Origin of the sequence: Sphingopyxis sp. EG6 (genome assembly GCF_003609815.1) — a bacterium.
Classification (GTDB): Bacteria; Pseudomonadota; Alphaproteobacteria; order Sphingomonadales; family Sphingomonadaceae; genus Sphingopyxis.
Map to the genome: position 1 here is coordinate 188,555 of NZ_AP017603.1, position 444,717 is coordinate 633,271.

Annotated in this window: 449 protein-coding genes, 4 tRNA genes, 2 pseudogenes and 1 riboswitch (2 of these 456 only partly in view); of the genes and pseudogenes, 223 read left to right on the forward strand and 232 right to left on the reverse strand. The window is 65.0% G+C overall.

What is annotated here, in order from left to right:
* On the forward strand, positions 1–387 hold the final stretch of the coding sequence (locus SPYCW_RS00895) for a phosphotransferase family protein (RefSeq protein ID WP_120215215.1). 711 nt of this gene lie to the left of the window's left edge; only the last 387 of its 1,098 coding nucleotides appear in the window; the start codon falls outside the window, past its left edge; its stop codon occupies positions 385–387.
* Positions 388–583: 196 nt separating this feature from the next.
* Here the strand turns inward: SPYCW_RS00895 and SPYCW_RS00900 are convergent, their stop codons facing one another.
* From SPYCW_RS00900 to SPYCW_RS19190, 3 genes are read right to left on the reverse strand one after another with little or no spacing between them, the layout of a single operon-like run.
* Entirely contained in the window at positions 584–1,585 is a 1,002-nt protein-coding gene (locus tag SPYCW_RS00900) for a DUF7064 domain-containing protein (RefSeq protein WP_054586669.1), read from the reverse strand.
* A gap of 39 nt (positions 1,586–1,624) precedes the next feature.
* The gene (locus tag SPYCW_RS00905) at positions 1,625–2,755 is read right to left on the reverse strand and encodes a phosphotransferase family protein (protein ID WP_054586670.1); all 1,131 of its coding nucleotides are present in this window, start codon (positions 2,753–2,755) and stop codon (positions 1,625–1,627) included.
* Positions 2,752–3,759: a DUF7065 domain-containing protein gene (locus SPYCW_RS19190; protein WP_054586671.1), complete on the reverse strand. Its 1,008-nt coding sequence runs from the start codon at positions 3,757–3,759 to the stop codon at positions 2,752–2,754. The genes SPYCW_RS00905 and SPYCW_RS19190 overlap by 4 nt, the downstream gene beginning before the upstream one ends.
* A 384-nt stretch (positions 3,760–4,143) precedes the next feature.
* On the opposite strand from SPYCW_RS19190, the gene SPYCW_RS00910 reads away from it, so the two are divergent.
* Positions 4,144–5,280 carry a phosphotransferase family protein gene (locus tag SPYCW_RS00910; protein WP_054586672.1) on the forward strand — a complete coding sequence of 379 codons (1,137 nt, stop codon included), beginning with the start codon at positions 4,144–4,146 and terminating at the stop codon, positions 5,278–5,280.
* A 122-nt stretch (positions 5,281–5,402) separates the two neighbouring features.
* Here SPYCW_RS00910 and SPYCW_RS00915 read toward each other — a convergent pair whose 3' ends face one another.
* The gene (locus SPYCW_RS00915) at positions 5,403–6,410 is read right to left on the reverse strand and encodes a DUF7064 domain-containing protein (protein ID WP_058801215.1); all 1,008 of its coding nucleotides are present in this window, start codon (positions 6,408–6,410) and stop codon (positions 5,403–5,405) included.
* Positions 6,411–6,862: 452 nt separating this feature from the next.
* Here SPYCW_RS00915 and SPYCW_RS00920 point away from each other — a divergent pair, with 452 nt between their 5' ends.
* The 5 genes from SPYCW_RS00920 to SPYCW_RS00940 all read left to right on the forward strand — a co-directional run bounded on the left by SPYCW_RS00920 (position 6,863) and on the right by SPYCW_RS00940 (position 12,550).
* Positions 6,863–7,504 (forward strand): TetR family transcriptional regulator, encoded by a 642-nt coding sequence (locus tag SPYCW_RS00920; protein ID WP_158213701.1) that lies wholly within the window; start codon positions 6,863–6,865, stop codon positions 7,502–7,504.
* 284 nt (positions 7,505–7,788) lie between these two features.
* Positions 7,789–10,398, forward strand: coding sequence for a TonB-dependent receptor (locus SPYCW_RS00925; RefSeq protein ID WP_084758112.1), 2,610 nt, complete (start codon positions 7,789–7,791; stop codon positions 10,396–10,398).
* 8 nt (positions 10,399–10,406) lie between these two features.
* Positions 10,407–11,486, forward strand: a complete 1,080-nt coding sequence (locus tag SPYCW_RS00930) for a phosphotransferase family protein (protein WP_054586676.1) — start codon at positions 10,407–10,409, stop codon at positions 11,484–11,486.
* Positions 11,487–11,621: 135 nt separating this feature from the next.
* Positions 11,622–12,089, forward strand: a complete 468-nt coding sequence (locus tag SPYCW_RS00935; protein WP_054586677.1) for an Lrp/AsnC family transcriptional regulator — start codon at positions 11,622–11,624, stop codon at positions 12,087–12,089.
* Positions 12,086–12,550: an Lrp/AsnC family transcriptional regulator gene (locus tag SPYCW_RS00940; RefSeq protein WP_054586678.1), complete on the forward strand. Its 465-nt coding sequence runs from the start codon at positions 12,086–12,088 to the stop codon at positions 12,548–12,550. Before SPYCW_RS00935 ends, SPYCW_RS00940 begins: the two co-directional genes overlap by 4 nt.
* Positions 12,551–12,647: 97 nt before the next feature.
* On the opposite strand, the gene SPYCW_RS00945 is transcribed toward SPYCW_RS00940, so the two are convergent.
* Together SPYCW_RS00945 and SPYCW_RS00950 are read right to left on the reverse strand one after the other, a co-directional pair.
* The gene (locus SPYCW_RS00945) at positions 12,648–14,411 is read right to left on the reverse strand and encodes an N-acyl-D-amino-acid deacylase family protein (protein ID WP_054586679.1); all 1,764 of its coding nucleotides are present in this window, start codon (positions 14,409–14,411) and stop codon (positions 12,648–12,650) included.
* A 209-nt stretch (positions 14,412–14,620) separates the two neighbouring features.
* Entirely contained in the window at positions 14,621–15,469 is an 849-nt protein-coding gene (locus SPYCW_RS00950) for an SDR family NAD(P)-dependent oxidoreductase (protein ID WP_197715647.1), read from the reverse strand.
* Positions 15,470–15,581: 112 nt separating this feature from the next.
* Here SPYCW_RS00950 and SPYCW_RS00955 point away from each other — a divergent pair, with 112 nt between their 5' ends.
* The 10 genes from SPYCW_RS00955 (at position 15,582) to SPYCW_RS01000 (ending at position 26,861) form a co-directional block, all read left to right on the forward strand.
* A complete protein-coding gene (locus SPYCW_RS00955; protein ID WP_232014778.1) occupies positions 15,582–16,607 on the forward strand; it encodes a phosphotransferase family protein in 1,026 nt (341 codons plus the stop codon).
* Between the two features lie 12 nt (positions 16,608–16,619).
* Complete coding sequence (locus SPYCW_RS00960; protein WP_054590045.1) at positions 16,620–17,357, forward strand: SDR family NAD(P)-dependent oxidoreductase; 738 nt, start codon at positions 16,620–16,622, stop codon at positions 17,355–17,357.
* Between the two features lie 25 nt (positions 17,358–17,382).
* Positions 17,383–18,606, forward strand: coding sequence for an acyl-CoA dehydrogenase family protein (locus SPYCW_RS00965; RefSeq protein ID WP_054586681.1), 1,224 nt, complete (start codon positions 17,383–17,385; stop codon positions 18,604–18,606).
* 9 nt (positions 18,607–18,615) lie between these two features.
* Positions 18,616–19,653 carry an alcohol dehydrogenase family protein gene (locus tag SPYCW_RS00970; protein ID WP_054586682.1) on the forward strand — a complete coding sequence of 346 codons (1,038 nt, stop codon included), beginning with the start codon at positions 18,616–18,618 and terminating at the stop codon, positions 19,651–19,653.
* A gap of 219 nt (positions 19,654–19,872) precedes the next feature.
* Positions 19,873–20,625, forward strand: coding sequence for an enoyl-CoA hydratase/isomerase family protein (locus tag SPYCW_RS00975; protein WP_054586683.1), 753 nt, complete (start codon positions 19,873–19,875; stop codon positions 20,623–20,625).
* A gap of 41 nt (positions 20,626–20,666) precedes the next feature.
* The gene (locus SPYCW_RS00980; RefSeq protein WP_054586684.1) at positions 20,667–21,959 is read left to right on the forward strand and encodes a cytochrome P450; all 1,293 of its coding nucleotides are present in this window, start codon (positions 20,667–20,669) and stop codon (positions 21,957–21,959) included.
* A gap of 65 nt (positions 21,960–22,024) precedes the next feature.
* Positions 22,025–23,014, forward strand: coding sequence for an NAD(P)H-dependent flavin oxidoreductase (locus tag SPYCW_RS00985; protein WP_054586685.1), 990 nt, complete (start codon positions 22,025–22,027; stop codon positions 23,012–23,014).
* Positions 23,011–24,222, forward strand: a complete 1,212-nt coding sequence (locus SPYCW_RS00990) for an acyl-CoA dehydrogenase family protein (RefSeq protein WP_054586686.1) — start codon at positions 23,011–23,013, stop codon at positions 24,220–24,222. The genes SPYCW_RS00985 and SPYCW_RS00990 overlap by 4 nt, the downstream gene beginning before the upstream one ends.
* A complete protein-coding gene (locus tag SPYCW_RS00995; protein ID WP_084758114.1) occupies positions 24,158–25,339 on the forward strand; it encodes an acyl-CoA dehydrogenase family protein in 1,182 nt (393 codons plus the stop codon). Before SPYCW_RS00990 ends, SPYCW_RS00995 begins: the two co-directional genes overlap by 65 nt.
* A gap of 79 nt (positions 25,340–25,418) precedes the next feature.
* Positions 25,419–26,861, forward strand: a complete 1,443-nt coding sequence (locus SPYCW_RS01000) for a coniferyl aldehyde dehydrogenase (protein ID WP_232014906.1) — start codon at positions 25,419–25,421, stop codon at positions 26,859–26,861.
* A 6-nt stretch (positions 26,862–26,867) separates the two neighbouring features.
* On the opposite strand, the gene SPYCW_RS01005 is transcribed toward SPYCW_RS01000, so the two are convergent.
* Complete coding sequence (locus SPYCW_RS01005) at positions 26,868–27,371, reverse strand: DUF3237 domain-containing protein (protein WP_054586689.1); 504 nt, start codon at positions 27,369–27,371, stop codon at positions 26,868–26,870.
* A gap of 204 nt (positions 27,372–27,575) precedes the next feature.
* On the opposite strand from SPYCW_RS01005, the gene SPYCW_RS01010 reads away from it, so the two are divergent.
* Both SPYCW_RS01010 and SPYCW_RS01015 read left to right on the forward strand, forming a co-directional pair.
* A complete protein-coding gene (locus SPYCW_RS01010; protein WP_054586690.1) occupies positions 27,576–29,903 on the forward strand; it encodes an enoyl-CoA hydratase-related protein in 2,328 nt (775 codons plus the stop codon).
* Positions 29,904–29,937: 34 nt separating this feature from the next.
* Positions 29,938–30,714 carry an SDR family NAD(P)-dependent oxidoreductase gene (locus SPYCW_RS01015; RefSeq protein ID WP_120215216.1) on the forward strand — a complete coding sequence of 259 codons (777 nt, stop codon included), beginning with the start codon at positions 29,938–29,940 and terminating at the stop codon, positions 30,712–30,714.
* Positions 30,715–30,771: 57 nt separating this feature from the next.
* Here the strand turns inward: SPYCW_RS01015 and SPYCW_RS01020 are convergent, their stop codons facing one another.
* From SPYCW_RS01020 to SPYCW_RS01030, 3 genes are read right to left on the reverse strand one after another with little or no spacing between them, the layout of a single operon-like run.
* Positions 30,772–31,545 carry an SDR family NAD(P)-dependent oxidoreductase gene (locus tag SPYCW_RS01020; protein ID WP_054586692.1) on the reverse strand — a complete coding sequence of 258 codons (774 nt, stop codon included), beginning with the start codon at positions 31,543–31,545 and terminating at the stop codon, positions 30,772–30,774.
* On the reverse strand, positions 31,542–33,092 hold the full coding sequence (locus tag SPYCW_RS01025; RefSeq protein WP_054586693.1) for an acyl-CoA synthetase: 1,551 nt from the start codon (positions 33,090–33,092) through the stop codon (positions 31,542–31,544). Before SPYCW_RS01025 ends, SPYCW_RS01020 begins: the two co-directional genes overlap by 4 nt.
* Positions 33,093–33,105: 13 nt before the next feature.
* Positions 33,106–34,212, reverse strand: a complete 1,107-nt coding sequence (locus tag SPYCW_RS01030) for an NAD(P)-dependent alcohol dehydrogenase (protein WP_054586694.1) — start codon at positions 34,210–34,212, stop codon at positions 33,106–33,108.
* 165 nt (positions 34,213–34,377) lie between these two features.
* Here SPYCW_RS01030 and SPYCW_RS01035 point away from each other — a divergent pair, with 165 nt between their 5' ends.
* Positions 34,378–35,187 (forward strand): SDR family oxidoreductase, encoded by an 810-nt coding sequence (locus tag SPYCW_RS01035; RefSeq protein ID WP_054586695.1) that lies wholly within the window; start codon positions 34,378–34,380, stop codon positions 35,185–35,187.
* A gap of 11 nt (positions 35,188–35,198) precedes the next feature.
* Here SPYCW_RS01035 and SPYCW_RS01040 read toward each other — a convergent pair whose 3' ends face one another.
* Positions 35,199–35,996, reverse strand: a complete 798-nt coding sequence (locus SPYCW_RS01040; RefSeq protein WP_054586696.1) for a tyrosine-protein phosphatase — start codon at positions 35,994–35,996, stop codon at positions 35,199–35,201.
* A gap of 236 nt (positions 35,997–36,232) precedes the next feature.
* Between SPYCW_RS01040 and SPYCW_RS01045 the strand changes: the two genes are divergently transcribed.
* A complete protein-coding gene (locus tag SPYCW_RS01045) occupies positions 36,233–37,030 on the forward strand; it encodes an enoyl-CoA hydratase/isomerase family protein (RefSeq protein WP_054586697.1) in 798 nt (265 codons plus the stop codon).
* Between the two features lie 38 nt (positions 37,031–37,068).
* On the opposite strand, the gene SPYCW_RS01050 is transcribed toward SPYCW_RS01045, so the two are convergent.
* Positions 37,069–38,082: an NADP-dependent oxidoreductase gene (locus SPYCW_RS01050; RefSeq protein WP_054586698.1), complete on the reverse strand. Its 1,014-nt coding sequence runs from the start codon at positions 38,080–38,082 to the stop codon at positions 37,069–37,071.
* An 85-nt stretch (positions 38,083–38,167) separates the two neighbouring features.
* Here SPYCW_RS01050 and SPYCW_RS01055 point away from each other — a divergent pair, with 85 nt between their 5' ends.
* Entirely contained in the window at positions 38,168–38,545 is a 378-nt protein-coding gene (locus SPYCW_RS01055) for an EthD domain-containing protein (RefSeq protein WP_054586699.1), read from the forward strand.
* A gap of 67 nt (positions 38,546–38,612) precedes the next feature.
* On the opposite strand, the gene SPYCW_RS01060 is transcribed toward SPYCW_RS01055, so the two are convergent.
* Positions 38,613–39,863, reverse strand: coding sequence for an acetyl-CoA C-acetyltransferase (locus SPYCW_RS01060; protein WP_054586700.1), 1,251 nt, complete (start codon positions 39,861–39,863; stop codon positions 38,613–38,615).
* 217 nt (positions 39,864–40,080) lie between these two features.
* On the opposite strand from SPYCW_RS01060, the gene SPYCW_RS01065 reads away from it, so the two are divergent.
* On the forward strand, positions 40,081–41,496 hold the full coding sequence (locus SPYCW_RS01065) for an aldehyde dehydrogenase family protein (RefSeq protein ID WP_120215218.1): 1,416 nt from the start codon (positions 40,081–40,083) through the stop codon (positions 41,494–41,496).
* A 127-nt stretch (positions 41,497–41,623) separates the two neighbouring features.
* Here the strand turns inward: SPYCW_RS01065 and SPYCW_RS01070 are convergent, their stop codons facing one another.
* Positions 41,624–42,271, reverse strand: a complete 648-nt coding sequence (locus SPYCW_RS01070) for a TetR family transcriptional regulator (RefSeq protein ID WP_054586702.1) — start codon at positions 42,269–42,271, stop codon at positions 41,624–41,626.
* Between the two features lie 274 nt (positions 42,272–42,545).
* Here SPYCW_RS01070 and SPYCW_RS01075 point away from each other — a divergent pair, with 274 nt between their 5' ends.
* Both SPYCW_RS01075 and SPYCW_RS01080 read left to right on the forward strand, forming a co-directional pair.
* Positions 42,546–43,703 carry an acyl-CoA dehydrogenase family protein gene (locus SPYCW_RS01075; RefSeq protein ID WP_054586703.1) on the forward strand — a complete coding sequence of 386 codons (1,158 nt, stop codon included), beginning with the start codon at positions 42,546–42,548 and terminating at the stop codon, positions 43,701–43,703.
* A gap of 134 nt (positions 43,704–43,837) precedes the next feature.
* Complete coding sequence (locus tag SPYCW_RS01080; protein ID WP_231732804.1) at positions 43,838–45,010, forward strand: CaiB/BaiF CoA transferase family protein; 1,173 nt, start codon at positions 43,838–43,840, stop codon at positions 45,008–45,010.
* Positions 45,011–45,320: 310 nt separating this feature from the next.
* Here SPYCW_RS01080 and SPYCW_RS01085 read toward each other — a convergent pair.
* Positions 45,321–45,494: pseudogene (locus tag SPYCW_RS01085) on the reverse strand (NAD-dependent oxidoreductase); the annotation flags it as partial.
* A gap of 441 nt (positions 45,495–45,935) precedes the next feature.
* Here SPYCW_RS01085 and SPYCW_RS18875 point away from each other — a divergent pair.
* The 3 genes from SPYCW_RS18875 (at position 45,936) to SPYCW_RS01095 (ending at position 48,494) form a co-directional block, all read left to right on the forward strand.
* A complete protein-coding gene (locus tag SPYCW_RS18875; protein WP_158213705.1) occupies positions 45,936–46,076 on the forward strand; it encodes a hypothetical protein in 141 nt (46 codons plus the stop codon).
* A 421-nt stretch (positions 46,077–46,497) separates the two neighbouring features.
* A complete protein-coding gene (locus SPYCW_RS19485; RefSeq protein ID WP_419722573.1) occupies positions 46,498–46,782 on the forward strand; it encodes a lasso peptide biosynthesis B2 protein in 285 nt (94 codons plus the stop codon).
* Positions 46,782–48,494 (forward strand): asparagine synthase-related protein, encoded by a 1,713-nt coding sequence (locus tag SPYCW_RS01095; RefSeq protein ID WP_054586705.1) that lies wholly within the window; start codon positions 46,782–46,784, stop codon positions 48,492–48,494. Before SPYCW_RS19485 ends, SPYCW_RS01095 begins: the two co-directional genes overlap by 1 nt.
* On the opposite strand, the gene SPYCW_RS01100 is transcribed toward SPYCW_RS01095, so the two are convergent.
* The 4 genes from SPYCW_RS01100 to SPYCW_RS01115 are packed head-to-tail and all read right to left on the reverse strand — an operon-like array spanning position 48,491 to position 52,896.
* The gene (locus SPYCW_RS01100) at positions 48,491–50,680 is read right to left on the reverse strand and encodes a prolyl oligopeptidase family serine peptidase (protein WP_158500034.1); all 2,190 of its coding nucleotides are present in this window, start codon (positions 50,678–50,680) and stop codon (positions 48,491–48,493) included. The two genes, SPYCW_RS01095 and SPYCW_RS01100, sit on opposite strands and share 4 nt — an antisense overlap.
* Positions 50,681–50,691: 11 nt before the next feature.
* Positions 50,692–52,062, reverse strand: a complete 1,371-nt coding sequence (locus SPYCW_RS01105; RefSeq protein ID WP_120215219.1) for a TonB-dependent receptor domain-containing protein — start codon at positions 52,060–52,062, stop codon at positions 50,692–50,694.
* Positions 52,028–52,423 carry an energy transducer TonB gene (locus SPYCW_RS19490; RefSeq protein ID WP_084758125.1) on the reverse strand — a complete coding sequence of 132 codons (396 nt, stop codon included), beginning with the start codon at positions 52,421–52,423 and terminating at the stop codon, positions 52,028–52,030. The genes SPYCW_RS01105 and SPYCW_RS19490 overlap by 35 nt, the downstream gene beginning before the upstream one ends.
* Before the next feature lie 35 nt (positions 52,424–52,458).
* Positions 52,459–52,896 carry a hypothetical protein gene (locus SPYCW_RS01115; RefSeq protein ID WP_145985924.1) on the reverse strand — a complete coding sequence of 146 codons (438 nt, stop codon included), beginning with the start codon at positions 52,894–52,896 and terminating at the stop codon, positions 52,459–52,461.
* A 310-nt stretch (positions 52,897–53,206) separates the two neighbouring features.
* Here SPYCW_RS01115 and SPYCW_RS01120 point away from each other — a divergent pair, with 310 nt between their 5' ends.
* Positions 53,207–53,728 (forward strand): hypothetical protein, encoded by a 522-nt coding sequence (locus tag SPYCW_RS01120; RefSeq protein ID WP_145985925.1) that lies wholly within the window; start codon positions 53,207–53,209, stop codon positions 53,726–53,728.
* Positions 53,729–53,986: 258 nt separating this feature from the next.
* On the opposite strand, the gene SPYCW_RS01125 is transcribed toward SPYCW_RS01120, so the two are convergent.
* From SPYCW_RS01125 to SPYCW_RS01145, 5 genes are read right to left on the reverse strand one after another with little or no spacing between them, the layout of a single operon-like run.
* Positions 53,987–54,274 (reverse strand): DUF1971 domain-containing protein, encoded by a 288-nt coding sequence (locus SPYCW_RS01125; protein WP_054586750.1) that lies wholly within the window; start codon positions 54,272–54,274, stop codon positions 53,987–53,989.
* Positions 54,271–54,690, reverse strand: a complete 420-nt coding sequence (locus SPYCW_RS01130) for a group III truncated hemoglobin (protein ID WP_420496828.1) — start codon at positions 54,688–54,690, stop codon at positions 54,271–54,273. The genes SPYCW_RS01125 and SPYCW_RS01130 overlap by 4 nt, the downstream gene beginning before the upstream one ends.
* Positions 54,668–55,117 (reverse strand): globin domain-containing protein, encoded by a 450-nt coding sequence (locus SPYCW_RS01135; protein WP_054586751.1) that lies wholly within the window; start codon positions 55,115–55,117, stop codon positions 54,668–54,670. The genes SPYCW_RS01130 and SPYCW_RS01135 overlap by 23 nt, the downstream gene beginning before the upstream one ends.
* Before the next feature lie 35 nt (positions 55,118–55,152).
* A complete protein-coding gene (locus SPYCW_RS01140; RefSeq protein WP_054586752.1) occupies positions 55,153–55,497 on the reverse strand; it encodes a hypothetical protein in 345 nt (114 codons plus the stop codon).
* 28 nt (positions 55,498–55,525) lie between these two features.
* Positions 55,526–56,215: an alternative oxidase gene (locus SPYCW_RS01145; protein WP_054586753.1), complete on the reverse strand. Its 690-nt coding sequence runs from the start codon at positions 56,213–56,215 to the stop codon at positions 55,526–55,528.
* A 217-nt stretch (positions 56,216–56,432) separates the two neighbouring features.
* On the opposite strand from SPYCW_RS01145, the gene SPYCW_RS01150 reads away from it, so the two are divergent.
* Both SPYCW_RS01150 and fixJ read left to right on the forward strand, forming a co-directional pair.
* Positions 56,433–57,842 carry a sensor histidine kinase gene (locus SPYCW_RS01150; protein WP_232014781.1) on the forward strand — a complete coding sequence of 470 codons (1,410 nt, stop codon included), beginning with the start codon at positions 56,433–56,435 and terminating at the stop codon, positions 57,840–57,842.
* Positions 57,832–58,452, forward strand: a complete 621-nt coding sequence (fixJ, locus tag SPYCW_RS01155; RefSeq protein WP_054586755.1) for a response regulator FixJ — start codon at positions 57,832–57,834, stop codon at positions 58,450–58,452. Before SPYCW_RS01150 ends, fixJ begins: the two co-directional genes overlap by 11 nt.
* A gap of 72 nt (positions 58,453–58,524) precedes the next feature.
* On the opposite strand, the gene SPYCW_RS01160 is transcribed toward fixJ, so the two are convergent.
* The gene (locus SPYCW_RS01160) at positions 58,525–59,517 is read right to left on the reverse strand and encodes a LacI family DNA-binding transcriptional regulator (RefSeq protein WP_120218029.1); all 993 of its coding nucleotides are present in this window, start codon (positions 59,515–59,517) and stop codon (positions 58,525–58,527) included.
* 87 nt (positions 59,518–59,604) lie between these two features.
* Positions 59,605–61,155, reverse strand: coding sequence for an MFS transporter (locus tag SPYCW_RS01165; RefSeq protein ID WP_172595394.1), 1,551 nt, complete (start codon positions 61,153–61,155; stop codon positions 59,605–59,607).
* Positions 61,156–61,203: 48 nt separating this feature from the next.
* Between SPYCW_RS01165 and SPYCW_RS01170 the strand changes: the two genes are divergently transcribed.
* The 8 genes from SPYCW_RS01170 (at position 61,204) to SPYCW_RS01205 (ending at position 70,357) form a co-directional block, all read left to right on the forward strand.
* Positions 61,204–63,327 (forward strand): TonB-dependent receptor, encoded by a 2,124-nt coding sequence (locus SPYCW_RS01170; protein WP_054586758.1) that lies wholly within the window; start codon positions 61,204–61,206, stop codon positions 63,325–63,327.
* A 98-nt stretch (positions 63,328–63,425) separates the two neighbouring features.
* Positions 63,426–64,532, forward strand: a complete 1,107-nt coding sequence (locus tag SPYCW_RS01175) for a glycoside hydrolase family 68 protein (protein WP_232014782.1) — start codon at positions 63,426–63,428, stop codon at positions 64,530–64,532.
* Positions 64,533–64,543: 11 nt separating this feature from the next.
* Positions 64,544–65,455: an ROK family protein gene (locus tag SPYCW_RS01180; protein WP_231732801.1), complete on the forward strand. Its 912-nt coding sequence runs from the start codon at positions 64,544–64,546 to the stop codon at positions 65,453–65,455.
* Entirely contained in the window at positions 65,452–66,624 is a 1,173-nt protein-coding gene (locus SPYCW_RS01185; protein WP_054586760.1) for a serine hydrolase domain-containing protein, read from the forward strand. Before SPYCW_RS01180 ends, SPYCW_RS01185 begins: the two co-directional genes overlap by 4 nt.
* Positions 66,625–66,635: 11 nt before the next feature.
* Positions 66,636–67,577, forward strand: coding sequence for an alpha/beta hydrolase (locus tag SPYCW_RS01190; protein WP_058814412.1), 942 nt, complete (start codon positions 66,636–66,638; stop codon positions 67,575–67,577).
* Positions 67,578–67,614: 37 nt separating this feature from the next.
* The gene (locus SPYCW_RS01195; protein WP_197715648.1) at positions 67,615–69,222 is read left to right on the forward strand and encodes a long-chain fatty acid--CoA ligase; all 1,608 of its coding nucleotides are present in this window, start codon (positions 67,615–67,617) and stop codon (positions 69,220–69,222) included.
* A 78-nt stretch (positions 69,223–69,300) separates the two neighbouring features.
* Positions 69,301–70,164 carry an SGNH/GDSL hydrolase family protein gene (locus SPYCW_RS01200; protein WP_172595395.1) on the forward strand — a complete coding sequence of 288 codons (864 nt, stop codon included), beginning with the start codon at positions 69,301–69,303 and terminating at the stop codon, positions 70,162–70,164.
* Positions 70,127–70,357 carry a DUF736 domain-containing protein gene (locus SPYCW_RS01205; protein ID WP_232014783.1) on the forward strand — a complete coding sequence of 77 codons (231 nt, stop codon included), beginning with the start codon at positions 70,127–70,129 and terminating at the stop codon, positions 70,355–70,357. The genes SPYCW_RS01200 and SPYCW_RS01205 overlap by 38 nt, the downstream gene beginning before the upstream one ends.
* On the opposite strand, the gene SPYCW_RS01210 is transcribed toward SPYCW_RS01205, so the two are convergent.
* From SPYCW_RS01210 to SPYCW_RS01235, 6 genes are all read right to left on the reverse strand, one after another.
* Positions 70,335–71,144 (reverse strand): Arm DNA-binding domain-containing protein, encoded by an 810-nt coding sequence (locus SPYCW_RS01210; RefSeq protein ID WP_232014784.1) that lies wholly within the window; start codon positions 71,142–71,144, stop codon positions 70,335–70,337. The genes SPYCW_RS01205 and SPYCW_RS01210 overlap by 23 nt on opposite strands.
* A gap of 45 nt (positions 71,145–71,189) precedes the next feature.
* Complete coding sequence (gene trmB, locus SPYCW_RS01215; protein WP_120215223.1) at positions 71,190–71,903, reverse strand: tRNA (guanine(46)-N(7))-methyltransferase TrmB; 714 nt, start codon at positions 71,901–71,903, stop codon at positions 71,190–71,192.
* 51 nt (positions 71,904–71,954) lie between these two features.
* Positions 71,955–73,178 (reverse strand): methionine adenosyltransferase, encoded by a 1,224-nt coding sequence (gene metK, locus SPYCW_RS01220; RefSeq protein ID WP_120215224.1) that lies wholly within the window; start codon positions 73,176–73,178, stop codon positions 71,955–71,957.
* A 51-nt stretch (positions 73,179–73,229) separates the two neighbouring features.
* Complete coding sequence (gene lnt / locus SPYCW_RS01225; RefSeq protein ID WP_232014785.1) at positions 73,230–74,984, reverse strand: apolipoprotein N-acyltransferase; 1,755 nt, start codon at positions 74,982–74,984, stop codon at positions 73,230–73,232.
* Positions 74,985–75,311: 327 nt separating this feature from the next.
* Entirely contained in the window at positions 75,312–75,722 is a 411-nt protein-coding gene (locus SPYCW_RS01230) for a DUF2141 domain-containing protein (protein WP_232014786.1), read from the reverse strand.
* The gene (locus tag SPYCW_RS01235) at positions 75,667–76,419 is read right to left on the reverse strand and encodes a sterol desaturase family protein (protein WP_120215227.1); all 753 of its coding nucleotides are present in this window, start codon (positions 76,417–76,419) and stop codon (positions 75,667–75,669) included. Before SPYCW_RS01235 ends, SPYCW_RS01230 begins: the two co-directional genes overlap by 56 nt.
* Positions 76,420–76,464: 45 nt before the next feature.
* Here SPYCW_RS01235 and crtY point away from each other — a divergent pair, with 45 nt between their 5' ends.
* The 6 genes from crtY to SPYCW_RS01265 all read left to right on the forward strand — a co-directional run bounded on the left by crtY (position 76,465) and on the right by SPYCW_RS01265 (position 81,822).
* Positions 76,465–77,622 (forward strand): lycopene beta-cyclase CrtY, encoded by a 1,158-nt coding sequence (gene crtY, locus SPYCW_RS01240; RefSeq protein WP_120215228.1) that lies wholly within the window; start codon positions 76,465–76,467, stop codon positions 77,620–77,622.
* Positions 77,619–79,103 carry a phytoene desaturase gene (locus SPYCW_RS01245; RefSeq protein ID WP_120215229.1) on the forward strand — a complete coding sequence of 495 codons (1,485 nt, stop codon included), beginning with the start codon at positions 77,619–77,621 and terminating at the stop codon, positions 79,101–79,103. Before crtY ends, SPYCW_RS01245 begins: the two co-directional genes overlap by 4 nt.
* 97 nt (positions 79,104–79,200) lie before the next feature.
* Positions 79,201–79,782, forward strand: coding sequence for a TIGR00730 family Rossman fold protein (locus SPYCW_RS01250; RefSeq protein WP_120215230.1), 582 nt, complete (start codon positions 79,201–79,203; stop codon positions 79,780–79,782).
* A complete protein-coding gene (locus SPYCW_RS01255) occupies positions 79,782–80,741 on the forward strand; it encodes a phytoene/squalene synthase family protein (RefSeq protein WP_120215231.1) in 960 nt (319 codons plus the stop codon). Before SPYCW_RS01250 ends, SPYCW_RS01255 begins: the two co-directional genes overlap by 1 nt.
* Positions 80,738–81,307: a nicotinamide riboside transporter PnuC gene (gene pnuC / locus SPYCW_RS01260; protein WP_120215232.1), complete on the forward strand. Its 570-nt coding sequence runs from the start codon at positions 80,738–80,740 to the stop codon at positions 81,305–81,307. Before SPYCW_RS01255 ends, pnuC begins: the two co-directional genes overlap by 4 nt.
* A complete protein-coding gene (locus tag SPYCW_RS01265) occupies positions 81,304–81,822 on the forward strand; it encodes an AAA family ATPase (protein ID WP_120215233.1) in 519 nt (172 codons plus the stop codon). The genes pnuC and SPYCW_RS01265 overlap by 4 nt, the downstream gene beginning before the upstream one ends.
* Positions 81,823–81,962: 140 nt before the next feature.
* On the opposite strand, the gene SPYCW_RS01270 is transcribed toward SPYCW_RS01265, so the two are convergent.
* Positions 81,963–83,495: a class I adenylate-forming enzyme family protein gene (locus SPYCW_RS01270; RefSeq protein WP_120215234.1), complete on the reverse strand. Its 1,533-nt coding sequence runs from the start codon at positions 83,493–83,495 to the stop codon at positions 81,963–81,965.
* 168 nt (positions 83,496–83,663) lie between these two features.
* On the opposite strand from SPYCW_RS01270, the gene SPYCW_RS01275 reads away from it, so the two are divergent.
* From SPYCW_RS01275 to SPYCW_RS01290, 4 genes are all read left to right on the forward strand, one after another.
* On the forward strand, positions 83,664–84,296 hold the full coding sequence (locus tag SPYCW_RS01275) for a response regulator transcription factor (protein WP_232014787.1): 633 nt from the start codon (positions 83,664–83,666) through the stop codon (positions 84,294–84,296).
* Positions 84,297–84,570: 274 nt separating this feature from the next.
* Complete coding sequence (locus tag SPYCW_RS01280) at positions 84,571–86,103, forward strand: acyl-CoA synthetase (RefSeq protein WP_120215235.1); 1,533 nt, start codon at positions 84,571–84,573, stop codon at positions 86,101–86,103.
* 4 nt (positions 86,104–86,107) lie between these two features.
* Positions 86,108–86,716, forward strand: coding sequence for a 2-hydroxychromene-2-carboxylate isomerase (locus tag SPYCW_RS01285; RefSeq protein ID WP_120215236.1), 609 nt, complete (start codon positions 86,108–86,110; stop codon positions 86,714–86,716).
* Positions 86,717–86,730: 14 nt separating this feature from the next.
* Positions 86,731–87,534 carry a crotonase/enoyl-CoA hydratase family protein gene (locus tag SPYCW_RS01290; RefSeq protein WP_120215237.1) on the forward strand — a complete coding sequence of 268 codons (804 nt, stop codon included), beginning with the start codon at positions 86,731–86,733 and terminating at the stop codon, positions 87,532–87,534.
* Between the two features lie 181 nt (positions 87,535–87,715).
* Here SPYCW_RS01290 and SPYCW_RS01295 read toward each other — a convergent pair whose 3' ends face one another.
* From SPYCW_RS01295 to SPYCW_RS01320, 6 genes are read right to left on the reverse strand one after another with little or no spacing between them, the layout of a single operon-like run.
* A complete protein-coding gene (locus tag SPYCW_RS01295) occupies positions 87,716–88,405 on the reverse strand; it encodes an ATP12 family chaperone protein (RefSeq protein ID WP_120215238.1) in 690 nt (229 codons plus the stop codon).
* A complete protein-coding gene (locus tag SPYCW_RS01300; protein ID WP_120215239.1) occupies positions 88,402–88,638 on the reverse strand; it encodes a hypothetical protein in 237 nt (78 codons plus the stop codon). Before SPYCW_RS01300 ends, SPYCW_RS01295 begins: the two co-directional genes overlap by 4 nt.
* The gene (locus tag SPYCW_RS01305; RefSeq protein ID WP_120215240.1) at positions 88,635–89,255 is read right to left on the reverse strand and encodes an FMN-binding negative transcriptional regulator; all 621 of its coding nucleotides are present in this window, start codon (positions 89,253–89,255) and stop codon (positions 88,635–88,637) included. The genes SPYCW_RS01300 and SPYCW_RS01305 overlap by 4 nt, the downstream gene beginning before the upstream one ends.
* Positions 89,255–90,478, reverse strand: a complete 1,224-nt coding sequence (locus SPYCW_RS01310; protein WP_120215241.1) for an RluA family pseudouridine synthase — start codon at positions 90,476–90,478, stop codon at positions 89,255–89,257. Before SPYCW_RS01310 ends, SPYCW_RS01305 begins: the two co-directional genes overlap by 1 nt.
* On the reverse strand, positions 90,475–90,855 hold the full coding sequence (crcB, locus tag SPYCW_RS01315) for a fluoride efflux transporter CrcB (RefSeq protein WP_120215242.1): 381 nt from the start codon (positions 90,853–90,855) through the stop codon (positions 90,475–90,477). Before crcB ends, SPYCW_RS01310 begins: the two co-directional genes overlap by 4 nt.
* 51 nt (positions 90,856–90,906) lie before the next feature.
* Positions 90,907–91,488 carry a thermonuclease family protein gene (locus tag SPYCW_RS01320; protein WP_197715649.1) on the reverse strand — a complete coding sequence of 194 codons (582 nt, stop codon included), beginning with the start codon at positions 91,486–91,488 and terminating at the stop codon, positions 90,907–90,909.
* A gap of 233 nt (positions 91,489–91,721) precedes the next feature.
* Between SPYCW_RS01320 and SPYCW_RS01325 the strand changes: the two genes are divergently transcribed.
* From SPYCW_RS01325 to SPYCW_RS01360, 8 genes are all read left to right on the forward strand, one after another.
* Positions 91,722–92,765, forward strand: coding sequence for a winged helix DNA-binding protein (locus SPYCW_RS01325; RefSeq protein WP_197715650.1), 1,044 nt, complete (start codon positions 91,722–91,724; stop codon positions 92,763–92,765).
* A 72-nt stretch (positions 92,766–92,837) separates the two neighbouring features.
* Positions 92,838–92,913: transfer RNA gene (locus SPYCW_RS01330), tRNA-Val, on the forward strand.
* 157 nt (positions 92,914–93,070) lie between these two features.
* The gene (locus SPYCW_RS01335) at positions 93,071–94,069 is read left to right on the forward strand and encodes a substrate-binding domain-containing protein (protein ID WP_120215243.1); all 999 of its coding nucleotides are present in this window, start codon (positions 93,071–93,073) and stop codon (positions 94,067–94,069) included.
* A gap of 135 nt (positions 94,070–94,204) precedes the next feature.
* A complete protein-coding gene (gene pgmB, locus SPYCW_RS01340) occupies positions 94,205–97,198 on the forward strand; it encodes a beta-phosphoglucomutase (protein ID WP_232014788.1) in 2,994 nt (997 codons plus the stop codon).
* Positions 97,192–99,558, forward strand: a complete 2,367-nt coding sequence (locus tag SPYCW_RS01345) for a TonB-dependent siderophore receptor (protein WP_120215245.1) — start codon at positions 97,192–97,194, stop codon at positions 99,556–99,558. The genes pgmB and SPYCW_RS01345 overlap by 7 nt, the downstream gene beginning before the upstream one ends.
* A 272-nt stretch (positions 99,559–99,830) precedes the next feature.
* Entirely contained in the window at positions 99,831–101,060 is a 1,230-nt protein-coding gene (locus SPYCW_RS01350) for an MFS transporter (protein WP_120215246.1), read from the forward strand.
* Between the two features lie 25 nt (positions 101,061–101,085).
* Positions 101,086–102,054, forward strand: a complete 969-nt coding sequence (locus tag SPYCW_RS01355) for a glucokinase (RefSeq protein ID WP_120215247.1) — start codon at positions 101,086–101,088, stop codon at positions 102,052–102,054.
* 87 nt (positions 102,055–102,141) lie between these two features.
* Positions 102,142–103,596 carry an amidohydrolase family protein gene (locus SPYCW_RS01360; protein WP_120215248.1) on the forward strand — a complete coding sequence of 485 codons (1,455 nt, stop codon included), beginning with the start codon at positions 102,142–102,144 and terminating at the stop codon, positions 103,594–103,596.
* A gap of 99 nt (positions 103,597–103,695) precedes the next feature.
* Here SPYCW_RS01360 and SPYCW_RS01365 read toward each other — a convergent pair whose 3' ends face one another.
* The 8 genes from SPYCW_RS01365 to SPYCW_RS01400 all read right to left on the reverse strand — a co-directional run bounded on the left by SPYCW_RS01365 (position 103,696) and on the right by SPYCW_RS01400 (position 111,963).
* Positions 103,696–103,971 (reverse strand): CBU_0592 family membrane protein, encoded by a 276-nt coding sequence (locus tag SPYCW_RS01365; protein ID WP_120215249.1) that lies wholly within the window; start codon positions 103,969–103,971, stop codon positions 103,696–103,698.
* Positions 103,972–104,017: 46 nt separating this feature from the next.
* Entirely contained in the window at positions 104,018–104,287 is a 270-nt protein-coding gene (locus SPYCW_RS19105; protein ID WP_197715651.1) for a ribosomal protein L7/L12, read from the reverse strand.
* Between the two features lie 24 nt (positions 104,288–104,311).
* Complete coding sequence (acnA, locus tag SPYCW_RS01375) at positions 104,312–106,984, reverse strand: aconitate hydratase AcnA (RefSeq protein WP_120215250.1); 2,673 nt, start codon at positions 106,982–106,984, stop codon at positions 104,312–104,314.
* Positions 106,985–107,349: 365 nt separating this feature from the next.
* On the reverse strand, positions 107,350–107,508 hold the full coding sequence (locus SPYCW_RS01380; protein WP_120215251.1) for a Flp family type IVb pilin: 159 nt from the start codon (positions 107,506–107,508) through the stop codon (positions 107,350–107,352).
* 225 nt (positions 107,509–107,733) lie between these two features.
* A complete protein-coding gene (locus SPYCW_RS01385; RefSeq protein WP_120215252.1) occupies positions 107,734–108,411 on the reverse strand; it encodes a LuxR C-terminal-related transcriptional regulator in 678 nt (225 codons plus the stop codon).
* A gap of 8 nt (positions 108,412–108,419) precedes the next feature.
* A complete protein-coding gene (locus SPYCW_RS01390; RefSeq protein ID WP_120215253.1) occupies positions 108,420–109,160 on the reverse strand; it encodes a hypothetical protein in 741 nt (246 codons plus the stop codon).
* Positions 109,161–109,175: 15 nt separating this feature from the next.
* Complete coding sequence (locus SPYCW_RS01395) at positions 109,176–109,712, reverse strand: hypothetical protein (protein ID WP_145985926.1); 537 nt, start codon at positions 109,710–109,712, stop codon at positions 109,176–109,178.
* A 97-nt stretch (positions 109,713–109,809) separates the two neighbouring features.
* Complete coding sequence (locus SPYCW_RS01400; protein ID WP_120215255.1) at positions 109,810–111,963, reverse strand: S9 family peptidase; 2,154 nt, start codon at positions 111,961–111,963, stop codon at positions 109,810–109,812.
* 139 nt (positions 111,964–112,102) lie between these two features.
* On the opposite strand from SPYCW_RS01400, the gene SPYCW_RS01405 reads away from it, so the two are divergent.
* Positions 112,103–113,248 carry a hypothetical protein gene (locus tag SPYCW_RS01405; protein ID WP_145985927.1) on the forward strand — a complete coding sequence of 382 codons (1,146 nt, stop codon included), beginning with the start codon at positions 112,103–112,105 and terminating at the stop codon, positions 113,246–113,248.
* Positions 113,249–113,255: 7 nt separating this feature from the next.
* Here the strand turns inward: SPYCW_RS01405 and SPYCW_RS01410 are convergent, their stop codons facing one another.
* The 8 genes from SPYCW_RS01410 to SPYCW_RS01450 all read right to left on the reverse strand — a co-directional run bounded on the left by SPYCW_RS01410 (position 113,256) and on the right by SPYCW_RS01450 (position 124,592).
* Complete coding sequence (locus SPYCW_RS01410) at positions 113,256–113,822, reverse strand: hypothetical protein (protein ID WP_120215257.1); 567 nt, start codon at positions 113,820–113,822, stop codon at positions 113,256–113,258.
* A gap of 112 nt (positions 113,823–113,934) precedes the next feature.
* On the reverse strand, positions 113,935–115,113 hold the full coding sequence (locus SPYCW_RS01415) for a GGDEF domain-containing protein (RefSeq protein WP_120215258.1): 1,179 nt from the start codon (positions 115,111–115,113) through the stop codon (positions 113,935–113,937).
* Positions 115,114–115,211: 98 nt separating this feature from the next.
* On the reverse strand, positions 115,212–116,228 hold the full coding sequence (locus SPYCW_RS01420) for a LacI family DNA-binding transcriptional regulator (RefSeq protein ID WP_120215259.1): 1,017 nt from the start codon (positions 116,226–116,228) through the stop codon (positions 115,212–115,214).
* A gap of 50 nt (positions 116,229–116,278) precedes the next feature.
* Entirely contained in the window at positions 116,279–117,274 is a 996-nt protein-coding gene (locus SPYCW_RS01425) for a DUF2891 domain-containing protein (protein WP_120215260.1), read from the reverse strand.
* Positions 117,275–117,435: 161 nt separating this feature from the next.
* A complete protein-coding gene (locus SPYCW_RS01430; RefSeq protein ID WP_120215261.1) occupies positions 117,436–118,374 on the reverse strand; it encodes a DUF979 domain-containing protein in 939 nt (312 codons plus the stop codon).
* Positions 118,371–119,045 (reverse strand): DUF969 domain-containing protein, encoded by a 675-nt coding sequence (locus tag SPYCW_RS01435; RefSeq protein ID WP_120215262.1) that lies wholly within the window; start codon positions 119,043–119,045, stop codon positions 118,371–118,373. The genes SPYCW_RS01430 and SPYCW_RS01435 overlap by 4 nt, the downstream gene beginning before the upstream one ends.
* 131 nt (positions 119,046–119,176) lie before the next feature.
* Positions 119,177–122,989 carry a hydantoinase B/oxoprolinase family protein gene (locus tag SPYCW_RS19200; RefSeq protein WP_232014789.1) on the reverse strand — a complete coding sequence of 1,271 codons (3,813 nt, stop codon included), beginning with the start codon at positions 122,987–122,989 and terminating at the stop codon, positions 119,177–119,179.
* On the reverse strand, positions 122,973–124,592 hold the full coding sequence (locus tag SPYCW_RS01450; RefSeq protein ID WP_120215263.1) for a CHASE domain-containing protein: 1,620 nt from the start codon (positions 124,590–124,592) through the stop codon (positions 122,973–122,975). Before SPYCW_RS01450 ends, SPYCW_RS19200 begins: the two co-directional genes overlap by 17 nt.
* 173 nt (positions 124,593–124,765) lie before the next feature.
* Between SPYCW_RS01450 and SPYCW_RS01455 the strand changes: the two genes are divergently transcribed.
* On the forward strand, positions 124,766–125,422 hold the full coding sequence (locus tag SPYCW_RS01455) for a glutathione S-transferase family protein (protein WP_120218035.1): 657 nt from the start codon (positions 124,766–124,768) through the stop codon (positions 125,420–125,422).
* On the opposite strand, the gene chrA is transcribed toward SPYCW_RS01455, so the two are convergent.
* From chrA to SPYCW_RS01470, 3 genes are all read right to left on the reverse strand, one after another.
* Positions 125,417–126,619, reverse strand: coding sequence for a chromate efflux transporter (gene chrA, locus SPYCW_RS01460; protein ID WP_120215264.1), 1,203 nt, complete (start codon positions 126,617–126,619; stop codon positions 125,417–125,419). The genes SPYCW_RS01455 and chrA overlap by 6 nt on opposite strands.
* 143 nt (positions 126,620–126,762) lie before the next feature.
* Positions 126,763–127,734: a magnesium and cobalt transport protein CorA gene (locus tag SPYCW_RS01465; RefSeq protein WP_120215265.1), complete on the reverse strand. Its 972-nt coding sequence runs from the start codon at positions 127,732–127,734 to the stop codon at positions 126,763–126,765.
* Positions 127,735–127,792: 58 nt separating this feature from the next.
* Complete coding sequence (locus SPYCW_RS01470) at positions 127,793–131,347, reverse strand: CHAT domain-containing tetratricopeptide repeat protein (RefSeq protein ID WP_172595396.1); 3,555 nt, start codon at positions 131,345–131,347, stop codon at positions 127,793–127,795.
* A 460-nt stretch (positions 131,348–131,807) separates the two neighbouring features.
* On the opposite strand from SPYCW_RS01470, the gene SPYCW_RS01480 reads away from it, so the two are divergent.
* The 7 genes from SPYCW_RS01480 (at position 131,808) to SPYCW_RS01510 (ending at position 139,239) form a co-directional block, all read left to right on the forward strand.
* A complete protein-coding gene (locus tag SPYCW_RS01480; RefSeq protein ID WP_120215267.1) occupies positions 131,808–132,185 on the forward strand; it encodes a BlaI/MecI/CopY family transcriptional regulator in 378 nt (125 codons plus the stop codon).
* Positions 132,182–133,903, forward strand: a complete 1,722-nt coding sequence (locus SPYCW_RS01485) for a M56 family metallopeptidase (RefSeq protein ID WP_120215268.1) — start codon at positions 132,182–132,184, stop codon at positions 133,901–133,903. The genes SPYCW_RS01480 and SPYCW_RS01485 overlap by 4 nt, the downstream gene beginning before the upstream one ends.
* Positions 133,904–134,014: 111 nt before the next feature.
* On the forward strand, positions 134,015–134,746 hold the full coding sequence (locus tag SPYCW_RS01490) for a hypothetical protein (RefSeq protein ID WP_120215269.1): 732 nt from the start codon (positions 134,015–134,017) through the stop codon (positions 134,744–134,746).
* Entirely contained in the window at positions 134,746–136,839 is a 2,094-nt protein-coding gene (locus SPYCW_RS01495; RefSeq protein ID WP_120218036.1) for a TonB-dependent receptor plug domain-containing protein, read from the forward strand. The genes SPYCW_RS01490 and SPYCW_RS01495 overlap by 1 nt, the downstream gene beginning before the upstream one ends.
* A gap of 188 nt (positions 136,840–137,027) precedes the next feature.
* Positions 137,028–137,402: a reverse transcriptase-like protein gene (locus tag SPYCW_RS01500; RefSeq protein ID WP_120218037.1), complete on the forward strand. Its 375-nt coding sequence runs from the start codon at positions 137,028–137,030 to the stop codon at positions 137,400–137,402.
* 94 nt (positions 137,403–137,496) lie between these two features.
* A complete protein-coding gene (locus SPYCW_RS01505; protein ID WP_120215270.1) occupies positions 137,497–137,973 on the forward strand; it encodes a hypothetical protein in 477 nt (158 codons plus the stop codon).
* Between the two features lie 225 nt (positions 137,974–138,198).
* A complete protein-coding gene (locus tag SPYCW_RS01510) occupies positions 138,199–139,239 on the forward strand; it encodes a rod shape-determining protein (protein WP_120215271.1) in 1,041 nt (346 codons plus the stop codon).
* 185 nt (positions 139,240–139,424) lie between these two features.
* Here the strand turns inward: SPYCW_RS01510 and SPYCW_RS01515 are convergent, their stop codons facing one another.
* From SPYCW_RS01515 to SPYCW_RS01540, 6 genes are all read right to left on the reverse strand, one after another.
* The gene (locus SPYCW_RS01515) at positions 139,425–140,450 is read right to left on the reverse strand and encodes an adenosine deaminase (protein WP_120215272.1); all 1,026 of its coding nucleotides are present in this window, start codon (positions 140,448–140,450) and stop codon (positions 139,425–139,427) included.
* Positions 140,443–141,018 carry a phosphoribosyltransferase gene (locus SPYCW_RS01520; RefSeq protein ID WP_120215273.1) on the reverse strand — a complete coding sequence of 192 codons (576 nt, stop codon included), beginning with the start codon at positions 141,016–141,018 and terminating at the stop codon, positions 140,443–140,445. Before SPYCW_RS01520 ends, SPYCW_RS01515 begins: the two co-directional genes overlap by 8 nt.
* Positions 141,019–141,252: 234 nt before the next feature.
* Positions 141,253–142,248 carry an acyl-CoA thioester hydrolase/BAAT C-terminal domain-containing protein gene (locus SPYCW_RS01525; protein WP_120215274.1) on the reverse strand — a complete coding sequence of 332 codons (996 nt, stop codon included), beginning with the start codon at positions 142,246–142,248 and terminating at the stop codon, positions 141,253–141,255.
* A gap of 104 nt (positions 142,249–142,352) precedes the next feature.
* Positions 142,353–142,886 carry an SRPBCC family protein gene (locus SPYCW_RS01530; protein WP_120215275.1) on the reverse strand — a complete coding sequence of 178 codons (534 nt, stop codon included), beginning with the start codon at positions 142,884–142,886 and terminating at the stop codon, positions 142,353–142,355.
* A 2-nt stretch (positions 142,887–142,888) separates the two neighbouring features.
* The gene (locus tag SPYCW_RS01535) at positions 142,889–143,266 is read right to left on the reverse strand and encodes an ArsR/SmtB family transcription factor (protein WP_120215276.1); all 378 of its coding nucleotides are present in this window, start codon (positions 143,264–143,266) and stop codon (positions 142,889–142,891) included.
* Positions 143,267–143,314: 48 nt separating this feature from the next.
* Complete coding sequence (locus tag SPYCW_RS01540) at positions 143,315–143,989, reverse strand: hypothetical protein (protein ID WP_120215277.1); 675 nt, start codon at positions 143,987–143,989, stop codon at positions 143,315–143,317.
* Between the two features lie 192 nt (positions 143,990–144,181).
* On the opposite strand from SPYCW_RS01540, the gene SPYCW_RS01545 reads away from it, so the two are divergent.
* From SPYCW_RS01545 to SPYCW_RS01595, 11 genes are all read left to right on the forward strand, one after another.
* Positions 144,182–144,898 (forward strand): peptidylprolyl isomerase, encoded by a 717-nt coding sequence (locus SPYCW_RS01545; protein ID WP_120215278.1) that lies wholly within the window; start codon positions 144,182–144,184, stop codon positions 144,896–144,898.
* A 62-nt stretch (positions 144,899–144,960) separates the two neighbouring features.
* Positions 144,961–145,752: an outer membrane protein assembly factor BamD gene (locus SPYCW_RS01550; RefSeq protein ID WP_120215279.1), complete on the forward strand. Its 792-nt coding sequence runs from the start codon at positions 144,961–144,963 to the stop codon at positions 145,750–145,752.
* 47 nt (positions 145,753–145,799) lie between these two features.
* Complete coding sequence (gene recN, locus SPYCW_RS01555; protein ID WP_120215280.1) at positions 145,800–147,467, forward strand: DNA repair protein RecN; 1,668 nt, start codon at positions 145,800–145,802, stop codon at positions 147,465–147,467.
* Entirely contained in the window at positions 147,464–148,123 is a 660-nt protein-coding gene (locus SPYCW_RS01560) for a hypothetical protein (protein WP_120215281.1), read from the forward strand. The genes recN and SPYCW_RS01560 overlap by 4 nt, the downstream gene beginning before the upstream one ends.
* Positions 148,124–148,127: 4 nt before the next feature.
* The gene (locus SPYCW_RS01565) at positions 148,128–148,814 is read left to right on the forward strand and encodes a GNAT family N-acetyltransferase (RefSeq protein WP_120215282.1); all 687 of its coding nucleotides are present in this window, start codon (positions 148,128–148,130) and stop codon (positions 148,812–148,814) included.
* Between the two features lie 83 nt (positions 148,815–148,897).
* Entirely contained in the window at positions 148,898–149,206 is a 309-nt protein-coding gene (locus SPYCW_RS01570; RefSeq protein ID WP_120215283.1) for a putative quinol monooxygenase, read from the forward strand.
* Positions 149,203–151,347, forward strand: coding sequence for an NAD-dependent DNA ligase LigA (gene ligA, locus SPYCW_RS01575; protein ID WP_120215284.1), 2,145 nt, complete (start codon positions 149,203–149,205; stop codon positions 151,345–151,347). Before SPYCW_RS01570 ends, ligA begins: the two co-directional genes overlap by 4 nt.
* A gap of 85 nt (positions 151,348–151,432) precedes the next feature.
* The gene (locus tag SPYCW_RS01580) at positions 151,433–152,602 is read left to right on the forward strand and encodes a sterol desaturase family protein (RefSeq protein WP_120218038.1); all 1,170 of its coding nucleotides are present in this window, start codon (positions 151,433–151,435) and stop codon (positions 152,600–152,602) included.
* A gap of 126 nt (positions 152,603–152,728) precedes the next feature.
* Positions 152,729–153,121 carry a hypothetical protein gene (locus SPYCW_RS01585; protein ID WP_120215285.1) on the forward strand — a complete coding sequence of 131 codons (393 nt, stop codon included), beginning with the start codon at positions 152,729–152,731 and terminating at the stop codon, positions 153,119–153,121.
* Between the two features lie 145 nt (positions 153,122–153,266).
* Positions 153,267–155,276 (forward strand): TonB-dependent receptor family protein, encoded by a 2,010-nt coding sequence (locus tag SPYCW_RS01590; protein ID WP_120215286.1) that lies wholly within the window; start codon positions 153,267–153,269, stop codon positions 155,274–155,276.
* A 15-nt stretch (positions 155,277–155,291) separates the two neighbouring features.
* A complete protein-coding gene (locus SPYCW_RS01595; protein WP_120215287.1) occupies positions 155,292–156,644 on the forward strand; it encodes a PepSY-associated TM helix domain-containing protein in 1,353 nt (450 codons plus the stop codon).
* On the opposite strand, the gene SPYCW_RS01600 is transcribed toward SPYCW_RS01595, so the two are convergent.
* Complete coding sequence (locus SPYCW_RS01600; RefSeq protein WP_120215288.1) at positions 156,641–157,516, reverse strand: sterol desaturase family protein; 876 nt, start codon at positions 157,514–157,516, stop codon at positions 156,641–156,643. The genes SPYCW_RS01595 and SPYCW_RS01600 overlap by 4 nt on opposite strands.
* A 100-nt stretch (positions 157,517–157,616) precedes the next feature.
* On the opposite strand from SPYCW_RS01600, the gene SPYCW_RS01605 reads away from it, so the two are divergent.
* A complete protein-coding gene (locus SPYCW_RS01605) occupies positions 157,617–158,246 on the forward strand; it encodes a Crp/Fnr family transcriptional regulator (protein WP_172595397.1) in 630 nt (209 codons plus the stop codon).
* 25 nt (positions 158,247–158,271) lie between these two features.
* Entirely contained in the window at positions 158,272–159,147 is an 876-nt protein-coding gene (gene phhA / locus SPYCW_RS01610; protein WP_120215290.1) for a phenylalanine 4-monooxygenase, read from the forward strand.
* A 98-nt stretch (positions 159,148–159,245) separates the two neighbouring features.
* Here phhA and SPYCW_RS01615 read toward each other — a convergent pair whose 3' ends face one another.
* The 4 genes from SPYCW_RS01615 to SPYCW_RS01630 form a co-directional block, all read right to left on the reverse strand.
* On the reverse strand, positions 159,246–160,217 hold the full coding sequence (locus SPYCW_RS01615) for a 50S ribosomal protein L11 methyltransferase (protein ID WP_120215291.1): 972 nt from the start codon (positions 160,215–160,217) through the stop codon (positions 159,246–159,248).
* 3 nt (positions 160,218–160,220) lie between these two features.
* On the reverse strand, positions 160,221–160,913 hold the full coding sequence (locus tag SPYCW_RS01620) for an SDR family NAD(P)-dependent oxidoreductase (RefSeq protein WP_120215292.1): 693 nt from the start codon (positions 160,911–160,913) through the stop codon (positions 160,221–160,223).
* A gap of 169 nt (positions 160,914–161,082) precedes the next feature.
* Entirely contained in the window at positions 161,083–162,435 is a 1,353-nt protein-coding gene (locus SPYCW_RS01625) for a methyl-accepting chemotaxis protein (protein WP_120215293.1), read from the reverse strand.
* 126 nt (positions 162,436–162,561) lie between these two features.
* The gene (locus SPYCW_RS01630; RefSeq protein ID WP_120215294.1) at positions 162,562–163,035 is read right to left on the reverse strand and encodes an Lrp/AsnC family transcriptional regulator; all 474 of its coding nucleotides are present in this window, start codon (positions 163,033–163,035) and stop codon (positions 162,562–162,564) included.
* Positions 163,036–163,195: 160 nt separating this feature from the next.
* Here SPYCW_RS01630 and ald point away from each other — a divergent pair, with 160 nt between their 5' ends.
* Together ald and SPYCW_RS01640 are read left to right on the forward strand one after the other, a co-directional pair.
* Positions 163,196–164,311: an alanine dehydrogenase gene (ald, locus tag SPYCW_RS01635; RefSeq protein ID WP_120215295.1), complete on the forward strand. Its 1,116-nt coding sequence runs from the start codon at positions 163,196–163,198 to the stop codon at positions 164,309–164,311.
* Positions 164,312–164,333: 22 nt separating this feature from the next.
* Positions 164,334–164,561 carry a hypothetical protein gene (locus SPYCW_RS01640; protein ID WP_120215296.1) on the forward strand — a complete coding sequence of 76 codons (228 nt, stop codon included), beginning with the start codon at positions 164,334–164,336 and terminating at the stop codon, positions 164,559–164,561.
* Between the two features lie 112 nt (positions 164,562–164,673).
* Here the strand turns inward: SPYCW_RS01640 and SPYCW_RS01645 are convergent, their stop codons facing one another.
* Positions 164,674–165,105, reverse strand: coding sequence for a hypothetical protein (locus tag SPYCW_RS01645; protein ID WP_145985928.1), 432 nt, complete (start codon positions 165,103–165,105; stop codon positions 164,674–164,676).
* Positions 165,106–165,382: 277 nt separating this feature from the next.
* On the opposite strand from SPYCW_RS01645, the gene sdhC reads away from it, so the two are divergent.
* From sdhC to sdhA, 3 genes are read left to right on the forward strand one after another with little or no spacing between them, the layout of a single operon-like run.
* The gene (gene sdhC, locus SPYCW_RS01650) at positions 165,383–165,826 is read left to right on the forward strand and encodes a succinate dehydrogenase, cytochrome b556 subunit (RefSeq protein ID WP_120215298.1); all 444 of its coding nucleotides are present in this window, start codon (positions 165,383–165,385) and stop codon (positions 165,824–165,826) included.
* The gene (gene sdhD, locus SPYCW_RS01655; RefSeq protein ID WP_120215299.1) at positions 165,826–166,227 is read left to right on the forward strand and encodes a succinate dehydrogenase, hydrophobic membrane anchor protein; all 402 of its coding nucleotides are present in this window, start codon (positions 165,826–165,828) and stop codon (positions 166,225–166,227) included. The genes sdhC and sdhD overlap by 1 nt, the downstream gene beginning before the upstream one ends.
* A gap of 1 nt (position 166,228) precedes the next feature.
* Positions 166,229–168,043 (forward strand): succinate dehydrogenase flavoprotein subunit, encoded by a 1,815-nt coding sequence (sdhA, locus tag SPYCW_RS01660; RefSeq protein WP_120215300.1) that lies wholly within the window; start codon positions 166,229–166,231, stop codon positions 168,041–168,043.
* Between the two features lie 51 nt (positions 168,044–168,094).
* On the opposite strand, the gene SPYCW_RS01665 is transcribed toward sdhA, so the two are convergent.
* The 8 genes from SPYCW_RS01665 to leuC all read right to left on the reverse strand — a co-directional run bounded on the left by SPYCW_RS01665 (position 168,095) and on the right by leuC (position 173,214).
* Positions 168,095–168,397 carry a type II toxin-antitoxin system RelE/ParE family toxin gene (locus SPYCW_RS01665; protein ID WP_172595398.1) on the reverse strand — a complete coding sequence of 101 codons (303 nt, stop codon included), beginning with the start codon at positions 168,395–168,397 and terminating at the stop codon, positions 168,095–168,097.
* Entirely contained in the window at positions 168,390–168,632 is a 243-nt protein-coding gene (locus SPYCW_RS01670) for a type II toxin-antitoxin system ParD family antitoxin (RefSeq protein WP_120215302.1), read from the reverse strand. Before SPYCW_RS01670 ends, SPYCW_RS01665 begins: the two co-directional genes overlap by 8 nt.
* A 32-nt stretch (positions 168,633–168,664) precedes the next feature.
* Positions 168,665–168,952 carry a hypothetical protein gene (locus SPYCW_RS01675; protein ID WP_120215303.1) on the reverse strand — a complete coding sequence of 96 codons (288 nt, stop codon included), beginning with the start codon at positions 168,950–168,952 and terminating at the stop codon, positions 168,665–168,667.
* A gap of 75 nt (positions 168,953–169,027) precedes the next feature.
* Positions 169,028–169,237: a DUF167 domain-containing protein gene (locus SPYCW_RS01680; protein WP_331852378.1), complete on the reverse strand. Its 210-nt coding sequence runs from the start codon at positions 169,235–169,237 to the stop codon at positions 169,028–169,030.
* A 68-nt stretch (positions 169,238–169,305) separates the two neighbouring features.
* Positions 169,306–170,301, reverse strand: a complete 996-nt coding sequence (locus SPYCW_RS01685) for an NADPH:quinone oxidoreductase family protein (RefSeq protein ID WP_120218039.1) — start codon at positions 170,299–170,301, stop codon at positions 169,306–169,308.
* 10 nt (positions 170,302–170,311) lie between these two features.
* Positions 170,312–170,905 carry a 3-isopropylmalate dehydratase small subunit gene (leuD, locus tag SPYCW_RS01690; protein WP_120215305.1) on the reverse strand — a complete coding sequence of 198 codons (594 nt, stop codon included), beginning with the start codon at positions 170,903–170,905 and terminating at the stop codon, positions 170,312–170,314.
* Between the two features lies 1 nt (position 170,906).
* Entirely contained in the window at positions 170,907–171,758 is an 852-nt protein-coding gene (locus SPYCW_RS01695) for an N-acyl homoserine lactonase family protein (protein ID WP_120215306.1), read from the reverse strand.
* A 25-nt stretch (positions 171,759–171,783) separates the two neighbouring features.
* Positions 171,784–173,214, reverse strand: a complete 1,431-nt coding sequence (gene leuC, locus SPYCW_RS01700) for a 3-isopropylmalate dehydratase large subunit (RefSeq protein ID WP_120215307.1) — start codon at positions 173,212–173,214, stop codon at positions 171,784–171,786.
* A 185-nt stretch (positions 173,215–173,399) separates the two neighbouring features.
* Between leuC and SPYCW_RS01705 the strand changes: the two genes are divergently transcribed.
* Positions 173,400–173,918, forward strand: a complete 519-nt coding sequence (locus tag SPYCW_RS01705; protein ID WP_120215308.1) for a sterol desaturase family protein — start codon at positions 173,400–173,402, stop codon at positions 173,916–173,918.
* A 98-nt stretch (positions 173,919–174,016) separates the two neighbouring features.
* Here the strand turns inward: SPYCW_RS01705 and SPYCW_RS01710 are convergent, their stop codons facing one another.
* From SPYCW_RS01710 to SPYCW_RS01755, 10 genes are all read right to left on the reverse strand, one after another.
* Complete coding sequence (locus SPYCW_RS01710; protein ID WP_120215309.1) at positions 174,017–174,697, reverse strand: glutathione S-transferase family protein; 681 nt, start codon at positions 174,695–174,697, stop codon at positions 174,017–174,019.
* Complete coding sequence (locus SPYCW_RS01715; RefSeq protein WP_120215310.1) at positions 174,685–175,662, reverse strand: NAD-dependent epimerase/dehydratase family protein; 978 nt, start codon at positions 175,660–175,662, stop codon at positions 174,685–174,687. Before SPYCW_RS01715 ends, SPYCW_RS01710 begins: the two co-directional genes overlap by 13 nt.
* A 74-nt stretch (positions 175,663–175,736) precedes the next feature.
* On the reverse strand, positions 175,737–177,044 hold the full coding sequence (locus tag SPYCW_RS01720) for a serine hydrolase domain-containing protein (protein WP_120215311.1): 1,308 nt from the start codon (positions 177,042–177,044) through the stop codon (positions 175,737–175,739).
* A 51-nt stretch (positions 177,045–177,095) separates the two neighbouring features.
* Entirely contained in the window at positions 177,096–177,545 is a 450-nt protein-coding gene (locus SPYCW_RS01725) for a hypothetical protein (RefSeq protein ID WP_120215312.1), read from the reverse strand.
* A 27-nt stretch (positions 177,546–177,572) separates the two neighbouring features.
* A complete protein-coding gene (locus tag SPYCW_RS01730; protein ID WP_172595399.1) occupies positions 177,573–177,914 on the reverse strand; it encodes a nucleotidyltransferase family protein in 342 nt (113 codons plus the stop codon).
* Complete coding sequence (locus SPYCW_RS01735) at positions 177,898–178,317, reverse strand: HI0074 family nucleotidyltransferase substrate-binding subunit (protein ID WP_120215314.1); 420 nt, start codon at positions 178,315–178,317, stop codon at positions 177,898–177,900. The genes SPYCW_RS01730 and SPYCW_RS01735 overlap by 17 nt, the downstream gene beginning before the upstream one ends.
* Complete coding sequence (locus SPYCW_RS01740; protein WP_120215315.1) at positions 178,318–178,953, reverse strand: CoA transferase subunit B; 636 nt, start codon at positions 178,951–178,953, stop codon at positions 178,318–178,320.
* Positions 178,953–179,831, reverse strand: a complete 879-nt coding sequence (locus SPYCW_RS01745) for an HAD family acid phosphatase (protein WP_232014908.1) — start codon at positions 179,829–179,831, stop codon at positions 178,953–178,955. The genes SPYCW_RS01740 and SPYCW_RS01745 overlap by 1 nt, the downstream gene beginning before the upstream one ends.
* Before the next feature lie 20 nt (positions 179,832–179,851).
* Positions 179,852–180,163 (reverse strand): hypothetical protein, encoded by a 312-nt coding sequence (locus tag SPYCW_RS01750; RefSeq protein WP_120215317.1) that lies wholly within the window; start codon positions 180,161–180,163, stop codon positions 179,852–179,854.
* On the reverse strand, positions 180,163–180,873 hold the full coding sequence (locus tag SPYCW_RS01755; protein ID WP_120218040.1) for a CoA transferase subunit A: 711 nt from the start codon (positions 180,871–180,873) through the stop codon (positions 180,163–180,165). The genes SPYCW_RS01750 and SPYCW_RS01755 overlap by 1 nt, the downstream gene beginning before the upstream one ends.
* Positions 180,874–180,962: 89 nt before the next feature.
* On the opposite strand from SPYCW_RS01755, the gene SPYCW_RS01760 reads away from it, so the two are divergent.
* Positions 180,963–181,856: a LysR family transcriptional regulator gene (locus tag SPYCW_RS01760; RefSeq protein WP_120215318.1), complete on the forward strand. Its 894-nt coding sequence runs from the start codon at positions 180,963–180,965 to the stop codon at positions 181,854–181,856.
* A 189-nt stretch (positions 181,857–182,045) separates the two neighbouring features.
* On the opposite strand, the gene SPYCW_RS01765 is transcribed toward SPYCW_RS01760, so the two are convergent.
* The 3 genes from SPYCW_RS01765 to SPYCW_RS01775 are packed head-to-tail and all read right to left on the reverse strand — an operon-like array spanning position 182,046 to position 184,250.
* Positions 182,046–182,705 carry an HAD-IA family hydrolase gene (locus tag SPYCW_RS01765; RefSeq protein ID WP_120215319.1) on the reverse strand — a complete coding sequence of 220 codons (660 nt, stop codon included), beginning with the start codon at positions 182,703–182,705 and terminating at the stop codon, positions 182,046–182,048.
* Between the two features lie 16 nt (positions 182,706–182,721).
* Positions 182,722–183,123, reverse strand: coding sequence for a hypothetical protein (locus tag SPYCW_RS01770; protein ID WP_120215320.1), 402 nt, complete (start codon positions 183,121–183,123; stop codon positions 182,722–182,724).
* Between the two features lie 23 nt (positions 183,124–183,146).
* Entirely contained in the window at positions 183,147–184,250 is a 1,104-nt protein-coding gene (locus tag SPYCW_RS01775) for a DUF2855 family protein (RefSeq protein WP_120215321.1), read from the reverse strand.
* Between the two features lie 57 nt (positions 184,251–184,307).
* On the opposite strand from SPYCW_RS01775, the gene SPYCW_RS01780 reads away from it, so the two are divergent.
* Positions 184,308–184,691, forward strand: coding sequence for a DUF488 domain-containing protein (locus tag SPYCW_RS01780; protein ID WP_120215322.1), 384 nt, complete (start codon positions 184,308–184,310; stop codon positions 184,689–184,691).
* Here SPYCW_RS01780 and SPYCW_RS01785 read toward each other — a convergent pair.
* Genes SPYCW_RS01785 through SPYCW_RS01800 form a run of 4 tightly spaced genes read right to left on the reverse strand, consistent with a single transcriptional unit; the run spans position 184,688 to position 186,982 of the window.
* Positions 184,688–185,377 (reverse strand): VIT1/CCC1 transporter family protein, encoded by a 690-nt coding sequence (locus tag SPYCW_RS01785; RefSeq protein WP_120215323.1) that lies wholly within the window; start codon positions 185,375–185,377, stop codon positions 184,688–184,690. The two genes, SPYCW_RS01780 and SPYCW_RS01785, sit on opposite strands and share 4 nt — an antisense overlap.
* Before the next feature lie 11 nt (positions 185,378–185,388).
* Positions 185,389–185,775 carry a type II toxin-antitoxin system VapC family toxin gene (locus tag SPYCW_RS01790; RefSeq protein WP_120215324.1) on the reverse strand — a complete coding sequence of 129 codons (387 nt, stop codon included), beginning with the start codon at positions 185,773–185,775 and terminating at the stop codon, positions 185,389–185,391.
* On the reverse strand, positions 185,772–186,029 hold the full coding sequence (locus SPYCW_RS01795; RefSeq protein ID WP_120215325.1) for a type II toxin-antitoxin system Phd/YefM family antitoxin: 258 nt from the start codon (positions 186,027–186,029) through the stop codon (positions 185,772–185,774). The genes SPYCW_RS01790 and SPYCW_RS01795 overlap by 4 nt, the downstream gene beginning before the upstream one ends.
* Positions 186,030–186,061: 32 nt before the next feature.
* A complete protein-coding gene (locus SPYCW_RS01800; RefSeq protein WP_120215326.1) occupies positions 186,062–186,982 on the reverse strand; it encodes an SMP-30/gluconolactonase/LRE family protein in 921 nt (306 codons plus the stop codon).
* A 46-nt stretch (positions 186,983–187,028) separates the two neighbouring features.
* Here SPYCW_RS01800 and SPYCW_RS01805 point away from each other — a divergent pair, with 46 nt between their 5' ends.
* A complete protein-coding gene (locus SPYCW_RS01805; RefSeq protein ID WP_120215327.1) occupies positions 187,029–187,628 on the forward strand; it encodes a TIGR02466 family protein in 600 nt (199 codons plus the stop codon).
* Between the two features lie 155 nt (positions 187,629–187,783).
* Complete coding sequence (locus tag SPYCW_RS01810) at positions 187,784–189,217, forward strand: NAD-dependent succinate-semialdehyde dehydrogenase (protein ID WP_120215328.1); 1,434 nt, start codon at positions 187,784–187,786, stop codon at positions 189,215–189,217.
* A gap of 96 nt (positions 189,218–189,313) precedes the next feature.
* Here the strand turns inward: SPYCW_RS01810 and SPYCW_RS01815 are convergent, their stop codons facing one another.
* A complete protein-coding gene (locus tag SPYCW_RS01815; RefSeq protein ID WP_120215329.1) occupies positions 189,314–190,075 on the reverse strand; it encodes an SDR family oxidoreductase in 762 nt (253 codons plus the stop codon).
* Positions 190,072–190,443, reverse strand: coding sequence for a dihydroneopterin aldolase (locus tag SPYCW_RS01820; protein WP_172595400.1), 372 nt, complete (start codon positions 190,441–190,443; stop codon positions 190,072–190,074). The genes SPYCW_RS01815 and SPYCW_RS01820 overlap by 4 nt, the downstream gene beginning before the upstream one ends.
* 90 nt (positions 190,444–190,533) lie before the next feature.
* On the opposite strand from SPYCW_RS01820, the gene SPYCW_RS01825 reads away from it, so the two are divergent.
* From SPYCW_RS01825 to SPYCW_RS01840, 4 genes are all read left to right on the forward strand, one after another.
* A complete protein-coding gene (locus SPYCW_RS01825; RefSeq protein WP_120215331.1) occupies positions 190,534–191,037 on the forward strand; it encodes a GNAT family N-acetyltransferase in 504 nt (167 codons plus the stop codon).
* Positions 191,038–191,128: 91 nt separating this feature from the next.
* The gene (locus tag SPYCW_RS01830) at positions 191,129–191,713 is read left to right on the forward strand and encodes a DUF1285 domain-containing protein (RefSeq protein WP_120215332.1); all 585 of its coding nucleotides are present in this window, start codon (positions 191,129–191,131) and stop codon (positions 191,711–191,713) included.
* The gene (locus SPYCW_RS01835; protein WP_120215333.1) at positions 191,713–192,297 is read left to right on the forward strand and encodes a CoA pyrophosphatase; all 585 of its coding nucleotides are present in this window, start codon (positions 191,713–191,715) and stop codon (positions 192,295–192,297) included. Before SPYCW_RS01830 ends, SPYCW_RS01835 begins: the two co-directional genes overlap by 1 nt.
* The gene (locus SPYCW_RS01840; protein ID WP_120215334.1) at positions 192,294–193,502 is read left to right on the forward strand and encodes a CCA tRNA nucleotidyltransferase; all 1,209 of its coding nucleotides are present in this window, start codon (positions 192,294–192,296) and stop codon (positions 193,500–193,502) included. Before SPYCW_RS01835 ends, SPYCW_RS01840 begins: the two co-directional genes overlap by 4 nt.
* Here the strand turns inward: SPYCW_RS01840 and SPYCW_RS01845 are convergent.
* From SPYCW_RS01845 to SPYCW_RS01865, 5 genes and pseudogenes are all read right to left on the reverse strand, one after another.
* A complete protein-coding gene (locus tag SPYCW_RS01845) occupies positions 193,475–195,157 on the reverse strand; it encodes a putative bifunctional diguanylate cyclase/phosphodiesterase (protein ID WP_232014790.1) in 1,683 nt (560 codons plus the stop codon). The two genes, SPYCW_RS01840 and SPYCW_RS01845, sit on opposite strands and share 28 nt — an antisense overlap.
* Positions 195,158–195,246: 89 nt before the next feature.
* Positions 195,247–197,550, reverse strand: coding sequence for a DNA topoisomerase IV subunit A (parC, locus tag SPYCW_RS01850; RefSeq protein ID WP_120215336.1), 2,304 nt, complete (start codon positions 197,548–197,550; stop codon positions 195,247–195,249).
* 123 nt (positions 197,551–197,673) lie between these two features.
* A pseudogene (locus tag SPYCW_RS01855) lies at positions 197,674–197,943 on the reverse strand (type II toxin-antitoxin system RelE/ParE family toxin); the annotation flags it as partial.
* A 38-nt stretch (positions 197,944–197,981) separates the two neighbouring features.
* Positions 197,982–198,320, reverse strand: coding sequence for an antitoxin (locus SPYCW_RS01860; RefSeq protein WP_232014791.1), 339 nt, complete (start codon positions 198,318–198,320; stop codon positions 197,982–197,984).
* Positions 198,317–199,723 carry a M20/M25/M40 family metallo-hydrolase gene (locus SPYCW_RS01865; protein WP_120215337.1) on the reverse strand — a complete coding sequence of 469 codons (1,407 nt, stop codon included), beginning with the start codon at positions 199,721–199,723 and terminating at the stop codon, positions 198,317–198,319. Before SPYCW_RS01865 ends, SPYCW_RS01860 begins: the two co-directional genes overlap by 4 nt.
* A 126-nt stretch (positions 199,724–199,849) precedes the next feature.
* Here SPYCW_RS01865 and SPYCW_RS01870 point away from each other — a divergent pair, with 126 nt between their 5' ends.
* From SPYCW_RS01870 to SPYCW_RS01880, 3 genes are read left to right on the forward strand one after another with little or no spacing between them, the layout of a single operon-like run.
* Positions 199,850–200,485 (forward strand): lysophospholipid acyltransferase family protein, encoded by a 636-nt coding sequence (locus tag SPYCW_RS01870; RefSeq protein WP_120215338.1) that lies wholly within the window; start codon positions 199,850–199,852, stop codon positions 200,483–200,485.
* Positions 200,482–201,297 carry a DUF1295 domain-containing protein gene (locus SPYCW_RS01875; RefSeq protein ID WP_120215339.1) on the forward strand — a complete coding sequence of 272 codons (816 nt, stop codon included), beginning with the start codon at positions 200,482–200,484 and terminating at the stop codon, positions 201,295–201,297. Before SPYCW_RS01870 ends, SPYCW_RS01875 begins: the two co-directional genes overlap by 4 nt.
* Positions 201,276–201,689: a ribose-phosphate pyrophosphokinase gene (locus tag SPYCW_RS01880; RefSeq protein WP_120215340.1), complete on the forward strand. Its 414-nt coding sequence runs from the start codon at positions 201,276–201,278 to the stop codon at positions 201,687–201,689. The genes SPYCW_RS01875 and SPYCW_RS01880 overlap by 22 nt, the downstream gene beginning before the upstream one ends.
* Before the next feature lie 318 nt (positions 201,690–202,007).
* Here the strand turns inward: SPYCW_RS01880 and SPYCW_RS01885 are convergent, their stop codons facing one another.
* On the reverse strand, positions 202,008–202,937 hold the full coding sequence (locus tag SPYCW_RS01885) for an isopenicillin N synthase family dioxygenase (protein WP_120215341.1): 930 nt from the start codon (positions 202,935–202,937) through the stop codon (positions 202,008–202,010).
* A gap of 153 nt (positions 202,938–203,090) precedes the next feature.
* On the opposite strand from SPYCW_RS01885, the gene SPYCW_RS01890 reads away from it, so the two are divergent.
* Positions 203,091–203,516, forward strand: coding sequence for an EVE domain-containing protein (locus tag SPYCW_RS01890; RefSeq protein ID WP_120215342.1), 426 nt, complete (start codon positions 203,091–203,093; stop codon positions 203,514–203,516).
* A gap of 40 nt (positions 203,517–203,556) precedes the next feature.
* On the opposite strand, the gene SPYCW_RS01895 is transcribed toward SPYCW_RS01890, so the two are convergent.
* From SPYCW_RS01895 to SPYCW_RS01920, 7 genes are all read right to left on the reverse strand, one after another.
* Positions 203,557–203,886 (reverse strand): PilZ domain-containing protein, encoded by a 330-nt coding sequence (locus SPYCW_RS01895; protein ID WP_171005341.1) that lies wholly within the window; start codon positions 203,884–203,886, stop codon positions 203,557–203,559.
* 88 nt (positions 203,887–203,974) lie between these two features.
* Positions 203,975–204,565: an SOS response-associated peptidase family protein gene (locus SPYCW_RS01900; RefSeq protein WP_120215344.1), complete on the reverse strand. Its 591-nt coding sequence runs from the start codon at positions 204,563–204,565 to the stop codon at positions 203,975–203,977.
* A 50-nt stretch (positions 204,566–204,615) separates the two neighbouring features.
* A complete protein-coding gene (locus SPYCW_RS18880) occupies positions 204,616–204,789 on the reverse strand; it encodes a hypothetical protein (protein WP_168453730.1) in 174 nt (57 codons plus the stop codon).
* Between the two features lie 57 nt (positions 204,790–204,846).
* Positions 204,847–205,248, reverse strand: coding sequence for an alternative ribosome rescue aminoacyl-tRNA hydrolase ArfB (gene arfB / locus SPYCW_RS01905; RefSeq protein ID WP_120215345.1), 402 nt, complete (start codon positions 205,246–205,248; stop codon positions 204,847–204,849).
* Positions 205,241–205,924 (reverse strand): RluA family pseudouridine synthase, encoded by a 684-nt coding sequence (locus SPYCW_RS01910; protein ID WP_120215346.1) that lies wholly within the window; start codon positions 205,922–205,924, stop codon positions 205,241–205,243. Before SPYCW_RS01910 ends, arfB begins: the two co-directional genes overlap by 8 nt.
* Before the next feature lie 304 nt (positions 205,925–206,228).
* Positions 206,229–206,825, reverse strand: coding sequence for an FMN-dependent NADH-azoreductase (locus tag SPYCW_RS01915; protein WP_120215347.1), 597 nt, complete (start codon positions 206,823–206,825; stop codon positions 206,229–206,231).
* Positions 206,826–206,955: 130 nt separating this feature from the next.
* Positions 206,956–207,651, reverse strand: coding sequence for a pirin family protein (locus SPYCW_RS01920; RefSeq protein ID WP_120215348.1), 696 nt, complete (start codon positions 207,649–207,651; stop codon positions 206,956–206,958).
* A gap of 235 nt (positions 207,652–207,886) precedes the next feature.
* Here SPYCW_RS01920 and SPYCW_RS01925 point away from each other — a divergent pair, with 235 nt between their 5' ends.
* Together SPYCW_RS01925 and ctrA are read left to right on the forward strand one after the other, a co-directional pair.
* A complete protein-coding gene (locus SPYCW_RS01925) occupies positions 207,887–208,822 on the forward strand; it encodes a LysR family transcriptional regulator (protein WP_120215349.1) in 936 nt (311 codons plus the stop codon).
* Between the two features lie 197 nt (positions 208,823–209,019).
* Positions 209,020–209,727, forward strand: a complete 708-nt coding sequence (ctrA, locus tag SPYCW_RS01930) for a response regulator transcription factor CtrA (RefSeq protein WP_088443381.1) — start codon at positions 209,020–209,022, stop codon at positions 209,725–209,727.
* A gap of 117 nt (positions 209,728–209,844) precedes the next feature.
* Here ctrA and SPYCW_RS01935 read toward each other — a convergent pair whose 3' ends face one another.
* The 12 genes from SPYCW_RS01935 to rpsM all read right to left on the reverse strand — a co-directional run bounded on the left by SPYCW_RS01935 (position 209,845) and on the right by rpsM (position 220,542).
* Positions 209,845–210,297, reverse strand: a complete 453-nt coding sequence (locus SPYCW_RS01935; RefSeq protein ID WP_120215350.1) for a PilZ domain-containing protein — start codon at positions 210,295–210,297, stop codon at positions 209,845–209,847.
* Between the two features lie 104 nt (positions 210,298–210,401).
* Positions 210,402–211,724: a M28 family peptidase gene (locus SPYCW_RS01940; protein ID WP_443029463.1), complete on the reverse strand. Its 1,323-nt coding sequence runs from the start codon at positions 211,722–211,724 to the stop codon at positions 210,402–210,404.
* Positions 211,725–211,912: 188 nt separating this feature from the next.
* On the reverse strand, positions 211,913–212,437 hold the full coding sequence (locus SPYCW_RS01945) for a hypothetical protein (protein ID WP_120215352.1): 525 nt from the start codon (positions 212,435–212,437) through the stop codon (positions 211,913–211,915).
* Positions 212,438–212,635: 198 nt separating this feature from the next.
* Positions 212,636–213,181 (reverse strand): hypothetical protein, encoded by a 546-nt coding sequence (locus SPYCW_RS01950; RefSeq protein ID WP_120215353.1) that lies wholly within the window; start codon positions 213,179–213,181, stop codon positions 212,636–212,638.
* A 187-nt stretch (positions 213,182–213,368) separates the two neighbouring features.
* A complete protein-coding gene (locus SPYCW_RS01955) occupies positions 213,369–214,211 on the reverse strand; it encodes a glycine zipper 2TM domain-containing protein (protein WP_120215354.1) in 843 nt (280 codons plus the stop codon).
* Positions 214,212–214,545: 334 nt separating this feature from the next.
* Entirely contained in the window at positions 214,546–215,031 is a 486-nt protein-coding gene (locus tag SPYCW_RS01960; RefSeq protein ID WP_120215355.1) for a GAF domain-containing protein, read from the reverse strand.
* Positions 215,031–217,193, reverse strand: coding sequence for a prolyl oligopeptidase family serine peptidase (locus SPYCW_RS01965; RefSeq protein ID WP_120215356.1), 2,163 nt, complete (start codon positions 217,191–217,193; stop codon positions 215,031–215,033). Before SPYCW_RS01965 ends, SPYCW_RS01960 begins: the two co-directional genes overlap by 1 nt.
* 118 nt (positions 217,194–217,311) lie before the next feature.
* Entirely contained in the window at positions 217,312–217,719 is a 408-nt protein-coding gene (locus tag SPYCW_RS01970) for a helix-turn-helix domain-containing protein (protein WP_145985929.1), read from the reverse strand.
* A 124-nt stretch (positions 217,720–217,843) separates the two neighbouring features.
* Entirely contained in the window at positions 217,844–218,266 is a 423-nt protein-coding gene (gene rplQ, locus SPYCW_RS01975) for a 50S ribosomal protein L17 (protein ID WP_120215358.1), read from the reverse strand.
* Positions 218,267–218,517: 251 nt separating this feature from the next.
* Positions 218,518–219,576 carry a DNA-directed RNA polymerase subunit alpha gene (locus tag SPYCW_RS01980; RefSeq protein ID WP_120215359.1) on the reverse strand — a complete coding sequence of 353 codons (1,059 nt, stop codon included), beginning with the start codon at positions 219,574–219,576 and terminating at the stop codon, positions 218,518–218,520.
* 106 nt (positions 219,577–219,682) lie between these two features.
* A complete protein-coding gene (gene rpsK, locus SPYCW_RS01985; protein WP_003040416.1) occupies positions 219,683–220,072 on the reverse strand; it encodes a 30S ribosomal protein S11 in 390 nt (129 codons plus the stop codon).
* A gap of 101 nt (positions 220,073–220,173) precedes the next feature.
* Positions 220,174–220,542 carry a 30S ribosomal protein S13 gene (gene rpsM, locus SPYCW_RS01990; protein ID WP_120215360.1) on the reverse strand — a complete coding sequence of 123 codons (369 nt, stop codon included), beginning with the start codon at positions 220,540–220,542 and terminating at the stop codon, positions 220,174–220,176.
* A 217-nt stretch (positions 220,543–220,759) separates the two neighbouring features.
* Here rpsM and SPYCW_RS01995 point away from each other — a divergent pair, with 217 nt between their 5' ends.
* Positions 220,760–221,305 carry a TetR/AcrR family transcriptional regulator gene (locus tag SPYCW_RS01995; protein ID WP_120215361.1) on the forward strand — a complete coding sequence of 182 codons (546 nt, stop codon included), beginning with the start codon at positions 220,760–220,762 and terminating at the stop codon, positions 221,303–221,305.
* Here SPYCW_RS01995 and SPYCW_RS02000 read toward each other — a convergent pair.
* The 4 genes from SPYCW_RS02000 to SPYCW_RS02015 form a co-directional block, all read right to left on the reverse strand.
* Positions 221,280–221,693 carry a hypothetical protein gene (locus tag SPYCW_RS02000; protein WP_120215362.1) on the reverse strand — a complete coding sequence of 138 codons (414 nt, stop codon included), beginning with the start codon at positions 221,691–221,693 and terminating at the stop codon, positions 221,280–221,282. The genes SPYCW_RS01995 and SPYCW_RS02000 overlap by 26 nt on opposite strands.
* Positions 221,694–221,794: 101 nt before the next feature.
* A complete protein-coding gene (locus SPYCW_RS02005; protein ID WP_120215363.1) occupies positions 221,795–222,595 on the reverse strand; it encodes a 3'(2'),5'-bisphosphate nucleotidase CysQ in 801 nt (266 codons plus the stop codon).
* 13 nt (positions 222,596–222,608) lie between these two features.
* Positions 222,609–223,952 carry a TldD/PmbA family protein gene (locus SPYCW_RS02010; RefSeq protein WP_120215364.1) on the reverse strand — a complete coding sequence of 448 codons (1,344 nt, stop codon included), beginning with the start codon at positions 223,950–223,952 and terminating at the stop codon, positions 222,609–222,611.
* A 51-nt stretch (positions 223,953–224,003) separates the two neighbouring features.
* Complete coding sequence (locus SPYCW_RS02015) at positions 224,004–224,324, reverse strand: hypothetical protein (protein ID WP_232014792.1); 321 nt, start codon at positions 224,322–224,324, stop codon at positions 224,004–224,006.
* 396 nt (positions 224,325–224,720) lie between these two features.
* On the opposite strand from SPYCW_RS02015, the gene SPYCW_RS02020 reads away from it, so the two are divergent.
* Positions 224,721–226,658 carry a S9 family peptidase gene (locus SPYCW_RS02020; RefSeq protein WP_120215366.1) on the forward strand — a complete coding sequence of 646 codons (1,938 nt, stop codon included), beginning with the start codon at positions 224,721–224,723 and terminating at the stop codon, positions 226,656–226,658.
* Between the two features lie 102 nt (positions 226,659–226,760).
* On the opposite strand, the gene SPYCW_RS02025 is transcribed toward SPYCW_RS02020, so the two are convergent.
* From SPYCW_RS02025 to SPYCW_RS02080, 12 genes are all read right to left on the reverse strand, one after another.
* Complete coding sequence (locus SPYCW_RS02025; protein ID WP_120218042.1) at positions 226,761–227,363, reverse strand: hypothetical protein; 603 nt, start codon at positions 227,361–227,363, stop codon at positions 226,761–226,763.
* 82 nt (positions 227,364–227,445) lie between these two features.
* Positions 227,446–227,961 carry a demethoxyubiquinone hydroxylase family protein gene (locus tag SPYCW_RS02030; protein WP_120215367.1) on the reverse strand — a complete coding sequence of 172 codons (516 nt, stop codon included), beginning with the start codon at positions 227,959–227,961 and terminating at the stop codon, positions 227,446–227,448.
* On the reverse strand, positions 227,958–228,440 hold the full coding sequence (locus SPYCW_RS02035; protein ID WP_120215368.1) for a disulfide bond formation protein B: 483 nt from the start codon (positions 228,438–228,440) through the stop codon (positions 227,958–227,960). Before SPYCW_RS02035 ends, SPYCW_RS02030 begins: the two co-directional genes overlap by 4 nt.
* A gap of 12 nt (positions 228,441–228,452) precedes the next feature.
* Positions 228,453–229,844: a S41 family peptidase gene (locus SPYCW_RS02040; protein WP_120215369.1), complete on the reverse strand. Its 1,392-nt coding sequence runs from the start codon at positions 229,842–229,844 to the stop codon at positions 228,453–228,455.
* Between the two features lie 148 nt (positions 229,845–229,992).
* Complete coding sequence (locus tag SPYCW_RS02045) at positions 229,993–231,207, reverse strand: murein hydrolase activator EnvC family protein (protein ID WP_120215370.1); 1,215 nt, start codon at positions 231,205–231,207, stop codon at positions 229,993–229,995.
* A complete protein-coding gene (locus SPYCW_RS02050) occupies positions 231,204–231,632 on the reverse strand; it encodes a 23S rRNA (pseudouridine(1915)-N(3))-methyltransferase RlmH (protein ID WP_120215371.1) in 429 nt (142 codons plus the stop codon). Before SPYCW_RS02050 ends, SPYCW_RS02045 begins: the two co-directional genes overlap by 4 nt.
* Before the next feature lie 75 nt (positions 231,633–231,707).
* Positions 231,708–232,139 (reverse strand): ribosome silencing factor, encoded by a 432-nt coding sequence (gene rsfS / locus SPYCW_RS02055; RefSeq protein ID WP_443029457.1) that lies wholly within the window; start codon positions 232,137–232,139, stop codon positions 231,708–231,710.
* Entirely contained in the window at positions 232,103–232,756 is a 654-nt protein-coding gene (locus tag SPYCW_RS02060) for a nicotinate-nucleotide adenylyltransferase (RefSeq protein WP_120215373.1), read from the reverse strand. The genes rsfS and SPYCW_RS02060 overlap by 37 nt, the downstream gene beginning before the upstream one ends.
* Positions 232,753–233,040, reverse strand: coding sequence for a type II toxin-antitoxin system RelE/ParE family toxin (locus SPYCW_RS02065; RefSeq protein ID WP_120215374.1), 288 nt, complete (start codon positions 233,038–233,040; stop codon positions 232,753–232,755). Before SPYCW_RS02065 ends, SPYCW_RS02060 begins: the two co-directional genes overlap by 4 nt.
* A complete protein-coding gene (locus SPYCW_RS02070; protein ID WP_172595401.1) occupies positions 233,037–233,309 on the reverse strand; it encodes a CopG family ribbon-helix-helix protein in 273 nt (90 codons plus the stop codon). Before SPYCW_RS02070 ends, SPYCW_RS02065 begins: the two co-directional genes overlap by 4 nt.
* A 30-nt stretch (positions 233,310–233,339) precedes the next feature.
* Entirely contained in the window at positions 233,340–234,020 is a 681-nt protein-coding gene (locus tag SPYCW_RS02075) for a hypothetical protein (protein WP_145985930.1), read from the reverse strand.
* The gene (locus tag SPYCW_RS02080; protein ID WP_120215377.1) at positions 234,017–235,303 is read right to left on the reverse strand and encodes a glutamate-5-semialdehyde dehydrogenase; all 1,287 of its coding nucleotides are present in this window, start codon (positions 235,301–235,303) and stop codon (positions 234,017–234,019) included. Before SPYCW_RS02080 ends, SPYCW_RS02075 begins: the two co-directional genes overlap by 4 nt.
* Positions 235,304–235,382: 79 nt before the next feature.
* On the opposite strand from SPYCW_RS02080, the gene SPYCW_RS02085 reads away from it, so the two are divergent.
* Together SPYCW_RS02085 and SPYCW_RS02090 are read left to right on the forward strand one after the other, a co-directional pair.
* The gene (locus SPYCW_RS02085) at positions 235,383–236,534 is read left to right on the forward strand and encodes a DUF3667 domain-containing protein (protein ID WP_120215378.1); all 1,152 of its coding nucleotides are present in this window, start codon (positions 235,383–235,385) and stop codon (positions 236,532–236,534) included.
* A 72-nt stretch (positions 236,535–236,606) separates the two neighbouring features.
* Positions 236,607–238,238 carry an alkaline phosphatase D family protein gene (locus SPYCW_RS02090; RefSeq protein WP_120215379.1) on the forward strand — a complete coding sequence of 544 codons (1,632 nt, stop codon included), beginning with the start codon at positions 236,607–236,609 and terminating at the stop codon, positions 238,236–238,238.
* On the opposite strand, the gene SPYCW_RS02095 is transcribed toward SPYCW_RS02090, so the two are convergent.
* Entirely contained in the window at positions 238,235–239,158 is a 924-nt protein-coding gene (locus tag SPYCW_RS02095; RefSeq protein WP_120215380.1) for a crotonase/enoyl-CoA hydratase family protein, read from the reverse strand. The genes SPYCW_RS02090 and SPYCW_RS02095 overlap by 4 nt on opposite strands.
* 274 nt (positions 239,159–239,432) lie before the next feature.
* Between SPYCW_RS02095 and purC the strand changes: the two genes are divergently transcribed.
* A complete protein-coding gene (gene purC / locus SPYCW_RS02100) occupies positions 239,433–240,212 on the forward strand; it encodes a phosphoribosylaminoimidazolesuccinocarboxamide synthase (RefSeq protein WP_120215381.1) in 780 nt (259 codons plus the stop codon).
* Positions 240,213–240,315: 103 nt separating this feature from the next.
* On the opposite strand, the gene SPYCW_RS02105 is transcribed toward purC, so the two are convergent.
* Positions 240,316–242,304: a lipoxygenase family protein gene (locus SPYCW_RS02105; RefSeq protein WP_120215382.1), complete on the reverse strand. Its 1,989-nt coding sequence runs from the start codon at positions 242,302–242,304 to the stop codon at positions 240,316–240,318.
* A 159-nt stretch (positions 242,305–242,463) separates the two neighbouring features.
* Between SPYCW_RS02105 and SPYCW_RS02110 the strand changes: the two genes are divergently transcribed.
* From SPYCW_RS02110 to SPYCW_RS02125, 4 genes are all read left to right on the forward strand, one after another.
* The gene (locus tag SPYCW_RS02110) at positions 242,464–243,609 is read left to right on the forward strand and encodes a GGDEF domain-containing protein (protein WP_232014793.1); all 1,146 of its coding nucleotides are present in this window, start codon (positions 242,464–242,466) and stop codon (positions 243,607–243,609) included.
* A gap of 146 nt (positions 243,610–243,755) precedes the next feature.
* Positions 243,756–244,397 carry a methyltransferase family protein gene (locus SPYCW_RS02115; RefSeq protein WP_120215384.1) on the forward strand — a complete coding sequence of 214 codons (642 nt, stop codon included), beginning with the start codon at positions 243,756–243,758 and terminating at the stop codon, positions 244,395–244,397.
* A gap of 14 nt (positions 244,398–244,411) precedes the next feature.
* The gene (locus SPYCW_RS02120; protein WP_120215385.1) at positions 244,412–245,206 is read left to right on the forward strand and encodes a sterol desaturase family protein; all 795 of its coding nucleotides are present in this window, start codon (positions 244,412–244,414) and stop codon (positions 245,204–245,206) included.
* 121 nt (positions 245,207–245,327) lie between these two features.
* The gene (locus tag SPYCW_RS02125; protein ID WP_120215386.1) at positions 245,328–248,222 is read left to right on the forward strand and encodes a M16 family metallopeptidase; all 2,895 of its coding nucleotides are present in this window, start codon (positions 245,328–245,330) and stop codon (positions 248,220–248,222) included.
* Positions 248,223–248,416: 194 nt separating this feature from the next.
* On the opposite strand, the gene soxR is transcribed toward SPYCW_RS02125, so the two are convergent.
* Entirely contained in the window at positions 248,417–248,887 is a 471-nt protein-coding gene (soxR, locus tag SPYCW_RS02130; RefSeq protein WP_120215387.1) for a redox-sensitive transcriptional activator SoxR, read from the reverse strand.
* An 86-nt stretch (positions 248,888–248,973) separates the two neighbouring features.
* Between soxR and SPYCW_RS02135 the strand changes: the two genes are divergently transcribed.
* Entirely contained in the window at positions 248,974–249,369 is a 396-nt protein-coding gene (locus tag SPYCW_RS02135; RefSeq protein WP_120215388.1) for a VOC family protein, read from the forward strand.
* Positions 249,370–249,452: 83 nt separating this feature from the next.
* On the opposite strand, the gene SPYCW_RS02140 is transcribed toward SPYCW_RS02135, so the two are convergent.
* Positions 249,453–249,529: transfer RNA gene (locus SPYCW_RS02140), tRNA-Arg, on the reverse strand.
* Positions 249,530–249,588: 59 nt separating this feature from the next.
* Here SPYCW_RS02140 and SPYCW_RS02145 point away from each other — a divergent pair.
* Together SPYCW_RS02145 and SPYCW_RS02150 are read left to right on the forward strand one after the other, a co-directional pair.
* Positions 249,589–250,377, forward strand: coding sequence for a queuosine precursor transporter (locus SPYCW_RS02145; protein ID WP_120215389.1), 789 nt, complete (start codon positions 249,589–249,591; stop codon positions 250,375–250,377).
* A 3-nt stretch (positions 250,378–250,380) separates the two neighbouring features.
* Positions 250,381–250,776 carry a hypothetical protein gene (locus SPYCW_RS02150; protein WP_120215390.1) on the forward strand — a complete coding sequence of 132 codons (396 nt, stop codon included), beginning with the start codon at positions 250,381–250,383 and terminating at the stop codon, positions 250,774–250,776.
* Here SPYCW_RS02150 and purQ read toward each other — a convergent pair.
* Both purQ and purS read right to left on the reverse strand, forming a co-directional pair.
* Positions 250,738–251,403 (reverse strand): phosphoribosylformylglycinamidine synthase subunit PurQ, encoded by a 666-nt coding sequence (gene purQ, locus SPYCW_RS02155; RefSeq protein ID WP_120215391.1) that lies wholly within the window; start codon positions 251,401–251,403, stop codon positions 250,738–250,740. The two genes, SPYCW_RS02150 and purQ, sit on opposite strands and share 39 nt — an antisense overlap.
* A gap of 14 nt (positions 251,404–251,417) precedes the next feature.
* The gene (gene purS, locus SPYCW_RS02160; RefSeq protein WP_037513977.1) at positions 251,418–251,648 is read right to left on the reverse strand and encodes a phosphoribosylformylglycinamidine synthase subunit PurS; all 231 of its coding nucleotides are present in this window, start codon (positions 251,646–251,648) and stop codon (positions 251,418–251,420) included.
* A 181-nt stretch (positions 251,649–251,829) separates the two neighbouring features.
* On the opposite strand from purS, the gene SPYCW_RS02165 reads away from it, so the two are divergent.
* The gene (locus SPYCW_RS02165; RefSeq protein WP_037513974.1) at positions 251,830–252,003 is read left to right on the forward strand and encodes a (2Fe-2S)-binding protein; all 174 of its coding nucleotides are present in this window, start codon (positions 251,830–251,832) and stop codon (positions 252,001–252,003) included.
* A 100-nt stretch (positions 252,004–252,103) separates the two neighbouring features.
* Positions 252,104–252,586 (forward strand): bacterioferritin, encoded by a 483-nt coding sequence (bfr, locus tag SPYCW_RS02170; protein WP_120215392.1) that lies wholly within the window; start codon positions 252,104–252,106, stop codon positions 252,584–252,586.
* Positions 252,587–252,650: 64 nt separating this feature from the next.
* Here the strand turns inward: bfr and SPYCW_RS02175 are convergent, their stop codons facing one another.
* Entirely contained in the window at positions 252,651–253,199 is a 549-nt protein-coding gene (locus tag SPYCW_RS02175; protein ID WP_172595402.1) for a DUF4189 domain-containing protein, read from the reverse strand.
* Between the two features lie 272 nt (positions 253,200–253,471).
* Here SPYCW_RS02175 and SPYCW_RS02180 point away from each other — a divergent pair, with 272 nt between their 5' ends.
* Positions 253,472–253,891 carry an addiction module antidote protein gene (locus SPYCW_RS02180; RefSeq protein ID WP_120215394.1) on the forward strand — a complete coding sequence of 140 codons (420 nt, stop codon included), beginning with the start codon at positions 253,472–253,474 and terminating at the stop codon, positions 253,889–253,891.
* A 188-nt stretch (positions 253,892–254,079) separates the two neighbouring features.
* On the opposite strand, the gene SPYCW_RS02185 is transcribed toward SPYCW_RS02180, so the two are convergent.
* The 8 genes from SPYCW_RS02185 to SPYCW_RS18885 all read right to left on the reverse strand — a co-directional run bounded on the left by SPYCW_RS02185 (position 254,080) and on the right by SPYCW_RS18885 (position 260,563).
* Complete coding sequence (locus SPYCW_RS02185) at positions 254,080–254,367, reverse strand: putative quinol monooxygenase (protein WP_120215395.1); 288 nt, start codon at positions 254,365–254,367, stop codon at positions 254,080–254,082.
* 17 nt (positions 254,368–254,384) lie between these two features.
* A complete protein-coding gene (locus SPYCW_RS02190) occupies positions 254,385–254,969 on the reverse strand; it encodes a carboxymuconolactone decarboxylase family protein (protein WP_120215396.1) in 585 nt (194 codons plus the stop codon).
* Positions 254,969–256,150: an acetyl-CoA C-acyltransferase gene (locus SPYCW_RS02195; RefSeq protein WP_120215397.1), complete on the reverse strand. Its 1,182-nt coding sequence runs from the start codon at positions 256,148–256,150 to the stop codon at positions 254,969–254,971. Before SPYCW_RS02195 ends, SPYCW_RS02190 begins: the two co-directional genes overlap by 1 nt.
* Before the next feature lie 54 nt (positions 256,151–256,204).
* Positions 256,205–256,663, reverse strand: coding sequence for a MaoC family dehydratase (locus SPYCW_RS02200; protein WP_120215398.1), 459 nt, complete (start codon positions 256,661–256,663; stop codon positions 256,205–256,207).
* A gap of 94 nt (positions 256,664–256,757) precedes the next feature.
* Positions 256,758–257,963: a mechanosensitive ion channel family protein gene (locus SPYCW_RS02205; RefSeq protein WP_120215399.1), complete on the reverse strand. Its 1,206-nt coding sequence runs from the start codon at positions 257,961–257,963 to the stop codon at positions 256,758–256,760.
* Positions 257,964–257,984: 21 nt separating this feature from the next.
* Positions 257,985–258,995, reverse strand: a complete 1,011-nt coding sequence (locus tag SPYCW_RS02210; RefSeq protein WP_120215400.1) for a DNA topoisomerase IB — start codon at positions 258,993–258,995, stop codon at positions 257,985–257,987.
* 37 nt (positions 258,996–259,032) lie between these two features.
* On the reverse strand, positions 259,033–260,415 hold the full coding sequence (locus SPYCW_RS02215; RefSeq protein WP_120215401.1) for a putative O-glycosylation ligase, exosortase A system-associated: 1,383 nt from the start codon (positions 260,413–260,415) through the stop codon (positions 259,033–259,035).
* Positions 260,408–260,563: a hypothetical protein gene (locus SPYCW_RS18885; protein WP_168453685.1), complete on the reverse strand. Its 156-nt coding sequence runs from the start codon at positions 260,561–260,563 to the stop codon at positions 260,408–260,410. The genes SPYCW_RS02215 and SPYCW_RS18885 overlap by 8 nt, the downstream gene beginning before the upstream one ends.
* A 65-nt stretch (positions 260,564–260,628) precedes the next feature.
* Between SPYCW_RS18885 and SPYCW_RS02220 the strand changes: the two genes are divergently transcribed.
* Positions 260,629–261,837, forward strand: coding sequence for a TIGR04063 family PEP-CTERM/XrtA system glycosyltransferase (locus SPYCW_RS02220; RefSeq protein WP_120215402.1), 1,209 nt, complete (start codon positions 260,629–260,631; stop codon positions 261,835–261,837).
* A 59-nt stretch (positions 261,838–261,896) separates the two neighbouring features.
* Positions 261,897–262,733, forward strand: a complete 837-nt coding sequence (locus SPYCW_RS02225; RefSeq protein WP_120215403.1) for a hypothetical protein — start codon at positions 261,897–261,899, stop codon at positions 262,731–262,733.
* Between the two features lie 165 nt (positions 262,734–262,898).
* Here the strand turns inward: SPYCW_RS02225 and SPYCW_RS02230 are convergent, their stop codons facing one another.
* A complete protein-coding gene (locus SPYCW_RS02230) occupies positions 262,899–263,225 on the reverse strand; it encodes a hypothetical protein (protein ID WP_232014794.1) in 327 nt (108 codons plus the stop codon).
* A complete protein-coding gene (locus SPYCW_RS02235) occupies positions 263,222–263,485 on the reverse strand; it encodes a hypothetical protein (RefSeq protein ID WP_120215404.1) in 264 nt (87 codons plus the stop codon). Before SPYCW_RS02235 ends, SPYCW_RS02230 begins: the two co-directional genes overlap by 4 nt.
* 127 nt (positions 263,486–263,612) lie before the next feature.
* Between SPYCW_RS02235 and SPYCW_RS02240 the strand changes: the two genes are divergently transcribed.
* On the forward strand, positions 263,613–264,281 hold the full coding sequence (locus tag SPYCW_RS02240; protein ID WP_120215405.1) for a S24 family peptidase: 669 nt from the start codon (positions 263,613–263,615) through the stop codon (positions 264,279–264,281).
* A 182-nt stretch (positions 264,282–264,463) separates the two neighbouring features.
* On the opposite strand, the gene SPYCW_RS02245 is transcribed toward SPYCW_RS02240, so the two are convergent.
* Positions 264,464–264,769 carry a hypothetical protein gene (locus SPYCW_RS02245; protein ID WP_120215406.1) on the reverse strand — a complete coding sequence of 102 codons (306 nt, stop codon included), beginning with the start codon at positions 264,767–264,769 and terminating at the stop codon, positions 264,464–264,466.
* Between the two features lie 204 nt (positions 264,770–264,973).
* Between SPYCW_RS02245 and SPYCW_RS02250 the strand changes: the two genes are divergently transcribed.
* Both SPYCW_RS02250 and aqpZ read left to right on the forward strand, forming a co-directional pair.
* A complete protein-coding gene (locus SPYCW_RS02250; protein WP_232014795.1) occupies positions 264,974–266,251 on the forward strand; it encodes a methyl-accepting chemotaxis protein in 1,278 nt (425 codons plus the stop codon).
* 98 nt (positions 266,252–266,349) lie between these two features.
* Positions 266,350–267,075 (forward strand): aquaporin Z, encoded by a 726-nt coding sequence (aqpZ, locus tag SPYCW_RS02255; protein WP_120215407.1) that lies wholly within the window; start codon positions 266,350–266,352, stop codon positions 267,073–267,075.
* A gap of 37 nt (positions 267,076–267,112) precedes the next feature.
* On the opposite strand, the gene galU is transcribed toward aqpZ, so the two are convergent.
* The 6 genes from galU to SPYCW_RS02285 form a co-directional block, all read right to left on the reverse strand.
* Positions 267,113–267,976: a UTP--glucose-1-phosphate uridylyltransferase GalU gene (gene galU / locus SPYCW_RS02260; protein WP_120215408.1), complete on the reverse strand. Its 864-nt coding sequence runs from the start codon at positions 267,974–267,976 to the stop codon at positions 267,113–267,115.
* Positions 267,977–268,037: 61 nt separating this feature from the next.
* A complete protein-coding gene (locus tag SPYCW_RS02265) occupies positions 268,038–268,538 on the reverse strand; it encodes an OmpA family protein (RefSeq protein WP_232014796.1) in 501 nt (166 codons plus the stop codon).
* 16 nt (positions 268,539–268,554) lie between these two features.
* Positions 268,555–269,772, reverse strand: a complete 1,218-nt coding sequence (locus SPYCW_RS02270) for a sensor domain-containing diguanylate cyclase (protein ID WP_120215410.1) — start codon at positions 269,770–269,772, stop codon at positions 268,555–268,557.
* On the reverse strand, positions 269,769–270,314 hold the full coding sequence (locus SPYCW_RS02275) for a YfiR family protein (protein WP_120215411.1): 546 nt from the start codon (positions 270,312–270,314) through the stop codon (positions 269,769–269,771). Before SPYCW_RS02275 ends, SPYCW_RS02270 begins: the two co-directional genes overlap by 4 nt.
* A 139-nt stretch (positions 270,315–270,453) precedes the next feature.
* Positions 270,454–270,990 (reverse strand): peptide-methionine (S)-S-oxide reductase MsrA, encoded by a 537-nt coding sequence (gene msrA, locus SPYCW_RS02280; RefSeq protein WP_120215412.1) that lies wholly within the window; start codon positions 270,988–270,990, stop codon positions 270,454–270,456.
* A 55-nt stretch (positions 270,991–271,045) separates the two neighbouring features.
* Positions 271,046–272,038: a M48 family metallopeptidase gene (locus SPYCW_RS02285; protein ID WP_120215413.1), complete on the reverse strand. Its 993-nt coding sequence runs from the start codon at positions 272,036–272,038 to the stop codon at positions 271,046–271,048.
* 104 nt (positions 272,039–272,142) lie between these two features.
* Here SPYCW_RS02285 and SPYCW_RS02290 point away from each other — a divergent pair, with 104 nt between their 5' ends.
* From SPYCW_RS02290 to SPYCW_RS02320, 7 genes are all read left to right on the forward strand, one after another.
* Entirely contained in the window at positions 272,143–273,192 is a 1,050-nt protein-coding gene (locus tag SPYCW_RS02290) for a COX15/CtaA family protein (RefSeq protein ID WP_120215414.1), read from the forward strand.
* Positions 273,189–273,986 carry a hypothetical protein gene (locus tag SPYCW_RS02295; RefSeq protein ID WP_120215415.1) on the forward strand — a complete coding sequence of 266 codons (798 nt, stop codon included), beginning with the start codon at positions 273,189–273,191 and terminating at the stop codon, positions 273,984–273,986. Before SPYCW_RS02290 ends, SPYCW_RS02295 begins: the two co-directional genes overlap by 4 nt.
* Before the next feature lie 166 nt (positions 273,987–274,152).
* Positions 274,153–274,632: a 50S ribosomal protein L13 gene (gene rplM / locus SPYCW_RS02300; protein WP_120215416.1), complete on the forward strand. Its 480-nt coding sequence runs from the start codon at positions 274,153–274,155 to the stop codon at positions 274,630–274,632.
* On the forward strand, positions 274,632–275,129 hold the full coding sequence (rpsI, locus tag SPYCW_RS02305; protein WP_120215417.1) for a 30S ribosomal protein S9: 498 nt from the start codon (positions 274,632–274,634) through the stop codon (positions 275,127–275,129). Before rplM ends, rpsI begins: the two co-directional genes overlap by 1 nt.
* 198 nt (positions 275,130–275,327) lie before the next feature.
* The gene (locus SPYCW_RS02310) at positions 275,328–276,509 is read left to right on the forward strand and encodes a hypothetical protein (RefSeq protein WP_120215418.1); all 1,182 of its coding nucleotides are present in this window, start codon (positions 275,328–275,330) and stop codon (positions 276,507–276,509) included.
* Positions 276,472–278,832 carry an autotransporter domain-containing protein gene (locus SPYCW_RS02315; RefSeq protein WP_172595403.1) on the forward strand — a complete coding sequence of 787 codons (2,361 nt, stop codon included), beginning with the start codon at positions 276,472–276,474 and terminating at the stop codon, positions 278,830–278,832. The genes SPYCW_RS02310 and SPYCW_RS02315 overlap by 38 nt, the downstream gene beginning before the upstream one ends.
* An 81-nt stretch (positions 278,833–278,913) precedes the next feature.
* A complete protein-coding gene (locus tag SPYCW_RS02320; protein WP_269461344.1) occupies positions 278,914–279,522 on the forward strand; it encodes a PepSY domain-containing protein in 609 nt (202 codons plus the stop codon).
* A 9-nt stretch (positions 279,523–279,531) separates the two neighbouring features.
* On the opposite strand, the gene SPYCW_RS02325 is transcribed toward SPYCW_RS02320, so the two are convergent.
* Genes SPYCW_RS02325 through SPYCW_RS02340 form a run of 4 tightly spaced genes read right to left on the reverse strand, consistent with a single transcriptional unit; the run spans position 279,532 to position 283,385 of the window.
* Entirely contained in the window at positions 279,532–280,572 is a 1,041-nt protein-coding gene (locus tag SPYCW_RS02325) for a phosphotransferase family protein (protein ID WP_120215421.1), read from the reverse strand.
* A complete protein-coding gene (locus SPYCW_RS02330) occupies positions 280,569–281,657 on the reverse strand; it encodes a hypothetical protein (protein WP_120215422.1) in 1,089 nt (362 codons plus the stop codon). Before SPYCW_RS02330 ends, SPYCW_RS02325 begins: the two co-directional genes overlap by 4 nt.
* A gap of 52 nt (positions 281,658–281,709) precedes the next feature.
* Positions 281,710–282,558 carry a metallophosphoesterase family protein gene (locus tag SPYCW_RS02335; protein WP_120215423.1) on the reverse strand — a complete coding sequence of 283 codons (849 nt, stop codon included), beginning with the start codon at positions 282,556–282,558 and terminating at the stop codon, positions 281,710–281,712.
* Complete coding sequence (locus SPYCW_RS02340) at positions 282,555–283,385, reverse strand: diacylglycerol/lipid kinase family protein (protein WP_120215424.1); 831 nt, start codon at positions 283,383–283,385, stop codon at positions 282,555–282,557. The genes SPYCW_RS02335 and SPYCW_RS02340 overlap by 4 nt, the downstream gene beginning before the upstream one ends.
* Before the next feature lie 128 nt (positions 283,386–283,513).
* Here SPYCW_RS02340 and SPYCW_RS02345 point away from each other — a divergent pair, with 128 nt between their 5' ends.
* Genes SPYCW_RS02345 through SPYCW_RS02355 form a run of 3 tightly spaced genes read left to right on the forward strand, consistent with a single transcriptional unit; the run spans position 283,514 to position 286,010 of the window.
* A complete protein-coding gene (locus SPYCW_RS02345; protein ID WP_120215425.1) occupies positions 283,514–284,467 on the forward strand; it encodes an alpha/beta hydrolase in 954 nt (317 codons plus the stop codon).
* Entirely contained in the window at positions 284,464–285,249 is a 786-nt protein-coding gene (locus tag SPYCW_RS02350) for a nucleotidyltransferase family protein (protein ID WP_120215426.1), read from the forward strand. The genes SPYCW_RS02345 and SPYCW_RS02350 overlap by 4 nt, the downstream gene beginning before the upstream one ends.
* The gene (locus tag SPYCW_RS02355; RefSeq protein WP_120215427.1) at positions 285,246–286,010 is read left to right on the forward strand and encodes a phosphocholine cytidylyltransferase family protein; all 765 of its coding nucleotides are present in this window, start codon (positions 285,246–285,248) and stop codon (positions 286,008–286,010) included. The genes SPYCW_RS02350 and SPYCW_RS02355 overlap by 4 nt, the downstream gene beginning before the upstream one ends.
* Here SPYCW_RS02355 and SPYCW_RS02360 read toward each other — a convergent pair.
* Genes SPYCW_RS02360 through SPYCW_RS02380 form a run of 5 tightly spaced genes read right to left on the reverse strand, consistent with a single transcriptional unit; the run spans position 285,998 to position 290,913 of the window.
* Positions 285,998–286,426, reverse strand: a complete 429-nt coding sequence (locus SPYCW_RS02360; protein WP_120215428.1) for an HIT family protein — start codon at positions 286,424–286,426, stop codon at positions 285,998–286,000. The genes SPYCW_RS02355 and SPYCW_RS02360 overlap by 13 nt on opposite strands.
* Positions 286,423–287,526 (reverse strand): CDP-alcohol phosphatidyltransferase family protein, encoded by a 1,104-nt coding sequence (locus SPYCW_RS02365; RefSeq protein ID WP_120215429.1) that lies wholly within the window; start codon positions 287,524–287,526, stop codon positions 286,423–286,425. Before SPYCW_RS02365 ends, SPYCW_RS02360 begins: the two co-directional genes overlap by 4 nt.
* Complete coding sequence (locus tag SPYCW_RS02370) at positions 287,523–288,662, reverse strand: hypothetical protein (protein WP_120215430.1); 1,140 nt, start codon at positions 288,660–288,662, stop codon at positions 287,523–287,525. The genes SPYCW_RS02365 and SPYCW_RS02370 overlap by 4 nt, the downstream gene beginning before the upstream one ends.
* Positions 288,662–289,372, reverse strand: a complete 711-nt coding sequence (locus SPYCW_RS02375) for an HAD family hydrolase (RefSeq protein WP_120215431.1) — start codon at positions 289,370–289,372, stop codon at positions 288,662–288,664. Before SPYCW_RS02375 ends, SPYCW_RS02370 begins: the two co-directional genes overlap by 1 nt.
* Positions 289,369–290,913 (reverse strand): lipopolysaccharide biosynthesis protein, encoded by a 1,545-nt coding sequence (locus SPYCW_RS02380; RefSeq protein ID WP_120218045.1) that lies wholly within the window; start codon positions 290,911–290,913, stop codon positions 289,369–289,371. Before SPYCW_RS02380 ends, SPYCW_RS02375 begins: the two co-directional genes overlap by 4 nt.
* A gap of 127 nt (positions 290,914–291,040) precedes the next feature.
* Between SPYCW_RS02380 and SPYCW_RS02385 the strand changes: the two genes are divergently transcribed.
* The 3 genes from SPYCW_RS02385 to zapE are packed head-to-tail and all read left to right on the forward strand — an operon-like array spanning position 291,041 to position 293,438.
* Positions 291,041–291,823 carry a succinate dehydrogenase iron-sulfur subunit gene (locus SPYCW_RS02385; RefSeq protein ID WP_120215432.1) on the forward strand — a complete coding sequence of 261 codons (783 nt, stop codon included), beginning with the start codon at positions 291,041–291,043 and terminating at the stop codon, positions 291,821–291,823.
* Entirely contained in the window at positions 291,820–292,317 is a 498-nt protein-coding gene (locus tag SPYCW_RS02390) for a PaaI family thioesterase (protein WP_171005245.1), read from the forward strand. The genes SPYCW_RS02385 and SPYCW_RS02390 overlap by 4 nt, the downstream gene beginning before the upstream one ends.
* The gene (gene zapE, locus SPYCW_RS02395; protein ID WP_120215433.1) at positions 292,314–293,438 is read left to right on the forward strand and encodes a cell division protein ZapE; all 1,125 of its coding nucleotides are present in this window, start codon (positions 292,314–292,316) and stop codon (positions 293,436–293,438) included. Before SPYCW_RS02390 ends, zapE begins: the two co-directional genes overlap by 4 nt.
* A gap of 116 nt (positions 293,439–293,554) precedes the next feature.
* On the opposite strand, the gene SPYCW_RS02400 is transcribed toward zapE, so the two are convergent.
* Complete coding sequence (locus SPYCW_RS02400) at positions 293,555–294,598, reverse strand: polysaccharide deacetylase family protein (protein ID WP_120215434.1); 1,044 nt, start codon at positions 294,596–294,598, stop codon at positions 293,555–293,557.
* A gap of 312 nt (positions 294,599–294,910) precedes the next feature.
* Between SPYCW_RS02400 and mdh the strand changes: the two genes are divergently transcribed.
* The 9 genes from mdh (at position 294,911) to SPYCW_RS02445 (ending at position 306,246) form a co-directional block, all read left to right on the forward strand.
* Complete coding sequence (gene mdh, locus SPYCW_RS02405) at positions 294,911–295,873, forward strand: malate dehydrogenase (protein WP_120215435.1); 963 nt, start codon at positions 294,911–294,913, stop codon at positions 295,871–295,873.
* On the forward strand, positions 295,870–296,541 hold the full coding sequence (locus SPYCW_RS02410) for a hypothetical protein (protein WP_120215436.1): 672 nt from the start codon (positions 295,870–295,872) through the stop codon (positions 296,539–296,541). The genes mdh and SPYCW_RS02410 overlap by 4 nt, the downstream gene beginning before the upstream one ends.
* Positions 296,542–296,587: 46 nt before the next feature.
* Positions 296,588–297,478, forward strand: a complete 891-nt coding sequence (sucD, locus tag SPYCW_RS02415; protein WP_120215437.1) for a succinate--CoA ligase subunit alpha — start codon at positions 296,588–296,590, stop codon at positions 297,476–297,478.
* A 90-nt stretch (positions 297,479–297,568) separates the two neighbouring features.
* Positions 297,569–300,391: a 2-oxoglutarate dehydrogenase E1 component gene (locus SPYCW_RS02420; RefSeq protein ID WP_120218047.1), complete on the forward strand. Its 2,823-nt coding sequence runs from the start codon at positions 297,569–297,571 to the stop codon at positions 300,389–300,391.
* A 32-nt stretch (positions 300,392–300,423) separates the two neighbouring features.
* Positions 300,424–301,650, forward strand: a complete 1,227-nt coding sequence (gene odhB, locus SPYCW_RS02425) for a 2-oxoglutarate dehydrogenase complex dihydrolipoyllysine-residue succinyltransferase (RefSeq protein WP_120215438.1) — start codon at positions 300,424–300,426, stop codon at positions 301,648–301,650.
* 100 nt (positions 301,651–301,750) lie between these two features.
* Entirely contained in the window at positions 301,751–303,154 is a 1,404-nt protein-coding gene (gene lpdA, locus SPYCW_RS02430; protein ID WP_120215439.1) for a dihydrolipoyl dehydrogenase, read from the forward strand.
* 25 nt (positions 303,155–303,179) lie between these two features.
* Complete coding sequence (locus tag SPYCW_RS02435; RefSeq protein WP_120215440.1) at positions 303,180–304,517, forward strand: amidohydrolase; 1,338 nt, start codon at positions 303,180–303,182, stop codon at positions 304,515–304,517.
* 6 nt (positions 304,518–304,523) lie between these two features.
* Complete coding sequence (locus tag SPYCW_RS02440; RefSeq protein ID WP_120215441.1) at positions 304,524–305,156, forward strand: trimeric intracellular cation channel family protein; 633 nt, start codon at positions 304,524–304,526, stop codon at positions 305,154–305,156.
* Positions 305,157–305,343: 187 nt separating this feature from the next.
* Positions 305,344–306,246, forward strand: coding sequence for an alpha/beta fold hydrolase (locus tag SPYCW_RS02445; RefSeq protein WP_120215442.1), 903 nt, complete (start codon positions 305,344–305,346; stop codon positions 306,244–306,246).
* A gap of 80 nt (positions 306,247–306,326) precedes the next feature.
* Here the strand turns inward: SPYCW_RS02445 and SPYCW_RS02450 are convergent.
* The 6 genes from SPYCW_RS02450 to obgE all read right to left on the reverse strand — a co-directional run bounded on the left by SPYCW_RS02450 (position 306,327) and on the right by obgE (position 313,478).
* Positions 306,327–307,084 (reverse strand): IS5 family transposase gene (locus SPYCW_RS02450; protein ID WP_120215443.1). Its coding sequence is split into 2 segments (ribosomal slippage): positions 306,327–306,757 and positions 306,757–307,084, totalling 759 coding nucleotides; the frame shifts between segments, so codons are not numbered across the junction.
* A gap of 121 nt (positions 307,085–307,205) precedes the next feature.
* A complete protein-coding gene (sppA, locus tag SPYCW_RS02455) occupies positions 307,206–309,188 on the reverse strand; it encodes a signal peptide peptidase SppA (RefSeq protein ID WP_120215444.1) in 1,983 nt (660 codons plus the stop codon).
* 180 nt (positions 309,189–309,368) lie between these two features.
* The gene (locus tag SPYCW_RS02460) at positions 309,369–310,286 is read right to left on the reverse strand and encodes an SDR family oxidoreductase (protein ID WP_232014797.1); all 918 of its coding nucleotides are present in this window, start codon (positions 310,284–310,286) and stop codon (positions 309,369–309,371) included.
* Positions 310,287–310,428: 142 nt separating this feature from the next.
* Positions 310,429–311,535 carry a glutamate 5-kinase gene (proB, locus tag SPYCW_RS02465; protein ID WP_120218049.1) on the reverse strand — a complete coding sequence of 369 codons (1,107 nt, stop codon included), beginning with the start codon at positions 311,533–311,535 and terminating at the stop codon, positions 310,429–310,431.
* Between the two features lie 46 nt (positions 311,536–311,581).
* A complete protein-coding gene (locus SPYCW_RS02470) occupies positions 311,582–312,379 on the reverse strand; it encodes a MipA/OmpV family protein (RefSeq protein ID WP_120215445.1) in 798 nt (265 codons plus the stop codon).
* Positions 312,380–312,428: 49 nt separating this feature from the next.
* Positions 312,429–313,478: a GTPase ObgE gene (gene obgE, locus SPYCW_RS02475; protein WP_120215446.1), complete on the reverse strand. Its 1,050-nt coding sequence runs from the start codon at positions 313,476–313,478 to the stop codon at positions 312,429–312,431.
* A 295-nt stretch (positions 313,479–313,773) separates the two neighbouring features.
* On the opposite strand from obgE, the gene SPYCW_RS02480 reads away from it, so the two are divergent.
* Complete coding sequence (locus SPYCW_RS02480) at positions 313,774–314,229, forward strand: PA2169 family four-helix-bundle protein (protein ID WP_120215447.1); 456 nt, start codon at positions 313,774–313,776, stop codon at positions 314,227–314,229.
* Positions 314,230–314,294: 65 nt separating this feature from the next.
* On the opposite strand, the gene SPYCW_RS02485 is transcribed toward SPYCW_RS02480, so the two are convergent.
* On the reverse strand, positions 314,295–314,894 hold the full coding sequence (locus SPYCW_RS02485; RefSeq protein WP_120215448.1) for a TetR/AcrR family transcriptional regulator: 600 nt from the start codon (positions 314,892–314,894) through the stop codon (positions 314,295–314,297).
* 58 nt (positions 314,895–314,952) lie between these two features.
* On the opposite strand from SPYCW_RS02485, the gene SPYCW_RS02490 reads away from it, so the two are divergent.
* The 3 genes from SPYCW_RS02490 (at position 314,953) to SPYCW_RS02500 (ending at position 317,191) form a co-directional block, all read left to right on the forward strand.
* On the forward strand, positions 314,953–315,843 hold the full coding sequence (locus SPYCW_RS02490) for a metal-dependent hydrolase (protein WP_120218050.1): 891 nt from the start codon (positions 314,953–314,955) through the stop codon (positions 315,841–315,843).
* Positions 315,844–316,067: 224 nt separating this feature from the next.
* On the forward strand, positions 316,068–316,628 hold the full coding sequence (locus tag SPYCW_RS02495) for a hypothetical protein (protein ID WP_232014798.1): 561 nt from the start codon (positions 316,068–316,070) through the stop codon (positions 316,626–316,628).
* Between the two features lie 32 nt (positions 316,629–316,660).
* Positions 316,661–317,191, forward strand: coding sequence for a GNAT family N-acetyltransferase (locus SPYCW_RS02500; RefSeq protein WP_120215450.1), 531 nt, complete (start codon positions 316,661–316,663; stop codon positions 317,189–317,191).
* A gap of 162 nt (positions 317,192–317,353) precedes the next feature.
* On the opposite strand, the gene SPYCW_RS02505 is transcribed toward SPYCW_RS02500, so the two are convergent.
* Complete coding sequence (locus tag SPYCW_RS02505) at positions 317,354–317,800, reverse strand: NfeD family protein (RefSeq protein WP_120215451.1); 447 nt, start codon at positions 317,798–317,800, stop codon at positions 317,354–317,356.
* 1 nt (position 317,801) lies between these two features.
* Positions 317,802–318,722 (reverse strand): SPFH domain-containing protein, encoded by a 921-nt coding sequence (locus SPYCW_RS02510; protein ID WP_120215452.1) that lies wholly within the window; start codon positions 318,720–318,722, stop codon positions 317,802–317,804.
* An 82-nt stretch (positions 318,723–318,804) separates the two neighbouring features.
* Here SPYCW_RS02510 and SPYCW_RS02515 point away from each other — a divergent pair, with 82 nt between their 5' ends.
* Together SPYCW_RS02515 and SPYCW_RS02520 are read left to right on the forward strand one after the other, a co-directional pair.
* Positions 318,805–319,608: an HpcH/HpaI aldolase/citrate lyase family protein gene (locus tag SPYCW_RS02515; RefSeq protein ID WP_120215453.1), complete on the forward strand. Its 804-nt coding sequence runs from the start codon at positions 318,805–318,807 to the stop codon at positions 319,606–319,608.
* Between the two features lie 176 nt (positions 319,609–319,784).
* Positions 319,785–321,290 (forward strand): M28 family peptidase, encoded by a 1,506-nt coding sequence (locus SPYCW_RS02520; protein ID WP_232014799.1) that lies wholly within the window; start codon positions 319,785–319,787, stop codon positions 321,288–321,290.
* A gap of 113 nt (positions 321,291–321,403) precedes the next feature.
* On the opposite strand, the gene SPYCW_RS02525 is transcribed toward SPYCW_RS02520, so the two are convergent.
* Positions 321,404–322,777 (reverse strand): class II 3-deoxy-7-phosphoheptulonate synthase, encoded by a 1,374-nt coding sequence (locus SPYCW_RS02525; protein WP_120215455.1) that lies wholly within the window; start codon positions 322,775–322,777, stop codon positions 321,404–321,406.
* A gap of 253 nt (positions 322,778–323,030) precedes the next feature.
* On the opposite strand from SPYCW_RS02525, the gene SPYCW_RS02530 reads away from it, so the two are divergent.
* The 3 genes from SPYCW_RS02530 to SPYCW_RS02540 are packed head-to-tail and all read left to right on the forward strand — an operon-like array spanning position 323,031 to position 325,187.
* The gene (locus SPYCW_RS02530) at positions 323,031–323,708 is read left to right on the forward strand and encodes a Crp/Fnr family transcriptional regulator (RefSeq protein WP_232014800.1); all 678 of its coding nucleotides are present in this window, start codon (positions 323,031–323,033) and stop codon (positions 323,706–323,708) included.
* A 58-nt stretch (positions 323,709–323,766) separates the two neighbouring features.
* On the forward strand, positions 323,767–324,117 hold the full coding sequence (locus tag SPYCW_RS02535) for an ArsC family reductase (RefSeq protein ID WP_120215457.1): 351 nt from the start codon (positions 323,767–323,769) through the stop codon (positions 324,115–324,117).
* The gene (locus SPYCW_RS02540) at positions 324,114–325,187 is read left to right on the forward strand and encodes a glycerophosphodiester phosphodiesterase (RefSeq protein WP_120215458.1); all 1,074 of its coding nucleotides are present in this window, start codon (positions 324,114–324,116) and stop codon (positions 325,185–325,187) included. Before SPYCW_RS02535 ends, SPYCW_RS02540 begins: the two co-directional genes overlap by 4 nt.
* A 223-nt stretch (positions 325,188–325,410) precedes the next feature.
* Here the strand turns inward: SPYCW_RS02540 and SPYCW_RS02545 are convergent, their stop codons facing one another.
* Both SPYCW_RS02545 and SPYCW_RS02550 read right to left on the reverse strand, forming a co-directional pair.
* Positions 325,411–325,629 carry a helix-turn-helix transcriptional regulator gene (locus tag SPYCW_RS02545; protein WP_120215459.1) on the reverse strand — a complete coding sequence of 73 codons (219 nt, stop codon included), beginning with the start codon at positions 325,627–325,629 and terminating at the stop codon, positions 325,411–325,413.
* Between the two features lie 2 nt (positions 325,630–325,631).
* Positions 325,632–326,054 carry a hypothetical protein gene (locus SPYCW_RS02550; RefSeq protein ID WP_120215460.1) on the reverse strand — a complete coding sequence of 141 codons (423 nt, stop codon included), beginning with the start codon at positions 326,052–326,054 and terminating at the stop codon, positions 325,632–325,634.
* Positions 326,055–326,181: 127 nt separating this feature from the next.
* Here SPYCW_RS02550 and panB point away from each other — a divergent pair, with 127 nt between their 5' ends.
* The 6 genes from panB to SPYCW_RS02580 all read left to right on the forward strand — a co-directional run bounded on the left by panB (position 326,182) and on the right by SPYCW_RS02580 (position 331,425).
* Positions 326,182–327,045 (forward strand): 3-methyl-2-oxobutanoate hydroxymethyltransferase, encoded by an 864-nt coding sequence (gene panB, locus SPYCW_RS02555; protein WP_120215461.1) that lies wholly within the window; start codon positions 326,182–326,184, stop codon positions 327,043–327,045.
* A gap of 107 nt (positions 327,046–327,152) precedes the next feature.
* A complete protein-coding gene (locus SPYCW_RS02560) occupies positions 327,153–327,926 on the forward strand; it encodes a tetratricopeptide repeat protein (protein ID WP_120215462.1) in 774 nt (257 codons plus the stop codon).
* 1 nt (position 327,927) lies between these two features.
* On the forward strand, positions 327,928–329,262 hold the full coding sequence (locus tag SPYCW_RS02565; RefSeq protein ID WP_120215463.1) for an outer membrane protein assembly factor BamB family protein: 1,335 nt from the start codon (positions 327,928–327,930) through the stop codon (positions 329,260–329,262).
* A gap of 49 nt (positions 329,263–329,311) precedes the next feature.
* Complete coding sequence (gene der, locus SPYCW_RS02570) at positions 329,312–330,688, forward strand: ribosome biogenesis GTPase Der (RefSeq protein ID WP_120215464.1); 1,377 nt, start codon at positions 329,312–329,314, stop codon at positions 330,686–330,688.
* The gene (locus SPYCW_RS02575; protein ID WP_120215465.1) at positions 330,678–330,905 is read left to right on the forward strand and encodes a sulfurtransferase TusA family protein; all 228 of its coding nucleotides are present in this window, start codon (positions 330,678–330,680) and stop codon (positions 330,903–330,905) included. Before der ends, SPYCW_RS02575 begins: the two co-directional genes overlap by 11 nt.
* Before the next feature lie 115 nt (positions 330,906–331,020).
* Entirely contained in the window at positions 331,021–331,425 is a 405-nt protein-coding gene (locus SPYCW_RS02580) for an Hpt domain-containing protein (protein ID WP_171005243.1), read from the forward strand.
* On the opposite strand, the gene SPYCW_RS02585 is transcribed toward SPYCW_RS02580, so the two are convergent.
* Both SPYCW_RS02585 and SPYCW_RS02590 read right to left on the reverse strand, forming a co-directional pair.
* Positions 331,419–332,681, reverse strand: coding sequence for a DUF418 domain-containing protein (locus tag SPYCW_RS02585; protein WP_232014801.1), 1,263 nt, complete (start codon positions 332,679–332,681; stop codon positions 331,419–331,421). The genes SPYCW_RS02580 and SPYCW_RS02585 overlap by 7 nt on opposite strands.
* 28 nt (positions 332,682–332,709) lie before the next feature.
* Complete coding sequence (locus SPYCW_RS02590) at positions 332,710–333,384, reverse strand: nitroreductase family protein (protein WP_120215467.1); 675 nt, start codon at positions 333,382–333,384, stop codon at positions 332,710–332,712.
* 114 nt (positions 333,385–333,498) lie between these two features.
* On the opposite strand from SPYCW_RS02590, the gene SPYCW_RS02595 reads away from it, so the two are divergent.
* A complete protein-coding gene (locus SPYCW_RS02595) occupies positions 333,499–334,281 on the forward strand; it encodes a ubiquinone biosynthesis protein COQ4 (RefSeq protein ID WP_232014802.1) in 783 nt (260 codons plus the stop codon).
* 145 nt (positions 334,282–334,426) lie between these two features.
* Here the strand turns inward: SPYCW_RS02595 and SPYCW_RS02600 are convergent, their stop codons facing one another.
* The 4 genes from SPYCW_RS02600 to SPYCW_RS02615 all read right to left on the reverse strand — a co-directional run bounded on the left by SPYCW_RS02600 (position 334,427) and on the right by SPYCW_RS02615 (position 338,459).
* Positions 334,427–335,167 (reverse strand): DUF72 domain-containing protein, encoded by a 741-nt coding sequence (locus SPYCW_RS02600; protein WP_120215468.1) that lies wholly within the window; start codon positions 335,165–335,167, stop codon positions 334,427–334,429.
* A gap of 122 nt (positions 335,168–335,289) precedes the next feature.
* Positions 335,290–337,533, reverse strand: coding sequence for a phosphoribosylformylglycinamidine synthase subunit PurL (gene purL, locus SPYCW_RS02605; protein ID WP_120215469.1), 2,244 nt, complete (start codon positions 337,531–337,533; stop codon positions 335,290–335,292).
* Between the two features lie 80 nt (positions 337,534–337,613).
* Positions 337,614–337,910, reverse strand: coding sequence for a hypothetical protein (locus tag SPYCW_RS02610; protein ID WP_120215470.1), 297 nt, complete (start codon positions 337,908–337,910; stop codon positions 337,614–337,616).
* A 132-nt stretch (positions 337,911–338,042) separates the two neighbouring features.
* Positions 338,043–338,459: a DUF2177 family protein gene (locus SPYCW_RS02615; protein WP_120218053.1), complete on the reverse strand. Its 417-nt coding sequence runs from the start codon at positions 338,457–338,459 to the stop codon at positions 338,043–338,045.
* 111 nt (positions 338,460–338,570) lie between these two features.
* Here SPYCW_RS02615 and SPYCW_RS02620 point away from each other — a divergent pair, with 111 nt between their 5' ends.
* From SPYCW_RS02620 to queA, 5 genes are all read left to right on the forward strand, one after another.
* A complete protein-coding gene (locus SPYCW_RS02620) occupies positions 338,571–338,846 on the forward strand; it encodes an exodeoxyribonuclease VII small subunit (RefSeq protein ID WP_120215471.1) in 276 nt (91 codons plus the stop codon).
* Positions 338,847–338,918: 72 nt separating this feature from the next.
* Positions 338,919–339,773: a polyprenyl synthetase family protein gene (locus SPYCW_RS02625; RefSeq protein WP_443029464.1), complete on the forward strand. Its 855-nt coding sequence runs from the start codon at positions 338,919–338,921 to the stop codon at positions 339,771–339,773.
* On the forward strand, positions 339,773–340,279 hold the full coding sequence (gene coaD / locus SPYCW_RS02630; RefSeq protein ID WP_120215473.1) for a pantetheine-phosphate adenylyltransferase: 507 nt from the start codon (positions 339,773–339,775) through the stop codon (positions 340,277–340,279). The genes SPYCW_RS02625 and coaD overlap by 1 nt, the downstream gene beginning before the upstream one ends.
* 86 nt (positions 340,280–340,365) lie before the next feature.
* Complete coding sequence (locus SPYCW_RS02635) at positions 340,366–341,175, forward strand: peptidylprolyl isomerase (protein WP_269461336.1); 810 nt, start codon at positions 340,366–340,368, stop codon at positions 341,173–341,175.
* A 14-nt stretch (positions 341,176–341,189) separates the two neighbouring features.
* A complete protein-coding gene (gene queA, locus SPYCW_RS02640; protein WP_120215474.1) occupies positions 341,190–342,227 on the forward strand; it encodes a tRNA preQ1(34) S-adenosylmethionine ribosyltransferase-isomerase QueA in 1,038 nt (345 codons plus the stop codon).
* A 36-nt stretch (positions 342,228–342,263) separates the two neighbouring features.
* Here queA and SPYCW_RS02645 read toward each other — a convergent pair whose 3' ends face one another.
* The 3 genes from SPYCW_RS02645 to SPYCW_RS19205 form a co-directional block, all read right to left on the reverse strand.
* Positions 342,264–342,932: a helix-turn-helix domain-containing protein gene (locus tag SPYCW_RS02645; protein WP_120215475.1), complete on the reverse strand. Its 669-nt coding sequence runs from the start codon at positions 342,930–342,932 to the stop codon at positions 342,264–342,266.
* Between the two features lie 146 nt (positions 342,933–343,078).
* Positions 343,079–343,402 (reverse strand): hypothetical protein, encoded by a 324-nt coding sequence (locus SPYCW_RS18765; RefSeq protein WP_145985931.1) that lies wholly within the window; start codon positions 343,400–343,402, stop codon positions 343,079–343,081.
* A gap of 36 nt (positions 343,403–343,438) precedes the next feature.
* The gene (locus SPYCW_RS19205) at positions 343,439–343,585 is read right to left on the reverse strand and encodes a hypothetical protein (RefSeq protein ID WP_232014803.1); all 147 of its coding nucleotides are present in this window, start codon (positions 343,583–343,585) and stop codon (positions 343,439–343,441) included.
* A 30-nt stretch (positions 343,586–343,615) separates the two neighbouring features.
* Between SPYCW_RS19205 and SPYCW_RS02650 the strand changes: the two genes are divergently transcribed.
* The 9 genes from SPYCW_RS02650 to tgt all read left to right on the forward strand — a co-directional run bounded on the left by SPYCW_RS02650 (position 343,616) and on the right by tgt (position 354,102).
* On the forward strand, positions 343,616–343,984 hold the full coding sequence (locus tag SPYCW_RS02650; protein ID WP_232014804.1) for a hypothetical protein: 369 nt from the start codon (positions 343,616–343,618) through the stop codon (positions 343,982–343,984).
* Between the two features lie 145 nt (positions 343,985–344,129).
* On the forward strand, positions 344,130–344,912 hold the full coding sequence (locus tag SPYCW_RS02655; protein WP_120215476.1) for a hypothetical protein: 783 nt from the start codon (positions 344,130–344,132) through the stop codon (positions 344,910–344,912).
* A 97-nt stretch (positions 344,913–345,009) separates the two neighbouring features.
* The gene (locus SPYCW_RS02660) at positions 345,010–345,816 is read left to right on the forward strand and encodes a fimbrial biogenesis chaperone (RefSeq protein WP_120218055.1); all 807 of its coding nucleotides are present in this window, start codon (positions 345,010–345,012) and stop codon (positions 345,814–345,816) included.
* Between the two features lie 158 nt (positions 345,817–345,974).
* Positions 345,975–348,440 (forward strand): fimbria/pilus outer membrane usher protein, encoded by a 2,466-nt coding sequence (locus tag SPYCW_RS02665; RefSeq protein ID WP_232014805.1) that lies wholly within the window; start codon positions 345,975–345,977, stop codon positions 348,438–348,440.
* A gap of 8 nt (positions 348,441–348,448) precedes the next feature.
* Positions 348,449–349,366, forward strand: coding sequence for a hypothetical protein (locus SPYCW_RS19210; RefSeq protein ID WP_232014806.1), 918 nt, complete (start codon positions 348,449–348,451; stop codon positions 349,364–349,366).
* A gap of 125 nt (positions 349,367–349,491) precedes the next feature.
* Positions 349,492–349,905 (forward strand): hypothetical protein, encoded by a 414-nt coding sequence (locus SPYCW_RS02675; RefSeq protein WP_120215477.1) that lies wholly within the window; start codon positions 349,492–349,494, stop codon positions 349,903–349,905.
* 142 nt (positions 349,906–350,047) lie between these two features.
* Complete coding sequence (locus SPYCW_RS02680; protein WP_120215478.1) at positions 350,048–352,237, forward strand: EAL domain-containing protein; 2,190 nt, start codon at positions 350,048–350,050, stop codon at positions 352,235–352,237.
* A 58-nt stretch (positions 352,238–352,295) separates the two neighbouring features.
* Positions 352,296–352,784 (forward strand): hemerythrin domain-containing protein, encoded by a 489-nt coding sequence (locus SPYCW_RS02685; protein ID WP_120215479.1) that lies wholly within the window; start codon positions 352,296–352,298, stop codon positions 352,782–352,784.
* A gap of 193 nt (positions 352,785–352,977) precedes the next feature.
* Positions 352,978–354,102 carry a tRNA guanosine(34) transglycosylase Tgt gene (tgt, locus tag SPYCW_RS02690; protein ID WP_120215480.1) on the forward strand — a complete coding sequence of 375 codons (1,125 nt, stop codon included), beginning with the start codon at positions 352,978–352,980 and terminating at the stop codon, positions 354,100–354,102.
* A 2-nt stretch (positions 354,103–354,104) separates the two neighbouring features.
* Here the strand turns inward: tgt and SPYCW_RS18890 are convergent, their stop codons facing one another.
* Positions 354,105–354,275 (reverse strand): NepR family anti-sigma factor, encoded by a 171-nt coding sequence (locus SPYCW_RS18890; RefSeq protein ID WP_172595405.1) that lies wholly within the window; start codon positions 354,273–354,275, stop codon positions 354,105–354,107.
* Between the two features lie 196 nt (positions 354,276–354,471).
* On the opposite strand from SPYCW_RS18890, the gene SPYCW_RS02695 reads away from it, so the two are divergent.
* The 7 genes from SPYCW_RS02695 to xth all read left to right on the forward strand — a co-directional run bounded on the left by SPYCW_RS02695 (position 354,472) and on the right by xth (position 361,720).
* Complete coding sequence (locus SPYCW_RS02695) at positions 354,472–355,266, forward strand: response regulator (protein ID WP_120215481.1); 795 nt, start codon at positions 354,472–354,474, stop codon at positions 355,264–355,266.
* A gap of 151 nt (positions 355,267–355,417) precedes the next feature.
* Positions 355,418–358,126 carry a bifunctional [glutamine synthetase] adenylyltransferase/[glutamine synthetase]-adenylyl-L-tyrosine phosphorylase gene (locus SPYCW_RS02700; protein WP_120215482.1) on the forward strand — a complete coding sequence of 903 codons (2,709 nt, stop codon included), beginning with the start codon at positions 355,418–355,420 and terminating at the stop codon, positions 358,124–358,126.
* Positions 358,123–358,587, forward strand: a complete 465-nt coding sequence (locus tag SPYCW_RS02705; protein ID WP_172595406.1) for a peroxiredoxin — start codon at positions 358,123–358,125, stop codon at positions 358,585–358,587. The genes SPYCW_RS02700 and SPYCW_RS02705 overlap by 4 nt, the downstream gene beginning before the upstream one ends.
* Before the next feature lie 149 nt (positions 358,588–358,736).
* On the forward strand, positions 358,737–359,528 hold the full coding sequence (locus SPYCW_RS02710) for a ferritin-like domain-containing protein (protein WP_172595559.1): 792 nt from the start codon (positions 358,737–358,739) through the stop codon (positions 359,526–359,528).
* Between the two features lie 179 nt (positions 359,529–359,707).
* Positions 359,708–360,343, forward strand: coding sequence for a M23 family metallopeptidase (locus SPYCW_RS02715; protein ID WP_232014807.1), 636 nt, complete (start codon positions 359,708–359,710; stop codon positions 360,341–360,343).
* 100 nt (positions 360,344–360,443) lie between these two features.
* A complete protein-coding gene (gene erpA / locus SPYCW_RS02720; protein ID WP_120215485.1) occupies positions 360,444–360,785 on the forward strand; it encodes an iron-sulfur cluster insertion protein ErpA in 342 nt (113 codons plus the stop codon).
* Positions 360,786–360,949: 164 nt separating this feature from the next.
* Positions 360,950–361,720 (forward strand): exodeoxyribonuclease III, encoded by a 771-nt coding sequence (gene xth / locus SPYCW_RS02725; protein WP_120215486.1) that lies wholly within the window; start codon positions 360,950–360,952, stop codon positions 361,718–361,720.
* A 220-nt stretch (positions 361,721–361,940) separates the two neighbouring features.
* Here xth and SPYCW_RS02730 read toward each other — a convergent pair whose 3' ends face one another.
* Entirely contained in the window at positions 361,941–363,110 is a 1,170-nt protein-coding gene (locus SPYCW_RS02730; RefSeq protein WP_120215487.1) for an N-acetyltransferase, read from the reverse strand.
* Between the two features lie 119 nt (positions 363,111–363,229).
* Here SPYCW_RS02730 and SPYCW_RS02735 point away from each other — a divergent pair, with 119 nt between their 5' ends.
* Positions 363,230–364,336, forward strand: coding sequence for a fatty acid desaturase family protein (locus SPYCW_RS02735; protein WP_120215488.1), 1,107 nt, complete (start codon positions 363,230–363,232; stop codon positions 364,334–364,336).
* Between the two features lie 250 nt (positions 364,337–364,586).
* Here the strand turns inward: SPYCW_RS02735 and lptG are convergent, their stop codons facing one another.
* Together lptG and lptF are read right to left on the reverse strand one after the other, a co-directional pair.
* The gene (gene lptG / locus SPYCW_RS02740; protein WP_120215489.1) at positions 364,587–365,687 is read right to left on the reverse strand and encodes an LPS export ABC transporter permease LptG; all 1,101 of its coding nucleotides are present in this window, start codon (positions 365,685–365,687) and stop codon (positions 364,587–364,589) included.
* Position 365,688: 1 nt separating this feature from the next.
* Complete coding sequence (lptF, locus tag SPYCW_RS02745; protein WP_120215490.1) at positions 365,689–366,909, reverse strand: LPS export ABC transporter permease LptF; 1,221 nt, start codon at positions 366,907–366,909, stop codon at positions 365,689–365,691.
* 134 nt (positions 366,910–367,043) lie between these two features.
* Here lptF and SPYCW_RS02750 point away from each other — a divergent pair, with 134 nt between their 5' ends.
* The 3 genes from SPYCW_RS02750 to SPYCW_RS02760 are packed head-to-tail and all read left to right on the forward strand — an operon-like array spanning position 367,044 to position 369,403.
* The gene (locus tag SPYCW_RS02750; protein ID WP_232014808.1) at positions 367,044–367,550 is read left to right on the forward strand and encodes a DUF2141 domain-containing protein; all 507 of its coding nucleotides are present in this window, start codon (positions 367,044–367,046) and stop codon (positions 367,548–367,550) included.
* 7 nt (positions 367,551–367,557) lie between these two features.
* Complete coding sequence (locus SPYCW_RS02755; protein ID WP_120215491.1) at positions 367,558–368,532, forward strand: diacylglycerol/lipid kinase family protein; 975 nt, start codon at positions 367,558–367,560, stop codon at positions 368,530–368,532.
* 10 nt (positions 368,533–368,542) lie between these two features.
* Positions 368,543–369,403 carry a hypothetical protein gene (locus SPYCW_RS02760; RefSeq protein WP_120215492.1) on the forward strand — a complete coding sequence of 287 codons (861 nt, stop codon included), beginning with the start codon at positions 368,543–368,545 and terminating at the stop codon, positions 369,401–369,403.
* Positions 369,404–369,457: 54 nt separating this feature from the next.
* On the opposite strand, the gene SPYCW_RS02765 is transcribed toward SPYCW_RS02760, so the two are convergent.
* From SPYCW_RS02765 to SPYCW_RS02775, 3 genes are all read right to left on the reverse strand, one after another.
* Positions 369,458–371,428, reverse strand: coding sequence for an ATP-binding protein (locus SPYCW_RS02765; protein ID WP_120215493.1), 1,971 nt, complete (start codon positions 371,426–371,428; stop codon positions 369,458–369,460).
* Positions 371,429–371,541: 113 nt separating this feature from the next.
* The gene (spt, locus tag SPYCW_RS02770; protein WP_120218060.1) at positions 371,542–372,744 is read right to left on the reverse strand and encodes a serine palmitoyltransferase; all 1,203 of its coding nucleotides are present in this window, start codon (positions 372,742–372,744) and stop codon (positions 371,542–371,544) included.
* A 105-nt stretch (positions 372,745–372,849) separates the two neighbouring features.
* The gene (locus SPYCW_RS02775) at positions 372,850–373,086 is read right to left on the reverse strand and encodes an acyl carrier protein (RefSeq protein WP_039571860.1); all 237 of its coding nucleotides are present in this window, start codon (positions 373,084–373,086) and stop codon (positions 372,850–372,852) included.
* A gap of 162 nt (positions 373,087–373,248) precedes the next feature.
* Here SPYCW_RS02775 and SPYCW_RS02780 point away from each other — a divergent pair, with 162 nt between their 5' ends.
* On the forward strand, positions 373,249–373,821 hold the full coding sequence (locus tag SPYCW_RS02780; RefSeq protein ID WP_120215494.1) for a Pycsar system effector family protein: 573 nt from the start codon (positions 373,249–373,251) through the stop codon (positions 373,819–373,821).
* Positions 373,822–374,017: 196 nt separating this feature from the next.
* On the forward strand, positions 374,018–375,427 hold the full coding sequence (locus tag SPYCW_RS02785; RefSeq protein WP_120215495.1) for an MATE family efflux transporter: 1,410 nt from the start codon (positions 374,018–374,020) through the stop codon (positions 375,425–375,427).
* On the opposite strand, the gene SPYCW_RS02790 is transcribed toward SPYCW_RS02785, so the two are convergent.
* The gene (locus tag SPYCW_RS02790) at positions 375,390–375,872 is read right to left on the reverse strand and encodes a hypothetical protein (protein WP_120215496.1); all 483 of its coding nucleotides are present in this window, start codon (positions 375,870–375,872) and stop codon (positions 375,390–375,392) included. The genes SPYCW_RS02785 and SPYCW_RS02790 overlap by 38 nt on opposite strands.
* Positions 375,873–376,011: 139 nt before the next feature.
* On the opposite strand from SPYCW_RS02790, the gene groES reads away from it, so the two are divergent.
* From groES to SPYCW_RS02805, 3 genes are all read left to right on the forward strand, one after another.
* On the forward strand, positions 376,012–376,299 hold the full coding sequence (gene groES, locus SPYCW_RS02795) for a co-chaperone GroES (protein WP_011540765.1): 288 nt from the start codon (positions 376,012–376,014) through the stop codon (positions 376,297–376,299).
* A 63-nt stretch (positions 376,300–376,362) separates the two neighbouring features.
* Complete coding sequence (groL, locus tag SPYCW_RS02800) at positions 376,363–378,006, forward strand: chaperonin GroEL (protein ID WP_120215497.1); 1,644 nt, start codon at positions 376,363–376,365, stop codon at positions 378,004–378,006.
* 225 nt (positions 378,007–378,231) lie between these two features.
* Positions 378,232–378,978, forward strand: a complete 747-nt coding sequence (locus tag SPYCW_RS02805) for a glutaminyl-peptide cyclotransferase (protein ID WP_120215498.1) — start codon at positions 378,232–378,234, stop codon at positions 378,976–378,978.
* Between the two features lie 141 nt (positions 378,979–379,119).
* Here the strand turns inward: SPYCW_RS02805 and SPYCW_RS02810 are convergent, their stop codons facing one another.
* From SPYCW_RS02810 to SPYCW_RS02825, 4 genes are all read right to left on the reverse strand, one after another.
* Positions 379,120–379,815, reverse strand: coding sequence for a DJ-1/PfpI family protein (locus SPYCW_RS02810; protein ID WP_172595407.1), 696 nt, complete (start codon positions 379,813–379,815; stop codon positions 379,120–379,122).
* Between the two features lie 21 nt (positions 379,816–379,836).
* Positions 379,837–379,929, reverse strand: a riboswitch (ZMP/ZTP riboswitch).
* Between the two features lie 34 nt (positions 379,930–379,963).
* The gene (locus SPYCW_RS02815; RefSeq protein ID WP_232014809.1) at positions 379,964–380,185 is read right to left on the reverse strand and encodes a hypothetical protein; all 222 of its coding nucleotides are present in this window, start codon (positions 380,183–380,185) and stop codon (positions 379,964–379,966) included.
* An 80-nt stretch (positions 380,186–380,265) separates the two neighbouring features.
* Complete coding sequence (locus SPYCW_RS02820) at positions 380,266–380,562, reverse strand: entericidin EcnAB (protein ID WP_120215499.1); 297 nt, start codon at positions 380,560–380,562, stop codon at positions 380,266–380,268.
* A 187-nt stretch (positions 380,563–380,749) separates the two neighbouring features.
* Positions 380,750–381,070, reverse strand: coding sequence for a hypothetical protein (locus SPYCW_RS02825; protein ID WP_120215500.1), 321 nt, complete (start codon positions 381,068–381,070; stop codon positions 380,750–380,752).
* Positions 381,071–381,300: 230 nt separating this feature from the next.
* On the opposite strand from SPYCW_RS02825, the gene SPYCW_RS02835 reads away from it, so the two are divergent.
* The 5 genes from SPYCW_RS02835 (at position 381,301) to SPYCW_RS02855 (ending at position 388,172) form a co-directional block, all read left to right on the forward strand.
* On the forward strand, positions 381,301–382,293 hold the full coding sequence (locus tag SPYCW_RS02835) for an ArsR/SmtB family transcription factor (protein ID WP_120215502.1): 993 nt from the start codon (positions 381,301–381,303) through the stop codon (positions 382,291–382,293).
* On the forward strand, positions 382,290–383,228 hold the full coding sequence (gene metF, locus SPYCW_RS02840; protein WP_120215503.1) for a methylenetetrahydrofolate reductase: 939 nt from the start codon (positions 382,290–382,292) through the stop codon (positions 383,226–383,228). Before SPYCW_RS02835 ends, metF begins: the two co-directional genes overlap by 4 nt.
* Positions 383,225–384,274, forward strand: coding sequence for a homocysteine S-methyltransferase family protein (locus tag SPYCW_RS02845; RefSeq protein WP_120215504.1), 1,050 nt, complete (start codon positions 383,225–383,227; stop codon positions 384,272–384,274). The genes metF and SPYCW_RS02845 overlap by 4 nt, the downstream gene beginning before the upstream one ends.
* A 117-nt stretch (positions 384,275–384,391) precedes the next feature.
* Positions 384,392–387,016 (forward strand): methionine synthase, encoded by a 2,625-nt coding sequence (metH, locus tag SPYCW_RS02850; RefSeq protein WP_120215505.1) that lies wholly within the window; start codon positions 384,392–384,394, stop codon positions 387,014–387,016.
* 202 nt (positions 387,017–387,218) lie between these two features.
* Positions 387,219–388,172: a right-handed parallel beta-helix repeat-containing protein gene (locus SPYCW_RS02855; protein WP_120215506.1), complete on the forward strand. Its 954-nt coding sequence runs from the start codon at positions 387,219–387,221 to the stop codon at positions 388,170–388,172.
* Between the two features lie 110 nt (positions 388,173–388,282).
* Here the strand turns inward: SPYCW_RS02855 and SPYCW_RS02860 are convergent, their stop codons facing one another.
* From SPYCW_RS02860 to SPYCW_RS02880, 5 genes are all read right to left on the reverse strand, one after another.
* A complete protein-coding gene (locus SPYCW_RS02860) occupies positions 388,283–388,789 on the reverse strand; it encodes a YbjN domain-containing protein (RefSeq protein ID WP_120215507.1) in 507 nt (168 codons plus the stop codon).
* A gap of 165 nt (positions 388,790–388,954) precedes the next feature.
* Complete coding sequence (locus SPYCW_RS02865; RefSeq protein WP_120215508.1) at positions 388,955–389,263, reverse strand: accessory factor UbiK family protein; 309 nt, start codon at positions 389,261–389,263, stop codon at positions 388,955–388,957.
* Positions 389,264–389,301: 38 nt separating this feature from the next.
* Complete coding sequence (locus tag SPYCW_RS02870) at positions 389,302–389,853, reverse strand: TspO/MBR family protein (protein ID WP_120215509.1); 552 nt, start codon at positions 389,851–389,853, stop codon at positions 389,302–389,304.
* Between the two features lie 61 nt (positions 389,854–389,914).
* Entirely contained in the window at positions 389,915–390,655 is a 741-nt protein-coding gene (locus tag SPYCW_RS02875; RefSeq protein ID WP_120215510.1) for a TlyA family RNA methyltransferase, read from the reverse strand.
* Positions 390,656–390,770: 115 nt separating this feature from the next.
* The gene (locus SPYCW_RS02880; protein ID WP_120215511.1) at positions 390,771–392,837 is read right to left on the reverse strand and encodes a protein-disulfide reductase DsbD family protein; all 2,067 of its coding nucleotides are present in this window, start codon (positions 392,835–392,837) and stop codon (positions 390,771–390,773) included.
* Between the two features lie 67 nt (positions 392,838–392,904).
* Here SPYCW_RS02880 and SPYCW_RS02885 point away from each other — a divergent pair, with 67 nt between their 5' ends.
* Positions 392,905–394,614 (forward strand): alkaline phosphatase family protein, encoded by a 1,710-nt coding sequence (locus tag SPYCW_RS02885; RefSeq protein ID WP_232014810.1) that lies wholly within the window; start codon positions 392,905–392,907, stop codon positions 394,612–394,614.
* Positions 394,615–394,634: 20 nt separating this feature from the next.
* Entirely contained in the window at positions 394,635–395,465 is an 831-nt protein-coding gene (gene proC, locus SPYCW_RS02890) for a pyrroline-5-carboxylate reductase (RefSeq protein WP_120215513.1), read from the forward strand.
* 122 nt (positions 395,466–395,587) lie between these two features.
* Here proC and SPYCW_RS02895 read toward each other — a convergent pair whose 3' ends face one another.
* Entirely contained in the window at positions 395,588–396,100 is a 513-nt protein-coding gene (locus tag SPYCW_RS02895) for a MarR family winged helix-turn-helix transcriptional regulator (protein WP_120215514.1), read from the reverse strand.
* Positions 396,101–396,178: 78 nt separating this feature from the next.
* On the opposite strand from SPYCW_RS02895, the gene SPYCW_RS02900 reads away from it, so the two are divergent.
* Complete coding sequence (locus SPYCW_RS02900; protein WP_120215515.1) at positions 396,179–397,264, forward strand: branched-chain amino acid aminotransferase; 1,086 nt, start codon at positions 396,179–396,181, stop codon at positions 397,262–397,264.
* 56 nt (positions 397,265–397,320) lie between these two features.
* Positions 397,321–397,395, forward strand: a tRNA-Gln gene (locus tag SPYCW_RS02905).
* Positions 397,396–397,457: 62 nt separating this feature from the next.
* Here the strand turns inward: SPYCW_RS02905 and SPYCW_RS02910 are convergent.
* The gene (locus SPYCW_RS02910; RefSeq protein WP_120215516.1) at positions 397,458–399,041 is read right to left on the reverse strand and encodes a Na+/H+ antiporter; all 1,584 of its coding nucleotides are present in this window, start codon (positions 399,039–399,041) and stop codon (positions 397,458–397,460) included.
* A 507-nt stretch (positions 399,042–399,548) separates the two neighbouring features.
* Here SPYCW_RS02910 and SPYCW_RS02915 point away from each other — a divergent pair.
* The 3 genes from SPYCW_RS02915 (at position 399,549) to SPYCW_RS02925 (ending at position 403,010) form a co-directional block, all read left to right on the forward strand.
* The gene (locus tag SPYCW_RS02915; protein WP_120215517.1) at positions 399,549–400,325 is read left to right on the forward strand and encodes an SDR family oxidoreductase; all 777 of its coding nucleotides are present in this window, start codon (positions 399,549–399,551) and stop codon (positions 400,323–400,325) included.
* Complete coding sequence (locus SPYCW_RS02920; RefSeq protein ID WP_120215518.1) at positions 400,322–401,110, forward strand: enoyl-CoA hydratase/isomerase family protein; 789 nt, start codon at positions 400,322–400,324, stop codon at positions 401,108–401,110. Before SPYCW_RS02915 ends, SPYCW_RS02920 begins: the two co-directional genes overlap by 4 nt.
* An 82-nt stretch (positions 401,111–401,192) precedes the next feature.
* The gene (locus SPYCW_RS02925; protein WP_232014811.1) at positions 401,193–403,010 is read left to right on the forward strand and encodes an arylsulfatase; all 1,818 of its coding nucleotides are present in this window, start codon (positions 401,193–401,195) and stop codon (positions 403,008–403,010) included.
* 287 nt (positions 403,011–403,297) lie between these two features.
* Here SPYCW_RS02925 and SPYCW_RS02930 read toward each other — a convergent pair whose 3' ends face one another.
* A complete protein-coding gene (locus SPYCW_RS02930) occupies positions 403,298–404,215 on the reverse strand; it encodes a formylglycine-generating enzyme family protein (RefSeq protein WP_120215520.1) in 918 nt (305 codons plus the stop codon).
* Positions 404,212–404,838, reverse strand: a complete 627-nt coding sequence (locus SPYCW_RS02935; RefSeq protein WP_120215521.1) for a TetR/AcrR family transcriptional regulator — start codon at positions 404,836–404,838, stop codon at positions 404,212–404,214. The genes SPYCW_RS02930 and SPYCW_RS02935 overlap by 4 nt, the downstream gene beginning before the upstream one ends.
* A 124-nt stretch (positions 404,839–404,962) precedes the next feature.
* On the opposite strand from SPYCW_RS02935, the gene SPYCW_RS02940 reads away from it, so the two are divergent.
* Together SPYCW_RS02940 and SPYCW_RS02945 are read left to right on the forward strand one after the other, a co-directional pair.
* Positions 404,963–405,607: a hypothetical protein gene (locus tag SPYCW_RS02940; protein ID WP_120215522.1), complete on the forward strand. Its 645-nt coding sequence runs from the start codon at positions 404,963–404,965 to the stop codon at positions 405,605–405,607.
* 13 nt (positions 405,608–405,620) lie between these two features.
* Positions 405,621–407,255 carry a sulfatase-like hydrolase/transferase gene (locus tag SPYCW_RS02945; protein ID WP_120215523.1) on the forward strand — a complete coding sequence of 545 codons (1,635 nt, stop codon included), beginning with the start codon at positions 405,621–405,623 and terminating at the stop codon, positions 407,253–407,255.
* A 50-nt stretch (positions 407,256–407,305) separates the two neighbouring features.
* Here SPYCW_RS02945 and SPYCW_RS02950 read toward each other — a convergent pair.
* A tRNA-Leu gene (locus SPYCW_RS02950) sits at positions 407,306–407,392 on the reverse strand.
* A 320-nt stretch (positions 407,393–407,712) separates the two neighbouring features.
* Here SPYCW_RS02950 and SPYCW_RS02955 point away from each other — a divergent pair.
* The 15 genes from SPYCW_RS02955 (at position 407,713) to SPYCW_RS03025 (ending at position 424,342) form a co-directional block, all read left to right on the forward strand.
* Positions 407,713–409,281, forward strand: a complete 1,569-nt coding sequence (locus tag SPYCW_RS02955) for a hypothetical protein (protein ID WP_120215524.1) — start codon at positions 407,713–407,715, stop codon at positions 409,279–409,281.
* 81 nt (positions 409,282–409,362) lie between these two features.
* Entirely contained in the window at positions 409,363–412,068 is a 2,706-nt protein-coding gene (locus SPYCW_RS02960) for a TonB-dependent receptor domain-containing protein (RefSeq protein ID WP_120215525.1), read from the forward strand.
* A gap of 302 nt (positions 412,069–412,370) precedes the next feature.
* Entirely contained in the window at positions 412,371–413,252 is an 882-nt protein-coding gene (locus tag SPYCW_RS02965) for a type II secretion system protein N (protein WP_120215526.1), read from the forward strand.
* Between the two features lie 5 nt (positions 413,253–413,257).
* Positions 413,258–415,465 (forward strand): type II secretion system secretin GspD, encoded by a 2,208-nt coding sequence (gene gspD / locus SPYCW_RS02970; RefSeq protein WP_120215527.1) that lies wholly within the window; start codon positions 413,258–413,260, stop codon positions 415,463–415,465.
* Positions 415,462–416,955 carry a GspE/PulE family protein gene (locus SPYCW_RS02975; RefSeq protein WP_120215528.1) on the forward strand — a complete coding sequence of 498 codons (1,494 nt, stop codon included), beginning with the start codon at positions 415,462–415,464 and terminating at the stop codon, positions 416,953–416,955. The genes gspD and SPYCW_RS02975 overlap by 4 nt, the downstream gene beginning before the upstream one ends.
* Positions 416,948–418,165, forward strand: a complete 1,218-nt coding sequence (gspF, locus tag SPYCW_RS02980) for a type II secretion system inner membrane protein GspF (RefSeq protein ID WP_120215529.1) — start codon at positions 416,948–416,950, stop codon at positions 418,163–418,165. The genes SPYCW_RS02975 and gspF overlap by 8 nt, the downstream gene beginning before the upstream one ends.
* 3 nt (positions 418,166–418,168) lie before the next feature.
* Positions 418,169–418,675 carry a type II secretion system major pseudopilin GspG gene (gene gspG, locus SPYCW_RS02985; protein WP_120215530.1) on the forward strand — a complete coding sequence of 169 codons (507 nt, stop codon included), beginning with the start codon at positions 418,169–418,171 and terminating at the stop codon, positions 418,673–418,675.
* The gene (locus SPYCW_RS02990; protein WP_120215531.1) at positions 418,650–419,132 is read left to right on the forward strand and encodes a GspH/FimT family pseudopilin; all 483 of its coding nucleotides are present in this window, start codon (positions 418,650–418,652) and stop codon (positions 419,130–419,132) included. Before gspG ends, SPYCW_RS02990 begins: the two co-directional genes overlap by 26 nt.
* Complete coding sequence (gene gspI, locus SPYCW_RS02995) at positions 419,122–419,499, forward strand: type II secretion system minor pseudopilin GspI (RefSeq protein ID WP_232014812.1); 378 nt, start codon at positions 419,122–419,124, stop codon at positions 419,497–419,499. Before SPYCW_RS02990 ends, gspI begins: the two co-directional genes overlap by 11 nt.
* Before the next feature lie 113 nt (positions 419,500–419,612).
* Complete coding sequence (gspJ, locus tag SPYCW_RS03000) at positions 419,613–420,227, forward strand: type II secretion system minor pseudopilin GspJ (protein WP_232014813.1); 615 nt, start codon at positions 419,613–419,615, stop codon at positions 420,225–420,227.
* A complete protein-coding gene (gene gspK / locus SPYCW_RS03005) occupies positions 420,224–421,231 on the forward strand; it encodes a type II secretion system minor pseudopilin GspK (protein ID WP_232014814.1) in 1,008 nt (335 codons plus the stop codon). Before gspJ ends, gspK begins: the two co-directional genes overlap by 4 nt.
* Position 421,232: 1 nt before the next feature.
* Positions 421,233–422,378: a type II secretion system protein GspL gene (gene gspL, locus SPYCW_RS03010; RefSeq protein ID WP_120215534.1), complete on the forward strand. Its 1,146-nt coding sequence runs from the start codon at positions 421,233–421,235 to the stop codon at positions 422,376–422,378.
* Complete coding sequence (gene gspM, locus SPYCW_RS03015; protein ID WP_120215535.1) at positions 422,375–422,857, forward strand: type II secretion system protein GspM; 483 nt, start codon at positions 422,375–422,377, stop codon at positions 422,855–422,857. Before gspL ends, gspM begins: the two co-directional genes overlap by 4 nt.
* Complete coding sequence (gene gspN, locus SPYCW_RS03020; RefSeq protein ID WP_120215536.1) at positions 422,854–423,570, forward strand: type II secretion system protein N; 717 nt, start codon at positions 422,854–422,856, stop codon at positions 423,568–423,570. The genes gspM and gspN overlap by 4 nt, the downstream gene beginning before the upstream one ends.
* Position 423,571: 1 nt before the next feature.
* Positions 423,572–424,342 (forward strand): prepilin peptidase, encoded by a 771-nt coding sequence (locus SPYCW_RS03025; RefSeq protein ID WP_120215537.1) that lies wholly within the window; start codon positions 423,572–423,574, stop codon positions 424,340–424,342.
* Here the strand turns inward: SPYCW_RS03025 and pal are convergent.
* The 17 genes from pal to SPYCW_RS03105 form a co-directional block, all read right to left on the reverse strand.
* A complete protein-coding gene (gene pal / locus SPYCW_RS03030) occupies positions 424,329–424,847 on the reverse strand; it encodes a peptidoglycan-associated lipoprotein Pal (protein WP_171005350.1) in 519 nt (172 codons plus the stop codon). The genes SPYCW_RS03025 and pal overlap by 14 nt on opposite strands.
* Positions 424,848–424,953: 106 nt before the next feature.
* Positions 424,954–426,318 carry a Tol-Pal system beta propeller repeat protein TolB gene (gene tolB, locus SPYCW_RS03035; RefSeq protein ID WP_232014815.1) on the reverse strand — a complete coding sequence of 455 codons (1,365 nt, stop codon included), beginning with the start codon at positions 426,316–426,318 and terminating at the stop codon, positions 424,954–424,956.
* Positions 426,319–426,323: 5 nt separating this feature from the next.
* A complete protein-coding gene (locus SPYCW_RS03040) occupies positions 426,324–427,145 on the reverse strand; it encodes a hypothetical protein (RefSeq protein WP_120215538.1) in 822 nt (273 codons plus the stop codon).
* A 9-nt stretch (positions 427,146–427,154) separates the two neighbouring features.
* The gene (gene tolR, locus SPYCW_RS03045; RefSeq protein ID WP_120215539.1) at positions 427,155–427,676 is read right to left on the reverse strand and encodes a protein TolR; all 522 of its coding nucleotides are present in this window, start codon (positions 427,674–427,676) and stop codon (positions 427,155–427,157) included.
* Positions 427,676–428,374, reverse strand: coding sequence for a protein TolQ (gene tolQ / locus SPYCW_RS03050; protein WP_120215540.1), 699 nt, complete (start codon positions 428,372–428,374; stop codon positions 427,676–427,678). Before tolQ ends, tolR begins: the two co-directional genes overlap by 1 nt.
* Positions 428,368–428,847, reverse strand: a complete 480-nt coding sequence (locus tag SPYCW_RS03055; protein WP_120218066.1) for a YbgC/FadM family acyl-CoA thioesterase — start codon at positions 428,845–428,847, stop codon at positions 428,368–428,370. The genes tolQ and SPYCW_RS03055 overlap by 7 nt, the downstream gene beginning before the upstream one ends.
* 225 nt (positions 428,848–429,072) lie before the next feature.
* Positions 429,073–430,095: a Holliday junction branch migration DNA helicase RuvB gene (ruvB, locus tag SPYCW_RS03060; protein WP_120215541.1), complete on the reverse strand. Its 1,023-nt coding sequence runs from the start codon at positions 430,093–430,095 to the stop codon at positions 429,073–429,075.
* 1 nt (position 430,096) lies between these two features.
* Positions 430,097–430,831, reverse strand: coding sequence for a haloacid dehalogenase type II (locus SPYCW_RS03065; RefSeq protein ID WP_120215542.1), 735 nt, complete (start codon positions 430,829–430,831; stop codon positions 430,097–430,099).
* The gene (locus SPYCW_RS03070) at positions 430,824–431,234 is read right to left on the reverse strand and encodes a GFA family protein (protein ID WP_120215543.1); all 411 of its coding nucleotides are present in this window, start codon (positions 431,232–431,234) and stop codon (positions 430,824–430,826) included. The genes SPYCW_RS03065 and SPYCW_RS03070 overlap by 8 nt, the downstream gene beginning before the upstream one ends.
* The gene (locus tag SPYCW_RS18770; RefSeq protein ID WP_145985932.1) at positions 431,231–431,791 is read right to left on the reverse strand and encodes a hypothetical protein; all 561 of its coding nucleotides are present in this window, start codon (positions 431,789–431,791) and stop codon (positions 431,231–431,233) included. Before SPYCW_RS18770 ends, SPYCW_RS03070 begins: the two co-directional genes overlap by 4 nt.
* Entirely contained in the window at positions 431,788–432,390 is a 603-nt protein-coding gene (ruvA, locus tag SPYCW_RS03075) for a Holliday junction branch migration protein RuvA (protein ID WP_120215544.1), read from the reverse strand. The genes SPYCW_RS18770 and ruvA overlap by 4 nt, the downstream gene beginning before the upstream one ends.
* A 126-nt stretch (positions 432,391–432,516) precedes the next feature.
* Entirely contained in the window at positions 432,517–432,990 is a 474-nt protein-coding gene (gene ruvC, locus SPYCW_RS03080) for a crossover junction endodeoxyribonuclease RuvC (protein ID WP_120218067.1), read from the reverse strand.
* Between the two features lie 136 nt (positions 432,991–433,126).
* Positions 433,127–433,873 (reverse strand): YebC/PmpR family DNA-binding transcriptional regulator, encoded by a 747-nt coding sequence (locus SPYCW_RS03085; protein WP_120218068.1) that lies wholly within the window; start codon positions 433,871–433,873, stop codon positions 433,127–433,129.
* Positions 433,874–433,942: 69 nt separating this feature from the next.
* Positions 433,943–434,260: a YbjQ family protein gene (locus SPYCW_RS03090; RefSeq protein WP_120215545.1), complete on the reverse strand. Its 318-nt coding sequence runs from the start codon at positions 434,258–434,260 to the stop codon at positions 433,943–433,945.
* 31 nt (positions 434,261–434,291) lie between these two features.
* Positions 434,292–434,534, reverse strand: coding sequence for a DUF2312 domain-containing protein (locus tag SPYCW_RS03095; protein WP_120215546.1), 243 nt, complete (start codon positions 434,532–434,534; stop codon positions 434,292–434,294).
* 101 nt (positions 434,535–434,635) lie between these two features.
* The gene (locus SPYCW_RS03100; protein ID WP_120215547.1) at positions 434,636–435,958 is read right to left on the reverse strand and encodes a metal-dependent hydrolase family protein; all 1,323 of its coding nucleotides are present in this window, start codon (positions 435,956–435,958) and stop codon (positions 434,636–434,638) included.
* Positions 435,959–436,028: 70 nt separating this feature from the next.
* Positions 436,029–436,355, reverse strand: a complete 327-nt coding sequence (locus SPYCW_RS03105; RefSeq protein ID WP_120215548.1) for a DUF1244 domain-containing protein — start codon at positions 436,353–436,355, stop codon at positions 436,029–436,031.
* 196 nt (positions 436,356–436,551) lie between these two features.
* On the opposite strand from SPYCW_RS03105, the gene pyk reads away from it, so the two are divergent.
* The 7 genes from pyk to SPYCW_RS03140 form a co-directional block, all read left to right on the forward strand.
* Entirely contained in the window at positions 436,552–438,006 is a 1,455-nt protein-coding gene (gene pyk / locus SPYCW_RS03110) for a pyruvate kinase (RefSeq protein ID WP_120215549.1), read from the forward strand.
* A gap of 236 nt (positions 438,007–438,242) precedes the next feature.
* Positions 438,243–439,016, forward strand: a complete 774-nt coding sequence (locus SPYCW_RS03115; protein WP_120215550.1) for an arginyltransferase — start codon at positions 438,243–438,245, stop codon at positions 439,014–439,016.
* 241 nt (positions 439,017–439,257) lie between these two features.
* Positions 439,258–440,328 carry a DUF4189 domain-containing protein gene (locus SPYCW_RS03120; RefSeq protein WP_145985933.1) on the forward strand — a complete coding sequence of 357 codons (1,071 nt, stop codon included), beginning with the start codon at positions 439,258–439,260 and terminating at the stop codon, positions 440,326–440,328.
* Between the two features lie 57 nt (positions 440,329–440,385).
* On the forward strand, positions 440,386–441,150 hold the full coding sequence (locus SPYCW_RS03125) for a hypothetical protein (RefSeq protein ID WP_120215552.1): 765 nt from the start codon (positions 440,386–440,388) through the stop codon (positions 441,148–441,150).
* A 224-nt stretch (positions 441,151–441,374) separates the two neighbouring features.
* Positions 441,375–443,810, forward strand: a complete 2,436-nt coding sequence (locus tag SPYCW_RS03130) for an NAD(P)-binding domain-containing protein (RefSeq protein ID WP_120215553.1) — start codon at positions 441,375–441,377, stop codon at positions 443,808–443,810.
* Entirely contained in the window at positions 443,810–444,691 is an 882-nt protein-coding gene (locus SPYCW_RS03135) for a hypothetical protein (RefSeq protein ID WP_232014816.1), read from the forward strand. Before SPYCW_RS03130 ends, SPYCW_RS03135 begins: the two co-directional genes overlap by 1 nt.
* Positions 444,692–444,701: 10 nt before the next feature.
* Positions 444,702–444,717, forward strand: the beginning of a protein-coding gene (locus SPYCW_RS03140; RefSeq protein ID WP_120215554.1) for a cytochrome c3 family protein. The gene runs 1,919 nt beyond the window's last position; the window shows 16 of its 1,935 coding nt (coding positions 1–16); the start codon lies at positions 444,702–444,704; its stop codon lies beyond the right edge, outside the window.

Below are 444,717 nucleotides of genomic sequence, written 5' to 3' on the forward strand. Positions count from 1 at the left end.
GGAACGCTTGTACAGGGCGATTCCCAGATCGCGAATGTGATGTTTCGCGACGGGCGGCTTGCGGCGGTGCTCGATTGGGAACTCGCCTATCTCGGCCATAATGAGGCCGACCTTGCGCTCATCGTCTTCCTCACCGAGACGATGAAACAGCTCGACAAGCATGTCGACGGGACACCGACCGAGGCAGAATATCTTGCTCGGTTCGAGGAAGAGGCCGGCGCTCCGGCGGAACATTATGACTTTTTCAAACTGTTTCCTCTCTTCAAGACGCAGTGCATCCTGCTATCGGGGCGGAGCTTCCAGCCAGCCTTCGAACAGGTCTGGACCTATTATCTCGCCCACCTTCATGCCGAACTCGCCAACGCGAAACGCATATACGGCGATTGACGCCGCGGATCGGGGCATGGCGGACAGCACCCGGCCCGAGAAGCAACACAATGGACAGGGACCGCGCAGCTTGCCAGCTGCGCGGCCCCTCTATCATTAGCATCGGGTCCGGCACTTTCGCGCATTCTCAAACGCGATTGCCGGCTGGGCGTCGCCGTGCCGGCGCCTTTTCCGGGCGCCGGCAACCCACGTCGATTCAAATAATATAATCCTCGGCCTTGCTGAGCCCCTCGGCAATCGCAAGAAAACTGACGTCCGCCTGGTTCGGGATATATGAACCCCGGCCAGGATTCGTACACATTTCGAGATCGACGAACCCTGTTTTCCCGCCATATTCAAAGGTCGAGATATTGTCCTGCGAGAATGTGCCCATCGCCGGCAGAGGTGTGAGGAACCCCTGAACGACCTTGGATTCGATCCTGAGCTGCTCGCCGGACTCAAGCGTCATGATGCCGATGCTCCCGAGCGGAGTCAGGCCATCATAATCAAAGGTCACGGCAACCCGCAGGTTGGTGATCGCCTCCTGCTTGCCGTTGCGATCGACGAAGCCCATTGTCATCGGGGTCGTTTCGTTGAAATCGAGAAAGAAGCCCGCGAAGCTGAGTTCGGAACCACAGGTGCCGGTATACATGCGATATCGATGCATCATGGGCGCGCTGTCGCTGCGCTTCCCCCATGACCGGTCGCGATGGGCAAGAGCGTCAATTTCATATTCATTGTCGCCAATTCGGACTTTCCCGCGAATGCGGCCGCCGCATTCGAGGTGACCATCGGAATTGGTAGCTTCTTCGAAATGCTCTGTATTCTTGCCCGACGGCCAGTTGCGCGGTGTATAGAAGCTCTCGTAAAATTCGATATCAGCCGAAGACTCAGGCTCGTCCCAGGTGTAGCGCATCCTGCCGTCGCCGAGAGCCTCGGCCGTGTGGCTGCCAACGACCTGCTTGCGGGACTGGCGCGCGTCCGCACCTAATTTTACCTCGTTGCGCGGGGCGCTGTTGAGGACAAAGCGTTCACCGCCCGTCTTGAAGACGAACAGCATCAGCTGGCCCGTGCCCTTGTTCGGCTTCTGGCCGATGCGATGGAAGCCTCCCACGCCCAATTTGACATCATAGAACCAGTAGCAATCGCTCTCCTGCCAGCTAGGTTCGTCGCTGAACTGGTGCGGGCAATCCCAATGATCCGAGAACACGGCTTCCATTACCTCAATCCCTTCTTTTCTGTTTGTAATGACTAAAGATCACGCCCCCGCACCGGCCATGCCATTGACCATCGCCATGAAACCTTCGCCCGGCGATGCGTCCGGCATACCGAGTTTGCGCGCCATCAGCATCGTCGCGGGATTGTTTGTCAGCACGTCCGTCCCCGCTGGCATCCGCCCTTCGCCGACGAGGCGATCCGAGAAGCGAATTCCCACGATGTTCATGCGGAACCAGGCGAGCATCGAATAATAGTCCAGATCGGCAACCGGCCGACCGCGTTCGGCTTGGTAATGGGCGATGATCTCGGCGCGGCTTGGCAGACCCTCGAGCCGCGCTACCCCCGACAGCGTCGAGAAATTTTCCTCGGCCTCGAGCCACCATGCGAGATCTGCTTCGCCGGGACCGAGGGAAGCCATTTCGAAGTCGATCAGGGCTGCTACGCTGAGGTCGGGTCCGAACATCATATTGGCAGGTGTCGGATCGCCCCAAAGGACGCTGACATCGGTGTCCCGGGGCTTGTTTGCCATGAGATAGTCGAGGGCGGCGTCGGCAACTTCGAGCCGGCGACCAGCTTTGGCCCAGATATACCAGTCTCTGGTCCAGGCAAGGAACTGATCGATGCCGGGTTCGCCCCGCTGGCGGTCGTCCAGAAAGGAAAAGCCTTGCCGCCAGTCGATCCGGTGGAGCCGCGCCAGCGTTCCGATCGCTCGCAGCCATATGTCGCGTCGCTGTTCGATCGGCAAATCGGCGAGCCACCCTTCGACGTTATAATTCGGCACCTGGTCAACGACCCGTCCTTCGATCGCCTCCATCACGAGGAAGGGGCTCCCGATCGGCGCCGGGTCGGGTTCGACACCGAGCGCGCGCGGGGCAGGAATATGGGGGTGGAGCGCGAGCGCCTCCATCATCCGGTGCGGCAGCCTGATATCGGCGTCCAGGAAAAGGTCCGTCCCGGCGAGTTGTCGCCTGATGACGAGTGCGCGTTCACGATGTTCGCCATCGGCTTCATAAGCCATGGTAGCGAACATCGTTTCAGCGGAGTTACCCGTGCCGCTGGGAAAACGCAGGGGCGACAAGGTCAGGTCGCCCAGTTCGGCGAATTTCTGCCGCAGCCAGGCCCGAAGGCCTTTCCGCATCGCCTCGCGGTCGATCGTCTGCGAGCCGCTCATGGATGATTCAACCCGGCCCGGCTGCGGTAAAGACCGTTGTCGAGTCTGCCGCTCGCCACGAAGGTCGGACGATCGGTTCCATTGCGTGGGTTCAAGATCGTGTCGATGAGGCCACCGCCCGTGCGATTGCCGCAACGTATTGTGCATGGCATCGCCATCTCGAAATGCTTCTGACCAAGTTCCAGCCAGACATTGCCATATCCTTCGGCCTCGAACGTCAGCCGGCCAAATTTTTCCGAAACGGCCACGACGGTTCCGCCCCGATTGGATAGCCCGTCAAATGCCATCAGCACGGACGCATCCTCGATCACGGCGGTGTCCACTTCGCCATCCTTTACGATATAGCCGAAAAGACTTTCGAGCCCGGAGCGCATACGCCCGCCGCCGAAGCCAAAAGAAAAATCCTCACCAAGCGAGCCCACGAGCCACCAGGCGGCAGACATGTCGGCATTGGGGTTATCCATGTGCCGTGGGCCCCAGCTATGGTCGCGATAGGTAAAGCCCGAAATGGCGCGCTCGGGCTCGTCGCCGATCCGAACGGACCCGGAAAAAGTGCCGCCGGCCTGGAGATGATTGGCTGCCATCACGCGGCTCGTTTCGTTCCGCATGCCAGTGAGGTCCCAGAAATCATAGGGTGCGTGCACATCGCGGACCTGGATATCGAGATCGACATTCTCGTCGCTGGCACGCCACCGGCTTGAGCGGACGCCGAATGTGGCGGACTGGAAACCATCGGCATGGAACGTGTCGACGGACCGGTCGGCTTCGCGAAGGGGAAGCCCTTCAGCTGTGCGGGAATAGTTGAGCCCGTTACGCGAGGTCACGCCAAAGCAGGACCGGGTAAGGCCGAGGTTCGGTTGATGGCCGATCCGGATGAAGCCGCCGATTTCCTGGGAGGGATCGGCCCAGCCAAGGACAATGCTTTCCTGCCATTGCGGATCTTCCCCAGGATCGTGCGGAAGCTCGACATCATCCGGCAGCGGTGACAGTTTCGAAATTTCCATGGCCTCGTCCCTTCATTGCGCATTGCGCGCGATTCCTCGAAACCCGGGAAATCGTTCGTTCATTAATTACTCATCTAATTATATTTTCTTTCCGCCGTCAACAGGGCTGCTGCTGCGGCGGGTTTAACGGTGCGTTGCGGCGGAGGAACGGGCAGCGGGCACGCGCCACGAATTTTTTAGGTATTCAATTAATTATCCGTTGACTTTCGCTGCTCAATCGGCCCGATGGTGCTTCGCCCTCGTTGCGGGAGCGTCGTCTGCGGTCACGAAACATGGCACAATCGTTCGAGCACCGCGGATGATCGCCCGAGGATCCCGCCTGGGCGATGGGCGCCAACCTGCGGTCGAGAGCCGGCCGCGCGGCAGAACAGAAACGGGAGAGTCATGTCGGAACTCGATGTCGATCAGATTGGCGCAGCTATCGTCAAGCATCAGCGTGGTGCGCGGTTCGCCGAAACCACTCCCGATCAATGGGGCGACCGGCTCATGCAGTTTATCGGCGCGCAGGCGGGAGTCTCGGACGTCCGAGTCGCCAACGTGCGCGAAGTCGGCACAGCTGCGGGTGGTTCGAACGGAACTCTTCTGTTCGAGGCAAGCTGGACCGAAGACGGCGAGCCGCGCTCGTCGGGTCTCGTCTTGCGTTTCATGCCGACGCGCGGCCTGTTCCACGCCTATGACGTCACCGCGCAGTTCAACCTGCAGCGCGCGCTTGAAGCCACCGATGTGCCGGTTCCGCCACAGATCTGGCTCGATCCGGACGGCAACCTTCTCGGTCGCCCGGGCTATGTGATGGGAATGGTCGAGGGGGCGAGCGCGCCGATGACCTGGATGACTTCGGGCATCATCGCCGACGCTGAGCCGGCAGCGCGGCGCGAGATGCAACTGGGCTATCTCGAAGCGCTCGCGCGCGTGCATGCGCTGGACTGGCGGGCGCTCGGGCTCGAATGGCTGGAAAAGCGCGCGGCGGGTGCGCGTCCGATCGAGCGCGAGGTAAATTGGTATTGGGATTCGCTCGAATATGCCGACTGCAAGCCCTATCTCGAAGCGCTGCGACCGCTCCGGGATTGGCTCGTCGCAAATGAGCCGGCCGACATTGATACGGTCCTGTGTCATGGCGACGCGAACTTCGGCAATTATCTCTATCTCGGGACTGCGGTGTCGGCCGTGGTCGATTGGGAGATGAGCTTTCTCGGGACGCCCGAATGCGATGTCTGTTTCACGCATATGGGCGACCAGATCATCCAGAATGATGTCCCGGCTCTGGAAGGGACGCTGAGTTATCAGCAGCGGATTGCAGAATATGAGCGACTGTCGGGGCGCAAGCTTCGCAACATGCCCTATTTCGAGCTGTTTACGGCCTATCGGCTGGCGGTCATCAACGTGCTGACGTTCCGGCATTTCCCGGAGCCCATATTGCGCCAGTTGTTGCCAGTCATCGAACGCGGGCCGAAGATCGCCGCGGATTTGGCCGCCAGGGTCGGACTGGAGATTTTGCTGCCGCCGTCGGGCACGATCGACTGAAATTTAGGGTCCACTTGTTCGCTCGACCCCGAGCGTCCTCTCCGCACTGCGACGCTCGCGAGATCGCGAGTCCTTGCGGCTGCGGCGACCGCAGCAGTTACATACGCGGTCGCCTGCCTTTTTTAGCGGAGCCAGGAGGGGTCAAATCCCCGCTGGGAAATTCCGTCGTTCGTGTTGGCGAGAAAGAGGTGCGACACCGCCTGATTGCCGCGATGGGCATTATCGATCATGTTGAAATCGCACACGCCCTCCAGGCCTTGCCACCTGGGGATAGACAGAACTTCGATCCCTGCCGGAGAAGAGTTCGGACCGCCATTGTTGAGGTCTGTGGAAGTCACGACGCCATCGACAGCTTCGACGTCGATACGAAGGGTCTGGCCGTTCTCGAGCTGCGCCACAGTCCAGCCGCCGATCGACGAGAGGCCGTCGCCCAGCGTGCAATTGACGGTATGGAAATCCCGGATAGGCTCGCGCTTTCCATCGAGCATCACATAGCCCATCTTGGCGAAGGCGCCATCCTCGGCCTGCATCGTGAGCAGCGAGTAGCTCAGCTTCTCGCCCACCGTGCCGGCATGCCAGCGCGCCGAGCGAAACATCGGTAGCGGGCGCGGTCCGTAGCCATGATCGCGGTAGCCGATGCCATTCTCGATCGTGACCACCCGGTCGCCGATCCGGACGCGGCCTTCCACCCGGCCGGCGCTTTCCGGGTGGCCATGATCGTCGCCTCCCGAAGTCAATGTTCCATGACCCGGTCCTCCGACCACCTCCCATTCCTGCGAAGGATACCAATCATAGATGCGCAGGTCCGCTTCCGCATCGTCGTCGAACGCCTCGAAGCGACAATATTCCATATCGGGAATCGTGAATCGCATCGTTCCGGAACTGGCCATGACATCGGTTCGATCGCCTGCCTCCAGAGGACGGTCGAGCAGGTGGCGACGGAAGCGGGTTCCGTCGGGGAATGCCATCCCCCAATGCGTCTGCGTGGTCTTCTGATTCACATAGGATCCCGTGCGCAGGAAGCCGACGAGGCCAGTGTCCGGATCACGAAACACCAATACCCAGGATTCCTGCCAGAACGGATGATTTCCAGGGTGATGGGGCAAATCAATCGCAGAATACAGGCTCATCGGTCTCTCCACTATTTTTTTACCTTCAACATCTCGAGGCCTCAGGATTCGGGATCAAAACCCGATCTTCGCAGGATCGAGCCGGCCGCGGTCCGAGCCTAAAATTACTCGATTAATTAAACGATGACAAGTTTGCATCTCGGCGGTGCGGTCATTCCGCGCGCCAAGGGCTCCAGGTGGGCAATCTTGCGATGTGGCGCAAAGCGAGGACGGAGCGGCTCGGGGAACCGCTGATACAGAGCATGAGATGTTTTTATCGCCTCAAGCCATTTTCGAGCCTGGTCTACCTGCGAGACTGCGCCGCGGTCTCCAAGTGCAATACTGGCATCGCCGCGCGGCCCAGGCGGTCGCTATGCCATTGTTAAAGCCGGTGCGGCTGGTATGCTTGAGTCCTGTCGGCACGACAGGACCGAATTCAGGAAGCGCTGGGGAGATCGATGAGGGCGCCTGCGATGAAACCAAGAGGCCGACGGGCCAAGACAGCCGAGCCGGAAACCCCGCCGCGCGATCGGCTGGTTGAGGCAACGGCCAATCTCATGGTTGAGCGAGGATCAATTGATGTTTCGCTCGCCGATATTGCACGGCGGGCCGATCTCAATTCTGCTCTGATCAGCTACTATTTCGGCAACAAGGCGGGGCTGATGATGGAGTTGCTTCGCTCGGTTCTGGGCGGCGACATATCAAAGCTCGATGCCTTCTCGCAGCGACAATTGTCGCCTGAAGAGAAGCTGTCGGGCTTCGTTCGCGGGATGATCGACAGCTATTTCACTTACCCGTTCATCAACCCGCTGACCCACCAACTCGTCACCGAAGAGCCCGAAACCTACGGTCCGCTGATCGCGGAGGAGTTCAGCAAGCGGGCGGCAACGATTCTCCGGAACATCCTCGCCGAAGGGCAGGCCTCGGGAGTTTTCGCAAAGGTCGATCCGCTTCATCTTTATTTTCACATCGTCGGTGCCTGCGATCAATTCTTCCATGGCCGTTATCAAATGCAGCATATCTTCGGCATCGGCGCGATCGACGAGCCCATGAAGCAAGGATATTCGAATTATCTCGCCAACGCCGTGGTGAAGAGCCTGCGTCCCGCAACTTAGCCGACTGCCGGTCAGCACTGGCCCGATCGATATCGAAGGCGTCGGCCGTGCCGTACGTCTCCTTTTGCCATGCCCGGAACAGCAAGGCGCAGGAACGCGCCGCGGGAGAAGCTTGCCCCAACCCCTGATGGCGCTCTAAGGTCGAATTATAACTATATGGACGATCGTATATATATTTTGCGTTGACATTAATCCTAATGATGCCACCACTATGAAGCTCGCGAACCTTCGGGGTCGCGAATGCACGGAGGCAATCTCCGGCGGTCAATGGGAGGAGGCTGACAATGCGCTACGGCAAGAGACCGGATGGGCAGATGCATCGATCGGCGCGCGCTATCGCGGATGGCCTCATCCCCTCATCATCGCGTCTCAGGCTCCATCGACGCGGCAGCAGCGCTGCCGACGGCGAGCCGCGAGACGGCTTCCTGGAGGGAATTGGAATGCGGAGCAAGGCACTGGCACTTTGTGCGTCGATCGGCGTGTTGGCATGGGCTGGGGCAGCGCGGGCCCAAACGGCGCCCGAAGCGCCTGCGGCCGACGAACCGTCGCAGCTGGGCGAAATCATCGTCACGGCCCAGAAGCGAAGCGAGTCGCTCCAGCGCACGCCCGTTGCGGTCAGCGCCTTCACATCCGAGACGCTGGAGCAGCAGCAGATCAACGGCGTTCAGCAGTTGCAGTACAATGTTCCGTCGCTGGTGTTCGCCCAGCTTACCGGCTACTCGCAACTTTCGATGCGCGGCATCGGCTCCGACCTGACGGTTACGGCCGGCGAGCCGACGGTCGCGACGTTCCAGGACGGCGTCTACATGGGTCAGCTCTTTGCCCAGAGCGTCCCCAGCTTCGACCTCGAGCGCATCGAAGTTCTGCGTGGCCCGCAAGGTACCCTGTACGGTCGCAATTCGACCGGCGGGACGATCAATTACATCACCAAGCCGCCGTCCTACGACACGGCTGCCAATCTTGCCTTCACTTATGGAAATTACGATCGCGTCGCGGTGGAAGCCGGGGCAACCGGTGCGATCGTGCCGGACAAGGTGGCAGCACGGGTCTCGGTGAAATATGACCGGAGAGACGGCTACCGCTTCAATGTCTTCGACGGCAAGCGGTACGATGCCAACGACCATCTGAGCGGCCAGGCTGCGCTGCTTATCGAGCCGTCGAGCGACATCAAGCTGACCTTGCGCGGCGACATGTCACGGCAGGTTACGTCCGCGGTACAGCAGTTCATCGATGCGCTCCCGACGCCGTCGAGCATCTCACCCGAAACGCCGACCGGAATTTTCTCCCTTCCGGGAACCGCGCTCGCCGGAATTCCCGGCCTCCTGTCGCCCTCGGACCTCGCGCTGCTGGGGAATCGAAGCATCTCCGACCTGTTTGGCCTCTCGGAGCCCGGGCTGCGTGGAGGCGATCCCACCAAATCGACCCGCATTGCCAATGACTTTCCGTCGCGGACCGAAGTCAATCTTCGCGGGGCCAGTGCGACACTCGACTGGGACATCGGGAATGTATCGCTGAAGTCGATCACGGCTTATCGGTTCAGCAAATTGTTCATCCAGACCGACAATGACGGCAGCAGTGCGGCCATTCTCTACGAGGATCCGATCCAGCAAACCTCGAAGCAGTTCACGCAGGAAGTGAATATCTCGGGGAAGGCGTTCGACGACCGGCTGGACTGGCTCGCAGGAGTCTTTTACCTGCACGACCGCGCAAGTCTGAAAGCGGACATCTATCTGCCCTCGCTCGGCGATCTCATCATTGCCTCCGCCAGCCTGGGCACCGCGGCACCGCCACCGGTCTTCGACCTGTCGCAGCCTCTCATCCCCAATCTCCTCCTCCTCGGGTCCGATCCGCTGCTCGGCAATACCCTTTATGGCGGGCAACCGACGCCCGTCGCCTTTCTGGGCTTCGGTGCCGAGCAGAAAAGCTCCTCGCTGGCGGGCTTCGGTCAAGTCACCTACCGGATCGCGGATCGGTTGCGGGTGACCGCGGGCCTTCGCTACACGCGCGATGAAAAGGACGTCTTCCGGCGGCTCCACTCCAACTTCGTACCGACTGCGGCCTTGTGCGAAACCCAGTCGAAGAAGAGCTGGACCGCGTGGACCGGAACGGCCGGGGTGGATTTCGACCTCTCGGATCGCGCGATGCTCTACGGAAAGGTGTCGCGGGGCTACAAGGCCGGGGGGTTCAATCCGGCGGAATGCACGGGGAGTTTCAACCCCGAAATCCTCTGGTCCTACGAAGCCGGGCTCAAGTCGACGCTCGCCGACAATCAGCTGCGCGTCAATTTGGCGGGCTTCTATTATGATTTCAGCGACATCCAGTTCACGACCTATCTCAACAATTCCTCGACGATCAGGAATGCCGCCGATGCGACGCTTTACGGCATCGAGGCCGAGTATATGCTCGCGCCGCGCGGCCTTGCCGGATTCTCGCTCGATGGGTCCGGTTCGTGGATCCACAGCGAATATGGCAGCCAGCTTCTCCAGGACCCGCTCGGCCTTGCGACGCTCGACATCAAAGGGAACCGCCTTATCCGGGCCCCCGAATGGAAGCTCAACTTCGGAGCGCAGCAGCGGATAGAGACCGCGAACGCCGGCGCCTTCACCCTCCGGGGCGAAGCGGCCTACACCAGCCAAATCTTCCATGATGTGTTCAATGGGGAGGCGCCCTTCCAATCGCAAACCCGCGAAGCGCCTTATTGGATCTTGAATGCCCGCCTGAGCTGGTCGTCGCCGGGCGATCGGTTCCAGGCGCAATTGTTCGCCGAGAATATCACGAACAAGCTTTATGCCTACAGCCGCGTCGCAGCGGCAACGGGGGCCTATGTTTCCGGACAATTCTCGCCGCCACGGACCTATGGCATCCGCCTGTCGATGAAGCTCGGCGCGAACTGAGGCGCGCGATGGCGGAGACACCGAAACCGGACGTTATCGCGAGCGTGATGCGGGCGACCAAGCCGGACTTTACCGATATAGACCCGGCGGACATTGCCCGCTTCCTGGCACAGCAGCCGGACATCGCGGGGCCGGTGGAAATCGCCAATGTTCGCGGTGGCGGCGCCAATGCGGGCGCGTCGAGCGGCGTTGTCGTGTTCGATGCAATATTGGAGGGCAAGGTCGAGCCGCTCGTGTTGCGCTATGCGCCGCTCCGCAACGAGGGCCGCATATTCTTCGACTATGGCATCAGGCAGCAATATGAACTGCAGGCGCGTCTGGCCGATGCCGGGCTTGCGGTTCCGCGCGCGCGCTGGATCGATCCCGACGGCGCCGTGCTCGGGCTGCCGGGCTTCATCATGGAGAAGGTCGAAGGCGATGTCGCGCACGCGTCGCCCTTCAGCGCCGGGCTGATCGGCGACGCGGCGCCCGATGTGCGCGAGCGGCGGATCGCATCGATTTTCCGGGCCCTGGGCAGCGTGCATGGCGCCGACTGGCAAGGCAGCGCGGTCGCGTCCTGCGTTCGCCAGGCTGCGGGCCGGACCCATTTCGAACGCTATATCAACTGGTATTGGGAAACCGTCGAGTGGGTGCAGCCGCCGCATCGCGAGCGGCTCGAGCGGTTGCGGTCCTGGCTGTTTGCGAACCAGCCCGATATTCATCATGATGACCTGGCGCTGATCCATGGCGATCCAAGTCTCGGCAATTACATGCTCGAAGGCGACGAGGTACGCGCGATCATCGACTGGGAACTCGCGGGTATCGTTGCTCCGGCTTACGACATTGCCATGCAATGTATGGCAAATTCCTATTATCGAGCTGTGTCGGCGCCCGAAGTCGCCGCCAGGATTCCCGATGACGCGAGCTGGGTGGCCCATTATGAAAGCGTGACGGGTCGCAGGGTCGAGCATTTCGAGTTTTTCCGCAGGGCGGTGACGCTGCCGCTTCTGGTCGTCCAACTGTCGATGTCGCGCAATTTTCCCGATGGTCTGCGCGATGAATTCCTCGCTGGTATGGAAGCGATTTGGGCGGTTGGGGAGGGCCGTTAAGCCGGAGCCGCCCAAGTCCGTGCTCGGCTCCGGGAATTGCGAGCAAACTTCCGGGCTGGCGTGCTGCGCTGACAACCGATACGGAGACGTGGCCGGCATCCGCCGGAGCGGGCTAACTGGAAACGGGCGATATCCATGAGCAGCGACATCCTCGACGATCTCAATCGGGCGATCATTGCCGCGCTTCAGGAAAATCCGAGCAGAACGAACAAGGACATCGGGGAAACACTCGGCGTTTCCGAACCTACTGTGGCGAACCGGATCCGGGCGCTCGAAGATGCCAATATCCTGCGCGTCATGATGCAGCGCGATATGCGCGCTCTGGGTTATTCGGTGTTCGCTTTGGTCGATCTCAATGTTGAAGGCCGCACGCCCGAAAATGTCGCTGAAGACCTCGCCAAGCTCGATGCATGCACCAGTGTTTCGGTGGCGATGAGCAGCCCGGACATCTTCGCCAATATAAATGCGCCCGATGGCGCTGCGCTCCAGCGGATCGTCGACGAGCAGATTGCGAAGATCGAAGGCATCGCCTCCTACGAGGTCAATACGGCGCTGGAGATCGTGAAACTGGATCCCCGCTTTGGCAAGCTGGGATCCGAATGATGCGCCTCGATGATCTGGACCAGCGTATCATTGGCCTCCTCGCCGAAGATGCGCGCATCAGTAACCGCGAAGCGGCGCGCCTGTTGGGTATCTCGGACACTGCGGTCCGTAAACGCCTGAAGAAGCTGTCCGATTCGGGCGCTGCGAAGATCACGGCGGTGGCTGATTCAGCCGCGTTGGGAATGACCACCGCTGTTCTGGTGCGGGTTCAGACATCTCCCGAAACGGCGCGCGACGTGGTCGAGGCGATGGCCAGTTTCGACGAAGTGAGTTTTGCTGCCTTGATGACAGGACGCTTCAATATCGTTCTGCTCGTGGCGGCGCAAAGTCGTCAGGCCGTGGCAGATATTATTCACATGCATTTACGGCGGCGATCCGGCGTACACCGGGTAGAAACGGTCGAGATCGTCTCGGTCGCCAAGCACAATCTCGATATCGCCCTGGTCTCCAGAAAACGCTGACCCCACCCGGCCGAGGTGCCGGGACTCGGGCTCACGGGCTCCGCACTAGCGACCCTGTGGAAGGGGACGGCCTGCGCCCCCTTCCGGAGATTCACTATCATTCTGCGGCGATCGCCATTGGATGCATCAGCTGCTCATCCATGTCGGCACCGCCCGACCCGACCAGTCGGCCCGGTGTCGCACCAGTGCACTCGGTGCCATTGACGAAGGTCGTCTCGCCATTCACCATCACCCGCTCGATGCCCTGGGGCTTGCAGACGCGCCGCCAGTCGCCATCGGGAAGATCATGGGCGATCTCATATTTGAGCCGCGGATAGTCGAGCGCCTCATAGTCGTAGATGAAAAGATCGGCCGCTTGCCCCGCTGCCAGCGTGCCCCGGTTGTGGAGTCCGAGCACTTCTGCCGGAACCGCGCTGAGCTTGTAGTGCATTTCCTCAAGCGTCATCAACCCGGTCTCGCGAACCATCCAGATGATCGCGTCCGTCGAATATTGACCGCCAGCCCAGAATTTCACATGCGCTCCGCCGTCCGAGGTTCCCGGAATGGTGAACGGATGTTTGAGAACCTGTGCGACTTTCTCGTCGTCAAAGCTCATGCCTTCGGCCACGAGGAAATCGCTGTCGGCATTGGTATCGACCACGATATCCATAAACACGTCGATCGTGGGCCGATTGCCAACGGCGGCCGCGATTTCGCCGACCGACTTGCCTTCATACTGGTTCCATGGGGCGACGCCGCAAGCGTCGTTCAGGACATAATGCTCGAGCGGTCCGCCGGCCGGTGCGAGCAGTTCAGGCCTGTACACGTTGCGCAAGCGCGTGCGATAATCCTCGTCCGCCGCTTTTGCGACTTTTGCCGCGCGATCGCCCGCGAAGGTGAATTCGCGGAACTCGGGGATGATGTTCCAGATATCCCAGTCCATCGGTTTGAATTCGTTCCAGCCGCGCGTGGTCAGGGTCTGGGTGAAGATTTCCAGCCCCTCTTCCCGCGCCTTGTCGACCAGAGCGAGGACTTCCTCATGATAAGTGGGCAGAAAGTCGTTGACGATGACGACATTGTGGAGGACGGGCCGGCCCGACACCCGTGCAACCTCTAGCGCGATCTCACCGAAGCGCGCACCCGGGGTATCGACGAGGGCCTGGATCGAGCCTTCGCCGCGCTCGCGAAGCACTTCCGCGAGCGCCAGAATGTCCTCGCGGCTCATCGTGTCGCTCGGCATCGGGGTGCCGTCACAGTCGATGTGGGTGTTATGCTCGCCCTGGTAGGAAAAGCCGAAGCCGATTGCGCCCGCGTCCATGGCGGCGTGCAGTTCCTGCTTCATGCGCTCCCGCTCTTCCGCAGTTGCCGGACGGCTTTTCGCTGCTTCGAGGCCCATCACATAGATTAGGAGCGGATTGAGGGGAACATAGCTGGCGACGTTGACCCCCTTGGGCACCCGCTTGAGATGCTCGATCCATTCGGGGAAGCTGACCCAGTCCCAGCCGAGCGCTGTCCGCATCGCATTTACGGGAACCTGTTCGGTGGTCTCCATCATCTGCATGTAGCGCTCCCGGTCCTGCGGATGGCAGGGGGCAAAGCCAAAACCGCAATTCCCCACGCCGATTGTCGTGGTGCCATGCCAGCCAGAGTTTGTGGCATAGGGATCCCAGTGCAGTTGAGCGTCATAATGCGTATGGGCGTCGATCACCCCCGGCGCGACGATCTTCCCGGTGCCGTCGATGACATCGCTCGCGTCGCCGCTGATCCCGGCGCCAATGTCCGTTATGATCCCGTCTTTGATTCCGATATCGCCCACGAACCGCGGCGAGCCCGTGCCATCGACGATCGTGCCACCTTTGATGAGCGTGTCAAACTTAGGCATCCCATTCTCCCATCTCTCTGTGTTGCTCGACATTATGGTCGGCATTTGGTTCTCAAATTCGACAAAAATGATGCAAGTATCTATATTATGCGATCCACCATTGAGTCAAATATAATGGGAAATGATGTCATGGCCGGTCTGGACTGTCTTGATGGCGTTTCGACCCTCCCTTTGCGCGAAAGGGGCAGGCCGATGCGCCGACGGGATGCTCAAACCGCGGTGTAGCCACCATCGACGATGAACTCGGAACCCGTGATGTAGCGTGCGCCGTCGCTTGCCAAGAACGCGACCAACGGCGCGATGTCATCGACATTGCCCATCCGGCCCACGGGAATCTTGCTGTTCCATGCGGCAACAACCTGCTCCACCCACGCTGGTTCGCCGTTCGCGGCGGTAGGTCTCTCGTGATGGGCGCCGAGCCTGGTTGCCGTCGGACCCGGCAACACTGTATTCACTCTTACGGCACGCTCGGCCAGTTCGACCGCGACAGCCTTGCTCAACATACGGATTGCGCCCTTGCTCGCGCTATAAGCGGCATAACGGTCCCCTGCCACCGTCCCATAGATTGATGAGATATTGACGATGGCGGCGGTTGACGTGCCGTCCGCCTGACGACGCATCGACAAAAGCGGCAGTGCCATCTGCATCCCCATGAACGGACCCTCGACATTGATCCGATATTGCCTTCTCAGATCGTCGAGAGGAGCGGTCGCAAAAGGCGTGTCGAGCATGATGCCGGCGTTGTTCACGAGAATGTCGAGCCGGCCGAGCTTTTCGGCGAAGCCGATCGCCGTCTCCCAATCGGCTTCGCTTGTCACGTCATGCCGGCAGGCGTGCGTTCCCTTGGTGCCATCGCACCACTCAAGGCGAGAGGCATCGATATCGGTCGCAAGTACCTCGGCGCCGGCGGCAAGCAATTGCTTTGCCACGGCAAGGCCTATCCCGCTTCCCGCGCCCGTCACGATCGCAACGCGGCCCTCCAATTCGATCGAATTCACCATCACCTCCATGATCGAAAACTGAGAAGCGCCATCGAGCCAATCGACGGCGTCGCGCAAATTGCGCGCGCGCTTCCGTGCTTCGCCGCCATTCGCGCCTCCGGATTGGCATTGACATGCGCGGCCGTCAAATGCGATTATACAAGCAATTAATTAAATATCGGAGGGCGCGGTGGAGGGTGTCGATCTTGTTTCGCTTGATCGCTGGATGGAAGCCCGGAGCCTTGGAAGTGGCTCGATTTCCGGCGTCCGGCTTCTGGCTGGCGGAACCCAGAATATTCTCCTCCGCTTCCATCGCGGGCCGTCCGAATTTGTTCTCCGCCGGCCGCCGCCGGTCCTGCGCGCGGGATCCAATGAGACGATGCGCCGCGAAATGCGCGTCCTCGAGGCACTGCGCGGTAGCGATGTTCCTCACCCTGGCTTCATCGCCGGATCTAGCGACGAGACGATCCTTGGCGCTGCTTTCTATCTCATGCAGCCGGTCGATGGCTTCAACCCGATGTCCGGGCTCCCCGCCTTGCACGCTCGCGAGCCGCTGCTGCGCCGCCGCATGGGCCTCGCCGTGGTCGAGGCGATCGCCGCACTCGGCGCGCTCGATTATCGGGCGGTCGGCCTCGCGGATTTTGGAAAGCCCGAGAATTTCCTGGAACGCCAGGTGGGGCGTTGGCGCCGCCAGCTTGAAAGCTATGCCGATCTAGCCGGGTGGCCGGGGCCTGGCGCCATCCCGGGGGTGGACGCGGTGGCGGCCTGGCTCGATCGCCATCGCCCAAGCGCATTTCAACCGGGGATCATCCACGGAGATGCGCATCTTGCAAATGTGATGATCCGGCCGGACAGCGGGGAACTCGCAGCCCTCGTTGATTGGGAATTGAGCACGATTGGCGACCCCCTGCTCGACCTCGGCTGGCTGATCGCGACATGGCCGACCGATGGCTCATCCTTCGCCACGGACGCCATGGCAAATCAGCTCACCGATCTTGCATCTCCTGCCGACCTCGCGGCGCATTACGCAGCGTCAAGCGGCCGGGATCTCGCGGCTCTCGACTGGTACATCGTGCTCGCCTGCTACAAGTTGGGCATCATTCTGGAAGGGAGCTTTGCGCGGGCCTGTGCCGGAAAGGCGCCGCGAGAAACCGGCGAACGGCTTCACGCGCACACGCTCGCTCTGTTCGAGCGCGCCCTCAGCATCATTCGTTGAAAAGGAAAGATGATGATCGACGATACCGATTTTAGCGGACGCAATATTCTCGTCGTCGGCGGATCGAGCGGGATCGGCAACGGCATAGCCCAAGGGTTTCGCGCCCGCGGCGCCAATGTTCATATCTGGGGGACGCGCGCCTCTGCGTCCGACTACAGCGCCGATGAAGGGTCCGACCTTGAAGGACTGGGCTATCATTGCGTCGATGTCGGGACGCCCGAGGCTATCGAGACGGCGGAGATTCCCTTCGACACGCTGGACTCCCTCATTTTGTCGCAGGGAACCGTATTATATCGGCGCCAGGAGTTCGAGCGCGAAGGGTGGGATCGTGTCATGGCGGTCAATATCGACAGCCTGATGCATTGCGCGCGCAAGTTCCGGCCACTGCTTTCGGCGTCCGGCGGGTCGATTATTATCGTGAGCTCGACGTCCGGCTTGCGCGGCAATATCGGAAACCCGGCTTATGCCGCGTCCAAAGCGGCCGCGATCAGTCTGACCAAAACGCTGGGCCAGGCTTTTGCCGGTGACGGGATTCGGGTGAATGGTCTCGCTCCGGGGCTCGTCGATACCAAATTGACACGGATCACGACCCAGAATTCCGCTCGTCTCGACGGCGCGCTCGCCACGATCGCGCAGCGACGCATGGGGACGCCCGCCGATATGGCGGGTGCCGCCATATTCCTCGCATCCCCGCTCGCTTCCTACGTCACCGGCCACACGCTGGTCGTCGATGGTGGCCTGACGCTCTGATTTGCCATTCTGACAGGAGATACACATGCAGTTCGAACATAGCGAAAAGGTCCGTGACCTCCTGCAGAGGGTCGAAACGTTCATGGATGCGCATATCTACCCCAATGAGGAAGAGTATTACCACTTCATCCACGACCAGAGGAATCTGTGGCAGGAGTGGCCTGGAATGCCCGCCCTCAAGGCCGAGGCGCGTGCTCAGGGCTTGTGGAACCTCTTCCTCCCACACGAATATGGCCGCTTCTCGCCCGGGCTCAGCAATCTTGAATATGCTCCACTTGCCGAGGTGATGGGCCGATCGCCGTGGTCGAGCCAGGTGTTCAATTGCTCCGCGCCCGACACGGGCAATATGGAAGTGCTCGCGAAATTCGGGACCCCCGATCAGCAGCAGCAGTGGCTTCAGCCCCTGCTCGACGGGGAGATTCGCTCGGCCTATGTGATGACCGAGCCGCAGGTCGCCTCATCCGATGCCACCAATCTTGAGCTGTCCATCAAGCCCGACGGCGACGACTATGTCATCAACGGCCGGAAGTGGTGGATTTCGAATGCGATGCACCCCGATTGCGCGATCTTCATCGTGATGGGAAAGACCGACTTCGATGCTCCCCGCCATGCCCAACATTCGCAGATCCTCGTGCCGCGAGATACGGCAGGGATCACGGTCGTGCGCAACCAGACCGTCTTCGGATCGATGAACTCGCCGGGCGGCGAGTGCGAACTGCGCTTCGACAATGTACGCGTACCGAAGGAAAATCTCATTCTTGGTGAGGGGCGGGGGTTCGAGATCGCGCAAGGGCGTCTCGGGCCGGGACGTATTCACCACTGCATGCGTTCGATCGGCCAGGCGCAGCGCGCGCTCGAGATCATGGCGCGCCGCGCGGACAGCCGCGTCGCTTTTGGAAAGAAGCTCGCCGATCAAAGTAGCATCCGCCAGGACGTCGCACGCAGCTTCTGTGAAATCGAGATGTCGCGCCTGCTCACGCTCAAGGCTGCCGACGCCATGGACCGCTATGGCAACAAGGTTGCCAAGGATCTGATCGCGGCCATCAAGGTGATCGCTCCGCAAATGGCGCAAACCGTCGCGGATCGGGCCATCCAGGTTCATGGCGGAATGGGCGTAAGCGACGACACCCCGATCGCCTACTTCTTCACCCTCAATCGCTATCTGCGCATCGCGGACGGTCCCGACGAGGTGCACATGTCGCAGCTCGGGAAGCAGAAGATCGCCGAATATTCGGCGATGGCGAAGTAGGAGGCCGGCATGAAGGCGCTGCTTTATCACGGGGCAGGGGATATCCGCTACGAAAGCATGGCCGATCCGATGCCGGTCGAGGCGGGCGACGCCATCGTTCGGGTCACCGCCTGCTCGATCTGCGGAAGCGACCTACACATTTATCATGGTCACGGATTTTCCGAGGATCGGGGCTTTTGTGTCGGTCACGAAGCGGTCGGCGAAGTGGTCGAAACCGGACGCGCCGTCTCGCGGCTCCGCGTCGGTGACCGGGTCATGATCCCCGCAGCAGCGGGCTGCGGCGCCTGCCGACCCTGCCTGTCGGGCAATGTGATCGGGTGCGAGAATGGCGCAGCGGCCTGCTACGGGTTGTCCGCCGCGCTTCAAGGTTCGCAGGCCGAGGCCGTTCGCGTCCCCAGCGCGGACGCCAATGCGGTGCTGATCCCGGAAGGGATATCGGAAGAGCAGGCGCTGCTGATGACAGACGCCCTTTCGACCGCCTGGTTCGGTGCGCGCAGCGCCGATATCGCCCCGGGGAGCAGCGTCGCCGTAATTGGTTTGGGGCCGATCGGCCTCATGACGGTCGACTCCGCCTTCGTGCTGGGCGCCCATATCGTATATGCCATCGATCCCGTTCCAGAAAGGCGCGCGCTGGCGGCAGCGGCGGGCGCCGTCGCTCTGCACCCTGACGAAGCCGTCGCCGTGATCCGGGAGGCGACGAAAGGACGTAAACTCGATTCCGTCGTCGAGGTGGTCGGGAGCGACGCGACGGTCGATATGGCATTACGCTTGGTAAGGGCGCGCGGCACCGTCTCGGTAATCGGTGTGCAGCAATCGCGCCGTTTCGCCTTTCCGCTCGAACGCGCGTTCGCGGCAGGGCTCACATTCCGGGTCGGGACCTGCTCGGTCCCCGAAGAATTGCCGACCCTTTTTCCACTTGTCCAGGCGGGGCGTCTCAAGCCGGAAACCTATGTCTCCAATCGGCTGCCGCTGCGAGACGGCGCCGAAGCCTATGCGATGTTCGACCGCCGGGAGGCGGGAACCCTGAAGATCATCCTCGAGCCCTGAAGACGCAACTGGCTGGATCTGAGTCCGGCGCGCCCCTGCTGACCGCACGCGGAAAGGGGGGGGCGACACGGCAAAAAATGCGCGCCTCTGCTTGCGGCGCTTCGCCGGCAAAACCGTTCGCATTGACCGCAGAGCTATGCAGTTGATCGGGCGAACGCATTTGTGTATCTAATAATCGAGCAATTAATTAATTGTCGAATCGCTCGCGGAGAGGACGCCATGGCATCGGGATTGTCGGTAGAGTTGCGGGTCGACGGGCCAACCGCACATATCATCCTCAACCGTGAGGACCGGCTCAACGCGATCAACAACGACATGTTTCGGCGGCTTGAAGATCATGTCGCGCGGCTCGCGGGCGAGGCCGAAACTGTTCGCAGCGTCATCGTGCGTGGCGCGGGAAAATGTTTTTCTGCGGGGCATGATCTGCAGGACATCGCGTCTGGCGATGCAGCGCATGATGTCTCTTTTCAATCTTCGGTGCTCGAGCGTCTCGCGAATCTGCCCCAGGCGGTTATCGCGGCGGTGCACGGTCATTGTTACACCGGCGCGCTCGAGTTGGCGCTGGCCAGTGATTTCATTCTCGCCGCCCGGAGCGCGCGGTTCGCGGACACGCACGCCAAATGGGCGCTCACGCCTGTGTGGGGAATGAGCCAGCGGCTGCCCCGTCTGGTGGGCCAGGCCAAGGCGCGCGAGATGATGTTCACCGCACGCACGATCGATGGCCGGGAGGCGGCGGAGATCGGACTGGCGGCGTCCTGCTTCGAGGATACTGAGTTTCTGGAGCGGGTCGATGCGATCGCGTCGATGATCGCTGAAAATTCGGCTTTCAGCATTGCCGCCTATAAGCGACTGCTCGCTGAAACGGACAATGTCCCGCTGCATCTCGGCCTCGCACACGAAGTCCGCAACAGCGCAGGCGTCGGACCCGACATGGGCGAACGTATCGCGGCCTTTTCAAAACGCAAAGCATGACCGCGCCATCTGGAGCGCTGGTCGATCGGGAGTGAGTGACGATGAGCAATGAAACCCAAGACCTGGCCGCGCCAGCCGAAATGGCGGCCCGGCTTGTGAACCCGGCGTCGTTCGGCGACCCCGCGACCCTGCACGCCGACCTTGCCTGGCTTCGTGGCCACCAGCCCGTTTCGCTTGTCGATACCGCCGGTGTCGATCCCTTCTGGCTCGTGAGCCGACATGGCGACATCATGGACATAGAGCGCCAGCCCGACATTTTCCGCAACGGCGATCTTTCGACGGTTCTCATCGGAAGTCCGATGCTCAAGGCGGTGGAGAATGCGACCGGCTGTCCGCACCTCACCCGTAACATGGTCAACATGGACGGAGCAGAGCATCGTGCCTATCGATCGCTGGTCCAATCCTGGTTCATGCCAGGCAATGTCAAGAAGCTCACGGACGACATTCGCGAGATCGCGCGCGCGCATGTCGATCGGATGATGGGGCTCGGCGGCGAATGCGACTTTGTCGCCGATGTGGCCCTGCATTATCCGTTGCACGTCATCATGAGCATCCTTGGCGTTCCCGAAGAGGACGAACAGCGCATGCTGATGCTGACCCAGCAACTTTTCGGCGCCCGCGATCCGGAACTCAGTCGAAAAGCCGATGCCATGGCCGATCCGGATACCGCCATAAAGGTGTTCGGGGCCGTCGTGGCGGACTTCCACGCCTATTTCTCCAATATCACGGCGAGCCGCCGCGCCGAGCCGCGCGACGATCTAGCGACCATCATCGCGAACGCCATGATCGACGGCAAGCCGATCGACGAGCGCGCTGCCAACGACTTTTACATCCTGGTCGCGACCGCCGGGCACGACACCACCTCCGCCTCGACGGCCGGTGCGATCTGGGCCCTCGCGGAGCGGCCCGCCTTGCTCGCCGAGGTGAAGGCCAATCCCGACCTGATCCCGGCTCTCGTCGATGAGGCGATTCGCTGGGTCACGCCGGTGAAGCATTTCATGCGCGCCGTTGCCCGGGATCATGAGGTGAATGGCCACCAGTATAAGGCCGGGGACTGGGTCATGCTGTCCTATATGTCGGCAAACCGTGACGAGGCGGTGTTCGACGATCCGTTCGAGTTCCGGCTCGACCGCCCGGCAAACAAGCAGATCGCATTCGGTTACGGGCCCCATCTATGTGTCGGCCAGCATCTCGCGCGCCTCGAGATGAAGACCCTGTTCGAGGAACTTCTGCCCCGGATCGAATCGCTCGAAATCGCCGGCGAACCGGCCTGGACCCAGGCGACGCTGGTCAGCGGGCCGAAACGCCTTCCGATCCGCTTCACTCAGAGTTGATCGGCGGGTCGACGCGCGGCGGCGTGGCAGAGAGACGACAGCATATTCGCAGGACGGATACGGGAATGGGAATCAGAACACGCATAACCGACTTGCTCGGGATCGAGCATCCGATCGTCCAGGGCGGCATGATGTGGGTGGGAACCGCAGAGATGGCTGCGGCGGTTTCCAATGCCGGTGGCCTCGGAATCATCACCGCGCTCACCCAGCCGTCTCCCGATGCGCTGCGCGCCGAGATCGAGAGATGCCGGGAGCTTACCGACAAGCCATTCGGCGTCAATTTGACGATCCTGCCGTCGATTAATCCCCCGCCCTATGCCGACTATCGCAAGGCGATCATCGACAGCGGCACCAGGATCGTCGAAACCGCAGGCTACAAGCCACAAGAGCATGTCGACGATTTCAAGGCGCATGGCATCATCGTGCTCCATAAGTGCACGGCTGTCCGGCACGCCCTCTCCGCCGAACGCATGGGCGTCGATGCCATTTCGATCGATGGCTTCGAATGCGCCGGGCATCCGGGCGAGGATGATGTTCCCGGGCTTATCCTGATTCCCGCCGCTGCCGACAAGATCAAGGTTCCTATGCTCGCATCGGGCGGATTCGGCGATGGGCGCGGGCTGGTGGCAGCCTTGGCGCTCGGCGCTGACGGTATCAACATGGGGACGCGCTTCTGTGCGACCAAGGAAGCCCCCATCCACGACGATATCAAGCGCGCCATGGTCGATAACGACGAGAGGGGGACCGACCTGATCTTCCGCAGCTATCGCAACACCGCGCGCGTCGCAAAGAACAGCGTTTCAGCCGAAGTCATTGCGGCCGAACGGGAAGGAAAGCCCTTCGAAGCGATCGCGCATCTCGTCAAGGGCGCGCGCGGGAAGGAAGGGCTGGACCGCGGCGATCCCGATCATGGGATATGGACGGCTGGCATGGTTCAGGGTCTCATCCATGATATCCCGACGTGTCACGAACTCATCGACCGGATCATGGGCGAGGCCGAGTCGATCATCGCGAAGCGGCTGGCGGCGATGATGCCTGGAGCGCTCACGTCATGAACGTCGATTTCGATCCATCGCTCGAAGCGTTTCGCGAGGAAGTCTGCGCGTTTCTCGATACGGCACCCACCGACGCGATCCGCGAGGCGGGGCGGAAGACCACAAGCGTTTTCGCGCCGTTCGAGGCGACAATGGAATGGCACCGCCTTCTATATGCGCGCGGCTGGGCCGCCCCGGCCTGGCCCGTCGAATATGGCGGGACCGGTTGGTCGCTTGAGCAACGCTATATTTTCTCCGAGGAGCATTGGAAGCGCGATCTGCCGCCGCTCCTGCCCAACGGCCTGATCATGGTCGGCCCCCTGCTCATGGAGCTTGGCACGCCCGAACAAAAGCGCCGGCATCTCCCCGGGATCCTTTCGGGCAAGGATTACTGGACCCAGGGCTATTCCGAACCGAGTGCCGGTTCTGATCTTGCCGCCCTGTCATGCTCGGCCCTGGCCGACGGTGACGATTATATCATCAACGGCCAGAAGACATGGACGACCCTCGCCCACAAGGCCAACAAGATGTTCATGCTCGTGCGCACGAACCGGGACGGCAAGAAGCAGCAGGGCATTACCTTTCTCCTCCTCGACCGGACCGACTATCCCGGCATGCACATCCGTCCCATCATCGGCCTCGATGGTGTGGCCGAGCAATGCGAAGTATTTTTCGATAACGTCCGCGTCCCCCAGGCGGGCCGCGTGGGCGCCGAGAATGAAGGCTGGAGCGTCGCCAAGGCGCTGCTCAAGCATGAGCGGGGCGGCGCTGCGCATAGCCCGGCGATCAGGCGCAAACTCGATGCGATCCGGGCCGCGGCGAGGGATGCAACGGCGTCCTTTGGCGGACCCCTCAGCGAGGATCCGGTATTCCAGCGCGACCTTGGGGAACTCGAAGCCGAAGTCGCGTCCTTCGAGCATGTCGAGAAGCTGGTGCTAAGCGGCCACGCCCTCGCCGACGATCCCGCGATGCCGTCGCTCAACAAGGTGATGAGTTCGGAACTCTCGCAGCTGCTGTCGATCATGATGACGCGTGTTGCCGGGATCGACGCGCTGCCGTTGCAATTGGAAGCCCTTGAGGTCGGGTCCGGCGTTCAACCCCTGGGCGATCCCTTCAGCCTCGTGGCGATGCCCTATTATCTGAATACCCGGGCCGCTTCCATCTATGCCGGCAGCAACGAGGTCCAGCGGGACCTCATCTCCCGCAATCTCCAGACCCTTCGCGCCTGAGGCAGAGCCCATGAATTTCGAATTCTCCGATGAGCAGGTCATGCTCCGCGACAGCCTCTCCCGGCTGCTCGATCAGCGTTACGCCTTTGAATTGCGCCGACGCATCATGGCTGGTCAGGCGGAAACCGGAATCTGGAGCGAACTCGTCGATATGGGGATTGTCGCGATGCCGCTTCCCGAAGCCTGCGGGGGACTGGGCGGTTCGGCCTCCGACATTGTGGCGATATCGGAGCTCTTCGGTCGCCATCTGGTCATCGAGCCTTTGCTTCCCTCGGTGATCCTCACGGGCCGGGCGCTCGCTCGCTTCGATCCCGCGGGACCGGTGCCGCAATGGATTGCCGATATTGGCACCGGAGCTTTGCGCGGCGCCTTCGCCCATGAGGAAGGTAGCGGCACCGGCGCCTCTTCGACGCTGTCGACCAAACTCTATGAAGGTGAGGCCGGTCCGCGCATCCGGGGTAGCAAAAAACTCGTTCTTGGAGGCGGAGAAGCAGGGGTGCTGCTCATCTCGGCGCTCTCGGAGACGAAGGCGGTCTGCCTGGCCGCAGTGCCCGCCGATGCCGAAGGCATCGAAGTGCGGCGATATCGCGCGCTCGATGGCAGGCCCGTTGCGGATATCCTGCTCCATGACGTCGCGGTCGACAGGGCTGCCATCATGGCGGGCGCCGATGCGGAGCTGGAGGCCTTGCTCGCGGATGCCCGGCTCGCACTCGCCGCCGAAGCCGTCGGGGCCATGGCCGTCCTGATGGCAACCACCGCAGACTTCGCGGGCACGCGCGAGCAATTCGGTCGGCCGATCGGAAGCTTTCAAGCGATCGCGCACCGGCTCGCCGATATGAAGATTGCCTATGTCAAGGCGCGAGCGTCGCTTCTCTATATCGCGGCGCTGGCCGACAGCGGACGGGCAACGAGCCGGGATATTTCGGTATTGAAGGCGCAGGTTGGCAGGCTGGGGCGCGAGACCGCGCAGGGGGCCGTACAGATCCACGGCGGCATCGGCATGACCGACGAGCTTCCGGTCGGTCATTATCTCAAACATATTCTCACGATCGACGGTCTGTTCGGCAACACGGACTATCATCTGCGTGAAATCGGCAGGGTAGTCGCCGCTGCGTGAACAGGGGGGAAGCGTCAGCTTCCCGTTTCAGAAGCTATGGAAGGTACCAAAAATGACCAAGAGCTTACGCGCTGACACGATGGCCACCGATAGCGCTGCTCTCGAGCAGTTGCTGCAGCGTCAGCGCAAGGCCCATATTGCGGACGGTCAGGCGAGCGCGGATTTGCGAATTGACCGGCTCGATCGCTGTGCTGCCTTGCTTCGCGACTATTCCGCGCGGTTCGAAGAGGCAATCAATGCCGATTTCGGCAACCGGTCGCGCCACGCATCGGCTATCACCGACATCATGAGTCCGCTTGGCGCGCTGCGCGACTGTCGGGCCAATCTGCGCAAATGGATGCGCAGCGAACGACGGCCGGTCGAACCGAGGTTGCTCGGCCTCTTCGGCGCCCGGTCGGAAATCCGGTTCCAGCCCAAAGGCGTGATCGGCATCATCGCGCCGTGGAACTTTCCGGTGGGTCTCGTCTTCTCTCCGCTTGCCGGCGTTCTGGCTGCCGGGAACCGGGCGCTGATCAAGCCGTCGGAATTCACGCCGCGAACGTCGGATCTGCTCCAGCAATCGATCGCCGAATATTTCGCGCCTGACGAGGTCGCGGTCGTGACAGGCGGTGCCGATGTGGGGGCCGCCTTCGCGGCGTTGCCCTTCGATCACCTGATATTCACCGGCGCCGGCTCGGTCGCAAAGCATGTGATGCGCGCTGCCGCGGAGAATCTCGTGCCCCTGACGCTCGAGCTTGGCGGGAAGAGCCCTGTGATCCTCGGTGCGAGCGTGGACATGCCCGTCGCCGCAGCGCGGATCATGGCCGGAAAAACCCTGAACGCCGGTCAAATATGCCTGGCGCCTGATCATATATTCGTGCCTCGTGGGCTACGCGACAGCTTTGTCACCGAGGCACGGCAGGCGACCGAGGCGATGTTCGGCTCCCTCAAGGATAATCCTGACTACACGGCCATGATATCGGACAGGCACTTCGAGCGCGTGCGCGGCTATGTCGCGGACGCGCGTGAGAAGGGTGCCACGATCGTCGAGATCAACCCCGCTGGCGAGACGTTCGAACAGCAGGAGCATCGCCGGATACCTCCGACACTCATTCTCGATGCGACCCGCGACATGGCGGTGATGCAGGACGAGATATTCGGGCCGCTTCTGCCGGTCGTTGCATATGACAGCGCCGAGGAGGTTGTGGCGGAGATCAATGCGCACGACCGGCCGCTTGCGCTTTACTATTTTGGATCGGAAGCGGGCGAACGCGATCGCATCATCGATGCCACGACCTCGGGCGGTGTGTGCGTCAATGACGTGATCATGCATTGCGCGCAGGAAAATCTGCCTTTCGGCGGCATCGGGCCTTCGGGTATGGGTGCCTATCACGGGATCGACGGCTTTCGCGAATTCAGCCATCGCAAGGCGATCCACACTCAGCTCGGCAGGGATCTGGGGCCGATGAAGCTTTTCAGGCCGCCCTATGGCGCCAAGCTTCGCGCCTTCGTCGACAAGCAGATCGGAGCGGGCGCCCGGTAGAAGGAGCTAGCCGTCGAATTTGAACACGCTGTCCGCGCGCGCCAGACCAATCGACTGATCGGGGACGCATTGGTACATGAGATATTCGACGGCCCTCCCGTCCCCCCGACCCTCGGCGACCGCCATCACATGGTTCAGCCAGGAATAGCGCGCGTGGCTGGTTTCGAAGCGGGGCTGCGTCGCAAAATAGGTCTCGCCGAAATCGACCGTCTCGCCGGCCTTGTATTTGGCCGCAGCCTGCGGCGTCGTGTTGGCGACCCCGAAATATTGGACGAAGATGTTCGCCATGTCGTGGGTGACGATGACGAGCCGAACGTCGATGTGAAAGACGCCCTCCTGGTCGATCAACTCGAACTCGCCTCCGACAGGCGCGACCGTGCCCTTGATACGTGGGCCTTCGACGGTGCCGCCGCCCAGCTGCCACACGTTGCGGCGACCCTTTGGTATCGGTCCGATCGGATAGCGGTTGCCCAGATCGACGCGCATGCGCAGCAGGGGTTCAAGGTGCATGCTCTTCTCCATCAAGTTGGAATGCTCGGCTGCTACGGGCTGTCGTTTGGAAGCGGGCAGCGTCGTATCCTAAGACGGGCCGCGATAATAATCAATTGACCAATTAACTTGCCACCTGACGTCCGCTTGCCTATCGATCGGTTTTAGGAAGACGCTGCGCGCGCAAGTGGCGAGCCGGACGTATAAGGATGGGAGACAGCTGAGATGAAAGGGACAGCAGCAGCGCAGACGCCCGTGATCATCGCCGTCGGCGAGATTGTGGACCGCCCGGATGACCCGGGCAAGGCGCTCGAACCTGTGGCGCTGATGGCAGAAGCGCTGCGCCGCGCGGCGGCGGAAACGCCGGCCGTTCTCGGCGCGCTGGACTCGATCGATCTCGTCGGACAGGTCACCTGGCGCTACCGCGACCCCGTAGCTCTTCTTTGCGAGAAGCTCTCGATCGGCCCCGCCCGTGCCCAAAATGCCAGCATGGGCGGCGAAACGCCTATTCGCCTCCTGCACGAGGCAGCACTCCGTATCGCGCGGGGTGACAGCGCCGTTGCCGCGATCGTCGGCGGTGAGGCCGTCAATGCGATGGGCAAGGCGCGCAAGGCCAAGGCGAAGCTCGACTGGACCCCGCTCGCTCCCAAAGAGGAAACCGTCGCGGTCGACTTCGCCTCGCTTCCGATGCGCAAGGCCTCGAAAAAGCTCGGAATGACTGCGCCCGTTCATATCTACCCGCTCTATGAGAACGCCTTCCAAGCCGCCCGCGGGCAGACCCCGGCCGAGGGCCGCGCCGCTGCCGCCGAACTCTGGGCGGACTATGCCAAGGTAGCCGCGTCCAATGAAACCGCATGGTTGCGTTCCGCGCCGGGAGCGGCAGAGATCGGCACGCCTTCGGAGAGCAACCGGCTGGTGGCCTTTCCCTATCCCAAGCTGATGGTCGCGAACCCTTCGGTCAACCAAGCGGCCGCGATCGTCGTGGCAAGCCTCGAATGGGCCCTCGCCAACGGGATTCCCGAAGAGCGGCTGATCTATATCTGGGATGGCGCGGCAGCGCAGGAGCCCGGGGATTATCTGGAACGCGACCGCTATGACCAGTCGACCGCGCAGCGCGTGGTTCTGGAGCAGGCAGTCGAGATCGCTGGCGGCGATGCCTCCGCGATCGATCTGGCGGAAATGTACAGCTGCTTTCCGATTGTGCCCAAGATGGCGCTCGAGACGCTGAAGCTGCGGCCGGACGTCAAGCCGACGGTGACCGGCGGGCTGACCTTCTTTGGCGGCCCGATGAACAATTATATGAGCCACGGCGTCTGCGCGATGGTCCGGGAGATGCGGGCCGGAAAGGGAACCACAGGCCTTCTCTACGGCCAGGGCGGCGTCGTATCCAAACATCATGCGCTGTTGATCTCGACGCGGCCACCGGAGAAGACTTTGAGGCCGGACTATTCGGTTCAGGCCAGGGCGGACGCGTTGCGCGGCTCCGTGCCCGAATTTACAGAGACCTATGAGGGCGCTGCCACCGTCGAAACGCACACGATCATTTATACGCCGAAGGGCGAGGTCCTCCACGGCGTCGTGATCGCGCGCACCGCAGATGGCCAGCGAACGATCGCGAAGGTACGGCGTGACGATGATCGATCGATCTTGGTCCTCTCCTCGCTCGACGCCAATCCCATCGGCACGTCCGGCCATATTCGCATCGATGCCTTTGGCGCCCGAATATGGGAGGTAGGCGAGAAGCGCGACCGGCGCGCGGCGCCGCACCGCTTCTGTCTCGTCGAACGCGACGGGCCGATCACTCTGGTCACGATCAATCGCCCCGACGCGATGAACGCGTTGACGCCATATGCGAACGAGGAGCTGGCCGAGGTTTTCGACGACTTCCAGGCTGATCCCGATCAGTGGGTGGCCATCCTGACGGGGGCCGGCGACAAAGCCTTTTCGTCGGGCAATGACCTCAAGTTCACCGCGCAGTCGATGGCTGCGGGGTTGCCGCTCGAGACACCGACCAAGGGATTTGCCGGCCTCACCGCGCGCTGGGACAACAACAAGCCCGTGATCGCCGCGGTAAATGGTATTGCCATGGGTGGCGGCTTCGAGATTGCATTGGCCTGCGACCTCATCATCGCGGCCGAAGGCGCCGTTTTCGCTCTTCCCGAGCCCAAGGTTGGCCTCGCCGCTCTTGCGGGGGGGCTCCACCGTCTGCCGCGGCAGATCGGCCTCAAGCAGGCCATGGGCATGATCCTCACCGCCCGCCGCGTATCGGCCGCTGAAGGTCTGTCGCTTGGCTTCGTCAATGAAGTGGTGCCGCAAGACGAACTGCTCGCAGCGGCGCGGCGTTGGGCCGATGACATCGCCGCGTGCAGCCCGATGTCGATCCGGGCTTCCAAGGAGGCCGTCATGAAAGGCCTGGACGAAAGCGACCTCGCGGCCGCCTATGGGAACCAGACGCGATATCCGGCGATCGGAGCGCTTTTCCGGTCGGACGATGTGCGCGAGGGGCCGCTCGCGTTCGCCCAGAAGCGGCCACCGGTCTGGAAGGGCCGATAGGTTTTCTCGGGGTCTGCCGGGAAGGAGAGGGGGAATGGGTGTGGCGACAGCTTTTGATCTGACCGGGCGCGTGGCGCTCGTGACCGGCGCTTCGTCCGGACTTGGCGCGGGCTTTGCGCGCGTGCTCGCTGAGGCCGGCGCTAAGGTGGTCCTTGCGGCGCGGCGTGTCGACCGGCTCGAGGCAGAGGTCGATGCGATCAGGGGGCAGGGCGGCGAGGCGCTCGCCGTGGCCCTCGATGTCACGGACGAAGCCTCGACAATAGCGGCCTATGATGCAGCCGAGGCAGCTTTCGGAACTGTCGACACGATTGTCGCCAATGCGGGTATCGCGAGCGACAACGCCACCCTGCACCTCACCGCCTCGCATGTCGACGATCTGCTCGCTGTCAACGTCCGGGGCGCCTTCCTGACCGCCACCGAAGGAGCGCGGCGGCTCGTGGCAGCGGGAAGCCGCGAGCGCGAGCATGGCCGAGTCGTCATCATCGGCTCTATCACGGCCGAGCGGGCGCTGCCCGCGGCGTCCGTTTACGGCGCGACCAAGGCCGCTGCGCGCCATATGGCCAAGGCATTTGCGCGCGAATGGGCGCGGCGCGGCATCAATGTGAATGTCATCCAGCCTGGCTATTTCGAGTCCGAGATGACGGCGGAGATGGTCGGAAGTGAAGCGGGGCAGGCCTATATCGCTTCCTTTCCGCGCGCCCGCTTGCGCCCGGCGAGCGATCTCCACGCGCCGCTGCTGTTTCTCTGCTCGGACGCATCGCTCGGGATAACCGGTACGGTCATCACCGTCGATGATGGACAATCGCTATAAGACATCCTTGCGACTTGCCTCTCCCGCTTTGGCTCCGGAGGGGGCGTTAGCCTCCGGTCAGCGCAGAAACTGGCCGTCGTCGACCTTGAGGATCGTCCCGGTGACCGCTTCCGAGGCGGGCGACACCAAATAGAGCAAGCTTGAATCAAGTTGCTCCGGCAAACCCAGCCGCTTGCGCGGAAAGGTGCCGATAAAGGCGTCGCCGGTCCGTGACCGCATCCCGTCCATCATCTCGGAATCGAACGAGCCCGGGGCAATGCAATTGACGTTGATATGAAAGCGCGCCCATTCGATCGCCAGGGCTTCGCTCATCCGCACGACCGCAGCCTTGCTCGTCGCATAAAGGGCGGCACCCTGCCTGGGCGCCACAAAGGCCGCTATCGAGGCTATATTGACGATCCGCCCGTGTTGCCTGGCCTCGATGAGCCGCGTTGCAACCTCGCGCGCGAAGAGGAAGGGCGCACGCACGTTCACGTCGAGCACGCGATCGATGAGATCGAGCGGCATGCGCGTTGCGAGCTGCGCATCGGGAATGCCGGCGTTGTTGATGAGGATCCCGGTTGTTCCGAAAGCCGCCTGCGCCTTATCGACAGCCTCGACGATTTGCCCCGGGTCAGCGACATCGGCTGCGACGGCGGTCGCTCTGCCGCCCGCCGCCTCTATCTCGGCGACCAGCGCTTCGAGGCGTTCGATACGTCGGCCGACGACCGTAACGGCGGCACCCGCCGCTGCGAGCGTTTTGGCAAAGCGGTGGCCGAGCCCCGACGAGGCCCCGGTGACGATCGCAGACTGGCCCGCGAGAAGCGAGGCATCCTTCGGCGCGGCGGTCATCGCGATGTGGCTCCGGCAGATTTGTCCCTGGCCCAATATTCGTCGCGGATGAGGCGTTTGTAGAGCTTGCCGGTGTCGAGCCGGGGGAGCGCTTTCGAGAAGTCGATCTGACGAGGTGCCTTGACGTGACTGAGCTTCTCGCGCGCGAGCGCGGTAAGTTCAGCCGCAAGCGCGTCACCGGCGTCGGACCAGTGGACGGGCTGAACGACCGCGATCACGCGCTCGCCCATCTCTTCGTCCGGTCCGCCGATCACGGCGACGTCCGCGACCTTTGGATGTGTCACCAGCAGATTCTCGATCTCCTGCGGATAGATGTTCACCCCACCCGAGATGATCATGAAGCTCTTGCGGTCGGTGAGATAGAGATAGCCTTCCTCGTCGACCCAGCCGATGTCGCCGAGCGTCGTCCATCCCTCCGCATGCCGCGACTCGTCGGTCTTGGCAGCGTCGTTGTGATACTCGAACCGCGGCCCGCCGCTGAAATAGATCGTGCCTTCCTGCCGAGGCGGAAGCTCCTGTCCTTCTTCGTCGCAAATGTGGAGCTTCGTCGTCAGGGGCCTGCCGACCGAGCCCTTGTGAGCGAGCCACTCCTGAGGCCCGATGAAGGTCCCGCCATTGCCTTCGGATCCACTGTAATATTCATGAATGATCGGACCGAACCAGTCCATCATCGCTTCCTTGACCGGGACCGGGCAGGGGGCGGCGGCGTGGACCACGGTGCTCAGCGACGAGACGTCATGGGCGGCGCGCTCGCCCTCCGGCATCTTGAGCATGCGGATGAAATGAGTCGGCACGAATTGCGCGATCGTCACCTTGTATCGCGCGATGGCGGCGAGCGCCGTCTCGGGGGCAAAGCGCTCCATGAGAACGACGGTGGCGCCAAGGCGCATCATCGCCATCGTCCAGCGGAGCGGTGCCGCATGATAAATGGGGGCAGGGCAGAGATAGATGCTGTCCGCCGACGCGCCGTAGAGTTGCGTCGCCACCATGACGACCGAGTCCGGCTTGTCGATGGGCTCGCCGCAGATCGGGCTCGGCTTGATGCCTTTCGGCCGTCCCGTCGTGCCCGACGAATAGAGCATGTCATAGCCCGCCTGTTCGTCGGCGACCGGGACTGGGGGCATTGCGCTGCGCTCGGACTCGAAATCGAGATAGCCCGCGATCCGGCCGCCTGTTGCGAACAGGTCGATATCGAGGTCGCGCCGCGCGATTTCCGCCGCGACCTCGCCTTGCGCGGCCGAAATGATGAAGATCCGGGCGCCGCTGTCGCGCAATATATATTCGACTTCGTCAGCCTGGAGCTTGTTGGAGATGGTGACGAAGTAGAGGCCTGCACGCTGGGCAGCCCAGGCGATCTCGTAAAAAGCGGGCGAATTGGGAAGGCACATCGCGATCGTCGAGCCGGGAGCCAGTCCGAGGGCCCTAAATAGCTGCGCGCCCTGGTTCGAGCGGCGGTCGAGATCGGAATAGCGCAGCGCCTCGCCCGTTTCGGCCATGATCAGGGCGGGCTTGTGGGGCGTCGAGCGGGCATGGATCGAGGGATGCATAGTGTCCGTCCTCTCAGGGGATCATCACGGCCTTCACGCACCGTCCGGCGTGCTGGTCGGCAATGGCTTCGTTGATCTGCGATAGCGGATATCTGCGAACGAGACGGTCGAAAGGCAGCTCTCCCGCCTTGTAGAGCTCGATCATGCGGGGGATGAACATATCGGGTAGGCTATCGCCTTCGATGATGCCCATCACGATATGACCCGCACCGACCAGTTGGTTGATCGAAAGACCCAGCCGATCGTCGGCGGGGCTTGCGATTCCGACAAGTCCGAAGGTCGCGCGCGGCGCCAATGCAGTCATCGCGGATTCGATGACCTCTCGCCGGCCTGTCGTGTCGAACGCATAATCGACCCCGACCGGGACGATTTCGCGGATTGCCGTCGCAAAGTCGGCGGAGGCCGGATCGATGACGTGCGTCGCACCAAGTTCGAGCGCCAGGGCCCGGCGTTCCTCCCGCGGCTCGACAACGAGGATGGTGGCACATTCCTGGACCTTGGCGCCGAGGACCGCACTCAGCCCCACCGCGCCGGCGCCGATCACAAGAAGCGACGAGCCTTTGGGGCAGGCGAGCGAGTTCATCACCGCGCCCACGCCCGTCTGGACACCGCAACCCAGCGGGCCAAGCAACTCGATCGGCAGCGCTGGGTCGACGCGGACGGTGTTGCGTTCATTGGCAAGTGCATAGGATGCGAATGACGACTGGCCGAAGAAGTTCGCACTTGCGGGTTCTTCGCCGACACAGAGCGTCCGGCTTCCGTCCACTCGGCAGCCGCCATAGTTCATTTGTGCGAAGCGAACACAATAGGCCGGCCGGCCCTCATCGCACCGGGGGCATTCGCCGCAGCTGTTGAAGGTCAGTACGACATGATCGCCAGGGCGCACCTTCGACACCCCCTCGCCGACGCGCTCGACGATACCCGACCCTTCATGGCCAAGCACCGCCGGCGCCTTCATGATCTGGAGACTTCCGCCAAAGGCAAGGTCGGTATGACAGAGGCCGACGCCCGCGATGCGGACCAATATCTCGCCCGGCCGCGGATCTTCGAGCATGATATCCTCGATATCCCACCGCCCCCCCGGGGTGCGGGCTACCGCGGCGAATGCTTGCTTGGCCATGCTCCATCTCCCATGCGCCGTCGCCGTTCGTCCATTGTCGAAAGGGGCAGCGGCGATCCTTGCTCGCGTGGAATTATCAATTGGCAAAAAAATAATCAATCAACTAATGAAATTCTCTGATGCTCGTGATGGGCGCTGACGCGAAGAGTGTGAGGGAGAGTGACAGTGGCCGGGGACGCGTTTCGTGAGGATATTTTCAAGAACAGGACATTGTTCGTCGCCGGAGGGTCAGGTGGCATCAATCTCGCGATTGCCGAGCGATTCGCCGAACTCGGGGCGAACATAAGCCTCATAAGCCGCGATGCCGAGCGGGTGTGTGCAGCCGCCAGGAGCATTGATCCGGGTGGTGCGCGCGCAATGGGGCTCGCCGCCGATGTTCGCGATTTCGAGGCGGTGGACGCAGCCTTCGCTGCGACGGTCGAACGGTTCGGGGAGATCGACTTCGTCGTTTCCGGTGCTGCTGGAAATTTTCTGGCACCGGTGATTGGCATGTCCGCAAACGCATTCAAGACGGTCATAGACATCGACCTTCTGGGCACTTTCAACGTGATGCGCGCTGCGTTCGACCATTTGCGCAAACCTGGCGCGTCGCTCATCTCGATTACGGCGGGACAAGCCATTCGCCCGACGATGTTCCAGGCGCATGCCGGCGCGGCAAAGGCAGGGATCAACAATCTGACCCAGACGCTCGCGATGGAGTGGGGGCCAACCGGCGTTCGCGTAAACGCCATCGCTCCGGGGCCGATCGGCGATACTGAAGGCATGCGCAGGCTGACCCCATCGGAGGCTGCGACCGCGGCGTTGAAGAAACGGATTCCGCTGCGCGACTATGGCGTCAAGCGCGACATCGCCGATCTCGCGGTATTTCTTTGCACCCCCAATGCAAAATATATCACCGGAGCAATTCTCGATTGTGACGGAGGTTCTGTGCTCGGTGACGCGTCGGCAGACGCCCTCACTGTCCCGCCGCGATAGGCAAGGACCGCTCAGCCTTCGAGGAGGTTGTCCTGTAGCCGGCCAAGATCGCTATCCGAGAGGCCGAGGACGTCCTTCGCGAAGCTGGATATCGAGCCATGCCGCCACTCCAGTTCGCGAAAGGCAGCCTCGATATAGCTGCGATCGGCGCGCATAAGGATTTCGAGCGCATCGGGCGCCAGGCGTTCCATCCACTTTCCTTGCATGCCCGCCGCCGCCGCACTCGCGGTCAGGCGTTTCCAGTCGAGCAGTTCGGCCGTCTTGCAATAGTCCGCGATGATATATTCCCGGCGAATTCCGATGAGATCGAGCAATAGTGCGATGGCGATGCCGGTGCGGTCCTTCCCGGCCGAGCAGTGGATGAGCACCGGCAGGCTGCCTGCGGCGATATGGCGATACAGGCTGGCGAGATGCGTCGCGTGCCTGTCGGCCAGGCTTCGGTAGAAATGCCGCACTGCTTCGGCATAATCATCGGGCTTGAGGTCGCGCGCAAACAACCGCTGATCGCCTGAAAGATCGATATCGCCCTCGTCCCAGACCAAGGTAGTGCGCTTTTCCGCAAAAGCCGGAACGGTCGGATGGAGCGCGCGCTCGCTGGCCAGGCGCAGGTCTGCGATCGTGGAAATCGCGTCGAGCGATTCGTTGCGGATATCGTCGCTCGTCAACTCGTCCAGCCGGGCGGACCGCCATATCAGCCGTCGCTTCAAAACCCTGCCATCGCGGGCCGGATAGCCGCCGACCTCCCGAAAGTTCTGGCCGCCGGCAAGTGCGACCAGCCGGTCCTCTTCGATCACGACAGTCTCGGTCATATGATATCCCACAAAAAGGTGCGCCCGTGCGCCGCGTTTATCAACCAGTCTCGGGTTTCCAATCTGTGACGCCATTCCCTTCGACTTTGGCGTCATCGCCCGGTGCCCGGGCTCCATCCCCGCTCATGCTAGACCGGAAGAACCCGCCCCAGCCTTATTATGTGATTGATTAATTGATTGTGCAACCCGGTCGGGGGATGCTAGCTCACCGGATCAGCAATGGAAAAGGTCCGCGGATGACAGGCAAGCCGCTTCGCGTTCAGGTCGAAAGCGCCGAAGACGTAGCCGTCGTGCGCTTCGCCAATCCGCCGCACGGCACCGTCTCGAACGGCGGTGCGGCGGACCTTGTCGCGGCGATCAGGCCCCTCCTCGCGGCGGCCGAAACACGAGCGATCATTCTCACAGGCGGTCAGGACGGCATCTTCATCCGCCACGCCGACGTCCGGCAAATTGCAACTTCGCTTGAACGCGTAGGCATGGGAAGCGTCGATCCGCAAGCCTTTGCGACCAGCGCATTCGCCGAACTCGGCGCGATGCTCGACGCCGCCGAAAAGCCGGTGATCGCCGCGATTGACGGCCTGTGCATGGGCGGCGGCTTCGAAATTGCACTCGCCTGCACCATGCGGATCGCATCGCCCGCCGCCACCGCGATCGGCCTTCCCGAAATTCGCCTCGACATCTTCCCCGGCGGAGGGGGAACGCAGCGGCTGTCGCGACTGGTCGGACGCCATCGGGCCCGCCTGTTCATGCTCCGCGGCGACGTCATGACGGCCAGCCAGGCGCTGGCGGCCGGCCTTGTCGATGAAGTGGTCCCCTGTGCGCTCGATCGTGCCCTCGAATTGGCCGGCATGTTCGCCGGCCGTTCGACCGCCGCGGTGTCCGCGATCCTGCGCCTGACGGCCACTGACGAAGACCGGGAGAGGCTGGCCGCGGAAGCTTGCCGGTTTGGCGAGCTTGGCCTCACCGGCGAGGTGCTGCCGGAGGCGCTCTTCCAGTTCGCAGAAGGCGATGTCGGACTTGAAGCGATGCGATGAAGGGGCTGTGCGCAGCGTCAGGCGTCAGGCGTCAGGCGTCAGGGCTCCGGCGAAACTCTGACGACGAGCTTTCCGTCGTTGCCCCCTGTAAACAGCAGGTCGAGCGCGGCCACCGCCTCCTCGAGCCCGTCGACGACATGATCCTTCCAGGCAAGCCGGCCCTCGGCAATCCACGACGAGAGGTCGGCGAATGCTCCAGGCGCCTGGCGAAGATAATCGATCACGATGAAGCCTCGAACGGTCAGGCGCTGCATGAGGATTCGCCCGAAGTCGCGCGGCCCCGGCATTGGCCCGTCCTCATTGTAGGCGGAGATCATTCCGCACAGCGCCATGCGGCCATCCTTGCGGAGACGCGAGAAAACGGCATCCATGATCGGACCGCCGACATTTTCGAAATTCATGTCGATACCTGTCGGGTACAGCCGGTCGAGCGCGACACCGACATCCTCGTTGCGATAGTCGATCGCCGAATCAAACCCCAGCGTCTCGGTAAGCCAGCCGCATTTTTCCGGGCCGCCGGCAATCCCGACCACTTGCGCGCCCTTGATGCGGCCGATTTGACCGACGATCGAGCCGACGGCACCCGCCGCCGCGGACACCGCCAGGACTTCGCCTTCCCGAGGCTTGCAGATGTCCAGCAGCCCGAAATAGGCCGTCAGTCCCGTCGCCCCGAGGACCGACAAATAGGCCGTCAGCGGAACTCCAGCCTGCGGCGCGATACGACGCGATCCGCGCTCATTCGCTATCGAGTAAAGCTCCCAACCGCCGGTCGATGGCAGGACGAGGTCCCCGACGCGAAAGCGGTCCGAGCGCGAAGCCTCGACGACCCCGATCGTGCCGCCGCGCATGACGTCGCCCACACCGACCGGAGGCAGATATTGGTCGCGATCGCTCATCCAGAGCCGGTTCGTCGGATCAAGCGAAAGATAGAGGTTGCGAACCAATATCTCTCCGTCCGCGAGCGGGCCTATGGGCGTTTCCCGCAGTTCCAGGTCCGCAGCGCCAGGCGCGCCTTGCGGACGGCGCTTCAATATCCATTGGCGGTTCTTCATATCCTATCTCCTTAAGCGCGGGACAGCGACCAGAGCCAATTCCCATCCGGGGCGCGCGGCGACCCTTTCACAAGAAAGTCTGACCATGATTGCCATCAAATTCTGCCTGCGGCGGTTGCCCGCTCTCACATTGTCCGAATTTCAGGACTATTGGCTCAATCAACATGCACCGCTTGTTCGCAGCGTTGCCGAGACGCTTGGCATCCGCCGCTATGTCCAGTCGCACGCCCTTGACGACGACGGGCTTACCCGTGCTTTGGCTGGCCGCGGCTGCGAGCTTCCGCCCTACGACGGTATTGCCGAGCTTTGGTACGATAGCGCGGCTGCCGTGCGAGCGGCGGGTATGACCGAGGCAGGACGCGCCGCAGGCAGGCTGCTGCTCGCCGACGAGAAAAGGTTCATCGACCTTCCCAACTCGCCCATCTTCTGGGTTCAGGGGCACGACATCATCAGCAATGGATAGCGGCGGGCGAATGCGCCGCCCGCCGCTATTTGTTATCGGCTCCAATCCGTCAGCCAAAGCTTCGACGTCAAAGCCTTTCGATGATGATCGCCGGCGCCATGCCGCCGGCGGCGCACATGGTGACCAGGCCATAGCGGCCGCCCGAGCGTTCGAGTTCGTCGAGCGCGGTGCCGATCAGGATCGAGCCGGTCGCGCCGATCGGGTGACCGAGCGCCATCGAACCGCCGTTGATGTTGACCTTTTCACGATCCAGATCCAGGTCGCGGATGAACTTCTCGGCAACGACCGAGAAGGCCTCGTTGATTTCCCAGACGTCGATGTCGTCCTTGGTCAGCCCCGCCTTTTCGAGCACCTTCTTCGCCGCCGGGGCCGGGGCGTTGAGCATCAGCGTCGGGTCGTCGCCGATATTGGCATAAGCGACGATGCGCGCGCGCGGGGTCAGGCCGTTCTTCTCGGCATAGGCTTGCGACGTGAGCAGGATCGCCGCGGCGCCGTCGACGACGCCCGACGAATTGCCCGCATGATGGAAATGCTGGATTTCGAGGTCGGGATAGCGGCGGTTGATCTGCTTGCGGAAGGTCACCCCGCCGCCAAGATCGAAATCGGCCAGGCCGCTGAAGCTGGGCTTCAGCGCGGCAAGCCCTTCGGCGGTCGTTTCGGGGCGCGGAAACTCCTCGCGGTCGAGCGCAACGCTGCCGTCTGGGTTAAGGACGGGGACGACCGACTTGCTGAAACGGCCTTCCTTGATCGCCTTGTCGGCGCGCTGCTGGCTGACGAGCGCGAGCGCATCGAGAGCCTCGCGGCTGATGCCTTCCATCGTCGCGATCGCGTCGCCGCAAATTCCCTGGTGCGATTGCGGGTGGAGCGTGTCGAGCGCTTCATGACCCGATCCCATCATCTGGGGGGCAAGGCCGGCGTTGGCCTGCTCAGCGGCGTGGCTGGCGGTAAAGCTCATCATTTCGGTGCCGCCGGCGATCACGCAATCTTCCATACCCGACATCACCGACGCCGCCGCGAAGTTCACCGAACTGATGCCGCCGCCGCAGAAGCGGTCGAGCGTCGTGCCGCTCGCCTTGATGTCATAGCCCGCCGAAAGCGCCGCCATGCGGCCGAGGTCACCGCCCTGCTTGCCGACCTGGCTCGACGTCGACCAGACGATGTCGTCGACCGTTGATGTGTCGAGATTATTGCGGTCGCGGATCGCAGCGAGCACCGTCGCGGCAAGATGCTGCGGGTGAAGGTGCGAAAGCGCGCCCTTGCCGGGCTTGCCGATCCCGCGCGGGGTGCGGACGGCGTCGATGATATAGGCTTCAGTCATGAAAGCATCCTTGCAAGAAGTTGGTCCGATCCAGAATTAGTCGAGCGATTAATTTAATCCCTCGCTTCGATCAAGCGAATTGGTCGGTGCGGACGGAGGGCTCGGGAGCCCGACCGGCAGCGAGGCTGCATGCAAAAAACGCTTGCCTCGTCGCATAATCAATTGAATGATTAAATAGAGCCAATTGTTTGCGGCCACCTGATGGGAGAAAATCCGGATGAGCTTTTTCGATAGCTTCACGATGACGATCGGCGGCAAGGCCGTCTCGTCGAGCGAGACGATCGATGTCATCAATCCGGCAACCGAGGAGATCGTTGCCAAAGCTCCCGACTGCTCGGAAAAGCAGTTGGATGACGCCGTGGCCGCCGCCCGCGCGGCCTTTCCCGGCTGGCGTGCTACACCGATCGAGGAGCGGCGGCGCGCGGTGGCCAGGATTGGCGAGGTTCTGACCGAGCACCAGGCCGACTTCGCCCGTCTGTTTACGCTTGAGCAGGGACGCCCGCTCGACGGCGCGGCGCAGGAGATCGCCTTCGCCGCCTATTGGGCCAATGAGGTATCGAAGCAGGACATTCCGGTTACCGTCACCGAGGATAGCGCTTCAAAACGGTCCGAAACGCGCCACGTCCCGCTCGGGGTGGTCGCGGGCATCGTACCCTGGAACTTCCCGGTCAATCTCGCCGTATGGAAGATCGCACCGGCGCTGCTTACCGGCAATACCCTGGTGCTCAAGCCTTCGCCCTTTACACCGCTCACGATGCTCAAGTTGGCCGAGCTTCTTCGCGAGCATCTTCCGCCAGGCGTGTTCAACGTGATCAGCGGCGGCGATCGCCTTGGCCCTTGGCTGACCGCGCATGAGGGCATCGACAAGATCAGTTTCACAGGCTCGACCGCGACTGGCAAGCGCGTCATGGAAACCGCGTCCAAAGGCCTCAAGCGGGTGACCCTCGAGCTCGGGGGCAATGATGCGGCAATTGTCATGCCCGATGTGGCGCTGGATGAGGTGGCCGACAAGCTCTTCTTCTCGGCCTTCGCGAACAGCGGCCAGATCTGCATCGCGACGAAGCGGATGTATGTGCACGAAGATGTGTATGACAAGGTGGCGGATGCACTTGTCGCGCGCGCGCGCGCCGCGAAGGTCGGCGACGGGCTCGACCAGGGAGGCAATTTCGGACCGATCCAGAACCGCCCCCAGTTCGAACGTGTCAAGAATCTCATCGAGGACGCCAAGCAGCAGGGGCTGCGCTTCCTTGCCGGCGGCGACGTTCCCGAAGGAACTGGCTTCTTCGTTCCACTCGCGATCGTCGACAACCCACCCGAGGATAGCCGCGTGGTGCAGGAGGAGGCTTTTGGCCCGGTCCTCCCGCTGCTGAAGTTCCGCGACATCGACGAGGTGGTCGCTCGTGCCAACGCCTGCGAATATGGTCTCGGCGGCTCGATCTGGTCAGCCGACACGGAGGCCGCAGCGGACATCGCGTCGCGTCTCGAGACGGGAACCGTGTGGATCAACGACACGCTCTACATCATGCCCTGGACGCCCTTCGCGGGTCACAAGCAATCGGGGATCGGCGTCGAGAACGGCAAGGAGGGACTGCTCGAGTTCACGGTGCCCCAGACGATTACGATCGCCAAATAGGTCCAGCGGAGCTTGGCGTCGGTCTCGGCGCGAGGGGGCAGAATCGTGCGGCTGCGGCTGGAGGCGCCACGCCTGGGCCGCGGCGCCTTGCGTCCTTCCCGCGCAGCTCAACCGGGGCGGCGCGCCGTCAGTTCGCGCGCGGGTCGGCCGAGATTCCCCTGATAAGGTTGTTGCAGAGCTCCGATACGTAGCGGCGTTTGAGATCGTCGTTGATCTCCTCAAGGCCGAACACATGTCGCGCCTGGTGGCGTGAATGGAACAGCTGGTCGCAGGCCCCGACGATCATGAAATAGAAGACCAGAGGATCGACCTCGCGGAAGATGCCCTTGGCCCGGCCTTCTTCCAGAATCGCGCGCTGCGCCTTGGCGACCGGCAGGCTGATTTCCTCGGCGATCTGCTTGCCATAATCGCCCGACGGCTCGTTGGCCAGCTCGTGCATCAGCCGGTTGACATAGGGATATTGATAATAGGTGTTGACCATGCCGCTGATGTGGATGCGCAACTTGTCCTGCGGCGAAATATCCATTTTCAGCAGCTGCTGCAGGTCCGCCATTCCCTGACCCAGCCGGCGGCGAAGCAGCGCCATCAGCATGCCCGCCTTGTTGCCGAAATAATATTTGACCAGCGCAGAATTGACCCCGCTCCGCGCAGCAATTTCGCTCAACGAAATATCGGTCGTACCCCGCTCGGCCATCAATTGTCCCGCCGCTTCCAGCAGTCGCTCGCGAGACTCCGCTGTCGACGAACCGCCTTCCGCCTCGATCTGCACCTTCATTCGTCACTCCCTGTGGTCGTCCCGGCACGACCATCCCCTGCAATCGGCCCGCCGCAGCTTGCGGCTAGCCGTTCGGATATGGCGTAAATTAATTGATTGAACAATATATTCCCACGCCCTGTGGCGGCGGCGCTGGTCCTATTTGCCAGCCGGTCCAGGCGATAACCTCCACAGCGTTCGCCAGATATAGATGGCCTGCGCGACGCTTGCCTGAAATTATCTATGCGATTAATTGATGGTCCATCGCAATTGAAAAAGTGAGGAGAGTGAGGCCATGGACCTGCAGTTCAGCCGCGCCGACAGGGCGTTCCAGGCCGAGGTTCGCCGCTTCTTCGAAACCGAGTTCCCGCCTTCTGTCCTGAACAAGGTTCGCACCGGTCAGTTTCTCCGCCGTCAGGATTATGAAGCCGCACAGCAGGCGCTCCAGGCCCGTGGCTGGTTGGCTGCCAGCTGGCCCCGCGAGTTCGGAGGCACGGGATGGACGCCGGTCGAACGCTATCTGTTCGAAGAGGAAATGGAGCTGGCGGGCGCGCCGAACCTGATTCCGATGGGCCTCATCTATATCGGGCCGATCATCTGTGCGTTCGGCACGCCCGAACAACAGCAGCGCTGGCTGCCCGACATCCTCTCGTCGCGCTCCTTCTGGGCGCAAGGCTATTCGGAACCCGACGCGGGGTCCGACCTCGCCAGTCTCGCCTTTTCGGCGGTACGCGATGGCGACGATTATATTCTGAATGGCTCCAAGATATGGACAAGCGGCGCCCACATCGCGGACTGGATTTTCTGCCTCTGCCGGACTTCGCACGAAGAAAGAAAGCAGGACGGCATATCGCTCATCTGCGCCCCGATGAATTGCGAAGGCATCAGCGTGCGGCCGATCGTTTCGATCGATGGCGCGCATGAGCTGAACCAGGTCTTCTTTACCGACGTCCGTGTTCCCGCCGCAAACCGCATCGGGGAGGAGGGGCGCGCGTGGCATTATGCAAACGTCCTTCTCAAGAATGAGCGCCTCTCTTACGCGCATGTTGGCCGCAAGAAGCGCGACCTTGCGACCCTCCGCACGATGGTCGCGGGCGACCGCGCCTTCGCCCGGCGGCTTGCCGATGCAGAATTTACGGTGATGGTGCTCGAACAGCAGGTTCTGAAGGCGCTTGTGCATGGAAGCGATGCGGCCACCGTCGCAAGTCTGAAGATCGGTTGCACGCAGGCCGCGCAGTTGATCACCGAGCTGTATATCGACCGGGCAGGGGAGCATGCGGCGCCCTTTTTCGATCGCTCTCGTTCCGACTGGCATGAGGCGACGCCGCTCATTCCCGAGTTTGCCGCGGTCGCCACGGCTTCCTATTTCTTCGAGCGCGCGCAAACGATCTACGGGGGGACCACGGAAATTCAGAAGAATCTGGTCTGGCGCGCCATCGACTCCGCTCGCTGAGCGTCGGTCGCGCTCCGTGCCGTCATGTTTCGGCGCATGTCACGCCGGGAGGCGCGACGGTTCAGCTTGATCGCGCATCATTAATTGGGTAATTAAAATGCTGTGACTTTACGGTATGGCAGCGAGAATAGCATATGATGGGAATGGCGGACGGCAAGGCGATGCTTACGGGCTTGAAGGTCGTCGATCTCACAACCGTCGTCTTCGGACCCTATTGCACCCATATTCTCGCTGAGCTCGGCGCCGACGTCATCAAGGTCGAAGTGCCGGGAAGCGGGGACTCTTTTCGCTGGTCGGGCAAGGCGGCCGCGACCCACGGCATGGCGCCTGCTTTCATGGCAATCAACGGCAGCAAGCAATCGATCGCCCTCGATCTCAAGACCGCTGCCGACCTCGAGACGATGAAGAAGCTTCTGTCGGATGCGGATGTGTTCGTTCTCAATGTCAGGGGCAAAGCCGCCGAACGTCTCGGCTTGGACTATGAAGCGGTAAAGGCGATCAAGCCCGATATCATTTATGCGCATTGCGTCGGCTTCGGTCAGGATGGCCCCTATGCCGATCTACAGGCCTATGACGACGTCATCCAGGCAGCGTCGGGGACGGCAACGCTTCTCCCCCGCGTCGATGGCGATCCGCGCGCGCGCTATCTGCCCTCGCTGATCGCCGACAAGGTCGCCGGTCTTCATGGGGCGCACGCGGTGCTCGCCGCCATTATCCATCACATGCGGACTGGCGAGGGTCAGCTCGTTGAAATTCCGATGTTCGAGGTCTTCACCAATTTCATGCTGCTTGAGCATCTCGGCGGTCTGGCCTTCGACCCTCCCAATGCTCCGGTTGGCTATTTTCGCCAGATCGATCCCGATCGCCAGCCTTTCCCGACCTCCGACGGCTACGTGAGCATCGTCGCTTACACCGACGAAAGCTGGTCGCGGATATTCGAACTGCTTGGCAATCCGGGCTTCCTCGATCAGGACGCGTTCGCAACCCGCAAGGCGCGGGGGCGCAATCTCCCGCTCCTTTACCGCGAAATAGCAAGGTTGACGCCAGGCTTCACGACCGCCGACCTCGTTGCGCGCTGCCATGCCGCGCAAATCCCGGCTCAGCCTGTCCGTGACCTCGCCGACATCATGAATGATCCGCATCTTGCCGCCACCGGCTTCTTCGAAGCCTATGAGCATCCCACCGAAGGACGGTGCTTCCGGATGGGGCATCCTGTCCGCTTTGGCGTATCGCTGGGAGGAGCCGGCAAGGTCGCCCCGGCGATAGGCGAACAGAGCGAAGAAATCCGCCGATCCATCTCCGGATGACCGCTTTTGGTGCGGGCCTCGAATCCCGCATCCGAAGCCAGATTCCGCGCGATGACGGCATTGTGTGAAGCCACCGCCCGAAACAAGGGCGGGGCAAGGAGCAGGAGAGAAGATCATGCGCGCCAGACTGCGCCAAGAGGCTGACTGTATTGCGGTTTACGCCGTCACCTTCCTCGTTTGGGGCGCCATTTTGATGACGATCGCCGCCAAGCTCTGACCTTGCCGCGCAAGGCTCGCACTCCCGGCAAGATCGATGCGGCTTGATCGCGCCGCTGCGCCGGCCAAACCGGCACACCGCCGTGCGATTGGCTCATTGCCCCATGGAGAGTTTGAGCTGGGCTCCGGTAATGCTCGCCGCCTCGTCTGAAAGCAGAAAGGCGACGACGCGAGCGGCCGCCTGGGGCGAAATCCAGTCGCTCAGGTCAGCATCCGGCATGTCCGCCCGGTTCGCCGGCGTACCGATGATGGACGGCAGCACTGCGTTCTTTGCCATCGTCGGTAGTCAGAAAGGACGCGCGCAACTGGCCGTTGTCAAAACGGGCCTGTGCCGAAATCATGCTTCCTTTGATGATCGCAGAGGCGTTTTCGGGACCGAGGTTCGATGCGCGCCTCGGCGTTTGTACGTAACCCTGTGCGGCAAAGATACATCCAGTTCCGGTGCCAGTTGGAGTTGCACATCTCCCGATCAAACGCATGATCGCGGTCACGCCACATTTGCAGGCGTGTGACCGGGTTCCGCTACGTATGTCCAGGCGCAAGCTAAAGGTAGCGGTTCGTGCCCCGATGTGCGTTTCCTTTGCGCGGTCACTCTTTTTTTGAAAACGATGCTCGATTATTTTCAGATTATTAAATAGCGGCCGGAATTTCCGAGGCATAACTTCCCAAGTGCGACTCATTTCGGTCGCGATTTCGGAAGGAAGATGTGATGAAACAGCAGGACAGCAGTGACCTGATCGACCTCGGCGCCGTCGGCGTCGAGACCCGAGGCATCGAACCGGTCGGTCCCCGCGATGAAGATACCAACGAGCACTTCCTGCTCGTCGGCGGCATCACCGCTGAAGACTGACCCTCAGGGCGGCGCGCCGCGCTGCGGCGCGCCGTACCTCTGGCACAGCCATCGCATGGACCCATCTTACGACATCCGGCCAGGGCTGCACTTTTGCCGCTTCGAAAGCGAATATGTGTTTCTGGACTTGCCTGCTGGCCGCTATTTCCTGATCCAGGGGCGGACGTCGCAAGCTTTTGCGCATTTCCTCGACCAGCGCGCCAGCGACGACGAACAGGCTGTTCTGCTTGATCAGCAGCTCATCGGTCCCGCTGGCGGATTGGCTATCGGGAATCTGCCCCTGCCGCCGGCCGTCACAGCGAGCCTCATCGACCAGCCTCTCCCCGATACGCCTTGGCTCGATACCCTCAGGGCGATTGCGGCCCAAAGGCGAGCGCGCTTTGACATTGGCCGTATTCCGGTTTTCGAGATCACGCGGCGGATGGGTGAGCGCCTCGAAAAACATTCTCCCGAGAGTCGGCAAGAGACCTATATTCGTGTCGCCGCCGCGTTTCACCGTGCCCGGCGTTACGCGCTTGCCACGGATCGGTGCCTCGAGCGGGGCATTGCGATGCGCCGGATCCTTGCGCGCGCGAGGTGCGACGCCCGTCTTGTCTTTGGCGTGACATTGCCCTTTGCTGCCCATTGCTGGGTTCAGGCTGGCGAAGCGGTGCTGACCGACCCGCTCGATGTCATCCTTCGCTACAAGCCGATCTTGGCGGTCTGATGACCGGTGGATTTCGCATCGAGATCGCTTTCGCAGAGGATGGTTTGCGTCGTCGCTCGCAAGCTCGCGGTGCGGCTGATTTCAGTTGCGGAAATGTGGCGGTTTGGTCGCGCGAGCCGCTGCAGCACGTGGATGCGCGGAGCATCATCATTGGTCGCCTGTTCGAAAAATTTAGCGCGGTGCCGCCTGCCATTGAGTGCCCCGGCCAAGTCCTCACGGCCGAAAAAGGACGAAAGCTGCTGACGGATTTTTGGGGCGGCTATGTTTTTGTTCATATCGGCCGGAACGGGGCGGTGACGATATTCCGGGACCCGTCCGGCGCGCTGCCCTGCTACGTAAAACGGGAGGCCGACGGAATAAGCATCGCCGGCGATATCACGGAACTCGCTTCGCCGGGTTCCGGCGCCGTCGATTTGGGCGAAGTCGCGCGCGTGCTTTCAAGCGGCGACGCGCGCGGGCGTCGCACATGTATCGAGGGGATCGAGGAACTGATAGCCGGCGAATGCCTTGCCGTTGCCGATGGCAAGGTGGCACTCGAGAGCTGGTGGACCCCATGGGACCATGTCACGCCGCGCGCGAACAAGGACTTCGAGACTTTCGCTGAGGACCTGCGCAACATCGTTTGCGGGGTCGCGGGGACATGGTCGCGCTGCTTCTCGTCGATATTGCTGGGCGTATCCGGAGGTCTCGACTCATCGATCGTCGCCGCCGGCGCCGCACCTGCCGCGCGCGGGCTGACGTGTCTGACCCTGTTCGGGCCCGATGCCGATGGCGACGAACGACGATATGCGCTGGCCATGGCGACGCATCTCGGGCTCAATATTCGCGAAGTGCAGCGCGAAATTGGCGATATCGACGTCGGCCGCGCCTCCGCGCCCAATCATCCCTGGCCGATCGTGCCGATCGGGCGCCAGACGAACGAGGCGATCCACGAACGGTTAGCCAGAGAAATGCCGGTAGATGCTTATTTTACCGGCAATGGCGGCGACGCTGTTCTGTGCAGCCTGCGGAGCACCATTCCCCTTCTCGATCGCGTCCTGGCGGAGGGCCCGTCCGCACGGCTCGGAACCACGCTGCGCGACATATGCCTGCTGACCGGCGCCGACCGACGCACGGTCCTGCGCCATGCCTGGGATCGCCATCGCCGCCACGGGGGACGGCATCAGATCCGGTTCAACGCAGCGGGGCTGCAGCCGGACGCCGCGAGGGTGGCACGGGCCGCCGGGGCCACGCACCCTTGGCTCCGGCCGCCGCGTGACATTCTGCCCGGAAAGACCGTTCATGCAGCCTATCTGATGCGAACCCAAAAGAGCATCGAGCTCTATCCGCGCGCGGTGTCGCCGCCCCATGTCGCGCCGCTCATATCGCAGCCCCTGATGGAACTCTGTCTGTCGATTCCGACCTGGATGTGGGTATCCGGCGGACGGAATCGCGCGGTCGCGCGCCGCGCCTTCGACAGCGCGCTTACGTCGCTTGTCACCGCCCGCACCAGCAAGGGCGGTCCCGGCGGGTTTGATCTCCTGATATACCGCCGCAACAGGGACCGCCTTCACGACCGCCTCCGCAACGGCCTATTGGCTTCCGAGGGTATTTTCGATCCCGCGCTTCTCGATCGCGCCGAGGATCCCACCTGGCGCGGCGTCGAGCGAATTCAGCGTATCCTCGAATTCGCCGCCGCCGAAAATTGGGTGCGCTGGTGGAGCGGATCCTAACCGGGCCCGTTCGCCGCGCGGCAACGATCGGGCCGATCGCGCGCGAGCTTGCCCCAGCTTTCGGCCTGGTTCGGGAAGGGGCCGTCGGTATCATTTTTGTCCAGAAGCCAATAGTTAAACCAGGCGATATTCTCCCGCATCGCGAGCGACCGGTTCGACGGCCGGTAGAAGACATGGGTTTCGTCAGACGCTGCCGTAGCGCCGGAATAATGACTGATCTGCGTCGGCGCTTTCGCCGCGCGCAACGCTTCGAACAATTCGATCTGCGACGGCGATGCCGAGGCAACCTGCTGTAGCAGGGCTGCGCAAACTCTGTTGGCGTTCAGCGACGGAGCGAAACGGCGATAGCTGATTATGGCGTCGCTCAGCGGTGCGCCGCCATAAACCGCATCATAGCTCGAGCCGGCGGTCGCATATCCCGCCGGTTCGAGATAGCCGCCATCGCCGCTCGATGCGGCGCGAAACAGGGGCGACCGGGTCACCGCGACATTGACCATCTGCGAGCCGCGGCTGTAGCCGGCGATGCCCACCCGATCCCGATCGACGAGACCCTCGATGGCCATTTCGTCGACGGCATCCTCGAAGATGTGGACGCCTTCGATCCACAGCAACCGCTGCAGAGTCTCTGAATCCGGCGGCCCGCTGCCGCGAACCCATGCCTTGCTGGCCGCCATCAGCTCCTCCGATTGCAGGGGGGAGGGGTCATTGATCAGCAGCACCACATAACCTCTCTCGGCGAGCAGCTGGACCGGGTAGTTCCATTGGAAACCGGGCGCGGCGAACCGGTCGTCGGCATCGGACCCATGGGTAACGATGACGGCCGGGTAGGGCTTTCCCTTTTGGTAGCCGCGGGGGAGGACGACAAAGCCGCGGGCTTCATACCCATCGCGGTTGGTCCAGACCCGGGGAAGGATGGTGAGGGGAGCGATCGCGTCATGCTCCGCCGAGACCGACAGGAGCCGGAAGATGCGGCCATCCCTCAGGTCGATTTTCACAAGCCTCGGCGGTGTGGCGATTCCCTCTTCGACGCAGACCGCGAAAAGAAGCGCGTTATCATAGGCGCAGCGAGTGAGGCTGTGTTCGCTCTCCACCCTTCGCACGTCATCGCTCGAGACGACGGCCAGCCCGTAGCGGGCCGCATCGAGATCGCGGGTTCCGAGAACCAGCTTTTTTCCGTCGCGGCTCGCCTGGGGCGCAGCCGCGCGGGGATCGCCTATGGTGAATGCGACCGCACCGTAGCTGTGCCGTTCCCCGTCCGGGCCCGTTTCCACGAGGTCCAGCGTTTTCGCCAGGCCGCTCGTCGCGAGTTCGCCGCCGCGCGGTCCCCTGAGGAGCGCGATTGTCTCCAGATTATGCTCGACACCCAGCGTGCGTATCGTTCCGCTCAGCCGATTCCAGGCGCGCATCTCGAACCGACCGCCTTCCGAGCCATCGGGTGTCTCCACCCGGAATTGAACCTCATCGCCGCGCCAGAGAATCTGCCCCCCGCCACGCGTCGCCATCCGGTCCTTCGATGGCCTGCTCAGCATCAGGGTGGTTTTCCCGTCGGGTCCGCGCAGGAAATAGTCGATCTCGACGTCTATCGTAGACCGGCGCCGGCTTTTCAGAGCGCTGACCTCCGCGTCGAATCGGACGCGAGGCGCGTTCGGCAATGCTCTGAGCTGCGAATACCAGAGCCAGGCGCCGCCGGGGGACCAGTCATAGTCTAGAACGCCTACCGATGACGGGCGCACACCGCCGCCGATCGGAAAAGACATGTCCGCTTTCCCGACAGGAACGGTCGCCGGGTTCACGATCAGCGGCTGCACCATGCCGCCGGGCGTAATCCGATAGAGCTGCAGGCCCGCCCCGAGGTCGAGGAGGGCGCTCCAGTCCGCTGTGCCGGGGATGCGCCGCAGCGACTTGGCGCTGTCGACGGTCACTATGGTTCTTTGCCGGGTGGCAGCGATGTCGAGGATGCGGATATGGGATCGCGGCTTGTCGGCAGCGAGGTCGGCAATCTCGACCGCGTAGATGGCAAGCTTGCCATCTTCCGACAGGGCGATGTCCTTCACCTCCGGGACGGTGAGGATGTCCTCGAGAGTCCAGGGCCTGCCCTTGCTCTCCCCTGCCGGGGCGACAGGGGAGAGCACCGCGACGGCAAGGATCGCCGCGGCCGGGAGGCCGGCTCGGAGGCTATTCCGCATGGACATCCTCCTCACCAGTCGCGGCTGATCGTGATGCCGAGGAAACGCCCCACCGCCGAATAATTTGTCGAATCGAAGGGGGTGTCGCTCGGCGATGCCACTGCCGTCATCTCGGGTTTTGCATTGAAGATATTGAGGGCGTTGACGCTGATCTCGCCCAATGCGCCGATTTTGACACGCGCCGAAAGGTCAAGCGTCGCGACCGACGCCACCTTGACGGGAATTGTGCGGCGCCGATCGGTGACGCCGCCGGTGAAGCTGACGAAGGAGGCGAGAGTGAAGTCCTCATTTCCGAAGGTTGCGCCACCCCGCGCGCGAAAGTGCGGCGAATTGAAGATGGTGCCGGCCAGATCGGTCACCGGAAGGCCCGGCAACAATTGCTGCCGACTGTCGAGCCAGGTGCCGCTTGCGATCAGTGTCAGCATCTGCGCACCGATCGGTGCGCGGTAGCGCAGCGACAGGTCCGCGCCCTGATAGCGCTGCGAGGCGATATTGAGGTCGCGCCCGTCGATCAGCGCGATGACATTGGCCGGGTCATAGGGTCCGGTGGTGGCATTGCCGAGCGGGTCCGAGGCCCCCGCGATCGCGGCGGCCAGCAACGTCGGCGACGGATTGAAGGTGACGAGATCGGCAAACAGCGGATTGGTGAGAACCCCGAGTGGCGATCCGAATGGCGGCGCGACCCGGTCGCGATAGTCGATCCGGAAGAGGCTTGTCACGATCTGCAACCGGCTCGACGGGCGGAAGGTCGCGCTCAATGTCACATTCTCGGATCGCTCGGGGCCGACATCCGGATTGGGACCGCCGAGATAGACATAGGTCGATCCGGCCGGAAACATCGATCCATAGCCGGTCACGGACAGGAGGACCGGCGTATATCCGCTATACTGCTGGTTGAGCGTCGGCATCTTGAACGACTTGCCCCACGAAATGCCGAGGCTGAGCTCCGGGACCGGCGCATAGACGAAGCCGAGCTTGGGCACGACGATGCTCCCGGAATCGGAATAATCCTCGAAGCGCATTGCTGCCGTGATCGAGGCGCGGTGCGCGAAGGGCAGCTTTTGATCGGGACTGGCGAGCGGGACGAAGAGCTCGCCATAGGCATAGCGGTTCTCGCGCGTGGGTGCGAAGGCCCGGCCCGCGATCAGGGCGTTAAGGTGATTGCTGCGCCAGCCGCCGCCTGCCGCGAGGCGGACATCGCCCGCCGGCAGCGCGAAAAGCGGGCCTTCGACCCCCGCCTCGATACTCAGACTGCGATTGTTGAAGATCCGGATCGAAGGGGGCGCAACGCCATTGGTGAAATTCTGCGTGACCCCATAGGTCTTGTCCGTGCCGTAGAAGCCCGCATTACTCGGGCGCGGCCCAGGTGAGCGAACCCTCATGTTCTCCGGGTACAGGCTGACAGTCGCGGATTGCTGGCGTGAATCGCGCGCGCCGAGTGAGGACCCTCGTCGTCGCGACAGCGAGATCGCTATCCGAGCTTTCCAATATCTCTACATTCTCGGCGCGGCCCGCGACGGTCACATTGACGCGATAACGAACTCGGCCACCACGTCCTTCGCGAAGCGCGCGCTGTGGATAATCTTCCATCGTAATCCATCCCGACTGGCCGCGCGGTTCGGGATCCGCAAAACGCTTGGGGCACGCGGCGGTCGCAGGCGCAGAGCCTTGTGCCAAGGCTGTTCCTGACGCTCCGGAAATCACCGCGCAGGCTGCGATGCAGAGGATTCGTCTTTTCATCATTACCACTCGTTTTTGTGTTTCAGCCTTAATGCTGATCAGGCGTCACTGCAGACACCCGCTTCGCTCACGACGGCGTAAGTGCCGACGAATGTAGTGGCCGTCAGGACATAGCGCTTTGTCCCGCTGTCGTCCGCGTTGACGTGAAGCAGATAGCTCAGATTGGCACCCCCTCCGATCAGCCCGAAATCGCCCGCAATACTGCTTTGCTGCAGAAAATTGATGTCGATCGAGCCAGCGCGCGCCGACTTGAAACCCCATTGTTCCCGGTTCCAGACGATGTCGGGCCGGCCGCCTCCGTCCACGACGACCTCGAAGCCGTCGGCCGCCGTGACTTTGGAAGGTATAGTCTGCGCTTCGCCGCCGCTGAAGAACGTCTGCTGCCCCGTATCCGGCTTGCATCGAAGTCCGGCTCCCTGAGCCGCCGATGGGACAAAAGTCACCGCAAGACACAGCATAACTGATCTGTATTTCATTGATTCCCCCCAATGAATTCGGCACCACGACTAGCGAGATTTTGATCCTCGTCACCTGAAAAGTGGAGGAGCGCTTAATCGTTGTCGTCCGTCCGGGCAGGCTTGGTCTCTGAGAGAAGTGCGCGCCTGCGCTACCCAACCTCGGAAATCTCGATGCGCGGAGTTGGCATCACCCAGTATTTCATTTCACTGGCGCTTGTCCCGGCCCCCAGTGCATGACGTCGCGCACGCGTCGCCGTTGTCATTCCACATTGCATCGTCGCTGCAAACCATCGCATAGATCGGGAGATGAGGTTGGACGATGGGGGCGATGATGATTTCTCGTGCGTACAAGGCTGTTGCCTTGCTTGTATTTTCACTGAGTTTGGGAAGCTGCGAGTGGAAGGCGGCCGCGCCACTTCTGCCGGTAAGCGGCGCAGCCGCGCCAGAAATCGCCGGTGATTACACCATGGCACTCGACGGTTTGCCTGAATCCGCCCGTATCGTACGGAAACAGGGGAAAGAGTTCCGTTTTCTAGACGCTGAAAATCGCGAAATGGCGTTTACGTTGTCACCGCTCGATTCGCCTCGCGAAGGAACGGACCTGTATCTCGTGCAGACAACCGAGAAGCCAGGAGAATATCGCTATTTCATCGCTTCGATCGAGCGGGGCATTATTCGGGTGTTCCTACCTCTTTGCAAACCGACGGCCGCCCGTCCGGGCATGGATGTGAATTGCAACTTCACATCTGGCGAGGCCCTGCGCGCCGCGGGACAGGATATCGCGGCCGAAATGCAAACCACGCGCTATCAGTCCAGCGGCTTCATCGTTTTGAGACCGAAGGGGAAATAGGGACCGGTACTGCAGTCGTCTTGTGTCCGAATTCCGCGCAACTTGGTGCAGTCGTTTGCATTCCTCAGCAATGGAAGTGCTGCCGCCAAGCTCTTATAAAGACATCGGTCGCCTTGAGTGGCACTGCCGCGCCGAGCGAAAGGAAGCATCCTCATGTGCGCGACGAGCCGTGCCCTTGTCGATGCTGAAGCGGCCGCTTGCCTGTGTTTGCACTAGAAAGCCGCCTGTCCGCTATCGGCCAGCCGCTGCCTCGATGCCTCAGCGCAGAAACTCGACGAAGAACCGCACCCGCCCGATGATCTCCACCTTGTGTATTATCGTCGGTTCCACAATGCCTGGACCACAATCGGATGTCAGGATTTGTTGGGAGGACTGGCGCTGGCTATCGGTCACCAGATAGTACAAGCTGCCCTCTTCGACGTGAATCAAGCCCCAGACGCCCTCTTTCGTCGAATGATCGTTCATCAAGGCGGCGGGTGTCGTAGCTTCGGTGAATGTGGCGGTCCGCTTGTAGGATTGCAGACCGGCGGGCAAGGCTTTCGTCACGATCTCGCCAATCGTTCGCTCTGAAACTGGACGCCAAGCTGCAAGCTCTCGGCGATCCGCGCCGCCTTCGCCTGAAGTGCGGCTGCATTGTCCGGGTCGAGAATATCCCCCGTCGTCTTTTGCCACAAGGCGAGCCAGCGGTCGAAATTGGCCGCACTCATGGCGCCTTCGTGGCGCAGATGGGCGACCATCGGTTGCCCCTTATACCGCCCGCTCGTGAGCATGACGGACGACCAGAAGGCCTGCAACTTTTCAATATGCTCGTCCCAGTCGTCGATTGCGCCATCGAAAATTGGACCCAGAACCGGATCGGCCCTGACGCGCGCGTAAAATTCCGGAACGAGTTTCGTGAGGTCCTGCTCCGAGAGCTCAAGTCTCATCCTGTCTTCCATATCAGGCCGCCACGGCGTCTTCATAGGCTTGCGCCTCTGCGGCGATGAGAATGTCGGCGAGCATCCAATAGGCTTCGCCCCAGGCCGCCAGCACCTCGTCGGTCGCGACATCGGGGCCGAGTACATCGCGGATCGCAGGAAGCAAGGCTTCGGCGACATAGGGATAATGCTCGGCCTTGACGCCGGTTTCGACATGGCGCGCGACCATTCGCGAGACGGCCGGGCCAAGGTTCGCGAGCTTGTCGATGTTGCGGGCGTAGGCAAGGATCGCACCGGCAAGCCGTCGCGGCTGCTCGCCGCTGCTCTGCGCGGCCTTGTCGAACAGGGCCTCGATGGCGGGATCCCGAAAGAGCCGCGCGTACATGGCGGTAGTGATCTCGACGCCATGCTTCTCAAGTGCCGGCGCGGTCGATTTGACGATGGTCATGGCATGGGGAGAGGCGGTGCGCATGCTGTGTTCCTTTGTCTCGATTGGTGCCGCGGCTGTCAGGCGGCGGGATGATAGGTCAGGATATCGGTCAGGGCGTCCGTCAGTTCGTCGCCCGTCAGCGGCTTTTCGATCAGCCGGGCGCCGAGCGCCGCGGCGGAGGCGCGGAGGGTGCGGTCAGGGTGCGTCACAAGCAGAATGGCCGGCGACGCGTTCCCCTCCGCGCGGAGGCTGGCGAGCCATGCCAGTCCGTCGCCGCGAAAACCCTGGTCGATGACCAGGCACATTCGGCTTGTGGGGCGTTCGGCGTCGCCGCGAACGTCGAACCCTTCGAGCGTCAGCGAAAACCGGAGTGCGGAAAGAAGGGCAGGATCGCTCGCGAAGAGTATCACAGGGTGGTCCATGTCCTTCCTCCGTTGCCCGGAGCCGCGGTCAGGCAGCCTTCTTCCAGTTGGGTTCCAGCGTCACGTGCGGCGGGCACTCGGCCACCGGGCCGACGGGCAGGCCGGCAAGCTCGTTGGCGAAGCCGTGGTTGACGTCGCGGTGGTGCGCTTCGTCGGCGCGAACCACCAGGACGACATCGCGTAGCGTCGCATCGGCGGGGAGGCCCCAATAGTCCTTCGCGATTTTCGGTGCCGGCACATTGGCGCTGCGGCCTTCGTCGATCTCGGCGAGATAATGCGTGTAGCTGATCACCGCCTCTTCCTCGAAATAGCCCACGACGCGGTGCGCAGTCTTGGAACTGATCAGGTAGAGCGCGAAGAAGCAGACATAGAACACCCACTGCACCCCGATGATCACGGCCCGCTCGAAGAGCGTCGGCTTCGAGATCTCGATGAAGGTCATCAGGTGCATGCGCTCATTCTCGGCCTCGTCCATGAGCGTCTTGATCCAGCCCTTGTCGTCGCACATGCGGCGCAGGCATGCGAGATGGTTGATCGTTGCGCCGACCATCCCCGGAACCGCGGCAACCGTTTCGAGAACGACAGCGCGGTGGCCGTAACGCTCGGCGAAAAAGGTGTCGGCGCACCAGCGCAGGACCTTGGTGAAGCCATAAGCGACGCGATCGGACATGCCCTTGGGGTTGTGATGGACGCTGAGATCGATGAAAGGTGCAGTCATTGGAACATCTCCGTTCCGGCGGCAGGGGTTCATAGATGCCGTCGATGGAGACGAAATAGGCCTGAACGAGGAGCACGGAAATTTGGATGATGTCCCTACCGTATCTCCCCTAAGGGATTTACCGGAGGTCCGCCGTGCCCGCCTGACGAGCCGCTTTCTTCCGCGCCTTCCGGTATTGGCCGCCTTTGGCATCGCCCTGCTTTTCGTCGCGGCCGGCATGGCGGTTCGCCTCCTATTCGCGGCCGAGCTTGGTCAGCGCGCGACCTTCATCTTTTTCGTGCCGGGGGTCGTGGTCGCGGGCGCGCTTTCCGGGCTGCGCGCGGGCACGCTCGCCGCGCTTGCTGGGGCGGCCGCCGGCCTATGGTGCGACAGCCGCATCGGACCCGTCGAGGGCGGCAGCCTGATCGCCGCCGGATCCTTCTTTGTGATCTCGCTCGCGATCTCGCTGGGCGGCGAGTGGTTCCAACACGCCCGCGTCGAAACCGAGGAGGGAACCGCGGCGCTGGCGGGACGCGAGGCTCATTTGCGTTCGATCCTCGAAACCGTCCCCGACGCCATGGTTGTGATCGACGAGGCGGGAGCGATCCGCGATTTCAGTCCGGCGGCGACACGCATGTTCGGCTGGCGGGCAGAAGAGGCGGTGGGCAAGAATGTCCGGATGCTGATGCCCGAGCCCTATCGCGCCGCGCATGACGATTATCTCGATCGTTATTACCGGACCGGCGAGAAGGGGATCATCGGAACCGGTCGGGTGGTCGTCGGCGAACGGCGCGACGGATCGACCTTCCCGATCGAATTATCGGTCGGGGAGATGCGAGCCGGCGGCGAGCGCTTCTTCACCGGTTTCATTCGCGACCTCACCGAACGTCAGGAGGCCGAGGTGCGATTGCAGGAACTGCAGAACGAACTGGTCCACGTCTCCCGCCTTACCAGTCTGGGCGAGATGGCATCGGCGCTGGCGCACGAGATCAACCAGCCGCTGTCGGCGGTCGCCAACTATCTCAGGGGCAGCAGGATGCTGCTTGCGCGCGACGATGTCCCGCACGATCGCTTGGCCGACGCCGTCGAAAAAGCGGCCGCGGAAGCGCTACGCGCGGGCGACATCATCCGGCGGCTGCGCGATTTCGTCGCGCGCGGCGAAACCGAGCGCGCCGTCGAAAGCCTGCCCAAGCTGGTCGAAGAAGCGAGCGCGCTTGCGCTGGTCGGCGCGCGCGAACATGATATTCGCATTCGCTTCGCCTTCGATACCGCCGTCGATCTGGTGCTCGTGGACAAGGTACAGATACAGCAGGTGGTGCTGAACCTCGTCCGCAACGCGGTCGACGCCTTTGCCGAAACGGCTGCCGGGGACCGCAAGCTGACGATAGCGATCGAGGCCGATGGTGACATGGCCCGGGTCACCGTGACCGACAATGGCCCCGGCATTGCCCCGGCCGTCGCGGCGCAATTGTTTCAGCCCTTCATAACCACGAAGCGGACCGGTATGGGCGTGGGCTTGTCGATCTCGCGCACGATCATCGAAGCGCATGGCGGAAAGATTTGGGTCGATCCGGCACCTGGCGGCGGGGCACAGTTCAGCTTCACCTTGCCGAGGATGGGTCAAGAGGAGTTATATGATGGCGAGTGATCCGATCGTCTATGTGATCGACGATGACGACGGCGCTCGAGGCTCGCTCGAGTTTCTTCTCGATTGTGCCGAAATTCGCGTCCGGGGTTTCGCGTCCGCCGATGCGTTCCTGAAAGCCTCGCCGCCGCTCGAAGGCGCGTGCGTGGTGACCGATGTGCGGATGCCGGGCACGAGCGGTATCGAGCTGGTCGAGGCGCTGAAGGCGCGAGGCGCGGCAGTCCCGGTCATCATGATCACCGGCCATGCCGATGTTCCGCTCGCCATTCAGGCCATGAAGGCGGGTGTCGCCGATTTCATCGAGAAGCCGTTCGATGACGAGGTCATGCTCGGCGCCATCCGGCGCGCGCTGACGGTGCAGGCCGGGAGCGAAAGTGCGCGGGCCGAACGGCAGGCAATCCTCGAACGGATGGCCGCGCTTTCGGCGCGTGAGCGGGAAGTCGTCGACGGTCTTGTTGCCGGCAAGGCGAACAAGGCCATCGCTTTCGATCTTTCAATTAGCGCGCGGACGGTCGAGGTCTACCGCGCGAATGCGATGATGAAGATGCAGGCGAAGACATTGTCCGATCTGGTGCGGATGGCGACGATCATCCAGCTCGACGCGCCGCGATAGCGAGCGCTTATGGGCCGCTTTTGCCGTCGCCTCATCGCTTAGCGGAAAGTCTGGTTTCGGCCATCTGTGTCTTCAGCCGGGAGCGGATTCCCGGAGGATGAGGCTCACCGGCAGCGTCGACGAATAGGTGCCTTCCCCTTCCAGCCGTCGAAACAGATGATCGACGATCGTCGCCGCGATACCGGGGACATCTTGCCGAATGGTGGTTAGCGCCGGATGGGATTGCGAGGCGAGATCGCTGTCGTCGAAACCCACGACGGAGATGTCGTCAGGGCAGCGCATGCCTGCACTCTCAAGCGCGCGGATCGCGGACAGCGCGATGCCGTCAGAGGCCGCAAAGATGCCGTCGAATTCCACCCCCCGCGCGAGAAGATCGCGCACCGCGTCATGGGCCGAGGGTCCCGTAAAATGCGCGGGCAGGACGAAGCTCTCGTCGACCGACAGGCCATGATCGCCGATCGCCTGCCGGTAACCGTCCAGCCGGAGGTCGATCTGCGGCAGTTCGGCGGGACCGAGGAACAGGATGCGCCTGCGGCCGGATCGGAGCAAATGGTCCGTGGCAAGCCGGCCGCCCTCGAAATTGTCGGAGCCGACGGAGCAATAGATTTGATCTGGCAGTTCTGAACCGAAGACGACCAGCGGGCGGTAGTCGCGGGCCGCAAGGTTAAGGGCCTGATGCTGGTCGCTCTGCCCGACGATGATGAAGCCGTCGGCGCGCTGCGACTGAACGAGGCGCCCTAGCCAATGCGCGTCGGGCGAGGGCTCGCGCACGAGCAGGATGTCGTAGCGCCGCTGCGAAATCTCGTCGGCGAGATGTCCGAACAGGCGCAGGAAGAAGGGGTCTGAAATCAGCTGCTCGCGCTCGTGGCCAAGCGGGACCGCGACGGCGATCGTCTGCGTCTGGCTCTGGCGCAGGTTCCGCGCGGCGCGGTTCACGACATAGCCATGCTCTCTCGCCAGCGCCTGGATCGTATTTCGCGTCGCCTCGGGAATGGTGGGATGATCGGCAAGCGCCCGCGACACGGTCGACGAGGATACCCCCGCGATCCGCGCAATGTCCGTCATCTTGACTGCCCGGCCCGACTTTGGGCGCACCTTTTCCAGTTCCATTCCACTCGCCCGTCTGCGTTACGCCATCGATTGCACCGCCGATCAGGCCTGCGCAAGGTCCGGCGTCAAATTCGGTGCCGTGTTGTGATCGGCGTTGCGCGCCGCAAGGCTTTCGAGGACCGCCGCATGATGCGACCGATCGATCCTGTATCGCCGAAGAAAGGGGATGGCCGCGAGCACGACCAGCGCGCCGCCGAGGCCCCATAGGAGACCCACCGACGTGGCGATATCCGGCGGGACGATCCCGCTCGCTTTCGCCGGCGCCACGAACCCGATGAGTTGGAGACCGAGTCCGGAAAGGAAGGCACCGAGACCGGTGGCAGCCTTGGCTCCGACCATCAGCGCCGCGGCATAGAGGGCCTCGCGGCGCACGCCGAAGAGGTGATCATGCTCATCGACCGCGTCGGCGATCATCGAGTAGAAGCAGACGAAGCAGAGCGCGCCGCAGCCGCCGAAGAGCAAGCCGCTGATCGCGACGAGAACGACCGCGATCATCGACCCCGCGGGAATGACGCCGGTGACGGCGAGCAGGGTGATGACGATCTGGTAGACGCCGAGCAGCGTGATCGCGCCGACGACGCCGTCGCGCTTTTCGATGCGCCGCAGCAAGAGGCCTGCGGCGAGGGTTCCGAGCAGCATGCCGAGCGGCAGAACGAGCAGCGGCAGCTGCATATAGGCGCTCGGCAGCTCCCAGAAATAGCGGTACGCGTGAAGGTTGAGCGCCGTCGTCGCGCCCTGGCCGACCAGCACCAGCACCGCGCCGCCGAACATCGGCACGAAGGACGGATTGCGAAACAGCTGTGCCATGTCCGACAGGAAGCCGGTGCCCGTCGCCTCGCCGGGCGGCATCGGCAGCCTGCGCACGGTCTTGAAGATCCCCCCCACGCAGACCGACCCGAACCCGCCGATCAGGCAGGCGGTCATGAGCCCGAGCCACTGGTAGGGCGGCCGGGTCTGGAGCGCGCCGTCTTCGGCGAACAGGAAGCCGAAGGCGGGGAGAAGCGCGGCCGCGGTGCCCAGCACGATGAACAGGGCCCGGTAGGTGCTGATAATCGAGCGCTCGCCATAATCGTCGCTGAGTTCGGCGGTCAGCGCCGAATGAGGGAGCGCGAAAACCGACAGGCCGACACGCAGGACGATGTTGAGCGCCAGCACATAAGCGAAGAGGGCGCCGCCGGCGAGATTGGCGGGGAGCGTGAACAGCAGCGCCGAGGCGATCATCATGGGCGGAAGCGCGATCGTCATGAAGGGGAGGCGGCGGCCCCAGCGCGACCGCCAATTGTCCGAGAGCCGCCCGATGAACGGATCGAGCAACCCGTCGACGCCAAGCGAGATCAGGAAAATGCTGCCGGCGGCAGCCCCCGACATCCCGCATACGGCGGTGAGATAGAAGAGGAGGAAGGTGTTGACGATCGCCTGGACGATGGCGTCGACGGCTTGACCGCTCCCGTAATAAAGCTTCGTCGAAGTGCCGACTTTGGCGCCTTTCGGAAGGTCGGTCGGTCCTGTCATGCGTGCTCTCCACCTACATTCGTTGCCGCCGGGTAACAGAGAGTTGACAACTGCGCAATCGATTGCGTAAACCGCACGCAATCGATTGCGTATTCCATCGCGGATTCGCAGCTTATGGGGAGAGGACCTATGACACGCCGCCTGACCGCCGCCGCCTTTACCGGCATTGCACATATCGCATTGATCACTCCGGTGATGGCGCAAGATGCAGCTTCCACGACGGAAAGCAGTGACAGCGACATCGTCGTGACGGCGTCGCGCCAGGGCTCGCAGTCGCTGATCGACACGCCGCTCGCGATCCAGGCCTTCAGCGGCGAGCAGCTCGAAGAGCGCGGAATCCGCGAGACGACCGATCTTGTGAACTCGATCCCGGGTGCTTCGCCGGGCGAACAGGTCGGCTCGGTGATCAAGACCTTCTCGCTGCGCGGCGTGGGAGCCGCGGGCGGCATCGGCGACTCGCCGATCGGCTACTATATCGACGACGTTCCCTTCGCGATTCCCAATTCGCCGATCGCGCCGCCGCTCCGCTTCATCGATATCGACCGCATCGAGGTCCTGCGCGGGCCGCAGGGTACACTCTATGGGCAGGGTTCGGCAGGGGGCACGATCATCTACCATACGCGCGAGCCCGATCTCGACAATTTCGAGATGCGCGGCGAGGCGACGATCGCGAAGATGGATGATGCGAGCGCGCTGAACTACGGGGTGTCGGCAGCGATCTCGGTGCCGCTGATCAAGGATCGGCTCGCGATCCGCATCAGCGGCGGCTATGACAAGCGTGCCGGCTATGTCGATATCTTCAGCGAGACGCCGGCGACCGGTGGGCCGTCGTTCAAGAATGCCAACGACGTCACCAACCGCGACGTGCGGGCGGTCCTGCTCTGGCAGCCGACCGACGCGCTGCGCATCCGGGCGCAGGCCGCGCACTGGGAACCGCGCCAGAATTATACGCAGAGCATCAACCAGCTTGAGCCTGCCCAGCAGTGGTTCAGCGGAACCACGCGCGGATATGAGAACGGGAATTTCGATCTCTACAGCGTGTCGGTCGAATATGACGCCGGCGCCGCGATCCTCAGCAGTTCGACCAGCTATCTCGATGCCGAATATGGCTATCTGACCGGACAGACCTTCGGACCGCTCGGCACCGGCGCGCTCTTCAACGGTTATGATGCGCGCAGCTTCGCGCAGGAAATCCAGCTTCGCTCGAACGGCGATGGTCCGTTCCACTGGCTGGTCGGCGGTTTCTACCAGAATGCTAAGGCGCTCTTCAGCTTCGATGCCAACTTGACCGCGCTCACCATCAGTGGGTTCAACGATACGCGGACCCGCAACTATTCCGCTTTCGGCGAAATCAGCTACGATCTGTTCGGCGGCAAGCTCGTGCCGCTGGTCGGCATCCGCTATTACAAGGACAATCGACGCTTCGATGCGGACTCGATCCTGACCGGAACGGGCTCGGGGCAAACCAAACCCGACAAGGTGACGTGGCGCGCGAACCTTTCCTGGTTCCCGACCGACGATCTGACCGCCTTCGTGACGGTCAGCACGGGATTCCGGAGCGGCATTACCCAGACGCCGTTCCAGGCCTCGCTGGTCGAGGCCTCGGGAATTCCGTCCTCGATCGCGCTCGCTCCCGATACGCTCACCAACTATGAGGCGGGCATCAAGGCGAAGCTCGCCGACGGCCGCGTCCAGCTCGGGCTCAACGTCTACCGCATCGACTTCAAGGATCTGCAATTCGGTCTCACGCCGTTCGGCGTTTCCGCGTTCGCGAACGTCGGCAAAGCCCGCACGACGGGGGTCGATCTCGAAGCGCGGTGGCGCACCCCGATCGATGGCCTCAATCTCGGCGCGGTCGCCAACTGGAACGACAGCGAATTCCGCGACATCTATCCCGCCGTCACCGCCTCGCTTCCCAACGTCGCCAATGGCGAGCGCCTCTCGAGCACAGCGAAGTATAATTATCGTCTCGATGCCGATTTCGAGCGGCCGCTCGGCAGCGGCGACCTGCGCTTCTTCCTCAACGGTGCGGCCAGCCGCACCAGCAGCCGGGTCATGTACGACGGCTATGTCGTCCGGCCCTACTCGCTCTACAATGCCAGTGCGGGAATCCGCACGGACCGCTGGGAACTTTCGATCTTCGGCGAGAATCTCGCCGACGAACGCGGTCCGTCTTTCGTTCGCAACAGTCTGCTGCTCGCCGGACCTTATCCGCGCACCATCGGCCTGCGCTTGCGCACCACCATCGATTGATCAGGAGGGGCGAGCGCAGCGGCGCTCGCCCCCTCATTTGATTCCGATGTTCGACGGCGCGTCCGTCCGGTTTTCGAATATTTGAGAGTGAAATTATCATGATGGTTCCGGCTCGCTGGACGGGTGATCATATCGAGGCGATCGACGCAGCGCCCGTTCTGCGGGCGCCGCTGCTCAGCGAGGAAGATTTCGCACCGATCGCTCCCGATCTCGGCGTCTGGGACGCCTGGCCTGTGCAGGACGAGGCCGGAAAGCCGATCATCCTGGCCGGTGGCAGGCAGCTGTGGATGGCACTCGGCGCGCCGCGCTTCGCCGACCCGGACGAGCACCACGGGCATGCACGCATCCACCTGCTGCTGCACAGCGCGGAAGGATGGCGGCACCTCGGGCCGGCCATGCCAGACGGCTTTTCACCCGGTAGCCGCGAATGGTCGGGGTCGGCCGTCGCTTCCGCGGACCTTGCGACCGTCGCCCTATATTTTACCGCTACCGGGCGTCGCGGCGAGCAGATTTTGACCTTCGAGCAGCGTTTATTTTCAGCGTTGGCGACGCTCGACCTGTCGGGCGAGGCACCCAGGCTTGGCGATTGGCGCGAGCTGGAAGAAATCGTCCCGATCGACCTCGAGCATTATATGTCCACCTGCGGCGGCCCGAGCGAGGTTGGGAAGATCAAGGCGTTCCGCGATCCGGCCTTCTTCCGTGATCCGGCGGGAGGCGATGATTATCTGCTGTTCGCGGGATCGCAGGCGCGCTCGCGGTCCGAATATAACGGCGTCATCGGAATTGTTCGCCGACAATGCGGCGAGCAGGGCTGGACCCTCCTTCCGCCGATCGTCAGCGCAGACACGCTCAACAACGAACTCGAGCGACCGCACATCATTTTCCACGCCGGCCTTTATTATCTCTTCTGGTCGACGCAGCGTCATGTTTTTGCGCCGTCGGGGCCTGCCGGCCCGACCGGGCTCTACGCAATGGTATCCCCCGCGCTCTTCGAGGGCTGGCGCCCGGTCAATGGTAGCGGGCTGGTGTTCGCCAATCCCGAAGCCGCGCCGGCGCAGGCCTATAGCTGGTTCGTACTGCCCGACTTGTCCGTCACGAGCTTTGTCGATGACTGGAGCGGCGGCGATGACCGGAACTTCGGCGGCGCGTTTGCGCCGTTCGTTCATCTGTGGCTGGCAGGCGACAAGGCAGGGATCGCGCGATAGCTATGGTCCCTATGAAGACAATCGCCGGCATCGAACTGGGGGGGACGAAAGCGCTGGCTGTCCTTGCCCGCGGGAGCGAAATTCTGGCGAGCGCGCGATTTGCGACGACGACGCCAAATGAAACGCTCGGCGCCCTCGTCGACACGCTCGAAGGGTGGAAGCGGCGCGAAGGATTTGCCGCGCTCGGAATAGCTTCTTTCGGTCCGCTGCGGCTTGATCCGGGTGCAACGGATTTTGGCACAATGCTCGCCACGCCCAAGGCAGGCTGGAGCGGAGCCGATATCGCGGGTGCGCTGGGCGCGGTCGCGGATTGCCCGTGGCGTATCGATACCGACGTCAATGCCGCGGCCCTTGCCGAATGGCGCTGGGGCGCTGGACAGGGCCTCGACAGCCTCTGCTATCTGACGCTCGGCACCGGCGTCGGCGGGGGCTTGCTGCTCGGAGGGCGCCCCGTGCACGGGGCGCTCCATCCCGAGATCGGGCATCTCCGATTGCGGCGCGCAAACGGCGACGAGTTTTCGGGTAGCTGCCCGTTTCATGGCGACTGCATCGAGGGCCTGTTGTCGGGTCCTGCGCTGCAGGCGCGGTTCGGCAGGGCGGGCGAGGAAATACGGGCAGATGATCCGCGCTGGTCGTTTGTCGCGCACGACCTGGCCCAGCTGATCGGTGCTCTTCTGCTGGTAACGAGCCCGCAGAAAATCCTGATAGGCGGCGGGATCGGCATGGGCCGCTCCTTTCTGCTCGAACGCGCCTGGCAGCATGTCGTCGCGGACCTGGCTGGCTATCTTCCCTTCGTCCCGGGCGACGCGGCCGAAGATCTGGTCACGCTTCCGGCGCTCGGAGACCGGGCCGGGCCGCTTGGCGCCGTCGCGCTCGGCGAAGCCGTGTTGATCGATGCCCGAACCAAGGAGGGAAAATTTTGACCAACCGTTCCCAAATTCAGGGCACCGTCGATCCGCAATTCGCGGCGTGCCGCGACGCATTCGAAGCGAACTTCCAGGAGGGCGGCGAACGCGGGGCCGCCTGCGCCATCTATCGTGACGGCCAGCCGGTGCTCGATCTCTGGGGCGGCTCGGCAGATGCCAGCGATCAAACCCCCTGGTATCGCAATACCGCCGTCCCCGTTTTCTCGGTCACCAAGGGAATATCGGCACTGTGCGTCCTGTCGCAGGTCTCGAACGGCAGGATCGATCTCGATCTGCCGCTCGCGCACTACTGGCCCGAGTTCGCGGCGCACGGCAAGGGCGATATCAGTGTCCGCAAGGCGCTCGCACATCAGGCTGGCGTTCCCCTGATAAGCGGACCGATCACGATCGCAGGCCTGGCCGATATAGCCGCGATGGCAGCAAGGCTTGCGGCGGAAGCTCCGCTGTTCGAACCGGGCACGGCACACGCCTATCATGCGATCACCGTGGGCTGGATCACGTCGGAACTGATGCGGCGGGTGACCGGCCAGACCATCGGAGAATGGTTCCGCGCCAATCTTGCTGGGCCGTTGGAACTCAACATACAGATTGGCCGCAGCGGCGACGCGCAGTCGCCCATTGCCGCCGTCGAGGTTCCGGCCGAATATGACACGCCCGAACTTGACCCGTCATCGATCGCAGCGCGCGCGATATCGCTGAATGGCCTTTTCCCCGCGCGGATGAGCGGTCTCGCCGACGCCATGAACGATCCCGCCGTGCAGCGCGTCGAACTGGCGGGCGCAAATGGTGTCGCCGACGCGCGCTCGCTCGCGCGGCTCTATTCGAAGGCGATCGGTAGCGTCGGCCAGGCTCCGCTTGTTTCGGAGGATTGCCTTCGCGACGCCTGTCGTACCGTGTCTTCGGGAACGCCTTTCGGTCAGGACTTCGCCGGTCCGACCTGGGGCGCGGGCCTCATGCTGCCATGGGCGATCCAGCCGATGCTCGGCGAGGGATCGTTCGGCCATGACGGGGCGGGGGGCTCGCTCGCCTTTGCCCACCCATCCTCGGGTGTCAGCTTTGCCTATGTCCGCAACCGCACCGGCCAACCCGGCGTCAGGGACCCACAAGTGTACCGCGTCGTCGATGCGCTGGCGCGCATCCTCGGCCTTTCCATTCCAACTTATTGACGGAGTTTATCGTGGCGCTCGACCCAGTATTGCAGCAACTTGTCGACCAACTGCCTTCCGTGCCGCCGGGGCCCGTCGACTATCCGACGCTTCGGGCGCAGGCTGCCGCGATGATCCCGATGATCGTTGGGCCGGGCGGCCGCATAGACGTTGCTTCGATCGAAGACCGGCAGATCGAAACGCGCGACGCCAAGGTCCCACTCCGGATTTACCGTCCATCGACCGAGCCGACGGGGACGCTGCACTATATTCACGGCGGCGGCTGGGCCATCGGCGACCTCGACACCGTCGATCATACCATCCGCCGGCTATGCCGGGATCTCTCGATGGTGGTGGTGGCCAGCAGCTATCGTCTCGCCCCCGAGCATCCCTTCCCGGCGGGATTTGACGACAGCCTCGCGGCCGCGCGCTGGATTGCCGCCAATCGGTCGTCCCTCGGCGGTGATAGTTTGCCAGCGATCATCGGCGGCGATAGCGCCGGCGGCAATCTAGCGGCCGCAATCTGCATCGCTATGCGCGACGAGCCCCAAGAGGGACGGCCCTTTGATGCACAGCTCCTGCTCTACCCGGCCGTCGACCTCGACGCCGGCGAGAATGACTATCCGTCCCGCGTTCGCGACGCTGATCCGACGCTCCGCCGCGCGAGTCTGACGGTGTGTGTCGCCGATTATGCGCAGGGCGCCGACACCGCCGATCCGCGCCTTTCGCCTCTCAAGGCAGACGATCTCTCGCGCTTGCCGCGTGCGTTGACGGTCGTCCTATCGGTCGATCCGCTGCGCGACGAGGCCGTTGCCTACGCCGGACGCCTGCGAGATGCGGGGGTTCGCTCCGAACTCCTGGAGTTCGATCATCTGACGCATGGTTTCGTGCATTTTGCCGGGATCATACCGGCTGCCGCCGAGGCGACCGATGAGGTCGTCGCGCGGCTGCAAGCTTTGCTGGCGAATGGGTAGACTGCGGCTGGCCGCGATCAGGTTGAGGACATGCTAGATGACAATCCCGGGTTTGATGCAGAACCTGCCGCTCAACATTTCGCAGATATTGCGCTTTGCAGCGACAGCGCACGGCGATCGCGAGATCGTATCGAAGGACTGCGACGGCAAGCTCTTTCGTTACGATTATGCGGGTGCGCTCTCGCGAGCGGCGGCGGGGGCCGAGTGGCTCATGAGCCTCGGGCTCGAACCGGGGGACCGGATCAGCTCGCTCGCTTGGAATACGCACCGGCATTTCGAACTGTTTTTTGCTGCGCCCGGGAAGGGGCTTGTTCTCCACACCGCCAATCCGAGGCTCCCGGACGAACATATCGCATTTACGATCAACCATGCCGAAAGCCGGGTGCTTCTCTATGACGCCAATCTGCACGAGATCGTCGAGCGGCTGAAACCCGCGCTCCATACGATCGAGCATTTCGTGATGCTGACCGGGGATGACTATGATCGGCGCATCGCTGAATTTTCCGGGACAACCCTTTGGCCCGACCTCGAGGAGAACAGCGGGGCCTTTCTCTGCTACACATCGGGCACCACCGGCGATCCGAAGGGCGTGCTCTACTCGCACCGCTCGGTGGTGCTGCACGCGCTTGTCGCCGGTCTGTCGGGCGCGCTCGGTTTCTCTGCCTTCGACGTGATCTTGCCGTGCCAGTCGCTCTATCACGCGACGGCCTGGGGCCTCCCATTCGCGGGAGCGATTAACGGAGCGAAGTTCGTATTTCCGTGCGACAAATTCGACGGAGCGAGCCTGCAAGAGCTGATCAAGTCCGAGGGCGTCACCTTCTCGGGCGGCGTGCCGACAATCTGGACCATGTATCTCGATCACCTCGCCCGCACGGGCGAGGACACGGGGACGCTCGAGCGTGTCGTGATTGGCGGGTCGGCCGTGCCGCGCGCGATGGCGGAGACGTTCGAGACCCAATATGGCGTCAAGGTTCGCCAGATCTGGGGCATGACCGAGATGTCGCCGCTCGGCGTGCTCGCAACGCCGACGCCCAAGGTTGCAGCGCTAGGCCATGATGAAATGAACGACATCATCTGGACGCGGCAAGGCCGGCTCCAGTTCGGCGTCGAGCTCAAGATTGTCGACGATGATGGTCAGGACTTGCCGCACGACGGTGTCGCGGCAGGCAACGTGCTCGTCCGTGGGCCTTGGGTTCTGGAACGGTATTACCGGCAGTCGGTCAGTGCGCTCGACGCCGACGGATGGTTCGATACCGGCGACATCGCCACTGTAGATGCGAATGGCTTTATGCGCATCACCGACCGGAAGAAGGACGTCATCAAATCGGGCGGCGAATGGATCAGTTCGATTGACATCGAAAATGTCGCCGTCGCTTGCCCCGGCGTCAAAATCGCGGCCGTTGTCGGCGTGTTTCATCCCAAGTGGGAGGAACGGCCGCTCCTCGTCATCGAGCGCATGCCCGAATCCGTCTTGGATGAGGAGGCTGTTCGGGCCTGGCTCGAGCCCAGGCTTGTGCGCTGGTGGCTGCCCGACCGGGTCATTTTCGACTACATTCCGCTCACCGCTACGGGCAAAATCGACAAGAAGGCTTTGCGCGGACGTTACGCGGATTGTCTTTCGGTCGCTCCGCTATCAGCAGCCTAGGCGCGTCCGAGGTCGCCGTCGCACGTGTCGCGCCGCCCTATGACGAACGAACATCCGGTATTGGCGAAAGAACCGAGCATGCCCCGCGGTCTGAAACGATCGATTGTTGGAGCGGCGTTGTTACTCGCGCTGGGCGCGACGGCGGTCCTTGGGATCATGATGTATCAAGGCCATCGCAAGCCGGTCGGAAACCCTGAATATGTCGCCTTGGGAAGTTCGTTCGCCGCGGAACTCGGTCTGGGCGAGTTGGCGCCGGGCGCTCCGTTAGCATGCCAGCGGAGTGTCAACGGCTATCCCCAACAGCTTGCGCGGTCTGCCGGTCTATCGCTCGTCGACATGAGCTGTTCGGGCGCGACCGTCAAACATCTGGTGGGTGGCGGACAGTTTTTCCAAGGCCCGCAGATCGCGCCGATCAACGCAAACACCCGGCTGGTAACCCTCACCGTCGGCGGAAACGACATTGGCTACATCGGAAGTCTCGTCTCGGCCGGCTACCGCAATCGCGGCGGTATCATGCGCTGGCTCACAGCCATGTCGGGTGGCGAAACATACCCCGAGCAACAAGATTTCATTGCCGTGCAAAACGAAATCGTGGCGACCATTGCGGCGATACGCCGGCGGTCGCCCAAAGCGCTGGTCGTTGTGGTCACCTATCCACCGGTTTTGCCTGAAAATGGCACGTGCGACGCACTGCACCTCACGCAGCAGCAAGTCAGGTCGTCGCTCGGAGTGGCCGCGAGATTGGCAGAAGCGACGAGGAAAACCGCTCACCAGAGCGGCGCAGTGTTGGTTGACATGGCGACGATCGGAAGCGGCCATGATGCATGCTCAGCGCAACCTTGGACCTACGATCTCGCCCCGCCGGAAGGCGCATCCTTTCAACGTCACCGCGCCGATCGCGATCGTGCCGAATGGCCGCAAGATCAAGGAAAACGAGCCTGATTATCGCATCCTCAGCCGCAAGAACGGATTCGAACTGGGCGCCGGTTGGAAGCGCTTCTCGCAGAGCAACGGCGCCGAATATGTGTCGGTGACGATGTCGGCCCCCGAATTCGGGACCATCTACGGCAATGTCGCCAACGCCCCTGGCGACGACCCGATGAAAAAGGTCATCATCTGGAACCCGCCGGCCTGACGGGATCCCCGGCTCCGCCTTCGGGCGGAGCCGATCGCTGCAAGACATCGAAGGGCGGTCCGACGGGCCGTCCTTTTTGTGCTGCCATAAGGCGGGGGGTAACGGCAGGCGGAGTCTCCATCCCTTCCATCGGGCTGCGGTCGATGTCCCCACGGCCCACCGCCCAGCGAAAGAGCCGGCGCATCACTGCAAAGACGTTTCGGATATTGCCGATCTGCTCCCTCGGCATTCGGTCCATCACCGCAATAATATCGGACCGAACAAGCCGCGGCAGGGGCTTTGAGCCCAACACCGGCTTCACATGGAGTCTCAGGCCTTGCTCCGCGAGCCGCTTCCAACCTTTGCCAACGCAAGAGTCGACAAATCGATCGGCATAATTGTCGAATGCCAGATCGACCGCCTCACGCCGGCGCTGCCGCTCCGCCTCTCCTGGATCCGTGCCTTGGGCGACTAGAATGAACAGCCGTTCCGCTTCGGCTCTCGCCGTGCTTGGGCTCCAAGGCGAGCCGTGACTGCCGATCGTATATCGGCGGGTCTTTGATTCTCGTCCGCCCATTCGAAATTGCAGGACGTATGAAACGGCCCCCGATTTTGTTCGCTTGGCGCCGAAGCCTCTTATGCTATCATCCCAGAGGATGTCATTTTCGCTACTTGCGATGAGAACATCGATAGAGCGTTTTGTGATCTTTCCGCGTGCCATAAATGGGTCTCCCAATACGGCGTTTCCAGCAATCACCGGGCAATCACCGTGACGGAAATTGCCGCGTAATTGGAGAAAAGATAGCATAGGGAAGGCCTAGAAAAAACTAGCCTTTTCAACTCTATAGCACTCTTATCTACGCCTCCAGCGCATATACCAGACTTCGTGCCCCAGCCGCCGCGCCTTAGCTTCGTAGCGCGTCTCGGGCCAGCCGCCGGGGCGGTTCTGGAAATCCGATGCGTCCTTCGCCAGCCATTCGAACTGGTGGCGGTGGCGGCGCATGACCATCAGCGCATGTTGCAGATAGATCGGATGATCGGTGCCGAAGCGGAACTCGCCGCCCGGCTTCAGCTTGGCTGCGATCAGGTCGAGCGGGCCGTCGTTCATCATTCGCCGCTTGGCATGGCGCGCCTTGGGCCAGGGATCGGGGTGGAGCAGATAGGCAAAGCTCAGCGCGCCGTCGGGGATTCGCTGCAGCACCTCCAGCGCGTCGCCATGGTGGATGCGGACATTGCCCAGCGGCAGTTTCGCGCCATGATCGCCGGCAACATGGACCAGCGCCTGCGCAACCCCATTGATGAACGGCTCGGCACCGATAAAACCATGATCGGGCAGCATGTCGGCGCGCGCCGCCATATGCTCGCCGCCGCCGAAACCGATCTCGAAATGCAGCGGACATGGCTGTCCGAACAGACGCTGCGCGGAAACTTCGCTAGCATCCGGCACCGCGATCTGCGGCAACAAAGTATCGACCAGTTCCTGCTGCCCGGCGCGCAGTGGCTTGCCCTTCGACCGGCCATAAAGGCGGTTGATCGTCGTCGGATCGCCAGATTTATAAGCAGTCATGCGGCGCCCCTAGCCGCGCAACACGGAGGCGGCAAGCGCCCCCGATCGCGGTCAGGCGGCCAGCGCGGCCTTCAGCTTGTCGGTGAGGTCGGTGCGCTCCCACGGGAAGGCGTCACCGTCGGCGGTGCGGCCGAAATGGCCATAGGCGGCGGTCTGCTTATAGATCGGTTTGTTGAGGCCGAGGTGAGTGCGGATACCCTTCGGGGTCAGGCGCACCAGCTGCGGGATCGCGGCTTCGATGCGGCCTTCTTCGACGGTGCCGGTGCCGTGCAGGTCGACATAGATCGACAGCGGCTCGGCGACGCCGATCGCGTAGCTGAGCTGGATCGTGCAGCGGCGCGCGAGCCCGGCTGCGACAATATTCTTGGCGAGATAGCGGGTGATATACGCCGCCGAGCGATCGACCTTGGTCGGGTCCTTACCGCTGAACGCGCCGCCGCCGTGCGGGGATGCGCCGCCATAGGTGTCGACGATGATCTTGCGGCCGGTCAGCCCGGCGTCACCGTCGGGGCCGCCAATCTCGAAACAGCCGGTCGGGTTAATGTGATAGACGGTGTTCGCGGTCAGCAACTCGGCGGGCAGCACATCGGCGATCACGCCGAGCACATATTTGCGCAGCTCGCTATATTTCGCTTCGTCGCCGTCCCCGTTGTGGAAGAAATAGCCGGGCGCGTGCTGGGTCGACACGACGATCGCGGTCGCTTCGACCGGGCGTTCATTGGCGTAACGCAGCGTCACCTGGCTCTTGGCATCGGGCTCGAGGAACGGTGCAATCCCCGCCTTGCGGTCAGCAGCCATGCGCTCGAGGATCTTGTGGCTGTAATCGAGCGTCGCGGGCATCAGGTCGGGGGTTTCGTCCGACGCGTAACCGAACATGATGCCCTGGTCGCCGGCGCCTTCATCCTTGTTCTCACCGGCATCGACGCCCTGCGCGATATGCGCCGACTGCGGGTGCAGGTTGTTTTCAAAGCGGAAGGTCTGCCAGTGGAAGCCCGACTGTTCATAACCGATTTCGCGGACAGTGGCGCGCACCGTCGCTTCGACTTCCTCGGGAACGCCGGGCGCCCAGTTTCCGTCCTCGTCCATGATCCCCTTGCCGCGGATTTCACCCGCCAGCACCACCAACTGCGTCGTGGTCAGCGTTTCGCAGGCGACGCGCGCTTCGGGATCCTTCGACAGGAACAGGTCGACGATCGAATCGCTGATCTGGTCGGCAACCTTGTCGGGATGCCCTTCGGACACGCTTTCGGAGGTGAAAAGGAAGCTGTTGCGCATGGGAAACCTTCTGTGAATCGGATATAAAGGAAGCTTTATGTGAGGGCGCTGTTAGCGTCCGCGGCGGCGAAAGGCAATGGCCGCCGCGAGCAGGATCAGCGCAAATCCGACGGGCAGAATGTTGCCATGCCGTGCGAACAGCGTCGGGGCGTGGGCGGGCGGGATCGTCGTGTCGATCCGTCCCGCGGCGTGCATCGGCAGCGATTCGCGCACCCGACCATCGGCGTCGATCACCGCGCTGATCCCGGTCGGCGTTGCGCGTACGACGGGCAGGCCTTCTTCAATCGCACGCAACCGCGCCTGCGCCAGATGCTGCGGCGGACCCCAGCTGCCGAACCACGCGTCGTTCGACGGGTTGAAAATGAAATCGGGCCGGTGGTCGCGGTCGACGACCTGCCCCGAAAAGATGATCTCGTAACAGATTTGCAGCCCCGCGCGGCCGAAGGCGCCAAGGTCGAGGGTGCGTGGGCCGGGACCGGGCCAGAAATCGATGTCGCCGGGGGCGAGGCGCGACAGGCCGATCGCCGACAGCACCGGCCGCATCGGCAGATATTCGCCATAAGGCACCAGATGCGCCTTGTCGTACCGCGCGCCGAGGGTGCCGTCGGCACGGACGGTCATCACCGCATTGCGCGCGCCAACCACGTCGCCCTGTTGGTCGAGCTCGAGCTTGAGCGCGCCGAGCAGCATCACATCATCGGGGCTCATCAGCGCAGTCAGGCGCGCACGCGCCGCGGCGGGTGAGCGGTCGTAATAGACCGCCGGATAACCCCACTCGAGATAATCGGGTACGGCCGCTTCGGGCCACAGGATCAGGCGCGGGGTGTCGTCCTTCGGCGCAGTCAACCCCGCGAGTTTAGCAAAATTGGCGTCGGCCTTGGCACCGACCCATTTGTCGGCCTGGCCGACATTGGGCTGGACGACGGTGATGGGGACGGCCTTGGGTTGCGGTGTGGCCGTAGCGTTGACGGCGCTATCGACGAAATTTCCCACGGCGCTCGCTTGGGCAAAAACCAGAGTGATCACTGCCGCTGCGACCAATATGCCGCCGAGTATGATGGTCGGAAATGTGCCATCTCTCAACGAAGGGCCAAGCGCCCGCCGCCATGCTGGAAGCCATCGCATCGCTTGGACAAGAATGAACCCGGCGGCTAGCATGACGATCGCCGACATTCCGTAGGTGCCGACCAGCCGTGTCGGTGAGAGCATCGGCGTCATCGGTGCAAGGATCGCGCTCAGCGGATTCCAAGCAAAGCCGGTGAAGACCCAGCTGCGCAGCCATTCGGTGAGCGTCCAAAGCGCGGCGAAGGCGAGGAAGAAGGACAGCGTCGCCCCCGCGAATGCGGGGGCCGTTGTCAGTGTTGGGCCTTGGCTGCTGTGTAAACTGCGAGCGGCCGTATCGGGAGTCACGTGCCTCCCGACACCCTTCGCGGGGGCGACGAATTTGGTCATCGCCCAAGCACCCCACGCGGCCAGCGCCGGATACACCGCCAGATACAGCGCCAGCAGCACGACCGCGATCCACCCCAGCCACGCGGGCATCGCCGCCTGATAGGTGAACGCCGTCGCGATCCAGTTCAGTCCGACGACAAAATGCCCGACTCCGAACGCCCAGCCGACGCCGAACGCCCGCCAGCCTCTCGGGCTGCGCGCCACGAGCGCCATCCAGCCCGCGAACGCGAGCAGGGTCAGCGGCCAGAGGTTGAGCGGCGCAAAACCTGTTGCCGAAACGGCGCCGAGCGCAAGGGCGACAAGCTTGGGCCAGCGGTCGGCGAAAGCGGCGATGTGGGGGAGGAGCGCGGTCACATGCGTTCCCATAGCGATGCGGCGAGGCCGCGACAATCGGGCGTGCATCGGTGGGCTTGCGCGAGGTGGGGGGGGGACGATGAAAAACGCTTTGGCCAGTTTCGACCGATTGCGGACGTACGTCATTTCCTCTCTCCCCTTGAGGGAGAGATACGGATGCTTTGCAGCTTGCTGCCTAGCCGCAGTTGAGAGGGGGTTTTACGCTTGCTGGCGTCCAACCCCCTCTCCAAGCTTCGCTAGCTCCTGACGGAGCAAGCTGCGCTATCCTCTCCCTCAAGGGGAGAGGAGGTTAGGGCAGCTAACCACCCCAAAACGGACGCCGCCGCATTACAGCATATATTTCATCTTGATCGTCTGCCGCGTGTCGCCGGTCACCGCAAAGCTGGCCGATTTGAACTTGGGCGCCCCCATGCCGATCGTGGGATTGCGCGAAAAGCCGAAGCCTTCCTTCGGCATGAACAGCGCCATATCCATCTTGTTGTTGCCGTTTTCATCGTGGACGACGGCGATCGCATAGGTGCCGTCGGCGGGCGCCGCGACCTTGAAATGACCCGCGTTCGCGGCTTTTACCGCCATGCGCACCGACGCCTTGTCCTTGCTGCAATCGGGAAAGGCTTTGGGATTGGCGGTCAGACAGACCAGCAATTGCCCCTTGGTATTGCGCAGACCACTGACGCTGACCTCAACGCTGGGTGTTGGCGGCGGCGCGGCGGCGGTGAGCAGCGGCAAAATCGCCAAGCCCAATATCGGTGCCGCAAAGCTTGTCCCAGAAGCGAAAGTAAAGGCCATAGTTCCCCCGGTAAGCGGCGTGATGCTGCTCGTGATGCGTCGCCGTTATCAGCCACCGCCCGACTGGTCCATGAACGAGCGCGCGCGGAAACATTTCCCACCCCATATGATTGCCAACCCCCATGACGGTCATGATTGTCAGCACCAGCCCCAGCACCGCGACATGGATCGGGATCAAGAACACCAGCGCAGGGATGACGACGGCGCCCGTTACGGCCTCGATCGGATGAAAGCTCATCGCCGCCCATGCGGTCGGTGGGCGGCTGTCGTGGTGGACGGCGTGGGCGATGCGGAACAGCGCGGGCCGGTGCATCCAGCGGTGCGTCCAGTAAAACCATGTGTCGTGGAGCAGCAGATAGGCGAGCAGGCTGGCCGGCAGATACCAGAGCGGAAAGGTGTCGACGTCTGTGTAGATGCGCGTCCAGCCATGCGTCTGCCACCCCCACGCGACGATGCCCGCCGGGATCCCGTAAATCGCGGCACTGGCCAGACTCCAGCCGACTTCGCGCCGCATCTGCGGTTCCAGCCCGCGATAGAGACCGGGATGTTTGATCCGCGTCGCCAGCGCGAAACCGCCGCTGCTCAGCAGATAGCGGACGCCGACGATCGCCGTCATTGCCAGTGCCGAGAAAATGATCGCCGCCATGCGACTCCTCTAGCGGGCCGCGCGCGCGGGGGCTAGGGCGAGGCAATGACCGCACCCGAACCCGATTTTTGCGACATCGCTATCGTCGGCGGAGGATTGGCCGGAGGGCTCGCGGCGCTGGCGCTCGCGGCGAAGCGGCCGAAGCTCGACGTGCGGCTGATCGAACCCGATGCGATCGGCGGCAATCACATCTGGTCTTTCTTCGACAGCGACATTGCCAAGCGCGACCGCTGGCTCGTCGCGCCGCTCGTCCGCTATCATTGGGACCGTTATGATGTCGCCTTTCCGGAACGCGAGCGCCGGGTCCGCATGGGCTACAAAAGCATCACTGGCGAAGCGCTGGCCGAGGCGGTCACCGCGGCGCTGCCTGCGGGGCGGATCATCGCCGACCGGGCCAAGCATGTCGCGCCCGACCATGTGCTGCTGGCGCGTGGCGGACGCTTGTCGGCCAAGCATGTCATCGATGCGCGCGGCACCGGCAGGACATCGATGCTCGACTGCGGCTGGCAGAAATTCGTCGGCCAGGCGCTGACCGTCGAGGGCGGGCATGGCATCGAACGGCCGGTGGTGATGGACGCGACGGTCGAGCAGCTCGACGGCTATCGCTTCGCCTATCTGCTGCCCTTCGATGCCGAGACGGTGTTCGTTGAGGACACCTATTACAGCAACACGCCCGATCTCGACGTCGCGGCGGTGCGCGACCGGATCGCGACCTATGCGGCGCGGCGGCAGTGGAACGTCACCGCGGTGACGCGCGAGGAGACCGGGGTGCTGCCGGTGGTCGTCGCGGGCGATTTCGACCGGCTGTGGCCGCAGATCGATCGGGTGGGTCGGATCGGCGTACGTGCCGGGGTGTTCCACGCGATGACCGGCTATTCGTTGCCCGATGCGGTACGCACTGCGGCGGCGCTGCCCATGCTCGTCGATCGTGGCGATCTGGGACCACGGCTCCGCGCGCGCGCCGCGGCGGCCTGGCGCCGCCAGCGTTACTACCGCATGCTCGGCGCGATGCTGTTCCGTGCCGCCGAGCCGGACGAGCGCTACCGGATATTCCAGCGCTTCTATGGCCTCGCGCCCGGCCTGATCGCGCGCTTTTACGCGGGACGGTCGAACGCCGCCGACAAATTGCGCATCCTGGCAGGCAAGCCGCCCGTATCTGTTCGCCGCGCGCTTGCGGCGCTTTCGAAACTGGACTGGAAATGACCCGTACTGCCATCGTCATCGGCGCCGGCTTCGGCGGCCTCGCACTCGCCATCCGGCTACAATCGGCGGGGGTCGCGACGACGATCGTCGAGGCGCGCGACAAGGCGGGCGGGCGCGGCTACCACTGGCAGCGGCAGGGGTTCACCTTTGACGCCGGGCCGACGGTGATCACCGATCCGCCATGCCTCCAGGAATTATGGGCGCTCAGCGGCCAGGATATGGCCGCCGACGTCACGCTCGACCCGGTGATGCCCTTTTACCGGCTCAACTGGCCCGACGGCACCAATTTCGATTATTCGAACGACGAAGCGGCGCTCAATGCCGAAATCGCCAAGCTGAATCCCGCCGATGTCGCGGGCTACGAGAAGTTCCTGACCTATTCGAAGGGGGTCTATGAGGAGGGCTATGTCAAGCTCGGCTCGGCGGCCTTTCTCGACTTTGCCTCGATGATCAAGGCGGCGCCGGCGCTGATGAAATATCAGGCGTGGCGCAGCGTCTATTCGATCGTGTCCTCCTATGTGCAGGACGAGCGTCTGCGGCAGGCGCTGTCGTTCCACACGCTGCTCGTCGGCGGCAATCCGATGAACACCAGCTCAATCTATGCGTTGATCCACACGATCGAGAAAGAGGGCGGAGTGTGGTTCGCGCGCGGCGGCACGAACAAGCTGGTCGCGGGCATGGTGGCGCTGTTCGAGCGGCTGGGCGGAACGCTCCGCCTCGCCGATCCGGTGATCAAGATCGAGACGCAGGGCGACCGCGTCACCGCGGTGCAGACCGCGAGCGGCTGGCGCGGCGAAGCGGACATGATCGCATCGAACGGCGACATGATGCACAATTATGCCGCGCTGCTGTCGGATCATCCACGCGGCAAGAAAGCGGCGAAATCGCTGGCGCGCAAACGCTGGTCGCCCTCGCTTTTCGTCGTCCATTTCGGGGTCAAGGGCGAGTATCCGGATATTGCGCATCACAGCATCCTGTTCGGCCCGCGCTACAAGGGTCTGCTCGACGATATCTACAAGAATGGCGTCGTGCCCGAAGACTTTTCGCTCTACCTCCACCACCCGACCGCGACAGACAAGGCGATGGCGCCCGAAGGCTATTCGACCTTTTACGTGCTGGCCCCCGTCGCGCATTTGGGCAAGGCGAAGGTCGATTGGGATGGCGCGTTCGGCCAGCAGTTTGCCGATGCGATCCTCGACGAGGTCGAGGCGCGGGTGCTGCCGGGGCTGAAAGCCAATCTGGCGACCAGCTTCCACTACACCCCCGCCGATTTCGGCCGCGATCTGTCGGCGCATCTGGGCAGCGCGTTCAGCCTGGAGCCGGTGCTGTGGCAGAGCGCCTGGTTCCGCGCGCACAACCGCGACGATGTGATTTCGAACCTCTATTTCGTCGGCGCGGGTACGCATCCGGGGGCGGGTATTCCCGGCGTGGTCGGGAGCGCCAAGGCGACCGCGAAGCTGATGCTCGAAGACGCAATTTAGTTTCCGTTCGTGTCGAGCGAAGTCGAGACACCCATCGGTCCGGAAATGACGTTGGGTGTCTCGACTTCGCTCGACACGAACGGGTAAGGGGAAGTTTATGAAACGTCTTGCCGTCTATTGCGGGTCCGCGACCCCAGCCGATCCGATCTATATCGAAACCGCGCTCCACGTCGGGCGCACGCTGGCCCAGCGCGGCATCGGCGTTGTCTATGGCGGCGGGCGTCTCGGGCTGATGGGCGCGGTGGCCGACAGCGCGCTGGAGGCGGGGGGTGAGGTAATCGGGGTAATCCCCGACGCGCTGGTCGGCACCGAGGTCGCGCATCGTGGCTGCACCGAATTGCACGTCGTCAGCGGCATGCACGAACGCAAGAAGATGTTTACCGACCTTTCCGACGGTTTCCTCACCATCCCCGGCGGCGTCGGCACGATGGACGAGCTGTGGGAAGCGATCAGCTGGGCGCAGCTCGGCTATCACAGCAAGCCGGTGGGCCTGCTCAACGCTGCGGGTTTCTACAACGACCTGATCGCGTTCAACCGGAACATGATCGAGGTCGGCTTCATCCGCCCTGCGCATGCCGGGATCATGATCGTCGATGCCGGGCTCGACGATCTGCTCGACAAGATGGCGACCTACGAACCGCACGCCCCGATCTTTGCGATGAAGGCCGACGATCTGTAATGCAGGGGACGGGCGTCTATGATGCGCACGCCCTCCACGGTTTCGCGCACGACAGCATCGCGCGCGGATCGAAAAGTTTTGCGCTCGCCAGCCAGTTGTTCGATCGTGAAACCCGCGAACGCGTCTGGCTGCTCTATGCTTGGTGCCGCGCCGCCGACGATCTGACCGACGGCCAGGACCATGGCGGCGCGATGGCGCCGGGCCATGATGCGCAGGCCGCGCTCGCCCGCATCCGTGCCCTCACTGACGACGCCTTTGTCGGCCAGCCGACAGGCGATCCGGCCTTCGACGCGCTCGGCTTTCTGCTCACCGAGGTCGCGATCCCGCGCGGCGTGATCGACGACATCATCGCCGGTTTCGCGCTGGATGCGGACGACTGGCGCCCGCGCAGCGAGGCCGACCTTTTGCGCTATTGCTATCATGTCGCGGGCGCGGTCGGGGTTGCGATGGCGCTGGTGATGGGGATCGACTCCGCCGACCAGGCGACGCTCGACCGTGCCTGCGACCTCGGCATCGCTTTCCAGCTCGCCAATATCGCGCGCGACGTGGCCGAGGATGCCGCCGCCGACCGTTGCTATTTGCCCGTCGAATGGCTGGTCGAACTCGACATCCCGCCGGGCCAGCATATGCACCCCGCCTTTCGGTCGCGTCTGGCGGTGATGGCGAAATGGCTCGCCGAAATGGCCGAGGAATATGAGGCCTCGGCGCGCTGGGGCGCGCGCAAGCTGCCACCGCGCAGCCGCTGGGCGGTGCTCGCTGCCGCGGGAATCTATGGCGACATCGCGCGCGAAGTCCGCGCGCGCGGCGACCATGCGTGGGACCATCGCGCGAGCACGACGCGCCTCGCCAAGCTCGGCTGGATCGCGCGCGCCGGCTGGTCGGTGCTGCGCCGCCCCCCGCAGCATCGGATCAGCCGCGATGGCCTGTGGACACGGCCGCGTAGCGGGGCGAGCGGATGACGCAGATCGAGTGGCTGGCCGCGGCGCTGGTGCTGATCAATGTCGCGCTCGTCGCGCTGCGCAGCGTGTGGAATTATCCGTTCGCGCTGGTCGCGGTCAGTCTTTACGCCATCGTTTTCTATGACGCGCGGTTGTACAGCGACATGGTTTTGCAGGGCTTTTTCTTCGCGCTCAATCTCTATGGCTGGGCGAGCTGGCTGCGCGCCCGCAATGACAGCGGGGTTCCCGTCGGCTGGATGGACCAGCGCGCGCGACAGCAATGGGCGCTGGTCACCATCGCCGCTTGGGCCGCGTGGAGCTTCGCGATGGACCGCTATACCAATGCGGTGGCGCCATGGATCGATGGGGCGATTGCGATGCTCAGCATCACCGCGCAATGGCTGCTGGCGCGGCGCCGCGTCGAAAGCTGGTATCTGTGGATCGTCGTCGACCTGATCGCGATCCCGCTGTTCGCGTGGCGCGGCCTGTACGCGACCAGCGCGGTCTATGTCGTGCTGCTCGGCCTGTCGATCGACGGGCTGATCCAGTGGCGCCGCGCCGCAGCGTCGGATAGGGTTGCCGCATGACCCGCCACATCTGTTTTCACGGTGCCGAGAGCACCGGCAAATCGACGCTGGCGCCGCGCCTCGCACTGCGGCTCGGCGGGCTCGTCGTCCCCGAATATGGTCGCACCTATGCCGAGGCGAACGGCACCGATCTGGACGAAATCGACCTGCTGGCGATTTTCGACGGGCATGTCGCGGCAACCCGCGAAGCCTTGGCGCAAAACCCCGAATGGCTGATTTCGGACACCGATGCGCTGATGACGCAGGCGTGGGCGATCATGCTGCTCGGCCGTCGCCTGCCTGAAATCGACCTGTGGGACGATGTCGCGGACCTCTATCTGGTGCCGGCGATGGACCTCGAATGGCAGGAGGACGGCACGCGCCTGTTCGGCAGCGATCTCGCACGGCGGCAATTCATGGACGTTGCGATCGGTGAGCTTGAACGGCGCCAGCTCAAATGGGCGTGGGTCGAAGGCGACGGCGATGCGCGGCTGCAAAGCGCGCTGGCGGCGATTGACGCGGCGGCATTGACCTGATCAATCCTCCCTGTGGCGAAGCCATGGGGAGGGGGAGCGTTCGCGAAGCGAACGGTGGAGGGGCACTGCGACGGTAGCGCCACGGCCCCTCCGTCAGCGCGTCGCGCTGCCACCTCCGCATGGCTTCGCCACAGGGAGGATCAAGCGGTATAAGCGTCCCGCAATTCGCGCTTCAACACCTTGCCGATCGGGCTACGCGGTAGTTCGTCGACGACCGTAATCGCGCTCAGCCGCTGTGTTTTTCCGACCTTGGCGTTGCAGTCCGCGCGTACGCCTTCCGCATCGGCGCCGTCCTTCAGTACGACGAACGCCACCGGCGTTTCGCCCCATTCTTCGCTCGGCATGCCGACCACCGCGGCCTCGACGACGCGATCGTCGGCGAGCAGGATCGCCTCCAGATCGCTGGGAAAGATATTGAAACCGCCCGAAATGATCATGTCCTTGGCGCGGTCCATCAGCGTCAGGAACCCGTCCTCGTCGATCCGCCCGATGTCGCCGTGGCGATAGAACAGATTTCCCTCCCCATCGTACCAGTGCATCGCCTTGGTTGCGTCGGGGCGGTTGTTATACCCGGTCATCATCGCGGGTGACCGCCCGACGACTTCGCCGACCGATCCTTGTGGCAGTTCGTTGCCGTCCTCGTCGATCACCTTCGCGATATGCCCCGGCGCGGGTTTGCCAACGGTGTGCAGCTTGTCGGGGAATTGATGTGCTTCGAGGATGAAGGCGGCTCCGCCCTCGGTCATTCCATAGATTTCGACCAGCCCGCCGGGCCAGCGCGCCAGCACATCGGCTTTGAGCGTCGCCGGAAAGGGCGCCGAGGTGCAATATTTCATTACAAAACTGGAAAGATCGAAACGGTCGAAATCCTCGAGCGCCATAATCCGGCGATATTGCACCGGCACCAGCATCGTGTTGGTCGCGCGCTCGCGCTCGGCAAGGTCAAGGAAACCGCGCGCGTCGAATTTCTTCATCAGCACCACCTGCCCGCCCGACCCGACGGTCGGCATGAAGCTGGCCATCGTCGTGTTTGAATAGAGCGGGGTCGACAGGATCGTCACCGCATTGGGGCCATAAGCGGGGGCGCCGCGGATGATGTGCTGCCAGCGCATCGCATGGCTGTGAACGATGCCCTTGGGCGTGCCGGTGGTTCCCGACGAATAGATGATGTTGAAGCCGTCCTCGGGCAGGATGTCGACCGGCGTTGGTTTGGGACCCGCCAGCGCCAGCCAGGCATCGAGCGGGGTTCCTGCATCGCTGCCGTCCATCGCGATCAGTTCGCTGGCGGTAATGCCTTGGCCTTCCAGGCTCGCCTTGGCGGCGTTGTCGAGGAACAGGTGCCGTGCGCCGGTGTCGGCGATCATCGCCGCCATCTGTCCGCCTGTCGCGCTGTTGGTGACTAGCCCCGCGACGCCGCCCGCACGCAGCGCACCGAGGATGACGGCCATCTGCTCGACGCTGTTCAATCCGGCGATCGCGGTGCGGTCGCCTTTCGCAAATCCGTCCTGCTGCAACCGCGCCGCGATTCGGTCGGTCAATTGATCCAGTTCGGACCAGGTGAGCCGCCGTTCGGGATCGGCAGCCGCTACGGCATCGGGACGTTCCGCGGCATGGGCACGGACAAGGTCGGGCAGGGTGGCGAAGTCGCCGTCAAGCATTTCGATACTGGTCATGGCTCAGGGTTAGCACAGCCGAAAGGCGGTGCAATGCCGGTGGGGCGGCGGGGCGACAAGACGTTGCGTCGACGACGGGGGATGCGGATGGCATCATCGGATTTGGCCGGGATAGGCGACAGGAAGTTACGGATCGCGATCCATCATCCCCATGCGCATCGGGCCGCGGTGTTGCGCACGGCGGTCGAGGCCGCGGGGTTCGTCGTGCGGATTCTGCCCCGTCATGTCGACGGCCTGCGCGCGTGGATCGACGCCTACTTCGACCTGTTGCTGATCAATCCGTTTCTCGACTGGCAGGAGCCGTCCGAATTTGTCCGGCTCGCGCGCTCGATCGCGGGGCGCCGGCCGCTGCTCGTGGTGTCGGACCGCGACAGCCTTGACGATCGGATGACCGCGCTCGAATCGGGCGCCGACGATGCCATCGACTGTACCGGCAATCTCCCCGAATTATTGGCGCGTATCGCCAGCTTGCTCCGCAGGCACCATATCGCCGCGGGTCAGCTTGGCGCGGGCGAACTTCGGATCGACCTGATCGACCGGCGCGTCGAGCGCGCCGGTCGGCTGATTCACTTGCCGCTGCGCGAATTCGACCTGCTCGCCAACCTCGCGCGCGTTCCGGGGCGCCCGCTGTCGCGCGACGCGCTACTTCGCGCCGTGTGGCGGCTCGACTTCGACCCCGGTACGAACCGCGTCGAGGTGCATATGTCGCGGCTGCGCGCCAAGGTCGATCGCGGCTTCGACTGGCCGATGCTGCATACGGTGAAGGGACAGGGCTATGCGCTGCGCATGCGTCCCGATTAATCCTCCCTGTCGCGCAGCGATGGGGAGGTGGCAGCGCGAAGCGCTGACGGAGGGGCAGCAACGTCGCGCCTCGCCCCTCCGTCAGCCTCTTCGAGGCTGCCACCTCCCCATGCCTCCGGCACAGGCAGGATCGACGATTTGATCGCAGAACGCACGGATATGCCGTATTCTTGATCGCCATCCTGTCATCAAACCCAGCTTGCTTGACCAAAAGTTTCAGGTTGCTACTCATCTTCGACATAAACAAAGCAACGATTCCCGGAGATGATGCCCGATGCACCCCTCAGTTCACGCCCGTACCAACCCCGATAAAGCCGCGATCATCGTCGCCGAGACGGGCGAGGAAATCAGCTATGGCGAACTCGACGCCGCCTCGAATCGCGCTGCGCAGCTCTTCCGGTCGCATGGTCTGGGGCATGAGGATGTCGTCGCCTTCATGCTCGACAACACCCCGCATTATTATGGCCTGACCTGGGGCGCGCAGCGGGCGGGGCTGCGTTATGTCTGCATTTCGTCGCGGCTGACGCAGGACGAAACTGACTATATCCTCGAAAATTCGGGGGCGCAGATCCTGGTCGTCTCGGCCAGCCTCGCGGACGCCGCGCAGCGGCTGACGACCGGCGTCAAGCGTTTCGCGATGGGCGGCGACATTGCGGGTTATGATAGCTGGGAGGATGCCGTCGCCGCGATGCCAGCGACCCCCGTCGCCGACGAGCGCGCCGGGGTCGACATGCTCTATTCGTCCGGCACCACCGGTCGACCCAAGGGTGTGCGCGTGCCGCTGCCCGAGGAACCCGCGATCGACGCAATGAACAGCCTCGTTATGCTCGCCTCGGCGGTGTTCCAGATCAATGCCGACAGCATTTATCTGTCGCCCGCGCCGCTTTATCACGCCGCGCCGCTGCGCTGGTCGATGACGATCCACCGGTTGGGCGGCACCGTCGTGCTGATGAAGAAATTCGATCCCGAGGCGGCGCTGGCGCATATCGAAAAATATCGCGTGAACTCAAGCCAGTGGGTTCCGACGCATTTCGTGCGGATGCTGAAATTGCCCGAGGAGGTTCGCACCCGCTACGACACCTCGTCCTTGAAGGTTGCGATCCACGCCGCCGCACCATGCCCGGTGCCGGTCAAGCAGGCGATGATAGACTGGTGGGGGCCGGTGCTGTTCGAATATTATGCGGGATCGGAGGGCAATGGCATGACCTTCATCTCCAGCGCCGACTGGCTGACCCACAGGGGCAGCGTCGGGCGCCCGATCCTGGGCACCGTGCATATCATGGGCGAGGATAACGAGACCGAGCTTGGACCCAACGAGGAAGGCACGGTGTTCTTCGAGAGCGAGAATGTCTTCGAATATCATGGCGACGACGAAAAAACCGCGTCGAGCCGCAATTCGAAGGGCTGGTCGACCCTCGGCGATGTCGGCAAGCTCGACGACGAGGGCTTCCTCTACCTCACCGACCGCAAGAGCTTCATGATCATCTCGGGCGGGGTCAATATCTATCCGCAGGAAATCGAAAACCATCTCGTCACCCATCCCAAGGTCGCCGACGTCGCGGTGGTCGGCGGCCCGCACGAGGAAATGGGCGAAGAGGTGATCGCGGTCGTCCAGCCCGCCGACATGGCCGACGCGGGCGATGCGCTGCGCGACGAGCTGGTCGCCTATGCGCGCGAAAAATTGTCGGGGGTGAAGGTCCCGCGCCGCATCGACTTCCTCGAAGCCTTGCCGCGCCACGACACGGGCAAGCTCTACAAGCGGCTACTGCGCGACCAATATTGGGAAAAGGCAAAGGCGGAGGCCTGATCCGATGGCCGCCCGCGTCGAGTTTTTCTTCGATCTGTCGAGTCCGTGGACCTGCCTCGCGTTCCACAACCTGCCGGGGGTGCTCGAACGCACGGGCGCGGCGGCGGTGTACCGGCCGATCCTCGTTGGCGGGGTATTCAATGCCGTGAACCCGGCCGTCTATGCGGCGCGCGAGCAGGCCGACAACCGGCGGCTCCAGCACAGCTGGAAAGTGCTGCAGGACTGGGCGCGCCTTGCCGGGGTGCCGATGAATTTCCCGTCGCAATGGCACCCGGCAAAAAGCATCGCCGCGATGCGCTTCTGCTGCGCGCTCGAAGAAGACCAGGCGGCGCTCGTCCGCTTCGCGCGCGGCGCCTTCGCGAGTTATTTCGACCGGCAGGAAAATCTCGACGACCCTGCGGTGCTGACGGCGGTCGCCGATGCCGAAGGCCTTGATGGCGCAGCGCTCGCGGCGGCGGCGGGGAGCGATGCGGTCAAGGCGCGGCTGCGCGCCAACACCGATGAACTCATCGCGCGCGGCGGCTATGGCTCGCCGACGATCTTCGTCGACAAACAGGATATATATTTCGGCAACGACCAGCTTCCGCTGGTTGAAGCCGCGCTGAAATGCTAAACAAGGACTCTCCCATGAAAGACCGTATTTCAATCACCTTGTTGGAGGGCGGCATCGCCGACGTCCGGCTGATCCGCGCGGACAAGATGAACGCGCTCGACACGGCGATGTGGGAGGGGCTGGCCGAAGCGGTCGATCAGCTGAAGGCGACCACCGGACTTCGCGTCGTTGTTCTGTCGGGCGAGGGGCGTGCGTTCTGCGCCGGGCTCGACCTGTCGAGCCTTGGCGGCGATCGCGATCCCGGTGCGAGCAGCGCGGGCGGCGGACTCGCCGACCGGACCCAGGGGATCGCGAATAACGCCCAATATGCCGCGTGGGGCTGGCGCGAACTGCCGGTGCCGGTGATCGCGGCGGTCCACGGGGTCGCGTTCGGCGCGGGCAGCCAGATCATGGCCGCCGCCGACATCCGCATCGTCCACCCCGACACGCGTATCGCGATCATGGAAATGCGCTGGGGTCTGGTTCCCGACGTCGCCGGCATGGCGCTTTGGCGCACGCAGGTCGCCGACGATGTGTTGCGCGAGATGATCTATACCAACCGCGAATTCACCGGCTCGGAAGCGAAGCTGCTCGGCTTTGCGACGCATGTGTCCGACGACCCGCTGGCGAAGGCGATGGAGCTGGCCGCAGTGATTGCCGACAAGAACCCGCACGCGATCCGTGGCGCGAAGCGGCTCTGCAATATGCTCGGCGATGCGAGCGATGCGGAGATTTTGCAGGCCGAAAGCGACGAGCAGGTCAAGGTCATCCGCACCCCGAACCAGATCGAGGCGGTGATGGCGCATATGCAGAAGCGCAAGCCGAATTTTGTGGATTGAAAATCCTCCCTGTGCCGCAGGCATGGGGAGGGGGACCATCCGCAGGATGGTGGAGGGGCCGCGACGGCAGCGCAAATGCCCCTCCGTCAGCGCTGCGCCGAAGGCGCAGTTTATCCTGAGCGCCTGCAAGGCAGTCGAAGGGCGCTGCCACCTCCCCATCGCTTCGCGACAGGGATGATAGTCAAAGCAAGCTCAAAAACCGCGCCGCATTGTCCCACGCGCGCTGGTTGCCCGCGCGGGCCTTCTGCGCTTCGCTGTCGGCGCCCCAGCGGCGTTCCTGATATAGTTCGTCAAGGCTGACCGCCTGCCACAAGGCATCGGCGTCGAAGGCGTTTTCGAGCAGCGCGAGCCCGGCGACGAGCGAGCCGCCGATCGTCACCAGCGGCGTCAGCGCGGTGATCCGCCACGGATCCTGTGCGAACACGGCATCGCGTAGGGCCGCGATCGTCGCTGCGGGTTGGTCGACCGGCAGCACGCCCTGCGTCAGCGCAAATTCGACGCCGTAACGTCGCTCGGCCCACGCCAGCAGCGGGTTCCACGCCGCCGCCTGCTCGCCCTGCAATGCCGCGTCACGCGCGTCACGATAGCAGAAAAGGTCGCTCTCCGCATAAGCCGCGACCGGCGCGGCAAAAGCGGCAACGTCGGGCGCCGCCAGGTCGATCGCGGCATTGGCCAGCCCGGTCATCGGCATTGCGCCGGGGTCGATTGTTTCGCCCACTGCGCGCCATTCGGCGGCAATCGCTTCTGCTAGCGCCGCGCTCGGCGCCGCCAGCGAAGCGCACTGCGGTGTGCGCACCGGGCGCCGGTCGAGCGCAATGCCCCAGCCGCCATCGTCGTCGATGACGGCCACCTCTTTCCAGAAGCGCTTCACAGGTCTTTAGGCGAGCGCCAGCGGCGCGCGAGCAGCAGCGGCATCACCGCGAAATCGAACGCGCCGACCAGCACGATCGCGGCGCCGATCCAGCGGTCGGTCGGCTGGCCCGCAAGCGTAAAGCCGCCGCTGATCAGGATAAAGCCGATCGCGATGAAGGCGACGCCCATCAGGCGCATGATCGTCATCGCAAAGAAGCGCTTTTTGGCGAGTACATCGTCGGGTCGGGTCATGCGCTGTCCCTATCGCCGCCGAGGTGGCGCATCAACTGGGCAAGCGCGCCGTGGCCGGTCGCTTCGATCCCGACGGCCACCCGCTCGCGTTCGTCGGCGGACTTGTTCTGCGACAGTTTGACCGTCGGGCGCCAAGCGGTGATCCGCATTTCAAAGCCGACGATGGCGCCGGTCATCTTGCTGAACAGCGCCGGGTTCATCTTGGCGCGCGTCCAGGGCGGGTTCGCACCGACGCGCGCTTCATGGCTCGCGGACAACATGTCGAGCTGCGCCACCAGCGCCGCGTCGTCGAGCTTGCGCGCCGTACCTTCCATCTCGATCGCGACGTAATTCCACGTCGGCACTTGGTCGGCATCGGCGTACCAGCTGGCGCTGACATAGGCATCGGGCCCCTGCACCACCGCGAGCGCGGTCGCGCCATCGAGGTGGCGGGTGAGCGCGTTGCCGCGCGCGAGGTGAAATTGCAGCGTGGCGCGGTCGTCGCTGAGCACGACCGGTGCATGTGCAACGCGCGGCCCGTCGGGGGTGCTCGCGAAGATCGCCGCAAAGCCGATTTCGCGGACCAGCAGCTCGGCCAAGTCATCCTGCCGGGGGCGAAAGGCGCTGTTGGGATGCATCAGCTGGCTCTGGGCGGGCGCGCCGGGTGCTTTTTGGCGCTTGGTTTCTTGCCCACAGGCTTTTTCGGTGCGGGCTTTCCGGGCTTCGCCTTGGCTTTCGGCTTGGGCTTGCCGACGAAATCGGTCGGCTTGCCTTCGGCCGAACGGCCGCGCCGCTCGCCGCGCCTTGCCTTGCGGATCTGCTTGGCATGGGCTTTTGCCTGCGCCTTGAGCGCCGCTTTAGGCGGCGGCCCCTTTTCGCCCATGTCGATCCCGACCTCGCCAAGCAACAGGTCAAAGCCCAGCGCGTCGAGGCTGGCAGCGAAATGCTCGGGCACCTCTGCGCTGATATCGATCGCGCCGCCGTCGGGGTGATCGATGCGCAGGCGGCGGCTGTGCAGATGCATCTTGCGGCTGATCGTCCCGGTCAGGAACGCGCCCTTGCCGCCATATTTGCCGTCGCCGACGATCGGATGGCCGATGGCCGCCATATGGACGCGCAGCTGGTGGGTGCGCCCGGTCAGTGGTTGCAGTTCGACCCACGCGGCGCTGTTGCCCGCGCGCTCGATGACGCGGTAGCGCGTTTTCGACGGCAGGCCGTCGTCATGGACATGCATCTTTTCGCCGCCCGATCCGGGTTGCTTGGCGAGCGGCAGGTCGATTTCGCCCTGCTGGATGTCGGGCACCCCGACGATGATCGCCCAATAGGTCTTGCGCGCGCTGCGGTTGGAAAAGCTTTTGGCGAAATAGGCCGCGGCGCGCGGCGTGCGCGCGATCAGCAGCGCGCCCGACGTGTCCTTGTCGAGCCGGTGGACGAGCTTGGGGCGCGTCGGGCCGTCGAATTTCAAAGCGTCGAGCAGGCCATCGACATGTTGCTCGGTCTTGGTGCCGCCCTGCGTCGCGAGGCCGGGCAATTTGTTGAGGACGATCGCGCTCGCGTCGCGGTGGATCAGCATCCCCGTCGCCAGTTCGACGTCGGCGTCGGTCAGCGGGCGACCCTTGCGCGCCGGGCGCGCTGCCGTTTCGACCGGCGGCGTTGGCATGACCAGCTTTTGGCCCGCGGCGATGCGGTCCGACACATCGGCCTTTTTGCCGTCGAGTGTCAGCTGGCCTGAGCGCGCCCAGCGCGCGAGCAGCGCGTGCGGCGTCCCCTCGCGGTGGCGCTTGAACCAGCGGTCGAGGCGGATGCCGTCATCTTCCTCGGCGATCGTGGCGCTATCGAGCGGCGGCTTGGTGTCGGTCATGCCGGGACCTGCCGCATGATGAAGAGTCCGAGCCCGCACGCGGCGATCGCGCCGATCACCGACGCGAGGACATAGGCGACCGCCTGGGCGTTTTGGCCGCGTTCGAAAAGCATCCAGAATTCCATGCTGAAAGAGGAAAAGGTGGTGAAGCCGCCGAGGATCCCGACGCCGACAAACAGTCGCACGGTATCGCTGATACCGTCGCCGCGCGCCAGCGCACCGATCAGCATCCCCATCAACAGGCTGCCGACGATATTGATCGCCAGCGTCCACCAGGGGAAGCCGGGGCCAAGCCGCGCGAGCATCGCCTGCCCCACCAGATGGCGGGCACCGGCGCCGATCGCGCCGCCGATCATGACGGGAAGCACGCTGTTCATGGCGTTCGCCCTAGCCGGAAACGGCGGCGAGGCATAGCGGGTGCGTTGGGGTTAGCCGTCGGGCGCCGTCAGCAAAGTTGCAGGGCGTTCGTGCGCGGCGCGCCACGCGGCGGGGCGCACAAAATCGCCCTGCCAAATGCCGCGGCGCTGCGCCTCTGCTTCGGCTTCTTCGGGCAGATAATCATCGCTGGTCGCCACTGCCCAGCCTAGCCGCACCATCTCGGCCCCGAGGTCGATACCGTCGGGAAAGGGACGGGTGCGGCATGTGGCGAGGGTGCGGTCGTAACGGTCCTTCGCGGCGACCTCGCAATGCAGCGGACCGCCGCCCGCCAATCTTTCAAGCGCGGTTCGCGCATCCCGCCCGCACGGCCAGCGGCTCGCGTCGCGGCGCGCGCAATCCTGCCGATATTCGGCGGCATCGATCCCGGTCAGGCGGATCGTCACCGGCCCGTCGCCCTGACGCACGGCCAGGCTGTCGCCGTCGATGACATGGACGAGCGGCACCACATGCACCGGCGCGGGCAGCCAGGTCCACGCGATCATCGCCATTGCCGCGATCAGCAGCAGCGCCAGCAGCGAACGAAGGCGCCGCCGCCAGCGTAGCCGGGTAGGGAGAAAGCGGGGACGGACCATTGCACGCGCCTGACCGCGTGGTCACCGCTTGGCAAGGGTGAAATATCGGTTGACGATGAGAACAAACCATGTCCAAAATGGATCAACTTCCCGGCGCTCGATCCCCGCCGACTCGCGAAGTGGCGATCGGACGGGTCCATATCGGCGGCAAAGAGGAGCGAACAAAAGGTGAATAGCGCCGAAATGACGACATAGTTACGCCAAGGTGGAGCGATGAAATGGGGACTATGAGCATGATCGACCATGAAGCACCGCAGCGATCGGGGCTGTCGACGGTTCCGTTCGGCGGTATCGACACAGCCGCCGCCTGGCCGCCGCAAATCGGCGGGCGAATACGCAGCGGCGCGGCGTCACCCTTGTTGTTCGTCGGCCCGCCTTCTGCGTTGCCCGCCATGGCGGAGCTCGGCGACATACGGCTTGCCAATATGCTGCCCCCGGCGCGCGCAGCAGGCTATATCCGGCACAGCGGGCTGCTCGACATCATATGGCTCGCGGCGGCGGATACGGTGGACGGTGCGACGCTCGCGGACATTTGCGCGGCGGCGGGCGAGCAGGAATGCCGCCTGATTTGCGAAACGTCGCTCACCGCGCTCGACCGCGTCGTTGCGGCCATTCCGGCGGCGCTCAACGCCCAGTTCCTGGTCGATGCCGACCCGATGGACAAGCTGGTCGCGCTGGCGGCGGCGCGGCGGACCCGGCACGGGGTGTTGCACGACATCGCTCGCGACGATGCCATGGAGCGGATCGATCGGTTGCAGGACGAGGTGGCGCGCATCTCGCGATTGCTCGGCGATCTGGCGGGGCAACGCGGCGGCTTGTCCGGTGCGCCGACGGGGTTTGTCCCGCGCGGCGAAGATATGGACGACTATCCGGGGCAACTGCGTTCGCCCTCGCGCGATTTTGCCGCGATGCCGCGCAGCTTTGTGCCCGAAGAACGGACGCTCGACCGGCAGCGCGCCAAGGCGGTGCGGCGGATGCTGCGCCAGCGGCGGATGCGCGAACAATATTTTCCCGCCGACCTGTTCGCCGATCCCGCGTGGGACATGCTGCTCGACCTGTACGCGGCGCGGCTGGAGCGCCAGCCGGTGTCGGTGTCGAGCCTGTGCATCGCCGCGGCGGTTCCGGCAACGACCGCGCTGCGCTGGATCAAGACGATGACCGACGCGGGGCTGTTCGTGCGCGATGCCGATCCGCACGACGGGCGCCGCATTTTCATCGCGCTGGCCGAAGGGGCGTACGACGCGCTCGCGCGCTATTTCGAGGCGCTGGAGGAATAAGGGCGCACGCGCTTGCCACCGCGCGCCGCTTGTGGCAGGGGCGCGCTTCCCGGCACATGGCGACATTCCCGGGGGCGCTTAGCTCAGTTGGTAGAGCATCTCGTTTACACCGAGAGGGTCGGCGGTTCGAGCCCGTCAGCGCCCACCAGCCGGTCCCTATTTGGCTGCAATCGCTGAAGCCGGGATAACTCGGCCCGCTCCGCGGCGTTGCGAAGCCGCTTGTGAAAGCCATCGGTCAAAGGTTAGGGGGTGCGCATGCTTGCGTGCACCGATCCTTCGCTATCCATCGCCTCGCGGAACTGCGGATGAGCAGGGACAAGCCCGGCGACGGCGCGCGGCCGACCATGGCGGATGTCGCGCGCGAGCTGGGGGTTGCGAAGATCACCGTTTCGCGGGCTCTGTCGAACCATTCGACGGTGAAAGAGAGCACGCGCGCGCTGATCCGTGAGACCGCCGAGCGGATGGGGTACCGGCTCAATGTGTCGGCGCGCAATTTGCGGCAACAGCGCACGCGCACGATCGCGGTGGTCATTGAAATGACGCCGTCGCACGAACGGTTGATGAGCGAGCCTTATCCGCTGCTGCTGCTGGGCGGCATCCTGCAACAGCTGACCGCTGCGGGGCAGAATATGGTGCTGACGACGATCGACCTGTTTTCCGAGGCGCCGCCGTCGGCCGACGGGGTGATCCTGCTGGGTCAGGGGGTGCATGACGACGCGGCGGCGGTGATCGCGGCGACGGGTCTGCCCTATGTGGTCTGGGGCGCCGCGCATGGCCCGCCCGAACGCATCGTCGTTGGCAGCGACAATCGCGAAGGTGGTCGGCTGGCGGCCGAATATCTGGTGGGGCGCGGGCGGCGGCGGCTGTTGTTCCTGGGCGACGCCGAACATGGTGAGGCGGAGGACCGGCTGAACGGCTTTCGCGACGGGCTCGCCGGAACCGATGCCGCGATCATCGCCAATATTCCCTGCGCCTTCACGGTCGCGGCGGGACGCGAGGCGGTGGCGCCGTTGCTGGACGGTGCGGCGCCGGGGTTCGATGGCATTTTTGCGAGCAGCGATGCGATCGCGATGGGGGCGATCGAGGCGCTGCGGGCGCGGGGGCATGATGTTCCCGGCGCGGTGTCGGTCGTCGGGTTCGATGATTCGCCGGGCGCGGGACTATTCTCGCCGCCGCTGACCAGCATCCGCCAGGATTGGGGCGTGGGGGGCGAATTGCTGGCCGAGAAGGTGCTCGACCTCGTGGCCGGGAAAGCCGTGGATTCGCGGGCGATGCCGGTCGAATTGATCGTCCGCGAGAGTTAGTCGTAAGGTCGCGAAAGTGCCGCACAGCGTGACCTGAAAGGCAAAATGGTATCGATACCTTGACATCGATACCATTTTGCGGGACACCGCGTTTCAGAGCAGGGGCCGAGCAGCCCGTGCCGGGATGAGGATGCGGTGGCGATTTCCGAACACAGTCTGGGCGCAATGCCGTCGGTGCAGTCTGACGCAGGGGTAACGCCGTCGATGCGGCTCGTCCGTCGCGGCGCCGACGCGACCGGCGCGCAGGCGGCGGCTCTGTTTGCGCTGGCGAACGGGCTGGTCGGGGTCGAAGGGGTGATCGACGAACTGGCGTCGGCGCCCGCGGCCTATCTGCCGGATGCTTATGTCCGCCGCCCGATCGAGTATCACGAAAGCTTCCCCGGCTATGCGACCGCGACCGATACGCGGATTGCGTGTCCCAGCCCGTTACTGCTGCGGCTGGCGATTGACGACGCGCCGGTCGATTTCGCCGCTGCCGAAGTGGCCGACACCGAAACCACGCTCGACCTTGCCATCGGCACACTGCGCCGCGTGACGCGCTGGCGGCTGGCCGATGGGCGCCAGATCGAGATTGCCGCCGCGCGGATCGTGCCGCTGGCGGGCGCGACGTGCGTCGCGTCGCGCATCGATATTCGCCCACTCGATTTCGGCGGCACTATCGCCGCGACGTTGGCCTATGGCGCCGACAGCGCCGCGCCGACCGGCGCCGAAGCCGATGATCCGCGCATTTCGGCGCGGCTGCGCCCGGCGTGGACGATGCTTTCCCCCCTGCCGGGCGACCCGTCATCGGTCACCCGGTTCGCGCAGGACGCCGTCGAGCTTGCTTATGCGCAGCATGTCACTTGCCATACCGCGCCGGTCGCCGCGGTGGTGGGCGGGCATGTCGTGCAGAGCGAGCTGGTCGCCGGCGGCGTCCTGACGATCGACCGGGTGGTCGCGCTGGCTGCCGCGCGCGGCCACCCGGTCGATCTTGCCGTGCTGGACGATGCACCGACCGATTTTGAAGCGATTGCCGAGGCGCAGCGCGCGGCGGTGGCGCAGCTGTGGGACAATGCCGACCTCGCGATCGACGGTGACGACGAACTTGCCGCCGCGCTGCGCTTCAACCTTTTCGAGCTCCACCAGTCGGCGAGCCGCGATCCGCACCACAGCATCGGCGCCAAGGGGCTGACCGGCGAGGGGTATGAGGGCCATTATTTCTGGGACGCCGAAACCTTCATGCTGCCGGTGCTGGCGTTGCAGGCGCCCGCGAAAGCGCGCACCCTGCTCGCCTATCGGATCGGCAAGCTCGACCGCGCGCGGGCACATGCCAAGGCGCTCGGCCACACCCGCGGGGCGCTCTATCCGTGGCGGACGATCGGCGGCGACGAATGTTCGTCGCACTATCCGACGGGGTCGGCGCAATATCATATCAACGGCGACATCGCCTATGCGCTGGCGCTGTATGTCGCGGCGACCGGCGATGATGAATTTCGGGCCGAAGCGGCGCCGATGCTGTTCGACACCGCGCGCATCTGGATGGAGATCGGGGCGTTCGACCCGCGGCGCGGCGGCGCCTTTTGCATCCATGGTGTGACCGGACCCGACGAATATTCGGCGCTGGTCGACAATGATTTTTACACCAACGCGATCGCGCGCCGCCATCTGGCCTATGCCGCCGACACCGCGGACTGGCTGCGCGGCGGCGGGAACGGCCAGCCGGGTGCGGTGGATGTGAGCGACGCCGAAGTGGCCGAATGGCGCCGCGCGGCGGCGGCGATGTGGTTGCCGGTCGATGCGGGCCTGGGCATCAATCCGCAGGACGATGCGTTTCTGGGCCGCCCCAGATTGCCCGGATGGGCGGCGGGCGACGGCCATGGGCCGCTGTTGATGCGCTATCATCCGATGATCCTGTTCCGCCACCAGGTCGCGAAGCAGGGCAATGTCGTGCAGGCGATGGCGATGGACCTGACCGCGATGCCACTGGCGCGGCAGCGGCGCAATTTCGACTACTATGCCGGGGTTACGACGCATGATTCGACGCTGTCGTCGGTGTCGTTCGCGATTGCCGCGGCGCGACTGGGCGACGAGGCGGCGGCGCTCGACTTCCTCAGCGAATGCGCCTTCGTCGATCTGGAGGATCGCCACGGCAACACGTCGCACGGGCTGCACATGGCGGCGCTGGCGGGAAGCTGGCTGGTGCTGGCGCAGGGGTGGGGCGGACTGCGCCTCGATGGCGCGCTGCCGTCGTTCCGCCCGCAGCTGCCCACCGCTTGGACCGGCTATCGCTTTCGCCTGCAATGGCGTGGCAGCACGATCGAGCTGGCGGTCGATGCCGCGGGCTCTACCTATCGCCTGCTGGCGGGGGCGCCGGTCGCCATTCTGGACCATGGCCGCCCGCTGTCGGTCGGCAGCGACCCGGTGACGATGACGCGCCCGGCGCTGAAGGGCGTGATCTTCGATCTTGACGGGGTGCTGACCGACACCGCCGAGGATCATTATCAGGCGTGGCAGGCGCTCGCCGACGCGCACGGGCTGACGTTCGACCGCGAAGCCAACCATGCGTTGAAGGGCGTCGATCGCGCCGGATCGCTGCGGCTGATCCTCGACCAGTCGGGCAAGGCGGTCGCGCAGCCGAAGTTCGAGGCGATGCTCGCCGAGAAAAACGCCAGCTATGTCGCGCGGCTCAGGAGCTATTCGCCCGCCAATCTGTTCGATGGCGTGGAAGGGCTGTTCGCCGACCTGCGTGCCGCCGGGCTGAAGATCGGTCTTGCCTCGGCCAGCCGCAACGCGCGCGACGTCGTGCGCCTGCTGGGGGTCGCCGACGCGTTCGATTTCATTGCCGACGCGGGGGCGGTGGCGAACGCCAAGCCCGCGCCCGACATTTTCCTAGCCTGCGCCGCGGGCATGGGCCTGTCCCCCCGGGACTGCGTGGGCGTCGAGGACGCCCGCGCCGGAATTTCGGCCATCCATGCGGCGGGCATGGTGGCCATTGGCATCGGGTCAGAAGAGGCGCTGCCCGATGCCGACATCAACGTCCCCGCCATCGGCGATCTTTCGCTCGGCCAGATCCTGTCGGCAGAACAGGCAGCGGCGGAGCGAAAAGACCGATCAATCAGAACAGGTAAAGTGGAGGATATGCCATGTTGAAGAAAAGCTATCTGCTGTCGTCGATCGCGCTCGCCGCGCTCCCGACGACGGCGTTCGCGCAGGAAACGCCTCAGGTCGACGATGCGGCGGCGGCGAATGAGGAAATCATCGTCACCGGCACCGCCGGTGGCGGGGTCAATCGCCAGGACGCGGCGTTCGCCATCACCAGCATCAATTCCGACGCGATCGCGCGCGCGGCGCCGAACAGCACCGCCGACCTGTTCAAGGTCATCCCCGGCGTGTCGGCGGAAAGTTCGGGCGGCCAGAATGGCGCCAACATCTTTGTGCGCGGCTATCCGTCGGGCGGCGACGCCGAATTCGTCACGCTGACCGTGCAGGGCGTACCCTTTTTCTCGCCGCCGACGCTGTCGTTCCTCGAGAACACCCAGCTGATCCGCATCGACGAGACGATCGAGCGGGTCGAGGCGGTGCGCGGCGGCACCGGCGCGTTGTTCGGTAACGGCCAGCCGGGCCTGACCGTCAACTTCGTCCAGAAGGAAGGCGGACGCGATTTCGAAGGGCTGGTGAAGGCCAGCGTCACCGATTATGGCGACCTGCGCGGCGACCTGCTGCTGTCGGGGCCGCTGGGTGAGAATACGAGCTTCATGGTCGGCGGCTATTATGCCAGCGGCAACGGCATCCGCGACCCGCGCTTCACCGCCGAAAAGGGCGGCCAGATCACCGGCAATATCCGCCACGACCTCGACAAGGGTTCGATCCTCGTCTTTGCCCGCTACCTGAACGATCGCGGCCAGTGGCTGCTGCCGATCCCGGTAATCCGCGACGGCGACAAGGTGCGCCAGTTCGGCAATATCGACCTGGGGTCGGGGGCGCTGGCCGGTCCCGAAACGCGGCTGAGCACGCTGCCCGACGGCACCCGCGCCAATCTGGCCGACGGCCGCGGCGCCAAGCTGGTCAATCTTGGCACCAATTTCGACTATGAGGTCGGCGACGGGGTGCAGCTGCGGTACCGTGCGAGCTACCTGAAGGGCGACGCCGACACGACGGGGCTCGTCCCCGCAAGCACCGCGACGACCGCCAACGCCTATGCCGCCTCGCTCGGCAGCACGGTCGGCAGCCTGACCTATGTCGACGGCGGGCAGGCCGTGGCGGGGACGCAGCAGGTGATCCGCGCCGGGACGTGGATCGTCCGCAAGCAGATCGAAAATTTCGCCAACGACCTGGCGGTCGAATGGGAAAGCGGCAGCAACAAGCTGACCGTCGGTGCCTATTTCGCCGATTTTTCGTCGAACGATCAGTGGAATTTGGGCAATGTCCATCTGCTGACCGCCGAGAATAATGCGCGGCTGCTCAACCTGACGCTGGCGAACGGCCAGGTCGCGACCGACCGCGGCTTTACCCAGGGTTCGTTCTTCAACGTCAACGCCGCCTATGACGGCCGCGAATATGCCTTTTACGCGACCGACGAATTTCAGATCACGCCCGAATTGCGCTTCGACGCCGGGGTGCGGTACCAGAATTACAAGGCGAGCGGGACGCTGGAGAATAATGATTTCGGGGTCGACACCGACGGGAACCCGAACACGCTCTACAACAATGGCACGGCGGTGCTGAACGGCACCTTCCGCACCATCGCGTACAAGAAAGGCGCCTGGTCGTGGACCGCGGGGCTGAACTACGACTTCTCGTCGTCGGTCGGCGCCTATGTCCGCTACAACCGCGGCAACACCAATCCCTTTTTCGACAATCTGCGCGACGGGATTTTCGTGTCGCCGCGGGTCGACAATTTCGAGGGCGGGATCAAGGTCCGCACCGATCCGGTCTCGCTCTATGCCACTTTGTTCCACACCAAATTCACCGGGCTGGTGACGACGGTGATCCAGAATGGCGCGCCGGTCGCCGACATCGGCGGCGCGCGCAGCACCGGGATCGAGCTGGAAGGGCAATTGCGCCCGGTCGACAATTTCAGCATCGCCTTTTCGGGCACCTGGCTGAACGCCAAATATCGCGATTTCTTTGCGGGCGGCGGGACGATCGACCTCAGCGGCAATCGCGTGCAGCGCCAGCCGAAATGGCAATGGCGGGTCACGCCGTCCTATGACATCGAATTCGGCGGCGGCAGCAAGGTCTCGCTCTATTCGACCTTCAGCTATGTCGGCGACCGTTTCTCCGACACCGCGAACACCCAGTCGTTGCCGAATTATTTCAAGATCGATGCCGGGGTGCGGGTCGATGTGAATGACGCGCTGGAATTTGCGGTGACCGCAGACAATCTGACCGACAAGGCCGGACTGACCGAGGGCGATCCGCGCACGCTGGGTCAGACCGGCGGGCAGGTGGTCAATGCGCGCCCGATCCTGGGCCGGTCATTCCGGTTCAGCGCGGCGTATCGGTTCTGAGTTCATCCCTCCCTGGGTGGTCGCGGCCTCTTCGCGGCCACCCCTCTTTTTAAGGGCGTTTGTAAAGCAGGTGGATGCTCTTTTTTGCCTGTCACCCTGAACTTGTTTCAGGGTCCATGGCCCGCCGACTCTTTCGGCGCAGCGCTGGATTGGAGGGCGGGCCATGGATGCTGAAACAAGTTCAGCATGACGAGGAGTAAACTGGGCGTTCGACTGTCCGCCGCTTGATTTGCAACCGATACATCCGTCCCCCTTTCGCCTAAGGACGCATCATGGCCCGCACCCGACTGATCGCCGCGCTGATCCTGACCTATGTCGCCTTTGCGATGCTGCTCAACAGCGTGGGGACGGTGATCCTGCAGTCGATTTCGAGCTTTGGCGTGACCAAGCCCGAGGCGAGCACGCTTGAGGGGTTCAAGGACATCACGATCGCGGTCGTATCGTTTGCGACCGCCAGTTACCTGCCGCGCTTCGGGCTGCGCAACGCGCTGATCGCATCGCTGGTGCTGGCGATCGCCGCGTGCATCGTCATGCCCTTGTTTGGCAGTTTCGCGGCGGCGCAGCTGCATTTCGCGCTGGTCGGCGCGGCGTTCGCGGTGGCGAAGATCGTCGTCTATTCGATGATCGGGCTGGTGACTGCCGACGCGCGGCACCATGCCAGCCTGACCAGCCTGATCGAGGGCATGTTCATGGTCGGGGTGCTGTCGTCCTATTGGGTGTTCAGCGCCTTTATCGACCCCGCCGGGCTGCGCTGGCTGAACGCTTACTGGGTGCTGGCGGGCGTGACCGCGCTGGCGCTGGCGATCTTGCTCTCGGCGCCGGTCGAGGAGCGGCAGGCCGCCGATACAGGCGATCCGGAGCCGGCCGAACATGCGCCGATGCTCGCCATGCTGCGGCTGGCGGCGCTGCCGCTGGTGCTGATCTTTGTCGTTTGCGCCTTTGTCTTTGTCCTGATCGAACAGGGGATCGGCACCTGGCTGCCGACCTTCAACAACGAGGTGTTGCACCTGCCGGCTCAAATGAGCGTGCAGGCGGCCAGCCTGTTCGCGGCGTGCATCGCGCTGGGGCGGTTCGGCGCGGGGGCGGTGATGGCGCGCTTTGACTGGTATCCGGTGCTCAACATCTGCCTGGCGCTGCTTGCGGCGCTGATCATCCTGGTCCTGCCGCTCGCCGACGGATTGCAGCCGGGACCGATTGCCGGCTGGGGCGACGCGCCGGTCGCCGCTTTCCTGTTCCCGCTGATCGGCTTCGCGCTGGCGCCGATCTATCCGACGATCATCTCGGTGATGCTGAGCGCGATGCCGGGGCGCAGCCATCCGCCGCTGATGGGGCTGGTCGTCGTCTTCTCCGCGCTGGGCGGGACGACGGGGTCGGTCATCACCGGCGCGCTGTTCGCGCATCTCGACGGGCGCACCGCCTTCACGCTGATGCTCGTCCCGACCGCAGTGCTGGCGGGCGGGCTGTTCTTGCTTCGCCGCCGGATCCGGGCAATAGGACCCTGATCGCGGCGCAAGGGGAGCGAACAGGATGAGCGAGGCGGTCGTTGCCGTCGATATCGGCGGCACCCATGCGCGCTTTGCGATCGCCGAAGTGGCCGGCGGGCGCGTGGTGGGGCTGGGCGAAGCGACGACGCTGCAAACCGCCCAGCACGCCAGTTTCCAGTCGGCGTGGGAGGCCTTTGCGCGCGGCGTCGGCGGGGTACCGCGCAGCGCCGCGATCGCGGTGGCGGGGCCGGTGCGCGGCGAGGTCATCCGTTTCACCAACAATCCCTGGCTCATCCGCCCGGCGTTGATCGGCGAAAAGCTGGACGTCGATCGCCATGTGCTGGTCAATGATTTCGAGGCGGTGGGGCATGCGGTCGCGCAGGCCGACGACAGCTGTTTCGAGCGGCTATGCGGCCCCGACGCGCCGCTTCCCGCAAGCGGCACGATCAGCGTCATCGGCCCCGGCACCGGGCTGGGCGTGGCGCATGTGTGGCGCGGCGGCGGCGATTACCGGGTGCAGGCGACCGAAGGGGGGCATATCGACTTTGCGCCGCTCGACCGCATCGAGGACGCGATCCTGGCGCGGCTGCGCGACCGGTACCGGCGCGTGTCGATCGAACGCATCGTGGCGGGGCCCGGCATCGTCGACATATACGAAACGCTGGCGGGGCTGGAGGGCCGAGCCGTCGCGGCGCTCGACGACCGGACGATCTGGACGATGGCGATGCGCGGCGACGACAGCCTTGCGGCGGCGGCCGCCGACCGCTTCTGCCTGTCGCTGGGCAGCGTCGCGGGCGATCTGGCGCTGGCGCAGGGGGCAAGCGGGGTGGTCATCGCGGGCGGGCTGGGGCTGCGCATCCGCGACAGCCTCGTCCGCTCGGGCTTTCCCGAACGCTTTGTCGCAAAGGGGCGGTTCGAAAATCTGATGGCGGCGATGCCGGTGAAGCTGATCACCCATCCGCAACCCGGCCTGTTCGGCGCCGCCGCGGCATTCGCACGGCGATATGCCTAGCGGGCGGTGGAGCCGCGCCGAGCCGCGATAGTGCAATTCATGGGTTCTGATCCTAAGGCGCTATTCTGTTCGGAAGGATTCCTCGTCATGAAACGCCTGCTCGCTGCCTTCGCCTTCGTCCTCCTCGCCGCGTCGCCCCCGGTATCGGCGGCGCCGCAGCAGGCCGATGTCATCATCCGCCAAGTGACTATCGTCGATGTCGAGGGTGCCAGGACGGTGCCGGGGCAGGCGGTGGTGCTGCGCGGCGACGATATTGTCGCGGTTGGCGCGGACGCGGCGATTGCGCGCCAATGGCGGGCGAAGCGGCGGGTCGCGGGAGAAGGCAAATTCCTGATCCCCGGCCTGTGGGACATGCATGTTCATTTCGGCGGCGGCTCGGAATTGATCGAAGAGAATAAGGCGCTGCTGCCGCTATATGTCGCAAACGGGATCACGACGATCCGCGACGCGTCGGGCGACCTGCCCGATCAGGTGCTTGGCTGGCGCGGCGAAATTGCGGACGACCGCCTGTTCGGCCCGCGGCTGCTGACCTCGGGCGCCAAGATCGAGGGGATCAAGCCCTTGTGGAAAGGGACGATCGAGGTCGGCAGCACCGCCGATGTCGATGCGGCGCTCGTCCGGCTAAAAGATCGCGACAAGGTCGATTTCGTCAAGATTACCGACAGCACGCTGAAACCCGAATTATTCCTCTATGCGCTGACCCGCGCGAAGGCGCTGGGGCTGCGCACCTCGGGCCATATCCCGATGGCGCTGACGGTGCAGCAGGCGGTCGACGCCGGGATCAGTTCGATCGAACATCTCGACTACGCCTATAATGCCGGGGCGAAGGACGAGGCCGCGATTGCCGCCGATTTCGCCGCGGGCCGGATCGACCGCGCCGAGGCGAACCGCCGCCTGGACGCGGGGTTCGATCGCGCGACCGCAATGGCCGCCTATCGCCGCTTTGCTGCGCAGGGGGTGTCGGTCACCCCGACGCTGAACGGCAGCCGGATCATCGCCTATCTCGATCGCGACGATCATAAGAAGGACGCGGGGCTCGCCTATATCGGACCGAAGCTGCGCAAGACCTATGATTGGCGGGTCGAGCGCGCGGCCAAGGCCGACGCCGCCGCGATCGCGGCGCGGCACGAGCAGATCGAGGCTGTCGCAACGATCCTGCCGATGCTGGCGGAGGCAGGGGTGCCGATCATCGCGGGGACCGACGCGGGGTTCCTCAACAGCTTCAACTATCCCGGTTTCGGCCTGCATGACGAGATCGCGCTTTTCGTCGAAAAGGGGCTGACCCCGGCGCAGGCGCTCGTGTCGGCGACGCGCGCGGGGCCGGCGTGGTTTGGCTGGCTGGATCGTTATGGGGCGATCAAGCCCGGCATGGCGGCCGATCTGGTGCTGCTGACGCGCAACCCGCTGGACGATATTGCCGCGACGCGGGCGATCGACAGCGTGATCCTGCGCGGGTCGGTGCATGATCGCGCGGCGCTCGATGCGATGCTGGCCGATACGAAGGCGAAGGTCGCGGCGTGGGATGCGGCGGCGGAGCCTTAGCGTACCGTTTTAGGCTGGGCCGTAGCCCTGAGCTTGTCGAAGGGCGCCTATCGTCCGGGAAGCGCCCTTCGACAGGCTCAGGGCTACGGTGTTGGGCGGTTAGTGGGTGACAGCAGCCGCTGCCCTGCGCGCGCGCCACACGCTCCACAGGGTGAAGACGCCCATCAAGGCCCAGACAACATTCAGCCCCGCAGACGGTAGCGCGCCATTATAGCCCGAATTGAGCACGAACCCGCTTGCCCCGATGACGTTCATCCATTGGTAGAGATAACCGCGCGGTTCGATCTTGCCGAGCGAGAGCAGGACGTAACTCGCGAGGATCAGCGCGGCGGCGAGCCAGCCGATAACCTCGATCGCGATCTGTAAAACGCTCATAGGCTGTCCCTTTGGGTGGCCTGCACCCCGGTCGGGGACAGGCGATTCAGCGCATCGTCCGCTCGAGCGCCTCGACCGCGTTCTTGGCCTCGGCGAGGTCGAGGCCGGTGCGTTCGCGGACCAGCTTGATCGCCTCGATCTTGCGGTCCGCGCGGATCAGGGCGCGGATTTCTTCATTATCGATCCGCTCGTCGCCGACCCGCACCATCGGTCGCGGCGGCGCGGAAAGGTCGCGGCCTGCCCGTTGCCCGCGCAGATAGCGGGCGAGGAGCAGGCCGAGCGCAAGGCCAAGGATCAGGAACAGGAGTTTGCCCATGGCCCGATCCTCGCCTGTTTCTGCTTACGCCGCCAGCTTGCGCAGGACGTAGTGCAGGATGCCGCCGTTCATATAATATTCGACCTCGTTCGCGGTATCTATGCGGCAGAGCGTATCGAAACTGAACGTCGAGCCGTCGGGGCGGGTGACGTTGACCGTCACCGTCTGGCGCGGCTTGAGGTCGGCGACGCCGGTGATGGTGAAGGTGTCGTCGCCGGTCAGGCCCAGCGTTTCGCGGCTCTGGCCTTCGAGGAACTGCAGCGGCAACACGCCCATGCCGACGAGGTTCGAGCGGTGGATACGCTCGAAGCTCTCGACGATCACCGCGCGGACGCCGAGCAAATTGGTGCCCTTCGCCGCCCAGTCGCGCGACGATCCGGTGCCATATTCCTTGCCCGCGATCACCACCAGCGGGGTGCCGTCGGCCTTGTGGCGCATCGCGGCGTCGTAGATCGGCATGACTTCGCTGCCATAGCGCGACATGCCGCCCTCGATCCCGGGGACCATTTCATTCTTGATGCGGATGTTGGCGAAGGTGCCGCGCATCATGACGTCGTGGTGGCCGCGGCGCGCGCCATAGCTGTTGAAGTCGGCCTTGCTAACCTGATGTTCCATCAGCCATTTTCCGGCCGGCGAGTCCGCCTTGATGCTGCCGGCGGGGCTGATGTGGTCGGTCGTGATGCTGTCGCCGAGGATCGCGAGCGGCTTGGCGTTCACGATGTCGCTGACCGGCGCCGGGGTCATCGTCATACCCTCGAAGTACGGCGGGTTGGCGACATAGGTCGAGCCCGCGCGCCATTGATAGGTGTCGCTGCCCTCGACCTCGATCTTCTGCCAATGCTCGTCGCCCTTGTAGACATGGGCGTAGCGCGCTTCGAACATGTCGCGGCTGACCGCGCCCGCGACCACATCGGCCACTTCCTGGTTGGTCGGCCAGATGTCGGCGAGGAACACGTCGTTACCCGACTGGTCCTGCCCGATCGGGGTGGTGGTGAAATCCTCGATCACCGTGCCCTTCAGCGCATAGGCGACGACGAGCGGCGGGGAAGCCAGGAAGTTGGCGCGCACGTCGGGCGACACGCGGCCTTCGAAGTTGCGGTTGCCCGAGATCACGGCCGCGGCGACCAGCCCATTCTCGTTGATCGCCTTCGAAATCGGTTCGGCGAGCGGACCCGAGTTGCCGATGCACGTCGTGCAGCCATAGCCGACGAGGTTGAAGCCGATATTGTCGAGATGCTTTTGCAGGCCCGCCTTTTCCAGATAGTCGGTGACCACCTGCGACCCCGGGGCGAGCGAGGTCTTGACCCACGGCTTGGGCTTGAGGCCCAGCGCGTCGGCCTTTTTCGCGACGAGCCCCGCGGCGACGAGCACCCCGGGGTTCGAGGTGTTGGTGCAGCTGGTGATCGCGGCGATGGTGACGTCGCCGTCGCCGATGTCGAAATCCTTGCCCTCGACCGGCACGCGCGTCTGCGCCTTCTTATAGGTGTTTACCATGTCGGCGTTGAACACATCGTCAACGTCGGGAAGCGAGACGCGGTCCTGCGGCCGCTTCGGCCCCGCGAGCGACGGCACGACGGTGGCAAGATCGAGTTCGAGCGTGTCGGTGAACACCGGGTCCGCCGCGCCCTCGACGATCCACAGCCCTTGGCGCTTGGCATAAGCCTCGACCAGCGCGATATTCTCTTCCGAGCGGCCGGTCAGGCGCATGTAATCGAGCGTCTTGTCATCGACGCCGAAGAAGCCGCAGGTCGCGCCATATTCGGGCGCCATATTGGCGAGCGTCGCGCGGTCGGCGAGCGACAGCGAGGCAAGCCCGGGGCCGAAATATTCGACGAAGCGGCCGACGACGCCTTTGGCGCGCAGCATCTGCGTCGCGGTGAGCACGAGGTCGGTCGCGGTCACACCTTCCTTCAGCGCGCCGGTGAATTTGAACCCGACCACTTCGGGGATCAGCATCGACACGGGCTGGCCCAGCATCGCGGCCTCGGCCTCGATCCCGCCGACGCCCCAGCCGAGCACGCCGAGCCCGTTGATCATCGTCGTGTGGCTGTCGGTGCCGACGCAGGTGTCGGGATAGGCGACGGTGGTGCCGTCGGCGTCCTCGCTCGACCACACCGCCTGCGCGATATGCTCCAGGTTCACCTGGTGGCAGATGCCGGTGCCCGGGGGGACCGCCTTGAAATTGTCGAGGCTTTTCGACCCCCATTTCAGGAAGTCATAACGCTCGCCGTTGCGATAATATTCGATCTCGACATTCTGCTCGAACGCCTTGGGGTGGCCGAATTCGTCGACCATGACCGAGTGGTCGATGACGAGGTGGACGGGGACGAGCGGGTTGATCTTGGTCGTGTCGCCGCCGAGCTTCGCGATCGCATCGCGCATCGCGGCGAGGTCGACGACGCACGGCACGCCGGTGAAATCCTGCAGCAGCACGCGCGCCGGACGATACTGGATCTCGCGGTTCGAATGGGGATCCTTCTGCCAGTCGACCAGCGCCTGCACATCGTCGGTCGACACGGTGAAGCCGCCATCCTCGAACCGCAGCAGGTTTTCGAGCAGCACCTTCATGCTGAACGGCAGCCGCGACACGTCGCCCAGCTTTGCCGCGGCCTTGTCGAGCGAATAATAGGCATAATCCTTGCCGCCGACGCTCAGCGTCGAACGGGTGCCCAGCGTGTCATGTCCGGTGGTCGTCATCTTGCAGCAGTCCCCTGTTGGCGCGGCGGGGAATGACCGGCCGCTGGCGTGGCGGGAGAGCGGGCCAGCAGGAGTCGCGCGCGCGGTTTTTGTTGGGGACGCCTTACGCGGGGGGTGGGGAAATGCAAGGGGGTGGGGGTGGGTTCGTTGGTGCGCGGGCGGACTTTCGACCAAGGGCGGCGCAAGGATTGTCTCACACAAAGGCGCGAAGGCGCAAAGCTCCCACGGTTCGTCAACCCGCACTTGATCCGGGATCCTCTCCAGCGGCGCCGCATGGATCCCGGGTCAAATCGAACGAGTGGTTTGTCTCGTTCGAGGATGACGATTTGTTTTGATGGCGAGAAGATGGGGCGCGCGCGGTGCCCCTAGTTCAGCGCGTCGTTGATCGTCGTGAAGATATTGGCGAGGCTGAGGCCGAGCATCTGGAAGGCGATGAGGCTGGCGAGCGCGATCAGCGCAGCGATCAGGCCATATTCGATCGCCGTGGCGCCGCGCTGGTCGGCGCACAAATTGTATTTGGTCATACCTGTTCCCATTGGTGTGCTACGCGTCGGTCCCTGATGGTGGTCCTAATTGTTAGACGCGGTTAACGTGGCGGCAGGGAAGAGGTGAATGAATAATTTGCATTAGCAAATGGCCAAATAGGTTTATTCATTGGATTTTTAATTCCAAAATCGATCTGGGGGATGGGCTGTGGGCATATGGCGGCGCGGCGCTTGCGGGGCGATTGGTCGATGGATTGTGGTGCGTCAGGCGATAATGCCGGCGCTCCGGGCCTTTTCGGCGAGTTCGCTGCGCGTCGCGGCGCCCATCGTGCGCAGCAGGTGCGAGACATGGTTTCGGATGGTGAAATGCGACAGGTCGAGGCGGCGCGCGATCTGCTTATTCGATTGTTTCTGGGCGATCAGGGTCAGCACTTCGACCTGCCGCTCGGTCAGCGCGGCGGGGGGCGGCGGCATTGCGCGCATCGACGGACGGTCGGGCTTCAGCACGACGAACTCGCCCTGTTGCAGCGCGCGGAGCCCGGCGACCATATGGTCCGGATGAACCGATTTGGCAATAAACGCATCGGCTCCATAACCCATAACGCGATCGATCGTGGCGTCATCGTCGAGCATCGAGACGACCGCGATCGACGAGCGCGGAAAGCGGTCGCGCAGCATCGGCAGCGTCTGCGCCGGGTCCATGCCGGGGAACAACAGGTCGATGGTGAACAGCTGCGGCGCGCCTTCGCGTTCGGCGACGCACAGCATCTCTTCGACGGTTCCGGCCTGATGGATCGCGAGGTGCGGAAAGGCGCTGCCGACCAGCTGGCCGAGCCCGGCGCGGAACATCGGATGATCGTCGGCAATGATGATATTGTCGATCATGGTGTGGGGTTTAGCACCGCGGCGCAGAATGTCCGATGAATGGATATGGGCGTTCATGAGCTTGCTCAATAATCCGGAGTGGCGGGCCACAGCACGCGTTCGCAGCGTGCCTTGGGATCGGGGGTCTTGGCGGCAAGCGCGGTGCCCAGCGCCGGGAGCGCCGCGACCGCTTGGCGCAGTGCCGTGACGTCGAGGGTGCCGCGCGCAAGCTCGCGGTCGCCGCCGAGCCGGTCGGACGGGCGGATCAGCGTCCAGTCGAGCCGGTCGTAACCTTGCGCATAGGCGAGCAGGTCGCCGAGCGGCAGCTCGCCATGGCCGTTGGTCACGTCGTGCGCGCCATAGGGAAAGATCTGGGTCGAGAGCGCGGTGCTGCCGATGATGCCGTGCGGCTGGACCGGGAAGGGACGCTTGATGTGGAGGAGCGCGACCTCGGGGAGGTCGACGTCGATGCCGACGCGCAGCTTGAGGTCGATCGCGCGGTCGTCGATCGCGGGCTGGCGCGCGATATCCCAGATGTACGACAGTTCGACCTCGAGCGGGCGCTGCGTTTTCTGCGGATCATGTCCCGCCGCGGTCCAGCGCATGAAATCGCCGCCGTCGAGCTTGCCTTCCTCGGTAAACAAGCGGGTGAGGGTGACAGTGCCGCCCGCAAGCCGCTGTTCGACGTCGCAGGTGTAGCGCCAGCTTTCGCGATAGGGCGGACTGGCGACCGGCGGCTGGCCCGCGAGCGGGGGCAGCCGGGCTTCGGCGGCCCCGGGGGCGAGCAGGAGCAGCGGCAGGAGGATGAGGGCGGGGCTGAGACGCATCGATGCTCCCTCCGTTCAGCGCAGGTCGCCGGTGAGGTACCAGCAATCCTTTTGATGTTCGAAAATATAGGCGCCCGCGGTCGCGTCGCGATCGGCACCCGCCACCCCGGCGAAGGGCAGGCCGCCCTGCCAGTCGACGCGATATTGCGTGTCGCCGAGCCGCGTCAGCGTGACGCGGCGATATTCGGGCGGCAGCGGTGCCGCGCCCGCATCGCGGCTGGCGCGATAGTCGGCCGACGTGATCCGGAACTGGCCGAGATATTGCTGGCGTTCGACGCCATAACCGGGCGCGGCGGGATCGGCGAGCTTGCCGACCTGGACCATATAGCCGGTGAAAATGACCTGTTCGAGCCAGCCGCCGCCGGTTGTCGCGCTGCTGTACCAGGCGAGGAATTCTTCGAAATTGTCGACGCCGCAGCCCGCCTGGCGCACCCGGTCGATCTCGTCGAGCGGGGTGAATACGGGCGTGGTGGCGCGCGCGGGGACGGACGCTGGGGTCAGCGCGGCGAGGAGGATGGCGAGCGGCGCCACGAACAATTTTTGCACGACCATATTTTCCGTTCTTGCCCGGCTGCGATCGGCCGACGGGATCATCCTATGGCGACGGACCGGGCGACGCGGTGATCGCGATCACAGCGGCGCGGCTGGATCAGGGGGCGGCGGGCGCCGCGGGGCGCGTCCAGCCCTGGCGATATTTGGCGAACCACGCGAGGATCGCCGCAGCCTTCGCCGCCGATTGCGACGGGCGCGCCGCGATGCCGCCGTGGCTGGCGCCGGGGATCTTGACCAGCGCGGTCGGGACGCCGCGCAGGCGGAGCGCGGTGTAATATTGTTCGGATTCGCTGACCGGGGTGCGGTAATCCTCTGCGCCGACGACGACAAGGGTCGGGGTTTCGACATTGCCGACGAGCGACAGCGGCGACAGCGACCAGTAAAGCTCGGGCTTTTCCCACGGCTGCGCGCCCAGCCAGTAGCGACCGAAGAAAGCGGGACCGTCGGCGGTCAGCGCCTGGGTGGTCCAGTTGATCACCGGTTTCTGGGTCACCGCCGCCTTGAAGCGGTTGGTTTTTCCGACGATCCAGCTGGTCAGCACGCCGCCGCCCGAGCCGCCGGTGACGAACAGCGCGTCGGGATCGGCGATGCCGAGCGCGATCGCGCGATCGACGATGCTGATAAGGTCGAAATAGTCGTTGCCCGGATAGGCCTTGTCGATTTCCTGCGCGAACGCCTCGCCATAGCTGGTCGATCCGCGCGGGTTGGCGGAAAGAACGGCGTAGCCCCCCGCGGCATAGAGCTGGTTGTCGGTCGAGAAATGCGGACCATAGGCCTGAAACGGCCCGCCGTGGATTTCGAGGATCAGCGGCACCTTTGTCCCCTCGACATAACCGGGGGGCAGGGTCAGCCAGCCTTCGATCGTCTTGCCGTCATGGCTGGAGGGGGTGGTGATCTTGCGCACCTCGCCGAGCGATTTGACTTCGCGCAAGCTGCGGTTGAGGTCGGTGAGGATGCGCGCCGATCCGCCGCGCGCGAGCTGCACCTCGGCAGGGCGGGTCGCGGTGCCGCCGGTGAAGGCGATCGCGCCGCCGTCGGACACGGTGAAGCTGCCCCCGACATAGGGGCGATCCATGCCGCCGCCCGACAAGCCCTTGGCGACGTCGCGCACCGATCCGTCGAGGCCGATGCGCGCGACCTTGGTTTCGCCGCGATCGTCATATTGCGCATAGATGGCGCGGCCGCCGTCGCCCCACTGGATCGCATCGACGCTGTAATCCCAGTCGCCGGTCAGGTTGCGGCGCCCCGAACCATCGGCGTTCATCACGTAGAGATGGGTATTTTCATAGGCGCGGCCGGCATCGTCGAAGCCAAGATAAGCGATCTTGCCGCCATCGGGCGAGACGAGCGGATTGGCGTCGGGGCCGTTGCGATCGGTGAGTGCGGTGACGCGGCCGCTGGCAATGTCGAGCGCGTGCACCTCGCTTTCGAGCGGATCGGTTTCCCAGTCGGTCTTGCGATTGGCGGCGAAATACAGCGTGCGACCGTCGCGCGACCAGCTCAACGGGCCATTGTCATGATAGGGACCGAAGGTGAGCTGGCGCGGTGCGCCGCCGGTGGCGGGGACGAGGAAGATTTTTTCGAACCCCGGTTCGATATAGCCCTGTCCATCGGCGCGATAGGCGAGGAGGTCGCGGATTTCGAGCGGCTCGGCCCATTTTGCGCCCTCGGGCTTGTTGGCGGGAGCGCTGCCGAGCTTGAGCCCCTGATCTTTGACCAGCATCGTATAGGCGAGCGAGCGGCCGTCGGGCGCCCAGGCGAGCGACGATGGCGCGGTCGGCAGCCCGGTCAGGCGCACCGCCTCGCCGCCCGCCATCCAGCGCACCCATAGCTGCGCGCTGCCGCCCTCGGTCGAGGCGAAGGCTAGGCGCTTGCCATCGGGCGACCAGCGCGGGGCAAAGGCACCGCCTTGGCGTCCTGCGAGCGGGGTTTCCTCACCCGTTGCCGTGTCGATCAGCCAGATCGAGCTGACTGCGCGGTCGGTCATGATGTCGTTCTGGCGCCGGACATAGGCGATGTGGCGGCCGTCGGGGCTGATCTGCGGATCGGCGGCGATGGCGAGGTCGAACAGGTCGGCGCCGGTCAGGCGGCGTTCGGGCGCGGTGCGCGCGCTGCCCACCGCCGATCCGGGCGTCGCGGCGGGGGCGGGCGTGGCGGTCGCATCGGTTGGCGTAGTCGGCGCATCCTGCGCAAAGCTTGGCTGAACCGAAAGCACGAGCAGGCTTGCGCCCAAAATTGCCAGTTTGCGCATGAAAAGCCGTCCTTTTTTATCCGATGGCGCGGGTTTGTACCTTTCGCGGCGAGCCGTCAACCGGGCGATCGCGGCGGTCTGTGCGCCGCACCGGGTCGGAAAATCGCTTCATGATCGATCGGCGCGGGGGCTATGCGCGATGGCGAAGAGGTACGACAAGGTGGGGATCGACAGTCAATTTCGGGTCGGGGTCATGGCGGTGGTCCTGCTGAGCATTTCCGGCGCCGCCAGCCTTGCCGCACGTGCGCAGGAAGCGCCGTCGCCGCGGGTCGGGCATGAAGCCGCCCGCGAACTGGTCGGCAACACGCTGGTCTATGCCAAGCCCGAGCAGCCGAAGGTCGAGATGGGCGTGTTCCTGCGGCTGGGCGGCACCGGGCTGGCGGCCACCCTCGGCGGCGCCGAGGCGCCAGCGCCGCGGGCGGTGCGATGGGCCAATTTGTCGGATGGACGATTTTGTATCACCGATGCGGACCGGCAGCCGTGGGACGGCGATTGCGGCAAACTGTCGGTCGATGGCGCGCGCGCGACGCTGACTCCGAAAAGCGGACCGGCGTGGCCGGGGCGAGTGCTGGCGGGCGATGCCTGGCAGCTCGACCCGGCGACCGCCTCTACCCGGCGAAGCGACGGCAAAGCGGCGATCGCGGCGCTGGTCGGCCATACGATGATCTTTGTTCCGGAGGGCGGCAAGCGCGAATATCGTGCCCATTATCTGATGCCCGACGGGACCGCGCGGCGGGCGCATAACGACGAGCCCGATTTCGATCATTGGGTGCTGCAGGGCGACGAGCGCTGGTCGATCGGCGACGGGGACCGGCTGTGTTTCAGCGGCGGGGCTTGGAAAGAGGAATTTTGCGCGGCGGTGTCGATCGCCGGGGATCTGGTGACGCTGCGCCACCCGCGTGTCGGTTCGCTCGACGCCCGGCTGGTGGAGGGCGATGCCCGCAAGCTGTCGCCCGCGATCGATGCGGCGAACCGCAAGCGCGCCGCGGCGCTTGTCGGCAGGACGTTGCTGCTGACCGCGACCGACCGGCAGGCGGCGACCGACAGCCGGCTGTATTTTCAGCGCGATGGCGCCGGTCTGGCGAAACAGGGCGATCGCCCGCCCGAGCCGATACAATGGCTGTTGCAGCGCGACGGCAGGCTGTGCGTCGCCGCGCGGAAGCGGGCATGGCGCGATGGCGATTGCATCGCATGGTCGCTCGACGGCGACCGGGTGACGCTGACGGCACCCGATCGCCCTGCCATCCCGGGCCGCCTGCTCCCGGGCAAGGCGCTGGACCGATGAAGCGGCGTTATCCCGCAGCGATCTCGGCCGCGGGATAATCCTCCGCCGCCGACGGACAGCCGCCCTGTTTCATGATTTGGGGCTGGCCGGGGGTGAACCAGGACGATGCCTGATAATCGCCGTCATAATCATCGGCGTCATAGATGCACACTTCGGGCTTGGTGCCGTCGGGGGCGATGACCACCGCCCAATTGTAACGGTCTTCGGCGCGCCAAGCCCCGCCCCAGATCAGGATGCGGCCGCCGGCGACGCGGACGATGGGGAGGCTGAGGCTGCGGTCGGCAAAGGCGATCCCCGCGCGCGTCTTGGCATCCGGGACCGCGGCGGCAATTGCCGACTTGACGGCGGGGTGGTCGAGGAAGCGGTGGCCGTTCACGACGTCGAACGGATATTTGCCGATATAGGGTGTCAGGTCGACGGGGCCACGGCGCGCTTCCTTGACGCTGATCGGGATCGAGGGCGCGATCTTGGGTTCGCTGGCGGCGGTTTTGGTCGGTTCTGTTTTTGGCGTCTCTGCCTCGGCGCAGGCGGACAGGGGGAGCAGGGCGGCGAGAGCGGCGGCGGCGAGTTTCATGGAGTCTCCTGTCTTTTGGGTGGGGTGGCTGGGAGCAGTGGTGGCGGCGCGCCATGGTAATCCGCTAACGCGCCGATGCCATGGCGGCGGTGACCCGGATCACATTGGCGCATCAGCCGCCTGCGGCGAGACGCACCGACGCCGGGGTGAAGGTGCGAACGCGATTGCGGCCGGTGCGCTTCGCTTCATACAGCGCCTGATCGGCCTCGTGCATCAGCGCCGACAGGTTGCGCCCGGGGACGGGGATGGTCAGGCCGATGCTGGCGGTGGGGACGAGCGCGGCGGGGATGCGGTCGGCAGCGGCGGCGGCAAGGCCGGTACGGACGGCCTCGGCAAACTGGCGCGCGGTTTCGATTCCCGCGCCGGGAACGAGCAGCGCAAATTCTTCGCCGCCGATGCGACCGGCAATCAATTCGGCGGGGGCGATGGCGCGGACATGCGCCCCGAACGCCGCGATGATCGCGTCGCCAACGGCGTGGCCGTAAGTATCGTTGACGCGCTTGAAATGATCGAGGTCGGCGATCATGAGCGCCACCGGGCGATCGTCGTCGAGGCAGCGGCGGAGCGCCGATCCGGCGCGCGCTTCGAACCCGCGGCGGTTCAGCAGGCCCGACAGATTGTCGTCGTCGACCTGACGGCGCAGTTCGTTGATCTGGTCGATCGCGACCGCGACCATCAGCCCGATCGCTGCGAGCACCGACACCATCGCCTGGGTGAATTGCACCGTGGTCCAATAGACCGACTGTTGGAAACCGTCGTAGCTGTCGAAGCCGCCACCGAGCGCGAGCAGGACGATCGGCCGCGCGGTCAGGTTGATGACCGACAGCGCCGCGACCCAGAACAGCACGCGGTCGATGACATGGGGCTTGTGAAGCGGCCAGAGCGCGCGGACGATCATCATCGCGATTATCGCGGCGCCGATGCTGATCGACAGGATGCGCCCGCCGATACTCGGCTGGCCGAGGAGGAACCACAGAAACACTGCCATCGACGCCGCGGCGGCGAGCGCCATCGATCGCCACGGGATCGGCAGCCCATAGCGGCCGATGATCGCGGCGGCGAACAGCGCGCCGGTCGCGAGGAAGCCGATATTGGCGGGGATGCGGTGCAGCTCGTTGGGCAGCACGGGGCCGACATCGAGGATCAGAAAGGCGACGGCGGAGGCGGTGTAGGCGCCCGCGGCATAGGCGACATAAATGTCGCGGCGGTTCAGCCAGAGCAGGAAAAAGGCAGCCGCAAACAGCAGGCCGATGCCTGGATTGAGCAACTGGATGAAGAACTGCCCCGACAAATTTCTGCCTCTCTGCCCTTGGAAGGTAGCAGCGATATGGATAACGATGTCTTACTTTTCTGTGCCTTAGGTCACAGTGAGGTAAAAGCCGCGAAGGGTCAGGCGGTTCCGCGTACGACCAGTTGTACCGGGATGCGGGTGCCGCTGCGCGTGCGTTCGTCATCTTCGAGCGCCATCGCGACGAGCGCCTCGCCCGCGGCGTCGAGATCGGGTTCGAGCGTGGTGAGCGCGGGGTCGGCGAGCGTTCCGGCGCGGATGCCGTCGAAGCCGATCAGCGCGACATCTTCGGGAACGCGGCGCCCCGCGTCCTTCAACCCCTGGAGCACGCCGAGCGCGAGCATGTCGCTGGCGGCAAAGATGGCATCGATGTCGGGATGCGCCGCGAGCAGCGCCTGGACCGCGGCGACGCCCTGCGCATGGCGGTCGGCGGCGGCAGGCGGTTCGGCGATGACCGGGGTCAGCCCGTGCGCGGCGAGCGTGGCGGTGAAGCCGTCGCGGCGTTCGTCAAACTGGCGCTGCGGCGATTGCTGCGGCCCGACAAAGGCGATGCGGCGGCGGCCGAGTTTGACGAGATGTTCGGCGGCGTGCTGGCCGCCCTCGTCATTTTCGCTGCGCATCCAGTGGAACGGGCTACCCGGGCTGCCCCAGCAGACGAAGTCGAGGCCCGACGATTGCGCGGCGGCGAAATACTCCCACGCTTCGCGGTTGCTGGTGGTGCCGATCACGATCATCGCGTCGGCGAGCCCCGAGGCGACGAAATCGGCGCGAAAATTGGCTTCGCTTTCCTGGAACGACACCAGCAGGTTGAACCCGCGCGCCGAGGTCGCGGCGGCGATGCTGCCGAGCAGCGCAAAATAGAAGGGGTTGATCGCGCTGCGATCCTCGCCCGGGCGGCAAATGGTGACGAGCGCGATGGTCTCGCTGCTTTTGAGGCGCAGCGACGAGGCGTGGCGATCGACGACATAGCCAAGCTCGCGCGCGGCGGTGGCGACGCGGGCGCGGGTTTCGGCGTTGACCCCGGGACTGTTGCGGAGCGCGCGCGAGACGGTCGATTGCGACACGCCGGCGCGTTCGGCGACGTCGAACGATGTCGGGCGCAGCATCTTTGCGGTCATGGCGGCCTCTCTCCCCTTGGCGCTTTCTCTCGCCGGGGGGGCGGGGGTTGTCAATCGGCGAGGCCATCAAGTGCCAGCAGCGCGAAGGTCGCGAGCCAATGTTCGCCCATATAGTCGCCGGTGACGTGCGGCAGCGCGGCGGCGAGGTGGCGTTCGGCGGCGTCCGCCGCGACGGGGGTGACGGGATGCGCAGGGCCGAGCGCGGCCGCGATGCTACGCCAGTTCCACGCGCGGCTCAGGCCTAGGCCGTCGAGATGCGCGATCTTGCCGTCGCTTCGGTCGGAGACGGTGGCGGGGGTGAAGAGGGTGGCGGGCTGCCGGGCGGCGGCGCGAGGGAGGAAGGCGTCGAACCAGGCGGGGAAATCGGCGCCCAAGACCGCGGCCATCAGCTGCGCTTCGCTGAGTGCGGAGGAAAGGAATTCGTCGCCGCCGGGTTCCCATGCCTGGCAGTCGCGGTCCGCGCCGAACCAGTCGCGGGCGCGGGTGTCGATGAGGGCGACGAGGGCGGGATCGCGGGTCTCAGCCCAGTGGCGCGCGAGGAGCAGCGCGAAGGCGATGTTGAAATGGGTGCCGACGCGCAGCGGGTAGGTGAGCTTGGGCAGGAAGGCGTGGAAGCGCTGCGCGAACGCGGCGGCGAGCGGTTCGAGCGCGGCGGCCCAAGGGGCGTCGTGTCGCTCGGCTTCGGCATGGAGCGCGAGCAGCCATGCCCAGCCATAGGGGCGCTCGAAGCCCGCCGACATCGGGCGACCCAAGAAAGCCAGCTCGCCCGCGACCTTTTCGGGGACGAGCATGGCGTCGGCGCGGGCGCGGATGTCGGTCGCAACGGGAAGGTCGGGGAAGCGACGCTCGAGGCGAAGGATCTGCCACCAGCCATGGACGCAGCTGTGCCAGTCGAAACTGCCGTGGAAGATCGGGTGATGCTCGCGCGGGGGTTTGGCGTCCTCGGGGCCGTTCAGGACGAGGTCCATCTTGTACGGATATTCGCGGCCGAGGTGCGACAGGGTCGCGGTCGCGAAGCGGGTGGCGTGATCGGGGGTGAGGTGCATGGAAACCCTTATCGAGTTGTATCGAAGAAACTCAATCCTCCCTGTGCCGAAGGCATGGGGAGGTGGCAGCGCGGAGCGCTGACGGAGGGGCTGTGGCGCGGCCCCTCCACCACTCGCTTCGCGAGCGGTCCCCCTCCCCATCGCTGCGCGACAGGGAGGATTTAAAAAGCGAAGAGCCAGATGAAGACGATATTCACCGCGAGCAGCGGCAGCGCGGTGCCGATTTGCGCCTTGATCACGCCATAGGGATTTTTGAGTTCGAGCAGCGCGGCGGGGACGAGGTTGAAGTTCGCCGCCATCGGGGTCATCAGCGTGCCGCAGAACCCGGCGAGCATGCCGATCGCGGCGACGACCGCGGGATCGCCGCCATATTGCTTGATCAAAAGCGGCATGCCGACCGCGGCGAGCATCACCGGGAAAGCGGCGAAGGCGTTGCCCATCACCATCGTGAACAATGCCATGCCGAGCCCGAAGGCGAGGACGGCGCCGAACAGGCTGCCCTGCGGAATCGCGGTGCCGATGAGATCGCCGACGACTTCGCCAACCCCGGCGAGGGCGAACACCGCGCCAAGGCTGGCGAGCATCTGCGGCAGGATCGCGGCCCAGCCGACCGAATCGAGCAGGCGGCGCCCCTGCTGGGCGGGGAGCAGGAGCGGGGGCTTGAGCCGCGCCATGCCAACCGCGAGCGCGATGAGCACGCCGAGCGCGAGCGAGATGAGCGTCGCCTGCTTGGGGTCGGCGAGGCCAGGGAGCCATTTGAACAAAAAGGTGCCGGCGAGCGCGGCGGCGGGGATGATCAGCGCGACGAACAAGAGGAAGGGACCATGCCTTGCGGCGCGCTCCGCCTGTACATCGGCGGGGATGTCGCCGCCGGGGGCGCGGCCGATCTGGCCGGTGCCCGCGATCGCGACGAGCGCGAGGACGAGGAGGCCGTTGCCGAAATCGCCGAGATAATCGCCGCCAAGCATCGACAGTGCCAGCAATCCCCAAAAGGCGGCGTTGCCGAGGCGTTTGGGGTTGCTGCGGTCCATCGCGCCGAGCAGCGCGAACAGCGCGAAGGTCAGGCCGGCGAGGACGTAAACGAAGCCGAGGGTGATCATGCCGCCGCCTCCGTCTTGGCCGCCATGCGCCGGTCGAGGCGGCGGAGGCGAAAACCGTGGATCAGGAAGGCCGCGATCGCGGTCGGGATCGCCCAGAGCGAGAAATGCAGCGGCTCGATCTGATAACCATAGCCTTCGAGCACGCCCTTCATCAGCAGGATCGAACCGATCGCGAGGAAGATGTCTTCGCCGAAGAACAGCCCGATATTGTCGGTCGCGGCGGACTGCGCCTTGATCTCTTCGCGCTGGTCGTCGGTCAGTGCGGGGTTGGCGGCCTCGGCGGCGGCTTCGGCCATCGGGGCGACGAGCGGGCGGACGGTCTGCGCATGCCCCGCGACCGAGGTGAGACCGACCGCGGCCATGCCCTGACGGAGCAAGAGGTAGCCGGTCAGCAGGCGGCCGAGCGTCGCGCCCTTCATGCGGCCGATCAGGGTGCGCGCGTGTTGCTGGAGGCCATAAGCTTCGAGGAGGCCGATGACGGGGAGGACGATCCAGATAATGCTGACATAGCGGGTGTCGTTGAACGCCTTGCCGAAAGCGGCGATGATCGCGGCGATGTCGAGCCCCGCGGCGAGACCGGTCGCGAGCGCTGAGGCCATGATGACGAGCAAAGGATTGAAGCGGAGGACAAAGCCCGCGATGATGATGAGGATGCCGATCAGGACGAGCATGGCTGGGTTTCCCTATCAGCAAAACTGTTCCCCGGCGTAAGCCGGGGTCCAAGGGCTGCCGGACGCAAGGCTGGCTTTACCACGCCCTGGGCCCCGGCTTTCGCCGGGGAACGGCAAAGCGGGGCTGTCGATCATTCGTCTTCTCCCGCTCGACCAAACCCACCGCCGCCCGGCGTTTCGATTACGAAAGCGTCGCCGGCGGTCAAATCTGCGCTGCCGGTTGCGCCAAGCATCTCGACTGACCCATCCCGACGTTCGACCCAGTTGCGCCCCGGCGCGGCGTCGCTGCCGCCCGCCAGCCCGCGCGGCGCGACCGCGCGGCGGTTGGCGAGGATGTTCGCGGCCATTGGTTCGCGGAAGCGGATGCGGCGGGTGGCGCCGTCGCCGCCGCGCCATTGGCCTTCGCCGCCCGAGCCCTGGCGGATCGAAAATTCCTCGACGATCACGGGAAAGCGCATTTCCATCACTTCGGGGTCGGTCATGCGGCTGTTGGTCATGTGCGTCTGGATGACGCTGGTGCCGTCGAAACCCGGCCCGGCGCCCGATCCGCCCGCTATCGTTTCATAATATTGATGCGTCTCATTGCCGAAGGTGAAATTGTTCATCGTCCCTTGCGCGGGCGCCATCGCGCCGAAGGCGGCGAACAGCGCGTCGGTGATGACCTGGCTGGTTTCGACATTGCCCGCGACGACCGCGGCGGGATAGCGGGGCGAGAGCATCGAATTTTCGGGCACGATCAGGGTGACGGGGGCGAGGCACCCCTCGTTCATCGGGATCGGATCATCGAGCATCGTGCGCAGGACGTAGAGGACGGCAGCGCGGACGACGGGCAGCGGCGCGTTGAAATTGTCGGGCAGGGTGGCGCTGGAGCCGGTGAAGTCGATGGTGACGTGGCGCGCGGCGCGATCGACCGTCACCGCGACGACGACCTCGGCGCCATTGTCCATCGCGTAGCGGAACTGGCCATCGTCGAGGCGCGCAAGCAGCTGGCGGACCGCAGTTTCGGCTTGGCGCTGACCATGCGCCATATAGGCGGCGACGGTGGCGGCGCCATGCGCGGCGCTGAGGTCGGCGAGCGCGCTGGCGCCGCGCTGGCACGCGGCGACCTGTGCCTTCAGATCGGCGATGTTGAGCGCCGGGTTGCGTGCGGGGAACGGGCTGTCCCCCAGATGCGCGGCGACCGCGGCGTCGCGGAAATGCCCGTCGTCGACGAGCAGCATATTGTCGAAGATGATGCCCTCATCGTCGATGCTGCGGCTGTTCGGCGGCATCGATCCGGGCGCGATGCCGCCAAGATCGGCGTGATGCCCGCGTGCGGCGACGAAGAAGGCGGGGGTGTCCTGTCTGGCGACGAACACCGGCATGATGACGGTGATGTCTGGCAAGTGGGTGCCGCCATCATAAGGGGCGTTGAGGGCGTAGGCGTCGCCTGGGCGGAGGCCGCGCCCGTCGCGAGGCTGGCCGTCGGCGCCGGGGCCGCGCTGGCGCAGGATGGTGCGGACGCTTTCGCCCATCGAGCCCAAGTGGACGGGCATATGCGGCGCGTTGGCGACGAGGCGGCCGTCACCGTCGAAGATCGCGCAGGAGAAATCGAGCCTTTCGCGGATGTTGATCGACGAGGCGCTGTGCTGGAGCGCGCCGCCCATTTCCTCGGCGATCGCCATGAACAGGCTGTTGAAGATTTCGAGGCGGATGGGGTCGGGTTCGGTGATGCGCTCGAACAGCGGGTCGTCCTTTGGCGTCAGACCCAGGAAGGATTTCGCACGAAGACACAAAGACACGAAGAAAGATGGCGCGTGACGCGTCTTTCCGGTCTTTGCTTCTGGCGCCAGGTCCATGCCGGCTTTGGGATAGCGCCTGTCGGCGCCTTGTTCCGTATTTGTGTCTTTGTGTCTTTGTGCGAACCCTTTTGGCGGCGCATCGGCCTTGCGGGACGCCCGTAGCGACCTCGTCACGCGCAGCGACCCTTCATGTTCGACCGTCGCCGTCCAACCCGGTTCAATTACCGTCGTCGAGAGCGCGTCAATGATGATCGCGGGACTGGCGACGCTGCGACCGGGCGCGAGGTTGATGCGTTGGTGAAGCGGGACGTCGTGCGCTGCGCCTGCGAGCCAAGCGGTGACGGTTTCGGGGGTGGTTTCAGCGCCGGATGTCGGAGGGGGCAGCGCGGCCTGCGCATCGCCCGCTTCGGTCAGCTCGACGCGGATGCGGTCGACGACGAGATTGTTGTGCGGGGCGTAGCCGAAGCGCTGGCGGAAGGCGGCGGCGAAGGCGGCGGCGACCTCGGCGGGCGGCGCCAAGGGGAGCTCGATCGCATTGTCGCTGTCGGCGAGGCGGACGAAGATCAGGGTTTCGCGGGTGATGTCGGCGTCGGGCGACAGGTCGGCGCGCGCCGCGTCCGACAGATCGGCTTCGACCGCGGCGAGGGCGGCGGCGCAATTGTCGTCGAGCGTCAGCGCCAGCGTGCGTTCGCGGATTGCCGACGGGCGCGCGAGCCCCATGCCATAGGCCGAGAGCACCCCGGCGAGCGGGTGGAGCAGGATCTCGTCGACCCCGAGCGCGTCGGCAACCAGGCAGACATGCTGGCCCGCGGCGCCGCCGAAACCGACGAGGCTGTAACCCTGCGATACGTCGTGGCCGCGCGCGATGGTGATGCGCTTGATCGCGTTCGCCATCTGCTGGACGGCGATCGCGAGCAAGCCTTCGGCGAGCGCCTCGGGGGTGATGTTTCCGACTTCGGCTGCCATCGCGGCGAATTTTTGCCCGACGATTTCGCGGTCTAGCGGCTGGTCGCCTGCGGGTCCGAAGAGTTTGGGGAAATGATCGGGCTGGATCTTGCCGAGCAGCACGTTGCAGTCGGTGACTGTCAATGGCCCGCCGCGGCCATAAGCGGCGGGGCCGGGGTTGGCACCGGCGCTTTCGGGGCCGACCGACAGGCGCGCGCCGTCCCAGCGGCAGATCGAGCCGCCTCCCGCCGCGACGGTATGGATGCGCAGCATCGGGGCGCGGATGCGGGTGTCCGCGACGATGGTCTCGTTATCGCGCTCGAGCCGCCCGGCATAATGGCTGACGTCGGTCGAGGTGCCGCCCATGTCGAAGCCGATGAGGCGGGTCTTGCCGAGCGGCGCGGCGCTGCCGACCATGCCGACGATGCCGCCCGCGGGGCCGGAGAGGATCGCGTCGCGGCCGTGGAAGGCGGCCGCGGCGGCGAGGCCGCCCGAGCTTTTCATGAATTGCGGCGCCGCGCCGTCCCCCAACTGGGCAATGAATTGCCGCACATAATGATGGAGGACGGGCGAGAGATAGGCGTCGGCGAGGGTGGTGTCGCCGCGACCGACCAGCTTGATCAGGGCGCTGACGTCGTGGCTGGTGGAGACTTGGGCGAAGCCAAGCTCGGCGGCGATGGCGGCGAGGCGCGCTTCGTGCGCGGGGTAGCGATAGCCGTGCATCAGCACGATCGCGATACTGGTGAGCCCCTGGTCGCGGGCGGCCTGCAGCGATGCGCGGGCGGCGGCTTCGTCGAGCGGGGTCAAGACGTCGCCCTCGGGACCGACGCGCTCGATGATTTCGGCCACCATGGCGTGCGGCGGCTGCGTGCGGTCGAGTTTGCGCGCGAAGAGCTCGGGGCGGTCCTGATAGCCGATGGTCAGCGCGTCGCCGAAACCGCGGGTGATCGCGAGCAAGGTTGGTTCGCCCTTGCGTTCGAGCAGCGCGTTCGTGGCCACCGTGCTGCCCATGCGGATCGCGAGCGGCGGCAGCGCGCCATCGCCTGCACCGGTCAGGTCGCGGATCGCGCCGACCGCGGCGTCGCCGGGGCGCGCGGGATCTTCGCTCAGATATTTGGTGGTGACGACGGCGCCGTCGGGAGACCGCGCGACGACGTCGGTGAAGGTGCCGCCGCGGTCGATCCAGATCTGCCAGCGATTGTCAGCGCGCAGGTTCACGGTCGGGCCAGCGGATGGTGATCGAAAGGCCGTGGTCGGCGGCGCTGCGCTGCCAATGCCCCTTCAGCTGCCGCTCGATCAGCGAACGGATGAAGTGGGTGCCGAAACTTTCGCTGTCGATCTGCGGGGTTTCGGGCAGGCCCGTTTCGATCCAGCTGAATTCGACGTCGCCGCCGTCGCGGCGCCACGCGACGGCAAGGTCGCCCTGCCCGGACAGTGCGCCATATTTGATGCTGTTGGTGACAAATTCGTGGATCGCGAGCGACAGCGCCTGCGCGCCCTCGTCGTCGAGACGGACGTCGGGTCCGGTGGTCGCGGCCAGCCGGTCGGATGGCCAGCCGGCGAGTTCGAGTTCCCGGCGGACGATCTTGCCAAGTTCGACATTGTCGACGGCGCCGGTGACCAGCATCTGCTTGGCATCAGACAGCGCGCGCATGCGCCCGTCGAACTTGGCTTCAAACTCGTCGAGGCTGGCCGATTCGCGCAAGGTGATGCGCGCCAGCGCGCCGATCCGCGCAAAGGCGTTTTTCATCCGGTGCGCCATCTCGCCGATCATCAGCTCGCGGTCTTCGGCATGGCGCGCCTTTTCGGCGGCGAGCGCCTGAAACGCGTCGATGCGGCGCCGCTGGACGCGGTGGAGCTGGGTTGCGAGCAGCGCGAGCGCGATGCCGAAGATCAGGATAGCGATCGGGCGTCCGAGCCGTTCGAGCAGGCGGCCATAGGAGATTCGCATCGTCCATTGCCGATCGGCGACGTGCAATATCTGTTCCTGCGCGTCCCAGCCCATCGTTCCCTTGCGAAATACGAGCGGGGCCGACGGGCCTTCCCCGGCAAAGATTTCGATGCCGTCGATGGCGTCGAGCTGCGTTCCGAGCACCGCCTTCATCATGTCGTTGGTACGGAACGGGGCATAGACGAAGGCTTCGATCGGGCGGCTGTCGCCCGAGGTCGCGATAGTTTCGGGGTTCGTCCCTGCCGGAGCGCGCGCATAGACGGGCACGTAAATCAGAAATCCCGGCTGTTTGACCTTCACGCCCTTTTCCTGCGCGAGCTGGACGATGCCGCTCGCCGCCGGCTGGCCGGTCTGCCAGGCGCGGCGCATCGCGGCGCGGCGCGTCGGATTGCTGTACATGTCGAACCCCAGCGCGGCGTTGCGGCGCGGGGTAAAAGGTTCGACGAGGACGACGACAAAGCCGACGGGCTGGTCGGTCATTGGCCATACCTTGATGTCGCGGCCGTAATTTTCGCGCAGCTTTGCCTCGACCGCGGCGGGGGTGTCGGCGCGCATTGCAGCGGCAATGCCCACACCCTCCATCCCCGGCGCCTGCACCTGCGGCTGGAGCGCGGCGAGATAGGCGCGGATGCCGGGGCCGCTGGCGGCGGCGTCGGATTGATAGAGCGCGCGGACGCCTTTCAGCACCGCGACATGATCGTGCAGGCGCATGTTGACTTGCGCTGCCACGCGCTCGGCGCGATCGGCCTCTTCGGACTGGTTGTAGAGGAAACTTGCAGTCGCGGCGGCGAGCGTTGCCAAAAGGATGACCAGCCCGACGAACCGGACCAGCAGCGCCAACAGCCGATCTGCCCAAGAATTAGGGCGCATTCAATATTCCTGCCTGCTGGCTGCCGCGGCAGCGCCCCCCTCGCAATCGTCGATGTTCCACGCGGCGCGGTCGTTGGCAAGAATATTTCGCGAGGCGGTGAAATTCGCTTGAATGGGTTGCGGACAGCAACCTTTTCTCTATGCTGTCAGCAACAAAAAAGGAGCGTGGCGCGATGATTATTTACGGATCTTTGGTGTCGCCGTTCGTGCGCAAATTGCTGGCGTATCTGGGCGAGAAGGGGATCGATTTCGAGCTGAAGGGCGTCGGTATCGGCGATCCCGACCCGGGGTTCCGCGCTGCGTCGCCGCTGGGCAAGATGCCGGCGATGGAGGATGATGGCTTCACGCTCGCCGATTCGAGCGCGATCATCCACTATCTGGAGGCGAAATATCCCGAACCCGCGCTGATCCCCGCCGATCCGCAAGAACGCGGGCGGGTGATCTGGTGGGACGAATTTGGCGACACGGTGCTAGCGGCATGTGGCGGCAAGATGTTCTTCAACCGCATCGTCGCGCCGAAATTCCTGGGGCGCGAGGGCGATCTGGCGGCGGCGGCGCTGGCGGAGAGCGAGGAACTGCCAAAGCTGCTCACCTATCTGGAAAGCGCGATCCCGGCTTCGGGGTTTCTGGTCGGCGACCGGCTGACCCTTGCCGACCTGGCGGTCGCGTCGCCGCTGATGAACCTGCGCCACTGCGGCTGCGGGGTCGATGCCGCGGCCTATCCGAAGGCGGCGGCGTGGAGCGAGGCGATCCTGTCGCGCCCGAGCATCGCGCCGTGGATCGCCAAGGAAGAACGGATGATGGCGCGGGTGCTGGCCCCCGCGTCATAACGCGAGCAGCCACCCCGCCAGCGCCGCGGCGGCGATGATCGCCGGGGTCACCCACGCGCCCTTGATCCGCCAGACGGCGGTGAGCGCGAGTGCGAAAATCAGGATCGCGGGCAGCGGGGCGGTAGCGCGCGCGGCGGTGACTTCGCCGAGCTGGACGAAGGTCGCGGCGATGACACCGACCACGGCGGCGGCGACCCCGGCGAGCAGGCGGTGGAGCGCGGGGTTTTCGACTACCGCCTCCAGCCGTTCGAAGAAGATCAATGAGAAAGCGAAGGCGGGCAGGAACATCCCCACGGTGATCGCGAGCGCGCCGCCGGGGCCGCCGACTACATAACCGACGAAGGTCGCGAAGATGACGAGCGGCGCGGGCAGTATCCCGGCGAGCGCGACGCCGTCGAGGAAGGTCGCATCGTCGATCCAGCCGCGCCCGACGGTGTCGGCGCGGACATAGGGGATCGCCGTATAGGCGCCGCCGAAGGTCAGCAGGCCGCCCTTCAATCCTGCGATGAACAGCGCGAGCAGGGTGATCGGCGCATCCGCGGTACCGGCGACGAGCGCCGCGCCGGGGTTGGGGATCGCAAATTGGTGCGCGGCGAAGGCGGCGCCGATCGCGGCAATGCCGACGGCGAGCGCGACGAGCTGGCGCTGCGCCGCGGCATAGACAAGCCCGCCCGCGATGAGCGGGATCCAGAAGGGCACCGCAGCGAGGGTCGCGAGCAGGCTGGCGACGGCGATTCCGGCGAGCAGGCGATCTTCGATGATGTGCTGGCCGATGCGGACGACGGCGCGCAGGATGATCGCCAGTACGGCGATCTGCACCCCGAGCAGGACGCCGGTCAGCCCGGGGTCGCCTGCGATCCAGGTGACATAGAGCCAGCCCGCAAGCAGCATCAGCAAGAGGCCGGGGAGCATGAAGCCGAGCCCGGCGAGCAGGCCGCCGATCCGCCCGCGCGCGATCATCCCCAAATGGACGCACAGTTCATGCGCTTCGGGGCCGGGCAGGACCTGCAGCACCGCGAGCAGGCGGTTGAAGCGCGCCGAATCGATCCAGCGTTCCTGATCGACGAGCGCGTGGCGGATCATCGCGATCTGCGCGACCGGGCCGCCGAAGGCGAGCGCGCCAAAACGCAGGAATTTGAGGAACAGCGCGGGCAGGCTGAGCTGCGACGGTTCGGTGGGGGTGGGGAGAAGGCTCATATCAACGCTCCGAGCGCCGCGGATGCGGCGGGTGGAGCGGACTTGGACGGCGCCGAACTGTTCTTGGCCGTCTGAACGGGCGTCCGCGTCGGCCCGTTACCCCGCCTATCATCGAAGGCACGCCGCGCTGTCAAGCCGGGTTTCTAAAGCCAGCCGATGCTTTTGAAGCGCCAGAAGACCAGCCCCGAGCCGCCGAAAATCAGGGCCAGCGCAAAGGGGTAGCCGAAGGCCCAGTCGAGTTCGGGCATGAATTCGAAATTCATGCCGTAAATCCCTGCAATCGCGGTCGGCACCGCAAGGATCGCGGCCCAGGCGGCGAGCTGGCGGGTGATGACGCCCTGGCGTTGCTGTTCGAGCATCCCGTTGGTTTCGATCACCGACGCGGCGACATCGCGGAGGCCGGTGAGGCGGAACTCGGCACGCTGGACATGATCCCAGATGTCGCGAAAGAAGGGACGCACCGCGGGGTCGATACAGGGCAGGTCATCCTCGCCCGCGAGGCGCCCGGCGACGTCTTTCATCAATCCGGCCAGCCGCTGAAACCGGATGACTTCGTGGCGCTGGGCATAAAGCTGGCGGATTTCGGCGGCGTCGAGCGGGGTGTCCATCACGCTGTCCTCGACCAGCAGCATCCGGTCCTCGATCGCGTCGATCAGCGGGAAATAGCCGTCGACGATGAAATCGAGGATGGCATAGAGGACATAATCGGGGCCGTGCGCGAGCTTGGCGGGCAGGGTTTCGAGCCGCGCCCGCACCTCGCTGTGGGTGCGGGCGGAGCCGTGGCGGACGGTGACGATGAAGTGGCGCCCGACAAAGATCGCCGTCTCGCCCGACTGGATCGTCCCGCCGCCGAGGTTGCCGGTGCTGGCGATGATGAACAGCTGGTCGCCATAGACTTCGACCTTGGGCAGCTGCTTGGCCTTGGTCGCATCCTCGACCGCGAGCGGATGGAGGCCGAAGCGTTTGGCGATGCCCTCGAGCTCGCCCGGGGTCGGCTCGTAGAGGCCAAGCCAGAAGAAATCGCCCTCGGCGCAATCGTCGGGCAGTTCCTCGTCGGGACCGATGTCGCGGACGAGCTTGCCGTCATGATAAACGCGGGCGGCCATGATCGGCATCGGCGGGTTACTCCGTTCAGTGTGGCGCCGCTATAATGGGCGCCACACCGAAGGGAAATCAATCGTCGCGGTTGGCGATGTTGGTGAAGGAAGCCCAGGCGGCGGGGTGCGCCCATTCGGCTTTCCAGCCCGCGATCGCGCTGCCGTCGGCGCGCTTGCCGCTGCGCACCGCGGCCATGCCCTGTTGCAGCGCTTGCGCGCGCGACAGCGCCGGGTTGTTGCGCCGCGCCAGCAGCGTTTCGACGGTGAGCACCGCGGTCGCATCGTCCGACACGCGCCAGTGGCTGGCGAGCAGCGCGTCGGCCCCGGCGTAGAGAAAACCGCGCGCGAGCGCCGACAGGCTGTCGCCGCCGCCCGAATTTTCGGCCGAAGCGGTGTTGCACGCCGACAGGATCACCCAGTCGGCTGACAGGGTCAAGCGCGCCGCTTCGGTCGCGGTGAGCAGCCCGTCGTCGATGTCGCTGGCCGTGGGTGGCGGGGTCAGCACCAGCCCCGGCTCGCTGAAGCCGATCGACGGGTCGGGGAGCAGCCCGTGGGTGGCAATCGCGACGATTTCGCTGGTCGCGAGCGCGGGGTCCTGGCGCAGCGCCGTCTCGGTCGCCTTGCCGTCGATCGTCAGGCTGCCCGGCGCGACGCCGAACAAACGTGCCATTGCCGCCAGCTCGACCTTGGTCCCGGGCAACGGCGCGAGGCGGCGTAGTACATCGGGGTCGGCGAGCGGCGCGCCCGATGGCGACACGGCGTCGAATACCGCGATGCCGCGCGCGGCGCGCGATCCGGTGTCGCCGCCGACCAGCACCGGGGCGCCGTAACCGCGGAAACTGTTGCGGCGGCGATCGCGCGGCGGATCGCGGGTCAAGGTCAGCGCGGCGACGGCAGGCAGGCTGGTGAAGGCGAAACGGTCGGACAGCCACGCGGCGCGCGCCAGCGTGTCGGGATCGGCGATGTCGGCGCCCGCGGGCCGCGCGGTCGCCGACAGCATCGCCAGCGGCAGGTCGCCGAGCTTGCCCGAGCTGGCGACATATATGCGCTGGCTGTCCCTCAGCAGCGGCTCGACCGGTTCGATCAACAGTTTGTAGAGCGCGTTGGCGGTGTCGAGATCGAAGCGGCGATGGCCTTCGAGTTCGAGCGCCGACATCGGCAGCGCGTCGAGCTCGGCCTTGCGCGCCGCCGAACAGGTGGCGAAATCGACGTCGCAGCGTAGATCGGAAATCTGTTTCAGGACAACCGCGACCTCTTTGCCCGGACGGCTCCACCCGACCGATGTCGGGGTGACGACGAACAGGTGCAGCGCGTTTGTCGCTTCGGTCATGAGCAGCAGCGCTTCGCCCGGCTTCAGCGCCTGCCGCGCTTCGGCCAGGCTGATCGGGCGCGGCGCGACGAGCTGGCGATAGGATGGATATTTGCTGTCGATCAGCGCGCTCACCTTGGCCAGCTCGGCCTGTACCGTGTCGAGTTCGCCGCGCAGCCGTGCCGCCTCGACCGGTTTGCGCCCGCCGAGAGCGCGGAGGAGATTTTTGTCGATGAGGTTCGCCTTGGCGGCAAGATCCTGTTCCTGGCGTACCGCTTCGGCCATTTGCGGCGTCTTGGCGGCGCTGCGCGCGGCGGTTTGCAGCACCGCGCGGCCCGAAGCGGACGCAATCGCATCCTGCGCGGCGCGAAAGGCACGGTCCTGAATCTCCGCCTGCTGCGCGGCATCGGGGGTGACCTCCATCAGGCCGAACGCGGTGTTCACATAGGTGGTGAAAATACCGCGGTCGGGGGCGGCCTGCTGCCGGTCGAGCGCCGCGAGCCCGACCGCGCCGCTGCCCGCGGCGCTTTGTTCGTTCAGGCGGCGCAGGATCGCGACCGCCTTGGCGGCCAGCGGCTCGGCCTCGGCGGCCTTGCCCTGGCGCAGCAGGGTCAGCGCCAGATTTTCATAGGCGCGTGCCGTATCGATATGCGTCTCGCCAAGGTTGCGGCGCAGGATGTCGAGCGATTGGCGATAATAGGGTTCGGCGGCGCGGTCGCCGGGGCCGCTGCGGTCGCCGCGGACCAGCGCCGCGCCGACATTGTTGTAGGCGACGGCGGTCAGCGGGTGATCTTCGCCCAGCAGGCGGCGACGGATGGCGAGCGCCTTGCCGGTCATCTCGGCCTCCTCGGCATGGCGCCCGAGCCCGCCGAGCGTCGTCCCGAGGCTGAGATAGGCCCAGGCGGTTTCGGGATTCTCCTCACCGAACTTCGCGCGATAGACGGCGAGCGCCTCGCGCATCAGCGGTTCGGCGCGTGCCGCGTCGCCGGCGTCGCGCAAATTATAGGCAAGATTGATCTGGGTCGCGGCGTAAGAGGGATGGTCGCGGCCCGCGATGCCGCCCTGAATGTCCAGCGCGCGCCGATACATCGGTTCGGCCTCGGCATAGCGGCCCTGCCGGTTCAGATTATGCGCGACATTGGCGTACATCGTCGCGGTGCGCTCGCTGTTGTCGCCATAGGCGCGGCGCGTGCTGTCGAGTGCCTGGCGCAGCAAGGGTTCGATGGCGGTGGGCGGCAAGCCGCGATTTTCCATGTTGAGCGCAAGGTTGTTCGTCGCCTCGGCGGTCAGCGGATGCGCCGCGCCCAGCGATTTTGAGCGGATGTCCAGCGCCTTGCGATAGGCGGTTTCGGCTTCGCCAAAGCGGCCGGTCAGCCCGTAGCTATAGCCGAGCACGGTATAGCCGAGCGCCGCCTGAACGCTGTCGTCGCCCTTGGTCGCGCGCCAGATCGCGAGCGCGCGGTTCGCCGCGGTTTCGGCGTCGGCATAACGCCCGAGTTCGGTAAAGTTCACCGCGCGGTTATAGTGATGCAGCGCGACGTCGGGGCCGTTCGGGCCGGTCATCGCCTCGTCGATCGCCAGCGCCTTGTCGAGCATCGTCGCGGCTTCTTCGAACTGCCCCAGACTGCGCAACGTGACCGCCAGATTGGCGTATTGCGACGCGGTTTCGCGGTGCTGTTCGCCGTGGAGCGCCAGATTGGCGGCAAGTGCCTGACGGAACAATTTCTCCGCGCCGCGCATGTCGCCCAGCTCGACCAGCAGTCCGGCGAGATTGCCGGTCGCCGCTATCGTCGTTGCATGCTGCTGGCCAAATTGCGCGGTGCGCGCGGCGAGCAGGTCGCGGCGGAGTGGCAGCGCATCGGCCGGGCGACCCTGTTTGGCTAGGTTGGTGGCGAGGAAGCCGGTGGCGGTGAGCGTCTGATCGTCCTGCGCCCCAAGGTATCGGCTATTGATCGCGAGGAGGCGGCGCCAATTGGCTTCGGCGTGCTTCAGCTGGTTTTGTTCCTCGAGGTTGAATGCCAGCGCGCGATAACCAAGGCTGGTGATCAAATTGTCGGCGCCATAGCGTTTCGTCGCTTCGTCGATCCAGCGCCGATAGACGTCGCCCGCCTCGCCAACCTTGCCTGCCCGTTCAAGCTCCATGCCGCGGTTGATCAGGTCGAGCATCTTTTGCTGATCGGCGTCGAGCGGCTTGGCCTCGGTGGCGGGGGCGGGGGCGGCGGCGCTGGCGGGGGCCATGTCCTGCGCAAATGCGGCGGGCGCGGCGGTCCACAAGGGGGCGGCGAGGAACAGCGCAAGCAAGCGATGGCGTAGGTCGGTCATGGGACGGCGTATTCCCTGTCTTGTGTCAAAATAATGATAAATCTGGATATTGGCAGTGGCGGCCTTGCGCGATCACACAGGTGGAGCGTCGGGTGGGTGGCAATTGGGGTTTAGAAGGCGCCGATTTGCGGGGGTGTGACGGGGATCACTGGCAGGCGGCGAGATGATGACCCGGTACATTTGGGCTGGGCGCGTGCGACGGTACTGGACGCGATTCCTCGCTGTGGCGCAGCCATGGGGAGGGGGACCGCCGCGAAGCGGGGGTGGAGAGGCAGCGGCCTTGCGTCGGGCCTCATCGGTGTCGGCCCCTCCGCCAGCCCTGCGGGCTGCCACCTCCCCATCGCTTCGCGACAGGGAGGATCGTCGGCGCCTGCCCACCTGTGTTACCTGAATAAAACCCCTTGCCAAACAGGCGCTACAAATGTAGCACGCTACAAATGTAGCGCATGGGGTGAGTCGCATGTTGTCCAGTTTGCCGCCGCGGGAACGCGAAATTGTCGATATTCTGTACGAGCGCGGCGCGTCGACCGTGACCGAGATCGGCGAGGCATTGAGCGACGAACTGTCGGGCTCGGCGATCCGCGCGATGCTGAAGCGGCTCGAGGCGAAGGGGTTTGTGGCGCGCGAAGCGTCGGACAACGGCTTTGTCTATGCGCCGAGCGTATCGGACAAGACCGCGCGCAAATCGGCGCTGAGCCAGGTGGTGCGGGTGTTTTTCAACGGATCGGCGACCAGCGCCGCCGCGGCCTTGCTGGGGATGCAGGAAGAAATGAGCGCGGATGAGCTCGACGAGCTGGAAAAGCTGATCGGGCAGGCGCGCGAAGGGAGAGCGAAATGATGATCACCGCTTCGATGTTGATCGGGCTCGCCTGGAAGTCGGTGCTGATCGCCGGGCTGACGCTGGCGTTGCTGAGGCTGGCGCGGACGCGTTCGGCGGGCGAGCGGTCGCTGGTCGCGCATGTCGGCCTGCTGGCGCTGCTGGTGCTGCCGGCCGCCTCGCTGGCGCTGCCGATATGGCAGCCGCTGCCCGCGAGCTGGGTCGCCGAGGCAGCGCCCCGAGCCGTTTCGAGCAACGCGACGGGGGGATCGGCGGTCGATCCGGTGGCCGCGACGACATCCGTCCCGGTCGTGGCGGACACCGCCGGATCGCCGCCGATCAGCTGGTCGGTGGGGGCCGACCTTGCGCCCTTTCTCTACCTTGTCCCGCTCGCGCTGCTGTTTGGAGTGATGTTGCTGGCGGTGGTGCGGCTGTTCGCGATGCGCGGACGCGCCGAAATTCTGGTCGACGGGTCGTGGCTGTCGGCGCTCGCCGAGGCGCAGCGGCGGATGGGCTTCAAACATGGCACAGCGTTGCTGGTCAGCGACGAACTGCGCTCGCCGATCAGCTGGGGACTGCTGCGGTCGACGATCGTGCTGAGCCCGAAGGCGGCGCAGGCGGTCGGCGAGGCAGAGGCGATCATCGCGCACGAGCTGGCGCACATCGCGCGGCTCGACTGGGCCAAGCTGCTTGCCTCGCGCATCGCCTGCGCGATTTTCTGGTTCAATCCCCTGGTCTGGATGCTGGCGCGCGAGAGCCATCAGCTGCGCGAAGAGGCCGCCGACGACGCGGTGCTGATGGCCGACATCGACGGTCCCGACTATGCGACGCTGCTGGTCGGCGCGGCGCGGCATGACAATAAGGCGGCGCTGATGGCGGCGCATGGCGTCGCGCCGTCGAAGAGCAGCCTGAAACGCCGAATCACCCGCGTGCTCGACGCCAGTCTGAAGCGCGGGCCGGCAAGCGCGAGCTGGGTGTTGATGAGCCTGGTCGTGCTGACCGGCGTAACCGCGCCGCTGGCCGCCTTTTCGGCGACCGCGGCCGAAGAAAAGATCGCCGCAAAGGATAACCGGACCGCGGCGCTGGCCGAGCGGAAATCGGCGATCGCGTCGGCGCGCGTTGCCGGAGCAGCGAAAGGCGATGCCGAGGATCAGGCCGCCGCGACCGCATCGACCGAGAAGCTGAGCGCCGAGCAGCTGATCAACCTGCGCGCCGTCGGGGTCACCGCCGAATATGCCGCCGAGATGCGCGCCGAGGGGGCGTCGATGGATGTGGACGAGCTGATCTCGGCGCGCGCAAGCGGCGTCGATCCCGCCTATATCCGGCAGATGCGGCACATCTTTCCGAACGTGGACGTCGACGAATTGATCGGCGCCTCGGCGTTGCACATCGAACCCGCCTTTGCCCGCGACATGAAATCGCATTTCCCCGACATCGGCATCGACGATGTGATCGCGCTGCGCGCGATGGGGGTCGATTGCGACTTCGTCACCGACATGCAGAAGGCCGGGGTGCGGATGCGCAGCGCCGACGACGCGATCGAATTGCGTGCGACGTCGAAAGCCCGACCGACCGTCAGGTCGAAGTCGGCGGTGGCGCGGTCGGCAAGCGGCCCCACGGTCCGCATGAGCGCGGACGGGATGACGATGGAAGCGCGCAGCAGCGATGGCCGGGTCGCGCGGATCGAAATGGCCGAACCGTCCGCACCCCCCGAACCACCGGCGCCGCCAACCAGCTGACGCCCGGACATTCGTCCAAGCCTGAATATCGTTGATCGAAGCCTTGTTTTGAAACGCCGCTGCGGGGGCGAGCGATGACGCTCGTCCAGCGTCGGCAAGAGGAGTGCTGCCATGAAAACCCCCATGATCGCCGCAACCGCCGCGCTGATGACCGTCATCGCCTGCGCCGCGCCGAGCAATGCCGCCGACCCGCTGGTGATGACCGACATCGAATGGAAAGCGCAGCCCGGAAAAGGCCAGCCGCATTTGCGGGTGAGCCACGGGCGGTCGAGCAGCGATCTGTCGCTGGGCAGCGCGCGCGCCGCCTTGGCGCCCGCCCGCGATGCGCTGCAGGGCGCGGCGGGGCCGGTGGCCTTTACGGTGGAACATGAGGCGGGAACGCTCGCCTGTACCGGCACGCTGACGCGCGCGTTTGAAGGGACGGGGCGTTGCCGCTTTACCTCTGACCCCGCGTTCGAGGCGGCGCTGGCGTCGCGCGCGCTGGTGCCCGAGCGGCGCAGCGACATGCTGTCGATGCTGATGGTCGACGCGACGATCGCGCTGGCCGATGGGCTGACCGATGCCGGAGCGAAGCCGAAAGACGCCGACGAGCTGATCGCCGCAGCAGCGCTGGAGGTCACCCCTGCCTATCTTCGCGACCTGAAATCCGAAGCATTGGTGCTGACCGACGTCGACGATGCGATCGCGTGCAAGGCGCTGGGGGTTGACGGCGCCTATGTGCGCGGGCTGGCCGCGGCGGGGTATCGCAAGCTGAGCGCCCATGATGTCGTGGGGATGAAGGCGATGGGGGTCACCGGCGAATATGCCGTGGCGATGAACCGCGCGACGCAGGGGGTCAAGTGATGCGGCTGATCAGCCTTTGCGCATTGTCCGCCGCGATCGCATCGCCGGTGCTGGCGCAGGAAACTGCGGCGACCGGCGAAGCGCCGCCGCCCGCTGCCGCAGCGACGGCGGCGACGGGCGCGGACGGCAGCGCGCGGCAGGTCTTCACCGCCGCCGATTTCGCCCGTTACGCACCGACAAACGCCTATGACATGCTGAACCAGGTTCCCGGCTTTTCGATCCGCGACAATGAAAATCTGCGCGGGCTGGGGCAGGCGACGGGCAATGTGCTGTTCAACGGCGAGCGGCCATCGAACAAGGGTGACGATATGTACACCCAGCTGTCGCGCATCCCGGCGGGAAATGTCGAACGGATCGAGATTGTCGATGGCGCGACGCTGGATATTCCCGGCCTTTCGGGGCAGGTCGCCAATATCGTCTATCGCGCCGACAGTTTTTCGGGGCAGTTTTCCTGGAAACCCGAATTTCGGGCGCATCATACCGACCCGCTGTTTACCCGCGCCGACGTGTCGGTTCGCGGGCGCAGCGGAACGGTCGAATATGAGGTTGCGCTCAGCAATGACAGCGCCCGGCGCAGCGGTGCTGGCGGGCCGACGATCATCACCGACGGCGCGGGGCAGGTCACCGAACGGCGCCATGACGTCTGGAACACCCATTTCGATGCGCCGAAGCTGTCGGGGCGGCTGACCTGGGATCCGGCGGGTGACACGGTGGTGAACATCGGCGGACATTATCAGCGCGAATATGACCGCTATGACGAGGATGGCGTCCGCGTGTCGCCGGGCCAACCCGACCGCGAGCGTATCGTCCGCCAGACCGACGATGCCTGGAATTACGAGGTCAACGGCGATTATCAGTTCGGGGTGGGGCCGGGCAGGCTGAAGCTGATCGGGCTGCGCCGCTTCAGTCACGAACCTTATGTGCAGGAGATCGTCACCACCCCCATCGGCGGCGCCGCCACGGGCGATCGCTTTGCGCAGACCGGCGACATCGGCGAAACGATCGGACGCGGCGAATATCAGTGGAAGATGCTGGGCGGCGACTGGCAATTGTCGGGCGAGGCAGCGTTCAACAAGCTCGACAATGTCGCGTCGATCGCGGTGCTCGATGCGAACGGAGTGTTTATCGAACAACCGTTTGTCGGCGGCACTGGCGGGGTGAAGGAAGATCGCTACGAAGGCTTGCTGAGCTTCGGTCGCAAGCTGACCGATACGCTCAATTTCCAGATTATCGGCGGCGCCGAACATTCGACGATCACCCAGACCGGAATGAACGGGCTAACGCGCAGCTTTTTCCGCCCCAAGGGCTCGATCTCGCTGGCATGGACGCCGTCGTCCGATTTCGACGTGTCGGCGAAACTGCGTCGTCGGGTGCTGCAACTGTCCTTCTATGATTTTCTGGCGCGCGCATTCCTGAACGACGGCAACCAGAATGAAAGCAACAACGACCTGCGCCCGCAGCAGGACTGGACCTATGAGGCCGAGATCAACAAGAAGTTCGGCGCGTGGGGATCGACCAAGCTGATCCTGATTTATCGCGATGTCGAGGACCGCGTCGATGTCGTGCCGGTCGGTGCGAACGGTGAGGCGGTCGGCAATATCGCCAAGGCAAAGGCAGGCGCGATCGACTGGACTGCGACGATCAACCTCGACCCTGCGGGGCTGAAGGGGGTCAAGCTCGACACGCGGCTGCTGCTCCAGAAATCGTCGCTCCGCGATCCCTTTACCGGCGAAAAGCGCCAGTGGAACGGCTTCACCGATACGGTCGCCTATGTCGGTGTTCGGCACGATGTCGCGGGTACCGATTGGGCATGGGGCGCTGACGCCGAATATACGCACAACCAGCCGAGTTACCGGCGCAACCAGAGCGACAAGATCTGGGAAGGGCCGGTGTGGGCGACGGTCTTTGTCGAGCACAAGAATGTGATGGGGCTGACCGTGCGCGCGCAGGTCCGCAACATCGCCAACGCCCGGTCGAAGCGCGACCGCTCCGTTTACACGGGGGTGCGCGGTGCGAGTCCGATCGCCTTTGTCGAAGAACGCGACCGGCTGATCGGCCCGATCTTCTCCTTCTCGGCGCGCGGGACGTTTTAGGGGGGACATGATCCTCCCTGTGGCGCAGCCATGGGGAGGGGGACCGTCCGCCAAGCGGATGGTGGAGGGGCTTTGCGAGGGTAGTGCCAAAGCCCCTCCGTCAGCGCTTCGCGCTGCCACCTCCCCATCGCTGCGCGACAGGGAGGATGTGGTTCCAGCGTTCGGTCCTTCGCGCTATGCCCGGCGCGATGAAACCCCGCCGCACCAAAATCTATTTCGACGGCGGGTGCCGCCCCAATCCCGGTGCGATGGAGATTGCCGTCGTGATCGGCGGGGTCGCGGCGATCGACCGCGCGGCCGGGACAGGCAGCAGCATGGACGCCGAATGGCTGGCGCTGATCGCGGCGCTGCGGCTGGCGCAAGCGCGCGGGCTCAGCGACTTTGTCTTGCTGGGCGATGCGGCGGCGGTGGTCGCGCAGGCGAATGGCGCGGTTGCGGCGCGCCATGGGGCTGCTGCACATCTGGCGGTATTCCGAGCGTTGGTCGGCGACGGCCCGGCCCCGCGCGTCCGTCATGTCAAGCGCAGCCAGAATCTGGCGGGCATTGCGCTGGCCCGGCGCTGACCCGCGATAGCATCCGATCTGGTTGCAAATCTGTACTAGTTCTTGCAAGGGGAAGCGTGGCTATCCCGATGCAATATAATGAAAGAACGGTGCGTTGAAGCCGACCCATCCCTTGCCCGTGCATCACAGCTGGCCGCTGTATGAACGCGAACGCTATTTCGAGCTGGGGCGGCTGCACGGCGCCGATACGCTCGACGCGGTGGCGAACAGCGGCGATATCGCGACGGTGGAGCGGTTCGGGCCCGGGCTGCCGGGCTGGTGGGAATGCGACCTGGCGGCGGGCAACCGGCTGAGCTGGTCGAACGAGGTCTTTGATATTTTCGGCCTGCCGCGCGGCGCCGCGGTGACGCGCGCCGAGGCCGCCGCGCTGTACGAGGAGGGATCGCGCGCGGCGATGGAAAAATTGCGTGCCTATGCGATCAAGCATCGCCGCGGCTTTACGCTCGATGTCGAAATCCGGCCGACCGCGGCGCCGCCGCGCTGGATGCGCCTGATCGCCGCGCCGCTGTGCGCCGATGGCGCGATCGTCAAATTGCAGGGCCTGAAATTCATCGTTCCCGGCAGCGCCTAGCGCCGCGCGGCGATCGCCGACCAATGGCGGCTTTGGACGACGAAGCGTTGCTGGGCGGCGGCAAGTGGCGCGTCCGGCTCGACCGGGCCTGATAAACCAACGGTCTGCGCCAGCGGCGTTGACCTGATTTAACCATCGTCACAAGCCGAAATCCACGGGTGTTGCGGGCGTGACCGCGCGCGCGCCCGATTCTCCAATCCGCATCACCAGGGGCGTTCGGCGCATATGAAATTTTTTAATCGGTTCGGTTCGGCCGCGCATGACATGGCCATCGATCTGGGGACCGTGAATACCGTCGTCTATGTCCGCGACAAGGGCATCGTGCTGAACGAACCGTCGGTCGTCGCGCTGGAAACGCGCGACGGGGTGCGGCGGGTAAAAGTCGTCGGCAACGAGGCCAAGCTGATGATGGGCAAGACGCCCAGCAACATCCAGGCGATCCGTCCGCTACGCGACGGGGTGATCGCCGACATCGATGTCGCCGAACAGATGATCAAGCATTTCATCGACAAGGCGAAGGGCGGCGCCGGGGTGCTGCGCCAGCGCAGCAACGTCGTGATCTGTGTCCCGTCGGGATCGACGATGGTCGAGCGCCGCGCGATCCGCGATGCCGCATCGAACGCGGGCGCGGTGTCGGTGCAGCTGATCGAGGAATCGCTGGCGGCGGCGATCGGTGCCGGGCTGGATGTCACCGCGCCGCTGGGGGCAATGGTCGTTGACATCGGCGGCGGCACGACCGAAGTCGCGATCCTGTCGCTGGGCGGCATCGCGTACAGCAATTCGGTGCGCGTCGGCGGCGACAAGATGGACGACATGATCTCCTCCTATATCCGCCGCAAACATAATCTGATGATCGGCGAAATGACTGCGGAACGGGTCAAGCTGGCGGTTGGTTGTGCCGTTGCGCCCGAGGGCGAGGGCATGATCATCGCGGTCAAGGGCCGCGACCTGGTCAACGGCCGACCGTCGGAGGTGCAAGTGACCGAGGCCGAAATCGCCGAGGCCTTGGCCGAACCGGTCGGGCAGATCGTTGCCGCGGTGCGCGCCGCGCTGGAACAGACGCCGCCCGAATTGTCCGCCGACATCATCGACGAAGGCATCACGCTGACCGGCGGCGGCGCGCTGCTGCGCCGGATGGACGTCGCGATCGCCGAGGCGACCGGATTGTCGGTGCGGGTCGCGGACAATGCGCTGATCTGCGTCGCGATGGGCGCGGGGCAGGCGTTCGAGGACCGGTCGTACCATGGGGTGCTGATTGCGGCTTGATTTTGGCTGGACGCCGATGGGCCGATAGGGGGAGGTTTCCAGGCTGCCCTCTATTCCCGTTCGTGTCGAGCGAAGTCGAGACACGCGAGGTCATGCACGATGTCAGCGCGTCTCGACTTCGCTCGACACGAACGGATTTCAAACGACAGCTTGCCCGCAAACAATCAGTATCTGACCTTCTTCAGTCAGGCGTAAGCGTCGATCGCGGCGAGGTGCGCCGCCTTTGCGGCGTCATCCAGAAACGACCCGGTGAAGCTGTTCCGCGCGAGGGTCAGCAGGTCGCCTCTCGACAGGTCGAGCGCGTCGGCGACGGCCTGATAGTTGGCGTTGACATAGCCGCCGAAATAGCTGGGATCGTCGCTGTTCACCGTGGCATGCAGCCCCGCGTCCAGCATGGTTTTCAGCGGATGCGCGGCGATGTTGTCGACGACGCACAGCTTCAGGTTTGATAGCGGGCAGACGGTGAGCGTGATGCCCCGAGCGGCGAGGCGCGCGACGAGGGCGGGGTCTTCCAGGCTGCGGTTGCCATGATCGATGCGGTCGACCTGGAGCAGGTCGAGCGCTTCATACACATATTCGGGCGGACCTTCCTCGCCCGCATGCGCGACGATTTTGAGGCCGAGGGTGCGGGCGCGGGCGAAGACGCGTTCGAACTTGGCGGGCGGGTGGCCGACCTCCGAGCTGTCGAGACCGACGCCGTCGATGCGGCCCAGATATGGCAATGCTTCGTCGAGCGTCGCCTCGGCGTCGGCTTCGTCGAGGTGGCGGAGGAAACACATGATCAGTTTCGAGGTGATGCCATAGCGCGCCTGCGCATCGTCGAGCGCGCGGGTGATGCCGGTGATGACGGTACCGAACGCGACGCCGCGCGCGGTATGGCCCTGCGGATCGAAAAAGATTTCGACGTGGCGCACCGCGTCGGCATGCGCGCGAGCGAGGTAAGCGGCGGTGAGGTCGTAGAAGTCTTGCTCGGTGTGGAGGACGCCCATCCCCTGATAATAGATGTCGAGAAAATCCTGGAGGTTCGAGAAGGCGTAGGCGGCGCGGACCTCTTCGACATTGGCGAAGGGGATGGCGACCCCATTGCGCTGCGCGAGGTCGAACATCAGCTCGGGTTCGAGCGAGCCTTCGATATGCAGATGGAGCTCGGCCTTGGGCAGGCCCGCGATGAACGCAGCGCGCTCGGCAGCCGAAGCAAAACCGTCAGCCATTGGTATGCCCCTCTTCGCGCAGGATGATGGCCGCTTCGGGCTTGTGCTGGCGGATTTCGTCGATCGTCAGCCCGTCGATTTCGTGCGGAAAGATCAGCCACTGGTCGGTTTCGTGAACGAAGAAATCGGGGTGGAGGTCGGTGACGTTGCGCCCGGGTTTGAACCAGACGGTCGCGATACGAATGTCGCGCGGCATATTGTGGCGGCAGCGGGCTTTCAGCTCGGCGATGAAGGCGCGGATGCTGCGGCCGCTGTCGAACACATCGTCGATGATCAGCAGCCGGTCGTCGGGATCGAGCGTGTCGATCAGATAACCGAGCGCGAACACTTTTACCTCCGGATCCTGCCGGTCGATGCCGTGGTAGGACGAGGTACGGATGGCGATATGGTCGCAATGCTGGCCGTGATAATCGAGCAGTTCCTGCACCGCGATCCCGACCGGCGCCCCGCCGCGCCAGATGCCGACGAGGTGGGTCGGTTTGAACCCGCTGTCGATCACCTGCATCCCCAGCCGCAGCGAATCGGCGAGGAGGTCGTTGGCGCTGATGAAGATTTTGTCGGCGGTCATGGCCGAGGGGTAATCGGGCGGGGCGGGGTTCGCAAGGTAATGGGTGGCTGGGGGCGTTGGGGTGGGAAGCAGCCGCCAACTTTTCCACTATCGTCATCCCGGACTTGATCCGGGATCCATCGCCACGGCCGCTGCATGGACCCCGGATCAAGTCCGGGGTGACGAAAATGAGACAAATCCTCGCTGTCACATAGCGACGAACGGACGTTTCGCGCTATTTTGCGGCAATCGACCTCAGTCGGCCGTAGCTTTGGTGCCCAGCTCGGCGTGCAGGAAGGCGCTGATCTTGGCCCAGCTGTCGGCGCGCGCCGCGGCATTGCCCGCTTCAGTGCCGCCCAGCTGCGTCCAAGATCGGCGCGTCTTGGCGTCGGTAAAGGGCGCCCCCATCACGCCATGTCCGGCATCCTTGTATCGCAGCACGACCGGCGCGGGCGCTGCATTCTTGGCGGCTCGCGCGACGATCTGGTCGGTCATCGGGCAGCTGGGCCACAGTTTTTCGGCCTCGCCGCAGATCAGCATCAGCTTGCCCTCAAATTTCTCGACCGGGATGACGGCGGCGGGATTGGCGCTCACTTCCTTGAGGCCGTTCACAAACACCGGCATCAGCCCGTCGGCGCCAGGTCGGCCCTTATAGGCGAGGTGCGGCAGCGGTTCGCCCTTCTCGCTCCAGGAGGAGCTGAACGATCCTAACAGATAGTTTTCGCCCGACATGCCGTCCCACACGACGCTCGACGGCATGCCAAGCACTGCGGCGCGAATGCCCGGATAGCGCGTCGCAACCACCAGCCCCGCCTCGGCACCTTTCGAATAGCCGACAATGCCGATCCGGTTCGGATCGACCTGCGGCTGCCTTTTGAGCCAGTCGAGCGCTTTGTAGAAGTCCTCCAGCGGGATATTCTTCAGCTTCGCCGATTTGCCGGGAGCGTTGTGATAGGCGAGTTGCAGCGTGTGATAGCCCTGCGCTTGCAGCAACAGCGCGAGCGCGTGCATGTCCTTGCCCAGGCCGCCTTCGGACCCGCCGAGCAGCAATATGGCGGGCGAGGGATCGGACCCCTGAGCGGGGAAATAATTGGCAAGAATGCCGTTGTTCGCCACGCGCTGGCCGGTGGGCCCCGCATCGACGATCCGCGCCGGTTTCGGCGGCTGGACGATCATCCACGCCGCGCCGCCCGCGCCGACAACAACGAGCGCGCCCAGCAGTCCAAGCGTGATTTTCCATTTGCGTTTCATCGTCGCCCTTCCCGTCGAACTGTATTATCCATATAGAACAGTTTCCGGATTGGCGACAAAAAAGGGGCCGCTCGCACGGCCCCATTTGTACTAGTGCATGGCGATCAGCCTGCCAGCCGCGCCTTATATACCTCGCGTAGGCGCACGAAATTGTCCCAGTGCGGGGTGGCTTGCGTGCCGCTGAGCTTTGCCTCCAGCACATCGACATGCGCGTGCCAGCCGGCGCTGACGTTGAGCAGGACGGCGGGGTCGGTCACGCGGTGGTGGGTGATCGTTAGCAGCACCTCGCTCCCCTGCTCCTCAAGGGTGAAAGCGACGCCGCCGGTGCTGCCCCAGCTGATCGCCAGCCGGTGCGGCGCGTCGCATTCGAGCACTTCGCACGTCATGCGATGTTCGTCGCCCATGGCTTCGGGGCGGGTGCCGGGCGGATCGGTCAGCTCGTCGTTGCGCCACACCAGTTCGACCGCGGCGCCGACCTTTTCCTCCATCGCTCCCGCGGCGAGCCACTGGCGGCGCAGGTCGCTGTCGACGAGATAGGGCCAGATGCGCTCGATCGGGCCGGGCAGCAGGCGTTCGAGCGTCAGCGTCGCATCCTCGCGAACGACGCCATAAGCGTCGGCGGTCGTCATTGTGGCCATAATCATTCTCCTTCTTTCCCGGGGAGGGGTGGTTTGACGGCAGGCGTCCCCGAATTGGGCGCGCGCAGCAGCGCTTCGAGCGTGTCGAGGCGATCGGTCCAGAAGCGGCGGTAGATGCCGAGCCACTGGTCGGCCGACATCAGCGGCGCCGGATCGAGGCTACAGATATGGGTGCGGCCGCGCACGTCGCGGCGGATCAGCCCCGCGCCCTCGAGCACCTTGATATGCTTCGACGCCGCGGCGAGCGACATGGCGAAGGGCGCGGCGAGGTCGCCAACGCTGCGCTCGCCGGCGGCAAGCTCGCCGAGCATGGCGCGGCGCGTTGCGTCGCCGAGCGCGTGGAAGACCATATCGAGAGCGAGCGAATCATATTCAACCATGTGGTTGAATATGATCAGACCAATTTTATTGTCAACCGTTTGGTTGAATTATTTGACGGCGATCCCGGCGATCCGATTTCCGGCGTCTTCGCGGTAGGGCGTCCAGTCGGCGGGGCATGTGTTCACCGGCCTTGGCAATCCCTGCATGCCCTCGGTCACCCAGCAATCGTTGAATATCGAGCAATAGCAGGAACGGACCTTGAGCTTCCACCGTTCGCGGTTGAGCTTCTGCCACACCTGTTCGGATGCCGGACTGCGCGGAAAGCTGATGAATTCGAGCGTCTCGCCCGGGCGTACCGCCACCCCGCTGGACGGCGAGGTGGAAAAACGCAGCGCCTGCGCCGGGGTATTGGTGCAGCACGCCCGCAGCAGTTCGAGCGGCGTGGCGATCGGCTTGCCTTCATAGCGAATTTCGATCGGGCCGAGGATCGCGGGGCCGACGCCATTGTTCGTCAGCGACAGCGCAATATCCTGATTGCCGTCCGCGTCGCCGTTGCTGGTGCCAAAGGTGACGAACGGCATCACCCCGCCGGTCTGCATCTTTTGCGTCGCATCGGCCTGGACAAAGGCAAACCAGGCGAGCGCGAGCGACGCGATCAGCGCGGGCAGGCCGATCAGGAAATGCGCGATCGTGATCAGCGGCAGATAGCGGAGCAGGCGCGATGCGGTCTCGGTCGCGGCGGCGGCGCTGGGGGCTGGATCATGGTCGGGCGTATCGGTCATGCTTTTCCCCTGTCTGGCCCATGTCTGGCCTATGTGGCGCGGTTGGCGCGTGATCTAGCCGGATTCCGGCTCCTTTCCAACGACCCCTGAGATCAGAAATGGCGCGGCGTCGGCGCACAGGGGGCGATGCGCCCGCTGGGGCGCGGCAAATTTCGGCTTTCGTGCCATGGGCGATCGGATCATAAGCGGGGGATGTTGACGATCCTTCTTTCGCTCGCCCTGACGGCGCAGGCTGGTCCCGCCGTCGTGACCACGCCGCCGGGTACCGGCCCGACCGTCCGGCCGATGATGGCGCCTCCGCCCCCGCCGCCACCCTTGCCGGTGCCGGTCGTCGCGCCCGACACGCGGCCCTATGTTGCGCTGGTCACAGACCTTGGCACGATCACCGTGCGGCTTGAAAACAAACGCGCGCCGGTGACCAGCGCCAATTTCCTGCGCTATGTCGATGCCAAGCGGATGGACGGGTTCAAATTCTATCGTTCGACCAAAAGCTGGGGGCCGGCGAACCAGCTGGTGCAGGCGGGCAATCGCGGCGATGCGCGCAAGAATTTCCCACCGATCGCGCACGAGCCGACCAAGACCAGCGGGTTGACCAATTGCAAGGGCGCGCTGTCGATGGCGCGGCTGAACCCCGGCGATGCCACGACCGATTTTTTCCTGCTGCTGTCGGACATCAAGGGGTTCGACAGCGATGCACCCGGCGGCGACGGGGCGGGCTTTGCGGTGTTCGGCGAAATCGTCAGCGGCGCCGATGTCGCGGCGGCGATCTTCAACGCGCCCATCTCGCCCACGGCCGGCGACGGGGTGATGAAGGGCCAGATGCTGGAGCCGCAGGTCACGATCAAGACCGCGCGCCGCGTTCCCGCCCCCGCCGATGCGCCGAAAGGGTGCGTGGTAAAGGCGCCGTAAATCTGCGGCGAACCACCCATCATTTATTTTGCGTTCATCGGCGCTGTGGCTATACCGCGCGCATGACTCATCGCACCCCTTCGCGCGCCACCGTGCGCCTGCTCGCTGCCGCTCTGGTTATTACCCCCATGCTGGCGGCCTGTGGCGGCGCCGGGGTCAAGAAAGACACGCGCTATGTCGCGCGCGACGTCAACACGCTGTACCGCGCGGCGCAGGATCGGCTTGATCGCCAGCAATATGGCGTTGCTGCGGCGCTGTTCGACGAGGTCGAGCGTCAGCATCCCTATTCGCCCTGGGCGCGCCGTGCGCAGCTGATGAGCAGCTTCAGCTATTATATGGACCGCGAATATACGCCCGCGATCGAAGCGGCGCAGCGATTCCTGGCGATCCATCCGGGCAACAAGGACGCGCCCTACGCTTATTATCTGATCGGGCTCAGCTATTATGAGCAGATCAGCGATGTCACCCGCGACCAAAAGATCACCCAGCAGGCGTCGAACGCGCTGGGCGAGGTGATCCGCCGCTATCCCGACAGCCGCTATGCCGCCGACGCGCGATTGAAGATCGACCTGGTGCAGGACCATTTGGCGGGCAAGGAAATGGAAATCGGTCGCTTCTATCAGCGCAGCTCGAACTGGCTGGCGGCGTCGATCCGCTTTCGCGAAGTCGTCGACAAATATCAGACGACCAGCCACGCGCCCGAGGCGCTGTACCGCCTGACCGAATGCTATCTGTCGCTCGGCATTCCCGCCGAGGCGAAGAAGTCGGCGGCGGTGCTGGGCGCCAACTATCCGGGCAACGAATGGTATGAGCGCGCGTACAAGCTGATGCAGAAGCACGCGCCGAGCGCCTGATTGCGCCGGGAATAGATTCTGCCTTTGTTCTGCGGTAAGGACGGCCTGTGCTGACCGCTTTGTCCATCGCCAATATCGTTCTGATCGAACGGCTCGACCTCGATTTCACGCGCGGGCTGGGGGTGCTCACGGGCGAGACTGGGGCGGGTAAGTCGATCCTGCTCGACGCGCTGGGACTTGCGCTCGGCGCGCGCGCCGACAGCGCGCTGGTGCGGCAGGGAAGCGGACAGGCGCAGGTCACCGCCACTTTTGTCGCGCCCGCGGCGGGAACGCCGCTGGCCGCGCTGCTCGCCGAAAACGAGATGGCGCCCGAACCGGGCGAGCCTTTGCTGATCCGCCGCACCCTGAAAGCCGATGGCGGCAGCCGCGCTTTTTTGAACGATCAGCCCTGTTCGGCGGCGCTACTGCGCGAAGTTGGCGCGCATCTGGTCGAAATCCACGGCCAGCATGATGATCGCGGCCTGCTCGCGCCCGCAGGCCACCGCGCGCTGCTCGATAGCTATGCGCGCGCGAACACGGGTGCGGTCGCCGCGGCGCATGTTGCATGGCGCGCTGCCGAGGCACGGCTTGCCGCCGCGCGCGCCGCGATTTCGGAGGCCGAACGCGACCGCGAGTGGCTCGAACATTGTGTCGCCGAACTGCAGGCACTGAGCCCCCAGCCCGGCGAGGACGCCGAACTTTCGGAAGCGCGCGCAGCGATGCAGAAGGGCGAGCGGCTCGCGGGCGATCTGGGCGCGATCATGGAAGCGTTCGAGGGCAGCGAGAGCGGCCCTGCGCAGCTCCGCGGCGCGGCGCGGCGGCTTGACCGGCTGGCGGGCGACCACCCGCTGCTCGCCGAAGCGCTGGCGGCGCTCGACCGCGCGATCATCGAGGCCGACGAGGCCGAGGGCAAGCTCCATGAAGCGGCGCGCGCGATGGAATATGATCCCGACCGGCTCGAGGCGACCGAGACGCGTTTGTTCGAATTGCGCGCCATGGCGCGCAAGCATGGCGTCCAGCCCGACGAGCTCACCGAACTCACCGGGACGCTTGCAGCGCGGCTCGACGCGATCGAGGGCGGCAGCGCGGGGCTGGCAAAGCTCGAAGCGGCGGTGGCCGAAACCGCTGCGGCCTATACCCATGCGGCAAGCGCCCTTTCCGACCAGCGCAGCAAGGCCGCGGTTCGCCTCGATGCGGCGGTGGCGAGTGAACTGGTGCCGCTGAAGCTAGACGCGGCGCGCTTTCAGACGCTAATCGAACGTCTGCCCGCCGAGCGCTGGGGGCCGGAGGGGATCGACCGCGTCGAATTCCTCATTTCGACCAACCCCGGCGCGCCCTTCGCGCCGCTCGCCAAGATCGCGTCGGGCGGCGAACTCTCGCGCTTCATTTTGGCGCTCAAGGTCGCGCTGGCCGAAGAGGGCGGCGCCGACACGATCATCTTCGACGAAATCGACCGCGGCGTCGGCGGCGCGGTGGCGAGCGCGATCGGCGAACGGCTGGCGCGGCTGGCAGGCGCCGGAAAACAGCTTCTTGCGGTGACGCACAGCCCGCAGGTGGCGGCGAAGGGTGCGGCGCATTTGATCATCGCCAAATCGAGCGAGGGCGTTGTCACGCGCACCAGCGTCCACGCGCTCGACGAAGCAGGCCGCCGCGAGGAAATCGCGCGGATGCTGTCGGGCGCCGAGGTGACCGCCGAGGCGCGGGCGCAGGCGGAAAGGCTGTTGGAGGCGATATGACCGGCGGGGCGGAGCAATATCGACGCGAGGGCTATCTGGCGCTGCCGGGTTTTGTCCCGATCGACGTCACCCACGCGTTGCTGGCGACCCTGAAATCCGACCTGATCCGGGGCGGGGTGTCGTTCGATGCCTTGAAGCGCGGATCGGCGCTGCTCAAGACCGAGGCGGTCGAGGTCTATGGCCAGCAATATCCGCCGCTTGCGACCTTTTTATGGGGAATGACCCCGGCGATCAGCGCGCTGGTCGGGCATGATTTGCGCCCGACCTATTGCTATTTCCGCATGTACCGCGCGGGCGACATCTGCCGCGTCCATTCGGACCGCCACGCGTGCGAGCATAGCCTGTCGCTGCTACTTGCCGCGAGCGACGACAAGCCTTGGCCGCTCGAGGTCGGATCGCAGCATATCGAAACGCCGCGTGAACGCGCCGACCCCGATTTCGGCGCCGAGGCCTATGGGTCGGTGCCGATGCTGCCCGGCGATGCGGTGCTGTATCAGGGGGTCCACCGTCTGCACGGGCGGATGATGCCGAACCCCAATCGCTGGTCGGCGCATCTGTTCCTGCACTGGGTCGACCCCGCAGGACCGTATGCGGCGCAAGCGTTCGAGGGAATGAAGATCCCGGCGACGGCAACGCTGGCGATGGAAGGAGGCTGAGCCAATGACCGCGCACCCGCTCGATCGCCCGGTGTGGAGCATGCTCACCGGGCGGCAGGCGCATCTCGCCACCGGCGACGCGCGCGCGTTGTGCCTCGACCGCGGCTATGGCGTTTTCGGCGTCGCTGCCGACACTGGCGCGGCGGCGCAGGCGGCGTTGGCGGCGCTCATCCCTCCCGGTGAGGATCTATGGATCGTGGAGGGTGACCCTTGGCCGCTGCCGCCGGGGACGCGCGAAGTGAAGCGCGCCGCGCTGACACAGATGGTCGCCGAGGGGCCGCCGCCAGAGCCGCGGCCGGGCGAGCCTGCAATCGTCGCGCTGGGCAATGCCGACGCCGCCGAAATGGCGGCGCTCGCTGCCCACGCCCAGCCCGGCCCATGGGGACCGAAGACGCACCTGTATGGGCCGTTTTACGGCGTTCGCGAGCAGGGCCGTCTGCTCGCGATGGCCGGGCAAAGGATGCTGATGCCCGGCATGGCCGAGGTCAGCGGCGTCGCCACGTGGGCGGATTGCCGTGGCCGCGGGCTCGCGCGGACGCTGATCGGCCATGTCATGCGTCAGATGGTGGCGCGCGGCGAACAGCCCTTCCTGCACAGCTATGCCGACAATGCGGGGGCGATCGGCCTCTATGAATCACTCGGCTTTCGAATCCGGCGCGAGGTGCATGTGCTGGCGATCGTCCGCGCATGAACCGCCGCGAACATCTGGCGGCGTTGCTGGCGATGGCGGCGATGGTCCTGCCGGCCTGAAAACTGCAAGCGCTGGAGGCGCATATGGAAGAAGTCGTCCCCGAATATGGGCTGATCGGCCAGATGCTAGCGCAGCCGGGGCAGCGCGCGGCGCTGGTCGCGATCCTGTCCGAAGCGACCGACGCGATGCCCGGCAACATGGGCTATCTGATCGGCGAGGACAGCGCGAACACGGACGCGATCTGGATCGTCGAGTTGTGGGATACCAAGGCGTCGCACGCTGCCTCGCTCGAGCTACCCGCGGTGCAGGTCGCCATCAGCAAGGCGCGCCCGCTGATCGCCGGATTTGGCACTCGCGCCGAGTTCACGCCGGTGGCAAAAGCGCGCGCATGATCGAGATTGAATCGCTGACCGAGGCCGATGCTGCTAACGAACTGATGCGTCTGGCCAAGGCGATCGCGCATCATAACAAGCTCTACCACGCCGAGGACAGTCCGGAGATTTCGGACGCCGATTATGACGCGCTCGTCCGCCGCAACAATGCGATCGAGGCGGCCTTCCCGCACCTGATCCGCGCCGACAGCCCGAACCGGCTGGTCGGCGCCGCGGTCGAGGCGTCGCCGCTCGCGAAAATCACCCATGCGCAGCGCATGATGAGCCTCGACAATGCGTTCGCCGACGAGGATGTCGCCGAATTTGTCGCGCGGGTGCGGCGGTTCCTGAATTTGCCCGAGGACGCGCAGGTCGCGCTGACCGCGGAGGACAAGATCGACGGATTGTCATGTTCGCTGCGCTATGAACGCGGCAAGCTGGTCCAGGCGGCGACGCGCGGCGACGGCAGCGTCGGCGAGGATGTCACGGCCAATGTCCGCACAATCGCCGATATTCCGCAGGAGCTGGACGGCGCGGTTCCCGACGTGTTCGAGATCCGCGGCGAGGTCTATATGGCGAAGGCCGACTTCGCCGCGCTCAATGCCCGCCTGATCGCCGAGGCCGACGATCCCGAAAAGGCGCGCCAGTTCGCCAATCCGCGCAACGCCGCGGCGGGGTCGCTGCGCCAGAAGGATGCCAGTGTCACTGCGGCGCGTCCGCTGCGTTTCCTCGCGCACGGCTGGGGCGAGGTGAGCGACCTGCCCGAGACGACACAGTTCGCCATGATGCAGCGCATCGCGGCGTGGGGCGTGCCGGTGTCGCCGCTGTTGAAGCGGCTTGCGAATGTTGCCGAGGTTCTCGCGCACTACCGGACGATCGAGGCCGAACGCGCCGAGCTGCCCTATGACATCGACGGCGTCGTCTATAAGGTCGATCGGCTCGACTGGCAGGCGCGGCTGGGGTTCGTGGCCAAGGCGCCGCGTTGGGCGATCGCGCATAAATTCCCCGCCGAACGCGCGCAGACGACGCTCGAGGCAATCGACATCCAGGTCGGGCGCACCGGCAAGCTGACCCCGGTCGGGCGGCTGACCCCGGTGACCGTCGGCGGGGTGGTGGTGTCGAACGTCACGCTGCACAATCGCGACGAGATCGGGCGGCTGGGGGTGCGTCCGGGCGACCGAGTGGTGGTGCAGCGCGCGGGCGACGTGATTCCGCAGGTGGTCGAAAATCTGACCCGCGATGAGGCGCGCGATCCCTATGTCTTTCCCGACCATTGCACGGTGTGCGGCAGCGAGGCGGTGGCCGAGGAGGGCGAGGTCGATGTCCGCTGCACCGGCGGGCTGATCTGCGCGGCGCAGAAGTTTGAGCGGCTGCGCCATTTCGTCAGCCGCGGCGCGCTCGACATCGAGGGGCTGGGCGAAAAGAGCATCGCCGAATTTCTCGAACTCGGCTGGCTCGACAAGGGGCCGGCGGATATTTTCCGGCTGCACCGGCACCGCGACGAATTGCTGGCGCGCGAGGGGTGGAAGGAAAAGTCGGTCGACAATCTGCTCGCCGCGATCGAGGCGAAGCGGGCGCCCGACGCCGCGCGGCTGCTGTTCGGGCTGGGCATCCGTCACATCGGCGCGGTGACCGCGCGCGATCTGCTCAAAGGCATCGGCGACATTGCATTGCTCCCCGCCAAGGCGGCCGAGATCAACGCCTATATCGCGGCAAACCCGCGCGCCGAGGGCGAATCCGATGGTAAATATGCGGCGCGCAAGATGGAGGCGATCAAGGCGATCCTCGACGTCCGCGCCGACGGCATCGGCCCCGCGGTCGCCGAGGCATTGGGCGATTTCTTCCACGAACCGCACAACCGCGACCTGTGGGACGACCTGCTGTCCGAGGTCTCGCCGCCGCCGTTCGTTGTCGAAACGCGCGCGAGCGAGGTGTCGGGGATGACGGTGGTGTTCACCGGCAAGCTGGAGACGATGAGCCGCGACGAAGCGAAAGCGCAAGCCGAGGCGCTGGGCGCGAAGGCGGCGGGATCGGTGAGCGCCAAGACCGACCTGGTCGTCGCGGGGCCGGGCGCGGGATCGAAGCTCAAGCAGGCCGCGGCGCTCGGGATCAGGGTCATCGACGAGGCCGAGTGGGCGAAGATTGTGGCGGCGGCGGGGTAGTGATCCTCCCCGGTGGGGGAGGATCGGCTATTGTCGCGTGCGCGCCGTCACAGACGACGCCGCGCAAATGGGGTTGGGGGACCAAATGGCCAAGCGTGACTATCTGACCAACCTGATGCGCGATCTGGAATCGCATACCGAGGTGCGGCGCTTTGGCAGCGGGTGGCTGTCGGGGTTCTTCGCGTTGCTGTTTGCCATCGTCGGCTTCGGCATGGTCGTCGCGCTGCGCTTTCCCGACTGGTTTGCGACGCCGGAACTGGCGATCATCAAGGATTGGGGCGGGTTTCGCGGGCTGGTGCATCTGGTGCTGCTGGCGAGCTATGGGCTCGCACTGCTCAGCCTGCTGCTCCGCCCGCGCAAGGTGCTGGGCGCGACCGCGCTGATGATCGCGCTCGCGGCGACGCTGTTCGGCGGCGCCAATGTCCAGCCCGAGGAGACGCGAAGCTGGGGGATTTTCTTCGGGCTCGACTTTTTCGTCGTCAACCTGCTGATCACCGGCTTCATGTTCGCGCCGCTCGAACGCCTGTTCCCGCACCGCCGCGCGCAGCGCCTGTTCCGCACCGAATGGCGCGAGGATCTGTTCTATTACCTCGTCAGCACGATGTTCGTGCAGGTTCTCGGGTTTCTGGCGCTCGCGCCGTCGACGATCATCAACGAGAGTACGAACAGCTGGGATGCGTTTCGCGCCACCGTCGCGTCGCTGCCGTGGCTGGTGCAGTTCGCCATCGTGCTGGTCGCATCGGACCTCGCGCAATATTGGTACCACCGGCTGTTCCACAAAGTGCCGTTCCTGTGGGGCTTTCACGCGATCCACCACAGCGCGAAGTCGATGGACTGGCTGGCGGGATCGCGGATGCATTTTGTCGAGATCATCCTGCTGCGTTCGATCACCTCGCTGCCGCTGTTCACTTTGGGGTTCAGCCCGTCGGTGATGCAGGCGTACATCGGCTTCGTCTATGTGTGGTCGTCGCTGCTCCACGCCAATGTCGGGGGCAATTTCAATCGGCTCGGCCACTGGATCGCGACGCCGCGCTTCCACCACTGGCACCATGGACTGGAGCGCGAGGCGTTCGACGTCAATTTCGCCATCCATTTCCCCTGGCTCGACAAGATTTTCGGGACTTTTCACCTACCCAAGGACCGCTGGCCGGAGAATTATGGCATCCCCGAGGATGTGCCGAAACATTATTGGGGGCAGTTCCTGTATCCGTGGACGCGGACGGGGAAGAAGGTCGACGAGACGACGGCGGAGTGATTTGAGCCTTTTCTGCCGCAGCCCTGAGCCTGTCGAAGGGCGCTTCTCAGTGAAGCGCCCTTCGACAGGCTCAGGGCTGCGGTTCCATACTTGCCACGCCCGCCCCGTGGCCATAAAGGCCGCCCCGTGAGCCTGCTCGCCGCCTTTCGCCGTCCCGGCATCCTGCTGCTGCTGCCGCTGCTGCTCGCGCTCGGCGCGCGGGTGCTGGTTGCGCCGGGGTGGATGATCGAAAGCGATGCGGGCGGGTCGATTACCGTGCGCATTTGTTCGGACCCCGCCAACCCCGGCGGGACGATCGAAATCCCGATCGAAAAGGCGGGCAGCCACGATGCGGGCGAGACGCAGCAGCATTGCCCATGGGGGGCGCTGGGCAATGCGCCGATCGTCCCCGATGAGCCGATTTTGGCCGCCGCGCCGATGGTGGCGGCGCCGATTCCCGCTGCGGTACGATCGCTGGGCTTTGCCCCCGGCATCGCCTCGCCGCTGCCGCCGAGTACGGGGCCACCTTCCCAGGCATGATGTGTCGCTCCGGCGGAGGCCGGAGCCTCGCCGCTGCGCTTTGATGCGACGGTGAGATCCCGGCGTTCGCCGGGATGACGACTTGAATTGTCGCGCTGGTCCTGCCGCGCGGCTCCATCATCTGCAAATCGGGAAGAAATTGCCCATGACCAAAACTGCCTATAGGGCGGCGCCTTTGCTCGCGCTCGTCCTCTCGCTCGTCCCTGCCGCGGCTCAGGCCGCCGAGGCCGAAGCCGATCCGACGATCATCGTTACCGCCCCCGAACTGACCAATGAAGCCGAAGCCCGTGTCCAGAAGACCGCGGGCGGCGCCGACGTTGTCAGCCATCAGGATTATGCCGACAAGTCGATCGTGTCGCTGCGCGACACGCTGGCCTTTTCACCCGGCGTGTATCTCCAGCCGCGTTACGGGCAGGAGGTGCGCATTTCGATCCGCGGATCGGGACTTTCGCGCGGTTTCCACATGCGCGGCCTGACGCTGCTGCAGGACGGGGTGCCGATCAACCTTGCCGATGACAATGGCGATTTCCAGGAGCTCGAGCCGATCTTTTTCGACCATCTGGAGGTCTATCGCGGCGCGAACGCGTTGCGCTTCGGGTCGGGAACCTTGGGCGGCGCGGTCAATGGCGTGACACCGACCGGGCGAACCGCTGAAGGCTTCTACCTGCGCGGCGATGTCGGCAGTTTCGACAGCTATCGCGGGCTGGTGTCGGCGGGCGTGGCAGGCGATCGCGTCGATGCGTGGGGCGCGGTCAGCGCCGATACATCGAGCGGCGACCGCGACCATGTCAACCGGCGCAGCTTCCGCTTCCACGGCAATGTCGGGCTGAAGCTCAGCGACGTCGTGTCGACGCGCTTCTATGCCAGCTATAATGACATCAAGCAGGAAATCCCGGGTGCGTTGACCTTTGACCAGGCGCTGACCACGCCGCGCGTCGCGAGCGCGGCGGCGGTGGCGGGCGATCAGGCGCGCGACATCGTGTCGCTGCGGCTGCAGAACCGCACGACGTTCGACTGGGGCGCGTTCAAGCTTGATGTTGGCGGCTTCGTCAATGCTAAGTCGCTCTATCACCCGATCTTTCAGGTGATCGATCAGGACTCGCTCGACCTCGGCGGCTTCTTCCGCGCCGACTATGCGAGTGGGCCTGTCGAGGTGACGCTGGGCGGCGAGCTGCGGCGCGGCAGCACCGACGCACGACAGTTCGTCAATATCGCCGGGCGGCGCGGCGCGCTGGTGTTCGATGCCGACCAGACCGCGCGCACCGCCAACATCTATGGCGAGGTGCGAGTGCGGCCGGTGGAGCAGCTGACCTTGATTGCGGGCGGCGTCTATGCCGACGGCTTCCGCAAGCGGCGCGTCAATGTCTCAACGTCGCGTGACGGGCGGATCGATTTCGACGCCTTTTCGCCCAAGTTCGGCGTGCTGTTCGAACCGAGCGAAGATGTACAATTCTTCGCCAACTACAGCCGCTCGGCCGAATTTCCGGGCTTTGGCGAAGTGTTCCAGACGATCGGTACCCCGCCGGTCAGCCAGGTCGTTTCGACGATCCGCCCGCAGCGGGCGTGGACGGCCGAGATCGGGACGCGCGGCAAGGCCGGGATCGTCCGCTGGGATCTGGCGCTCTACCGCTCGACGCTGAAGGGCGAATTGCTGCAATTCACGACCAATGTCAGCATCCCTGCGGCGACCTTCAACGCCGACCGGACGCTGCACCAAGGGGTCGAAGCGGCGTTGGAAATTGCGCCGACCGACTGGCTGCGGCTGCGGCAGGTCTATACCTACAGCGACTTCCGCTTCCGGGGTGACAGCCAGTTTGGCAACAACTGCCTGCCGGTGGTGCCCAAGCATGTCTACCGCGCCGAAGCGCGGATCGGCAGCGACGCGCTGCATATCGCGCCGAATGTCGAGTGGGTGCCCGATGGGCCGTTCGCCGATTACCGCAACCTCGTCCAGACACCCGGCTATGCCCTGCTGGGCGTGACCGGCGGGGCGCGGATCGCCGAAGGGATCGACGCGTTCGTCGATGTCCGCAACATCACCGGCAAGAAAGCGATCGGCGATATTAGCGCGGCGATCACCGTGACCCCGGCATCGGCGGTCTATTATCCGGTCGAGCGCCGCGCGGTGTCCGCCGGTATTCGCGCGCGCTTTTAAGCGAAAGGACAGGGGATGACCGACATCAACCGGATTCCGCTCTATCGCACGATCTGGCGCTGGCATTTCTATGCCGGGCTGTTCGTCATCCCCTTCATCCTCATGCTGTCGGTGACGGGGGCGGCCTATCTGTTCAAGCCGCAGCTCGATCGGTGGCAGGAGCGCGAATGGCGCGACCAGCCGGTCGCCGAGCGGGTCGATGCCGACGCGCAGGTGAAGGCGGCGCTCGCCGCCTTTCCGGGCGCGCGCTTCCATTATTACCGGGTGCCAGAGGCGCCGGGCGATGCGGCGATCGTCCATGTCGGCCTGCCAAATGGCACGATGCGCGATGTGGCGGTGGCGCCGCGGGGAGAGGTGATCGGATCGGCCAATCCCGATGACCGGATTTCGGCGTGGCTGGCGAAGATCCACGGCAGCCTGCTGTTCGGGCGCGCAGGCGGTATCATCGTCGAACTCGCCGCGAGCTGGACGATCGTGATGATCCTGACCGGCCTGTACCTGTGGTGGCCGCGCGGGCGCGGGGCGGCGGGGGTCGTGTGGCCGCGCCTGTCGCTCGGCGGGCGCACCGCGCTGCGCGACCTGCACGCCGTGACCGGGTTCTGGGTTTCGGGGCTGGCACTGGTGTTGCTGCTGACCGCGCTGCCGTGGACCGATGTCTGGGCGCAGGGCTTCCGCGCCGTCCGCGCCGAAATGGGGTGGGTGCAGGGCGCGCAGGACTGGAAAAGCGGCGGCCATGCCAGCCACCATGCCGCGCACGACCACAGTGCGATGGCAAAAGCGATGCCGGCGCCGGTCGCGGTCGGCGATGCGCCGCGCGTGCCGCTCGACAGCATCGTCCTGCGCGCGCAAAACGAAAATCTGCCCGCGCCGGTGATTATCCAGCCACCGGGGGCGCCGAACATGTTCGGGCCGCCCAATGGCAACACTTGGACGCTGACCACCCAGACGCAGAACCGCCCGCAGGTGCGCAAGGTGAGTTACGACGTCGGCACCGGGATCGAGGTGTCGCGCAGCGGCTTTGCCGACAAGCATGTCATCGACCGTATCGTCGGCATCGGCATCGCCTGGCACGAGGGCGCGCTGTTTGGGATCGTCAGCCAGCTGATCGGAGTCCTCACCGCGCTGATGCTGATGACCCTCGCCGTTTCGGGGTTCCTGATGTGGCGCCGCCGCAAGCCTGGCGATGCGCTGGGCGCCCCGCCGCTGCCGCGCGACCCGGCGAAGCTGAAAGCCGTGGCGGCAATCATACTGTTGCTCGCCGCGCTGCTGCCGCTGCTCGCCGCGTCGCTGGTCTTGCTATGGATCGTCGATCGGCTGTTGCTCCCGCGCTTGCCGCGCGCTGCGCGCTGGCTCGGTGTCGCGGCCTAGGTCGTTGCCGCCGCCGTCCCCGGCGCCGACGGCACGGCGCCGGGGATGCGTGCGTTCATGTCCCTATTCTCGGGAAAGATCGGCCACAGTAGTTGCTGCCCCAGCGTCGCTGGCGGCAGATTTTCGACGCCATAGCTCGCCGGATAGTGCCGCGTGATCTTCGCGGTGCCGAAGAGCACGTCCCAAAAGAACAGCAGGTTCCCGAAATTGCCCTTGTAGTTCACCGCCGGATCGTCGGCGTGGCGGCCGTGGTGCGCGTGGTGCGTCGCCGGGGTGCTGATCGTGCGTTCGACGACCCACATCAGCGGCGACAGCGCCTTGATCCGGTAGAGCGGCGCATCCCACGCGACATCGCTGTGCGCGCCGATGATCACCGCCATCTTGACCACCAGATAGCCCGCATAGAACCAGCCGAGCCCGAGATAGACGAGCACGCCCGCGAACCAGATGCTCGGCATCATCGCATAATAGATGATGTTGTTCCGATAGACGAGCCGCACGCTCATATAGCGGGCATTATGGTGCGCGCGGTGGAGGTTGTAGAGCCACGCAAAGCTATGGCTCGCGCGGTGCCACCAATATTGCATCATATCCTCGAACACGAGGAAAAGCGCGAGCGCGGCGAGGAAGGGCGCGTTCGCAAGCGCCCCCTCATATTGCGGAAAGAAACGGTGGCCGAGCGCACCGACCACCAGCAGGATCGTCGGCTGGGTAACGATCAGCAGCATGAAGGTGCTGATGATTTCGATGATCCCGTCGTGGCGCGCCTGCTCGTCCTTCGCGAACAGGCGGGTGCGGATCAGCTCGATGAGGCAGAAGCCGAGAAAAATCGCCGCGACGATCGCGCTCGACTGGGCGGTGGTCAGATGCATGTCGCGGCACTCCCATGGCCAATTACAAGTCGTTGTTTGCCATGCCCCGCTGTTTGCCACAGTGTCGCGCCTCGAAATGCAAAGAACTTATCAATTTGCGATGGCCGAACGCTCGACGCTGTCGCCGCGCGAACTGGCGCAGCTGACCGAGCGCGCGCGGGTGCGCGATTTCGCCGACGGCCAGTTTATCCAGTATCAGGGCGATCCCGGCGCGGAATTCTGGGCCGTGGTCGAAGGGCATGTCACCGTCGGGCGCTTTGCCGCTGACGGCGGATTTACGCATTTCGGCGTGCTCGGCGCGGGCGACCTGTTCGGCGAGCTTGCCTTTTTCACCGGAGTGCCGCGCCAGGTCGATGCGCTCGCCAGCGGTCCGGCGCGGCTGGTGGCGATCGACCGCCCCTTGCTGCGCCAGCTGATGGCCGCCGACGTTGGCTGGGCCGAGCTGTTGCTGCGGAGCCTGTCGCGCCAGCTTGCGGCGACGCTCGACACGATCGACGCCGAGCGGCGGCTGTCGACCCCCGACCGGCTGCTCGGCCTGCTGCGCACGATGGCGCGCGAAAGCGCCGGGGGCGATCGGGTGACCGCGACGCAGCAGCAGCTTGCGGACCTGCTCGGCGTTTCGCGGGTGACGCTGGGTGCCGCGCTGCGCATATTGGCCGGGGCCGGGGAGGTCGAACGCGGCTATGGCCAGCTCCGCCTGCTGCGGCCCGGTGGAGACGGTTTCATTTGAAACTTTTTCATGCTAGACGATTCCCATGAAAGACGGCTTTACTCATGTCCACGAAACGCCGCCGCCGGGTGCCGCGGCCGACTGGACGATTTCGCAAAATTGGGACGCGTTTACCGCCGCCGAACATGCGATGTGGGACAAGCTGTTCGCGCGCCAGTCGGCGATGCTGCCGGGGCGCGCGGCGGACGCATTTTTGCGCGGCATTGACGTGCTGCGCCTCGAAAAGCCGGGGATTCCCGATTATCGCGAGCTCAACGCGCGGTTGATGGACGCGACGGGGTGGCAGGTCGTCGCGGTGCCGGGGCTGGTTCCCGACGAGGTGTTTTTCGACCATCTTGCGAACCGGCGTTTCCCGGCGGGCAATTTCATCCGCACGCCCGATCAGCTCGACTATCTGCAGGAACCCGACGTGTTCCACGACGTGTTCGGCCATGTCCCGATGCTCGCCGACCCGGTGTTCGCCGATTATATGGTCGCTTATGGCGAGGGCGGGCTGCGCAGCCTGCAATTCGATGCGCTGAAACAGCTGGCACGGCTTTACTGGTACACGGTCGAGTTCGGGCTGATCCGCGAGGCGGGCGGTCTTCGGATTTATGGCGCCGGGATTGTGTCCTCCTATGCCGAAAGCGTGTTTGCGCTCGACAGCGACAGCCCCAATCGCATCGGTTTCGACCTCGCGCGGGTGATGCGCACGGACTATCGAATCGACGATTTCCAGCAGAATTATTTCGTCATCGACAGCCTCGACCAGCTGCTCGACACAACGGTGAACACCGATTTTGCGCCGCTTTATGCCGCGAATGACGCGCTGCCGCCGATCGCGATCGCGGATATCTTGCCGGGTGATGAGGTGATCACGCGCGGCACGCAGGATTATGCGCTAGGCAAGCAAACCGCCTGAACCCCTTCGTGGCGAGCGAAGTCGAGACACCGTGAAGTCTCGCGCCACTCATGCGTGTCTCGACTTCGCTCGACACGAACGGGCACGGCGGCGGTCTTCTACCAGCTCCCGAAACTTGCGTCCGCCGGGTCGGCGCGGTGGAAGGCGCGTTCCTTGCGGCGCCAGCCATAGCGGCGGCGCTTGACGAGCAGCAGGCACGGCCATTCGGCGCTGCCCCCGCGCGCCACCAGGCGAAAGCCCTGCGCGCGGTAGGCGGCGAGCACTGGTTCCATCTGCCGCGCGATCAACCCTGCGAGGATGGCGTGGCCGCCCGGCGCGGTCGCGGCGCCGATGTCGGGAGCAAGGGTGATCAGCGGCCCGGCAAGGATATTGGCGATCACCAGGTCATAAGGCGCGCGGTGGCGGATCGCGGGATGGTCGGTCCCCGGCGCGACCGCGAGCGCGAGGCGTCCGCCGCCGCGGCCGAGCGGCACGCGGTTGATCGCGGCATTGTCGCGGGTGACGAAGATGCTCGCGGGATCGATGTCGGACGCAATCATTTTCGCGCGCGGCCACAGCGCCAGCCCGGCAAAGGCGAGCAGTCCGGTGCCGGTGCCGATGTCGGCAATATTGCGCGGACTGTCGCCCTGCCGCGCAAGGCGGTCGAGCATCGCTAGGCACCCCGCGGTCGTGTCGTGGCCGCCGGTGCCGAACGCTTGGCTCGCGTCGATCAGAAAAGGGGTGGTGCCGGGCGGAATGCGGTCGGCGTGGCTGCTTGTATGGACGAAAAAGCGCCCCGCCTGCACGGGTTCGAGCCCCTGCTGCGACAGCGTGACCCAATCCTCCTCGGGCAATTGTTCGGCGGTGGGCTTCACTCCCTTTGCGCTTGGTACGAGCGACTGGAGCAGCGCCAGCAACGCCGCGTCGGGCTTGTCATCGACATAGGCGTCGAGCTGCCACAGTCCGGCCTCCTCGTCGATTTCGCGCGTGACGATGACGGGCGCCTCGGGCAGCGCATCGAGTTCATGAATTTCGCCCGACAGCGCCTCGGCCTCGGCGCGGGTGCAGGGGAGGGAGACGATCCAGCTCATCGGTCAGCGCACATAGCTGGCGCCATTGATGTCGAGCACCGCGCCGGTCATCGACGCGGGCGCATCGAGCGCGCACCAGCGCGCCATTTCGGCGACCTCCTCCGGCATTGCGACCCGGCCCAGCGGAATGTCGGCGGGCAGCGCGGCACCGTCGCGGCTGGCGAGATAATCGTCCGCCATGCCGGTCATGGTGAAGCCCGGGCAAATCGCAAAGGCGAGCACGCCCTCTGCGGCATAGGCGCGCGCGATCGTCTTGGTCATCGCGACCAGCCCCGCCTTCGACGCGGCATAATGCCAGTGCGCGGGGCTGTCGCCGCGGTGCGCGGCGCGGCTGGCGATATTGACGATGCGGCCTTTTGCCCGGCGTGCCTGCCAGTGGAGGACAGCGCGGCGGCAGAGGTCTGCGCTGGCGGTCAGATTGACCTGAAGCGTGCGGTTCCAGCTGGCGAGCCAGACGGCATCGTCGTCATCGAGCGGGCTGGCTTCAAAGATTCCGGCGTTGTTGACCAGCACATCGATGCGGCCATCGAGTTGGTTGATACTTTGTTGCCACAGACGGGCCGGGACTGCCGGGTCCGCAAGGTCGCCATCGGCGCTCGACAGCGCGACCGTCCTGGTGGCGTCCGAGGTCAGCGCGGCGGCGATCGCGGCGCCGATGCCGCGGCTGGCGCCGGTGATCAGGATGTGGGTTTGCATGGAGCGGCTTTAGCGATGCAATGGCGGCAGTCCAACCGCCAAACCGCGACCAATAGCGTCAGGACTTTCCTCGTTCCCTTCGTGTCGAGCGAAGTCGAGACACGTTGCGTTTGTGCATGGCCTCGCGTGTCTCGACTTCGCTCGACACGAACGGATCAAATTTGTACCCTTACGCCACCCGGCGGCTGAACTCGCTCGCGGCCTGTTCCAACTGCTGCAACCGCCCGCCCATCTTGCCAAATTCCTGGCTGAGCACGCTGATTTCGTTCGCAACCATCCCCGAATCGTTGCGGATGCTGGCGATCGTCGACGACATACTGTCGGCGGCAAGCGCGGTTTCGTCGACCGCGGCGGTGATCGAGGTAACGGTCTGCGCCTGCGCGTCCATCGCGTCGCGGATGCGCTGCGCCGAGCGCTGGACCTCGATAATCGTCTGCTGGATCGACTGGTTGGCACTCACCGATCCGCGCGTCGCCTGCTGGATCGCGGTGATCTTGCCCGCAATATCGTCGGTGGCGCGCGCGGTTTCGTTGGCCAGGCTTTTGACTTCCTGCGCGACGACGGCGAAGCCGCGGCCCGATTCGCCGGCGCGCGCTGCCTCGATCGTGGCGTTCAGCGCGAGCAGGTTGGTCTGGCCCGCGATCTCGCGGATCAGGCCCAAAATGGACTCGATCGATTCGGCGTGGTGCGACAGCGTTTCGGACATCGCGACCGCTTCGCCCGCCTGTTCCGACGCGCGGGTGGCAACGCTCGCTGACGCTTCGACCTCGCTGCGCGCATCCTCGATCGCGCGGATCAGGCCCGCGGCGGTCGAAGCGGCTTCGCGCATCGCCATCGCCGATTGTTCAGACGCGGCGGCGACTTCGCTGGTCTTGGCGATCATCCCCTTGGCGGCCTGATCGGCGGAAGCGGCCTGCTTGGCCAATTGTTCGCGCACCCCGTCGGTGTCCTGCACCAGCGAGGCGATCGAGCGGTCGAAATCGCCCGCGAGCGTCTGGCGTTCGCTGGAAATCACCGCACGGTCGAGCTTTTCGGCATAGCGCTGCATGATGTCGAATTCGAGCAGCGCCAGCCGGTTGACTGCACTGGTCAGCCGCGCCAGCCGCGCCGCATCGTCGATGCAGGCGGCGACGACATATTCGATCGTCAGCCGCTGGCTTTCGGCGATGCACGACATTACCGACGCGAGCGGCAGTTTGACCCGGCGCGCCATATGCGCGTTCTGGCAGGCGATCGTCGCCACTTCCTGTCCGGCAGCGTCGGCATATTTGGTTTCGGTGTGGCGCGCGCTGCCGCGCACATAGGATTCGAGCAATTCGCCTTCGACCGCGCGTTCGACGCTGGGGAGCGCATTGAACGCATCCCAATAGGCGCGCGCAATGGCTTCCTCGCGGCCGGCGATGATCGAATGAATCTCGGTGGCGTGCGCGGCCAGTTGACCGTCGAGGTCGTAATAGGGGAAGCGGTCGGCCATCGAAATCGGGTCGATTTGCTGCTTATGAATCGGATTTTCCTTCACCATGATCCTGCTTCCCTGATCGATCCCGACGCGCGAGTCTGCCGCCCGCCTGTCGTCCGCAAAACATAGGATCGGGCTATGCGGTGCTTTTGGTAAATTGCGCGTTAACCAGCGCTGCGATTTTCGCGGTTAGTACGCTTCGCTGGCAGGGACCGGATACCCCTCGAACGCCTTGATCGTGCGCAGCGCGAAGGCGCTGTGCATCGCCGCGACCCCGGGCAGGCGCGACAGGCAGTGCCGGTGCAGCCGGTCGAAATCGGCGACATTGCGCGCCGCGACGCGCAGCCGGTAGTCGGAGGCGCCTGACAGCAATTGGCATTCGAGGATTTCGTCAAAGCTTTTGACCGCGCTTTCAAACGCGGTCAGCGCCTCTTCGCTTTGCGAGGTCAGGCTGATGTCGACGAACACGTCAAGCCCCAGGCCGATGCGATCGGGGGCGAGGCGCGCGGTATAGCCGGTGATAATCCCGGCCGCCTCCAGCGCGCGGATGCGCCGGTGGCACGCCGACGCCGACAGCCCGACCGCTTCGCCGAGCTCGGCGGCGGGGCGCGGACCGCTGCGTTGCAGCATGTCGAGAAGCTTACGATCGATTCGATCAATCATTGTGCGTCCTTGATCAGTTTGGCGCGTGATTTGTGCGCATTTGTCGCGAAACCAGCGACGATATGCAAGCACCTCGCGCCCCGAAACTGCTATTAGGCAGAGCCATGAACGACGCGGCGCCGGACCAGCGCGACCGGCGGCGAACCAATGGAGAGCGACAATGATCATCGGCACCCCCAAGGAAATCAAGAATCACGAATATCGCGTCGGGCTGACCCCCGAAAGTGCCCGCGAATTGAGCGCGCACGGCCACCGCGTGCTGGTGCAGACCGGCGCCGGCGAGGGCATCGGCGCGCACGACCGTTTTTATGTCGAAGCGGGCGCCGAAATCGTCCAGACCGCCGAGGAAATTTTCGCGACCGCCGACATGGTGGTGAAGGTCAAGGAGCCGCAGCCCGGCGAGCGCGCGATGCTCCGCGAAGGTCAGATCCTTTACACCTATCTCCACCTCGCGCCCGATCCCGACCAGACGCGCGACCTGATGAAATCGGGCGCGGTGTGCATCGCCTATGAAACGGTCACGAGCCCGCACGGCGGCCTGCCGCTGCTGAAGCCGATGAGCCAGGTTGCAGGGCGCATGTCGATCCAGGCCGGCGCGACCGCGCTCGAAAAGGCGCATGGCGGCCGCGGCGTGCTCTTGGGCGGCGTCCCCGGCGTTGCGCCGGGCAAGGTGTGCGTGATCGGCGGCGGCGTCGTCGGCTTCAACGCGGCGCAGATGGCCGCGGGCCTCGGCGCCGACGTCACCATTCTCGACCGCGATCCCGAAGTGCTCGAACGCGTCGGCACCTTCTTTGAATCGCGTGCCAAGACGCGCTTTTCGAACCGCGCCAACCTCGCCGAATGCGTGGCCGAGGCCGATCTGGTCATCGGCGCGGTGCTGATCCCCGGCGCCGAAGCGCCCAAGCTCGTCACCCGCGACATGCTGGCGACGATGCAGGCAGGCTCGGTGCTCGTCGACGTCGCGATCGACCAGGGCGGCTGTTTTGAAACGAGTCATGCGACAACGCACGCCGACCCGACCTATGTCGTCGACGGCATCGTCCATTATGCGGTCGCCAACATGCCGGGCGCGGTCGCGCGCACCAGCACCTATGCGCTGAATAACGTGACCCTGCCGCACGCGCTGCGCATCGCCGACCTGGGGTGGAAGGAAGCGTTGAAGCGCGACGTGCATCTTGCGCAGGGTCTGAACGTCTGGAATGGTAAGGTGACGTTCGAAGCCGTAGCGGAAGCGATCGGAACCGACTATGTGCCTGTGGAGCAGGCACTCGCCTGATAACAAGGACATAGGTGCAAGAATGACCGACCAGACTCCCCCGTCGCCGCACGACGACGCGCCCGAGGAAAATGAAGTGCTGCGCGCCGCGCGCGAACAGCGCCAGCAGAAGGAAGCCGCCGACGCAGCCGAAGCGGCGGCAAAGGGCGGCAAGCGCGGCTGGAAAACGGCCGCGGCGGCGGGTCTGGGGATCGGGTCGGCGGCGGTGATCGCGGCGCTGCTTTACGCGAACCGCGACAAGATCAAGTAAGGCGGCGAAACCACCGATTGGGGGTGCAAAGCGGATGTTTTACGATCCCCTCCTCTGAAGAGGAGGGGATAGTCTGCCGCATCGTCCGCAACCGGTCGATCGCCTCCATTCGCTACCAATGCTGCGCGCGCCTATCGCCTCGTTCTCTTGCGGCGTCGCGGCGTGCGTCGATACGCTCCAACTCGACTTCGTAAAGTGTGGTTGCGCAATCGCTGGCTTCGTCTTCTAAGGGTTTGATCAGAGCGCGCCGTTGGGAGCGCGGCGGATTGCTCGCGACCAAAGTGTCGCGTTTTGGCTTGATCTGACCATAACATATTTCGCCGACACGACACGCCATCGAATCGACCTCGGGATCGCCGCTGGATTTTCGGATCCGGCATTTCCCGCTCTCCAAGTCGATTTTTCCGCGCCAATTTTTCAGCCGCTCGCGCGCGGTCACGACGATTTCTTGTTGCGCATCGACGTCGCCGATTGCGGTATCGTTCGGGGCCAGCGGTGCGACAGACGCAAGCGCGAGAATGGCTGTCATGAGGGAAAAGGTCATTATTGGGGTTCTTTCGGTGGGATACTTGTTCTCCTTGCCGCTCTACCGCGCCGACCAATCGCGGCGATGATTTTATGTGTACCGGTTCGATTGACGACAGGAAAAGGATCGGCTTACGCCGCGATCATGCGCCTCTACCGGGATCGGGGGGCCGTCAGGCGCACACCGCGGACGCCGCCCTATTTCTTCCCGCCCACGCCCGCTAAGCAATTGCATATCGCGCGCGCCGCGCTAAACCGGCGCGCATCGACCGAACAGAGTCAGGAACGGGGCTGATATGGCTGGAAACGAACCGAGCGCGCGCCCGCGCGCACCGCATTTGCAGGTGTATAAATGGGGGCCGCATATGGCGGTGTCGATCCTGCACCGCGCGAGCGGTGACGGGCTGGCTATCGTCGGCGCGGGGCTATTCCTGTGGTGGCTGGGCGCGATCGCCGCTGGGCCAGAGGCTTATGCGGCGTTCGTTGCGTGCATCTGGCACGATCCCAGCCCCGAAATCGGCCTGTTCCACCAGATCACCAATATCCTGGGCAAGATCGTCCTTGTCGGATTGACCTGGGCATTTTTCCAGCATCTGTTTTCGGGGCTGCGCCATTTCGTGCTCGACACCGGCGCGGGCTATGAGCTGAAATCGAACAAGCTGTGGTCGACCGTCGTGATCGCCGCGGGCGTGTTCGCGACCGCCGCGACCTGGCTCTATATCATGGCGGAGGCACTCTGATGGGCGACGGCACGCATCTCGGCAAGGTCCGCGGCCTCGGTTCGTCGGGGCATGGGTCGCAGCATTGGCTGCAACAGCGGCTGACCGCGCTCGGCAACATTCTGCTCGTCGGTTTCCTGTTCGTGTCGCTGATCCGCCTGCCGCTCGGCGAACATGCCGCGGTGCTGCGCTGGGCGGCGGACCCGATGGTCGCGCTGGCGCTGATCCTGATGGTCGTCAGCGTATTCTGGCATCTGCGGCTGGGTCTGCAAGTGCTGATCGAGGATTATGTCCACGGGCCGATGCTGCTGCTGGCGCTCGTCCTGCTCAATTTCTATGCCATCGGCGGCGGCGCTTACGGGATCTTCACGATCGCCCGGATCGCGCTTGCGCCCGTGACGGCCGGCCCGGGGGGCATGTGAGATGACCGACGCTTACAAGATTATCGACCATATCTATGACACCGTCGTCGTCGGCGCCGGGGGTTCGGGCCTGCGCGCCACGATGGGCTCTGCCGAAGCGGGGTTGAAGACCGCGTGCATCACCAAGGTGTTCCCGACGCGCAGCCACACGGTGGCGGCGCAGGGCGGCATCGCGGCCAGCCTGGGCAATAATTCGCCCGACCACTGGACCTGGCACATGTATGACACGGTCAAGGGGTCGGACTGGCTCGGCGATCAGGATGCGATCGAATATATGGTCCGCGAGGCACCCGCCGCGGTGTACGAGCTCGAACATGCGGGTGTGCCGTTCAGCCGCAACGCCGATGGCACCATCTATCAGCGCCCGTTCGGTGGCCATATGCAGAATATGGGCGAAGGCCCGCCGGTGCAGCGCACCGCCGCCGCCGCCGACCGCACCGGCCATGCGATGCTCCACGCGCTGTATCAGCAGTCGCTGAAATATGACGCCGACTTCTTTATCGAATATTTCGCGCTCGACCTGATCATGGAAGACGGCCCCGACGGCAAGGTTTGTCGCGGCGTCATCGCCTTGTGTATGGACGATGGCAGCATCCACCGCTTCCGTTCGCAGGCTGTCGTGCTCGCGACGGGCGGCTATGGCCGCAGCTATTTCACCGCGACCTCCGCGCATACTTGCACCGGCGACGGCGGAGGCATGGTGCTGCGCGCCGGGCTGCCGCTGCAGGACATGGAATTCGTCCAGTTCCACCCGACCGGCATTTATGGTGCCGGGGTGCTGATCACCGAAGGCGCACGCGGCGAGGGTGGGTATCTCACCAATTCCGATGGCGAGCGGTTCATGGAACGCTATGCCCCGTCGGCGAAGGATCTGGCGTCGCGCGACGTCGTGTCGCGTTCGATGGCGCTCGAAATCCGAGAAGGCCGCGGCGTCGGCCCGCACGGCGACCATATCTTCCTGCACCTCGATCATATCGATCCCGCGGTGCTGGCCGAGCGGCTGCCCGGGATCACCGAAAGCGGCAAGGTGTTCGCGGGCGTCGACCTGACGCGCCAGCCGCTGCCGGTCGTGCCGACGGTCCATTATAATATGGGCGGCATCCCCTGTAACTATCATGGCGAAGTCGTCACGCTGGGCAAGGACGGCCCCGACACCGTGGTGCCGGGCCTGTTCGCGGTCGGCGAAGCGGCGTGCGTGTCGGTGCATGGCGCGAACCGCCTCGGGTCGAACAGCCTGATCGACCTCGTGGTATTTGGCCGCGCCACCGGGCATCGCCTGCGCGATATCATCAAGCCCGGCGCGGCGCAGCAGCCGCTGCCCGCCGACAGTGCCGACCTGGCACTCGGCCGCCTCGACCATTTCCGCCATGCCAAGGGCGGATCGCCGACCGCCGAAATCCGCACCGAAATGCAGCGCGCCATGTCGGCGCACGCCGCGGTGTTCCGTACCGACGAGCTGATGGCCGAGGGCAAGGAAAAGCTGACCAAGACCTACAGCCGCATGAACGACATTGGCGTCACTGACCGCAGCCTGATCTGGAACACCGACCTTGTCGAAACGCTCGAGCTCGACAATTTGATCAGCCAGGCGACGGTGACGATGCACTCGGCGCACAACCGCAAGGAAAGCCGCGGCGCGCACGCGCACGAAGATTTCCCGAACCGCGACGACGCGAACTGGATGAAGCACACCGTGGCGTGGTTCGACGGCTGGGGCGGCAAGGGCGGCGGCGTCCGCCTCGATTACCGGCCGGTGCACGAATATACGCTGTCGGACGACGTTGAGTATATCAAGCCGAAGGCGCGGGTTTATTGATGGAAGCGCGGGATCGGGTTGTCGCCAGATAATGGCCAATTTGTCCTCGCCCTACGAAAAGTCCTCAATCTCGTCGGGGACGTCCTCGCGCTGGTGGAGGATGCGGACCACGATAAGTTCGGTTTCATTGTAGCGATAGATTACCCGGTGCGACCCTGATCTGATCTTGCGATAAGCTTGGGGCAATCCGAACGCGCCACTCCCGATCCCCGGAAATCGCGCGGCGGACCCGATTTGTCGGCGGATGTCGTCGATATATTGCTTCGCCTGTTTCTCGCCATGTTCGATAATGGTGTAATCGGCGATATCCAAAAGGTCGGCTTTGGCGCGTGGCCGCAGCACAATCTCAAGCATTCGGGAATTTTTCGGCCATAAAGGCATCCCAGTCGAACGGACGCGCCGGGCCGCTTTCTTCGCCTTCCTGGACGAGCTGCCTGAGACGCGCAATGCGCAGGTCGCGTTCGGCGGCACGCCGCAAGGCATCGCGAACGACATCGCTGACCGATCCGAACTCGCCCGACGCAACCTTGCTCCGCGCATAGTCAGCCAGTTCGTCGCTCAAGGCGACCGAGGTGTTCTTGATTGCCATGGCCTAAGGTTACCAAAATTTGGTAATGCAGTCTAGAACCAGCTTTCGAACAGGTTGACGTCCGAGAAGGGCCGGTCGACGTCCTGACCCATGATCCACAGTTTCTGGCACGCTATGCTGAAAAAGATCAGTGCGATCGTCCAGACGATGAAGGTCTTGCGGGCTTGCCAGCGGCGTTCGGCCTCGGCCGCCTTGGCGCGCGCCTTGTAATCGATGCCCAGTTCGCCTTCGAACTCGGCAACCAGCTGTGCGCGGCGGGTGCGCGAAATATTCGCGATGCTCGCGTTACTTTCGTCAGCCTTTACGCGGCGAGTCGCCATGGTTGTACCCTGACCAAGATAGTCCTGTGGTCAGTCATAGGGCACAGCCCCTGCGAAACCGTTAATTCGCGCCGATCAATCGGGCGCGATAGCGATCAGTTTGATGCGTGCCGTGGCCCCGCGCAGCAGGGTCAGGTCGCGGCGCGGGCGGCCGAGCGCCGCAGCGAGCAGGCCGATGACCGCCTCGTTCGCGGCGCCGTCGGCAGGGGGTGCCATGACGCGCAGGCGAACGGTGGGTCCGTCGATCGTCACGTCGTCGCGTCCGGCGCCCGGCGTCACCCGCACCTCCAGCCGTCCGGTCGACGCCGCGAGATCGCGCAGCGCCGCCGTCAGCGCGGGATCGGGCCGATATTTCAGACCGTGATGACCAGCTTGCCCACCGCGCTGCGGTCGCCGAGCTTGGCAATCGCCTGGCCGCCATCGGCCAGGGGATAGGTGCCGGTCACGCGCGGCTTGATCTTGCCCTGTTCCCACAGCTGGAACAGGCGCGCGACATGCGCGCGGTTGCGTTCGGGCTCGCGCGCGACAAATGCGCCCCAGAATACGCCGGCGACGTCGCAGCTTTTGAGCAGCGTCAGATTGAGCGGCAGGCGCGGGATGCCGGCGGGGAAGCCGACGACAAGATAACGGCCTTCCCACGCGATCGAACGCAGCGCGGGCTCGGCATAGTCGCCGCCAACCGCGTCATAGATGACATTGGCGCCGCCCGGTCCGACGGCTTCCTTGAACTTGTTCGCGAGCTCCTTCGACTGATCCTTGTCGAACGGCTGGCGGCCATAGATCACGACCTCGTCCGCGCCCGCCTTCCGCGCGATTTCAGCCTTTTCCTCGCTCGACACGCCGGCGACGACGCGCGCGCCGAACGCCTTGCCCAGCTCGACCGCCGCGATGCCGACGCCGCCCGACGCGCCGAGGACGAGCAAAGTGTCGCCTTCCTGGATGTGGCCGCGATCGACGAGCGCGTGGATGCTGGTGCCATAGGTCATCAGCAGCGAGGCACCCTCGGCAAAGTCATGGCCTTCGGGGAGGTGATAGACATTGTGGACGCCGACCGCGACGGCTTCGGCCATGCCGCCATTGCCGCAGCCCGCGATGACGCGGTCGCCGACCTTGAACCCGGTCACCCCGTCGCCGATTTCGGCCACCAGGCCCGCGACCTCACCGCCGGGGGCGAAGGGGCGCGCGGGTTTGAACTGATATTTGTCTTCGATGATCAGCGTGTCGGGGAAATTGACCGCGCAGGCCTTGACGTCGATGACGATCTGGCCCGCGCCCGCGGTCGGCCGCGGCAGCTCGCCAAGAACCAGCGTTTCGGGGCCGCCGGTGGCGGTCGACAAGAGAGCCTTCATCATCTTCTCCTCATGGTGTCGCGGGGATCAGCCAGGGCTGGTCCGTCGCCATATTTTTCTCATGCGCGGCGATCGCCGTTTCGCTTTTTTCGGTCAGGGAAATCTCGTCGAGCCCGTTCAGCAGGCACATTTTGCGGAACGGATCGATGTCAAAGCTGAAGCGGTCCTGGAATGGCGTCGTCACCGTTTGGGTGTCGAGGTCGACATGGATCGGATCGGTCGCCGCGACAGCCATCAACCGGTCGATCGCCGACTGCGGCAGCACCACGGGCAATATGCCGTTCTTGACCGCGTTTCCCGAGAAAATATCCGAATAGCTCGGCGCTATGACAACGCGGATGCCAAGGTCGCCGAGCGCCCATGCGGCATGCTCGCGGCTCGACCCGCAACCGAAATTGTCGCCCGCGATCAGGATTGGCGCGCCCGAAAATTCGGGGTTGTCGAACAGATTGTCGGGGTCGGCGCGCAGCGTTTCGAACGCGCCGCGGCCAAGTCCTTCGCGGCTGATCGTCTTTAGCCATTTCGCCGGGATGATGACGTCGGTATCGACATTCTTCAGCCCGAACGGGATCGCGCGGCCTTCGACTTTTTCGATCGGCGTCATATTATTCGGCGGCCTTCGGGAAAGCGGGCAGCTTGCCGACATCGCGCGGTTCGTGCTGGATAATCACGGTGGCTTTCAGGTTTTTGGCCAGCGCCTTGAAGCGGTCGAACGACGCCAACGTGTCGGCGCGGTTGGTGTTAAAGGTCGGCACGCCATCGCTGTCGTAATTTTCCTGAAAATGCGCCTGATCGCCGGTCAGCAGCACCGGCCCCATTCCCGCCAGCTTTACCAGCAAGCTGTGATGACCCGGGGTATGGCCGGGCATGTCGAGCATCACGACGCTGCCGTCGCCGAAAATATCCTGATCGCGCGCCACCGGCTCGACCTTGCCGCCACCGCTGATCCAGTGCGTGAAAGGGGTCGGATTGACAAATGCGGGTGGTGGGTTCTGGGTAAGCAAATCCCAATCGTGCTTGCCGATGTATAGCTTTGCGCCGGGGAAATCGGGAAGCTGGGCGATATGGTCGAAATGGAAATGGCTGATACCGACGACGTCGATGTCGCCCGGCGTGATGCCAAGTTCGGCCAGCTGTTCGACGAGGGTGCGGTTAACCGAGGCCGACATGTCGCCCGTCGCGGTGAACGCCGCGCCCTTCAGTGCCGAAGGCAGGCCCAGATCCCATAGCATCAGCTGGTCGCCGTGGCGGATCAGGTAGCAACCGACGGTCAGGTCGCGGCTTTGCCCTGGATAGGCTTGGGTGTCCGAGAAGGCATTGAGCCGGTTGACGCGCACCGTGCCGCAATCGAGGCGGGTCAGGCTCACCTTCGCGGCGGCAGCGGGCTTATCCTGCGCCAGGGCGGGCGTCGCCAGCGCCAATGCCGCTGCGGCCGATGCGATAGCTTTCCAGATCATGCCATTCCGCTCCTTCTTTTCACGCTCAGTCGATCAGTTCGCGCACGTCCGTGAGCCGCCCGGTGACCGCCGCCGCCGCCGCCATTGCGGGCGATACCAGATGGGTCCGGCTGCCCGGCCCCTGGCGACCGACGAAATTTCGGTTGCTGGTGCTGGCGCAGCGTTCGCCAGCGGGCACCTTGTCGGGATTCATGCCGAGACAGGCCGAACAGCCGGGCTCGCGCCACTCCAGCCCCGCGTCGGTGAAGATGCGATCGAGCCCCTCGGCCTCGGCCTGCGCCTTCACCAGCCCCGATCCGGGGACGACGATCGCCCATTTGACCCCCGCCGCCTTGTGGCGTCCTTTCAGCACCGCGGCGGCGGCGCGCAGATCCTCGATGCGGCTGTTGGTGCAGCTGCCGATAAAGATATTCTCGACCGGTACGTCCTGCATCCGCGTGCCGGGTTCGAGGCCCATGTAATCGAGCGACTTGGCGGCGGCGGCCTGCTTCGACGGATCGGCGAAGCTCGCCGGATCGGGGACGGTGCCGGTGATCGGAACGACATCCTCGGGGCTGGTGCCCCAGGTCACGCTGGGCGCGATGTCGGCGGCGTCGATAACGACGGTCTTGTCATAGGTCGCGCCGGGATCGGTCGCGAGGCTTTTCCAGTAAGCCACCGCGGCGTCCCAATCGGCGCCCTTCGGCGCATAGGGGCGGCCCTTCAGATAGGCGAAGGTCACGTCGTCAGGTGCGATCAGCCCGGCGCGCGCGCCGCCCTCGATCGCCATGTTGCTGACCGTCAGGCGTCCCTCGACGCTCAACGCACGGATCGCACTGCCGGTGTATTCGATGACATGACCGGTGCCGCCCGCCGCGCCGATGACCCCGGTGATATGGAGGATGACGTCCTTGGCGGTCACGCCGGGGCCGACCTCGCCCTCGACGCGCACTTCCATCGTCTTGGCGGGTTGGAGCAGCAGGGTCTGGGTCGCCAGCACATGCTCGACCTCGCTGGTGCCGATCCCGAACGCCAGCGCGCCGATGCCGCCGTGGCAGGCGGTGTGGCTGTCGCCGCAGACGATCGTTGTGCCGGGCAGCGAGAACCCCTGTTCAGGACCGACAACATGGACGATCCCCTGTTCGGGCGCGACCGCGTCGATGTAGCGGATGCCGAATGCGGGGGCGTTGGTTTCCAGCGCCGCAAGCTGCGCCGCGCTTTCGGCGTCAGCGATCGGCAAGCGATTACCACTGGCATCGCGGCGCGCCGTGGTCGGCAGATTGTGATCAGGCACCGCCAGCGTCAGGTCGGGGCGGCGCACGGTGCGTCCACTCCCGCGAAGTCCCGCGAACGCCTGCGGGCTGGTGACTTCATGGACGAGGTGGCGGTCGATGAAGATCAGGCAGGTGCCGTCGGGGCGCTGTTCGACAACATGCGCGTCCCAGATTTTTTCATACAGGGTGCGGGGGCGAGTCATGCGGTTCACTTAAGCCCGTAGGATAACAATGCAAGCGAGTGGCGATCCAAAACGCAATTTTCGGTCGTTGAGCGTCGTCGCCCCTGCGAAGGCAGGGGCCGTAGTCGGCTTTGCGCAGCGTGGCCGCCTAAACCGATAGCGGCCCCTGCCTTCGCAGGGGCGACGAGATAGTCTATAATGCTCTCATGACCACGCTCGCCATCCTCGCACTCATCCTCGCCACCGTGCTCGCAATGGAATTTGTCGCATGGGCGAGCCACAAATATATCATGCACGGTTTTGGCTGGGCATGGCACCGCGACCATCATGAACCGCATGACAAGATGTTCGAGAAGAACGATCTTTTTGGACTGTTCGGTGCAGCACTGAGCATTTCGATGTTCGCGGTGGGCAGCTCGATGATCATGGGCGCCAGTGCGTGGGAACCGGGGACGTGGATCGGACTGGGAGTGCTGCTCTACGGCATCATCTATACCGTCGTTCACGACGGGCTGGTCCATCAGCGCTATTTCCGCTGGGTGCCGCGGCGCGGCTATGCCAAGCGGCTGGTGCAGGCGCACAAGCTGCACCATGCGACGATCGGCAAGGAAGGCGGGGTCAGCTTCGGCTTCGTCTTTGCGCGCGATCCGGCGAAGCTGAAGGCCGAATTGAAGGCGCAGCGCGCGGCGGGGATTGCGGTGGTGCGCGAGGCGCTGGTGGATTGACCGTTGCTCCCGCGAAGGCGGGGGGCCGTTGTCGGCATTGCCGGGCATCGCCGCGTAAACCGCTTGCGGCCCCCGCCTCCGCGGGGGCGACGGTGCTTCTAAGCCGTCCGGTAATCCGCGGTAATCGCGCCGCACGCGCGCAATTCTTCCTCATGCCCGACCTCGCGCCAGCTTTCGGCGAGCGCTTGCCTTTCCCATTCCAGCATCGCAGGGTGCGCCAGAATCTGATCGACCCACGCCTGCCCGGCACCGACGTCGAGGCCATAGGTACGGATACGGAACGCGACCGGCGCGAAAAAGGCGTCGACCGCGGTGAAATCCAGCCCGGCGAGCCACGGCCCGCCAAACTTCGTCAGCCCCTCCTCGAACAGCTCGCGGATCCGCGCGACATTGGCCTGGAGTGCGTCCGACATCGGCTTGGGCGTCACGCGGACCCCGACATTCATCGTGCAATCGTTACGCAGCGCCGCAAAGCCGCTGTGCATTTCGGCCGTGGCGCATTGCGCCCACGCGCGCGCATCGGGGTCGGTCGGCCACACCCCCGCGTGCCGGTCGGCGAGATAGAGGGTGATGCCGAGCGAGTCATAGACGGTGCGCCCTTCGTGTAGCAGCGCAGGCACTTGTCCGGTCGGCGAGAAGCTGCGGAAATCCTTGTAATTGGTGGGCTTCGTGAACGGCTCCACCCGGTCGCGAAACGCGATGCCGAGCGCGGTCATCAGCACCCATGGGCGCAATGACCAGCTCGAATAATTGCGGTTGGCGGTGATCAGCTCGTACATGCTTCGCGCTCCTGAGCGACGATGGGAGAGGTGTAGGCCGGGTCGTGTGCGATGGGCAGCGGCCCCCCCTTGGCGAGTGCCGTCAGCACGCTGCCAAAATCGGTCCGCGCCCGCCAGCCGAACCGACGTTCGGCGCGCGACGGGTCGTAAACGCGCTCGATCCGGTCGGGAAGCACCCAGCCCGCGTGCGCATAAAGTCGGGCCGCATCGGGAAAATAGCGCGCGATGACCGCGGGCGCGTCGCGGGCGAGTTCGGCGGCGTCCTCGCGCCCGAACGGCGGCGGCGCAGAGAGGATGAAGGTGTCGCAGCAGATGGTTGGCGCCGCTTCCAGTGCGGCAAGATGCGCCGCCGCCGCATCCTCCACCGTCAGGCGGCGGTGGAGCAATTCGTTCGCCTTGAGGTTCGGCCCGCTAGGCACCGCATGGGTGTCGTCATCCTCGGGAAAGAAGCGCCCGGTGCGCAGGATCGCGACATTGATGCCATGCTCCCGGTGGACAAGGCGGCAGGCCTGCTCGGCGGCGAGCTTGGTGATGCCATAGATATTGCGCGGCTCCAGCGGACCGAAATCCTCGTCCATCCACCACGCGCCCGCGTCGCCCGCGCCCGCGCGGACGTCGGCGCGCACCATCAGCGAGGTGGTCGAGGTGAACAGGAAGCGATCATTGCCCGCTGCGACCGCGGCTTCGATCAGGTTCAGCGTACCGGTCACATTGACGTCGATAAAGGCTTGCCGCGGATAGCGGACGATGTCGGGTTTATGCAGCGCGCCGCCGTGGATGATCGCTTCGATGCCATGGTCAGCCATGGTCCGATCGACGAGGGCACGGTCGGCAACCGTGCCGACAATCTGGGTGTGGGTACCCGGTACAACGTCGACTCCGACGACCCTATGTCCATTCTGGCTGAGCAAGGGAGCGAGATAGCGCCCCAGCCAGCCCGACGATCCGGTGAGCAGCACGCGCATCGATGATCCTCCTCTTGCTCTTGCGCGCGCGCCGTAGCCAAGCGGCACGCCGGTGCGCAACCAGATCCCGCGCGTCAGCCTTTCGGAATTCCGTTGACCGGCGCCGCCGCCGCGGCGACGTTCCTTGCGGGCGGCAGTTCGCTTAGGTCGAGCCACCCCGCGTCGTCGCGCTTGTGATAGCTGTCGATCACCGTGAACGGGATGCGGAAGGGGAAGCCCCAGTCGCTGTTCCACATCGCGACGACGCCGGTCCGCGTCGCGGGTTCGAAAATCATCGTCGCGCGGTAACCCGCAACGGCGCCCGAATGGCCTTCGAGCCGGTGACCGCCATAGGTGAAGCTGCGCCAGCCGAGCCCATAGGCGGCATCGCCCATCGCCTGGCGCAAATTACCCCCATAGAGTTTCGCGGTGCCGATGCGGGGGCGGTGGGCGAGCTGCAACACCGATTGCGGCAGCACGTCGGGGCGCGCGCCCATCATCGCCTGCATCCATTTCGCGAAATCGACGATGTCGCTTTCGACCCCGGCGGCGGCGGGGACGCGCCAATAGGCCTCCTTGACCGGGAGCACGCGATGGCCGCGATGCGGCTTGGCCCAGTCGGCAGCGCCGGTCAGCCGCTCCATCCCGAAACCGGCGCTCACCATGCCAAGCGGCAGGAAAAATCGATCCTCGACGGCGCTGGAAAAGGGCTTGTCCGCCGCCGCACTCAAAATCTCGGTCGCCGCGTCGAAGGCGATATTCTGATAGGTGTGGCACGTGCCGGGGTCGCATTGGAGCGGCGCCGCGGCGAGGCCGGTGCGGATCTGCGCCGGGTTCTGCCCTTCCTCCAGCTTCTCGTCATAGGCGTTTTTGGTGAGCCCGGTGCGCTGGGCGAGCAGGTCGTCCAGGGTCACCTGCGCCTCGGCGCCGCGGGGCAGGCGCAGCGACGTGCGCCAGGCGGCGACCGGGCGGTCGAGATCGAGAGTGCCGTCTTTCGCGAGCGCCGCCGCCATCACCCCGGTCGTGGTTTTCGAAACCGAAGCCCAGCGGAACAGCGTCTGCGCGGTCACCGGCGTGCCCGTTGTTACGTCCGAAACACCATAGGCGCGGACAAAGCGCAGCTCGCCGTCTTCGACGACTGCCACCGCCAACCCTGCCATTTCGGGCCGTTGCGCAAGATCGGTGAGCTGCCGGTCGAGCGCGCGATAATCGATCCGCCCGCGCCATTGCGACGGGGTTTGCGGCAGGTTTTCCGGCGCGGTCAACGGGATGGGAACGCTTGCGAGCGGCTGGTTCCCGCCGATCGCGTGAATGCCGAGCCAGCCCGATAACCCCAATGCGGCGATCGCGATCAGGATCAGGACAATACGCGGCTTGAAAGCTTGATTGGGCTGCGACCTCATGGTTGCCGCCGTCTTAGCCGCAGCTTCCCCCGCCGTCACCCCCGCAGCGACTCAGACGGTCAGATAACGCCAGGCTTTGATCGTACCGATGGCGTAAACCGTACCATAGAAGAGGACGATCGCCGACGACCAGATCGCGAAACTGTCGGTATGTTGCGGCCGCCACAGATGGAGCGGCAAAAAGACCAGACCGCGGAGCAGGTAGATGGCGGTGATGCTCACCAGCCCGGTGCGCAGCAAAGGCAGGCGCGGCAATATGCCTGCCCCGGAAAAGGCGTAGGCGGCCCAGATCAGCAGCACCACGCTGATCGCCAGCGTAATCAGCGTCGGGGTCCAGTCGCCCCGCGCCGCCGCGCGCGCCAGGCCCTCGCCCGCACCAAAGAAACGATACCAGTCGGGGCCACCGAAAATACATGCGATATGGAGCAGCGCCGCTGCAACCGACAGCGCGCCGCCGATCAGCAGCCACGTGGAACCGGGGTTGGCGGCGACGTCAGACAAGCGTGTTCACCTCTATTTGCGGAGCATTCATTGTTCGAGGTTCAACAAGTCGTCGCGGGTAAAAAGCAACTGGCACTGCTTCAAAATCTCGTCACGAACGCGCGGGTCGGTCAGATCACGCTCATGTTTCAGATCGACCGCTACCGAGAGGTCGCTTTCTTCAAATGCAACGCCGAGATTCAGCATGGCGCGAAAATCGATCGGTCCACTCAACAGGAGGTCGAGATCGGAGCCGGGCCGCGACGTCCGCGCCGCGCGCGAGCCATAGAGGCTCACACGGTCGATCTGATCGGCGTACGGCGAGAGAACCTCGGCGGCGATCCGAACATCGTCGACCGAAAGGCTGATGGCGTCATGCTTGACGCGCATCGGCATCCCGTTCCAGCGCGGTCAGTATCGCAAGGAATTGCTCGGCGATCAGTTTTAAACCCTGATCGCGGATCGGTTCACTGTACGTATGCGACAATTGGCTGCGCAGCTTGCCCATCGCCAGCCATTCGTCGGCGGCCACAATCATCCCGGCAGCATGCGCGGCGCGAATGGTCGATGCCGGGGTCAGCGCTTCGGGTGGTGCCAGCTCTTCCGCAAGCCGATCGGCCAGCAGCTTCCAGCCCAATTCCCATGCAATCTCGAAACGCTGGACCATCCCCGCCTTTTCCAGTTCGCTCAGCGGACGGCTCTGGCGCAGTTCGACTGCCTCTCTCAGGCCCGCCAAAGCGCGCGAAAAATTGTCCAGACGGAGCCGGGAACGGGGCGGTGGCTTGTCATCCATTCAGGACAAGTAGCTTGCCGTCGTTTTGGCAGCAACATCTTCCGCCGTCACCCCCGGCGCGAGCTCGATCAGCTTGAACGGGCTGCTGTGGTCGTCGCGCTTGAACACCGCGAGGTCGGTGATGATCATGTCGACGACGTTCTGGCCGGTCAGCGGCAATGTGCACGCCGGAATGAATTTCGGGCTGCCGTCCTTGGCAACATGTTCCATCACGACGATGATCTTCTTGACCCCGGCGACTAGGTCCATCGCGCCGCCCATGCCCTTGATCATCTTGCCGGGGATCATCCAGTTGGCGATGTCGCCATTTTCGGCGATCTCCATCGCGCCGAGCACGGTGAGGTCGATATGGCCGCCGCGGATCATCGCGAAGCTGTCCGAGGAGGAGAAATAGGCCGAATTGGGGACTTCGCTGATCGTCTGCTTGCCCGCGTTGATCAGATCGGCGTCTTCTTCACCCTCGAGCGGGAAGGGGCCGATGCCGAGCATGCCGTTTTCCGACTGGAGCGTGACCGTCATCCCCGCGGGGATATGGTTCGCGACCAGGGTCGGGATGCCGATCCCCAGATTGACGTAATAGCCGTCCTGCAGTTCCTTTGCGGCGCGCGCCGCCATGTCATCGCGGGTCCAAGGCATTATTTCGGCTCCCAATTGGTGTCGGAGGGGAAGGTGTCGTCCCAGCCCAGCTTTTCCCATGGGCCGTAGACGGAGTTGGGGAACAGGAACCAGCCCTTGTCCCACAGCGCCGCGGCAGCGGGGCCCGTGGCGATCGCGGTGCGGGTTGCGGCGGGCAGATCCTTGACGTTGAACTGCTGGCTGAAGTCGCCGAGCTGGTCGCCGGCGAGGATGATGACGCAGTAACGCGATGCGATCGTCGCACGGCGCCCGTCCTTGCTCGAGCCGTTGGCGTCGTCGCCCATCAGGAACAGGGTCTCGCCATGCTTGAAATCACCCAGCCCGGCGGCGCGGAGCGTGTCTTCGCTGCCCTTGGCATTGGCGGCGCTGCGGTTGGTGTTGGCGACGACGGTGATGCCCGCCGCGCGCAGCCTGGCCAGCATCTCCACCGTGCCGGGCATCGCGACCGCCTTGCCCGCGCCGGTCTTTTCCCACTGGTCCCAGATTTTGGGGTCATAAGATGAGCCTTTTTCGGCGAAATTGCGCATCGGGCCGAGGTTCCAGATCAGCGTCTCGTCGGCATCGAACACCGCGGCGAACGGCTTGGTGCCGCAGGGCTCAAAGCGCGGCGCGTCCATCGTCGCACCGGTGGCGAGGATGACGCTGTCGGTCGGGCGCTGCTTGATCCGTGCGAGGCCATATTCGGCGATCCGCGCATTGGTCGCGCGAACGGCGATCGCAGCCTCGGCCGAGCCATAAAGATATTGTAGCGCGACGGGCGGCTTGGCGGCTTCGGCGGGGGTAGCGACGGGCGGCGGGGGCGGGGTGGTTGCTTGGGGTGTGGCTGCGCATCCCATAAGCGACAACGTGATCGCGACAACGGCAACACCTGATCTCATTTTCACGTGGATCCGTGCCATTAGCTGACCTCCCCTGCTTGATCGGGACCGACGAGGCGAGGGCGCTCCTCGTCGAATCCCTTCCAAAGCTCGCTCAACGCGGCTTCCTCGGTAAAGTTACCCGTCGCAGCATATCCTGCCGCAGCCGTATGCAGGCATTCCACTAACAGCGAACCAAGCAGCGCGGGTGACGTTACGACGTCGGGCGCAACCAGAACAAAGGATCGTTCCGCCGAGACCCAAAATCGAGCAACCTCGTGATACTGGTCGTCCAGTCCTGTGTGGCCGGTCAACGGTATCGAATGAGGATGTTCCGGTTGACGGTTGAACATTACGACGCCTCGCGCGGACGCACCGTGCGGAACTCGATCTTCTTATCGTAGGGGGCGCCGATGATCATGCGCTTCACATAGATGCCGGGCAGGTGAATGCTGTCGGGGTCGAGGCTGCCGACGGGGACGATTTCCTCGACCTCGGCGACGCAGATTTTGGCGGCGGTTGCCATCGGCGCGTTGAAGTTGCGCGCGGTCTTGCGGAAAATTAGGTTGCCGCTCTCGTCGGCTTTCCACCCCTTGATGATCGCGAGATCGGCAAAGATACCGCGTTCCAGGATATAATCCTGTCCGTCGAAATTCTTGACCTCCTTGCCCTCGGCCACCGCGGTACCGACCCCGGTCTTGGTATAAAAGCCGGGGATGCCTGCGCCGCCGGCGCGGCAGCGTTCGGCCAGCGTCCCCTGCGGACAGAATTCGACCTCGAGTTCGCCCGCCAGATATTGGCGTTCAAATTCCTTGTTCTCGCCGACGTAAGACGAGATCATTTTCTTGACCTGACGGGTGCGGAGCAGCTTGCCGAGCCCTTCGCCGTCGATCCCGGCATTGTTGCTGGCGATGGTCAGGTTCTTCGTTCCCGCGTCGCGGATGGCGTCGATGAGCCGTTCGGGGATGCCGCACAGGCCAAAGCCCCCGGCGCAAATCTGCATGCCGTCAAAGAGCAGGCCTTCGAGTGCGGCTGCGGCGTCGGAATAATGCTTGCTCGCCATGTCGGGCTCCCTTGTCCAATTTTCGGCGCGACTTTGGCGCATTTGATCCATCAATTCTAATTGTTCGAATTTTGGATTATACATAGGCAATGTCTATTAATCGCGTCGCCCTCTACCATCTCGAAACGCTGCTGTGGATCGACCGGCTGGGAACCTTTTCCGCCGCCGCCGAGCGGCTCAACACGACCCAGCCCGCGGTATCGGCGCGAATGCGCGAATTGGAACAACGGCTGGGGACGGCGCTATTCCGCCGCGACGGCCGCACGATGTCGCTGACCGCGGCGGGGCGCAAGCTGGTGCGCGACTGCGATCCGCTGCTTCGCGATATGCAATATGCGCTGCTGGGCAGCGGTGGTTATGGCGAGGCAAGCGGGGTGGTACGGATCGGCGCGGGCGAGATCGCGGCGGCAAGCTGCCTGCCAGGCTTTGTCGCCGGGTTGAAAGCCGACATGCCCCAAGTCGGGCTCGAGATCGAAATCGACCTGACCGCGAACCTGATCCAGCAGCTGCTCACCGGGCGCACCGACATCGCCTTTGCTGCCGGACCGATCGCGCATCCGGCACTGAAGACCAGCCCGATCGGTGATGTCCAGCTGGTGTGGCTGGCCAGCCCGGGGGTTGCCGCGGCGTTTGCGGGCGGCGATACCGGCTTGCCCGTCTGGTCGCTCGCCAGCCATTCGCCGATCCATGGCCGGATGCGCGAGGCGATCGCAGCATCGCGCATCGCGCAAAAGTCGCTGAACCTGTGCAACAACGCGCGCACGATGATCGATATCGCAAAAGCGGGCGGGGGGATCGGAATTTTTCCGCAACCGATGGTGCGCGGAGAGATCGCGACCGGCGCGCTCGCGCTGCTCGATGGCATGCCGACGCTGGCGCCGGTCGAGTTTCAGGTGGCGATGCGCGTCGCCGATACCGAACCGGTGCTGACGCAGATTTTTGCGCGCGCGGCGAAGCTCGATCTGGCCGAGGTGGGTGTTTGAACAGGGCGGCGGGTTGGGGCCGGAAGCAGCCGTTCAATCCAGTCTCCGTTCGTATCGAGCGAAGTCGAGATACGCGTGGCTTGGCGTGGGCCTTCTGCGTGTCTCGACTTCGCTCGACACGAACGGACGTAGGAAGCGATAGGGACTCCCCCAAAGCCGTCATCCAGAGCGCGCCCGCTCGGCCGATGATCAGTCCAGCGGCACTCCCAGCACCGCCGACAGATCGGCCAGCGCCTGCTCGCCGCTCGTCACCTTGATGGCGTGCATACCCAGCTGCGCCGCCGGTTTGCAGTTGATGCCGAGGTCGTCGAGGTAAATGCATTCGCCGGGTTCGACGCCCAGCTTCTCGCACATCATCTGGTAAATCCGCGGATCGGGCTTTCGCACGCCGGCCTTGCTCGATTCGATGACATGTTCAAAACGCGCCATGATCGCGGCAACCTCGCTTGCGGCTTCTTCGCTGCGCGTCATCCCGGCGCCGCGAATCCCCATCTTGCCGCCGGGGACGTTGTTCGTGATGCACGCGATGGTGAAGCCGCGATCCTTCAGCGTGTCGAGCGCGGCGACCATCGCCGGACGGACCGCACCGGCGATCACCGCCAGCACGGCTTCGCCTTCCAGCGCATGCCCCAGCGCGCGCGCCTCCTCGGCGAACAGCGTGTCGAACGCTGCCGCATCGATCTCGGCGCGTTCGAACTTCGCCCAGGCATTGCTGTCGGGATTGATGGCGTTGACCCGCCGCACAAAATCGCGCGGCAGCCCGCGTTCTTCTTCGAGGCGATTGAAGGCTTCAAACGGCGACGCGGTGATGACGCCGCCGAAGTCGAAAATAACGGTCGTGTAAGTCATGCGGGAGCGTGAGTTCCTACTTCTTTGCGGGCGTCGCGACGCGATTGCCCGACCAGCTGGCATCGTCGATCGTCAGGTCGAGCCGGTCCGGCGAACGCACCGTGTCGAGCAGGAAAACATAGGGTCCGCTCGCGGCGAGGATCGCGTCCATCGCCTTTTCGAGCGGGATGGTGACGGTCGGGATGCGGGTGTGGCTCGACTTGATCTCGACCTTGTTTGGTCCGGTCCGCGTGACGGTGATCGTGATGCCGCTTTTCGATGAGCCGCGCGCGTCGGAGATGATGTCACCCTTGTAAGTGCCAGCAACGCGGTCGGCGAGGTCGGCCTTGCGCGGTGCGGTGATCGGCTTGGTTTCGGCGTAGGCGGCGGGGGGCAGCAGCGCCGCGGCGGCGATGGTCAGGATCAGCAAGCGAAGCATCGGGCATCCTTTCAGGCAAATGGTCAGGGTTCGACGACGATCCCTGCTTTGGCATCGGCGCGACCCGAGAGCATTTCATTATAAGCCTCCAGCGCGGCTGGCCCGCCGCGTCGTTTGTCGATCGCGGCGAGCCGCGGCGCAATGTCCATGAACGCGAGCCAGGCTTCGGCGATCTTCTGCCCGAATATCGCACCGCCCCAGTCGGCGATGCGTTTCTGGCTGCGGCCGGGGGCGAAGAAACCCTGCCGTTCCGGGCCGGGCAGGCCGTCGGCATCGGCCTGGGCATCCCAATGCGATTTGCCGACGATGATCGACGCCTGAAGCTGGCTACCGAAATGGCTGTGGACGACGCGCGTGACCGCGCCGTTGCCCGCCATGTCGACCAGTGCGGCCGGGGTCGACGCATTGAGCGTCATGATCTGGTCGTAGCTGATGACGCGATCGTAAATCCCCTGCGCGGCGAGCGCCTCGACATTGGCGGCGCTGGTCAGCCCGATCGTCTCAGGTCGCGCGGCGCGCTGCTTGAGGGCAAAACCGAGCCCGATCGCGGTCTTGCTCGATGCGCTGGCGATCAGAATCTGGGCGGCGCCATAATCGCCCTCATCCTCGAACTGGTCGGCGATCAGCCAGCCGGTCAGGAACAGCGGGCGGAACACCGGCCAATAATCATGGTCGGCGGCCCGGTAATCCGCCAGCGCCTCGACCCGCTGATATTGGTTGTAGATCGGCGGCAGCGTGGTGCGGCGCGGCGTGATGTCGGTGAAGCCGCCGGGACCGGGCTTGCCGACGGTCAACACCGCATGTTCGGCCATGGGATAATAGCCGTAGAAGCGGTCGCCGACCGCAACCCCGTCGGCGGCGCTTTCGGTCACCGTGGCGAAACCCCAGACCGGCAGGCGACCGGGGCCGCCGGGCTCCGAAAAGAAATCCCAATAGCCCTGATCATTGCCGAACAGACCGGCGGGCTTGCCGAACACGGCATAGGTGATGTTGTTCGCGGTCATCGCATAGCTGTCGAGATGCACGCGCACCTGTCCTGCTGCCAGCGGTGTGGCGGGCTCGGCGGCCAATTGGGCTTGCGTGATATCGTCGCGATCGATGTCGATCGCCCAGCTTGCTCTGCTCATGTCCGGACCCCTCCGATTGTCTTGCCCGCGCACGCGGGATGATCGATAGTCATACAGATGGGAACGGCGCTGACAATCGCGGTCAAACGCATTCATGCACCGGTCGGTCCCGGCGACGGTGCGCGCTTTCTGGTCGACCGGCTGTGGCCCCGCGGAGTGTCAAAGGAAAAGGCCGCGCTCGCCGCTTGGCTCAAGCCGTTGTCGCCGAGCGATAGCCTGCGCAAAAGATACCACGGAGACACCGCGGACTCGGACGAAGCGTGGGATGCATTCCGGCGCGCCTATTTCGCCGAACTCGATGCCGGAATCGAGGAGGCGCGGGCGGCGCTGTTCGTGCTCGATGCCGCGGCCGCGGCGGGATCCGTTACCTTGCTGTACGCCGCGAAAAGTGTGGAGCGAAACAATGCCGTCGCACTGCGTGATTGGTTGCGCCAGCGCTAGCCGACCGTCGTCCCGAACAGCGATCCGATTGCTATCGTCACGCCCATCGCGACGGCGCCCCAGAAGCCGACGCGCAGGACGGCGCGGGCAATCGGCGCCTTCCCCGCCCAGGCGCCGAGGGCGCCGAGGATGGCAAGGAACAGCAGCGATGCCGCCGAAACCACCCACGGCAGCGACGGGCCGGAGTCCAGCAGCACGATCGCGAGCGGAAGCGCGGCACCGACGGTGAAGCTCGCCGCCGACGCGGCTGCCGCCTGAATCGGACGCGCCGCCAGTTCGCTGGTCAGGCCCAGCTCGTCGCGCAAATGGCTGTCGAGGGCGTTATGCGCGGTTAGCTGGGCCGCAACCTGTTCGGCGAGCGGGCGGTCGAGTCCGCGCTGCTGATAGATTTGCGTCAGTTCCTCAAGCTCCAGTTCGGGAACGGTGGCGAGCTCACGCTTTTCCTTGGCGATATCGGCCTTTTCGGCGTCGCCCTGCGAACTGACCGAGACATATTCGCCCGCCGCCATCGACATCGCCCCGGCGACGAGCCCCGCGGTACCGGTGATCAGGATCGACGACGATGAAGCCCCCGCCGCTGCGACGCCCGCGATCAGGCTGGCGGTCGACACGATCCCGTCGTTGGCGCCCAGGATCGCGGCGCGCAGCCAGCCGATGCGACTTGCGGCATGGGTTTCGCGGTGCATGGGGCGTGCTCCTACCAGAAACGGATGACGCCAAGCTGGTCGAACAGCTTTTCGTTCGAAACCAGTGCATATTGCTCAATCTGCGATTGGGCGATCAAAATGCGGTCAAACGGGTCGCGATGGTCGAACGGCAGCAAGCCCGCCAGACTGGCATGTGCAACCGAAATGGGGAGTTGGTCAAAACCAAAACCCGCGATGACGGTTTCAAAGCGTTTGGCGAGCTCGTCGGCGCCTTCCAGCTTGCCGATCCGGAATTTGATCGCGACCTCGATCGCGGAAACGGCACTGATCCAGATATGATTGTCGGGGTCTTCGATGGCGGACCTCACCGCGCTGGGCAATTTCTCCGGTTCATTGGCAGCCCAGATCAGTGCGTGCGTATCGAGGAGCAGGTTCATTGCGCCTTAGGACTGTCTTCGCCGTTCCACAGCGCCAAATCTTCTTCGGGCAAAGGATCCCAAAAGCCGGCGTCGAGATCGATCTTGCCTTTCAATGTGCCCAAGACGCGCTTGGTCTTTGGTGGCGCATTCACCGGCATCAGCTTCACCACCGGTTCCTTGCCACGCGCGATCGTTACCTCTTCGCCCGCGAGGACGCGGGCGATCAGGCGCGACAGATTGGTCTTGGCCTCATGGATGGTGACGATCGTCATGTCGGCTGGATTAGCTAATCAACTTAGCTAAGTCAATATTGCAGTTGCAGCCCCGGTCTGGCCCAGCGCGTCTTTACCAGCCGCCCGGTGCCCGACAGGGTGATATAGGCATCCTGTCGATCGGGCCCGCCGAACGCGATGTTGGTGGTGAAAATATCGTCGGTCGCGACAAATTCGACGAGCTGTCCGTCGGGACCGACGACCGAAATCCCGCATTCGCCGATCGTCGCAACGGCGATATTGCCGCTGGCTTCCATCGCGAGGCTGTCGAAGAATTTATACCCCGCGGGGCGGTAGAGCGGGATGCCTGGGCCGCCGGGGCCCGCCGCATCATCGACCTTGCCCGGCGCGACGATGTTGAACTGGGTCAGGCGGCACGTATAGGTTTCGGCGGCGTAGAGTTTGCTGCCGTCGGGCGAAAGGCCGATGCCGTTCGGGTTGTAGCTCGGGAAAATCACTTCCTCGATGAAGCTGCCATCGGCCTTGGCATAGAAAATGCCGACGATGTCGTGACAGCGCTTCGCATAATCGACCTTGCCATGGTCGGTGAACCAGAAACCGCCGTGCGCGTCGAACATCAGGTCGTTCGGGCCGCGCAGCGTCACGCCGTGATCGCCGGTCTGGTACAGCATTTCGACTTCGCCGGTCTCTATGTCGATCCGTTCGATGCGCCCGCCCGAATAATCGTCGGCGATGCCGTGCGGCGCCAGATAGCCGTTCGATTCAACATAGTTGAAGCCGCCGTTGTTGCAGCAATAGAGCTTGCCGTCGGGACCGATTGCGAGGCCGTTGGGGCCGCCGCCGGGGGTCGCGATGACCTGCTTCCTGCCGCCCGGCCAGCAGCGGGTGATGCGGCCCTCCGCAATCTCGGTGACGATGACGCTGCCGTCGTCCATCACCACCGGCGCTTCCGGAAAGCGCAATCCGTCGGCGATCAGTTCGAACTCGGCCATCCTTGTCTCCCTTGCTCTTGTTTGCGTCCTATGCTTTGCGGCCATCATGCCCGTTCGCACGCTCTTCGCCACAAATTTTTACGAGGCCGATATCGGTACTCCCGACCTGCTCGACGCGCTGGAGGAGAGTTGCCGCCTGTTCGCCGAGGAGGACGGCGCGGGGCGCGCGTGGAGCCGCGAGCATGGCTATAAGGGATACACCAGCTATGCGAGCCTTGGCGACCTGCCCGAGCGCGATCCCGCTTTTTACGACCTCAAGAAGCTGCTCGACAAAGAGGTCAAGGCCTTCGCCAACGCCTGTCACTTCGATCTCGCCAAGCCGTTGAAGCTCGACAGCCTGTGGGTCAACATATTGAAACCGGGCGGCACGCACAGCGGCCATATCCATCCGCACAGCATCGTGTCGGGGACGTTCTATGTTGTGGTGCCGCCGGGGTCGGGGGCGCTGAAGCTGGAAGACCCGCGTCTGGCGATGCTGATGGCGGCACCGGGGCGGACCGATGACGCGCCCGAGCATCTGGTGCCATTTGTCTATGCGCAGCCGACGGCGGGGCGGGTGTTCCTGTGGGAAAGCTGGCTGCGCCACGAAGTCATGCCGCATTCGGGTAAGGGTGAGCGGATCAGCATCAGCTTTAACTATCGCTGAGCCGGTCCTATATGGGCGCGACCTGTTAGACCAAGCCCCTCCTCCCGTTCGCGTCGAGCGAAGTCGAGACGCCTCTCGGCCTTGCGCACCATCGATGGGTGTCTCGACTTCGCTCGACACGAACGGATTTCGGGGGCGTATCGAAAGTGCCTTCCATGACCGCCACCTACGACGCCGACCTCCAGCTCTTCATCAACGGCGCCTGGCGGAGCGGTGAGGGGCGCGATGCGCGGCCGGTGTATAATCCTGCGACCGCGGCGGCGATCGCCGATCTGCCCGTGGCGACCGCCGCCGATCTCGACGAGGCGCTCGCGGCAGCGGCGCGCGGCTGGCCGGTGTGGCGCGCCAAGACCCCCGACGAGCGCGCGGCGCTGATGCGCAAGGCGGCGGGGCTGATCCGCGAGCGCGCCGACCATATCGCGACGCTGCTGACGCTCGAACAGGGCAAGCCGATCGCCGAGGCGCGCGGCGAAGTGTTGTCGGCGTCGTCGCTGCTCGAATATTTTGCCGAGGAAGGGAAGCGCATCGAGGGCCGGGTGGTACAGCGCCCTGCGGGGCAGCGCGCGATGGTGCTGCGGCAGCCGGTGGGTCAGGTCGCGGCGTTCAGTCCGTGGAATTTTCCCGTCAATCTGATGGTCAAGAAAATTGCCCCCGCGCTCGCCGCGGGCTGCGTGGTGATCGCGAAGGCGCCCGAGGAAACCCCCGGCTGCACCAGCGCGATCATGCGCTGCCTCGCCGACGCGGGCATCCCCGGCGACGTTGTCCAGCTCGTTTACGGCAACCCCGACATGATCAGCCGTCACCTGTTGGGTAGCGAGGTGATCCGCAAGGTCAGCTTCACCGGCTCGACCGCGGTGGGCAAACATCTGATGAAGCTCGCCGCCGATCGGGTGCAGCGGATCACGATGGAATTGGGCGGCCATGCCCCGGTGCTGATCTTTGACGATTGCGACCTTGAAGCCACGCTCGACCGCGTGGTGATGCAGAAGTTCCGTAACGCGGGGCAGGTCTGTGTCTCGCCGACGCGCTTCTATGTGCAGGAGGGGATTTACGACGCCTTCGTCACGGGGTTTGCCGAGCGTACCAAGAAGGTGAAGATCGGCAGCGGGCTCGACGCCGATACCCAGATGGGACCGCTCGCCAACGCGCGCCGCATTCCTGCGTTGGAAGCACTCGTCGCTGATGCGACGGCCAAGGGCGCGCGCGTGATCGCCGGCGGCGCGGCGACTGGTGACGGCTATTTCTTCCAGCCGACCGCGCTTGCCGACGTGCCGCTCGATGCCGATGCGATGAACAACGAGCCCTTTGGCCCGATGGCGCTGATCCGTCCGTTCGCGACCGAGGATGAGGCGTTGGAGCAGGCGAACCGGCTGCCTTATGGCCTCGCCGCCTTTGCGTTCACCGAGAACGGCCGCCGCATCAACCGGATCGCCGATGGTATCGAGAGCGGGATGGTCGGGATCAACAGCTTCGTGATTTCGGCAAACGACATGCCGTTCGGCGGGATCAAGGAATCGGGCTTTGGCAGTGAAAGTGGGCCGGAGGGGCTGGACGGGTATCTGGTGACCAAGGCGGTGCATATTTATTGAAAGACGGTCGCCCCCGCGAAGGCGGGGGCCGCCAGCGGCTTTCTCCGTCGTTACTGCTTAAACCGACAGCGGCCTCGCCTGCGCGGGGCGACGGTTTTAATCCCGCTCCAACGCCACGAAATCCCTGCCCATCGGCGCCAGATGCGCGCCGCCGTCGACGAAGATCGTTTGCCCGGTCACGGCTTCCGCACGCGCGAGATACACCACCGCATCGGCGATCTGCGCCGGGGTTGGCAAGGCACCCAGCGGCATCCGCCCGGCGAGCCGCTCTATCTGCGCCGCCGAATAATCGTCGGTCGCCAGCGTCAGCCCCGGCGCAACCGCATTGACGCGTGCGCGGCCACCGAAAGCGACGGCTAGCGTCGCGGTCGCCTGCCACAGCGCCGATTTCGAAAGGCTATAGGCGATCTGATCGGGTACCGGCTGCGCGACGCGCTGGTCGATAATATTGACGATCGCGGGGCGCAGGCCTTCGCTCGCGGCGACGAGCGCTTTGGCGAGCATCACCGGCGCATGATGATTGACCTGCATCATCTCTGCGAGCGCCGCCGCGGACAGATCGGCCCATTCACCCTCGGCGAACAGCGCGGCATTGTTAACCAGCAGATCGGGCGCGCGGCCGAATTTGTCGGTCACCGCGGGGATCAAGGCATCGACCGCGGCAGGATCGGCCAGGTCGGCGGCGAAACGGTGGCTAATCGCGCCGGTCTCGGCGAGCGCGTCAGCGAGCACCGGATCGGCGTCGCCCGGGCTGCGCTTGTGGATCGCCAGCGCATAGCCCTCGCGCGCCAGCCGCGCCGAAATCGCGGCGCCGACGCGGTGGAGCCCGCCCGTCACGAGAGCGAGCTTCTGCGTCATTTGCGCGCGCGCCGCATCGTGATGCCGATTTCTTCGCCTTCCTCGGCGATCGCCAGCTTGACGATCTTCACCTCGACCTCCTCGACCTTGTCGTCCTGCAGGAACAAAGTGTCGATGATATGGTCGGCGACGCTTTCGATCAGCACGAAATGGACATCCTTGGGAATGCCCTCGGTCGCGGCGAATTTCAGGTGCATGTAGTTTTTCGACGCGCTGAGCGGCGTGGTCGGGTCATAATGATCGGCCATCGCCAGCCGCGCGCGCACCCCGATGCGAAGCGGCTGCGGCAGGTGGGTTTCCTCGGAATAGATGCCGGTCAGCACCTGGGCGATCAGCCCGTCCACCTCCAGCCACAATGTATCGGTCACAAGAAATCCTGTCCCTGCCGCGACGACATTCGACTTTGCAATGTCGGCCCCGGACCCTAAAGCGCCGCCGCATTAGCGAAAGGGCGCGCGTTGGTCGAGTTACTTCCATTGTCGGAGATTGCACCGCAAGCGGTCGAGGCTTTGCTCGATGCGGCTTTCGGGAGCGACCGCTTTGGCCGAACCGCCTATCGCATCCGCAGCGGCGCCGAGGCCGTTCCGGCGCTGAGCTTTGCGCTGGTCGAGGCGGGCGCGCTGATCGGCACGATCCAGTGCTGGCCGGTGGCGCATCGCTCGCCCGATGGTGTGGTCACGCCGCTGGTGATGGTCGGCCCGGTCGCGGTGCGCCCCGACCTCCAGCGCGGTGGGCATGGGCGGGTTCTGATGGCGCATATGCTCGCCGCGGCGGAGACGGAGGCCGACGGCGCGCTGATGATGATCGGCGATCCTGAATATTACGGGCGCTTCTTTGGCTTTGATGCTGATGCAACGGCGGCGTGGGATCTGCCAGGACCATTTGAGCAGCGACGCCTGTTGGCGCGCGCGGTGAACGGGCATGGCTTGCCGACTGCGGCAGGGATGATCGGGCCGCGGTAAAGCCAGTGCCCCTGCCTTCGCAGGGGCGCAGCTCGGTCGATCGACCCACGCGGCGACTTGCACGATCCGTTAGCCCCCCTATGTCGGTCCCATGGTCACCCCCGCGCCTTCGCTGCCCAAGGACTTCGCGCAGATCTCGCTCGCCGAAGCCGCCGAACTGCTCGCGGCGCGCAAATTGCCGCCGGTCGAGCAATGGCACCCCGAGCGCGAGGGCGACAGTTTCATGGAAATCCGCGCCGACGGCAGCTGGTTTCACGAAGGCGGACGAATCAACCGCCCCGCGATGGTGAAGCTGTTCTCGACGATCCTGCGCCGCGAAGCCGATGGCAGCCATGTCCTTGTCACCCCCGCCGAGAAGCTGAGCATCGCGGTCGAGGACACGCCATTCCGTGCGGTCGAGATGAAAAGCGAGGGAGAGGGTAAGGCCCGCAAGCTCGTCTTCCGCCTCGATACCGACGATCTGGTGATGGCCGGGCCCGATCACCCGCTCAGCTTTGGCAACGACCCCGACAGCCCCGACCCACGGCTGCATGTCCGGGGCGCGTTGGGCAACGCGCTCGAGGCGCGGATCGATCGCGCGCTCTATTATGAGATCGTCGAAATGGCGCTCGCCGACAACAGCGATCCCCCGACGCTCTGGTCGAATGGCGCGCCATTTCCGCTGGTCGACTGCTGATGCTGTCGGCGAAGCTGCGCGCGGCGCTCGACAATCTGCTGCCCGATGCGGGGGAGGATGAGGCGTATCTGGGGACGCCGACGCTGCGCGATGCCGCCGTTCTGATCGCCTTTACCGATCGCCCCGACCCCGGCGTCATCTTGACCCAGCGCCCGCAGTGGCTGCGCAGCCATGCGGGGCAGGTCGCCTTCCCGGGTGGCAAGATCGATCCCGACGATCGCGACGCGATCGATGCCGCGCTGCGCGAGGCCGAGGAAGAGATCGGCCTCAGCCCGCGCGACGTGATGGTCGCCGGAGTGACCGAGCCCTATCGGTCGGGCAGCGGCTATATCATCACCCCGGTACTCGGCGTCATTCCGCCCGACCTGCCGCTCGATCCCAATCCCGACGAGGTCGAGGATTGGTTCGAAGTCCCGCTCGACATTTTGTTCGATCCCGCCAATTACCAGCGCCAGCAAGCGCATTGGCAGGGTCAGGATCGACATTATTATGACATGGACTGGCAGGGTCGGCGGATTTGGGGCGTGACCGCGGGGATCATCATCAATCTGGCGCGGCGGATGCCGACGGACTGGCACCGGTGAGCGTGCTTCCCGAGGCCGATTGGCGCGGGCGACCGGGGTTGCGCCGGATCGTTGCGGCGCTGACCGACGCTGGCGGATCGGTCCGGATCGTCGGCGGCGCGGTGCGCGACACGCTGCTGGGGCTGCCGGTCACCGATGTCGACCTCGCGACCCCGCTCGTCCCAGAGGAGGTGACGCGGCGGCTGGAGGCGGCCGACATCAAGGTGATCCCGACGGGTATCGCGCATGGCACCGTGACCGCGATCGCCAGCGGCGACCATCACGAAATCACCACGCTGCGCCGCGACGTCGAAACCGACGGGCGCCGCGCAACGGTCGCCTTCGCCGAGGATTGGCGCGACGATGCGGCGCGGCGCGATTTCACGATCAACGCGCTTTATGCCGATCCCGATACCGGGGCGGTCGATGACTATTTCGGCGGGGTCGACGATCTTCGCGCTGGCTGCGTGCGGTTCATCGGCGATGCGGCGACGCGGATTGCCGAAGATCATCTGCGCATCCTGCGCTTCTATCGCTTTGCGGCGCGTTTCGGGCGGGGCGAACTGGATGCGGACAGCCATGCCGCGGTCATCGAAGCACGCCAGTCGCTCAAGAGCCTGTCGCGCGAGCGCATCGCCGACGAACTGACCAAGATATTGGCGCTGCCCGACCCGCGCGCCATTGTCGGGCAGATGGCGGCCGACGGCATTTTTGCGGTGATGCTGCCCGAACTCGATCGCGATTTCGCGGCCACGCTTGACCGGTTGATCGCCAATGAAGTGGAGGCGGGCGTACCCGTCGCGGCGCATCGTCGGCTTGCGGCGCTGTTGTCCGCCGACCCGGGCGCCGCCGAACAGGTCGCGAGCCGCCTGCGGCTGTCGACGCGGCAACGCAAATATCTGGCCGCGATTGCGGGACATCGCGGCGATACCGCGCGTCCGGTGCGCCAGCTCGCGTACCGCATCGGTATCGAGGCCGCCCGCGATGTCCATCTGATTGCTGGAGACGCTGCGCGCGCGCGCGATCTGGCAGGCTGGGAAGTACCGGTGCTGCCGATCCGGGGCGGCGACATCGTCGCGCGCGGGATCGCGGCCGGGCCAGAAGTGGCGCGAATCCTGAAGGCGGTCGAGGCAGCGTGGGTGGCGGAGGATTTTCCGGGTTCGGCCAGAATCGCCGAGCTCGTCGCCGAGCTTGTCGATCAGAAGATCGCGCGAACCAGCGACTGACGCCAATAGGCTAGCGCTTCGCCGCCGTGCATCGGGCGCGCAAAGAGATAGCCTTGGCCGAAATCGCACCCCAGTGCCGACAGCAGCCGTGCCTGGTCGGCGGTTTCGACGCCTTCAGCGGTTGTCTTCATCCCCAGCACTTCGGCGAGGCTCTGGATCGTGCGGACGATCGCCACCTTGTCGCGGTCGTCGACCATATGTTCGACGAAGCTGCGGTCGATCTTGAGCACGTCGAGTGGCAGCCGCTGGAGGTAGGCGAGGTTCGAATAGCCGGTGCCGAAATCGTCCATCGCGACGCGGGCGTCGAGCGACTTCAGTTCGCTGAGCACCGACAGCGCCAGATCGGGATCGCCGATGATCGCGCTTTCGGTGAGCTCGATCATCAGCCGTTCGCCGCCGATCTTGTGCGTGTCGAGCGCCTGGCGCACGACTGCGGCAACATCGTCGCGCAGCAGCTGGATCGCCGAGACGTTGACCGAGAAATAGCAGTCGACGACCTTGCCGCCATTCTGCTGGTCCCAGTCCGCCAGTACGGCCGCCGCCTTGCCGATCGCCCATTGTCCGAGCGGGACGATCAGGCCCGAATCTTCGGCAATGGGGATGAATTCGCTGGGCGAGATCGAATGGCCGTCCTGCTTGTCCCAACGGGCGAGCGCCTCGAACCCGGCGACCTTCCCGGTTGCAAGCTCGATCAGCGGTTGAAAGGCGAGGTGCAGCCGATCTTCCTCGATCGCATTGCGCAGTTCGGTTTCCAGCCCGAACCGATTGTCCGACAGCATCGCCGATTCGGGTTCGTAGATTTCGATGCGATCGGTCTGCTTGGCGCGTTTCAGCGCGATCTGGGCGTGGCGGATCTGGTCGGCGACGTCGGTTTCGCTTGTCGGCTGGATCGCGCAGCCAAGCGCGCAGTCGACGCTGACCTTGAGTTCGCCGATCCGAAACGGGTGGTCGAAACAGCCGCGGATCCGACGCGCCATTTCGCGCACATCGGCGCGGCCACCCGCGACGCGGGTCGAAATGGCAAATTCGTCGCCGCCGGTGCGCGCCAATATGTCGCCGCTGCGCAGCGACGATTTCAGTCGCCGCGCGACGGTGATGATCAGCTCGTCGCCCGCCATCGGGCCGATATGTTCGTTGATGCGGCTGAAACGGGCGAGATCGAGCAGCAGGATCGCATGATCGGCGCCGACACCGTCGGTCACGCCGCGCTGTTCGACCATTTCTTCGAACCCGGCGCGATTGGGCAGGCCGGTCAGGCTGTCCGACACCAGTTCGCGGCGCAAATTGCGCTCGGTCATCATTTCCTGCGTGCGGTCGATCAGCGTCAGCAGGAACAGGCTTTCGTCGCCCGATTCGGTGGGCAGCGGCCCGATCGAACCGCGCAGGTCGCGCGCCGCGACGCCTTCGCCGAGCTGGCACGAAAATTCCTGGGTATCGTCGGGGTTCTGCGCCGCGCGTTCGATCGCACGCAGCAAGGCGATCGGGGCGTCGGCGCCCGCAGGCGACAGGCGCAGGCGGTCGAATGCAACATTGCTGGCGTGCAGGCGAAAATTGCCGCGCGCCAGCGGGCGGATCAACGCTGCTGGCACGGGAAGGGCGTCGATCCAGCCGACGAACAGCAAGGGCCGGTCTTCGCCGGTTCTATCGATAGGCATAACAGCGGGTTTTGTGCGACCTTTCCCCATTGGCCATGACCTAGAGGAGGGAGAGTAAAGAAGCGATTTACGGCGACGCGAAATTAGGTTCAGCCGAAACGATTGTTCCGCGGAAAGCCGGTCGGCGGCATCCGCCCCGCGGCGCCGCGCGCGACGCGCCAGGGGACAAGGTCGGTTTCGGTCCGGGTGCGCCCGGTGTCGCCGCCCATCGCCCAGCTCAATCCTTCGGCAAAGGCGAAGCTCACCGCGTCGGACAGCCCGCCGTCGCGGTATCGTTGCAGCATGACGCCCTGACCGCGCGCCATAACCGGCACTTCGCTGATCGGGAACACGACAAGTTTGCGGTTTTCGCCCACCGCGGCGACGCTGTCGTCGCTGGCGCTGATCGGCCGCACGACCGCAAGCTGAGCGCCGGTCTTGAGGTTGACGACGTTCCGGCCTTTGCGCGTTTCGGCCACCACCTCGGCCATTTGCGCGATAAAGCCGTGGCCGCTCGTCGAGGCGAGGAGCAGGCGGCCATCGGCGCTGGCCGGGATCATCGCGACAATCCTGGCTTCGGGATCGATGTCGACCATCAGCCGCAGCGGTTCGCCAAAGCCACGTCCGCCGGGCAGCTTGTCGGCGCCGACGGTGAAGAACCGCCCGTCGCTCGCCGCAATCAACAGCTTGTCGGTCGTCTGGGCGTGCGCGGCGAACAGCAACTCGTCGCCTTCCTTGAACTTGAACTCGCTCCACTGGTCGGCGGCGACATGGCCGCGCTGGGCGCGGATCCAGCCGCGTTTCGACAGGATCACCGTGACCGGTTCCTTTTCGATCATCGCGTCGAGCGGGATTTCGCGCGCCGGCGCGGCCTCGGCGATCGTCGTGCGCCGTGCGCCGAGCAAGGTTTCGAGCCCGTAAACCGCGCGCAGCTTTTCCAGATCCTTGCGCAGCCGGGTTTTCTGCCGCGCCGGGCTTTCGACGAGCTTCGCCAGCTCCTCGCGCTCGGCGGTCAGGTCGGCCTGCTCGCGCTTCAGCTCCATTTCCTCCAGCTTGCGCAAGGACCGCAGCCGCATGTTCAATATTGCCTCGGCCTGCCGGTCGGTCAGGATGAATTCGGCGATCATCACTGGCTTTGGCTCGTCCTCGGTACGGATGATCTCGATGATCCGATCGAGGTTGAGGAAAGCGATGATATAGCCCGCGACCAGCTCCAGCCGGTCGTCGATCTTGGCGATCCGGTGCTGCGCGCGGCGGACGAGTACGATGATCTGGTGCTGGAGCCATTCGGTGAGCAGCTGGTGCAGCCCCATCACCTTCGGCGTGCGCGTCGCATCGAGGACGTTGAGGTTGAGCGCAAAGCGGCTTTCGAGGTCGGTCAGCCGGTACAGGCTTTCCTTCAATATGTCGGGATCGACATTGCGGCTCTTGGGCTCGAGCACGATGCGCAAATCCTCGGCGCTTTCGTCGCGGACATCTTCGAGGATCGGCAATTTCTTGTCGGCGATCAGCTGCGCGATCTGCTCGATCAACTTGCCCTTGGCGACCCCATAAGGAATTTCGCTGATGACGAGCTGCCAGGTGCCGCCCGACTGCTTCTCGATACCGCTTTCTTCCCACCCGCCGCTTTCCAGCTTGCCGGTCGAAAAGCGCGCGCGGACGCGAAAACCGCCGCGCCCCGTTTCATAGGCTTGCCGGATCGTCTCGGCGCCGTCGACGACGATGCCGCCGGTCGGGAAGTCGGGCCCCTTCACATGCTCGAGCAGCTCGGACAGTTCAGCGCGCGGATTTTCGATCAGCACCAGCGCGGCGTCGATCACCTCGGCGGCATTGTGCGGCGGAATGTTCGTCGCCATGCCGACCGCAATCCCGCTCGCGCCATTGGCGAGCAGGTTGGGGAACAGCCCGGGCATAATCTCGGGCTCTTCGTCCTCGCCATTGTAGGTCGGCCTGAAATCGACCGTGCCCTCGTCGAGCCCCTGCATCAGGTCGATCGCGACGCGGGTCAGCCGCGCTTCGGTGTAACGATACGCCGCAGCGTTATCGCCGTCGATATTGCCGAAATTGCCCTGGCCGTCGACCAGCGGGTAACGGAGCGAGAAATCCTGCGCGAGGCGGACCATCGCGTCGTAAACCGCGGTGTCGCCGTGCGGGTGAAATTTGCCGATGACGTCGCCGACGACGCGTGCCGATTTTTTGTACCCTTGCGACGGGTCGAGCCGCATCGCGCGCATCGCCCATAGCAGGCGGCGGTGCACGGGCTTCAATCCATCGCGGAGATCAGGAAGCGACCGTGCGGTGATCGTCGACAGCGCATAGACCAGATAGCGTTCGGACAGCGCGCTGCCGAACGGCGTGTCGGTCATGCCGGGAACGGGTTCAGGATTGTCGGGATCGTCGGTGGTGGTCGCCATGGTCGCGGCGCGATAGCAAGGCTAGCGCGTCAAGGCAAAGGGCGATCGGGGGCGTGGGTTCCGCTTCGCGCCCACGTCGCCGTGACGACGTCGTCAATGCCCGCCATGCTTGTATCAGAGCGACTAGTTCAATCGGTCGGCCAGTCGCGTCATCAAATCCATGCGTTCGTGCAGAATTGCGACCACCAGCGCGGCGGCATTCTCGCGCGGCAGGCAGAAAATATAATGGTGCTGGCAATGAACCACCCGCAATCCGGGATGGATATCGCTCAAATCCTTTCCCGTCCGCCCGCCGCCTGCGATATTCTCGATGCATCGAGTCAGTTTCGCGACATAGTTCCGCGTTTGCGCATCTCCCCATTCGGCGCGCGTATAGTGAATAATCGCCCGAAGGTCGGCCTCCGCTTACGGAAGCAAGACATAGCGAGGCGTCAAGCGTCGCGGTCCGTCGCCAGTTCCTCTGCGACGATCGCGTCGATACTTTTGCCCGAAAAGTCACCGGCCAGCCCGTTGCCAATGCGCTGCTGCAACAGGGTTTTCAGCTCGTGCCACGCTTCATCGTCGCCGGTTGGTTCGGGAAACAGACGTTCGAGCGCATATTGCCGGATCGTCTTCCCTTGCAGCGCAGCCAGCGCCTTCAAATTCTGGTGCTGCTGATCCGAAATATCGATCGTCAGGCGGCTCATATCAAAACTCCAGACATCAGCTTCGCACATTACCACAAATGTGGGTTTGTGCATAGCGTCGAGACTGCCGTTTGATGTGCTCAATCGGCATAAGCCTTGACCAGATCGAACATATAATCGCGCCCGACATACACCGATTTCACCTCCATCCGCTCGTTCAGCCCGTGCGCGCCATTGCCGTCGGGGTCGCCCCACATGCCGGGGATGCCATAGGTCGGGATGCCGACGGCGCCGAGGAACGTCGCGTCGGTATAGCCGTTCGCCATCGACGGGATGACCTTCAGCCCCGGCCAATATTTGTCGACCAGCTTTTGCATCGGGCCGATGATCTTGGGATCGAGCGGCGGCGCGGGAGGGGCTGGGCGCTTGGGGGGCAGCTGGGTGACCGTGACGCCGGGATCGCCGATCAACTTCGCCAGTTCGTCCCTGATCGATTCGATGCTGTGGCCGGGAAAGATACGGCAATTGATGTTCGCCCCGGCGCGCTGCGGCAGCGCGTTGGCGGCGTGGCCGCCGTCGAGCAGCGTCGCGACGCAGGTGGTGCGCAAATTGCTGTGCAGGAACGGGTCCTTGTTGACGATCGCCTCGGCGTCCTCGTCGCCGATATTCTTCGCCAGCGCGACCATCGCGGCGCCGGTGGCATCGGCGCGCAACGCACCCGCCTCGGCAAAATAGCGCCGCGTGGTATCGGTCATTTCGGCAGGGAAGCGATGTTCCTCGATCTTCGTCACCGCACGCGTGAGCTGGTAGATCGCATTGTCGGGGACCGGCGCCGAGCTATGGCCGCCGGGGTTGCGCGTTTCGAGGCGGAAGTTGGCGAACGTCTTTTCGCCGACCTGCACCGACTGGCCGATCACCTTGCCTTTCCCGTCGCTGTCGCCGCCGCCGCCTTCGTTGAGGGCAAATTCGGCGTCGATCAGATCGCGCTTGTTCGCGGCCAGCCATTCGATCCCGTTGAACGCGCCATTGGTCTCCTCGCCGCAGGTCAGCGCCATCTTGACCGTCCTTCTGGGCTTATAGCCCGCCTGTTGGAAACGGATCAGCGTATCGACCCACACCGCCGCCTGCGATTTGATGTCGGCGGTGCCGCGACCATAGAAATAGCCATTTTCCTCGACCATGATGAAGGGGTCGCGCTCCCAATCCTCGCGCTTCGCCTCGACGACGTCGATATGCGCGATCAGCAGGATCGGCTTTGCGGTCTTTGAGGTGCCGGGATAGACCGCGACCAGCCCTCCTTCCTTGGGCTTGTCGGGCGTCGCGAACAGGGTCAGCTGGCTGTCGGGAATGCCCGCCGCCTTGAGCCGCGCCGCCATGCGTTCGGCGGCGAGCGTACAGCTGCCCGATGACAGGGTCGTGTTGGTTTCGACGAGTTCCTTGTAAATTTCGCGAAACGCCAGCTGGTCGGGGCGCGGTGCCGGATCGGCGGCCAGCGCGGGCGTCCCCACCGCCAGCGCGGACAACAGTAAAACAGCCAGCTTTTTCATCGAATTTCTCTCCCCGTTCCGGCTGATGAAGGGAGCAGAAAGCACCGCGAGCCGCAACCCGTCATCGCGCCCTCTTGCGAAGCCCCGATCTTTCGCGCAAGCCGTGCGCCGGGTAGAGGAGAGTGCGTGACAGCCATCATCGATGAACCGCCGGGTCCGGTGGCACGCTTTGTGCGGCGCTTGCTGCTGGCGATGTACCGCATCCGTGGCTGGAAGGCCGTCGGCGTCGTCCCCGAACCGCGCCGCTTCATCCTGATCGCGGCGCCGCACACCAGCAATTGGGACTTCGTCAATTTCCTGGGGCTCACCGCCGATCTGAAAATCCGGCCGCATTTCATGGCGAAACTGTCGCTGTTCCGCTGGCCGCTCGGCGGCTTCATCCGCCAGATGGGCGGTGTCGCGGTCGACCGACGCGGCGGCGGCAATGTCGTCCAGCAGATGGTCGACGAGTTCGCGCGCCGCACCGAATTCATGCTGACCGTCGCGCCCGAGGGGACGCGCGCCAAGACCCAGAAATGGCGCACCGGCTTTTACCAGATCGCCATGGCGGCGAAGGTGCCGATGGTCGTCGGCATGATGGACTATGGAACCAAGACCGGCGGGCTCGGCCCCCTGATCTGGCCGAGCGGCGATTTTCGCGCCGATATGCTGAAGGTGCTCGAGGTCTATCGCACCTGCATTCCGAAATTTCCCGAGCGCGCGGTGCGCTCGATCGACGATATTGTCGGCGACGACGGCCCCGAATTGGAGATGCGCGCATGACCGACCTGCTGTTGCTGCTGGCGATCAATTTTGCCGGACTGCTGGGGGTGATCCTGATCCTGTGGGCGATATCAGTGGCGATCCGCGACGTGTCGTTCATCGACGCCTTCTGGGCATTCGGCATGGTCCTGCTGGCGTGGGGTGCGGCGTGGCAGGCGGGGTTCGATGCGCTCCACGCCAAGTTACTACTCGGGCTGACCAGCCTGTGGGGGCTGCGGCTCGCCATCCATCTGACCGTCCGCTGGGTGGGGCATGGCGAAGATCCGCGCTATGCCAGGATCCTGGCGCGGACGATGGAAACGAAGAAATGGAGCTGGGCCAAGACGGCGCTGCTCACCGTGTTCCTGACGCAGGCGCCCTTGCTGTTCATCACTTGCCTGCCGGCGCAGATCGGCATCTGGGCGAGCGGGGAGGCAGCGACGGAGGGCGTTGGTATTCTCGCCATCGTCGGCGTGGTCGCGGCGCTGATCGGCATCGCGTTCGAAACGATCGGCGATGCACAGCTCGATGCGTTCCGCAAGAATCCCGCGAACAAGGGGCAGGTGCTCGACACCGGGCTCTGGCGCTACACGCGCCATCCCAATTATTTCGGCGACGCGTTGACCTGGTGGGGATTGTGGCTGATCGCCGCCGACATCGGGCCGTGGGTCGCGCTGGCGAGCGTCATCGGGCCGCTGTTCCTGACCTTCACCCTCACCAAATGGTCGGGCAAGGCGCTGCTCGAAAAGGGGCTGCACAAGACGCGGCCCGACTATGCCGCCTATGTCGCGCGCACTTCCGGTTTCATCCCATGGCCGCCAAAGGCGCGTTAGACGGGGGTCTAGGCAGCGAGGCGCTGGCCGCCGACGCCAGCGCCCTCGGCGACGCCCCGCGCATCCGCGCGATCCTGACCGAAGCCGCGCGAGAGGGCCGCGCGGTCAGCTATTCCGAATTGCTCGGCGACCTGGGGTTCCGCTTCACCCGGCCCAAGATGCGCGCGCTGTGCAAGACCTTGGCCGAGGTCGACCGGCTGTGCGCGTTGGATGGCGAACCGGACCTCGCGGTGCTGGTGGTGCGCGAGAGCGACCGCCTGCCCGGGCAGGGCTGGTGGGTCGGGGGGACCGCCTTGCTGCTCGGCTATGACGGCCCGTGGGAGGGCGCCGCGGCGGCCCGGTTAATTCGCGAGCAGCAGCAGGCGGCGTTTGACTATTGGGAGGGGCGGTGACCGCTCACGATCGATTGCGGACGTACGTCATTTTCTCTCTCCCCTTGAGGGAGAGATACGGAGGCTTGGCAGCTTGCTGCCTAGCCGCAGTTGAGAGGGGGTTTACGCCTGCTGGCGTCCACCCCCCTCTCCAAGCTTCGCTAGCTCCGGACGGAGCAAGCTGCGCTATCCTCTCCCTCAAGGGGAGAGGAGTTTAGGGCAGCTAACCACCCCAAAGCCGACATCCCGCTCTCGTCATCTCGGACTTGATCCGGGATCCATCCCTGCGCCGTCGTCTGGATCCCGGATCAAGTCCGGGATGACGAATGAGGGGGGCGCCTACTTCTTCAACCCAATCTCCCGCAACCGCTCCTGCAAATAATCATCCGCGGAGATCGGCGTCGGGTATCGGTTCGGATGCGCATCATCGATGCAGCTTTCCAGCGTTTCGATCGGATAATCCGAGCGGAAGTGCAGGAAAAACGGCATCGAATAGCGCGCCACGCTCGCGCGGCCTTCGTCGGGGTTGCGCACGCGGTGGGTGGTCGACGGCAGCTTGTTGTTGGTCAGCCTCTGGAGCATGTCGCCGACATTGACCGCCATCGCGCCCGGGGGCGGGCTGACCGGTAGCCAGCTGCCGTCCTTGTCGAGGATTTCGAGCCCGGCCTCTTCGGCGCCGAGCAGCAACGTGATCGTGTTGATATCCTCATGCGCCTCGGCGCGGATGCCCTTGGCGCGGGCCGCAACCGGCGGATAGTGGAGCAGGCGCATCACGCTGTTGCCGTCCTTCACCGTGTCGTCGAAGAAATCGGGCGCAAGGCCAAGGTAACGTGCGATGCCCGACAGGAGCTGGCCGCCGACGCGGTCGAACTCGGCGAACAACTTATCATAAACCGGACGGAAGCCGTCGACCTCGGCGGGCCAGACGTTGTTCGGCTGTTGCGCGGCGAGGCGGTGCCCGGCGGGCAGGTCGCGCCCGACGTGCCAGAATTCCTTGAGGTCGACTTCCTTCGCACCCTTGGCGATCTCGGTGCCGAACGGCGTATAGCCGCGCGCGCCGCCGCCGCCGGGGATATGATAGGTGCGCTTGACCTCTTCGGGCAGTGCAAAGAAATCCTTCGCTTTTGCCCAAGCATCGTCGATCAGCGCGGCGTCGATGCCATGATCGGTGATCATCGCAAAGCCGAAGCGTTCGAACGATGCGCCGAATTCCGCAGCGAATTTTTCGGCGGGCAACGACATGGAAATGACGGGAACGGCGGCGGTCATGCTGTAAGGTCCAATATGTTGGTGCTGTGGCACGCCATGGCGAAGGGCCGCCGGCGCGTCTTTGACATGAATCAGATTTAGGCGCTGCCGCGTCGCAGCGAAAGGAAAAAAGGCGCCTTCCGCCGCGCCTGCGGCTCGGCTAAGCCGCTGTCCATGAGCAAGCAATATTGGCTGATGAAATCCGAACCCGACGCCTATCCGTGGGAGCAGCTGGTGCGCGAAGGCACCGGCATCTGGGATGGGGTGCGCAATCACACCGCCAAGCTGAACCTGAAAGCGATGCGGGTTGGCGACGAAGCGCTGTTTTACCACAGCAATATCGGCAAGGAATGCGTCGGGATCATGCGCATCACCGAAACGGCGTTCCCCGATCCGACCGCCGAAGAAGGCTCGCCGTGGGTGGTGGTGCGCGTCGAACCGGTGCGGGCGCTCAAGCATCCGGTGACGCTGGCCGCGATCAAGGCTGATCCGAAGCTTGCCGATATGGACCTGATCCGTCAGTCGCGGCTGTCGGTCGGACGCGTGACGCCCGCCGAATGGAAACATATTCTGAACAAGTCGGAGAAGCCGACAGGCTGAGGCCCGTGTCCCCCTGTCGCTGCGCGACAGGGAGGAGCGTTCAACTCTGGCGCAGCTTGACCTGCAAATGCTTCGCCACCGACGGGTGCAGCGGGTGGATGAATTCGCACCCATAGCTGTTGCCGTCGGCGCGGCGGACGACGGCTTCGATCGGTTGCAGTCCCGGCAGGTTGACCCAGATATGCTTGCCGATCTGCGGCCGGAAAAAGGTCACCATGCGAAATCCGGTCGACGACAGATCGAACAGTTCGACGTCGAAGGGGTTCAACCCGGCCTCGCGGTAGCGCGCTCGCGCCTGCACCGGTGCGCGCTCGGCGCGGCGACCGGTGACGGCGGGTCGTTTGGTTTCGATAATGCGATTGCCCAACACTGCTTTGGTCCCAGTTCTTATGTGTTCATTCCGGAGCTTTTAGCGCGCCGGTGGTTACCTCGAAGTGAAGAGATATGGTGAATTTCGCCTACATCGGCGGGCTATCGGTCACCGTCATCAACTGCGCCGGAAAGGACGCGGCGACCGCGACCGCATCGCGCCATTCGCTGCTGAGCCAGGTCGCATGCTGGTCGGGGTGCAGGATCACCGGCATCGCATGCGGCTGATACTGGCCGACCAACCGGTTGGGGTCGGTCGTAAGCATCGCAAAACAGGGCCAATCTTCGCCGTCGCGGTGGATCCCGGCAAAGGCGAAAATGGGCTGCGACGGGATTGAAAACCACTGCTGGCGGCGTGCGCCTGCTGGCCCTGACCACTCGGCAAAGGCGGTTGCGGGGATCAGGCAGCGCAGTTCGGCGTGACGCAATGTCCCGATCCAGAACGGGCTGGCGAGGTTGCGGACGTGCGTCACGGGCCGGTCGCCGCGCGGCGGAGGCGGGACGCCCCACAATTTCGGGCGCAGAAAGCGGCGCGCGCCGCCGCGACCGTCGCTGACGATCACCGGCGCGGGCCGCGCGGGCGCGACATAATCGCCGCTCCACGGATCGTCGCCCGCCTCGGCAGCAAAGGCCGCGGCAATCGCGGTGGCGGGGGCATCGAGGCGGTAGAGGCTGGTCACCGCCTGGCGATCGCGCTGGACAAGGTGGCTGTCAATCGCCCGCTTGTCGGTTACTTATCCCATGGGGATTTCTGTCCGGTTTCAGAGCGTTGCTCGTCGCGCGCCGCGTCGGCGGCGCGGTCTGCCGCGACCATCACGCCGGCGCCCATCATGCTGCAACCGACAAAGCTCATGATGCTGAGGCAGCCCAGCCCCATCAATACCGATTTCACGATCTCGCCCATGTACCGCTCCGCTCGCTTGGTCCGGAGCCATCTAGCGCAGGATCGTAAACATGCCGTTTACTCTGGGCTGCGCACCCGGCCGCGCCCGGCCTTGATGCTGCTGCGCGCTTTCTTGCTGTCGACGCGGCGCGCTTTGGCGGCCTTGCTCGGTTTGGTTTTGATGCGGCGCTCGGGGCGGACCAGCGCGGCGTCGATCAGCTCGGACAGGCGCGCGCGCGCGTCGGTGCGGTTCGCTTCCTGTGTGCGATAGCGGCGCGCCAGAATGATCAGTTCGCCCTCGCTCGTCATCCGGCTGCCGGCCAGCGTTTTCAAGCGCTTATAGGCATCGGGGGCGAGCCCCAGCGCATAGACGTTGACGCGCAGCTGGCACGCGGTCGCAACCTTGTTGACATTCTGCCCGCCCGGTCCCGTCCCGGCGAGAAACTTCTCCGAAATCGCGCTTTCGGGGATCTCAGCCACGGGTCGGGGCGGCTCCCTCCGGCGCGGCAAAGCCCAGCGCGATGAAGCTGTCGGGGAAGGGCGCTTCGGCAATTATGGACGGCTTGACGTCACGTTTTACCACCAGCCGTTCGGCGTGCAGCAGCGTACGCGTCTTGGTGCCGCCGCGACCGTAAACGGGATCGCCGACCAGAGCGAAGCCCAGGCCTTCGAGCGCATGGACGCGAATTTGATGCGTGCGGCCAGTTTCGGGGCGAAAACGCAGCAAACTCCGCTCGCCCACGACGGCCAGCTTTTCCCAATGCGAAATCGACGGCTTGCCTTTCGGGTCGCCGACCATCCGCCAGCCGTCCTCGGCGGTCGATACCTTGCCAAGCGGCAGGTTGATCGTGCCGCTGTCCGCGTCGGGTATGCCATCGACGATCGCCAGATATTGTTTCTCGACCGCGCGGTCCTCGAACGCGCGGGTGAAACGCCCGTGCGCTTTCGGATTGCGGGCGAGGAGAAGGCAACCCGAGGTGTCGCGGTCGAGCCGGTGCACCGCAAGCGGCCAGCGCTTGAAGCCGAACTTCAAGAGGTCGAGATGATTCTCGAGGCTGAGGCTGCCATCGCGCGGGGCGTCGACCGGCAGGCCAGCGGGCTTGTCGATCACGAGGGCTTCGCCGTCGAGGAACAGGATACGGTCTGAAAGGAGCATGGCGCGCTATAGGCGGAGCGAGGGGCAGCCGAAAGCGGAAAGGTTGGTGGCGCTGTGGATGGCGAGTCGGCTTTTGGGTGGGGGGCGACGGCCAGTTTCGATCGGTAACCGCGACTCCCAATTGGTCATCCCGGCGCAGGCCGGGGTGACGATGAAGGGAAAATCCTCCCTGTGGCGAAGCCATGGGGAGGGGGACCGTCGCCGCAGGCGATGGTGGAGGGGCCGCTACGGTAGTGCCAGAGCCCCTCCGTCAGCGCTACGCGCTGCCACCTCCCCATCGCTGCGCGACAGGGAGGATTCTCGATCAGGCGGCCTGCTTCAGTTCTTCGATGGCGGCGGTCGCGCGGTTCACGGCTTCGCTGTCCATCATCTGCTGGCCCGCTTCGATGATGGTGACGTCGGTGATGCCCACAAAGCCGAGGACGTGGCGCAGATAGCCGGTGGCGAAATCATAATCGCTGCCGACCGGCACGCCGCCCGATGCGACGACCAGATAGGCCTTCTTGCCCTTCAACAGCCCTTCGGGGCCGGTTTCGGTGTAGCGGAAGGTGCGGCGGGCGCGCGCGATCTGGTCGATCCACGCCTTCAGTGCGGCGGGGATGGCGAAGTTATAGACCGGCACGCCGATGACGATTGTGTCAGCGGCTTCGAGTTCGGCGATCAGCTCGTCCGAGCTGGCGAGCACCGCACGCTGATCGTCGCTGCGATCGGCATCGTCGGTGAAATTGGCGCCGACCCAGGCTTCGTTGAGCAGCGCGGGCGGATTGATCGCCAGGTCGCGGCGGGTGACGGCGCTGCCATAACCCTGTTCGACCAGACGGGCGACGAGCTGGTCGGCGAGCTGGCGGGTGGTCGATCCGCTGTGGCGGGCCGAGGCGTCGATGCGAAGAATATGCGACATATGATGACTCCTTTGATGGACGTTGAACTTGGAGGGGAGGGGGTGCCGCGAGCAGCCCCTATTCTTGGGGAAAGCTCGCGGCACGGGGTGGGCCGCCGTCGGGGAGGGACATCGGCGGCCCGGGGGGGCTTTAGAGGCTGTCGACGAGCACCAGCTCGGCGTCGTCGAGCGCCTCGACCGTGATCGTCCCGACATCGCGGAGCGCAATGCCGTCGCGGGGATCGGCGTCGGTGCCGTTGACACGGATGCGGCCCTTGGCAGCCACCAGATAGGCGTGGCGACCGGCGTCGAGATCGTAGGATACGCTCTCACCCGCGTTTACCGTCGCCGCCGCCACCCGGGCATTGGCGCGGATCGGCAGCGCTTCATCGCCTTCGATACCGCTCGCCAGCGTCACGAACTGGCCCGAGCGATCATTCTTGGGAAACTGGCGCGCGCCCCAGCCGGGGTTTCCGCCCGCCCGATCGGGCATGATCCAGATCTGGAACAGCGTCGTTTCCTCATCTTCGAGGTTGAACTCGCTGTGGGTCACGCCCGTGCCGGCGCTCATTACCTGCACGTCACCCGCCGCGGTGCGGCCCTGATTGCCCATCGAGTCGCGATGCGTAATCGCGCCGGTGCGGACATAGGTGATGATTTCCATGTCGCGGTGCGGATGCGGGGGGAAACCCGACTGCGCCGCAATGGCGTCGTCGTTCCACACACGCAGCGCGCCCCAGCCCATCCGGCCTTCGTCATAATAGTTGGCGAAGGAAAAGTGATGGCGGGCGTCGAGCCAGCCGTGGTCGGCGTGGCCCAGCGTGTCGAATTTGCGAATGTCGATCATGGCCTTGTCCTTTCTGTCGCGCCGCGCCTTGGCGGGATGCCCGGCGGCGCTGCAGTGTTAAGGACAAGATAGTCGTTGGGATTGTTTCTGAAATAGCGTAGATGGAAATCTATCGTTTCCAGAATCGAGATAATTGTTGCAACAAGCACCGTAGCCCCGAGCTTGTCGAAGGGCGCTTATCCGAGAAGCGCCCTTCGACAAGCTCAGGGCTACGGTCAAGTTCGAGGAGCCATCCGTGTCCTTACCCGATTACGAAGGCTGGGCCTGTTTCGCCGCGGTCGCCGACAGTGGCAGCTTTACGGCCGCGGCCGCATCGCTGGGCATGTCGAAGGCGAGCGTGTCAAAGGCGGTGACGCGCCTCGAAACATCGCTCGGCATCGCGCTGCTCCATCGCAGTTCGCGCACTGTCACCGTCTCGACCGCCGGCGCAGGGTTGCTCGGCGAAGCGAATGCCATGGTCGCGGCGGCGACCGCGGCGACCGAGGCGGCGCGCGGCGACCGCGTCGACCTGGCAGGCCCGATCCGCCTCGCCGCGCCGATGAGTTTCGGGATCAAGGTGCTCGGCGGGCCGATTGCCGCCTTTCTGGCGATGCACCCGGCGGTCGAGATCGACGTCATGCTGAGCGACGCGCGCCACGATCTCGTCGCCGAGGGCATCGACCTGGGGCTGCGCATCGCGACGATGGAGGACAGCAGCCTGCTCGCGCGCACCATTTCGCCGGTCGCGGCGTCCCTGATTGCCAGTCCCGCTTATCTGGCGCAGCACAGCACCCCGCGTCATCCGCTCGACCTCGCCGGTCATCGGCTGATCGGCTATGGCCACCGTGAGCGCACGTCGCCGCTGCGTTTCCATCGCGGCGGGGAGGATGCGACGGTGATCCCAACCGGGCCGCTGTTTACCAACAATGGCGACATCATGATCCCGCTGCTTATCGCGGACGGCGGTATCGCGGCGCTGCCCGACTTCATTGCGGAGGAAGCGCTGGCGTCGGGCGCGCTTGTCCGCATCTTGACTGACTGGTCATTGCCGCAGGCGTATCTGCACCTGCTGTCGCCGCCGTCACGGCTGCGTCCGGCGCGAGTGCGGGCGCTCGCCGACCATCTTGTCGATACGTTGAAGCGGTCGTGCACCGGCGCGCATACCGATCATCTCGCGCTCGGGACGTCGTAGAACGACCCAAATCGGGCGGTACGGATTCGCCGCGACTCGCGGAGTTCTGCGGGTTAAATCAAAATTAACCTTTTCCCTTCATTAGTTTCGTGGTTAATGTTCCGGCAGTCCGCAGATGGGGTCGGTCGGTGGCATCGCATGATGGCCAGGCGATCGGAAAAGCAGGGCTGTCGTGGGAAACAATCAAGGGGTGCCCAATGCGTGTATTGCTGATCGAGGACGAGCCGACGACCGCCAAGGCGATCGACACGATGCTCACGACCGAAGGCTTCAACGTCTACACCACCGATCTGGGTGAAGAAGGCTTGGACCTGGGTAAGCTCTATGATTATGACATCATCCTGCTCGACCTGAACCTGCCCGACATGCACGGCTATGACGTGCTGAAAAAGCTGCGCACCGCCAAGGTGCAGACGCCGGTGCTGATCCTGTCGGGCATTTCCGAAATGGATTCGAAGGTGCGCTCGTTCGGCTTTGGCGCCGACGATTACGTCACCAAGCCCTTCCACCGCGACGAGCTGGTCGCCCGCATCCATGCGGTCGTCCGCCGCTCGAAGGGCCACAGCCAGAGCGTGATCAAGACAGGCAAGCTGGCGGTCAACCTGGACACCAAGACGGTCGAGGTTGACACGACCCGCGTGCATCTGACCGGCAAGGAATATCAGATGCTCGAGCTGCTTTCGCTGCGCAAGGGTACGACGCTGACCAAGGAAATGTTCCTGAACCACCTTTATGGCGGCATGGACGAACCCGAACTCAAAATCATCGACGTCTTCATCTGCAAGCTGCGCAAGAAACTGGCGCTGGCGTGCGAAGGCGAAAATTATATCGAGACGGTCTGGGGCCGCGGTTATGTCCTGCGCGACATCGACGATGAGGGCAATGAGGTGCGCCGCGTCGCCTGACGCACTACACCTCGCCAAGAGTTAACCGAGGGAACCCGGCGCGGAGCAATCCGCGCCGGTTTTCTTTTGGGGGTTGGCAGTCACTTCTTCTCCCCTCCCTAAGTGGGAGGGGGAATCCTACGACCGCTTGTCTTGCCAAACGCTGCGCCCGAAATGCGCCGGCTGGGCACTCCCCAGCACCAGCCCCGGACGCCGCACTGGGGCCATCGGGGGCGGGATGATTTCGAACCCCGCGATATTTTCGGCAGGTGCCGCGCCGCTGCCGTGCGCGGCACGCAGGCGCGCGGCCTCGACCGGGTGATCGGTCTGGATCCCGAAACGTGTACCCGCGACCCAGCGCACCGTGCCCAGCATCGGTTCGTGACCGGGCAGGAATACCGTGATTCGTTCACCGATATGCAGCGCACCCGGCGCCTGCCCGCCAATGCCCGTTTCGGATACGTTGCGGATGGTGACGTCGAATTTTCCCAAGCGCGCGCAGGCAAGCGCCGCCTTGACAAGGCGCGACTGCCGCGGCTGGCGCTTTTCGTCTGGAGGCGGTGAGGCTGGGAGAGCCTCGGGAATTGACATGGCGCGACCCAATGCTGTCGCCCGACCCCCACGTCGACCGATGATGATGGTCCCGTTCTCGCGTTAACAGCAGAAGGTAAATATTCGTATAGCGTGTTCGGTAATTATTGCGCGGGCGGCAAGCCGCCAAAGGTGACGATGCTTTCGCTGCCGTCGGCCGAAAGTGCTGAAACACCAAAGAAATGATCGTCGATGATGACGCCGGGCAACGTCCGTCCGGCGGTGGCGGAATCCGCCGGGACGAGCTGGCTGTCGGTCCAGTCGTTGCGGTCGGCGCGGCGCCAGTACACTCGATAGGCGACCGCATCCTTGACCGGGGTCCACGACACTTTGGTATCCGAACTCACCGCGCCGTCGATGCTGACGCTGGCGGGTGCGGGCGGCGCGGCAGCAAGCTCGCTGGCCAGCACGACGTTCAGCGCGGTGACGCGCGCCAGATAGGCAAAGTCCATCTCGTCGACGGTGTCGCCATATTTGCGGCCGTTTTCGGTGCGCAAATCCTGATGCTGATGGTCGTAATCCTCGATCCCGACGCTGAACCGGATCGCCGGATAACCAAGCTCGAGCGACGGCAGATGGTCGCCGCCGCGGCGGAAACGGTCGGGACGCCGCACCGCGAGCACGTCGAGCCCGATCGTGGGACTTTGTTTTCCCGCTCGAATCGCCGCCTTCGCCAGCGCGCGCGACGGGCCGTCATCCTCGCCGCCGATGCCGCGCCGCGCCAGCTGTGCCGCCAGATCTTCCGACGCGCGGATGCCCTCGCTGAACACGCGCACGCGGTTATCGACGATCGTGCCGTCGGTCCCTTTGATGCCGCCGACGATGTCGTTGTTCAGCATCGCGGCGACCAGCCAATTCTTTTCCTTCGCATGGCGCGCGATCAGGCGCCCGCCCCACAATCCCTGTTCCTCGCCCGACAGCAAGGCATAGACGATCGTCGCGCGATGCTTTTGCTTCGATAACAGCCGCGCCGCCTCGATCACCAGCGCGGTGCCCGATGCATCGTCGTTGGCTCCGGGGGCGTCGGCGGTGAAGTTCATCGGGTCGCTGACCCGGCTGTCGATATGCCCCGCGATGATGATGACATGCGCGGGATCGCCGCTGCCCTTCTGGATCGCCAACACATTTTCGACGATGACGCCGTCCGGCGCGCGCGGCCCGTCAAAGCGATCGGCGATGCGTTCGATGGTCAGGCAGCCGCCGCAAGCCTTGGAAATGCGCCCAAACTCGGCGGCGCCCCAGTTGCGCGCCGCGCCGATGCCGCGTTTCGGATCGGTGGCCGATGACAGCGTATGGCGCGTCCCGAACGACACCAGCTTTTCGACATCGGCCTTCAGGCGCGCGGGATCGGCGGCGGGGGTCAGGTCCTGTCCATGCGCAGCGGTCGGCGCAATGAGCAGGAGGGCGGCGAGCAGGCTCTTTTTGATCATGCCGCATCATGCGGTGGGTATGGGGGCGAAGCAAGCGCCATCGCCGCCACCATACCGTCGCCCCCGCTAAGGCGGGGCCGCTATCGCTTTACTCAGCCTGGCTGAGCAAGCAGGCTAGCGGCCCCCGCCTTCGCGGGGGCGACGGCAAAAAGCCCCTCCCGGTGAGGGGAGGGGCTTTCCGGCTCTTAACGCAGGCCCGAGAAACGGATGTCCTGCACGCGGCCATAACGAATGTCGCAGGTGAATTTGCCCTGGTCGTAATAGCCGCCGCGGCCCCAGCGGCCGCCGTAACCGTCACGGACGACGACGCGGCCCTTCACCTTATAGCCATCGCGCTTGCGATCGATGCTCGTCACCTGGGTGACGTCGGTGTTGCCATAGCGGCGGCTGCCGCGCTCGACCGCGCCGACGCACTGGTTCACCGCGCTGCGGCTGTTCCCGTAGCGGTTATAGTCATAGCCATAACCATAGCGCGCGTCGTCATAGCGGCCGCGATAGCGGTTATCGTAACGATCATAACGGTCGTTGTTGCCGCTCGACAGGATCGCGGCAAGCCCGCCGAGGACGACGGCACCGGCGATCACTTCGCCCGCGCTGATGCCGTCGCGGTCGTAGCGATCGCGGGCGGCGGCGGGGGCGGCGCTCATCAACATCGCGCCAGCGGTGGCCGCACCAATTGCGGCCTTGGTCAGGTTGGTCTTGATAGCCATGGTTCGGTCTCCTTCAGGCGCAGGCGGCAGCGTTGCAGCCTGTTGAGGATGTTCTACCGAGTCGGGGGTGACACGACGCTGAACCCGTCGCTTATCTGGCGTTCAGCCTTGGTTTCGCTGGGGTTCAGCTTCAAAGCGAAGGGCCGCGCCACCCAAAGGTGACGCGGCCCTGCCTAAGTTGTTGATCGAGTTGTTCGTTCAACCAAAACTGACGTCGACGACGCGGCCGTTGCGGTAACTGCATCCGAAACTGCGGACCTCGCCGCCCAGCCGCGACGCGGTGCCGGTGACGTACCAGCCGCCGTTGTTCGCCTCGGTGCCGTCGATGCGGTCGATGCGGGCGTCGTCGCCCATTTCGGCCTCGACCGCCCAGCTGCAGGCGTCGGCGGCGCGGCGCTGGACGTCGCCATTGTCATAGGCGGCCGCGCCATCGTCGCCGCGGCGGTCGTCGACCGGCGGCACATAATCGCTGTCGCGCTGCTCGTAACGCTGATCGTCGCGATACGGCGGATCGTAACGATAGTCGGGTGCGCGTTCGCGCTTGTCCTTGCTCGCGGCGCTGGCGATCGCGGCGATGGTGCCGATGATCAGCAGGCCGCCGAGCACGTCTCCCGCGCTGACGCGGTCGTGATGGCGATGGCCCCAGCCGCCATGGCGCGACCGCGCTTCGACGGGGACGGCGCTGAACCCGACCGAGGTGATGACGACGGCGGCCGCAGCGGCAAGGCTGGTGAATTTACGCATCGCGGGAACCTCCCCAAGGGCGGGCAAAGGATGGTCCAGCCCGCAATGCCGCCTTGCTAAGCTCTTGATGCTTTCGCGCCGCTGAACCGTGGTGCTAGTACGACAGCCCGAGCGCCGGAATGGAAGAGGCCCGCCATCGCTTGGATGGCGGGCCTTCTGACCCCAGGTGACCAGACCTGTCGGGCAATCAGCAGACGCAGCGCGGCTTGGGCCGCGGCTTCCACTTTTTCTTGGCCACATAGCGTTTCCGCACGGGCGCCTTTTCATAATAGGTCTTGGTGGTCGTCTCGACCGTTTCGGTCACCACCGGCGCGCCGCCGGTGATGATCGTGGTGACCACCACACCGGGGGTGTAATAGCCGTAACCATAGCCATAGCCGCCATGATGATAGGTCGTGCTGCTGTGATGCGATCCGCGGCTCGACCACCAGGCTTCGCATTTCTTCTTGTCCGCGGCATCGCCGATCGCGCCGCCCGCGACCGCGCCCAGCGCGCCGCCGATGATCGTGCCTTCGGTGCGGTTGCCTCTGCCGGCGATGCGGTTGCCGACGACGCCCCCCACGACTCCGCCGACAACCGCGCCGCCCACCGTGCCCCCCCGGCCACAGCGGCGTTCCATTTCTGCGTCGTGGCGCGGATCGTACGCGCCGCCATAATAGTGATGCGGCGGGGGCGGGTAACCCGCGCCATGCCCCTCGACCGTGCCTTCATAGCTGCCGTCGTAACGGCGTCCGTCGGGCGCCTCATAGGTGCCGTTCCACGTCCCGGTCCAGCGCCCCTCGGCATCGTAACCCGACACGCGGCGATATTCTACTTCGCTGGGGATCCGGTCGGCGTGGCCGGTGTAAACGCGCACGTCGGCATCGGCGGGGGCGCCATAATCGAGCGCCGGGCGCGGATCATGATTATAGGACACGCCGCTCACCAGGTCGGTCGCAGCGGTCGTATCGATCGCCGGGGCTTCGGCATGGGCCCGGCCCGCCAGCAACAACGACCCTGCGGCCACCCCCAACAAGACGAACGTACGCATGACTAACTCCCTGTTCCCTCGGCCCGAACCGATTGGTTAACAGCTTGTTAGCAAAATCGGCGGCTTTTCGCGAATCCGTTAACCCTGACGATTGCGTCCCGATTTGGGTCAGCTGAACGCGGTTCGGCTGGACTGATCCTCCCTGTGGCGAAGCCATGGGGAGGGGGACCGTTCGCGAAGCGAATGGTGGAGGGGCGGCGACGGTCGTGCCATGGCCCCTCCGTCAGCGCTCCGCGCTGCCACCTCCCCATCGCTGCGCGACAGGGAGGATCGCACAAGCCTGCTCTCACCAAAAACTGTATCGCTGACCTCTGCCTGCGCGGGGGCGACGTTGTTACGCCAGCGCCCCGGCAATCCGCGCCACCAGCGCTTCGGCCCCGGCCTGATCCGCCGCCGCGAACCGCCCCGGCACCGGGCTGTCGAGGTCGAGCACCCCGACCAGCCGATCATTTGCGATCACCGGGACCACCAGCTCGCTGCGGCTGTCGGCGTCGCACGCGATATGGCCGGGAAAGGCGTGGACGTCGTCGACCCGCTGCGTCGCGCGGAGCAGCGCCGCGGCGCCGCACACGCCCTTGTCGAGCGGGATGCGGATGCACGCCGCCTTGCCCTGAAACGGCCCGAGGACCAGCTCCTCTCCGTCAAAGCGGTAGAAGCCGGCCCAGTTGAGGTCGGGGATCGCCTGCCAGATCAGCGCCGCGACATTCGCCATATTGGCAATGCCATCGGGTTCCCCCGCGACCAGCGCCGCCGCGGCGTCGCCCGCCTCCGCCCAGCGTTCGGCGGGGTCGCTGGCGGTGAAGGCGAGCGCGTAGGACATTATTCGACGGCCAGCCCGGTCCACTTCGCCGCGAACGCATATTTGTCGGCGGCTTCGGCGATGATCTTGTCGGTCGGCTTGCCGCTGCCGTGCCCGGCGCGGGTTTCGACGCGGATCAGATGCGGCTTGTCGCCTGCCTTCGCATGCTGGAGCTGCGCGGTATATTTGAAGCTGTGCCCCGGGACGACGCGGTCGTCGGTGTCGGCCGTGGTCACCAGCACCGCGGGATAGGCGGCGCCCGCCTTGATATTGTGATAGGGCGAATAGCTTAGCAGATTGCGGAAATCGGCTTCTTTCGACGGATAGCCATAGTCATCGACCCAGTAACGCCCGGCGGTAAAGCGGTCGAAGCGCAGCATGTCCATCACCCCGACCGCGGGCAGCGCCGCGGCGAACAGGTCGGGGCGCTGGTTGGTGACCGTGCCGACGAGCAGCCCGCCGTTCGACCCGCCTTCGATCGCGACCTGACCCTTTCCGGCGATCCCCTCGGCGATCAGATATTCGCCCGCCGCAATGAAATCATCGAACACATTCTGCTTGTTGGCGAGCCGACCGGCGTCGTGCCACGCCTTGCCGTATTCGCCGCCGCCGCGCAGGTTGGCGATCGCCAGCACCCCGCCCTTGTCGACCCAGGCGAGGCGGGTCGGCGAAAAGCCGGGGGTCATCGATACGTTGAAGCCGCCATAACCATAAAGCAGGGTCGGCGACCCTTTGCTGCGGTCGAGCCCCTTTTTCATCACGACGAACATCGGGACTTCGGTGCCGTCCTTCGACTTGTAGAAACGCTGTTCGACGGTGAAATCATCCGGTTTGAACGTCAGCTTGGGCTCGGCGAAAATCTCGCTTTTGCCGGTCGCGGTGTCGAGCCGGTAGATGGTTGTCGGGCGTGCATAGCTCGAGAAAGAATAAAAGGTCTCGGGATCGCTCGACTTGCCGCCAAAGCCCGACGCCGATCCGATGTCGGCCAGCTTGATCGCCGCGATCCTTTTGCCGTCGAGTGCGATCATCTCGGCCTGCGATTTCGCATCGCCCAGATAGGACAGGATGATGCGGTCGCCGACGCGCGACGCGCCGACCAGCGTATTCTCGCTTTCGGCGACCAGTTCGGTCAGTTTGCCGGGCCGCCGGATGTCCATCGACACCAACCGCTCGCGCGGCGCGCCCTTGTTGGTGACGAATGTGAACAGCGGCCCTTCGTTGGTCACATATTCCCAGTTGTTCGCGAAATCATCGACCAGCGTAATCGGCTTGCCCGCTCCCTTTGCGCCGACCGGATAAAGCGTCAGCCCCAGCCGTGCGTCGGTCCCTTCGGACCCGAACACCAGCAGATATTTGCCGTCATCGGTGACGATCGCACTGTTGTTGAGCTTGGGCTTGTCCGGGGTCGCGTGGATCAGCACGTCGGCACTTTGCGGCGTACCGAGCTTGTGGAAATAGACAGCGTGGTTCTCGTTGAGCGACTGGAAGGCCTCCCCCGCTTCGGGTTCGGGGAAGCGCGAATAATAGAAACCGCTGCCGTCCTTCGCCCAGTCGAGCGCCGAAAATTTCACCCAGCGCACTTCGTCGGCCAGGTCCTGCCCGGTCGCGACATCCTTGACCCGCACGATCCGCCAGTCGGTGCCGCCGTCCTGCACCGAATAGAGCAGATATTTGCCGTCTTCCGAGGGGCTCCATTCGGCGAGCGCGGTGGCGCCGTCCTTCGCCCACAGATTGGGATCGATCAGCACCCGGCCTTCGCCCTTCAGCCTCTCACGGACATAGAGGACCGACTGCGGCTGAAGCCCGTCGTTGCGCGTGTAGAAATAGCGGCCTCCCGCCTTGGTCGGCAGGCCAAAGCGTTCGTAATTATAGAGCTCAGTCATCCGTTTCTTGAACGCGTCGCGGCCGGGCAACGTCGCGAGATAGGCGTCGGTGACCTTGTTCTGCGCCGCGACCCAGTCGGCGACCTTTGGGTTGACGCGGACATCATCCTCCAGCCAGCGATAGGGGTCGGCGACATCGACCCCGAACTGCGGATCGACGGTGTCGCCGCGGGCTGTGTCGGGATAGGTCAGCGCGGGCACGTTGGCCGATGCCGCGGCAGCTTCGGCCGCGTGAAGTGCTGCGGGGGTCATCGACAGGGCGACCAGCGCCAGCGACGCGAACAGGCTTTTACGGGACATGGCAAGGCGATCCTCATGATCCGGGGGAAATTATCGTGCGCCAATATGTAAGGATGCGAAACCCGGGGGCAAGCGGATTCCGGACCTATTTTAGTCACCAGCCGTTGCCGCGGCGGCTTCAGAATTCGATCAGGATGCGGACCTTGTCGGGGGTGGTGCCGACGACGCGCGCGATATGGGCGCGGCTTTCGGCGAGCATGTCCGGCGAAAATTCGCCGCCGTCGGTGCCCAACAGCTCCGGGGTCGACACATCGAGCAGCGCGCCCAGCGCCTCGATGCGGCCATGCCGCGGCCGGGTGCGGTCCTTTTCCCACGCCGATATGGCGGGAACGCTGACGCCGAGGTGGGCGGCGAGCTGCTGTTGGCTGAGACGGCGGGTGACGCGCAGGCGGCGCAGGCGGGTGCCAAAGCTTTCGCTGCCCGGCCGCCTATCCTGCTGAACGTCGGTTGCCGACCGAGCACCGGGCACCGGACGGACGTCATTTTCCCTGGCCATCTGGCGGACGATACACCAGCGATTAGCCAATGGGCGGCGCTAAAATGTGCGAGTACACCGGCCGCCTTGCCGACGGGAAGGCGCACGGCGCACACAAAAAGGGCGGCAATCCTTTCGGACGCCGCCCTTGATCTTGTGTCGCTCTGATCGAGGCTCAGGCTTCCGCCATATCCTCGTCATACTGATCGACCGGGCCCGAATCCTGGCCCTTGGCATCGACGTCGCGATCGACGAGTTCGATGACGGCCATCGGGGCGGCGTCGCTGGCGCGGATACCGGCCTTGATGATGCGCGCATAGCCGCCGTTGCGGTCCTTGTAACGCTCGGCCAGCACGTCGAACAGCTTGACCAGCTGGGTATCGTCCATCAGGCGGCTCATCGCGAGGCGACGATTGGCCAAACCGCCACGCTTCGCCAGCGTGATCAGCTTTTCGACATAGGGACGCAGTTCTTTCGCCTTGGCGACGGTCGTCGTGATCTGCTCATGCTTGATGAGCGAGGCCGACATGTTGCGGAACATTGCGGTACGATGCGCGCTGGTGCGCTGCAGCTTCCGGCCACCCGATTTATGACGCATAATCCATTCCTTCGTTTGTCAGAGGGGCCGTATAGCGGGTTCCCGTCAAAGTATTACTTTGATGGGTTCTGCTGGTACCCCAAGCCAGGTCGATTGCGGGCCGACCCATTCCCGTTTGATCCTCCCCGGAACGGGGAGGGGGACCGCCGCGAAGCGGTGGTGGAGGGGGCTCTCGTTCGAGCGCGGCGCTATGCCGACACCCCCCTCCGTCAGCCCTGCGGGCTGCCACCTCCCCGCAAGCGGGGAGGATTTTAACCCAGCAGCTCCTGTTCGAGCTTCTTGGCCATTTCCTCGATATTTTCCGGCGGCCAGCCGGGGATGTCCATGCCCAGACGCAGACCCATCGACGACAGCACTTCCTTGATTTCGTTCAAGGACTTGCGGCCAAAGTTCGGGGTGCGAAGCATTTCGGCTTCGGTCTTCTGAACGAGGTCACCGATATAGATGATGTTGTCGTTCTTCAGGCAGTTGGCCGAACGGACCGACAGTTCGAGCTCATCGACCTTCTTCAGCAGGAAGCGGTTGAGCTGGTTGACGTCCGATTCATCGGCGGTGGTCGACGGCGCCGCCATGCCGATCATGCCGCTGTCGTTCATCGCTTCTTCGAAGTGGACGAAGACCTGCAGCTGGTCCTGAAGGATGCGCGCGGCATAGGCCACGGCATCTTCGGGGGTGACCGTGCCGTCGGTTTCGACGGTCAGGTTCAGCTTGTCATAGTCCAGTTCCTGACCGATGCGGGCATTGTCGACCTTGTAGGCGACCTGGCGCACGGGCGAGTAGAGCGAGTCGACCGGGATCAGGCCGATCGGCGCGTCGACCGGACGGTTCGCGGTCGCCGGAACATAGCCCTTGCCGGTGTCGGCAACGAGTTCCATGTTCAGCGTCGCGCCATCGTCGAGGTGGCAGATGACGTGGTTCGGGTTCATCACCTTGATGTCGCCTGACACCATGATGTCGCCGGCCTTGACGGTCGCGGGACCGGTCGCCGACAGCTGAAGCCGCTTCGGGCCTTCGCCTTCCATCTTCAGCGCGATCTGCTTGACGTTGAGGACGATGTCGGTGACGTCTTCGCGCACACCGGCCAGGCTCGAGAATTCGTGGAGCACATTCTCGATCTTGATCGACGTGATAGCCGCACCCTGAAGCGACGAGAGCAGCACGCGGCGCAGCGCGTTGCCGAGCGTCAGGCCGAAACCGCGCTCGAGCGGTTCGGCGACGAAGGTCGCCTTGCGCTTGCCGTCGCTGCCAGCCTTGATTTCCAGGTTGCTGGGCTTCTTCAATTCCTGCCAGTTCCGGATATTGACAGTCATGGTCTTCCCTTTGCTTTTGGCGGGACGAATTGGGGGTCGACCAATTTGTCCGGCGTTAGGAGTTTAGCGGATGCCGCCCCGGAATGGGGCGCATCCGAAGCAGGCATCAGACGCGGCGGCGCTTGGCCGGGCGGACGCCATTGTGCGGGATCGGGGTCACGTCGCGGATCGAGGTGATGTGGAAACCGACCGCCTGCAGCGCGCGCAGCGCCGATTCACGACCGGCGCCCGGACCCTTGACTTCGACTTCCAGCGTGCGGACGCCATGTTCAGCGGCCTTCTTGCCGGCGTCTTCGGCGCACACCTGCGCGGCGTAAGGGGTCGACTTGCGGCTGCCCTTGAAGCCCATCATGCCGGCGCTCGACCAGGCAATCGCATTGCCCTGGGCGTCGGTGATGGTGATCATCGTGTTGTTGAAGGTCGCGTTGACGTGGGCCACACCCGACGAGATGTTCTTGCGTTCGCGCCGACGAAGGCGCTGCGGTTCACGAGCCATGATATATTCCTAACCTAATCCTGAATGGCCGGTGGCGGGCGATGCGCCGCTGCCCCGGCAGGGGAAATAAGGAAGCGCGCCCGGTTGGACGCGCTCGAACCTTATTTCTTCTTACCGGCGATCGCCTTGGCCTTGCCCTTGCGGGTGCGCGCATTGGTGTGCGTGCGCTGGCCGCGGACCGGCAGGCCCTTGCGATGACGCAGGCCGCGATAGCAGGCGAGATCCATCAGGCGCTTGATGTTCATCGCGGTGTTGCGGCGAAGATCACCCTCGACCGTGTGGTCGGCGTCGAGCGTTTCGCGGATCTGGAGCACTTCGGCGTCCGACAGATCCTGAACGCGGCGGCTGTGGTCGATGCCAAGCTTGTTGGCGATGTCGACGGCGGTCTTGCGGCCGATGCCGTGGATGTAGGTGAGCGCGATGATCACGCGCTTGTTGGTGGGCAGGTTTACGCCCGCGATACGTGCCATTGGTAACTTTCTCCTGCTCCACAGGGCCGCAGGCAAACGACCCCATCTCAAAGCGTCTGATTTCCAACGCAAAAAACGGACCACGAATGCGCGCTGCGCGCTTCGCCGTCCGGTCATGATGTCGGAATGGAGACGCAAGTAAGGTGAGTCGGCCCGATTGTCAAGCTTGACGCCGGGGATTTCCCTGCGTCGCGGACTATGCCACAGCGGCCCGAACATGGCCAGCGACGACCGCCCTTCGCTTCTGATCGACCGCCTTGCCGACTATGTGCTGGCGCATGGCCTGACCGCGTCCAGCCTGCGGCCGCTGGCGCGCGCGGCGGGGACCAGCGACCGGATGCTGCTCTATTATTTTGCCGACAAGGATGCGGTGATGGCGGCGACGGTCGAGCGGATCGCGGCACGGATGACCGCGCTGCTGGTCGCGGCGGCGCCGCCGCAGCCCTTGCCCTATGCGCTGCTACGAACGGCGCTCGCGGCGCAGCTGCGCGACCCGGCGCTTTGGCCCTATATGCGGCTATGGCTCGACATGGCGGCGCGCGCCGCGCATGGCGATGCGCTTTATGCACGCATCGGCGAAAGCATCGGGCGCGGCTTTCTGGCCTGGGCGGGCGACCAGCTCGCCTGTGCGGCCGCCGACCGCGCCGGACTGGCGGCGCGGCTGCTGACCGAAATCGAGGGGATGGTGCTGCTCACCAGCCTCGGGCTGGACGATGCTGTCGATGCCGCGCTCGGCGTCAGCTTCGGGCCGGAACCCGGTTGAGCCCGCAGCCGAGCGCAATCGCCACCGCGCCGCCCCACAGGATGACCGCGCCCGATGCGGCGGTCTGTTCGATCCCGGCGCCGTAAAGATCGGGGATGACGACCAGCGCGATGCTGTCGCAAGCGATCGCCGCGGCGGTGACGATGGCGCTGCCCAGGGCCACCTGATCGGGCGCCAGCCGCGCGATGCGGCGCACCAGCAGGATCACCGGCAGCGTTCCGGGGACTAGCGCCGCATAGAGCAGCACCCGATTGGCCCCTTCGAACGCACCGATCGCGCCGACCCAGCGGCAGATCAGCGCACCGATGAACCAGAAAATTACACCGGCGACGGTCAGCGTCGCCATCTGGCCGCTCGAAAAGGGCAGGCGGGTGGTGGCTGCGGACATCGATACTCTCCCTGTAGCAGTTGCTACAGGATGCCTATCAGGTTGTAGCGACTGCTACAAGGCGTGTCACGCTACGCGGCACCTTCGCCAACATCCACCGCTCAGCGTCCGTCGGTGCGCGGCGCGATCTCCGCCGCGCGCGCCGCCAACCGATCGACGACCGCCGCGTGGATACCCGGGGCGCAGGCGATGACGCCAAAGGCCTGCGCGCGCGGGGTGTTGAAGATCAGGGGCGCGCCGAACGCGTCGGTCACCGTCGCCCCGGCTTCGGCCGCGATCAGCGCGGCGGCGGCGACGTCCCATTCGAAGCCCCAGCGCAAGGTGGCGACCAGATCGGCGCGGTCGTCCGCGACCAGCGCCATGCGCAGCGCGATGCTGTTCGGCTTGGTCACGATCACCAGATCGCTGTCGACCTTGGGCAGCGCATCGGCGGGAACCCGCGATCCGGCGAAGGCCGTGCGCTGACTGGCGGACAGCGGCTCGCCATTCAGCTGCGCGCCCTGGCCACGCTGCGCCACCCACAATTCGTCGAGCGCCGGGGCATAGAGGATGCCGAACTCGGGTGCCCCGTCGAGCACCAGCGCAACCGAAACGCACCAGCCGGGACGACCTCGGATGAAATCGCGGGTGCCGTCGATCGGGTCGACGCACCACATCGCGCGGCGCGCCAGCCGGTCGGCATTGTCGGCGGTTTCTTCGGACAGCCACCCCGCCTCGGGCACCATGGCGCCGAGCACGGCTTTCAGCCGCGCATCGACCGCCAGATCGACGTCGCTGACCGGATTGTCGTGCGATTTGTGCCAGACATTGACCGCTTTGCCTTCGCCGCGCCACCGCGCCATCGCCATGTCGCCGACCTCGCGCGTCGCGGCGATCGCGGCTTCAAGGTTGCGGCCCGGCACCGGCTGCGGAACCTCAGCTCGATGCGACGGTCATGCCGTCGATGCGCAGCGTCGGCGCGTTGATGCCATGGCGAAATTCCAGATCGTTGGCGGGGACCAGCGCGGCGAACATATCGATCAGATTGCCCGCGATGGTGAATTCGGCGATCGGTCCGGCGATGACGCCGTCCTTGATCAGAAAGCCCGACGCGCCGCGGCTGTAGTCGCCGGTCACCGGGTTGACGCCATGCCCGATCAACTCGGTGATATAGACGCCGTCGGCAATCCCTTCCATCAACGCGGCGGGCGTCATGCTGCCGGCGGTGAGATGCAGGTTGCTCGCGCCCACGCCCGAAGCGCCGCCGCCGCGGCTGGCGTGGCCGGTCGGGGTCAGCCCGAGCTGCTTGGCCGATGCGGTGTCGAGCAACCAGCCGGTGATCTTGCCGTCCGCGACCAGGTCGCGCGCCGCGGTCGGCAGGCCTTCGCCGTCAAAGGCGCGGCTGCGCAGTCCGCGCAGGCGGTGCGGTTCGTCGCGGATGACGATGCTGCGATCGAACAGCTCGCGATCTTCCTTGCCGAGCAGGAAACTCGTGCCGCGTGCGATCGCGGGACCGGCGATCGCGCCGAGCAAATGGCCGACGATGCCGCCGCTGACGCGCGGATCGAGGATGACGGGCAGTTTGCCGGTGGGGGCCTTGCCGGGGTTCAACCGGGCGACGGCGCGCGTCCCGGCGCGCGCGCCGATCTCGGCGGCGCTTTCAAGGTCGGACAGATGATGCGCGCTGTGCCAGCCATAATCGCGCTGCATCGCGGCGCCTTCGCCTGCGATGACGCTGGCCGAAAGGCTGTGGCCGCTGGAGCCGTAACCCCCGGCAAAGCCGTGGCTGGTGGCGAGGGCAAAGCGGGTGCGGCTGTGGCTCGCGCTGCCGCCTTCACTGTTGGTCACCCCCGCGACCGCGCGCGCGGCTTCCTCGGCCGCGCGCGCGGCTTCGCGCAGCGCGGCGGGATCGGCTTCGCTGCTGTCGTCGAGGTCGAGGTCGGGAACCGGACCCTTGAACAGTAATTCTTCGGGCGCGAGCCCCGCATAGGGATCTTCGGGCGCCTCGCGCGCCATCGCGACGCAGCGTTCGACCAATTTGGTCAGCTCGCCCGCATCCATGTCGGCGGTCGACACGCTGGCGCTGCGCTGGCCGACGAAGACGCGCAGCGAAATATCCTGCCCCTCCGACCGCTCGACATCCTCGAGCGCGCCCAGCCGCATCGAGACCGAGGTGGCGGCGTTGCAATAATAAAGTGCGTCGGCGGCATCGGCGCCGGCCTTGGCGGCGGCGTCGCAGAGCATCTGCGCGCGATCGAGGGCTTCGGAAACGGTCAGCATTGCCGCGCCCTATACGGCGGGCGGCAGGGCGTCAAACCTGGCTGCCGGAGTTTACTTGATGATCGCCGCGATCGCGTCGGTGGCGGCCATCGCGCCGCTGACCCACAAAAAGGGCAGCGTCAGCGCCGCAACCCACAGACGGCGGACGTCGCGGCGAAAGCGCGCGTGCAGCCCCCAGCTTGCGAGCGCCTGGCGGCTGAGGTGATACCAGCGGCGTTCGGTCGAACGCGCGACGGGAACGGCAAGCGCCAGCAAAATGATCAGCGCCGCAAAAATCAGCATCGATGAGGCGCCCGCTGCGATCGCACTCGACACCAGCCAGATCTGCAATGCGGCGAATGCGACCAGCGCGGTCGCGGCGTGCCAGGTCATTCGGCGACCGAGACTTCGCGCTGCCGGCACACTATGTGTCGAGCGCCGCCACAGGCGCGGTCCGAATGCTGATGCCATTTTTCAGCCCCCTTAGGCTGGCGATTCCCAGAAACGCCACGATTTCAGCCCAATATTCCCGAGTCAAGACAGGTTGGCACCGATTCGTTAACAATTCCGCTCGCTTCACCCCGGATTCGCAACCAAATCGCGCCGGATCGCCCAAAATATTGCAATTTTGGTGCGATGGGCCGTGTCGGCACCGATGAGCCGACCGCGAAATAAGACTGGCGGTGGTCGAAGGCGGCGGGCCGTTGGTCGAAGCCTTGCATCCGCCCGCGACGTTGATAGCGTCTAGTTCCAGTCGTTCTGCTTTACTGCAACACGGGGAAAATCATCATGCGTTATCTGGCCTTACTCGCCGCCCTGACCCTGCCGGTCGCGTCCGCTGCGGCGGCCGAGGGCGACAAGCCCGCAGTCGAACCCAAGCCAGCGGCGCTGATCGCCGACGGGGTACCCGAAGTCCCTGCCGAACTGGCGGCGGCGACGCGGCCGTACATGGAAAATCGCGGCGCGGGTTTTGTCGGCTGGAACCCCGTCGACAAATCGATGCTGATCGCCACCCGCTTTGGCAACACCGCGCAGCTTCACCGCGTCGCGATGCCGATGGGCGCGCGCAAACAGATTACTTTCGAGGCCGAGCCGGTCGGGTCGGGCAGCTGGGCGCCGCAAAAGGCCGATGTGATGCTGGTGCAAAAGGACATCGGCGGCAATGAATTCTATCAGATCTATGCGATGAAGGACGGGCGGCTCGAGCTGCTGACCGACGGCAAGAGCCGCAACGGGCTCAACGCATGGAGCAAGGACGGCGAGCTCGTCGCCTTCACCTCGACGCTGCGCAACGGCCGCGACAGCGACATTTATGTGATGGACCCGCGCGATCCCAAATCGCGGCGGATGGTGGCGCAGGTCGACGGCGGCGGCTGGCGGCTGGTCGATTTCGCCCCCGACAAAAGTTGGGCCTTGGTGGGCAAATATACCTCGGTCCAGAAATCGGACCTGTTCCGGCTCGACCTGGCCAGTGGCGCGATGACCCCGATCGGCGATCACAGCAAGACCGTGGCGCTTGGCGGCGCGAGTTTTGCGCCGGACGGCACGATCTGGATGACCAGCGACGAGGGCAGCGATTTCCAGCGGCTCGGCACGCTCGATCCCGTGACGGGCAAATTTGCCCCGAAAGGCCCGGCGGAGAAATGGGATGTCGATACGTTCGACATCGCCGAAGACGGCAGCTTTATCGCCTATGTCGTGAACGAAGCCGGCACCTCAAAGCTGCGGCTGTTCGATCCAAAGTCCGGCGCGGTGCGCACCGTCGATGGCCTGCCCGCGGGGATCATCGGCGGCCTCAGGATTGCGCCGTGGGGCGAGATCGGCATCACCTTCACCTCGGCGCGCAGCGCCGCTGATGCGTTCAGCGTCGATCCCAAAACGCTGGCAGTAACGCGCTGGACCGAAAGCGAGACGGGCGGGCTTGACGTGACGAAGAATGTCGAGCCCGAATTGGTGAAGGTCAAAAGCTTCGACGGGCTCGAGGTATCGGGCTTCCTCTATCGCCCCGATCCGGCGAAATTCCCCGGCAAGCGGCCATTGATCATGAGCGTCCACGGTGGGCCGGAAGGCCAGTCGCGCCCGGGGTTCATGGGCCGCAGCAATTATCTGCTCAACGAAATGGGTATCGCGCTTTTCTATCCCAACGTCCGCGGCTCGACTGGCTATGGCAAGACCTTCGTCAGTCTCGACAACGGGCCGTTCAAGCGCGAGGACAGCGTCAAGGACATGGGCGCGTTCCTCGATGCGCTGGCGAAAGACAAGACGCTCGACGCGGCGCGCTTCGGCCTGACCGGCGGCAGCTATGGCGGCTATATGTGCTATGCTGCGGCAACCCAATATGCCGCCAAGCTGCGCGCCAACCTGTGCGTCGTCGCGATTTCGAACTTTGTCACCTTCCTGGAAAACACCCAGGATTACCGCCGCGACCTCCGCCGCGTCGAATATGGCGACGAACGCGATCCGGTGCAGCGCAAGAAGCTGATGGAAATCTCCCCGCTGACGCGCGTTGCCGATATCAAGAAGCCGCTGTTCGTCGTCACCGGCGCCAACGACCCGCGCGTCCCCGCGTCAGAGGCCGACCAGATCGTCGCGGCGGTGCGCAAGAACGGCGGAACGGCTTGGCATCTCGTTGGAACCAACGAAGGCCATGGCTTCGCCAAGAAGGAAAATGCCGACTATAATTTCTGGACGTCGCTGCTGTTCTGGAAGCAATATTTGCTGAACTGAGTTGGTCCGTTGCCCCCGCGAAGGCGGGGGCCGCTGATGGTCCTGCGGTTGGTCGCGGTGCAAACCGACTGCGGCCCCCGTCATCGCGGGGGCGACGTTTAATCAACCCTGCGGCGGAACCGGCAGCGGCTCGGCGTCGGCTTCATCGGGCGCCGTCGGCATCGGCGCCTGACCACTGGCCTGCCGTTCCAGCTCCTCAGCGGCCTTCTGACGCTCGGCGAGCGCGCGTTCCTCGGCGACCACTGCGGCTTCGACGTCGGCGGCCGCCGAATCGATCCCCGCCAGACGCTTGGCGCGTTCGTCGGCGATCATCGCCTGCCAGTCGGTCTTGTCGGCGGCCTGACGCTCGGCCTTGGCACCCGCGACCAGCGCCTGGGTACAGCCGGTGAAGCCGCCCAGCCCGGTCGGCGAGCAGCTGTCGGTGCCGAAGCGGCCGATGCGCTCGACCGCGACGACCTTGTTCGCCCACGCCTCGTTGCGCACGTCGAGCGGGTTGCCGCGCAGCATCTCGGGAACGCGGTAGCGCTCGCCTTCGGGCAATTTTGCGCAGACCAGGATTTCGTCGGGTGCGCCCTTGGGGCATTGATCGTCGCCATAGACAACAACCTGATTGACCTTTTCACCGTCGACCGTCTGCTGCGCCGCGACGGGCACCGACAGCGCGCTACCGGCGATGACCAGGGCGAAAAGGGGGAGGCGGCTCATCGGATTTTCCTTCGTCTGCTCTGGCGTGGCTTGGCACTGCGACCCTGCATCCGCCATGAACGAATGCCGAGCCGCCAATCTATCAGATACGCTTCGACAGCGCGATGGCTGCGCGGCATCCGGCGCGGATCGCGAGGCTCAGCACCGGATAACCCGGCGCGCTTTCGGCGCCCGCGGCCAGCGCGGCCTCCTTATGCTCCAGCTCCTCGGCCCGGAAATCGGCAACCGCGGCGCTGAGCTCGGGATCGCTGTCGCCCAGTTCATCCAGCTGGTCGCGGTAATGGCGATCGATTTCGGTCTCGACCGCGGCGGTGCAGGCCATCGCGGCGCGCGGACCCATCGCGGCGGTGACCGCGCCGAGCGCGAACCCCGCGACGTTCCAGAAGGGATGGAGCGCGGTCGGGCGCACGCCGCGCCGCGCGATCATGGCATCGAAAAATTTGCGATGCCGCTCTTCCTGTTCGGCCATATGCGCGATTTCGCGCGCCATTGGGTGGCGGTCGCCCATCACCGCAAGCTGTCCGGCATAAATGCGCGTTGCGCCATATTCGCCGGCCTGATCGACGCGGATCATCGATGCGGTGCGCTTGCTCGTCATACGGTCGATGTGGTCCCGCGGCGCAGCAAGGTCAAGACGAGCGCTGCCGCGCCGAGCGAAAAGATCGCGTTGAACCCCGCGAGCGAAATCCCGAACAGCGTCCATTGTGCGGTGTCGCAGCGGATCAGCGGCGCGTTCATGATCGCATCGAGCGACACCGGGCCGCCGCCGCCGGTCGCGCAGGTGGTCAGCCCCTCCCAAAAGCCATATTCGACCCCTGCGTGGTAGATACCGATGGCGCCGCTGATCGCGATCGCAAGCGCGGCGAGCAGCGTCAGGCGACGCATCGCCTTGTCATTGGCGCGCAGCAACAGCGCGAGCAGCGCCAGCACGATTGCCGCCTGATGCGGCCAGCGCTGCCAGTAGCACATTTCACAGGGGTGAAGACCAAAGCCAAATTGCGATACCAGCGCGCCGTCATAAAGCAGCAGCGGCGCGGCGAACGCAACGATCGGCGCAGCGAGGCGCGTTTTCAGCATGCCGACGAACCCTTAGTTGCGGCGGGCAGGTTTGGCGCCGGGTTTCGTCGCCTGCGCCGCCATGCGCGGCGCGGTCGGGCTGATCCGTCCGATCGTCTGCAAGGCATAGTGGAGCTGGAAATCCTCGATTCCCTTGGCCTTCAACTCGGCGGCGGTCGCGGTGAACCGCGGATCGGCCTTTTCGTCCTTTTCGATCAGCCCGTCGTCCACCTTTTTCTCGTTGATCAGGTGGCGGCGCAGGTCGCTTTCGCGGAACTTCGGCCGCGACGCATAATCGGGGTCAGAAATCTGCGGCACCCGGATGTCGGGTTCGATGCCGCCCTCCTGCACGCTGCGCCCCGACGGGGTGTAATAGCGCGCGGTGGTCAGCCGCAGCGCGGTAGTGTCGCTCAGCGGCAGCACCGTCTGCACCGACCCCTTGCCAAAGCTGCGTTCGCCCATGACGATCGCGCGGTGCTGATCCTGCAGCGCCCCGGCAACGATTTCGGAGGCCGAGGCCGAGCCCGAGTCGATCAGCACAACAACCGGCGCGCCGCCTGCCAGGTCGCCGGGTTCGGCGAAGAAGCGTTCGATGTCGCCCTTGCGACGGCCGCGCTGCGACACGATTTCGCCGCGTTCGAGGAACAGGTCGCTGATGCCGACCGCCTCGTCGAGCAGGCCGCCGGGGTTCGAGCGCAGGTCGACGATCCAGCCGCGCGGTTTCTTGCCCAGCGATTTTTCGACCGCCATCATCGCCGCGCGCATGTCGGTGGTCGCGTCGGCGGAGAAGCTGGTGACGGTAAGCACGCCAACGTCGCCGCTGACTTCCCATTTGACGGGTTTCAGGTCGATGATCTCGCGCGTCAGCGACATTTCGATCGGCTTGTCCTGGCCCTCGCGGACGATCGTGACGTCGATCTTGGTTCCCGGACGTCCGCGCATCTGATCGACCGCCTCGTCGAGCGTCAGGCCAAAGATCAGTTCCTTGTTGATGTGGGTGATATAGTCGCCCGACTTGATCCCCGCCTTGTCGGCGGGCGTATCCGCGGTCGGTGCAATGACCTTCACGACGCCGTCTTCCATCGTCACCGACAGGCCCAGCCCGCCATATTCGCCGTCGGTCTGGGTGCGCAGGTTCGAAAAGCCGCGTGCGTCGAGATAGCCCGAATGCGGATCGAGGCTCGCGAGCATGCCGTTGATCGCGCCCTCGATCAGTTTGGAATCGTCGACCGGTTCGACATAGTTGGATTTGACTTCCAGATAGACGTCCATGAAGCGCGAGATTTCTTCCTGCGTCTTGCTGTCGACGCTCGCCATCGCGCCGGTCGCGAGCGGTACCAGCGCCAGCGTCGAGAGCGCGGCGGCGCCCTGCCACAAGGCGAAGCGGCGCTTCGAGGATGCGGGCTTCTTCGTCGAGTCGGTCATGTGCGTCTTTCACTCAGGCGGGATCTTCCGCCATATATACCCCGGCTCGCCATCCTCCTACGCATTTGCGCAGGCGTCAAGCGGTGCATCCCGATAGGGGACAGCGCCGGAACGGGGGATTAACCGGCCCAAATCCGGGCAAGCGACGTCACCCGATCATCGCCACAATATCCACCGGGCGCCCGCCGCGGCGCAGTTCGACGGTGATGCGGCTGTCGTCCGACCCGGCACGACCGATCGGGGCGCCGCTATCCAGCGTGTCGCCGACCGCAACCGATAATCCGATCATGCCGGTCAACAGCGAGACCCAGCCGCCGCCATGGTCGATGATCACGATCTTGCCATAGCCGCGATAATCGCCGGCAAAGCTGACCCGGCCGGGGGCGGGCGCAACGACTTGTCCGCCGGGCCGCGCCGCGATCGTCACGCCGCGCGAGCGGACCCCGCTGTCGTTGACCTCGCCCAGCCCGGCGACGATGCGACCGACGACGGGCAGCCGATAGGCGCCTTGCGTGAGCTCGGCTTCGGCCGGCGCGGGCGGCGCGGCGCTGGCCAGGCTGCTGGCGGGGTTACGCGGACGCGGCAGCGGACCGGCAAGCTGCGCCAGTTCGGCGCGCACCGCGCTGTCGGCCTCCAGCGAATCCATGAGTTCGACGATATCGCGCGCCTTTTCGCCCAGCCCGAGCGCTCGATCGGCTTCAAGTTGGGCGCTGCTCATCAACTCGCGCGAGCGCAGCCGCCCTTCATTCTCCAGCCGGGTCAAGGCGCTGCGCCGCTCGGACAGCTGGGCCTTGCTCGCCGCCAGCGCCCTCAGCGCGACCGCCTGCTGACGGCGGGTGATCTGCAGCTGCGCCAGTTCCTGCCTTACCCCGGCGGTGCGTCGTTCGATTACCGGCATCGCGGCGTCGATCACGGCGCGCGCGTGGACCATATCGGTGAGCGATCCCGGCTGCGCCAGCACGCTGACGGGCGGTTGGCGGGAGAGCTGCTGGAGCGATGCGGCGAGTTCGAGCAACGGCTGTTGCTGCTCTGCCAGCGCCGCGCGCTGCGCTGCCAGGCGGCGACTGACCAGCGCGACGCGCGCTTCGCCGGCGCTGATGTCGGCCTCGGCCGACTGGATGCGCGCGGCCAGCGCGGCGCTGCGCTTCTTCAGCCGGTCGGCCTCGTTGCTGGCCGCCGCCGCCTGCGCCTCCAGCCGCGTGCTGCGCGCCATGGCCTCGGCGGACTGCTGCTTGGCACCCAGCAATTGTTCACGCTCGCGTGCGGCAATCGCGGCGGGATCGAAGATGTCGCTTTGCGCCAGCGCCAGCGCGCCGCCCGTCACGATGGCGAACAGCGCGAGCGCTGCGAACATGCGTCTCATTGCCGCCCCTCGCGGTGATAGGGATGGTTCGCGATGATGCTGGTCGCGCGCCACAATTGCTCGGCAAGCATCGCGCGCGCCATCAGATGCGGCCAGGTCGCGCGGCCAAAGGCGATGACCTTGTCGGCACCTTCGCGCTCGTCGGGTGTAAAGCCATCGGCGGCGCCAAGGCAGAAGCGCGCCTCGCGCACCCCGCCGTCGCGCCATTTTTCCAGCAGTTTGGCAAATTCGAGCGACGACATCTGGTCGCCGCCCTCGTCCAGCAGCACGGTGCGGCTGTTGTCTGCCGCGACAGGCATCCGCCCGCCGGTATCGGGAAGCTCGGAAATCTTCTGCGCCCAGGTCACGCGCTTCATATAGCGCTCGACCAGCTCGGCCTCGGGAGAGCGCCCGATGCGCCCGCGCGCGATGATGTGCAGCAGCATGGGTTTTTGTTCACCTTCGGTGAAAGCGGGCTGGTGCCGCCTCTGTCGGCCTTTAGGCCGAACAGATCAAAAACGTCAATTTGCCAGCGTGACCGGCGGCGCGTCGCCGAACGACCACATGCGCTCGAGGTTGTAGAAGCTACGAACCTCGGGACGGAACAGGTGGACGATGACGTCGCCCGCATCGAGCAGCACCCAATCGGCATTGGGCAGTCCTTCGACACGAACGCTGCGGCCCGCTTCCTGCTTGATCCGCTGCGCCAGTTTTTCGGCGATCGCCGAGACATGGCGCGTCGACCGGCCGCTCGCGATCACCATATGATCGGCGATGCTGCTCTTGCCGGCAAGCGGGATGGAAATGGTTTCCTGGGCCTGGTCCTCGTCCAGCTGGTGGAGGATCAGCGCGTGGAGCGCTTCCACGCTGTCATTTGCGGGTGCGGCGCCGGTGGCGGCCCCCTGGGTGGCGGAGATCAAATGCGTCCTTTCTTGGTCGGTTCCACCAGCCATGAACGCGTGATCGGGTCGCGCAGCGCGCGGCCTTCATAGCGTTCGAACCAGCGGGGGTTGGCCTGCCGTATCGCAGTTGCGGATCGCACATCGGGCGAAAATCGCAGGAACACGAGGGCGGGCGGTCTCCAGTCTGTCCAATGCTTCTTCTGGTCTGCGGGCCGGACAAAGCGCCGCAGCCATCCCATCGCACGTCTTGCATGGGCGCGGTCGTTATAACCCGGACGCGCGATTACCGCAATCGGCATCAAACGGGCTATTTCCCGCCAGTCGCGCCATTGGGGCAGCTGGACCAGATTGTCGGCGCCCATGATCCAGATGAACTGCCGGTCGGGGTAGCGGCGGACGAGCTTTTTGAGCGTGTTGATGGTGTAGCGGGTGCCGAGTTCGGCCTCGATTCCCGTCGCGCGAATCGGCGACCGCCGCGCCATTTTCCGCGCCGAGGCAAGCCTTGCGGGAAGCGAGGCCATGCCCGCCTTGGGCTTCAGCGGATTGCCGGGCGAGACGAGCCACCACAGCTCGTCGAGCCCCAGCGCATCGATCGCATTGAGGCTGATCGCGCGATGCCCGCCATGCGCGGGGTTAAAGCTGCCGCCGAGGAGGCCGGTGGGGATCACAGCAGGGTTTGCCAGTCGCTGCGGAGATGGATCACGCGCAAAACCACCAGACGTTCGGCACTAAGGCTATAGAGCAGGGCGAAGGGAAGCTGGCCGAGGCGCCATTTGCGAAGGCCTGTCGCATCGACAAGCGATCCGGCATGAGGCGTCAAAGCGAGAAAGTCGCTCGCGCGATCAGCTGCCGTCAGCAATTGGTCGGCCAAATCAAAATCGACGAGAAAAAGGCTGTCCGCATTGTTCAGCAGGTCGTCGTTCGCCGCCTGCGACCATTGGACCTTGATCACGCCGCAGCTTTGTCATGCTTTGCGTGGAGTTCGCCCCGCTTCGCGGCGATGAACTGCTTCATCTCTTCATGCGAGATCAGCGGTTCCTCGCGCGCCGACCGTTCGCCTTCTTCTATGATTGCAAGCATCTCCGCTTCGCGTTCCACAAACTGCCTGACCGCTTGCGCGACCAACCAGGATCGCGACCGGTCATAGCGCTCCGCGAGCCTGTCGAGCGTTTCCAACGTCGCCATGTCAAGGCGAGTAGTGATGGGAGTCGTCGATTCCATAGTCTTTTGTATCATTTGTATACAAGTGATTCAAGGTTCCTCGATATCATTGACCCCTGACGCAGTCGACAGGGCTCGTCGAGCAGGCGGGTCGATCACTTCAGGCATCGTATAACAATATTGCCCCGGTTCGCCGGCTCGCTGGGCTTTGATTCCGAGGTTACGGGTAACGTCGGCAAAGGCTTTGTCATATCCTGCATCGCGTCGTTCGGCGACACGGGCTCCGCAGGCCGCCGAAAATGGGGTGGCGGCGATGCAGGCGTTGAACAAAATCAATTCGGAAGTAGAAAAGCTGTCGCTGACCGCTTTGCTTTCGGCCATGTCCTTGATCGCGCGATCGGCGAGAAAACGGTGTTCGGCCAAAATTTCTTTCAGCGATGGCGACCGCAGATCGCGGAAGCTGGATTTTGCGGCGGGCGTCACGCTAGGTCGTAGCTCGCCCCCTTCCAGCAAGAAGCAGCTGGGATCGAAGAACATGGTCAGCTTCATAGGCTGCCGCGAACTCGCCGAGATTTTCGAATCCCTGATGGTCTGAACAAGACGATCAACCAAATTTCCCCGCGCCAACTCTTCGCCCCATCCATCGCTGGCACGCCAGATCAGGACCGTATCGCGGGCCACGAGCCAACTAAAAGGCGTAGTGGCGATCAACAGAATAAGCGCCGCCCAGCGAAGCCGCTTCGCCTTGCTGCGGCGCTCGCTGTTTCTCAAGGCCGGACCTGTCCCGTGCCGCGCACCAGCCATTTGTACGTCGTGAGCCCTTCGAGCGCGACCGGACCCCGCGCGTGCAGCCGCCCCGTCGCGATGCCGATTTCGGCGCCGAGGCCGAATTCGCCGCCGTCGGCGAATTGCGTCGAGGCATTGTGCATCACGATCGCGCTGTCGACCCCGGACAGGAAACGGTCGGCGGTCGCGGCATCCTCGGTGACGATCGCATCGGTATGCTTGCTCGAATGCGCATCGATATGCGCGAGCGCGCCGTCGATCCCGTCGACCAGCGCGACCGACACGATCGCGTCGAGATATTCGGTGTCCCAGTCGCCCATTGAGGCCGGTTCTACATGCGGGCTCAGCGCCGCGACGCCCTTGTCGCCGCGCACTTCGCAGCCCGCCTTGACCAGCGCATCGACGATGGCGAGCGGCGCTGCATAGGCGTGGTCGATCAGGATTGTCTCGGTCGCGCCGCAGACGCCGGTGCGGCGCATCTTGGCATTGACCGCGAGTTCGACGGCTTTCGCTGGATCGGCCGCGCCGTCGATATAGAGATGGTTGATCCCGTCGAGATGCGCGAGCACGGGAACGCGCGCTTCGTCCTGCACGCGGGCGACAAGGCCTTTGCCGCCGCGCGGGATGATGATGTCGATCAGCCCCTGCGCGCGCAGCATTGCACCGACCGCGGCGCGGTCCTGCGTCGGCACCAGTTGCACTGCGTCGGCGGGCAGGCCCGCTTCGACGAGGCCCGCGGCAAAAGCCGCATGGATCGCACGGTTCGAATGCACCGCCTCGCTGCCGCCGCGCAGGATCACGGCATTGCCCGACATCAGCCCGAGCGCCGCGGCGTCGGCGGTCACATTGGGGCGGCTTTCATAGATGATCCCGACGACGCCCAGCGGCACGCGCACGCGGCTGAGCACCAGGCCATTGGGGCGCGTCACGCGGTCGATCTCGGCGCCCGCAGGATCGGGCAGCGCCGCGACGGCGTCGATCGCGTCGGCGATCCCGGCGAGCCTTGCTTCGTCGAGGCGCAGTCGGTCGAGCATCGCGCTCGACAGGCCATTGGCCTGTCCCGCGGCCATATCTTCGGCGTTGGCGGCGAGGATCTCGCGCGAACGGGCGCGGATCGCCGCCGCTGCGGCGACCAGCGCCGCGGATTTTTCCGCGGTCGGGGTCAGCGCCAGCCGTTTCGCCGCGACGCGCGCGCGCGCGCCCATGTCGGCGATCAGGGCGGCGGCGTCGCTGGGCAGGGGCGGGGCAGAGAGAGCTTCGGCGTTCATCGCGCTGCCACTATCATGTTTTGCGTGGCGCCCGAAAGTCCCGTTGCGCCCAGCCTCGCCCGCCTTTAGGCAAGACGGCATGAGCGGGGATATCGAAGGTATCGGGGCAGCGGTAACCGCGGGGCTGGCGGGCCGCGCGGTCGAACCGCAGCATGGCGGCACGGGCGAATCGCCGGGCAGCCTGCGCTGCCTGAATTGCGGCACCAGCCTGACGGGTTCGCACTGCCATCATTGCGGCCAGCGCGCCGACGTCCACCGCAGCTTTGGCGCGATCGGGCATGATCTGGTCCATGCGATCTTCCATTTCGAGGGCAAGATCTGGAACACGCTGCCGCTCCTCGCCTGGCGTCCCGGCGACCTGACGCGCCGCTATATCCATGGCGAGCGCGCGCGCTTCATCTCGCCGCTCGCCTTGTTCCTGTTCGCGGTGTTCCTGACCTATGCGGTGCTCGCGATGGTCGGCAGCGGCGATTTCGGCAGGGGCTTGAACGACGGCATGGGCTTTGACGAGGCCGTCGCCGAACAGACGCGGACGACCGCGATCAAGGACAGCATTCAGCGCGAGGTCGACCGGATCGACACCGAGCTGGCGAAAAAGGACATTGCGGCCGCCAGCCGTCAGGAGCTGGAGAGCGAACGCGACATATTGCAGAAGAGCGCCGAATATCTCGGCGTTGCGCGGGCGCGCAGCAAGAGCGAGCGGTCCGCCGATCGCGCTGCGGGCCCCCCGGTGCTCGACGATCCGGTCAAGCAGGTGGCAACGAGCGCCGATTTCATCTCGCGCAACAAGGTCGACACGGGCGTGCCCTTCATCGACCGCGGACTCGAAAAGGCGTTCGCGAACCCGGCGCTCGTGCTCTACAAGGTGCAGGCAAACGCCTATAAATTCGCCTGGGCGCTGATCCCGCTGTCGCTGCCTTTCATGTGGCTGCTCTATCCGTTCAGTCGGCGCTTCCACACCTACGACCATTTCGTCTTCGTCACCTATTCGATCTCGTCGATATTGCTGCTGTTCGTCGTGGTGCGGCTGCTCAACCTGACGATCTTCGGCGAACTCGCGACTTTCTTCGCGCTGCTTTACGTGCCGTTCCACATGTATCGTCAGCTGCGTGGCGCCTATCGTTCGTCGCGGTTCGGGGCGTTCGTTCGCACCAATTTGCTGCTGTTTTTCAGCCTGTTCTCGGTGATGATGTTCATGTTCCTGCTGCTCGCGCTCGGCGTGATGGGGTAACCCTAAAGCTGGCGGCGCCGAATCGTAACAAAGGCCGGGCAAAGAACCCGCCGATCGAGGAGGAGATTTGCGATGCATCACCAATGGGGCGAAATGGATCGGCGCCAGCTGATTGCGCTCGGCACCGCGGGGCTCGCGGCATTGTCGCTGCCCGGCGCGGCGGCGGCGATGATGGCGCAGGGCTTTACGCATGGCGTCGCGAGCGGCGAGCCGGGGCCGAATTCGGTGCTGCTATGGACGCGCTACGCCGCCGCCAGCGATACGATGCTGACCGCCGAATTGTCCGAAACGTCGGATTTCGCAAAGATTTCGGGCGGCGGCAGCGTCACCGCGATGGGCGACCGCGACCATACCGCCAAGCTGGTCGTTACGGGTCTCCAACCCGGCCGCTGGTATTATTACCGCTTCGTCGCCCCCGACGGCACCAAATCGCTGACCGGCCGCACCCGCACCTTGCCCGCTGGGCCAACCAGCGCCTTCACCCTCGCGCTCTTTTCCTGTTCGAACCTGCCGTTCGGCTGGTTCAACGCCTATGCCCATGCCGCGGCGCGGCAGGACATCGATCTGGTCGTCCATGCGGGCGACTATCTCTATGAATATCCGGTCGGCGATTATCCTTCGCTCAAACAGGCGGTGCCGGGGCGAGAGATCCAGCCGGCGCACGAGATGGTGGCGCTCGCCGATTACCGCCTCCGCTACGCCGCCTATCGCAGCGATCCCGACCTCGCACGGTTGCACGCGCTGTTTCCGATGATCGCGCAATGGGACGATCATGAAATCACCAACGACAGCTGGAAGGGCGGGGCAGAAAATCACAATGCGGGCGAGGGCGGCTGGCCCGACCGCGTGGCTGCTGCCGAGCGCGCCTATCGCGAATGGATGCCGGTCGCCGATACGCGCTGGCGCGACTATCAAGTCGGCGACCTCGCGACGATCTTCCTGCCCGAAACGCGCGTGACGGGGCGCGACAAGCCGTTCGAGATCGACGAGATCTTGGCGGGCGGCGGCGACACGGCCGCCAGGCTGCGGCAGTTCGCCGAAACCGCCTATCGCGATCCGGCGCGCCAGATGATCGGCGCCGAGCAGGAAAAGTGGCTGTTCGACGGCTTCGCCGCTTCGACCAAAGCGGGCACGCGCTGGCAGGTCTGCGCGCAGCAGGTGGTGATGGGCAGCCTGTTTACGCCGCCCGAGTCAAAGGATTGGTTCGGCGCCACCATGGCCGACGTTGTCCGCCGCCGCGTCGAAACGGCGCAGCTTGCCGCCAAAGCGGGGCTGCCGTTCAACTTCGACGCGTGGGACGGCTATCCGGCGGCGCGTTCGCGGTTGCTCGCCGCGGCTCAGCGCGCCGATGCAGACCTGGTCACCCTGACCGGCGATACCCACAACGCCTGGGCGTTCGACCTAAGTGAGGGCGGCCGTGCGGCCGGGATCGAGATCGCCGGGCAGAGCGTCACCTCGCCCGGCTACGAAGGCTATACGCGCGGCATTTCCGACGACGCGCGGGTGTCGGCGCTGCGCGCCGCGTCGCCGCAGCTCAAATGGGCGAACACCCAGGATCGCGGCTATGTCACCGTCCAGCTGACGCGCGAGCGCGTGACCGCAAACTGGCACAATGTCGAAACGATCCGCACCCACACCCCGGTGCTGAAAGGCACGCACAGCATGACCGTGGCGCGCGGACGGCGGAAATATGACGCGGCTTAGCTGTAGGGCGGCGTATCCTCGAATTCGGCGAACCAGGGATAGTCGTTTGCGACACTGACGGTGAAGTTCGCGGGACGCTTTTCGAGGAAGCTCGACACGCCTTCGGCCGCGTCGGCACTGCGACCGCGGGCAAAGATCGCGCGGCTGTCCCAGCGGTGGGCGCTCATCGGGTGCGGCGCGCCGAGCATCCGCCACAGCATATGACGGGTGAGCGCGACCGATACCGGCGCGCTGTGCTCGGTCAGCTCGCGCGCCTTCGCGATCGCCGCGTCGATCAGCTCGCCCGGCGCGTGGACCGACTGGACGAGGCCTTTTTCATGCGCTTCGGCGGCGTCGATCAGCCGTCCCGAATAGCACCAGTCGACGGCGTTCTGGATGCCGACCAGCCGCGGCAGGAACCAGCTCGACGCCGCTTCGGGTACGATACCGCGCCGCGCAAAGACAAAGCCATAGCGCGCGGTCTCGCTCGCGAGGCGCGCGTCCATCGACAGTGTCATCGTCGCGCCGATCCCGACCGCGGCGCCGTTGATCGCGCCGAGCACGGGTTTCTTGCAGTCGAAAATGCGCATCGACACGCGCCCGCCCGAATCGCGGATCAGCGGGTGCGACCAGTCGATCGTGCCATCCTCTGCCACCGGGCTCGCCGACATGCCGTCCGGCAGGATCGCCTGCTTGTCGGTGCGCTTGTCATAATCGAAGGTCGCGGCGCCTTGGCCGAGGTCGGCGCCGGCGCAATAGGCGCGGTCGCCCGATCCGGTGAAGATCACCGCGCGGACGCCGTCGTCGGCGTCGCATTCATCGAGTGCGGCAACGATCTCGAGCATCATTTCGGTGGTGAAGGCGTTCATCCGGTCGGGCCGGTGCAGCGTAAGCAGCGCGATGCCCTCGTGGCGGTCGAGGCGAATCTGGTCGAAGCTCATTCATCTCTCTCCTTGCGTTTAAGGCCATGGTTGCAAGCGACGTCGACGATGGCAAGCTCTTTACGTAAACGTAAACTCAACGTCGCCCCCGCGAAGGCGGGGGCCGCTGGCAACCTCTTGCTGCGCCGATAGCGGCCCCCGCCTTCGCGGGGGCGACGTGACTGATGACGCGCCCTTGCTTTGCCGCTATAGGCCGCCCGACCGCCCCGGCGCCGCCTCTTCCTGAGTCGCTTGCCGGGGCCATTCATTTGGTTCCGACAGAAAGTTGACCGCCATGGCCCGTCGCCGCCAGATCTACGAAGGCAAAGCCAAGATCCTCTATGAAGGTCCCGAACCCGGTACGCTGATCCAGTATTTCAAGGATGATGCGACCGCGTTCAACGCGCAGAAACGCGGGACGATCAACGGCAAGGGCGTGCTCAACAACCGGATTTCGGAGCATGTCTTTACATTGCTCGGCAATATCGGCGTCCCGACGCACTTCATCCGCCGCCTCAACATGCGCGAGCAGCTGATCCGCCAGGTCGAGATCGTGCCGATCGAGGTGATCGTGCGCAACGTCGCCGCGGGCACGCTGTCGAAGCGCCTCGGGATCGAGGAGGGGACGCAGCTTCCGCGCACGCTCATCGAATATTGCTACAAGGACGACGCGCTCGGTGATCCGCTCGTCGCCGAGGAGCATATCGCGTGCTTCAACTGGTGCAGCCAGGACGAGCTTCACGATATTCAGGATATGGCGATCCGCATCAATGACTTCATGTCGGGCATGTTCGCCGCGGTTGGCATCCGCCTGATCGACTTCAAGCTCGAGTTCGGGCGGCTATACGAAGGCGACTTCAGCCGCATCATCCTGGCCGACGAAATCAGCCCCGACGGATGCCGTCTGTGGGACATGACGACGAACGAAAAGCTCGACAAGGACCGCTTCCGCCGCGACCTCGGCGGCGAGGTCGAAGCCTATCAGGAAGTCGCGCGTCGGCTCGGGCTGATGCCCGAGGGCGGCGAGAACGCCGTGCTCGACCTCGAAAGCCACCGGAAGAAAAAGGGCAGCTGAACAGATCGTCGCCCCCGCGAAGGCGGGGGCCGCAGTCGGTTTACGCGGCGCTGCTGAGCAAGGCCACCAGCGGCCCCCGCCTTCGCGGGGGCGACGGGTTTGATCAAATATTGATGCTCGTCGGAATCAGGCTCGGCTGCAGATATGGGTAGGGCTGCATCCGTTCGGCATTGCGCGCGACGATCTCGGCCTCGACGCCTGTTAGCGCCGCTTGGAACCACGCCAGCGGCCCTTCGGCGCCCGTGACCCGCGGATCCTGAAACCATGTCGGGTACGGAAAGGCGTTGCTGCGATAATCGCCAAGCGGGCGGTAATGCACCGAACCCAACAGCTCGAGCACATTCAATTGTTCGAGCGCTAGTGCCATCGGCGGCATCATCGCGAGCCAGTCCGGCTTGTCATGCCCGCGCTGGCCGCTCGGCGCCGCCTGCCAGCCCGCACCCGTGATCGCGGGCGCGAAGGCCATGATGTCCTTTTGCGGGAAGTTGACCGCGGCATGCTGCGCGCTCGCGGTGAACATCACCATCGTGCAGATTTCGGCGAGCTGCTTGCGGCTGAGGATCGCTCCGAAACCCTTGATCTTCGCCTCACCCGCGAGGCACATCGCCCATCGCGCGAGCTCGGTGTCGCCGGTGACATCGGCGTCGCTCGCATAATAGAGGTCGACATATTGCCGTGCCCATTCGTGGATCGTGTTCCACACGAGCAGCGCATCGTCGCGATACGGATATTCTGCGAGCGCTGAATCGACGCCGACGCCGCGTTCGGCGAGGTCCGCGGGTAGCATATTGGCATAGAAATCGAACGCCAGCCGGGCATCGACCGCGGCGAGCTGGCTCGACGTGATGGTGCCCGCGAAAATATGGTCGATCGGCCCGCCCGCCGCGATCAGCGAGGTTGCGGCCTGATCGTTGATGAACAAGGTGCCCTCGAAATGCGGCACCAGCAGCGCCCAGATGGGGTGTACCTCGGCGAGGTTGCGGTGGGTGGCGACCGCGAACGCCTCGATCACCAGATGCGTGCGCGCGAGATGCGCGAACAGCTCGTGAGAATTTCCGTCGGCAACCTGCACGACGAACTTCGCCATTTCCCAGCCCCAGAGCTTGTCGGCGGCGGGGGAGGGGGTGAAGATCGGCCAGTCGGCGGGGTCCTGCCCGCACTGGATCGCGACCGGCACCAGCGATGATCCACCCGGCGGCACCGCAAACAGCGCGATCGGCTGCCAGGCATATTTGGCGAGGCTGCCATAGGTGCCAGGATCGAGGACTTCGAGCGGCTGGTAGTCGAGGATGAACAATCGACCGTCGGCGAGCGCTGCGGCCAGCGTGTCGCCGTTGACGACCGCGGCATATTGCGCCGCGCTCAACCCGAAATTGGCGGGCAGGGCGTCGCCGACCGCGGCAATCAGCATGCAGTTCGGACCTTGCACGCGCAGGCGGGCGAATTCGCTGTCGTCCTGGAACATGTAACTGATCCCCGGCACGGGCAGCGTCGCGAACAGCGCGCGATACGCTTCGATGCTGCGCGGGGTCCGGCTGCCGAGCCCCATCGCCTCATCGATCTTCATCAGCGCCTCGATCCGCTCCTTATAGCCCGTCAGCAGCGCGATATGCGCGTCGCGTTCGGCGGCTGCGACGGCATTTTCGACATCGCCGACGATCCGTTCGAAGATATTGCCGCCGCTGTGGACGCCGTGCTCGGCCGCGATCTTGGCGGTCGACGCCTCGATCGCGTCGCATTCGGCGAGCGCGGCTTCATATGCGGCGCGCGGGCTGTCGAGCTCCCCCTTGTCGACGCCGCCAAGCTTCACGGCCAGCGCGTTGCGGACGATGCCCAGCCCGACCCCGATCAGGATCACGAACCATGCGATCGTCGGCTCGTCATTCTTCGGCACCGCGGTGGCGAGCGGCACGCCGGGCAGGGTCGGGACGTCGGTCGTCCACTGATAGACCGCCTGCGTCGCGGTCAGCTGCGCCGCGCGCGCCGCTTGTTCGGCAGGGGTGTCCTGCTGCGGCAGCGTCGGGGTGGCGGGCGGCATCGGTGTCGTCGGCGTGGTAGTGGCGGGGGTCAGCGGCGGCATCGGATAGGACATGGCGTGGCTCCTGTCGGGCGCGTGAAATCGGTCGCCGCTTGTCGCCGGACATGGTTAATATTTCGCAAGCCATTGGCTCGCTGCGACCCCCTAGGCCTGTGATAAGACGTGGTTTCGATCCTTAACCGATGCTTTACCCCTGCTTGTTATCCGAAGGGGATGACGGGGGTCTTTAACAGATTGATCACGCGGATTTTTCCGCCGGTGCCGGACGCGATCCGCGACGATGTCGCGATTTTGCGCGCCAATCGCATCGAAACGCTGACCCCGATGCTGTTCCTGATGCTGGCGGCGACGACGCCGACCGCGATCTACGCCGGGGTGGCGACGGTCCACCCGATCATTCGCATCGGCTTTCCGGTGACCCTGGCGATCGTCGGTATTCTGGGTTTCCTGTTCCTCATGCACAATCGCGGCCGACGAATGAGTCCGCGCCGCGCCAGACGCATGATCCGCGAGGCGAGCTGGGTGTCGGGTACCACCGGCCTGATGTGCAGCGTCTGGACGGTGACCAACTGGCTCGCCGCGCCCGCCGCCACGCACAGCTATTATGCGATGATCATGGCGATGGGATCGCTTGCGACCGCCTATTGCCTGTCGTCGATCCGCTTTGCCACCATCGTCAACCTCGGCATCGGCCTCGCTCCGGTGGCGCTGTTGATGCTGACGTCGGGCAACCCGCCCGAAATCGCAGCGGGGACCAGCCTCGTCATCGCGACACTGTTCCTGCTCCGCATGGTGGTCCAGCAGCATGGGCAGGTCATCGACCTGCTCGAACTCCAGCGGCAGATGCGCGAGCTTGCGCACACCGATCCGCTCACCGGTCTTGCCAATCGCCGCGAATTCGACCTGCGGATCGAGGAAGAGATTGCCAAGGCCGACGAAAGCAGGCCGTTCGCGATCGCGCTGCTCGATCTCAACGGGTTCAAGCCGGTCAATGACCAGCACGGTCACGCGGTCGGCGATCTGTTGCTGTGCGAAATTGCCGAACGCCTGCGCCGCGCCTGCGGCGCCCACGCGATGGTGGCGCGCCAGGGCGGCGACGAATTTGCCATATTGGCGCCCGCCGGATCGCCGCTGCTCGCGACCTCGCTTGCCGACCATATCCTCGCGGCGTTGGCGGCGCCCTATCGCATCGACGGTCGCCCGATCCGCGTCGGCGCGAGTGTCGGTACGGCCCATTTTCCCGCACATGGCAGAACCTCACGCACTCTTTTCGAGATCGCAGATACGGCGCTCTATGCTGCGAAGGTTGTTCAACGCGGAGCGCTTGTGTCGACAGAAGGCGTCGGTCGGGTCGCATAGCCAGCGGCGGCTCGCGCGCCGTCAGGGTAATGATCAAAAGAGCGCGATAAAGCTGCCCGCCAGGGCGTGATAGGGTGTCAATCTTATCTGATTGGTAACCAACCTGACGCTATCCCATTCTCCTGATCTAGTGGGGGCAAGACATCATGATGGCAACGGGTGACCAGGCGCAAACAAGCAGACACGCCTTCAGCTTGGACTTGCTGGAGAAAGTTGTCGTCGTTGCGCTGTTGGGGACGCTCGCATCCAGATTGATTCCGTCGGCCATAGAAACTGGCCACTATCAGAACTGGTTTCTCCTCCTCGCGGAGGGGTGCGTTGTATTTTTCGTGCTGTTTCGCCGCGCAACGAACAATATTTCGCTGCGTCCGCTCGACTGGGCGCTGGGCTTCGGCGGCACGCTGGCCCCCATGCTGGTAATAGCGTCCAGCGACGCGCCTGTGGTGCCTCTGGCGCTGTGCAGTTTCCTGATCGTCGGTGGCATGTTGTTTCAGGTTTACGCGAAGTTTACGCTGCGGCGCAGTTTCGGCGTCATCGCGGCCAACAGAGGCGTAAAGGTGAGCGGTCCATATCGGTTTATGCGCCATCCGATGTATGCTGGTTACGCGATCACGCATCTCGGGTTTTTTCTGAGCGGCCCAAATTACTGGAACTTTGCCGTCTATGGCATAGCGCTCGCGCTCAACATCTCTCGTATTCTGGCCGAAGAGCGCGTATTGATGGCTGACCCAGTCTATCAGGAATTTGGCCGAAAGGTGCGCTACCGGCTGGTGCCGTACCTGTTTTGACGGATGTCCGGGCCGTGGAATATTTGTTGGCATTGGTGGATCTGGAAAACGCGCTGTTGGTGGCGCTGATCTTCGTACCACTCGAACGCCTGTTCCCCGCTCGCCCCGATCAGCGCACCTTTCGCCGTTCATGGCTCAATGACATTGTCTATTTCCTGCTGAACCGTGTTCCGATCGGCATTGGGATGTTGCTGCTCGCGGTGCTGGGAAGCCTGCTTGGCTCAGCGTTTATCCCGGTCGAGTTTCGGGCTGCGGTGGCGGCGCAACCGTTCTGGCTTCAGGTCGTCGTGCTGCTGCTCTTCGCGGATTTCGGCTTCTACGTCGTGCACCGGCTGTTCCACACCATCCCTGCGCTTTGGCGGTTCCACGCAATCCATCACAGCATCGAAGAGCTTGATTGGCTGGCGGCGCACCGCGTCCATCCTATCGATCAGATAGTGACAAAAGGGGCAACCCTCGTGCCGATCTTCGCTCTCGGCTTTTCGGGCAGCGCGATGGCGGCTTTTTTCCTGCTGTATCAATGGCATTCATTGATTCTGCATGCGAATGTTCGGATAGGTTTTGGCGCGCTTCATTGGGTGGTCGCTTCACCCTGTTTCCATCACTGGCATCATGCTGATCACCCCGAGGCGTGGAACAAAAATTTTTCGGGCCAATTTCCCGTCTGGGACATAATCTTCGGTACCGCACATATGCGCCGCGACAGTTTGCCCACACGCTACGGAATTGAGGAACCTGTGCCAGGAACCTACGGTCGTCAGCTACTCTATCCTTTCCAAAGCAGAGCCGACGCCGCCCCACAAAATTGATTCCGCGAAATAGGACGAGGTTGGGGTAGCACCGTAACGCCAGATGTCGTCCGTCGAACGCATCAACCGCATGGCATAACCACGGCTTGACCGTTTGCGGGGCGGTGGCCACATCGGTTCGATGACCAAATCGCTTGTCCGGCGCGCCTCGACCGCGCTTTCGCCCCTCATCCTTTTGATCGCGACAGCCGTACCGGCCGATGCCCGGGATGCCGCGCCGCCGACTTCAGCGGCGACGGCGATCAATCCGCAAACCGCCGCAGCCAAAGCATGGAACTTCGCCGCCAGCGATGTGCCGGCCGATCCCAACATCGTCTTCGGCGTCCTGCCCAACGGCATGAAATATGCGCTGCTGCAAAACAGCACGCCCAAGGACAGCGTCGTCCTGCGCATGCGTTTCGACGTCGGTAGCTTTGCCGAGGCCGACGACCAGCGCGGCCTCGCCCATTTCCTTGAGCATATGGCGTTCAACGGTTCGACCAACGTACCCGAGGGCGAGATGATCAAGCTGCTCGAGCGCAAGGGGCTGGCGTTCGGCGCCGACACCAACGCCTCGACCGGGTTCGACGAGACGGTGTACAAGCTCGACCTGCCGAACGCCTCGGACGATCTGATCGACACCGGGCTGATGCTGATGCGCGAAACCGCCAGCGAGCTCACGATCGACCCCGCGGCAGTCGACCGCGAGCGCGGCATCATCCTGTCCGAACGGCGCGCGCGCGATACTTATCAGCTCCGCAATCTGATCGATCAGCTCGATTTCCAGATGCAGGGCATGAAGGTCGCAAGCCGCATTCCCGTCGGCACCGAGGAGGTGATCAAGACCGCCCCCGCTGCCCGCCTGCGTGACCTCTACGACCGCTATTACCGCCCCGAGCGCGCGACCTTGGTGATGGTCGGCGACTTCGATCCGGCAGTGGTGGAAGCCAAGATCAAGGCGCGCTTTGGTGACTGGCGCGGACGGGGGCCGGCCGGGCCCGATCCCGACATCGGTACCATCGATTATCGCCGCGCCGCAGCGGCCGATGACTTCATCGACCCCGCGATCCAGGACATGGTGACGATCGCCGCGTTCAAGCCCTGGGTCGAAGAAGCCGACACCAAGGCGAAGCGCGCCCGCACCTTGGCGGAAGATGTCGGCGAAGCGATCGTGAGCCGCCGACTGGCCAAGATCGCGTTGAGCGAAGATTCACCGATCCTTGCCGGCTATTTCGCCGAAGCCGGGGGCTGGAAAGTTTTCGATCAGGTCACCTTCGGCGCTGTCGCCAAGGAAGGCGCATGGAAAGAGGCGCTGGCGCTGATCGAACAGGAACAGCGCCGTGCCATCCAGCATGGCTTCACGCAGGCCGAAGTCGACGAGCAGCTCGCGAACCGTCGCACCGCGTTCAAGAATGCCGTCGCCGGGGTGACGACGCGGCGTAGCGACGCGCTCGCCGACACGCTGGTCGCCGCGGCCAAGGGCGATTTTGTGTTCGTGCGCCCCGAAACCTCGCAAGCCTTGTTCGAGGCGACCGCGCCATCGCTCAGCGCCGCCGCGGTGACCGCGGCGTTCCGCAAACGGATGGACGGCCTCAGCGCTCCGCTGGCGCGGGTTTCGGCGAAAAAGCCGATCGAGGGCGGCACCGATGCCATCCTCGCCGCGCTCCGCGCCTCGGCGCAGGTTGCCGTTGCCGCCCCGACGCAGGCCGCGAACGCTGCCTTCGCCTATGACAATTTCGGCACCCCCGGCAAAATCGTCAGCGACAACCGCGTCGAGGATCTTGGTATCCGCCGCATCCGCTTTGCCAATAATGTGATGCTCAACATCAAGAAAACCGATTTTCAGAAGGAAACCGTCTATCTGTCGGTGCGCGTCGATGGCGGCAATCTGCTCGCGACCCGCGACGACCCGACCCGTGTCGCGCTGGCGGGGTCGATGGTGCTGGGCGGGCTGGAGGCGCACAGCGTCGACGATCTGCGATCGATCCTCGCGGGCCGGACCGTCAGCCCCAATTTTGGCAGCGGTGCCGATTTCTTCGGCGGCACCGCAACCAGCTCGCCGGGCGATTTTGCGCTCCAGGCCAAGTTGATGGCGGCGTTCCTGACCCATCCCGGCTACCGCGCCGACGGCCTGGCGCTGATCCGCCGCGTGCTGCCGCAACAATATGCGGCGAACGACGCGACCCCGGCGGCGGTGATCGGCCGCGACGCGGGCGGCATCCTTGCCAATGACGATCCGCGCTCGCAGACCCCGCCGCTTGAAAAGCTGATGACGCTCGACTGGGCGCAGCTGAAACCGGTGGTGGCTGACAGCTTTGCCAAGGGTGCGATCGAAATCGGCGTCGTCGGCGACATCGACGAACAGGCGGCGATCGACGCCATCGCCGCGACCTTCGGCGCATTGCCCGAACGCCGCGCCGCGTTCGACCCGCGCGCCGACGCGCGCGTGCGCGAATATGCCAGCGACCGCAGCGAACGGACGCTGATCCACAAGGGGCCGGCCGAACAGGCCGAACTGCGCGTCTATTGGCCCGCGCGCGACGACAGCGACCTTGCCGAAGCGATGCGGCTCAATCTGCTGGTGCGGGTGATGCAATTGAAGCTGACCGAAGAATTGCGGGAAAAGCTTGGCGAAAGCTACAGTCCCGGCGCCGCCGCCAGCCTGTCGGACGAGTTTCCGGGCTATGGCCACCTGTTCGCCGCCAGCAATGTCGATCACAAAGATCTGGCGACCACCCGTGCCGCGATCTTCGCGATCGCCAAGGAACTCCGCGACGCGCCCGTCGACCAAGACCTGCTCGACCGCGCCCGCAAGCCGCTGGTCGAGGCGATGACCAAGTCGCGCCGAGAAAACGCCTATTGGCTGAACTATGTCGCCGAAGCGACCAGCCAGGCCGACCGCCTCGACCGCAGCCGCAAGGGCATCGGTGAAGTCGAAGCCGCAACCCCCGCCGACCTACAGACGCTGGCGCGCCGCTATCTGGTCGATGACAAGGCGCTGGTGATCAAGGCGGTGAGCGACAAGGCGGGGAAGTAGCAAACCATTTTTGCGCGGCGGTATGGCGGCTAGCGACCGGTTGCGGACATGTCTTCTCCCCTCCCTTTTAGGGAGGGGCTGGGGGTGGGTAGCCGCCGAAGGCGGCATTCCGCCTCGGCTCGCTTCGCTCGCACCCACCCCTAACCCCTCCCTGGAAGGGAGGGGAATGGCTTAAAACCACCCCAAAACCGACCTCACCGGACCTCGGCGATCTCTCCCGCGCGATCCCCCAGCACATAACGCGGCCCCGCCCCGCGCTGCGCGGCCTTGTCGGCGCGGTTGTACAGCCCACATTTCTTGAGGCTCAGGCAGCCGCAACCGATGCAATTGCCCAAAAGCTCCTGCGTGCGTTCGAGCGCCGCAATCTGCTCGGCGATCCGCGCGTGCAAGCCGGCGCTGATCCGTGCCCAGTCGGCGGCGTTGGGCGTACGGCCGGCGGGCAGCCGCGCCAGTTCGGCGGCGATCTCTTCGAGGCTCAATCCCAATTGCTGCGCGATCAGGATGAACGACACACGGCGAATGTCGGCGCGCAGGAAGCGGCGCTGACCGCCGCGCGTGCGCAGCGCCGCGAGCAGCCCCCTCGCTTCGTAGAAACGGATCGCCGACACCGCGACCCCGGTGCGCGCGGCAAGGTCGCCGATCGGTATCAGGTCGGTGCGGTGCATCGTGGCTCCTTGGACAAATGGGCTTGACCTAAACCTCAGTTGAGCTTGCAATACCCGCCGCGTCAACCCGAATCAGGAGCAACCGCGTGACGCATTCCTTTATCGAGCATGTCAATGTGACGGTCAGCGACCCCGACCGCACCGCTATCCTGCTGTCCGCCATCTTCGGCTGGCACGAACGCTGGCGCGGCCCGGCCCGCGACGGCGGGCGGACGATCCACCTGGGCAGCGATGCCGCCTATGTCGCGCTCTACACCGGCCCCGACGATCAGCACGCCGACGCGCGCTACCCCAAGGGCGAACCGCTCAATCATCTCGGTATCCAGGTCGATGACCTCGACATGGTCGAGGCGCGGGTCAGGGCGGCCGGACTGGTCCCTTTCAACCACGGCGATTACGCACCCGGCCGCCGCTTCTATTTCCTCGACCCCGACGGCATCGAATATGAAGTCGTGAGCTATGCCGAGGCCGACGCGGGTTGAAACGACGGCTTGACGTCCCGAATGAAAGCGATGGATGTCATGCGGAGCCGTCCCTGTTGTGCTGATGTCGCCTGCGCAGGAAATGGCGCGCCCGGCAGGATTCGAACCTGCGACCACCCGCTTAGAAGGCGGGTGCTCTATCCAGCTGAGCTACGGGCGCTTGGTTCGCGCGAATAGCGTGGTTTGCGCGGGCTGCAAAGCAGGTTAAGCAGCGTCCCGATGACCGAGCCCGCCGCTTTCCCCAACCGACCCGCAGCCGTCAGCGCGTCCAGCGTTCGCCACTTTCGCTATTATGACCTGGTCATGGCGGCGTTCGTCACGGTGCTGCTGCTGTCCAACATCATCGGCGCGTCAAAGCTGTCGACGCTCGGCGGGCTGACCTTTGGCGCCGGGATCCTGTTTTTCCCGATTGGTTATGTCATCGGCGACGTGCTGACCGAAGTCTATGGCTATGCGCGCGCGCGGCGCGTGATCTGGACGGGTTTCGGGGCGCTTGTCTTTATGGCGGTGATGAGCTGGGTCGTGCTGGCGATGCCCCCGGCGCAGGATTGGTGGTGCAGCGGCACCGAAAGCCTGACCTTGAAATCGGGCGAGGCGAGCGGCAGCGGCGCGGTGTGCCAGGCGACGTATGAAAGCGTGTTCGGCAGCGCGTGGCGGATCGTGCTGGCGTCGATCGCGGCCTTTTGGGCGGGCGAGTTTGTGAATTCCTATGTCCTGGCGCGGATGAAGATCGCGACCGGCGGGCGCTTTTTGTGGATGCGCACGATCGGGTCGACGATCGTCGGCCAGGGGATCGACAGCCTGATCTTTTACCCGATCGCCTTCCTCGGCATCTGGGAAACCGAACAGGTGCTGCTGGTGATGGTGACGAACTGGGCGATGAAGGTCGCCTGGGAAGCCGCGCTGACCCCCGCAACCTATGTGGTGGTGGGGGCGTTGAAACGCCGCGAAGGTGTCGACGTATTCGACGAAGGCACCAATTTTACCCCGTTCGCGGCCAAGGTCTGATCGATGACGCTGATTGAAATTGCCTCGCTGTTTGGCGAGCGGAAGGCCTCGCTGGTCGAATTGAGCGGGTTGGACAAGGACGCGCTGCACATCTATTTCGGGCTGTCGCTGTTCCTGATCATTCGCCTGTTCTGGCGCTGGCGCGGCGGCTGGCTGGTTGCGTGGCTGGCGGTTCTGGTGATGGCGATCGGGGGCGAATGGCTCGACATGACGCGCGAGATGGGTGATGCGACCATCCAGCCCGACGCGGCGCATTGGCACGACATCTGGAACACGATCTTCTGGCCGACGGTGCTGCTGCTCGTCGGACGCTGGTTACAACCGCGCACAAAGGATGCGGCGGTTATGGCGAGCGAAATGTCAGGCGAGGACACCGAGCGCCGCCTCGAACAGGCGTAGCCCGTCGGTGCCGCCGTGGGCGCGGTCGATCGCGCGTTCGGGGTGCGGCATCATGCCGAGCACATTGCCCGCATCATTGAGCACGCCCGCGATGTCGCGCGCCGACCCGTTGACGCTGTCGGCATAACGGAACGCAACGCGCCCTTCGCCCTCGATCCGGTCGAGCGTTGCGGCATCGGCAAAGTAATTGCCGTCATGGTGGGCGACGGGAATATTGATTTCCTCGCCCGCATTATAGCTCGCGGTAAACAGCGACTGGCTGTTTTCGACCTTGAGCGGCACGGTGCGGCACACGAAGTTGAGGCCCGCGTTGCGCATCAGGGCGCCGGGCAGCAACTGCGCTTCGGTCAGCACCTGGAACCCGTTGCACACGCCGAGCACCGGGACGCCGCGCGCCGCGGCATCGGCGACGCTACGCAGGATCGGCGACCGCGCCGCCATCGCGCCCGAGCGAAGGTAATCGCCGTAGGAGAAACCGCCGGGCAGCGCGATGAAATCGGTGCCGTCCGGCAGGTCGGTGTCGCGGTGCCACACCATCGCGGGAGCACGGCCTGTCACCTGCTCCAGCGCGACCGCCATGTCGCGATCGCAGTTCGAGCCGGGAAAGACGATGACGGCGGTCTTCATGGGCTTCGCTCCCGTTACGGACGTTCGATGCGGTAGTTTTCGATCACCGTGTTGGCGAGCAGTTTTGCGCACATCGCGTCGAGATCGGCATCGCTCGTGCCGTCAGCGACGTCGAGTTCGATGAAGCGACCCGCGCGCACATCGGCGACGCCGCCAAATCCCAGCCCTTCGAGTGCATGATGGATCGCCTTGCCCTGCGGGTCGAGAACCCCCGGCTTCAGCGTCACATAGACATTCACTTTCATGGGGCGGGCCTTTGCAAAGAAGTGCGGGGAAGATGGGCGCGCCTATGCCCGCGAATCACTTTTCGGGCAAGGGCCGGAACCGCGAAAAAAGTGGCCGTTCGGATTGCGAACCAGTCGCATCTTTCCTGTTGCGAATCTCTCGCACTAGCCCTACATGGGCATTGTTGAGAAGGATTCGCACATGGTCGTCTGTGTCTGCAACGCAATAAGGGAAAGCCAGCTGCGCGATGTCGCGCGCGATGGCCAGTTGCGCTGTGCCAAGGCGGCTTATGCGCAATTGGGTCGCAAACCCAAATGCGGCCAATGCCTGCCTTTTGCTCGCAATATCATCAGCGACGTCGCCGCGACCGCCTGATTTTTCTTGGTTTTCTGCCGTTTTTGACCTTGGCCTGATGGGGCCGGGGCGCGTATAATGCGCGCATCCCATTTCAGGAACATATGACAGGACAGACAGCATGAAGGGCGACGAAAAGGTCATCGATTTCCTCAACGAGGCGTTGAAGAACGAGCTGACCGCAATCAACCAATATTGGCTGCATTACCGGATGCTCGACAATTGGGGCGTCGCGAAGCTGGCGCATTTCGAGCGCGAGGAATCGATCGACGAAATGAAGCACGCCGACAAGCTGGCCGACCGCATTCTGTTCCTGGGCGGGCTGCCCAATTTCCAGATGCTGGGCCGCCTGCGCGTCGGCGAAACGGTCGAAGAGATATTGAAGGCCGACCTGGCGCTCGAGGAAGAAGCGATCCCGTTGCTGAAAGATGCGATCGCGCACGCCGAAAGCGTCCGCGACTATGTGAGCCGCGACCTGTTCGCCGATATCCTCGAAAGCGAGGAACACCATGTCGACGAGCTGGAAAAGCAGTTCGAGATGATCGAGCGGATGGGCATCGCCAATTATATCCAGCTCCAGTCCAAGCCCGCCCACGACGACTGATTCCATCGATCGGCACGCAGGAACTCGCGGTCGCGGTGCGCGACGGTGGGTTCTCGCGCGCCGGTCACATGCGGATCGGCGACGAGTCGATTAGCTGGCGAATTTTGCAGACCTGATTGGCGGCTGCGCATCTCTCGTGAATTTCGCGGATCACTTCGTCCCGGTCGGGGCCGCCATGCGCGGCCAGTCTGTCCTGCCTGTCGCTATAGACGGCGATGAAGCCGTTGGTGATCGATCCGACCAGCGCACAGTTGAACAAGGCCTTTTCGGCGCATTTCGCGACCGCCAGCTCCCTGGCATCCGCCTCGTCGGAAATCGAGGTTTTGAAATAGACGAAATCGGTCGGGAACGCGGCGTCGCGCTTCCGGCTTCCGAACGCCACGGCCGAGGACGTTGAAAACCATTCGAGCGGCAACGGGCGCGGCGCAGGCTGGGCCTGCTGGTCCGGCGCGTCGTGATAGCCCGGAATCGGCACGCAGTCACCGGGCCCCTGGATCGGGACGCGCCAGGGCTGAAGGCCCGCCGGGCAACCGCCTTCGGCACCGGCCGGGACTGCGGCCGCCGCAACGCCCACCGCGATCGCCACCGCCAAGAACCGGCGCACCTTGCCCATGAACTTGCCTCCTCGCGTGCCAGGCACACAGCCCGGCTCGGCGACCGGCGCAAGCCGCGCCAATGTACTAAGGCGGAAAAGTCGCGGTGGACTGCCGTGCAACGGCCGAAGCGCGGGCATGACGCATCCTCAAATATTTTCACTTGAATTTGCGACTAATTCGCAATAGCAAGGTCGGGCAGTCCCCTCCTGCCGGTCGCTGCTTCGTGGCGACCGGCATCTTTTTCGAAAGCGGGGAGGGAGGACGGCAACCGCCGGGAGACGATAAAGCCATGCACAGCAACACCCTGATCCGGCAACTGACGACGCAGCCGCTGATCCGCGACCTGTCGGTCGAGGCGGCGCAGGCCGTGCTGGCGCTGCGCTATTGCATCGTCTGCCGCCGCAACGATCGCGACCCGATGCCCGAACTGGAGCGGCGATGGGGCAACGTCCTCGCCGCCCGGCGTTACCGGCTGGTCGTCGAGGCGATCGGCCACAGCTGGCCCGACCCCTTTGCCGTCGCCCCGCCATGCTGCCCCCGCGCCAGCTTCGACGAAGCGCTGCTGGCGGACATGGTCACCGCCGCCGCGCATGGCGACCGCGTCGCCTTCGACGTGCTGACCGCCGAAATGCTGGGCAGCGACGCGCGCGAGATGATCTTCGTCGCGCTGGAAAATTTCATCCGCGCGCGGGCGCCGGGGCGGGTTTAGCCGACGTCTGCCTTGGGGTGGTTTTAAGCCATTCCCCTTCCTTCCAGGGAGGGGTTAGGGGTGGGTGCGAGCGAAGCGAGCCGAGGCGGAATGCCGACTTCGGCGGCTACCCACCCCCAGCCCCTCCCTAAAAGGGAGGGGAGAAGGCACGGCAGCAACCGCTCGAATCCCGTTACCCCAACCGGCTCTTATGCGGCGCTCAGCTTCTCGATCTCCGGCGCCCCCGCCAGGCACGGCCCCAGCTTCGCGCCGAGGCTGCGGAAATGGTCCGACGCGCGGTGGGCTTCGACCGCCGCTTCGTCGTCATAACATTCCAGCACCTTGTACACGCCCGCCTCGCCCGTGCGGAACAATCGGTAATAGCTGTTTTCGGGCTCGTTCGCGGCGACCGCGGGCGCCAGTTCGGCGAACACGCCCTCGAATTCCGCTTCCTTGCCGGGCTGCACGCGCAGCGTGGCGATGATGCCGATGGCCATGTTTCTCTCTCCTTGTTCTATTTGCGAAGATCGGGATCGACGTCCCAGCCGTCCTCGACCTGGATGCCGAAGCTGTTCAGGATCATCGAAACCTGCGTGTACTGGCCGACCGTCATCACCAGATCCATGCGGCCCTTGTCGCCAAGTGGTGCCAGCGCCGTCCAAGTCGCATCGGTGACGAAATGATCGGCGGTCAGCTCGTCGGTCGCGCACAGCATAGCGCGGTCGAGATCATTCCAGCCGTCTGCACCCGGCCCCGCCTTGATCCGCGCGATCTCGGCGTCGGTCAGCCCGCAGTCGAGCCCGATCCGCTTGTGCTGCGTCCATTCATAGCCCGAACGACAATTATAGCCGGTGCGCAGGATGACGAGCTCACGGTCGCGCGGGCACAGCGCGTTGCGCTTCGACAGGATATAATTGCCCCAGCCGAGGAAGGCGGTGAGCGCCTTGGGCGCGTGGGCGAGGGTGCGGAAGATATTGAGAATCTTGCCGCCCCCGACCTTTCCACCCTCGGTGGAAAGGAAGGGTTCGAGCGCGGCGCGCTGGTCGGCATCGAGCCGGTCCAAGTTGACCGGCTCGATACGCGGAGCGCTGAGGCGCATCAGAAGACCTCGAACAGGCCCGCTGCGCCCTGGCCGCCGCCGATGCACATCGTGACGACGGCATATTTGACGCCGCGGCGCTTGCCTTCGATCAGCGCGTGGCCGACGCAGCGCGCGCCGGTCATGCCGAACGGGTGGCCGATCGAGATCGAGCCGCCGTTGACGTTGAGCAGCTCGTTCGGAATGCCGAGCTTATCGCGGCAATAGAGCACCTGCACCGCGAAGGCTTCGTTGAGTTCCCACAGACCGATGTCGTCCATCTTGAGCTCGAAGCGTTCGAGCAGCTTGGGGATCGCAAACACCGGACCGATGCCCATTTCGTCAGGTTCGGTGCCCGCGACCGCCATGCCGACATAGCGGCCGAGCGGCTGGAGCCCGCGCTTTTCGGCGACCTTGGCTTCCATCACGACGCACGCCGAGGAGCCATCGGCGAGCTGGCTGGCGTTGCCCGCGGTGATCGTATGGCCTTCGCCCATCACCGGCTTCAGGCTGGCGAGCCCTTCCAGCGTCGTATCGGCGCGGTTGCATTCGTCCTTGTCGGCGACGACATCGTGGAAGCTGACTTCCTTGGTTTCCTTGTTCATCACCGCCATGGTGGCGTTGCACGCGACGATCTCGTCGTCATATTTGCCTGCGGCCTGCGCGGCGGCGGTGCGCTGCTGCGACTGGAGCGAATATTCATCCTGATATTCGCGGCTGATGTTATAGCGCTTCGCGACCACCTCGGCGGTGCCGATCATCGGCATATAGGTGTCCTTGTGCATCGCGATCAGCTCGGCATCGGTTTCGATGAACGCCTTGCCGCTGCCGCTGACCTTCGAGATGCTTTCGATGCCGCCGGCGACGCAGATGTCCTGGCGGTCGACGATGATCTGCTTCGCCGCGGTCGCGATCGTCATCAGGCCCGACGAGCATTGGCGGTCGATCGACATGCCGGGGACGGTGACGGGCAATCCCGAACGCAGCGCGATCAACCGCGCGACGTTCATCGTCTGCGACCCCTGCTGCATCGCCGCGCCGAACACCACGTCGTCGATTTCGCCGCCTTCCAGGCCCGCGCGCTCGACCGCGGCCTTGACCGAGAAGGAGCCGAGCGTCGGCGCCAGCGTGTTGTTGAACGAACCGCGGCCTGCCTTGGTCAGCGGGGTGCGGGCGGTGGAAACGATGACGGCGTCACGCATGATGAAATTCCTCTTCGATGAACTTGGCTGAATCTTTGCCGGGGAGGGCTATGCTCAAACGAAAAACTGGCTGATCCATTCGGCGATCAGCGCGGGCTTTTCCTCGCCCTCGATCTCGACGGTCACTTCATTGGTCTGCTGCCACTGGCCGGGGCGCTTTTCCTCGAGCTCGAGCAGCTTCACATGGCTGCGCACGCGCTTGCCCGAGCGGACGGGCGACAGGAAGCGGACCTTGTTGCAGCCATAGTTCACGCCCATCTTGACGCCGCCGACCTTGGGGCCGTCGGTGCTCGCTCCGAGCATCGGCATCAACGACAGCGTCAGAAAGCCATGCGCGATCGTGCCGCCGAAGGGCGTCATCTTCGCCTTTTCCTCGTCGACATGGATGAACTGGTGGTCGCCTGTCGCATCGGCGAACTTGTTGATCATCTCTTGATCGACCAGCACCCAATCCGACGTGCCCAGATGCTCGCCGACCTTGGTCTGCAATTCCTGCGGCGTGATTGTGGCCATGGCTTATCCCCTCGATCATTGGTTCGGGGCGCGTTCTAGGCCTGTCGGGACGCGTTGCACAAGGGCCATGCGGTCATCCCAAGGCGCCGTAGCGTCAGCTTGGCTTGGCTGCCTTTGCCGCCGCCGCCTTGGGTTTCGGGGACTCGGCAAAGGGCATGATCATCGTCCCGTCGGGCGCCGCGGTAAAGGTCGTCTGGGTCGGATAGGCAAATTCATACCCCGCCTTCTCCATCGCCTCGAACAGCCGGATCCCGACCTCGGTCCGCGCCGCGGTCACGACGTCGAAATCCTCGCTGTACACGTCGAACAACAGTTCGAAATCCAGGCTCGACGGCCCGAAGGTGACGAAGCTCGACCGGATGAACTCATGCCCCGCCGCGCGCACCTGTTCCTCCAGCAACGCGGGCAGCTCGCGCAGCATCGCGGGGCTGGTCTGGTAGATGACCCCGATCGCAAAGGTCACACGGCGGCGGTGCAGATGGGCAAAGTTGGTAATCTCTTTCGCCAGCAAATTGGTGTTCGAGACGACGAGCAGCTCACCGTTGATCGAGCGCAGCCGCGTGCTTTTCAGCCCGATGCGCTCCACCGTCGCAGTGCTGGTGTCATATTTGATCGTCTCGCCGACGCGGAACGGCCGGTCGAAAATGATCGACAGCGACGCGAAGAGGTCGGAGAAGATACCCTGCGCGGCCAAGCCGATCGCGATGCCGCCGATGCCAAGCCCGGCGACCAGCCCGGTGACATTGACTCCCATATTGTCGAGGATGACGATCGCCGCGATCGCAAACAGCGCGACGCTGATCAGCAGGCGGATGATCCCCATCGCATTCGCCAGCGTCTCGTTATGCCCGTCCGACGCGCGGCGCTGGATCAACCCCAATATGACCTCGCGCGCCCAGATCGCGACCTGCAGCACGACGGCGACGGTGAACACCAGCTGGATGATCTGCATGATCACCGCGGGCGGCTGCGCATAGCCGGCGACCAGCCGCACCGCGACGATTGCCAGCACGAACGACTTGGTCTTGTGGATCACCCGCCCGACGATATGAGTCAGGGTGAATTCGCCCGGCGTCGCCTGCGCGCGCTTCAGCGCAAAGCCGCGCAGCATCGACAGCAGGAAATAAATGGCGAGGCCCGCGGCGATCGCGATGCCAATCTGCAGCCAGTGGCTGTTCACCCACGCGATGCTGCTGTCCCACCACAGGCGGATGTCCTCGATCGGGTTGGTCGCGGCGGCGGGGCGGGTCGATGCGGGCTTGGCGGCGGCGGTGGCGGCCGCAAGGATTGAAAAGGTCAAATCGGTCCTCTTGCGTGTGAATCAGGCGGAACGAAGCAGCGCCGCGGCATCGGGCGCCCGCTCCAGATAGGTCAAAAACCCGCGCTCGTAACGCGAAAGATATTTCGCCGCGCGCGGCAACGGCCCCGCGGCGGCGGCAAAATCGCCGCGCGCCTGCGCCGCCGCGATCATCGCGGGGTGGACATAGGATTTACGCGCGATCGCCGGGGTGTTGCCCAGCCGGTCGGCGACATGTTCGACCATCGCTTTCAGGGTCGGCGGCTCGGGCGCATCGAACAGATAGGCATAAGCCTCGACGCTCGCGGTCCAGGTGCGGAAATGCTTGGCGCTGAAATCGCCGCCCATCGCCTCGCGGATATAGGCGTTGACATCGTCCGATCCGACCGCGCAGACACCGCTGTCGTCGCGATACTGGAACAGATGCTGCCCCGGCAGGTCCTGCAATCGCCGCACCAGCGTCGTGATATTGCGGTCGCTGATAGCCACCTCGCGCTGCGCACCGCCCTTGGCGCGGTAGCTCAGGCGCAGCGTCTGACCGGTCAGTTTGGCGTGGCGGCGGCGCAGTGTGGTTGCGCCGAAACTCTTGTTCGCCGCGACATATTGTTCGTTGCCGACGCGCAGCGCGGCGAGATCGAGCAAGCGGACGACCGCGCCGACGACGCGCTCCTGGCACAGGCTCAGCCGCGCCAGATCGCTCTCCAGTCGCGCGCGGAGCAGCGGCAGCGCATGGCCAAAGGCGGCGCAGCGGTCATATTTGTCGGCCTCGCGCGCCAGCCGGAAACCGGGGTGATAGCGATATTGCTTGCGCCCGCGCGCATCGTAACCGGTCGCCAGGATATGACCGTTGGCGGCGGGGCAATACCAGGCGTCTTCATACGCCGGTGGCAGGGCGATCGCGTTCAGCCGGGCAATCTCATCGCGGTCGCGGATGATCCGGCCTTGCGGGTCGCGGTATCGCCAGCGGTCGCCGACGCGCTCGCGGCTGATGCCGGGCAGGCCGTCGTCGACATGGATCAGGCGCGGGGAGGGCATGGCGCATTAGCGCGCTGCCTTGCCTTTTGGTTCCGCCTCAGCGCGCGTCGGGGAGCGAATGCCGCGCCGGAACCTCTGCCGGACGCGCCATCAGCGGGCGCCATCCGGCCTCTTGCTCGCGGCGGCGGCAATAGGTCGACAGCCCGATTTCCAGCGCCAGCATCATGTAGATAAATGGCTGAAACGCGATGCCGACGAACAGCGACCCGACCATATAGATGATATGGCCGTGCTGGAGCGCGGTCGCCAGCGGCGCAATCCATTGCTCCTCGCCGCGCCGCGTCTTCAGATAGCGGCGGCGCAGCCGCTCCATCTGGACGATGCCCACGACGTGCAGCAACAACCACAGCGCCAGCCCCGGATAGCCTTGCTCACCCAGCATCTCGAAATAGCTCGAATGATAGGCGCGCCCCGCATCTTCGTGCACCATCGGACCGCCCGGTTGCGCGCGGTCGGGGTCATAATCCGATCCCGCCGTCTCGACGCGCAGGCGGTTCTGGATATAGGCGTTGAAGCCGCCGCCGAACGGGTTTTCCTTGGCGTAATCCCATGTCCACGCCCACACCGCGACGCGCGTCGATGCCGACTGGTCGGACTTGTAACCCTGGATCGTTTCCATCCGCTCGGTAAAGCTTTGCGGCAGGAACGGCACCGCCGCGATCGCCAGCAACCCCGCGCCGGCCATATAGAGCAGGCGATGCTTGACCGCGCGCAGCGACAGCACCGCGAGCACGGCAAGACAGACGAGCCCGGTCCGCGCCTGCGTTCCCACCGGCAGCAACATGCACGCAAAACAAAGTGCGAAACAGAATAGCGAAACCCGCCAGTCGGGCGGGAAGATCGTGCCATGGCGGCGATACCACAGGATCAACGGGATGATCGCGATGCCGACGGTCGACATGATCGACCCTTCGTACAGCCCGAAATTCTCGTTGAGCAGCAATTGCAGCGATCCGTACCCACCACCGCCTGCCGCGGTCTTGAGCCCGCCCGCAATCGCGATCGACGCCGCCGAAAGCAGCATGATCAGCGCCAGCGCTTCGATGCGCAGCTTGGTGCGCAGCGTCAGTGGCAGGAATATCGCCCACACCAGCGCTTTCCACACCCAGTCCCACTTGTCGGCGGCTTCGACCGGAAAGTCGGCCGAGACGGTGGTCATCCAGCAATAGGCGAGCAGCACGACCAGCAATGTCTGCCGCCCCGACCAGCGCGTGTCGCGCTTGTCGTCGATCGCCAGCCAGCCGGCGATCGCCAGCCCGAACACGATTAGCGAAATCGGGATCGAATTGATCAGGAAATAGCTCAGCCGCTGCGGCGCCACGATGTCGATGTAGCAAAAGCACAGCACGAGCAGGAACGGCTTGCGGAAACCGATCCCGATAAAGGCAAACAGAAAGGCGACGAACGCAATGTCACGCATCGGCGCGGTCGTCCGTTTCGGCGTCGCGGCGCTGCTGCCACTGCAGGCGGGGGCTGACCTCGCGGTCGAGATCGTCGCGGTGCAGCAGGCGCCATAACGCGATCGCCATCAGGACGTGCGTCAGGCCAATGGAAAAATTGTCGACCATGTCCGCTCCCGCTACGCGATCGGGGTTGACGCTGCGTTAACGCTAGTATGTCAAAGCGCTAGCCCATGACCCGCATATTGCACGTCCTCGATCATAGCCTGCCCACGCACAGCGGCTACACCTTTCGCACTCGCGCCTTGATGAAGGCGCAGGTGGCAAAAGGGTGGGAGGTTGCAGGGGTGACCGGGGTGCGCCACCCCGAACCCGGGCCGGATGGCGAGACCGTCGATGGCCTGACCTTCTATCGGACCCCCGCGATCGCGCCCGGAATGCCAGTCATCAACGAATGGCGCGAAATTGGCGCGCTGGCGCGGCGGGTCGAGGCATTGGCGCACACATGGAAACCTGACGTACTCCACGCGCATTCGCCGGTGCTGGACGGGCTCGCGGCACTGCGCGTCGGCAAACATCTCGGCATCCCCGTCATCTATGAAATCCGCGCCTTTTGGGAGGATGCCTCGGTCGGCAATGGCACCGGGCGCGAAGGCAGCTTGCGCTATCGGCTGACCAAGATGCTCGAAACCCGCGCGGTGAAGGCCGCCGATGCCGTCGCGGTGATCTGCGAAGGCTTGCGCGGCGACCTGATCGCGCGCGGGATCGATCCTGCCAAGATCACCGTGTCCCCGAACGGCGTCGATTTGGACCTGTTCGGCGACCCGCCGCCGCGCGACGATGCGCTGGCGGACACGCTGGGGATCGCCGCCGACGATGCCGTCATCGGCTATATCGGCAGCTTTTACGACTATGAAGGGATCGACGATCTGATCGCCGCAATGCCCGCGCTGGTCGCGGCGCAGCCGAAGGCGCGGTTGCTGCTCGTCGGCGGCGGTCCGATGGAGGCGGCGCTGAAGGCACAGGCCGCGGCGTCGTCAGCGGCGGCGCAAATCCATTTCGTCGGCCGCGTCCCGCATCAGGAAGTCGAGCGTTATTATTCGCTGATCGACATTCTCGCCTATCCGCGCAAGAAAATGCGGCTCACCGACCTCGTCACCCCGCTCAAGCCGCTGGAAGCCATGGCGCAGGGCAAGCTGGTCGCGGCGTCCGATGTCGGCGGCCACCGCGAACTGATCGAGGATGGCGTCACCGGCACGCTGTTCGCGCCCGACGACCCCAAAGCGATTGCCGATGCGCTTGCGAAGCTGCTCGAGAATCAGGGCGATTGGGCGGAACGAAGGCGCACCGCACGTATTTTCGTCGAAACCCATCGTAACTGGTCATCAAACATTTTACGTTACGAGCCGGTTTACCAGCGATTGCTGCGCGGCGGCGCCTGAGCGCGCCGCCCGAATAAACGAGATTTGGGCCCCGCGCGGGCCGCACGGAATTGGACGATATGGACGAGACCAGCGACACCCCCGGCCAAGGCCAAGCCAGTGCGCTCCTCCGCGCGCTGCGCCCCGCGATGCCCGCGGCGATCGGCGCCGCCGCGCTGACCTTCCTGTTCGCTGCCGTGATGCCGATGTCGTGGGTCGTTGGGATTGGCTGGAACCTCTATCTCGACCGGCTGTCGGATTATTTCGTGCCGCCGATCGGCAACGCCGGGCGGCTGGTGCTCGCACTCGGCATGGCGGCGATCGCGTCGCTGATCGCGGGGCTGGTCGCGCTGCTGATCGCGCAGCCCGAAGCGGCGGGACTGACCTCGCTGCGCGGCCGCTTCCGCCGCGCGCCCGCGGCGGACGCCGACGAGGATGGCGACGCCTTTTGGACCCGCCGCCGCCGCGTCGATCTCCACCCCGACGATTCGCTGCGTCCCCCGATCCGCGCCGGCCGCGATCTGCCCGCGGGCGGGCTGGGACCGCTGACCGCCGACCGCGATGCCGCCGACCGCAGCGCCGAAGCCGACCTGTGGCTCGGCGAATTTGCCGAACAAAATGCCGACGAGCTGGTGCTCGCCGATCTCGCGCCGACGGAGGACGAGCCCACGGGTGACGAGCCCTGGCTGCAACCCGCCGATATGAAGGCGCCGCCACTGCCCGCGCCCACCGACAATTCGCTCGGCGCCATGGTCGCGCGGCTCGAGGCGGGGCTGGCGCGCCGCCGCGAACCGACCGCGGCCGCCGCGGTCGATGCGCCCGATGAACCGGCACTTGCGGTCGAGCCCGAGGTCGATTTCGCCCTCGAAGCCGCGCTCAGCACCCTGCAACGAATGACCCGCCAGTCGGTGGGTTAGGGACATTGCTCCGCTCCGGTTGAACCGTAGCCCTGAGCCTGTCGAAGGGCGCTTCTCGGAATAGACGCCCCCTTCGACTGCCTTGCAGGCGCTCAGGACAGGCTTCGGCAAGGTCGGGGCAAATCTGGAGAAAATCCGGGCGCGCGCCGCTCCATCGCCCACCCCTCAATCCTCCACCGTCAAGATCTCGATCCGCAACGCGTCCGGCGCGGCCCCGCATTCGACCGCGACATCGGCGACGACATGGCCCGGCAGCGCCCATTCAGTCGCGCTCAACGCCCCCTGCAACGCGGCGCTGACCGCCGCGACTTCACCCGCCGCCAGGTCGCACGGAAACAGGTGACGCGCGCCGACGAAATTTGCGCTCGCCCATGGCCGGAACGTCGACGCACCGATCGTCAGCCCCGGCGGCAGGGCTTCGCCCAACAGGTGGCGCAACCGGCGGTGCGGACAGCCGGGACGGCGCGCCTGCACGGGTGACCAGCGCGTCATGCCTCGGCTCCCTTCGCCACCCGGCGATAGCCCCGCGTCCGCCGGTCGCCCTGCGGCGCGACACGTCCCGCATGGCGCTCGGCACGCCATATGTTCATGAAATGTTCCACGCGGCAGATCAGCTGGCGGCCGGGCTCGCGCCCCTCGCGCAAATCGCTGACCAGCCGCGGATCGCGCACCGCCGCGCGCCCGAACACGGTCGGCGGCATCGCCGATTCCTTCAGAAACGCGTCGATCCGTTGCAACAATGTGCGCTCCATAGCTTCCTCCCTGACCGCGTCGACAACCGGGCGACTCACCCGATAGGATAAATCCTATCTGAACGTCGTTTTCCTACTTGTCTAGGAAAAATCCGCTTGCTAGAGACGAAATAGGAAGGACTAGTCCATGAGCGACCATGTTGCCGATCCGCGCGCTGCGCTGGACCGCCTGTTGACCGACAAGGGCATCGATTACGCGCGCCTGTCGCAGGTGATCGGGCGCAACCCCGCCTATATCCAGCAATATATCAAACGCGGTTCGCCGCGGCGGCTCGCCGAACAGGACCGGGCCCGGATCGCGGCTTATCTGGGGGTATCCGAAGCGTTGCTCGGCGGTCCGGTGCAACGCGTCGCGACCCCGGCGCGGATGCGCGGTCCCGGCATGATCCTCGTCCCCAAATTGGCGATCGGCGCCTCCGCGGGCGCGGGCGCCAGCGTCGAGGGCGAAGCGATCGAGGGCGAGGTCGCGTTCGATCCCAAATGGCTGCGCGACCTCGGCGCCGACCCCCGCGCGCTCAGCATAATCCGGGTCGAGGGCGATTCGATGGCGCCGACGCTGAACGACGGCGACGACATATTGGTCGATGGCGGCGATGCGGCGGCGCGGCTGCGCGACGGCATCTATGTGCTGCGCATGGACGATGTATTGATGGTCAAACGCGTCGCGCGCGCCCCGGGGCCGGGCCGCATTTCGGTGATCAGCGACAACCCGCATTACCGCAGCTGGGACGACCTGCCGATGACATCGCTGCAACTGGTCGGCCGCGTTGTGTGGACGGGGCGGCGGGTGCGGTAGCTTGATCCTCCCTGTGGCGAAGCCATGGGGGAGTCGCAGACGGCGCGCAGCGCCAGCGGGACCGTTCACGAAGCGAATGGTGGAGGGGCGGCGACGGTAGCGCCAAAGCCCCTCCGTCAGCGCTTCGCGCTGCCACCTCCCCATCGCTGCGCGACAGGGAGGATCAAACGGGGGTCGCCGCGCTACCGAGGCTCCGCCATCACCGCTTCGATTTCATGGTCTAGTACTTCAGCGCGCTCACACTGCTCGGCCTTGCCGTCGCGGCATTTCTCCGCCGCCTTGTCGCGCTCGCGCGCCAGCTTGCCCAGTTGTTCCTCGCGCTTGCGCATCTCGCGGCCGCGGTTGCGGTCGGCCTCGTCCTGGCTGGTCGTCGTCCAGTCGGCGACCTGCCCGACCGCTTTGACCGGCGCGGTCACCACGGTTTTTACGGCGCTGACACAGCCGGTGAGCAGCGGCAGCGCCGCAACGACGATGATGATGGCACGCATGGTCTTCTCCTCGCCCCGCTACTCGGTCGCTCGCCGCCTCATCGCATAGCGGGCGTGATCTGAACAGGATATTGCGATGGATCGCCGCCATCGTGCGGCCCTGTGTCACACCATTGAAACAAATGGTTAAAGTCGTGTTTACCAACGCCCCTTAGGTCGAGCCGTGAAGCGATAGCCGCAGCGCGAAGAGAAACCACGCCCGTCATGGACACCATTTTGTCACCCTCATCGGGCCACGCCGCCGCGGTCGCCGTCGATGCCCATATGTCCGACGTGATCGACCTGTTTCGCGCCGATTCCGAACTGCGCGCCGTTGCGGTTCTCGACGCCAACGCGCGCCCGGTCGGGGTCATCCGCGAACAGCGGGTGCGCGAACTGCTGTTTTGCCCTTTCTGGTTCTCGCTGATGCAGAACCCGACGATCGGCGGCTCGATCGCGTCGATGATCGATCCTTGCCCGGTCGCCGATATTGCGAAACCGACCACCGACCTGCTCCGCATCGCGGCATCGGGGCGCGGCAAGGGCGAGTTGATCCTCGTCGACCGCGGGCGCTTTGTCGAAACGCTCGACAGCGGCCAGCTCGCGCGGCTGGCAATGCTGCGCGACGTCGAGCTGGCGCAGGAGCGGTTGGACCGCGCGACGTGCGTCGACGAAGCCGGGCAGGCGTTTCAACAGGATATTGCGGCGCTGACTACGGCGCTGGCGGATATGGCGCGCGAGGTTGAAACCGTTGCGGACGGCCTCTCCGATCGCGCGCGGCGTACCGGACACGACGCAGTGACCGTTGCGGGCGCGACGGCGCAGACCTTGGCGGGGCTCGATGAACTCGGCCATCGTGGCCATGCGCTGGCGGCGACGATGGCAAAGATCGTCGATGACGGTTCGCGCGCCCGCGCCATTCGCGGCGAGGCGCATCGCAAGGTCCAGCAGGCGGGCGAACGCGCCGCGGCGCTCAAGGCGGCCAGCCAGTCGATCGAACAGATGCTGGCGCTGATCATCGACATGGCGAGCCGTACCAACATGCTCGCGCTCAACGCCGGGATCGAGGCCGCGCACGCGGGAGAAGCCGGGCGCGGCTTTGCCGTGGTCGCCGCCGAAGTGAAAACGCTCGCCGGCCAGACCCGCTCGGCGGCGGGCGACATCGCCCAATATGTCGACCGGATCCGCGATATCGTCGGCCAGGTCGCCGCGGGCTTTGCCGAGGTAGAACGGGCGATCGACGCCAACAACGGCTTCTCCGACGCGATCGACCGCGCCGTCGACGGCCAGAGCGCGACGACGCTGATGATTGCGAGCTATGTCGAACAGGCGGTGTCGGCGGGCCGCGAGATCGACCATCGCGTCCAGCAAATCGGCCATGGCGCGAGTGCGGTCGGCGACGGCGCGCAGGCGCTGGGCCAATTGTCGGCCGGCCTCACCGCGGCGGCCCGATCGCTCGACCAACGCGCGCGCCATTTTGTCGAAACCGTCGCCGCCGCCTGAAATTCGGCGCCCCCGCAAAGACTTGCTCGCCCGCCCAGCCCTGATAGGATGGTGCGGCGCCGGGGGCGTCGATGGCCGCCGGTGGGGAGGAGGGTCACATGACGAATATGCAAAAAGGCTTGGCCGAGTTGATCGGCACTTTCTGGCTTGTCTTCGGCGGCTGCGGCAGCGCAGTACTGGCGGCGGCCTTCCCCGATGTCGGCATCGGCCTGCTCGGCGTATCGCTGGCGTTCGGTCTGACGGTCGTCACCATGGCCTATGCGATCGGCCATATCTCGGGCTGCCATCTCAACCCTGCGGTCACCGTCGGCCTGTGGGCGGGCGGGCGCTTCGACGCGCGCGACATCCCGCTCTATGTCGGGGCGCAGGTGGTCGGCGCGGTCATCGCGGCGTTCCTGCTGTTCTACATCGCCAGCGGCAGTCCGGCCTATGACCTTGCGACCAACGGGCTCGCCGCCAATGGCTTCGACACGGGTTCGCCGGGCGGCTACGATATCTGGTCGGCCTTCCTGATCGAAATTGTGCTGACCGCCTTCTTCCTGTGGATCATCATGGGATCGACCGATGGCCGCGCGCCCGCCGGCTTCGCGCCGCTCGCCATCGGGCTGGCGCTGACGCTGATCCACCTGATCTCGATCCCGGTCACCAACACCTCGGTCAATCCGGCGCGCAGCACCGGCCCGGCGCTGGTCGTTGGCGGGCTGGCGATCCAGCAACTCTGGCTGTTCTGGATCGCGCCCTTGATCGGCGGCGCCGTGGGCGGCCTGCTCTACAAGACGCTGGGCGCCGACACCTTCGCGAAACCGAATATCGAGGGCGAATAAGCATTGATCCGGCGGGGGCGGGGCGCCTCCGCCGGCCTTACTTCAACAGGTCAATCGCAAAGGCGCGCACTTCGTCGGCCATGTCGGGGCGTTCCAGCGCGACCGCCAGATTGGCCTGGATATAGCCCGCCTTCGACCCGCAGTCGTACCGCGCGCCGTCGAAGGTCACCGCGTGGAACGGCTGGCTGCCGATCATCGATGCCATCGCGTCGGTCAGCTGGATCTCCCCGCCCGCGCCCTTTTCCTGCCCCTCGAGCACCCGCATCACTTCGGGTTGGAGGATATAGCGGCCAGAGATGATCAGGTTCGACGGCGCATCCGCGACCTTGGGCTTTTCGACAAGACCTCTGACCTCGGTCAGCGCCCCATCGCGCGCGCCGGGGGCGATCACGCCATAGGAGGAGACCTGCTCGCGCGGCACTTCGAGCACCGAGATCAGATTGCCACCAACCTTGTGATAGGCATCGACCATCTGCTTCATGCAGCCGGGCGAGCCGTGCATGAACTCGTCGGGCAGGAAGATGGCAAAGGGCTCGTCGCCGACGATGTCGCGCGCGCACCAGATGGCGTGGCCCAGCCCCATCGGCTCCTGCTGGCGGACATAGGCGCAGGCGCCGGGGCCCAGCCGCGTCGCCTCGAGCACCGACAAATCCTTGCCGCGTTCGGACATCGTCTTTTCCAGCTCGAACGCGATGTCGAAATGATCTTCGATCGCACTCTTGCCGCGCCCAGTGACAAAGATCATCTGCTCGATCCCCGCCTCGCGCGCCTCGTCGACCGCATATTGGATCAGCGGCCGATCGACGACCGGCAGCATCTCCTTCGGGATCGCCTTGGTCGCGGGCAGAAAGCGCGTGCCGAGACCGGCGACGGGAAAAACGGCTTTGCGGATCGGTTTCATGGGCGGGGGCTTAGCGGCGATAGCGGCACAAGAAAAGGCGGGCCGGTCACGGTCCGCCCGATTATTGCGGGGTCACGATCACCACCACCCGGCGATTGTCCTGGCGACCCTCGTCGGTATCGTTGCTCGACATCGGCACGGCTTCGCCGCGTCCGATGATCTGGTCGGGCGAAAGCTGCATCCCCGCCGCCTGCATCGGTGCCGCGACCGCGACCGCGCGCGCTTGCGACAGCGTCAGATTATAGGCCGCGGTTCCGACTGAATCGGTATGCCCCTCGACGCGCGCCGTTGTAATGCCCACCCCGACCAGACGCGAGGCGATGCGGGCGATCTGCGCCTGCTGCTCGGCCGAGATCGCGCTCTCGTTGGTCTCGAACAAGAGCCGTTCGGGCATGCTGAGCGACCAGTCGAAGCCCTGGTCGACAAAGCCTTCGGCCTTCAACACGGCGACCTGCTCGGGTGTAAAGCCGGTCGGGGTCGGTACGCTCTGGCATGCGGCCAGCAGCGCGGCGCAGACGATGAGAAGCGCGCTTCGGATCGATTGGGGGATAGTCTGGGTCACGGCGATACTCCGATGGTCATACACGGGAACGGTTGCGCAATTTGTCGGCATACATGGCGGCATCGGCGGTGGTGAGCAGCGCGGTCGCGTCGCGCCCGCCGTCGGGGTAAACGGCGACGCCGACGCTGACCGACACATGGTAGCTCTCGCCGCCGGGCAGCGTGACGGGCTGGGCGACGCAGGCCCGAATGCTGTTGGCGAGGTCGGCGGGGACGGTGTCGGCGTCGAGCGGGTCGACGATGACGATGAACTCGTCGCCGCCGATGCGCGCCGCGAAATCGCCCTTGCGCAGCGTATCCTTGATGCATGCCGACAGCGCGACCAGCACCGCGTCGCCCGCGGCATGGCCAAAGCTGTCGTTCGCCGCCTTGAAATTGTCGGCGTCGATGAACAGCAACGCAAAGCGGTCGCCGCGCGCATCGGCCGATGCGATGCGCTGCGCCAGCTGTTCGTCAAAGGCGTGGCGGTTCGGCATGGCGGTCAGCGTGTCGTGCGAGGCGCGGTGGGCGAGCATGGCGTGCTCGTTTTCCATATGCCCCTGCCAGCCCTGAAGTTCGTCGAGCAAATTGTTGATATCGCCGCCCAGCCGGTCGAGTTCGGCAATGCCCAGCGGTTTGACGCGCTTGTCGAACCGGCGGTGCAGCCGGACATCGTGCGCGACCGTCGCAATTTCGTTGAGTGGCTTGACCAGCTCATATTCGAACCGCCGCGCCAGAAAGATTGTCCCCAAGGCGGTAATCAGCAAACAGCCGAGACCGGCAAGCAGCCCGATGCGGACATAGTCGATCAAGGTGGAGCTATCGCCCCAGACCTCGATCGTTCCGATCGCCGATCCGTTGCGCTCGATGGGCACCGCAAAGGGGCGCGGGAAAAACATCCGGGTCAGCAGCGGCGCCGGGTCGGCCATCGGCGACGACCATTGGGTGAGCGGCTCGCCGCGATCGTTCAGCACGCGCAGCCGGGCGATTCCGGGTATGCGGGTCAGCGGCTCGAGCCCTTCGCGCGCCGCCTGCGGGTCGTTGAACACCAGCGCGGGTTCAACACCATAGGCACCAAGCTGCGCCGCCAGTTCCATGTTGCGATCGGCATAGCCGCGCAGCGCCGACACCCCGGCAAGCAGGATGGTCAGCCCCGACAGCGCGACCGCGAACAGGGTGATGCCGAAATGGAAGCGCGACAACAGCTTTTGCAGCGTCGTGCGGGCGCCGATCCGTTCGGGGGTCTGGCCCGTCATGGCGGGCCTCCGGCGCTGCGTCCGATGCTCAGCACCCGCGGGTCGATGCGCAGCGGCCCGCGCCCGATCGCGTCAAGATTGACCGAAAAGCTGAGGCTCGCCGTGCGATTGCTCAGGCAGAACATCGCGCCATAAATGCACGCGGCATCGTCGTCGGTGATGGTCAGGATCGGGCGGCCCCGGACCCAGGCGATCAATTGCCGTCGATCGGCGATCGCCATGCGGCCCAGGAACAAGATGTCGCAATCCGTCCGGCCCGCCACGGTCCCGGCGCTCAACCGGCGTACCGTGACCGACCCGGTGCCAGGCACGTCGGGCGCCATGCGATTGGTCAGCCGCGGGGTTCCGATCACGCACATCACGCGCGGAGTGTCCGCCGTTCCGTCAGGCCAGCGCGCATAGCTGACGATGCCGCCGACCATGCGGTTGACCGCCCGGCTCATGCCGCGGTCGCTGTCCTCGACAATCGTCTGGCTTGCGGCCTGAACCGACATCTGTGGCGTCGTCAGCGACGCGCCAATCAGAAACAGCGATGCCAACACCTTGCAGCGACCCCCAACTGCGCTCGACTCCAGTCTGCCCCAGCGCGGGGGCGTCCGCTAGTCAAAAGGATTGGAAAGTCAATGAAAAGTGACGTCATGCGGCCATTTGGCAACAGTCGGTTGGCAGGGTGTCCGCCCGTTATTCAGACCTGAGCCGGTCGGCAAACCCCTTGCGCAATTTCGCGAGCTTGGGAGGAATGACCGCCATGCAATAGGGATTGCGCTGGCCTTCGCCGTCCCAATAGGACTGATGATAATCCTCGGCCGGATACCAGTCGGCGGCAGGCTCGATGGTGGTAACGATTGGTGAGGGCCAATCGGCTGCGGCGCGTTCGATGCCCGCGCGCGCCGCGTCGCCCTGCGCGGCGTCGAGCGGGAACAATGCGCTGCGATACTGCGTGCCGACATCATTGCCCTGGCGGTTCAGCGTCGTCGGATCATGCGTCGCGAAATGGACGTCGAGCAGATCGTCATAGCTAATGACCGCGGGGTCAAAGGTGATGCGGATCGCCTCGGCATGGCCCGTATCGCCGCCGCACACCTGCTTGTAGGTCGGGTTCGCGACATGCCCGCCGATATAGCCGCTTTCGACCGTCTCGACCCCGGCGAGCGACTGGAACACGGCTTCAGTACACCAAAAGCAGCCTCCGGCAAAAATGGCGGTCTCATGCGTCATCGGATCGGTCCTTGGTCGGGGGAGGGAGAGTTGCCCAGATAGGGAGCGGCGGCGGCTATTCCAAGGGCGGCGGTGCGTCGATCAACGGCGGGCGCAGCGGCTGGCCTGCCGCCCGCGCCGCGGCGATCAGCGCGGCCTCGGCCTCAAGCGACGCGACGCGGTCGCGCCAAGGCGGATGCGTGCCCGCCTGGATCAGCGGGCGCCCCTTGCGCTGGCCGAAGCGCGTCCAGAACCGCGCTGCCGCTGCCGGATCATATCCGGCCCCGGCGAGCAGCCACACCGACAGCCGGTCGGCCTCGATCTCGGTCTGCTTGAACAGCCGGGCGCTGCGGCCAAACTGTTTGCCGAGCCCGCGATCGACCCCGGCGGCGTCGAGTCGGGCGCGGTGGCGGAGGATGTTATGCGCCAGCTCGTGCGCGATCGCCGCGGCGAGCTCGTCATCATCGGCGGCAAATTGCGCCAGCCCCTGGTTGACCAGCACCATCCGGCCGTTGGCGACGGCGCCCGCCTTTTCGCTCGCCTCAACGCGGAAATCGCTGACACATCCCGCAACGGGGGTCAGCGTCAGCGGCCCCGCATTTCCCGCGTCGAGTGCGAGCGGTGCGGTGGGCGGCAGCGCCGCGAGCCATGTTTCGATCGCGGTGATCCGCGCAAAGGGATGCGCGTCGGCGCCATCGGGGACCGCGCTGCCCTGTATCCCGGTGACCGCCGCGCCGACGCGCAGGCCCACGGCGGCCGCAGGCGACGAGGGCGCGATCGCCGCGACAAAGGGCGCGTCGCGTTCGGCTGCGTCATAGACCGCAAGCGCCTCGGCCCGCCGATCCGCATCATAGAGCCGCGGATCGCCCCAGATCCAACCGAACTGCGGCTGCTGCACCGGGCACCAGGCGGCATTGGCAGTAGTCAGCCGAAAACCGATCGCCGCGACGCGCGCCTCGTTCGCGGCCAGCGCCGCATAGGGCGACGGATCGGCGGGCGCTGCGGCACCCGCGGGCACGGCGGCGAGCAGCGACAGGGCGACGACAAGGGCGGAGGCACGATGCGGCATCGGCCCCGCTTATCAACGCGCGCCTGTCGCGGCCATGAATTTCCCCGTCCACGCCGCTGCCCACCTCTTGCCTATCGCCCGACAAGCGCCGATAGGGCGGGGCGATGACGAACGCCGCCTCCCTGTCTTCGCCCGCCGCTCGCCAACCCCGCCCCGCCGCGCTCGCGCGCTGGCTGTGGGCGGTCGCGTTGCTGGTGGTTATCGTGGTCGGTGTCGGCGGAATTACGCGCCTCACCGAATCGGGGCTGTCGATCACCGAATGGCGGCCGGTATCGGGCGTGCTGCCGCCGCTGAACGAGGCCGATTGGGTCAAGGAATTCGAGAAATACAAGCAGATCCCGGAATATAAGGAAATCAACCGCGGCATGTCGCTGGCCGGGTTCAAGGCGATCTTTTTCTGGGAATGGCTGCACCGCATTCTGGGCCGCGTCGTCGGCATGGCGATGATCCTGCCGCTGGCCTGGTACGCATGGCGCCGCGCGATCCCGGCGGGTTATGCCGGGCGCCTGCTTGCGCTGACATCGCTCGTCGGGCTGCAGGGCGCGCTCGGCTGGTGGATGGTCGCATCGGGGCTCGAATATCGTACCGACGTCAGCCATTTCCGGCTCGCCGCGCATTTGCTGACCGCATTGTTGTTGCTCGCAGGCCTCGTCTGGACGGCGCGCGATCTCGATGCGTTGGCACGCGATCCGTCGGCACGGCCCGCGCGGCTGACCGGCGGCGGCATCGCGGTGATCGCGATCCTGTTCGTCCAGCTGCTGCTCGGCGCATGGGTCGCCGGACTGAACGCCGGCTTCGTCGCCAACACCTGGCCGCTGATGAACGACCATCTCGTGCCGGAGGGGATCGATTGGGCGGGCGGAGCTTGGCTCGCGCTCACCAATGATCCGTTTCTGATCCATTTCCTGCATCGCTGGTGGTCATGGATCGCGGCGCTGGCCCTGCTGCTGCTTGCACGCAATCTGGCGCAGCGCGGCGCGGGGCGCGAGGCGCGGCTGCTGGTCGCGGTCGTCGCGGTGCAGATGCTGCTCGGCATCTGGACCGTCATATCGGGGGTGTCGATGTGGGTTGCGGTCGCGCATCAGGTGGTCGGGGCGATCCTCGTCGCCATCGCCGCCGCCGCCTTGCACCGGCAGGGCCGCGCGGCGGCATGAGCTTGCTCGCCGGCCTGGGCAGCGCGCTGCTGCTGGTCGCTCAGCCCGTGCCCCCGCCGGCCGGTGTGTCGGTCGCGGCCGCCCCGGCGTTCCAATTTGCCCCGCCCGTCGATCGCCCGATGACCTATCGCGTGACCACGCGTCGCATCGGGCGCGACGGCTCGTTGATCAGTTTTTCGCTGGTCTATGCTTTGCAATGGCAACGAATGGGGCGCGGCTATCAGTTGCGATCGGTGCTGCAACGCATCGATTCCGATGCGCCGCCCGCGGTCACGCGCGCGCTGACCTTGATGCTTCAGCCGCTGGTCGGTGAAGAACTGGCCTATCTGGTAGCGCCTGACGGCAGCCGCGTCGAACTGGTCGATCCCGACGGCCTGTGGGACCGCGCGACCGCGCGGGTCGAGGCTGCGGCAGCCGAGGGTGACCGCGCCGAGGCCAGGCGGCTGGCGCAGTTGATCGCGGCACTTCCCGCGGCCGAACGCGACCGGCTGGCGACCGCCGACGCGCGCGCTCTTGTTGCGGCGGCCAATGATGCGATCACCACCGCCGCAACGACCGAGGGTGCAAGCATCTCGACGCGGCATGGCGGAACGCTGCGGACGATCGCGACCGCCGACACCGCCGTCGTCGGCGGCACGGGTGGGGCGCCGTTGCACATCGACCAGTTGTGGACCGTCGATACCGCCACGGGATTGGTGATGGAGGAACGTCGCCAGAGCTGGATCGTCGAACCGGACGGCGCGGCACGGACGCTGGTCGAGGAACGGGTGAGGGCGGTCGAGCCTGCCTCGTGAATCGCAAGGTATCATGATACCTGTCAGCAAAGCCGCTCCCTGCTTGACTTTTTAGCTGCATACAGCCATTGGCCCGCTCCGAAGCGCCGCTGCGTCCGCCCTGGACACGCGGCGCAACTGTTTCGGGGCGCTGTTGCTCCGGTCCATATCTGTCAAGGAGCGTGCCATGAAGGCGCTGACCAAGACGACCGTTTCGGCGAATGCCGCCACGGTCGAAAAGAAATGGGTGCTGATCGACGCCGAAGGTCTCGTCGTGGGCCGCGTTGCCTCGATCATCGCCAACATCCTGCGCGGCAAGCACAAGCCGTCGTTCACCCCGCACGTCGATTGCGGTGACAATGTCATCGTCATCAACGCCGAAAAGGTGGCGTTCACCGGCAACAAGCTGCAGGACAAGCGGTACTACAAGCACACCGGCTATGCCGGCGGCATCAAGGAAACCAGCCCCGCGAAGATCCTCGAAGGCCGTTTCCCCGAGCGCGTGCTCGAAAAGGCCGTCGAACGTATGATCCCGCGCGGCCCGCTCGGCCGCCAGCAGATGCGCAACCTGCGTATCTTCGCCGGCAGCGAACATCCGCATGACGGGCAGAACCCCGAAGTGATCGACGTTGCGTCGATGAACCGCAAGAACAAGGTGGGTGCATAATGGCTGACGAACAGACCATGACCGATCTCAAGGATCTCGCCGGCGCCGTCGAAGGCACCGCGACCCCGGCCGCTCCGGCCGCTCCGCTTCGTGAAAAGATCGTCGACAAGCAGGGCCGCGCTTATGCGACCGGCCGCCGCAAGGACGCCGTCGCCCGCGTGTGGCTGAAGCCCGGCACGGGCAAGATCACGATCAACGGCCGCGATCAGGAAGTGTATTTCGCACGTCCGACGCTGCGCCTCGTCATCAACCAGCCGTTCGGCCTGACCGATCGCGTTGGCAGCTATGACATTGTCGCGACCGTCAAGGGCGGCGGCCTTTCGGGCCAGGCGGGCGCCGTGCTGCACGGCATCGCGCAGGCGCTGACCCGTTTCGAACCGGCGCTGCGCAGCCCGGTCAAGGCGGCCGGCTTCCTGACCCGCGACAGCCGCGCGGTCGAGCGTAAGAAGTATGGCAAGGCGAAGGCCCGCCGCAGCTTCCAGTTCTCGAAGCGCTAAGTTTCCTCCGCCGACGGGTGGAGAAAGGAAGGGCGGTCCGGCAACGGGCCGCCCTTTCTCGTTCGGGCGGCAACGCGATGAACAGAGTTAAGCGACGGTAAATAGGCCATTGTCTATTGGCCGCGCGCAGCTAAGCTACCCCTATGCGCCGACTCTCTGACCCGGAGGAGGTGTACACTTATACTTTGGGGGTAGTTTATGAATTTTTGTTTTGATTCGCGGCGCATGCGCCGCGGAGCGTTGCTCACGTCGGTCTGCGTCGCGGGCCTGTTGCAGGCGGCACCTGCGCTCGCCGAGGCTGATGCGAGCGTCGCGCCGACTGGCGGCGAAGGCCATATCACGGTCACGATACCCGAACCGCAGGCCAATCTGGTCCCGGTAACCCCTGGGCCGACGATCCAACAGATCACCCCCGAACCCGAAATCCTGATCGCCAATCCCGGGACCCCGACGACGGCGCGTGACCCGGTGAACATCACCGGCGTCGGCCAGATGATCATCGACAATGGCGGCGGCTTTGTCGGCCTGTGCACCGGCACGCTGATCAATCCGCGCACCGTGCTGCTGGCGGCGCATTGCGTGAACACCCGCGCCGCGACGGCTTATGGTGCGAATTCGGGCGGCACCGCGATCGGCTTCGGCTTTGAAACCAACACGCGCGCGAACGCCGCGGGGCAGACCGACGAACTGGTGCGCTGGCTGCTCGGCGGCGCCGGTGGTGCCGGCAAATATCAGACCAATACCGCGCAGGCGTTCTACAATTCGAACTGGCTGGCCTATAACCCGCTGTCGCTCGAACCCGCGGCGCGCAGCTTCCTTTACGGTGACGTCGCGGTCGCTTCGCTCGATACCCCGGCGGCGAATATCCCGACATGGGCGCTGCTGTTCTCGCCGCTTACCAACACCGGCACCATCGGTGCTTCGGGGACCGGCTATGACGTCGGTATCGTCGGTTATGGCAACAATGGCACCGGCACCAGCGGCGCCTCGGGCGGCGACTTCCGCCGCCGTGCGGCCGAAAATATCCTCGGCGCACTGACCGACTTGCAGACCTTCGAAGGCTTTCTGTTCGGCGGCGCGCCGAACGGTCTGACCCAGAATCTCTATTTCCTCGACTTCGATGATCCGCGGCGCGGGATGACCGGTGCCAGCCCCTTCGATTTCAACGCGTTCCGCGACAACGCGCGCACCAATCCGAACGGTGCCTCGCTGGAAGGTATCACGTCGCAGGGCGATTCGGGTGGCCCGCTGATCCTGCAGAACGCCTTTGCACGCCAGGTCGTCATCGGGGTTCTGTCGGGCGGCTATACCCGCTTCTTCACCGGACAGCCGGCCAATGGTTATGGCACGGTGTCCTTTTACCAGCCGCTCTATCTCTAATTGGGACTGGATCGCGGCGAACAATCCCTATCACTATGTGTCGGCGAAGGCGGGTAACGGGTCGTGGACCGACCCCAATCATTGGGTATCGACGATCGACCCGTCGTACATGATCGAATCGGGCGGGCAGCTCATCAACGACATCCCGGCGCTGACCGGCGAACAGAAGACCGGCACCAGCGGCGATTTCGGCCAAATCTGTTTCCAGAGCGGCGGGGTCAGCGATTGCCTCGACACCCGCACCGGGGTTGAGGTCGTCGAAAACCGGCCGATCGGTACCTCGGGCGACAACGCCGGTTCGGCCTCGATCGCCGACATTACGGGCGGCGCGACCGCCTCGCGCGACGCGTTGATGCCCGGTGCGCAGCCGGAGGCACAGGCAGCGGCGACCCCGCTACCCGCCGCGACGCTCGCCAATGGTCTGCCCGGCGCCACCAACTTTGTTCCGAACAATGTCGAACCGGTCCGCACCACGGGGACGCCGCCGCGCTATTTCGATGTGACGCTCAGCGCGACCGGGCTCACGACGCTGTCGGGCGCGAACATCACGATCGACCGGCTGACGATCGGCACCGCGGGCGCGGCGTTGCAGATCGACTCGGGCGCATCGCTGTCGTCGCTGATCAACGTCAACCAGCTCGCGGGGATGGTGACGGTCAACGGGACGCTGAGCTCGGTCGGTGACTATAGCCTGTTCGGTGGCGGCCTGATGGGGTCGGGCCGGATCAACGCGCCCTTCCTGACCAGCGTCCTCGGCCAGATCGCACCGGGCACTCCGACGACGATCGGCACGTTGACCGTGGGCGGCAATCTGGTGCTGTCCTCGGGCAGCAACCTGTTCATCAACTTCGGCCCCAACGGCACGTCGGACGTGCTCGCGGTCGTCGCGAACGGCACGTCGGCCGGATCGGCGACGCTGGGCGGCGCGGTGAGCTTCTCGCCGGTGGCGGGGACGCAGGTCACGGCAGGCAATCGCTACACCTTCCTGACCGCCGCGGGCGGGGTGACCGGCACCTTCAGTTCGGCCAATGCGCTGTCGGCGATCCTGACCCCGCGTCTGACCTATGGTCCGAACAGCGTGTCGGTCGAAATCCAGGCCGGTCTCTACCGCGACGTCGTCGCCGCCACCGCTGTGCAGGGCGCCTATGCTCAGCTGCTCGACCAGTCGCGCGGCACCGCCGGGCTTGCCAGCGTCTATGGTCCGCTCGACCTCCAGAACGCCGCGACGATCCGCGCGACACTCGAAAGCTGGGCACCGCGCACCGAAACGCTGCGCGGTTCGCTCGCGACGGTGGCGGTCGACAATATGTCGCGCTTCACTCGCGATCGCCTGCTCCAGCTCGACGACGGCGACATGGGCGGTACCCTGTCGATGATCGGCCGTCCGGTGCAACTCGCGCAGCTCAACATGACCGCGGTCGGCGCCGACACGATGGCGGTGCGGTCGGACAGCGATGCGGTGACGGTGCAGCAGGGCCGCTTGCCCGACGACACCAGCGCCTTCCTGGCTGGCGGCTATCTCGACGGCGACAGCCGCCCGATGGCGAGCGCGCTGCCGGGCGGGGGCCGCGACCAGTTCGACGGCTTCTACCTGGCGGGCGGCATCGAAAAGGCGCTTGATGAAGGTAGCGTGATCGGCTTCGCACTCAGCTACACCGACGTCGACGGCACCACCCCGATTGCGGGCCAAAAGGCCAGCGGTAGCCTGTACCAGGGTACGCTTTACGGCAAGGCGATGCTGGGCGGCGGGCTCGAACTCGCGACGCAGGTTAGCGCCGGTGCGTTCGATTCGCGTACGACGCGGGTCGCCGATCTGGTTGGCACGCCCTATACGCTGACTGGCGAAGACAGCGCGCTGGTCTTCACCGGCGAAGTCAGCCTGGCCAAGAATTTTGACCTGGGTTCGGTCGAATTCGGGCCGCGGGCTGCGCTGCGGGCGAGCCATATCGGCTTTTCCGACATCAAGGAAAATGGCGGCGGGCCCGCGCTACAGCTCGACCGGTCGAGCTTCAACAGCCTGCAGGCACGGCTCGGCCTCGCGCTGTCGGGCAAGCGCGGCAGCAGCTTCCAGCCGCACCTCAGCGCCGACTATGTCCATGAATTCGAAGACGCCCCGGCATCGTTCGGTGCGACCTTCGTCGGTGGCCCCGGACCGAATGCGATCTTCGGCCTCGCCGGGACCGACAAGGACTGGTTCGAAGTCGGCGGCGGGGTCACGTTCAAGACGGGCAATGTCGACCTGTCGATCGGCGCCGACACGACGATCGGACGCAAGGACGTGTCGAACCAGAGCTATCGCGGTTCGGTGACCTTCCACTTCTGATCGAACCCTGACCAAAAGGGGGAAGGGCGGTCCGGAAACGGGCCGCCCTTTTTCGTCAGGGCGCCGGGTCACGGCGTTGACATCGCGCGACGGACATGGCGATGTGTAGCTTCCTCCTATCGAAAGCCCCTCATGACCCATGCAACGCTGATCCGGTGGCATATGCTGACCGCGGCATTTCTGTTTCCCGCCATTCTGCTCTTTCTGGCGACGGGTGCGCTGTACACCTGGGGGATCAAGGGCGACTATGCGTCGGCCGAATATGATGTGGCGCTCGCCGCGCCCCTGACCAAAGACAAGGATGCGTTGCAGGCCGTGGCCGCCGCCGAACTGAAGCGCCGCCAGATCGACCTGCCGTCCGGCGCCGCATCGGTGAAGTCGATGGGCGATGCCTTTCAGCTGGAGTGGACGGGTACGCGCCGCGACGTGCTGCTTGACCCCACCGACGAAGCCCTGACCGCGAAGCTGACCGTGAAGGATACCAGCTGGCACCGCTGGCTGGTCCAGATGCACAAGGCGAAGGGCGGCATCGCGTTCAAAATCTATGCGGTGGTGCTGGCGCTGGGGTTGCTGTTTCTTGTGGTGTCGGGTCTGTTGATGGCGTGGCGCGTCCGTGCCATGAAGCGCCCCGCAATTCTGGCCTCTGCAGCCGGATTGGCGGCCTTTATCGGCATCGCGCTGATTTCCTGAAGTCGCCGTCTACAGCAGTTCAAGGCTCCCCAGCGCCAGTGCCTGACGCGCCGGGCGTTCGGCCATCACCGCGAACATTTCGTCGCCGCGATCGGTGCGCTCGACGTTCATCGAGGCAAAGACGGCCATGAAATATCCGCTAAGCGCCCCGACCCGGTAATCGTCCCACAGCGCCGCAGGGTCGGGATCGATGCCGTGTCCGCGCAGCGCCGCGATCCAATGGTCAAAGGCAGGGCGGTCGGCGGCGGCGCGCTCGAACGGGTCGGCGATGCTGGTGCCGACCAGATAGGCAAGGTCGGTCGCCCCGCTGCCGCGACCCAGCGTCTGCCAGTCGACCAGCCAGCAGGCATTACCGTCGGGGGCGAACAGGATGTTGTCGATGCGCAGGTCGCCATGGACGAGCGTTCGCGCCGCGGGTTCGCGCGACAAATAGGAGTCTAGTTTCGCCACGATGCCCGCACCGACGTCGAGGATTTCCGGCGCGAGGCGAGCCGCATAACGCTCGCGAAATCCCAGATAGAGCTGCGGAAACAGCGCGCGGACCAGATCGCCATTATCGCGCGCGAGCCAGGGCATTTGCGCCAGCTGCGGATCGTCCCACAGATGGGCATGAAGGCTGGCCGCCGCCGAAATGCACGGCACGAGCCCGGCAAGCCCCAGCCCAGCCAGCTGGTCGCCCTGCCGCGCCGGGGCGAGGTCGGACAGGATCAGGATGAAATCGACTTCTTCATCGGCGATGGCATGGTGGTGGCAATACGGCGCGGGGACGCCGCTTGCCGCGGCCAGCTCGCGGTACCAGCTGACTTCCTTGACATAGGTGCCGGTGAGCTTGGCGATATTGCGGCTCGCCGCGTCGTGGCTGGGGCATTTGGCGATGACGGTTGGGGGCGCGTCGGTGTCGCCCTGCCAGTCGAGCGTCAGGCGATAGCTGTCGCACATCTGCCCGGTGCCGACCTTGGCCGCGGCAAATGCCTTGAGTTTACCCGGCTGCCCCAGCACGACCCCGAGCCATTCGGCAGTCATCGCCTCGGGCGAGGTCGGAAAGCTCATGCAGCGGGGTCCATCAACCCGGTCAGGCCGGTGGGCGCGTGCGGGCCGACGAACAATTGTTCGAGCACGCCGACGCCATGATGCGCCGCGTCGCCATCGACGAGTTCGGCGCGAACCAGCGCCTGGACGTGCATCGCCAGCGGATTGCCCCATGCGCGTTCGGCTGCGGACAGGCTGTCGTGCGCCACTTCGAGGTCGCCATGGTCGAAGCCATGACCCCAAATAGGATGGGTGTACCCAAGCCCGCTCATCGCGAACAAAGGGCCGTCGGGGGTGAGCGTTAGGCGCGTGCTGCGGTCGAAATCGGCGGTCAACTTGGTCAGTCGCCGCGTACCCCGCTGCCATTCGGCGGCGAAGGCCGGATCGGCGAAATGGCGCTCCCCGCCGTTTCCGCCCACCAGCACTGCGCGGCGGTTCCATGGTGCACCTTCGCCATCGTCATTGCTGTGGAAGAAGAGCGAGCGGTCGGCGAAATTGCACGGCGTCCACAGCCAGAAGAATTGGTGGAAATTGCCCTGCGGCGGCGGTTGCGGTTCGGCGGCGCCGACCGGGCGGATGCCCCAGCTGCGGTCGCGGGTTCCGGCCCAATCCGCGCCGACCTCGATCCGCTGTCCATCGACCGCCAGCCACCCCGACCAATGGCCGTTCTGGGTCATGCGGGTATAGTCCATGAACAGGCGGGTGCCGTTGCGGCGGGTGAAGCGCGGTTCCAGAATCGGGAAATGGCGCGCGGTGAAATGCAGCTCGCCCGCGAGCGGGCCGTCGTTCGCGGCCACGGTCAGCGTCAGCCGCTCCAGCGGTGCGTCGATGGTGATCGCGATCGGCCCGACCGCCAGGTCAAGCCGCTCGCCACCCGAGCGACGGCTGGCCCGCAGATTATGCTGCACCCCGCCGATCAGCACACAGAACGCCGCATCGACGATGCCGAGCTGCGGATAAAATCCCATCGCGGCGGAAAAAAAGACCGAGCCGTCGGGGGCGTAGCCGTTGAAGAAGTAGCGGTCGTAAAAATTGCGGTCGGTACCCGCGAATGCGATCGGCTCGGCGCTCTGGTGCAGCGGGAAATCGTCGCCCTTGGTCAGCATCGCTTTTCCTCATCCCGTTTTTTCTTGCAACCTAACGCGATGCGGCGCGGCGTCAATGCACCGGTGGATCGACCGGGGGTACGGCGTGGATCGGCGCCACCGGCTCGCCGGGTTCGCGCGGGGGGAGGGCGTCGGGCGGGATGGCGTCGATGAGCATGTCGGGGGTCGGCACCGCGGCGCTGTTGCGGACCCGAACCGCGACTTCGCCATCCCGGATGCGGAGCTCGTTGAAGCTGGGCGGGGTCGACCGGATACGTTGCGACAGGGTCCCCGCGCCGATCATGCGGATTGGTCCCGCGGCGGTCGGGGTAACCAGATCGAATGCGTCATGGACATGGCCGGTCAGCACCGCCGCGACGCCGCGCGCTGCGAGTGCTTCGAGCGCGCGCGCGCCGCCGCGGGTGAGCGCGCGGCCTTTCGTCCCGGCTTCGACGAGGGGATGATGCGCGGTGACCAGCGCGATGGTGCCGCCCGGCAGTGCGTCGATCGCCGCCAGCGTCTTGGCGAGCGCATCGCGCGTCACCCAGCCTTTCGACCAGTCGAGCCGCCACTGCGCGCGCGCGGTGGTTTTGAGCGGCACGACGGCGACCCTAGCGAGGTTCAGCTCGCGCTCGACCAGTCGCTCGATCCGCCGGATCCGGCGATAGGGCCAGAAGAAGCGCGCGAGCGGATTGAAATAGGGCAGGTCATGGTTGCCGACCTCAACCGTCACCGGCACATCAAGCGCCTCGATCCAGTCGCATGCGGCGGCAAATTCATGGCTCCGCGCGCGCATCGTGAGGTCGCCGGTGATCAGCACCGCATCGGGCTGTTCGCGGCGCACGCATTCGCGGAACCAGTCGAGCGCGGCGCGGTCCTCCAGCCCGAAATGCAGGTCGCTGATATGGAACAGTCGCGTCATGCCGTGGCGATGAAATCGACCGCGCTGGTGCCAAGGCGGAAGATTGCGGGGGATGCTACCTCATTCAGCTCGCCGTCAAACTCCAGACTGATCGGCTTGTCGCTTTCCAGCACGATCGTATCGCAGGTTGCGATCGGTTCGCTCGGCCCCTCGCGAAAGTCGCCGCCCAGCCATGCGAGGCCGTGGCGCAGCACGTCGCCGGTGCCATCGGTCAATATGCCATCGGCGCGGATCCCCGCGGTGGTCGGGGTCAGGATGACGGCGGGATAGGCCTTGCCATCGGCGCCGATCCGCACGCCCGGCGCATTCATCATCTCGTCGAGTGCGTCGGGCGCCGCGCGGCTCGCCTCGATCAACCCGTCCTGCCGCATCGTCTCCCGCACCTCGGCCCAGCGCGTCGCGGGTCCGGCGACGATGGTGATGAACGCGGTGCCGCCGTCGGATTCGATGGTAGGGATCGGGCAGCGCCGCAATTTGCCGTCGAGGGCGTCGGCGACGATCTCGGTCGCTGGCCGGTCACCGTGCAGCGCCTTCGACAGCAAGTTGAGCGTCCCGCCGGGGAGCGGCACGATCGTGCCGCCCCAACCCGCGGCCCGGGTTGCCGCGGCGTTGATCGTGCCGTCGCCGGTCCACACGATGAGCAGGTCGATGCGTTGCAGCTGCAACTCGGTGGCGTCCGGAATCTCGTCTTCGGGCAACGCAAAGGTCGCCACCAGCGGCGCGCCATGCGTGCGGCACAGTTCGGCGATCTGGTCGCGGACAGCCTCGTCATGGCTGCCGCTTTGGGTGTTGCAGATCAGGGCGGGGCGAGTGAAGGGACTGGTCATCGCGCTGTCCTACGCATGAGGACGAAAAAGGTGGCCACTGAATTTCGTCCTCCCGGCGCCTCCCTGATCACAGATGCGCGGTACGTCCGCCGCTTGTTCCCCGCTTCGCCGCGCGATAGGGCGTGACGATGGCAGCACCGATTTCCAAAGGACGGCGATTGATCAAATATCTGTTGGTGGCCGTGCTGCTGGTGCTGATGTTCGGCGGCGCGGCGCGGGTGATCGTCGCGGGCGGGGCAAAGTCGCTCAACCTCGGTGACCGGTTGCTGGGCGACGGTGGCGGCGCGACGTTGCAGGTCGCGGGGCAGCCCTATGGCGCAGGCGCGCGCAACAAGCTCAACATCTGGGTGCCGACGGGGACCAAGAAGACCGACAGGCTGCCGGTGCTCGTCTGGCTTTACGGCGGCGGCTGGTACAGTGGCGCGCGCGATGACTATGGTTTTGCCGGTCGCGCCTTTGCCAAACGGGGCTTTGTCGTTGTCATCCCCGATTACCGCATCGTCCCCGAGGGGCATTGGCCCGACTTCCTGCACGACGGCGCCGCCGCGGTGGCGTGGACCGACGCGCATATCGGCAATTATGGCGGCGATCCCGATCGCATCGCACTGGCGGGCCATTCGGCGGGCGCCTATAATGCCGTGATGCTGGCGCTCGACCCGCAATGGCTGCGCGCGGCGGGCAGCGATACGTCGGTGATCCGCGGCGTCGCGGCGCTTGCCGGCCCCTATGATTTTGCGCCCTTCGAAAAGGGTGGCCGGGCCGATGTGGCGATGGGCGACATTCGCCCCATCGAACGGACGCAGCCGATCCGTTTCGTGCGCACCGATGCGCCGCCGCTGTGGCTCGGCCATGGCACCGCCGACACGGTGGTGCGCGTACGCAACAGCCAGCGACTGGCTGCCGCGATGCACAAGGTTGGCGGTTCGGCGACGCTGCGCGAATATGACGGGCTCAGCCACAACGACCTCGTCATGGCGCTCACCAAACCGCTGGCGTACAAGGGGCCGATCCTGCCCGAAATGACCGATTTCCTGCGCGGCGCCACGGCGCGGCGCATCGCTCCGGCGCCGCTCGCGCAATGATCCCGGCGATCGTCCTTGCGGGCAGCCGTCCCGGTCCCGACCCGCTGCTGACGGGGAGCGGTGTATCGACCAAGGCATTGTTGCCGATCGCGGGCGACGCGATGCTGGTCCATGTCGTGCGCGCGCTGCGCGCGTCTCCGCTGGTCGGGCCGATCACGATCCTGGCGCAGAACAGCGCCGAGCTGGCGGCGGCGCCGGGGCTGGCAGGGTTCGCCGACCTGCATTTTGCGGACTCGGGGCAGGGGATCAGCAGCTCGCTCGCCGCGGCGCTCCCCGCCGGTGAAGAACCGCTGCTGGTGACGACCGCCGACAATGTGTTGCTGACGCCGACGATGATCGCCGAATTCCTGCGCGGGGCCACGCAAAGCGACGTTGCGGTGGCGATGGTCGAGCGCGACGTGCTCTTCGCGCGCTATCCGGAATCGAAACGCACCTGGCTGAAATTCCGCGGCGGCTGGTGGTCGGGGGCGAACATGTTCTACCTGCGCGGGCGCCGGGTGCTACCGCTGCTCGATTTCTGGGGACGGATCGAACGCGACCGCAAAAAGGGGCTCAAGATCGTCGCGGCGTTTGGCCCGTGGTTGCTGATCGGCGCGCTGCTGCGGCTGTTCACCATCCAGCAGGGGGTCGCGCGCGCCGGACCCCGCTTCGGGCTCAAGGCCAAAGTCGTGCCGATGTCCGAGGCCGAGGCGTGCATCGACGCCGACAAGCCATCGGACATTGGGCTGATCGAGCGGATATTTGCCGCAAGGAACCAAGCCGCTATAGGGCCAATCCTATGACCATCGAAAAAGCCATCATCCTGTCGGCTGGGCAGGGCTCGCGCCTGTTGCCGCTGACCCGCGACATTCCCAAATGCCTGATCGACCTCAATGGCCGCACGCTGATCGGCTGGCAGGTCGCGGCGCTTGCCGCCAACGGCATCAAGGACATCGTCGTCGTCACGGGCTTTCGTACCGAGCGTGTCGAGGATCATGCGCTGCAGCTGTACCGCGACACCGGGGTGCGCATCCGCACGCTGTTCAACCCCTTCTTTCAGGTCGCCGACAACCTTGGCACCTGCTGGATCGCACGCGAGGAGATGGACCGCGATTTCATCATCCTCAACGGCGACACCATCATTTCGGACGAGATCGTCGCCAAACTTATCGCGGGCGCGCACGAGCCGATCACCGTCACGGTCGACGTCAAGGCCGACTATGACGACGACGATATGAAGGTGAACCGCGACGCGGACGGCCGCCTACACCATATCGGCAAGCGGCTGCTGCCCCCCGATACCAATGCCGAATCGATCGGCATGCTGGCATTCGTCGGCGACGGGCCGTCAATTTTCCGCAGCCAGATCGACCAGATGATGCGCACCCCCGAAGGGGTCGAGCGCTGGTATCTGCGCGCGATCGACGTGATCGCCAAGGGCAACCGCGTCGGCACCGTGTCGATCGAGGGGCTGGACTGGCAGGAAGTCGACTTCCCGCAGGACGTCGAAGCCGCCGATGCGCTTACCGCGAAATGGGCCGCGGAAGGCCGCTACGCGAAATAGGGTTTGAGCCAGCCGGTGAGCGCCGCGATCTGTGCATCGCCCAGCTTGACCGCCTGCGCCAGATCGGGCGGCCCTGGCCAACCGGTATCGGTGACCGCAAGGCCCGCGCCCATCCGTTCGCCGTCATAGCGCGGCAGGACGTGGAAATGGACGTGCGGATCGACCATCATCAGCATCAGATAATTGATCCGGGTATAGCCGACCGCCTGGCCCAGTGCTGCCTCGATCGCCGACGTCGCGATCTTGAGCTCGGCATGCGCCGCCGCAGGCAAATCGCCGAACGCCGTCGCATCCGACTTCGCGGCGAGCACCAGCGCGCCGAGGGTCGGTTGGGCGGGGCGCAGCAATACGACCCAATGGTCATATTCGGCGATCAGCGTCGCGGGGTGGCCGAATTTCGCGATGGTGTCGTTCATGCTTCCTCCATCCAGCTGACAATCGGGCGCCCCGCGCGCCGCTGGGCATAGGCCTGCGCCAGTTGCACAGCATGAACGATCAGCGAGATGACCGTCCACCAGGCGACGGCGATCAGCCCGATGTCGGGGCGCCCGGCAAGCGTGGCGAAGAACAGGATCGCGATATTCGGGTTGCGCCGCGCGGTGATCAGGCGAAACTGGCTGTCGAACCGGCGCCAGACATGGACGTCCATCCCGAAATCCTTGATGAACATCCCCTCGATCACGCGCTGGAGCACATAGCCAGCGAGCACGGCGATCATCACGAACAGGAAGGTCTGTGTCGACAGCGCCAGCCCCCAGGCGCCAAGCCCCACACCCCAGAAATACCACCAGAAGGGCGGGTGGACCAGGTCGACGCCATGGTCGGCGACATTGCCCCATTTCGACGAGGTAATCGTGCAGCGCGCCAGCTTTCCGTCGACGGTGTCAAGCACCATGAAGACGAAGGCAGCGAGCATGCCGGTCCAGTAATGACCGTGAGCGAAGAGATAGGTCGCATAGACGCACAGCGCCGCGCCGATCGCGGTGACCATGTTGGGGGTCATGCCGATGCTGGCGGCAATCCGCGTCAGCCACAGCGCGAGTTCGGGCCAGAGATATTTGGTCAGCGCGTCGGTGACGCCCTTATAGGCTCCGAAATAGCTTTTGCGCTCGATTTCGCGCCGCGTTTCGGGGGTCAGCCGCTGGATGAACGGCGTATCGAGCTTGCGCAGCTGGCGGTTGTAGATTTGCGGATTGTCGCGGTAATCGATGATCGTGAGCGCATCCCGATGCGCCGCGATGTCATCGGGGCCGAGGCCGCCGGTCAGATGCGCCATCACCAGCGCGTCGCCATCCATCACGACGGTGCCGGGCAGCGTCACGATATGTCGCAGCCACACCGGGTCGAACACATAGTCGAGGTTGACGTACAGCCGCGCCCCCGACGCAGGCGGCGTGTCCGGCAAGCCTTCGGCGCGCGCCATCCGGCGCAGCCGTTCGGCGTTGGTCATTCCCCACAGCAGGGTCGGATTGTCGCCGATCAGTACCAGCGCGGGCGGGGTCGTTGGTTCGCTCATCCGCCGCTCTTATCCTGTGCAGCATCCTTTGCAAGGAAGCGCGCAATCGCCTCGGCCCCGCGCTGGGCCGCGCCCGCCGGATCGCCGCCGATCGATTCCGCCAGCCGCTCGCGTTGCGCGTCGATATAGCGCGAATGACGCGCGCCCGCCTGATCGAGCGCCTTGGGAAGGTCTGCCAGATCGTCGATGACATCGCCCAGCGTCCAGAACAGATAGTCGGGATCACCGACCCATTGGGCGTCATGGGCGTTGAGGAATAGGCATGGGCGCGGGGTCGCCAGAAATTCGTAAACCTGGCTGCTGACATCGCCCAGATAGAGGTCGGAGCCGCTGGTGTAGCTCATGTCGAACAGCCGGTCGGAATCGAGATCGATCAGAATCTTGCCCGGAATAGCCAGCGTCTTGATCGCCGCGCGATCGCCATCGCTGGCCTCGGCAAACAGGCGGATGTGCGGCGCAACGACCAGGTTATACCGGTTCTGCGCCGCGAACCAGTCGATTATGTCGCGCCCGAACCGGTCCCACGACGACAGCCCGCGGTGGAAATGCGGCGCATAGAGGACGGTCGGGCGATCATTGTCGAACAGCCGCGCGCGCGTCTTGTCCAGACGCGTCATCAGGTCGAGCTTCACATAACCGTTGAGTGCGTAATGGCCCGGTCGGATCGTTCCGGCATCGAGCAGGCGCTGTTCGCTCTTTTCGCCCGCGACCAGCACAAAATCGAAATGGCGGTCGCGCGGGTCGAGCATGATCGCGCGGTCGCCCGCGCCGTGCGGGGTAAAGATCAGCCGGGTGCGGCGCGGCAGGAAGTGGCGAATCGCGGTTGTCGTCCGTTCGGGTACGACGATCGCGTCGAACTGGCGCAAAAAGCGCAACGCACTGAACAGGATTGGCAGGCGCGGATGGCGAATGATCGCGCGCGCGCGCAGCCAGTGGCTGATCCCGCGCTGCCCGAGCAGCCTGATCCGGGGCGAAAAGCCGGGATAGGCCGCCATCACCTGTTCGACCACCGGCAGATGTCCGGCGCTGGCGACCGCGACCTCGACATCGCTGCCCGCCGCCGCCATTTCGGCGGCGATCGGCAGCGCGTGGAAAATCTGGTGCGGTTCGCCGATGAACAGGAACAGGGCGCGCATTACCGCACCCCGGCAGCGGTGCCCGCCGCCTCACTTTCAAAGTCAGTTACCTGCCAGCCGTGCCGCGCCGCCCGCCGGACAAATTTTTCGCCGCGCCCGACCAGCCACGCTTCGTTCGCGAGGGCAAAGGTCGGCGCGTCGCTGACATGGTCGGAATAGGCGCGAATATGCGTTGCGCCAGCCGCATGGGCTTCGATCCATTCGGCGACTCGCCGCGCCTTTTCGGCGCCATAACAATTGGGTCCGTCGAGCAGCGGCAGCCAGTTGCCGTCGGCGTCGCGCTGGTGGCGCGAGGCGACGATCGCGTCGAACTCCAGCGCGTCGGCGATCGCGCCCGCGTAAAATTCGGGTGCCGCGGTCGCCATCAACAGCCGGTAGCCCTCGGCCCGGTCGCGCGCGATGCAGGCTCGGGCACCCGGCGGCACATCGCGCGGCACGCGCCAGGCGGCAAAACGGGCAGCAAGCCGCGCCGCGCGCGCGGAGGTCAGATGCGATCCGAGCATCAGGTGGATGGCGGCGGGCTTGAACCGGTCGCGACCGTAAAGGCGCAGCGCGTAACCGATCATCAGCGCGGCGAGCAGCGGGAGCAGCAACAGGCGCCACGGCGCCTCGCGCGCCGCCGCCCACAAGAGGAACAGGGTGAAGGTCGGCTTGCGCAGCACGGTGCGGTCAAGATCGTAAATGGCGATGCGCGCGGGGGAGCCGGTCATGGGGTCTCATCCTCGATCAGCCGCAACTTCCGTCCCACTTTGCCGAGCGACGCGCGGTCGGCATAGGGTAGCGCGAAACGGATCGCGGCCCATATCGATCCCAGCGCGATGATCACGATCAGCGGCAGCGCAACCGGATCGGGCAATCGGTCGGCGAGCAGCGCCGCGGCGCCCGCGACCAAGGTCAGCGCCATGCCGCGCGCTGCAACGACCGGGAACTGATGGTCGAACGGGTGCAGCTTTTCGTTCATGGCCAGTTGCAGGGTCGGAATGCCCGCCATCACCACCAGACCGATCGACGTCGCGAGCGTGACCCCGGTCAGCGCATCCATATGATCGACGATCAGCGACCCGGCGCCGATCGCGACGCCGACGCCAAAGATGCTCGCGGTCAGTTGGTGGCGAAAGGCCGAGACCACCTGCAACACCGGCGACGAAATGCCGAGCACCGCTTCGGCGGCGCGTGCGAACAGCAGGATGACCAGTGCGGCCTGTGCCGACTGGGCTTGCGCGCCGAACAGGCTGAGCAGCGACGCGCTGCCCGCTGCGAGGACGGCGGCGAGCGGCAGCGCGATCGCCGAGATCAGCCGGGTCGCATAGGCGTAAATATCAGCGACTTGCGCCCGATCCCGGCGCTCGGCGCTGGCCGCGAGCGGCGCCATCACATAGACGAAGGCGATGCGAACAAGCTGGACGACGCTCGACAGCTTGCGCGCGATGGTGAACAGCCCCGCCGCCGCGGCGCCCGCCGCGCCCGGCAGCAACAGGTTCAGTATCAGTGCAGGGGCGTCCCCGAACAGGCGCGCGATGATGTTCGACGGCAGGATCGACAGCCCGGCCCAAAAGGTATTGCGCGCGGTTTCGGTGCCGCGGGGGCCGCGCCAGAACTCCTTCAGGTCATAATGTCGGGAAAGCAGCCTCACGCACAGGATCGCTGTGATCGCCAGCGAGCAGAGGTGCGCGATGAATAATCCTTTCAGCCCGAGCCCGCCCGCAAAAAACAGCCCGGCGAACACCAGTCGCAGCACCTGTTCCCAAACGATCCGCAGCCGGATTTCGGCGCCGAACACCATCCGCGCGCGCAGCGCCGACGTCGCAATCTCGACAAAGGCCCATAGCGGCAATGCCCACACGAAAACGCGGATCGCAGGCGTGACGAGCTCGCGATCGCTGGCGGCGACATTGAGCAGCGGACCAAGATCGGCAGCAAATGCGGCGATCACTGCCGCGACGAGGATGCACGGGCCGACGCCGAAAATCATTGCGGTGCGCAGCGCGGCGGCTGCTTCGGCGTTGCTCGCCGATTGCGGCACGGTGCGCTGCATCGCGCTCGTCATGCCCATGTCGAAGATATTCTCGAGCAGGTTGATCGCCGCCCACAGCACCGCATAGAGGCCGTAGCCGGCCAGCCCGAACATCAGCACATACAGCGGCTGCGCGACGATCTCGACGACTGCGCCCAGCCGCGCGAGCACCGTGGTACCCAGCCCGCGCGCGACGCTGCGGCTGGTGACGGCGGGTTGGGCGGCGCTTTCGCTCATCGCTGCCGCCCTAGCGCCTAGACCGCCCGCCTGCCAGCGGCTTTCGCGCAATTTGGGGCGCATCAACCCCTTGTCGTCCCTGCCAATCGGGTCTAGTCAGCCCGCAATTGCACAGGGAGCCCGCGACATGGCCGAATTCCGCCTGCCCAAGAACAGCCGCCCGCAAAAGACGGGCAAGGTCCACAAGGCCGAAGGCGCGGCCGCGGTCAAGACGTTCAAAGTCTATCGCTACGACCCCGACAGCGGCCAGAATCCACGCTTCGATACCTTCGAGATCGATACCCAGAAATGCGGCCCGATGGTGCTCGATGCGCTGATCAAGATGAAGAGCGAGCAGGATAGTTCGCTGACCTTCCGCCGCTCGTGCCGCGAGGGGATTTGCGGCAGCTGTTCGATGAACATGAACGGCAAGAACGGCCTCGCCTGCACGACCGCGATCGAGGATCTGAAGGGCGACATCACGATCACGCCGCTGCCCGCGATGGATGTGATCAAGGACCTCGTCCCCGACTTCACCCATTTCTATGCGCAATATGCGTCGATCGAACCCTGGCTGAAGACCAAGACGACGACCCCGAGCGGCAAGGAGCGGCTGCAATCGCCCGCCGAACGCGAAAAGCTCGACGGGCTTTATGAGTGCATCCTGTGCGCCTGCTGTTCGACCAGCTGCCCCAGCTATTGGTGGAACAGCGACAAGTTCCTGGGCCCCGCGATCCTGCTCCAGGCGTATCGCTGGCTGGCGGACAGTCGCGACGAAATGACCGGCGAGCGCCTCGACGAGCTGGAAGATCCGTTCCGCCTCTATCGCTGCCACACGATCATGAACTGCTCGAACGCCTGCCCCAAGGGACTGAGCCCCGCGCGCGCGATCGCCGAGATCAAGAAAATGGAAGCCGAGCGGCAGGTGTGAACGACGGCATCGAGGAACCGAAGCGGCGTGACCATTTCAGCGCCGAGGCACTCGACGACGGCTGGCTGAGCTGGGACCTCAAGGACGCAAGCCGTTTCAACAGCTTTATCGAGCCGCTGACGGTGCGGGTCGAACCACCGACGTCCGACGGTCGCCCTTGCGCGCGGGTGCGCATGATCCCGGAGCGTAAGCACAGCAATCTGGGCGATAATGTCCATGGCGCAGTCACGCTGGCGCTGGTCGACATCGCGCTGTTTGCGGCGGCGCATCAGTTCGGAGCGCTCAATGCAGGCCATTCGGTGACGCTCGACCTGTCGACCCAGTTCGTCGGCGCGGGTCGGCTCGGCGAGCCATTGGACGCGGTCGTCGAGCTGGTCCGCGAGACCGGTCGCCTGATCTTCCTGCGCGGACTGGTGGTGCAGGGCGACAGCGACAGTCATATCGTGCTCAGCTTTTCGGGCACCATTCGCAAGGCGAGCAAGGATCGCGGCTGATGTCGGTGCTCGCGGCCTATGACGCGCTCGTCGCCGGCGGCGAACTCCGCCCCGATCCCGAACAGCGCGCCGCCGCTGAGCGGCTGAACCTGTTGCAGTCGGAACTCGAGGCGGTGCCGCCGCGTGGCAGCCTGCTCTGGAGGCTGACCGGGCGCAAGCCCGAGAACCCTCGCGGCGTCTATCTGTGGGGCGCGGTCGGGCGCGGTAAGTCGATGCTGATGGACCTGTTCTATGACCAGCTGCACATCCAGCGCAAACGGCGCGTCCATTTCCACGCCTTCATGCTCGACGTCCATGCCCGGATGCGCGAGGTGCGCAAAAGCGAGGCGGGCGACCCGATCCCGCTCGTGGCCGACGCGCTGGTCGAAAACACCCGCTGCCTCGCGTTCGACGAGATGGTCGTGAACAACAGCGCCGATGCGATGATCCTCTCGCGCCTGTTCACCGCGCTGATCGATCGCGGGGTGACGGTGGTCGCGACCTCGAACCGCCCGCCATCGGACCTGTATAAGGACGGGCTGAACCGCGAGCATTTCCTGCCCTTCATCGCGCTGATCGAGGCGAAACTCGACGTGATGGGACTGAACGGGCCGACCGATTACCGCCGCGACCGGCTGGGCGATGGTGCGCGCTGGTTCGTCCCCGCCGACGAGGCGGCGAGTGCGGCGCTGTCGGCCGCCTTTTTCCGCCTGACCGATTATCCGCCCGAGGACCGCGCGCATGTGCCGACGCTCGATCTCGACCTTGGCGGCGGGCGGACGCTGCATGTGCCGAAGGCGTTGAAAGGCGTTGCGGTCTTTTCGTTCAAGCGGCTGTGTGCCGAGGCGCGGGGGGCGTCGGACTATCTGGCGGTCGCGCGCCACTTCCACACCGTCATTATCGTCGGCATCCCGCGTATGGGACCGGAAAACCGCAACGAAGCGGCGCGCTTCGTGACGCTGGTCGATGCGCTGTACGAATATAAGGTCAAGTTGCTGGCGAGCGCCGCGGCGATGCCCGATGATCTGTATGTCGCGGGCGACGGTGCGTTCGAATTCGAACGCACCGCGAGCCGCCTGTCCGAAATGCAGTCGGACGACTACCTCGCGTTAGGCCATGGCGAGCAGGACGCCACCGTTTAGCATATTGCTCCGGCCAATCTGCGCCGTAGCCCTGAGCCTGTCGAAGGGCGCTTCTCGGACAAGCGCACTTCGACAGGCTCAGGGCTACGGCTAGAGTCGGCCCGCCCGAAGCAGACTCAAGCCATGGCGAGCAGGACGCCGGTGGCAATTTTGCCCCAGCGTGACGAATTGATCGTCACCGCGATGACATCGCGGACATAGCGCACCTCATGTGCGAGGTGGCCCAGCCCTTGCTGAATGACCCGGCGCAGCGTGCGAAACGGGCGCGGCGCGGGAACGTGGATACGGCGGGGGCGCGCGGGCGGCGCGGGCAGGGTGATCAGCCCGCCGCTGGTCACGCGGGCATCGTCGGCAACGGCGCGGCACAGCGCCTCCATCCGCGAAATCGCCAGCCGGTTGGCGACCTTGCGGTCGCGGCTCAGCAATTCGAAGCTATGGCTGAACGCCGAAAACTGGATCGCGCCGCTGGCGGCATTGTGATCGAGCGCGTCGCGCATTTCCTCTTCGGACATCGCGCATAGCTGCGCCGGGCGAAAACGGTTGGCGCGGTCCATCAGGCCGCTGACTGGCACTTCGATCACGCCATGATGCTCGCGCATGCCCTGGTTCCCGGCATCGAGCGAGATGGCGCAGCCATGCCCCAGATAGGCGGCGTTGAAACTGCTGTCGAAACGAAAGCCCAGCGCGGCGAGCGCGCGCAGCGTATCGTCGTTGGCGCCGAAATTTCCGGCCCGAAACGCGGTCGGTCGGGGCGCCCCCGCGCCGACCAAAATGTCGCGCGCGAGCGCGATGAGCTTTTTCTGTGCCGCCAGCGGAAAGTCGCCGATGTTCCGTCCGGTCAATCGCCCGACCGGGTTAAAGCGGGCGAAGGCGAGCCATTCGGTGTGGATATGGACCTGCACCTCGTGCCCGCGGTCCAGCACCGGGCGGACGATCGCATCGATGACTTCGGGGCCGTAAACCAGCGCCGGCATCGGATCGATAAAGAACACCCCGGTCAGGCCGTGGCGTTCGAGCATGTCCATCTGGAAATGGATGCCGAAATCGCCTTCGCGGCAGCGCCCCAGGATCGAGCTTTCGAAATTGGCGCGCGCATCGGCGCCGCGCTGGTATAGCCCGGCGGACAGCTCGGTATCGAAACTGATGATTGCCCGCGTCATCCGCTCGCGCCTATCACCCCAGCGATAAAGGAGGGTTAACTTCGCCGGGTGGCCGTTCCCCGACGTCCGTCAGCCTGTCACGCATACGCGCTATTGTCCATCCAAACCCGCGCAGGATCGGCTGCGTTGCTTCTTGTTGTTATTGCGAACTATTTGCAGAAAAAGGCGGAATTTCGCGCTTTTCGCGGTTGTTTCGTTAACGGAATCGGCGTAGGGGCGACCCAAGTCTTGGGATCGGCACGGCACTTTGGCCCGTGTGCCGCCGGTCTGTGAAGCATTGCCGGGCTTGCCAGGAAGGGAGTGCCGCGCGCCATGGGACGCAAGAAGATCGCATTGATCGGAGCCGGGAATATCGGCGGAACGCTGGCGCTGCTCGCCGCGCAGAAGGAACTGGGCGATGTCGTCCTGTTCGACGTCGTCGAAGGCGTGCCGCAGGGCAAGGCGCTCGATCTGTCGCAGGTCGGTCCGATCGCGGGCTTCGATGCAAAGATCACCGGATCGAACGATTACAAGGACATCGCGGGCGCCGACGTCATCATCGTCACCGCCGGGGTCGCGCGCAAGCCGGGCATGAGCCGCGACGATCTGCTCGGCATCAACCTGAAGGTCATGAAGGCGGTCGGCGAAGGCATCAAGGCGAACGCCCCCGACGCGTTCGTCATCTGCATCACCAATCCTTTGGATGCCATGGTGTGGGCGCTGCGCGAATTTTCGGGGCTGCCGCACAACAAGGTCGTCGGCATGGCCGGCGTGCTCGACTCGGCGCGCTTCAGCCACTTCATCGCCGACGAATTCGATGTGTCGGTGAAGGATGTGAACACCTTCGTGCTCGGCGGCCATGGCGACACGATGGTTCCCGTCGTGCGCTACTCGACCGTCAACGGCATTCCCGTTCCCGACCTCGTCAAGATGGGCCTGTCGTCGCAGGACAAGATCGACGCGATCGTCAAGCGCACCCGCGGCGGCGGCGGCGAAATCGTCGCGCTGCTCGGCACCGGTTCGGCTTTCTATGCCCCGGCAGCATCGGGCATCGCGATGGCCGAAGCCTATCTGGGTGACCAGAAGCGCATCCTGCCCTGCGCGGCGTATGTCGATGGCCAGTACGGCCTTGACGGCCTGTATGTCGGCGTTCCGGTGCTGATCGGCGCGGGCGGGGTCGAAAAGATCGTCGAGATCGAACTCGACGATGCCGACAAGGCCGGCCTGCAGGTCTCGGTCGACGCGGTCAAGGAACTTCTAGAAGCGTGCAAAAATTTGGATCCGTCGCTCGCATGATATCGCGCATCGCCGCCGCTGCACTGGGCCTGGGCATCGCTCAAGGCGCCTACGCCCAGTCCGTGACCCTGACGGTCAAGGATGGACGAGCGCTGGTCGTGGGCGGCGAGACGCTTCTGGGAGCCAACCTTGCCGCCACCGATCTCGACGGTGCCGCAATCGTGGCGGAGTTCGGACGGCTTTGTGCGGACCCCGCAACGGTTGGCGACCGGATTGCGGCCTCATCTCTCGGGTTGTCAGAGGTCGAAGCTGTGTTTCCTGCGGAAGGCAAGCAGGGCGAGGCGCGGGTCAAGCAATGGCGCAGCGCGGCAGCGGCGGTGTCGGCATGGACCGGCGATGATGCCAACCTAAAGAATCGGCCCATTGCGATGCCGAGCCGTGGTGCGGTGACGACGGGTCCCTATGGTCCGTTTCGTGCTGCTGGCAAGCAATGCAATCTGGTGTTCGGCGTTCGCGATTTTTCGAGCGTCACCTCCATCATCGAGGCGCTTCGCACGACTTATGGCGAACCTGGAAAACTGGTCGTCAAGAATACTTTTGCCGATGGTTATTGGGCGGTGAGCGCGGGTGACGCATCCGCGCGCGTCAATCTGAACACGCCCACGACGCGAAACGGACCGCAGCCAGTGCATCTGTCGATGCAATTGGTCGAGCCACCGGCAAAGTGATGATTTGAGCCTATCCGATAGGCCCCTCCAAGGAGTTAGACGAGTTATGAGCATCCTCATCGACAAGAACACCAAGGTCATCACGCAAGGGATGACCGGTGCCACCGGCACCTTCCACACCGAACAGGCGCTCGCCTATGGCACGCAGATGGTCGGCGGCGTGACGCCGGGCAAGGGCGGCACGACCCACATCGGCCTGCCGATGTTCGACACCGTCGCCGAAGCCAAGGATGTGACCGGCGCGACCGCGAGCTGCATCTATGTGCCGCCGCCGTTCGCCGCGGACTCGATCCTCGAGGCGATCGACGCCGAAATCCCGCTGATCGTCTGCATCACCGAGGGCATTCCGGTGCTCGACATGGTCAAGGTGAAGCGCGCCCTCAGCGGCTCGAAATCGCGCCTGATCGGCCCGAACTGCCCCGGCGTGCTGACCCCGGGCGAATGCAAGATCGGCATCATGCCCGGCAGCATCTTTTCGAAGGGCAGCGTCGGCGTCGTCTCGCGTTCGGGCACGCTGACCTATGAAGCCGTGTTCCAGACGAGCAATGCGGGCCTCGGTCAGACGACCGCGGTCGGCATCGGCGGCGATCCGGTCAACGGCACCAATTTCATCGACGTGCTCGAGCTGTTCCTCGCCGACGAAGCGACCAAGTCAATCATCATGATCGGCGAAATCGGCGGCGACGCCGAGGAACAGGCCGCGCAATTCCTGATCGACGAAGCCAAGCGCGGCCGCAAAAAGCCGATGGCCGGCTTCATCGCGGGCCGCACCGCCCCTCCGGGCCGCCGCATGGGCCACGCCGGCGCGATCGTGTCGGGCGGCAAGGGTGACGCCGAAAGCAAGATCGCGGCGATGGAAGCCGCAGGCATCACCATGTCAGCGAGCCCGTCCGAACTCGGCACCACGCTGGTCGAAGTGCTGAAAGAACGCGTTTGATTTAAGCGCCCGCTGTCAACAGCCGTTGTCAGCGGGCGTCGCTCCCATATCCTCCCCGGAGCCATTTCTCTTTCGAGAATGGAAAAGACAATGAACCTCGAACGACAAAGCTTTGACATCGATGAGCCGCAGGCTGGTCCCAGCTGGGCGCCGAAGAATTGGCCCCAGATCGACAGCGACGACCTGACCGCCGCGCTCGATCCGCAGCAGATGCAGGTCGCGGTCAAGGCCGCCGCAGCCAAGGCGGGTGCGCCGCTGTCGAATGCCGAAGTCGAGCGCGCCGCGAATGATTCGATCCGCGCGATGATGCTGATCCGCACCTATCGCGTGCGCGGGCATCTGGCCGCCAATCTCGATCCGCTGGGGCTCAGCACGCGCGAGCTGCCAGCCGACCTGACCCCCGAATATCATGGTTTCGTCGGCGCCGATCAGGACCGCCCCGTCTATATCGGCGGGACGCTGGGTCTTGAAAAAGCGACGATCCGCGAGATCGTGGCGATCCTGCGCGCCAATTATTGCGGCAATGTCGGCCTTGAATATATGCACATCGCCGACCTCAAGGAACGCCAGTTCCTGCAGGAGCGGATGGAAGGCGCCGACAAGATCATCGAATTTTCGGTCGAGGGCAAACGCGCCATCCTGAACAAGGTGATCGAGGCCGAGGAATGGGAGAAATTCCTCGCCAAGAAATATGTCGGGACCAAGCGTTTCGGCCTCGACGGCGGCGAGAGCATGATCCCCGCGATGGAAGCCATCATCAAATATGGCGGCCAGTACGGCGTGAAGGAAATCGTCTATGGCATGGCGCATCGCGGGCGCCTCAACATGCTCGCCAACGTCATGGCGAAGCCGTACAAGATCATCTTCCACGAATTTGCCGGCGGATCGGCGAACCCCGACGACATCGGCGGTTCGGGTGACGTCAAATATCACCTCGGCACCTCGACCGACCGCGAGTTCGGCGGCGCGTCGGTGCATATGTCGCTGGTTCCCAACCCTTCGCACCTCGAAGCGGTCGACCCGGTCGTGCTCGGCAAGGTGCGCGCGCAGCAGGTGGTGCGCGACGACCTCGCCAAGCATGAGCAGGTGCTGCCGGTGCTGATCCATGGCGACGCGGCGTTCGCGGGACAGGGGATCGTGTGGGAATGCCTCGGCTTCTCGGGCATCCGCGGCTACAACACCGGCGGCTGCATCCACTTCATCGTCAACAACCAGATCGGTTTTACAACCAGCCCGCAATATGCGCGCTCGTCGCCCTATCCGTCGGACGTGGCGAAGGGCGTGATGGCGCCGATCCTGCACGTCAACGGCGACGATCCCGAAGCCGTGACCTTTGCGTGCAAGCTTGCGATCGATTTTCGCCAGCAGTTCAAACGCGACGTGGTCATCGACATGTGGTGCTATCGCCGCTTCGGTCATAACGAGGGCGACGAACCTTCGTTCACCCAGCCTTTGATGTACGAGCGCATCCGCAAGCACCCGCCGGTGTCGCAGCTCTGCGCCGCCAAGCTGGAAAGCGAAGGCGTGATCGACGCCGGTTGGGCCGACGCCCGCCGCGCCGAGTTCATCGCGCGGCTCGAAGACGATTTCGAGGGCGCCAAAAGCTACAAGCCGAACAAGGCCGACTGGTTTGCCGGGCGCTGGTCGGGGCTGCACGCTCCCGCCGATCCCGAAAACGCGCGCCGCAATATCTCGACCGGGGTCAGCGACAAATTGTTCGATTCGATCGGGCGCGTCCTGACGACCGTCCCCGCCGACGTCGAAGTGCACAAGACGCTGCGCCGCGTCATCGACGCACGCGGCGCAATGTTTGCCGACAAGAGCGACAAGGAAGTGTTCGACTGGGCGACCGCCGAAAGCCTCGCCTTCGGCACCTTGCTCAGCGAAGGCTATCAGGTCCGCCTGTCAGGGCAGGATTCGGGCCGCGGTACCTTCAGCCAGCGTCACGCCGTCTGGGTCGATCAAAAGACCGAGGCGAAATACGTGCCGCTGACGACCGTGCCGCACGGCCGGTTCGAGGTGCTCGATAGTCCGCTGTCCGAATATGGCGTGCTCGGCTTCGAATATGGCTATGCGATGGCCGACCCGAAATCGCTGGTGCTTTGGGAAGCGCAGTTCGGCGATTTCGCCAACGGCGCGCAGATCATGATCGACCAGTTCATCGCGTCGGGCGAGGCCAAGTGGCTGCGCGCCAACGGGCTCGTGATGCTGCTCCCGCACGGTTATGAAGGGCAGGGGCCGGAGCATAGCTCGGCGCGTCTCGAACGCTTCCTGCAGCTGTGCGCGGGCGACAATATCCAGGTGTGCAATATTTCGACCCCGTCGAACTATTTCCACGTCCTGCGCCGCCAGATGCTGCGCCCGTTCCGCAAGCCGCTGATCATCATGACGCCGAAGTCGCTGCTCCGTCACAAGCTCGCGGTGTCGCAGCGCAGCGATTTCATCGGCGATGCGCATTTCCGCCGCATCATGTCCGACCGCACCCCGCCGGCCGACGCCGACATCAAGCGCGTGGTGCTGTGTTCGGGCAAGGTCGGTTACGACCTGATGGAAGCGCGCGATGCCGCGGGCCTTTCCGACACGACGGTGATCCGGATCGAACAGCTCTATCCCTTCCCGGGCGAACCGCTCGCGGTGCGCTTGAAGCGGATGCCGAAGCTGGAGGAGGTCGTCTGGGCGCAGGAAGAACCGCGCAACAACGGCAGCTGGTTCTTCGTCGAGCCTTTCATCGAAGAGGCGCTGAACGAAGCCGGCCACAAGGGCATGCGCCCGCGCTATGCCGGACGCGCCGCCGCGGCCTCGCCCGCGACGGGCCTGATGAGCCGCCACCAGACCGAGCAGTCGGCGCTGGTCGCCGACGCACTGGGCCTCAGCGTCCGTGCCGAAATTCGCCGCAGCAAGAATAAAGCCTGAGCCAGGCACAAGACCCCCAAGGAACTGCACCTATGAGCACCGAAGTCAAAGTCCCCACGCTGGGCGAAAGCGTCACCGAAGCGACGATCGGCGAGTGGCTGAAACAGCCGGGCGAAGCCGTTGCACTCGACGAGCCCATCGCGAGCCTTGAAACCGACAAGGTCGCGGTCGAAGTGCCTTCGCCGGTCGCGGGCGTGATGGGCCAGCAGGTTGTCGCGGTTGGCGATACCGTCAATGTCGGCGCGGTGATCGCGACGATCGAAGCCGGTAGCGCCGCTGCTGCTGCGCCCGCCACGGCGCCAAAGGCTGAAGCCGCCGCGCCGCCCCCCGCCGCGACCGCTCCGGCGGGCGAAGGCGTTGACACGGTCACGACCATGTCGCCCGCGGTGCGCCGCCTCGTGCTCGAACATGGCCTCGATCCGACGAAGATCCAAGGCAGCGGCAAGGACGGCCGTCTGACCAAGGAAGACGTACTCGCCGCCGCGAGCGCTGCGCCCGCAGCCGCCCCGGCTCCGGCTGCCGCGCCCGCCCCCGCTTCCGCCGCCAGCGGTGCATCGGGCCGCCGCGAAGAACGCGTCAAGATGACGCGGATGCGCCAGACGATCGCCAAGCGGCTCAAGTCGGCCCAGGACACTGCGGCGATGCTGACGACGTTCAACGACGTCGACATGTCGGCGGTGATTGCGACGCGCGACAAATATCGCGAGAGCTTTGAAAAGAAGCATGGCGTGCGCCTCGGCTTCATGAGCTTCTTCACCAAGGCGGTGGCGCTCGCCGCGCACGACATCCCGGCGGTCAACGCGCGCATCGACGGCGACGAGATCGTTTATCACGACTATCTCGACGTCTCGGTCGCGGTCAGCGCGCCGAACGGCCTGGTCGTCCCCGTCGTTCGCAACGCCGACAGCCTGTCGTTCGCCGACATCGAAAAGGCGATCGCCGACCTTGGCAAGCGCGCCAAGGACGGCACGCTGACAATGGACGACATGACCGGCGGCACCTTCACGATTTCGAACGGCGGTGTGTTCGGCGGCCTGATGTCGACCCCGATCATCAACCCGCCGCAGTCGGCGGTGCTCGGCCTCCATCGCATCGAGGATCGCCCGGTCGTGCGGGGCGGCGAGATCGTCATCCGTCCGATGATGTATCTGGCGCTCAGCTATGACCACCGTCTGATCGACGGCCGCGAAGCGGTGACGTTCCTCAAGACGATCAAGGAAGCGATCGAGGATCCGACGCGGTTGTTGATCGACCTTTGAACTGGTTTACCCGTCATCCCGGCGAAGGCCGGGATCTCGACGGTAAGGTCCGACGCAACGTAGAGATCCCGGCCTCCGCCGGGATGACGAGAGAAGAGACATGAGCGAGCAATCCTACGACTACGACGTTCTGGTCATCGGTGCCGGTCCCGGCGGTTATGTCGCGGCGATCCGCGCGGCGCAGCTGGGCCTCAAGACCGCGTGCGCCGACGGGCGCGAGACGCTGGGCGGGACCTGCCTCAACGTCGGCTGTATTCCGTCGAAGGCGATGCTGCATGCGTCGGAATATTATGACGCGGCGGCGAATGGCGCGATGGCCAAGATGGGGATCGATGTGTCCCCCAAGCTGAACCTGCCCGCGATGCACGCGCAGCGCGTCGATGCGGTGAAGGGGCTGACCGCCGGGATCGAATTCCTGTTCAAGAAGAACAAGGTCGACTGGCTGAAGGGCTATGCCGCCTTCACCGGCAAGGACAGTGTCGAGGTTGCGGGCAAGACCTATCGCGCGAAGAATATCATCATCGCCACCGGATCGTCGGTCACTCCGCTGCCCGGCGTCGATGTCGACAATGACAAGCAGATCATCGTCGATTCGACCGGGGCGCTCGAACTCGCCAAGGTTCCGGGCCATATGGTCGTCATCGGCGGCGGCGTGATCGGGCTGGAACTTGGCAGCGTATGGCGCCGTCTGGGCGCCAAGGTCACCTGCGTCGAGTTTCTCGACCAAATCCTGCCCGGCATGGACGCCGATGTGCGCAAGGATGCGAACCGCATCTTCAAGAAACAGGGCATTGAATTCAAGCTGAAGACCAAGGTTACCGGCGCGGTGGTAAAGGGCAAAAAGGCCGTCCTGACACTCGAACCCGCGGCAGGTGGCGAAGCGGAGACGCTGGAAGCCGATGTGGTGCTGGTGTCGATCGGGCGGCGTCCGAACACCGACGGGCTTGCGCTCGACAAGGCGGGCCTTGCCGTCAATGCACGCGGCCAGATCGAAACCGACCATGATTTTTCGACGCAGGTTCCCGGCATCTGGGCGATCGGCGACGTGATCCCCGGCCCGATGCTGGCGCACAAGGCCGAGGACGAGGGCATCGCCTGCGCCGAAAATATCGCGGGCCAGACGGGCATCGTGAACCATGATGTCATTCCGTCGGTCGTTTACACCTGGCCCGAAATCGCCGGGGTCGGCCTGACCGAAGAGCAGGCGAAGGAAAAGGGCGAGGTCAAGGTCGGCAAGTTCCCGATGGCGGGCAACAGCCGCGCGAAGACCAACCACGAACCCGACGGTTTCGTGAAGATCATCGCCGACGCCAAGACCGACCGTGTGCTCGGCGTGTGGTGCATCGCCAGCGTCGCGGGCACGATGATCGCGCAGGCGGCGCAGGCGATGGAATTTGGCGCGACGTCGGAAGACATCGCCTACACCTGCCACGCGCATCCGACGCACAGCGAGGCGATCAAGGAAGCCGCGATGGCGGTGACGGGCAAACCGATCCACGTCTGACACGCGTAGCAAGGGGGAGAGATTTATGGCGAAGCATTGGCTCTGGGCAGCGGCTTCGCTGTCTCTCTCCCTCATCGCAACAAACGCGCAGGCGGCGCCCGACCTGAATGCCGCCAACGCGCGGCTGACCGCGCTGCTGGACAAAAATTATCCGGCGCTCGACGCGCTGTATCGCGATCTGCACCAGAACCCCGAACTCGGGATGCAGGAGGTCCGCACCGCGGGCATCCTCGCGCAGCATCTGCGCAAGGCGGGCTTCGCCGTCACCGAAAAGGTCGGTGGCACCGGCGTCGTCGGCGTGCTGAAGAATGGTGACGGTCCGACCATCCTGATCCGCGCCGACATGGACGCGCTGCCCATGGAGGAAAAGACGGGGCTCGCCTGGGCGAGCAAGGCGCGCGCGACATACGAAGGCAAGGATGTGCCCGTGATGCACGCCTGCGGCCACGACACCCACGTCGCCTATCTGGTCGGGGTTGCGCAGGCGCTCGCCGCGATGCGCGACAGCTGGTCGGGTACGGTCGTCCTGATCGGCCAGCCCGCCGAGGAGATATTGAAGGGCGCAAAAGCGATGCTCGACGACGGGCTGCTGACGCGCTTTCCCAAGCCCGACTATGGTTTCGCGGCGCATGTGCTGAACGGCCCGACGGGGACGGTGGGGATCAAGGCGGGGACCGCTTTCTCGGCCTCCGACAGCTATTCGATTACCTTCCACGGCCGCGGCGGCCATGGCTCGATGCCGTCGGCGACGCTCGACCCGATCCCGATCGCGGCGCGCTTTGTGACCGATGTCCAGACGGTGATCAGCCGCGAAAAGGATCCCTACGCGTTCGGCGTGCTGACGATCGGCGCGATCAATGCGGGGAGCGCGCCCAATATCATCCCCGACAGCGCCGAGGTAAAGGTCAACATCCGCTCGCTCACCCCCGAGGTGCGCCAACTGCTGCGCTCGGGCGCCGAGCGTTCGGCGAAGGCGGCGGCGATGATGGGCAACGCGCCCGAACCGACGATCACCTATCTGACCGGCACCGCGAGTCTGGTGAACAATGAGTCGATGGCCGCCAACGGCTTTGAAATCCTGAAACCGGTGTTCGGCGACAAATTGCTGTTCGCCCCCGCCAGCGCGGCGCCGGTATCGGCGAGCGAGGATTATTCGGAATTTGTCGATGCCGGAATTCCGTCGCTCTATTTTGCGATCGGCGGTTACGATCCCGCGGTCCTCGCCGACCTGAAGGCCAAGGGCCAGCCGATCCCGACCAATCACTCGCCCTTCTTTGCGCCTAAGGCCGAGCCGGTGATCCGCGGCGCGGTCTCGGCGATCGTCCTGTCGGTCATCGGCGGGGTGCGGCCGGGCGCGAAATAGGCGCCGATGTTCGATTTCGACAATGCGCTGATCGTTCGGCTGCTCGACCTGGCGGGGATTGGCGTGTTTGCTTTATCGGGCGCGCTGATGGCGGTGCGGCTGCGCCAGACGTTGGTGACCGCCGCCTTCTTTGCGCTGGTCACCGGGGTCGGCGGCGGCAGCGTGCGCGACCTGCTGATCGGCGCGCCGGTGTTCTGGGTGCAGGATGGCGCGATTTCGGCGGTGTGCATCGCCATTGCGTTGATCGTGTGGATCACCCCCGAACGCTGGTGGCAGGGGCAATTGCTCGAATGGGCCGATGCCGTCGGGCTCGCCGCCTACGCGGTGTTCGGTACCGCCAAGGCGCTGGCGTGGGGCGTGCCGCCTGCGCCGGCGCTACTGATGGGCGTCATCACCGGCTGCGTCGGCGGCACGATCCGTGACATCTTGGCGGGGGTGCCGTCGATCATCGTGCGCCCTGAAATCTACGTTACCGCGGCGGCGCTTGCGTCGGGACTGTTCCTGCTCTTGCTGTGGCTCGGCGCCGGGACGCCGGTTGCCGCCGTGATTGGCGCGGTGGCCGGGTTCATCCTGCGCGGCGCAGCGATCCGCTGGTCGCTTGCTTTGCCAGCGTATCGCGATCCCAAAACCGGGGCGTAGGGCGCTGACCACCTCCCCGTTCGTGTCGAGCGAAGTCGAGACACGCAAAGGCGGGCACGAACGCAGCGTGTCTCGACTTCGCTCGACACGAACGGACGAGAGGCGGCGCGTAGGTTCTGGATGCCCGACTTGACGTTCGCGTCAACTGCGCCATGCTAAGGAAAACCGGCCGAAGGATTTCCGCAGCATGACCACCGCGCAGACGACCGCCAATGGCATAACGATTACCTATGAAGACAAGGGGCCGAAGGACGCACCCGCGATCCTGCTCGTCATGGGGTTGGGCGGCCAGCTGACCTTGTGGCCCGACGAGTTCGTCGATGCGCTGAACGGCCACGGATTCCGCACCATCCGTTGCGACAATCGCGACGTCGGCCTGTCGACGCGCTTCGATGCGGCGGGGGTACCGAACGTCAAGTGGATGGTCGTGAAATCGATGTTGGGGCTTCCGGTCCGTTCGGCCTACACGCTCGCCGATATGGCCGCCGACGGCGTCGCGCTGCTCGATCATCTGGCGATCGAGCGCGCGCATATCGTCGGGGCGTCGATGGGCGGAATGATTTCGCAGCATATCGCCGCGCGCTACCCCGATCGCACCCTGTCGTTGACCTCGATCATGTCGAGCACCGGCAACCGCCGCCTGCCGCGCGCGCGCAAGGAAGCGATGCAGGTGCTGGCGAACCGGCCGATGAGCGGCGATCCCGAGGATATGATCGCCTATTCGGTCCGCGCCGCGCGGGTGATCGGCAGCCCCGCCTATCCCGCCGCCGAAGAACGCCTCCAGCGCCGCGTCCGCGCCGATTTCGAGCGCGGCTGGTACCCGCAGGGGGTCGCGCGGCAGATGGCGGCGATCGTCGCCGACGGCGACCGGCGTCACCTGCTAAAGACGATCACCGCGCCGACCTTGGTCGTACATGGCGAGGATGATCCGCTGGTGCCGCTCGCCGCGGGACGCGATACCGCCGACAATATCGCGGGCGCGCGACTGCTGACGATCCCCGGAATGGGGCATGACCTGCCGCTGGCCTTGGTCGATACGCTGGCGGATGCCATTGCCGACCATGCCAAGGGGGTCGCCGTGGCGGCGTAAATCCTTCTCCCCTCCCGCTTGCGGGAGGGGTCGGGGGTGGGCCAGCAGCGGATCAGTTGCCCACCCCGCTGCGACTAGGCTCAGGACTCATTAATCCAGAATAGGCAGATGCATGCGAAGGTGACGGCGGCGAGGAAGATGTCGGCGCATCGGTCATATCGCGTGTGGATGCGTCGCCAGTCCTTGAGGCGAGCGAAGAGGTTTTCGATTCTGTGGCGCCGTCGGTAGAGGACGGGGTCGTAGGGGAATCGTCGCTTGTGGTTGCGGTGCGTGGGGATGCAGGCCGTGATGCCGCGGTCGTCGAGGGTCTGACGGAACCAGTGGCTGTCATAGGCGCGATCGGCGAGCAGGACGGTCGCCTCGGGCAGGTCCGGCGCCAAGGCCCGGGCGCCGATGTGATCGTTGCGCTGTCCTTCGGTGAGGAGCAGGCGCAGGGGTCGCCCCCGACCATCGCACAGGACGTGCAGCTTGCTGGTCAGCCCGCCCCGGCTGCGTCCGATAGCGCGGGGTAGAGCCCCTTTTTGAAGAGGCTCGCCGCGGTCCGGTGCGCCTTGATATGCGTGGCGTCGATCATCAGCACGCCATCTCCGTCCTTCGCGAGGTCGGCGAAAATGCGGTCGAACACCCCGAGCCGGCTCCAGCGAATGAAGCGGTTGTAGATCGTCTTGTGCGGCCCATAGCCAGTTGGTGCATCGCGCCAGCGAAGCCCGTTGCGGATGACAAACAGGATCCCGCTCAATATCCGCCGGTCATCGACCCGCGGAACTCCGTGCGACAAGGGAAAATGCCCTTCGATCCGGCGCATCTGCGCCTCGCTCAGCAACAACAGATCACTCATGGCTGCGTCCTCCTGCCGCCTTGAATCACCTCATCAATGCTCGCACAAGCAATTTAATAGGTCCTGAGCCTAGCGAACAAGTTCGCAAGTCTCGCTGCCCCTCCCGCGAGCGGGAGGGGGATTATTTGAGCAGCAGCGCCATCGTCGCCAAGAACCCCTTCGCCTCCGCACCACCCGACCGCGGCACGGCGGGCAGATAGCCGCGGCAGTCGAGGCACGCCGCCTGTACCGATCCCGTCTGCGTCAGCAGCGCCATATCCTGCATCAGCCGGCGTTCGGTCAGCTGGCGGTTCATCGCCGCGATGCCGAACCAGCCGCGCGGCGCGGCGGCGACTTCCTCTTCGCTCTTGCCCCAATTGGCCAGCATCTTGGCGAATTCGCTCGGTTCGTCCTCATAATATTGCGCGTGAAAATCGCCCTCGACCTTGGCGAGTTTCGCCGCCGCGGCCAGCGCGTCGGGCAGACCGCCGAACTGGTCGACCAGCCCCAGCTGCCGCGCGGTGCCCCCGGCCCAGACGCGCCCTTCGGCAATCGCCTGCACCTTTTCGAGCGGCTGCTTGCGACTTTTCGCGACCAGCCCGGTAAAGCGCGCATAGACGTCCTCGACGCTCGCCTGCGCCAGCGCGTTGAACTCGTCGTTGACGCCGCCGACCACGTCGGGCTGACCCGACAACGGCGTCGTCGCGATGCCGTCGGCGGTGACCCCGATCTTGGCGAGCGCCTGCTCGAAGCTCGGCAGGATGCCGAACACCCCGATCGATCCGGTGATCGTTTCGGGTTCGGCAAAGATGCGGTCGGCGGGGGTCGAAATCCAGTATCCGCCCGATGCCGCGACATTCGCCATCGATACGACGATCGGCAGCTTTTTCGCCTTGGCGACGAGCAAAGCCTGACGGATCTCTTCGGACGCCAGCACCGATCCGCCGGGCGAATCGACGCGAAGCACGATCGCCTTCGTGCTGTCGTCGGCCGCGGCGTCGAGGATATGCTGCGCGACGGTGGTGCCGCCTGCGACCCCGGTCGGCGCCTCGCCATCGACGATCTCGCCGACGACGGGAACGACCGCGATGGCGCTGCCCTTCGTTGCGGGCGGGTTGGCCGCGACCCAGTTTTCGAGCGGGATCGCATTATATTCCCACGGCTTTCTGTCGTCATAGGCGCCGCTGATTTCGGCAACGCGGGTGTTGAACGCCATGCGGCTGCCGAGCTTGTCGACCAGCCCCGCGTCGAGCGATGCCTTGGACAGATCGTTGCCCGCGGCGCGCACCGCGCCCGCGGTGTCGGCGATATAGGCGTCGATCTTGGCCGCCGGACGCGCCTTTTTGACGTCGGCCAGCCAATTGTCCCACAGCATGCTGGCATAGGCGAGATTGGCCTCTTTCGCTTCGGGCGACTGGTCGCTGCGCAGGAAGGGTTCGACCGCGCTCTTGAACGTGCCGACGCGGTAAATGTTCGCGGTGATGCCAAGGCGGTCCATCAACCCCTTGTAATAAAGGCGCGACCCGCCCGGCCCCGCGATGGCGACGCCGCCAACGCTGTCGGCCCAGATTTCACTGGCGTGCGAGGCGATCTGATAGCTGTCGGTAGTGTAGGCGGTGGCAAAGGCGAGTACGGGCTTTTTCTTGGCGCGCACCTTGTCGACCGCATTGCCGATTTCGGCGAGCGACACCTGGCCGCCGCCCAGGAAACGGTCGAGGTCCAGCACGACCGATGTCACGCGCTTGTCGTCGGCGGCGGTTTCCAGCGCATGGACGACATCGCGGACGCGGATTTCCTGCAGCTGGTCGCCGCCCGACAGCGCGGTGACAGTGTCGACCTCGGCGGGCTGTTCGCTGACCACCCCATCGAGTTCGATCAGCAGCGCGCCCTCGCTGACCGGCAGGCCGGCGTTGGGACGGCCCGCGAGCAGGCCGAAAATCGCGACGAAGAACAGCAGCAGGAAAATCAGCGCCAATCCATCCTTGATCGCGACGAGCAACCGCCAAACTTTGCGCGGAAAGCTGGTTCCCGATTTCGGCTTGTCGTCGCCGGGTAGCGGGCGGCGTACCGGAATGGCCCAAGGGCCGGCGGGATCGTTCGGGGTGTTGGCGGTGGTGTCGGTCATGGCTGCAAACCTAGGGATGCGGCTGGCCGTTGGCAATGCACGCTTCGACGGGCGGGGAACCCAGTCCTATGGACGACTACGTCCCCAAGTCCCCGATCGCCTCGAGCGAAGTCGAGATGCCTATCGGCTGTGCGCGTCTTTGCAGTGTCTCGACTTCGCTCGACACGAACGGAACCAGGGTTAGAGCCAGCCGGCACGCAGGTACCAGCGCACCGTTTCGGCGAGCGCGTCGTCGGTCGCCCATTCGGGTTGCCACAGCGCGGCGGGGGGCTGGGCGCCGTGTGCCGCGACCCAGTCGGGATGCGCAATATAGCGCGCGCGGTCGGGGGTCAGCTTGGCGCCGCCGCGGCGCACCAGCTTGTCGATCCGACCTCCGGCCTTCAGCACCGCGCCAGGAACCGCCAGCGTTGCGATCCGGCGGCGCCCCACCGCGCGTCCGATCGCGTGGGCAAAGCCCCGGTGCGACCATCCGCCCGCCTGGCCGTCGTCGGGTTCGTAGATCGCGCCGATGCTCGCGCTGCGATCGGCGGCGAGCGCGACGAGCAGCCGCGCCAGATCATCGACATAGATCGCCGACATGCGTCCCTTGGGCGGCAGCAGCGCGATGCCGCGACGCGCCATGCGGAACAGGTCGAGCATTTCGGTATCGCCGGGGCCGAACACTGCGGGTGGGCGGACGATCGTCCAGTCGAGCCCGCTTGCGGTCACGGCGGCCTCGGCGCGTTCTTTCGACCAGCCATAATCTGACAGGCCGGGCTCGCGCGCCGCGAGCGACGAGACATGGACGAAGCGCGTCACCCCGGCGCCGCGCGCCGCCGCGACGACGTTGGCGGTCGCCGTGGCATTGCCTGCCTCGAACGCCGCGCGCGTCGGGACATTGACTACCCCGGCGATGTGCATGACGACGTCGCTACCCGCGGCTATTTCGTTGAGGCTGTCCGTGTCGTCGAGCGCGCCCGCGATCCAGGTCACGCCCTCGCGGTCGGGTTGCGGGCGGCGGGTGAGGGCGCGGACATGCCACCCAGCGTCGATCGCCTGCCGCATCGTGGCGCCGCCGACAAAGCCGGTCGCGCCGGTCATCGCCAACACAGCGCTCATAAAATCCTCCCCACTTGTGGGGAGGGGGACCGCCGCGAAGCGGTGGTGGAGGGGGGTGGCGGTGTTTCGCTACGTCGCTGAAGGACGCACCCCCCCTCCGTCAGCCGCTGCGCGTCTGCCACCTCCCCATGAATGGGGAGGATCATAAGAGCACCATATGGTCGCGGTGAACCATGGCACTTCTTGGCGCGTAGCCGAGCGCCGCCTCCTGCGCGTCGCGGCCAAGGCCGACGATCGCCGCGGCGTCGGCGCCGGGATATTCGGACAGGCCGCGCGCGATCACCGCGCCATCGGGGCCAACGATGTCGAGCACGTCGCCGCGCGCAAAGCTGCCCGTGACGCCGCTGACTCCCGCTGCGAGCAGGCTCGCGCCGCTTCGCAGCGCCTTTGCTGCTCCGGCGTCGATGGTCAGCCGTCCCTTGGCGGTCAGTCCGCCCGCCAGCCACGCCTTGCGCGCACTCGCGCCCTTGTCGGCGACGAACAGGCTGTGCCGCGCCGCGGTCGACAGCGGCCGGTCGATCCTTCCCGAGGCGATGGCGAGGTGCGCGCCCGCGGCATTGGCGATGCGCGCCGCGGCGATTTTCGACACCATGCCGCCCGATCCCATGCCCGATGCCGACCCGGTATCGGCCATCGCCTCGACGCCCGCGTCGATGCGCTCGATGCGCGCGATATGGGTGGCGCCGGGCAGCGCTGGGTTCTTGTCGTACAGCCCGTCGATGTCGGACAGCAATACCACGCCGCCCGCGCCCGCCGCCTGCGCGACGCGCGCGGCGAGGCGATCGTTGTCGCCAAAGCGGATTTCCTCGGTCGCGACGCTGTCATTCTCGTTGATGATCGGCACCACGCCCAGCGTGAGCAAGCGGTCGAGCGTCGCGGCGGCATTCAGATAGCGCCGCCGGTCCTCCAGATCGTCGAGCGTCACCAGCATCTGCGCCGCGGTCAGCCCTTCGGCGGCCAGCACCTCGGCCCATACTTGGCTCAATGCGATCTGGCCGGTCGCGGCGGCGGCCTGCGCATCCTCCAGCGTCCCGCGCCCACCCTTCGCCAGCCCGAGCCGCCGCGCCCCGAGCGCGATCGCGCCCGACGAGACGACCGCGACCTGCTGCCCCGCGCGCGTCCGCTCCGCGATGTCGGCGGCGATCCCGACCAGCCAATCGCGCCGCACCGCGCCCGCGGGATCGACGAGCAACGCCGACCCGATCTTGACGATCAGGCGGTGACAGGCGGCGGGCGGAAACAGGCTCATCGCGCCGCCGATAGCGCGATGCAAGGTCGTCGCCAATGCTATTACGTCAGCGATCGCCCCCGAAGGTATAACTCAGCGCCACCCCCACCGACGGCTGGCTGCGGCTGCCAAGCTCACGCGTGATCGGGGAGTCGGCGGCGTCGCCGACGAGCCGGTCGTAGCGGCCGTATACCGCGACGCCCCAGCGGCGGCCGAGCATCCGGTGATAGCCTGCGGTCACCCCGACCGACTGGATGCCGCCATCGACGTCATAGGCCGCGAGGCCGGAGGTCGTGGCTGCGGCGGGGGTCACCCCGAAATAGGCGTTTTTATATTTGGCGTCACCCAGCGTCACGCGCGGGCCGATCGAGAACAGCCAGTCGTCGCCTTGGCGCGCGACATAGTCGGCGCTGACTTCACCCGCCCAGCCCTTGTGGCCGGTCACCGCCTTGCGGCCTTCGACGCGGACGCGGAGGGCCGGGGTCAGGTTGACCTGCGCGAACCCGCCGACCTCGAACGAAAAGCCGACTTTGGGGAGGTCCGCGCCAACGTCGGCGGCCGTGCGTTTGCCGATGAACCCCAGCGACGGTCCGAAAGCAAAATTACCGCTTTGGATGAGCGGTCCGCCAAAGCTTTCGTCGGCAGCCTCGAAGGTGAATTCGGTGCCGACGCCTTCGCGCGAAACGTCGATATAGGGGCCGACCGACAGCTCCTTCGAACCCGGCCAGGATGGCGACAGTTGCGGGCCCAAAATGATGCGGGTGCGCTTTTCGCCGCTGTCGCCGTCATTCTGGGCGTAGGCGGGGCCGGCAAGCGCGGTGGCGACGACGAGGCAAAGTGCGGCAAGGGGAGCGTGTCGGGTCATGCGAAATCCTTGTTGTTCCGCACGAAATTCTTCAGCGGCGGGTTCGTTCCTAAACCGGCGACCAGTCGGTCGATTCTTCGCCGTCGTCGTTCTGCCCGACCGCCCGCTTTTCGGGGCCGATGATTTCGAGCAGCTTGTCGAGCACTGCGGGGACGCCCGCGCCGCTTGCGCCCGACAGCGCCATCACCGGGTGGCCGCTTTCGGCTTCGAGTTCGGCCGACAGCGCGGCGATGAGTTCGTCGTCGAGCGTATCGATCTTGTTCAGCGCCACGATCACCGGCTTGTCGGTCAGGTCGGCGCCATAGGCCTCCAGCTCGTCGCGGACGATGCGGTAGCTGGTGGCGACGTCGGTGTCGTTCGCATCGACGAGGTGGAGCAGCACGCGGCAGCGTTCGATGTGGCCGAGGAAGCGGTCGCCGACCCCGGCGCCGTCGGCGGCGCCCTCGATCAGGCCGGGGATGTCGGCGACGACAAACTCATTGCCCTTGTGGCTGACGACGCCGAGCTGCGGGCGCAGGGTGGTGAAAGCATAGGCGCCGACCTTGGCCTGCGCGTTGGTGACGCCGTTGATGAAGGTCGATTTGCCCGCGTTGGGCAGACCGACCAGCCCCGCGTCGGCGAGCAATTTCAGCCGCAGCCACACCCACATCTCCTCGCCCGGCCAGCCGGGGCCGTGCTGGCGCGGGGCGCGGTTGGTCGAGGTCTTATAGCTGGCATTGCCGCGCCCGCCGTCACCGCCGCGCAGGAAGACGAGGCGTTCACCCTCCTTGGTCAGGTCGGCGAGCAGGCTGCGGTCCTCGTCGTCGTCCAATATCTGCGTGCCGATCGGCACCTGGATGACGAGGTCAGGGCCGCCCGCGCCGGTGCGGTCGCGGCCTGCGCCGGGGGTGCCGCGCTTCGCCTTGAAATGCTGGGTGTAGCGAAAGTCGATCAGCGTGTTCAGCCCCGCGACCGCTTCGAAGATGATGTCGCCGCCTTTGCCGCCATTGCCGCCGTCGGGGCCGCCATATTCGACATATTTTTCGCGCCGGAACGACACGGCGCCGGGGCCGCCGTCGCCGGACTTGATGAAAATCTTGGCTTGGTCGAGGAAATGCATGGGGAACCTTTGGAGCGGAAACACCGCCTTGGGAGCGCTGGGAGCGGCGCAGGCGACGGTCCCTGTTCATGCCGCGGCGTCACCTTTGGCGACGTCGCACGGGACGAACGATATGATCGGGTTGGCTCCCCTTAGTCGCAGTGCGCCGAAATGGCCAGTTTTGTGATGCGTGCGCGCCGCGATCGACAAAATGCGCTGACCCAGCGCCAGGCCGACGCAACTTTACCCGCTGGCGCTCGTTGAGTGAACAAGCCGCTGCGCAGCGCTTGCTCTTAATTTCCCGAAAGGATTTCAAATGTTTGATAACAAGAATGTGAGCACGCTCAATTCGCTGATCGCAACGACGCTCGACAGCGTCGATGGTTATCGCAAGGCCGCGGAAGAGGCTAACGCAGCCCGATTCCGCGAAATTTTTCTGAGCCGCGCCAACGAGCGCCAGAGCATCGTGTCTGCGTTCCAGACGAAGGTCCGCGAACTTGGCGGTAATCCCGAGGACGATGGCACCGTGCTGGCGTCGGCACACCGCGCATTCCTGGGTCTGCGCGATGCGCTGACCGGCGATCGCGACGATTCGGCGGTGGTCGCCGAGGTCGAGCGCGGCGAGGATCATATCAAGGCGAAGTTCGAAAGCGCGCTGAGGGACGGCGATCTCGACCCGGCGGTGCAGCTGCTGATCCAGACCAGCTTTGCCTCGGTTCGCGATGGTCATGACCAGATGTCGGCGCTCAAGCATCAGCTGAACGCCAGCTAAGACCTTCTCCCGCCCTCCCGGAGAAGAATGGAGACGGCGGTTCCGAAGCTTCGGAGCCGCCGTTTTTATCGGGCGTTCTGCTCGGCCCAGAAGCGGGCGATGCGGCCGGTGATCAGCTCACATGCCAGCACGCGCGACGTATCGCGGGGCAGGTCGAGCGCCTCGGCCATCGGGCCGCCCATCTGCGCGTCGCCGAGCGCCATCAGCACCAGCGCCAGCGTGTCTTCGTGCATCAGCCGCTTTTCATGCGCATCGGGCGCCATGCCGTCGATCAGACGGTGGATCGCTTCCACGATCGGATCGAGCGCGTCCTCGTTACCGGTCGCCGCCATCCACGTCGCCAGCGCGCCGGCGCCGCCGCTGTTGAAGGCGTCGAACGCGAGGTCGACGATTTCGCGCACATTGCGTTCGCCCGGCGGCGATTCGGCCATTTTCCGCCCGATCGTCGCGCACACCGTTTCGGCGAGATAGGCGGCGAGCGCCTTTTGCAGCCCGGCGGCGCTACCGAAATGGTGCAGCAGATTGGCGTGGGTGCGATCGATGCGCGCCGCCACCGCCTTCAATGTTACCGCCGCGGGCCCGGTTTCGATCAAAATCTCCCGCGCCGCGTGCAGCGCTGCGGACCGGCTTTCCTCAGGACTCAGGCGCTTCTTCACTATTGACATATATGTAAGTAAACCCTATTCAACCACCCCATCGCCCCTTTTCGACGGTATGAACCATATGTCCAGCCTTTCCCTCTCCCCGACCCCCGCCGACCTGTCGATCACCCCGCGCGACATGCGCTTTGGCCGCGACGACAAACAGGGGCGCTGGTGGCTGAACGGCGACCCGATCGCATCGGCATTCCACACCGCGCTGTCAGTGACCTTCCCGCGCGGTGAAGCGATGTTCATCGAGGCGGTGAAGGCGCATCGCGACGGGGTTCCGGAGAAGCTGGCGCGCGAAATCCGCGCGTTTACGCAGCAGGAAGTGATCCACAGCCGCGAACATGTCGTGTTCAACAAGAAAGCTGCGGAGGCGGGCTATGATCTTTCCGAGCTGGAAGCCGACGTCAATCAGGTGCTCGACCTGATCAAGACGCGCCCGCAGATCGTCAACCTGATGGCGACGATCGCGCTGGAACATTACACCGCGATGATGGCGGCCGTGATGCTGCGCGACGAGAGCATGTATGCGGGCGCCGAACCCGAATGGGCGGCGTTGTGGAAATGGCATGCGATCGAGGAGATCGAGCATAAGGGCGTCGCATACGATACCTGGCTGCACGCGACGAAGGACTGGAGCCGGTTCAAGCGCTGGCGCGCCAAGTCGATCATGATGCTGCTCGTCACCAGCCGCTTCTGGCCGAAGCGGATCAAGGGCATGAAAAATCTGCTGAAACAGGACGGGCTGACCGGGTGGCGCGTCACGCTACGCATCTGGTGGTACCTGCTCGGCAAGCCTGGCGTGCTGCGCAAGAGCTTCCTGCCGTGGCTTAGCTATTTCCTGCCGGGCTTTCACCCGTGGAACCATGACGATCGCGCGCTGATCAAGCTGTATGAGAGCGATTATGCCGACGCGGTGATGCCCGTGCAGGCGTCGATGGCGGATCGGGTCGCGGCGGCCGCCTGATTCTATTTGGCGGTTAGCGACCGAAGTGCACGTCGCCCCCGCGAAGGCGGGGGCCACTGTCGGTCCACTCAGCGGCGCAGGATTAGGCGGCTAGCGGCCCCCGCCTTCGCGGGGGCGACGGTGACCGCGACCGTCCGCTCCCCACCCCATAGCGGATATTCTTGATTTCGCCGCCCTAGACGCCGCGCCCCGCGTCCCATATCCCCCTGCCAGTGGAGGGGACCATGCAACCACAGATGACGGCGGCCGAAGTCATACAGTTCGAGCTGCAACTGGCGGGGCTGTCGTCGCTGCTCGAATTCGGCTGCGGCGGCAGCACATTGGTCGCGGCGCGGCAGGTGCGGCGGATCGTCAGCGTCGACAGCGATGCGGCCTGGCTGGCGAAGGTGCAGGCCGATCTTGCGGGCGCCGCGGTCGAATTCACGCCCGTGCATATCGACATCGGCCCGGTCGGCGACTGGGGTTATCCGACCGATGAAGGCCGCCTCCGCGACTGGCCCCGCTATCACAGCCAGATCTGGCGCGGGATGGGGGGCAGCCCCGATGCGGTGCTGATCGACGGGCGTTTTCGCGTCGCGTGCCTGTTGCAGGCGATCATCCACTGCAAGCCCGAATGCGTCTTTCTGTTCCACGATTTCACCGACCGGCCGCATTATCATGTGGTGCAAAAACATGTCGATGTGCTGACCCGGGTCGACACGCTCGCGGTGATGCGCGCCAAGCAGCAGGTCGATGGCAAGGCGGTGCTGCACGACCTGTTCGACCATTATCTGATCCCCGATTGACCCGCCGCGCGCGCTTCGGCACACCCCGGCGCATGTTCCAGATCGCCCCCGTCATCGAAACCGACCGCCTGCGCCTGCGCCCCGCGCGCCTGTCCGACAAGGATGTTCATATCACGATGTGGGCCGACGAACGCGTGACGCGCTTCATCGGCGGCGAACCGCGCGCGCCCGACGTCAGCTGGGGAAAATTCCTGAGCTCGGCGGGGCTGTGGCCGGTGATGGGGTTCGGTTACTGGGTGTTCGCCGACAAGGCGAGCGACGCGCTCGTCGGCATGGGGGGGCTGTCCTATTTCGGCCGCGGCATTCCCGAACTGGAAGGGCTGCCCGAGGCGGGCTGGGCGTTCGACGCCGACCATTGGGGCGCGGGATATGCGACCGAGGCGATGCGCGCGATACTCGGCTGGGCCGACGCCAATCTCGATGCCGCCGAAGTGCGCTGCATCATCGATCCGGGCAACGACGCATCGGAGCGGGTGGCGGCGAAGCTGGGGTTTCGGCGGATCGGGGAGAGCGATGCGCTGGGGCATGTGGTGGCGATTTACGCGCGGCCCAAAGGCGGCTGAAAGCAGGCCGTCGCCCCCGCGAAGGCGGGGCCGCTGTCGGTTTACTCGACGACGCAGGAAAAGACTGCAAGCGGCCAGTTAAGGGTTGGACATGCCCCGCATGTCCAAGGATTGTCCGGGGGACAATCCGACCCTTCACTCCTTCGCGGGGGCGACGCTGAGTTACGCCGCCTCGACCACCAGCACCCCGCCGTCGGCGCTGATCACCCGAACCCTTGTCCCCTCGGCAGCATCCGGCCCGCGCACCGGCCATTCGCCGTCGCCGACCTTGGCGCGGCCGCGGCCGTTTTCGATTGCGGTCACCAGCGTCAGCACCTCGCCGACCAGCCGCCCGCCGCGCTGGTTGAGCAGCGGGTCGGTCGACTCGATCGGATTGGCCTTGAGCCAGCGGCGCGCGCCATAGAGCGCGATGAACGCCAGCACGGCAAAGATGCCGAGCTGCATCGGCACCCCGACCGGCAGCAGAAAGGCGAGGACGCCGGTGGCGATCGCGGCGACGCCCAGCCAGACGAGGAAGAATCCCGGCGCGACGATTTCGGCGGCGCACAGCAGCACGCCGATCGTCAGCCATGCCCAATGCGGTGCCATATTGTTCAGCCAATCGGGCATGTCAGGCTCCCGTCTTACGTTCGATCGCGTCGCGCGCCAGCTCGCCGATCCCGCCCAGCGTGCCGATCAGCTGCGTTGCCTCGACCGGGAACAGGATGGTCTTGCTGTTCGGGCTGGTCGCGAACTGGCTGACCGCCTCGACATATTTTTGCGCGATGAAGTAATTAATCGCCTGCGCGTTGCCGCCGGCGATCGCGTCGGACACCATCATCGTCGCCTTGGCCTCGGCCTCGGCTTCGCGTTCGCGCGCTTCGGCGTCGCGGAATGCGGCTTCGCGGCGACCCTCGGCCTGCAGGATCTGGCCCTGCTTCTCGCCCTCGGCGCGCAGGATTTCGGACGCCCGCATGCCTTCGGCCTCGAGGATGTTGGCGCGCTTTTCGCGCTCCGCCTTCATCTGGCGCGCCATCGCGTTCGAGATGTCGGCGGGCGGGCGGATGTCCTTGATCTCGACGCGGGTAATCTTGACCCCCCACGGCGTCGTCGCATCATCGACGACGTGCAGCAGGCGGGCGTTGATCTCGTCGCGTTTCGACAGGGTTTCGTCGAGGTCCATCGACCCCATCACGGTGCGCAGGTTGGTCGTCGTGAGGTTCATGATCGCCAAGTAAAGATCGCTGACCTCATAGGCCGCCTTGGCGGCGTCGAGCACCTGGAAAAACACGACGCCGTCGACGGCGACCATCGCATTGTCCTTGGTGATGATTTCCTGCCCCGGGATGTCGAGCACTTGTTCCATCATGTTGACCTTGCGCCCGACGCGGTCGAAGATCGGCATGATGAAATTGAGGCCCGGCTGCGCAGTGTGGGTGTAGCGGCCGAAGCGTTCGATCGTATAGCTGTAACCCTGCCGAACCGGGGTCAGCGCCCACAGCAGGAACACCGCCGCGAGTACGACGAGTGCGATCGGAAACCAGTAATCCATCGAAAATCCCCTCCGCGATGCAGGCCGCCCGGGCCGCACTCCTTTATTGCGGGAACCGCTGCCTTGCGCCAGACAAAAGCGCATGACCCAACACATGTTCGCGCCCCGCTCGCTGCTCTATGTTCCCGGCTCCAACGCGCGTGCGCTGGAAAAGGCAGGCGGGCTGGCCGCCGAGATGCTGATCATCGATCTGGAGGACGCGGTTCCCGCGGATCGCAAGGACGAGGCGCGCGCCGCGATGCGCGCCGCGGTGGCGGCGGGCTTTGCCGGCAAGCGCGTCGCGGTGCGGATCAACGGAGCCGGGACGGCGGAGCAGGCCGCCGACATCGATGCGGTCGCGGACCTGACGCTCGATGCGCTGGTGCTGCCCAAGGTCGATGCCCCCGCCGATCTTGATCCCGCGCGCGGGCTGGGGCTGCCGCTGCTGGCGATGATCGAGACGCCGACGGCCATCTACGCGGCGCGCGATATCGCCGCCGATCCGGCGGTCGCGGGGCTGATCGCGGGCTTGAACGACCTTGCGCATGAATTGAAACTGCCCGCCGGAATGGACCGCGGAGCGATGAGCCACGCGATTCAGGCGATCGTACTGGCGGCGCGCGCCGCCGGGGTGTGGGCGTTCGATGGCGTCTATAATGCGATCGACGATGCGGCGGGCTTTGCCGCCGAAGCGGACGAGGGGCGGCGGCTGGGGTTCGACGGCAAGTCGCTGATCCACCCGTCGCAGGTCGATCTGTGCAACGCCGCCTTTGCCCCATCGGCGCGCGAGATCGCCGCCGCCGAGGCGCTGGTCGCTGCGGCGACCGGGGGCGCACAGCGGCATGCGGGGCGGATGATCGAGGATATGCATGTCGCGGCGGCGCGGGCGCTGTTGGCACGGCGCTGAATATGTCCGTCATCCCGGCGAAGGCCGGGATCTCGGCGGTACGTTAGGATGCGACGGTGAGACCCCGGCCTTCGCCGGGGTGACGAAGCCAGAATGGCAGCGCAACGCCCAACGGCATTTGTCGTTCGACGAACGCGCCTTGCCTGACCGGGGCGGAAATGCCATGCGGCGGCGCCATGAAGATCATTCATTTCCGCGCCGCGATCGCGGCCGTCGCCCTTGCCGCCTGTGTCCCCGCCGCCGCCGCGGCCGCGCCCGCCAAGGCCGACCCGCCGGTCACCGAGGCTCAGCTCGCCGCGCATATCAAGATACTGGCCGACGATGCGTTCGAAGGGCGGGCGCCGGGAACCGATGGTGAGGATCGCACGATCGCCTATATCGTCGGCGAATGGGCCAAGGCAGGCCTCCAAGCCGTGCCGGGCAGCGCGACGCCATGGTTGCAGCCGATCCCCTTTGTCGAGAGCCGCGCCGTCAGCGGCACCGCCAAGTTCAAGGTGCATGGCCGCGACTTCGCGATCGAGGATGACGGCATCATTCTGACCGGGCGCGAGGCGTCGGCGGCGCTGACCAATGTCCCCGCGGTGTTTGTCGGCTACGGGGTCGATGGCACGGGCAAGGTCAACGCCGATGTGGCCGGCAAGCTGGCGATCATGTTGTTCGACAATGCGCCGTTTGGCGACAAGCTGCCGCGGTATCGCGAGCGGCGCCAACTGCTTGCCGACGCGGGCGCTGCGGCGGTGCTGGTCATAGCGACCGACGCGGTGCCATGGGCGCAGCTGCGCGACAGCGCGGGCGCTACGTCGATGCGGCTCGCCGATGCCAAGCCCGCGGCGCCGGTCAGCGGCTTCCTGTCGCTCGAAGCCGCCGACGCGCTGCTCGCCAAGGCGGGTCAGGATGGCGGCGCGCTGCGGGAGGCGGCAAAGTCGCCCGACTATCGCGGCGTGGTACTGCCGGTCAGCGCCGATCTGACGACGCAGTCGGCGATCCGGCCCTTTATCAGCAACAATGTCATCGCAAAGCTGCCCGGCGCCAAGCCCGACGGCAAGGCGGTGCTGTTCCTTGGCCATTGGGATCATCTCGGCATTTGCGGCGACGAAGGCGACGCTGACCGGATCTGCAACGGCGCGGTCGACAATGCCAGCGGCATCGCAGTGCTGATCGAGGTTGCCAAGCGACTGGCGTCCGGCGCGCGTCCCGACCGCGACATTTATTTCCTGGCGACGACGGCCGAAGAAAAAGGCCTGCTGGGTGCGCGCTATTTTGCCGACCATCCGGTCGTCCCGCTCACCGACATCACCGTCGCGCTCAATGTCGACACGATCGCGATTTCGCCGCGCGGCACCCCGGTTGCGACGATCGGCCGCGGCAAGCCCGCCTATGACGCGGTGGTGCGCCAAGTGGCGACGAAGCTTGGCCGCAAGCTCGACGAGGATGGCGAGGCCGACGCCTTTATCCAGCGTCAGGACGGTTGGGCACTCGGCGCGAAGGGCGTGACGTCGCTGATGGTCGGCGGCAGCTTTTCGGACATGCCGCTGCTCGAAGCGTTTCTGAGCAGCGACTATCATGGGCCCAACGACAATTTCAGCGACAAGATCCCGCTCGGCGGCGCGGCGGAGGATGCCGACCTGCACGTCGGGCTGGGGCGGGCGTTCGCCGATGTGAAGGCGTGGCCGGGGAAGTAAGCTTCGCCGAATAATGGCGGAACGATAACGTCGCCCCCGCGAAGGCGGGGGCCGCTATCGGCCTTGCGTAAGGTTGCCAGCGGCCCCCGCCTTCGCGGGGGCGACGGTAAAAACTAAGCCGCCTGCTTCGCCCGCTCGCTCATTTCCTGATTGAGCATCTCGGCGAGCAGGAACGCCAGCTCCAGCGACTGCCCCGCGTTGAGGCGCGGATCGCAATGGGTGTGGTAGCGGTCGGCAAGGTCCATTTGCGTCACATCCATCGCGCCGCCGGTGCATTCGGTGACATTCTGGCCGGTCATCTCGATATGGATGCCGCCGCCATGCGTCCCCTCGGCGCGGTGGACCGCAAAGAAGCCGCGCACTTCGGCCAGGATACGCTCGAACGGGCGCGTCTTGTAGCCGGTCGAGGTCTTGATGACATTGCCGTGCATCGGGTCGCACGACCAGACGACGGGGTGCCCCGATTCCTTCACCGCGCGCACCAGCTTGGGCAGATGCGCCTCGATCTTGTCATGGCCGTAACGCGTGATCAGCGTCATGCGCCCCGCGACATGATTGGGGTTGAGCGTGTCGAGCAGGCGCAGCAGCACGTCGGGCTCCAGGCTCGGCCCGCATTTCATGCCGACCGGATTGCCGATGCCGCGCAGAAACTCGATATGCGCCGAACCCTCGAACCGGGTGCGGTCGCCGACCCACAGGAAATGGCCCGACGTGTCGTACCAGCCGCCGGTCAGGCTGTCCTGCCGGGTGAGCGCCTGTTCATAGGGGAGCAGCAGCGCCTCGTGGCTCGTGTAGAAGCTGGTGCCCTTGATCTGCGGCACCGTTTCGGGGGTCACGCCGCACGCTTCCATGAAGGCAAGCGCCTCGGAGATGCGCGCGGCGGTTTCCTGATATTTCTTGGCCCACGGGCTGCGGTCCATAAAGTCGTGGGTCCAGGCGTTGACCTGGTGCAGATTGGCATAGCCGCCGTTCGCGAACGCGCGCAGCAGGTTCAGCGTCGCCGCCGACTGGTTATACGCCTTCACCATGCGCGTGGGGTCGGGTTCGCGGCCCGCTTCCTCGAACGCGATATCGTTGATGATGTCGCCGCGATAGCTCGGCAGTGACACGCCATCGACATCTTCCATGTCGGCCGAGCGCGGCTTGGCGAACTGGCCCGCCATGCGGCCGAGCTTCACCACCGGCATTTTCGAGGCAAAGGTCAGCACGACCGCCATCTGGAGCAGCACGCGAAAGGTGTCGCGGATGTTGTTCGGATGAAATTCGGCAAAGCTTTCGGCGCAATCGCCGCCCTGGAGCAGGAACGCCTTGCCTTCGGCGACGCGGCCCAGGTCGGCGGTCAGGTCGCGCGCTTCGCCGGCAAAGACCAGCGGCGGATAATTGCTGAGCTCATGCTCGGCCGCCGCGAGCGCATCGGCGTCGCGATAGGTGGGCAGTTGGCAGGCGTCGTGCGAGCGCCAGCTATGCGGTTGCCAATTCTTCGTCATCTGCCTGTCTTCTTGTCTTCAAGCCGGGCGCCGCCATGGCGCGAATGTCGCGTCGATGCAATCTATGCCAATTCGCGAACGATAAAATTAGCATTATCGTGACAACTGCGCACCTATGCTTTTCTTGGGGACCAAAAACTGATAGTTTGTTTCATGGTTTTGGAATGCAACCGGCGCATCCAAGGCATCTGGCTATCGGCGACGTTATGGATGCAACGACCCGATACCGGGTCTCCACGCAAAGCGACTGGCTATGGCGAATTTTGAGTCCGCATGGTTTGTATATGGGGCATTGCTGTTGCTGCTCGCGACCAGCTTTGTCGTGCGCATCGATTATGTCCGGATCGGGTTGGCGGCGGCAGCGCTGGTCGCGGTGCCATTGGTTTTGTTCCGCGAACCCGACGTCGGCTATGGCATGCTGGTGCTGGCGATACTCGTCGTCAACCTGGGCATATTGGCGCGGTTGTGGCTGCGCCAGCGCCAGGTGAGCTTTTCGGCCGAGGAGGAGGCGCTGCGGCGCGAGCATTTCAACGGCCTCAATCCCGTGGCGGCGCGCGGGCTGATCGATCAGGGGCATTGGATTTCGGCAAAGCGCGGCGAAATTCTGATCCGCGAAAATCAGGCGGCGCCCAGCCTCTTCTATCTGGCCGAAGGACAGGCAGCGATTCTCCGCGATGGCACCGAGGTCGGCAAATTGACCGACGGCGCGCTGATCGGTGAAGCGACGGTGCTCGACGGCACCCACGCGACGGGCACCGTGCTGCTGGGCAGCAATGCGCGGTTGTGGTTCGTCCCCGCGGCGGCGCTGCGCGCCTATCTGGCGGCCAATCCCGCCATCGCGAGCACGCTGCACGAGGGTTTCGCGCGCGCGCTCCGCGGCAAATTGGCGAGCGCGAATACCCGGATCGCCGACCGGGCGCCGATCGTGTGAGAGTGATAACCGCCGCGACGCCTCGAACTTGTCATCGCGGCCTGCTAATCCCGCCGCCATGACGATGATTCTCTATGGCATTTCGAATTGCGACACGGTGAAAAGGGCGCGGCGCTGGCTCGACGAACAGGGTGTCGCGTACCGCTTTCACGACGTCCGCAAGGACGGGCTGGACGCTGAACGGCTGCAAGGCTGGATTGATGCGCTGGGATGGGAAAAGTTGCTCAACAAGGCGGGCACGACCTTTCGCAAACTGCCCGATGCGCAAAAGGACGGGCTCGACGCGGCATCGGCCAAGACGCTGATGCTTGACCAACCCGCGATGATTCGCCGCCCGGTCGTTGAGGCCGCGGGCGCGCTCAGCGTCGGTTTTTCGCCCGCCGACTGGCAGGCGCGTTTTGCGGCATGATCCGCTGGCTGCTGGCGTCGCTCGCCCTGCCGCTGCTCGCCGGCTGCGCGGCTGATCCGGTGGCGACGCAGCCGACCCTCGACGGCCAGCCGCCGATCGTCATCGCGCATCGCGGCGCGTCGGGCGAGCGGCCCGAACATACGATCGCGGCGTATCGGCTGGCGATCGCGCAGGGCGCCGATTTTATCGAGCCCGACCTGGTGCTGACCAAAGACGGCATATTGGTCGCGCGGCACGAGAATGAAATTTCGGAGACCACCGACGTCGCCGATCGCGCCGAATTCGCCGACCGCAAGACGACCAAGACGATCGACGGTAGCGAGGTCAGCGGCTGGTTTACTGAGGACTTCACGCTCGCCGAACTCAAGACGCTGCGCGCGCGCGAACGGCTGCCGAAACTGCGCTCGACCGACTATGACGGCCAGTTCGATATTCCGACGTTCGAGGAAATCCTGGCGCTGCTGGCAGAGGTCAACCGCGGGCGCGACAAGCCGGTCGGCGTCTATCCCGAAACCAAGCATCCCAGCCATTTCATCGCGATCGGCCTGCCGCACGAAGCGCCGCTGCTCGCGCTGCTGGATCGCTTCGGCTATCGCGGGCGCAAGGCGCCGGTTTTCATCCAGAGTTTCGAAGTGCGGAACCTGATGGACCTGCGCGCCAAGAGCGATCTGCCGCTGATTCAGCTGATGGATAGCGAAGGTGGGCCACCCGATATGCCCGAAACCAGCTATGCCGTGATGGCGACGCCTGCGGGGCTGACGCGGATCGCCAGCTATGCCGACGGGATCGGCCCGAACAAGGCGATGGTGATCCCGCGCGCGGCGCTCGGCTCGCTTGGCGAACCGACCGGCCTGGTACGTGATGCGCATGCCGCAGGCCTAAAAGTCCACCCGTGGACGTTCCGGCGCGAGAATTATTTCCTGCCGCTCGGCGACAAGGGCGGGCTGAACCCGGCGGCGCATGGCGACGTGGGGGCGGAGGTCGCCGCCTATCTGGCGACCGGGATCGACGGTCTGTTCAGCGACAATGTGCGCGAGGCGGTGGCGGCAACGAAAGTGGCACAACGCTGAGCGTTCGCTAGTGACGGGTTGCGACCGGAACCAGCCGTCGCCCCCGCGAAGGCGGGGGCCGCTGGAGGTTTACGCAGCAGCGGAGAATAAGGCCGGTAGCGGCCCCCGCCTGCGCGGGGGCGACGGTCTATTGGAGTGCCCGCTTCCCACACCAAAGCTGCCCAAAACCCGACCCGACGCCCCCGGGGAGAGGCGTGGGCCGGGCCGCGCGGCCGCGCTGTCTTCAATCGGTGCCATCGTCCCATTGGAACACCGCTTCGAGCGGCTTGCCGAACACATGGGCGATGCGAAACGCGACCTCGAGCGACGGTGAATATTTGCCCTGTTCGATCGCCGCGATCGTCTGGCGCGTCACGCCGACGCGCTCGCCAAGATCGCCCTGTGTCATCTCGCTCGCCAGAAAACGCAGGGTGCGGATGTCGTTGGTGAAGGGGAGCGCCATCGTCAGCCGTCCCGGCGGTAGAGATAGAGCTGCGCGCCGATGCGAACCAATTCGGCTGACACGACCACAGCCAGCATGGTATTGAGCAAGGTCGGCATCGAATAGCCCGCAAAGATCATCCAGATGCATAGCCAGACGCCGAGGACAATCGGGTAATAGGCATAGTGAGTGCCGCGCCAATGGATCGAGCGCTCGCGTTCGTCTGCGGCGGCATGGGCCTCGCTGGGGCTGCGCGCAGCGATCACGCCGATGATGATCGACATCGCCACGATGATGCCGATGGTGACCACGGTCAGCAAGCTGCCGCTGGCCGCAATGTTTCCGGGGCCATGCGGCAGCGCCGTATGCAGGCGAAAGAAATACCAGCCAAAGGCCGCGATCATCACCACCAGTGCCACCCAATGTGTCTTTTCACGAAAGGTCATGCCTGCCACTCCATGTCATATGATTCGAACTTTATGTCTAATATTTTTAACATGGAGTCAATCACCAATGACATGGCCGGGCTTTGCCGCTTTCGCACCGCACCATAAGCCGCTAAGCCCGCATCCTATGTCCACGCTGCCGAAAACGCTCACCCTCGACACGTCCACCAGCCGCGCCAATCCGACGCCGCAGCCGATGAAGCGCCTGACGGTGCCGCGTATCCGCCAGCGCAAGGGTGGTGAGCCGATCGTCATGCTGACCGCCTATACGGTGCGTATGGCGCAGCTGCTCGACCCGCATTGCGACATGCTGCTGGTCGGCGATTCGCTGGCGCAGGTGATCTATGGCCTGCCGCATACGGTCGGCGTAACGATGGACATGATGGCGCTGCACGGCGCCGCGGTCGTGCGCGGCAGCTATCACGCCGCGGTGATCGTCGACATGCCGTTCGGCAGCTATGAGGGCAGCCCCGAACAGGCGTTCGACAATGCTGCGCGGCTGCTGAAGGAAACCGGCGCCGCCGCGGTGAAGGTCGAGGGCGGCAAGGTGCTGGCGCCGACGATCGAATTCCTGACCCAGCGCGGCATCCCGGTGATGGGCCATGTCGGGCTGACCCCGCAGGCGGTCAACATCCTCGGCGGTTATGGCGTGCGCGGCAAGAGCGAGGAAGAAGCCCGCTCGATCGTCGAGGATGCCGTTGCGGTGGCGCAGGCCGGGGCGTTTTCGATCGTGATCGAGGGCGTGCTCGAATCGATCGCGATCGAGATCACGAACAAGGTAGATTGCCCGACGATCGGGATCGGCGCGTCGGCACAGTGCGACGGGCAGGTGCTGGTCACCGACGACATGCTCGGCATGTTCGAACGCGTCCCGAAGTTCGTGAAGCGCTTCGGCAATATGGCGGGCGAGGTCGAAAGCGCGGTCAAGGACTATGCCGACGAAGTCAGGTCTCGTTCATTCCCGACCGAGGATCAGATCTACGCGGGCTGAGACGGCGCGCGGTACGGATCGAGGCACAGTGAATCGCTTGGCCTTTTTCCGCGCCGTCGCTAAGGAAGCCGCGGCCCCAGAGCCATGAATGACAAATGGAGGTTTGATTGGCCCTGAGCCCGACCAACGATGCCGCGCTGTTGCAAGAAGTCGACGAAGCCGTCCGCAAGGACCGGCTGGACACGATCGTGCAGCGCTATGGCCGCTGGATTTTCGGCGGGGTAATCGCCGCATTGCTGGCCTTCGGCGGTTATCTGTACTGGAACCATCGCCAGGACGCCGCGCGCGGGGAGCAGGCCGAAGAATTGATCGCCTCGTTCCAGAAACTGTCGACGAACCAGCCGCGTGCCGCCGCGGCCGAACTTGAAAAGATCGCGGCGGAGGGCGATCCCGCTTACCGCGCGGTCGCGATGATGCAGCAGGCAAATATCAAGGCGCAGGGCGGCGACCTGAAAGCCGCTGCCGCGCTGATGGCCAAAGTCGCTGCCGACACCAAGCTCGATCAGGCACTGCGCGACCTTGCGCTGATCCGCCAGACCGCGTTCGAATATGACAGTCTGAAACCCGAAGCGGTGATCGCGCGCATGAAGCCGCTGGTCGACGCCAAGGATCCCGTGTCGAGCTGGTTCGCCAGCGCCGCCGAATTGTCGGCGACCGCCCATTACCAACTCGGCCAATATGATCAGGCGGGCGCGCTTTATGGCCGCATCGCCAAATCGCCCGGCGTTGCCAAGTCTCTGCAGTCACGGTCGGTGCAGATGGCGGGCATGCTCGGCGTCGATGCGGTCGCCGACCGCGCGGACGAAAGCGCCGCAGAAGACCAGAAAGGCAATGCCGCGCCGAAGGCAGCGGCAGCCGCCCCAGTTGAGGAAGCCAATTAATATGCGGAAGACGCGTTACGGATTCTATGCGGCGCTGCTGGCGCTGCCGCTCGCGGGTTGCGGCGTGCTGAAGGGCGACGGCGGCCCGAAGACGCCGACCGTCGGCGAGCGGGTGTCGATCCTGTCGAACGACAATAGCATCAAGGTTGATCCGGCAACCGCGGCGATCGCCGTCGTCCTGCCCGAACCCGCGGTCAACGCCGCCTGGGCGCAGTCGGGCGGTAACGCATCGAAATCGATGGGCCACCCGGCGCTCGGCGCGACGCGCAGCAAGCTGTGGCAGGCGAATATCGCGGGCAGCAACAAGAAGCAGCGGCTGGCCGCTTCGCCGGTGATTGCCGATAACCGCCTGTTTGCGGTCGACACCGAAGCGGTCGTTCAGGCGTTTGCCGCCGACACCGGGGCGCCGCTGTGGCGCACCTCGATCGGCAGCACGGGCAAGGATTTTAAGGATTCGCTGTTCGGCGGCGGTGCCGGGGTCGATGGCAATGTCGTCTATGCGACCAGCGGCGTCGGCGATGTTGCGGCGCTGAATGCCGCCGACGGATCGGTGATCTGGAAGGTGAAGCCCGCAGGGCCGCTGCGCGGCGCGCCGACGATTGCCTTTGGCGGCGTTTATGTGATCAGCCAGGACAACCAGATCATCGCGCTGAATGCCGCGAACGGAGCGGTGCTGTGGCAGGCGACCGCGTCGCTCGAACCGGGCAGCGTGTTCGGGGCGGCGTCGCCCGCGGCGGGGCAAGGGACGATCGTCGCCGGTTATTCGTCGGGCGAAGTCCAGGCCTATCGGTACGAAAATGGTCGCGACCTGTGGGAAGATGCGCTGGCGCGCACGTCGATGGCGCTGTCGGTTTCGACGCTGACCGACGTCGATGCCGACCCGGTCGTCGATAATGGCCGCGTCTTTGCGCTGGGCCAGGGCGGCCGCATGGCAAGCTATGAGCTGCTTACCGGCCAGCGCAGCTGGGAAATCTCGATCGCGGGTATTTCGACGCCTTATGTGGTCGGCGAATGGGTCTATGCGATGACCGACGACGGCAAGCTGCTGTGCGTCGCGCGCACGACCGGCAAGGTGCGCTGGCTGCAACAGCTCGCGCGCTTCCGCGTCGAAACCGAAAAGAAGAAGAAGGACCCGATCCGCTGGACCGGGCCGATTCTGGCCGGTGGCCGCCTGATCGCGGTCAACAGCGAGGGGATGCTGCAGGAATTCTCGCCGACCGACGGCTCGCTGCTCGGATCGACTGAATTCAAATCGTCGCTGTCGCAGGCGCCGGTGGTGGCGAACAATATTTTGTATATTTTGGCGGACGACGGGCAGATCACGGCCTGGCGCTGACAAGCGTCCGGGCCGGGGCGGCCCGGCGTAACAACAGGGATAAATTGTCATGTCGCGATTCGCGACGATCGCCATTGTCGGCCGCCCGAATGTGGGCAAATCGACGCTGTTCAACCGGCTGGTCGGCAAGCGGCTGGCGCTGGTCGACGACCAGCCCGGGGTGACGCGCGACCGGCGTGAGGGCGATGCCAATCTGCTCGGGCTGGAATTTCGCATCGTTGATACCGCAGGGTTCGAGGATGAGGACGCTGCGACGCTGCCCGGACGGATGCGTGTCCAGACCGAAAAGGCGGTGCGCGAGGCCGATGCCGCGCTGTTCATGATCGACGGCCGCGCCGGGGTCACGCCGCTCGACGAGGAAATCGCGCGCTGGCTGCGCAGCGAGGACACGCCGATCATCCTGCTGGTCAACAAGGCCGAGGGCAAGCAGGGCGAGAATGGCTTGATGGAAAGTTATTCGCTCGGCTTCGACAATCCGATCGCGCTCAGCGCCGAGCATGGCGAGGGCGTCGTCGACCTGTTCGACGCGCTGCGCCCGATCGTCGAGCCGTTCGATGAAATCGAAAAAGAGGTTGCCGCCGACAGCGATGACGAGGATGCCCCGCTCGGCCCGATGAAGCTGGCGATTGTCGGACGCCCCAACGCCGGCAAGTCGACGCTGATCAACCGGATGATCGGCGAAGACCGACTGATCACCGGCCCGGAGGCAGGGATCACCCGCGATTCGATCCGCGTCGACTGGCAATGGGAAAATGACGGCGAGGTTCACGAAATCCAGCTGTTCGACACCGCGGGCATGCGCAAGCGTGCCAAGGTGGTCGACAAGCTCGAGAAATTGTCGGTCGCCGACGCGCTGCATGCGGTCGATTTTGCCGAGGTTGTCGTGCTGCTGCTCGATGCGACCAAGGGGCTGGAGGCGCAAGACCTGCGTATCGCCGACCGGGTGCTGCAGGAAGGGCGCGCGCTGATCGTCGCGCTCAACAAATGGGATGTCGCCGAGGAGGCGTCGGCGCTGTTCAACGGCGTGCGAAACGCGCTTGACGATGGGCTCAGCCAGGTCAAGGGCGTCCCCGTGCTCACTATTTCGGGCGCAACGGGGAAGGGTATCGACACATTGGTGCGTGTCGCGTTCGAACAGCGGGCGATCTGGACGAACCGCGTTTCGACGGCAAAGCTCAACCGCTGGTTCGAAACGGCTGTCGAGAATAATCCGCCGCCTGCACCGGGCGGCAAACGCATCAAGCTGCGCTACATCACCCAGGCGCGGACACGGCCGCCGACCTTTGTCGTGTTCGGCACGAGGACCGATAGCCTGCCGGGCAGCTACACCCGTTATCTGGTCAACGGCATGCGCAAGGAGCTGGGCTTCCAGGGCGTGCCCGTGCGGCTCAACTTCCGCAATTCGCGCAACCCCTATGACGAATAACACGTCGGCGCTGGTCGTCGATGCACGCGGGATGCGCTGCCCCTGGCCCGCGCTGCGGCTGGCGCGCGCAATGCGCGAATCTGCCGACGTACAGCTGATCGCCGATGACCCGCAGGCCGGGCGCGAAGTGGCGGCGCTGGCCGCCGAACATGGCTGGACGGTCGAGGTCGAGGCGGCGGCCGACGATGCCCAGTGCTGGCGTGTGCGTCGCCGCTGACCCAAAATGGGGCGGCTTTGGTGGCAAAGGCCCGCCGTCGTAACGTCTTTTTTACCCAAACTGGGCATGTGTCGGGCGGGACCACGACCGAATTTGAATACCAAGGGACACGACATTGGACGAAGTGCTGGTCGATTGGGATGAATTCCGCGCCACGCGCACCCAGCTGGGCGCCGCGTTTGTCCGGATTCTGGGCTATTTTCGCGAAGACGGCACCAAATCGGTGGCGGCGATCGAGGACGCGATGCGCGCCCGCGACGCACGCGGGCTGGTCATGCCCGCGCATACGCTGAAAAGTGAAGCGCGCCAGTTCGGCGGTGAAAGACTGGGTGCGGTCGCCGAGGACATCGAAATGTTCGCGCGCCATTGTGTCGAAAGTCAGATCAGCCCCGAGGAATATCTGCCGCGCGTCGTCGAACTGCGCAAACTGTTCGAAGAAACGCTGAGCGCGCTGGAGCGCGAGGCCAATCCGCTGGTCCAACGCCGCCCGACCGGGTTCGGCCGCGCGGTCGGTTACTGAACCGGCGGCGCTTTCCGTATCGGCTGAACCGCACCGCGCGACAGGCTGCGCCACAGCCATTCGAACGGGCCATAGTGAAAACGGTCGAGCCACGGCTTCGACCACAGCAGCATTAGCGTCCACATGCCGAAGCAGAAAAGATAGAGCGCAGCGCGCCCGACGCTGCTGAACAGCCCCAGCCCATAGCCGTAAAAGATGGTCGTCATCACGATCGAGGTGACGAGATAGTTGGTGAACGCCATACGGCCCGCGGCGGCGAGCCGCTCGCGCACGGCATCGCTGGCCACAGACTTGATCAAGAGCATGATCAGCGCGATCCAGCCGACCGTCATCAGCGTGTCAAAGGGGATCGATAGCGCGAGCGACGCGCCGAAAATTGCCACCGCATCATAGCCTGAGCGCATCTGATACAGCGCCAGCATGACCAGCGGCGGAATCGCGATCAGGAAGCAGGCGATCGCCCATTTGCGATAGCGCGCGATCGTCCAGTCGCCGGTCAGCATCCGCGACTTGAACAGCGCCATGCCGATCAGCATCAGCCCCATCGCCTCCCACAGGAACATGCCGACGAAATAGAGCGGATCGCCCGCCATCGCGCTGGTGCGATGTCCAACAATGCTGGCGTAGCTGCCGAGGTAGAGCGCCGTCTCTTTGCCATAGGTTGGCGTTGACGGACCCATATCGGCGTTCATCTGCCGCAGCGCTTCCTGCATCCCTGCCGCGGCCTCGGCAGGAAGCCCACCAGCCTGCGCCATCGACAACATGGCCCACAGGCTCGCCGGCAAGCCGATGCCGACAAGGAAAAACGGCAGCGACCAGAGCAGCAGCGCCTTTGCCGACAGGTTGCGGAACAGGAACAGCAGCAGCCCGCAAATCGCATAGAGGAACAGAATGTCGCCGAACCAGACCAGATAGAAATGCGCGAGGCCGAACAGCGCCAGCCAGAACATGCGCGAATAATGGGCACCCGCGGTATTGCGCCCGGCCATCGCCGCGCTGTCGATCACCAGCAGCGTGCTGGCGCCGAACAGCAGCGAAAACATCCCGCGCATCTTGGAATCGACAAAGACGAAATTGAAGAACCAGGTTGCGAGGTCGATGTCGCTCGGCGGTCCGCCCGCGGCAGGATTGGAATAGGCCGGAAAGGGAAGCGCAAAGGCAACGATGTTCATCGCCAAAATGCCCATCACCGCAACCCCGCGGATGGCGTCGAGCGAGACGAGGCGGCCGGGCAAAACGGGTTGATCTTCGCGCACGCCGCTCTCCATCTGTACTAGTTCTATACTACAGCCAGGTGGTGATCTGGTCGAGCGGCTTTTTCCGTGTCGCATAGACGGGAACGGTGGCGTCGGGCGCGGGGTGGCCGGTCACGATCAGCATCAGCGGCTTTTCGTCGGCAGGGCGCCCGCAAATCTCGCGCAGGAAACCCATTGGCGACGGCGTGTGGGTCAAGGTCGCGAGCCCCGCGCTGTGCAGCGCGGTGAGCAGCAGCCCGCACGCGATGCCGACGCTTTCGGTGACATAATAATTTTGCCGTGTATCGCCGGGATCGATGCCGCCGCGTCGCTGTCCGAACACGACGATCAGCCAGGGCGCGACATCGAGAAAGCCCTTGTCCTCATCGGTCCCCAGCGGCGCGAGCGCCTCCAGCCATTCCTGTCCTGCCCGGCTCGCATAGAATTCGCGCTCCTCGGCTTCCGCGGCCATGCGGATCTGGTGCTTGATGGCGGGGCTCGAAACCGCGGCGAAGTGCCACGGCTGGTGGTTGGCGCCGCTCGGCGCAGTTCCGGCGGCGGCGATTGCGGCTTCGATCACTGCGCGCGGCACCGGGGTATCGGCGAACATTCGGCACGTCCGACGCGCCGCGACATGATTGCGAAACGCCTCCGCTGCGGCGACGCGGTCGGCGTCGGTGATCGAGGGCAGGGCGGTATAGGGGATGGTGGCGTGCGGTTTCATGATCGACGGTCTATCGTCGATGCGACGATCTCGCCAGCGTCCGTTTGCCGACTATTGACATTTGTGTCAGTAATGCTATCTGACAATCCGCAACCGACCCTAACGAGACCCGCCATGACCCCGACCATCTTCTCCCACCCCGACCGCAAGATGCCGACCTTTCGCCCGTTCAAGGCGCTGTCGCATTTCCGCAAGCTGATCAAGGACAAGGAAGACACCGAACAGGTGTTCCACATCTTTGAAAGCCTGCCGCGCAAGGGCTTCATGGACGACGCGCGCGCTTTTGTCGAAAGCGAGAAGGGTCGCCAGTTGATGGCGAGCGAACCCTATTTGCCCAACCTGCTCGACGATCATGCGTGGATCGATGCGCTGCCCGAGGGCAGCGTTGGTCACGCCTATGTCACCTTCATGCGCCGCGAAGGGCTGTCGGCGGCGGGTCTGGTGGCCGAGGCCGACAAGATGGGCCGCCCGAAATTCGACGATCAGGTGCAATGGTATGCCAATCGCCTGCGCGACACGCATGATTTGTTCCACATCCTGACCGGCTATGGCCGCGATGCGCTGGGCGAACAGTGCGTGCTGGGTTTCACCTATGGCCAGACCGGAAATTACGGCAATTTCTTCATTGCTTATGCCGGCGGTTACGAGGTGAAGCGCAGCGTCAAGGCCAATGCCCCCGTGTTCGGCGCGATCCGCCAGGGGCAGCGCCATGGCAAGGCGGCAAAGGCCATCATCGAACAGGACATCCGCGCGCTGCTTGCCGAGCCGCTCGACGCCGCCCGCGCGCGGCTGGGGATCGGCGAGCCGACGCTGTATCAGGAAGCGCACCGCGCTTACCGCAGCCGCGGTATCGATCCGTATAATTTTCTGGCGGCGCCGCAGGCGATGGCGGCCTGAACCAGATCCTCCCTGTCGCGCAGCGATGGGGAAGGGGACCGCTCATCGCCGATGAGTGGTGGAGGGGGCGCGCCGTTGGGGCCAAAGCCCCTCCGTCAGCGCTTCGCGCTGCCACCTCCCCATCGCTGCGCGACAGGGAGGATCGTCAGCCCGCCAGCCTGGCGATCAGCGCCTGTGCCGCCGCTGGGTTGCGCACCTTCGCGCCCGAAATGAAGAAGATAAAGACGTCGCGGTCGCCCTTGGCCCAGTCTTTTGCCTGGGCCGCCCAACGGTCTAGCGCCTTGTCGTCATAGCCCGTCTCGATATCCTCCTGACTGCGCTGGAGCCGCGCATAGGTGAAGTCGGCGGTCTGTTCTTCGATGCAGGGGAATTCGTCGCTGTCGGCAAAAACGACCGCCATGTTGCGCTCGCGAGCCAGATCGATGAACGCCGGGTCGCGGAAGCTTTCGTGGCGGACCTCGATCGCGTGGCGGAGCGGCAGGCCGTCCTGGCGGTCGGGCAGCAGGTCGAGGAAGCTGGCGAAATCGTCGCGGTCGAACTTCTTCGTCGCCATGAACTGCCAATGGATCGGGCCGAGCCGGTCGCCGAGCCGCGTCAGCCCCTGCGTCAGGAATTTTTCGATCGAACCGGCGCCCTCGGCGAGCACCCTGCGGTTGGTGCAAAAACGTGACGCCTTGACGCTGAACTTGAAGCCGTCGGGAACCGCCGCCGCCCAGCCTGCAAACGTCTCGGGCTTCTGGCTGCTGTAATAGGTGCCGTTGATCTCTATCCCGGTCAGGTGCTGGCCGGCATATTCGAGTTCGCGTTTCTGCGGGTGCTTGGGCGGGTAAAAGGTGCCGCGCCAGGGCTCGTAGGTCCAGCCGCCGATGCCGATGTGGATGGTCATAAATTGTCACCTATCCCGTTCGTGCTGAGCCTGTCGAAGCACCGTTCTTTCCTAGCCACGGCTAAAGAAAGTACGGCCCTTCGACAAGCTCAGGGCGAACGGTTTTTGGGGTAACTTATGGCCTAAGCCAAAGCCGCGTCGGCGCCCATCAGGTTCGGGAAAAAGCCCTCATGCGCTTCGCGAAGTTCCGCCAGCGTCACCTGATGGTCGCTGCCTTCGAGTTCGAACACGATGCGATCCTTGATCGTGCGGCCGACCGGATCGACGGGCACGTCGGCGCGGCCGGCGGCGTCGAGGAAGTCGGCGAGGCAGGTGTCGCACACCGTCACGAGGTAAAGCCCCTGATCCTCACCGAAGAAGCTCTCGGCGACGCCGAACGGCTGTTCTTCGCTGACCAGCACGCCGATGTTCGATTTCAGCGCCATTTCGGCGAGCGTCACCGCGATGCCGCCGTCAGAGACGTCGTGGCACGCGGTGATCCACCCCGCGTTGATCGCGCGGCGGATGAAATCGCCGGTGCGCTTTTCACAGCGGAGGTTGACCTCGGGCGGCGGGCCTTCCTCGCGGCCATGGATTTCGCGCAGCCACACCGACTGGCCGAGGTGGCCGGCGCGCTCGCCGACCGCGAGCACGATGTCGCCGGTGCGCTTGAAGCCGATGCCGACGGCGCGGTTCAGGTCCTCGATCACGCCAACCCCGCCGATCGCGGGGGTGGGCAGGATCGCGCTGCCGCCGCCGGTCGCCTTCGATTCATTGTAGAGGCTGACGTTGCCCGACACGATCGGATAGTCGAGCGCGCGGCACGCCTCTGCCATGCCGTCGAGGCAGCCGACGATCTGCCCCATGATTTCGGGGCGCTGCGGGTTGGCGAAGTTCAGGCAGTTGGTGATCGCGAGCGGGGTCGCGCCAACCGCGGTGATGTTGCGCCAGGTTTCGGCGACCGCCTGTTTGCCGCCCTCGACGGGGTCGGCGTAGCAATAGCGCGGGGTGCAGTCGGTGCTCATGGCGAGCGCGCGGTTGGTGCCATGGATGCGGACGAGCGCGGCGTCGCCGCCGGTCTGCACCGTGTCGCCACCGACCTGGCTGTCATACTGCTCCCAGATCCAACGGCGCGAAGCGATATCGGGCGTGCCCATCAAGGTCTTGAGGTCGGCGGCGACGTCCTGCGTTTCGGGAACGTCGGTCAGCTCGGCCTGCTTCGGGGTCGGAACGTGCGGGCGGTCATAGAGCGGCGCATCGTCGGCGAGGGGGGCGAGCGGGATGTCGCAGACAATCTCGCCATGATGCTCGAGGACCATGCGCCCCGTATCCGTGACGGTGCCGATGACCGCGAAATCGAGTTCCCATTTGTGGAAGATCGCCTTGGCGAACTCTTCCTTGCCGGGCTTCAGGACCATCAGCATGCGTTCCTGCGATTCGGACAGCATCATCTCATAGGCGGTCATGCCGGTTTCGCGCTGCGGCACATCGTCCATCTTGAGGTGGAGGCCAACGCCGCCCTTCGACGCCATTTCGACCGATGACGAGGTAAGCCCCGCGGCGCCCATGTCCTGGATCGCGACGATCGCGTCCGACGCCATCAGTTCGAGGCACGCCTCGATCAGCAGTTTTTCGGTGAAGGGATCGCCGACCTGCACCGTCGGGCGCTTCTCCTCGGCATCCTCGCCGAAGTCCGCCGATGCCATGGTCGCACCGTGGATGCCGTCCCGGCCGGTCTTCGAGCCGACATAGACGATCGGATTGCCGACGCCCGATGCGGCTGAATAGAAGATCTTGTCCTGCTCGGCGACGCCGACGGTCATCGCGTTGACGAGGATATTGCCGTCATAGGCCTTGTGGAAATTGACCTCGCCGCCGACGGTCGGGACACCGACACAATTGCCGTAACCGCCAATGCCGTGGACGACGCCCGAGATGAGGTGCTTCATCTTCGGATGGTCGGGGCGACCGAAACGCAGCGCGTTGAGGTTTGCGACCGGACGCGCGCCCATGGTGAACACGTCGCGCAAAATGCCGCCGACCCCGGTCGCCGCGCCCTGATAGGGTTCGATGTACGAGGGGTGGTTGTGGCTCTCCATCTTGAAGATCGCGGCGAGCTTCTTGCCACCTGCGCCTTCGCCGATGTCGATGACGCCGGCATTCTCGCCGGGGCCGCAGATCACCCAGGGCGCTTCGGTCGGCAGTTTCTTCAAATGGATGCGCGAGCTTTTGTAGCTGCAATGCTCGGACCACATGACCGAAAAGATGCCGAGTTCGACAAGATTGGGCTCGCGGCCGATCGCGGCGAGGACGCGATCATATTCCTCGGGCGAAAGCCCGTGTTCGGCGACGATTTCGGGGGTGATAGTGGGCGCGGGCTGAGTCATGGCGCGCCTTTAGCGATGTAGGCGCAAAACGAACAGACCCCATGATGCGAAAAGCACCATGGAGCCTGCGGTTGATTGCGTCAGCGCGAGGCGATGGTCGTCGCGGGCTTGGTCAGCGGCTCAACGTCGCGAAGCGCAAAGCTGACCTGCTGCGACCCGACGGTGCCGCGGACGCGGTTGGCGCCGACGCGCAACGTGAAAGGCTTGCCGGTGCGTTCTTCGATGCCGCTGATGATACGGACGTCGCCGACCTGCGTCACCGTGTAGTTGTAGCTGCTGCCTTTGTACTCGAAACGCTGCGCTGCGGGTTCATCGGCATGGGCGATGGCGGGGGTGCTCGCAAACAATGCGACGGCGGGGAGGAAGAATTTTTTCATGATGCAAGTCCTTGTTTACCAGAACAAAACTTGCCTTTACACCCCTCTCTCTTGTGCAGTGCAGCATGCGTGGCCATGCGCGGCTCGGCAATTGCAAAAAGCGGAATCGTGATTGCTGAAAGTGGAGCGGCGTTACGCGGGACGCGGCAGCAGGGTCAGCACCAGCCACGCCGCGGCACCCGCCGCAAATCCCGTCGCGAGCGTCCCCCACGCGATGTCGAGCAAGGTCACCTTGGTCGACCAGATTTTCATCGTCGCGTGGTTGGTAAGGTCATAGGTCATGTAGCAGAAAAAGCCGAACATCGCCCCCCATTGCGCCGCGACCTGCCATTTGCCCGCTGCCAGCGCCGGCGCAACGGCGAAAATCTGGATACCGAGCATATAGAGCGCATAGAAGATCAGCGCCGGCGCCGGGCGCCAGCCATCCATCAGCAGCGCGCCGATTTCAGGACGATAGACTTTCGTCAGCATCGTACGGAGCCAGACCGCGTCGAGAATGCCAAAGATGATCGCGGTGGCGAAATAAGCAGCGACGGTTTGCAGGGTCATGACGGAGCTTTCGTCCTGGCGATCGGGTGCGGGCCAGCCTAGGCGGACGCGGTGCGACGTCAAGCCTGACCGCACTTGACCATTGGGGGGCGAAAGGGCCAAAGCAGGGCTATGACGGATACCCCCGACGCCGCTGCCGCGCCCGCCCCGGACCCTGCCATTACCGCGCTTTCGTTCGAGGCCGCGATGGGCGAGCTGGAAACGATCGTGCGGCGGCTGGAAAGCGGCGATGTCAGCCTGGAGGAATCGGTGGCGCTTTATGAGCGCGGCCATGCGCTGCGCAGCCATTGCGAAGCGCGGCTCGTCGCGGCGCAGGCGCGGATCGAGCAGGTGAGCCTGGGCGCCGACGGGCGACCGGCGGGAACCACCCCCTTCGGCGAAAGCTGAACGGTCATGGCGTCCACCAGCGACGATCTTTCGAGCGGAACGCAGTTGCTGCTTGCCACGCAGGCCGAGGTGATGGCGGGCATCGACCGGCTGTTCGACCAGCTGCTGCCGGTTCCCAAGGACCCGCGCGCGCCGCTTTACGAAGCGATGCGCCATGCCGCGATTGCGGGCGGCAAGCGGCTGCGCCCGCTGCTCGTGCGCGCCGCGGGCGACCTGTTCCATGTCGATCGCGGGCTCAGCCTGCGCGTCGGCGCGGCGGTCGAGGCGATGCACGTCTATTCGCTGATCCACGACGATCTGCCGTGCATGGATGATGACGACCTGCGCCGCGGCAAGCCCACGGTGCACAAGGCGTTCGACGAGGCGACCGCGGTGCTAGCGGGCGATTCGCTTCACGCGCTGGCGTTCGAATGGCTGTGCGATCCGGCGACTAGCAGCGATCCGTTCGTGCGCGGCGAGCTGTGCTGCGAACTGGCGCGCGCCGCCGGGCCGGCCGGGATGGCGGGTGGTCAGATGATGGACCTTGCCGCCGAAACATCGAACTTCGACCTGCCGACGGTGACGCGGCTGCAACAGCTCAAGACCGGGGCGCTGATCGCCTTTTCGGTCGAGGCCGGGGCGATCCTGGCGCGCATCCCGCCCGAGGGACGCACCGCGCTGCGCGCTTATGCGCGCGACATCGGGCTCGCCTTCCAGATCGCCGACGACATCATGGACGTCGAGGGCGACGAGGCGCTGGCGGGCAAGGCGCTGCACAAGGACGCGGCCGCGGGCAAGGGCACATTCGTCACGCTGATGGGGCTGGAACGCGCCCGCGGACAGGCGACCGCGCTGGTCGACCAGGCGATCGGGCATCTGGCGAGCTTTGGCGACGAGGCGACGTTGCTGCGCGCCATCGCCCGCTATGTCGTGGAAAGGGACCGTTGATGCGCATTGGGGTTTATCCCGGAACCTTCGACCCGATCACGCTGGGGCATATGGACATCGTCCGCCGCGGCGCGAAGCTGGTCGACCGGCTGATCATCGGGGTGACCACCAATATCGCGAAATCGCCCTTGTTCGACGACGACGAACGGATCGCGATGGTGAAGGCGGAAGTCGCGGAGATCGATGGGAACATCGAGGTCGTCGGTTTCAATTCGCTATTGATGGACTTCGCCGACGCGCAAGGCGCGTCGATCGTCATCCGCGGCATTCGCGGCGTCACCGATTTCGAATATGAGTATCAGTTGACGGGCATGAACCGCCAGCTCAACGCCCGCGTGGAAACCGTCTTTTTGATGGCGGACGTCAGCCTGCAACCAATCGCGTCGCGGCTGGTCAAGGAAATTGCGATCTTTGGCGGCGACATCCACAAATTCGTAACGCCTTCGGTGCGCGACGCCGTCGTCGGGCGTATTGCCGAGCGCGGGCTGCTCCAGGGCGATCGCTGATACCGATCATTGAGCGTTCAGCTTTTTCGCGCTAGGGCGCGCCAACGGGGCGCAAGATCCGATTTTCTGACAGAGGCCGATCCAGCATGAAATTTTCCTTCCGCCCCATGATCTTCACGGCGATGGCGTTCGGTCTCGCGGCTTCGGCCGCCGCGCAAGAGGCGCCGCCCGCGCCGAACCCGATGCCCGAAACGGCGCAGCCCGCGCCGCCGACGGACGCTCCGCCGCCGCCGGTCGATGTTCCGCCCGCGCCCGACGCCGGCACTGCGGCGGAGGCCGCAACCGCTGCCGCTGCGGCTCCGGCGGCCCCGACGATGACGCCCGATCAGTACATCAACAACCCCGAATATATGCTCAACCTGGACCTTTCGACCGGTGGGCGGGTGGTGATCCAGCTTTATCCCCAAGTCGCCCCGAACCATGTCGAGCGCGTCAAGCAGCTGGCGCGCGCGGGCTTTTACGACGGGGTCAAATTCCACCGCGTGATCGACGGCTTCATGGCGCAGACGGGCGATCCGACCGCGACCGGGCAGGGCGGCTCGCAGCTGCCCGACCTCAAGGCCGAATTCAACGTCACCCCGCACCTGCGCGGTACCGTGTCGATGGCGCGCGCCGAAAGCGAAGACAGCGCGAACAGCCAGTTCTTCATCATGTTCCAGCCGCGCTTCGCACTCGACAATCGCTACACCGCGTTCGGCCGCGTCGTATCGGGCATGCAATATATCGATGCGATCCAGAAGGGCGAGCCGCCCGCGGTGATGTCGCGCATGGTCCAGGTGGCGGTCGCTGCCGACAACAAGCCGATGCCGCCCGCGTCGATGCTGGTCGAAGCAGTGCCGGCGCCGGCACCTGCGGCCGAGATCACCGCCGACCAACTCAACGCCCCGATCCGTTAAGGGATTCGCGCGCGATGCGCGTCGACGCCTTTGATTTCGACCTGCCGAACGAGCGCATCGCGCTGCGCCCGGCGCGACCGCGCGATGCGGCGCGGATGCTGGTGGTCGATGGCGGGACGATCATCGATGCAGGGGTCGGCGACCTGCCGACATGGCTGCGCCCCGGCGACTGCCTGGTGTTCAACGACACGCGCGTGATTCCCGCGCAATTGGAAGGGCGGCGCGGCGACGCACGCATCGGCGCCACCTTGCACAAGCGGATCGACCTGCGCCGCTGGCAGGCGTTCGTGCGCAACGCAAAACGGCTGCGCGTTGGCGAGACGGTCGATTTCGGCGCGGAGGTCGCGGCCGTGGCCGAGGAGCGCCTGCCCGACGGCAGCTTCATTCTGGCCTTCGCGGGCGACGAACCGGTCGAAGTGCTGCTCGAACGCGCGGGGACGATGCCGCTGCCACCCTATATCGCGGGCAAGCGCGCGACCGACGACGACGATCGGTCCGATTATCAGACGATGTTCGCGGCCAAGGATGGCGCGGTTGCGGCGCCGACCGCGGCGCTGCATTTTACCCCCGGCTTGCTCGCGGCGCTGGAAACTGCGGGCGTCGCGACCGAAACGCTGACGCTGCACGTCGGCGCGGGCACCTTCCTGCCGGTGAAGGCCGACGACACCGACGACCATGTGATGCATGCCGAATGGGGGCGGATCGAACCCGACACCGCGGCGCGGCTGAACGCGGTGCGGGCCGCGGGCGGGCGGATCATCGCGGTCGGCACCACCAGCCTGCGCCTGCTCGAAAGCGCCGCGCAGGACGACGGCACGATCACGGCCTTCGCGGGCGATACCGCGATCTTCATCACCCCCGGCTACCGGTTCAAGGCGATCGACGGGCTGATGACCAATTTCCACCTGCCGAAGTCGACCTTGTTCATGCTGGTCAGTGCGCTGATGGGGCTGGAGACGATGCAGGCGGCCTATGCCCATGCGATCGCGAGCGAGTATCGCTTTTACAGCTATGGCGACGCCAGCCTGCTGCTGCCCAACCGCGCGGGATAGCTCCTTCGTCGCGCGCGGCGCGCGTCGCGCAACCGTTCAGATTTCGATGATGATCTTGACGTTATCGGCGCTGATCGCGGCGGCTTCGGCGACCTGGGATTTGGCGCGCGCAACGACATCGCGCAGGCTGTGCGCCTCGTCGATTCCCAGCAATTCGGTCACTTCGACGTTCAGGAGGATCGCCAGCGCCTTGATCCGTCCCGCCTTGGGCCGCGCCTTGTTCTGCTCCCAGGCCGAGATCGACTGCTCGCTCACCCCCAGTTCGCCAGCAATTTCCAGCTGCGTCAGCCGCTTGGCGGTCCGCAGGCGGTGGAGGCGGTCGCCAAAGCTCTCGTCGGTGGGTTCGTTTGCAGAGACGTCCTCCGTGCGATCGCCGCTGACGACCGCGCGAAGCTGCGCAGCGCTCAGCGTCGCGGACGAGATCGGGGATTCGAACTGACAGCCATAGAGTGAACCGCTGACCCAGATGACCCTCGCGCGGGTCACCCCGGAATGCGGCAAGTCGATGTCGATGCGGTCGTCAACCGCCAGCGCGGCATCGCCCTCCAGCAACAGACCCGTTGCCGAGATATTGTGCACCGACACGTTCAGATCGCCGCCGCCAGCCCGGCCTTGCAGCCGCAGTCGCAACGTCCGCCGCGTGCTGCGCGCTGTGCCGCCTGACGGGGCTTTTTCGATAAATGCCGGGATTGCCATCGCGTCCATGATCGGCGCTCTGGGGTTAAGGCGGCGTTACCGGAACCGATATGCGGCCATGCGTGCGCGCTTGGCGACCGCCGTCGAGGCGCGATGCGCGGCGTTGCGGGCGGTGCCCAGCCGGGCGGGGGAGCGCACGGCAAAGACCAGCTAAGTTAAAAGTTTAGTTTGCCTATCGCGCTCGCTTGACGCCGAGCATTGTCAGGAACGATCCGATTCGCGCGCCATCCGGCACCGCCAAAGCCCCGAGAATCCGGCGATTCCGCTTTTTTCCATGATATTAATGTGTTGTCGATCACTGTCTCAAAGGGGAACAGAGTCCCTATGAGCGCCCGAAACGGGCTCAGCCGAATGGTATCGGCATTGCCAATGTAAATATTTTGTTTATTTTCTCTATCAGATTTGAACGATTCTTTGACCACCGGGGGTGGCGGGAACAAGAATAGCGCGCGGCGCGATGCCTTGGGGAAATCAGGCATCGGGCCCGGCATTGGGGGTTTTTTGGCACATTGTCTTCACCGCAAGGTGGCGCGATTCGGCGCGGGCGCAGCTTTGATGCTGTTGTCGGCGGCCTTTGCCGCCACCGCCAGCGCCAAGGACATCCAGAACGTCCGCTCGCTCGACATCGCGGTCAGCGGTGCGATCCGCGCCCACTGCGCCATGGGCAACATCGCAACATGGATTTCGGCAATTTGGAACGCCGCGGCCTGGGCGCCGAAACGCAGGTCGCGCTCGATTGCAACGTCCCCTTCACGATGACGATCAAGGGCGCGCGCGGCGGTTTGGCGCATACGACGATGCCCAACGGGCAGGGGCCGTACAGCGGCATGCTCCCGTACAGCCTGGCGGTCGAAATGCCGGTTCGTTTTCCGGCGCAGCAGACGATCAGCCGCTCTTTCAACAGCCGCCAGCTTTTGTCGGGCGGCGTCATTTCCAGCAACGGAGGCATCGCCACCGACGGCATGCGCCTGTCGGTCGATCTTGGCCAGCCTTCGGGCGAGGCCGGACTGCTGGCGGGCGATTATTCGGAGACGATCACGATCACCGTTTCCCCGCTTTGAAGAATTCGCCTGCGGCCTTTGTCGCGGGCGGACTTAAAACCGGCAGGGCAGGCACCGATGCCCTCCCGGTTCTCCGACCAACCGGTGCAAATATCACGCCCCGCCCGGCCTTGGGCGACGGCGTTATAATAGAGGGAAGAAGATTATGAAGAAGATCCTTAGCGGCGCCGTTGCCGCCATCGCTCTGATCGCGACGCCGGCCATGGCGCAGACGAACGAGCGTCATTATGCTGGCACGGCTAATGTCAATGTTCCCTTCTTCGGGAACGTCAACCTTAGCGGTGGCATCACCAACCCGGGCCCGTTGCTCGGCTTGGCTTTGGATGCGGTCGTTGAAAACTCGCAGACCTTCGGCACCCGCTACACGGTGCAGGCCGACGCGCCGAACACCACCGGCACGGTCGAAAACATCAGCCTGCAGTTCAACCTGACGGGTACGGTCCCGAAGGACTGCTCGTTCTACTCGGGCAATGGTTACACCAGCAACGTCCGCAACATCAGCTTCGGCGAAATCGGCATTCGCGCCGGCAACAATGAAAACGTCAATCAGGCGTTCGACATGGTCGGCCCGGCCGTTGCCGACATCGACACGCTGACCGCTGGTTGCAACTTCAACAACACCGTCAAGCTGGTGAAGAGCGACGTCCGCGGCCTGGTCAACGCCGCTCCGGGCGGTTACGACACGGACGAATTCCAGGACCACATCCCGTATCAGGTCGTCGCGACCTGGACCGGCGTTGGCACTGGCGGTCCGGCTGTCGGTACCGGCCAGACGCTCGACGTTTCGACCACCGAACTGAGCGACCAGCTGGCGCAGGGCGCATGGCGTTCGGGCATGCACATCAAGATCACGGCGCCGGTTGCAGCCAAGGGTCTGGTCGCTGGTACCTACAGCGGCCACACCACGCTGACGCTGACGGCTTCCTGATTTCGGATAGTCCGTAAAGGGAAAGGGGAAAGAGCGATCTTTCCCCTTTCTTTATGAATAGCATGGATGATGCCGCCAGCGGCAGGGGATGGGGTTTATGACGGTTTTGGCGAGCTTGAAGCGTCGTGCACGCGCTTTGCTGTCGATATTCGCCGCGCTTACGCTGCTTGTCGTCAGCCCGGCCCTGGCGATGCGCGTCTCGCCGATGGTGCTCGAAATGGAATCGCGCGGAAGCGATGCCGTTGCGCGTATCGAGGTCCAGAATGTCAATCAGGGCAATTTGGCATTTCAAACCCGAATTCTCCGCATGGATATCGACAAGGACGGCAACGTCACCGAGACGCCCGCCGACGATCAATTCCTCGTTTTTCCGCCGCAGGGTGTGCTGGCGCCGGGCGGCCGCCAAGTGATCCGCTTGCAATGGGTGGGCGATCCCAACCCGGAAACCTCGCAAGCCTTTTATGTTTCGGTCGAGCAATTGCCCGTCGCGCTCGAACCGTCGACGACCGAAGGCCTTGGTGCGCAGGTGCAGGTGCTTTATCATATGCGCGGGCTCGTCGTCGTTGCGCCGCCGGGTGCGACGCCCGACGTCAAAGCGAGCTCAGTCCATCAGCTGACCTATCAGCCGCCCGCACCGCCGGGATCCGACCAGCTTCCGCCGATGCAGGACGGGGTGGAAATCACCCTGCGCAATGCCGGCCGCCGTCATGCGATGATGGCAAATTTTGGCTGGCAACTGGAGGGTACAGGAAAAGACGGCAAGTGGTTGCGTGTCGATCTGTCACCTGAAGAGCTGAATCGCCTTGTCGGATCGGGTTATGTTCCGGCGAGGGGCGAACGGTCGTTCCGCGTTCCCGTTTCGGGCTTTGGCCCAGGACCGATCAAGCTGACCTTCGCTCAGTGAGGATAGCAGCCGCTCTCTGTTCTGTTGCGCTACCGGCGCTGTGTGCGAGCACAGCGGCGGCGCAAGTGTCGATTCCCTTGCCGCAGCGACCTGGGGGCCAAGGCCCAGCGACTGCGCCAACGGGCGCGCCTACCACGATTCCGCTGCCCGGAACGCCGATGCCGACACCGGCGCCGACGTCGCTGATTCCGCAGTTGCCGATCGGGCCGCACGGTCGGCCTGACATCAACCCCTATGACCGCGACATCGATATGACGGTGCCGCTGACGTTCCAGAACCGCAGCCTGGGCGATATCCCGATGCAGCTGACGGCCGACGACCGCTTTGCGCTCGACACGGCAACATTCATCCGGCTGATGCAGCCGATTTTGAACGATGAAGCACATGCAGGCCTGAGCAGCCGCCTTCAGGGTCTTGAAACCTTCGGCCCCGAGGATCTCAGCAAGACGGGGGTGGAGCTTAACTACGATCCCAGCTCGCTCGCGGTCGTCGTCGTCGAGGTCATGCCCGATCAGCGCGCCACGCAGGATCTGTTCGCTCCGCCGCGCGCCGACCTGAACGATGTCTCACTCCAGCCTGCGGGGCTCTCCGCTTTCTTGAATCTCAATCTGATCCAGACCTATATCTGGGAACTTGACCGGGCCGATCCGCCCACCGTCAATTTCGACGGCGCCGTTCGCTTCGGTGGGCTGGTTTTCGAAGGCGATGCACAATTTTCGCAGCAGTCCACTGCGAGCGGCGAAAAATACAAATTTGATCGCAATTATGCGCGTGTCGTGTTCGACCAGCCCAAACAATATCGTCGCTGGTTTCTCGGCGATCTTGATGTCGAAACGCGCGGGCAGCAGGGGTTTGTCCAGATGGGCGGGCTTGGCGTGCTGCGGCAGCAACGCCGGTTCAATGCGTTCCGGGCGGCCGTGCTCCAGTCGAATCGGCAGCTTGTCCTGCAGCGCGAATCAACGGTGCGATTCATGCGCAACGGATCGCTGTACCGCGAGGTTCGGCTGCAACCCGGACGCTATGACTTCAGCTCGCTGCCCCTGACTTCGGGCAGCAACGACATCGAGATTCAGGTTACCGACAATACGGGTGCCGTCCAGAATCTGTCCTATCAGCAATATCTCGATCCGATCGATCTCGATCCCGGCGACTATGAATATGGCGCGTTCCTGGGTCCGATGAGTCGCCGGTTTGGCGGCGCTCCCGACTATCGTGGGCCGATTGTCTTTACCGGCTTTTTCCGCAAGGCCTTCTTTGACCGTCCCGCGCTCGGTGTCGGTTTGCAGTTGAGTGAACAGGTCCAGACTCTGACCGGGCAGACCCAGTTCGTCCTGGGTAACGGCGGGCGGCTACTTCTCGACGGCGCGGCCAGCAATTCCAAATCGCAGGGGAAGGGTTTCGCCAGCGGCGTCAGCTATGAACATTATTTCGATCGGGGTGGCTTGGCGGACAGCTTCTCGTTGAGGGCCGACTATATTTCGCCCAAATTCACGACACTTGGAAATCCCGAGGGCAATAACTCGTCGGCTTATTCATTATCCGCGCAATATACGCATCAGTTCAGCCAAAAATTCCTGACGACCTCCACCGCTTCGTACCTGCGCGGACGAAATGGTTTGGGGAATAGCTATCGCGTTGGGACATCAGGCCAATACCGGATCGACAACCGGTGGTCGGTGCGCGCCGGCGTCGACTATGCCAAATTCCCGTCGAGCTTTAGTCAGGGCAAGGGTTTTAGCGTCAACATCGGCCTTGTCTTCCAGCCCGATTACCGGCGCCGGGCCGAAGCGCGGTACGAGAGCCGCGACAACCTAGGGGAGCTTTCCTATAACCAGAGCGGCCTTAACCAGCTCAGCAGCGTCGGATTTGGCGGCGTCGTGACCCGGCAGGACGGTAGCGCTCGCGCGCTCGGATATGCATCCTATTCCGGAAATCGTTTCGACGCATCGGTCAGCCACGCGACATTCGGTCCCAACCTGTCCAACGTCGCCGACATCAACGCCACGTCGGTTCGCGTCGGCACTTCGCTCGCCTTTGCCGACGGCGCGGTGGGTGTGGGGCGCCGCATCAACGACAGCTTCATGCTGCTCTATCCGCACAACAATCTGGGCAAGCGCAGTGTGGTGGCCGGTCAGTCGCTGGCCAAGAACGACTACATCGGTCGCAGCGGAGCGCTTGGCGCCGCGGTCAACAATTTCCTTGGCTCCTATGCGACACAGTCGGTTCAATATGATGTCGAGAATCCACCGGCGGGTTACGACATCGGTCCGGGTGTGTTTCGCGTCCATCCGCCTTACAAGAGCGGCTATGCGGCGCGGATCGGAACCGACGCTTTTGTGAGTGTGATGGGCACCCTTGTCCTCGCGGCTGACACGCCCGTCTCGTTGATCGGCGGGCGCGTGACCCTTCTTGATGTCAAGGACGGCGAAAGCCCGAAGCCGATTCCGTTCTTCACCAATTCGGTCGGACGCTTTGCGATTGCCAACTTGCTTCCGGGGCGCCGCTATCTGGTCGAAACCTATGGGCGTAATGGCACGATCGACCAGGCTTTCGAATTCGCCGTGCCGCCGGAAACCGATGGCCTCGTAAACCTTGGTATCGTTCGCCCCGGCTCGAAAAATTAGGAGGCAATATGCTGCGCCCAACCCTGTTCCTCGCCGCCGCCTTGATGGCAACGCCGCTTTACGCGCAGGCGTCGGCTCCGCGCGTGGCTGTTCCGGGCGCCGAATGTCTTATTCGGGTCAACGCGACGCCGACAAGCTGGCTGATCCAAGGCTATGATCCGTTCGACGGGGCCGTGCCCCAGGGCACCTTTAGCGTCACCTTTGTGAATGAGGGTACCGGCGAGTGCCGCTTCACGCCGACTTTTGAACTTGATCGGTCCCCCTTTGGTCTGTCGAAGGGCACCGGAAAGCCCATTGGTTATGCGTTGCTCAATTTGACCGATACGCAAGACGTAACCCCCCGGGCCGGGCGAACCCAGCGAAATCCGACGCAGCGTATGATCACGCTGGGGGCCAACGCATCACGCACGTTGATGTACAAACTTGTCGCGGATCCCGACGATATTCGGGGTTCGGGTACCTTTACACAAGACGTGAAGCTTGAGGCGCAGGATGAGAGCTTTCGCTCGTTCGGCGGCACGCGGATTGTCCTTGGCATCGATGTCCTGCCGTCGGCCCGGATCGGCCTTGCTGGTGCCTATACGATGAATGGCGGGTATGCGGTGGTCGATCTCGGCGAACTGCAGCCTGGGCCTGCGCAGGTACAGCTCAATCTTCTCGTCGCCAGCACTGGTTCCTATGACGTAAATGTCACGTCGACTAATTCCGGCCGCCTGCGGTTGGGATCGAGCGAGTGGTACGTGCCTTACAGCTTGGCGATTGGTGGTAATTCGCTCAATCTGTTGGGCGCGCGGACGATATCGGGAGCGTCGAACGACGGCCCTCGCCGCGACGCGCTGCCTATCCAGTTCGTTATCGGCAATACCGCCGACCGCCGCGCCGGGGTTTACAGCGACGTCATCTCGATCTCCGTGACCGCCCGCTGAATTGCTCGCCGCGTTTGCCGCTTACATTATGGTTAGCGGACGGCAAACCAGCGCTTAACTTCATTTTATATCTGCATAACTAAACCCTCATCCGAAGCTTTGCCGAAGGGCGGAAAGGTTTGCGGATGTTCAGGAAATTCTCGCTCGGGATGGCGGCCACGGTGATGGCGGTCGCGCCGACCGCTGCAATGGCGGCGACATACGGGTTCAACCTCAATCTGGTGGTCGCGGTGAACTGCTCCGTGCAGCACCAGCCGACCGGCTTTGGCGCGATCAGCGGCGACGCGGTGTCGCTCGGCAGCTTTCGCGAATATTGCAACGCGCCCACGGGCTATGACCTGGTCATCAACTATGCACCGGGATCGCTGGAGGGGACGCGGATCATTGCTGGCAATGACGAGATCATCCTGAACGGTTCGGGTCAGGCGATTCTCAGCCGCGCTTCGGGGCCGCGCATTCGCGAGCGTCCGATCGCTGCCGTGCCGGGCGACAATGGGTTCGACACCGACCGGTTCGAACTGAGGATCGTTCCCAGCTGACGAATTTGGGATCTCTCGTCCGGGTGCGATAACCCGGTCGGAGCCCGCTTTCCGCACGACATTTTCAGACAATTATTCACGATATCGCAAGGCATTGGACGCATAACGGCGGCCATGTGGGGACCAGCAAGAGTTTGATTTGATGGAAATGCCATCGCGGATCGAATCCGGCGAGCGGGGGGATGATGCGGTCGATGAAAGCCAGCGCGGCTTTTTCGGCCTGATCGGATCGCGCATCGGCAAACCGCGCGGCGACATCGCGCCGAACCTGCATACCCGCGAAGCTTTGCTGCTGCTCCAGAATTACGAGGAAAGCGGCCAGGGTTGGTTCTGGTCGACCGACGCCAAGGGTCGGCTGACCTATATCACCGATTCGGTCGCGCGGCTGATGGGACGCGCCAGCGGTCAATTGCTTGGCACCAGCTTTACCGAGCTGTTCCTGCCCGTCGACAGCCATGGCGAACGCCAGCGGACGTTGCCCTTCCTGCTCACCAAACAATCGAAATTCGACGAGCTGCCATTGCGCAGCGCGTTCGAGGGCGACGATCGCTGGTGGGCGATTTCAGGGCGGCCGCAGTTCGACGCTGGCGGCAAATTCACCGGCTATCGCGGCAGCGGCACCGACGTCACCGCGCAGCGCCGATCGGCCGAGGATGCATCGCGCCTGGCGCTTTACGATTCGCTGACCGGGCTCGCCAATCGCTTCAACATCTCGAAAAAGCTCGATACCACGCTCGCCGCCTTTGCCCAGCAACAGCGTGTGTGCGCGATCATGCTGCTCGATCTCGACCGCTTCAAACAGGTCAACGACACGCTGGGACATCCGGCGGGCGACGCGCTGCTCAAACAGGTCGCCCAGCGGCTGCTCAAGATCGTCGGTGACAAGGAAATGGTCAGCCGCCTTGGCGGCGACGAATTCCAGATCATTCTTCCCGACGTCGACGATCGCGGCAAACTTGGCGACATGGCCGCTGACATCATCAACAGCCTGTCGCAACCCTATTCGGTCGAAGGCAGCCGCTGCATCATCGGCGCCTCGGTCGGGGTTGCGATTGCGCCGTTCGACGGGCTGAGCAGCGATGACCTGGTCCGCAACGCCGATCTCGCGCTCTATGCGGCGAAAGGCAATGGCCGCGGCCGGTTTAGTTTCTATTCGAGCGACCTGCATCAAGCGGCCGAGGATCGCCGCGCGCTCGAGGATGATCTGCGCGATGCCTTGGTGCGCGGCGAAATGGAGCTGCGGTACCAGCCGGTCGTCAACGCCAAGTCGAACCTGGTGACCGGCGTTGAGGCGCTCGTCCGTTGGACCCATCCCGACCGCGGGTTGATCTCGCCTGCGGTCTTCATTCCAATCGCGGAGGAAGCCAATCTGATCTGGCCGCTCGGCGAATGGGTGCTGCGCAAGGCGTGCGAGGATGCCGTCAAATGGCCGGGCGACATGCGCGTCGCGGTCAATGTGTCGCCGATCCAGTTCGCCAATGCCGATTTGCCAAAGATCATCGCCAATGCGCTGGCGACGACGGGATTGGCGCCCGATCGGCTCGAACTCGAAATCACCGAAAGCGTGTTTCTGGGCGATTCGGCCGACACCGCCAAGATGTTCAAAGCCTTGAAGGCGCTGGGTGTCCGCCTGGCGCTCGACGATTTCGGGACCGGCTATTCGTCGCTCAGCTATTTGCAGACCGCGCCGTTCGACAAGATCAAGATCGACCAGAGCTTCGTGCGCGACGCGACGGTGGCGGGGTCGCGCAACGGCGCGATCATCGCCGCGATCGTCGCGCTGGCCGAAGCGCTGGAAATGGAGACGACGGCAGAGGGCATCGAATCGCTCGACCAGCTCGACCTGATCCGCAAACTCAACGTCAGTCATGTCCAGGGCTATGTCTATAGCAAGCCGGTGGTGCACGACGAGTTGCTCGAGCATGCCGAAGCCGGATCGTGGATGATCAAGCCCGCGGGTCCGGCGCGTCAGCGCAACGACCGCTTCTCGCTGTTCCGGAAAGTTGGCGCCATTCACGACAATCATCGTTACGACGTCGTGATCCGAAACCTGTCGTCGACCGGCGCTTTTATCGAGGGGATATTGGACGTGCCGCTCGGCACCCAGTTCGTGATCGATTTCGGCGAGGGGCAGCTGGTCACGGCAACTGTCCGTCGGTCGATGAAGCATCAACAGGGCGTCGAGTTTGAACAGACGATGGTCAGCGACGGCAATGGCGGGCTGTGTACCCGCCACCGGGTGTCGCCCTATCTGATCGCCGCCGCGACCCAATCGACCGCGGCGATGGCGCTGCCGCTGTTCACGACGACGAACGACTGGAAAGCCGCCTGATCGGCGGCGTGGAACCGTCCGCGCGATCGCCCGTTTTGCTCCGGAACAGGAGACAAACATGGCTGATACGAAAATCTTTGCCCGGCTGAAGGCCGATCACGACCGCCACCGCAAATTGCTCGACCAGATCGACGCGACCAAGGGCGACAGCCCCGAGCGCGAGACGCTGTTCGAAACCTTTCGCGTCGAAGTGACCGCGCATGCGGCGTCGGAAGAAATGTCGCTCTATGCGACGATGCTCGGCAAGCCCGACCTGCGCGAAGAGGCGCAGCACAGCGTGTCGGAGCATAAGGAAATCGACGACATGCTGACCGAGCTTTACGAGATGGATTTCGGCTCGACCGGTTGGCTCACCCGCTTTCGCACGATGAAGGACCGTTACCTCCACCATATCGAGGAGGAGGAAGAGGAGATGTTCCCCGAAGCCGAAGAGGGCTTGTCGGAGGCGAAGAAAAAGGAACTGCTGGCGATTTTCGAGAAGGAAAAGCCGAAGGAAAAAGCCAAGGCGGCGGCCGACGAGCCTTCGAGCGAGGATGCGAAGGAATAGGCGATCGTCGATCCTCCCTGTCGCGGAGCGATGGGGAGGTGGCAGCGCGAAGCGCTGACGGAGGGACCAAGGCGTAACGTCGCCGCTCCTCCACCATCGCCTGCGGCGACGGTCCCCCTCCCCATCGCTGCGCGACATGGAGGATCGGCCTGCCGCTCGACTTTTTGCCTCCTGCCCGCCATAGGCGCGCGCGATGACCGCTAGATTCGCTTTTTCGATTGCCGCGACCGATGGTGCCGCGCGCACCGGCACGATTGCAATGCAGCGCGGCGAGATCCGCACCCCCGCCTTCATGCCGGTCGGCACTGCGGCGACGGTGAAGGCGATGCGCCCTGCCGAGGTGCGCGCGACCGGCGCCGACATCATCCTTGGCAACACCTATCATTTGATGCTGCGCCCGACCGCCGAACGCATGGCGCGGCTGGGCGGCCTCCACAAATTCATGGCTTGGGACCGTCCGGTCCTGACCGACAGCGGCGGCTATCAGGTGATGAGCCTGTCGGCGCTGACCAAGCAGAGCGAGGAGGGCGTCGCGTTCAAGAGCCACCTCGACGGGTCGCGGCATATGCTGACCCCCGAACGCTCGATGGAAATCCAGCGTCTGCTCGGCAGCGACATCGTGATGGCGTTCGACGAATGCCCGCCGAACGGCGTCGATGCGAAGCGCGCCGAGGCGAGCATGGAGCGGTCGATGCGCTGGGCCGCGCGCAGCCGCGCCGGCTTCGACGCAGGCGAAGAGCATGCCGCGCGATCGGCGCTGTTCGGCATCCAGCAGGGTTCGCTCGACGAAAAGCTGCGCGCGCGATCGGCTGCGGCGCTGACCGAGATCGGGTTCGACGGCTATGCGATCGGCGGGCTGGCGGTCGGCGAGGGGCAGGCGGCGATGTTCGGGGTGCTCGATTATGCGCCCGGCCAGCTGCCCGCCGACAAGCCGCGTTACCTGATGGGGGTAGGCAAGCCCGACGATCTGGTCGGCGCGGTCGCGCGTGGGGTCGATATGTTCGATTGCGTGCTGCCGACGCGGTCGGGGCGTAACGGGCAGGCCTTTACCTGGGATGGCCCGGTCAACATCCGCAATGCCAGACATGCCGAAGATCAGGGGCCGCTCGACCCATCATGCGACTGCCCGGTGTGCACGACCTGGTCGCGCGCCTATTTGCACCATCTGGTTCGGTCGGGCGAGATGCTGGGCGCGATGCTGATGACGCAGCATAATCTGCATTTTTATCAGGCGCTGATGCAGGCGATGCGCGACGCGATCGCGACCGGGACCTTCGCGGCTTTTCAGAATGATTTTGAGGCGCGCTATCAGCGCTGAGGTCAATCGAGCTTGCTCAAAAGGTCCAGCATCGACTGCGGGATGGTTTCATCGACCGTCGATTCATACGCACGGCGCAGGGCGCCATTGACGTCCTGTCCCTTGGTGAAAACCTTCTTTTCCACGTCCTTTGCCGAATTGGCGCCGCGTGGCGCGCGGGTTTCAGACGGCATTATCGAAGCATTCGCTTAACATGGGGCCCGTTGCTAACCGCGCATTTATCAAACCGCAATGGCGCGTTTGTTCTTCCCCATGAAACTAATTTGCGGCTAAATCGTTCCCATGGGGTGAAATTATGTCGGCGGGCGCGGCTTTGGACCGCTTTTGCTGGTTTTTTGGCGGGTTAAGTCCCGTTTCAGGAGGGAAATTATGTCATTGGGTCAGGCGATCGCGCCGCATCTTCCGTATCTGCGGCGTTATGGTCGGGCGATTTCGGGCAGCCAGCAGAATGGCGACGCGCTGGTCGCGCGTTTGCTCGAAACATTGGTTGCCAACCCTGCGGCGGTCGATACCGCCAGCGACCTGCGCATCCAGCTTTACCGGATGGTCCACGACAATTTCGGCCTGATGGCCGACGCGGCGGCGGCCGATCACGCCGCGCAGCTGACCGACATTGCGATCGCCGACGCGCGCCTGCGCCGCATTCCGTCGCTGGCGCGGCAGGCGCTACTGCTGACCGCGGTCGAAGGCTTCAATGCCGAGGACACCGGCCGCATCATTGGACGCGACACCGACGAAGTGAAGACGCTGATTGCCGAAGCGACCGACGAAATCGACCGCCAGACCCGCGCGCGCATCCTGATTATCGAGGATGAACCGATCATCGCGATGGACATCGAAATGATCGTCCGCGATCTGGGGCATGATGTCGTCGCGGTCGCCACGACGCATCGCGAAGCCGTGGCCGAAGCGCAAAAGCATCAGCCCGGGCTGGTGCTCGCCGACATTCAGCTCGCTGACAATAGTTCGGGGATCGAGGCGGTGCAGGAAATCCTGACCGACATGAAGGTGCCGGTCATTTTCATCACCGCCTTCCCCGAGCGGCTGCTGACCGGCGACCGCCCCGAACCGGCGTTCCTGCTCACCAAGCCCTATCAACCCGCGACCTTGCGCGCGGCGATTTCGCAGGTCCTGTTCTTCGACGAAAGCACGGTTCCGGCCTGATATCAATCCGTCGCCCCCGCGCAGGCGGGGCCGCTCGATACCTTCATGCGGCGTCGCCGCATAAAGCCGGTGGCGGCCCCCGCCTGCGCGGGGGCGACGGCATAGGAAGTCGTCTTGCTTCAAAGGGCATCGCAGGCGATAGCGGCGCGCGATGACGACATCTGACGCCCTCATCCGCCAGACGGCGCTCAACCGTCTGACCGCCAACGCGCCGTTCCTCGCGCGCCTTGCCGACATTCATTCCGACGACGTGACGCGCTTTCTCGGCGACGGTGCCGACGCCGCGCTTGCGAGCGTGTCGGCGCCGCCCGCCGACGACGACATCATGCGGGCGCTACGGCATTGGCGCGGGCGGATGGCGCTGCTGCTCGCACTCGGTGACCTGTCGGGCGAGCATGACGTAGCGACCACCACCCGCCTGTTGTCGGAGTTCGCCGATCAGGCCTGCGACGCCGCGCTCGCCGCCGCCTTTGCCGAGCGCGTTCCGGGCGAAGAACCGCGCGGGCTGGCGGTGATCGCGCTCGGCAAGCTTGGCAGCCACGAGCTCAACTATTCGTCCGACATCGACCCGATCCTGATCTTCGATCCCGACACGCTGCCGCGCCGCCAACGCGACGACCCGACCGAAGCGGCGGTCCGGATTGCGCGGCGGATGACCGAGATTTTGTCGGCGCGCACCGGCGACGGTCATGTGCTGCGCGTCGACCTGCGCCTGCGCCCGCACCCCGAAGTGACGCCGATCGTGCTGCCGGTCGATGCCGCCATTTCCTATTATGAATCCGAAGCGCTGGCGTGGGAGCAGGCCGCCTTCATTCGTTCGCGCGCTTCGGCGGGCGACCGTGCATTGGGCGAAAATTTCCTTGCCGCGATCCAGCCCTTTATCTGGCGCCGCAGTCTCGATTTCCGCCAGCTCAAGGAAATCGGCGCGATGAGCGACCGGATCCGCGATCATTTTGCGCAGGGTCAGGCGTTCGGGCCGGGCTATGACTTGAAGCGCGGGCGCGGCGGCATCCGCGAGATCGAATTTTTCGCGCAGGTCCATCAGCTGATCTATGGCGGCCGCGATCCGTCGCTGCGCGTGCCCGCGACCGTCGATGCGCTGGCCGCGCTCGCGGCGGCGGGGCGCGTCGAGGCGGATGTCGCGGCGCGGCTGTCGGGCCATTATGCCACGCTGCGCCGCATCGAGCATCGGTTGCAGATGGTCGAGGATCAGCAGACGCACTGCCTGCCGGTCCAGCCCGCGGCGCTCGATGGCGTCGCGCGGCTCGACGGCGTCGCCGACGGCGCGGCGCTGCTTGCCATGCTCGAACCCGTCGCCGCCGATGTCGGCGCTTGCTACGATCGGCTGGTGGCCGAACGTGCGGTGACCACCGGCCTGCCGCGCGATGATGACGGGCTGGCGGCGGCGCTGATCGCAGCAGGCTTTGACCCACCCGACGCCGCGGTCCGGACGATCGGCGAATGGCGCGGCGGCAAGCTTCGCGCATTGCGAAGCGCGGCGGCGCTCGACGCGCTTGAAACGATGCTGCCCGAACTGGTCAAGGCGCTGGGCGCGGCGCCTGATCCGCAAGCGACGCTGACGCGCTTCGACAAGCTGGTCGCGGGATTGCCGAGCGCGGTCAATTTCTTCCATCTGCTCGCAGCGCAACCGGCGCTGGCGCGGATCGCGACGCGCGTCCTGGCGCTCGCCCCGACGCTCGCCGATGCGCTCGGTGCGCGGGCGCAGCTGATCGAGGGGCTGATCGACCAGCGTGCCTTCGATGCGCCTGCGGACAAGGCGCAATTGGTCGCAGAATGGCTGCCGGGGCTGGCGGCGCTCGACTATGAACGACTGCTCGACCGCGTGCGTGATCATGTCGGCGAGCGACGCTTTGCCTATGGCGTTCAGCTCGTCGCGGGGGCGACCGATCCGCTGGCGATCGCGTGCGGCTATTCCGAACTCGCCGAAGCGGCACTTGCCGTACTCGCCGATGCGACCGTCGCCGAATTTGTGCAGGCGCACGGGCGGATCGCGGACAGCGAGCTTGTCGTGCTTGCGCTGGGGCGGCTGGGGGGCAGGGCGCTGACCCATGCCTCCGACCTCGACCTCATCTATTTGTTCACCGGCGACCATCTGGCCGAATCCGACGGGCCGCGCCCGCTCGGGGCGACCACCTATTACAACCGCCTCGCGCAGCGCGTGACCGCCGCAATGTCGGTGCCGACCGCGGCGGGCAAGCTATACGATGTCGACACCCGGCTGCGGCCGCAGGGCGCGCAGGGGCCGCTGGTGGTCACCCTCGACAGCTTCGAACGCTATCAGCGCGAGGAGGCGTGGACGTGGGAGCATATGGCGCTGCTCCGCGCGCGGCCGGTCTATGGATCGGACAAGGCGCGCGCCGAGGTCGAACGGATCATCGCCGAACTGCTCGCGATGCCGCGCGATCGGGCAAGGCTGGCGGGCGACGCCGCGGAGATGCGCGCCAAGATCGCGGCGCACAAGCCGTCGCAGGGGGCGCTCGATATCAAGGGCGGCCCTGGCGGCCTCGTCGACATGGAATTCGCGATGCAGGTGACCCAGCTTGCCAGCGGCCAATGCCACGACCCTAATATCGCCGCGGCGCTCGGCTGTCTGCACGCCGCGGGGCTGGTCCCGGCAGAGGTTGTCGCGGCGCATGGCTTGCTGGCGCGCATGCTCGTGATGCTGCGCCTGACTGCACCCGATGGCGAGCCGCCGACCGCGGCAGCGCGGCAACTTGTCGCCAGTCAGTGCGGCGAACCGGGCTGGCCGCAACTGCTTGCCGCGCATGACGCGGCGCGGCAGGAGATCGCAAATTGGTGGGCGTCGATTCGCCCCGCCCAGCAGGAGACAAAGCCGTGACCCTCGCAATCGGAGATGCCATTCCCGCGGTAAAGCTGCTCGACGCCGATGGCGCGACGATCGATCTCGCCGCGATGACCGGCGCGTCGCTGGTCGTCTATTTCTATCCCAAGGCCGATACGCCGGGCTGCACGGTCGAAGCGCAGGATTTCACCCGCCTCGCGCCCGAATTCGCGCATCTGAACGCGCAGGTGCTCGCGGTGTCGCGCGACGCCCCGGCAAAGCTGTGCAAGTTTCGCGACAAATATGGCCTGACCGTCCGCCTCGCGTCGGATGAAGACGGCGCCGTGTGCGAGGCGTTCGGCACCTGGGTAGAGAAGCAGAATTACGGGCGCAGCTATATGGGGATCGAACGCTCGACCTTTCTGTTCGGCGCCGATGGCAAGCTGGCAAAGGAGTGGCGCAAGGTGCGCGTCAAAGGGCATGCCGAAGCGGTGCTGGAGGCGGCGAAGGCGCTCTAGGATATGGTGCCTTTGCAATCCGTTTGTCCTGAGGAGCCATTGAGCTTGTCGAAATGGCATCTCGAAGGACGCGGACGGAGCGCTGCTGTCCTTCGAGATGGATCTTCGCCAAGGCTCAGCCCCTCCTCAGGACGAACGGCAATATGACTATGCAAAGTATCGGCGAAGCCGCGCGTGCGGTCCTGCTGACGCCTGATCCGCACGACAAACGCCGCGCGGCGCGCGGTCTGGCGCGCGCGTGGCGACAGGGGCGGCTCGATCATCGCTGCGATACGGCGATGCCCGACCAGCCCGCGTGGCCCGCCGCGCCCGAACTGCTCGAACCCAGCCGGATGCCGCGGCGCGGCAAGGGCGGCTCCGAACGCGGGCGAATCGCGCTGCTCCACGCGCTGGCGCATATCGAATTCGTCGCGATCGACCTGGCGGTCGATCTCGTCGGCCGCTTTGGCGGCGAATTTCCGCGCGCGTTTGTCGACGACTGGATCGGCGTCGCCGCCGACGAGGCGATGCACTTCGCGCTGCTCGACCGGCGGCTGCGCACGCTCGGCAGCCATTATGGCGCGTTGCCCGCGCATGCCGGACTATGGGAAGCGGCGCAGGTCACGGCGGACGACGTCCTCGCGCGGCTCGCGATCGTGCCGATGGTGCTCGAAGCACGCGGGCTCGACGTGACGCCGCCGACGATCGCGCGTTTCCGGGACGCGAGGGACGACGCTTCGGCGCGGATCCTGTCGCGAATCTACACCGACGAAGTGCGCCACGTGCGCGCTGGCACCCGATGGTTCGGCTGGATGTGCGACGAACGGGGATTCAACGCCGTCGAAACGTGGCAGACCCTCGTAAAAGCGCGATTTCGGGGGGCGTTGAAGCCACCGTTCAACGACTCGGCGCGCCACGACGCCGGTCTGACGCAAGAATACTATGGTGTTATTGCGTCTTAACCATTGGGATAGCACACAGGCTTCGCGGGGGATGAGCAATCATCCAAACCAACAAACACCGGCGCCAAAGCCTTTTGATGACTTTGGCGACATGGCACACGCGGGGTCGTATTTTGATAAACACTCTTCTGACGCAGAAGTTGCATCAAGTCGCAATGCTCTGCGCCGCAGCATGTTTCATGACGGCAACGCCCGCCGTTCAAGCTGCCGAAACCAGCGCCGATGCCGGCATTATCGTTCCCGATGAACCCGATGACGACAGCTTCACCGCTGGCGTTCCGTCGGTCGGCGAAGACAGCGAAGCCCGTGCGATTTTCCAGGCGTGGAAGCGTCTCGACACCGGCCTGACCGCCTCGCTCGGCGTTGCCGTGCCGTCGCGTCGCCCGATCGACCAGATGTCGCTGTCGTCGTCGTACGGCATGCGCGTCCACCCGGTGACCGGCAAGGTCGCGCGCCACAATGGCATCGACATTCCAGCGCCGCACGGCACCCCGATCTATGCGACCGCCGACGGCATCGTCGGCCGCGCCCAGCGCCTCGGCGGCTACGGCAATTATGTCGAAGTCGAACATGGCAATGCGATCCAGACGCGCTACGGCCATATGTCGTCCTACATTGTGCGCCCCGGCCAGCAGGTCAAAAAGGGCGATATTCTGGGCTATGTCGGTTCGACGGGTCGTTCGACCGGCAACCATTTGCATTATGAAGTCCGTATCGAAGGCGCACCGGTCAATCCGATGCCGTTCGTGCGGTCGGATCAGATGGCGATCGCCGCAATCACGGGCAAAGATGTCGCGATGGGCGGTCCCGAATAAGAAGAATGACGAGCTTTCCTGGGTCGGAGAGGAGGGGCGCCAGGCGGGATAACCGTCGCGGCGCCCTTTTCATTTGAGACAAAGCGCCTATCTAGCCCCCATGGCCACCCAGCTTTCCGATATCACCCTGTCGCCCGCCGCCGCGGCGCGCGTCCGCTGGATCGCCGACCGCAAGGGCGAGACGCAGGCAGCGTTGCGCCTCGCGGTCGATGGCGGCGGCTGTTCGGGCTTCACCTATCGCTTCGGCCTCGCCGAGAGCATCGAGGGTGACGATATCGTCACCGAAACCGATGGCGTGAAACTGGTGGTCGATCCGGTGAGCATCGACCTTGTCCGCGGCTGCATCGTCGATTTCGTCGATTCGCTCGGCGGGTCGTCGTTCAAGGTCGAAAATCCCAATGCGGCGTCGGGCTGTGGCTGCGGGTCGAGCTTCTCGATTTAGATCTCAAACCTCGGAGACAATAGTCACCGTAGCCCTGAGCCGGTCGAAGGGCGCCTCACCGAGAAGCGCCCTTCGACAGGCTCAGGGCACGGTGCAAGGCATTGAGATGCGTTTGCACGGTCCGATACTTGTCTATGCACCAATCTTGCTGCCATAGGTGCCTCATGAAAATCGCGACCTTCAATATCAACGGGATCAAGGCTCGCCTGCCGCGCCTGATCGAATGGCTCGAGGAAACCCAGCCCGATGTCGCCTGCCTGCAGGAGCTGAAATCGAGCGATGAAACGATGCCGACCAAGGAGATCGAGGCGGCGGGTTACGGTTTTCTCTATCACGGGCAAAAGGGCTTCAACGGCGTCGCGATCCTCGCCAAAGGCGCCCAGCCGGTCGAAATCCAGCGCGGGCTGGCGGGTGAGGACGAGGACGAGCAGTCGCGCTATCTGGAGGCCGACGTCCACGGGGTGCGCGTCGCGTCCATCTACCTGCCCAATGGCAATCCGCAGCCCGGCCCCAAATTCGATTACAAGCTGCGCTGGATGGCGCGGCTGCGCGAGCGGGCGAAATTCCTGCTTGCTGCCGAAATCCCGACCATCCTGACCGGCGATTACAATGTCATCCCGCACGACGACGATGTGTGGGATCCGCGCGCCATGTCCACCGACGCATTGATGCAGCCCGAATCGCGCGATGCGTGGTTCCGCCTGCTCGGCGACGGCTGGACCGACGCGATCCGCAGCCGCCACCCCGGCGGGCATGTCTGGACTTTCTGGGACTATCAGGCGGGCGGCTGGCAACGCGATCATGGTTTTCGCATCGACCATCTGCTGCTCAGCCCCGCGCTCGCCGACCGGCTGATCGACGCCGGGGTCGACAAGGACCACCGCGGGCGAGAGAAGGCCAGCGACCATGCGCCTACCTGGGTGGTGCTGGCTTGAAGCGCGGGCATAAGCAAAGCGGCGGTTAACGAGCAACAGGCGCCTTTGATCCTCCCTGTGGCGAAGCCATGGGGAGGGGGACCGCTCGCGAAGCGAGGGGTGGAGGGCCGCGACGCCGGTGTTGTCGCCCCTCCGTCAGCGGCTGCGCCGCTGCCACCTCCCCATCGCTTCGCGACAGGGAGGATTTAGCAGCAACTCTCCGCGCTCCAGCTCCGGCAGTTCAGCCCAAAGGCTTGTCGTAAATCTGGTACACCCGGTTGATCTTGGCATCGATCGCCTCGGCGACCGCGTTCATGCCCTGATTGTCGTCGAGCACCCAGCCGATGTCGCCGCGCTCGGTGCCATAGTCGCTCACCGCGTCGCGGCGGATGAATTCGATCATCATGAAGGCGAGGGTGCTCGCCATCCGGCTGTTCTGCAGCTTTTTGGCGACCCCCATCAGCGGTACGCGCAGCGTGCGGCTTTTCGGCTTGCGCAGCCACCACAGCAGCCTTGCCCAGTTGAAGGGGAGCAGCGATCCGTCCATGTCGATCAGCAACTCGTTGATGTTGGGCAAGACAATCATGAAAGCGACGGGCTCGCCGTCGACTTCGGCGACGCGGATCAGATCCTCGAACACCAGGGTTTTCAGCTTTTTACCGACAAAGGCAATCTCGCTGTCGGTCAGCGGGACGAACCCCCAATTGTCCGACCAGGCATCGTTGAGCAGCCCCATGATCAGCTTGGCTTCGGCATCGAAGCGGCTTTTGTCGACCTTGCGGATCCGAATGCGCGCGTTCTTCTCGCCCGCGGCGACGATGCGATTGACCAGCGGTGGGAAGCCGTCGGCGACATGGACGTCGTAGTTCAGCAGCTGCTTGATCGGGCGATAACCGCTGTCCTCGATCCAGCCGCGATAGAGTGGGCTGTTGTGCCCCATCATCACCGTCGGGCGGTTGTCGAACCCCTCGATCAACAGCCCCGGTTCGTCCCAGATCGAAATCGACAGCGGGCCTAGCGCGCGGTGCATCCCCTGATTGCGCAGCCAATCCTCGGCGGCGACAAGCAGCGCGCGGGTCGTTTCCGCATCCTCGGCTTCGAGCAGCCCCCAGTTGCCCGTCCCCGGTCCCATCCCCTGTTCGGCGGGCTGCGCGAGTGCCAGTTCGTCGATATGCGCTGAAATCCGGCCGACGGTGCGGCCGTTGCGCCGCGCCAGGAACAATTGCGCCTTGCCATGTTCGAACCACGGATTTTTGCCGGGAGTCAGCAGGTTATACACCTCGCCCTTCAGCGGCGGCACCCACGCCGGATCGCCGCGATTGAGCCGAAAGGCCAGCTCGACAAACTCGCGCCGGTCGTTCTTGTCTTTGACCGGGTGGATGGTGATCGGTCCGTCCGAATGTCCGCTCATACTGGTTTCCTGAAATGCCAACCCTATATGTCGGATGACGCATTAGGGCATCGCCGCGGCGCTGGCGACCCGCATTTGGCCATTTTGCTGCCACGAAATCATGGTGAAGAGCGAGCGTTATGACGACGATCAATCCCTCTGCCGATCGGGTCGACACACCGCTGGTCAAGGCGGCGGCCCGGATCCCCAAATCGGCAATCGCCGACGACATGGCGATGATCCGCGCCGCGTCGGAGCTGACGCGCGACCTCGTCACGCCGTCAGCGCGCATCTATTGGACCGATTTTCTGGCATCGACCGTCATCGGTTATGCCGGCGTTGCGGGCGCCATTTTGGCGCCGACGCTCGCCTGGTCGCTCGCCGCCGCGCTGATCGCGATCCTCGCGCTCTATCGCGCCGGCAGCTTCATCCACGAGCTGACGCATATCCGCAAAAACGCGCTGCCGGGTTTCCGCTTCGCGTGGAACCTGCTCGTCGGCGTGCCGCTGCTGATCCCGTCGTACATGTATGAAGGCATCCACAGCCTGCACCACAATCGCACCAAATATGGCACGGTCGACGATCCCGAATATCTGCCGCTCGCGCTGATGAAGCCGTGGACGGTGCCGCTGTTCGTCGTTGCCGCGGCGTTCGCGCCGCTGGCGCTCTTGTTCCGCTATGCGGTGCTGACCCCGCTGTCGTTCCTGATCCCGCCGCTGCGCCGGATCGTCGTCGAGCGTTATTCGGGCATGATCATCAACCCGCTGTTCCGCCGCAAGGCGCCCGAAGGCGAGTTTCGCCGCATGTGGGCGTGGCAGGAGGGCGGCGCCTGGGCGTGGTCGAGCCTGCTGATCGCCGCGGGCGTCTTCGGCTGGGTGCCGCTGCGCGCGCTGTTGATCTTTGGCGCGATTGCGGCGGCGACTTTGGTGCTCAACCAGATCCGCACCTTGGTGGCGCACCTTTGGGAAAATGACGGCGAAGTGCTGACCGTGACCGGCCAGTTCCTTGACAGCGTCAACGTGCCGCCGCCGGGCCTGCTGCCCGAGCTGTGGGCGCCGGTGGGGCTGCGCTATCATGCGCTGCACCATCTGCTGCCGGGCGTGCCCTATCATGCACTCGCCGAGGCGCATCGCCGGTTGAAGGACGTGCTGCCCGCCGATTCGCAATATCATGGTGCGAATTACGACAGCCTGCCGAAGCTGGTGGTGAATCTGGTGGCGGGTTCGGCGCGGGGGGGTGCGGTCTGAGGAATGGAACGTCGCCCCCGCGAAGGCGGGGGCCGCTAGCTGCCTGGTCCCACGCTGCTGCGTAAACCGACAGCGGCCCCCGCCTTCGCGGGGGCGACGGTTCGTTTTCGTCACTGACTGTTTCTAACTCGTCATCCCGGCGAAGGCCGGGATCTCGCCGGTGCGGTTGGACGATAGGTTGAGATCCCGGCCTTCGCCGGGATGACGACATTATGAATGGCAGGTTGTTCGTCGCGAGCCGACGCTGATCCTATTCCTCGGTCCTGATCAAAATCATCTCGCCGATCAGCGCGAACAGGATAAACGGCCCCCACGCCGCCAGAAACGGCGAGTAGGCGCCCAAATCCCCCATCGCGAGGGCGAAATTGTCGGCGACGAAATAGGCGAAGCCCAGCCCCATCCCGACGATTGCGCGAATGAATAGCTTGCCCGACCGCGCGAGGCCGAACGCCGCGACGGCGCCCAGCAGCGGCATCAGGATCGCCGACAGCGGTCCCGAAATCTTGTGCCACAACACACCTTTCAGCGCCCCGACCGGGCGGCCCGCGGCCTCCAGATCGTCGATCGCTGCCTTCAGCTTCAGGAAGGGAAGCTCGTCGCCGTCGACCTGCGCCAGCGTGAACTGGTCGGGGCGCACCGACTTTGCCGCGACGATCGTTCCCAGCGGTTCCAGCGTCCCCGACCGGCGGATGAAGCGGCGCGCATTGGTCATTTCCCAACCGCCCCCGGCCACCGCGCGCGCGCTGTCGGCCTTCAGCATCGACGACAGCACGCCGCCGGTGCGTTCATAGATGGTGACGCCGCGCAGCACGATCGCAGGTCCGCCGGTTTCGACCGTTTCGGCGTTGATCAGATTGTTGCCGTCGCGCACCCAGATGTTGCTGCGCACGCCATTGTCGGGGGGCACCCGCTTATACTCGACCTTCTGCCAGGCGCTGAGCGCCGCGGTAGAGCGGGTGACGATGCGTTCGTTGAAGGCAAAGCTGATCCCGGCGACCAGCAGCGCGGCAAGGAACAGCGGCGCAAGGACCTGGTGCGCCGACATCCCCGACGCCTTCATCGCGATAACCTCGCTGTTCTGGTTCAGCGTCACCATCGTCAATATCGTGCCAAGCAGCACCGAAAAGGGCAGGAAGGTTTCGATGATCTGCGGCAGCCGCATCCCGACATAGCGCCAGACATCGGCGTCGCTGTTACCGGCGACCGCCAGGATCTTGCCGCTTTCGCCGAGCAGGTCGAGCGTTTGCAGGATCAGCACCAGCGCGAACAGGATCGAGAAGGAGCGGACCAGGAACAGCCGCCCGACATAGAGCGCCATCGTGCGCGACGGGAAAAAATGAAGCTGGTGCATATCAGGTCAGGCTTTCCACGCCCCGCGGTTTGCGCTGGAACATCGTCAACAGCCCGCGAATCTTTTGCGCCGACTTCGCCGCCACTCGCTCGAGCGCGCCGATCGGCTGGCCGCCCGGCACATGCGCAACGACATAATACATCCAGATCGCCAGCGCCGCGAACAGCAGGAAGGGAACCCACAGCGCGATGACCGGATCGACGACGCCGCGCGCGCCCATGTCCTCGGCATATTGGTTGATCTTGTGCTGGGTTACCAAGAGCACGATCGACAGGAAGACGCCGAGCGAGGAGGTCGATCGTTTGGGCGGGATCGCCAGCGCCACCGCGATCAGCGGGATCAGGAACATCGACAGCACTTCGACGATGCGGAAATGGAAATTGGCGCGCGATTCGAGCCGCGTCTGCTCGGACTGGCTCTGGTCCTTGCCCGCGACGAACAGTTCGGGGATCGTCATTTCGCGGTCGGCGCCGCCGCGCAGGCGGAACGCCTCGATCTTGGGCAACGGGATCGGCAGGTCGTGATTGTCGAAGGTCAGCACCCGCGGCACCGAAAATTTAGGCGATTCGTGGATCAGCACGCCCTGCGACAATCGCAGGATGATCGTGTTGGGGTCGTCGGTGGCCAGGAACTGCCCGCGCGCGGCGGTCGCCGAAACGCGCTGGCCGTCGCGATTGTCGCCGCGCACGAAAATGCCGCGCAGCGACTTGCCGTCGTCATAGCTTTCCTCGATCCGCAGCGTCATGCGGTCGCCCAGCTTGGTGAACTCGCCGACCTTGATCGACGCCCCCAGCGCGCCCGAGCGCAGCTCGAATTGCAAGCCTTCATAGGCATAGCGGGCGACGGGCTGGATGAAGCCGACGATCGCCAGATTGAGCGCGGCCAACGCCAGTGCGTAGGCGAAAGGAATGCGCATCAGCCGCCCGAAGCTCATCCCGACGCCCTTCAGCACATCGAGCTCGCTGGTCGTTGCAAGCTTGCGGAAAGCCAGAAGAATCCCCAGCATCAGGCCGATCGGGATGCCCAGCGAAAGATATTCGGGGATGAGATTGGCGAGCATCCGCCACACGATGCTGACCGGCCCACCCTCGGTGGCGACAAAATCGAACAGCCGCAGCATCTTTTCGAGCACGAGCAGCATCGCCGACAGGACCAGCGTACCCAGCATGGGAAAAAAGATGAGCCGCGCGATGTAGCGGTCGATGGCAGGCAGCTTATTCAATCTTTCGTCGCCCCATCACCATGATTTGGCCGCAGTTGTTTCCGATATGCCGATTCAAGGGCGACAGGGGCCCGTGTCGGCAGGTGCATTATGCGTTTGTCGGCGTGGCTATAACCTCTGGAGGAATTGAGGTCATGTCGAAAATTATTCTCGCCGGTATGCTCGCCGCCGGAGCGCTGATTGCGCCCGTCGCGGCGCAGGGTGCTGCGCTGGGTCCGGCAGCCGCCCTGTGCAACAGCAATGCGACCGCTGTGCAGGTCGATGTGCGCGGATTCAAGGCGCGCACCGGCACGGTGCGGGTCCAGATCTACAGCGCGAACAGCAGCTATCTGGAAAAGCGCAAGTGGATCGAGCGCGTCGACGTTCCCGTCTCGCGCACCGGGACGATGTCGGTGTGCGTCCCGGTCAAGCAGCCGGGCAATTATGTCGTGTCGGTTCGCCACGACATGAACGGCAACGGCAAATCGGACCGCAGCGACGGCGCCGGCCTGTCGGGCAACCCCGACATGAAGGTCAGCGATTTCATCTTCAAGCGGAAGCCGAAACTGGCGACGGTCAGCTTTGCCGTCGGCGGCGCCACCAAGCGCGTGCCGATCGTACTGAACTACGTCAACGGCTTGTCGTTCGACCCGGTCGAATAGGGACCAGATGGCCAGCGTCGCGCTCCTTTCCAACCCGCGTTCGACCGGCAACCGCGCCCTGTTGCCGCGGGTTCGCGAATATTGCGCGGCGCATCCCGACATCTTTCATTATGAGGTCGAGGACGTCGACCAGATCGGCGAGGCGATCCGCACCATCGCGATGGTCGGGCCGCGCGTTGTCGTCATCAACGGCGGCGACGGCACGGTGCAGGCCGCGTTGACCGAGCTTTATTCGGGCGGCCATTTCGGCGGTTCGCCGCCGCCGGTCGCGGTGCTGCCGAACGGCAAGACCAACCTGATCGCGCTCGACCTTGGCGCCGCGGGCGATCCGATCAAGGCGTTGCAGCGGGTGATCGAACTCGTCAATTCGGGGCAGCTGGAGGATCATGTGATTCAGCGCCAGCTGATCTCGCTCGACAGCGGCGGCGAAACGCGCCCGGTGCTCGGCATGTTCCTAGGCGGCGCCTATCTCGCCGATGTGATGCTCTATTGCCGCAATCGCATCTATCCGCTCGGGCTGCCGAACGGCATTTCGCATTTCCTGGCCGCGATTCTGGGGCTGTTTGCGATGATGTTCGGCCTCGGTGGCGGGCGCCTGCCCCCCAAGCCCGAGGCGATGACGGTGTCGCTGATCCGCCAGGGCGAATTCAAGGGCAAGTTTTCGCTGCTGATCGTGACGACGCTGGAAAAGCTGCTGCTCAGTATCCGCACCACCGACAGCGCCGGGCAGAGCGGGCAGATGAAATTGCTCGCGGTCGAGCGCGGCCTGGGCGCGCTGTTCCGCATGCTCGGCGCCACCTGGCGCGGGACGCTGGGGCAGCGCCAGCTCGATGGCGTCCATTTCCAGCAGGGCGACGAGATCCGGATCGAGGGCGAGCGGTCGAACGTCATTCTCGATGGCGAGATTTTTCAGGCCAAGAACGGCATGCCGATCATCCTGACCTCGACCCAGCCCGTGCCGTTCCTGCGCCTCGCCGCCTGAGCGTTCGCGCATGTCCGACCTGATCGACCTGGTCCGCGCCGAACTGTCGACTCCGGTCGACCCGCGCGTCGCCGCCATGGCACAGGCGATCGCCGCCGAATATCCGGGCAGCGCGCGCGCCGTGCTGTTTTACGGCAGCTGCCTCAGGATGAGCGAACTCGAAGGGCTGATGCTCGATTTCTACCTGATCGTGTCCGATTATGGCGACGCTTATCCCAAGCGGTGGATGGCGGCTGCCAATCGGCTGATCCCGCCCAATGTCTTTCCGTTCGCGCACCGCGGGCTGATCGCGAAATATGCGGTGCTGTCGGAAAGCGACTTTCACCGCCTGAACGGGCCGGAAACACGCAATGTGTCGGTGTGGGCGCGCTTTGCGCAGCCGTCGCGGCTGGTATGGGCGGTCGACGATACAGCGCGCGACCGCGCCGTCGCCGCCGTCGCGCGCGCCGCGCCGACCTTGCTGGCGGCAGCGGGCAAGGTCGATGGCGAGGCGCCGCTCGACTGGTGGCGGCGGGCCTTTGCGCTCACCTATTCGGTCGAGCTGCGCGCCGAACGGGCGGGCCGCGCACAGTCGGTGGTCGATGCCGACGCCGACCGCTACCAGCGTTTCAGCGCCCCCGCGATCGCCGCGATCCCGGCGGCCGCGCGCAGTGGTGCATGGGCGCGGCGGCGGATCGAGGGCAAGGCGCTCAGCATCGCGCGGCTGGCCAAGGCCAGCCTGACCTATGCCGGTGGGATCGATTATCTGGCGTGGAAGATCAATCGCCACGCGGGGACCAAGATCGAAATCAAGCCGTGGCAGCGCCGCTGGCCGCTGATCGCCGCGGTCACGCTGGTGCCGCGGCTGATCAAGGGCGGCGCGATCCGGTAGAATGCGATACGTCATCCCGGCGAAAGTTGGACTCTCGCCGGAGCGTAACAGGGCTCAGCTCGCCAGCCGCTGTCCCATGCCCGCCCGGGCTTCGCCGCACCGGCGGATCGCCTGATCGAGCGCGTTGAGGGTGAAGGGTTTGCGGAGCACGTCATGGTCGCCGAAACTTTCGGCCTCGCTGGCGTCGCCCGCATAGCCGGTGACGAACAGCACCGACAGTTCGGGCCAGCGCTGTTTGAGCTGCGCGACCAGTTCGGGGCCGGTCAGTTCGGGCATCAGCACATCGGATAGCACCAGGTCAAACCGGCCGCCGTCGGCCAGCCGCCCTTCGACGAGCTGCTCGGCCTCCAGCGGATTGCCGCACGCCACCGCGCTATGGCCCAGTTCTTCGACCGCATCGACCGTCGCCGCGAGGACGCGCTGGTCGTCCTCGATCACCAGGATGTTCAGCGCTTCGGTCGGGGCGCAATCGGCGGGGTCGCCGTCACTGTCGCTCGCCGCCGCTGCGACCACCTCCGGCTTCGCGACCGGCAACAGCATCGCGACGCTCGTCCCTTCGCCTTCGGTCGAGGAAATCTGGACCTCGCCGCCCGACTGGCGGCAAAAGGCGAAGACCTGGCTCATGCCCAGCCCGGTCCCCTGACCCGCGGGCTTGGTCGTGTAGAAGGGATCGAACACGCGTTCCAGCACCTCGGGCGACATGCCGCAACCGGTGTCGATCACCTGCACCGCCAGCGCCTTGCCGTCGCCATCGTCGAGGGTGCGGATGGTCAGCGCGCCATGGCCGTCCATCGCGTCGCGCGCATTGACCGCCAGGTTGAGCAGCGCATTTTCGAACTGCTGCCGGTCGAGCCAGCAGGCGAGATGGTCCGCATTGAGGTCGAGCGTCAGCGCGATCCTGTCGCCGATCGTCCGTTCGATCAGCTCGGCAAACCCGGTAATGCAGGCGTCGATCGGCGTCGTTTCGGGGCGTGCAGGTTCGGATCGGGCAAAGGTCAGCAGCCGCCGCGTCAGGTCGGCGGCGCGATTAGCGCCGTCGAGCGCGTTGGCAAGGTGGCGTTCGGCCTTTTCCGGGGTGCCGGGCAGCCAGCGCTGCGCCAGTTCCAATCCGCCGACAACAACCGCCAGCATATTGTTGAAATCATGCGCGATGCCGCCGGTCAGCTGGCCGACGGCTTCCATCTTTTGCGCCTGGCGCAGCTGGGCTTCGGCCGCGGCGCGCTCGCTCATCTCGCTGCGCAGCGCGATATTGGCTTGTTCCAGCTCGGCGGTGCGCGCTTCGACGGCCTCCTCCAGCTGCATGGCGCGTTCGCTTTCTGCCACCTGCTCGCGCCGCGCGACCCGGCGCTCGGCCTCGGCGCGGACGAACGAGAATGTCGTGCCGATCGCGACGGCGGCGATCGCCGCGCCGAGCAGGGCAAACAGCAACATCGCCTGGTTCAGGCTGGCGCGATCGGCGGCGGCGGTGCGAATGCGTTCGCGCAACAGCGCGCGTTCATTGGCAATAATCTGGTTGAGCAGATTGTCGATTCGGCTGAGTCCGGCGTCGTGCCCCGCGGCATGATATTTCGAAATCGCGGCGACGGTTTGGCTGTAATTGGCGCTCAACGCCGCGTCACCAAGCTGGCGTCCGCGGCTGTCCATTTCGCGCGTCAGGTCATCGACCAGCTTCGACTGGGTCGCGTTGTCGCGGACGCTGCGGTCGAGCCGCGTCAGATATTGCCGCGCCAGCCCCCATTGCTGTTCGTAAACGCGGCCGTCCTCTTTTTGCAGTCCCACCGCAAAGCGCCCGAGCGCCGCCTCGGCGCGAGCGAGCGAGGCGTCGAGCGAGCGCGTCTGCGAAATGACTTCCAGGCTTTGCGTCTGCCAGCCGAGCGACTGGTCGTAATTGTCGCTGGCGCGCGCGAGCAGCATGACAAGCGCGCCGACGATGCCGGTCAGCATCGTCGCCATGCCGATCGTCAGCCAAAAGCGTAATCGCTCGCGCCGCGTCTCGGTTTCGGTATCGCTATCCCGCTCGAACACGCCTGTGTCTTACCGGACATGCGCGGCGCCGCAAAGCGCCGAAGGCCCGGTCGCTGCTGCCCGGCTTCGGTTCGGCGCAAAAAGGAATCCGCTGGTCGGCGCAGCGGCTCGGTTCAGCCGATAATCCCGACACGCTTGCCCGCGCGTTCGAAACGGCCGAGGATTTCGCCGACCTGCTCGATGCTGTGCTCGGCGCAGAGCGAACAGCGCAGCAGGGTCATGCCCGCGGGGGTCGCGGGCGGGCGCGCCAGGTTGACGTACAGCCCTTCCTCCAGCAGCGCCTCCCACATCATCGCGCCTTGCTCGAGGTCGGGCATGATCACCGCGATGATCGCCGACTGCGGCTCGTCGGTGCCGAGCTGGAACCCCAGATCGCGCAGCCCCTTGTGCAGCACCTTGGAATTTTCCCACAGATGCGCGCGCTTGTTCGACCCGTGCATCAGCTTGCGGATGCTGGTCGCCGCGGTCGCGACGACGCTGGGCGGCAGCGACGCGGTGAACACATAGGGACGACAGACCAGCCGCATGATCTCGAACTTCGGATGGTTCGACACACAAAAGCCGCCGACGGTGCCGACGCTCTTGCTGAACGTGCCGATGACGAAATCGACATCGTCGAGCACCCCCTGCGCCTCGGCAACCCCGCGGCCGTTCTCGCCGATAAAGCCCATCGAATGGGCCTCGTCGACCAGCACCATCGCGCTGGCTTCCTTCGAAACGCGGATCATCTCCTTCAGCGGCGCGACGTCGCCGAGCATCGAATAGACGCCTTCGAGCACGACGAGCTTGCCCGCGTCTGCGGGCAGGCGCTTCAGTCTTTTTTCCAGTGCGTCGACGTCATTGTGGCGGAAGGCGACGATTTCGGCGTCGCCCATCTTGCAGCCGTCATAGATCGACGCATGGCTGTCGATGTCGAGGATGACATAGTCGCCCTTGCCGGCGATCGTCGAAATGATGCCGAGGTTCGCCTGATAACCCGTTGAAAACACCATGGCATGATCCATGGCGTAAAATTCCTTGAGCGCTTCTTCGCACTCCTTGTGGCCCTGATAGGTGCCGTTGAGCACGCGGCTGCCGGTGGTGCCGCTGCCGAATTTGTCGAGCGCGTCCTTGCCTGCGGCGATGACATCCTCGTCGAACGTCATGCCCATATAATTATAGGTGCCAAGCAGGATCGTCTCGCGCCCGTTGCAGATGGCGACGGTCGGCGAGATCACCTTTTCCATCACCAGATTATACGGATCGGTGACCCCGGTCGCGAGCAGGGTTTCGCGCTGCTGGATCAGCGGATCGAATTTTGAGAAGAGGTCGGTCATATCATTGTTCCATTGCCCGTTCGTGTCGAGCGAAGTCGAGACACCCGTCGGCATGGCGCAAGTGCGAGGGGCATCTCGACTTCGCTCGATGCGAACGGGAAGGGGTCAGCCTTGCAGCTTTTCAACCGCCGCCACCAGCTGGCCCACGGTTTCAATCTCCGCCTGCATGTTCATGCTGATGATGATGTCGAACGTGTCCTCGACCTCGGCGACGAAATCCATCACCGTCAGGCTGTCCCATTCAAGGTCGCCGGCAAAGGTCGTCGCATCGGTCAGTTCGACCCCCTTTTTGTTGAAGGGGGCGATCAGGCCGTAAATCTGGTCGGTGAGGGCGGTGCTCATGTGGTGCGTCCCATAAAGGCATAAAGTTGCGCGCGGGAATGCCGCGCTCCCGCCCGATTGGCAAGCGAATGCGGCGGGAACAGGGCAGCATCTTGCCGCTGGCGGTACTTCATGGCATCGCTATGGCGGGTCGCTGACGCATTGCGAACGCGGGGGAATGGCATGGGCAGCGAAAACGCATCGACACCGGCGCCGCCGCCAGCGGTGTCCTTCCCGCCGAACGCGGTGCATCTGGTGCGCACCAACCAGCAATTGACGATGCAGCTGTCGCAGATGGCCGACCAAAAGGCGTCGATCCTGATGGGCGCGACCTTTGTCGTGTTCACCCTCGCGGTGGGTCAGGCGCGCGCCGGGGCAGGGGCGCTCGCGATGCCGCTGACGATCCTCGCGACCTTTTCCTTCCTGTCGGCGCTGCTCGCGGTCTCGGCGGTGCTGCCGCGCGTCGGCAAGGCGCCGCCGATCGTGTACAAGGACGGCAAGGATCACAGCAACATCCTGTTCTTCGGCCGCTTTGCCCAGATGGAAGAGGATGAATTCATCGACGCGGTCAAGGCGCGGCTGCGGACCGAGGAAGACCTGTACGAAACGATGCTGCGCGACACCTATCAGAACGGCATCGTGCTGGCGCGGCGGAAGTATCGTTACCTCGCCTATGCGTACCGGCTGTTCGTGGTCGGGCTGACGCTGACCTTCGGCGCGTTCGCGTTCGAGATGGTGGGGATGTGGCGGGGGTGAGATAGACCGTCGCCCCCGCGGAGGCGGGGGCTGCTGTCGTCATTGCGTAGCCACGCCGAGAAGTGTCTCTAGCGGCCCCCGCCTTCCCGGGGGCGACGAGTCTATTGTTGCCAATTTACCACCCCCGCCCGCGAAATTCCCGCCAATCCCCACCCACGATTGCCCCACCGCCCCGCCGCGCCTATCCGGGCCGGCTATGTTGCAGCAGGCCACGCCTTTGACCGCGCCGACGTCGCAGGGTCTTCGCGCCGAGTTTCGCGCGACGCTGGCGCTCGCGTTGCCGCTGGCGGCAGCGAACCTGCTTCAGATGCTGGTCCATGCGATCGACGTCATCTTTGTGGCGCGGCTCGGCGACGCCGCGCTCGCCGCCTCGTCGCTCGGCGTGTCGATCTTTGGCCTCTTGCTCTGGACCGGCAGCGGGCTCGTCGGCGCCGCGGCGCCGCTGATCGCTGCCGAGCTTGGCCGCCGCAAACATGCGGTGCGCGAAGTGCGGCGGACGGTGCGCATGGCGCTCTGGCTCAGCGCACTGGTGTCGCTCGTCTTCATGGGCATTTGCGCTGCGGGCGGGCCGATCATGATCGCGACCGGCCAGCCGCCCGAAACCTCGGCGCGCGCGGCGGGATTCCTGCTGATCCTGATGTGGGGCATGTTCCCGATGATCGCCGCGGCGGTGCTGCGCATCTTCGTCTCGGCGCTCGGGCGGCCGACGATCGCGACCGCGATCACCTTTGGTGCGCTGGGCGTCAACGCGCTCGGCAACTGGACGCTGGTGTTCGGCAACCTCGGCATGCCCGCGCTCGGGCTGCACGGGTCGGCGATTTCCAGCGTGCTGACCAGCGTGCTGATGCTGGCCGCCTATGTCGTCGTCATCCAGTCCGACCGGCGGCTGCGGCGCTATCATTTGTTCGGCAACTGGTGGCGCACCGAATGGACGCGCTTTTTCGACATGCTGCGGATCGGCACCCCGATCAGCCTGACCATTTTGGCCGAAGCCGGGCTGTTCACCGGCGCGGCGTTCCTGATGGGCCGGATCGGCGAGGCTGAACTCGCCGGTCATACGATTGCGCTTCAGGTCGCGGCGCTGGCGTTCCAGATCCCGTTCGGGGTGGCGCAGGCGGCGACGATCCGCGTCGGCCTGGCCTATGGCGCGCGCGACCATCGCGGCATTGCGCTGGCGGGGCAGGCGTCGCTGGTCCTTGGCATCGGCTTCATGGCGTTCACCGCGCTCTTGATGTGGCTGTTCCCGACGCTGGTCCTGTCGATCTATGTCGATGTCGACGCGGCGCGCAACGCGGCGCTGGTCGGATTCGCGTTGCAGTTCCTCGTCGTCGCCGCCGCCTTCCAGCTGTTCGACGGCGCGCAGGCGGTCGCGGCGGGCGTCTTGCGCGGGCTACAGGACACCCGCACCCCGATGATCATAGCGATCTGCGGCTACTGGATCGCGGGCTATGGCACCGCCATCTACCTAGGTTTCTGGACCCCGCTTGCCGGAGTCGGCGTGTGGATCGGGCTGGCGGTCGGGCTGATCGTGGTGTCGGCGGTGCTGCTGGCGCGTTGGCGGATGCGGGCTAGGTTGGGTCTTTTGCCAGCAACCGTTGGTGGCTGAATTGCATCGCAAGACGAGTGAGCCTGCTGGTCATCGCCGTTAACTGATCGGTGGTAAGTGCTAATGGGCGACGCGCGGCGTCCGAGGCATTTTGAAATTGCATTTTGGTCTCTGCCACGCGGCCATCGAAGGTGATCGCCACCTCTAACGCAGAATGAACTACATCAGCTCTGACGGGCAGCAATTCTCGGATAGCCGCAATCCGGACGTCAAGACGCCGTGGGTTATTGAAGGTCTTTCGGTCTTTCTCCAGCGCGGTCAGTTTCTGGGATAAAGGCATCGCGGGCGTCACTTTGGCGCCGGTTAAGCCAGCGTAGAGCATTACCGCCATTTCAACTCTGGCGAAGGCGTCTAAGAAAGCTCCGCGCAGAAGTTGGGCTTCAGTCCAAATGCTCGTCAAATCTTCAGCGCCGACGCCCTTGATGATAAGGTTTTGGTATCCCATCTCGCCGCTCTACCGCGCTGCCGAAAATTTTCCCTTAATCGCCTTGACGCTGTCACACCCTCCACCCATATGCCCGTCTGTTAGCACTCGCACCTTGTGAGTGCTAAATGACATCCATTGCATTTTTGGAGGGATATCCATGCAATTTCGTCCGCTGCACGACCGCGTGCTGGTTCGCCGTATCGAAGCCGAAGAAAAGACGGCTGGCGGCATCATCATTCCCGACACCGCCAAGGAAAAGCCGCAGGAAGGCGAAGTCGTCTCGGTCGGCACCGGCGCCCGCGCCGACGACGGCAAGGTGACCCCGCTTGACGTCAAGGCGGGTGACCGCATCCTGTTCGGCAAATGGTCGGGCACCGAAGTTAAGGTCGACGGCGAAGAGCTGCTGATCATGAAGGAATCGGACATCCTCGGCGTCATCGCCTGAGCGATTTCATCGAATCGAGAGTGAAGTTGCGCAGTTTTCTGCGCCTTTGAAAGGAACAAGCACATGGCTGCTAAAGACGTCAAATTCTCGCGCGACGCGCGCGAACGCATCCTGAAGGGTGTCGACACCCTCGCCGACGCGGTGAAGGTCACCCTCGGTCCCAAGGGCCGCAACGTCGTCATCGACAAGAGCTTCGGCGCGCCCCGCATCACCAAGGACGGCGTTACCGTCGCCAAGGAAATCGAACTGAAGGACAAGTTCGAAAACATGGGCGCCCAGATGCTGCGCGAAGTCGCATCGAAGGCGAACGACAAGGCCGGCGACGGCACCACCACCGCGACCGTTCTCGCCCAGGCTATCGTCCGCGAAGGCATGAAGTCGGTTGCCGCCGGCATGAACCCGATGGACCTGAAGCGCGGCATCGACCTTGCGGTGAACAAGGTCGTCGAAACGATCAAGGCGCAGTCGAAGCCGGTTTCGGGCACCGCTGAAATCGCCCAGGTCGGCATCATTTCGGCCAATGGCGACAAGGAAGTCGGCGACAAGATCGCTGAAGCCATGGAAAAGGTCGGCAAGGAAGGCGTGATCACCGTCGAGGAAGCCAAGGGTCTCGATTTCGAGCTCGACGTCGTCGAAGGCATGCAGTTCGACCGCGGCTACCTGAGCCCCTACTTCATCACCAACCCCGAAAAGATGCTCGTCGAGCTGTCGGATCCGTACATCCTGATCTTTGAAAAGAAGCTGTCGAACCTCCAGTCGATGCTGCCCATCCTCGAAGCCGTGGTCCAGTCGGGCCGTCCGCTGCTGATCATCGCCGAGGACATCGAAGGCGAAGCGCTGGCGACGCTGGTCGTCAACCGCCTGCGCGGCGGCCTGAAGGTCGCTGCCGTCAAGGCACCGGGCTTCGGCGATCGCCGCAAGGCGATGCTGCAGGACATCGCGATCCTCACCAATGGTGAGATGATCAGCGAAGACCTGGGCATCAAGCTGGAATCGGTCACGCTGAACATGCTGGGTCAGGCGAAGCGCGTCACGATCGACAAGGACAACACCACCATCGTTGATGGCGCCGGTGCTGCCGATGCGATCAAGGGCCGCGTCGAACAGATCCGGGCGCAGATCGAAACCACGACGTCGGATTACGATCGTGAAAAGCTGCAGGAACGTCTGGCGAAGCTCGCTGGCGGTGTTGCGGTCATCAAGGTCGGCGGCGCTTCGGAAGTCGAAGTGAAGGAACGCAAGGACCGCGTCGACGACGCGCTGCATGCGACCCGCGCGGCGGTTGAAGAAGGCATCGTCCCCGGCGGCGGTACCGCGCTGCTGTATGCAACCAAGGCGCTCGACGGCATGTCGGGGGTCAACGAAGACCAGACCCGCGGCATCGACATCATCCGTCGCGCGCTGCAGGCTCCGGTCCGCCAGATCGCCGAAAACGCCGGTTTCGACGGTGGCGTCGTTGCGGGCAAGCTGTTCGACCAGAACGACACCAACTTCGGCTTCAACGCGTCGACCGACGTCTATGAAAACCTGGTTGCCGCTGGCGTGATTGACCCGACCAAGGTCGTCCGCACCGCGCTGCAGGATGCCGCATCGGTTGCCGGTCTGCTGATCACCACCGAAGCCGGCATTGCCGAAACGCCGGAAGACAAGCCCGCCATGCCCATGGGCGGCGGCGGCATGGGCGGCATGGGCGGCATGGACTTTTAAGTCCAAACCGTCCGGCGCACAGTCGACTGAAATTGGGTCGGGGGAGCAATCCTCCGGCCCTTTTTCTATGCCGTGCCCCTGCGAAGGCAGGGGCCCATCACCGATGCTGTCGGCACCCAGCGCCCATCGCTTTGAATCGCAACGCCAGATGATGGGCCCCTGCCTTTGCAGGGGCACGGTGGTTCTGTCATTGCCAGTTCATCGCGCGCCGCATAGCAAAGCCCCATGATCGTGCTTGCTCTCCTTACCGCCGTCGCCGAACCGCCCCAGCCGATCGAACGCTGCGGCTATCGCATCGTCCAGACCTACCCCCACGACACCACCAGCTTTACCCAAGGGCTGTTCTGGGACGGCGACCATCTGTACGAAGCCACCGGCCAATATGGCCGCTCGCGCGTCGCGCGGCTCGACCTCAAGACCGGCAAGGCGCTTGCGCAGACCAAGCTGCCGTCCGATCAGTTCGGTGAAGGCATCACCCGCTGGCAGGGCCAGATCATCGGCGTCACGTGGCAGGGCGGGGTCGGCAACCGCTGGCGGCTCAAGGATCTGAAACCCGTCGGCACCTTTTCCTATGCGGGCGAGGGATGGGGCGTCACCATGGTAGGCGACAGCCTGGTGCTGAGCGACGGCACGTCGCAGCTGCGCTTTTTTGATCCCGCGACGATGACCGAACAAAAACGCGTAACGGTGCGGTTCGGCAGCCGCCCGCTGGCGATGCTCAACGAGCTGGAGACGATCGACGGCGAGGTTTGGGCCAATGTCTGGATGACCGACATGATCGTGCGGATCGATCCCGCGAGCGGCCATATCCGGTCCTACATCGACCTGTCGGGGCTCAAGGAACAGGCGGGCGCGCTGGGGAGCGACAGCGTTCTCAACGGCATTGCCTGGGACGCGAAGCAGAAGCGGCTGTTCGTAACCGGAAAATATTGGTCGAAGCTGTACGAGATTACGCTGGCCGACTGTGGTTAGCGATCAATCCTCCCTGTCGCGCAGCGATGGGGAGGTGGCAGCGCGAAGCGCTGACGGAGGGGCGATGGCGCTACCGTCGTCGCCCCTCCACCATTCGCTTCGCGAACGGTCCCCCTCCCCATCGCTCTGCGACAGGGAGGATTAGAGCTTGCGCCCGAAGGCCTGCTCCATCCGCGCCGCCGCCGCATCATAAACCCGCGCCTTCAACCCGGCGGTGATCGCGGGTGGCGTCCGGTCGGGATGGCCGCCGACATAGGGCGGGGCGGGGTCATATTCGATCGCGAGCTGGATCGCCTGTGCCACCGCGTCGCCGTGCAGCCGTCCGATCAGGGTCAGCGCGAAATCGAGCCCCGACGTGACCCCGCCGCTGGTGACCAGATTCCCGTCCTCGACGATCCGCGCGCTCACCGGTTCGGCGCCGACCAGTGGCAGCAAATGGGCATAGGCCCAATGCGTCGTCGCGCGCTTGCCCGTCAGCAGCCCGGCGCGGCCGAGCAGGAAGGCGCCGGTGCACACGCTCGTCACCCACCGGGCGCTCGCGGCCTGGCGCGCGATGAAATCGATCGTCGCGCGATCGTTCAATGCCTCGGCAACGCCATGCCCGCCAGGGACGCAGAGAATGTCGGCTTGCGGACAGCTGGAAAAATCGTCGGTCGGCACAATCGAAAAGCCGCTGTCGGTGGCGATCGCATCGCGGCTGGCCGCGGCGCCGAACAGCCGCGCGCCGGGCATCCGGCAGAGCGCCTGCGCGGGGGCGGTGAAATCGAGCTGGGTGATCCCCGGAAACAGCAGAAAAACGACGGTGGTCGATGCAGGGGTAACGGATGCGTCGGTCATGCGGATGTCCTTGCAGTGGCAGTGGATCACCCAGGCGCGCGGCTCGAATTGGCATATTCGCCAGCCCCGCTTCCCGATGGGTTTCCATCTTCAGCGCCAGTCGCGGGGCAGCGTCAGTTTAACCCCATGGCGCGCCGAGGGAAAGGCGCTATTCGTCCGCTGCCGCGCCTGCGTCGCGTGTCGCCTCAGCATCGGCGGCGGGTGCGGGGTCGCGGCTTTCGAGCATTTCGGCGGCATCGTCGAGCGCCTTCGCCTCGCTGACCGTCACCCCGCCCGGACCGGGTTCATTGTCGGTGCGGCTGCACCCCGTGGCCAGCGCAAGGGTCGCCGCCGCGGTGATGATCGTTGCCAGGCTGGTCCGACCCATCATGCAATCTCCCACGAAAAAGGGCTCCATTCGCGAAGAATGGAGCCCCTTTATAGTAACACGCTCAGACGCGCGCCAACGACTTACTGCTTGTCGTTGGCTTCTGCCTTGGCGGTTTCGGCTTCGATCTTGTCGCCAGCGGCAGCGGCAGCGTCGCCAGCGGCGTTCACGGTGCCTTCGACGGCGTTGCCGGCATCGGCAGCCGCTTCGGCGGTCGCATCGGCTGCGTCAGCGGCGCCTTCGGCAACCGCGTCGCCAGCAGCAGCAGCATCGTCAGCAACGGCGGCGCCGGCTTCCGAGGTTTCTTCCTGGGCCTTTTCCGAGCAGGCGGTCAGGCTGAAGGCCGCAGCGGCCATCGAAGCGATGAGGATCTTGCGCATGGGTATTCCTTTCGAATGCAATGACCGGGTCACCGGTCATGGATGCAGAGGGTTAGCGAGGGTTCAGGGGCTTGGCAATCCATAGCTTTTGTCAGCTTTGGATGCGTCCGACCCCAAATAGACAAAGGGGCCGCCGGCGAACCGACGACCCCCGTTGTTCCACTGGCCAATCTGGCCCGCAAACAGCTTACTTCTTGGCTTCTTCCATCGCGCCCTTGGCAGCGTCGGTCGCTTCCTTCGCAGCGTCGGCAGCTTCAGCGGCCTTGTCGGTCGCGGCAGCAGCGTCGCCAGCGGCAGCGGCATCAGCAGCACCTTCGGCAGCGGCGCCGGCGGTGGCAGCAGCGTCAGCAGCGCCTTCGGCAGCTTCCATCGCGCCATCAGCGGCACCTTCGACGGTCGCTGCTGCATCTTCGGTGGCGGCGGCGGTGTCGTCGGCAGCCTTTTCACCGCAAGCGGCGAGGCCCAGCGAGGCGGCGAGAACGAGCGACATGGTGATCGATTTTTTCATTTGGGAAACCCCTCTCGGTTTGAACAGATCGACCGGCACAGGAACAGATCGATCCCGGAATATGCCAATCGCGGGCAGAATTACTCGCTCGTCAAATGGCGCGCAACGCCCTTTTGCTTGCGGGTCGGGATGTTTCGACCGAACGCGGATCGGACAAGGCGCCGCGCGGCAGAAATCGAGGCCGAAGCCGCCGGTTGACCAGATATAAAGAAAGCTTTATATCTACTGTCATGAGTGAGCTGATCGACATCTTTCGTGCCCTGGCCGACCCGACGCGCCTGCGAGTCGTGGCGCTGCTGCGCGAAATGGAGCTCGCGATCGGCGAGCTTGCGGTGGTGCTCGACCAGAGCCAGCCGCGCGTTTCCCGCCATGTCCGTATCCTGGTTGAAGCGGGGATTGTCGAGCGGCGGCGGGAAGGCAGTTGGGTGTTCCTGCGGATCGCCAAGAACGGGCCGATCGCCGAGATCATCGGACAAGCGGAAAAATGGCCGTTTTCGACGCGCGAAGCCTTGGTCATCGCGCATGACGCGCGCCGATTGACGGCAGTGCGCGACGAACGCGCCGCGGTCGCCGAACGCTATTTCGCCGAACATGCCGCCGAATGGGACGCAATCCGCTCGCGCCATGTCGCCGAAAGCGAGGTCGAGGCAGCGATGCTGGCGATGATGCACAACCGCCGTCTCGGGCATCTACTCGACATCGGCACCGGCACCGGCCGGATGGCGGAAATCTTCGCGCCGACCGCGCGTCGCATCACCGCGCTCGATCGCAGCCCCGAAATGCTCCGCATCGCCCGCGCCAAGCTGGCGGGGCAGGCGGTTCCGGTCGATCTGGTGCAGGGCGATTTCCTGAACCTGCCGGTCGGCGACGCCAGCGTCGACAGCATCGTCATCCACCAGGCGCTGCATTTTGCGCACGAACCTGACCGTGTGATCGCCGAGGCTAGCCGGGTGCTGCGCGGCGGCGGCCACCTGCTGATCGTCGATTTCGCGCCGCACGAGGATGAGGCGCTGCGCGACCTTGCCGCCCATGCGCGCCTTGGCTTTTCGGACGCGCAGATCCGGGGCTGGTTCGCGTCGGCGGGACTGCTCCTCGAAAACACCCAAACGCTCGAAGGCGGCGAACTGGCGGTCAAGCTCTGGCTTGGCCGCCGCCGCAGCGATGAAGATCAACCGCCGGTCGCCCATGACGGCGACGGCCAACCCAAAAGGCTCGCGGCATGACGTCGAACTTGAACTCGCTGGCCGAGGCCCGCCGCGCCGCGGCGTCGCCGCTGTTCGCCAATCTCGAGGGTGACATCGGCGTCAGCTTCGAATTTTTTCCGCCCAAAACGGAGAAGATGGAAGCGCAGCTTTGGGATACGTTCCGAACCCTCGAACCCTTGGACCCCAGCTTCGTATCGGTGACCTATGGCGCGGGCGGTTCGACGCGCGAGCGCACCCATGCCACCGTTGCGCGCATCGCCGCCGAAAGCGCGGTACCGCCCGCGGCGCACCTGACCTGCGTCGAGGCATCGCGCGCGGAAATCAATGAAGTGGCGGAAGCCTATTGGGAGGCCGGGGTACGCCATATCGTCGCGCTGCGCGGCGATGTGCCGGGCGGGGAACCGTATCGCGCACATCCCGACGGTTACGCCAATGCGGTTGAACTGGTCGCGGGGTTGAAGGCGATCGCACCGTTTGAGATCTCGGTCGCCGCCTACCCCGAAACGCACCCCGACTCCGACTGCCCGCAGGCCGACCTCGACAATCTGAAGCGCAAGCTCGACGCAGGGGCGAACCGTGCGATCACCCAGTTCTTTTTCGCGCCCGACAGCTTCCTGCGCTTCCGCGACGCGGCGGTAGCGGCGGGGATCGACGCGCCGATCATTCCCGGCATCTTGCCCGTATCGAATGTGTCGCAGACGCGGCGCATGGCCGACATGTGCGGCACCGCGATCCCGGCGTGGATGGTGTCGCTGTTCGACGGGCTCGACGATCATCCCGGCGCGCGCCAGCTGGTTGCGGCGACCGTCGCCGCCGAAATGTGCCGCCGCCTCTATGCGGGCGGCGTCCGCGATTTTCACTTCTACACCTTGAACCGCGCTGAACTCAGCTATGCCATTTGTCATCTGCTGGGGCTGCGACCGGTCTCGACCGCAAAGGATCAGGCAGCATGAACAGCGCTCGCGAAGCTCTCTTAGCCGCGGCGAAGGAGCGTATCCTGCTCACCGACGGGGGCTGGGGAACGCAGATACAGAACCGTAAGCTGACCGAAGCCGATTATGCGGGCTCGCTCGGGCTTACGCACGATCAAAAGGGCAATAACGACATATTGGCGCTGACCCGCCCCGACATCGTCACCGCGATCGGCGAGGCCTATCTGGCGGCGGGGTCGGACATCGTGTCGACCAACACCTTCAGCGCCAACCGGATCAGCCAGGCCGATTATGGCGCCGAGCATCTTGTTGGCGACATCAACCGCGAAAGCGCACGATTGGGCCGCGAAACCGCGGTCAAATATGAAGGCATCGACGGGCGCCGCCGCTTTGTCGCGGGCGCGGTCGGGCCGACGAACAAGACGCTGTCGCTGTCGCCCGATGTGAACAATCCCGGCTTTCGCGAGATCGATTTCGACGAATTGAAGGACGTCTATCTGGAACAGGTCGTCGCGCTGGCCGAGGGCGGCGCCGACTTCATCCTGATCGAAACGATCTTCGACACCCTCAATGCCAAGGCGGGAATCGCGGCGACGCTGGAGGCCGAGGCAAAGGTCGGCCGCGAGCTGCCGCTGATGATCTCGATGACGCTCACCGACCTCAGTGGTCGCAACCTGTCGGGCCATACGGTCGAGGCCTTCTGGTATGCGGTGCGCCATGCCAAGCCGTTGACGATCGGCCTCAACTGCTCGTTCGGCGCATCGCAGCTGCGTCCGCACGTCAAGGTGCTCTCGGACATCGCCGACGCGCTGGTGATGGTTTACCCGAACGCGGGCCTGCCCAACGAGCTCGGCGAATATGACGAACTGCCCGAAACGACCGCAGAGCTGGTGCGCGAATGGGCCGATCATGGCCAGGTCAATATCCTCGGCGGCTGCTGCGGTTCGACCCCCGCGCATATCGCTGCGATGGCGAAGGCAGTCGCGGGATTGCCCGCGCGGCAGATTCCGCAAGTGCCGGTGCGCACGCGGCTGGCCGGGCTGGAGCCGTTCACGATGGCGGCATAGTCCCCCTCCCGCTTGCGGGAGGGGCTAGGGGAGGGCCTGATTGCTCCTCTGCCGCCCGACAATTTGACAGACCCTCCCCGACCCCTCCCGCAAGCGGGAGGGGAGAAGAAGACCGAAATGACCGAAACCACCGCCTCCGCCACCAATTTCGTCAACATCGGCGAACGCACCAACGTCACGGGCTCCGCGGCGTTCAAGAAGCTCATCCTCGCCGACGATTACACCGCGGCGGTTGAAGTCGCGCGCCAGCAGGTCGAAAATGGCGCGCAGGTCATCGACGTCAACATGGACGAAGGTCTGCTCGACGCCGAATATGCGATGACGACCTTTTTGAAGCTCATCGCCGCCGAACCCGACATCGCGCGCGTTCCGGTGATGATCGACAGCTCGAAATGGAGCGTCATCGAGGCGGGGCTGAAGTGCGTTCCGGGCAAGCCGATCGTCAATTCGATCAGCATGAAGGAAGGCGAGGAACAGTTCCTCGACCATGCGAAAAAGTGCATGGCCTATGGCGCCGCGGTCGTCGTGATGGCGTTCGACGAGGTCGGACAGGCGGACACGAAAGAGCGCAAGGTCGAGATTTGCGAGCGCGCCTACAAACTGCTCATGACCATCGGCTTCCCGCCCGAGGACATCATCTTCGACCCCAATGTGTTCGCGGTCGCCACCGGGCTCGAAGAACATGACAATTATGCGGTGGATTTTATCGAGGCGGTGAAGGAAATCCGCGTCCGCTGCCCGCACGTCCATTTCTCGGGCGGCCTGTCGAACCTGTCGTTCGGCTTTCGCGGCAACGAGACGGTGCGCCGCGCGATGCACAGCGTGTTCCTCTATTATGCGATCCCCGCCGGGCTCGACATGGCGATCGTCAACGCCGGCCAGCTCGACGTCTACGACACGATCGACCCCGAACTGCGCACCGCGTGCGAGGATGTGATCCTCAACCGCAAGGTCGAGGGCGAGGCAGAATCGCCCACCGAACGCCTCATCGCGCTTGCCGAACGCTACAAGGGCACCACCGCCGCGCAGGAAAAAGCCGCCGAGGAATGGCGCGGCTGGGAAGTGCGCAAGCGGCTCGAACATGCCCTGGTCAAGGGCATCGACGCGCATATTGTCGACGATACCGAAGAGATGCGGCAGCAGATGGACCGCCCGATCGAAGTCATCGAAGGTCCGCTGATGGACGGCATGAACGTCGTCGGCGACCTGTTCGGATCGGGCAAGATGTTCCTGCCGCAGGTCGTGAAATCGGCGCGGGTGATGAAGAAGGCGGTCGCGCACTTGCTCCCCTTTATCGAGGCCGCCAAGGAACCCGGCGCCAAGGGCAAGGGCAAGGTCGTGATGGCGACCGTCAAGGGCGACGTCCACGACATCGGCAAGAATATCGTCGGCGTCGTGCTCCAGTGCAACGGGTTCGAGATCGTCGACCTCGGCGTGATGGTCCCGTGGAGCAAAATCCTCGAAGCCGCGAACGAGAATGACGCCGACATGATCGGCCTCAGCGGCCTCATCACCCCCTCGCTCGACGAGATGGTGACGGTCGCCGAAGAGATGCAACGCGCCGGCATGACGATGCCGCTGCTGATCGGCGGCGCGACGACGTCGAAAGTCCACACGGCGCTGCGCATCGATCCCGCCTATCAGGGACCGGTGCTCCACGTCCTCGATGCAAGCCGCGCGGTCGGCGTTGCGACTGCGCTGGTCAGCGATACCGGGCGCGACGCCTATGTTGCGGGTTACAAAGACGATTACGCCCATATCCGCGACGTGCGCGCGGGCAAGGGGCAGAGCGTCCTCCACACGCTCGAGGAAGCGCGCGCCAATTATTACGACGCCTATCTGAGCGACAAGCCCGCGCCGCCGCTCCAGCCCGGCCTGCACCGCTTCGACGACTGGTCGCTCGACGATCTGCGCGAATGTTTCGACTGGACGCCTTTTTTCCGCGCGTGGGAACTGCACGGCACCTATCCGTCGATCCTTGACGACGAGGTGGTCGGCGAGACGGCGCGCGCGCTCAAGGCCGATGCCGATGCAATGCTCGACAAGCTGATCGCCGAGAAATGGCTGACCGCGCGCGGGGTCTGCGCCTTCTGGCCCTGCGCGCGCGACGGCGACGATGTGACGATCCACCTCGCTGAGGAAGAACGTCATGTCACGCTCCCCTTCCTGCGCCAGCAGATCAAGAAAAGCCGCGACCGCGCCAATATGTGTCTCGCCGACTTCATCGATCCGGCGGGCGACTGGATCGGCGGCTTCGCCGTCGGGATCCACGGCATCGATTCGTATTCGGAACGCTTCCGCGCCGACAAGGATGATTATTCGGACATCCTGCTGAAGGCGCTCGCCGACCGCTTCGCCGAAGCCTTTGCCGAGCGGCTGCACCAGCATGTCCGCACGACGCTCTGGGGCTATGCCCCGGGCGAGCAGCTGACCAATGAGGCGCTGATCAAGGAAGAATATCGCGGCATCCGTCCGGCGCCCGGCTATCCCGCCTGTCCCGACCACAGCCTGAAACCGATCCTGTTCGAACTGCTGGCGGCGGAGGAAAATGCCGGACTGGTGCTGACCGAAAGCTTTGCGATGCTGCCGACCGCGGCGGTGAGCGGCTTTTATTTCGGCCACCCCGAAAGCCAGTATTTCGGCGTCGCGCGGATCGGCAGCGACCAGCTGGAGGATTATGCGCGCCGCCGCGGCGTCGATCTGGAAACCGCGACGCGTTGGCTGCGGCCAAATTTGGATTGAGCGGTTGAAACTCGCGTGCCCCTGCGAAGGCAGGGGCCCATCTCCGGTCGGTGCCATATCTAACCGGCAGGTGATGGGTCCCCGCCTTCGCGGGGACGCACCAGTGTAACGATTGGATATTAGGCTGTCCGACAACAGGACACGCCAAGGATTAACCAGCTTCGCCAACGACTGTAGCCGTAAAAACCGCTATGGCCGACCCATGCTCAAGTCATTCTTCCGTCGGCCCCTGCTGCCGCTGCTCGCCCTGCCGCTCCTCCTCGCCCCGGCGCCGCTCCCCGCGCAGACCGGCGGCGCGCCGTACAGCGTCGATGGCCGCGGCTTCAATCGCCTTCAGGATGCGGTCGATGCCATCGGTGAAGGCGAGGGAACGATCCGTGTTGCGCCCGGCTATCACCGCGACTGTGCGGTGCAGACCGCGGGCCGCATCGCCTTTGTCGCCGCCGAACCGGGCCGCGCGATTTTTGACGGCGTCACTTGCGAGGGCAAGGCGGCGCTGGTGCTGCGCGGCGCAGGCGCGCGGGTCGACGGGCTGGTGTTCCAGAACATGCGCGTCCCCGACGGCAATGGTGCGGGGATCCGGCTGGAGCAAAGCGATCTCGAGATCGTCAACAGCCTGTTCCGGGCCAGCGAACAGGGCATTTTGACCGCCGACGATCCCGAAGCGACATTGACGATCGACCGCTCGACCTTTTCGCGCCTCGGCCGCTGCGACCGCGGCCTCAGCTGCGCGCACAGCGTTTACACCGGCATTTACGGCAAGGTCGTCGTCACGCGGACGCGCTTCGAAAAGGGCAGCGGCGGCCATTATCTGAAAACCCGTGCAATCGCGGTCGACATCAACGACAATAGTTTCGACGACACCCAAGGCACGGCGACCAACTATATGATCGACCTGCCGTCGGGATCGGTCGGCCAGATCGCGAACAACATGTTCGTTCAGGGCAAGGACAAGGAAAATTATTCGGCGCTGATCGCAGTCGCAGCCGAGGAGCGGAAGAACCCGTCGCGCGGGCTGTCGATTGCCGGCAACCGCGCCAGCCTGCCCGCCGGTATCGGGCGCAAGTCGGTGTTCGTTGCCGACTGGAGCGGCGAGGCGTTGGCGATCGGGGCGAATGAGCTGGGTGCGGGGCTGACGCGGTTCGAGAAACGCTGAGCCCAGACTTCCCAAATCCGTTCGTGTCGAGCGAAGTCGAGACACGCGAAGGGTAGCGCGATCCCAACGTGTCTCGACTTCGCTCGACACGAACGGATCCGGGGTGAGCGTTAAGCCTCGCCTCGCGTTTCGATCAGCGAAGCCGCCAACGCCTCGGCGGGCGACTTGCCGCCCCACAGCACGAACTGGAACACCGGGTAAAAGCGCTCGCATTCGTCGATCGCGCTTTCGATCAGTGTCTCGGTCATGTCGAGCGCCAGCGAACCATCGCTGCCCAGCAACATCCCGTGCCGGAACAATATAGTTCCGCTGTTCGACCACAGCTCGAAATGCCCGAGCCACAATTGTTCGTTGATCAGCGCCAGCGCTTCGTGCGCCACGGCGCGCTTTTCCTCGACGACGCGGATGTCGGGGAAGGCGAGCAGCTGGATGACGCCATCGTCGGCGCGCCACACCGCGCGCAGCTCGTACGCCGTCCAGCTACCCTGCGCGGTCGCGACAATCTCGTCCTCGCCGACCATTTCGTGCGGCCAGTCATGCGCGGCAAAATAGGACGCCAGCATGTCCATCGGCGCGGCGTCCTGGCCGTCGTCATCGTCGTAAATATCGTCGCTCATGGGGGCGCTTTAGCGGGTGTTGTCCTGCGACGCGAGTCCGCGAATATTCCGTCGCCCCCGCGAAGGGCGTTTCAGAGTCACGTGCCTCTGAACGCGGCCGCTGGCGGTTTACTCGGCGACGCAGGAAAAGGCCGCTTGCGGCCCCCGCCTTCGCGGGGGCGACGATTAGGCCTTCGGTGCCGCTTTCGGCTTCGCGGCAGACTTCGCCGCCGCTTTCGGTGCAGCCGCAGGCTTTGCCGCACCTTCCAGCTTGTCGAGCCGCGCCTTCAGCGCTTCGGCTTCGGCGCGCGCGGTCGCGGCCATCTGCTTCACCGCTTCAAATTCTTCGCGGCTGACGAAATCCATCCGGCCGACAAATTCCTTGGCGCGGTCGCGCATCGCGGCCTCGGCTTCGCGGCCAGCGCCCGCGACCGTACCGGCAATGCCGTTCACCATCTTCGCCAGATCGTCGAAAAAGCGGTTTTCGCTCTGCATCTCAAAATTCCTTTATCGGACGTCTCAGTCCCTTGCCGTCACCCTATCTGGGTGCTGGCGGCGGCGGGGACAAGGGTTTCGGCGTCGGGATTACGCTGGTCGATCTGGAAATTCAGGATCGCGGCAAAGCTCAGCCACACCATATAGGGGACCAGCAGCCACGCCGCTGCCTTGCGGATCGGGGCAAAGGCAAAGGTCGTCGCGATCGTTGTCAGAAGGATGAAGATGATCAGGTATAGCGCTTTCGTCACCTGATATTGGCCAAAGAACAGCGGCGACCAGGCGAAGTTGGCGATCAGCTGGACAAAGAACAACGTCAGCGCCAGCCCGCGTCCCTTCGCGCCGCGCGCGTGCAGGATCATCGCGAGCGCCAGCCCGAGCATGATGTAAAGAATCGGCCAGACGGTGGCAAACACCCATCCCGGCGGAGTGATCTCGGGCAGGTCGAGCGCGGCGAACCAGCGATTGCCATAACCGCTGTTCGACAGCACCCCCATCAGGCTGCCGATCAGGACGATCGCGGGGACGGTCACCATCGCCCAGCGAAGGTACGACATTCGAAGTTGTCCCGGGGTAGCGATCTCGGTCATGCACATGGTCCTTTGCGCGGGAATCGGCTGATCTAGGATGTCGCGGCGGGCGGGGCTGGCGTCAAGCGGCAGCTTTGACCGCGGCGATCAGAAATTCGACATTACCCTCCGGTCCGGTGATCGGGCTTTCGACCGTTTCAACGACCGTCCAGCCGTTCTGTTCCAGCCAATCGCGCACCGCCGCACACACCCGCGCGTGGACCGCGGCGTCGCGCACGACCCCCTTCTTGCCCACCTCGTGCCGTTCGGCCTCGAACTGCGGTTTGATCAGCGCGACGATACGCGCCCCCGGCTTGGCGAACGACATCGGCACCGGCAGCACCTTGGACAGCGCGATGAAGCTTGCGTCGCAGACGATCAGGTCGATCGGTTCGGGGATGTGGGCCGGCGTCAGGACGCGCGCGCTCGTCTGCTCGTGGACGATGACGCGTTCGTCCTGACGCAGCTTCCACGCCAGCTGGTTCGTCCCCGAATCGACCGCATAGACGCGCGCCGCACCGCGGCTCAGCAACACGTCGGTGAACCCCCCGGTCGACGACCCGACATCGATCGCCACCACGCCCGTCACATCCCAGCCGAGGTGCGTCAGCGCATGGTCAAGCTTGATCCCGCCGCGCGACACCCACGGATGGTCGCGCCCCTTGACGCTCACATCGGCGTCATCGGCGACCTGTTGCCCCGCCTTGTCGATCTTGCGGTCGCCGACGAATGCGAGCCCGGCAAGGATCAGCGCCTGCGCCCGCGTCCGGCTTTCGGCCAGCCCGCGATCGACGAGTAGTTGGTCGGCGCGGACCTTGGCCATCAGCCTAACCTCGTCATTGCGAGGAGCGAAGCGACGCGGCAATCCCCAGCTATCGTCGGCAGAGGCCGATAGCCGGAGATTGCCTCGCTTCGCTCGCAATGACGATCAGGGGCGATCATTTCGCCTTGACCTTGTCCGTAAGCATCCCCGGCGTCAAAATCTGCGGCAGGATCTCGGGCTGCGCCGTCCCCGGCGCGTACCACAGATACAGCGGCACGCTGTTGCGGCCATGTTCGGCCAGCGTCCGCGTGATGACCGGATCGCCATTGGTCCAGTCGCCGACCAGCGTGACGACGCCCGCCTTGTCGAACGCCGTCTGCACCGCCGCGCGGTTGATCGCGCCCGCCTCGTTCGCCTTGCACGACAGGCACCAGTCGGCGGTGAAATAGACGAACACGGGTCTGCCGGTGGCGCGCGCCTTGGCGAGCGCATCGGGGGAGAAGGTCGATCCGCTCGCCTTCGCCGTGCGTTCGGCGTCGGCAACCTCCGTCACCGTGCCGCCCAGGCCAACGACGAAGAGCACGCCCGCGGCGATCAGCAGCCAAGACCGCCGGTCGCCGCGCTGCATCGCGCCATAATGGGTGAGCAGCACCAGCGCCATCGCGACCGCGACGATCGGCCAGATCAGCTGCGACCCGCTGCCGAGTTGCCGCCACAGCAGCCAGCCGAGCGCGAGCGCGGTCAGCCCCATCGGCAGCGCCATCCACTTGCGGAACTTGGCCATCCATGGCCCGGGCTTGGGCAAGCGGTTGCGCAGCGTCGGGACAAACCCGACCGCGAGAAAGGGCAGGGCAAGGCCGAGTCCAAGGCCGCCAAAGATCGGCAGGGCCGCCCATGCGGGCAGCACGAGCGTCGCCCCGAGCGCCGCGCCGAGCAGCGGCCCGCTGCACGGCGTCGCGACAAAGGCGGCAAGCGCCCCGGTCCAGAAGCCGCCCGCTGCGCCCTCCTTGCCCGCCAGCGCCTGCCCGCCGCCGAACGACGGCAGCTCATAGGTGCCCAGCAGGTTGAGCGTGATCGCAATCGCGAGGATCAGCAGTGCCAGCACGCTGACCGGATGCTGCAACTGGAACGCCCAGCCGACCTGCTCGCCTGCCGCACGCAGCGCGACCAGCGCGGCGCCGAGCAGCAGCGCGGTGACGATCGCCCCTGCGGTATAGGCGAGCGCCTCGACCTGAGCCGACCGCGCATCGCCGCCCGAGCGTGCAAGGCTCAGCGCCTTCAGGCTGAGGATCGGAAAGACGCAGGGCATCAGGTTCAGGATCAGCCCGCCGAGGATCGCACCGCCGAGCGCGGTCCAGAACAGCCCCAAGTCGATCGCGCCCGTCGGGCCTGCAATCGCCTCGCCCGCGGCGGGGACCGCGCCCGGTTCGAACTGCACCGACAGTCCGCGCCCTTCGCCGAGCTTGAGCAGCGCCGCGACCGGCCCGCTCGCCTCTCCCTTTGCGCGCGTCTCGACGATGATGAAATCGCCGTTGCGGCTGAAAGTTTGCGGCGCGGCATAATCAACCAGATTTTGCGTCTGCGCGAACAGATAGGGCGCGTCGAGCGCTGACTCGGCGGGCAGGGGAATAGCAAAGCGCACCATATCGCCGCGCCGCTCCCACGTTCCGCTGCGATCGAGCGGCTGCGGCAACAACGCGCGCCAGCTGTCGAAGCGGCTGCGCGACGCGGCTGGCACCGCTCCATCGCCAGCTTTCAGCGCAACGGAAACAACGGACCGTTCCGGCACGCAAACCTTGTCGGTACACGCCAGCCAATTGGCGACCCCCGACAGGGTCAGGTCGCTCCCCTGCGCGACACTTTCGTCCACTTCCACATCGGCAAGCAGCGCATAGGGATGCTCGTAAACATGGTTCATCATGCCGAACAGGATCAGCGGTTCGGGCACCGGATAGCGCAGCGGCGCGACCGTCACACCCTCCGGCAAATTCCATTCGACCGATAGCCCGAACCCGGCGTCGCCGCCGTTGATCCAATAACCGTGCCAGCCCTTGTCGGGGGTCATGGTGAGCGCCAGCGTCGTCGTTCCGCCCGGCGCGGGCGCGGCGGTTTCCGCAACCAGCTTTGGCTGGATATGCGTCGATTGCGCCTGCGCGGGACTGACGGCGAGCAGCGCGAGCGCCGGCAGCACCAGCACCGATTGCCACAGCCTTGTCACAAAAAGGTCGTTGCCGCGATCCATGCCCGTTCCGCTGTCATCCATCTGTCGAGGCTTGCCATATAGGCGGCTTTCGCCGACAGGACAGCCCGTGCTGACACCCTGCCTGACGGAGACGCCGCTCGTGACGCTGAAACATCTCAAAATCGCTCTCGCCGCCACCCTCTGCGTCGGTAGCGCCACCACCGTTTTCGCGCAAAATTCAGCGCCGCCGGTTGCGAAGGTGACCGCCGCGACGCCGCCGCCAAAGCTGATCGTGATGGTCGCGGTCGACCAGTTTTCGGCCGATCTGTTCGCCGAATATCGCGGCAAATTTACCGGCGGGCTGGCGCGGCTGGCATCGGGCGTCGTGTTCCCGTCGGGTTATCAGGCGCATGGCGCTACCGAAACCTGCCCGGGCCACGCGACCATCCTGACCGGCAGCCACCCCGGTCGCGCGGGCATTGTCGCCAATAATTATTTCGACCTGTCGGTCGCGCGCGACGACAAGCGCGTCTATTGCGCTGAGGACGAAAGTGTCGCCGGCACCGCTTCGGGCGGCGGCAAATATGCGCCGTCGGTGAACCATCTGCTCGTCCCGACGCTCGGCGATCTGATGAAGGCGCGCGATCCGAAGGCGCAGGTCGTGTCGGTCGCGGGCAAGGATCGCGCGGCGATCATGATGGGCGGGCGTCAGGCCGACGAACTGATGTGGCTCGCGCCCACCGGGCTCACCAGCTACCGCGGCACTGCCCTGTCGCCGACCGCGGCGCAGGCCGGTGCGGCGATCGCCGCCGCCATCGCGCAGCCGCGCCCGGGGCTCGCACTGCCCGCCGATTGCACGGCGCACGACATTGCCATCCCCGTCGGCGACAAGGGCGCGACCGTCGGCACGGGCCGGATGGCGCGCGACGCGGGCGACTTCCGCCGCTTCATGGCCTCGCCCGAAGCCGACGGCGCGGTGCTCGCGACCGCCGCGGCCTTGCGTCAGGTTCGCAAGATGGGCGAGGGCAGCGGCACCGACCTGCTGATCGTCGGGCTGTCGGCGACCGATTATGTCGGCCATGGCGCAGGGACCGAGGGCAGCGAAATGTGCCTCCAGATGATGGGGCTCGACCGCGAACTCGGCGATTTCTTTGCGCGGCTCGACGCGACGGGCATCGACTATGCCGTCGCACTCACCGCCGATCATGGCGGGCACGACATGCCCGAACGCAACCGCCAGAATGGCTGGCCCGCCGCCGAGCGCGTCGATCGCGCGCTCGACCCCGACGCGCTCGGAAAGGCGGTCGCCGAAAAGCTCGGCCTGCCGCAGCCCTTGCTCTATGGCGACGGGCCGTTCGGCGACATGTATCTGTCGAAAGCGCTGACCCCGGCGCAGCGCAAGGCCGCGCAGGACGAAATTTTGGCCCGGCTGCGCGCGCATCCGCAGATCGAGGCGGTAATAACCGCGGATGAACTCGCGAACCGGCCCATCTCGAATCGCGCGCCCGACACCTGGAGCCTGCACGACAAGCTGCGCGCATCGTTCCACCCGGACCGCTCGGGCGATTTTGTCGTTGTGCTGAAACCGCGCGTCACCCCGATTCCCGAATCGGGGCTTGGCTATGTCGCCACGCACGGGTCGGTGTGGGACTATGACCGGCGCGTCCCGATGCTGTTCTGGCGCAAGGGGCTGACCGGCTTTGAACAGCCGAATGCGGTGATGACCGTGGACATCCTGCCGACGCTGGCGTCGCTGATCGGTCTGCCAGTCGACGCGGGGAAAATCGACGGACGTTGCCTTGACCTGTTGTCAGGCACCGACAGCAGTTGCCGTTAGGAACAAGAAAAGAAACGGAAATGACGATGGATTTGCGGAACTTGTCCGACCGGTTGCTGCTGGTCGGCTGCGGCAATATGGCGGGGGCGATGCTCGATCGCTGGCTCGCGGCGGGGCTTGACCGCGCGCAGGTGGCGATCGTCGATCCCATTGCGGCGCCGCGCGAGGGCATCGTCCAATATGCGGCGCTGGCCGACTGGCAGGCCGCGGGCGCCGCCGCCGACTGGATCATGCTGGGCATGAAGCCTCAGCAACTAAGCGACGTCGCCGATGTCCTCGCGCCGTTGGCAACCGGGGACACGCACCTGCTGTCGATCCTCGCGGGCGTGTCGCTCGCCGATCTTGCGGCGCGCTTTCCGGGCGCCCGCGCGCACGTCCGCATCCTGCCGAATCTGGCCGCGCGTATCGGCGCCGGGGTGACGGCGGTCGCGACGCTGGGCGAGGCCGATCATGCGGCGATCGCGGGCCTGCTCGATCCGCTGGGGCAGACGGTGACACTGGCCGACGATACAACGATGGATCTGATCACCGCCTTTACCGGCAGCGGCCCCGCCTTCGTCTTTCGGCTGATCGAATCCTACGCTGCGGCGGGTGAGCGGCTGGGTCTGTCGGCGGAGGATGCGCTGGCGCTGGCCACCGCAACCTTTGGCGGCGCCACCGCGCTGCTCGCCGACAGCGGCGAAAAGCCGGGAACGCTGATCGCGCAGGTCGCGAGCAAGGGTGGCACCACGCAGGCCGGGCTCGACGTGCTCGACAGCGACGGACAGCTCGCTGCATTGCTCACCAACGTCTTGCGCGCGGCGCGCGACCGCGGCCGCGAACTCGCCGATCTGGCGCGGGGGGAGGGCTGACCGCCGCCTACGATTGGATTGAACCGTAGCCCTGAGCTTGTCGAAGGGCGCATATCGGTGAGGCGCCCTTCGACAAGCTCAGGGCTACGGTGATCAGTGGCTCGATTTGTGCCGGAAGCTGGCTAACCTACATCTTTCCCCAGCGCCGCAATGCGTTTCCGATCGCGCGCCGGGACCAACGCCTCGCTGACGTGCCAGAACCCGGTCACCGCCTGTTGCCCGGCGTGCGTATAGGCGCGGCTCATCGTGTCGCGCAGCAGCACGAAGATAGCGGCTTCGATCGCGCGTCCGGCCTCGGTCAGCCGTAGCTCCTTTTGCCGCCGGTCGCGATTGCCCGGGCGCGTCGTCAACATCGCGCGCGCTTCCAGTTCCTTCACCACGCGCCCCAGCGACTGTTTGGTGATCGCGAGCAGCGCCAGCAGGTCCGAAATCGTCAGCCCCGGCTGGCGCGCAATGAAGTAAAGCGCGCGGTAATGCGCGCGCCCCAGATCCTGTTCGGCCAGCTGTGCGTCGATCGACCGCCACAGCGACGCATGCGCGAAAAACAGAAATTCGATCCCGCGACGCACTTCGTCTTCGCGCAAGAAAAGGGCAGACGCAGCGGGCACTTGTGAAAGAAAATTTTCCTCAGCCATGGTCACTACCGTTGCGCGCCGCGCGGGTCTTTGGCAAGAGGCGCGCTCCATCGACCCCATGACCATAGGTGTTTTCGCATGTCCGCTCCCGCCTTCACCCATCTGCCGCACCCCAATCGCGTTGCGGACGATGTACGCGCGGCGGCGATCGCCGACCCGGCGTTCGGGCGGGTCTTTACCGATCATATGGTGTCGATCCGCTATACCGAGGGGCAGGGCTGGCACGACGCGCAGGTCATGCCGCGCGGGCCGCTGACCCTCGATCCGGCGACCGCGGTGCTGCATTATGCGCAAGAGATTTTCGAGGGGTTGAAGGCATATCGCCTCGACGACGGGTCGATGGCGCTGTTCCGGGTCGAGGCCAATGCCGCGCGCTTCAACGCCAGCGCGCGCCGCATGGCGATGGCCGAAATGCCTGAGGATCTGTTCATCGCCGCGGTCAAGGAAGCCGTCGCTGCCGACGCAAGCTGGTTTCCGCCGGTTGATGGCGGCGCGCTATACCTGCGCCCCTTCATGTTCGCGAGCGAGGTGTTCCTGGGGGTGAAGCCCGCGGCCGAATATCAGTTCCTCGTCATCACCTCGCCCGTCGGCAATTATTTCAAATCGGGCGCGCCGGCGATCTCGCTGTGGGTGTCGGAAGATTATACCCGCGCCGCGCCCGGCGGCACCGGCGCCGCCAAATGCGGCGGCAATTACGCCTCCAGCCTGATCGCGCAGCGCGAGGCGATCGCCAAGGGTCACGACCAAGTCGTCTTCCTCGACGCCGCCGAACATCGCTGGATCGAGGAACTGGGCGGCATGAACATGTTCTTCGTGATGGGCGACGGCAGCATCGTGACCCCGCCGCTGACGGGTACGATCCTGCCCGGCATCACCCGCGACACGATCATCACGCTGGCGCGCGACGCCGGGCTGACGGTGCGCGAGGAACCCTATGCGATCGACCAGTGGCAGGCCGATGCGGAGAGCGGCAAGCTGACCGAAAGCTTTGCCTGCGGCACCGCCGCGGTGGTGACCCCGGTTGGCAAGGTCACGCGCGGGCAGACCAGCTTTACGATCGGCGCTGGTGGTCCCGGACAGGTGACCGGGATGCTGAAAGACAAATTGGTCGACATCCAGCGCGGCCGCGCCGCCGATCCGCACGGCTGGGTGACGCGGCTCTAAGCGGCGCCTTGCAATAGGCGGCGGCGCGTTATAGAGCGCGCCTCGCACCGGCCCGTTGGGGCGTCGCCAAGTGGTAAGGCAGCGGCTTTTGATGCCGCCATTCGCAGGTTCGAATCCTGCCGCCCCAGCCAGCCGGTGCTCTCAAAACCGCCTGACGCCGCTTTGATGCAAACGCTTTATATGGCGCTGCGCCTCAATCGCCGCGCTGGAGCGTCATGGCCAGTTCCTCGACGTCGAGGTCGCGTTCGAGTTCGTGGAGCACCTCGTCTTCGATCAGCCCCGCGCGGTGGATCCGGATCAATTCGGCGCGCCCGGCGGCAATCGCGGCTAGCAGCACGTCGAAATGCGACCGCAACCCGTCCATCGCGGCCCCCGCATCGGCTTCATAGCGCTCCATGAACCCCAAACGCTTGCGATGTTCTTCGAGCATCATGGGATGGATGAGCGTGCCATTCTCATCATAAGCGAGCTTTTCGATGACCGCGAAGCGCGCGCGGGCCATTGCGGCCTCGGCCGCCGGCATCGACATTTTGGCGGGCGGATCGGTGTCGACCGGCTGGACCCGGCGGATCAGCAGCCCAAGGCTGGACCCTTGCGCGACGACGGTGACAAAGATCACCGCAAAGGCGCAGATCAACATCAGATCGCGCCCCGGCATATCGGTGGGCAGGGTCAGTGGCACCGCCAGCGTCACGACGCCGCGCATCCCGGCCCAGCTCAGCACGGTCGCCTGCCGCCAGCCAAGCGGACGGGCGCGTTTCAGTCCGGCCTTGCCGATGATTTTCAGCACCGCCTCCGACCCGAAAACCCACATAAAGCGCGAGATGATCACGCTAAGCACGACCGCGACGACGAGGATGATCCACGACGTCGGCATCGCGCCGATCCCGCCCACGCGCTCGATCGCGCCGCGCAGCGAAAACCCGATCAGGATGAACACCAGCGCTTCGAGGACGAAGACCAGTATCTGCCAGCCCGAATTGGCGCGCAGGCGAATCGCCCCGGGCAGGATTTCATGCTGGTACCACCCCAGCGCCAGGCCCGCAGTGACCGTCGCGATCACGCCCGAAACATGAACGGCTTCACCCGCGAGATAGGCGGCCCAGCAGAGCAGGATCGTGATCAGCATGATCAGCATCGGGTCGTCGAAGCGTTTGGCGAGGAAAATCCAGCCCTTGGCAACCACCGCGCCGACGACGACCCCGCCGAGAGCGACGAAGGCAAAGCTCTGTACCGCCTCGCCGGTATGGAACACCCCGCTTAGGGTCGCGGCGACGGCAAAGCGGAACAGGATCAGCCCGGTCGCATCGTTGAGCAGGCTTTCGCCCTCGAGCAAGGCTTCGAGGCGGCGCGGAAGGTGCACCCCTTTCAGCACCGCGCGCGCCGACACCGCATCGGGCGGTGACACGATGGCACCCAATGCAAAGCAGGCGGCCCAGGGCAGTTCAGGCAGGATCCAGTGCACGACCACCCCAACCACCAGCGTGGTGAACACCACCGCACCGACCGCCAGCGACAATATGCCCGGCAGATGGCGGCGAAAGCGTCCGAGCGCGGTGTAATAAGCACCGTCCATCAGCAGCGGCGGCAGAAACAGCACCAACGCCAGCTCGGGGTCGAGCGAGATCGCGGGCAGGCCGGGAATGAAAGCGAGCGCCCCGCCGCCGACCAGCAGGGCAGTCGCGGGCGGCCAGTTGAGCTTGAGCGCCAGCCAGTGCAGCGCGATCACCAGCGCCAGCAGCCCCAAGACGAGTTCGAAGGTTTCGACCGCGTGCATCGCTTCAGCTCCGCGACGCAACAAGGATAGCTGATGATGGCATGATAAGCCCCCCTGATGGCCCGCCGACTGGTTTGCCTTTGTGGCGCGCTTCGTTCCCGCGATCAATCGCTGGCATGATCGGGTGATTTGACGCCCGCACCGTGCAGTTGGCGGGCGGGGCGAAAAACCTCGGCCTTACCATCTTTCGAGCAGTTGGCGGCTCCCCGGCGAAAGCCGGGGTCCAGGGCGGCATAGCGCAACCCCTGCTCTTGGATGCCATGCCCTTCGGATTTCACCGCGGCACAAATCCGCAATTGCCCAGACGCCATAAACGCCAATAACCTTTATCCCCCGTCCGTCACCCTTGGTGACTGCAACGGGGGATGAGGTTTGGTGTCGACATGAGAACATTAGGTGAACAAGCGGCCATTGTCAACCTATTTCGTGGCGCCCGGATCGGATGGCCGTCGGTTGACGTAAACGTCAATCAAGGCCAGAGCTGCGGAGGAGGCAAGGGAGCAGGTGATGGCAAGGCAACCGAAATTCGATCTGTCGGGCCGGGTGGCCCTTGTCACCGGCGCTTCGTCGGGATTGGGCGCCGGCTTTGCGAAAGCACTGGCGGCGGCGGGGGCCAGGGTTGTGCTCGCCGCGCGCCGCGCCGACAAATTGGCGGAGCAGGTCGCAGCGATCGAGGCGGCGGGCGGGCAGGCGATTGCGGTCAGCATGGATGTCACCGACGAGGCGTCGACCATCGCCGCCTTCGACGCCGCCGAGGCCGCGTTCGGGACGGTCGATACGATTGTCGCCAACGCCGGGGTCGCCACCGAAAAAATGGCGATGGGGCTGTCGGTCGACGAGGTCGATTTCCTGCTCGCCGCCAATGTCCGCGGCGTCTTCCTGACGGCGAACGAAGGCGCCAAGCGGCTCGACAAGGCGGGCAGTCGCGACAAACAGCACGGCCGCATCGTGCTGATCGGCTCGATCACCGCCGAGAAGATCTTTCCCGCGACCTCGGTCTATGGCGCAACCAAGGCGGCGGTGCGCCATCTGGGCAAGGCGTTGGCGCGCGAATGGGCGCGGCGCGGGATTTGCGTCAATGTGATCCAGCCCGGCTATTTCGAATCCGAAATGACCGCCGAACTGCTGGAGAGCGACGTCGGTGCGGCGATGGTCAAAAGCTTTCCGCGACAGCGGATGCGGTCGCCCAGCGACCTGCACGCGCCTTTGCTGCTGCTCTGCTCCGACGCGGCGCAAGGGATTACCGGCAGCGTCTTTACCATCGACGACGGGCAGACGCTGTGAGCGAGCTGCTGATCGAAGCGCGCGGCGCGGTCGAGATCGCGACGCTCAACCGCCCCGAGCGGCTCAACGCGCTGAGCGATGGGCTGGCCGAGGAACTCAACGCCTATTTCGGCGGACTGGCCGATCGCCGGGACGTGCGCGTCGTCATCCTGCGCGGAGCGGGGCGCGGCTTTTGCGCCGGGCTCGACATTCAGGAGGATCGGTCGTCGGACGAAACTCCGGTGCTGCGTACGCTGCGTACCCAGACCGCGATCGGCAATATTTACCGCAAGATGCGCGCCTGTCCGCAGCCGATCATCGCGCTCGGCCATGGCGCGGCGTGCGGGGGCGGGCTGTCGCTGCTGCTCGCGTCCGACGTGCGCTACGCCACCCCCGATTTTCGCTGCAACGCCGCCTATATCCGCATCGGGCTTGGCGGCTGCGACATGGCGTCGAGCTATTTCCTGCCGCGGCTGGTCGGCGCGAGCCTCGCGTCGGAGATGATCCTGACCGGGCGCTTCATCGATGCCGAGCGCGCGCTGCGCGCCGGGCTGGTCAGCGAGATCGTCGAACCGGACGAACTGCTGGGTCGCGGCCTCGCGCTCGCCGACGAGATGCTCGCAACCAGCCCCTATGGCCTGCGGCTGTCGAAACAGGCCCTCAATCTCAACATCGATGCGCAGAGCCTCGACGCCGCGATGGCGATCGAGGATCGCCAGCAGGTGATCCTGTCGGCGACCGAAGACCATCGCGAGGCGCTCGCTGCCTTCCTGGAAAAACGTGCGCCCGAATATCGCGAACGCTAGTCCGCTCGCCCCAACTTGACTCGCCGATATATTGGCATAGTAAGTGCCATTATCCCATGGGGAGGGGGCGATGGCAGTGCGCGTGAGGACCACCAACGTGCCGGGTCGCAAGGGCCGGTTCCCGCGTACTGCCATCATTTTTGGCGCCGCGCTGCTGCTGGCCGCGCCGGTTCAGGCGCAGGGGGAAAAGACGCCGCCGCGCCAGCCCAATATCGTCATCCTGCTCGCCGACGACTGGGGGTTCACCGATGTCGGCGCATTCGGCGCGGAATTTGCGACCCCCAATCTCGATGCGCTCGCCTATGCCGGGACGCGCTTTACCAATTTCCATGTCGCCGGTTCCTGCTCGCCGACGCGGGCGATGCTCCAGACCGGGGTGATGAACCACCGCAACGGCCTCGGCAACATGCCCGAGACGATCCCCGACGAACATCGCGGCAAGCCCGGGTACGACACGGTGATGAACCACCGCGTGGTGACGATTGCCCAGCTGCTGAAGGCGGCGGGCTATCGCACTTATTTTACCGGCAAATGGCATCTGGGGAGCGACGCGACCCGCCTGCCGCACGCGCGCGGCTATGACCGGGCATACAGTCTGGCCGATGCGGGCGCCGACAATTTCGAGCAGCGCCCGATCGAGGGGCTGTACGACACCGCCGCGTGGACCGAAAATGGCAAACCCGCGACACTGCCCAAGGACTATTACTCCTCACGCTTCGTCGTCCAGAAGATGATCGATTATGTCGAGGCGGACCGGGCGAGCGGCAAACCCTTCCTCGCCTCGATCAACTTCCTCGCCAATCATATCCCGGTGCAGGCGCCCGACAGCGATATTGCCCGCTATGCGGCGTTGTACCAGGACGGCTGGACCGCGCTGCGGCAGGCGCGGGTGAAGCGCGCCGCCGCGCTCGGCATCGTCCCTGCGGGTGTACCGATCGTCACGATGCCGACGACCGCCGATTGGCAAAAGCTGGACGCCGACGAACGCGCCGCCGCGGTGCGGGTGATGCAGGCCTATGCCGGGATGGCGACCGCGATGGACCGCGAGGTCGGGCGGCTGGTCGCGCATCTGAAGGCCACCGGCGATTATGACAACACGATCTTCGTGTTCCTGTCGGACAATGGCGCCGAGCCGACCAACCCGTTCGGCAGCCTGCGCAACCGGCTGTTCCTCGACATGCAATATGACCTGTCGACCGCCAATATCGGGCGCCGCGGCAGCTTCAGCGCGATCGGACCCGGCTGGGCGAGCGCCGCGGCGTCGCCTTTGTCGGGATATAAATTCAGCGCGACCGAGGGCGGGCTGCGCGTCCCGCTGATCGTGACCTGGCCGGGGAACAAACAGGTGCAGGCGGGCGCGATCCGTCACGGGCTGGCGCATGTGACCGACATATTGCCGACGCTGACCGAACTCGCCGGGGTCGCCGGCCATGGTGGCCGCTGGCAGGGTAAGGATGTCGAGCCGGTGACGGGCCGCAGCCTCGTCCCGATGCTGACCGGGCAAACGGACAGCGTGCATGGCGACACGCCGCTCGGCTACGAGCTGTCGGGCAATGCGGCGCTGTTCCGCGGCGATTACAAACTGGTGCGGAATCTGCCCCCGACCGGCGACGGAAAATGGCGGCTATTCGACCTCAAATCCGACCCCGGCGAGACGCGCGACCTGTCGGCGGCGCAGCCCGAACGGTTCGCTGCGATGCTCGCCGACTACCGCGCCTATGCCAAAGCCAATGGCGTGCTCGACATGCCCGCGGGCTACACCGCCAACGAACAGATCAACGCCTATGCGTGGGAGCAGCAGGGGAAGAAGCGCGCGATCAAGGCGGCGCTGTGGCTGGGCGGCGGGTTGCTGGCGCTGACGCTCTTGGTCTGGGGCTGGCGGCGGCGTGCGCGGCGGTAGTTCCAGTGATCTAGACCGTTGTCGGCTTTGGGATGGAGAACGGACGTTGCCGATCCTCCCCGGAACGGGGAGGGGGACCAGCGAAGCTGGTGGAGGGGCACCTTCGGTTTACCTTGTCGTCGATGTAGCGCTCCGCTGCGAGGTTCCCGGAAAGTTTGGTCGTCCAGTCTAGCGCTGCGTTAACCGCCTGTGCCCCTCCACCACCCTTCGGGTGGTCCCCCTCCCCCGCTGGGGGAGGATCGTCACGGCAGCAACCGGCCACTCCCGGTCATCGCTTTGCCGCCAACCTACCCCGTCGGCGCCGGGCGCGCCGTATCGATCAGCCGAAACCCGATATGGTCGGTCCCCAGGCTGCGTTCCTGAAACTGCCGCGCCGCGGGGCGATAGCGCGCGCAATAATTTGCGGCGCACAGGAAACTGCCGCCCTTGATGACATTGCTCTCGCCGCCCGCCGCACTGGTCGTCCATTCCCACACATTGCCGATCAGGTCGTGGACGCCATGCTCGTCGGCGGGGAAACAGGCGACCGGCGCGCGACCGGTAAAGCCGTCGGTGCCAAGGTCGCGCGCCGGAAAGGCGCCCTGATAATAATTCGCCTGCGGCCTGCCCGCCGTATCGACCGGGACATGGCGGTCGGCACCGCCCGTGGCGGCGGCCAGTTCCCATTGTTCCTCGCTGGGCAGCGCCTTGCCCGCCCAGCGCGCATAGGCGAGCGCGTCGTCATAACCGATCTGCACCACCGGCTCGCGGTCTTTCCCCTCGATCGCAGTACCGGGTCCCGCCGGATGGCGCCACTCGGCGCCAACGACCCAGCGCCACCAATTGGGATTGCCGTCGGTCGGCGCAGTGAACACCGCGCCGCCGGGGACCAGCATGTCGGGCGGCGCGCCCGGCAGCGGCGGCGGGTCGCGCTCGGCAAGGGTTTCGTATCCGGTCGCCTTGACGAAGGCGGCGAACTCGGCGTTGGTCACCTCGTGCGTCGCCATCCAGAAGCCCGCGACGCGAACCTCGCGCGGCGGTCCCTCTTCGGGCAGCCGCGCATCGGCGCCCATGGTAAAGGTCGCGCCGGGGATCCACGCATAATCCTCGGCGGGCATCGCCGGGCATTCGCGGGCGGCGGTCTTGGCGGGCGGTTCGTCCACCGCGGTCCCGCACCCGGCCAGCGCGCCCAGCGCCGCGATCGCCGCCGCCGCGCGCCGCTTCAAGCCGTGCCCCCGATCGTCGCCATCAGCGTTTCGACCATGTGCATCACAACCGTCCCGGCTTCTTCCGCCGACAGCCCTTGATCGTGGCGTAGCACGCGCCAGTTCTGGAACGACAGCGCCGCGCACAGCGCCTCGACCCCGATCCGGTCGGTCAGTACGTCACCGGGCAGCAGGCGCAGCAGCAGCTCGCGCTCCAGCATCACCACCTTGCCATATTGCCCCATCAGGAACGGCGACTGGTACCGCTTGATATTGGCGGCGAGGCGAAAGGGTAGGGTGGTTTCGAACACCCGCACCCGGCGGCGCACCATGTCGCGGACATTGGCGCGCCAGTCCTGGTCGGGATAGGGTGCGCTGACGATCGGCATCACCTGTTCGGTGATCGTCGCGGTAATCTCGGCATAGAGCGCGTCCATGTCGTCGAAATGGCGAAACACGGTGCGCAGCCCGATCCCGGCCTCCTCGGCCACGCGCGCCGCGCTCGGCGCCAGATCGCCGCCGACGATCAGCTCCATCATCGCCTCGACGATCCGCTTGTGGCTCGATCGCCCGCGTTCGCGGCGGCCGTCGACCCGCGCGGAAGCAGCCTTTGTCGCCATCGATTTGCTCGCCGCCTTGGTCATGGCTTCTCCGCTGGCCCAGCTTGACGCCGGGGTCAATGCCCGCGTCGCGATCGGTCTTGCGCCGCAACGAATAAAATGACACATATAGTGTCATAAGTTTCGGCGCAATGGGGAGGCGGGATCGATGGCCGGGCAGGGGGCGACCATAGCGGGCATATGGGCTGCTGCGCTGCTGCTGTGGCTCGCCTTCCTGCTTTTCTACGATGGCTGGCGCCGCCCGCTTCGCCGCGAGGAGATTGACGCCTTCTTGGCCACGCTGGGACCGCGCATGGCCGAAACGGGGAATGACGCGGCGCGGCTGCGCGCGTTTCTGGAGGCCGACGACGGGCGCGAGTTCGTGATGGTCAATCTGGTCGGCACGCGCGCCGGGCCGGTCACCGATCCGGACAGCGGCGAAACGCGCGAGGGCAGCGAATGGCTGCGGCGCTACTCCGACCCCTTCGTCCGCGGCCTGATCGCGCGCGGCGGGCATCCGCTGTTCGTCGGGCGGAAGGTTGGGGGCTATATCGACGCCTGGAATGTTCCCGCCGATCCCGGCTGGTCGCTGGTCGGCACGATGCGATACCGCAGCCGCCGCGACCTGATCCGCATGGCCAGCGACCCGGCGTTCCGCGCGGCGCATCCGGCCAAGCTGCTGGGAATCGCGACGACCTTTTCGTTCCCGACCCAGCGGCAGATCGCTTTTTACGCCAGCCCGCGGGTCACCATGGGGCTGTTGTTGGGGTTGCTGGCGGCATTAGCGCACATCGCCGTGCTGACGATAGGATAGGTTGGGGGTTGCCATGAAGAAAAGATGGATCGCATTGGGGGCCATCGCGGCGCTGGGCGTCGGCGGCTATTTCGCATTCGAGGCGAACAAATATCGCCTGCCCGGCATCCTGCAGGACTGGCGCGACCCGGTGCAGCCGAACCGGCCCGTCGCGTGGCAGCAGGGACCGGCGACGCCAGCCGCGGGCAAGCGCCCGCCCAACATCATCCTGATCGTCGCCGATGACCTTGGCTATAACGACATCAGCCTGAACGGCGGCGGCGTCGCGGACGGGATCGTCAAAACGCCGAACATCGACGCCTTGGCGCGCGAGGGGGTGAATTTCACCACCGCCTATGCCGCCAACGCCACCTGCTCGCCGTCGCGCGCCGCGATGATGACGGGGCGCTATCCGACGCGCTTCGGCTTCGAATTTACCGCGGTGCCCGTCCAGTTCGCCGAAAACATGGCGCATGGCGAAGGCGTCGGGCCGCTGCGGGCGATTTTTCATGGCGACCGGATCACCCCCGACATCCCCGACTATCCCGACATGGGGGTTCCCGCGAACGAGGTGACGATTGCCGAGGCGGTGAAGGCGGCGGGTTACCACACGCTGCACATCGGCAAATGGCATCTGGGCGAGGCGCCCGCCTTGCGGCCGGAGGCGCAGGGTTTCGACGAAACCCTTGCGGTGCTGGCGGGCGGCGCGATGTTCATGCGCGAGGATGATCCCGGGGTCGTCAATGCCAAACTGCCATGGGATCCGATCGATCGCTTCCTGTGGGCCAATCTGCGTCACGCGGTGACCTTCAACAGCAGCAAGCGTTTCTATCCGCGCGGTCATATGACCGACTATTTCGCCGAAGAGGCGATGAAGGCGATCGAAGCGAACCGCAATCGACCTTTCTTCCTGTACCTCGCGTTCAACGCGCCACACACCCCATTGCAGGCGACCAAGGCTGATTACGACCGGCTGCCGCAGATCAAGGACCACAAGACGCGCGTCTATGGCGCGATGATCGCCCAGCTGGACCGGCGGATCGGCGACGTAATGGCGAAGCTGAAAGAACAGGGGATCGACGACGATACGCTCGTCATCTTCACCAGCGACAATGGCGGCGCGTGGTATAACGGGATCGAGCGGCTGAACGCGCCCTTCCGCGGCTGGAAGGCGACTTTTTTCGAAGGCGGCATTCGCACGCCCCTGTTCATGCGCTGGCCGGGCGGTATCGCACCCGGGACACAGCGCGCCGACGTGACGGGCCATCTCGACATCTTCTCGACGATCGCGGCCGCGGCGGGCGCCGCGGTGCCGCGCGACCGGACGATCGATAGCGAAAATATCCTTGCCGGTCCGGCCAGCCGGTCCGCGATGTTCTGGCGATCGGGCGACTATCGCGCGGTGCGCGCGGGCGACTGGAAATTGCAGGTGACGAAACGCCCCGAAAAGGCGCGGCTCTATAATCTCGCCGCTGATCCGACCGAACAAAAGGATCTCGCGGCGAGCGACCCGCAGCGCGTCGCGGCGCTGCACGCGCTGATCGAGGCGCAGAACAAGGGCATGGCGAAACCGATCTGGCCCGGGTTGATCGAAGGCCCGGTGCGCATCGACGTGCCGCTGAACGCGCCGTGGCGCGACGGGCAGGACTATATCTACTGGGCGAACTGAGCGGGCTGGCGCCTCGCGGCGTCAGGCCGGTACCCGGTGATCTGGATGAATGGTGCGGTCGAGAAGACTCGAACTTCCACGGCCTTTCGGCCACAACGACCTCAACGTTGCGCGTCTACCAGTTCCGCCACGACCGCACATCATGATGGGGCCGAACGGGTCCGGCTCCGGGTAGGAGCGGGCGCCTAGCAAAGCTTTCGGGGCGATGCAAGCGAGCTTCGCTGCATTTATTTTTGCAGGTGCGAAGGCGCCGCGCCGCTCGCGAGCTGCTTTGCGCCGCGATTGTCATCGACTGGACTCAAAAGCGTCACGCATCTGTCACGGCTCTGGCGTCAGACCGTCATCGAATCACCCTAGTGGCGGCGTCACCGGGGGCGAAGCATCGTTCACCGGTGATTTTTCATCAGGGGCGCGGCTCGACCATCGTCGGGGGCGCACACCGGGAACGGAGATTTTCATGGCGGCTTTCGCACGCGTTCGTTTGGTCATGCTCAGCGGCGTGGCTTGTTCTATTCTGGCCGCCTGCGGCGCCGACGGCGTTGCTTCGCCGGGTGAAGGCGTGATCGTCATTCCCGCCCCGGCACCGGCCCCGACGCCCACGCCGACCCCCACCCCGACCCCGACGGGGGTTACGCCCGCCGCCAACTGCCCGACCATCGCCGGTCCCGACCAGCTGGCGAACCTCGGCACGATCACCGGTCCCGGCGGCGAATGGCGCAATTGCGGCTTCCCGACGCGCTTCACCGCGACGACCGCGATCCCGAAGGTTCCCGGCGTGCTCTATTCGCTGCCCGGCCGCGTCGATGTCGGCACCGACCAGGGCGCAACCAGCACCAACAATGTCGTCACGCTGACGATCGATCCGGGCGTCACCGTGTTCGGCGCAACCGGCGTGTCGTTCCTCGCGGTCAATCGCGGCAACCGCATCGACGCGGTCGGCACCCCGACCCAGCCGATCATCTTCACCGGCCGCGGTAATGTCGTCGGTTCGGCGAACGACCAGACGTCGCAGCTGTGGGGCGGCATCGTGCTGCTCGGCCGCGCGCCGATCACCGACTGCCTTGCCCCCGGCGCGACCCCCGGCACCGCAGCGTGCGAGCGCGACACCGAAGGCACGTCGAACGCGCTGTACGGCGGCGCGCAGCCGGGCGACAATTCGGGCCGCCTGTCCTATGTCCAGATCCGCTATTCGGGCTTCATCCTGTCGGCAGCGAGCGAACTGCAGGGGCTGACCCCGTCGGGCGTCGGCAACAACACCCAGATCGACCATGTCCAGATCCACAACAGCTCGGACGACGGCATCGAAGTGTTCGGCGGTCGCGTCAACATGAAGCATCTGGTCGTCACCGGCGCCGAAGATGACGGGCTCGACACCGACGTCGGCTATCAGGGCAACATCCAGTACGTCATCGGCGTGCAGCGCGAAGGCGGTGCGGTCGGCGACTCGATGATGGAAATCGACTCGAACGGTAACGAGGACACCTCGCCGCGCCAGCGCGTGAACCTGTCGAACTTCACCTATATCCACCGCAACAATGCGGCGGGCAACGGCGTGTCGATCCTGATCCGTGGCGGCGCCGACTATACCTTTGCCAACGGGCTGATCGTGGCGCCGGGCTTCCGCTGCCTTGGCATGAACAGCGCGACGACGGTGCAGGCTGCGGGCGCCGCGGCCGACGAACAGGGACCGCCGGTGTTCCGTTCGGTGTCGATGCAGTGCAACGCCTCGCCGTTCCGCGGCACCAGCGGCGTCACCGACGCGCAGGTGCAGGCGATCTTCGACGGCGGCACGAACAACCGGTCGAACTATGTCCCGACGCTGACCAACCTGTTCGTCAATGGCGCGACCGAAACCGGCTTCACGCCGTTCAATGCCAAGACGCTGAACGCCTTCTTCGACACCACGGCCTATGTCGGCGCCGTCCGCGACGCCAACGACACCTGGTACCAGGGTTGGACGTGCAACTCGTCGACGGCGAACTTCGGCACCGCCAGCGGCAGCTGCAGCGCCATCCCGACGACCTGATCGCTCGCGATCCATTGGGGAGCGGGCACGCCTGACGGGCTGGCCCGCTCCCTTCCTGCATATTCCTTGGGGACTTTCACCATGACCAAGCGGCCGATCTTCGCCAGCCTGCTTCTTCTCAGCTCCGCGCTCGTTGCGCCCGCTGCGCTCGCGCAGGACGCCAGCGCCGAACCCGCCGCCGATACGCCGACCGCCGCCGACGAGCCGGTCGCCGACGAAGCTGCGGCGCAGGACGAGGATGGCGACATTTCGATCCCCGGCGGCGCCGATCAGGAAATCGTCGTCACCGGCCGCTACACCCCCAATATCGTCCGCGCGACCCCCGAGGTCGTGTCGGTGCTGTCGTCGGCCGACATCGCGCGTACCGGCGAGGGCGATATTTCGGGCTCGCTCCAGCGCGTCACCGGCCTGTCGGTCGTCGGCAGCGGCTTCGTCTACGTCCGCGGCCTTGGCGACCGCTATTCGCTCGCGCTTCTGAACGGTTCGCCGCTGCCCAGCCCCGAACCGCTGAAGCGTGTCGTTCCGCTCGACATCTTCCCCTCGAACGTCATCGATTCGACGCTGGTCCAGAAAAGCTATTCGGCGAACTTCCCCGGCGAATTCGGCGGCGGCGTGATCAACCTCACCACCAAATCGACCCCGCGCGAACCCTTTCTGACCTTCAGCGGCGGCATCGGCTGGGACAGCGAGACGACGAACGAGCTCGGCTATACCTATTATGGCAGCGACACCGACTGGACCGGTTTCGACGACGGCACTCGCGACGTGCCGCCGCTGCTGAAAGCCGCCTTTGCCAGCGGCAAGCCGATCCTCGAGGGCGCCGATTACAGCCAGGACGATCTGGAAGCGATCCAGATGGAGCTGGTCAACGCCGAAACGACGCTGCTGCAACAAAATAACCATATCCCGGTCAACTGGTCGGCGGGGATCACCGGCGGCACGACGATCTCCTTTGCCGATGGCGAGTTGGGGATCATCGCGACCGCGGGGATCAGCAACAAATGGCGCACCCGCGACACGTTGCAGCAGACCTCTCTCAACCTCGATCTCGCGGGCGATCCGCAGACCAGCTACAACCGCGTCATCACCGACAATCGCATCGTCGTGAACGGCCTGATCGGCTTCGGGCTCGAACTCGGCGATCACAAGCTGCGGTGGACCAACCTTTATATCCGCGACACGTTGAAGCAGGCGCGGCTGGGGCTCGGGACCGACGCGAACCAGGTCGGCCGCGACATCATGAAGCAGGACACCGCCTGGTACGAACGCCAGCTGATCAATACCCAGCTGGTGGGCGAATTCCAGTTCGACGCGCTGAAACTCGACCTGCGCGGCGCCTATGCCAATTCGCAGCGCGAAGCGCCCTATGAGCGCGGCTTTACCTATGTCCGCACCAATCTGCCGACGACGCAGGATCCCACCGGTGACAAGTTCGTCAACGATCTCGGCGGCAACCGCGGCGATGCGACGATCGCATTTTCGGACCTCAACGAAAATCTGTGGTCGGGCGGCGTCGATCTGTCGTACGAGCTGGCACCGCAGATCACCGCGACGGTCGGCTACGCCTATACCGACACCAGCCGCACCGCGGTGCGCCGGGCGTTCCAGTTCCGCGCCCCGGGGCTGCCGGTCGCGGTGACGCAGCTCCGCCCCGACTATCTGCTGTCCGACGCGACGATCCAGCTTTACGACATCGCCCTGCTCGAAACCTCGGCGCAGGACGGCACCGCCGCCTTTGACGCCGGGCTGACGACGCACGCCGGCTATGCCCAGCTGCAGGCCGAACTTGTGTCGGGGATGAACGTCAATGTCGGCATCCGGTACGAAGATGCCAAACAGACCGTCGTGCCGATCGACCTGTTCGGGTCGGGCGGCAGCGCGATCGCGCAGACCAACCTGAACAACAGCTATTGGCTGCCCGCGGTCACGCTGACCTGGGAAGTCGCGCCCGATATGCAGGTGCGCATGAACGCATCGAACACCATCGCCCGGCCGCAGTTCCGCGAGCTGATCGCGCAAATCTATCAGGATCCTGAATCGAACCGCCAGTTCCGCGGCAACCCGTCGCTCAGCGACAGCGAGCTGTGGAACGCCGAGCTGCGTTACGAATGGTATTTCGCCAAGGATCAGCGGCTGACCGCGGCGGGCTTCTTCAAGAAGATCGAAAACCCGATCGAGGCCTATACCTCGCTCAGCACCGATTCGGTCGCGAACACCAGCTTTGCCAATGCGCCCAAGGCGTTGCTGTATGGCGGCGAGATCGAGGTGCAGAAATATTTCGCGCTCGACACGCTGTCGGATGCGGCCTTCTGGGCCAGCCGCCGGCTGGTGCTGATCGGCAACTACACCTTTACGAAGTCGGAGATTCAGGTCGGCGCCGGCGACACCACCGTCATCAACGGCGTGGTGCAGGATGCCCGCAACTTCTTCTTCGACGGATCGCCGTTGACCGGCCAGTCGGACCATCTGATCAACTTCCAGATCGGGCTCGAAGATCAGGACAAATTGTCGCAGCAGACAATTCTGGTCACCTTCGCCAGCCCGCGCGTCACCAGCCGCGGTCCGTCGGGCCAGCCCGACATCCGCGAAAAGCCCGGCATCTCGGTCGATTTCGTTGCGCGGCAGGGGCTGAGCCTGCTGAACAAGGAGATCGAGCTGAAGTTCGAGGCGCGCAATCTGACCGGGCGCAAATATCAGGAAGTGCAGGAAAGCGGCGACAACCGCCTCTTCCTTAACCGTTATAAACTCGGGCGGACTTTCTCGCTCAGCGCTTCGCTGAAGTTCTGAAGCTCCAATCCTCCCTGTGGCGAAGCCATGGGGAGTCGCAGACGGCGCGCAGCGCCAGCGGGACCGTCCCCGCGAAAGCGGGGATGGTGGAGGGGCATTTACGTCTGCGCCAAAGCCCCTCCGTCAGCGCTCCGCGCTGCCACCTCCCCATCGCTGCGCGACAGGGAGGATCATGGCCCCCACCCGCCGCACCGGACTCGCCCGTCCGTCAAAAAACTGTAATCTCCCGGTCAACTGATTGTCACCAACCGCCCCTAGGCGATTCGTGAGACCGCTTTTCAGTTGGGGGACAGGGAAGAATAATGGCGACGCTGATGTCCGGATCGGCTGTTCGGTTGCCCCGTGCGCTGCCTTCCTGGCTGCGCGCCGGCAAGCGCTCGCCGCGCGAGATCTGGCCGGCGCTGCTCGTCGGCTTGCTCGGCGCGCTGCTGATCTGGCAACTCGTCCGCCTGCTCTGGACCGCCATCACCCCCTTGTCGCCGCTCGGCTCGTGGCAACCGCAGGCGGCGGTCATCGCCTCGCCCGCCGAACGGCGCGCGCTGTTCACCAGCCTCGATCCCTTTTTCCGCAGCAACACTCAGGGTGCGGCCACCGCGACCGTGACGTCGGCGGGGCTGACCCTGTTCGGAATCAACCTCAACGAGGCGACGGGCGGCGGCTCGGCGATCATCGCGGGCGAGGATGGCGTGCAGACCAGCTATGCCGTCGGCGACGAGATTGCGCCGGGATTGAAGCTCGCCGGTATCGCCTTCGATCATGTCCTGCTCGATCGCGGCGGAGCCCGCGAAAGCCTGTTCCTCGACCAGAGCGGCGAGGCGCCGGTCGCGACGCCCGCGACGCCGCTGCCCGCACCGACTCCCGAAGTCGGGTCGGGCGCGGCGAGCGGCGTGAGCGCCAGTGGCGAAATGTCGCCCGCGACGCTGAAGGCCGGGGTCGGGTTTGCGCCGCGGACCGAAAATGGCCGCGTTACCGGACTGGTCGTCCAGCCGCAGGGCGACGGAGCGGTGTTCCGCGCCGCAGGGCTGCGCCCGGGCGATGTCATCCGCTCGGTCAACGGCCGTCCGATCGGGTCGGCCAGCGACGCCGCAGCGCTCGCCAACCAGATCGCGCCCGGCGCGCGCATCTCGCTCGAAGTCGAACGCGGCGCCAGCGTCGTTCCCGTCGCCATCTTTCTTTCGAAATAGGTTTTATGCGTTTCAAACTGTCCCTGATGCTCGCCGCCGCGCTCGTATCCGCCGCTCCGGTACCGGCATCCGCCCAATATACGCTCAACGTCCGCGACGCCGACATCCGCGCCTTTATCCAGGATGCGGCGCGAATCACGGGGCGGACCTTCGTGATCGACGGGCGCGTCAACGGCAAGGTGTCGGTCGTCACCGACCGGCCGCTGTCGCGCAGCGAATATTTCGAGATTTTCCTGTCGACGCTGCGGTCGAACGGGCTGGTCGCGGTCCCCGGCCCCAATGGCAGCTACCGCGTCCAGCCGATCGACGGCGCCGCCGCGCAGCCGGGCCGCATCGGCAGCGGCGGCGCGGCGCAGAACCAGTTCGTCACCGAAATCATCCGTCTCCGGCATATTGACGCGGTCGCGGCGGTCGAAACCCTCCGCCCGCTGGTCAGCGCGCAGGGCTCGCTCACCGCGAACCGCAACGCCAACAGCCTTGTCGTCGCCGACTTCGCCGACAATATTCGCCGCATCCGCGCGCTCGCCGCCAGCATCGACCGCGACAGCTCGACCAGCCAGATCGTCACGCTCAAAAATGCTGGGGCGCGCGAAATCGCCGCGGCGCTGACCGCGCTCGTTCCCGCGGCGGGCGAGGGCGCGCGCGCGCCGCTCGCGATCGTGCCGATCGACAGCAGCAATGCCATCGCGCTTCGCGGCGACCAAGCGCTCGTCGCGCGCTTCGTGTCGATGGCGAACGACCTCGACGCCAAGGCGGCGGGCGGTACCGAGCTTCGCGTCTATTGGCTTGAACATGCCAATGCCGAAACGCTGCTGCCGACGCTGCAACAGCTGATCGGCGGCGGCAGCGATCCGGCACAAAAGGCGGGCCTGCCGCCCGCGTCTACCTCATCGTCGTCGTCCGGCGGCGGCACCGCGCCCGTCGCCGCGGCACCGGCGCAAGCGACATCGGTCGGCGGGGGCGGCAGCGGCAGCATCTCGACCCGCGGCCCCGCGATCGTCACGCGCTACGAGGGCGCCAACGCGATCATTGTGGCGGCGAACAGCGAAGTGCAGCGCATGCTCGGCGAATTGATCCGCCAGCTCGACAGCCGGCGCCAGCAGGTGCTGGTCGAGGCGATCGTGGTCGAAATTGGGGACGATGCGGCCAAGCGCCTCGGCGTCCAGTTCCTGCTCGGCGGCAAGAATATCCCGTTCGTCGCGACCAGCTACAGCAATGCGTCGCCCAATATCCTGACGCTCGGCGGCGCCTATGCCGCGAACCAGCTGTCGCAGGAAACGACGACGGTCAACGGCAACACGACGGTCACGCAAACGAACAGCTCGCTCGGCAACAGCCTGCAGGAAGCGGCGGCAGCATCGCTGTTGCAGGCGACGGGCGGGTTCGCGGGCTTCGCGGGCGACATCGGCAAGAACACGATCTTTGGCGCGATCATCAACGCGGTGAAATCGGACACGACGTCGAACCTGCTCGCGACCCCGCACATCGTCACGCTCGACAATCAGGCGGCAAAATTCCTTGTCGGGCAGGACGTCCCGATCACCACCGGCGAAAAGCTCGGCACCAATTTCGAAAATGCCTTCCGCACCGTTCAGCGCGAAGAGGTCGGGATCAAGCTGGAGGTCACCCCGCAGGTCAATGGCGCGGGCGAGGTGAAGATGTTCCTGCGCCAGGAAGTATCGAGCGTCGCCGGGCCGGTGTCGTCGCGCAACAGCGACCTCATCCTCAACAAGCGCGCGTTCGAAACCGTGCTCACCGTCGACGACGGCGAAATCCTCGCGATCGGCGGTCTGCTCAACGATGACGAGCGCAAGACGATCGAGCGCATCCCGCTTCTGAGCGACATTCCGCTACTCGGCGAATTGTTCAAATCGCGCAGCCGCACCCGGTCGAAAACCAACCTCATGGTCTTCATCCGCCCGACGATCCTGCGCAATCGCGAGGATAATGCCGCGCTCACCGCGCGGCGTTACGGCTATATCCGCGACTTCCAGCTCCAGCGGAACCCGGACGAGGAGCCCGCGATCGATACGCTGGTGCGCGACTATCTGGGCGCCGTCCCGCCGGTCCCGACCGAGGCGACCGCCGCCGACATCACCGTCGGTCCGGTCAACCTGCCCGAACTGCGCGGTCCCGATGGCCGCGTCATCTCGACCGACGTGCCGCCGTCGGTTTCGCAGACGCCAGCGCCGCCGCCCGGAGACTATCCGTGACCGACATCGAACCGGCGGCGCCTCCCCCGGCGCCGGTTGATATTCCCTACGGCTTCGCGCGCAGCCATGGCGTCGTCATCGCGCCGGATGGCGAGGGCCGCTGGCTCGCAACGCTGCGCGAAGGCAGCGATCCGGCGGTGCTGATCGAGGTCAAGCGCTATCTGGCGCAGCCGCTGCGCGTCGCGACCGCGGGCGCCGCCGATTTCGACCGGCTGCTCTCCGATCATTATGCCGTCGACAGCTCGGCCGCCGCGATGGCGGGGTCGCTCGATGGCAGCGACCTCGAACTCGGCATCCCGAGCGCCGAGGATCTGCTCGACAGCGCCGACGACGCCCCGGCGATCCGCCTGATCAACGCGATCATCGCAGAAGCGGTGCGCCAGGGCGTCAGCGACATCCATATCGAGCCCTATGAAAGCGGCCTCGTCGTCCGCATGCGCACCGACGGCGTGCTGCGCGAACATCTGCGGATGCCGCCGCATGTCGCGCCGGTGGTGGTCAGCCGCATCAAGGTGATGGCGCGGCTCGACATCGCCGAACGCCGCGTGCCGCAGGACGGGCGCATCGGGCTGACGCTCGCGGGCAAGGCGGTCGATGTCCGCGTCTCGACGCTGCCTAGCCGCGCGGGCGAGCGCGTCGTGATGCGTATCCTCGACAAGGATGCGGCGGGGATCGACTTCGACGTGCTCGGCCTGTCGGGCGCCGCCGACCAGATTTTGCGCGAGGCGCTCGCCGAACCCAATGGCATCATCCTCGTCACCGGCCCGACCGGATCGGGCAAGACGACGACGCTTTACGCGGCGCTCAAACAGCTCAACGACGGCCAGCGCAATATCCTGACCGTCGAAGACCCGGTCGAATATGCCGTCGACGGCGTCGGCCAGACACAGGTGAACAGCAAGGTCGGGCTCGATTTCGCCGCGGGCCTTCGCGCGATCCTGCGCCAGGATCCCGATGTCGTGATGGTCGGCGAAATTCGCGACCGCGAAACCGCCGACATCGCGGTGCAGGCCTCGCTCACCGGCCACCTCGTCCTCTCGACCGTCCACACCAATGACGCCGTCGGCGCAATAACGCGCCTTAAAGACTTGAAAGTAGAACCTTTTCTTCTCGCCTCAACCTTGCGCGCCGTGATCGCCCAGCGCCTTGTGCGCAAACTTTGCGACAATTGCCGCGAACCGGTGCAGGCCGACAACAGCATGGCCGCGATCCTCGGGCTCGACATCGGCACGGTGATCTGGCGCCCCAAGGGCTGCGACCAGTGCGGCGGCACCGGTTTCAAGGGCCGCATCGGCGTGTTCGAGGCGATCAAGGTCGACGAGACGGTGCGCCGCTACATCTATAACGGCGGCGACGAGGCGATGATCACCAAGCACGCCTTCCTGAAAGCGCCGACGCTGGCGTCATCGGCGCGGGCGATGGTGGCCAAGGGGCTGACCACCGCCGAGGAAGCGATCCGCATCGCGCGGCGCGAGGAAATCGATGCCTGATTATCGCTATGTGGCGATCGACAGCCAGGGCCGCGAACGCAAGGGGCGGCTGACCGCCGCGAACGACGACGCCGCGCGCGCCGATCTCGTTCGCCGCAAATTTCATATCGTCGAAGTCGCGGCGGCGGGCGCGAAACCGACGGCGGGGCATTCGCTCTTTGCCTTTCGCCGCACCCGATTGTCGTCGAAGGAACTCGCGCTCTTCACGCGCCAGCTCGCGACGCTCGCCGAGGTCGCGCCGCTCGAGGAAGCGCTGCGCACGCTGACGCGGCAGAGCGAGGCGGAGAAGGCGCGCGACGTGATCGGCGACGTCCACGCGGGTTTGCTCGAAGGCCGCCGCCTTGCCGACGCGATGGCGCGCCAGCCCGCCAGCTTTCCGCCGCTCTACCGCGCGATGGTCGCCGCCGGCGAAACCACGGGCAGCCTGACGACCATCCTCGCGCGCCTCGCCGATCTGCTCGAACGGCAGGCCGAGGTGCGCGGCAAGCTGATCGCCGCACTCGCTTACCCGATCGTGCTCGCGGTGGTCGCGATCGGCGTCGTCGCGGCGCTGATGATCTTCGTCGTCCCGCGCGTCGTCGAACAATTCACCGACACCGGCCAGCAGCTCCCGTTCCTGACGCGTGCGGTGATTGCGATTTCGGGCTTTGCGGCAAACTGGTGGTGGTTGATTGCGCTGCTCCTCGTCGCGGCGAGTTTCGGCTGGGCGGCGGCGATGCGGCGGCCCGCGTTCAAGGCGCGGGTCGATGCGCGGCTGCTGCGCCTGCCGCTCCTCGGCCGCTTGCTCCGCGATCTTTATGCCGCGCGCTTTGCCCGCACCCTGGCGACGATGGTGTCGAGCCGTCTGCCGCTCGTCGAGGGGCTGCGGCTCACGCTCCCGACGATCCGCAACGCCGCGCTCGCCGGCGCGACCGCGACCATCGTCGATCAGGTCCGCGCCGGGGGCAGCCTGTCGGCCGCGCTCCGCGACGCTGGCGTCTTTCCGCCGCTGCTCGTCTATATGACCGCGAGCGGTGAAAGCGCGGGGCGGCTCGAGGTGATGCTCGAGCGCGCGGCCGATTATCTGGAGCGCGAATTCGACCGCTTTACGGCGGCATCGATGGCGTTACTCGAACCTGTCATAATAGTCCTTATGGGGTCGTGCGTCGCCCTCATCATCCTCGCCATCCTGCTTCCGATCCTTCAGTTGCAGAACCTTGCCGGAATATAATAAATGTCGCTGATGCAGCTTTTCCTTCGCCTGATGCTCGACACCTCCTTTCCCGGCGAAGGCCGCGCACCGGTCCGCCGCCGCCGCAAAAAGGGCGAGCGCGGTTTCACGCTCACCGAGCTGATGGTCGTGATCTTCATCATCGGCCTGCTCGCGACCGTCGTGATGATCAACGTCCTGCCCAGCCAGGATCGGGCAATGGTGACCAAGGCGAAGGCGGATATTGCGACGCTGGAAAGCGCGCTGGAACAATATCGGCTCGACAATCTGACCTATCCCGCATCGACCGACGGGCTGAATGCGCTGTCGACCCCGCCGCCCTCGCTCGCACAGCCCGAACGCTATCGCCGCGGCGGCTATATCAAGAAACTGCCCGCCGATCCGTGGGGGCGCCCCTATAATTATCAGGCGCCGGGGCCGAACGGAAAGGCGTTCGACGTCTGGTCGCTCGGCGCCGATGGCGCGCCCGGCGGGACCGACGACAATGCGGATATTCGCGCCGACAGCTGAGACGCGCCCGCGTCCCCACGCCAACGGCTTTACCCTCGTCGAACTGATGATCGTGCTGGCGATCATGGCGCTCGCCGCGACCGCGGTCGCGCTCACGCTTCCGGGCGAGGAACGGAGCGTACGCAGCGAAGCCGACCGGCTCGCCGCGCGCCTCGCCGCGGCGCGCGATGTCGCGGTGATCGAAGGGCGCAGCGTCGCGGTCAATTTCGCGCCGTCGGGCTATGGCTTCGAGCGGCGGATCGGCGGCGAATGGCAGCCGCTTCCCGGACGCGCCTTCGAACATCGCAACTGGCCGGGCGATGTCCGGTTTTCGGCGGGCGATGGCCGCGGTGCGGCGCGCATCTTGTTCGATCGCGTCGGCATCAGTCCGACGCCGCAGGCGGTCGTGCTGACCGGCGGCGATGCGCGCGAGATCGTCCGCGTCTCGGCGACGGGGGAGGTCAGCCGTGGCCAGTGAGCGCGGCCAGACACGCGAAAGCGGCTTCACCCTGCTCGAAATGCTCGTGGCCTTGAGCGTCATCAGCATCGCCGCGCTCGCGCTGATCCGGCTCGACGCCTATGCGGTGCGCACCGCGGGCGACCTCGACGAAAGCACGATGGCGGGTATCGTCGCGCAAAATCGCGCCGTCGAGCTGTGGACCGATCCGGCGCCGCCCACGATCGGCAACAGCGCGATCGGGGTGGCCAATGCAGGACGCAACTGGCGCGTCGAACAGCGCGTCGCGCGAACCGCCGACGACAGCCTGCTGCGCATCGACCTCACCGTCCGCCCCGAAAGCGGGCGTGGGCAGGCGGTGCTGACGATCATCCGGCCGTCGCGATGAGATTGCGCGCCGCCCCCCTGTTTCCGGTCGCCCTGAGCCTGTCGAAGGGCCGTTCTTTCTCTGCGACGTCGAGAAGGAGGAACGGTGCTTCGACAAGCTCAGCACGAACGGAGGTGGGGGCATATCCGAATGGCTTCACCCTCGTCGAAATGCTCGTCGCGCTGTCGATCTTCGCCGCGATCGCGGCGATGGGCGTCGGGCTCTTGCGCAGCAGCGTCGATACGCAGGATGCGGTTCAGAGCCGGCTAAAGGCGATGGGCGGGGTCAACCGGCTCCGCGCCGTGATGGCGAACGATCTCGCGCAAGCGGTGCAGCGCGCGACGCGCGGCCCGGCGGGCGAGGCGGTGCCGACCTTCATTGGTTCGTCCACCGGCTTTGCCTTTGTCCATGGCGGTGCCGGGTCGATCGATGGATCGCCGCGGCCCGCGCTCGAGCGCGTCGCCTATGCGCTGGTCGGCGGCGAGTGGCGCCGCGCGACGCAGCCGATGCTCGACGGCACCGCGCTCGGCGAGGGCGACCGGTTGATCGGCGATGTAACCGGCGTTGCCGTCCGATACCGCGACGAGCGCGGTAATTGGGGTGACAGCTGGACGTCCGAACCCGGCGACCGTCTGCCGCGCGCGGTCGAGGTGCGCGTGTCGCGCCGCGGGCGCGAGGCGCTGACGATGCTGTTCCTGACCGCGCCAACGCTACCGCGGCCGCCTATCGCCGAAAGCCCGGCGCCATGATGCGCCGCCCGCCCGGCGAACGCGGTGCCGCGCTGCTCAGCGTCCTGTTGCTGGTCGCGGTCATGGCGGTGATCGCGGCGACCGCGCTCGATCGCCTGACGCTCGCGACGCGGATCGCGGGCAGCGCGGCGACGGTCGATCAGGGCCGCGCCTATAGCTTCGCCGCCGAACAGATTGCGCTGCGCCGCGTCGCCGATCTGGTCGGGCGCGATCCCGCCAAGCTGACGCTCGCGGGCGATTGGCTGGGGCGTGATTTCGTCCTGCCGCTGCCCGGCGGCGAGGGGCGGGCAAAGCTGGCCGACGCCAATAATTGCTTCAACCTCAACAGCCTCGTCGCCGAAACCGCCCCGGGACGCTTCAGCCAGCGGTCGGGGTCGATGCGCCAGTTCGGCGAGCTGATGACGTTGCTCGGAATCGATCCGGGGCAGGCGCAGGCGATCGCGGGGGCGGCGGCGGACTGGATCGACAGCGACAGCAACGAAGGCCCGCTGGGTGCCGAGGACAACGCCTATCGCGCGATGCCGGGGGCCTATCTGCCCGCCAACCGCAAGATGGCCGATGTCAGCGAGCTGCGCGCGGTGCGTGGGGTCAGTCCGAAAATCTATGCGCAGCTGAAACGCTGGATCTGCGTCTTGCCGGCGACCGAGCCGGTGCGGCTCAACGTCAACACGCTGGCGCCCGAGCAGGCGCCGCTGATCGCGATGCTGGTCCCCGGCGAAATCACGCTCGCTAACGCGCGGGCGGCGCTGGCGGCGCGTCCCGCGGGCGGCTATGGCAGCAGCGTGCGATTCTGGGAGGCGGCGCCGTTCGAAGGGTTCGACCCGCCGACCGACGTCGCGGAGCAGGCCGGGGTGACGAGCCGCTGGCTGAGCCTGACGACGAATGTGACGATGGGGGACGGTTTTTTGACGGCAGTTTCGCTCATCGACGCCAATGGCGGTGCGCCGTCGGCCGGGCTCGCGCCGCCGACGGTCGTGCGGCGCGACTGGGGTGAAGCCGACTGAGATGAGCGCGACGCTGGTTCTTTGGCTGCCCCCCGTGGCGGCGCTCGGTGACGGAGACGCACCCGACCCCGCATGGCTGCGCGTCGACGATGGCGTGATCGTCGATTCGGGGCAGGATGACGGCTGGGTCGATGCGTGGGAAAAGCCGCATAGCGATGATGCCGACGATCGGCTGATCGCGCTCGCTCCGGCGTGTGACGTGCCGCTGCGCTGGCTGGCCTATCCCGAAGCGGCGCCCGCGCAGGCGATGGCGGCGGCGCGGATCGACGCCTTGAAAGCCAGCTTGGGCGACGCGGCACTGCTGCACGTCGTCGCGGGCCAGCCGGTGGAAGCGGGTCAGGCGGCGCCGGTCGCGGTGACGACGCATGCGGCGATGACCGCATGGACCGACTGGCTGGCGGCGCGCAGCCTGTCACCCGCCGCGATCATTCCCGCCGCCGCCGCGGTGCCGCCGCCCGAACCCGACAGACTGTGGTCGGCCGAGGTCGGCCGCGAACAGATCGTCCGTTCCACCGACCGCGCCTATGTTTCCGACCCCGAACTCGATCCGCTGATCGCGGGCGGTCACGCGATTGCGCCGCTCGATGCCGAACGGATGCGCGACGCGCTGTTGCTGACGCTCGCAGCGCCCCCGCTCGACCTGCTGAGCGGCGCGTGGAAGCCGCGGCGGAGCTGGTCGCTGGACCCGGCGTTGGTACGGCTGGTCAAGCGGCTGGCGATCGCGCTGCTGGTCGTCAGCCTGCTGATACCGATCATCCACGCGTTTCGTTTGTCGCGCGACAGCAGCCGCGCCGATGAAGCAGTCGTCGCGATGGCGAAAAAGGCGGGCGTCACCGCGCCCGACGCGACGGCGGCGGAGGCCGAACTCGATCGCCGCCTGGCGACCGCAGGCGGTGGCCCGCTGGCCTTTTCGGTCCCCGCGTCGGCGCTCTACGACGCGATGCGCGATGCACCGGGGGTCGCGCTCAAAACGCTCTCGCACCGCACCGACGGAACCTTGACGACGACACTTGCCGCACCGCGCGTCGAGGACATTAATCAGGTGCTGCTCGCGCTCCAGGCGCGCGGCTATCGCGTCACCGCGCAGCCGATGGCGGGCAGCGACGGCCAGCAGATGGCGAATATCACGATCCGGGCGGTGCCATGACCGAAGGGCTGCAAAATTGGTGGACCGGGCTGTCGCAGCGCGAACGCTGGCTGGTCGCGATCGCGGGGGTGCTGGCGGTCGGCGTGCTCGTCTGGGGTCTTGGCCGCCCGGCGGTTGCGGCGTTCGTCGATCTGGAAAGCCGACATCGCGCCGCGATCGAACGCGAAGGCCGCGTCGCCGCCAAGGTGCAATTGCTGGCTCAGCGTCCCGCGACATCGGTGGCGACGGCGGTGGATGCCGTCGCGATCGACCAATATCTCGCGCAATCGGCGGGCGAAATCGGGTTGACGCTCGACCGCAACGAGGCGCGCGGACAAGGGCAGGCGACAATCGCCATCGCCACCGCGCGCGCGCCGGTCTTGACCGACTGGCTCGCGTCGCTCGAGGGGCAGGGCTTTGTTATCGACCAATTGACGATCACGCCCGCCGCCGACGGTACCGTCGGACTGACGGCCGAACTTCGGAAGGGTGGCCAATGAGCGTACGGCAACGCTGGGGCGTCGCGGCGCTGTTGCTGGCGCTCGTCCTGATCGTCGCCACCTTTCCGATGCGGCTCGCGCTTGCATGGTCGGGCGCGACCGACGCCGGGGTGACCGCGCGCGAGGTGCGCGGTTCGGTGTGGGCGGGCGAGTTGGTTGAAGCGCGGCTGGGCGCGTTGCCGCTGGGGACCGTGCGCGCGAGCCTGTCGCCGCTGGCGCTGCTCGAGGGCGATACCGAACTCGTCTTTTCGCGCACCGACCCGCGGCTCGGCGCGCTGGCGGGGCGGCTGCACGGCAGCAATCCGCGCGGGGTATCCGAAGTCAACGGGACGACGACAATGTCGGGCGGGCTTGGGATGATTCCTGTGGACACCATCCGGTTCGAAGGCGCTACGCTGCGCTTTGATGGCGCCGGAAAATGCACCAGCGCCAGCGGACGCATTCAGCTGGCGGTCAGCGCGCCCATCGCGGGGCTCGACCTGTCGCGCGGGCTGGCGGGGCCGCTTGGCTGTGCGAACGGCCGCGTGCAGGCGGCGCTGGCCAGCCAGTCGGGGATGGAACGGCTGACCTTGTCGTTCGACGGCAGCGGCGCTTATCGCGCCCGGTTGGCGATCAACGTCGATCGCGATCCGGCGATGGCGGCGGCGCTGGCGACGCTGGGCTTCAAGGCCGGTTCGGGCGGTTTCGTACTGGCGACGACGGGTCGCTTCTGACGTGACGGCCCTGGATGCCTTGCCCTTTGGCATGGGCGTCCCGTTCGCCGTGCTGATCGGGCTGGTCCTCGGCAGTTTTGTCGCGACATTGGTGCTGCGCTGGCCCGTGGGGCGTTCGGTGCTGGGGCGCTCGCAATGCGATGGGTGCGGGCGGCCGCTTGGCATCGCAGAGCTTGTGCCGCTGCTTTCGGCAATCCTGGCACGCGGACGTTGTCAGAAGTGCCGCGCAGCGATCGATCCTTTCCACTGGCGAGTGGAATTGGGATCGGCGCTGATCGGCGGGATTGCGCTGACGATCATGCCGGGGACGTCCGGCTGGCTGTGGGCGCTATTCGGCTGGCTGCTGCTACCGCTCGCGCTCCTCGATGCCCGTCACTTCTGGCTTCCCGACCGGTTGAGCGCTTTGCTGGCGGTGGTGGGGTTGCTGCTGGCGGGCCCGCTGCTCGATGCGTCATTGCTCGACCGCTGGATCGGTGCGCTCGCCGGCGGCGCGGTGCTCGCGCTGATCGCCTGGGCCTATTGCCGCGCGCGCGGCGGCGAGGGCATGGGCGGCGGCGATCCCAAGCTGGTCGCCGCGATTGGCTGTTGGCTTGGATGGCAGGCGCTGCCGCTGCTGCTGCTCCTCGCCAGCTTGGGCGGCATCATCTGGGCGCTGATCGCCCAGCGAAAAGGGGACCAGCCGCTGGTGCAGCGACGGGTCCCCTTCGGTGTCTTTGCCTGCACCGCCGCTTTCGCGACGGTGCCGCTATGGCCGCTGATCAGCGCCCGATGACGACGGTCACCGCGCGGCGGTTCTTGGCATAGGCCTCTTCGGTCGAGCCGAGTTCGGCGGGGCGTTCCTTGCCATAGCTGATGACGCTGATCCGCGAGGGATCGATGCCCAGCGAGGCCAGATAGTTTTTCGCCGCATTGGCGCGGCGTTCGCCGAGCGCGATATTATAGTCGCGGGTGCCGCGTTCGTCGGCATGGCCCTCCAGCGTGACGCGCACCGCGGGGTTGCGCTGCAACCACTGCGCCTGCGTCTGCAACGTCGCCATGTCCTCGCTGTCGACATTATATTGGTCAAAGCCAAAGAAAATGCGGTCGCCTTCCAAGCCGACGCTTGCCAGGAAATCTTCCTGCGACCCCGGAATCACGCCGGTGCCCGTATCGGTTCCGGTATCGGTGCCGGTGCCTTCGGGGACAGGGGGCAGCGTATCGGGCGCTTTTTTCGCGCAGGCGCCAACGGCAAGCATGGTGATCGCCGCTATCATTGCGGTGCTCTTGCGTATCGTCATGTCGTCTGTCCTTTTGTTGTTGCTCGAAAAATCTCGTCTCGGCCCATTTTGCCGCCATTTTATGCCATTATGGGAACCCTGATGGCCGATTTTGGTTCCGCTTTCCTTACGGCAGCACCGGCCCCCAGCTGGGGTCCGATCCATCCTGCGGGGTAGGCAGACGGCGCAGATTGACGCCGGTCAGATCGACTTGCCACAGGCTCGACTTGCCCTCGCGCCCCGGGGTGGTGCGGAAAAACTGGATGACGCGGCCGTTCGGCGACCAGGTCGGCGCCTCGTCCTGCCAGCTGTTGGTCAGCATCCGAACGCTGCCGCCCGACGGAGTCATCACCCCGATGCGGAATTCGCCGCCGCCCATGCGGGTAAAGGCGATCAGGTCGCCGCGCGGCGACCATTCGGGGGTCGCGGCGCGCCCGCCGCCAAAGCTGATCCGCTGCTGGTTCGACCCGTCGATGTTCATCGTATAGACTTGCTGGCTGCCCGACCGGTCGCTTTCGAACACGATCTTGCGCCCATCGGGCGAGAAGCTGCCGCCGACGTCGATCCCCGGGGTGCTCGTCAACCGCACCGGGGTGCCGCCGTTGGCCGAGATGCGATAAATGTCGGTATTGCCGCCGACCGCCATCGAATAGAGGATCTGGGTGCCGTCGGGCGACCAGCGCGGCGCAAAGGTCGCATTGCCGCTTTCGGTGACCAGCTTCTGCGATCCGCTGGCGACGTCGTAGATAAAGACGCGGACGCGGTTGTTCAGATAGGAAACATAGACGATCTTTTTGTAATCGGGCGAAAATCGCGGCGAAATGGCGAGCGCCTGCCCGTTGGTGATGAAGCGGTGGTTGCCGCCGTCGCTGTCCATGATCGCTAGGCGCTTGATGCGGTTCCCCTTGGGGCCGCTTTCGGCAATATAGGCGATGCGGCTGTCGAAGAAGGGCGCTTCGCCTGACAGGCGCGAATAGATCGCGTCGGCGCATTTGTGCGCGGCGCGGCGCCAGTCGCCGGGCTGGATCTCGAACCCCTTGCGCACCAGCTCGCTGCCGAGCGCGGTGTCGTAGAGGTAACAGCCGACGATCAGACTGCCGTTCGATCCGGCATCGACGAAGCCGTGGACGACATTTTCGGCGTTGCGCGCCTGCCAGTCGGCAAAGCGCGGCGCCTGCACCTCGGCGCGGGTGATCGCGCGGACGCCGCTGGGGCCGAAGGGATCGTAGAGGCCGCTGCGTTCAAGGTCGGCGGCGATCACTTCGGCGATCTGGCGGCCAAGGCTGTCGGTGCGCAGCCCCGCGACGGTCTGCACCGATGAGGTGGCGAGCGCCGGGATGGCGATGACGGTGCGGTCCTGCGACAGCGTGCCTTCGATCGTTTCGCGCGGTTCGGTGGGCGTCACCGCAGGCGGGGTGGGGGCGGTCTGCGCGAGCACCGGGGCGGTGGTCATGAGCAGCGCGAGCGAGAGGCCGATCGGGCGAAGGAACATGTCTCTTACCTCTTGATGAAATCGAGCGTGTAATTCTGCCAAAAGCTGTAATTATCCTCGGGCAGATCGAAAGGTGCGGCAAGTTCGACCGCGCGTTTGGCGCATTCCTGGTGCCGCTGAATCTGAAATTTGTTGCTGTCGTTTTCGCCCGACGTCGTGACGCTGGTGAAGCCGGCGAGGGCGCCCGACTGCGTCAGGCGGAATTTGACGACGGTCTTGAGCTGATCGACATCGACGCCCGAAATGCGGCACCCGTTCCAGCGCGGCGCGACGGCCGATTTGATGCTGACGTCGATCGAGCGGCGCACCTCGGCCGCGGTGGCCGCGGCGGGTGCGCCCTTGCTGGCGGGTGATTTGGGCTGCGATTTCGACAGCCCTTCGGCAATTCCGTCAAGGCGTCCGGTCGGGCGCGCGGGGCGATCTTTGGCCGGGGGCGCCTTGGGCGCGGCCTTGGGCTGCGCCTTGGCGGCCGCGGGCGGGGTCTGTTTGGGCTGCGCCTTCGGTCGCGCGACCTGTTTCGGGGTCGGCGCAGGCGTCGGGCGGACGATCGGTTCGGGCAGCGGCGGCGCGGGCGTCGGTTCGGGCGCCACGATGTCGGTCATATCCTCTTCGCCCAGCCGCGCCGCGGGCGGGGTTTCGCTGATCACCGGCGCGGTTGATTGCACCGCGGTTTCGGCGATCAGATCGACCTCCATCGGTGGATTGTCGAACCGGCGCTCGCCCGCAGTCCACTGGACGGAAAGAAGACCGATGATCACGACATGCGCCGCCACCGCGATGGCAAAGCCGCGTCTTTCCTTTCCCCCCAATGCCCGTGCTGCGGCCATGATGCGACCCTATTGCCCCGTTTCTGAACCGTCGGTGACCGCGGTCTCGGCGGTCGGTGCGGCTTCGGCAGCACCCTCCGCGCCCGTGGTTACCAGCGAAATGCGCGTCAGTCCCGCGCGATTGAGTTCGCCCATCACGCGCATCACGCGGCCATAATCGAGCCCCTTGTCGGCGCGCAGCATGATCTGGCGCGGCTTGTCCTCGCCCTGACGTTCGCGCGCGATGGCGTCGAGACGGGCGGGAAGTTCGGCCTCGGGCACCACCTCTTCGCCGATGTAGAGCGTGTCGTCGGCGTTGATCGACAGCTGGACCGGTTCCTGCTCCTCGGTCTCGATCGGCTTGGCGCGGCTTTCGGGCAGGTCGATCGGCACGGCAGAGGCCAGCAGCGGTGCGGTGATCATGAAGATGATCAGCAGCACCAGCATCACGTCGACGAGCGGGGTGACGTTGATGTCGGCGATCGGGGCGCGGCGCCCGCCGCGCCCGCGCCGCCCGCCGATACCGCCGCCCGAGGGACTGGTCATGCCCATCAGGCGTCCACCTCCAGCTCACGGCTGAACGTCGCGTGCAGCCCGTCGGCGAAGCGGCCGAGGCGCGATTCGAGGCGGTTCAGGCGCTGCGAGAAACTGTTGTACGCTATCACCGCGGGGATCGCAGCGAACAGGCCGATCGCGGTCGCGAACAACGCTTCGGCGATACCCGGCGCGACGACGGCCAGGCTGCTGTTGTTGCTCGCGGCAATCGCGGTGAAGCTGCGCATGATGCCCCATACGGTGCCGAACAGACCCACGAACGGCGCCACCGAGCCGATCGTCGCCAGCGTCCCGATCTTGTCAGCCAGCCGGTCGACCTCGCCCGCAATCGCCGAGTTCATCGCGATGCCCAGCCGTTCGCGCGTGCCGTCGCGGTCGATAACCTTGCCTTTGGTCGAGCGGCGCCATTCGCTGATCCCGGCGCCCAGCACCTTGGCGCTCGGCAGATCCTCGCTGCTGTTCTTGTCATAGAATTTGTCGATATTGTCGGCGCGCCAGAAATCGCGCTCGAAATTTTCGGATGCCCGCATCAGCTTGCCGACGCCGCGCCCCTGGGTGAAGATCACCGCCCAGACATAGATCGACGCGAGCAGCAGCCCGATCATCACCGCTTTCACGATGATATCGGCCTGCAGGAACAGCGCGACCGGGGACAGGGTCGCCGCGTCGGCGGCCAGCGAGATATTGTCTAGCAAGGGATTTTCTCTCCATTCATGATGGCGGTAAAGCGGTCGGCCCAGCCCGCGGGCTGGCGGCGCGGCCGACCCTCGGGCGACAGGAAGGCGGCGGTGACTTGCCCGTCCGTCAATGTCTCGCCGCTTAACGTGTCAGTTCCGCGAAGGATGCGCTGCGTAATGATCACGCTGGCGCCGCGCACGGCTTCGACAGTGCTGACCACGAGCAGGTCGTCGTCGAGCTTGGCGGGGCGGCGATATTTGATGGCGAGGTCGGTGACCGCCCAGCTGCCATCGCCCGCCTCCATCGCCGCGCGCTGGTCGATCCCCGCGATCCGCAGCATGTCCGACCGCGCGCGTTCCATATAGCGCAGGTAATTGGCGTGATAGACGATGCCGCTGAGGTCGGTGTCCTCGAAATAGACGCGCGACCGGTAATGATGTTCGGCCCCGACAAAGGCGCCGGGGACAAAAGGGGGCGGGGCGTTTACCATGGCCTTGATCGATAGCCGCCCTTCGACTCGTCGCAAACCCCAAACCAACGGTTCGTCGCAGATGGGAGCCATTTGGTGGGAGATGATGGCGGAAATCCGCGCCATTCTTCTGAGGCTCGTGCCCCTGCGAAGGCAGGGGCCCATCACCGGTCATTGCGGACTACCCCGCCGCTCGTGCAAGGGCGCGACATTCGGTGATGGGCCCCTGCCTTCGCAGGGGCACGGTCACTTACCGTTATCGAACAACCCGTCCTGCGATCCTGCGGGCGGATTGAGCCCCAGATGCTTCCACGCGCTGGCATTCAGCATCCGCCCGCGCGCGGTGCGCGCGATCAGGCCGACTTGCAGCAGATAGGGTTCGATCACATCCTCGATCGTGTCGCGCGGTTCGGACAGCCCCGCCGCCATCGTCTCGACCCCGACCGGGCCGCCGCGATAGATGTCGGCGATCATCGTCAGGTAGCGCCGGTCCATCGCGTCGAGGCCGAGCGCATCGACTTCCAGCCGGTTGAGCGCGGCATCGGCGGCTTTCGCATCGACGATTGCATGGCCCGCAACGGTCGCGAAATCGCGCACCCGGCGGAGCAGCCGCCCGGCGATGCGCGGGGTCCCGCGCGAGCGCTTGGCGATTTCGAGCGCGCCGTCGGATGCGATCGGCAGCGCGAGCAGGCGCGCGGCACGCGTGATGACCTGCTCCAGCTCACCATGCGTATAGAAATTGAGCCGCACCGGGATGCCGAAGCGGTCGCGCAGCGGCGTCGTGAGCAGCCCCTGCCGCGTCGTCGCGCCGACCAGCGTGAACTTCGGCAAATCGATCCGCACGCTGCGCGCCGACGGCCCCTCGCCGATCATGATGTCGAGCGCGCGGTCCTCCATCGCGGGGTAGAGGATTTCCTCGACCGCGGGCGACAGGCGGTGGATTTCGTCGATGAACAGGACGTCGCCATCCTCGAGATTGGTGAGCAACGCGGCGAGGTCGCCCGCCTTGGCGATCACCGGGCCGCTGGTCGAACGGAAGCCCACGCCGAGCTCGCGCGCGACGATCTGCGCCAGTGTCGTCTTGCCGAGGCCGGGGGGACCGTAGAACAGCACATGGTCGAGTGCGTCGGAGCGCGACTTCGCGGCCTCGATAAAGATGCGCAGATTCTCGCGCGCCGCCGCCTGCCCGACAAATTCGGCGAGCGATTTTGGGCGCAGCGCCGCGTCGGCGTCCTCGGGGGTGCGATTGGGGGTGGTGAGGTCGGTCAAGTCAGCATCCCAGTTGCGCCGCCAAATCGGTCAGGCTGTCGGCGCTATACTCCCAATCCTGCGCCGCGTCGGCGTCGGGCGCGCGGGCGCCGCCATATTCCATCGGCCGTTCGATATGCGCGGTCATCAGCCCGCAAGCGCGCGCCGCGGCCAGGTCGCTGTGGTGCGAAGCAACAAGGCAAAGCTCGTGTGGCGCCAGCCCCAACGCCTCGGCGGTCGCAAGATAGGCGGCGGGTTGCGGCTTGTACGCGCGGGCATATTCGGCGCCGAGGATCGCGTCCCACACCAGCCCCGCGCGGCGCGCCATTTCGATCATCAGCGATATATTGCCGTTCGACAGCGTGACGACGGGAAAGGCGGCGCGCAGCCGCGCGATCCCGGCGACGCTGTCGGGCCAGGGGTCAAGCCGGTGCCAGGCGTCGGTCCAGTCGGCTAGCAGCGCCGGATCGAGCGCAGCGGGGTCGATGTCTTGCGCCTCCAGCACTGCGTCAAGCATCTCACGGTGCAAAATGTCGAGCTTGACGAACCCTCGCTGGCCGCTGCTGACCGCCGCCATCGCAGGCAGGTAGCGGCGGCGCCACTGGTCGGCGAAATCATGCGGATCGATATCGGCGCGGTCGATCTGCGCCAGATAACGCGCGGATTCGCGCGCGATGCTGCTACGCCAGTCGACGACGGTGCCAAACACGTCGAAGGCGACGGCTTTGGGGCGGCGGGCGGCGGCGGGATCAGTCATGATGCTCTATTGCCTCGCCGCTGATCGAAACCCAAGGCTCCATGCGGTCCTCGTACACCGAATAATTGGGGACGAAGCCGTGGCCGGGCGCAAAATTGCCGAGCGGGATGGCGAAAGCATCATGATAGGGCCGCGCGCGGTACCAGACGCCCGAACCACAGGTGGCGCAAAAGAAGAAGTCGGCGGTGTGACCGCTGTCGCCAGTATACTGCCACATCTTCGCGTTAGCCTCGCCCTCGATGCGGACCTGCTCGGCGGCGAAGCGCACCTGCGCGGCAAAGGCACTGCCACTGCGCGCCTTGCACTCGCGGCAATGGCACACCGACACGCGGATCGGCTCGCCGGAGCAGGCGATGCGGATTTCGCCGCAGCGGCACGCGGCGTGGCGGGTGGGGGCGGTCACTTTGCTGCCTTTGTGATGCCATTAATCGTCGCCAGCAGTCGACGATATTCTCTCAAATCATTCCCCGCTTTTTCAACCACTGTGGATACAAGCTTCAGGTCATCCAATCGGTCAATTTCTGCTGAGATACGTGAAATCGTGTCGATCAAATCTTTCATCGAATGTGACGGAACCGATTTAGAAAATCCTTTCCGGCGTTGAGCTTGGACCGGTCCATACCTCCTTGATAGTGCGGTCAGATTTTTGCCTTTGCGTTCAATTATTTCATCAATGCCATCTGGATGGTCAGCCACACGCTTCAACTCATGGAACCAGTCTTTTGCACTTCCGCCCAAAGCTTCTTTTACGTCGTTCAAAGTTATCAGGGTTTTCGACCCGCCGTTGGATTTGAACGTGGCGTTTGCGACAGATATGATGTGAGCTTTCAGCTGATTGAGGGTTAGTTTTCCGTCCGCAATTCGTAGAGCCGCCTCAAATGCAAAATCCTCTTTGGGGCCGTTGCGTTGCCTAGCGGCCTCCCACCGTGGTGTGCCATCTTCGTCAACTGCAAGCATCATTTCGCCGCCTTTTTGAGTGCCACGCGAACGAGCGCATCAAGCCCGACATCCGTGCCCAATTCCTCGCTCGCCGCCGCGACGGCGGCGCTCGCTTCGCCGGGTTTAAAGCCGAGGCCGGTCAGGGCGGTGACGGCGTCGGCGAGGGGGCCGGGGGTGGTGGGCACGTAAGCTGCGCCGCTGCCCGATATGCCGCCGAGCGCGCCGGCTTTGTCCTTCAGTTCATGGGTGATCCGCTGCGCCAGCTTCGGCCCGACGCCGTTGGCGCGCGCGATCATCGCGCTGTCGCCGCTCGCCAGCGCGCGTTGCAGGTCGGCGATCTCCAGCGCCGAGAGGATCGCGAGCGCGACCTTCGTGCCGACGCCCTGAACGCTGGTGAGCATACGGAACCAGTCGCGTTCCTCAGCCTTGGCAAAGCCGAGCAGGCGCAGGAAATCCTCGCCGACCAGCATTTCGGTGTGGATGGTTACGTCGCCGCCGGTGGGGCCGAGCGCGTCGAGGGTGCGCGCCGATGCCTCCACCAGATAGCCGACGCCGCCGACGTCGATCACGGCATGGCCTGCGCCGCTGGAGTCCAGTCGTCCGGTGAGTTTCGCGATCATTCACCCTGCGTAGCGCGGGGGGAATGAAAAGGGAACAGTTTCCCTGCTTCGTCATGCCGGACTTGATCCGGCATCCATTCCAGCCGCGCCGCCTGGACCCCGGATCAAGTCCGGGGTGACGAGGGTTTAGCAGCGCGGCCGATGGTTCGCGTGGCAGATAGCGACCGCCAGCGCGTCGGCGGCATCGGCGCCCGTGACCTTCGCGCCCGGGAGCAGCACGCGCAGCATCGCCTGCACCTGTTCCTTTGCCGCGGTGCCGGTGCCGACGATCGCTTTCTTGACGAGGCGCGGGGCATATTCGGCGACGGCCAGCCCGCCGCGCGCGCAGCCGAGCAAGACGACACCGCGGGCGTGCGCGAGCTTCAGGGTCGATTGCGGATTGTCGTTCACGAACACGTCCTCGACCGCGGCGCAGATCGGGGCGTGGTCGGCGATGACCGCCGCAAGCACCGTGTCGAGCTGCGCGAGGCGGTCGGGCAGGGGCGCCTTGGCGTCGGTCTTGATCTGGCCGTTCGCGATGTGGCTGATCCGGCTGCCCTCGACGCGGATGATGCCCCAGCCGGTGCAGCTGAGTGAAGGATCGAGGCCAAGGATGATCATCATTCCTCCCCGCTTGCGGGGAGGGGGACCGCGAAGCGGTGGAGGGGGTTCGCGGGCTTACACAATGTTGCTGGCCGCACCCCCCCTCCGTCAGCGCTTCGCGCTGCCACCTCCCCACAAGTGGGGAGGATTGGGTTCAACCCAATTTCTCCATCACCGCATCGGGGATTTCGTAATTGCCCCACACGGTCTGGACATCGTCGTCATCGTCGAGCGTGTCGATCAGCTTGAACAGCGTCTGCGCGATGGCTTCGTCGGCGACTTCGTTCTTCAGCGTCGGGCGCCATGCGAGCTTCACGCCTTCGGCCTCGCCCAGCTTCGCTTCGAGCGCCTTCGCGACTTCGTGCAGGCTGTCGACGCTGGTCCAGATGTCGTGGCCGTCCTCGGACGATTCGACGTCGTCGGCGCCCGCGTCGAGCGCGGCTTCGAACACCGTGTCGGCGTCGCCCGCGCTCGCGGCATAGTTGATCAGGCCGAGCCGGTCGAAGCCGTGCGACACGCTGCCCGAGGTGCCGAGGTTGCCGCCGTTCTTGCTGAATGCGGTGCGGACGTTGGTCGCGGTGCGGTTGCGGTTGTCGGTCAGCGCTTCGACGATCAGCGACACACCGCCGGGGCCGTAGCCCTCGTAGCGGATTTCCTCGTAATTTTCGCCGTCGCCGCCGGACGCCTTGTCGATCGCGCGCTGGATATTGTCCTTGGGCATCGACTGCGCCTTGGCGGCATTGACCGCGGCGCGCAGGCGCGCGTTCGCGTCAGGGTCGGGCAGGCCCATCTTTGCCGCCACGGTGATTTCGCGGCTGAGCTTCGAAAACAGGCTGCTGCGCTTTTTGTCCTGCGCACCCTTGCGGTGCATGATGTTCTTGAATTTACTATGGCCGGCCAAGCCACCCTCCATCGGTCAATTTGAAAGCTGGCGCCGCCCTACAGCGGCGGCCGACAAGAGACAACTGCGTCAGATGACGACTGCGGTCCCCGAGGCGCTGACCATCAGCATCGACCCGTTCTGACCCAGCACTTCATAATCAAGGTCGACGCCGACGACCGCATTGCCGCCGAGGCGGGCCGCTTCGGATTCCATCTCGGCGATCGCTTCCTTGCGGGCGCGGGCGAGGACGTCCTCATATTTGCCCGACCGACCACCAACGATGTCGGTGATGCTGGCGAACAGGTCGCGGAACAGGTTGGCGCCGACGATCACTTCGCCGGTGACGATGCCCAGATATTCGCGGGCCGGACGGCCTTCGATCGTATTTGTGGTGGTGCTGAACATCGTCACTCTCCTAGGCTGATAAATAGGGGGCTCAGTCGATGCCGAGCGCCGATTTGTAAACGTCGAGGATCGCTTCCATTTCCTTGCGGTCGTTCGGCGGCAGTTTGCGCAGGCGAACGATCTGGCGCATGATCTTGGGATCATAGCCCTGCGATTTCGCTTCGTTATAGGTGTCGCGAATGTCGTCGGCGACGCCTTTTTTTTCTTCTTCCATCCGCTCGATGCGCTCGATGAAAAGGCGCAGTTGTTCGTCGGATACGGTGGCTTCGCTCATTTTGGGCTCCGGTGATTGGTATGATGCGGCGCGAGAATCGCGGCTGCCGCGTCCCTAGTCGTCCCGCTGCGTTTTCGCCATGCTTTCTTGGACTCAATCGCTCATTCGGGCGGAAACGGCTGGCGCTTGCCGCCATCCTTGTGGACCACGCCGCGCCGCATCACGAAATCGACCTTTTCCAGCGCGGTAACGTCGGCCAGCGGGTCGCCGCTGACGGCGATGATGTCGGCGTCGCGTCCCGCCAGGATCGCCCCGATCGGCCGGTCGAGTTCGGTGGCATTGTCGATGGTCGCGGCCTTGATCGCCTGCGCGGGCGTCATCCCCGCCTTGACCATCAACGCAAATTCCTTGGCATTGTCGCCGTGCGGCGCGACGCCGGAATCGGTGCCGAACAGGATGCGGACATTGCCCCGGACCGCGCGGGCCATGCTGGCGGCGTGCGATGCGGCGGCTTCCTCGGCCTTGGCGAGCTGTGGCCCGGGCGCGTCGCCGCGACGGGCCTGCGCCAGCGCGGCGATCGGCGCCACGGCGGTCGGGACCAGCGCCGCGTTCGACGCCTTGAACAGCTTCACCGTTTCATCGTCGATGAAGCTGCCATGTTCGATCGAATCGACCCCGGCGCGCAGCGCCGCGTCGATGCCCTCCTTGCCATGCGCATGAGCGGTGACCTTGCGGCCAAAGCTGTGCGCGGTGTCGACGACCGATTTCATTTCGGTGTCGGACATTTGCTTGCCCAGCCCGCCCGCGACGTTCGATCGCACGCCGCCGGTCGCGGCGAATTTGATCACCTCCGCCCCGATCGAGATCTGCGCGCGGACGGCGCTGGCGCAGCCGTCGGGGCCGTCGCAGATATTGGTCCGCTCGGCCGTGACCGCGTGCGTCAGGGTGCGGTTGAGGCCGTTGACCCCGCCATGACCGCCGGTCACCGAAATCATCGTTCCGGCGGGGACCACGGTCGGCCCGACGATCACGCCATTGTTGATCGCGTCGCGCAGCGTCGTCGTGGTCCGCCCGTCGCCCCCCAGATCGCGTACCGTCGTAAAGCCCGCTTCAAGCGTCTTGCGCGCATTGTCCTGCGCGATCACGAATATATCCTCGACGTCGCGGCCCGAGCTTTCGAGGCGACTGCGCAGCAGATTGTCGTCGCTGGAAATATGGACGTGCATGTCGATCAGGCCGGGGAGGACAAAGGCGTTCTTCAGGTCGACGACACGCGCATCGGCCTCGGGCGTCGCAAAGCCGTCGTGTACTTCGGCGATCTTCCCGTCGCGAACGACGATCGTCGATGGCCCGCGCGGCTCGCGCCCCGGCTGGTCGAGCAGGCGCCCGGCGTGGATATAGGTCGTGGCCGACGGCTGAGCGGCCAGCGGCGTGCTCGCGATCAGCCCTGCCGCGATGGTCGCCGCGGCCCATGTCGTACGCATCCCGATTATCTCCCTGTTGGCTGTCCGCCTTGTCGTCCGATCATGTCGCGAAAGCCAGGGCGTCGCAAGCTCAGTCGCGCGGGTTTCTTGCCATGCTCGCCTCCATCCGCGCCAGCTGTTCGGGGGTGGCAGCGGTGTGGTGCAGCGCTTTCCATTCGGCGGTCGGCATGCCGTGGACGATCGCGCGGCCGCTTTCCTTGTCCATGCCGCCCGCTTCGGCGATCCAGTCGCCGAGGCAATTGCGGCAGAAACCGGCGAGCCCCATCAGGTCGATGTTCGCGGCGTCATGGCGGTGCTGGAGCAGGCGGACGAGGCGGCGGAAGGCGGCAGCCGCTACCGCATCGTCGAGCGCGCCGAGCGCATCGTTCGGGGCGGCTTGGTCGTCGCTGCAGGACATGGCGGATTTCCTTCTGGTGTGGGCATGAATAGCTATACGCAGCTTGCCTTGCCGGGGGCAGTGAGACTAGGCAAGAGGTGTCTATCTGTTCGGGCAAAACCGTAGCCCTGAGCCTGTCGAAGGGCGCTTATCGTGGATAGGCGCCCTTCGACAGGCTCAGGGCTCCGGCGATGATCGAAACCATATCGGAGCATCTGTGGTCCAGAGTTTTACCCCCCGCCAGCGCAAGGTGCGCATCCTGGCGACGCTTGGTCCTGCGAGCGCGAATCCCGAGATGATCGCGGCGCTGCACCGTGCCGGCGCCGACGCCTTTCGCGTCAATATGAGCCATGGCGACCATGCGGGGCACGCCAAGGTGATCGCCGCGATCCGCGCGCTGGAGAAGGAAACCGGGCGCCCGACGACGATCCTGGTCGATTTGCAGGGGCCGAAGCTGCGCGTCGGGACGTTCAAGGATGGGCCGGTCGAACTGGTCAAGGGCGCGGCATTCGCGCTCGATGCCGACGAGGCGCCGGGCGACGCAACGCGCGTCCAGCTGCCGCACCCCGAATTGTTCGCGGCGCTCGAACCGGGCACGCGGCTGTTGATCGACGACGGCAAGCTGGTGCTGCGCGTCCAGGCCGTCTCGCCGCAACGGATCGGCACAGTGGTCGAGGTTGGCGGCAAGATTTCGGACCGCAAGGGGGTCAACGTCCCCGACGTGGTGGTGCCGCTCGCGGCGCTGACCGAGAAAGACCGCAAGGATCTGACTTTCGCGCTCGAACAGCATGTCGACTGGGTCGCGCTGTCATTCGTCCAGCGGCCCGAGGATGTCGCCGAGGCGCGGCGCCTGATCGGCGGCAAGGCGGCGCTGCTCGTGAAGTTCGAAAAGCCGTCGGGGGTGCAGCGGATCGAGGAGATCCTCGAGCTCGCCGACGCGGCGATGGTTGCGCGCGGCGACCTGGGGGTCGAATTGCCGCCCGAGGCGGTGCCGCCGCTGCAGAAGCGCATCGTCGCCACCGCGCGGCGGATGGGCAAGCCGGTGGTCGTCGCGACGCAGATGCTCGAATCGATGATCGTCTCGCCTTCGCCGACGCGCGCCGAAGTCAGCGATGTTGCCACCGCGGTGTACGACGGCGCCGACGCGATCATGCTGTCGGCCGAGACCGCGGCGGGCGCCTGGCCGGTGGAAGCGGTCACCATGATGGATTCGATCGCGCGCTCGGTCGAAAGCGACCCTGACTATTTCCGCCGCCTGCACTTTACCGAAACGCTGCCCGACGCCACGACCGCCGACGCGCTGGCGGAGGCCGCTGGCGGTATCATCGGGACGATCGCCGCCGATGCGATCATCTGCTTCACCGCATCGGGATCGACCGCGCGGCGGGTGGCCCGCGAAAGGCCGAATGCGCCGCTGTTGGTCCTCACGCCCAAAAAGGAAGCGGCGCGGCGGCTCGGGCTGCTCTGGGGCGCGCATGCGGTGCCAACCAAGGACATTGGCAGTTTCGAAGAGATGATCGCCAAGGGGAAGCGCATGGCGCTGCGCCACGGTATCGGCAAGGCGGGCGCGAAGCTGGTCATGATGGCCGGGGTTCCGTTCGGCACGCCGGGGTCGACGAACGTGCTGCACGTCGCGACGCTGACCGGCGACGAGCTGCGCGGCTATAGCTGAATAGAGAATCCTCCCTGTGGCGAAGCCATGGGGAGGATCGTTGAGACCATAGTCGATTCAAATCGGCACAATCCTTACCGCCCGATTCAGATAATTTTCGAGGTGATTCAGAACGGCACGACTAAAAATGGTAAACGGACTTTGCACCATTGACGCCGCGCGGCATAGTTGGTGGGTGGTGAGCGTCGGACCCGCGTCGGGGGATTCCGCATCGCATATCTGGAGGTTTAAGCCGCGTGTCCGCACCGTTCCGTTTTCCGCGCTTTTTCGTCACCAGCCCGGCACCTTGCCCCTATCTGGCGGGCAAGACCGAACGCAAGGTGTTCACCGAACTCAGCGGCAATACGGCCAACGAATTGAACGACGCGCTGGGCCGCATCGGATTCCGGCGCAGCCAGTCGGTGGCCTATCGTCCCAGCTGCGCCGATTGCGCGGCCTGCGTGTCGGTGCGCGTCTGCGCTGCCGAATTCACCCCCAGCAATTCGCAAAAGCGCACGATCCGCCGCAACGGCGATCTGGTTGCGACCGCGTGCAAGCCGTGGGCGACCGAGGAACAATATGCGTTGCTGCGCTCTTATCTCGTCTCGCGCCACCCCAATGGCGGCATGGCCGACATGGACGAGCAGGATTTCGCCGACATGGTCGAACAGACCCCCGTCGACAGCTATATGATCGAGTATCGCGAGCCGACCACCGACGGCAGCAAGGGCCGCCTGGTCGGCTGTTGCCTGACCGACCGGCAGGGCGACGGATTGTCCATGATCTACAGCTTCTTTGACGCCGCGCACCCGCTGCGTGAAGGGCTGGGCACCTATATCATCGCCGACCATGTCCAGCGCGCGGCGCGGGCGGGCCTGCCCTATGTCTATCTCGGTTACTGGATCGAGGGGTCGGCGCGCATGGCGTACAAGGCGCGTTTCCGCCCGATCGAGCGGCTTGGCCCCGATGGCTGGTCGCGCTTCGAACCCGCCGCTCCGAGCGGCATTGCGGCGATGTTCGAACTCGCCTGACTTGGCGCCGCCCATCGCGGTGTACTGGTTGTGATTTTGGTCACAGTGGCCGCGTGACGCGCGCCATACCCTAGTCTTATGCATTGCAACCGCACGACACACGCTATTGGCGTTTCACGCTATTTTGCCATGCCCGCCGATATCGACCCGGGTCATGCGGAGCGATGACCGGCGCGCCCGAAGCCTCTAGACTCATGGCTGGAGAGGTCTCGCTTGCACCCCCGCGATGGAAGATAAGTAAATGATTGTTAATGTTTTTAACCGCGTGTCGGCGGCATTATTCGCCGTTCTACTACTATCGTGGACCCTGCCCCAGGCGGCGCAGGCGCAATATCCGTGCGGTAACGGCCCGGGCCCGGGCGAGGTCGTGGTCGGCCAGACGGGCGGGGGGGCGGGGCATGCGCCGATCCTGCTGTGCCAATATGTTGGCGGTGGTGAGAGTGGCGATAATCCGAACGAGTCGCCTTTTCGCGCACCGACAAAGCATTATGAACCCCAGAAAGCGGGCTTCATGGCGGCTGCCTATCATATCGACACCTCATCGGTGTGGATGTCGGCGGGACACAAGACGATGGAAGCAGCGAAACAGCGCGCGCTTGCTGGCTGCAAAGCGGGGACCGGTGCTGAATGTTATGTCGCCGACACGCTGTCGGAATTTGGGCTTATCTATGTCGCAGAAGACGCCATGGGCCTGTTGTGGATCAAGGCGATGACGACATTAGACGATACGACACAAAAAAATGCCACAGCGTCCCGGACTGTCGTCGACTGGAATCCGTCGATCGAACTATGCTCGCGCAACGCATTCGGGTGCAAATTCCTGGGTTATACCCAGACAGGCCGGATGCCGCTCAATGACAATCCCGATGCGCAATATGTCTCCGATTCCTTTCCCAACGGTCCGTTGACATGGAATCGTTGGGCCTTGGTCGCCAGACCGGAAAAAACGCCGATTGCGGCGTGGCAGAACAAGAGCTGGCTGAGCAGCGGCCAACAGAAATCCGCAGCTGCGCGAGCGGAATTGCTGGCGCGGTGTCAGGCCGACGGGGGGGTCCCCTGCGCAATCATTGCTTTTGCCGCGAACGGCGTGCTGGTCCAGTTTGTCGATGCGCAGGGAAAGGTCGGCTGGACCAGCGCCGTACCCAATGCGGCCAAGCCCAAACGAAAGACAAAGAAGTCGCTGGTGTCCGACGACACGTCGGTCGCGGCCAGGATCGCGCGGGCCTGTCCCTCGGCCGCAGCGCCGTGCCGCGTTGTCGCCACATACGACGCCGGTACTTCGCGACTGGATGTCGTCGCGGACGTTCCGTGATGATCGTCCGACTCGCCTTGTCCTTGTTTGTCAGTTTTTGCGTTTCGGAGAATTGTCATGTTTCGCGCCGATTTGATCAAACCCTTAGTGCGGGGCGGCGCTGCGGCGTTCGCTTTGTCGGTCAGCGCACCGGCCGCCGCCTGCTCTGATCTTCCCAACATCTGCGCCGCCAATGCCGAGCATCACCGGCAGATGATGGATATTGCGGCGACACCGCAGCAGGGCGGACCAGACGGCGGCGGCCCGCGCTATGCAGAGCCGCCGGCGGACCCGATGCGCGATCGGATGAGCGTCGCCACGGGTATGATCGCGCTGATGCAGCAGAATGTCGACAACATGGCACGGCGAGCCGAAATGATGAAAGACCCGCGTTACGCCCGGTACGAAAATGGCGGTTGGGACTTTTTTCAGGATCATGCCAAACCGGCGCCGGGCGAATATTGTGCCGCCTTTTACTGGAAAAAGGACGGGCTGGTCCGTGTTTCCGGGCCGGGGGGCGACTATAAGGGGGCGCTGCTAACCTTCTGGAGCGACGACATCCCGCAGCCGGTCGGAGTCGAAAAGATCAAGGTGACGCTGGTCCAGTCGGACGGCAGCCCGCCGCAGACGGTCGAAGCATATAATTACCGTTTGCCTGGGGAAGCCTATGGCGCAATCGCGCTGGCGGTGCCGTCGGTCGAAGCGCTGCTCGACAATATGCTCGACACCCACGGCTTCGACTTGCAGATCAAGAGTAAGTCGGTCGCAAAGGTTGACTGGACGGGCGGACATGCGGCGCGCGATCGGCTGAAACAATGCGTCGCGCGGCGCGCGCGTGGTTGATTTGCCCCCGGCCATCGCCGCCCGCCGCCGCCGGACAGCCGCGAACGGTTGACCTTTCCCCGCTTTCAAGGGCATAGCTTTGCGTCCAGGACATAAGTCCGGGTCGCATCCGTTATGTATTCGCCGGGGGGCTGGCGAGAGGGGGGTAGGATGCCCGTGCGCGCGTTCGTCAGCATCACGGCCAGCGACAAGGACACCGGCCTTGGCCGCGCGGTGACGAGCGCATGAGCGAGCCCGTGAAGGTCGCGATCATCGGGTCGGGTCCTGCGGGGCTCAGCGCCGCATCGCGCGCGGCGCAGCTGGGGCTCAGCCACATATTGCTCGAAAAGACCGACCATCTGTCGGACACGATCTTCAAATATCAGAAGGGCAAGCGCGTGCTGGCAACGCCCGAACGGCTCGACCTGCGCTCCGACTGCCGCTTTGCCGAGGGCGCACGCGAATATATCCTCGGCAATTGGGACGAGGATGCCGCGAACAACAAGGTGAATGTGGCGTATCACGCCGAGGTCGCCGAAGTGACCGGCGCCAAGGGCGCGTTCGCGATCAAGACCACCAAGGGCGACGTCTTTCACGCTGAAAATATCGTGCTGGCGATCGGCACGCAGGGCAACCCGAACCGGATGCGCTGCGAAGGCGCCGACCTGCCGCACATCATCTATCAGGTCGACGATCCCGAAGATTTCAAGGACAAGCATATCACCGTCGTCGGATCGGGCGACGCGGGGATCGAGAACGCGCTGGGGGTGGCCGAGGAGGCGCTGGAAAACACCGTCACGATCCTGAACCGGTCGAAGGATTTTGCGCGCGCCAAGGCGAAGAATGTCGCCGACATGATGGAGGCGGGCGAGAATGGCTTCATGTCGATCCGTACCGAGACGCAGCCGAAGAAGGTCGAGCCGGGCTGGCTGACGCTGGAAACCCCGAATGGCGAGGAAAAGATCGAATGCGACGTGATCGTCGCGCGGCTGGGGTCGGTCGCGCCGCGCGGCTTTGTCGAATCGATGGGGATCGAATTCACCGGCCCCGACCGTGAAGCCTTTCCCAAACTGTCGCCGACATTTGAAACGACCGTGCCGGGCCTTTACGTCATCGGCGCGCTCGCGGGTTATCCGCTGATCAAGCATTGCATGAACCAGGGTTATGACGTTGTCGAGTTCATCAATGGTAACAGCGCGCTGACCCCGGCGGACGAAAAGGATCTGGCGGCGATCTTTGCCGATCTGCCCCAGAAAAAGTCGGTCAGCGAATGGTTGGAATATCTGCGCACCCGCATCCGCATCTTTGCCGATGTGTCGCCGCTGCAGATGCGCGAATTCATGCTCGATTCGAAGGTCGCCTTTTATCGCAAGGGCGACGTCGTGTTCGAAAAGGGCGAGCCGGGCTCGTCGCTGTTCGCGATCGCCGACGGCCATGCGGTCGTCGAGGTCGGTCCCGACATCACTGTACCGATCGAGCAGGGGTCGATCTTTGGCGAGGTCGGGCTGATTTCGGGCCGCAAGCGCGGCGCGACGATCTGCGCCGGCGAGGACAGCATCTTCGTCGAAGTCTCGCGCACCGCGGCGCTGAAACTGATGGCGGCGGTGCCGGGCGCCAAGCGCGTGATCAATCGCATCTCGCTCGAGCGACAATTGCTCCAGATCTTCAAGGGCGGACTGACGGTCGACGATCTGGCGGAGGTCGTCGATGCCGCCGAGGTCGAGCGCGTTCCCGCAGGTAAGGTCGTGCTGACCGAGGGCGAACAGGGCGATGATGTCTATGTCATCCGCTCGGGATCGATGGTGGTCGAAAAGGACATCGGCGGCAAACCGATCTTCCTCCGCTACCTGCCCGCGGGCAGCTTTTTCGGCGAAATGGGGGTGCTGAGCGGGCAACCGCGTAACGCCACGGTCAAGGCGGCGGTCGGCGCCGAGCTGATCAAGCTGACCGGCGAAAGTTTCCGCAAGATGCTGAGCGCACGACCGCAGGTGCGCGCCGCGACCGAGGCCGCGGTCGCCGAGCGCGCGGCGATGAACGACTTCATCGAATCGCGCAAAGCCAGCTATTCGAGCGCGGTCGATCTTTATTCGGACACCGCGACCTTCATCATGAAGGAGGGGCTGGGCGAGGCGACCGACGCGCTGTTGATCGACGAAAATCTGTGCGTGGGCTGCGACAATTGCGAAAAGGCTTGCGCCGACAGCCATGAAGGCTTGTCGCGGCTCGACCGCGAGGCGGGCAAGACCTTTGCGCATCTGCATGTGCCGACGAGCTGCCGCCACTGCGAGCATCCGCACTGCATGGCCGACTGTCCGCCGAACGTCATCCATCGCGGCCCCGACGGTGAAGTCTTCATGGAGCCCGGGTGCATCGGCTGCGGCAATTGTATGCGCAACTGCCCCTATGGCGTGATCCGGATGGAAGCGGCGCCACCGCAAAAACCCAGCTTGCTGCGCTGGCTGCTCACCGGTTTCGGCCCTGGCCCGGGCGAGCCGTCGCCAAAATGGACCAAGAAACAGTTGGGCGACGAAAAGCCCAAGAAAATCGCGGTCAAATGCGACATGTGCAAGGGAATCGCGGGTGGCCCGGCGTGCGTGCGCGCGTGTCCGACGGGTGCTGCGATCCGCGTCTCGCCCGAAGAATTCCTGTCGATCGCGCGGCTCGACGAGGCGACCGACTGATGGCCTCGCTTTTTCAGCGGCGTCGCAACAGGGCGACCCAGACCGAGCGGGTGCGCGAGCGCAAGCATGAGGGGTTCCTACGTTATGCGGGATTTCGCTGGGCGAAGATTTCGGGCGGGCTGTGCCTGCTGATCATCATCTCCTACGCGCTGGTCGATGTGACGCCGCGACACAATGGCGGCAGTTGGTACGGTTACACGCTCGGCACGATCGGCGCCGGGCTGATCCTGTGGCTGACCGCGCTCGGCTATCGCAAGCGCAAGATGACGAGTGATTACTGGTCGCTGAAAGCGTGGACGTCGGCGCATGTCTATCTGGGGCTCAGCCTGATCGTCATCGGCACCTGGCACACCGGGTTCCAGCTTGGCTGGAACGTCCACACGCTGGCGTGGGCGCTGATGATGCTGGTGATCCTGTCGGGGCTTTACGGGGTGATCGTCTATGCGACCTTGCCCGCGGCGCTGTCGAACAACCGCGACGAGATGACGCAGATGCAGATGCTGGAGGCGATCCGCGCCTTCGACCGGCAGCTGCACAGCGCCGCGCAGCCGCTGACCCCCGCCGACACCGCGCCGGTGCTCGCGGCGCTCGATGAAGATCCGTTCGCGGGGGGCATCGGCGCGCGGCTGAGCGGGCGTTATCCGAACTGCGCGACCGCAGCGGCGCTGCGCACGCTGGCGGCGTCGCAGAGCAGCGATGCGGCGGCGCGCGACAAGGTCGTCGGGCTGCTGAAGCAGAAGGTCGCGGCGCTGGCGCGCCTGCGCGCGCATCTGCGGCTGCGCGCCTTGCTCGAAATATGGCTCTATGTGCATGTGCCGCTGACCTTTGCGCTGATCGCGGCGCTGTCGGCGCACATCATCAGCGTCTTTTTCTACTGGTGAGGCGGGGATCATGAGCTTCATCCTGC

What these genes read in the sequence shown, in the direction of transcription:
- SPYCW_RS00940 (WP_054586678.1), top strand. Translation starts at nt 12,086, where the DNA reads ATGATGCGCCTCGATGATCTGGACCAGCGTATCATTGGCCTCCTCGCC.
- SPYCW_RS00980 (WP_054586684.1), top strand. Translation starts at nt 20,667, where the DNA reads ATGAGCAATGAAACCCAAGACCTGGCCGCGCCAGCCGAAATGGCGGCC.
- metF (WP_120215503.1), top strand. Translation starts at nt 382,290, where the DNA reads ATGACGTCGAACTTGAACTCGCTGGCCGAGGCCCGCCGCGCCGCGGCG.
- SPYCW_RS01570 (WP_120215283.1), top strand. Translation starts at nt 148,898, where the DNA reads ATGGAAGAAGTCGTCCCCGAATATGGGCTGATCGGCCAGATGCTAGCG.
- SPYCW_RS01495 (WP_120218036.1), top strand. Translation starts at nt 134,746, where the DNA reads ATGCGGCTGATCAGCCTTTGCGCATTGTCCGCCGCGATCGCATCGCCG.
- acnA (WP_120215250.1), bottom strand. Translation starts at nt 106,984, where the DNA reads ATGACGACCACCGGACATGACACGCTGGGCACCCGTTCGACGCTGAGC.
- crcB (WP_120215242.1), bottom strand. Translation starts at nt 90,855, where the DNA reads ATGAACAGCGTGCTTCCCGTCATGATCGGCGGCGCGATCGGCGCCGGT.
- SPYCW_RS02815 (WP_232014809.1), bottom strand. Translation starts at nt 380,185, where the DNA reads ATGATGGGTCGGACCAGCCTGGCAACGATCATCACCGCGGCGGCGACC.
- SPYCW_RS02940 (WP_120215522.1), top strand. Translation starts at nt 404,963, where the DNA reads ATGGCCGGGCAGGGGGCGACCATAGCGGGCATATGGGCTGCTGCGCTG.
- proB (WP_120218049.1), bottom strand. Translation starts at nt 311,535, where the DNA reads ATGAGCCTGTTTCCGCCCGCCGCCTGTCACCGCCTGATCGTCAAGATC.
- SPYCW_RS19210 (WP_232014806.1), top strand. Translation starts at nt 348,449, where the DNA reads ATGCTGCGCCCAACCCTGTTCCTCGCCGCCGCCTTGATGGCAACGCCG.
- tolR (WP_120215539.1), bottom strand. Translation starts at nt 427,676, where the DNA reads ATGGGCATGACCAGTCCCTCGGGCGGCGGTATCGGCGGGCGGCGCGGG.
- SPYCW_RS02220 (WP_120215402.1), top strand. Translation starts at nt 260,629, where the DNA reads ATGACCCGCATATTGCACGTCCTCGATCATAGCCTGCCCACGCACAGC.
- metK (WP_120215224.1), bottom strand. Translation starts at nt 73,178, where the DNA reads ATGCGCAACAGCTTCCTTTTCACCTCCGAAAGCGTGTCCGAAGGGCAT.
- SPYCW_RS03135 (WP_232014816.1), top strand. Translation starts at nt 443,810, where the DNA reads ATGGCCTCGCTTTTTCAGCGGCGTCGCAACAGGGCGACCCAGACCGAG.
- gspM (WP_120215535.1), top strand. Translation starts at nt 422,375, where the DNA reads ATGACCGAAGGGCTGCAAAATTGGTGGACCGGGCTGTCGCAGCGCGAA.
- SPYCW_RS01005 (WP_054586689.1), bottom strand. Translation starts at nt 27,371, where the DNA reads ATGCACCTTGAACCCCTGCTGCGCATGCGCGTCGATCTGGGCAACCGC.
- SPYCW_RS01685 (WP_120218039.1), bottom strand. Translation starts at nt 170,301, where the DNA reads ATGAAGGCTCTCTTGTCGACCGCCACCGGCGGCCCCGAAACGCTGGTT.
- SPYCW_RS02370 (WP_120215430.1), bottom strand. Translation starts at nt 288,662, where the DNA reads ATGCGCGCCCTGTTCCTGTTCATCGGCGAACCGCACCAGATTTTCCAC.
- der (WP_120215464.1), top strand. Translation starts at nt 329,312, where the DNA reads ATGTCGCGATTCGCGACGATCGCCATTGTCGGCCGCCCGAATGTGGGC.
- SPYCW_RS01115 (WP_145985924.1), bottom strand. Translation starts at nt 52,896, where the DNA reads ATGAAATACAGATCAGTTATGCTGTGTCTTGCGGTGACTTTTGTCCCA.
- SPYCW_RS01080 (WP_231732804.1), top strand. Translation starts at nt 43,838, where the DNA reads ATGATGGGAATGGCGGACGGCAAGGCGATGCTTACGGGCTTGAAGGTC.
- SPYCW_RS02505 (WP_120215451.1), bottom strand. Translation starts at nt 317,800, where the DNA reads ATGCCCGATTGGCTGAACAATATGGCACCGCATTGGGCATGGCTGACG.
- panB (WP_120215461.1), top strand. Translation starts at nt 326,182, where the DNA reads ATGTCCACGCTGCCGAAAACGCTCACCCTCGACACGTCCACCAGCCGC.
- SPYCW_RS01755 (WP_120218040.1), bottom strand. Translation starts at nt 180,873, where the DNA reads ATGGCGAGCAAGCATTATTCCGACGCCGCAGCCGCACTCGAAGGCCTG.
- SPYCW_RS02240 (WP_120215405.1), top strand. Translation starts at nt 263,613, where the DNA reads ATGAGCGACCATGTTGCCGATCCGCGCGCTGCGCTGGACCGCCTGTTG.
- SPYCW_RS02730 (WP_120215487.1), bottom strand. Translation starts at nt 363,110, where the DNA reads ATGAGCGGACATTCGGACGGACCGATCACCATCCACCCGGTCAAAGAC.
- rplM (WP_120215416.1), top strand. Translation starts at nt 274,153, where the DNA reads ATGAAGGCGCTGACCAAGACGACCGTTTCGGCGAATGCCGCCACGGTC.
- SPYCW_RS00910 (WP_054586672.1), top strand. Translation starts at nt 4,144, where the DNA reads ATGTCGGAACTCGATGTCGATCAGATTGGCGCAGCTATCGTCAAGCAT.
- SPYCW_RS01075 (WP_054586703.1), top strand. Translation starts at nt 42,546, where the DNA reads ATGGACCTGCAGTTCAGCCGCGCCGACAGGGCGTTCCAGGCCGAGGTT.
- gspK (WP_232014814.1), top strand. Translation starts at nt 420,224, where the DNA reads ATGATGCGCCGCCCGCCCGGCGAACGCGGTGCCGCGCTGCTCAGCGTC.
- SPYCW_RS02525 (WP_120215455.1), bottom strand. Translation starts at nt 322,777, where the DNA reads ATGACGAAGAATTGGCAACCGCATAGCTGGCGCTCGCACGACGCCTGC.
- SPYCW_RS01730 (WP_172595399.1), bottom strand. Translation starts at nt 177,914, where the DNA reads ATGCGCGTCAAGCATGACGCCATCAGCCTTTCGGTCGACGATGTTCGG.
- SPYCW_RS01195 (WP_197715648.1), top strand. Translation starts at nt 67,615, where the DNA reads ATGACAATCCCGGGTTTGATGCAGAACCTGCCGCTCAACATTTCGCAG.
- SPYCW_RS01430 (WP_120215261.1), bottom strand. Translation starts at nt 118,374, where the DNA reads ATGATCACCCTCGGCTTCGTTTACGTCCTCGCCGGCCTGACCTTCGCG.
- leuC (WP_120215307.1), bottom strand. Translation starts at nt 173,214, where the DNA reads ATGACTCGCCCCCGCACCCTGTATGAAAAAATCTGGGACGCGCATGTT.
- SPYCW_RS01245 (WP_120215229.1), top strand. Translation starts at nt 77,619, where the DNA reads ATGACCCGTACTGCCATCGTCATCGGCGCCGGCTTCGGCGGCCTCGCA.
- SPYCW_RS02215 (WP_120215401.1), bottom strand. Translation starts at nt 260,415, where the DNA reads ATGCGTGACATTGCGTTCGTCGCCTTTCTGTTTGCCTTTATCGGGATC.
- SPYCW_RS01300 (WP_120215239.1), bottom strand. Translation starts at nt 88,638, where the DNA reads ATGACCCGACCCGACGATGTACTCGCCAAAAAGCGCTTCTTTGCGATG.
- SPYCW_RS01305 (WP_120215240.1), bottom strand. Translation starts at nt 89,255, where the DNA reads ATGCATCCCAACAGCGCCTTTCGCCCCCGGCAGGATGACTTGGCCGAG.
- SPYCW_RS02960 (WP_120215525.1), top strand. Translation starts at nt 409,363, where the DNA reads ATGACCAAGCGGCCGATCTTCGCCAGCCTGCTTCTTCTCAGCTCCGCG.
- SPYCW_RS02190 (WP_120215396.1), bottom strand. Translation starts at nt 254,969, where the DNA reads ATGCGCCTCAGCGCTCCGCGTATCGAGCCGGTCAACTTGGACCGGCTC.
- SPYCW_RS00970 (WP_054586682.1), top strand. Translation starts at nt 18,616, where the DNA reads ATGAAGGCGCTGCTTTATCACGGGGCAGGGGATATCCGCTACGAAAGC.
- SPYCW_RS02230 (WP_232014794.1), bottom strand. Translation starts at nt 263,225, where the DNA reads ATGACGCGCTGGTCACCCGTGCAGGCGCGCCGTCCCGGCTGTCCGCAC.
- SPYCW_RS02360 (WP_120215428.1), bottom strand. Translation starts at nt 286,426, where the DNA reads ATGAACGACACCATCGCGAAATTCGGCCACCCCGCGACGCTGATCGCC.
- SPYCW_RS02935 (WP_120215521.1), bottom strand. Translation starts at nt 404,838, where the DNA reads ATGACCAAGGCGGCGAGCAAATCGATGGCGACAAAGGCTGCTTCCGCG.
- SPYCW_RS01715 (WP_120215310.1), bottom strand. Translation starts at nt 175,662, where the DNA reads ATGCGCGTGCTGCTCACCGGATCGTCGGGCTGGCTGGGGCGCTATCTC.
- SPYCW_RS01310 (WP_120215241.1), bottom strand. Translation starts at nt 90,478, where the DNA reads ATGACCGACACCAAGCCGCCGCTCGATAGCGCCACGATCGCCGAGGAA.
- SPYCW_RS02010 (WP_120215364.1), bottom strand. Translation starts at nt 223,952, where the DNA reads ATGCTGACCGTTTCCGAAGCCCTCGATCGCGCGCAGATGCTCTGCGAC.
- SPYCW_RS01845 (WP_232014790.1), bottom strand. Translation starts at nt 195,157, where the DNA reads ATGCCTATCGATAGAACCGGCGAAGACCGGCCCTTGCTGTTCGTCGGC.
- SPYCW_RS01160 (WP_120218029.1), bottom strand. Translation starts at nt 59,517, where the DNA reads ATGACGGACATTGCGCGGATCGCGGGGGTATCCTCGTCGACCGTGTCG.
- soxR (WP_120215387.1), bottom strand. Translation starts at nt 248,887, where the DNA reads ATGCACCGCACCGACCTGATACCGATCGGCGACCTTGCCGCGCGCACC.
- SPYCW_RS01740 (WP_120215315.1), bottom strand. Translation starts at nt 178,953, where the DNA reads ATGCCTTGGACCCGCGATGACATGGCGGCGCGCGCCGCAAAGGAACTG.
- SPYCW_RS02485 (WP_120215448.1), bottom strand. Translation starts at nt 314,894, where the DNA reads ATGTCAATAGTGAAGAAGCGCCTGAGTCCTGAGGAAAGCCGGTCCGCA.
- SPYCW_RS02385 (WP_120215432.1), top strand. Translation starts at nt 291,041, where the DNA reads ATGGCCGAATTCCGCCTGCCCAAGAACAGCCGCCCGCAAAAGACGGGC.
- SPYCW_RS01535 (WP_120215276.1), bottom strand. Translation starts at nt 143,266, where the DNA reads ATGGTTGAATATGATTCGCTCGCTCTCGATATGGTCTTCCACGCGCTC.
- rsfS (WP_443029457.1), bottom strand. Translation starts at nt 232,139, where the DNA reads ATGGCTGGTGGAACCGACCAAGAAAGGACGCATTTGATCTCCGCCACC.
- SPYCW_RS03120 (WP_145985933.1), top strand. Translation starts at nt 439,258, where the DNA reads ATGATTGTTAATGTTTTTAACCGCGTGTCGGCGGCATTATTCGCCGTT.
- SPYCW_RS01130 (WP_420496828.1), bottom strand. Translation starts at nt 54,690, where the DNA reads ATGAAGACGCCGTGGCGGCCTGATATGGAAGACAGGATGAGACTTGAG.
- SPYCW_RS01675 (WP_120215303.1), bottom strand. Translation starts at nt 168,952, where the DNA reads ATGGCGACTCGCCGCGTAAAGGCTGACGAAAGTAACGCGAGCATCGCG.
- pal (WP_171005350.1), bottom strand. Translation starts at nt 424,847, where the DNA reads ATGACGATACGCAAGAGCACCGCAATGATAGCGGCGATCACCATGCTT.
- SPYCW_RS02910 (WP_120215516.1), bottom strand. Translation starts at nt 399,041, where the DNA reads ATGCACGCGGTCGAAACCTTCGAACTCGTCTTGGGGCTGCTGGCGCTG.
- groES (WP_011540765.1), top strand. Translation starts at nt 376,012, where the DNA reads ATGCAATTTCGTCCGCTGCACGACCGCGTGCTGGTTCGCCGTATCGAA.
- SPYCW_RS02825 (WP_120215500.1), bottom strand. Translation starts at nt 381,070, where the DNA reads ATGAAAAAATCGATCACCATGTCGCTCGTTCTCGCCGCCTCGCTGGGC.
- SPYCW_RS01625 (WP_120215293.1), bottom strand. Translation starts at nt 162,435, where the DNA reads ATGGTGAAGGAAAATCCGATTCATAAGCAGCAAATCGACCCGATTTCG.
- SPYCW_RS01515 (WP_120215272.1), bottom strand. Translation starts at nt 140,450, where the DNA reads ATGGCTGACGGTTTTGCTTCGGCTGCCGAGCGCGCTGCGTTCATCGCG.
- SPYCW_RS02685 (WP_120215479.1), top strand. Translation starts at nt 352,296, where the DNA reads ATGGCTGATACGAAAATCTTTGCCCGGCTGAAGGCCGATCACGACCGC.
- SPYCW_RS01580 (WP_120218038.1), top strand. Translation starts at nt 151,433, where the DNA reads ATGGCCAAGCGTGACTATCTGACCAACCTGATGCGCGATCTGGAATCG.
- SPYCW_RS02290 (WP_120215414.1), top strand. Translation starts at nt 272,143, where the DNA reads ATGACGAACGCCGCCTCCCTGTCTTCGCCCGCCGCTCGCCAACCCCGC.
- SPYCW_RS02530 (WP_232014800.1), top strand. Translation starts at nt 323,031, where the DNA reads ATGGCGAATTTTGAGTCCGCATGGTTTGTATATGGGGCATTGCTGTTG.
- SPYCW_RS02750 (WP_232014808.1), top strand. Translation starts at nt 367,044, where the DNA reads ATGTCGAAAATTATTCTCGCCGGTATGCTCGCCGCCGGAGCGCTGATT.
- SPYCW_RS01485 (WP_120215268.1), top strand. Translation starts at nt 132,182, where the DNA reads ATGATGATCACCGCTTCGATGTTGATCGGGCTCGCCTGGAAGTCGGTG.
- SPYCW_RS02480 (WP_120215447.1), top strand. Translation starts at nt 313,774, where the DNA reads ATGTTTGATAACAAGAATGTGAGCACGCTCAATTCGCTGATCGCAACG.
- SPYCW_RS03095 (WP_120215546.1), bottom strand. Translation starts at nt 434,534, where the DNA reads ATGAGCGAAGCCACCGTATCCGACGAACAACTGCGCCTTTTCATCGAG.
- odhB (WP_120215438.1), top strand. Translation starts at nt 300,424, where the DNA reads ATGAGCACCGAAGTCAAAGTCCCCACGCTGGGCGAAAGCGTCACCGAA.
- SPYCW_RS01280 (WP_120215235.1), top strand. Translation starts at nt 84,571, where the DNA reads ATGCACCCCTCAGTTCACGCCCGTACCAACCCCGATAAAGCCGCGATC.
- SPYCW_RS02245 (WP_120215406.1), bottom strand. Translation starts at nt 264,769, where the DNA reads ATGCGTGCCATCATCATCGTCGTTGCGGCGCTGCCGCTGCTCACCGGC.
- SPYCW_RS01960 (WP_120215355.1), bottom strand. Translation starts at nt 215,031, where the DNA reads ATGTCCTACGCGCTCGCCTTCACCGCCAGCGACCCCGCCGAACGCTGG.
- SPYCW_RS01320 (WP_197715649.1), bottom strand. Translation starts at nt 91,488, where the DNA reads ATGGTCCGTCCCCGCTTTCTCCCTACCCGGCTACGCTGGCGGCGGCGC.
- SPYCW_RS02020 (WP_120215366.1), top strand. Translation starts at nt 224,721, where the DNA reads ATGCGTTATCTGGCCTTACTCGCCGCCCTGACCCTGCCGGTCGCGTCC.
- SPYCW_RS02015 (WP_232014792.1), bottom strand. Translation starts at nt 224,324, where the DNA reads ATGACCTGGCACGCCGCGACCGCGCTGGTCGCATTCGCCGCATTGCAG.
- crtY (WP_120215228.1), top strand. Translation starts at nt 76,465, where the DNA reads ATGACCGCACCCGAACCCGATTTTTGCGACATCGCTATCGTCGGCGGA.
- SPYCW_RS01355 (WP_120215247.1), top strand. Translation starts at nt 101,086, where the DNA reads ATGAGCGAGGCGGTCGTTGCCGTCGATATCGGCGGCACCCATGCGCGC.
- SPYCW_RS01835 (WP_120215333.1), top strand. Translation starts at nt 191,713, where the DNA reads ATGCTGTCGGCGAAGCTGCGCGCGGCGCTCGACAATCTGCTGCCCGAT.
- SPYCW_RS01595 (WP_120215287.1), top strand. Translation starts at nt 155,292, where the DNA reads ATGACCGACATCAACCGGATTCCGCTCTATCGCACGATCTGGCGCTGG.
- SPYCW_RS02805 (WP_120215498.1), top strand. Translation starts at nt 378,232, where the DNA reads ATGATCGTGCTTGCTCTCCTTACCGCCGTCGCCGAACCGCCCCAGCCG.
- SPYCW_RS02355 (WP_120215427.1), top strand. Translation starts at nt 285,246, where the DNA reads ATGACCATCGAAAAAGCCATCATCCTGTCGGCTGGGCAGGGCTCGCGC.
- SPYCW_RS01380 (WP_120215251.1), bottom strand. Translation starts at nt 107,508, where the DNA reads ATGACCAAATACAATTTGTGCGCCGACCAGCGCGGCGCCACGGCGATC.
- ruvA (WP_120215544.1), bottom strand. Translation starts at nt 432,390, where the DNA reads ATGATCGCGAAACTCACCGGACGACTGGACTCCAGCGGCGCAGGCCAT.
- SPYCW_RS02270 (WP_120215410.1), bottom strand. Translation starts at nt 269,772, where the DNA reads ATGACGGGCCAGACCCCCGAACGGATCGGCGCCCGCACGACGCTGCAA.
- SPYCW_RS01410 (WP_120215257.1), bottom strand. Translation starts at nt 113,822, where the DNA reads ATGAAACTCGCCGCCGCCGCTCTCGCCGCCCTGCTCCCCCTGTCCGCC.
- SPYCW_RS01620 (WP_120215292.1), bottom strand. Translation starts at nt 160,913, where the DNA reads ATGCAAACCCACATCCTGATCACCGGCGCCAGCCGCGGCATCGGCGCC.
- SPYCW_RS02870 (WP_120215509.1), bottom strand. Translation starts at nt 389,853, where the DNA reads ATGACCGAGATCGCTACCCCGGGACAACTTCGAATGTCGTACCTTCGC.
- sucD (WP_120215437.1), top strand. Translation starts at nt 296,588, where the DNA reads ATGAGCATCCTCATCGACAAGAACACCAAGGTCATCACGCAAGGGATG.
- SPYCW_RS01135 (WP_054586751.1), bottom strand. Translation starts at nt 55,117, where the DNA reads ATGCGCACCGCCTCTCCCCATGCCATGACCATCGTCAAATCGACCGCG.
- SPYCW_RS01800 (WP_120215326.1), bottom strand. Translation starts at nt 186,982, where the DNA reads ATGGCCGAGTTCGAACTGATCGCCGACGGATTGCGCTTTCCGGAAGCG.
- coaD (WP_120215473.1), top strand. Translation starts at nt 339,773, where the DNA reads ATGCGCATTGGGGTTTATCCCGGAACCTTCGACCCGATCACGCTGGGG.
- SPYCW_RS01815 (WP_120215329.1), bottom strand. Translation starts at nt 190,075, where the DNA reads ATGACGCAGAAGCTCGCTCTCGTGACGGGCGGGCTCCACCGCGTCGGC.
- SPYCW_RS01290 (WP_120215237.1), top strand. Translation starts at nt 86,731, where the DNA reads ATGAAAGACCGTATTTCAATCACCTTGTTGGAGGGCGGCATCGCCGAC.
- SPYCW_RS03100 (WP_120215547.1), bottom strand. Translation starts at nt 435,958, where the DNA reads ATGCGTACGACATGGGCCGCGGCGACCATCGCGGCAGGGCTGATCGCG.
- SPYCW_RS00995 (WP_084758114.1), top strand. Translation starts at nt 24,158, where the DNA reads ATGCCGGCAGCAACGAGGTCCAGCGGGACCTCATCTCCCGCAATCTCC.
- SPYCW_RS01385 (WP_120215252.1), bottom strand. Translation starts at nt 108,411, where the DNA reads ATGAACGCCCATATCCATTCATCGGACATTCTGCGCCGCGGTGCTAAA.
- SPYCW_RS02310 (WP_120215418.1), top strand. Translation starts at nt 275,328, where the DNA reads ATGAATTTTTGTTTTGATTCGCGGCGCATGCGCCGCGGAGCGTTGCTC.
- pnuC (WP_120215232.1), top strand. Translation starts at nt 80,738, where the DNA reads ATGACGCAGATCGAGTGGCTGGCCGCGGCGCTGGTGCTGATCAATGTC.
- parC (WP_120215336.1), bottom strand. Translation starts at nt 197,550, where the DNA reads ATGGCGACCACCACCGACGATCCCGACAATCCTGAACCCGTTCCCGGC.
- rpsI (WP_120215417.1), top strand. Translation starts at nt 274,632, where the DNA reads ATGGCTGACGAACAGACCATGACCGATCTCAAGGATCTCGCCGGCGCC.
- SPYCW_RS02735 (WP_120215488.1), top strand. Translation starts at nt 363,230, where the DNA reads ATGACGACGATCAATCCCTCTGCCGATCGGGTCGACACACCGCTGGTC.
- SPYCW_RS03055 (WP_120218066.1), bottom strand. Translation starts at nt 428,847, where the DNA reads ATGGTAAACGCCCCGCCCCCTTTTGTCCCCGGCGCCTTTGTCGGGGCC.
- SPYCW_RS01200 (WP_172595395.1), top strand. Translation starts at nt 69,301, where the DNA reads ATGCCCCGCGGTCTGAAACGATCGATTGTTGGAGCGGCGTTGTTACTC.
- SPYCW_RS01210 (WP_232014784.1), bottom strand. Translation starts at nt 71,144, where the DNA reads ATGCTATCTTTTCTCCAATTACGCGGCAATTTCCGTCACGGTGATTGC.
- sdhA (WP_120215300.1), top strand. Translation starts at nt 166,229, where the DNA reads ATGACCGACGCTTACAAGATTATCGACCATATCTATGACACCGTCGTC.
- sppA (WP_120215444.1), bottom strand. Translation starts at nt 309,188, where the DNA reads ATGACCGACACCACCGCCAACACCCCGAACGATCCCGCCGGCCCTTGG.
- SPYCW_RS02575 (WP_120215465.1), top strand. Translation starts at nt 330,678, where the DNA reads ATGACGAATAACACGTCGGCGCTGGTCGTCGATGCACGCGGGATGCGC.
- SPYCW_RS01350 (WP_120215246.1), top strand. Translation starts at nt 99,831, where the DNA reads ATGGCCCGCACCCGACTGATCGCCGCGCTGATCCTGACCTATGTCGCC.
- SPYCW_RS02875 (WP_120215510.1), bottom strand. Translation starts at nt 390,655, where the DNA reads ATGGCCAAGGTCCGCGCCGACCAACTACTCGTCGATCGCGGGCTGGCC.
- SPYCW_RS01100 (WP_158500034.1), bottom strand. Translation starts at nt 50,680, where the DNA reads ATGCGGAATAGCCTCCGAGCCGGCCTCCCGGCCGCGGCGATCCTTGCC.
- SPYCW_RS19190 (WP_054586671.1), bottom strand. Translation starts at nt 3,759, where the DNA reads ATGGAAATTTCGAAACTGTCACCGCTGCCGGATGATGTCGAGCTTCCG.
- SPYCW_RS01695 (WP_120215306.1), bottom strand. Translation starts at nt 171,758, where the DNA reads ATGATCTGGAAAGCTATCGCATCGGCCGCAGCGGCATTGGCGCTGGCG.
- SPYCW_RS01510 (WP_120215271.1), top strand. Translation starts at nt 138,199, where the DNA reads ATGAAATTTTTTAATCGGTTCGGTTCGGCCGCGCATGACATGGCCATC.
- SPYCW_RS01615 (WP_120215291.1), bottom strand. Translation starts at nt 160,217, where the DNA reads ATGAGCTGGATCGTCTCCCTCCCCTGCACCCGCGCCGAGGCCGAGGCG.
- purS (WP_037513977.1), bottom strand. Translation starts at nt 251,648, where the DNA reads ATGAAAGTGAATGTCTATGTGACGCTGAAGCCGGGGGTTCTCGACCCG.
- SPYCW_RS18875 (WP_158213705.1), top strand. Translation starts at nt 45,936, where the DNA reads ATGAAACAGCAGGACAGCAGTGACCTGATCGACCTCGGCGCCGTCGGC.
- SPYCW_RS01550 (WP_120215279.1), top strand. Translation starts at nt 144,961, where the DNA reads ATGACTCATCGCACCCCTTCGCGCGCCACCGTGCGCCTGCTCGCTGCC.
- SPYCW_RS02590 (WP_120215467.1), bottom strand. Translation starts at nt 333,384, where the DNA reads ATGAAACCGCACGCCACCATCCCCTATACCGCCCTGCCCTCGATCACC.
- SPYCW_RS01265 (WP_120215233.1), top strand. Translation starts at nt 81,304, where the DNA reads ATGACCCGCCACATCTGTTTTCACGGTGCCGAGAGCACCGGCAAATCG.
- SPYCW_RS01395 (WP_145985926.1), bottom strand. Translation starts at nt 109,712, where the DNA reads ATGGTCGTGCAAAAATTGTTCGTGGCGCCGCTCGCCATCCTCCTCGCC.
- SPYCW_RS01050 (WP_054586698.1), bottom strand. Translation starts at nt 38,082, where the DNA reads ATGAAGAACCGCCAATGGATATTGAAGCGCCGTCCGCAAGGCGCGCCT.
- SPYCW_RS01435 (WP_120215262.1), bottom strand. Translation starts at nt 119,045, where the DNA reads ATGCTCGTCCTGATCGGCATCCTCATCATCATCGCGGGCTTTGTCCTC.
- SPYCW_RS00945 (WP_054586679.1), bottom strand. Translation starts at nt 14,411, where the DNA reads ATGCCTAAGTTTGACACGCTCATCAAAGGTGGCACGATCGTCGATGGC.
- rpsK (WP_003040416.1), bottom strand. Translation starts at nt 220,072, where the DNA reads ATGGCTCGTGAACCGCAGCGCCTTCGTCGGCGCGAACGCAAGAACATC.
- SPYCW_RS02145 (WP_120215389.1), top strand. Translation starts at nt 249,589, where the DNA reads ATGACCGAGCCCGCCGCTTTCCCCAACCGACCCGCAGCCGTCAGCGCG.
- aqpZ (WP_120215407.1), top strand. Translation starts at nt 266,350, where the DNA reads ATGACGAATATGCAAAAAGGCTTGGCCGAGTTGATCGGCACTTTCTGG.
- SPYCW_RS01765 (WP_120215319.1), bottom strand. Translation starts at nt 182,705, where the DNA reads ATGACTTACACGACCGTTATTTTCGACTTCGGCGGCGTCATCACCGCG.
- SPYCW_RS00985 (WP_054586685.1), top strand. Translation starts at nt 22,025, where the DNA reads ATGGGAATCAGAACACGCATAACCGACTTGCTCGGGATCGAGCATCCG.
- SPYCW_RS02550 (WP_120215460.1), bottom strand. Translation starts at nt 326,054, where the DNA reads ATGACCTTTCGTGAAAAGACACATTGGGTGGCACTGGTGGTGATGATC.
- SPYCW_RS02365 (WP_120215429.1), bottom strand. Translation starts at nt 287,526, where the DNA reads ATGAGCGAACCAACGACCCCGCCCGCGCTGGTACTGATCGGCGACAAT.
- lpdA (WP_120215439.1), top strand. Translation starts at nt 301,751, where the DNA reads ATGAGCGAGCAATCCTACGACTACGACGTTCTGGTCATCGGTGCCGGT.
- SPYCW_RS02810 (WP_172595407.1), bottom strand. Translation starts at nt 379,815, where the DNA reads ATGACCGACGCATCCGTTACCCCTGCATCGACCACCGTCGTTTTTCTG.
- SPYCW_RS01030 (WP_054586694.1), bottom strand. Translation starts at nt 34,212, where the DNA reads ATGGCCAAGCAAGCATTCGCCGCGGTAGCCCGCACCCCGGGGGGGCGG.
- SPYCW_RS02945 (WP_120215523.1), top strand. Translation starts at nt 405,621, where the DNA reads ATGAAGAAAAGATGGATCGCATTGGGGGCCATCGCGGCGCTGGGCGTC.
- SPYCW_RS01995 (WP_120215361.1), top strand. Translation starts at nt 220,760, where the DNA reads ATGGCCAGCGACGACCGCCCTTCGCTTCTGATCGACCGCCTTGCCGAC.
- SPYCW_RS02635 (WP_269461336.1), top strand. Translation starts at nt 340,366, where the DNA reads ATGAAATTTTCCTTCCGCCCCATGATCTTCACGGCGATGGCGTTCGGT.
- SPYCW_RS02445 (WP_120215442.1), top strand. Translation starts at nt 305,344, where the DNA reads ATGACCACCGCGCAGACGACCGCCAATGGCATAACGATTACCTATGAA.
- SPYCW_RS01020 (WP_054586692.1), bottom strand. Translation starts at nt 31,545, where the DNA reads ATGACCGCCGCGCCGAAGGATGCCTCGCTTCTCGCGGGCCAGTCTGCG.
- purC (WP_120215381.1), top strand. Translation starts at nt 239,433, where the DNA reads ATGGCCCGTCGCCGCCAGATCTACGAAGGCAAAGCCAAGATCCTCTAT.
- gspL (WP_120215534.1), top strand. Translation starts at nt 421,233, where the DNA reads ATGAGCGCGACGCTGGTTCTTTGGCTGCCCCCCGTGGCGGCGCTCGGT.
- SPYCW_RS02715 (WP_232014807.1), top strand. Translation starts at nt 359,708, where the DNA reads ATGACGGCAACGCCCGCCGTTCAAGCTGCCGAAACCAGCGCCGATGCC.
- SPYCW_RS01950 (WP_120215353.1), bottom strand. Translation starts at nt 213,181, where the DNA reads ATGCGTAAATTCACCAGCCTTGCCGCTGCGGCCGCCGTCGTCATCACC.
- SPYCW_RS01670 (WP_120215302.1), bottom strand. Translation starts at nt 168,632, where the DNA reads ATGGCAATCAAGAACACCTCGGTCGCCTTGAGCGACGAACTGGCTGAC.
- SPYCW_RS01880 (WP_120215340.1), top strand. Translation starts at nt 201,276, where the DNA reads ATGGCCGCCAAAGGCGCGTTAGACGGGGGTCTAGGCAGCGAGGCGCTG.
- SPYCW_RS02440 (WP_120215441.1), top strand. Translation starts at nt 304,524, where the DNA reads ATGTTCGATTTCGACAATGCGCTGATCGTTCGGCTGCTCGACCTGGCG.
- SPYCW_RS02540 (WP_120215458.1), top strand. Translation starts at nt 324,114, where the DNA reads ATGATCCGCTGGCTGCTGGCGTCGCTCGCCCTGCCGCTGCTCGCCGGC.
- SPYCW_RS02180 (WP_120215394.1), top strand. Translation starts at nt 253,472, where the DNA reads ATGCACAGCAACACCCTGATCCGGCAACTGACGACGCAGCCGCTGATC.
- SPYCW_RS02070 (WP_172595401.1), bottom strand. Translation starts at nt 233,309, where the DNA reads ATGGAATCGACGACTCCCATCACTACTCGCCTTGACATGGCGACGTTG.
- SPYCW_RS01065 (WP_120215218.1), top strand. Translation starts at nt 40,081, where the DNA reads ATGAGCTTTTTCGATAGCTTCACGATGACGATCGGCGGCAAGGCCGTC.
- SPYCW_RS02345 (WP_120215425.1), top strand. Translation starts at nt 283,514, where the DNA reads ATGGCAGCACCGATTTCCAAAGGACGGCGATTGATCAAATATCTGTTG.
- SPYCW_RS02350 (WP_120215426.1), top strand. Translation starts at nt 284,464, where the DNA reads ATGATCCCGGCGATCGTCCTTGCGGGCAGCCGTCCCGGTCCCGACCCG.
- SPYCW_RS02195 (WP_120215397.1), bottom strand. Translation starts at nt 256,150, where the DNA reads ATGCGTGACGCCGTCATCGTTTCCACCGCCCGCACCCCGCTGACCAAG.
- SPYCW_RS02510 (WP_120215452.1), bottom strand. Translation starts at nt 318,722, where the DNA reads ATGGATTACTGGTTTCCGATCGCACTCGTCGTACTCGCGGCGGTGTTC.
- SPYCW_RS01605 (WP_172595397.1), top strand. Translation starts at nt 157,617, where the DNA reads ATGGCCGAACGCTCGACGCTGTCGCCGCGCGAACTGGCGCAGCTGACC.
- SPYCW_RS01140 (WP_054586752.1), bottom strand. Translation starts at nt 55,497, where the DNA reads ATGGACCACCCTGTGATACTCTTCGCGAGCGATCCTGCCCTTCTTTCC.
- SPYCW_RS01915 (WP_120215347.1), bottom strand. Translation starts at nt 206,825, where the DNA reads ATGTCGCATATTCTTCGCATCGACGCCTCGGCCCGCCACAGCGGATCG.
- SPYCW_RS01965 (WP_120215356.1), bottom strand. Translation starts at nt 217,193, where the DNA reads ATGTCCCGTAAAAGCCTGTTCGCGTCGCTGGCGCTGGTCGCCCTGTCG.
- SPYCW_RS02035 (WP_120215368.1), bottom strand. Translation starts at nt 228,440, where the DNA reads ATGCTGAAAACGCGCCTCGCTGCGCCGATCGTTGCGTTCGCCGCGCCG.
- queA (WP_120215474.1), top strand. Translation starts at nt 341,190, where the DNA reads ATGCGCGTCGACGCCTTTGATTTCGACCTGCCGAACGAGCGCATCGCG.
- SPYCW_RS02000 (WP_120215362.1), bottom strand. Translation starts at nt 221,693, where the DNA reads ATGTCCGCAGCCACCACCCGCCTGCCCTTTTCGAGCGGCCAGATGGCG.
- SPYCW_RS01000 (WP_232014906.1), top strand. Translation starts at nt 25,419, where the DNA reads ATGGCCACCGATAGCGCTGCTCTCGAGCAGTTGCTGCAGCGTCAGCGC.
- lptG (WP_120215489.1), bottom strand. Translation starts at nt 365,687, where the DNA reads ATGCACCAGCTTCATTTTTTCCCGTCGCGCACGATGGCGCTCTATGTC.
- SPYCW_RS01270 (WP_120215234.1), bottom strand. Translation starts at nt 83,495, where the DNA reads ATGACCAGTATCGAAATGCTTGACGGCGACTTCGCCACCCTGCCCGAC.
- SPYCW_RS02315 (WP_172595403.1), top strand. Translation starts at nt 276,472, where the DNA reads ATGGCACGGTGTCCTTTTACCAGCCGCTCTATCTCTAATTGGGACTGG.
- gspD (WP_120215527.1), top strand. Translation starts at nt 413,258, where the DNA reads ATGCGTTTCAAACTGTCCCTGATGCTCGCCGCCGCGCTCGTATCCGCC.
- SPYCW_RS02375 (WP_120215431.1), bottom strand. Translation starts at nt 289,372, where the DNA reads ATGACCGGCTCCCCCGCGCGCATCGCCATTTACGATCTTGACCGCACC.
- SPYCW_RS02990 (WP_120215531.1), top strand. Translation starts at nt 418,650, where the DNA reads ATGCGGATATTCGCGCCGACAGCTGAGACGCGCCCGCGTCCCCACGCC.
- SPYCW_RS02645 (WP_120215475.1), bottom strand. Translation starts at nt 342,932, where the DNA reads ATGGACGCGATGGCAATCCCGGCATTTATCGAAAAAGCCCCGTCAGGC.
- SPYCW_RS01640 (WP_120215296.1), top strand. Translation starts at nt 164,334, where the DNA reads ATGACCGACCAGACTCCCCCGTCGCCGCACGACGACGCGCCCGAGGAA.
- SPYCW_RS01055 (WP_054586699.1), top strand. Translation starts at nt 38,168, where the DNA reads ATGATTGCCATCAAATTCTGCCTGCGGCGGTTGCCCGCTCTCACATTG.
- SPYCW_RS01790 (WP_120215324.1), bottom strand. Translation starts at nt 185,775, where the DNA reads ATGAACCTGCTCCTCGATACGCACGCACTGATCTGGGCTGCCAATGAA.
- SPYCW_RS01070 (WP_054586702.1), bottom strand. Translation starts at nt 42,271, where the DNA reads ATGAAGGTGCAGATCGAGGCGGAAGGCGGTTCGTCGACAGCGGAGTCT.
- SPYCW_RS02030 (WP_120215367.1), bottom strand. Translation starts at nt 227,961, where the DNA reads ATGACGAGCAAGCGCACCGCATCGATGATCCGCGTCGATCAGGCCGGC.
- sdhD (WP_120215299.1), top strand. Translation starts at nt 165,826, where the DNA reads ATGGGCGACGGCACGCATCTCGGCAAGGTCCGCGGCCTCGGTTCGTCG.
- SPYCW_RS01630 (WP_120215294.1), bottom strand. Translation starts at nt 163,035, where the DNA reads ATGATTGATCGAATCGATCGTAAGCTTCTCGACATGCTGCAACGCAGC.
- SPYCW_RS01945 (WP_120215352.1), bottom strand. Translation starts at nt 212,437, where the DNA reads ATGGCTATCAAGACCAACCTGACCAAGGCCGCAATTGGTGCGGCCACC.
- SPYCW_RS02820 (WP_120215499.1), bottom strand. Translation starts at nt 380,562, where the DNA reads ATGCGCAAGATCCTCATCGCTTCGATGGCCGCTGCGGCCTTCAGCCTG.
- SPYCW_RS19490 (WP_084758125.1), bottom strand. Translation starts at nt 52,423, where the DNA reads ATGATGAAAAGACGAATCCTCTGCATCGCAGCCTGCGCGGTGATTTCC.
- SPYCW_RS18765 (WP_145985931.1), bottom strand. Translation starts at nt 343,402, where the DNA reads ATGCCTGATTTCCCCAAGGCATCGCGCCGCGCGCTATTCTTGTTCCCG.
- SPYCW_RS01980 (WP_120215359.1), bottom strand. Translation starts at nt 219,576, where the DNA reads ATGACTGTCAATATCCGGAACTGGCAGGAATTGAAGAAGCCCAGCAAC.
- SPYCW_RS02865 (WP_120215508.1), bottom strand. Translation starts at nt 389,263, where the DNA reads ATGCAGAGCGAAAACCGCTTTTTCGACGATCTGGCGAAGATGGTGAAC.
- SPYCW_RS02500 (WP_120215450.1), top strand. Translation starts at nt 316,661, where the DNA reads ATGTTCCAGATCGCCCCCGTCATCGAAACCGACCGCCTGCGCCTGCGC.
- SPYCW_RS02615 (WP_120218053.1), bottom strand. Translation starts at nt 338,459, where the DNA reads ATGACCCTGCAAACCGTCGCTGCTTATTTCGCCACCGCGATCATCTTT.
- SPYCW_RS02710 (WP_172595559.1), top strand. Translation starts at nt 358,737, where the DNA reads ATGCAAAGTATCGGCGAAGCCGCGCGTGCGGTCCTGCTGACGCCTGAT.
- SPYCW_RS01455 (WP_120218035.1), top strand. Translation starts at nt 124,766, where the DNA reads ATGATTATTTACGGATCTTTGGTGTCGCCGTTCGTGCGCAAATTGCTG.
- SPYCW_RS01875 (WP_120215339.1), top strand. Translation starts at nt 200,482, where the DNA reads ATGACCGACCTGCTGTTGCTGCTGGCGATCAATTTTGCCGGACTGCTG.
- SPYCW_RS03125 (WP_120215552.1), top strand. Translation starts at nt 440,386, where the DNA reads ATGTTTCGCGCCGATTTGATCAAACCCTTAGTGCGGGGCGGCGCTGCG.
- SPYCW_RS01830 (WP_120215332.1), top strand. Translation starts at nt 191,129, where the DNA reads ATGGTCACCCCCGCGCCTTCGCTGCCCAAGGACTTCGCGCAGATCTCG.
- SPYCW_RS01760 (WP_120215318.1), top strand. Translation starts at nt 180,963, where the DNA reads ATGTCTATTAATCGCGTCGCCCTCTACCATCTCGAAACGCTGCTGTGG.
- trmB (WP_120215223.1), bottom strand. Translation starts at nt 71,903, where the DNA reads ATGACTGCTTATAAATCTGGCGATCCGACGACGATCAACCGCCTTTAT.
- SPYCW_RS02095 (WP_120215380.1), bottom strand. Translation starts at nt 239,158, where the DNA reads ATGAGCTTCGACCAGATTCGCCTCGACCGCCACGAGGGCATCGCGCTG.
- SPYCW_RS01120 (WP_145985925.1), top strand. Translation starts at nt 53,207, where the DNA reads ATGATGATTTCTCGTGCGTACAAGGCTGTTGCCTTGCTTGTATTTTCA.
- proC (WP_120215513.1), top strand. Translation starts at nt 394,635, where the DNA reads ATGACGATGGATTTGCGGAACTTGTCCGACCGGTTGCTGCTGGTCGGC.
- SPYCW_RS01040 (WP_054586696.1), bottom strand. Translation starts at nt 35,996, where the DNA reads ATGACCGAGACTGTCGTGATCGAAGAGGACCGGCTGGTCGCACTTGCC.
- SPYCW_RS02250 (WP_232014795.1), top strand. Translation starts at nt 264,974, where the DNA reads ATGGACACCATTTTGTCACCCTCATCGGGCCACGCCGCCGCGGTCGCC.
- SPYCW_RS18890 (WP_172595405.1), bottom strand. Translation starts at nt 354,275, where the DNA reads ATGCCGTCTGAAACCCGCGCGCCACGCGGCGCCAATTCGGCAAAGGAC.
- SPYCW_RS02085 (WP_120215378.1), top strand. Translation starts at nt 235,383, where the DNA reads ATGAGCGGGGATATCGAAGGTATCGGGGCAGCGGTAACCGCGGGGCTG.
- SPYCW_RS02490 (WP_120218050.1), top strand. Translation starts at nt 314,953, where the DNA reads ATGTCCAGCCTTTCCCTCTCCCCGACCCCCGCCGACCTGTCGATCACC.
- SPYCW_RS02780 (WP_120215494.1), top strand. Translation starts at nt 373,249, where the DNA reads ATGGGCAGCGAAAACGCATCGACACCGGCGCCGCCGCCAGCGGTGTCC.
- SPYCW_RS02200 (WP_120215398.1), bottom strand. Translation starts at nt 256,663, where the DNA reads ATGGCCACAATCACGCCGCAGGAATTGCAGACCAAGGTCGGCGAGCAT.
- chrA (WP_120215264.1), bottom strand. Translation starts at nt 126,619, where the DNA reads ATGAGCCTTCTCCCCACCCCCACCGAACCGTCGCAGCTCAGCCTGCCC.
- SPYCW_RS01935 (WP_120215350.1), bottom strand. Translation starts at nt 210,297, where the DNA reads ATGTCAATTCCCGAGGCTCTCCCAGCCTCACCGCCTCCAGACGAAAAG.
- SPYCW_RS02410 (WP_120215436.1), top strand. Translation starts at nt 295,870, where the DNA reads ATGATATCGCGCATCGCCGCCGCTGCACTGGGCCTGGGCATCGCTCAA.
- SPYCW_RS02565 (WP_120215463.1), top strand. Translation starts at nt 327,928, where the DNA reads ATGCGGAAGACGCGTTACGGATTCTATGCGGCGCTGCTGGCGCTGCCG.
- SPYCW_RS00930 (WP_054586676.1), top strand. Translation starts at nt 10,407, where the DNA reads ATGGCGGAGACACCGAAACCGGACGTTATCGCGAGCGTGATGCGGGCG.
- SPYCW_RS01780 (WP_120215322.1), top strand. Translation starts at nt 184,308, where the DNA reads ATGGGAACGGCGCTGACAATCGCGGTCAAACGCATTCATGCACCGGTC.
- SPYCW_RS01545 (WP_120215278.1), top strand. Translation starts at nt 144,182, where the DNA reads ATGTTGACGATCCTTCTTTCGCTCGCCCTGACGGCGCAGGCTGGTCCC.
- SPYCW_RS01645 (WP_145985928.1), bottom strand. Translation starts at nt 165,105, where the DNA reads ATGACCTTTTCCCTCATGACAGCCATTCTCGCGCTTGCGTCTGTCGCA.
- SPYCW_RS01105 (WP_120215219.1), bottom strand. Translation starts at nt 52,062, where the DNA reads ATGAGGGTTCGCTCACCTGGGCCGCGCCCGAGTAATGCGGGCTTCTAC.
- SPYCW_RS02755 (WP_120215491.1), top strand. Translation starts at nt 367,558, where the DNA reads ATGGCCAGCGTCGCGCTCCTTTCCAACCCGCGTTCGACCGGCAACCGC.
- SPYCW_RS02955 (WP_120215524.1), top strand. Translation starts at nt 407,713, where the DNA reads ATGGCGGCTTTCGCACGCGTTCGTTTGGTCATGCTCAGCGGCGTGGCT.
- SPYCW_RS03090 (WP_120215545.1), bottom strand. Translation starts at nt 434,260, where the DNA reads ATGTTCAGCACCACCACAAATACGATCGAAGGCCGTCCGGCCCGCGAA.
- SPYCW_RS00990 (WP_054586686.1), top strand. Translation starts at nt 23,011, where the DNA reads ATGAACGTCGATTTCGATCCATCGCTCGAAGCGTTTCGCGAGGAAGTC.
- SPYCW_RS01955 (WP_120215354.1), bottom strand. Translation starts at nt 214,211, where the DNA reads ATGCGTACGTTCGTCTTGTTGGGGGTGGCCGCAGGGTCGTTGTTGCTG.
- SPYCW_RS01910 (WP_120215346.1), bottom strand. Translation starts at nt 205,924, where the DNA reads ATGCTCCTTTCAGACCGTATCCTGTTCCTCGACGGCGAAGCCCTCGTG.
- SPYCW_RS02185 (WP_120215395.1), bottom strand. Translation starts at nt 254,367, where the DNA reads ATGGCCATCGGCATCATCGCCACGCTGCGCGTGCAGCCCGGCAAGGAA.
- SPYCW_RS02400 (WP_120215434.1), bottom strand. Translation starts at nt 294,598, where the DNA reads ATGACGCGGGCAATCATCAGTTTCGATACCGAGCTGTCCGCCGGGCTA.
- SPYCW_RS02610 (WP_120215470.1), bottom strand. Translation starts at nt 337,910, where the DNA reads ATGAAAAAATTCTTCCTCCCCGCCGTCGCATTGTTTGCGAGCACCCCC.
- SPYCW_RS03065 (WP_120215542.1), bottom strand. Translation starts at nt 430,831, where the DNA reads ATGACTGATCCCGCCGCCGCCCGCCGCCCCAAAGCCGTCGCCTTCGAC.
- SPYCW_RS02785 (WP_120215495.1), top strand. Translation starts at nt 374,018, where the DNA reads ATGTTGCAGCAGGCCACGCCTTTGACCGCGCCGACGTCGCAGGGTCTT.
- SPYCW_RS00900 (WP_054586669.1), bottom strand. Translation starts at nt 1,585, where the DNA reads ATGGAAGCCGTGTTCTCGGATCATTGGGATTGCCCGCACCAGTTCAGC.
- SPYCW_RS02600 (WP_120215468.1), bottom strand. Translation starts at nt 335,167, where the DNA reads ATGACCATCCACATCGGCATCGGCGGCTGGACCTACGAGCCCTGGCGC.
- SPYCW_RS01530 (WP_120215275.1), bottom strand. Translation starts at nt 142,886, where the DNA reads ATGGCCACAATGACGACCGCCGACGCTTATGGCGTCGTTCGCGAGGAT.
- SPYCW_RS02050 (WP_120215371.1), bottom strand. Translation starts at nt 231,632, where the DNA reads ATGCTGCTGCACATCATCGCGCGCGGGCGCATCGGGCGCTCTCCCGAG.
- SPYCW_RS02845 (WP_120215504.1), top strand. Translation starts at nt 383,225, where the DNA reads ATGAACAGCGCTCGCGAAGCTCTCTTAGCCGCGGCGAAGGAGCGTATC.
- SPYCW_RS02665 (WP_232014805.1), top strand. Translation starts at nt 345,975, where the DNA reads ATGCCGACACCGGCGCCGACGTCGCTGATTCCGCAGTTGCCGATCGGG.
- SPYCW_RS02460 (WP_232014797.1), bottom strand. Translation starts at nt 310,286, where the DNA reads ATGAGCGCTGTGTTGGCGATGACCGGCGCGACCGGCTTTGTCGGCGGC.
- mdh (WP_120215435.1), top strand. Translation starts at nt 294,911, where the DNA reads ATGGGACGCAAGAAGATCGCATTGATCGGAGCCGGGAATATCGGCGGA.
- SPYCW_RS01590 (WP_120215286.1), top strand. Translation starts at nt 153,267, where the DNA reads ATGACCAAAACTGCCTATAGGGCGGCGCCTTTGCTCGCGCTCGTCCTC.
- SPYCW_RS01335 (WP_120215243.1), top strand. Translation starts at nt 93,071, where the DNA reads ATGAGCAGGGACAAGCCCGGCGACGGCGCGCGGCCGACCATGGCGGAT.
- SPYCW_RS02895 (WP_120215514.1), bottom strand. Translation starts at nt 396,100, where the DNA reads ATGGCTGAGGAAAATTTTCTTTCACAAGTGCCCGCTGCGTCTGCCCTT.
- SPYCW_RS01345 (WP_120215245.1), top strand. Translation starts at nt 97,192, where the DNA reads ATGTTGAAGAAAAGCTATCTGCTGTCGTCGATCGCGCTCGCCGCGCTC.
- SPYCW_RS01150 (WP_232014781.1), top strand. Translation starts at nt 56,433, where the DNA reads ATGGCGGTTCGCCTCCTATTCGCGGCCGAGCTTGGTCAGCGCGCGACC.
- SPYCW_RS18880 (WP_168453730.1), bottom strand. Translation starts at nt 204,789, where the DNA reads ATGGGCGAGATCGTGAAATCGGTATTGATGGGGCTGGGCTGCCTCAGC.
- SPYCW_RS03105 (WP_120215548.1), bottom strand. Translation starts at nt 436,355, where the DNA reads ATGTCCTGCAGCGACGACCAAGCCGCCCCGAACGATGCGCTCGGCGCG.
- SPYCW_RS02380 (WP_120218045.1), bottom strand. Translation starts at nt 290,913, where the DNA reads ATGAGCGAAAGCGCCGCCCAACCCGCCGTCACCAGCCGCAGCGTCGCG.
- SPYCW_RS01405 (WP_145985927.1), top strand. Translation starts at nt 112,103, where the DNA reads ATGGCGAAGAGGTACGACAAGGTGGGGATCGACAGTCAATTTCGGGTC.
- SPYCW_RS01010 (WP_054586690.1), top strand. Translation starts at nt 27,576, where the DNA reads ATGAAAGGGACAGCAGCAGCGCAGACGCCCGTGATCATCGCCGTCGGC.
- SPYCW_RS01425 (WP_120215260.1), bottom strand. Translation starts at nt 117,274, where the DNA reads ATGCACCTCACCCCCGATCACGCCACCCGCTTCGCGACCGCGACCCTG.
- SPYCW_RS01365 (WP_120215249.1), bottom strand. Translation starts at nt 103,971, where the DNA reads ATGAGCGTTTTACAGATCGCGATCGAGGTTATCGGCTGGCTCGCCGCC.
- SPYCW_RS00935 (WP_054586677.1), top strand. Translation starts at nt 11,622, where the DNA reads ATGAGCAGCGACATCCTCGACGATCTCAATCGGGCGATCATTGCCGCG.
- SPYCW_RS00905 (WP_054586670.1), bottom strand. Translation starts at nt 2,755, where the DNA reads ATGAGCGGCTCGCAGACGATCGACCGCGAGGCGATGCGGAAAGGCCTT.
- SPYCW_RS00960 (WP_054590045.1), top strand. Translation starts at nt 16,620, where the DNA reads ATGATCGACGATACCGATTTTAGCGGACGCAATATTCTCGTCGTCGGC.
- SPYCW_RS02700 (WP_120215482.1), top strand. Translation starts at nt 355,418, where the DNA reads ATGACGACATCTGACGCCCTCATCCGCCAGACGGCGCTCAACCGTCTG.
- SPYCW_RS02760 (WP_120215492.1), top strand. Translation starts at nt 368,543, where the DNA reads ATGTCCGACCTGATCGACCTGGTCCGCGCCGAACTGTCGACTCCGGTC.
- SPYCW_RS02115 (WP_120215384.1), top strand. Translation starts at nt 243,756, where the DNA reads ATGATGGCAACGGGTGACCAGGCGCAAACAAGCAGACACGCCTTCAGC.
- SPYCW_RS02835 (WP_120215502.1), top strand. Translation starts at nt 381,301, where the DNA reads ATGAGTGAGCTGATCGACATCTTTCGTGCCCTGGCCGACCCGACGCGC.
- SPYCW_RS01420 (WP_120215259.1), bottom strand. Translation starts at nt 116,228, where the DNA reads ATGACCGCAAAGATGCTGCGCCCGACATCGTTCGACGTCGCCGAACGC.
- ruvC (WP_120218067.1), bottom strand. Translation starts at nt 432,990, where the DNA reads ATGATCATCCTTGGCCTCGATCCTTCACTCAGCTGCACCGGCTGGGGC.
- SPYCW_RS00925 (WP_084758112.1), top strand. Translation starts at nt 7,789, where the DNA reads ATGCGCTACGGCAAGAGACCGGATGGGCAGATGCATCGATCGGCGCGC.
- SPYCW_RS02860 (WP_120215507.1), bottom strand. Translation starts at nt 388,789, where the DNA reads ATGAGCGACGATATTTACGACGATGACGACGGCCAGGACGCCGCGCCG.
- SPYCW_RS01255 (WP_120215231.1), top strand. Translation starts at nt 79,782, where the DNA reads ATGCAGGGGACGGGCGTCTATGATGCGCACGCCCTCCACGGTTTCGCG.
- SPYCW_RS01795 (WP_120215325.1), bottom strand. Translation starts at nt 186,029, where the DNA reads ATGACGATCGTCACCATCCATGAGGCCAAGACCAATCTGTCGCGCCTG.
- SPYCW_RS02655 (WP_120215476.1), top strand. Translation starts at nt 344,130, where the DNA reads ATGAAGAAGATCCTTAGCGGCGCCGTTGCCGCCATCGCTCTGATCGCG.
- SPYCW_RS02620 (WP_120215471.1), top strand. Translation starts at nt 338,571, where the DNA reads ATGACGGATACCCCCGACGCCGCTGCCGCGCCCGCCCCGGACCCTGCC.
- SPYCW_RS02495 (WP_232014798.1), top strand. Translation starts at nt 316,068, where the DNA reads ATGCAACCACAGATGACGGCGGCCGAAGTCATACAGTTCGAGCTGCAA.
- SPYCW_RS02175 (WP_172595402.1), bottom strand. Translation starts at nt 253,199, where the DNA reads ATGGGCAAGGTGCGCCGGTTCTTGGCGGTGGCGATCGCGGTGGGCGTT.
- SPYCW_RS01525 (WP_120215274.1), bottom strand. Translation starts at nt 142,248, where the DNA reads ATGAAACGCAAATGGAAAATCACGCTTGGACTGCTGGGCGCGCTCGTT.
- SPYCW_RS18770 (WP_145985932.1), bottom strand. Translation starts at nt 431,791, where the DNA reads ATGATGCTTGCAGTTGACGAAGATGGCACACCACGGTGGGAGGCCGCT.
- SPYCW_RS01750 (WP_120215317.1), bottom strand. Translation starts at nt 180,163, where the DNA reads ATGTTCAACCGTCAACCGGAACATCCTCATTCGATACCGTTGACCGGC.
- SPYCW_RS01770 (WP_120215320.1), bottom strand. Translation starts at nt 183,123, where the DNA reads ATGCTTCGCTTGCTGATCCTGACCATCGCCGCCGCGGCGCTGCTGCCC.
- SPYCW_RS02330 (WP_120215422.1), bottom strand. Translation starts at nt 281,657, where the DNA reads ATGCTGACCAAGGGCGACGATTTCCCGCTGCACCAGAGCGCCGAGCCG.
- SPYCW_RS02675 (WP_120215477.1), top strand. Translation starts at nt 349,492, where the DNA reads ATGTTCAGGAAATTCTCGCTCGGGATGGCGGCCACGGTGATGGCGGTC.
- SPYCW_RS02680 (WP_120215478.1), top strand. Translation starts at nt 350,048, where the DNA reads ATGGAAATGCCATCGCGGATCGAATCCGGCGAGCGGGGGGATGATGCG.
- ctrA (WP_088443381.1), top strand. Translation starts at nt 209,020, where the DNA reads ATGCGTGTATTGCTGATCGAGGACGAGCCGACGACCGCCAAGGCGATC.
- SPYCW_RS01705 (WP_120215308.1), top strand. Translation starts at nt 173,400, where the DNA reads ATGACCACGCTCGCCATCCTCGCACTCATCCTCGCCACCGTGCTCGCA.
- SPYCW_RS01785 (WP_120215323.1), bottom strand. Translation starts at nt 185,377, where the DNA reads ATGCACCGCGAAACCCATGCCGCAAGTCGCATCGGCTGGCTGCGCGCC.
- SPYCW_RS01360 (WP_120215248.1), top strand. Translation starts at nt 102,142, where the DNA reads ATGAAACGCCTGCTCGCTGCCTTCGCCTTCGTCCTCCTCGCCGCGTCG.
- SPYCW_RS01565 (WP_120215282.1), top strand. Translation starts at nt 148,128, where the DNA reads ATGACCGCGCACCCGCTCGATCGCCCGGTGTGGAGCATGCTCACCGGG.
- SPYCW_RS02335 (WP_120215423.1), bottom strand. Translation starts at nt 282,558, where the DNA reads ATGACGCGACTGTTCCATATCAGCGACCTGCATTTCGGGCTGGAGGAC.
- SPYCW_RS02595 (WP_232014802.1), top strand. Translation starts at nt 333,499, where the DNA reads ATGACCCCGACCATCTTCTCCCACCCCGACCGCAAGATGCCGACCTTT.
- SPYCW_RS02695 (WP_120215481.1), top strand. Translation starts at nt 354,472, where the DNA reads ATGTCATTGGGTCAGGCGATCGCGCCGCATCTTCCGTATCTGCGGCGT.
- SPYCW_RS02295 (WP_120215415.1), top strand. Translation starts at nt 273,189, where the DNA reads ATGAGCTTGCTCGCCGGCCTGGGCAGCGCGCTGCTGCTGGTCGCTCAG.
- SPYCW_RS02470 (WP_120215445.1), bottom strand. Translation starts at nt 312,379, where the DNA reads ATGACCCGACACGCTCCCCTTGCCGCACTTTGCCTCGTCGTCGCCACC.
- SPYCW_RS01490 (WP_120215269.1), top strand. Translation starts at nt 134,015, where the DNA reads ATGAAAACCCCCATGATCGCCGCAACCGCCGCGCTGATGACCGTCATC.
- SPYCW_RS01170 (WP_054586758.1), top strand. Translation starts at nt 61,204, where the DNA reads ATGACACGCCGCCTGACCGCCGCCGCCTTTACCGGCATTGCACATATC.
- SPYCW_RS02225 (WP_120215403.1), top strand. Translation starts at nt 261,897, where the DNA reads ATGGACGAGACCAGCGACACCCCCGGCCAAGGCCAAGCCAGTGCGCTC.
- tgt (WP_120215480.1), top strand. Translation starts at nt 352,978, where the DNA reads ATGACCGCTAGATTCGCTTTTTCGATTGCCGCGACCGATGGTGCCGCG.
- SPYCW_RS00915 (WP_058801215.1), bottom strand. Translation starts at nt 6,410, where the DNA reads ATGAGCCTGTATTCTGCGATTGATTTGCCCCATCACCCTGGAAATCAT.
- SPYCW_RS02535 (WP_120215457.1), top strand. Translation starts at nt 323,767, where the DNA reads ATGACGATGATTCTCTATGGCATTTCGAATTGCGACACGGTGAAAAGG.
- SPYCW_RS02545 (WP_120215459.1), bottom strand. Translation starts at nt 325,629, where the DNA reads ATGGCGCTCCCCTTCACCAACGACATCCGCACCCTGCGTTTTCTGGCG.
- SPYCW_RS01025 (WP_054586693.1), bottom strand. Translation starts at nt 33,092, where the DNA reads ATGCATCCCTCGATCCATGCCCGCTCGACGCCCCACAAGCCCGCCCTG.
- SPYCW_RS19205 (WP_232014803.1), bottom strand. Translation starts at nt 343,585, where the DNA reads ATGGCGCAGTGGGCGCGGATCGCACCGCTGACCGCGATGTCGAGCGAG.
- SPYCW_RS02105 (WP_120215382.1), bottom strand. Translation starts at nt 242,304, where the DNA reads ATGTCCTATCCGATGCCGCCGCTGACCCCCGCCACTACCACGCCGACG.
- SPYCW_RS01810 (WP_120215328.1), top strand. Translation starts at nt 187,784, where the DNA reads ATGACCGCCACCTACGACGCCGACCTCCAGCTCTTCATCAACGGCGCC.
- SPYCW_RS01540 (WP_120215277.1), bottom strand. Translation starts at nt 143,989, where the DNA reads ATGACCGATACGCCCGACCATGATCCAGCCCCCAGCGCCGCCGCCGCG.
- xth (WP_120215486.1), top strand. Translation starts at nt 360,950, where the DNA reads ATGAAAATCGCGACCTTCAATATCAACGGGATCAAGGCTCGCCTGCCG.
- metH (WP_120215505.1), top strand. Translation starts at nt 384,392, where the DNA reads ATGACCGAAACCACCGCCTCCGCCACCAATTTCGTCAACATCGGCGAA.
- SPYCW_RS19105 (WP_197715651.1), bottom strand. Translation starts at nt 104,287, where the DNA reads ATGGGCAAACTCCTGTTCCTGATCCTTGGCCTTGCGCTCGGCCTGCTC.
- SPYCW_RS02090 (WP_120215379.1), top strand. Translation starts at nt 236,607, where the DNA reads ATGCATCACCAATGGGGCGAAATGGATCGGCGCCAGCTGATTGCGCTC.
- SPYCW_RS02110 (WP_232014793.1), top strand. Translation starts at nt 242,464, where the DNA reads ATGACGGGGGTCTTTAACAGATTGATCACGCGGATTTTTCCGCCGGTG.
- SPYCW_RS02515 (WP_120215453.1), top strand. Translation starts at nt 318,805, where the DNA reads ATGACCCAACACATGTTCGCGCCCCGCTCGCTGCTCTATGTTCCCGGC.
- fixJ (WP_054586755.1), top strand. Translation starts at nt 57,832, where the DNA reads ATGGCGAGTGATCCGATCGTCTATGTGATCGACGATGACGACGGCGCT.
- SPYCW_RS02165 (WP_037513974.1), top strand. Translation starts at nt 251,830, where the DNA reads ATGGTCGTCTGTGTCTGCAACGCAATAAGGGAAAGCCAGCTGCGCGAT.
- purL (WP_120215469.1), bottom strand. Translation starts at nt 337,533, where the DNA reads ATGACTCAGCCCGCGCCCACTATCACCCCCGAAATCGTCGCCGAACAC.
- SPYCW_RS01710 (WP_120215309.1), bottom strand. Translation starts at nt 174,697, where the DNA reads ATGTACGAGCTGATCACCGCCAACCGCAATTATTCGAGCTGGTCATTG.
- SPYCW_RS01480 (WP_120215267.1), top strand. Translation starts at nt 131,808, where the DNA reads ATGTTGTCCAGTTTGCCGCCGCGGGAACGCGAAATTGTCGATATTCTG.
- SPYCW_RS02025 (WP_120218042.1), bottom strand. Translation starts at nt 227,363, where the DNA reads ATGAGCCGCCTCCCCCTTTTCGCCCTGGTCATCGCCGGTAGCGCGCTG.
- SPYCW_RS01735 (WP_120215314.1), bottom strand. Translation starts at nt 178,317, where the DNA reads ATGGATGACAAGCCACCGCCCCGTTCCCGGCTCCGTCTGGACAATTTT.
- SPYCW_RS02210 (WP_120215400.1), bottom strand. Translation starts at nt 258,995, where the DNA reads ATGCCCTCCCCGCGCCTGATCCATGTCGACGACGGCCTGCCCGGCATC.
- ald (WP_120215295.1), top strand. Translation starts at nt 163,196, where the DNA reads ATGATCATCGGCACCCCCAAGGAAATCAAGAATCACGAATATCGCGTC.
- SPYCW_RS01805 (WP_120215327.1), top strand. Translation starts at nt 187,029, where the DNA reads ATGCCCGTTCGCACGCTCTTCGCCACAAATTTTTACGAGGCCGATATC.
- SPYCW_RS01775 (WP_120215321.1), bottom strand. Translation starts at nt 184,250, where the DNA reads ATGAGCAGAGCAAGCTGGGCGATCGACATCGATCGCGACGATATCACG.
- SPYCW_RS01015 (WP_120215216.1), top strand. Translation starts at nt 29,938, where the DNA reads ATGGGTGTGGCGACAGCTTTTGATCTGACCGGGCGCGTGGCGCTCGTG.
- SPYCW_RS02080 (WP_120215377.1), bottom strand. Translation starts at nt 235,303, where the DNA reads ATGAACGCCGAAGCTCTCTCTGCCCCGCCCCTGCCCAGCGACGCCGCC.
- SPYCW_RS02880 (WP_120215511.1), bottom strand. Translation starts at nt 392,837, where the DNA reads ATGGATCGCGGCAACGACCTTTTTGTGACAAGGCTGTGGCAATCGGTG.
- SPYCW_RS01920 (WP_120215348.1), bottom strand. Translation starts at nt 207,651, where the DNA reads ATGATCGACATTCGCAAATTCGACACGCTGGGCCACGCCGACCACGGC.
- SPYCW_RS02040 (WP_120215369.1), bottom strand. Translation starts at nt 229,844, where the DNA reads ATGACCGACTCGACGAAGAAGCCCGCATCCTCGAAGCGCCGCTTCGCC.
- phhA (WP_120215290.1), top strand. Translation starts at nt 158,272, where the DNA reads ATGAAAGACGGCTTTACTCATGTCCACGAAACGCCGCCGCCGGGTGCC.
- SPYCW_RS00920 (WP_158213701.1), top strand. Translation starts at nt 6,863, where the DNA reads ATGAAACCAAGAGGCCGACGGGCCAAGACAGCCGAGCCGGAAACCCCG.
- SPYCW_RS02340 (WP_120215424.1), bottom strand. Translation starts at nt 283,385, where the DNA reads ATGACCAGTCCCTTCACTCGCCCCGCCCTGATCTGCAACACCCAAAGC.
- SPYCW_RS01250 (WP_120215230.1), top strand. Translation starts at nt 79,201, where the DNA reads ATGAAACGTCTTGCCGTCTATTGCGGGTCCGCGACCCCAGCCGATCCG.
- SPYCW_RS19485 (WP_419722573.1), top strand. Translation starts at nt 46,498, where the DNA reads ATGGGTGAGCGCCTCGAAAAACATTCTCCCGAGAGTCGGCAAGAGACC.
- galU (WP_120215408.1), bottom strand. Translation starts at nt 267,976, where the DNA reads ATGAAACCGATCCGCAAAGCCGTTTTTCCCGTCGCCGGTCTCGGCACG.
- SPYCW_RS01285 (WP_120215236.1), top strand. Translation starts at nt 86,108, where the DNA reads ATGGCCGCCCGCGTCGAGTTTTTCTTCGATCTGTCGAGTCCGTGGACC.
- gspG (WP_120215530.1), top strand. Translation starts at nt 418,169, where the DNA reads ATGTCGCTGATGCAGCTTTTCCTTCGCCTGATGCTCGACACCTCCTTT.
- sdhC (WP_120215298.1), top strand. Translation starts at nt 165,383, where the DNA reads ATGGCTGGAAACGAACCGAGCGCGCGCCCGCGCGCACCGCATTTGCAG.
- SPYCW_RS01520 (WP_120215273.1), bottom strand. Translation starts at nt 141,018, where the DNA reads ATGACCGCCGACAAAATCTTCATCAGCGCCAACGACCTCCTCGCCGAT.
- rplQ (WP_120215358.1), bottom strand. Translation starts at nt 218,266, where the DNA reads ATGCGTCATAAATCGGGTGGCCGGAAGCTGCAGCGCACCAGCGCGCAT.
- tolB (WP_232014815.1), bottom strand. Translation starts at nt 426,318, where the DNA reads ATGTTCCTTCGCCCGATCGGCCTCTCGCTCGCGCTGCTCATGACCACC.
- leuD (WP_120215305.1), bottom strand. Translation starts at nt 170,905, where the DNA reads ATGACGCCGATCGAAAAAGTCGAAGGCCGCGCGATCCCGTTCGGGCTG.
- SPYCW_RS02915 (WP_120215517.1), top strand. Translation starts at nt 399,549, where the DNA reads ATGGCAAGGCAACCGAAATTCGATCTGTCGGGCCGGGTGGCCCTTGTC.
- SPYCW_RS01500 (WP_120218037.1), top strand. Translation starts at nt 137,028, where the DNA reads ATGAAACCCCGCCGCACCAAAATCTATTTCGACGGCGGGTGCCGCCCC.
- SPYCW_RS01145 (WP_054586753.1), bottom strand. Translation starts at nt 56,215, where the DNA reads ATGACTGCACCTTTCATCGATCTCAGCGTCCATCACAACCCCAAGGGC.
- SPYCW_RS01665 (WP_172595398.1), bottom strand. Translation starts at nt 168,397, where the DNA reads ATGCTTGAGATTGTGCTGCGGCCACGCGCCAAAGCCGACCTTTTGGAT.
- SPYCW_RS01890 (WP_120215342.1), top strand. Translation starts at nt 203,091, where the DNA reads ATGAGCAAGCAATATTGGCTGATGAAATCCGAACCCGACGCCTATCCG.
- SPYCW_RS01865 (WP_120215337.1), bottom strand. Translation starts at nt 199,723, where the DNA reads ATGAAAAAGCTGGCTGTTTTACTGTTGTCCGCGCTGGCGGTGGGGACG.
- SPYCW_RS01465 (WP_120215265.1), bottom strand. Translation starts at nt 127,734, where the DNA reads ATGCCGATCATGGCCGCCCGCGTTTATCATGACGGCAAGCTCGTCCGC.
- SPYCW_RS01450 (WP_120215263.1), bottom strand. Translation starts at nt 124,592, where the DNA reads ATGCGCCCTAATTCTTGGGCAGATCGGCTGTTGGCGCTGCTGGTCCGG.
- SPYCW_RS01600 (WP_120215288.1), bottom strand. Translation starts at nt 157,516, where the DNA reads ATGCATCTGACCACCGCCCAGTCGAGCGCGATCGTCGCGGCGATTTTT.
- gspF (WP_120215529.1), top strand. Translation starts at nt 416,948, where the DNA reads ATGCCTGATTATCGCTATGTGGCGATCGACAGCCAGGGCCGCGAACGC.
- SPYCW_RS02125 (WP_120215386.1), top strand. Translation starts at nt 245,328, where the DNA reads ATGACCAAATCGCTTGTCCGGCGCGCCTCGACCGCGCTTTCGCCCCTC.
- SPYCW_RS03040 (WP_120215538.1), bottom strand. Translation starts at nt 427,145, where the DNA reads ATGGCCGCAGCACGGGCATTGGGGGGAAAGGAAAGACGCGGCTTTGCC.
- SPYCW_RS02325 (WP_120215421.1), bottom strand. Translation starts at nt 280,572, where the DNA reads ATGAGCTTTCCGACCTCGCCCGAGGCGATGACTGCCGAATGGCTCGGG.
- SPYCW_RS01745 (WP_232014908.1), bottom strand. Translation starts at nt 179,831, where the DNA reads ATGAGATCAGGTGTTGCCGTTGTCGCGATCACGTTGTCGCTTATGGGA.
- SPYCW_RS02420 (WP_120218047.1), top strand. Translation starts at nt 297,569, where the DNA reads ATGAACCTCGAACGACAAAGCTTTGACATCGATGAGCCGCAGGCTGGT.
- erpA (WP_120215485.1), top strand. Translation starts at nt 360,444, where the DNA reads ATGGCCACCCAGCTTTCCGATATCACCCTGTCGCCCGCCGCCGCGGCG.
- groL (WP_120215497.1), top strand. Translation starts at nt 376,363, where the DNA reads ATGGCTGCTAAAGACGTCAAATTCTCGCGCGACGCGCGCGAACGCATC.
- SPYCW_RS02625 (WP_443029464.1), top strand. Translation starts at nt 338,919, where the DNA reads ATGGCGGGCATCGACCGGCTGTTCGACCAGCTGCTGCCGGTTCCCAAG.
- ligA (WP_120215284.1), top strand. Translation starts at nt 149,203, where the DNA reads ATGATCGAGATTGAATCGCTGACCGAGGCCGATGCTGCTAACGAACTG.
- SPYCW_RS01470 (WP_172595396.1), bottom strand. Translation starts at nt 131,347, where the DNA reads ATGACCGACCTACGCCATCGCTTGCTTGCGCTGTTCCTCGCCGCCCCC.
- SPYCW_RS01045 (WP_054586697.1), top strand. Translation starts at nt 36,233, where the DNA reads ATGACAGGCAAGCCGCTTCGCGTTCAGGTCGAAAGCGCCGAAGACGTA.
- SPYCW_RS02285 (WP_120215413.1), bottom strand. Translation starts at nt 272,038, where the DNA reads ATGCCGCATCGTGCCTCCGCCCTTGTCGTCGCCCTGTCGCTGCTCGCC.
- SPYCW_RS01180 (WP_231732801.1), top strand. Translation starts at nt 64,544, where the DNA reads ATGAAGACAATCGCCGGCATCGAACTGGGGGGGACGAAAGCGCTGGCT.
- SPYCW_RS01400 (WP_120215255.1), bottom strand. Translation starts at nt 111,963, where the DNA reads ATGCGCAAACTGGCAATTTTGGGCGCAAGCCTGCTCGTGCTTTCGGTT.
- SPYCW_RS02965 (WP_120215526.1), top strand. Translation starts at nt 412,371, where the DNA reads ATGGCGACGCTGATGTCCGGATCGGCTGTTCGGTTGCCCCGTGCGCTG.
- SPYCW_RS01175 (WP_232014782.1), top strand. Translation starts at nt 63,426, where the DNA reads ATGATGGTTCCGGCTCGCTGGACGGGTGATCATATCGAGGCGATCGAC.
- SPYCW_RS02235 (WP_120215404.1), bottom strand. Translation starts at nt 263,485, where the DNA reads ATGGAGCGCACATTGTTGCAACGGATCGACGCGTTTCTGAAGGAATCG.
- SPYCW_RS01885 (WP_120215341.1), bottom strand. Translation starts at nt 202,937, where the DNA reads ATGACCGCCGCCGTTCCCGTCATTTCCATGTCGTTGCCCGCCGAAAAA.
- SPYCW_RS01095 (WP_054586705.1), top strand. Translation starts at nt 46,782, where the DNA reads ATGACCGGTGGATTTCGCATCGAGATCGCTTTCGCAGAGGATGGTTTG.
- spt (WP_120218060.1), bottom strand. Translation starts at nt 372,744, where the DNA reads ATGACCGACCTCTTCTCAAAATTCGATCCGCTGATCCAGCAGCGCGAA.
- SPYCW_RS02520 (WP_232014799.1), top strand. Translation starts at nt 319,785, where the DNA reads ATGAAGATCATTCATTTCCGCGCCGCGATCGCGGCCGTCGCCCTTGCC.
- SPYCW_RS02855 (WP_120215506.1), top strand. Translation starts at nt 387,219, where the DNA reads ATGCTCAAGTCATTCTTCCGTCGGCCCCTGCTGCCGCTGCTCGCCCTG.
- msrA (WP_120215412.1), bottom strand. Translation starts at nt 270,990, where the DNA reads ATGACGCATGAGACCGCCATTTTTGCCGGAGGCTGCTTTTGGTGTACT.
- SPYCW_RS01560 (WP_120215281.1), top strand. Translation starts at nt 147,464, where the DNA reads ATGACCGGCGGGGCGGAGCAATATCGACGCGAGGGCTATCTGGCGCTG.
- SPYCW_RS01235 (WP_120215227.1), bottom strand. Translation starts at nt 76,419, where the DNA reads ATGGCGGCGATCATTTTCTCGGCACTGGCAATGACGGCGATCGTCGGC.
- SPYCW_RS02150 (WP_120215390.1), top strand. Translation starts at nt 250,381, where the DNA reads ATGACGCTGATTGAAATTGCCTCGCTGTTTGGCGAGCGGAAGGCCTCG.
- SPYCW_RS02790 (WP_120215496.1), bottom strand. Translation starts at nt 375,872, where the DNA reads ATGGGATACCAAAACCTTATCATCAAGGGCGTCGGCGCTGAAGATTTG.
- purQ (WP_120215391.1), bottom strand. Translation starts at nt 251,403, where the DNA reads ATGAAGACCGCCGTCATCGTCTTTCCCGGCTCGAACTGCGATCGCGAC.
- SPYCW_RS18885 (WP_168453685.1), bottom strand. Translation starts at nt 260,563, where the DNA reads ATGGTCGACAATTTTTCCATTGGCCTGACGCACGTCCTGATGGCGATC.
- SPYCW_RS02435 (WP_120215440.1), top strand. Translation starts at nt 303,180, where the DNA reads ATGGCGAAGCATTGGCTCTGGGCAGCGGCTTCGCTGTCTCTCTCCCTC.
- SPYCW_RS00975 (WP_054586683.1), top strand. Translation starts at nt 19,873, where the DNA reads ATGGCATCGGGATTGTCGGTAGAGTTGCGGGTCGACGGGCCAACCGCA.
- obgE (WP_120215446.1), bottom strand. Translation starts at nt 313,478, where the DNA reads ATGCATTTCCTCGACCAAGCCAAGATTTTCATCAAGTCCGGCGACGGC.
- SPYCW_RS03130 (WP_120215553.1), top strand. Translation starts at nt 441,375, where the DNA reads ATGAGCGAGCCCGTGAAGGTCGCGATCATCGGGTCGGGTCCTGCGGGG.
- bfr (WP_120215392.1), top strand. Translation starts at nt 252,104, where the DNA reads ATGAAGGGCGACGAAAAGGTCATCGATTTCCTCAACGAGGCGTTGAAG.
- SPYCW_RS02045 (WP_120215370.1), bottom strand. Translation starts at nt 231,207, where the DNA reads ATGAGACGCATGTTCGCAGCGCTCGCGCTGTTCGCCATCGTGACGGGC.
- SPYCW_RS01390 (WP_120215253.1), bottom strand. Translation starts at nt 109,160, where the DNA reads ATGCGTCTCAGCCCCGCCCTCATCCTCCTGCCGCTGCTCCTGCTCGCC.
- SPYCW_RS00965 (WP_054586681.1), top strand. Translation starts at nt 17,383, where the DNA reads ATGCAGTTCGAACATAGCGAAAAGGTCCGTGACCTCCTGCAGAGGGTC.
- SPYCW_RS02660 (WP_120218055.1), top strand. Translation starts at nt 345,010, where the DNA reads ATGACGGTTTTGGCGAGCTTGAAGCGTCGTGCACGCGCTTTGCTGTCG.
- SPYCW_RS02775 (WP_039571860.1), bottom strand. Translation starts at nt 373,086, where the DNA reads ATGAGCACCGCCCTCACCGACCAGATTTACGGCCTGATCGCCCCCTTC.
- SPYCW_RS01720 (WP_120215311.1), bottom strand. Translation starts at nt 177,044, where the DNA reads ATGAGGTCGCAGCCCAATCAAGCTTTCAAGCCGCGTATTGTCCTGATC.
- rpsM (WP_120215360.1), bottom strand. Translation starts at nt 220,542, where the DNA reads ATGGCACGTATCGCGGGCGTAAACCTGCCCACCAACAAGCGCGTGATC.
- SPYCW_RS02900 (WP_120215515.1), top strand. Translation starts at nt 396,179, where the DNA reads ATGTCCGCTCCCGCCTTCACCCATCTGCCGCACCCCAATCGCGTTGCG.
- gspN (WP_120215536.1), top strand. Translation starts at nt 422,854, where the DNA reads ATGAGCGTACGGCAACGCTGGGGCGTCGCGGCGCTGTTGCTGGCGCTC.
- SPYCW_RS01060 (WP_054586700.1), bottom strand. Translation starts at nt 39,863, where the DNA reads ATGACTGAAGCCTATATCATCGACGCCGTCCGCACCCCGCGCGGGATC.
- SPYCW_RS01325 (WP_197715650.1), top strand. Translation starts at nt 91,722, where the DNA reads ATGATCGACCATGAAGCACCGCAGCGATCGGGGCTGTCGACGGTTCCG.